The organism is Halobacterium salinarum DSM 3754 (assembly GCF_008124605.1).
GTDB lineage: Archaea > Halobacteriota > Halobacteria > Halobacteriales > Halobacteriaceae > Halobacterium > Halobacterium salinarum.
Map to the genome: position 1 here is coordinate 165,450 of NZ_VRYN01000002.1, position 379,108 is coordinate 544,557.

A 379,108-nucleotide genomic window follows, 5' to 3' on the forward strand; every position below is an offset into this window, starting at 1 on the left:
CAACGAAGCGTCGAGAGCTTTGAGGCCGACCCTGACCGGACGCGGCCCATCGGGGCGAGCGCCCCGCGATGGGCTGTATGTAAAGGGGGGTTGGTTGCACTTTCATCTTTACACCCCCACGCAGTCTACCAGTTTCACGGTACCCCGTGAAACCAGGTCCCCGACTCCCCGAGGCTCTTCGAAGAGATACGCTCCCGATTCGGCTGTCTGCGGGCGTAACAGACGACTCAGAGACTCACGCTGACCACCTCCGCGAGCCAGAGTTGGCGCGCGTCAGTCGGATACGGCGAGACGCCGCAGCCCGGTGCGTGTTGGTATCCGATTCAGACGTTCCCTTGTGGCACCCCTGGTTCCCGTATACACAGGTAGTAGAGAAGCATAGCTCGCGCTCCTGAGTTGGACGCGATTTAGGAAGGAATCGAGTGGGCGCTGCAGGATTTGAACCCGCGGCATCTTGGTCCGAAGCCAAGTGCTCTGTCCAAGCTGAGCTAAGCGCCCTGCGTCCCACGGTATTCGGGGGGGACGTTTAAGCCCAGTGATTCGGGGACGGATGCGGTGTGGCTGGGGCAGTGGTTTCGCTCGGTTTTTGTGGGCTCCACTCGCGGATACGACGCATGGGGACGGGCGTGGAGACCGGGCGCGGGCTGGTTGAGTTGGCGCGGCCAGTGAACACGCTGGCGGCGGGGGCGTTGACGTTCATCGGGGCGTTCGTTGCGGGCGGTGCCGTCGGGCGGCCGGCGGCGACCGGCGCTGCGGTGGGGGCGACCTGGCTGGCGACGGCGGGCGGGAACGCGATCAACGATTACTTCGACCGCGAGGTCGACCGGATCAACGATCCCGACCGCGCGATCCCCCGGGGTGCGGTGTCGCCGCGGGGGGCGCTGGCGTACAGCGTCGTGTTGTTCGTGGGGGCGGCCGCGTTGGCGGCGACGCTGCCGGTGCTTGCGGTCTGCATCGCGGCACTGAACCTGGCCGGGTTGCTGACGTACACGCAGTATTTGAAGGGACGGCCGGGTGCGGGAAACGCGCTGGTGGCGTACCTCGGCGGCAGCACGTTCGTGTTCGGGGCGGCGGCGGTCGGCAGTCCGCTTGCGGGCGGTGTGTTGGCGGCGTTGGCGGCGCTGTCGACGTTCGCCCGCGAGGTCATCAAGGACGTCGAGGACCTGGCTGGTGATCGGGCGGCGGGCTTGCGGACGCTGCCGGTGGTGGTGGGGCACCAGCGCGCGCTGGCGGTCAGTGCGGTGTTCGTCGTGGGCGCAGCGGCGGCGAGTCCGGTGCCGTATCTCGTGGGCGTGTTCGGGTGGTGGTATCTGGTGGCCGTGTGTCCGGGCGTGGTCGTGATGGTGGTGGCGGCAGCCCGGAGTTACACGGACCCAGCCGCCGGTCAGCGGCTGTTGAAGCGCGGACAGTTGCTCGCCGCGGCGGCGTTCGTCGTCGGGCGTCTTGTCACGCCATAACAGCCTAATCAAAAGGAATATAACCGCCACAGGACACAGTAGACGCAGGCAAGAACGGGGGAGCTGGGTGGCCTGTGGGGCCGCCCCTGACTACCGTTGGGAGGTGATGATACTATGTACGAGTTAGGCGCCGCGTTCTCCGGCGTCGACGTGTCGGAGGGGACAAACCTCCTTGTGGAGGGACCAGCGATGAGTGGGAAGCGCGATCTCGGGTTCCGGGTGCTTGCGGCCGGAACCGACGCCGGCGAGAGCGCGCTTGTCGTCTCGACCAAGGATAGTGCCAACCGCGTGATCGATGCCTTCGATGGCGTCGGCGACGCCGAGACTGCGACGCTCGGCGTCGTCGATTGTGTGACAAAACAACAAGGAATGGGGGGTGAGCGGCGCGACGCGGAGTTGGTGCGGTACGCGTCCTCGCCGAACGATCTGACCGGGATCGGGATCGAGCTGTCGGAGCTGTTACAGCGCCTCTACGAGCAACGCGACAGCACCCGCAATCGGATCCTGCTGCATTCGTTGTCGACGTTGTTGATGTACTCCGACCTGCAGACCGTGTTCCGGTTCCTGCACGTGTTCACCGGGCGCGTGCAGTCCGCGGACGCCCTGGGGCTGTTCACCGTTGACGGGGCAGCTCACGACGCCAAGACCGTGAGCACGCTCAAGCAGTTGTTCGACGGTGTGATCACCATCCAGGAGCACGACGGCGGGTTTCGGGCGCGGGTACTGGGCGTCGGTGACGACACGTCGTGGCGGGAGCTATAGGTTTATCGGCGCGGTAGCCGTACGCCGGTGGAATGGCAGGCAACACCGACAGCGAGCGCAGGGCAGTCCTGGACGCCGAAACGATCGCGGTCGTCGGGTGTTCGGCGACGCCCGGGAAACCCGCCCACGAGGTGCCCGCGTATCTCGACGCGCACGGCTACACGGTGGTGCCGGTCAACCCGTACGCCGAGCGCGTACTCGGACATGCGGCGGCCGACTCGCTCGCCGAGATCGACCAGCGGGTCGATGTCGTGGACGTGTTCCGGCCCCGCGAGGAGGTGCCGGGGATCGTCGACGCTGCGATCGCGCGCGACGACGTCGGCGCCGTCTGGCTGCAGGTCGGCATCCAGCACGCCGACGCCGAGGAGCGCGCCGCGGCGGCCGGCCTTCGGGTGGTGTCGAACAGCTGTATCAAAGTCGACCACCAGCGCCTGGTGGCACCGTAGGGGGCGGCGTCAGCCCTCCCACTCCTCGTAGTCGCCGTAGAGCCCCTTCGAGAGGTAGCGCTCGCTTGAGTCCGGGAACACAGTGACCACGCAGTCGTGTGGGAGGTCGATGTGTCCGGCGGCGGCGCGCTCGGCGACATCGATGGCGGCGAGACTGTTCGCGGCGGCGCTGGACGCGACCAGTTGGGCTTCCTCGGCGGCGAGGCGCTGCATTTCGGCGTGCGTGTCCTCGTCGGGGATCTGGGTGACGTCGTCGACGAACTCGGGGTCGAACAGCTCGCTGGTCGACGGGTCGTGGGTGCCGATGCCCTCGGTCTTGTACTCGCCTTCGGAGACGTCGGCCCCGGCGGCCGAGGCGTACATCGACCCTTCCGGTTCGACGGCCGTGACGTGTAGCGCCGAGATCTGGTCGCGGAGGAACCGGCTGGTGCCCATCAGGGTGCCGGCCGTGCCACAGCCGGCGACGAACGCGCCGACAGCACCGTCGAGCGCGTGGTAGATCTCGGGGCCGGTGGTCTCGTAGTGGGCTTCGGCGTTCAGGGGGTTGGAGAACTGCTGGGGGACGATGGCGTCCTCGCGCTCGGCGGCGAGGTCGTGGGCGCGCTGGATCGCGCCACCCATGCCGTCGTCGGTGGGTGTGTTGACCACGTCCGCGCCGAGCGCGCGCATCAGCTGTTGTTTTTCGAGACTGAACCGCTCCGGCACGACGAAGACGGCGTCGATGCCGAGTTGGCTGGCGGCCACCGCGAACCCGACGCCGGTGTTGCCGGCGGTCGGCTCGATGATGGTGCCGCCCTCGGGGAGCTCGCCGGAGGCGAGCATCTGTTCGATCATGTACGTGCCGATGCGGTCTTTGATGCTGGCCCCGGGGTTGAACGATTCCAGTTTCGCGTACACGGGGACGTCATCGGGCGCGGCCTGCACGCGCACGAGCGGCGTTTCACCGACGGTGTCCAGCACCGAGTCAAGGGGTCTGTCGTGGGTCGTCATCTGTACGGGGGTTTCTGGCTGTGGCGTTTAGTCGTTGGCATCCGGGTCCGGGTTGCCGGCGTCGTCCTGGGGCGAGTCCGTGGCTGGGGCGACCGCCGCGACGTCGATGTCGTGCTCGGCGGCGATGGCGTCGATGATCGCGCGCTGCTCGGTGAGTTCCGTCTCGAGGGCTGCAACCCGGTCGTTGGTCTCCTCGACCGTGCCGGTGAGGTCGCTGACTTGCTGGCGGAGTTGTTCGAAGCGCTCGTAGAGGTTGTCCGCGAGGTCGGTGACTTTTTGGAGTTTCTTCGCGGTTGAACCGAATCCCATACAGCCGATTAACAGCCCCTGTGGGTTGATCGTTTCCCCTCCGACGGCCACGCTCGGGAGGGGGCAGCGAGGGAGTCCGTGTACGCGTCGACGGCCGCGTCCCAGCCCTCGCGGAGGGTCTCGTAGTGGTTCGGTAGCGCGGACATACTCGGGGACACGACGGACTTCTGTAAAGTGCTAACGCGAGACACGGTAGCAAGTATCATTTTCTCGAACCCGAAAGGCCCTTAAGAACGACCCGGGTAGGATGAGATGGACTAGGCCGGGCGGTTTGGCTCCGCCCGACACCCGTGAGACAGTCATCAGCGGGGGCCGAACACCGGGCGCGTCCGACCGCCGCGGTCGGGCCCCGGAAGCCAACGTGGAAGCCTCGTCCGTCGGGGACGGCGGTCCGCGGCGTGCGCCCGCAGGGGCGTTCCGTCGTGGTTCGACGGTGGCAACCCGCCAGGCACGGAAGTGAGCAGCGGACCACCGAACGCCCGTCGCTCGACGGGTCGCGGGGTGGAGAAGGCGACCGGGACTACCCGGCCGGGAACGCCGGGCTACCCCGACTGTCCACTCATTCATACCGTATTCGGAGCCGAACAGCGACGGCTCCCGGTCGCCGGGAACAGCGGGCGGATTTATTGTCCGTGGCGTGGCAGGCGTTGCTATGTACGATCGAGTGTGCCTCGCAACGAACGGCGGCGTGGCGTCCGAGAACGCGGAGACGCACGCGCTCAACCTCGCGGCGGCGATGGACGCGACGCTGCACGCGGTGTACGTCGTCGACGAGGCGGTGACCACGGCGTACAGCGGCGACGAGTACGTCGACACCGCCGAGGGGCCGGCCCACGGCCTGACCGAGTACGGCAACAGCGTCTTGGGTGCGCTGGCCGAACGCGCCGACGCCGCGGGCGTCACCATCGAGACGGCGGTGTTGTACGGCAGCCCGGCCGACGAGATCGTGACTGTCGCCGACGAGGTCGACGCGGACATCGTGATCCTGGGGACGAAGCGGCGCTCGGACGAGTACCGGTCGCTGCTCGGGAGCGTGACTGATCGGGTGTTGCGCGTGACCGACCGGTCAACGACCGTGGTGAAAACGAACGTGAGCGACGAGGACGCCCCGTAGCCGCGGGCCAGCGTGTTAGTGGTAGACGGCGGTGTTGCCCCGCACGTCCACGACGGTCGCGCCGACGCGGTCGGCGAGATCGGCGGCGAGCCCTGCCGTGTCGTCGCCGCCACGGGCCGCCCGGAGGAACTTCACTTTCACAACGTCGCGGTCGTCGAGTTGGTCGGCAAGCTCTTCGACAACGGACTCGATGCCGGCCTTCCCAACCCAGACAGTAACGTCGGCCTCGTGGGCTTTCGTCGCCAGATCGTCTGACATTCGTGTGCGTGCTTGCGCCCCGGGCTGTTTGAACCTTGTTGCATGGGTCAGCCGGTGTACGGGTATCGTGCGTGCGTGCCGCAGTCACAGGTCACGACGACGTGGCCGCTGCGGGTGCGAACGCGGGCGTTGCGCCCTGGAACCAGGACGGCGTCGCAGTCGTCACAGGTGAACCGGCGGAACGCCGGTGGGAGTGTGAGGCGGTTGCGTTCGGCGAGTCGGCGGGCGAGCCGGACGTACTCGCGGGCGCGATCGTCGTCGCCGGTGCGGGCCGCCGCCCGCGCGAGCGTGTGGAGGCGGTCGATGCGCTCGGCCGCGATGGACGCCATACTGGAGGTCGACGACGCCCGCTGAAGACAGTTCCGGTAGGGTTATCGGCGGCGGCGTACGTCCACCGGATGATGCGAGCGCTGAACTACCTCGAAGCGGCGGAGGCCCTTCGCGGCGGGATGGTGACCGCGACGAACCAGCAGCGGGCCGCCCTCGAAACGACCGACGTTGAGGTAGTTGAAACGCCGTGGCGGGCCGGCGATCCGGTGCGTTCGATCGGCTCGCTGGCGGCTGGCGGGTCGTGTTTCACGGCGTTCGATGTGGCGCACTGTAACCTCGTGGGGCCGGGAAGCGTCGCGGTCGCGCGCCACGCGCGGCGCACCGACACGCCGCTGGTGTTGCACGCACACCTCACTCGCGAGGACTTCGCGCAGTCGTTCCGGGGGTCGAGCACGATCGCGCCCGCCCTCGAACCGTACCTGCGGTGGTTTTACTCGCAGGCCGACCTCGTGTTGTGCCCGAGCGAGTACACGAAAGACGTGCTCCGGGCGTACCCCGTCGACGCCCCGATTCGACAGCTCTCGAACGGCGTGGACCTCGAAAGCATGCAGGGGTATGAGTCGTTCCGGGCGGACACCCGGGCGCGGTTCGATCTCGACGGAACCGTGGTGTACGCCGTCGGCGAGGTGTTCGAGCGCAAGGGGTTGACGATGTTCTGCGAGTTGGCGAAAGCCACCGACCACGAGTTCGCGTGGTTTGGCCCCTACGACGAGGGGCCACAGGCCGGCGCGGCCACGCGGAAGTGGGTGGCCGACCCACCGGCGAACGTGACGTTCACGGGCTACATGGAGGACAAGCGCGCGGCGTTCGGCGCGGGCGACATCTACCTGTTCCCGGCGAAAGTGGAGAACCAGGGCATCGCCGTCCTGGAGGCGATGGCGTGTGGGAAGCCGGTGGTCCTCCGGGACATCCCGGTGTTCCGAGAGTTCTTCACCGACGGGGAGGACTGTCTCATGTGTTCGACGTTCGAAGCGTTCCGCGACGCCATCGACCGCCTCGCCGACGACCCCGAGTTGCGGACGCGGCTGGGCGAGAACGCGCGGGAGACCGCGGAATCACACAGCCTCGATCGCATCGGCGAGGAGCTCGCCAGCATCTACGAGTGCCTGCGTGACGGCGACGTGGCGTCGGCCGTCGCGGCCACGGAGGGGTAGTGTGTCCGGACGGCTGCCGACCGTTGCGGCGTTCACGGACTCCTACCTGCCGACGGTCAACGGCGTGACGTACACGGTGTCTGCGTGGCACACCGAGTACGAGGCGCGAGGCGGCCGGATGCCCGTGGTCTATCCGGCGTCGGACCACGAGCCGGCCGAGACCGAGCACCCGGTCGCGAGCCTGGCGTTCCCGTTCTACGACGGCTATCGGATGGCGTTCCCGAGCCCGCCCGACGCCGTCGCGGGGGCCGACGTCGTGCACGCGCACACGCCGTTCGGACTGGGGCTCGCGGCCGTCCGGCTCGCCCGCCGCAACGACGCGCCGCTGGTTGCGACCTACCACACGCCCACCGCGGAGTACGCCGAGTACGTGGGGCCGGACGCCGTGACTGGGGCGGTGCGGCGGGCCAGCGAGCGATACGAGCGGTGGTTCCTGTCGCGTGCCGACCTCGTGTTGACGCCGAGCGAGCGCACCCGCAGGGAGGTCCGGGCGCTCGGCGTGGACACGCCCGTGGAGGCGATGCCCAACGGCGTGGACACGGACCGCTTCCAGCCGACCGATCCCACCGCGTTCCTGGCGGCACACGATCTGCCCGCCGACGAGCCGTTGATCGGGTACACTGGCCGCCACGGCTACGAGAAGCGACTCGGGGACCTGCTCGCGGCCGCCGCGGGCGTCGACGCCACGGTGGTGTTCGGCGGCGACGGACCCGCCCGCGGCGACCTCGAAGCCGAGGCCGACGCCCGCGGCGTCGACGCGCGCTTCCTGGGGTTCCTGGATCGCGAGGAGATGCCGGCGTTCTACTCGGCGCTGGACGTGTTCGCGTTTCCGAGCCCCATCGAGACGGAGGGACTGGTCGCCCTGGAAGCCAACGCCTGTGGCACGCCGGTTGCGGGCGTGGACGCGGGCGCGCTCTCCGAGACGATCATCGACGGGACGACCGGCTACCACTACGACGCCGGCGACATCCCCGGGTTTCGGCGTGCGATACGGCGCGCGCTCGACGATCGTGACACACTCGCTGAGAACTGTGTGGCGCGCAGACCCGACATCAGCGTGGGGCGCGCCATCGACCGGCTCGCGGCCCGCTACCGCGAGTTGCTCGGTTAGTCTTCGAGCGCGTTCGCGATGCGGTCGAGCTTGTTGTTCGTGCGCTCCAGTTCCTTGCGCAGCATCTCCAGTTCGCGTTCGGCCGTCTCGCTGGTGCCGCCGGACTCATCGCCGCCGGGGCCGCCACCCATGCCGGGCGGGCCGCCACCGCCGCCCCCCATCATGCCGCCCATCATCTGCGCGAACGGGTTGCCCCCGCCACCACCGCCGCCGCCCATGCCGGGCGGGCCGCCACCGCCGCCCATCGCGTCGGCCATGCGCTCGCGGGGGTCCTCGCCGTCGCCCTCGTCGCGCTCTTCGGCTCGCTCCTCACGGATCTCCTCGACGCGCTCGCGGAAGGACTTCTCCTCGCCGTCGTCCTCGGCGGCGTCGTCTGCTGGTTGGTCGTCGTCTGCCATGCAGGGTGGTTTGCCGCCCGCATTGAAAAAAGCCGGCTTCCCGGACGCGCCTAGAACGCGGTGAGACTGGCCTGGCGGTCGCGGTCGTCGGCGCCGGGCGTGATCTCGTGGCCGACGAGCGCGCGCATGTCGACGCCGTAGGTCGTTTCCCGCCGGTCGAGGACGAGCAGGCGGCCTTTGGTTGCGCGGACCGTGCCGGTGAGCATCGTCTCCGCGACGGGGCGGCTGTCGACATCGAGGCCGTAGTCGAAGTCGAACTCGTCGATGGGGTCGAAGTCGGACACGAGGTCGCGCCACGCGGTCCGGTCGAGGGTGGCACCGAGCCCCCGGCGTTTGGTGGGAACGCGCACCCGGTCGGTGATGCGGTCCGCGATGCCGGCCTCGATGCGGCGGGCGCGCCGCCCGTCGGCGACCGTGTGGACGTGTGCGGCGCGGTCCGCGCCCTGCTCGCGGAGGCGGGTGTCGAGGCGCCAGGAGCGGGTCACGCCCACTTTGAACACGTCCGGTGCGAACGCCGCGAGGTAGACGGCGTGTTCCTCCTCGCAGGCGTCCAGGGGTTTGTTACACTGCCCCGTGCAGCGCGCGCACGGCCAGACCGACGTGTGCGCGTCGCAGTACGGCGCGTCGGGGCGCTGGCAAGGCTGGTGGCCGTCGTCGCCGCGGTCGACGCCGGCGCAGTGGCGGTCGGCAAGCGAGTACGCCAGCTCGGTGGTGGGGGCCAGCGTGATGTGGTCGATGGTCCCCGCGTCGGCGACGCGAAGCGCGGCGGGTCCTTCGCCTGGCGCGGTTTCGTACCCGACAATTTGCACGCACTCGGGTACGCCGGCCCTGAATAAAGCGGTGGCGCTGTCACGGGGTCGCTGTACGGACGGCGGTCCGCATCGAAGCGCCACACGGGCCGGTGCGTCAGTAGACACGGTGCTGGGTGACACGGCCGTCACCGGGTGGCGCGGACGCCCGCGAGCGCTTTTGTTCGGCCGCTGCCTACGTGTGGTATGGCGGACACCAACAGCCCAGTCAGTGCGGACGCCCCCGACAGCCCGTTCCGGACGACCGGCACCGATCACGTCACGATCTGGGGGAGCAACGCCGAGGACACCATCGCGTTCTACCGCGACCTGCTCGGGATGCCGCTGGTGATGCGCCAGCCGAACCTCGACGACCCCTCCCAGACGCACCTCTTTTTTGACACGGGGGACGGCCGCATCCTCACCGTCTTCGTGAACGACGAGCGAGCCTCGAACCACGACCGTCTCCGCACGCAGGTCGGCGGCGTCCACCACCTCTCCTTTTCCATCGCGGCCGCGGACTTCGAGGACGTGATGGCGGCGCTGGACGACGCCGGCCACGGCTACAACGTCTTCGACCGCGGCATCTTCTGCTCGCTGTACACGCAGGACAACAACGGCCTCATCGTCGAGCTGGCGGCTGACAAGTACGACATCCCGGACGACCGCCGGGGCGAGGTGCTGGCGACCGCCCAGCGCATCCGTGAGGCCGACGGCGCGGACTTCGCCGCGGACCGCCACATGGAGGCGGCCCTAGACGAGCTCGGCATCGACGCCGAACCCGCCGACCTGCCCGACGCCGCCACCGGTGCCGGCGTCTGAGCGGCGTCGCTCAGTCGAGGACACGCAATCGGTAGCCCGCCAGCCGCTCGGGGGTCGCCACGCGGTCGGTCCGCGTGGCGGCGTCTACGATGGCTGCGACGAACGACGTCGGGACCTCCACGGCGATGAAATCCGAGTCCCCGGGCACCGTCAGACGCGCCATCGTCCGGTCGGTGCCGTCGTCGTTGTAGATACTGCCGACCCGGTCGCCGTCGTGGCGGAACCGCAGCGTCACGTCGGTCACCTCGAGCGCGTCGAATCGCACCTCGAAGACGCGGTCCGTTGCTTCGAGGCGTGCGAGGAGGGCACCGTCGAGTTCGGTGACAGTGGTGTCCATGGGGACGTAACGGGCGGCTCCCGCATAGGCGTGCTGGGGGCGTGTGCTGAAAGCTTCTATCGGCGGTGTGTTCTGGCCCCAGTGCGGTCAGCACAGTGCAATCACGGCTCGAAGTCGGCCGACACCGATCAGCTCTGTTCGGAACGCCGCACGGGGCACAGGACGTATTCGGCGAACGGCGACCGTACAGATCATACGCTACAGGGTGTGAACCGCGGTAGGTAGCTGCGCTGCTATGTGGAAACTGATTTAATATGAACACGCTATCACGTAATCCATACATGAACAAGCCCGAAATTGTTCGGTTGCTCGTACTCTGGTTCGTCGTCGTGGTTTTTCTGCAGACATCGTCTGGGAGTGACGGGCCAATAACGATGGGGATCGGTCTCTTCGCGCTCGCGTTGTTTTGCATCATCCCCCTCTATGTGCTCACATCCTGTTTGTCGACAGTGATGGGGGGATTGCGGGCTAAGTGACATCCTCCTCGCGGTAAACGGCGAGGCTTCCCGTGCCGCAGGTGGGATATCTGCCGGGCTGCGATACGACCTGTTCTCTCGTGGTGAACGTCCCGCTCTCGCGGTCGTGGTTTCGGTGGTGTCGTTTCCGTCGGTGTCGTCGGTGCCTCCCGAGTAGCCGGCGAGGCCGTGGGTCGTGGACCGAGGCACTCAGAAGATCGCGTCGCGCTCGTCGAGTTCGTGGGCAGGCCCGCCGACCTCCCAGACGGCGGTGTCGACGCCGCAGTCGGCGACCGCAGCCTCGACCTCGTCGGCGTGACTCGCAGTGGTGTTCACGTACACTGTCGCGCCGGTATCCGTCGAGAAGTACGTCGGCACGCCGTCCGCCCGGAGCTCCCGCACGGTCTCGAATATCGAGAGCGTCTCGGGCTTCCAGTACACCCACCCGGACGGCCCCGTCATCGTCGTCGCCGCGAGCGACAGCGAGTCGTGTTCGGCGGTCTCGAAGACGCGCTGGAAGTCGCCCGCGCGGACGGCGTCACGCATCTCCGCGAGTTGGCCCTGGACGTGTGCCAGCCGCGCGTCGAACATGTGGCTGTCGGCGGCCTCGGCGTGGGCAGACTCCGTCTCCTTGTACGCGGGCACTTCGCCCACGACGATGCGCAGATCGGACGCGAACTCCGCGGGGGCGTCGAGGCGTTCGCTGCGGCAGTCGGCGTCGTTCAATCCCGCGTGCAGATCCGAGAACCCGCCCGTGACGGCGCGGGCCGCCGACGCCGATCCGCGGCGCGCGACCGTCGACACCGTCGGGAGGTCCAGATCCAGGCCGGCGGCGCGGACGCACGCCAGCGCGGCCGCCGCGAACCCCGACGACGACGACCCCAGGCCGATGTTCGTGGGGAAGCTGTTCTGGCTCTCCAGGCGCACGCGGTGGTCGAACCCGGCGCGGTCGCGGACCGCATCGACCACACTGCGGATGCGGTCCGCGCCGTGACCGGTGACCGTGTCGCCGTCGACGACGTACTGGTCGGCGTCGCGGTCGGGATCGAACTCGACGGTCGTCGTGGTGTTGCTGGGCGCGGTGCAGACGCTGATGGAGTCGTGGTACGGCATGCGAAGCGACTCGTCGCGCATCCCGTGGTATTTCACGAGGCCCTGGATGGGGTGTGCGCGCGCGGTTGCTTTCATACGTCGATGCGGGGGTGTCGCGCGCATAAGCGTCCCGGAAGCAACCGCACGGACACACCCCGTGGTGGTTCCGGTACAGCGAAGGGCGTCGACGCCCTGGCAGTGGTATGGGCACGCGACTGGAGACGCGAAGCGCACAGGTCGGGACCGTCATCGACCGGCTGCGCGAGCAACACCCCGACCCGGAGATCTCGCTGCGGTTCTCCTCACGCATGGAGCTGCTCGTGGCGGTGATCCTGTCCGCACAGTGCACTGACGAGCGCGTCAACGCCGAGACCGAACACCTCTTCGACACCTACGAGACCGTCGCGGACTACGCGAACGCCGACGAGGAAGCGCTGGCTGCGGAACTGAACTCGATCACGTACTACAACAGCAAAGCCGGATACATCAAAAGCGCCGCACAGTCGATCCTCGAAGACCACGACGGCGCAGTACCCGACACCATGAGCGACCTCACGGACCTCTCGGGTGTCGGTCGGAAGACGGCCAACGTCGTCCTCCAGCACGGCCACGATCTGACCCAGGGCATCGTCGTAGACACCCACGTGCAGCGGCTGTCCCGGCGGCTCGGCATCACCGAGAAAAAGCGCCCGGAAGCCATCGAAACCGACCTGATGCCGGTCGTGCCCGAGGACCACTGGAAGAACTACACGCACTGGCTGATCGCGCACGGCCGGGAAACGTGTACGGCCCGGAACCCGGACTGCGGGGCGTGCGTGCTTGCGGACATCTGTCCGTCGTCGAAGACCGACCACGACATCGACTTGGCCGACGGAAGCGAGTGGTGACGACTGCTCGGTGACTGTTTTGGTCCCGCCAGAGGGGAGTTAAACACGGATTGTAGCCTCGCGAGCGGTTTTATATCCGGCCGCCGTACGTCCGTGTGGATGACAGCGAACCGCCTCCTCCCGGGCAGCGTATCGGTCGACGGCGGCGACGGCTCGGAAGTCGTTCACATCCGGGAGGACGCCGCCGATGATGTCTTCGACGCGCTCGGGTCCCGGACCGCACGCGAGATCCTGAGCGCGCTCTACGAGGAGCCCGACACGGCGTCGAGCGTCGCCGACCGCGTCGACACCTCCCTGCAGAACGCGAGCTACCACATCGAGAACCTCGTCGAGGCCGACCTCCTGGAGGTCGCGGACACGTGGTACTCCGCCCAGGGCCGGGAGATGAGCGTGTACGCGCCGGCGAGCGACACCCTGGTGTTGTTCGCCGCCGACAGCGGGCAGTCGCCGTCGCTGCGCAGCCGGCTGGCCGGACTGCTCGGCGTGCTCGGTGCCCTCGGCGTGGTGAGCGTCGCCGTCCAACGGCTGCTCACCGGGGGTACACCGCGCCCCGGTGCCAGGATGCGCGTGGCATCCGAGCGAGTCACACAAGCCGCCGAAAACACCACCGAGCCCGGCGTCATCGATCGGATCGGACACGCAGTCACGGCGACGCTGCAGACACTCCCGCCCGGCGTCGTGTTCTTCGCCGGTGGCGTGTTCGTCCTCGCGATGGTGGGCGCGTACGCGTGGTATCAGTCCTAAAACGGGAACTCGGGGTACCGGATGACGTACCGGGCGAGGCCCAGCACCCAGGCGACCAGCCAGCAGAGCACGTAGCCCGCGACGCCGGCGCGCAGCCGGAGCCGCCAGGCGCCCATGTTCTCGTGGATGTCGTCGATCTCCAGGTTAGGCTCGGGGTCGTTGTAGAGGTTGTACTGGCGTTTCGCGCGCAGGATCGGCACGATCCCGGTGAGCGCGAACACCAGAAACGCGTACGCCTGCACGCCGAAGAAGGCGTGCAGCGCCGCGAACCCACCGAGCTGGCCGAGCAACCGGGGTGCCATCCACGTGACAACGGGCACGGTGTTCAGCGTCAGCCCGACAACGATATACGAGAGGTGGTGTCGCAGCACACCCCACGTGACGGGGTCGGCGTCGATGATGATCCACGCGCCGTAGATGTAGAACGGAAAGCTGAGCGTGACCAGCGCCGCGGCGAGGGTGGCGACCGCCACGTCTTCGACCATACGTCGGTCTTTGGCCGGCGGGACAAAACGCGTTCGGGTCGCGGCCACCCCGTCGGTCGGAAGCGTTTACTCCGTCGCCCCGCAACGCGCAGACGATGACGGACTCCAGCGCCGGCGGAGACGAAACGGAGCCGGCGGATCGCACGACACAGGACACCGACGCCGACAAGTCCGTCGAGTCGATGACCGCAAGCGACATCGCCGCGGAGGTCGACGACGAGTACGACTTCGAGGAGTTCGGCCCCCGACAGATGGCCGAGATGGACGCCGACGAGTGGGAGGCGGCGTTCGACCCGGACGCGTGGATCACCGGCGGGGCGTTGCTCGACCGCGTGGCCGACGACCTCCGCAGCCGGGTGGCCACGCGGGACGTGTTCGCGGTCGTCGAGCGCGACACGATCGACGGCGAGCCCGTGGTGTTGGCGTACTCGGACGAGGGGTACGCCGTCGTCTACGAGGACGGCACCGTGGAGGGGTCGGGCACCGTGCTGCGCGACGTCAAGCCGACGGTTGCGTTGTGTTCGATGGACAGCTACGATGCGCCCGACCCGCCGGCGGACGCGGGGCTGCCCGACCCCCAGGAGATCCCGGAGTCGGCAAGCGGGTTCGGCACCACGCTGCTCCAGTACATCGGCATCGCACAGCTGGTGGCTGGCGTGCTGTTGTTCCTCGCACCGTTCGTGTACGACCCGCTCGTGCGGCAGTGCCCACCGGTCTCGGTGCCGGGGTCGACGGCGCGTGCGTGCGAGATCGCGGGCGCGTCGTTCACGCTGCATCCGCTGGGTGATTCCGGGATCATCGCAGCCATCGCGGGTGTGGGGTTCGTCCTGTTCGGCGTGTTCATGCTGGTGTTGGTGGCGAACGCACGGCTCTCGGATCGGTTCCGCGCCGACGAGTTCCGGGCGCGGCTGCGGTCGGTGGGTGTCGGCACCGACGACCGCCCGGCGTTCGTCCCACAGACCGACGCCGATACCGGGACGGCCGAACCGGACGAAGACACCCCGTAAGCCGGCGATACTGGCGGCGTAGTGGCACCGAGCCATCGGTGGGTTTATCCGGTTCGCATCCTGATTTCAGCGTGTATGAAGAGGCGGGACTTTCTCAAAATTGCAACCGGCTCGGCTGGCGGCGCGGCGGCCGTCGGAGCAGTCGGTGCGCGGTCGTCCTCGTCTTCGTCAGCCGTACACCAACAGGCACCCGGAAACGCCACGGGCAACGGCACGGCGATGGACAACAGCACAGCAGGCAACGAGACGGCCGCCGGCGGCGACAGCGAGTCCGGTGACGGCGGCGGTGGTGCAACCACGAAGACGGTGAAGGTTGGGCCGAACAACCAGAACGTGTTCGATCCGGCGGAAGTGTACGTCTCACCGGGTGACACCGTGAAGTGGGTGTGGGAAGGATCGACTGGGCACAACGTCCACGCGACCAGCGTTCCGGACGAGGCTGGCTGGGACGCCCAGACGGAGATCGTCTCCGCCCCTCACGAGTACTCACATACGTTCGAGGGGCCGACCGGCGAGTACAGCTACGTCTGTGACCCCCACAAGAGTCTGGGGATGAAAGGCAAAGTGATCGTCAACGAGAACGGCCAGGCACCGAGCGGCGGCGGCGGGCCGGTGGAGCGGTCGCCCCACGAGATGGGCGTCCCGATTCAGGCCCACTACGTGGGCATCGCCACCATCCTCATGATGATCCTGAGCATGGTGTACACGTTCTTCGTGTTGAAGTACGGCGAGTCACGGAACGCCAGCGCCCCGAACAAACCATAATGTCTTCGAAAGGCTCCAACTACGGCGACATCCACCGGTACGAGCCGGCCAGTGAGAGCACGGCCGCGATGATCACGATCGTGCTCCTGACAGTCATCGAGGTGCTGCTCGTCGGGCTGTTCACCTGGGGGCTCGTGACCGGACTGGGCACCGATCCAGTCGGAAACATGTATCTCGGGTTCCTGCTGGCGGCGGTCTTCATCGACCTGTCGTTCATCCTGATGCTGTACCGCAAGGAGTTCCTGCCGGACGTGATGATCGTCAAGAAGCGCCGCCGCAAGTGGGAGGATCTCTACATTCGCGAAGACCAGGTCGACGGCACCTCGATGTTCGAGAACACCGTCGAACAGTTCAAAACGGCGCTGTATCCGTACAAGCGTAAATAACAATGTCAGACAAATATCCAGAGAGTTCGGGTCGACGCCGGTTCGTGAAAGGCGTCGTGGGAAGCGCAGCGCTGGCCGGCGCTGGGACGGCCGGCACGGCAGTTCTCGAATCGGTCACCAATCCAACGGGGTCGGGTGGTGGGCAGACGAACTACTTCGCCGTCGAGAACACCGCCGGTCCGGCACCCCGGGGGATGCCGATGGTCCCCATCGAGATCGACGACAACGGCGACATCAAGGGCGTGTTCCCGGATGTCAAGGAGGTCGAGACGGAGACCGGTGGCACGAAAAAGCAAGCCCGGATGGAGCTGGGCGGCATCGAGTACACGCCCAACTGGTACCAGTACTGTGGCGTGCAGGGCTACGGCGGGTTGCGCCCGGACTACGACGGTGACAACTACTTCCGGTTCTCGGGCGCCGGGTACAGCTGGCAGCCCTCCGGTGGGAAAGTCAACATCGACGAGTTCGACGACTACGACACCTGGGAGAACGACTACGGTGACGCCGGCATCGGGAAGCCGGCGAAAGCGACGTGGCGGTCCCAGAACACCGATAACACGATCCCGATCCTGATCATCCGCAGTCCCGTCCTCGAAGACCGCGTCGAGTCCGCTGAGGGGGAGGTCGCCGAGTGGCTGGAGGCCGCGACCGATCAGGGCGTCATGGCGATCGTCAACAAGTGTACGCACTTCTGCTGTGCGCCACAGGGGTTCCGCACGTCGAACTACGAGGGCGCTGAGGACAAGATCTACTGTCAGTGCCACCAGTCGATCTACGATCCGTTCAGCATCGTGAAAAAGAGCTTCGTCGCGTTCGCGCGGCCTGAAAACTAACAATGAGCATTGAACGCAAAGACGACCACGACCACAAGGCCTGGATCAAGGAGAAGGATCTGACGGCCATCGAGAGCACGTTCCTCACGGTGCTGGTGTGGCTCGACCGCCGCCTCCGCATTGTCGATTACTTGGAACTCCTGGAGACGCTGTACTACCGCGTCAACCTCCAGATGCCGAAAAGCCACACCGAACAGTACAACCTCGACAACAAGTTCTGGTACTGGTATCCGCTGTACTCGCTTGGGTTCTTCTCGACGCTGTCGTACGTCGTCGCGGCGATCTCCGGGGCCCTGCTTGGGTTCTACTATTCGCCGTCGGCGGCCGCGGCGACCTGTGGCGTCGACGGGAGCACGGTGGCGTACTGTGCGGTCGCGGGGATCATGACCGATCTGAACTTCGGGTTCTTCCTGCGGTCGCTGCACCGGTGGGCCGCACAGGTCATGACCGCCGCGGTCTTCCTGCACATGCTGCGCGTGTACTTCACGGGCTCGTACAAGGAACCCCGCGAAGTCAACTGGCTCATCGGCATCGTCCTGCTCAGCCTGACGATGGTGTTCGGGTACACGGGCTACCTCCTGCCGTGGGACCAGCTCGCGTACTGGGCGGGACAGATCGGTGTCGAGATGAGCCTCTCGATCCCACTGGTCGGCGACTGGGTCGCCCAGTTGATGTTCGGTGGGTTCTCGCTCGGACAGGCAACGCTCCAGCGGATGTACCTCCTGCACGTGTTCCTGTTGCCGTTCGTGGTGACAACCGTGATCGCGATCCACCTCGGGCTGGTGTGGATGCAGGGCATCGCAGAACCCCACTAACACAATGAGTGACGACCAACCAACGGACGAGGACGCTCGCACCGACGGCACGGGGATCGTCTCACCCGACGACGAGACGCCCACGTGGCGCGAACGGAAAGAACGAACGACGGGGCTGTCGCGGCTGACCTACGAGTACTTCGAGCGGTCGCGCCGCGAGGACCAAGACCTCCGCCAGGAGTCGGACTACGTCGAGCGGGACGTGCTGGCGTTCCCGACGTGGCCCCACGAGCTCGTGCGGAACCTCGCGATCACGAGCTTCTTCGTGGGCATGATCCTGTTCCTCGGCGCGACGCTGCCGCCGCACCTCGGACAGCCGGCCAACCCCAGCACGACGCCGGCCGTGATCCTGCCCGACTGGTATCTGTACTGGTCGTTCGGGCTGTTGAAGCTCAGCGCGTTGAACCCCGAGCTCGCCATCCTCGGCGGCCAGAAGCTGCTGGCCGACCGGACGTTCGGCGTGCTCGCGAACGTCGTTGTGGTCGGGTTCATTGCCATCGTGCCGTTCCTCAACAAGGGGAGCGCACGACGCCCCGTCGAGCAGCCGTTCTGGGCGTCCGTCGGCGTGATGGGTGTCGTGTTCGCGTTCACCATCAGCGCGTACTCGGCGAAAACCCACCTCCCGTTGAACCCGCATCTGAGCTTCGATCTGGCGTTCCTCATCCCGCCGATGGCGGGTGCGGTCGCGTACGCCATCCTGAAGACGATGCGCGAGGGGTACATGTACGACCTGAACAAGCGGTATTACAAGCTGCGGCCGCCGAAGTAGCGGCCCGCTTGCGGCGTCGTTTTTTCGCGTGTCGGCTCCCGGTGAGCTGTGGTTCCGTCGCAGTAAAGTAGCCAGCACCCCCACAGTACCGTGATGGGTGACGATTCACGCAGTATCGTTGTTCCCGAGCGCCTCTACAAGACCGTGACCGTGTTTTCGACGTTGTTCGCGATCGTGACGGTCGTCGGGGGGTTCGTGGCGCTCGACGCGGCGACGAAGAGCGCGTCGGCCAAAGCCAGTGAGGTGAGCGTCCCGTTCGCGGTGTTGGGTATCGGGCTGATCGCGGCCGGCGGCCTGGTGTACGCGTTCGCGTCCCGGTTCCGGGCCCGTGGAATGGCAACGGATAAGAACAGCGACGACCAACAACCAAACAATGGCTGACGAATTCATCAAGGGGCTGGGCATGTTGACCGGCGGTGGCCTCGTGTGGATGATCATGGCGGGGTGGTACCGGACGCCGGAGTTCGGGCACGGCCAGCTCATCAGTGAGGTGCCAAGCAACCTAACCATGTACGACCAGATGGCGGTCGTGCTGTTGGAGGGGGCGTTCTGGGTGGCGATCATCGGGGCGTTGTTCTTCTGGATCGGCCTGCCGTTGGGCCGTGAAGCGTACGCGACGTACGCCTCGAATTAAGCGGGCGGGCGGCGTGCTGTTAGATCACTCGGAACGCGCCACAGCGGGCATCGAAACGGAGAACGTCGGCAGGCCGGAGCCGCGAGCGTGACGATCAGACGACCTGCGTCCACAGCGGCTTGACGATGAAAAACAGGCTGAGGTAGGCGACGTACAGCAGCATGAAGGTCGCAGCGACGAGCGCGCCCTTGGGGCGTTCGAGGCTGCGGCCGTCGCGTGCTTCGACTTTCCGGGCTTCGAACTCGAAGAAGTCGGCGAAGAACACGCCGAGCACGAGCACCGACAGCACCATTCCAGCGTGGTGGTGGAGTGTGAGGTAGTACAGCGTCGTGATGACGAGGCCCCACGTGGTGAACGAGTGGAACCAGTGTCGGCTGAGCGCTTCGGGACCGTCGGCGGCCTGCGTGACGTGTTGTGCGTGCGCGATGCGTCGGCTGACGAAGTTCAGGACCGCGAGCGCCAGGATCGCATATTCGAGGTATGGCGCGACCAACGTGTCAAGGGGCCCGAAGATCGCGACCGAGGGGTCTACCATGGTCGGGTTTCGGTGGGACGCAGTATTATGTCTTTTCCAATCGCTTAATCGCCGTGCGTCCCGGCGTGGGACACCACCGCGATCGGGAGCGGCGTCCCCCAGGACAGCGTGACGGGGCTGTCGACGGGGACGCGGCCGTGGGCGTGCCCGTCGGCGTGGAGTTCGACGGTGGTTTCGTCGCGGGCCACCGTGACCGAGACCGGCGGGCAGACGACCCAGTTGGTGCGGTCGACGCGGAACGGCGAGACGGGAACGACGGCGGCCGCCGAGACGCCGGGGGCGAGGTGCGGGCCGCCGGCGTCGGCGGCGTATCCATGGCTCCCGAGTGGTGTGGCGGCGACGATCCCGTCGGCGCGGACCGACGCCACGGTCCGGTCGGGCGTCGAGACCGTGTACTCGGAGATCTTCGCGGGCGCGGTCGTCATCAGCGACACGTCGGCGATCGCGCGCGCGTCGGTGGTCGGCGTGGTCACGTCGAACGTGGGGTGGTCGACGACCGTGTACGAGCCGGCGGCGACAGCGGCGATCGCGTCGGTGGTGTCGGCGGGGGCGACGCTGTCGGGGGCGGCGTCGACGTCGACCGGCACCACCGGCGGCTGGGCGGCGGGCGCGACGTCGGACAGCGCGGCCGCACGGAGCCCGGCGTCACCGACCGCGACGACGATGTCAGCGGCTGCGGCGTCCCCAACCAGGGTTGCGTCGTCGCTCGCGGTGAGCGTCGCGACCGTGGGGGCGGTGCTGTCGCCGCGGACAGCGACGTGGAGTGTCACCGCGGCCACAACCCCGGTTGCGGCGGTGGCGACAGCGCTCCGGAAGTCGGCGTCTGTCTCATCGGTAACATCGGGGACCGCGACTCACAAAAACCCGACGGGCGCGACCCGGACGCCGGGAGTGTGGCGGCGTGGCGACTAGTACGGCCAGTCGCCGGTGATCTGCATGCCTTCGGCGAGGCCTGCGTCCGTCAAGCCGGCGGCAACGTCGGCCTCACTGGCGTGCGCGACCGCGAAGCCGTCGTCGGCCAGGCGAGCCGCGAGCGCGGCGAGGAGGATAGCGTGCTCGCGGAACGTCCGGAGTTCGAGTTTGTCGAGCGTGTCGGCGGACGTGTGCCCCCAGCCGCGGCCGCCGGCGGCGTCGCTGGTGGCGTGGTAGCCGGGAACGCCGTGTTTGACGTACGCCCAGTGGTCGGAGTGGGGGTTGAGGGCTGGGGCGACCGTGATCGGGTGGGCGAACGTGTCGCTGACCGCGTTGGCGGCGTCCCCGAGCGCGTCGAAGCGGTGGGTGTACAGCTTGAGCGTGCGCTCGCGCACCACGCCGTCGAGGTTGAGCACCGCGCGAACGTCGTCGAGGTCGCGCTGGGCGGCGTCGTGGTGTGAGCCGACGAGCCCGACCTCTTCGGCACCGAAACAGACGAAGTGAACACGCGTGTCGAGCGCCGACTCCCGGGCGGCCAGGATGCGTGCGAGCTCGACGGCCATCGCAGTGCCGGCACCGTTGTCCATCGCCCCGTCCGTGATGTCGTGGGCGTCGACGTGGCTGGTGACCAGTAGCTCGGCGTCGGTGTCCGGGCCGAGTGTCGCGTGGACGTTCTGGCTGGTGGCGTCGTGCGTGTCGGCGTCGACGGTGAGCGTGACGGTGTCGTGCTCGAAGCGCCGGGAGAGCCGGGTTCCCGTCTCCGTGGAGACGCCGACCGCGGGGATCTCGCCGATCGGGTCGTCGCCGGTGCCGACGCTGCCGGTCGCCGGGAGACAGCCCGCGACGTGGTTCATGTATACGAAGCCGGCGGCACCGGCCGCGACGGCGTGGGCGTATTTCTCTCGGCGGTGGAGGTGGCGGTCGTACCAGTCGGGCACGTCGGCGGCGACCATCACGATCGCGCCGTCGAGGTCGGCGTCCTCGAAGTCCCCGGGCAGTCCGTAGCTGAGGTCGACGAACTCGCCGGCGGCGGTCCCGGCGGGACTGCGCGGGAGTGCGATGGTGTCCGCGGTGGTGTCGGCGGGCGTCTCGATGGCGCTGTCGCCGCGCGTCCACCCCTGGACCGGGAACGTATCGAGCCACGCGTCGTCGGCGTGCTGTGCGAGCGCGTCCCGGGTTGCGGCGGCGGCCTCGCGTTCGCCGTCGCTGCCCGCCATCCGGGTGGGGGTGTCAACGAGTCGTTGGAGGTGCGTCCAGCCGGTGGTGCTGGTGAACGTGTCGCCGATCCAGTCGGTCATAGCGGGGCGGACGCGGGGCGTGGGCTAAGAAGTTATGGAAGAACAGCGAGCTACAGCTCGTCTTCGTCTTTGAGGCCGGCGATCACGTCGTCGACGAGGGTGTCGACGGAGTCGTAGGGGAAGTCCGCGCGGCTCGAGAGCTTGGTGGCCAGCTCCATCGCCGTCCAGGATTCGCCGCCGGCCTCGAAGGACGTCGAGGGGCCGCTTGGGAGCGCCGGCACGAGCCCCATCTGGTTTTTGACGGGATAGTCGGCGGTTGCGAACGCGTCGGTGAGTTCCTCGCGGAGTTCGGACTCGACAGTGGACATGGGAGGGTCGTCGGTACCACCAATGATAAGCGTTCTGGAACGACGGACGTGCGGACGCGCGTTGTCGGTGGCGGCCTCACGGGGGCGTGTGGCGAACGGACAAACCAAAGTCTTCAGTAGCCGTGATTCCTTAGCCGCACGTATGAACTCCGAGACCGATGTGGGGGTGTCCCGGCGGAGCGTCCTTCGCGGCGGCGTGGCTGCCGCTGCGGGTGCAGCGGCCACGGGCACGGCGGCGGCAGCCGAAGGCGAGGGCGGTGACGGCGGCGGGGAGAAAGTCGTGAAAGTCGGCCCCAACGGGAGTAACGTCTTCAAGCCCGCGGAGATGTACGTCAAACCCGGTACGAAAGTGCGGTTCGTCTGGGAGTCCGGCGGCCACAACGTCCACGCCACGGAGGTGCCGGGCGACGCCGACTGGGGCGTGAGCACGGATATCGCTGGACCGCCGAAGGAGTACACCCACACGTTCGACGGTCCGACGGGGGAGTACAACTACGTCTGTACGCCACACGCCTCGCTGGGGATGAAAGGCACCATCATCGTGACTGACAGCCCGCCGGAGAACAAGGGCTACCAGACGATCGTCCCGGATTCCGCGAAGACGATGGCCGTCGGAGCGATGGGGTCGATGACGTCCGTGCTGGGGTTGGCGTATTTCTTCATGAAGTACGGCGGCGACTACGGCGAGTAACGCCTGCGGTCACGTCAGCGTGACGTCCAGCTCGACGGGGCGTGGTTCGCCTTCGAGGTCCTCGACGACGCGCTCGACGACGCGCTGGCCTTCCTCGGCGATTTTCTCGGTGACGCGGTCGGCCACCCAGTCGAAGGAGACGAACGCCGGCAGGTCGATGAGGCCGCGCGCGCTGCCCGGGTCGTAGGTGACGACGAACGAGACGGCTGCGCCGGCGTCGGCGTCGGCGATCAGCCAGTCGCCGGCGGCGTCGAGGCTGCCCAGGATCTCCCAGCTGATGCGCGCCGGGGGGTCGGTGTCGGTGACCCGGGAGCGAACCGTCTGTGAGAGCTTCCACCAGGCGAACGTGAGGTCGTACTCGGTGCCGGGGCCGCCGTCGCCGTGTTGTGTGACCGACTCCAGGTACGCCGAGTACTGCGCGTACCCGGGGAAGTCAGCGAGGAACGTGTAGGCTTCGTGGGGCGGCACGTGGACGGTGGTGGTGACTTCGAGGGTGGCCACGGATCTACGTGGGCCGCCGGTGGCTTAGTCGTACCGCGGCGTGGCCGGCACCGGCGGGGCGTGGAGTACAGCGATTTAAGACGCCGGCTCACTGAGTCGAACCCGAATGCTCTCCGGAGTGAACGTCGCGGTGGGTGTGACCGGCAGTATTGCGGCGGTGAAAGTCGTGGAGTTCGTCCACGAGCTTCGCCGGCGCGGCGCGTGCGTCCGCGCGGTGATGACTGAGAGCGCGCAGGGGATCATCCACCCGTGGGCGGTGGAGTTCGCTACCGAGAACCCGGTCGTGACGGAGATCACGGGCACGGTTCCGCACGTCGAGCTGTGCGGCCGGGACGGATGGGCGGACGTGTTCGTGGTTGCACCGGCGACGGCGAACACAGTGGGGAAGATCGCGGCGGCGGTCGACGACTCGCCGGTGACGACGTGTGTGACGACTGCGGTGGGCGCTGACGTGCCGGTGGTGGTTGTGCCGGCGATGCACGAGCCGATGTACGACCACCCCGGCGTTCGTGACGCGATCGATCGCGTGTCTTCGTGGGGGGTGTCGGTCGTCGATCCGCGCATCGAGGAGGGGAAAGCGAAGCTCCCCCGTGAGTCCACGATCGTCCACGAGACGGCACGCGCGGCCGGCGAGCAGCCGCTTGCGGGCACGCACGTGGTCGTGACGTCGGGCGCGACGAGCGAGGCGATCGACCCGGTGCGGGTGTTGACCAACCGGGCGTCCGGGCGGACGGGGCGGGCGGTCGCCGCGGCGTGTTACGTCCGCGGCGCGCGGGTCACGCTCGTCCACGACGCGAGCGACGGCGGGGCAGTGCCGTACGCGGACGTGCGTGACGTGTCGTCGGCCGCCGAAATGACAGCGGCCACGCTGACGGCCTGTGCGGACGCCGACGCGCTGGTGTCGGCGGCGGCGATCAGCGATTATACCGTCGAGGCGGCCGACGAGAAGCTGCGGTCGGGCCGCGAGGACGTGGCGCTGTCGTTGGAGCCGACGCGGAAGCTGGTGGGGGCGGTTCGGGACGACAACCCCGACCTCCCGATCGTCGGGTTCAAGGCCGAAACGCCGGCCGACGACGGGACGGCAGGCGACGACAGCATGGTGGCCGCGGCGCGCTCGCTCCTCCAGCGGGACGGGCTGGCGTTCGTGGTTGCCAACGACGCCGGCGTGATGGGCAACGACGAAACCCGCGCACTGTTCGTCACCGCGGACTCCGTCAGCGAGTACGCCGGCCACAAGCGCGGCCTCGGTGCGCGGATCGCGGAGCGCCTGGCTGTGTTCGCGTAGCGCGCGTGTCGGCGGTCCGGTCGGGGAGGTGATAGGACGCCGGGAGAACCGGCGCTCATCCGAGAAACCGAAGGTATCAACATCGGGTATCACGACCCTTCACACACGACAATGACGACAGTCACGCGGCCGCCTGGCAGTGCGCGGTCCGAACCGCCGGAGGTGAGTGATGGCGGATAACGACCTGCTGATCCCGGTTGCGGACTCCGAGACGGTCAGGCAGACCGTCTCCCATGCGGCCGACCGCGCGCAGGAACGCGACGGAACGCCGACGCTTCATTTCGTCTGCCCGGTCTCCGAGCGGCCGGCGAACGCGGCCGACAGCGCGGCTGCAGCCGAGGCCGAAGCGTTGCTCGATCGGGTGTCGGTGTGGGCCACCGACGATCTCGGCGACGACGCATCGAGGGTCGCCATCGAGACGAGCCTGGTCGGGCTGGACGTCTATCTGTTCAACCCGGGCGATTACGCCGACGTCTTCGGCGCATACGCGCGTGAAAACGGGGTCACTGCGGTCGTGCTTGACCCACGGTTCAACCCCCTGGGGATGGCACCGCTACTCCCGCCGTTGGAGCGCGAGCTGGAGGCCGCCGGGCTGACAACCGAGCTCGCACCCGTCGAGCGCGCGACCCGGCGCGGTCCGATCACGCGATCGGCCGGCCTGGGGCAGTTCGCGCTGCTGTTCGGCGCGGCGTTCGGGTTCTACCAGCTCATCGCCACCGAGCTCACGACCGTCAACCTCATCACGGGCGCGATCACCGCAACCATCGTCGCGGGCGTGCTGCGCCGTGTCTCCACGCAGGGGTCGGTGCGCCCGCGCCGGCTGGTCGGTCGCGTCGGCCGCATGCTGGTGTACGCGCCGTACCTGCTGTGGGAGATCGCGAAAGCGAACGTCGCGATCGCGAAGGTGGTGTTGCATCCCCGGCTCCCGATCGACCCGGCCGTCGTGGAGTTCGACGCCGCGGTGTGGTCGGAGCTGCCCGCAACGACGCTCGCGAACAGCATCACGCTGACACCCGGGACGCTGACCGTGGACGTGACACAGCGACATTTCACGGTGCACAGCCTCACCGCTGACGCCCGCCGCGACCTGCTTGCGGGCGGGCTCGAACGCGCCGTTCGGTTCGTCTTCTACGGGCGGGCGGCGATGCGGTCGGCGACCCCGTCCGAGCGCGGCGAAACCCCGGACGGGAGCGTCGACAGTGCCGGCATCGACAGCGCACAGTCGGCATCGCGCACCGACACCAACGCGGGTGACTCGGAGTGACACTGCTGTCCGAGGTGCTGTTGGCCGGTGCCGGCGCGTTCATCCTGCTGTCGGCGGTCGTGTTGTACCGGGTGCTCGTCGGACCGACGATGCAGGACCGCGTCATCGGCGTGAACGCCATCGGCACGAACATCGTGGTGATCCTGGCGCTCGTCGGCGCGGCCACGGAGCTGACGGCGGCCCTGGACATCGCCATCGTGTACGCGCTGTTGAACTTCCTGATGAGCATCGCCATCTCGAAGTTCACGGTCGAACGGGGTGGGGTGCTGTGACGCCGACCACGATCGCCGCCGGCGTGTTGCTCGCCGGTGGCGTCTTCTTCACGTTCGTCGCCGCCGTTGGCCTGCTGCGGCTGCCCGACATCTACACGCGCGCCCACGGCGCGTCGAAAAGCGACACCCTGGGTGCCGGACTCGCGCTCGCAGCCGTCGCCGTCGCGTTCGGCGGCGGCCTGTCGAGTCTGAAAGCCGGCCTGCTGTTGGTATTCATGTTCATCACGAACCCGACCGCGGCGCACGCGATCGCGCGCGCCGCCGCCGACCAGGGAATCGACCCGTGGACAGCCGACGACCACGAGGGAGGTGATGGGGAATGAACATCGAACTCCCGCTGTTGGTGTTCGTGGTCGCAACGGCGCTTGCGACCACCGTGCTCCGTGACGTGCTCGCGTCGATCATCGCGTTCGCGACGTACAGCCTCGGCGTTGCGGTCGTCTGGGTGGTGTTGCAGGCACCCGACGTCGGGCTGACCGAGGCGGCAGTGGGTGCCGGCGTCACCACCGTGTTGTTCCTGCTGACGATCGCCAAGACCGTGCGTCCCGGTGACGAGGCGGTGTTCGAGCGCCTCAACGTGCCCGCGTTCGGTGCCGCCGTGGTGCTCGTCGGGGCGCTGTTGACGACGGTGCACGCGCTGCCGACGATCGGCGACCCCAGCAACATCGCGGTCACGTCGGAGGTGACGCGGTACTACATCGACCACGCCTACCACGAGGCGGGCGTGAAAAACGTCGTGACGGCCGTGCTGGCGTCGTACCGTGGGTTCGACACCCTTGGTGAGGCGGTCGTCGTCTACTCGGCGGGCGTCGGACTGCTCGTGGTGTTGCGCCGGGAGGTGTTCGCATGAGCGACCGCCCCTCGTCGTCGCAGCGCCAGTCGTACATCGAGAGCTCGATCATCATGGGAACGGTCCGGGTGGTGTCGCCGTTCGTGTTCACCTACGGGCTGTTCGTGATGTTCCACGGCGCGGATTCGGCCGGCGGCGGCTTCCAGGGCGGCGTCATCGTCGCGACGGTGATGTTGATGCTGGGGATCGCGTTCGGCATCGACCCGGTCAGGGAGTGGGTCGGGGAGCGGCTGCTCGTGGCGATCGTCGTCGGCGGCGTCACGGCGTTCCTCGCCGTCGCGTCCAGCACGGTCCTGTTGGGCGGTGCGTTCCTGGACGTCTCCGTGTTCGGCGGGCACCACGCCAGCAAGTACAGTATCGAGATCATCGAGTTGTTCATCGGCGCGATCGTGGCGAGCACCATCACGGGGTTGTTCATCGCCATCGACGCCGGGACGAGCGACGACGGAGGCAACGACAAATGATGGAAGCACTCGCGGCGAAAGACTACTACATCGCGTCGTTCCTGCTGATCGGGATCGGAACGTACGTCATGATCGCTGCCGGTAATCTCGTGAAGAAGGTCATCGGCATGAACATCTTCCAGACGGGCATCTTCCTGTTTTTCATCGCGTCGGCGTACGTCGAGGGCGGCACCCCGCCGCTGTTGACATCCGAGACGCCACACGTCAGCCCGGTGCCCCACGTGCTCATCCTGACCGCGATCGTCGTCGGGGTGGCGCTGACCGCGGTCGCGCTCGGGATGATCGTGCGCATCTACGACGACTACGGGACGCTCGACGAGCGCACGCTCAAGGAGGTGCGCAGCAGTGACTGATCTGGTTCCGTTCGTGGTTGCGGTCCCGATCTTCGGGTCGGTGCTGGCGTTCGCGGCCGGGATCGCGCGCCCGAAGACCGGGTGGCCGGTCGCGGCCGTCGCGTCGCTGGCTCAGGTCGCCGTCGCCGGCGTGCTGGCCGCGGCGACGTTCGGCGCCGGGCCCGCCCGGATCGCGTACGTCGTCGGCGGCTTCGAGACGCCGTTCGGGATCGAACTGGTCGTCGACGGGCTGTCGGCGACGGTGCTGGTGTTGGTCGCGGTGGTGTCCCTGGGTGTGCTGGCGTACGCCCGCCGCGCGGGCCCACGGTCGAACGCGTTCTACGCGATCTACATGCTGCTGGTGGCCGGGCTGTCCGGGATGACCGTCACCGCGGACCTGTTCAACATGTACGTCTTCCTGGAGATCACGGGGCTGACGGCGTACGCGCTGGTGGCAGCCGGCGAGGACAGCCGGTCGACGGTCGCCGCCCTGAAATACCTCCTCGTGGGGACGTTCGGCGCGTCGCTGTTCCTGCTGGGGATCGGGTACGCGTACGTCGGCACCGGCACACTGAACATGGCCGACCTGGCCGCGAAGCTCGCGGATGCTGACCCCGTGCTCGCGCAGGCGGCGTTCGCGCTCATCGTCGTTGGGTTGTTCATCAAGGTGGCCGTGTTCCCGCTGCACACCTGGCAGCCCGACGCGTACGCGGGCGCACCCGACACCGTGAGCGCGCTCATCTCCGCGCTCGTCTCCACCGTCGCGGCGTACGCGCTGTTGCGCGTGGTGTACACCGTGTTCGGCGCTGGGTTCCTCGATTCGACGCCGGTCGCTCGGGCGATCCTGATCGGCGGCGCCGTCGTCAGCATCGTCGCGGGAAGCCTGCTTGCGGTCTCCCAGTCCGAGATCAAGCGCGTGCTCGCGTACTCCTCGGTGTCGCAGTTCGGCCTCATCCTGGCTGCGATCGCGATCGGGAACGACACCGCGCTGACCGGGGCGGCGATCCACCTGGTCGGGCACGCGGTCATGAAAGGCGGGTTGTTCCTCACCGCGGGGGTCGTGGCGACGGAGACGGGCGCGCGAACGATCGACGAGTTCGACGGGTTGGCCGACCGCAGCCCGGTTGCTGCGGGCGCGTTCGGCGTGCTCGCGGTGTCGATGGTCGGAGTGCCGCCGACGGTCGGCTTCGCGGGCAAGTGGTATATCGCGATCGGCGCTGCCGAGGCGGGATCGTGGGCGCTGCTGGCCGTGATCGTGGCGAGCACGCTGCTCACGCTGGCGTACTTCCTGCGGCTCGTCGAGCGGATGTTCTTCCGGGCGCCCGCGACGGTGCCCGCTGACGGCCGCTCCGACGGCGCCGAGACGCCGGCGTCGTCGTCGACGGGGATGTACGCGACCGTCGTCGGCGCGACCGTCTGCGCCGTTGCGCTCGGGTTCGGTGCGTTCGTGTACAGCACACAGATGCAGGCGACACTCACACAGCTTCTGTCATGACAGAAATCACCTCACTCCGGCCGCTGGCCGCGGTGCTCGTGTCGGTGGTTGCCATCGCGCCGATCCTGGCGTCGGGCAGCCGCCCGAACCTCCGGGAGGGCTGGACGCTGCTGGCGTCCGTGCTCACGCTGGGCCTGGTCGGCAGCATGGTGCCGGGTGCCATCGCGGGCGACGTCTACGTCACCACGCTGTCCACGTTCGTCCCGGGCGTCTCGCTGGCGCTGCGGGCGGACGCACTCGGCGTGTTGTTCGCGCTGCTGGCGAGCACGCTGTGGCTGGCGGCGAGCTTCTACAGCATCGGCTACATGCGGGGGCTCGGCGAGCACAGCCAGACCCGGTATTTCGCCGCGTTCGCGGGCAGCATCGCGTCCGCGATCGCCGTGGCGTTCGCCGCGAACCTCGTGGTGTTGTATCTGGCCTACGAGCTGCTGACCGTCGCGACGTACCCGCTGGTCGTCCATGACGAAACCGACGCCGCGCGGGCGGCCGGTCGGAAGTACCTCGCGTACACGTTCGGTGGCGGCGTCGCGGTGCTCGCGGGCGTCGTGCTCGTCTACCACGCCACCGGCACCACCGCGTTCGCGCCCGGCGGCATCGGCGGGCTCGCGACCGCCGACCCGACGCTCGCGCGGGCGGCGTTCGGCCTGCTCATCACCGGGTTCGGGGTGAAGGCGGCGCTCATGCCGCTGCACTCCTGGCTGCCCGACGCGATGGTTGCGCCCACCCCCGTCTCGGGGCTGTTGCACGCCGTGGCGGTCGTGAAAAGCGGCGTGTTCGGGATCGCGCGCGTGCTCTTGGACGTCTACGGGATCGACCTCGTTGCCCACCTCAACGTGGGCATGGCGGTCGCGGTCGTCGCGGCGATCACGCTCATCGTGGCGAGCGTCATCGCGCTCCGCCAGGACAACCTCAAGCGGCGGCTGGCGTTCTCGACGGTGAGCCAGCTGTCGTACATCGTGTTGGGGCTGGCTGTCGGCGCAGCCACCCCGGGGGCCGACGCCACCAAGTGGGCGCTCATCGGGGGGCTGTTGCATATCCCCGCACACGCGTTCATGAAGCTCACACTGTTCTTCTGTGCGGGCGCGTTGCACGTCGAAACCCACACCGACGACATCTCGGACATGGCCGGCATCGGCAAGCGCATGCCGCTGACGATGACGGCGTTCGCGGTCGCCGCCGCGGGGATGGCTGGCATCCCGTTGGTCGCCGGGTTCGTGAGCAAGTATTTCCTGCTCATCGGCACCGTCACGGGCGGCCACCTCGTGTTCACGGCGGCGCTGTTGGTCTCCGGCGTGCTCAACATCGCGTACTTCTGGCCGGTCGTCTACACGGCGTTCTTCGAATCCCAGGGTGACAGCGACGAGAAACCCCTGGTCAGTGGGGCGCTCGGCGGCCGGCTGGGCGGACACACCCGCGCCGACGGCGGCCACGAGGGCGGCGGCTTCGAGCGCCGGGCGGTGTCCGGCGCGGAGGGGTCGTGGTTCCTCATCGGACCGGTGGTGTTCGCGGCGTTCGGGTCGATCGTGCTGGGCGTGATCCCGGACACCGCGGTGTTCCTGTCCCTCGTGCGGACGGTGGTTGACACCGCGACCGCGATGGGGGTGGTGGGTGTATGATCGACACCTTCGTGCCGCCGTTCGTGCCGGTGTTGGTGGCCGCGCTGCTGGTGCCGTTTCTGTCGCGGCGAACCGGGCACGCGCTGGGCGCGGTGGCGTCGGCCGCCGTGGTGCCGTACGTGTGGCTGGTCGCCACGGGCGCACACCTGCCGGTGAAGCTGTTCGGGTTCCACGCGATCCTGCTCAACGTCGACCCGTTCTCGACGCTGATGGGGCTGATCTTCGGGCTCATCGGCGCCGCCGGCGTGGTGTACTCGTACGCCAGCGACGCCGAGAACATCCAGACCGCGTTCGCGCTGGGGTACGTGGGGACCAGCCTGGGTGCCGTGTTCGCGGGCGACTGGCTCACCCTCATCTTCTTCTGGGAGCTGATGGCCGCCACGAGCACGCTGCTGGTCTGGCATTACGGCGGGAAGGCCGTGCGTGCGGGGTTCCGGTACGCGCTCGCCCACGGCATCGGCGGGACGCTGTTGCTCGCCGCGATCATCTGGCAGTTCGCCGAAACGGGCACGTTCCTGTTCGGGTCGGTGCCGGGCGGCCCCGAGACGGCGGGGCTAGCGGGCAGCATCGCGCCCGTGTTGGCGGCGCTCGGGATCGGCGTGAACGTCGGGTTCGTGGGGCTGCACGCGTGGCTGCCCGACACCTACCCGCGCCCGCACATCGCCGCCAGCGTGTTCCTGTGCGTGTTCACCACGAAAACCGGCGTGTACGGGCTGTATCGCGTGTTCCCCGAGCACGGGAACATGGCGGTGGCGTACATGGGTGGCGCGATGGCGGTGTTCGGCGCGATGATGGCGCTGTTCCAAAACGACATGCGGCGGCTGCTCTCGTATCACATTCAGTCACAGGTCGGGTACATGGTGGCCGGCGTGGGCATCGGCTCCGCGCTCGCACAGGCCGGCGCGTTCGCGCACGTGTTCAACCACATCCTCTACAAGGGGTTGTTGTTCATGACGGCGGGCGTCATCGTCTACCGGACCGGTGAGGAGCGCCTCCCGAAGCTCGGCGGGCTCGCCCGCGAGATGCCGATCACGGCCGGGGCGTTCACCGTGGCGGCGCTGTCGATCAGCGGGTTCCCCGGGTTCAACGGCTTCGTCTCGAAGGGCATCATCATCTCGGCGAGCCACTACATGCACGCGCCGCTGGTCACTGTCGGGGAGTTCACCGGCCTCCAGGTGTTGTTGTTGCTCGGTGGCGTCGGCACGTTCATGTCGTTCATCAAGTTCGGGTATTACGCGTTCTTCCACGGGAGCTACGACGGCACCGTGAAAGACGCCAACCGCGGGCAGGCCGCCGCGATGGTCGCGATCGCGGCGCTGTGCCTGGGGTACGGGCTGTACCCCGAGGGGTTGTTCGGCATCCTCCCGATCGACGTGACCACGAACCCGCCGGTCGGCCACGTGTACACGACGTACACGATGTCCCACCTCACGGAGGGCGTGGCGCTTGCCGTCCTGGGCGTGATCGGGTTCGTCCTCGTGAAGGCACCGCTATCGGGGCTTGGGCGGGTGCCCGACGTCGACGCCGTCTACAACCGCGTGCTGTTCTACGGCACGCGGGCGCTCGTAGTCGGCGTGACCGAGCTGTACGCGGCCGTGGATCGCGTTGTCGTGGCGGCGGCGTCCGCGACCGCGGGCGTCGTTCGCGCGCCGGACGCGGTGGCCGGGCGGCTGCTCGGTGACACGGATTCGCCGGTGTCACTGCGGGCGGACTACAGCACGAGCATCCTGGTGGTGGCTGTGGTTGTGGCCGCGTTCGTCGTGGCGATCACCGCCCTGTAGGGCGTACCACGGGCATTCCGTTCCGTCACCTTTTCGTCGGCCCGCGAGTATTTCCTGCATGGATCGGCTCAAGCAGTCCCTGCTCGATGCCCCCATCATCGAGAAGGACGGTTACCATTATTTCGTACATCCGATCAGTGACGGCGTCCCGATGCTGGAGCCGGAGTTGCTGCGGGAGATCGTCATTCGCATCATTCGGAAGGCCGAGCTCGACGAGGTCGACAAGATCGTCACCCCCGCAGCGATGGGGATCCACATCTCCACGGCGGTCTCGTTGATGACCGACATCCCGATCGTGGTCATTCGGAAGCGCGAGTACGGGCTGCCCGGCGAGGTCGCGCTCAGCCAGGAGACGGGCTACTCGGAGAACGAGATGTACATCAACGACGTTCACGAGGGCGACCGCGTGCTCGTGCTCGACGACGTGCTGTCGACCGGCGGGACGCTGCGCGCGATCACGGACGCCTTGGAGCAGACCGGCGCGGACGTCGCGGACGTGCTGGCGGTCATCAAGAAGGCGGGGCCGAACGAGCTCGACGACACGGACATGGACGTGCGGACGCTGATCAACGTCGACGTGGCGGACGGCGAGGTCGTCGTCGTCGACGACCAGGGCGATCACTGAGCCGGGAAGCCGGCGGGGATCGCGGCGGACACGCGGTTTTTCTTCTCGGGTGCCGTACGAAGGGGTACATGGCATCCGCACTGCTGGTCGTGAGCGAGGAGGGATACTGGGGCGAAGAATGCATCGAGCCGTTGACGACGCTCGACGACGCTGGGTTCGACGTGACGGTGGCGACGCCGAGTGGCGGGCCGGCCGTGCTCGACGAGCGATCCGTCGACACCGCCGAGGTCGACGCCGACACCGCCGAGTGGGTGCAGGAGGTCCACGAGAACGACGAGCGGCTGAACGACCCCGAGCCGCTGGCCGCCCAGACGGCCGCGGAGTACGACACGGTCGTGTTCCCCGGTGGGCACGGCGCAGAGTGGGACGTGAACCAGGACGTCGACGCGCGCCGGCTGCTGCGGAACGCGGTCGCCGGCGAGGACGGAACGGCGCTGGTTGTCTGCCACACCATCGGCATCCTGGCGTGGACGCGCACCGACGACGGTGACTTCCTGGCGGAGGGCCGGTCGATCACCGGCTTCCCCAACGAGTGGGAGGAGGGAATCGTCGACGAGCACGACCGCCTGCCCGACGGCCGCAAGCTCCCCTACTGGGTCGAGGACGAGGTCGTGGCTGTGGGCGCAGACTGGGACGCCGAACTCGATTCGGAGACGAGCGTCACGGTCGACGGCGACCTGGTGACCGCGCGCGGTCCGGGGTCGTCGGCGGCCGCCGCCGACAGGCTGCTCGACGAGCTCGACGTGTAGGAAATCTCCCACACGGCGACCGAATCAGAACCCTTATCCGTAAAACCGAGTTATGGATTGATAGCGGGATGGGATAGCCAGGAGATTCCGCCGGGCTCATAACCCGGAGATCGGTAGTTCAAATCTACCTCCCGCTACTCCTCTGGAACTCGACTCCTGAGCCTCGCCACTGTCGCGGGGCCTCCCGAGAGTTCCTGTCCCCTGCTTGTGCAGCGGTGCGTGTTCTCATTACAGCCGAGCGCAGCGAGCGCCGGCGCGGATCGTGTCGTCGATCGCCGGCAGCGACTGCCCCACGGGGTCCAATCAGCGCCGAACCGCGTCGGCGATGGTGTTCCGGTAGCGCGTGGCGAGTTCGCGGACGACGAGTCGGTCGCGGGGGTCGACGCCGAGGACCGAGAGCGCGCCGAGATACGAGGGCAGGCCGACGAGAACACCGGCAGCGATTGCCAGCGAGCTGTCCACGAGCAGGGATCGGACGCCGAGCATCGCGGCGGCCATCACGGCACCGGCGGCGAGCGGTCGGAGGAACGTGGCATCGAACGGCCAGAGGCCTTCGAAGCGCCGGAGGAGCAGGACTTGAAGGGCGTTCTGGACGGCGATGGCCAGCGAGGTGCCGAGCGCCGCGCCGACGAGCTTGAACTCGACGACGAAGACGTACGTGAGGGCGACGTTGAGCACGGCGAGCAGCCAGTCCAGCGCCATCCGGGCGTACTGGTGGTCGGTCATCATGAGCAGCCAGCCGGTCGCGCCCACGGCGCTGCCGACGAACACGCCCGCGAGGTAGACGGCGAGCGGCCCGTATCCGCGGGTGTACGTCGGGCCGAACAGCGCGAGCAGGTCGCGGCCGAACACGAGCTCGACGGCGAGGATGGGGACGACGGTGGTGACGATGAGCCGGGTCACCGACGAGTAGACGGCGTTCAGGGTGTCGATGTCGCCGGCGGCGTGGAGCCGGGAGGCGACCGGGGGGAGCAGTTGGTTGAACGACAGCAGGGGGATCCACGCGATGGAGACGAGCACGAGCACGACGTTGTAGACGCCGGCCGCGACGGCCGTGAGGAGCGCGCCCACGAGGAGGATGTCAGCGCGGTTCTGGAACACCTTCCCGAAGCTGCTCATCGCGACCGGGGCTGCGTGGTCGTAGAACCGGCGGGCGTCCCGGCGGAGGCCGCGCAGCGTCGGCGTGACGCCGGTGACGCGCGCCGTGAGTGGGAACCCGAGAACGACGAGGACGAGCATGCTGGCGGCGTATGCGCCGGCGACACCCACCACGGAGTAGCCGAGCGCGAGCGCCGTGAGCGCGCCCACGAGGCGGACGGCGGGCCGGAGGAGTTTATTGAACAGGACTTCACCGCGGGCCGAGCCGTCGGCGCGAAAGGTGGCGGCGTACACCATCACGAGGCCGACGAGCACGACGACCACGCCGAGCAGCCGCATCGCCGCCGGGAACGACGGGTGGTCGACGGTGGCGGCGTTCAGGCGGGGTGCCGCGAGCCAGACGCCCGCCGTGATGAGCAGTCCAACGCCGGCGGTGGTGACGTACGCGAGGCCGGTCACCCGAGAGCGGCGGCGGGCGTCGGCGGCGGGCAGGTACCGTTGGAGGGTGGGGACGCTGCCGAAGGTGACCAGCCGGGACAGCAGCTGTGCGATCCGCCACGCGAGCGCGTAGACGCCGTACGCGACGGGGCCGAGACCGCGGGCGAGCGCGAACTCCACTACAGCGACGAGCGCGCGCTGGGCGGAGACGCCGCCGGAGGTGACGACAGCGCCGTGAGAGATCGTCACCAGCGCGTCGCGTTCAGCCTCTGACACAGTCTCGCCGGGGGCGGTCGCCTCGTGGTCGTCGGTGCTGTCTCCCATCGTGCTGTGACGTGCGAGTGCGCGTCGCCAAGTAGCCTATTCGGTCCGCCGGCCGGCGGAGCCGCGGGCGGAACCCGAAAACGTTTGCCCGATCAACGCCACGCCTCCGCTAATGGAGTTCGGGGTGGTCGCTCGATGGTGGGTGTTCTTCGGGGTGTTGTTGGTGGCAGGCCTACCCGTGGCGTCGCGCCTGCTCCCGGACGCGCCCGACCGTGGGGCGTCGGTTGCGATGCCGCTGTCCCTGGTGGTGGTGACGCTGGCGACCCTCTGGGTGGGGCAGGTCGCGTACGGACAGCTGGTCGTCGGCGGGGTGTTCGTGGCGGTTCTCGCGGCAGCCGCGTGGCTGGCGCGCGGTGGCGTCGAGATCCCGCGGAAGCCACTGCTGGAAGTGGTCGGCGTGTTCACGGTCGCGTTCGTGTTCCTCATCGTTGTCCGGGCGTGGGCCGACGGGGTTCAGCCGGCCGGCGGCGAACAGTTCCTGGATTTCGGGCTGTTGCAGGCGCTCGACCGGGCCGGCCAGCTGCCCCCGCGTGACATGTGGTTCGCGGGCGAGCGCGTCGTCTACTACTACGGCGGCCAGCTCATGGCGAGCATCGGCGCCCACCTCACGGACACGGCCCCGCGGTTCGCGTACGAGCCCGCGCTCGCCGGCGTTTACGCGATGGGGTGTACGGCGGCGTACGGGCTTGCGAGCACGATCGCCGCGGGAAACGGCGGCGAGAGCCGGCCGGTGGGTGTGCCGACAGCGATCGGTGGGGCCGGAGTCGCGCTGGCGGTGGTAGTGCTGGCGACGGGTGTGAACTGGCTGGTCGTCGCGGTCCCGGCGGCCGCCGCTGCGGTCGTCGTCACGCGGCCCAGGCGCGTGCGAGCGGGCGTGCTCGGGGCGTTCGCGTTCGGGTTCGCGAGCAACCTCGGGCCGGTGATCCGGCTGCTCGCGGCGCGCGTGGACGTTGTCAGGGCGGCGGTCGTGGCCGCGGGGATCAACGCCGACCGTCGGCCGGCGATCACGCCCGAAGCGTTCGACATGTGGCACGCCAGCCGGTTCATGGAAACCGGGCTCAACGAGTTCCCGCTGTTCGCGTACCTGAACGGCGACCTCCACGCCCACATGGTGAGCGTGCCCGTGCTGTTCGTCGCCGTGGCGGTCGGGGTGGCGTACTATCGGACGCCGGCCCGACAGCGGCGGCGGCGTTGGGCGCTGCTGTGGGGCGGGTTCCCGGTGGCCGGGGCGGCGATTCTGACCGTGAACACGTGGAGCCTGCCGACCGTGTTCGGGGTGGCCGCGCTCGCCGTCGCGCTGGCCGATCCCGCGCCCGCCACGCTGCTGCCGACGGGGGTGCAGCGGTGGACGCGTCGGGAGTCGGCGGTGGGACAGTCGGTGCAGCGCGTTCTGCTGGCGGTGGGCGTCGCGGCCGTCGGTGGGGTGCTCGCCGTGGTGATCGCGTGGCCGTTCGTGCAGAACGTGTTGTTGGCCGGCGCGAGCAACCAGCACCTGGCCGTGCTGCCGGTGCCGTCGCAGGCGGGCGCGCTGGTGTTCGTGCACGGGCTGTTCCTCGCGGCGTTCGGCGCGTACTTCGTGTCGCGCGTGGCGACATCGGTGGCCGGCTGGGTGGTCGCGGCGGCGGCTGCGGGCGCTGCGGTGGCTGTGGCGGTGGCCGTTGGACCGGTCGTCGGTGGCGTGGGCATCACCGCGGTGGTGCTCGTGGGGCCGGTGCTGGGCGCTGCGTGGTGGCTCCGCCGCCGAAACGCCGCCGGGGTCGAGTGCGTGCTGGTGGCCGCGGGCGCGGGGCTGGTGGTGCTCGTTGAGTACGTCTACTTGGCCGACGCGGCGTCCTACGAGCGGTTCAACACCGTGTTCAAGGTGTACGCACAGGTGTGGGCGCTGTGGTCGGTGGCGGGCGGCGTTGCGCTCGCTGGCGTCTCCGAGCGGCGCGCATCCACCGGGGGCCTGGGAGCAGTGTTCGTGGTGGGGCTGGTGGTGGCGGCGTCGGTCTACGGCGGGCTGGCGGTGACCACGCACGCCGCGAACGCCGACGACGCGTCCCTGGACGCCCTGGAGTACGCCGGCAACGCTCATCCAGGGGAAGCAGCGGCCGCCAGGTGGCTGGGAGACCGACGCAGGGGAACACGGATCGTCGCGGCGCCAGGCGTCGATCCGTACACGTGGCAGAACCCGGCGGCGAGTTTGAGCGGGGTGCCGACCGTCGCGGGGTGGGCTCACGCCGCCAACTACCATAGTCAGGCGGCGTGGGAGCAACGCGTCGACGACATCGGTGTCGTCTACGAGACGACGGACGCCGCGTCACGGGCGGCGATCCTCGAAAAGTACGACGTGACCTACGTGTGGGTGGGGCCGGTCGAGCGCGCGCGCTACGAGATCCCTGATCTCAGCGCCGACCCCGGAATCGAACCGGTGCACCGGACACCAGCGGTCACCATCTATCGGGTGACGGACGACGAACTCGTCGCGCCCCGCAGCGGCCCCATCACGGTCACAACGACGCCACAAGCGGCGACCGCGACGGCACCGGGGGCTCAGACCGCGAGGTCGCCGGCGCGCTTCGTGACGGTGACGTCTTCGGCGTCGACGGCCGTGACGTCCAGCCAGTGGGGGACGAAGTTGCGTTTCTCGTAGTCCTCAAGCTCGTCTTCGTCGCCGGCGATACACCACAGCTGGACCTCGTCGGGGCCGTGCCAGTCGCCGTTCCGGGTGACCTGGAAGAGGTGCTTCTCCTCGCCGTCGACCTCGACGATGCCCTCCCGGCGGACGTCGGCGTCGCCGTGGATGATGAGCCGCTCCATGCGTTCGGTTTCGGCGTAACGCGGATTAAACGCTTCGAAGCCCCCCTGCGGCGGTGCGTCCGAACCAGTACGTGGGGTGGGCGAAGACGACGAGCAGGGGCAGCCACGCGACGAGCACGAGCGTCGGACCGACCACGGCGACGACCGCCGCTGGCGGTGCCAGAACGGCTGCGAGCCGCTGCCAGCGACTCGCGGGGGCGACGTCGTGGGCCGCGCCGAGGACGACGAACACGCCGAGTTGCGCCACGAGCAGCCCCGAGACGACAGCCCTGCGGACGGTCGGCAGCGCGACCGCGGGGTGTGTGAGTGCACCGCCGACGGCGGCGAGCGTGCCGAGCGCGATCGGGGTACCGACCGCCGCTGCTGTGAGGCCGCGAACCGTTCGGAGCCGCCCGCTGGCTGCGAGTGTCCCGACGGCGGCGGCAGTGAGCGCGGCGAACAGCGCGGCGGCGATGGAGAGCTCGAAGTACGTAGAGACCACGCCGGACCCGACGAGCGCGACGGCCGCAGCCCCGCCAGCGGCGGCGACGACGGTGCCGGCTTGGGTTGAGCCAGCGGTCGGCACGCGCGTGCCGACCGCGCGCGTCGACCACAGCAGCCCGGCGAGCACGGCCAGCGTCGGCGCGAGCACGATGGCTGCGTACCGGAGGAATGCGGGGCCGGTTTCGGCGACGAGGGCGGCCTGCGTGGCGGCGGTGGCGACGAGGCCGTCGCTGGTAGCGTACGCGATGACTGCGTCGTCGAGCTGGTCGCCGCGCGTCCACGTTGTCACGGGTGCGTCGGCGGGACCGTGCGTGACGACGTGGTCGGCGGGCGCGTGCAGCCGGACGGCGTCGGCGTCGACTTCCCAGCCCGTCGGTCTGCCGTCGGCGACGGCGTCGACGACGACCACGCCGCCCGCCGCGGTGTGGGCGACGCCGGGCGCGTCGTACTCGATGGTGACGGTGTCCCCGCCAGCCGTGAGAGTGGCGGCTGCCGGGACTGGCGCGATCCCGTCGGTCGCAGTGGGGTCGCTGCCGGCCGCGAGTGCCGCGAGGACGGTGTCGGCGTTGGCGGCGGCCCAGCGGGCGTCCGCCGAGCCAACGGTCAGATCAACGGACACCTGGGTGGTGGCGTTCGCGGCGACATGGACGTCCATCGTGGACGCCGCGACGGTGATGTTGTCGCCGCCGGCCGCCGCCGCGGCCTCCTCGAAGCTCGGACCGCACGCACCACAAACGTCCGCTGGCGGTGGTGCCGCCGCGGCCGGTGGGGCAGCGCCGAGCGAGAACGCCGAGACCACGATGACGACAGCGATGAGACCAATGCGACGCGCGTCGGCACGCTCGGACACGGCGGACAGCGATCGGGACGAGGGGGGCGGTGACATGTCCGACGTGTCACATCGAACTGTCAAAACGTTTGCTCGGCAACCGCCGCGGGGCGTCCAACTCGAACGACGGTTCTGCTGCCGCCCCCGAACCAAACGGATTTTAAACAGCCGAATCATATCGGGGGATAACAGAGCTGATTCCGCCTATGGAGATGCCACGCCGATTCAACAGCTACTGCCCGAACTGTGACGAACACCACCAGCTTGAGGCCGAGAAGGTGCGTTCCGGCCGCTCGTCTGGCATGAAATGGGACGCTCGCCGCACGAAGCGCGCCAACGCGTCCATCGGGAACCACGGTCGGTTCTCGAAGGTCCCGGTCGGCAACAAGCCGACCAACCGGACGGACCTCAAGTACCGCTGCAGCGAATGCGGCAACGCCCACCTGCGTGAGGGATGGCGCGCCGGCCGACTGGTGCTCCAGGAGTAGACCAATGTCAGGAGGATTTTACAACGTCGAATGTCCGGATTGTGAGAACGAACAGACCGTCTTCGGGAAGGCCTCCACGGAGGTCGCCTGTGCCGTCTGCGGGACGACGCTCGCGCGTCCGACCGGCGGCGAGGCCGACCTCCTCGGTGAGGTCATCGAAACCGTCGAGGCCAGATGAAATACGAGGGCTGGCCCGACGAGGGCGAACTGGTCGTCGGGAAAGTCGACGACATCGAGGACTTCGGGGTTTTCGTCGACCTCGAACAGTACCAGGACAAGCGTGGGCTGGTCCACGTCAGTGAGGTCGCCAGCGGCTGGATCAAGAACGTCCGCGACCACGTCAACGAGGACCAGACCGTCGTCGCGAAGGTGTTGGGCGTCGACGAGTCCGCCCAGCAGATCGACCTGTCGTTGAAAGACGTCAACGACCACCAGCACTCGGACACGATCCAGGAGTGGAAAAACGAACAGAAGGCCGACAAGTGGCTGACCCTGGCGTTCGGCGAGGACATGGCCGACGACCAGTTCCGCCGCATCGCCAACGGCCTGCTGGCGGACTTCGGGAGCCTCTACGACGGCTTCGAGCAGGCGGCCATCCACGGCCACGAGGCGCTGGCTGACACCGCCCTCGAAGACGACGAGATCGACGCCATCGTCGAGACCGCCCGCGACAACGTCTCCGTGCCGTACGTCACAGTCACGGGGTACGTCTCGCTGCAGTCGCCGGACGGGGACGGCGTCGACACGATCAAGGACGCGTTACAGGCCGCGGAGGGCAACGGCGAGGTGCCCGACGAGGTCGACCTGGACGTGACGTACGTCGGTGCGCCGGAGTACCGGCTGCGCGTGCAGGCACCGAACTACAAGACCGCGGAGTCCGCGCTCGAGGCGGCCGGCGACCGCGCCGTCGACTCGGTCACGGCCCACGACGGGAGCGGCGCGTTCCACCGCGAGCGCCAGCTCGACGACGACGCGTAATGAAATCGGATATCCGCGTCTGCGAGGCGTGGCGCAGCCACCACGACGGCCCCGTCTACACGCTGTCGGAGACGTGTCCCGAGTGTGGCGGTGACGCCGTCAACAGCGCGCCAGCGCCGTTCGACCCGGCGGACCCACACGGCAAGTACCGACGCGCTCTTAAGGAGCGCCGCCGGCTGTAGGGATATGGACGAACTCAGCATTGAGTGGGTTGCAGAGCCATCGCTGGACGATCCGGCGCTCGTCGAGGGGCTGCCGGGCGTCGGGCACGTGGGCAAGCTGGTCGCCGAGCACGTGATCGCGGAAGCGGACAGCGAGCTCGTGTGTCGCGTGCACAGCGAGTACTTCCCGCCACAGGTCACCGTCGGCGACGACAGCGTCGCGGAGCTGGCGGCGGCGGAGATCCACGCCGTCGAGACGGGCGGCCGGGATCTGCTCGTGGTGACCGGCGACCACCAGGCCCAGGACACCGTGGGCCAGTACCGCGTGACCGAGGCGTTCCTGGACGCGGCCGCGGAGTTCGACGCGACGGACGTGTTCTCGCTCGGCGGCGTCCCGACCGGCGAACTCGTCGAGGACCACGACGTGATCGGCGCGGTCTCCAGTGCGGCGCTGAAAGACGGGCTCGCGGACGCCGGCGTGGAGTTCCGCAGCGAGGAGCCCGCGGGCGGCATCGTGGGATCGAGCGGGCTGCTGGTCGGCCTCGGCGGGAAGCGTGGGTTCGACGCGGCCTGCTTGATGGGGGAGACGTCGGGCTACCTGGTCGACCCGAAGGCCGCCAAGGCCGTGTTGGCCGTGCTGGGGGCGCGACTCGACTTCGAGATGGACGAGGAGGCGCTGGACGACCGCGCCGAGGAGATGGAGGAGGTCGTGTCGCGGCTCCAGGACATGGAGGAGACGCCCAGTCCCGGCGACGAGGACCTGCGGTATATCGGCTGAGCCGCGGCCGGTCGGTCGCGGTGAGCGAACGTTTCTTTTCCACGCAGCCCCCATGATGACGTGTGCCAGGAGCATGGCTCGCGTGGGGGGCTGCGATCACGGGCGGCGTGACAGTGGTTGCGGCCGCGCTGTTCGTCGCCGGACAGCGGCTGTTCCCCGCGGGGGACAGCCACGGGCCGACAGGGGAGTCCGGGGAGTGGAAGCGCCGCAGGGAGATCCGGGAGTACTTGCACGCGATCGGGGAGCCGTTCGCCGAAGACCACGTGGTGGCTGGTCGCAGCGTGGCGTTCTACCTGCCACAGCGCGACGTCGCGGTGACCTTCGACGCGGGCGCGTATTTCAGCATTCGGAGCGCGGACACGGCGGCGGTGTTGGCCGAGCACGAGCTCCCCGGGTGGGCGATCGGCGGCCGGCTCCCGTTCGAGACGCCGGACGTGAGCGACGTGTTCGAGGCGGCCAGCGCTGCCGAGAGTGACAGCGACGGGGCGGCGGCGATCGAGGACGCCTTCGAGACGCTGGGCGTTTCACGCGGGGCCAGCGACACCGAACTGCGGGCCGCGTACCAGGACCGCGTCAAGGACGCGCATCCGGACCACGGCGGTGACAGGGAGGCCTTCGAGCGCGTCCGGGAGGCGTACGCGGTGGCACAGCAGGCGCGGTAGCCGGCTGGTGGCCGCCGCCGCGGATCGCTGTGCATAACTCGCCGGGTTGCGACGCATCGGGTGTGTCCCAGACGCCGGCGTGGGTGGTGTTCGGGCAGCGGGTGGCGTATCTCCCGGCGGCCGACGCGCTCGTGCTGGCAGATCTGCACGTGGGGCGGGGCAGCGCGTCGGACGAGCGGCGGGACATCCTGGCCCGGTTGCGGGGCCACCTCGACCGGTTCGAGCCGGCTCGCGTGGTGGTAGCGGGTGATCTATTGCACGCCACTGGGTCGCTGCCGGCGGGGGTCGCGGAGACGGTTGGTGCAGTCGTCGGCGCGATCGAGGACAGCGCCGCGGGCCTGCGTGTGGTTCGGGGCAACCGGGACGGAATGCTTGCCGCGGTTGGCGTGTCCGCAACCGACAGCGTGCGGCTCGACGACGGCACGGTCGTGTGCCACGGCCACGAGGAGCCGGCGGCGGATGGGGACCGGTACGTGGTCGGCCACCAGCATCCGGCCGTCACGATCAGTGGGGGGCAGCGGCGGCCGTGTTTCCTCTATGGCCCCGGGCAGTACGACAGCGCCGACGTGCTCGTGGTGCCGGCGTTCACGCGGCTCGCGGCGGGGACGCCGGTCGGAACGCTCGGCGACGGCACCGCCGTGTCGCCGCTGTTGGCGCCGCCGGCGGGCTACCGGCCGATCGTCGTCAGCAACGGGGAGACGCTGGGGTTTCCCGCGCTCGGGGATCTCGACGGGCTGTTGGTGGGCGCGCGCGGCTACGAGACGTGATCGCTGGCGGCGCGTGCGGCCGCCCGCCCGCTCTCCATGGCGCCGTTTATCGAGGCGTTGTGCGTGTACGAGCCGGCGACGTACACCGCGCCCGCGGGGGCGGTGGTGTCCGGGAGCGTGTCGTGGACGCCGGGGGGTTGTGCGAACTGGGAGAACGGCACCCGGTGTGTGTGCAGGACTTCGAACGCACCGAGCGACGCCTCCGGATACCAGTCGGCGATGGCGTCCCGGGCGGCGGTGGCGAGGGCCGTCGACGAGCGGTCCGGCGTGCCCAGCGTGGTCACTGCGACGAGTTCGCGGTCGTCGGGGGCGTATTCGGGCGCGACGCCGGACATCGGTGCGACGGTGTTGGGCACGTCATCGGCGGCGTTGAGGTGGATGCGGTCGCTGTCACCGAGCGGGTGGGCGGCCGGGAGCGCGACGTGTTGGGTGGTACAGCCCTTCCAGTCGGTGGGGATCGCGTCGACGCCCGTGAGCTCGCGTGCGGCGTCGGGGTCCGTGGCGACGACGACGGCGTCCGCGTCGATCCGTTCGCCGGGCACGTCGACGGCAGCGGGATCGCTGTGGACGGCTTCGACCGGCGTTTCGGGTTCGATGGTGACACCCGCATCGCGGGCACGGGCGGCCAGCTGGGCGGAGATCGCGCCCATCCCGGCGGCCGGGAGCACGGTCCGGCCGTCGGCGAGCAGTTTGAACGTGTACTCGAAGACGCGTTTGGACGTGGACAGCGACCGATCCAGCGTGATGCCCCCGTAGAACGGCCGCACGAACCGGTCGACGTACCGGTCGGAGAACCCGCGGGCGGCGAGATACTGCTCGATGGTGGCGTCGGCGTCGCTCCAGATGTCCGCGAAGGGTTTGCGGGTCAGCTCCCGCTTCAACAGCAGCGTGCGGAGTTTGTCCATCGTCGATACCTCCCGGTTCAGCACCGACGGAACGAGTGCGCCCGGATCGCGCAGGGGGTCCCCGAGCACTGCGCGCCGGTCGCCGCGGCAGATGACCGCCCCAGGTGAAAACGACCGCAGGTCGAGGGCGTCGAAGTCGAGTTCGCGTTTCGCCGCGGGGTACGACGTGAACAGCACCTGGAAGCCGCGGTCGAAGGTGAAGCCGTCGGCGTGCGTGGAGCGGACGCGGCCGCCGACCGTGGGGTTGCGCTCGAACAGGGTCACGTCGAGACCGTCCGCCGCGAGGTGTCGCGCCGCCACCAGCCCCGCCAGCCCGCCGCCCACAACCACTGCCTCTTCGTCGGTCATGGCCGTGTGTTGGGGTGGCGGCGTCATCAACGTGGGTGCTTTCGGGGCGTATGTGCCGCCCCGAGGACGCCGGCCACGCTGGAAGGGACAGGGCCTTTGTCGGGGCGTTCGAAACACCGCAGCATGGAGACGACGCGAGCCTTCGAGGGGCTGGAGTGCGTGGACTGTGGGGAATCGTTCGCGGCCGCGGCGGCGACCCACCGGTGTCCGGAGTGTGGGGGCATCCTCGACCCCGCCTACGACCTGGAGAACCTGGACGTGGACGCCGAGACGTTCGGCGCGCGGCGGTTCGACTCGCTGTGGCGGTACGCGGAGTTGCTGCCGTTCACGCGTGGGTCGGCGGTGTCGATGGACGAGGGGGCGACGGCGCTGGTTCCGTGTCCGGGGCTGGCCGACGAACTCGGCGTGGGCGAACTCTACATCAAAGACGAGGGGCGCAACCCGACCGGCACGTTCAGGGACCGCGGGCAGACGGTGGCGATGACGGCGGCGGCCCAGCACGGTGCCAGCGAGGTGGCGTTGGCGTCGACGGGGAACGCCGGACAGTCAGCGGGAGCGTACGCCGGTCGTGCGGGCCTCGATGCACACGTGTTCCTGCCGTCCCGCTCGGGGTTCACAACCAAGGCGATGGTGAACGTCCACGGCGGCGACATGAACGTCGTGCAGGGGCGCATCGGCGACGCCAACGCCGCCTTTGAGGACGCCATGGACGAACACGGCGAGGCGTGGTACTCGCTGCAGGCGTTCGCGACGCCGTACCGCCACGAGGGCAAAAAGACGCTGCTGTACGAGACCGTCGAGCAACTCGACTGGGAGACGCCCGACCACGTGGTCTATCCGACCGGCGACGGCGGCGGGCTCGTGGGGATGTGGAAGGCCGCCACGGAGCTCCGCGAGCTCGGCATCACCGCGGACGTGCCGGCGATGTACGCCGCACAGGCCGAGGGGTGTGCGCCGATCGTGCGGGCGTTCCAGGAGGGCCGCGACGCCCACGAGCCGTGGGACACGCCGGACACCATCTGTGGCGGCATCGAGATCCCGGACCCCGCGGGCAGCCGGCTGGTGTTGGAGGCACTGCGCGAGAGCAACGGCGGCGCGGTGGCCGCGAGCGACGAGGAGATCCTGGAGGCGGGCACCGCGGTCGCCAGCCGTGCGGGCCCGGAGATGGGGGCGACGTGCGCGGCGGCGGCGGCGGGCGCGTGGGAGCTGGCTGACCGGGACGCGTTCGGGGAAGACGACACCGTGGTGGTGGTGAGCACGGGGACGGCGAACAAGGCGGCGGACGTGTTGCGGTCGCATCTGATGAGCAAAGGCATCTGAGCGACCGCGTTGAGAACACGCGTTATTTCGACGGATCGGTTTAATTCGTGGTGAATTTTGCGGGCGTTGGTTCTGGAACAATGGGTGCGACAGCGCCGAATACGACGTTCGAAATATTAATACGATGGAGAACCCACCGGCAACTGTATGCCAACTGAGCACACGCGTCGGCGGTTCCTGCAGGCGACTGGGGCAACCAGCATCGCTGCGCTGGCTGGGTGCGCCGGCGGTGACGACGGGGCCGGGGACGGCACGCGGCTGTCGTGGCACGCGGGCGGCCAGAGTGGCACGTACTACCCGCTGTCGAACGAGTTCAAGACCATCGTCGAGGACAACACGGACTACTCGCTGAACGTCCAGACCACGGGCGCAAGCGTGGAGAACGTCGGCAGCCTCGCGAAGGGGAACGCCGACTTCGCGCTCATCCAAAACGACATCGCGTACTTCGCGAAGAACGGCACCGGGATCGATGCCTTCCAGGACAGGGCGGTCGACAACCTCGCCGGCGTCGCCACGCTGTACCCGGAGACGATCACGCTGATCACGCGTGCGGACACCGGCATCGAGACCGTGGCCGACCTCGACGGCGCGACCATCAACACCGGTGACCTCGGGTCCGGCACGCAGGTCAACGCCCTCCAGATCCTGGAGGCCGCCGGCGTGACCGACTACGAGGAGCAGACCGCGTCGTTCGCACAGGCCGCCGAACAGCTCCGGAACGGCGACATCGACGCCGCCTTCGTGGTCGGCGGCTGGCCCGTGGGTGCCATCGAGGAGTTGGCCAACACCAACGACATCGAGATCGTGCCCATCGAGGGAGAGGCCCGCGACGCCGCCAAGGAGGCGGCGTCCTGGTTCGCCGACGACACCATCCCGAGCGGGACGTACAGCGGCATCGACCGGTCCATCGAAACCGTCTCCGTGCAGGCGATGATCGCGACCCACGACGGCGTCGACGAGGCGACCGTCACGGCGGTCACGAGCGCGATCTTCGAGCACACCGGCGACCTGACCATCAAACCCGACTTCATCGACACGGCGTCGGCCCAGGACGGGATGTCCATCGACCTCCACCCTGGCGCGGCCGCCTACTTCGAGTCGTAACGCCGCCTCCACACCCCACACGCGGGTGTTTCACAAGCCACATGCGTAGAGAGATCAGTTCATGAACCGCACTCGTATCGTCGTCGTGGCGGCCAGCGTCCTGGCCGTGCTGACAGTGATCGCTGCCGTCGTGCCGGCCGGAACTGTCCTGGTCGCCGACGACACCGACACCGACCAGCGGTATCTCACGGTGCCCGTCTCCGAGGGCTCGACGGTGGCGCTGGAGTACACACACAGCGTCGAGCGCTCCCGCGTCTACGAGGCCTACGCCGTTCGCGGCGAGACCCTGGAGATGACGCGCGCGGAGTTCGAGTCGTACGGCTGGGGGTTCCCCAGCGCCGCGAACGTCACCATCGAGAACGGGACGTTCGTCTACTCGCCGGACCGCACCGCCACCGTGTTGACGGTGTCACCGGGACGCATCGCCGGGCACACGCTGCACGTCGACGACCGAAGCTACGACCTCGTCTCGGTGACCGACGCACAATCAGTTGATCTTCATGTTGTCCATCGAACACTCCTTGCGACGATGATCGAGAGCATCTATGAGTAACGACCACTCGACGACGGACGCGCCGGACGCGGACTCAGTACTGCAAGAGATCGAGCGGAAACGCGACCTCAGCGGGCGGATCGTGCTGGCGGTCGCCGCGATCGGGATCGCGTTCTCCGTGTTCCAGTTGTGGCTGGCGGCCCGGGGTTCGGTGCTCTCGGTGTCGCTCCCGATCGTGGGGTCGGTCACGCTGGCGAAACTCCAATTGCTCCAGATCAACGCCGTGCACGTGGCGTTCGCGCTCGTGTTGACGTTCCTGCTGTATCCGGCGAGCACCGGTGACGGGCCCGTGGCGCGGCGGTGCAAGCGGCTGTCGGAGGCGGCCACCGCCAGGCTGGGCTCGTCGCACCCGGTGACCCGCGTGATCAACGCTGTCGGCGCGGGCCTGGCGTGGGCGGTCGTCGACGACGACCTCGACGCCGTGGCCCCGGTCGACATCGCGTTCGCGGCGGTGTCGGCGCTGGCGGCGGTGTACTTCATCACGGACTTCGCCGAGATCCGCGAGCTCCGGTATCTGGGCCTGACCGCTGGGCGTCCGCTCCCGACGGTGTGGCTCGGCTACCTCGACGTGATCCGGCCGGTGTTCGACGCGCTCAGCCCCGTCCTGAACCCTGCCGGGGCGTTGCTGGGGCCGCTCGGCCACACCTCCTACGCGCTCGTGCTCGGCGCGGTCGGCGTGGTGCTCGTGCTCGAAGCCACGCGACGAGCGATCAGCCTCTGGCTGATGTGCATCGTCGCCGCGTTCATCGCGTACGCCCGTTTCGGCTACCTCATTCCACAGGACGTGGCGTACCTGCAGATCATCTCGATCCCGCCGTTCGCGTGGCCGGAGATCATCCAAAACCTCTGGTATAACACCGAGAACGGCGTGTTCGGGATTCCGGTCACGGTGTCCGTGCAGTTCATCTACGTGTTCATCCTGTTCGGTGCGTTCCTGGAGATGTCGGGCGCCGGTCAGTGGTTCATCGACCTGGCCTACGGCGCGACCGGAACCCGGAAAGGCGGCCCCGCGAAGGCCTCCATCCTGGCGTCCGGGTTCATGGGCACCATCTCGGGGTCGTCGATCGCGAACACGGTGACGACGGGCGCGTTCACCATCCCGCTGATGAAGCGCTCGGGATACCGCCCGGAGTTCGCGGGCGCGGTCGAGGCGTCGGCGTCCTCGGGCGGCCAGATCCTCCCCCCAGTCATGGGGGCGGCGGCGTTCCTCATCGTGCAGTACACCGGCACGCCGTTCGCGGACGTGATCGTCGCCGCGACCATCCCCGCACTCGTGTTCTTCTTCGGCGTGTGGGTGATGGTGCATTTCGAGGCCGGCAAAGAGGACATCGGCGGGCTCGGCACCGATGACCTGGTGTCGCTTCGGTCGCACCTCCGCACCGGCTGGTTCTACCTCGTCCCGATCGGGTTGTTGTTGTACTACCTGATCGTCGAGCGGCTGTCGGTGGCGCGCTCGGCGTGGTTCACGATCGTCGCGATCGGCGCACTGATGGCGCTGGTGGCGGCGTACGGCGACGAAACCCGCGGCCTGCTGGGCGGCGTGCTGACGGTGGTGACCGGTGGCACGCTGCTGGCGGAGTGGCTGGGGGGCGGCTCACTGGTGGCGGTGCTGACCGGTGGTGGTGCCGGCGCGCAGCCGCTGGGCGGAGCGGTTGCCGCGACGCTGGGTGAACTCGGCTGGCTGGCGATCGCGGCGGGCGTGATAACGATGGCGCTGCGGCCGCGGGCGGACGCCAGCCTGCTGGGCTTCGACGACGCCGTCGACGACACCGCGGGCGCGGTCAGCGCCGCGGTGGGGCGCCCGTCGCTTGCCGGCAACGGGCTGTTCCGGTACGGGGTGTTCACCCTGAAGTCGATGGAGGACGGCGCCCGGACCGCGGTCCCGGTCGTGATCGCCGTCGCCGCGGCCGGCGTCATCCCGGGCGTCATCAGCATCTCCGGGCTCGGGCCGAACCTGGTGTCGCTGATTCAGGCCGTCGCGGGGGGCTCGCTGGTGGTCGTGCTCGCGATCACGGCGATCTCCTCGATCATCCTCGGGATGGGGATGCCGACGACGGTCACGTACATCATCCTCTCCGTGTTGCTCGTGCCGGTGTTGCTGCCGTTCGGGGTGCCGGAGCTCGCCGCGCACCTGTACATCCTGTATTTCGGCGTCATCGCGGACATCACGCCGCCGGTCGCGGTGGCGGCGTACGCTGCCGCCGGGGTGGCGAAATCGGACCCGTTCGACACCGGCGTCGAGGCGTTCTCGCTGTCGCTGAACAAGGCCATCGTGCCGTTCGCGTTCGTGGTGACGCCAGGGGTCATGCTGTTGCGGCGCAACGCCGGGTCGCTGCCGCCGGGCGACCAGTACAGCGTCGTCGGCGTGGCTGACCTCCTCGACGTGGGGTATTCGGTTCCGGAGGTGGTGCTCCCCATTGCGGGTGTCGTTCTGGGTGTCGTGGCGCTGGCTGCGACCGTCATCGGGCACGTGTACACCGACGTTGCGCGCGCCGAGCGCGTGGCGTACGCGGGCAGCGCGCTGTTTCTGATGGCACCCACGCTCATCGTCACCACGGCCAACGACGTGCTCGGCCTGCTGGGCGTTGCGGGCGGACAGACGGGTGTCGTGGTGGATCTCGGACTGCGGGCGATCGGGCTCGTGGTGTTCGCGGCGCTGCTCGTGCGGAACCGTCGTGCGAGCACCGCCGAGGAACCGGCCGCGTAGCGCTGCCGGGTCTTCCGGTGCCGTGTGGTGGTGCGTTTTTGCCTGCGTGAATGGTTCGTCGCAGTGCCACCGCTCACGACAGCCGGGAAAACGAAGGTACCCGCATCGCCAAATATATATTTAGATGCATCTAAACGACGGTGTTGGCATGCTCTCTGACGTAATGGAAGACTACCTCAAATCGATCTACAACCTCGAACGCGAACACGAACCGCCGATCGCGACGTCCACCATCGCGGAGTACCTGGACGTCACGCCGCCCACGGTCACCAGCATGGCCGAGAAGCTCGAATCCCGCGGCCTGATCGAGCGCGAGAAGTACGCGGGCGTCGAGCTCACGCCCGACGGCGAAACCGTCGCCGTGGAAGTGATCCGCCACCACCGCCTGCTCGAATCGTTTTTGGCGACCCATCTGGACTACGACTGGGACGAAGTCCACGACGAGGCCGACGCCCTCGAACACCACATCAGCGAGGAGTTCGAGGACCGACTCGCGGAGAAACTCGGCGACCCGACGGTCGATCCCCACGGCGACCCCATCCCGAACGCCGACCTCGAACCGCCCGAGCACCCCGACACCGAGGTGCTTGCCGACCACGCCGAAGGCGACGCCCTCGTGGTGGCGCGCGCAAGCGACCGCAACACCGACGAGCTCCGATATCTCGCCGACGCCGGCGTGCAGCCCGGCACTGAACTCACGGTCACCGAGCACGCGCCCATCGGCCTGTTCGTCGTCGAGATCGACGGCGAAGCCGTCCACCTCCCCGAGCGCGTCGCGGAAACGCTCGAAGTCAGACCCGCGGCCGACGAGGTGACCGACGCGTGAGCGCGTTCACGGAAGTCCTGACGCTCGCGTTCGTCACGCAACTCGCAGCGCTCCCGGGCGAAAAGGTCCAGTTCATCATCGCCAGCCTCAGCACCGAATACGACCCGCGGATCGTCGTCGCAGCGGCCGGCTCCGCGTTCGGCATCTGGACCGTGATCGAGATCCTCGTCGGGGAGGGGCTCCAACGCCTCATTCCCGGTGTCGTCTTGGACGTGACAACCGCCGCCCTGTTCGCCGTGTTCGGCATTCTGCTGTTGCGGTCGATGCCCGCACGAACCGGGTCTGACGAACCCATGTCAAGCGACGGCGGGGGCGTCGCGGCCAGCATCGACGACGTGACCCTGTTCGGGTACCGCCTCACCACGGCGCTCGGCGGCTTCATCCCCATCTTCTCGATGATGTTCGCCGGCGAGTTCGGCGACAAAACACAGCTGGTCACCATCGGACTGGCAAGCGACTACGGCGCGACGCCCGCGATCTGGCTGGGGGAAATGCTGGCGATCATTCCCGTCAGCATGGTGAACGCGTACTTCTTCGACCGCTTCTCCGGGAAGTTCGACGCGCGCAAGGCGCACCTCGTGTCCGCAGTGCTGTTTTTCTTCTTCGCAGGGGACACGCTCCTAGAAGTGAGTGTCGGCGTCTCCGTCTGGGAGGAACTGGTGGCGCTCGCCAGCCAGCTGCTCTGATCGCTGGCAGCGTCCCGGGACGGTTAGTATCCGGTGTCGTTCATCGCCGGCACCTCCGAAGTCAGCCAGTCGTGGAGCCACCGCACGCGCTTCAAGCGCCTGTGTGCGATCGACGACGCGGCGTCGGACTCCACGCGCTCGGCGGCGTCCTCGCCGCGGTCCAGCACGCGCTGGATCATCTCCGCGGCGTCGACGTGGGTGCGCGCCTCGTACCCCATCCGGAGCAACATCAGCGCGGCGCCGTTCGCGCCGGCTTTGTCCAGCAGGTCGGCTTCCACGAGACACCGCGCCTCCAGTGGCAGGTCCATGAGGTCACCCTGATAGGAGTGCCGTGACACCGCCTCCGCGACCTGATCGACGAACGACGGCGGGAACTGGCCGTGCGTTTCGAGGTATTTGCGCGCGATGCGCGCGCCCTCCTCGGCGTGGGCGTCCTGTTCGGCCTCCAGCTTCGCGATGTCGTGGAACAGCGCCGCGACCCGAACCACATCGACGTTCGCGCTCGTCGCCTCGGCGATGCGCTCGGCGATGTCGACGACGTTCATGATGTGGGTGAACCGGTACTCCGCGGAGTGCCACGGGTACCACCGCATCCGCCCGCCGTCGGTCTCGTTTTCGACGCTGGCCTCCAGGTAATCCCGGACGAACGCGGCCATGTTGTCGAACTGCGCGTCCGTGACCGGCGACTCCCTTATTTCGACGCCCACCGTCTCACCTCCGTTACCAAGCAGTGCATCCGTGTCATTGTTCGGATACAGGTTTGTTCCAGTCTTAGGCCTTTTGCAGCCCTCCCGGCGGGCGACGTCGACTCGGCGGCCGACCCGCCAGCCACCACGCCACGAGAAGCAGCCCGACCCGTGGCGCGCGACGGAACTGTCGCCCACACGGTGGCCGTGGGTCAGACGTGCTCCTCGTAGGGCTGCACCACCACGAAGCCGGAGTCAGTGCCCGCGTCGTCGAACTCCATTTGGAAGCGCTCCCCGGACTCCTGGCCGACCATGTCCGAGAGGCTGGCGTTCACGTCGACGCTCGGCGTGGTGGCGCTCCAGGCGACCGTCGCACTCGGGTCGGTCGTCACCGGCGGCGCTACCACCAGCGGATCGCCGTGGGTGGTGAGCGCAACACAGCCGGGGCCGCTGATCGCGACGTTCGTGAACCCCCCGGCGAACGACCCGGCGAGGCTGTCCATCGTCGTGACCTCGTAGGACAGCTCGGACTCGAACGCGAGTACGTCCTCGCCGTTGACCGTGATCCGGTCGTCGGCGGCCAACTCGAGGATCTGGACTTTCTTCTGTGCGTCCGCGAGGTAGAGGGTGCCTGTGCCCTCCGCACGCATGATCGGGGTGCCCTCACCGGTTGCGGCCTCCTTGATGATGCCCGTGAGCCCGCCCTCCGCCGACCGCTTCCCGGTGAACGAGAACTCGCCCGTGTACGCGACCATCGCCCCGGCTTTCGCCATCACGTCGCCGTCGACATCGATTGCCAGGGTGTAACTGTTCTCGATCGCGAACGGGGCGTCGTCGCTTGCGGTGTCCGCGGCGTTGAATTGGTCGATGTTCATAACGAACCGAAGCCGAACGGCTTCGTGTGCCAGGTCACCGCCACACCCCATGAAGCTACTGCTGGTGTGCAGTGAGTGCAGCCTCACACTCCTGCATCGCCTCGAAGCGCTCGCTGTCGGGGTCCTCGATCGGGACGGTTTCGACGGTCACCCACCCCGAGTCGTAGGTGAGAGCGGTCACCCAGTCGTCGGTCCCGAGGATCACGTGCTCGGTGACCACGACCGGGTCGCGGGTGTCGGCCTCGACGGCACGCTGGCGGTCGACGGGGACCACCAGCGAGAACGCGTCGGCGTGGTTCAGGGCCGTTACTTCCTGTTGGCGCAGCGGCCGGTCGGGAAGCGATTCGAGTGGCTCGCTCATACCGGCCGTTCGGAACAGCCACACGTAGGGGTGTCGCTCCCAATATACGTTTTATTCATCCTCTAAAAATGTACACAAAGTATATATGGAGTACTATCATTGCTCCGAATACGATGCCGGAATGCAAGAACTGCGGCTCGTTCGTAACCACGGACTACGCACGCGTGTTCACACCACCAGGCGTCGACAGGCCGCGCGTTTGCCCCGAATGCCCCGACATGGTTCGGGACGGGGCCGACGTTCGGAAAGCCCGCGCAACACGAACCTGACAGCCGTCCCGGCGGCCGACACCCCCCATACTGTTTTTGCTGTCGCGATCACTCGCTGAGAAACCAGGCCACCCCCCGACAGCACTGGACTGCGGATCGGTGAGTAGTCCCGGGCGGATTCGAACCGCCGTCGTGGGCTCCAAAGGCCCATATGATTGGCCACTACACCACGGGACTGCACTCGCGGATAGCGATGCAAGACACAAAGAGATTGCTTTTCGAACCGCACCCCCGCGGGGCGCTCAGTCGTCGGCCTCGACGGACGGCTCGGCGAGGAACCCACACGCGTCAGCGCCGGCGTCGAAGCAGTCCGGACACTGGGACTTGCGGTCGATGATCATGTCGAGGCGCTCGGCCACCGTCTCATCGATCACCGGCTCCAGCTGTCGGGCCTCGTCGCGGAACGACTCCACCCCGAGCACGTTCGCCAGGAACCGTTCGAGGATACAGTACGTCTGGAGGGCGTCTCGGGCGCGCGCCGCGCCGTCCTCGGTCACGGACGCCCCCTTGTACTTCTCGTGTGTCACGAGACCACGGTCTTCGAGTTTCCCCACCATCTCGTTGACGCTCGCCGGACTGACGCCGAGGCGGTCGGCGAGCTCCCCGGTCGCGGCGGGGCCGTCGGTTAACTGCTCTACGAGAAAGATCGTCTTCAAGTACTGATCAGCAGTGTTCATGTCCAATCACCTCGAACGGCGACCACACCGGCCGGCACCGCTGCGCCGACAGTGGCCGTGCTCATCTGTGTGCCTCCATCAGCGCAGTGACCGACTCGACGCCGTCGGCTTCGGCCGCCCGGATCTCCCGCAGCGTCGCCAACAGCCGGTCCTGATCGACGCCGAACGCCGCCTCGCTGGCCTCGATCGCCGCGATCAGATCGTCGTAGAACTTGTACGCGGTTTCCTCGCCGTGCAACTGGTCGTACAGCACGCCGTCGAAGTCGTCCGGCCCGGTCTGCCCGTAGCTCTCCGCAACCAGCGCTTCGACCTCCCCGAACGGGATGCTGTCGGCGTCAAGCGACTCGATGATGTCCTCCAAGCGCGCGCGGTGATCCGCGGACTCCTCGCTGGCGTCGGACAACAGCGCCTCGATGTCGGCGTCCCGGTCGGCCGCCGGCAGCGACTGGTAATGTCGATGCGCGCGGACCTCCACGACCTCTTCGAGCACGACCCCGATCTGTAGCAGCCGCGCCAGTTGGCGGTCGGAGTCGACGCTCGCAGCGAGCGAGCTCACGGCCGCCGCCACCTCGCGAACGATACGGTGCGCATGGATACAGTCGACGGCCTCACCGTCCTAAAAGGCGAGGATTCCCCGGCAACGGGGTGTGGGGAACCGCTGCGCGGGTCAGTCGAGCCGCTCGGCGATCCGTGTCTCCAGGTCCTCGCGCAGTTCCTGGACTTCGACCTCTTCGAGTACCGGCACGAAGAACCCCGCAACAAGCATGTCCGTGGCTTGCTGAGCGGTGAGGCCGCGGTCCTGCATGTAGAACAGGGTCTCCTGGTCGACCTGCCCGACGGTCGCGGAGTGGCTGGCCTCGGTGTCGTGGTTGTTGATGATGAGCTTCGGGGAGGCGTCGGCCTCGCTCTCGTCGCTCAGCATCAGCGTGTTCTCGCGCTGGTAGCTCGACGTGTCCCAGGCGTCACTGCCGACGTCCTGGACGCCCTCGTAGACGCTGCGGGCGTCGTCGTCGATGACGCCGCGAGTCACGAGATCCGCGGTGGTGTGCTCGGCACGGTGCCAGACCTTCGCGTCGAGGTCGAAGTGCTGGTCGTCGTGGCCGAAGAACGCGCCGACGATCTTCGTCTCACTGGCGTCGCCCGCCAGTTCGGTGGAAACACCGGTCTTCGTCAGCCGGCTGCCGATGTTGCCCTCGATCCAGTTGACCGTGGCGTACGTGTCGGCGTGCCCGCGTTTCAGCGTGTAGTTGTACGTCTGCTCGTCGAAGTCCTGGAGGCTCCCGTACTGCACGTAGGAGTTCTCTCCGGCGTCGACTTCGACGATCCCCGAGTAGTAGCGCTCGCCGTCGACGTCGTCGCCGGTGTCCTGGCGCTCCAGGATCGTCGCCGTCGCGTTGTCCTCGGTGATGACCAGCGTGTAGTTGAACAGCGACCGCGAGTTCATCGAGGTGCGGATGGTGACGTCCTCGGCGTCGACGCCCGCGGGCACGTACACCACAGTCCCGGTCGTGAACAGCGCCGTCGACAGCGCCGTCAGGCGGTTCTGGTGGGGGTCGATGACGCTGCCGAACGCGTCCTCGACGCGGTCGGCGAGGTCGTCGTCCTGGAGCGCGTCGTGGAACGACTCCACGCGAGCGTTCTCCGCGCCGACCTGGTCTTTGTCCTCGGTCTGGGAGAGCGGATCGACCAGCGCGTCGAAATCGAGGTCTTCGAGCGTGGTCCACTTTCGGCCCGGCGTCTCGATGACGCTGGGGAACGCGAGGTCGTCGAGCGCCTCAAGCGCATCGAGGCGCGTTTCGCGGAGCCACGCGGGCTCGTCGCGCTCGTCGGCGATCCGGCGGACCGTCTCTGCAGAGATATCAGTGTGTAGCTGCGTACTCATATTAACCGAGCGAACCCTCCATCTCCAGCTCGATGAGGCGGTTCAGTTCGACCGCGTACTCAATCGGCAGTTCTTCGGTGATCGGCTCGATGAACCCGGAGACGATCATCTGCTTTGCGTCGTCGTCGTCGAGACCACGGCTCTGGAGGTAGAAGACGTCCTCGTCGCCGATCTTCCCGACGGTCGCCTCGTGTGCCACGTCGACTTTCGACTCGTTGATCTCCATGTACGGCATGGTGTCGCTGGTGGAGTCGTTGTCGAACATCAGCGCGTCACACTCGACGTTGGTCTTCGAGTCCTCGGCGCCGTCGGCGATGTGAACGAGGCCGCGGTAGTTCGTGCGGCCGCCGTCTTTCGCGATGGACTTCGATTCGATGGTGGAGCTCGTGTCCGGGGCGTTGTGATAGACTTTCGCGCCGGTGTCGATGTCCTGGCCGTCGCCGGCGAACGCGATCGTGATGTGGTTGTCCGTCGCGCCGCGACCCTTGAGGATCGTCGACGGGTACAGCATCGTGGCCTTCGACCCCATGCTGCCGGAGACCCACTCCATCGTGCCGTTCCCCTCAACGACCGCGCGCTTGGTGTTGAGGTTGAACGTGTTCTTCGACCAGTTCTGCACGGTCGAATACTGCACGTGGGCGTCCTCGCCGACGAACACTTCGACGCCGCCGGAGTGGAGGTTGTGGCTGCCGTACTTGGGCGCCGAGCAGCCCTCGATGTAGTGGACTTCCGAGCCCTCCTCGGCGATGATGAGGGTGTGCTCGAACTGGCCCATGCCCTCGGAGTTCATGCGGAAGTACGCCTGCACGGGCATGTTCACGGTGACGTCCTCGGGCACGTAGACGAAGCTGCCGCCGGACCACACCGCGCCGTGCAGCGCCGCGAACTTGTTGTCGCTCGGCGGCACGCAGCTCGTCATGAAGTGCTCTTTGACCAGCTCGGGGTACTCCTGAACGGCCTCGTCCATGTTGCAGAAGACGACGCCCTTCTCCTCCCAGCGCTCCTGCATGTTCTGGTAGACGACCTCGGACTCGTACTGGGCGCCCACGCCGGAGAGCGCGTTGCGCTCCGCCTCGGGGATGCCCAGCTGTTCGAAGGTGTCCTGGATCTCGTCGGGGAGGTCCTCCCACTCGTCGGCGCCCGAGCGCTTGTCGACGTCCGGGCGGATGTACGGGACGATCTCCTCGATGTCGAGCTCGGTGAGGTCCGGCTGGCCGGGCCAGTCGGTCGGCATCGGCATCTTCGTGTACTGTTCGAGCGCACGGAGGCGGCGGTCGAGCATCCAGTCGGGCTCGTCTTTGTCCTCGGAGATGACGCGGATCGTCTCCTCGGTCAGGCCCTTCTCGGATTCGAACGCGGAGTTCTCCTCCTTTTTGAACTCGAAGCGCGCCTCGGTGTCAGTGTCTTGTATGTCTTCGGAACTCATGTGGTGTGTGTGGTTGCGTTGCGTGTCTGGGCGGCGTTACGCGGTCTCGTAGACCTGATCGCGAACCCAGTCGTACCCCTCGTCTTCGAGCTTCTCGGCGAGCTCGGCGTCACCCTCCATGACGACTTCGCCGTCGAGCATGATGTGGACGCGGTCGGGCTCGACGTAATCGAGGATGCGCTGGTAGTGCGTGATCTGGAGGATGCCGGTGTCCTGCTCGTCGCGGAGCGCGTTGATGCCCGTCGAAACGTCCTGGAGACGGTCGATGTCGAGCCCGGAGTCGATCTCGTCGAGCACGGCGATCGAGGGCTCCAGGATGGCGGCCTGGAGGACTTCGTTTTGCTTTTTCTCGCCGCCGGAGAAGCCCGCGTTCAGGTAGCGGTTGGCGAACTTCTCGTCCATGTCCAGGGTCTCCATTTTCTCCGAGAGGATCTCCTGGAAGTCCGCGACGCCGATCTCGCCGTCGTCGGCCGGCCCCTCCATGGGGGAGGTCTCGTAGCCGGCGTCCTCGTCATCGTCGGCGGCGTCATCGGCGTCCTCGTCGTCATCCTCGAAGAGGAGTTCCTCGCGCTCGTCGAGCTTCGCGTTGAGCGCTGTGCGAAGGAAGTTCACGAGGGTGACGCCCTCGATCTCTGCGGGATACTGGAACGCAAGGAAGATACCGAGCGCGGCGCGCTCGTTCGGCTCCAGGCCGAGCAGATCGAAGGTTCGGTCGTCGGCGGGGAGCTCTTCGGCACCGTCGAAGTCGTCGTCTTCGATGGTGAACAGGACTTCCCCGTCGGTGACGTCGTAGGCCGGGTGGCCGGCGATGATCTTTGCGGTGGTGGATTTCCCGGAGCCGTTGGGACCCATGAGGGCGTGGATCTCGCCGGACGGGATTTCGAGGTCGACACCGTCGAGAATTTTCTCCCCACCGTCCTCTGCGACTTCGGCGTGTACGTCTTTGAGCTCAAGCGTAGCCATTGATTAGGTCATCCTAAACGAAGTGGGTCAGCATCATAATAGTTGCGGAGTTCACCGTAACTGCTTTTGCTAACATAAAATAGAGTTTTTGATTTACTAAAAACGGCGTCGTGCGGCGAGCTGACCGCAGCGTCGTCTACAGCGTGTCTCGGGAGCCGACACACGCGCCGGGATCGCCTGGCGAGCCCGCCCACATGGGGGGCGGTATCACTGCGGGAGCGGTGTGGGTTGGCGTACGCTGCTATGCGGCAGGAACCCTGGCGGGAGAAACTGTCAAGGCCCGCGCCCGGGATGAACGCATATGGAAACGGCTCCGCTCGACGGCGACGTCGCCGTCATCACTGGCGCATCGAGTGGCATCGGGGAAGCAACCGCACACGCGCTCGCCGAGAACGGCGCGACGGTCGTGCTCGCCGCGCGCAGCGAAGAGACGCTCACCGAGATCGCGGACACGATCACGGCAACGTACGACACTGCCGCCCACGCCGTGCCCACCGACGTCACCGACCGGGCGGCCGTCGACGCGCTCGTCGAGACGGCCGTCGAGGAGTACGGCAGCCTGGATCTCCTCGTCAACAACGCCGGGCTCGCGCGCGGCGACGACGTCGCGGCCCTCACCGACGACGAGTACCGTCAGATGATGGCCGTGAACTGCGACGGCATGTTCTACGCCACCCGGGCGGCGCTCCCGCACCTCACCGACGCCGACGGCACCATCGTTTTCCTGGGTAGTTTCGCGGGGCAGTACCCCCGCCCCAGCAATCCCGTCTACGCCGCGACCAAATGGTGGACGCGCGGGTTCGCCCACAGCGTCGAGGCGCGCTACGGCGACGACGGCCTGGGTGTCACCGTAGTCAACCCCACGGAGGTGCGAACCCGGTTCAACGACGAAGACGGCACCGCCTTCGAGGAGGCCTACGACGAAGCCGAGGTGTCCCGGCCGACCGACATCGCCGACGCCATCGCGTTCGCGGCGACCCAGAGTGCGCCCACGGTGGCGAGCGAGATCGACATGTACCGCCAGGACAAGTTCTCGGAGTTCTAGCTGGGGCCCAGCGGGCTACGTGAACTGGCCCAGCCCGGTCTGCGTTTGGCCGGATTTCACCTCGTCCCAGGAGAGATCAAGCGCCTCGAGGATGCGCTCGATGGGGCCTTTGAGCGTCTTATCGAGCATCTTGTCGTAGTCGACGACGAACGTGTCCGGGATCTGGTCGGCGTACTCGTAACAGATCACGTCGGGATCCCGGCGGAACTCGCGGTAGCGGTCGCTCGTGCTCGTGTCGATGCCCTGTTCGTCTTCGACGTGACCCCAGAAGTCCGGATGCACTTTCGCGAGGTAGAGCCGCTTGGGCTTGGACCCGCGGTCGAAGTTCGTGCCCAACAGCAGGTTGGCGTACTTCGCACCACGCACCTGGGCGGTGTCCGTCTCGTAGTTGTCCAGTCGTTTGCCGATGCCGCCCGGGATGCCGATGTCGTCCAGATCCGCATCCCCCTCCTGGAACTCCTCGATGACGCCGTGGACGTACTCCTCGACGGCGTCCACGTCGCCCTCCCGCACCACGAGGTCGATGACCTCCTTCTGGACGCGCTTCGTGATCGGCGCGATGTCCGAGCGCTGGTACTCGAAGCCCGTGATGTCGACGTCGTCGACGTCCTTGCCCTCCTTCCAGACGATGTGGCCGGCGTAGCGCTTCTTCTTGCCGGCCTGGAAGAACCGCCGGTAGAGCTTCTCGAACTCGATCTGGAAGCGGTGGTCGTCGGCGTGCAGTTGCTCGCGGGCGAACTCGTCGTAGGCGGCGTTGATGTGGTCCTCGATGTCGAACGACTCCGCGATGGCCTCCGCTTTCGTCATGTCGTCGCCGAGTTCGAGCATGACGCTGTCGGTGTCGCCGTACGCGACCTCGTAGCCGAACTCCTCGGCGGCCTGCTCGGTGAAGTCGATGACCTCGCGGTTCGTGGAGGTAACGCCCGCGCTCATCGCGCGGTCGTAGAGCCGGAAGCGGTCCCAGCCGAACACGCCGTAGAGGCTGTTCATGATGACCTTCACGGCGGCCTGCTGGCGGTCGTAGCGCTCGTAGTCCTCGCTGTCCGGCTCGTGGTCGTCGCGGCGTGCTTTCTTCTCCTCGCGCTCGGTGAGGAGTTCATCGACCATCTCCCGGATGATGCCGTCGGGTTCCTTCCGGAAGTGGACGCCCGTCGGCGTCCGGTAGGTGTCGCCGTCGAACTCCTCGGGGTCGACTTTGGTCTCCGGGCTGGCGTTGATGGTCACCATCGACATCGGGTAGAGGCTCTTCAGGTCCAGCACGGAGACGTTCTCCCGAACGCCAGTGATGGGGTCGAAGACCGCGCCGCCCTCGAACTCCTCGGCGTCCTGTTGGCCTTTCGACGGCAACACGAAGTTCCCGAACGCCTTGTGCAGGACGTACATGTCCACCGCGTCCCCGGGGGTCGTGGCGTCCTCCAGCTTGCAGCCCACGAGCTTGCGGGCTTCGTCCCAGAACGCCACGATGGACTGCTTGCGGTCGATTTCCACGCAGAGCTCGACGTCCCGGAGGTTGTACTCCAGGAGGCGCTCGGGGTCGTCCTCCCAGAGGTCGCCGATATCCCCGGGGTAGCGCTCTTTGCCGACGCCCAGCTCCTGTTCGCCGACGGCGTCCAGCCGGTAGGAGTCCAGCTCCGAGTATTTCGTGCGCTGGTAGGCGTACAGCAGGTCGAAGACCACCCGTCCTTTCACGTTCGGGCCGCCCCAGCCGGACGTCCAGACTTCGCTGACGCGGGAGAGGCGGTCGGAGTCGAGGTCGTGGTCGGTTCGTGGGTCGAGTTCGTCCAGCCGGTCGATGAGGTAGGGGGCGTCGAAGTCGTCGAAGTTCCAGCCCGTGAGCACGTCGGGGTTGGTGTCCTCGATGTACGAGAGGAACGCGTCGTGCATGGCTTCCTCGGTGTCGAACACGCGCACGTCGATGTCGGCGTCGTCGGTCAGTGGGTCGTAGCCCGGGACCGCTGTGGGGGCGTCGACCGTCGCGTCCGGGGCGGCGTACAGCCACGCGACGTATTCGTCGCGGTAGGAGTCGTGGCTGGTCAGACAGACCACGGGCTCCTCGCCGTCCTCGGGGAAGCCGTTGCGGTCGTTGACTTCGATGTCGAAGGTGTTCACGCGCAGGTCGGCGGCGACCTCACAGGCCGCGATTTCGTCGTGGTGGACGTAGAGCGCGCCGTCGTCGGCGCGCCGGGCGGGCACCCTGACGCCGTCGGTGATGTCCTTGTCGATGAGCAGGCGGTTCGGGAACAGGATGTCGGCCTCGTAGTGATCGAACGCGTCACGGATGTTCCCGACGTCGCGGGGCGTCCGGCCGAAGATCTTCGTCAGCGCTTCGCCCCGGATGGATTCGTAGCCGTCCTCGGTGCCGGTGATGACGTCGTCGGTGAGGTCGTCTTCGGAGAGCGTGGCCGTCGGTGCGTAGAAGTACGGCCGAAAGCCGTGCACGCGGACGTGTTCGGCCTCGTCGTCGGTCGTGCGGCCGAAGACGTGGAGGACGGGGCGCTCGCGGTCGCCCGAGCCCTCGATCGTGTAATCGACCTGTGTGACCATCAGTTCGACCTCGCCGGTGGCGTCGGGCAGCGCGTCCGCTTCCGCCGTCAGCACCTCGTTGACGACGGGGTCGGCGTCGCCGGCGACGACCGCGGCTTCTTCCTGGATCGCGTCCTCCCCGGGGTCGTCTGCCCCGTCGCTCTCGTGCATGAACTCGGAGAGCTCGGTGTTTCCCATTGGGTTCGGGTTCGTCCGTCCGGCCTAAAAGCTCGCCCTTCGGAGCGGCAGAATCCGACGGGGGGAAAACAGTTATCCCATGTGGTCCACTACCACGGACCGAGGTGACAGAGATGACAGACCACGCAGCGGGCGACCGGAATCACCGCAACGACGTCCCACAGCTGCCCGAGGGCAACGACCCACGCGACAGCGTCGAGGCCTACGATGCCGACGAGGGGGTCGTACTCTACGACGCGGAGAATCCGCTCGCGTGGCTCAAAGGCACACACGCGGTGTGCCTCGGCGACGCCCTGTAGAACCGATAACGCTTTGCTCGCACCACCCACAGTGTGTGGCGTGCTCGACGACGTTCCGTTCGCCGACGAGGAGTCCGAGGCCGAACAGGACCTCGCCCCCGACATCGAGATCCCGGACGGCTCGGCGGCCGATCCAACCCTCCAGCGGAAGTTCTGGTCGCTGGTGTTGGTGTTCAACGCGGCAGTGTTGGCGGGCAGCGTCGGGGCGATGATCGCGTGGTTCAACGGCAACTGGGGGACCGGCGGCCCGCTGCTGGCCGCCGCCGTGATCCTGTCCGTCTACGGCGGATACAAATACCGCGTCTACACACGGAAGGACTAACGCCGTCGCCCTCCTTCCGTGGGGTGTGCAGACGGTTCGAGACACCGATGGGCGGCGCTGGATACGCATCGCGGACCACGGCGAGCAGAGCAGGGTACGGGACCCAACGACCGGCGAGGAGACCACGGTGCCCAGCGAGACACTCACACCGACGAGTGACGACGCCGTGTTCGAGGCGCTCGCGGACCGCGTTCCGGACGCCGGCCGCCGGGTCGCGAAGGCGTGTCACGCGGACTGGCAGCTCGGACTGCTGGTGGCGCTGGCTGACGACGGCCCGCGCCCGGTTCGGAAACTACTGGCGGCGGCGGGCGTCTGCGAGAGCGATTTCCTCGGTGCGACCACCGAGCTCCGGGCGGCCGGTGTGCTCGCGGAGACGACGGTGGCCGGTCAGCGCGCCTACGAGCTCACGGCGGCCGGCCGCGAGGGGATCGGCGCGCTCCGTCACGCGGAGTGACCGCGCCGGCTGTGGTGGTAGCCGGTTGCGGCGAGCACGGAGACGGAGACGGCAGCCGTGCCGACGCCAAACGCCCACAGGAGTGGGGTTGACGCGGTTATCCCGACAGCACCGAGAACGATCGCAAGCACCGCCAGCACGCCGCCGAGCTGCAGCATTCGGTGCACCGGCGTGTGTCGGCCGTGCTCACCTGTCCGCGACTCGGTTTCGTTTGCAGAAGCGTCCGCCGGTTCTGGCATATGGACGCCCTGGGCCTGGATCCATTAGAGGGTTCGGGAACCCCTCTGATATCATATGTGTTCGGGGGTGGACACACGGGACCGGTTCGACGTGGCGTCTTTCGCGACCCGCACCACGTCGTCAGCGGCCGCCACCAGCTCGTCGTCGTGGCTCACGACCACGATCTGCTCGACGCCGAGCCGTCGCATCGACTCCACCAGTTCCACGAGCTGCGAGACGTGCCCGGAGTCGAGGAACACAGTCGGTTCGTCCAGGATCAGCGGCGGGAGGGGGGCGTCGCCCTCGATCCCCTCAGCCAGCAGCCGGTAGACGGCAGTGCGCAGGCTGAGGTTGAACAGCGCGCGCTCGCCCCCCGAGAGCTGCGCGGGCTCCAGGGGCTCGCCGTCCTTCTGGTAGACGGTGAGCTCGTACTCGCCGGACAGCTCGATGCGGGCGTAGGAGTCGTTCTGATAGACCAACTCGAAGGTCTCGTTCAAGAGGCGTTCGAGCTTCGAGACGTTCTGTTGGCGCAGCTCCGCCCGCAACTCCCCGTACATCGTCTCGAGCGCGGTCACCTCGTCGTGGACCGCCTGGAGGTCCTGGTGGCGTGACTGCACGCGCTCGTGCTCCTCGCGCAGCGACTCCAGCTCCGCGATGGCGTTCTCCGCAGCGCCGATCTTCGCCTGGAGGTCGTCGCGGTCCTCGCGCAGCGCCTGGAGTTTCGGTTCGACCTGTTCGAGGTAGTCCTCGGCGCGGTCCTTGTCGGCGCGCGCTGTCTCGATGCGGTCCGCATCGAACTCACTGTCCAGCGTGCGCTTGCGCTCGCGCAGCTCCGAGAGGCGGTCCCGGCGCTGCTCGTTCTGGGCGGCCAGTGCCGCGCGCTTCTCGGCCAGCCGCTGGGCGGCTTCGCGGGCGTCGGCGGCCGCTTCGAGGCGGTCGACGAGATCCGCAAGCGCGTCCAGTCGCTCCTTGAGGGCGGTCTGGTCGGCGTTCAGCGCCGCCAGCGTCTCGCGCTTCTCGTCGGCCGCATCACGCTTGGCCGCGGCGTCCGCACGGGCGTCCTCGGCCTCGGCGTCGAGGTCCGCGGCGCGGTCGCGCTTTTCGGCGGCCTGGTCGCGTTTCGCGTCCGCGATGTCGGCCTGCTCGTCGCGGCGCTCGACGGCGCGCTCGCGTTGTTGTTCGAGGTCGTCGACCCGGTCTTCGGCGGCCACCAGTGATTCGCCGCGGTCGACGCGCTGGGCCACCGCGTCGAGTTCGTCCTCGACGTCCGCCAACTCGGCGTCGAGCTCGGCGACGCGCTCGCGGTCGTCGGTGACACGCTCGACGTGGGGTGCCCCCTCGACCGGCTGTCCGCATTCGGGGCATTTCCCCTCGTCGAGCAGCGCCTCAGCCTCGGCGACGCGGTCGGCAGCGGACTGCCGGTCGGCGCGGAGCGTCGCCACCCGCTCGCGCAGTTCGTCGCGTTCGGCCGTCGCGTCGTCGAGGAACGCCTCGGCGGCCCCGAACGCGACCGGCGCGTCGTCGAAAGCCGCCATCGCCGCCTCGATGTCGGCGTCCAACGCCTCGATGCGGGCGGCGGCGTCGTCGCGTTTCGCCGCTGCGTCGTCGGCCTCGGCGTCGAGGGCTGCGGCCTCTTCGCGCAGCGTCTCGGCGCGCTCGTCGAGGGTGGCGGCGTCGTCGGCGGCGCTGTCGGCCTGCTCGGTGAGCCGGGAGACAGCCGGTGCGACCTCGCGCACCCGTTCGGCGACCGCCTCCCGCTGGTCGGCAACGGCGTCGCGCTCCGCGCTGGCGTCCTCGGCGTCCGGATCGTCGAGCCCGAGATCGGCCGCGAGCGCCGCTGCCTCGTCGTCGAGATCGCTGGCGCGCTCGCGGTGGTCGCTGACGCGGTCGGCGAGCGTCTCCCGTTCGCGTTCGGCCTCGGCGACGGCCTCGCGGACGTCGGCGATCGTCTCCTCGACGTCCGCGAGCGCCGTGCGTGACTCCTCGTAGCGCTCCAGGACGTCCGCGGCGTCGTCGCGGGTCTGCCTGGCCTGCTCGCGTTCGGCCTCGAAATGCTCGATGTCGGCGGTGACCTCGGCGAGCGCGGTGTTGTGGCTCGCCAGCCGGTCGTGGGGGTCGGCGGCCTCCTTGTCAGCGATCTGGTCGGCGAGCCTGTCGAGTTGCCCCTCGACGTTGCTCTTGACGTCCTCGACGCCGAGGCGGGCGTCGCCGGCGCGCTGGCGGTACTCCTCGAGTTTCCCCAACTGGAGGAGCGCGTCGATCATGTCCTGGCGCGTGCTCGGGGCGGCGTTGATGAGCTTGTTCACCTCGCCCTGGCGGACGTACGCGCAGTTCACGAACGCCTCGGCGTCCATGCGCAACAGCCCCGAGATGTGGGCTTCGACGTCGGTGACGCCGTCGATCCGGTCGGTCGGAGTCTCCAGCACACAGGCGGCGGTCTGGGCGCGCCCGCCGGACGCACGGATCCGGCGGTGGACGTGGTAGTCGCCGCCGGCGTGCTCGAAGTGGAGGTCGATCTCGGCCGTCTCCGCGCCGATCGTCACGGCGTCAGCGAGGGTCGTGTCGAGGGCGGTGGTGCCGTACAGCGCGAAAAAGCAGGCGTCGAGCAGGCTGGACTTGCCGCTGCCGTTCAGCCCGTGGATGACGGTCACGCCGGGGTCCAGGGAGACGGCGGCGTCCGCGTAGCATTTGAAGTTCGACAGGGAGAGGCGCGTGAACCTCATTGGAACTCCTCCACGGTGGTGGGCCGGCCGTCGTCGTCCGCCGCGTCGGCGTCGTCGTCCAGCACGGCCTCTGCGCGCTGTATCACGCGCTCTCGGACGGCTGCGTCGGCCAGCGTGTCGTCACGCACGATCCGGTCGACATCGCGAGCCGGCTCGTCCAGCCCCAGATCGCGGACGCGCTGCTCGACGGCGTCGTCGGGGTCGGCGAACGACACGTCCACGTCGGGGGCGTCGTCGCCGGTGTCGAACTCCCGGCGGTCGTTGACGCGCGTGAGGAGTGCGCCACGATCGTCGCCGAAGCGCTCGATCTCGGCGGGCGTGACCGTGTCGCCGTCGCCCGTGATCGTGACGACCACGACGGCGTCGTCGAGGGCGCGCTCGCGCAGCCGCTCCTGGATGAACGCCGTGCCGTCCGTGGGGCCGAGGTCGGCGTCCACGAACACGAACTCGCGGGTGTTGAGCGACTTCCGAGAGATGGCAACGTCGGTGGTGGCGTCGCTGCTGAACGAGACGATGTTGTAGCCCCGGGGGTCGCGTTCGCTGGCGCTGGCGCGCTCCGTGGAGCCACAGTACGTCACCCACGTGTCCCCGAGTTGCGCGGTGTCCGGGGTGTGGTTGTCGCCCAGCAGGACGGCGTCGAACTCCACCGTGGCGTCGGCCAGCACCGCGTCCAGGTCCCAGTTGGCGTACGGGAACGGCGTGAACAGACCGTGGGAGACGAGCGCGGCGTGGTCGGCGTCGTGGTCGGCGACGGTGTAGTCGTGGTCGTCGCGCTTGGACTGGGGGACGTAGTCGAGGCCGTAGAAGGCGGTATCCGCGACCACGCGTGGCGAGTCGTCGAGGCGCTCGGCGAGGCCGAGTGTCTCGAAGAGATCCAGCCACTGGGCGTCGCGGGTGCCTTCGTGGTTTCCGACGACAGCGAGAAACGGGATGTCGGCGTCCTGGAGCGGGCGCAGCAGGGCGATCGTGTCCAGGATGTCCCGGAGCCCGGGCTGGCGGTCGTGGTAGAGGTCGCCGGCGTGCACCACGGCGTCGACGCCCTCGTCGATGGCGTCCGTAATGACGGCGTCGAAGGCGTCGAGGAAGTCCTGTCGCCGCTGGGGGGCGTGGTACTGTTGGTATCCGAGGTGGGTGTCCCCCGTGTGGATGACGCGAGCCATACACCTGGCGTGGGGTGGCGGGGCGGAGAAAGCTTCGGTGCGTGTGTGGCGGCGGTGTCAGGTCAAGGTGTAGAGGCGTTTGCGGGCGTCGGTGAACGAGAACCGCGAGGAGACGATGTCGTGATCTTCGAGGCGCGTGAGCGCGTATCTGACGGTGCGGTCCGGGAGCAGCGTCTTCTCTGCGAGCTCCCGCTGTGAGAGGGTGTCGTTGTATTCGAGGACCTTGGCGACGAGCTTCGCGCTCGGCGGGAGGGATTCGAGTGCGTCCGCCGTCTCGGTAGCGCTCATACCCACCAGTATCGAATGCGCTGTATTAATTCTTTTGCTATATTTGATGCGCTACGGTAATTCAGCGGCGGGATGGCTGCGTCGGTCACGGGGAATGGATTCACCCCCAACGACCGGCTGTGACTGTCTCGCGCGTGCGGTTTCGAACCCCCACACAGGTTGGGTCACCCGAAGCCTCTTATGAACTAACACCCTACTCAGTGGTGATGACCGATACCGTCGAGGACGTGGAGCTCCCCTACGACGACAGCGCCTCACAACAGGACAAACTGGAGGCGCTAGAGGAGCAACTCTCTACCCTCGAAGAGGAGAACGAGGAGATGCGAGACCGGCTGCTTGATGCCAACGCAGAGAACAACAAATACCAGCAGAAGCTCGAACGCCTCTCACACGAGAACAAGAAGCTCAAGCAGTCGCCGCTGTTCATCGCGACTGTCCAGGAGCTCACCGACGAGGGGGCCGTGATCAAACAGCACGGCAACAACCAGGAAGCGCTCACTGAGGTCACGGACGAGCTGCGTGCCACCCTCGAACCGGGCTCGCGGGTCGCGGTCAACAACTCGCTGTCCGTCGTCCGCCAACTGGACGACGAGGCAGACGTGCGGGCTCGTGTCATGGAAGTCGATGACTCCCCCGACGTGGGCTACGAGGACATCGGCGGCCTCGACGACCAGCTCCGGGAAGTCCGGGAGACAGTCGAGCTTCCGATGAAAGACCCCGGCCTGTTCGAGACCGTGGGCATCAACCCGCCGAGCGGCGTGTTGTTGCACGGGCCGCCCGGCACGGGCAAGACGCTGATGGCGAAGGCCGTCGCCAGCCAGACGGACGCCAGCTTCATCAAGATGGCCGGCAGCGAGCTCGTGCACAAGTTCATCGGCGAGGGCGCGAAGCTCGTGCGCGATCTCTTCCAGGTCGCCCGCGACCACGAGCCCGCCGTCGTGTTCATCGACGAGATCGACGCCATCGCCTCGAAGCGCACGGACTCGAAGACCAGCGGGGACGCCGAGGTCCAGCGCACGATGATGCAGTTGCTCTCGGAGATGGACGGCTTCGACGAGCGCGGCGACATCCGCATCATCGCCGCCACCAACCGCTTCGACATGCTCGACCGCGCGATCCTGCGGCCCGGCCGCTTCGACCGCCTCATCGAGGTCCCCCACCCGAACGTGGGCGGCCGCGAGAAGATCTTCCGCATCCACACGCGGGCGATGAACGTCGCCGACAGCGTCGACTTCGGCGAGCTCGCCGCCGACACCGGGGATCTCTCCGGTGCGGACGTGAAAGCGATCTGTACGGAAGCCGGGATGTTCGCCATCCGCGACGACCGCACGGAGGTCCGGATGCAGGACTTCCAGTCGGCACGCGAGAAACTCGATCAGGACTCCGAGCCCGCCGCCGCCACGGACGTCTCCCGGACGTTCGCGTAGTCGGCCGGCGATTCGGGGGCCGTTTTTCAGCGATCCCGGCGCGTTACAGCGCTGTGAACGCCAGGTACGGCACGCCGAACAGCACTGCCGTCATCACCACCAGAACAAGCGCGTAGCTGACAGCCGTCCCGAGCGCTGTCCGCCACGCGTCGTGATCGAACGCATCGAGCGCGTCGCTCATACCGACACGTCGCGGTGCCACGTCCTAAGCGTTGTCATCACCGCGCCGGTCAGTCGAGGATGTCACCGATCCGGCGCGGCTCACCGGACAGCGTCGGGTTCGGTTCGACGAGCTTGAGCAGGTCGTGGTCGGTGACGTCGTGGTAGTCGGACTGCGTGGCGTCCTCGATGAGGGGTTTCTCCAGGCGGAACTCGGTGCCCTCGTACACCACGTCGACGCCGTCGTCTGCAACGGAGAGGGAGGTCATGACTGATGGTACGTGTGCAGAGACTAAACCCCGTCGTCTGACGGTCGTCCGACGGTCTCGCGGGGTTTATGCCGATGCGACGACTGGACTGCGGTGTGCTCGGCCCGACCCCGATCGACCAGTTACACATCCCGGACGGCACCACGGTCAAGGAGCACGACGTGGTCGCCGACAGTGACGTGCTGATCGGGGCGCAGTCGCAGCTCCGGCTCGGGGTGCGGGGCCACAACGTCGTTGCAGGCGAACGGGTGTCCGTCGACGGCGACATCGAGGCGGCGGGCGACTGCCGGCTGGACATGTGGTGTGAGGTCACCGGCAACGTGCTCGTTGAAGGCGACGCCTACGTGGGTGAACGCACCCACATCACGGAGCGGCTGGTCGTCGGTGGCGACCTCGACATCGGCGACGACGTCGACATCGAGGAGGGGTTCGAGGCGTCGGGCTGGATCGTCATCCGGAACCCGATGCCCACCCTCACGTTCTTCGTCATGTACCTCACGCACCTCCTCCGGCTCGGCGAGGCGGAGGACGCCCAGGAACTCGTCGAGGAGCTGGCGGCCGACAGCGACCGCGGCCCCCTCACGATCCCACAGTCGGCCAGCGTCTCCGACGACGCCTGGCGTGTCTCCACGCCGGCGACCATCGGGGACGACTGCCGGCTGCACGGCAACATCCGGGCGACCGAGATCGACGTCGGGCGCGGGAACAACGTCTTCGGGAGCCTGCGCGCCCAGAACGACGTGACGGTTGGCGCGGGCACGAAGATCCACGGCGACGTGACCACCCGGAACGGGAGCGTCCACGTCCAGGGGGACGCGGTCGTCCTCGGCGACGTCTCCGGCCACGACGTCACCATCGACGAGGCGGCGGACGTCGACGGCGTCATCCGCGCTCGCGGCGAGATGCGGGTTGGAAGTGTTGCCGACCGGGACGCCGAGTGACGCGCCCGGACCATCAGGTTTCTTGATTGATCCGCGACCATCCAGCAGTGATACCCTCCCCCGACGATGACGGTGCGACGGACCAGTCGTTGAACGGTGACCACGGGCCGCCGTGGCTGGGCGTCCGCCTGCTCCCCTCGGCGGTGCTCGCGTGGCTCGGCGTACTCGCGTTGCTCACCGGAGTTCACGGCGTCTGGTGGATGCTCGGCGAGCCGACCCCCGCATACGCCGGGTACGGCGTTCCGAGTCTGCTGTGGGACAGCGCGCTCGTGTTCGTCGGCGTCTACTTCCTCACTGTGGCCGTCGGGAGCGCTGCCGCCCGGCTGGATTAGGACTGTGACTTCTCGGCCGCCTCGTCGTAGGGGTCTTCGACCTCGCCGGTGATCGCTTCCAGCACGTCCGTAATCGTGACCATGCCAACGACGCCGCCCGTGTCGGCGTCGGTGACGAACGCGAGTTCCTGGCGTTCGGCCTGGAAGCGGTCGATGGCGTCGCTGACGGACATGTCGGCGTCGAAGACCAGCGGCGGGTGCGCGACGTCTTCGAGGGCGAGCGTGCCGTCCCGGAGGTCGTCGAGGTCCCGGAAGGCCTCGGGGAGGTAAACGACACCCCGAAAGTCATCCATCGATTCGCCGACCAGCGGGTACCGGACGTGGGGGCTGTCGGCCATCCGGTCGAGGTTCGTCTCCAGGTCGTCGGTCGTGGAGACGGCGACGACCTCGTCGACCGGAACGGCTTCGTCGCCGACGGGGATGCGGTCGATGTCGAGCGCGCCGATGACTTCCTCGCGGCGCTCGTCGGGAACCCCCGTTCCACTGAGCAGGTCGCCCATCCGGCTCCGGAGGTCGGAGCGGCCGTCGATGGGGTCCTCGGCGCCTTCTTCGGTCCACGAGCGCGTCATCTCGACGCCCACGAGAGAGAGAATCGCCTTGGCGATGCGGTCACCGGCGCGAATGATGGGCGACATGGTCCGCGTCCACCAGTAGTGGAGTGGGGCACAGTAGTGCGCGACCGTCTTCGCGCGCTCGACGCCGAGGTAAGTGGGTGCCTGCTCGGCGAGCACGAGGTGGGCGACGTTCATGACGGCGAGGGCCACCAGCACGGAGAGCGTCGCGATGGACCCCGCGCCGAAGCCCACGAACTCGAAAACGGGTGTGAACAACACTGCGAGCGCGGGCTCGGCGACGACGCCCAGCCCGACCGAGCAGACGGTGATGCCGAGCTGGCAGCCTGTCAGGTAGATTTCGAGGCGGTCGGTCATCTCCCACGCCCGGCGGAGCCCTGCCGTCTCCTGGAACGCCGACTCGTCGAACTGTCGGACGCGAGTGAGCGCGAACTCGGTCGCGACGAAGAAGCCGTTGCCGGCGAGGAGGGCGATGCCGCCGAAGATGCGTAGCGCGGTCACCGGCGTGATTTCGCCAGCAGACATATCGACAGCATGACGAACGCCGTGCAAAGACGTGTCGGATTCGATACAGTGGACGGACGGCGGGACCCCAACCGAAAAACGCTTTCCGACGCTGGAGCAACGGTGATGGTATGCTCTCTATCGCGCTTGCCGGGAAGCCGAACGCCGGCAAGTCGACGTTCTACACGGCGGCGACGCGGTCGGAGGTGGACGTGGCGAACTACCCGTTCACCACCATCGACGCGAACCGGGGCGTGACCCACGTGCGGACGGCGTGTCCGTGCCTGACCCGCGAGGAGCGCTGCGGCCACGAACACTGCCACGACGGGAAGCGCTACGTGCCGGTGGAGCTGCTGGACGTGGCGGGGTTGGTGCCGGGCGCCCACGAGGGCCGTGGGCTCGGCAACCAGTTCCTCGACGAGCTGTCGAACGCCGACGTCATCGTGAACGTCGTCGACGCCTCGGGCGCGACGAACGAGGAGGGCGAGCCGGTCGAGATCGGGGACCACGACCCAGTCGAGGACATCGACTTCGTCGAAGAGGAGATGGATCTGTGGCTCGCGGGCATCGTCGAGGACAACTGGGAGAGCGTCGAGCGGGCGTCCCGGTCGCCGGGGTTCGACATCGAGACGGCCATCACGGAGATGATGACCGGCTTCGGCGCGAGCGAGTACCAGGTCGCGGCGGTCCTTCGGGAGTTCGACTATCCCGATGACCCCATCCAGTGGAGCGGCGAGGACCGCGAGGCGCTGGCCCGCGGTGTCCGCGAGCGCACGAAGCCCATCGTCGTCGTCGCGAACAAAGTCGACGTGGCACCCGAAGAGAACGTCCAACGGCTGCTCGACCTCGACAAGCCCGTGATTCCCGCGACGGCGCAGGGCGAACTCGCGGTGCGGCGCGGTGCCGACGCGGGCTTCCTGGACTACGACCCCGGCGACGAGGACTTCGACATCACGGGCGACGTGGGCGACGACCAGCGGGAAGCCCTCGAAGCCCTCCGGGAGACGATGCAGGAGTACGGCGGCACGGGCATGCAGCGTGCGCTCGATTACGCCGTCTACGACCTGCTGGAGATGGTGACAGCGTTCCCCGTCCAGGACCAGTCGAAGTGGACCGACGCCACGGGCACCGTCCTCCCCGACGCCGTCCTGCTTGACGCGGGGTCGACGCCCGTTGACTTGGCGTACGCCGTGCACTCGGACATCGGCGACGGCTACCTGCACGCCGTCAACGCGAAGACCAACCGGGAGATCGGCGAGGACGACGAGCTCGGCGAGGGTGACGTGGTGAAGATCGTCTCCACGGCGAACTAAGCCGTGTCCGGGTGGCGCGCGATGAGCACGCCGCGATCGCCGGTCACGGTGAGAGTGCCGTCGACGAAGCGCGCCCGGAACGCCCGTTCGAGCGCGGGCCCGGCTTCCGGGTCGAAACCCGGCAGCGAGAGCACGTACGCGACCAGCGGCTCGGGGGCGTCGACCACGAGGGGGGCGTCGAGACGACGCCGCTCGACGGCGGCGAAGCGGTCGCGGAGCTGCGCCGCGCCGTTCTGAAGCGTGAACGGGCGCTCATCCGGCACGTCGCCGTGGTCGCGGGCGACAGCCCAGAGTTCGGTGAGCGCGTCGTCGCCGCTGGTCGCGGCGTGCAGTTCACCCGTCGGGGTCAGTACGCGGGCGATCTCGGCGAGCGCCTGCCGGCGGTCGGCGTCGCCGAGGTGCGCGAGCACGTGGTGGGCGGTGACGGCGTCGAACGTGTCCGCGGGATACGGGATGTCGCGGGCGTCCACGACGTCGAAGGTGAACTCGTGTGGGGCGTCCGCGAGCGCGTCCATCGCGTCAGCCGTCACGCCCTGGAACGCGTCGGTGACGGTGACGTCCCAGCCGTCGGGGACGCGGTCGGCGTTCGCGCCCCAGAACGCGCCGTGGCCGGCGCCGAGCGAGAGCACCGCGGCGTCGGGGCCGAGATCGAGGTGGTCGAACAGCCACTCGTAGTGGGATCGCTCGCCGGTACCGAAGCGGGCGTCGAGCGCGCGTCGGGCGGCGAGCAGTCCGCCGTCGGCGTACTGCGCGGCGACCACGTCGTCGGCCTGCCAGTCGGTCATGGTGGTGGCGAGGAAGCGCGGTGCCTTCAGGCCGGCGGTGTAGGGGGGCGGCGGCGTGAGCGGGTTACTGGACGGCAGCCGTCGCCGCGCGCATCACGTCGATGGCGTCCCGCAGCGTCGCCATGTCCGTGGCGTACGAGATGCGGGCGGTGCCCGCGCCGTGGTCGCCGAACGCCGACCCGGGGACGACGACGACGCCGCGGTCGACGACCTCGTCGATCCAGCCGTCGGGCACCGTCGGCATCGCGTAGAACGCGCCCCCGGGAGTCGGGACGTCGAGACCCATGGCTTCGAGGCCGTCCAGCAGGACGTCCCGGCGCGCCTCGAAGGCCGCCACCATCTCGTCGACGACGCCTTGGGGGCCCGAGAGCGCGGCTTCGGCGGCGTACTGGGCGGGGGCGCTGGCACACGCCTGGACGTACTGGTGGACGCGAAGCATGCGCTCGGCGCGGCGCTCGCTGGCGGCGACCCAGCCCAGCCGCCAGCCGGTCATCGAGTACGTCTTCGAGCAGGCGTTCACCACGACGACGTTGTCGGTGTCGGCGAACTCCATCGGGGAGCGGTGTTCGCCCTCGAAGACGATGTGTTCGTAGACCTCGTCGCTGATGCAGAGCACGTCGTGTTCGTCGGCGATGCGCGCGAACGCGCGCATGTCGGCGGGCGACTGCACGGCACCGGTGGGGTTTGCCGGCGAGTTCACGACGAACGCGGCCGTGTCGTCGGTGATGTGGTCCTCGACGGTCTCGGGGGCCAGCGTGAGGTCGTCGCGCAGCGGCAATCCCACGGGGTTGCCGCCGGCCATGCGTGTGAGCGCGTCGTAGGAGACGAACCCGGGGTCTGGGAACAGCACCTCGTCCCCGGGGTCGACGTGGGCTTCCATGGCGAGGTGCAGCGCCTCGCTGCCGCCGGCCGTCGCGATGACGCCCGCCGGCGCGACGTCGACGCCCTGGTCGCGGGCGTGCTTCTCGACGATGGCGTCGACCAGCGCCGCCGTCCCGCGGTTGGAGGTGTAGCCGTCGGCCGCGCCGGATTCGATGGCGTCGACCGCGGCCTGCCGGGCGTGGTCGGGCGTGGGGAAGTCGGGCTGGCCGAGGCCGAGGTTGATGGCGTCCTCGCCGGCCGCCTCGAACACCGCCCGGATGCCGCTGATCGAGACCTGGGCCACGCGGTCGGAGAACTCCGTCATACCACAGACGGGGGCGCGGTCCCTGATAACTGTTGGCGACCGACCGCCCGGGCGGTGCAAGCACTGCCCGGGAATGTCGAAAATAATAGCGGAGAATAGCGCTCCCAACAAAACAGTAACCTACCCGTTCGTAGGCTTCTCAGAGCGTATGCGACACGTATGCCATGGTACCGCGAGCACACATGTATAATCTTTCCGGGAGCTTATTGGGGCCGAGTCCGTCCCCACATGGGATGGGTTTTCGAGACTTTCATCCGGCCGTTCTTGCGACCGCGCTTGCAACGTTCATCGCCTTTCTCGGCATCGGTGTTGTCGACCCGATTCTGCCAAGTATCGCGAAGGAGCTGGGCGCCGACCACTTCATGGTGATGTTCCTGTTCACGAGCTATCTGCTGGTGACCGGGCTCGCGAACCTCGTGGCGGGCACGCTGGCCACGCGCATCGGCAGCAAGAACACGATGCTCGTCGGCATCGGGATCGTCGCCGTGTTCGCCGGCGGCTGTGCGCTCGTCTCCTCGGTGGAGTCGATGGCCGTGCTGCGTGGCTTCTGGGGGCTGGGCAACGCCCTGTTCACCACCACCGCGCTCGCCATCATCGTGGGCGTCTCAGCCGGGAACAGCGGCCGCGCGATCACCCTGTACGAGGCCGCCCTCGGCTTCGGGATCGCCTGTGGGCCGCTCCTGGGCGGGTTCCTGGGCGCGCAGTCCTGGCGGCTCCCGTTCGCCGGGACGAGCGTCCTGATGCTGCTCGGGTTCGTCTTCGTCGCCACCACCGTCACGGAACCGGACACGGAGGGCCGCGAGGGCGTGCGCGCGCTCATCGGGACGTTCCGTCACACCGGCGTGCGAACGAACGCGATCGTCGGCATGCTCTACACCTACGGGTTTTTCACCGTGCTGGCGTACACGCCGCTGGTGCTTGAGGGGTTCACAACGATGCAGATCGGGCTGGTGTTCTTCGCGTGGGGACTGCTCGTGATCGTGGGGTCCGCGGTCCTCGCGCCGCGGCTGAACGCGCGGTTCGGAACGCCGGAAGTGGCTAGCGCGGCGCTGACCGCCTTCGCGGCGCTGCTGTGCCTGATGTGGCTGGTCAGTTCCCCGATGGTGTTGGCCGGGCTCGTGGTCACCGCCGGCCTCGCGTGTGGGCTCCTGAACGCGAACCTGTCGACGCTCGCAATGGGGATCTCCACGCACAGCCGGCCGTCCGCCTCGGGCGCGTACAACAGCCTGCGGTTCACCGGCGGCGCGTTCGCGCCGATCGTCGCGGGCTACATCGGCGGGAACTACGGAGCGGCGCTGCCGTTCCTGCTGGGCGCGGCCGTCATCACGCTGGGCCTCATCGTGTTGCTGGCGCGGTTCAGCGCGTTCACGTTCGCCACGCCGGACGCCGTCGGCGATCACTGACTGCCCCGGGCTACTGGAACATCCGCAGGGGTTTGGCCTGCGTCGATTCGTGTTCGTCGGCGTGCTGCATCTGTTCGGCGAGCTGTTCTTTCTGCGAGCGAATGTCCGCGGCGCGGTCGACGAGATCGTCGGTCGGCACGCTGACCTCCACGAGCGGTTCGATGGCGTGATCGATGAGGCGGCGTGCGCCCGCCGGGTCGGGAAACTGCGGATCCGATTCGACCACGAGGGCGGCGGCGTCCAGTTGGCGCTGGGTGGCGGCGGTCATGAGCGCGCCGGTCGGCCCGCCGATGACGCCGCGCTCGGGCGGCGTTCCGATGTCCAACGCTGCGATGCGCTCCGGGAGCGCCCCGGACCCGATCCCGAACACGGTGGGGAGGTCGCCGAGCTCGTGGTCGTCGCTGGGCAGCCCGCTGAGGTAGACGGGCGTGACGTCGTGGTGGTCGATCCAGCCGGTGACGCAGTCCGCGAACTCGGTGCCGTTGTTGCGGGAGATCGGAACGTCGCCCTGGAGCGCCAACAGCCCCCGGGACTCGTCGGCGTAGATCCGCACCGGCGGGGTGGCCGCGTGGCTGTCCTCGGTGTAGACGGTGACCTGGGGGATCGCCGCACAGGACACGCTTCCGACGCAGGACATATCGAAGACGTCGATGATGTGGTCGGTGGCGATCTTCCCGACGAGCCCGACGCCGGGCAACCCCTCGATGAGAACGGGGTCCTCGATGTCGAACGCCGTGTGCGTGGTTACGCTTCCCATGGGCGTGCGGTTCGCGGGAGGGACTCATAAACCCGGGGGCGGCGACCGCCACGCGAGCGCAAGCCACAAGCCGGCGTCACGCCTACCCGCGAGCAATGGACGCGCTGTCGCGGTACGAGCCGATCATCGACGACTTCGAGGGGTTCCTGGCGGCGTGCGAGCGCCCGCTGCCGACGACCGTTCGCGTGAACCCGCTGGCAGTGACCCCCGACCGCGCCGTCGAAGCGCTGGCTGCCGAGGGGGTGGCAGTGGACCGCCGGGAGTGGCACCCGGGCGTGCTGGAGGTGGACACGAACAAGCCGGGGAACACGTGGCCGTACGTCCACGGCTGGGTGCACGGCCAGGAGGAGGTGTCCTGCGTGCCGCCTCGCGTGCTCGACCCCGAGCCCGGCGACGTGGTGTGGGACGCGTGTGCGGCCCCCGGGGGGAAGACCGCACAGATCGCCGCCGAGATCGACGACGACGGCCTGGTGGTGGCCAACGACGACAACCTCGGGCGGTTGTCGGCGCTGCGCGGGAACTGCGACCGCCTGGGCGTGACGTCGGCGGCGGTGACGAACACGGACGCGCGGCGCGCGACCCTCGATGCGTTCCCCGACGTGGCGGCGGTCGACGCGGCGCTGGTGGACGCGCCCTGCAGCTGTGAGGGCACGATCCGGAAGAACGCCGACGCGCTGGACGGCGCGGGGGCGTCCGCGAGCCGGAGTCTCGGCCGGCTGCAGGCGGACATCCTGGCGCGCGCCGTCGCGCTCACGCGGCCCGGCGGTACCGTGGTGTACTCGACGTGCACGTTCGCCCCCGAGGAGAACGAGGCTGTGGTGGACGAGGTGCTTGGCCGCACCGACAGCCGCCTGGTCGAGTTCGACGTGGGGCTGGCGTCGGCGCCGGGTCTGACCGAGTGGGGCGACGCGTCGTACGACGACAGCCTGGCGCGCGCGCAGCGATACTACCCCCATCACAACGACACCGGCGGGTTCTTCGCCGCGAAGCTGGAGGTGACGGCATGACCGACAACGACAGCCAGACGTTCGGCCGGCTGCCCGCAACGGACGCCGAGCGCAGCGTGGCGGGCCGCCCCACTCGGGCGGCGGTCGTGGACTGGTGGACCGACCGCTTCGGGGTGCCGCGGACGATCTTCGAGTCGTACACGCTCTGGGAGAAAGGCGCGGGGAAGGTGTGGGCGCTGCCGTTCGATCCGGGGGCACCCGTGCCCGTGGAGGCGCTCGGGTTGACCGTCCTCCGGACGCGCCAAGAGCACTGGAAGCCGACGACGATCGCCGCCCAGCGGTTCGGCCGCGAGGCGACGCGCAACGTGTTGCGGCTGGACGAGCGCGATCAGGCCGCCGCGTTCCTCGCCGGCGAGGAGCAGGAGATCGCGTGGGACGGCGACTGGGGGTACGTGATCGCCGCCCACGAGCTCACCGGCCGCCTGGAGCCCATCGGCGTCGGGCTGTACACGTACGGCACGCTGCAGTCGATGGTGCCGAAGGGGCGGCGCCGCGAGTTCTGAGTGCCCCGGCGGATGGCAGAAGGTTCTTGCAGTGCGCGTGGCATCACCGGGTATGGATCGGCGGACGCTGCTGGGGCGGGCGGTCGCTGGACTCACAGCGTGTGTGTCCCTGTCGGTGGGTGCGGGGTGTCTCGGGGACGGCCAGGAGGAGTCGGTGTTGGCTGTGACCGGGCGGAGCTTCGAGCGCGGCGAGAACGACACGCTGGTGTATCGGGTGACAGTGTCGAACCCCAGCGACCGGTCGGGGAACGGGCAGCTGTACGTGAACACGGAGTTGAACGGGGCCGAACGGACGCGAACGACCGGCGTCTCGGTGCCGGCGCACGCCACGACGACCGTCGCGTTCGCGTACAACGTGACCTACGGGGAGCTCTCGGAGTCGGTGTCGCCGTCGGTTGACCTCCGGGAAGGCGAGCCCACCGAGACCGACGCGTGATACAGCGCCCGCCCAGGGGCGGCCGTGCTGACGCATCCCGAAATCCGTAAACCGGCGGGGCTCCCTCTGAGGGGTATGAGCGATCACGCCGAGCACGCCGCCGATGCGGCGGACACGGACGCCCCGGAGGGAGACGACGCGGGCGGCGACGACGGCGAACAGGCGGGCGACGACGGCACCAGCGCGCTCAGCGAGCGCGTGCGGGCGCTGGACGCCGACAACGCCGACGCGCTCGCCGACGACGTTGCGGCGTTGGAGGCGCGCGTGGAGACGCTGACCGACGAGTTGGCCGACGCCGAGGACGAGGTCGCGGACCTCACGGAGCGCGTGCAGACGAAGCAGGCGGACTTTAAGAACTACAAGGAGCGCGCGAAGCGCAAGCAGGAGGAGATCCGGGAGCGCGCCACCGAGGACCTCGTGGAGCGGCTGCTTGACGTTCGTGACAACCTCGACCGGGCGCTCGATCAGGAGGAGTCCGAGAGCGACGAGGACGGCATCCGCGAGGGTGTGGAGCTGACCCGCGACGAGTTCGACCGCGTGCTGGAGACCGAGGGCGTGACCGAGATCCGGCCGGAGCCCGGCGACAGCGTGGACGCGGCCCGCCACGAGGTGATGATGCGGGTGGACAGCGACCAGCCGGCGGGCACCATCGTGGACGTGTACCGGCCGGGGTACGAGATGTCCGGGCGGGTTGTGCGCGCCGCCCAGGTCACGGTCAGCGAGGAGTAAGCGGACACTGTTTTGCGGCCCGGGCTCGTGGCGGAACGCATGGAGATCTCCGTGCACGGCGACGGCGACGACCGGGAGCCGGTGTTGGTCGTGTTGGGGTGGGGCAACCACCCCGGTCAGGCGAACGTTGCGTGGTTGATCGACGGGCTCGTGGCCGCTGGCTGGGAGGTGCATGCGGCGACGCTCCCGACCAACGCGTCGTCGTTCGAGCGCGCGTACATGCGGCCGTTGGCGTCGTACGTGGCGGACCGGACGTTCGACGCGGTGGTGGCCCACAGCCTGGGCGGGCTGGTGACCGCGACCCTCGACTGGGACGTGCGTCGGGTGTATCTCAGCCCGTGGTGGGGCGTCCGGGAGGGCGTGCAGTCGGCGGTGTTCCGGGCGCTGGCGGCGCTACCGATGAGCCGCCCGTTGGTGCCGGCCGCCGGGTCGGTCGGCGACATCAGCGAGCCGACGCCCCGGGAGACGACCCGGTTATCCCCGACGTTCGTCCGGGAGGTGCGGCGCGCGCAGGCGTCGCTGCCGGCGTTCAGGCCGGACAGCACCGTGTTCTGCTCGCTGACGGATGCCATCGTGTCCGTGGCCGCGATCGGCGAGCGGACCCCGGCGGCGAACCTCCGGGTGTACGACGGCGGCCACGAGTTCTTCTCCTCGACCGGGCGGGCGGCCGTGCTCGATGACGTGATCGCGGCGCTGCGCGGTGGCCCCGCGGCGGTGGCCGGGGCATCCACATAATGGTGCCGTGGTGGCCGCCGGGTGGGCGGGCGCGAAACCGACCCCCGGGATCGCGGTCGGGAGCCAAAACCAGGCAACAGCGACGGGATGGCCTGTTCTCGGCGTCGGTCGCACTAGCAAGGCTTAAACAGAAAACGCTCCGTACTGTCGGGTAACATGGCGAGCGAGAAGATTCTGGGAGTCGACCTCGGCACCACGAACAGCGCGTTCGCTGTGATGGAAGGCAGCGACCCCGAAATCATCACGAACGAAGAAGGCGACCGCACCACGCCGTCGATCGTCGCCCACGACGACGGCGAGTTGCTGGTCGGCAAACCCGCGAAAAACCAGGCGGTACAGAATCCCGATCAGACCATCGCGTCGATCAAGCGCCACATGGGCGAGGAGGACTACACGGTTGCCCTCGGCGACGACGAGTACACGCCCGAGGAGATCTCGGCGCGCATCCTCCAGAAGATCAAACGCGACGCCGAGGAGTATCTCGGCCAGGACGTCGAGAAAGCCGTCATCACGGTGCCGGCGTACTTCAACGACCGCCAGCGCCAGGCGACCAAGGACGCCGGCGAGATCGCGGGCTTCGACGTCGAGCGCATCGTCAACGAGCCGACGGCCGCGTCGATGGCGTACGGCCTCGACGAGGACCGCGACCAGACCGTGTTGGTCTACGACCTCGGTGGCGGGACGTTCGACGTGTCGATCCTGGACCTGGGCGGCGGCGTCTACGAGGTCGCAGCCACGAACGGGGACAACGACCTCGGTGGCGACGACTGGGACCACGCCATCATCGACCACCTCGCGGACAACTTCGAGAACGAGCACGGGATCGACCTGCGGGAGGACCGCCAGGCGCTCCAGCGACTCACGGAGGCCGCCGAGGAAGCCAAAATCGAGCTGTCGAGCCGGAAGGAGACGACGGTCAACCTGCCGTTCGTCACGGCGACCGACTCCGGGCCGGTACACCTCGAACAGGACATCACGCGTGCGACCTTCGAGAGCATCACCGAGGACCTCATCGAGCGCACGGTCGGCCCGACGGAGCAGGCCCTCGAAGACGCCGGCCTCTCGAAAAGCGACATCGACGACGTGATCCTCGTCGGCGGGTCCACGAGAATGCCACAGGTCCAGGCGCAGGTCGAGGACCTCGTCGGCCAGGAGCCGAAGAAGAACGTCAACCCCGACGAGGCGGTGGCGCTCGGCGCGGCCGTCCAGGGTGGCGTGCTCTCCGGGGAGGTCGACGACATCGTGTTGGTGGACGTGACGCCGCTGAGCCTCGGCATCGAGGTCAAAGGCGGGCTCTTCGAGCGGCTCATCGAGAAGAACACCGCGATCCCGACGACCGCGTCGAAGGTGTTCACGACGGCCGCCGACAACCAGACCAGCGTCCAGATTCGAGTGTTCCAGGGCGAGCGCGAGATCGCCAGCGAGAACGAGCTGCTGGGGGACTTCCATCTCACGGGCATCCCGCCGGCGCCCGCGGGTACGCCACAGATCGAGGTCACCTTCGAGATCGACGCCGACGGCATCGTCAACGTCGAAGCCGAAGACCAGGGGTCGGGCAACGCCGAGTCCATCACCATCGAGGGTGGGGCCGGGCTCAGCGACGAGCAGATCGACGAGATGCAGGAGGACGCCGAGGCGCACGCCGAGGAGGACGAGCAGCGCCGCCGCCGCATCGAGGCGCGCAACGAGGCCGAAACGGCGATCCAGCGCGCCGAGAGCCTCCTCGAGGAGAACGAGGAGCTCGTCGACGAGGACCTCGAAGCGGACGTGAACGACGCCATCGACGACGTCCAGGCGGTGCTCGACGAGGACGAGCCGGAGATCGACGCCCTCGAAACGGCCACCGAGGAGCTCAGTGACACCCTCCAGGAGATCGGCAAGCAGGCCTACCAGCAACAGCAGGACGCCCAGGCCGGCGCGGCCGGCGGCGCTGGCGGCATGGGTGGCATGGGCGGCATGGCCGACGGCCCCGGCGGGGCGGCCGACGCCGACGGCGACGACGAGGAGTACGTCGACGCGGACTTCGAGGACGTCGACGAGGAGTAACGCCACGGGCACAGTGCCCGCCGCGGTTGTAAGCGGTCACTTCAAGTGTCTCAACTGGGTACATGTCGGTAACGGATGAGTGAGGACTTCTACGACGTCCTGGGTGTGAGCCGGGACGCGACCGAGGACGAGATCATGCAGGCGTACCGGGACCAGGTTTCGGAGTACCATCCCGACGTCAGCGACGACCCGGACGCCGAGGAGAAGTTCAAGAAGATTCAGAAAGCCAAGGACGTCCTCACCGACGAGGAGACACGCCAGCAGTACGACCAGCTCGGCCACGAGCGCTTCGAGGAGGCCGAGAAGCGCGGCGCAACCGGGAACGGTGGCGGCGGCGCTGGCGGGATGGGCGGTGCGGGTGGCCCGTTCGGTGGCGGCATGGGTGGTGGTGCCGGCGGTGGTATGGGCGACATCTTCGAGCAGTTCTTCGGCGGCGCTGGCGGTGGCGGCGGTCGCGGGCGGTCCGGCCCGGAGCAGGGCCGCGACCTCCGGACGGACCTCACGGTCACGCTGTCGGAAGCCTACCGGGGGGTGTCCAAGCAGGTGACCGTGCGGCGGCCCGAGAGCTGTGCGGACTGTGGGGGAAGCGGCTACCCGGAGGACGCCGACGTGCGCACGTGCCCGCAGTGTGACGGGCAGGGCGTCGTGACGCAGGTGCGCCAGACGCCGCTGGGCCGCGTCCAGCAGCGCCAGGAGTGTTCGCGCTGTGGCGGCGAGGGGGAGTTGCACTCGGAGACGTGTTCGACCTGTGGCGGGCAGGGCCAGACCCGAGAGCGCGCGACGCTCACGGTGGACATCCCGGAGGGCATCCGGACCGGGCAGACGCTGCGCATGGACGGCGAGGGCGCGCCGGGCGAACCGGGCGCGCCCAACGGTGACCTGCTCGTCGACGTCACCGTCGAGGAGCATCCCGACTTCGAGCGCGACGGCGACGACCTCCATCACCGCCACGCCGTCTCGTTCCCCCAGGCGGTGTTCGGCGCGGAGATCGAGGTACCGACGCTCGACGGCGCTGCGACGTTCGATCTGGACGCCGGCACGCAAAGCGGGGAGACGTTCCGGCTCAAGGGCAAGGGGATGCCGCGGCTGCGCCGCCGCGGCAACGGGGACCTCTACGTCACCGTTCAGGTGGTCACGCCGGAGTCCCTCAGCGACGAGCAACGCGACGCCCTCGAACAGTTCGCGGAGGCGGGCGGCGAGGAGATCGACGTCGAGCAGGGGTTCTTCGAGAAGCTCAAAAACTCCTTTTAGCCGGCCGGCTGTCGCCCGCGGGGCGGCGACGCGTCAGTTGTAAGCCAGCGGCGACCCCAGATCCGGGCATGGAGACAGTCGCCGATGTCGTCGCGACGCTGGATGACCCGGCACAGCCGGTGCTCCGGCACGCGCGCCCGATGGACGCGCGGACGACGCGAAACCGAGTGTACAAGACGGGGAACGCGCTCCGGCATCGTGGGGTTCGGGTGGACGCGGGCGTGGCGATCCTGGACGCGCCGACGCCGGAGGCAGTCCAGACGTTCCTGGGAGCGTCGCTGCTCGGCGCGACCGTGGCGTTCGGCCCGGAACCGGTCGTGGATGCGCGCGTGCTGGCGGGGCCGACGGCTGACCTCGGCGCGTACGACCTGCCCGCGGGAGGCCAGCGCGTCGGGTGGGGCGAGCCGCCAGCGGACCCGTCGTGGATGTATTTCGAGCGCGACGTCTGGAGCGAGAACCCCGCGTTCCCCGAGCCCGAGATCGACGCCGACACGACGCTGTTGGCGGCCGGCGGGGCGACCCACCGGGAGGTGGTGGCCGCCGCCGAGCGCGTGGCCAGCGAGCGATACGACAGCCACGACGCGGTCGCGGTGCGCGCGCCGCTGTCCGACCCCGGCACCGTCGTGGCGGGCGTCGTTGCGCCGCTGCTCGCGGGCGCAACGGTCGTGTTGCCACCCGAGGGCGGCGAGGGCACGGTCGCCGTCGCCGCGGCCGACGCGGATGCAGTGCCCGAGGCCGACGTGGTGTCGCCCGGGAGCGCCGCGCCCAACTGAGCGTCGGCGAACTCGGAACCACTATATGCGGCGACGGCGACGCGAGTGGTATGTCAGAAAGTGTGATTGGACAGGGTTGCGGTGGACCCCCACCAGGGGGACGCCGTCCGGACGCAACCGCACTGCTGGCGGAGGTGGCTCGGTGATGCCGGGGCCGATCCTGGAGGTCAGTGACGACACCGACGATCTCGTGTTGCGGACGGTTGAGCGCGACGACGCGGCGTTCGTGCAGCGGGCGTTCGCCGACCCGTACGCGCGCTGCGCGCTGCACGTGGGCACCCACAAGAGCGAGGCCGAGGTCGAGACGTTCATCGAGGAGGAGGTCGAGGACGACGGCAACGCGGCCTACATTGCGTGCGTCGATGCGGAGGATGCGCCGTTCGACCATCCCGACGCGGCGGAGACGACCGCCGTGGCGTTCCTGTACGTCAGACACGTCGATCACGACCAGCCCACGGTGGTCTGCTGGGTGCCACCCGAGCACCGCGGCGCGGGACACGCTGGGCCGGCGCTCGAACTCGGATTGGACGCGCTGTGGCGGGTGTCCGACGTCCACACGGTCGGCGCGAGCGTGGTCAGCGTCGACGAGTTCACCAGGGACCTGGTGTCGGCGGTCGGGTTCACCGAGGAGGCGCGCAACCGCGAGGCACAGTTCGTGGACGGCGCGTACCGCGACGAGATCCACTACGGGCTGCTCCGCACGGAGTGGGAGGCGCAGTGATGCCGGGGCCGATTGTCACCGAGGGCGACCGCGTCACGCTGCGCACGGTGGAGCGCGACGACGCCGCCCACCTCCAGCGGTCCTGCACGGACCCCCGCATCCGGCATTCGCTGGGATCGGTCCACCACCGGTCGCGCGAGCAGCAGGCGGACGGCATCGAGCACTGGGTCGAGGACGACGGATCCGTCGTCGCGGTCGTCTGCGTCGACGACGAGGACGCGCCGCCCGGCCAGCCTGCCGCCGACGAAACCACGCCCATCGGGTCGTTCAGCGCGCGCCACGTCGACAGCGATCGTGCGTGGCTGGCGTACTGGTTGCGCCCCGAGTACACGGGCTCGGGCTACGGGCGTGACATGGCGACGACGGGCATCGACTACGTGTTCGCGCAGTACGGCGTCCACAACGTGTCGGCGGCGGCCTACGACTTCAACGAGGCGTCCCGCGGGCTGCTGGCGGCGATGGGGTTCACCGAGGTGGGCCGCCGCCGCGAGGCGCGGTACATCGACGGCGGGTACGCCGACGAGGTGTGGTACGACGTGCTGCGCCGCGAGTGGACCGCGGACCGCGAACGATAGCTCTTTTTTCCGCGGGGGCGAGCATGCGGGTAGTGACTGACACGCGCGCTGCCTGCCTCGTTCGCCGCGATGCAGAACTGTTGGTCGTCGAAACGGTTGGGTCGTCCGGGGGCCGCGTCTACCGGCCGCCGGGTCGCGCCGTCGGCGCGGACGACACGCCCGAGGACGCAGTGACTGCCACCTTCGAGGACATGCTTGGCGTGGCGCTGGAGTGGGTGGCGCCGATCGGGTCCTTCGATGGGACGGTGGTCTTCGAGGCGGACCTCGGGGCGGTGTGGCCGTACACCGAGGAGGGGTTCACCGTGTACGATCCGGACACCGGCGACACGACCCGCCTGGCGTGGCTGCACCGTGATGACTTCCGGAAATACGGCGAAACGATCGAGCCCGAGGGGCTGCTGGCGGAGCTCTAGGTCGCGTCCCGGAGCGCGTCCAGCACCGCAGGGTTCTCGATGCTGGAGCGGTCCGTGACGTCCGCCCCGGTGTACGCGCTGGCGACGGCGCGGCGCACGAGCTTCCCGGACTGGGTTTTCGGCAGGTCGTCGACGAACACCACCTCCCGGGGCCGGAACGGTTTGCCGTGGGCGTCGCCGACGTGGTCGCGCAGTTCCGCGCGCAGCTCCGCGCTCGGGGTGGCGGCGTCGGCGAGGATGACGTACGCGATGGCGGCCTCACCGGTGGTGTCGTCGGGCACTCCGACGACGGCCGCCTGTGTGACGGCGTCGTGGTCGATGAGCGCGCCCTCGACCTCCGCCGGGCCGACTTTGCGGCCGGCGACGTTGATGGCGTCGTCGGCGCGCCCGTGGAGGAACCAGTCGCCGTCGGCGTCCATCTGCGCCCAGTCGCCGTGGTTCCAGACGTCCTCGAAGCGCGACCAGTACGCCTCCAGGTAGCGGTCCTCGCCGCTCCAGAGGCGCCGCGTCATCGACGGGCTGGACGACCGCGCGACGAGGTAGCCGCGCTCGTTGGCGTCCCGAACGGAGGTGCCGTCGTCGTCGACGATGTCGATGTCCATGCCGAGCCCGGGGCCGCCGAGCGTGCAGGGTTTCAGCGACTCCGTCGGCAGCGGCATGAGGAAGCAGCCGAACACTTCCGTGCCGCCGGAGATGTTGATGATCGGGGTGTCACCGCCGCCGACGTGGTCGTAAAACCACCGCCAGGACTCGGGGTCCCAGGGCTCGCCCGTCGACCCCAGGATGCGCAGCGAGGAGAGATCGTGGCCGGCGACGTGCTCGTCGCCGTGGTCGCGCAGTGCACGGATCGCCGTCGGGGAGACGCCGAACTGGGTGATGCCGTGGTCCTCGATGAGCTGCCAGAAGCGGTCGGGGGCGGGGTGGTCGGGGGCGCCCTCGTACATCACGATGGTGCCGGCGAACGCGTGGTTCCCGATGAGCGACCACGGCCCCATCATCCAGCCGATGTCGCTCACCCAGCAGAACCGGTCGCCGGGCCGCTGGTCGAACCCGAAGTGGATCTCCTTGGCGGGTTGGACGAGCGCGCCGGCGTGGGTGTGGACGATGCCTTTCGGTGTTCCCGTCGTCCCCGAGGAGTACAACAGCATGCACGGATCGCTGGCGGCCATCGAGTGCGTCTCGAACGTCGGGGACTGGGTGGCCACGGCGTCGTCCCACCACTCGTCGCGGGGCGTCCAGGACAGCGAGTCCGCGGGGATGCCGAGGCGGTCGTAGACGATGGTGTGGTCGACGTGGCCGGCCCGCTCGATGGCGTCGTTGAGGGTGTCCATGAGCGTGACGCGGTCGCCCCGCCGCAGGAAGCCGTCGCCCGTGAACACCACCGAACACTCGGCGTCGGCGATGCGCGTGGCGGTGGCCTCGACGCCGAACCCGGAGAAGATGGGGACGGCGATCGCGCCGATCTTGAAGATGCCGTAGAGGATGCTCTGGACTTCCGGGACCATCGGCATGTAGAGGCCCACCGTGTCGCCCTCGCCGATGCCGCGCTCAGCAAGGGCGTTGGCCACCCGGTTGGCCTGCTGGTGGAGGTCGTGGTAGGTCTGTTGGCGGACCGTGCCGTCCTCGCCCTCCCAGATGCAGGCGACGTGGTTGCGGGTGCCGGCGTCGACGCTGGCGTGGCGGTCGACGGTGTTGTGCGCGACGTTCAGTTCGGCGCCCGGATACCACGCCGTGGACTGGGGGTCGTCGGCGTCGTCGCGGACGGCGTCGTAGTCTTCGAAGAACTCCAGGCCGAGATACTCCGGGAGTTCCCCCCAGAACCAGTCGAGATCAGTGGTGCTGCGCTCGCGGAGCGCGTCCACGTCGTCGATGTCGTGGGCGGTCATGAACTGGGCGACGTTCGTCGACGACGCGAGCGCAGGGTCCGGTTCGTGGACGACCGTGCCGACTCCGTCGAGTGAATCCATGCCGGGGCCGACACAGCGAACGTGCAAGAATCTTTGCAGTAGGTTTCAGTCGGGACGCAACCACTAAGACGTGGCCGCGTGAAACCACGCTATGTTTGAGGGGCGACTGTGGACACGCCTGCTGGTCGGTGGGCTCGTCGCCGTTGCCGTTCTCGCCGGTGGCGCCGTGATCGGGATGACTGTCTTGGGCGGGACGCAGTCGGGTGCCGGCTCACCGCGGATCGGCGCGAACGCCAGCGGGGCGTACGCCGGGATCGACGGCGTCAACGCGACCCGCGAGAAGGTCGTTCACCGGGGCTCGGAGACGTATCGGTCCGTCGCCAGGGTGTCCCTGCGGCCGGGCACCGATCAGCGCCGGATCACGATCCGGGAGACGACCAGCCGCCGCCACGAGACGATCGTGGAAAACGACTCCGTGATGACGATGTACGACCGTGACACCGGGGTCGTGCGGCGGTTCGAGCCGGCCGGGACGACAGACCCCCGGACGTTCGGGGATCGCGTCGAGCGGTTGTTCGAGCGAGTGAACGTCACCGACAGGACCGCATCGGCGACAGCCGACGGCGTCTCGCCGCTGCCGGTCGTTCCCGTGGACACGGCCCGCCGAGCCACCGGCGCCAGTCACACGGCCACACTGAGGCTCACCTACGACGGGACGACCACAGTCAGCGGCCGGTCGGTCTACGTGTTGCGGCTGAGCGCCACGGGTGACGTGGGGGCTGCGTTCGAACAGACGCTGTGGGTCGACACGGAGCGGTTCTTCCCGGTGCAGCGACAGACCTCCTGGGTTGCCAACGGCGAGCCCGTGACGGCCAGAACGACCTACAGCGATATCACCTTCGACCCGGGGGTCACCGACGACACGTTCACGTTCTCTGCGCCACCGAACACCACAGTGAAGACGTACGACACCCCCAACCGGACGGTGTACCCGTCCGCACAGCGGCTGGCGGCGGCGACCGAGGCGAGCGTCCCCGAGCCGGCGACGCCGGGGTCGCTGCGGCTGGTTGCGGCGACCGAGACGACGGGCCGCATCCACGGCGTGGGCCTGCGGTACGCCAACGACACCGCGAGCGTCACGGTCGCGAAATACGACCGGACGTATCCGGTCACCGGTGACCGTGAGATCCGGGTCGCCGGACGGAACGCCGCGGTGGCTGTCGGGCCGACGACGAGCATCTCGTGGAACTGCGCGACCTATCGGTACACCGTTCGGGGGAGTGGCGTGTCACTGGAGACGCTGCGGGAGGTCGCTGCGTCGACGGCCTGCGGGTAGCCGACCGCGCGGTGTCGCTCGGGACCCCCCAGCAAACGCTTTTGACGTGTGGCACACAACTGCGTGGTATGCACACGCGGGACGCCAAAAACCACGAGGAGGTGTGGTTGCTCGACCGGCTCGACGACTACGGCTTCGAGGACCCGGCGTTCCGATCCCGGGACTACGTGCTGGCAGTCGACGAGGCGACGAACGAGCGTGCGGGGTTCGCGCGCTTCCGCGTGCACACACCGGACGACACCGCGCGGGTCTGTGAGTTCACGAACATCGGCGTGCTCGACGACTGGCGGGGGCGAGGCGTGGGGGCCCATCTGCTCGCATACCTCGTCGCGGACGCCCGCGAGCAGGGGATCGAGGAGGCGTACGCGCTGACCGACGAGCCGGCGTACCTCGACCAGTTCGGCTTCGAGCGCGTCGACGAAGCCGAGCTACCGCCGCCGCTGGGCGACCGGCTGGCCGCGACCCGGGAGTCCCAGCCCGACGCCGAGGCGCTGTGCGTGGCGTTCGACGCGTTCGAGGTGCCCGAGCGGCTCCAGCGGCGCTTCGCCGGCGACGACGGCAGCGACGACGCCGACGCAGGCGAGGACTTCGGCATCGACTCCGACACCGCGACGTACAAGTACGACACCGGTGGGTGACGGCGGCACAGCCCACAAGAGACGCCCCAGCACGCTGCGACCGCCGGGACGTGACCGACTCGCCGGGCTCGCGTGCTGTCCCGTGGCGCTCCAGTTCACCGTCGCTGGCGTGTTCGACGGCAGCAGCTTCCCCGCCATGCTCGTTGGCCGGCCGCCGACCCGGCGTTTCGCGGCTGACCCGCCGGGGCGCGACCGCGACGGCTACCGCGAGGACGTCTACGACGCGGTCGCCGAGCAGGTCGCGCGCTACAATTCCGACGCGCCCGTCGTGCTGGGCCTCGACTGGGGGCACACCAACCCCGTCGCGCCGCTCCCGCTCGGTCGCGAAGTCACTGTCGACCCCGGAGCGCAGCGGGTCGTCGTCCGGGAGGAACGTACAAGGATTAAGACGGCGTCCGCCGTCCGTCGGGGTATGTACGACGAGGACGACCTCGCGGCGATTCGGGACGGCCGCGAGGACTGGGAAGAGGAGACACTGGGGCCGACGCTGGACCGCTTCGGGGAGCGCAAGGAGTCCTTCGAGACGGACACGGGCGGGCAGTCCGTCGACCGGCTGTACACGCCCGACGACGTCGCCGACCGCGACTACGACGCGGACATCGGGTTCCCCGGCGAGGAGCCCTACACGCGGGGCGTCTACCCGACGATGTACCGCGGGCGGCTGTGGACGATGCGCCAGTACGCCGGCATGGGGACCGCGGCCGAAACCAACGAGCGGTTCAACTACCTGCTCGACGAGGGCCAGACGGGGCTGTCGATGGCCTTCGACCTGCCCACCCAGATGGGGTACGATTCGGACGCCACGATGGCGCAGGGTGAAGTCGGGAAATCCGGCGTCGCCATCGACACGCTGGCGGACATGGAGACCGTCTTCGACGGCATTCCGCTGGACGAAGTCAGCACGTCGATGACCATCAACGCGCCCGCCAGCGTCCTGCTGGCGATGTACATCGCGGTGGGCGACCAGCAGGGCGTCGACCGCGAGGAGCTGCGGGGCACCATCCAGAACGACATCCTCAAGGAGTACATCGCGCGCAACACCTACATCTTCCCGCCGGAGCCGTCGATGCGGGTCATCACGGACATCTTCGAGTTCTGCGCCGCGGAGACGCCGAAGTTCAACACCATCTCGATTTCGGGCTACCACATCCGCGAGGCCGGCGCGACAGCCGCCCAGGAGATCGCGTTCACGCTCGGCGACGGCATCGAATACGTCCAGACCGCCCTCGACGCCGGCCTCGACGTCGACGAGTTCGCGCCCCAGCTCTCGTTTTTCTTCAACGCGCACAACAACATCCTCGAAGAGGTCGCGAAGTTCCGGGCGGCCCGCCGGATGTGGGCGACCATCATGGAGGAGCGCTTCGATGCGCAGAACCCCAAGAGCAAGCAGCTGAAGTTCCACACGCAGACGGCGGGCTCGACGCTGACCGCCCAGCAGATCGACAACAACATCGTGCGGGTCGCCTACCAGGCGCTGGCCGCAGTACTGGGGGGAACCCAGAGCCTGCACACGAACGGGAAAGACGAGGCGCTGTCGATCCCCACCGAGGAGTCGGTGCGGACCGCGCTGCGCACCCAGCAGATCCTCGCCCACGAGTCCGGCGCGGCGGACACCATCGACCCGCTGGCGGGCAGCTACTACGTCGAAGGACTCACCGACGACATCGAGGCCGAAGCCCAGGCGATCCTGGACGAGGTCGACAGTCGGGGTGGGATGCGGCGCGCCGTCGAAGACCAGTGGGTCCAACGCCAGATCCAGGACGTGGCGTTCGACCGCCAGCAGGAGATCGAGGAGAAAGAGCGCGTCATCGTCGGTGTCAACGAGTTCGAGGTCGACGACGAGGAGCCCGAGGCCGACATCGAGGAGGTCACTGCGGACGACGAGCGCCGCCAGATCGAGCACCTGAACGACGTGAAAGGCGACCGGGACAGCGAGGCCGTCGAAGCCGCGCTCGCGGACCTGCGGGCGGCCGCCGCGGGCGACGAGAACGTGATGCCGTATATCGTGGCCGCGGTCAAGGCGTACGCCAGCGTGGGCGAGATCTGCAACACGCTGCGGGACGTGTTCGGCGAACACCAGCCCGGGGCAGCCCTCTGAGGACGCCGCCACCACCACCGTGAGTTTTCCCGCTGGCCGCCGACCGTGGCGGTATGAGCAGCGATGACGCGTGGACGGCGGCAGCGCTCCCCGATCAGTCCGGCCGGCGGGTGGTGGTGACGGGCGCGAACAGCGGCCTCGGCTTCGAGGCCACGCGGGCGTTCGCTCGGGCTGGCGCGCACGTCGTCATGGCGTGCCGGAGCACCGAACGCGGCGAGGACGCCCGCGACGACATCGTGGCAGAGCTCCCGGGGGCGTCGCTGACAGTGCACGAGCTCGATCTCGCGGCGCTTGATTCGGTGGCGGCGTTCGCCGACTGGTTCACCGCGGAGTTCGACAGCCTGCACGTGCTCGCGAACAACGCCGGGGTGATGGCGATCCCGCGCTCGGAGACCGCCGACGGCTTCGAGACGCAGTTCGGCGTCAACCACCTGGGGCACGTCGCGCTCACCGCCGGGTTACTGGGCGTGCTCCGGCGGACCAGCGGCGAGACGCGCGTGGTCACGCAGTCGTCGGGCGCACACCGGCGCGGCCGGATCGACTTCGAGGACCTCCAGCACGAGGCCGAGTACGGCAAGTGGGAGGCCTACAGCCAGTCGAAGCTCGCGAACCTCCTGTTCGCGTACGAACTCGACCGGCGGCTGCGGGCGGCGTCGGCGAGCGTGACGAGCGTTGCCTGCCATCCGGGGTACGCCGCGACGAACCTCCAACTCCGCGGTCCGCAGGCGGCGGGGTCGCGGCTGCGGCTGCTCGCGATGCGGGCCGCGAACGCGCTCGTCGGCCAGAGCGCCGAGCAGGGCGCGTGGCCGCTGCTGTACGCCGCGACTAACCCGAGCATCGACGGCGGTGAGTACATCGGACCCGGCGGCGTCCTGAACATGCGCGGTCACCCCGAGCGCCAGCAGCCGAGCGCCCGGTCGCGCGACGAGGACACCGCGCGCCGCCTCTGGACGGTCTCCGCGGACCGCACCGGCGTCGACTTCGACCTGCCGGACCCCGCGTAGTCGGTGGCTTGATGAGTGCCCGCGGGCCACCTGCGAGTATGCACGTGGACCACGTCGGCGTCGCCACCGAGGACGCCGCGGACCTGGGCGAACTGTACACGGCGCTGCTGGGCGCGCCGGTCGCGCACGAGGAGGTCTTCGACGGACTGCACACGGTTTTCCTCGATCTCGGGGGGGACGGCTACGTCGAACTCCTCGAACCCGTCGACGAGGACACGACCGTCGGCCGGTATCTGCAGCGCACCGGCGGCGGCATCCATCACGTCGCGTTCGCCACCGACGACATCGAGGCCGCGCTGGAGACCGCCCGCGACGCGGGCGTCGACCGCATCGACGAGGAGCCGCGGGCCGGGGCCTGGGGCCACGACGTGGCCTTCCTACACCCCAAGGACACCGGCGGCGCGCTCATCGAGTTCGTCGAGCACTGACCGGTCAGTGCTCGCTCACTGCGTCCCGTTGCTGGACGTCGGGGTCGGTGACGAATCCGGCGGCGTTGGCCGGCGGGTCGTCGAACCACGCCACTTCGAGGATCTCTTCGTCGGCGTCGTCCCAGCGGTCAGGGTACCGGCCAGCGTCTCCGCCGGTGTACGTCGCCGTGAAGAACACCGACAGCAGGTAGCCGCGGCGCTCGGGGTCCTCGCGGTGGACGAACCGGCGGCGCTTGGCCTGCCAGACGCCCGTGAGTTCGCACTCGACGCCGGCCTCCTCCCAGACTTCCCGGACCGCCGTCTCCGCGAACGTCTCCCCGGGTTCGTGGCCGCCACCCGGGAGCACCCACTTCTCGGGGTCCCCAGGATGTCGAATGAGCAGGACGCGGCCGTCGGTGTCGGTCACGCGTGCGCCCGCACTGCCGCGACCACCGGCCGCGACGAGTTCGCGCCCGTGTGCGAACAGCGCCGGGTCGTTCTCGACAGTCTCGGTGTGGCACGGGAACGGGCCGTGGGCGTCGCGGAGGCGGTCGAGTCGCTGGTCGACCGCGCGCCGACTCCTGACGCTGATTGGTGTCGACACGGCAGCCCCTCGGTTCACGGCTCGGGGCCGAAGCTCTCGACTTTCACGGCGTCGGTGTCGAAGCCTTCTGCCTCCAGCGCGTCGGTGGCGGCACCGCAGAACGCCGCAAAGCCGTAGACGAACGCGGCCTGATCGGACGCATCGGCCAGCGTCGCGACGGCGTCCTCGAACGCGTCGGTGACGACGAGCACGTCCGCGCCCGCGTCCGAAAGCGCGGCGAGCCGGGGTTCGTGGACGGGGGCCTCGTCCTGATAGACGAGCGCGACCTCGGCACCGGCGTCCATCGCTCGCTCGGCGATGGCGACGGCGGGGCCGACGCCCGGACCGCCCGCGAGCAGCAACACGGAGGGCTCGCCCTGGTAGTAGTCCTCGCCGAACGGGCCTTCGACAGTGACCTCGTCGCCGGGGTCGCGGCCCGCGAGCCACGGGCCGAGCACGCCGTCGGGAGCCACGTCGACGGTGACCTCGAAGGTGTCGGCCACGGTCGGCGATGACAGCGTGTAGTATCGCCCCTCCGTTTCGCCGTCCTCGAACTCGCGGACGACGCGCACGAACTGTCCGGGTTCGGCGGTGAACCCTGCCGGGGTTTCGAACGTGACTGCGATGGCGTCCGGGCCGACGTCGTCGACCGCCTGCACTGTGACCGGGGTTTCGTCCATACGTGTGTCTGGTGGGCCACTCACCTAACCCGTTCGTTTCGGGACACCGACAGTCGGCCGCCAGATGTCACACCAGCAACTTCCGGGGTTCACGGTTCGGCGTCACACACCACGTGGTCGTACACGCCTGTGGGACCCGAGCACACGTACGTCCAGTTTCGCGATGCGTGCCAGCGGGTCCGTTGCATTCCAGCCGGGAGACGCCTTCAGAAGCCTTTTTGCTGGCGGCCCGGGTAGCCCGTAACGACATGCACGACGACCTGAACTGGGCCATCGGCGGGGAGGCCGGCGATGGAATCGCGTCCACCGGCAAGATCTTTGCGCAGGCGCTGTCGCGCGCCGGCCGGCACGTGTTCACCTCGAAGGACTTCGCATCACGAATCCGAGGTGGGTACACTGCCTACAAGGTCCGTACGTCGGTCGACCAAGTACAGAGTGTAGTCGACCGCCTCGACATCCTCATCGCGCTCACCGAACGCACCGTCGACGAGAACCTCGATGAGCTGCACGCGGACTCCATCATCATCTACGACGGCGACCGCACCGAGTTCGCCGACTTCGAATCCCCCGCGGAAGTCACCGGGCTCGACATCCCGCTGAAGGACCTCGCCGAGGACGCCGGCGGCGCGATCATGCGGAACATCGTCGCCCTGGGCGCGGTCTGTGCGGTCGCGGACTTCCCCATCGAGAACCTCGACGAATCCCTCGAAAAGCGGTTCAGCGGGAAGGGCGAACAGATCATCGAGAACAACAAGCAGGCGGCCCGCCTGGGTGCCGAGTACGTCGCCGAGGAGTTCGAGGACGTCACGCTCCCCTACGAGCTGGAGACCACCGACGAGGACTACGTCCTCCTGAACGGCGACGAGGCGATCGGCATGGGCGCAATCGCGGCCGGCTGCCGGTTCTACGCCGGCTACCCCATCACCCCGGCGACGGACGTCATGGAGTACCTCACGGGCCGCATCGAGCAGTTCGGCGGCCACGTCGTCCAGGCCGAGGACGAACTCGCGGCGATCAACCTCGCGCTGGGTGCGGCGCGCGCCGGCGCGCGATCGATGACCGCGACCTCCGGGCCGGGCATCGACCTGATGAGCGAGACGTTCGGCCTGGTCGCCACCAGTGAGACGCCGCTGGTGATCGCGAACGTGATGCGGTCGGGCCCCTCGACGGGGATGCCGACCAAGCAAGAACAGGGCGACCTGAACATGATGCTGAAAGGCGGCCACGGCGAGATCCCGCGGTTCGTCGTCGCGCCCACGTCGGTCGCGGAGTGCTTCCACAAGACCGTCGAGGCGTTCAACCTCGCGGAGAAATACCAGCTCCCCGTCTACGTCACCGCGGACCTCTCGATGGCGGTCACCGAGCGCACGTATCCGCCCGAGGAGTTCGACATGGACGCGGTCGAGATCGAGCGCGGGAAGCTCGTCGACGAGGACGAGATCTCCGCGTGGCAAAACGACACCGAGCAGTTCCGACCCCACGCCGACACCGCCGACGGCATCAGCCCGCGCGCCGTGCCGGGCACCGAGGGCGGCGTTCACATGTCCACGGGCCTGGAGCACGACGAACTCGGTCGCCGCACCGAAGACACGGACGTGCGCGTCGACCAGGTCGACAAGCGCTACCGGAAAGTCGACACCGCCCGCGAGCGCGAGCAGTTCGACTACCGCGAGTTCGGCGACAGCGACGCCGACAACCTCGTGGTCTCGTGGGGGTCGAACGAGGGCACCATCGTCGAAGCCCTGGAGTACCTCGACGGCGACGACGACCCCGACATCCGCGTGGTGTCGGTGCCGTACATCTACCCGCGGCCCGACCTCACCGACGAGGTCGAAGCCGCCGACGACGTCGTCGTTGTCGAAGCCAACGCCACCGGCCAGTTCGCCGACGTGATCGAGCACGACGTGCTCGAGCGCGTCACACGCATCAACAACTACACCGGCGTCGATTTCAAAGCGGACGAACTCGCCGCCGAAATCACGGAGTCCCTCGCATGAGCTCAGAGAACGTTCGATTCACCGACTTCAAGTCAGACAAGCAGCCGACGTGGTGTCCGGGATGCGGTGACTTCGGCACCATGAACGGCATGATGAAAGCGCTCGCGGAAACCGGCAACAGCCCCGACGACACGTTCGTCGTCGCGGGCATCGGGTGCTCGGGGAAGATCGGCACGTACATGCGGTCGTACGCGCTCCACGGCGTGCACGGACGCGCGCTCCCCGTCGGCACCGGCGTGAAGCTCGCGAACCCGGACCTCGAAGTGATGGTGGCGGGCGGCGACGGCGACGGCTACTCGATCGGTGCCGGCCACTTCATCCACGCCGTCCGGCGGAACGTCGACATCACGTACGTCGTGATGGACAACCGCATCTACGGGCTGACCAAGGGCCAGGCGTCCCCGACCAGCCGGTCGGACTTCGAGACGTCGACCTCGCCGGACGGCCCGAAGCAGCCGCCGGTGAACCCGCTGGCACTGGCGATGGCTGCGGGCGGCAGCTTCATCGCACAGAGCTTCTCCTCGGACGCGCTGCGTCACCAGGAGATCGTCCAGGAGGCCATCGAACACGACGGGTTCAGCCTCGTCAACACGTTCTCCCCGTGTGTCACGTTCAACGACGTCGACACCTACGACTACTTCCGGGACAGCCTCGTGGACCTCAGCGAGGACGACGACTACGACCGCCACGACTACGACCAGGCCAAAGACGCCATCCTCGACGCCGGCAAGGAGTACCTCGGCGTGCTCTACCAGGACGAGGACTCGACGCCGTACAGCGAGGCCCACGGCGTCACCGAGAACATGGCCGAACTCCCGGACGGCGCGCCCGACGGCGCCACCGATCTCGTCCGCGAGTTCTACTAGTCCCGATTTACTTCGCCGGATCGCCTCCGGCGACCTCTCCTCGCGAAACTGCGATAAGAACTCCCTGCTCGCTCCGTCCCGCCGCTCGTGGTGAACGGTGCGCTCATCCCGTTCGCGCGCCGATGCTTCGCCGACCGGCTCCCACGTCTCAGTGCGTCAGTGGGACTTCCAGACCGGCCAGTAGCGGACTTGGAGCGCGTTCCGGAGGCTGTGGATCGGGTCGAGGCCGGCATCCGGACCATCGGCTGGTTCGAAGTGTTCGGCGAGGTGTCCGGGTGGCGTCACCGGCCGCTGTCGGTCGTCGACCGGTCGCACGTGCAGAGATCCACCGTGCAGGCACGAGGGCTGCCAGGGGCCCGCTGAGAGGAAACCTACAAGCCACCCGGGAGTAAAGCACGCGTTACGATCGTGTCTATGAGCGACCGCGGGTCGACCGGGACGGGGCGACTGGCGAAGGTCCGGCGGTACCGGCGGCTGATGTACGCGTGCATCGGCGTCGGCGTCGGCGGGTTCATCGTTGCCGCGGAGTTCGACTACCCGCTGGCCGGACTCGTGGTGTACTGGGCGGGCATCCTCGGCTCCCTCGCAGTCTGGAAGGGGACCTCCGTCACGCTGTACGACGAGCGCGACCTCGACCTGGAGCGCCGGGCGAGCCTGCTCACACTCCAGATTGCGGGCGTCGTGGGTCTACTGGCGATGACCACGCACGTCGTCGTTGACCAGATGCCGTCGGTGGACGTGCCCGAGGAGTTCGTCGGTGGCTTCCTCACCATCTCGGCCCTGTTCATCGTCTACGGCGTCGTCTACACGGCCATTCGCTACCGACGATGAGAAACCACGTGCGCGAACGCCGCGGCGAGGCCGACTTGAGTCAGGCCGACCTCGCGGCCGCCGTCGGGGTCACTCGGCAGACCATCAACGCCATCGAGCGCGACCGCTACGACCCCAGCATCGAACTCGCGTTCAAGCTCGCGGACTTCTTCGACTGCCGGATCGAGGACCTCTTCGACCCCGAACTCGACGGGTAGCGAAGGCGGCAGCGCTGCTCGGTGTTCTGTTCGGACCACCGACAGCTTTACCTTGGAGTGTAAAACATACTTTCCTGTAAACCTCGCTTTACACGCGAGTCGAGTCAATCCATGTCCCCCACCGGCCTCGACACCACGACACCGACTGGAGACCGCCGATGACCGACCTCGCCATCCGCGCAGACGGCCTGACGAAGCGTTACGGCGACGAAGCTGCGGTCGACGACCTCGACCTCGCCGTGCCCGCGGGCAGCGTCTACGGCTTCCTCGGACCGAACGGTGCCGGGAAGACGACGACAATGCGCCTGCTCACCTCCCTCACCGATCCCACCGCGGGGACCGCCGAGGTCGCCGGCGTTCCAGTCACCGACCGGGCGGCGCTCACCCCGCGAATCGGTTACCTACCCGCCGATCCACCGGTCTTCGACGAGCTGACGGGCTGGGAGCAGCTCCGGCACGTCGCCCGACTCCACGGGCTCGACGACGGCGAGGCGGACACCCGCATCGAGTCGCTGCTGGAGCGGTTCGACCTGCTCGCGGACGCCGACCGCCGCATCGAGTCGTACTCCACAGGCATGACGAAGAAGGTCGGCGTGGTCGCCGCGATGCTCCACGACCCGGACGTCCTGTTCCTCGACGAACCCACGTCGGGGCTGGACCCCCGGGCCGCCCGCACCGTCAGGGACACCGTCGCGGACCTCTCGGCGGGGGACGCGACTGTCCTTCTCTCCACGCACGTCCTCCCCGTCGTCGACGAACTCGCGGACACCATCGGCGTCATCGACGACGGCGTCCTCGTCGCCGACGGTGACCCAGAGAACCTCAAATCGACCGCCCGCGAGGGCAGCGCGGCCGACCTGGAGACCGTCTTCATGGAGGTGACTGCGGATGCCGACGCCCCGCTCCCGGATTCGTGAAGCCGTCCCCGACGCCGAGGCCGCAGTCGAGTTGGCGCGCGTCGACCTCGTGCGGGGCTACCGGAAGCTGCGCGGCCAGGACTTCTGGCTGCTGTACGGCGCGCTCTCGGCCGTCGGCTTCGCGCTCATCACGGTGTACGCGTACTCGCTCGGCCACGACACCGGCGTCGCGCTGGCGGCCGGTGAGACGCCGTGGTTCGCGGCCGGCGGTGCGGCGACCGCCTGGAGCGTCGCCTGGCTGTTCACGGTCGCGATGCTCGTCGTCGAGGCTGTCGGTTCGAACGGCGACCTCGACAACGACGGCCACTACCTCACGCTCCGCCCGACCGCCGACATCACCGCCGGGAAGCTCGCGAGCGCCGCTGTCAAGCTCGCCGGGTTCATGCTCTTCCCGGCACTCGGGCTGGCCCTCGGGCTGAGCCTGGGACTGGGAACGCCGGTCCCCGTCCTCGGCGTCGTCGCCGCGGCGACAGTCACCGTCACGTCGGCGGCAGCCACCGGCTACCCCGTCGGCTTCCTGCTGAAGGGCGTCGTCCGCCGGTCGAACGTCCTCACGCAACTGAAGCCGGTGCTCGGAGTGGGTATCGGCCTCGGGTACTTCGCTGTGATGCTCACCGGGGAGTTCACGACCGCCATCGACGCCCTGCGACCCGTGCTCCGCGCGCCCCCGCTCTGCTGGCTCGGCGACCTCTCGCTGGCGACAACGCCCGGCGTGACTCCCGGCGCCACCGGTGTCGCTGGGGCGCTCGCCCTCGGTGTCGTCGTCGCAGGCGCGGGCGTCCTTCTCGCGGTGCCGGCCGCCCGGTACGCCTGGCGCGCCGACGGGATGGCGTCGACCGAGAGTGACGGCGAACCCACGACTGCGCCCGACCACGCGGTCGACAGACTGCTCGGCGTGCTGACGCGCGCGCCTGCGACCCACGGCGTCGCGAGCACGGCACTGTTGCAGATCTACCGGTCGCCGCTCCGGCTGGTTTTCGTCGCCTTCCCGTTGGTAGGGGCGATCCCGGTCGGCGAGCAGGTCCTCGCCGGCGGCACCGTGCCGCGGTACGCGCCCTGGCTGGCCGTCTGGTATGGTGCGTGGGCGGGCGGCGCGGCGCTCCCCCTCAACCCCCTCGGGAATCAGGGCAAGTCGCTGCCGTCGCTGCTGACGGCGCGCGCCGGCGGCCGGCACGTCGTCCGCGGCTACGTCGCGGCGACCGGCGTTGTCGCTGTCCCTGTCAGCGGGGCTGTGGCCGGCCTGCTCGCCGGCGCCGCAGGCTACTCGTTGGGCGGCGTACTGGGCGTCGTGGTCGCAGCCGGCAGCGCTGTGCTGGCCGCATCCGTGCTCGCAGCCGGGGTCGGCAGCGTCTTTCCCCGCTTCGAGGGCGTCGACCTCGCCGGGTCCCGCCGCGCCGTGCCACCCAGCAAGGTCGCGTACGGCGTGTTCTCCGCGACACTCACGGCGGCCGTCGTCGCGGCCACCGTCGTCCGGAGCGAGGTCCTCCACGATGCAGTCACCGTGCTCGTCTCGCGGACGCTGCCGTTTGGTTGGCGTGTGAGCGCGGGCACCGTCGAAACGGGGGCCTTCGTCGCGCTGGCGGCGGTCGCTGTTGCGCTTCCGGTGGCCTACCGGGTGGCAGTGGCCCGGCTCGGGGGCTACCGGCTGGCCTGACCGAGCGCGCACGAGCCGGTGTCGGGGAGTCTCACCCCTTTGCGGGCGTCAGGAACGTTCCCGCGTGTTTTTAGTCCCCGGCGTGGTTCAGAGTGAACAACTAGCCGTGCGCGGGCCGGTGGTCGTGACTGGCTGCTGACAGCACCCGGTTCAGGGCGACTGACTCGCGTCACCCTTCAGCGTGATCGACCCTATGTCAGACAAGCACGACGTTATTGTCGCCGGTGCCGGCCCAGCAGGAGCACAGTGCGCGCGCGACCTCGCGGAGCGGGGCTACGACGTGGTCGTCCTCGAAGCCGAACCCGAGGACGAGTTCCCCCGCCAGTCGAACAAGTCCACTGCGGGCACGTTCGCGTCCATGATGGGCGCGTTCGGCGTGCCCGACGACGTGGTCATGCAGTACACCGACGACGTTGTGTTGGAATCCCCCCACGAGTATTTCGTCCAGGATCAGCCCGGCGCGGTCCTGGAGTTCGCGGAGTTCAAACAGTGGCTGGTCGCCGCCGGCGAACAACAGGGTGCCGAGTACCGGTTCGAGGCGCGCGTGAACAACCCGATCACGGAAGGCGGGGAGATTGTCGGCGTGAAGTACGACGGCGACGAGGAGGTGTACGGCGACATCATCATCGACGCCACCGGGCCGGCGGCGCCGCTTGCGAAGAAACTCGGCGTGACGGACCTCCGGCGCAGCAATCAGGCCATCGGCATCGAGTGGGAGATGGAGAACGTCGCCGTCGACCACGAGGGGTACGCCGACCTGAGCGACGCGATGATGCTGCGCCTGGATCACGACCTCGCGCCCGGCGGCTACTCGTGGATCTTCCACACGGGCGCTGACACCGCAAAAGTCGGCATCTGTTACATCCAGAACGAGAGCTACCAGCGGTTCGGTGACGCCTCGAAGAGCATCGACGACCACCTCGACTACTGGATGGAGACCGATCCGCGCCTCGCCGACGCCACGAAACTGGCGGGCAAACAGCACCGCGGGTCGGCGCACATCCAGTTGCCGGCGAACTTCTCGACGGACAACTTCATGGCCATCGGGGACACCGTGCCGACGGTCGACCCGCTGTGGGGGGAGGGGATCCACAAGTGCATGGAGTCGGCGCGCGCGGCCGCGATCACCGCCGACCGGTGTTTCATGGGCGACGACCGCGATACGTCCGCGGACGCGCTGTCGATCTACGACGACCTCTGGCACAAGCGTGTCGCGCCGAACGCGCGGATGCGGCTGACCATGACCCAGCTGCTGTATCTCGCGTCCAACGAGCGCTACGACCGCCTCATGAGCGACCTGCAGACGGCCGACGTCGGGACGCTGTCCGGCGCGAACGAGGGCGGGCTGCGGTCGCTGCTCGAGTTCGTGCACACCGAAGACGTCCCCCTGCTCGCGCGGTTCGCCCGCGACCGGCTGCGCGCGTGAGGACACGCCGGCGTTCTCGCCGCATCCACAACCGCTAACCACCTACCCGTTGTTGCTATGCGTATGGCACAGGACACACAGCAGCGCGCGGCGGTCGTCGAGGAGATGCCCGAGTTCGGACTGGGAACCTGGGAGAACGAGGATCCCAGTGCGTGCGCGGACAGCGTACGAACCGCCCTCGAAATGGGGTATCGGCACATCGACACGGCACAGATCTACGAGAACGAGGACGCCGTCGGCGACGGCATCGCGGCCGCCGACGTCGACCGCGAGGACGTCTTCCTCGCGACGAAGGTGTGGACGAGCGAGCTCGGTGACGGCGACGTTGCGCCCGCGACCGAACAGAGCCTGGAGAAGCTCGGCGTCGACTACGTCGACCTCCTGTACGTGCACTGGCCGGCAAACCAGTACGATGCCACGGAGACGCTGGCTGCGCTGGCCGACCTGCAGGCCGACGGCGTGACCGAGCGCATCGGCGTGAGCAACTTCGAGCCCCGGCACCTCGACGAAGCCGAAGACGTCCTGGGCGAGTTGCCGTTCGCCAACCAGGTGGAGTTCCACCCGCTCCTCCAACAGGAGGAGCTGCGCGAGTACGCCGACGGCGAGGACATCGAGCTGGTGGCGTACTCGCCGCTGGCCCGCGGTGAGGTCTTCGACGTGCCCGAGATCCAGGCCGTCGCGGAGAAGCACGGCGTCAGCGAGGCGCAGGTGAGCCTGGCGTGGGTGCGCCGGAAGGGCGTCACCGCCATCCCGAAGGCGACCGGCGAGGACCACATCGCCGACAACTGGGCGAGCCTCGATCTCGAACTCGACGACGAGGACGTCGCGAAGATCGACGGCATCGACCGCCGCGAGCGACAGGTCGACCCGGAGTTCGGGCCCTGGAACTGAGCCGACCGTAGCGCCGACCCACCACACGCAGTATTTCTCGACGAGTCCCCGAATCGAACCGACACCGCAGCCCCACGAGCCGCGACTTTGCGCTGCAAAGTGAGTTTGTAGTGCAAAGTTATTTGTCAGTCGGTGTCAGTGACGTAGTATGAGCATCGAGACACGTGGCGGCCCGCCCCTGGGCCGGCTCCTCGAACAGACCACGGCGTTCGCCGTGCGAACCCTCCAGACGCTCCGCCGGAACAGCGCTGTCGCCTTCTGGGCGGTGGCGTTCCCCGCGATGTTCTACCTGCTGTCCGTGTCCCTTTTCATCGACACCGGAGGGATGCCGGCCGAGGTCGTGAGCGCGGTCAAAGCCACGCACGCCGTCTCGTACGGGGCCTTCGCGGCCCTCACCGTGTTCCTGAGCACGTTCTCCCAGTCGCTCGTCGCGGACGTCGAACGCGGCCGATACCGCCAGTTCCGAGCACTCCCCGTGTCGCCGGCAGCGGACTTCCTCGGGCGGTTCGCGGCCGCCTACCTGTTCGCCGTCGCCGCCGTCCTCGCTGTGCTGGGCGTCGGTGCCGCCACGGGGGCGGCGTTCACGCTCCGGTCGGCCGCCTCGATCCCCGTGGCCCTGCTCGGGCTGCTGGCGCTCGGCCTGTTCGCCGCCAGCATCGCCGTCGTCCTCGTCGCCGTCGTCCCGGACGCGAAGTTCGCGAGCATCGTCGCCGTCAGCGTCGTCATGCTCGCCTTCTTCCTCACCGGCTACAACGGCATCCAGCCCGGGATGCTCGCCGGCGCTGCCGACTTCGTGAACGTCGTCCCGAACGCGCTGGCCACCCGGCTGGCCGTCCACCACCTCGTCGCCGCCGGCGGGTGGACGCAAGCCGGACTGGCACCGCCCGGCGCGCCGACGAGCACGGGTCACGTCGCGCTGCTCGCCGGCTACGCGGTGGCCGGACTCACGCTCGCCGTCGCCGCCACCCGCCGCTCGCTCTACGGGGGTGCGGTCCGGTGAGCGTCGACCGGCCAGCCGTCGAGGCGCGGAACGTCCACAAGGCCTACGGCGAGGACGGCGTCCTCGACGGCATCGACCTCACCGTCGCTGAGAACGAAGTGCTGCTGTTGATGGGGCCCAACGGCACCGGGAAGACGGTGTTGCTGTCGTGTCTCGCCGGTGGCACCGAGCCGTCGGAGGGCTCCGTGTCGGTGTTCGGGACGCCCGTCAGCGAAGACGGCGGCCGGAGCCTCTCGCTGCTGCTGCAGGGCGGCGCGAGCGTCGACACGCTCTCTGGCCGCGAGACGGCCGCGTTCTACTCCCGGCTTCACCCCGAGTTCACGGACCGCTGGCGGACGTACGTCGACGACCTCGGTATCGACGGCGACCTCGACAAACGCATCAAGTACTACTCGGAGGGCATGAAACGCAAGCTCGAACTCTCGCTGGCGCTGTCCGTCGACGCGCCGCTGTACCTCCTCGACGAACCGACGGCGGGCGTCGACCTCTCGATGGTGCAGTCGTTTCACCGCGTCATCCGCGACCGCGTCGCGGACGGCGGGACCGTCGTCGCCACGAGCCACCGGCCCGTCGACGCCGACCTCGCCGACCGCGTCGCGTTCGTGAACGGCGGCGGCGTGCTCGCCGTCGACACCCCCGAGGCGCTGTTGGACGGCGTCCCGACCGTCGTGCGAGTGGTCGGCCAGGCCACCGCCGGCGACGCCCTCGCCCCGCACGTCGTCGGCGACCCGTTCTACCACGGCGACGAACGCCGCGGATTCCTCCGCGAGCACGCGACTCTCGCGGACATCCGCGAGCACGCCGGCGACGCCACCGTCGAGACCGTGGAGCCGAGCTACACCGACGCGTTCAACTACTACGTCCACGCAGCCGCCGACAATGAGTGAGGACGTCGACCCCCAGGCACTCCAGCAGGACCTCGACCGCATCAAGGACGCGATGGGGATCGCCGAGCGCTACGAGAGCGCACCCGAACAGTGGCTGCTGTTCAGCGTCCTCGTGGCGGCCGGGAGCGCCGTCTCACAGGTCCTCCTCTTCGCGCGGGCAGCCGGGTTCTGGTACCCCGTCGTCTGGGTCGGGCTGTTCGGTGCCGGCTCCCTCGTGCTCTCCCGGCGGTACGACTACGCCTTCGGGCCGGGCCACAGCGAGCCGAACGTCGGCTTCCAGGTTCTCGTCGTCTACTTCGGGTCGTTCGCCGCGCTGTCCGCCGTCGACCCGTTCCTCCCGGAGCTCGGCTACCTGGCGGACAAGGCGCTCGCGCTCGGACTCGTCGCCGTGATGCTCGGGCTCGGCTACCTCGTCGCCGGCGAGACGCTGAAGGCCTACCGCATCCGCGCACGGGACCGCTACGTGCTACACGGGGGTGGCCTCCTCCTGGTCGCCCTGGGCGTCGCCATCCCGACCGTCGACGTCCTGCACACGTGGAGCTACGCCGCCTTCGGCGCATCGTACGTTGTTTACGCCGCAGCCTCCTACCTCGTGTTGACCCGAACGTAGGATGGACCTCGACAAGCTCGTCCACCAGCCGACCCGGCTCGAACTGTTCGCGTACCTCTACCGGCACGGCGAGTCCAGTTTCGGCGACCTCACCGACGAGCTGGACCTGACGGAGGGGAACCTCTCCAGTCACCTCCAGCGCATGGAGGACGCCGACGCCGTCGAGGTCCGCAAGGAGTTCGTGGACAAGCGACCGCACACGACGGCGGTGCTCACCGAGGACGGCGAGGCGATGTTCGAGGACCACGTCCAGACGCTGCAGGGACTCATCGACGGCCTGGAATAACGGACCACGAGGCGTTCGACGGGCTGTCCGAACCGCCTACGGTTCGAGGCGGTCGGGATCCCGCGGGAAGAGGATCGCTTCCTTGATGTTGTCGAGGCCGGCGAGCTGCTGGATGAGCCGGTCGATGCCCAGCCCGTAGCCGCCGTGGGGCGGGACGCCGTAGCGGAACGCGTCGAGGTAGAACTCGAAGTTCTCCGGCTCGACGCCCTGCTCGCGCATCTTCGCCGTCAGGCGCTCGATGTCGTGTTCACGCTGCCCGCCGGAGGACAGCTCCTGGCCGCGGTACAGCAGGTCGAACTTCCGGGAGGCGACGTCGTCGCCGTCGACGTCCTGGCGATAGTAGAACTTCTCGTCCGGGTAGCCGACGACGAACACGGCGGGGTGGCCCTGCTCCTCGAAGTACTCCCCGAGCAGGCGCTCGCCTTTCGTGTCGAGGTCGTTGTCGTCCTCGGGGACGTGGTCGTACTCGTCGGCGAGGATCTCGCGGGCTTCCTCGAACGTGATGCGCGGGAAGTCCGCCTCGGGGACCGAGAGGTCCGAGCCGAGTTCGTCGAGTTCGCGCTGGGCGTGCTCGACGACGTGCCGGATGGTGTGGCGCAGGGACTCCTCCTGGACGTCCATCACGTCGTGGTGGTCCTCGACGTAGCCGAGCTCCACGTCGAACATGGCGATCTCGGAGACGTGCCGGGAGGTCCCGAAGTCCTCGGCGCGGAACGCGTGGCCGACCTCGAACAGTCGGTCGACGCCCGAGGCGACGAGGATCTGCTTGTAGAGCTGTGGGCTCTGGGAGAGATAGGCCTCCTTGTCGTAGTAGACGACCGGGAAGAGGTCCGCGCCGCCCTCAGCGCCCGCCGTCGAGAGTTCGGGTGTGTCGACCTCCTCGAAGCGGTTGTCGTAGAACCAGTCGGTCATCGCGCCCATCGCCTTCGAGCGCAGGGAGAACACCGCCTTCGTCGAGGGCTTGCGCACGTCGAGGTGGCGCTCGTCCAGCCGCGTCGAGAGGTCGGCGTCGACGTCCTTCGAGATCTCGATGGACGGCACGTCGGTGGCTTCGCTGACGACGGTGAGCTCGGTGGGCGCGAGTTCGACGCCACCAGGGGCCTGGTCGCTGGCCTCAAGCGTGCCGGTGACCTGCACCACGTCCTCGCTGGAGAGGCCTTCGGCCGTCTCGAAGAGGTCGGGGGTGTCGTCTTCTTTCGCGACGACCTGCAGGCGGCCGGTGGCGTCCCGCACGATGACGAAGAGGATGCCGCCGAGGTCGCGGAGTTCGTGGACGTGGCCGGCGATGGTGGTGTCTTCGCCGTCGTCGTCGGGCGTTACGTCTTCGATGTAGGTTCGTTCGAGCATTGGTGGAGTTGTGGATGGCTGGTTGGCGGCGCGTTGCGACGGCGTCCGGGCAGTCGGGAGAATGGGTGGTGGCCTGCTCACGCAGGCGCATTGCCGCCGGCGACACCCCGACCACGGTCACGGCGGGCGTCGCGCGATCCGACCGGTGTGCGTGTCGCCGTCATCGTCGCTGTTGCCGAGTCGTGCGTCCACGTACGTATGATTTGCGAACCTGCGCAGCGCAGCCGTGGTGCAGCGTCCGCGCGGTTCACTGTGAGGGGCTTGTGGCGCGTTCTGCGCGTCGGGGTCCTGGCGTGGGGAAGCCCGCCGACGTGAACCGGGCCGACTTACATGTAACCGAGATCGCGCAGCCGCTCCATCAGGTCCTCTTTGTCCTGGGCGCGGCCGGCGCGCTCGGTGGTGTTTTCGAGGTCCTGGAGCCACGCGGGTTCCTCGGCGGCCTTGTCCGTGGAAACCTCACTCCCCAGCGAACGGAAGCCCTTGAAGTACTTGGGGGAGACGGGGATGTCCTCGTGGGTGAGGTCGTTGGGGAGGTCGTCGAAGTCCTGGGGGACGTAGCCGTCGTCCGGGAAGTCCGCGACCGTCTCGGGGACGACGTAATACCAGAAGGCGTCCCAGACGGCGGCTTCGTCGAACTGGAGGATGGGTTGGATGCGGTCGTGGGGCGGGTAGACGTCGGGGTCGTGGCGCGGGCTGAAGAACGTCTCGTCGGCGCGGGCGTCCTGTTCGTCCCAGCGGATGCCCGAGAGGATGCCGTCGACGTCGTGCTCCTCGAGGGCGTTGTTGAGCGCGACGGTCTTCAGGAGGTGGTTGCCGACGTAGGTGTCGAGCAGGAACGGGAACGAGTCCTCCTCGTATTCGAGGAGGTCCCGGACGTGGTGTTGGTTCTGGTCGTCGAGTTCGCTGATCGGGATGTCGTCGCCGGGTTCGAGGTCGTTGGCGGTGACGTAGTCGCCGACGTCCTCGTTGCGGGCGTAGACGACGTCGAGGTCCCATTCGTCGGCCCAGTGGTCGACGAAGTCGTGGAGTTCGTCGAAGTGCTGGAAGTGATCGATGAAAATGGTTTCGGGGACATCGAGGTCGAACTGGTCGGCGACCTCCTTGACGAAGTACAGCGTGAGCGTCGAGTCCTTACCACCGGTCCACATGATGGCGGGGTTGTCGTAGGATTCGAGGCCGTCACGGGTGACCTCGATGGCTTTCTCGATTTTCGCGTCCAGCGTCGAGTAGTCAGCGGGGCTCTCACCGTCACCGTCGTGGTAGTCGACGTCGAGGTAGTCCGGGAAGTCCTCGCTCATGGCTTCGGGGTCTACCCGGTAACGTATATGCGTGTGGATATCCGCCGACGGCTGGGGCGGGAGAGGGGCGCGTTAGGGGTTGGGAGTCGGGGCGGCCTTTTGCAGGGCGGTTTCGGCGATGTTGCCGCCGTAGTCGGCGCTCCGGGAGAGTGAGTCCACGACGAGGCCGAGGTGTTGGGCGTGGTGGGCGGTGAGGCCGTGGAGGCGGTCGTCGACGTCGCGGGCCTGGTCGTCGATGTCGCGGACTTGTGCGCGGGCTTGGGTGGCGAGGGCAGTGGCTTCGTCGGCGGTGTCCGCGAACAGGGCGTCCATGGCGGTCTCGATGATGTCGGTGGCGTCCGCCTGGAGGGTTTCGAGGGCGTCGACGACGTCCTCGGGGATGTCGTCGTTGAGGTCGTGTGTGGCGGTTGCGATCTTGGTGGCGTGGTCGGCGACGCGTTCGAGTTGGCGGGCGCTGGAGTGGTAGTCGAACGCGACTTCCCGCGTGATGCCGATCTCTTGGGCGACCGTGGGCGAGCGCAGTGCACCCCGGAAGATGCGTGACACGACGTACCAGAGGCGGTCGACGTCGTCGTCGCGGTTCGTGACGTCGCGGGCGATGTCGGGGTCTCGGGTGGCGAGCGCGGTGACGGCGTCTTCGAGCATGGAGACCGCGATGAGGTGCATGCGCCGAACGGCGTTGTGGATGGACAGCTCCGAGGAGTCGAGGAGGTCCTGGATGACGACGCGCTGGCTGGTTTCTTCGAGGACTTCGAGGCCGACCAGCCCCTGGGTGGCGTCGCGGATGACGCGGCGCTGGTCGGGATCGATGGACTCGGCTTCCAGGGCGAGCACGTCGAAGCCGCTGACGTACATCGTCATGACTGCGCGCATGAGTTCTTCGCCGTGCATGTCGGTGATCGTCAGCGTTCCTTTGTCGGTGTCAGTGTCGTCGATGGGGGTCAACAGGAGGGAGCCGCTGTCCGGGTGAAACCCCACCTCGTCGCCGGCCTCGACGCTGTGATCGCGCGCCCAGTCTTTCGGGATGGATACGGTGAACGTTGAGCCGCCGGTGACCTGGACTTTCCGTCGTTCCATGCGACCACGTATCGATGCCTGTAATATAAATCCCGGTCACGATACATAGTTACTACACCAAACCACTGTAGAGGAGAATAAAGCGCTTGCAGGCGCTCGGGTCGAAATATACATCGACGACGAGCGTCGAATCGATTCGCGGACATGCGATGTGAACTGTTCCCTATGTACTGCTATATATACGTAATAGCAGAGTACTTATTCGCATCGCGGCGAGCATACGACGATGCCAGCAGACGACGCCGAACGCACCACACGTACGCGCCGTCAAGTTCTCGCCGGGATGGGGGCAACCGGCGCGGCAGCGCTCGCCGGCTGCCAGAGCACGTCATCCGAGGATCCCGCCGACGACTCGCTGTCAGGCACCGTCGACTTCGCTGGAAGCTCGACAGTGTTCCCGCTGGCGACCACGATGAGCGAGGCCTTCCGCGGCGGCGACACCGGCGAGGCACACCCGGACGTCAACTTCAACCCCAAATCCACCGGCACCGGTGGCGGGTTCGCCAACCACTTCTGCACCGGCAACGCCGACCTCAACAACGCCTCCCGAGAGGTTCGGGACGCCGAGGCACAGCAGTGTACGGACAACGACATCGAGCCCGTCGAGTTCACTGTCGCGACGGACGCGCTGACCGTCATCGTCAACACGGACCTGGACATCGACAGCATCACCGTCGACGAGCTGCGGAGCATCTGGTCGGCCGAACGCGACACCGAACAGTGGTCCGACGTGAACCCCGACTGGCCCGACGAACCGCTGGAGCTGTACGGCCCGTCGAGCGCCTCGGGCACCTACGACTACTTCATCGAGTCCATCCTGCACGGCGGCGACACGGAGCTCACGCATATCAGCGGCGGGAGCTACACCGGCACCGAACAGGACCGGACCATCATCCAGGGCGTCGAGGGATCGACGAACGCGATGGGATACCTCGGGTACGCGTACTACTCGAAGAGCGACGACCGCGTGAAAGCGCTTGCCGTCGACGACGGCGACGGCGAGCCAGTGAAGCCGAGCCTGGAGACCGCCCGATCCGGGGCGTACACGCCGCTTTCCCGGCCGCTGTTCACGTACGCGGCGAAGTCGTCGCTGGCCGAGCCCGCGGTCGCGGCGTTCCTCCGGTTCTGGCTCGAGCACGCCACGAGCGAGGCGATCGTCGCCGACCAAGTGGGCTACGTGCCCCTCAGCCAAGAAGCCCAACGAGAACAACTGGACGCGCTGACTGAGGCCATCGACGCGGCCGGCAGTGCGGACGAGTAGCGCGTCGCCCCACCCAGCAAAGACTGTATACGTACGCTATGACTGATTCAAACCAATGAGCGGAGACGACCTCGAAGCGGCGCTCACGACGCGCACCCAGAACGCCCCTTCAGAGTTGCTCTCCCGGTCGTTCTTCTTCCTGTGTGCAGCCCTCTCGATCGTGACGACGATCGGGCTCATCGCGTTGCTGGCGACCGAGGCTGCGAAGTTCTTCACGTTCTCTGCGCCGCTGGTCGGCGTCGACGGCGCGACCGCGGGCATCGTGGAGTTCCTTACTGGAACGAACTGGGACCCAACGAACGGCAGTTTCGGCGTGCTCGCGTTGGTGTCGGCGACGCTGATGGTGATGATCGGCTCCTCGATCATCGCGTTGCCGCTCGGACTCGGCACCGCGACCTACCTCAGCGAGTACGCCAGCCCCCGACTCCGGTCGGTCCTGAAGCCCGCCCTGGAGATCCTGGCGGGCATCCCGACGGTCGTGTACGGGTTTTTCGCCGTCATCTACATCACGCCCGCACTGGGCACGGTCCTCCCGGGGTTGAGCAAGTTCAACATGCTCTCGGCGTGCGTCGTCGTGGGCATCATGATCATTCCGATGGTGGCGTCCATCAGCGAGGACGCCATGTCCGCCGTGCCCGATGAGCTCCGGCAGGCGGGCTACGGAATGGGCGCGACGAAACTCGAAGTGTCGACCGGCGTCGTCGTGCCGGCGGCGCTGTCCGGCATCTTCTCGTCGTTCATCCTGGCGCTGTCGCGCGCCATCGGCGAGACGATGGCGGTCACGATCGCCGCCGGGTCGACCGCGCGGTTCCTCAACATCATCGACCCAGGGGCGTACACGGAGTCCGCGCTCCCGATGACGGCGGCGATGGTGAAACTCGTGAAAGGCGACGTGACCGGTGGCGGGCTCGCGTACCGCAGCGTGTTCGCGATCGGGGCCACGCTGTTCGTGATTACGCTCGTGATGAACATCGTCAGTGACGTGATCGCACACCGATTCAAGGAGGAGTACTGAGATGGCAGCCGACACCAGCGACGTAACGGCGGGCTTCGGGCAGGTCAGTCGCACCGCGGGTCGCGTGTTCCGCGCGCTCCTGCTTGCGGCGACCCTGTTCGGCATCGTGTTCGTGACGATCCTGCTGTTGTACGTCGCAAACGACGCGATCCAACCGCTGACCGCCGATCCGGGGTGGCATCTCACGTTCTTCCTCACGCTCGTGGTGCCGACCGCCGGCGTTGGCGCGTTCGTCTACCGGCGCAGCCAGGCCGCCTTCCAGACCGGCATGCTCGCGCTCGGGTTCGTCGCCGTCGCGTTGCTGTTCAGCGGCGGCGCGGCGATGCTGTTCATCGACATCGTGCGCCCGCTGACGTGGCTGGCGGTTGTGGTCGCGCTGGCGGTGCCGGCCGCCATCGCCGTCGGCGTGACCGCCTACGACCAGCGGCTGCCGTTCCTCGCACGGTTCGGCGTGACGACTGCGGCGTTCTATCTCTCGCTGTTCGGTCTGCCCGGCCCGCTGGGGACGGTGGCGTCCTGGCTCTCGCAGCTCGGGCTCCCCATCCCACTGGGAGCGACACTCGGCAGTGTGCGCCTCGTGCCCAGCGTGGTCGACGTGGTGTCCGGGGTGCCGGTTGCGCCGGCCCCGTGGCTGATGCTCGTGGCGACCGTCGGCGGCCCGATCGGGGTCGTCGCGGGCCACGCGGTGGCGCGAGACCGCGGGCGGCGGGCGCGCGTCGCTGCGAGCAGTGCGTTCCTCGCAGTCGTCGCGGTGGCCGGTGTCGTCGGCCCGGCGGTCGGCGTTACGCCGGTGCCGGCGGTGGTCGTCGCGGCGGTCGGGGTGGTGCCGCCGGCTGCGTACGCGGCCGACGTTGCGGTCAACGCCCCGCGCGAGCGGGTCGGACTGGCGGTGCCGGCGACCGTGATCGTGGGGTCGCTGGTCGGTGCCGGGATCGTGTCCGTCGTCGGCTTGGCCGGCCCGCAGTCGTGGGTCGACTGGGCGTTTCTGACGTCCGCGCACAGTACGAACGCCGAATCAGCCGGGTTCTACCCGTCGATCGGTGGGTCGATCCTGCTCATGCTGAGCGTCGCGGTGCTGGCGTTCCCGGTGGGCGTCGGCGCAGCGATCTATCTCGAAGAGTACGCACCGGACAACTGGCTGACGCGTGTGATCGACGTGAACATCTCGAACCTCGCGGGCGTGCCGTCGGTCGTCTACGGGCTGCTCGGGTTCGGGCTGTTCGTCACACACCTCAATCGGCCCGCGGGCACGGTGCTGATCGGCGGCGCGACGCTTGGCCTGTTGATCCTGCCGATCATCATCATCTCCGCGCGGGAAGCCATCCGGTCGGTGCCGGAGGCCCAGCGCGCGGCCTCCGACGGGATGGGAGCAACCAAGTGGCAGACCGTGCGCAACGTGGTGTTGCCGCGATCGTTCTCCGGCATCCTCACCGGCACGATCCTGGCGCTGGGTCGCGCCATCGGCGAGACGGCACCGCTGATCATGATCGGTGCGCCCACGATCAAGTTCTCGCTGCCCACGCAGGTCTCGGAGACGGTCACCGCGATGCCGTTGCAGGTGTACGCGTGGTCGAGCCTCTACGCGACCCCGGATTTCTACACCAAGGTGGTGCCGGCCGGTGTGGTCGTGTTGGTGACGGTGTTGCTCGCGATGAACTCCGTGGCGATCGTGCTCAGGAACAAATACCAATCACATGACTAACCAACGATGACCGAGAACACGGCGGAGACGGCCGACGAATCGAGCGACGGCGGTGTCACGGCGACCACCGGCGCGGCGACGACGACACCGACGACACCCCCCGAGCCGGTGATCAGAGCCAGGGATCTGGATGTGTTCTATGGCTCCGAGCGCGCGCTCGAAAGCGTCGACATCGACATCCCCGAACAGCAGGTCACGGCGATCATCGGGCCGTCGGGCTGCGGGAAGTCGACGTTCCTGCGGTGTATCAACCGGATGAACGACCGCATCGACGCCGCGCGCATCGACGGCGACCTCACGCTGCGCGGGACGAACGTCTACGACGCCGCCGTCGACCCGGTTGCGCTCCGGCGGCGGGTCGGAATGGTGTTCCAGGAGCCCAACCCGTTCCCCAAAAGCATCTACGACAACGTCGCGTACGGCCTCGAAATCCAGGACGTCGAGGGCGATCACGACGAGATCGTCGAGCAGTCGCTGCGGCGCGCGGCGCTGTGGGACGAGGTCAGCCACCAGCTTGACAGCTCCGGGGTGGCGCTGTCCGGCGGCCAGCAACAGCGGCTGTGCATCGCCCGCGCGATCGCGCCCGACCCCGAGGTGTTGTTGATGGACGAGCCCGCGAGCGCGCTCGACCCGGTGGCGACCAGCCAGGTCGAGGACCTCATCGAGGAGCTCGCCGAGGAGTACACCGTGGTGATCGTCACGCACAACATGCAGCAGGCCGCCCGCATCAGCGACAAGACCGCGGTGTTCCTCACCGGCGGCAAGCTCGTGGAGTTCGGGGACACCGACCAGATCTTCGAGAACCCCGAGCACCAGCGCGTCGAAGAGTATATCACTGGAAAGTTTGGGTGATACGTATGGCACGAGACAGCTACCAGGAGAAACTCGACACGTTGCGCGACGACGTCCTGTACATGAGCGAAGTGGTCACCGACCGGCTCCGGATGGCGTTGGAGGCGATGGCCCAGAAAGACGACGACGCCGCCTGGGAGGTCATCGACGGCGACGACGAGATCAACCAGCTGTATCTGGATCTGGAAGACGACTGCATCGACCTGCTCGCGCTCCAGCAGCCGGTCGCGGGCGACCTGCGACTGATCGCGTCGTCGTTCAAGATCATCACCGACTTGGAGCGCATCGGCGACCTGGCGGCGAACCTCGCGGAGTACACGCTGGACGCCGACCGGGACATGTTCCCCGAGGTCGACGTGCAGGCGATCGGCGACCGAACCATCGAGATGGTGACGGACGCGATGGCGGCGTACGCGAGCGCGGACGTCGAGGCGTGTTACGCGATCGCCGAGCGCGACGACGACATCGACGAGCGGTGTCGGAGCGCCTCACAGACGGTGATCCGTGATCTGATCGAGACCGAGATCGACGCCGCCACCGACGACGCCGAGATCGAGGCGCTGATGCAGGACGTTTCGCGGCTGTTGTTGACCGTCCGGGACCTCGAACGCGTGGGCGACCACGCCGTCAACATCTCGGCGCGAACGGTGTACATGGTCGACAACGACGACGAGCTGATCTACTAGCGACGGCCCCGTTAGAACGGCGCGTCGATGTCGGCGTCAAGCGCGGCGTCGTCGGCGGTCGTGTCGACGCCATCGGCGTTGAGTTCGTCCGCGAGGTCGCCGCGGTCGGCGAGCTCCGCGAGGATGTCGCTGCCGCCGACGAACGACCCGTCGACGAACGCCTGTGGGGTGGTCTCCCAGCCGCTGTGGCGCTCCAGGGCGGCCCGGAACTCGTCGGTGCTCTGGAGGACGTCAACGGTGTGGACGTCCGGCCGGTAGTCGGAGATCAGTCGGATGGCGCGCTCGGAGAACCCACACTGGGGGGCGGCGGGCGTGCCCTTCATGAACAACACGACCTCGTTGTTCTCGATGGCGGCGTCAACGATGTCGTCGACGGCGTCCTGTGCCATCGACGAGTCGAGCGGATCGAAGGCCATGTCCCACCGTCGGGGGGCAGCGAGGAAAGGCCTTGCTCTGTCAGTCGTCGCCGCTGCCAACGCGGATGACCTGCAACAGCGCTTCGATCGGCGTGCCGTCGACGTCGCCGAGGCCTTGTTTGTCCGCGAGGACGCCACACGCCACCGGTGTTCCGCCGGCCTCTCGGACGGCCTGGATGGTTTCGGTGATCGTCGTGCCGGAGGTCACGGTGTCGTCGACCACGAAGCAGTCGCGGTCCTCGACGGACGCGAAATTCCGGGAGAAGCTGCCGCCGAGGTCGGCCATGTCGCCCTCGTCCCACTGGTGTTTGCGGGGCGTGTAGGTCGCCAGGTCGGTCCCGAGTTCGTTGGCGGTGGCCGTGGCGAGCGGAACGCCGGCCTTCTCGATGCCGACGACCAGATCGACGTCGTGGCTGTGATCTCGGAGCGCGTCGGCGAGCGCGATCCCGATGGCGGACAGCCGGGCGCCGGCTTCGCCGATGGTGCTCCAGTCGACGTGGACGTCTCGGGGGCTGTCGTCGGTGTCGGTGGCGGCGACGGACGCGTTGGTGTCGGCGCGCTCGACGAGCCACGACGCGGTTTCCCGGGAGACGTTGAGTTCGTCGGCGATTTCGCCGCGGGAGAGGCCGCGGTCCGCGAGCGCTGCTGCGTCGTCGATGAGGTCGTCGACGTTCTTCATCGGGTGTCGAATTGAACGGCCGTCTTGATGGAGGTTTCGCCGTCCCGGAACGCGTCCGCGAACGCTGCGGTGTCGTGGACGCCGGTGACGATGGCGTCACACAGCCAGTCGGGGAGGGCGGCCAGCGTGTCGGCGGCGGCGCGGAAGTGGCGGGCGTTGGAGTTGACGCTGCCGACCACCGCTTTGTTCTCCAGGACGAGGCTGCGGTGGAGGTCGCTGCCCGGGACTTCGAACGTCCAGCCGGCGGCGGGAACGCCGAGGAGGGCAGCGACGCCGGCGGGGGCGAGCGCGTCGATGGCGTCGAAGGCGTGTTTCGCGTGCCCGGTGGCTTCGTACACCATGTCGACGGGCTGGTGGGCGGCGGGGATGTCGGCGACCGGCGTGGTGCGGGAGTCGATGTAGGTCGCGCCGAGTCGCTCGATGATGTCGATCGTCGGGTCGGGGCGGCTGCGGCGGCCGAGACAGTAGAGCGTCTCGGTGTCGTCGCGGGCGGCGAGGATGGCGAGCGTGAGCAGGCCGAGCGAGCCGTTGCCCAACACGAGCGCGGAGTCCGGCCGCCAGTCGAACGCCGACCGCGAAGCGAGCGCGAGTTCGATCGCTTTCTCGGCGACCGACACCGGTTCCGTGAGGAAGCCGTGGGCGGCAAGCGAGTCGGGGAGCGCGACGAGCGCGTCCGCGGGGCTGGTGAAGTAGTCGGCCATGAACCCGTCGGCGCCGTCGATGCCGCGCTCGACGTACGTACCGGGGGCCGCCATGTCGGGTTGGCCGCGGTCGAACTGCGGGGTGGGGTCGCCCCGCGGTCGGCGCACGGTCGGCGCGACGAGTTGGCCCGCGGAGAACCGGGTGTCGGTCGGATCCGCGACGACGCCGATGGCTTCGTGGCCGAGCACGAGCTCGTCGGCGTCCTCGGGGAAGCCGCCGTGGGTGCCGGCGATCACTTCGTGGTCGGTGCCGTCGACGCCGACGCGGAGCGTGCGCACGAGCACCGAGCCGGGTGTTGGGTCCGGACGGGGCCGGTCGACCAGCCGTGGTGTGCGGTCGGCCTTCGAGACGACGATTGCGTCCATGGTGGATGTGTTCTCCGTGGACGAATTAAACGGGTGGGACTGTGGGCGGCGGCGGGGGTTGAAGTGGACCCCAGCCCTCGGTCCGGCATGCAGCTGCACGACCGGTTGTACACGCTCTACGACGAGTTCGACACCGAGAGCCTGCGCGCCCACCAGGAGTTCGTGGACCTCGCGCCGCCAGTCGATTCGCCGGTTGCACTGCAGTACTGGGAGTCAGCAAGCGACGAGCTGGCGGCGCACAAAGACGAGATCAGGGCGGCGTTCCCGGCCCACGACGCGTTCGCCGACGTGGCGGCGCGGGCCACCCGCGACCAGGCGTTCACCGCCCTGGACCTCTACGGCAAGTACGGGCGGGCGGTCAACGTGCTGGTCTTGGACGTCGACGAGACGCTGCGGTCGGCGGGCAGCACGGACAACGAGATCCCACGGGCCACGCTGCATCTGCTCACGGAGTTCCACGAGGCGGGCGTCCCCATCGTCATCTGTACGGGGCAGACCCTGGAAAACGTCAAGGGGTTTTTGAGCCAGGGGTTGGGCAACGAGCTCGTGCATTCCGGGCGGCTGTCGGTGGTGTACGAGGCCGGGACGGGCGTGTTCACGCCGGGCCACGGCGCGGACACGAAGCGGCTGCTGTACGAGGACCTCGGCGACGACGTGCGGGGCGTGTTCGACGACGTGCGCTCGCGGGTGCACACGGCGGCCCCCGAGGACATCCGGCGGGGGTGTCACCTCCAGGGTAACGAGTTCAACGTCACGCTCAAGCCGAACTACGAGACCGGCAGCGAGCGCGCCCGCGGGCTCATCGACAGCGCGCTCGTGCATCTGTTGGGGTTGCTGGCGGACTGCGTGGGCGCGGACCCGGCGGCCGTGCGGGCGTACTACGCGGACGCCGACCCCGAGATCGCGGCGGTCGTCGCGGCGTCCTCGGCCGCCGTCGGCGACGCCGACGCGCTCGGCGAGGCGGCGGCCGAAACGCTGTCGCGGATCGACGTGGGGTATTACGAGGGGGACGCCGCCGAGATCGCGTCCCGGGAACTGAACAAGGTGGTTGGGGTGCAGGCGGCCCTGGACGTGCTCGGGGTGGCGGATCCGTTCGCGCTCGTGATGGGGGATTCGAAAAGCGACCTGCGGGTGATGGAGCACGTCGACGACCACGACAGCGGCATCGCTGCCGCACCCGAACACGCCTCGACGCGCGTGCTGGAGCACGTGGCGACGACCGACGAACTCGTCTTCGACGCCGGCGCGGCGGACGAAATCCTCCGGACGGCGTGGGCGCTGGCGCAGTTCGCGTAGCGGGCGTGGCCCGCGGCGCTTATGCTGGTCGCCGCACACCACACACGCATGCCAACGCACGCGCCGGCCCCGGGCAGCGGGGACCCACTGGGACTGCATGGCGTCGTTCCGCCGGTTGTAACCGCCTTCGACGCGGACGAGAGCCTCGACGCCGACACCACCGCCGACCACGCCCGCATGGTCGTGGATGCGGGCGTACATGGGGTGTTCCCGCTGGGGACGAACGGCGAGTTCCCGCTGTTGACCCCGAGTGAGCGCGACCGCGTCGTGACTGCGGTCGTCGACGAGGTCGGGGGCGAGGTGCCGGTCATCGCGGGCGTCGGCGCGCCGTCCACGCGCCAGACGGTCGCCCACGCCGAGCACGCCGCGTCGGTCGGTGCCGACGGGGTCGTGGTCGTGACGCCGTTCTACTATCCGCTGGACGGCACGGCCGCCGTCGAACACTACCGGCGGGTGGCGGCGGCCGTCGACTGCCCGGTGTACGTCTACCACATCCCGTCGAAGACGGGCAACGAGCTGTCCCTGGAGACGCTGGCGGCGCTGGCGGAGATCGACACCCTGGCGGGGGTCAAAGACTCCTCGAAGGACGTGCCGTGGCTGGGGCAGGCCGTCGACGCCCATCCCGAGTTGACGTTCCTGGCGGGCTCGGACTCCCTGCTTGCGCCGGGCTTGGACGTGGGCTGTGCGGGGCTGGTGTCGGCCGTCGCCAACGTCGCCCCGGAGCTGGTGGTGGGGCTGTACGAGGCCTACGACGAGGGCGACCGCGAGCGCGCCAGGGCGCGCCAGTCCACCGTCTACGAGGTGCGGGCAGCGCTCAAGCGCGGCCCCTACATGGCGGGCGTGAAGGCCGCCCTGGGGCTGCGGGGGTTCGACGCCGGGCCGCTGCGGTCGCCGCTGCGCGGGCTGGACGACGACGACCGGGCGGCGCTCGAAGCGGACCTCGCCGACCTGGGGCTGCTGTGAGCAGGAGTTTTACACCGTGGCGGGCGAACGCGCAGCCATGAGCGAGGACTACGCGGACCTCCACGATCCGAACGCGGAGTACACCATGCGCGAGCTGTCCGCCGAGACGATGGGCGCGGACAGCGGTCGCCCCGCACCGCGGGATCTCGAAATCACGGACATCCAGACCACGATGGTGGACGGGAACTTCCCGTGGACGCTGGTGCGCGTCTACACCGACGCGGGCGTCGTCGGGACGGGGGAAGCCTACTGGGGGGCCGGCGTCCCCGAACTCATCGAGCGCATGACGCCGTTCGTCGTGGGCGAGAACCCCCTTGACATCGACCGGCTGTTCGAGCACCTCGTCCAGAAGATGAGCGGTGAGGGCTCCGTGGAAGGCGTCACGGTGACCGCGATCTCGGGCATCGAGGTCGCGCTCCACGACCTCGCCGGGAAGGTCCTGGGCGTCCCCGCCTACCAGCTGCTCGGCGGGAAATACCGCGACGAGGTGCGGGTGTACTGTGACTGCCATACGGCGGCGGAGGCCGACCCCGAGGCGTGCGCCGACGAGGCCGAGCGCGTGGTCGACGACCTCGGCTACGACGCCCTCAAGTTCGACCTGGACGTCCCCAGCGGGCTGGAGAAGGACCGCGCGAACCGCCACCTGCGCCCGGGCGAGATCCGGCACAAGGCCGACATCGTGGCGGCGGTCACGGAGCGCGTGAGAGACCGGGCTGACGTTGCCTTCGACTGCCACTGGACGTTCTCCGGCGGGAGCGCCAAGCGCCTCGCGGCGGAGCTTGAGGCGTACGACGTGTGGTGGCTCGAAGACCCGGTACCCCCCGAGAACCTCGACGTCCAGGCGTCCGTAACCGAGTCCACGGCGACGCCCATCGCGGTCGGGGAGAACCGGTATCGCGTGACGGAGGCGCGCCGCCTCATCGAGAACCAGGCCGTCGACATCGTCGCGCCCGACCTCCCGAAGGTCGGTGGGATGCGGGAGACGCGGAAGATCGCGGACGTGGCGAACCAGTATTACGTTCCGGTGGCGATGCACAACGTCGCCTCGCCGGTGGCGACGATGGCGAGCGCGCACGTCGGGGCCGCCATCCCGAACGCGCTGGCCGTCGAGTACCACTCCTACGAACTGGGCTGGTGGAGCGATCTCGTCGCAGAGGACGTCATCGAGGACGGCTCCATCGAGGTGCCCGAACGGCCGGGGCTGGGCATCACCCTGGACATGGACGCCGTCGAGGAACACATGGTCGACGGCGAAACCCTGTTCGACGAGGCGTGACCGCGGCGCGCCGGGACAGCGATCAGCAGACCGACTTGGCGTCGACGCCCATCCCGTTGAGGGCGGCGACGTACTCCTGGTAGGCGGCGTCGACGGCGTCGGCGGCGGCATCGGCGGCGCGCGCCCAGTCGTCGTCGCCGTCGCAACACGACGCCAGCGCGGCGGCGGCGTCGGCGGTGTCGGCGCTGGTGTCGCGTCTGAGGTCGCGGAACAGGTCCGCGCGGTCGTGGGCGGCGTCGTTGACGAAAAAGCCCACGAACTGCGCGAGCGTGCGGTCGGCGACCAGCCCGCGGCCGACCACCGCGCCGAGGCGGGTGGTGTCGTCGGGCCGCTCGCGGAGGTAGTCGTGGATCGCGCCCGGGTCGGCCGCCGTGTCGGCGTCGTCGGCGTCGAGCGCCGCCGTGACCCGGTCGTAGTGGTCCCGTTCGGTGGCGGCAAACGAGTCGCAGGCGGCGGCTGCGGCGTCGGTGTCGGCGGCGGCGGCGAGCGCGTCGAAGGTGTCGGCGGCGGCGGCCTCGCTGGCGGCGGCGCGCGCGAGCACCGTCGGCGTGGTGAGGTCCGCGCCCGTGATCGCAACCAGGCGCTTGGATGACCCCAGGCGGTCGAGGGCGGTGCGTGTGCGGTCCGCGACTGCGTCCGGGAAACGCTCGGCGTTCATGGGGTGGGTTGGTCGCCGGTGAACGTGAGCTTTTGCCCCCAGGCGATGTAGGGGCGCGTATGCCTGCACCCACGGTGTCGGTTCGTGATCTCTACAACTGGCTCCAGGCGGACCGCGAGGTAGACGTGCTCGACGTTCGTGACGGCGCGGAGTTCGACGCGTGGTGCGTCGACGGCCCCGGCGTGACGGCGCGACACACCCCCTACATGGAGGTCGTCGCCGCCGGTGTCAGCGGCGACGCAGCGAGCGTGGTTCCGGACGGTCTCAGGGAGCCGGTGGTCGTTGTCTGTGCGGTCGGTGAGGCCAGCGCGGAGGTCGCCGAATCCCTCCGCGCGGAGGGCGTCGACGCCGTGAACCTGGAGGGCGGAATGGACGCCTGGGGGGCGTTCGTCACCAGCCACGACCTCGGCAACGGCGTGGTGCAGTTCGAACGCCCGTCGAGTGGCTGCCTGTCGTACCTGCTCGTGGACGGCGACGCGGCGGCGGTCGTGGATCCGCTGGCGGCGGCCGTCGACGCCTACGTCGAGGCGGCGGCCGCCCGCGACGCGACGATCACACACGCCATCGACTCGCACGTGCACGCCGACCACGTGTCGGGCGTGAGGGGGCTGGCCGACGCGACGGCCGCCGCGCGCGTGCTCCCGGCCGGCGCGACCGAGCGCGGCCTGGCGGTGGACGCCGACGTGCTCGCGACCGACGGGGACGAGATCGCGGTCGGCGACCGCACGCTCGGGGTCACGCACGCCCCCGGACACACGTCCGAACACCTCGTGTTCTCGTGGGGCGACGACCTCCTGACGGGGGACTGCCTGTTCTTGGACGGTGTCGGCCGCCCCGACCTGGAGGACGCCGACGCGGCCCGCGAGCTCGCGGGCCGCCAGTACGACACGCTCGGGGCGCTGACCGCGACCGCGGACGAGCGGCGGGTGATGCCCGGCCACGTCACCCCATCGACGACCCACGACGGACGCGACGGCGGGGTGGTGGGGTCGCTGGCGGCCGTTGCGGCGGAGCTGTCGATGCTGGATCTGGATCGAGCGGCGTTCGTCGATCACGTGACCACCGGGCTGCCGCCGCGGCCCGCGAACGACGAGGCGATCGTGGCAGTGAACCTCGGCGAGACGGCGATCGACGAGGACACCCTGGCGTTGGAGCGGGGGCCGAACAACTGCGCGGTGTCGGGTGACTGAGCTCAGTCGTCGTCGGCGGCGGCCTGGTCGGCGACCGCAGCCTCCTCCTCGATGCTGGGCGGGTACTTCCCGCGGTCGAGTACGAGATCCGTCTGTGGGCGCGCCATACACGTCAGGGCGTACTCGTCGGCTTCCGCGTCGGTGAGGCCGCGGGCGGCCGGCTGGGTGACATCGCCCGATTCGATTTTCGCGGAGCACGCCAGACACATGCCGACCCGACAGGAGTACTCCTGGGCGATGCCCTCCCGCAGACACGCCTTCAGGATCGTTTCGGTGTCCGACACCTCGATGGTTTCGCCGGCGCCGGCGAACTCCACGGTGTACTCGGTCATACGGCCCACGCTTGCAGGAGTGTGGACAAAACGCTTTCCACCCTGCGAGCGCGGGCCGTCGGTGTCGTCATAAAGAGTTTTGCTCGCGGACGGCAACTCGCGAGTATGCCTGCTCACGAGTACGACGTCGTCGTTGTTGGCGCTGGAACCGCTGGCTGCTATGCCGCGGCGACGGTCGCCGACGCGGGCTACGACGTCGTCGTTGTCGAGCGAAAATCGGCGTCGGAAGCCGGGCACATCGCGTGTGGGGACGCCCTCAAGGGCGCGGACAACTTCCCCGATGTGATCCCGAAATCCCAACTCGAACCCGCGTTCACGAACACCGGCGTCGACCACGGCCGGTTCGAGATCCCCCGCGAGGACACCGTCCTCAACATCCCCGTCCCGGGGGAGCTTGCGGTCATCGACCGCCGGGAGTACGGCCGGTGCGTGATCGACGGTGCCGAGCGCACCGGCGTCACGTTCAGCTACGACACCGTCGTGGAGTCGGTCATCCAGGACGACGACGGCCGGGTCACGGGCGTCACCGGCATCCGTGACGGGCGCGGCCACGAGTTCACCGGCGACATCGTGATCGACGCCGCGGGGTCGCTGTCGATCCTCCAGGACAAAGTCGACGTGTCGGGGGCGACCTTCGACACGAACGTCTCGTACTCGCAGTTCTGTTCGGCATACCGGGAGATCGTGGAGGTGCCCGAGCCCGTCGAGTGGGACGACGCGCTCGTGTTCAAGCCGACGGATCGCGCCGCCGGCTACCTCTGGTATTTCCCGCGCACGGACACGGAGATCAACGCCGGGCTGGGGTTCCAGATGACCGAGGAGCCGATGACGCTGGTCGACGACCTGAAGGCCGACCTCCAGCAGCGCCCCGAGTTCGAGGGGGCCGAAGTCACCGACAAGCTCGGGGCGGCGCTGCCGACGCGGCGGCCCTACGACTCCGCGACGGCACCCGGGTTCATGGCGGTTGGGGACGCCGCGGGTCACGTCAACCCGACGACCGGCGGCGGCATCGCGGGCGCGGCGTACGCCGGCACCTACGCCGGCGAGCGCGCGATCCGCGCCGCCGAAACCGGCGACGTGTCCGAATCGATGCTGTGGGAGTACAACGAGCACGTCATGGACCACTTCGGCGCGCGGTACGCCGCCCTGGACGTCTACAACATCATGTCGACGGCCATCGACGTCGACGACCTGATGGGGCTGTTGGCGGCGCTGCCCGGCCAGAAGCTGGCCGAAGCGCTCTACGACGGCAGCACCCAGTTCGGGCTCAAGCTCAAGCTGGTGACGGCGCTGAAGTCCTTCGGGTACTGGTCGGAGATCATGGATTTCTACCGCGCGAAACAGCAGGCCGACCGGCTGCTCGATCACTACCGGGCGTATCCGAGTTCCCCCGACGGGCTCGCCGACTGGCAGGCCCGCCGCGACGACATCATGCAGTCAGTGTACGACGTGACGGGCGCGGACGCGAAATACTGACCGAGGGGCGTCAGGGCCGCGTCTCCGCGACCCGCGTGATCGCGGTGGTGAGCGCGCCGACGCCGATCCGAAGCGACTGCTCGTCGACGTCGAACGTCGGCGTGTGGTGGCCGCCGGGGTGGTCGGTGCCGACACAGACGTAGCACGCCATGCCGCCCGTGTTCTGGACGCGACGCATGAGATAGGTGGCGTCCTCGCTGCCGCCGAGGGCGTCGCTGTCGAGGACGGAATCAACGCCGGCCCGGTCGGCAGCGACCGCCCCGAAGCAGGCTGCGAGCTCGCGGTCGCTTTCCGCGCTCGGGGCTTGTCCCTCGGTCGCCGTTTCGACGGTGCAGTCGTGCATCTCCGCCGCCGACCGGACGACGCGGTCGGCGTGTGATTTCATGTACTCCATCAGCGCCGTCGTTTCCCCCCGCACCTCCCCCTCCAGGAAGGCGCTGTCGGGGACGATGTTGGGTGCCGTGCCGCCACCGGCGCGGCCCGCGTTCACGCGGGTTGCGCCGCCGTCGTGGCGCGGGATCGCGTGGAGGTTCTGGATCGCCGTCGCCATCGCCTGGATGGCGTTGCGGCCGTCCTCGGGGTGGGAGCCGGCGTGCGCGCCGGTCCCCGTGAAGTCGGCGCGCAGGTGGCTGACCGCGAGGAAGCCGTCGACGCCGGCAACCACCTCCCCGGTGGGGTGATCCAGGCCCAGGTGCACGGCGTACAGGTAGTCGACGTCGTCGAGGTGGCCGCTCTCGGCGATTGGTTTGCCGCCGCCGGCGCGCTCCTCGGCGGGCTGGAAGACGACCTTCAGCGTGCCCTGGAAGTCGCTGTCGGCGACCGCCGCGAGCACGCCGACGCCGATGGTGGCGTGGCCGTCGTGGCCGCAGGCGTGCATGCAGCCGTCGTGCTCGGATCGAAACCCCGCGGCCGCGGGGTGGTGGTCGTCAGCCTCGCTTTCCGTGATGTGGAGCGCGTCGATGTCCACGCGCAGCCCCACCGTCGGGCCTTCGCCGCGGTCGAGGACCGCGATCGCGCCCGTGTGGCCGCCCGCCATCGAGTCGAGCAGCGCCTCGTCGACGCCCGCGTCCCGGGCGGTTGCCCGCCAGTCGGCGAGCGTGTCGTCGTCCGGCACCGCCATGCGCGCGTCGGACGCCACGGCCTGCGGGCCGACGTGGAGTGTGTCGACGCCGATGTCCTCGCAGGCGTCGACGACGCGAGCGGTCGTCTGGAACTCACACCACGCCGGCTCGGGGATCCCGTGGAGGTCGCGTCGGAGTCGAGTCAGCACCGCAGGATCAGTGTAGTCCATACGGTATGTGGCGTCCGGTGACAGTTTAAATGTGGGAGTCGCTCAGAGGCCCAGTAACATATTTCCCGCTGCCAGGGAATTAGCAACCGTAGCAGAATGAGTACTGACCAGACGGACGGGTTCGATGGGGGAGTGTCTGCGGGGGACGACTCCGAGCCCGAAATCGACTTCTACGGCGGCAAACTGGCGAGCGCGTTCCCGCTCGTCTTCTTTGTTGTATGGGCGATCGTACAGAGCGGCGTGCTCCGAGTCAGCGACACCACAGGACTCGTGGCGGGAATGCTGGTGGCGCTCATCTTCGGCATGTTCCTCGTGAAGGGATCGTGGGCCGGATACGCGAACACGATCTTCGCGGGGATGACCCAGCGGGTCGCGGCCACCGCGATCGTCGCGTGGCTGTGGGCTGGCATGTTCGCCGAAACCATCCAGACGGGGCAGTTCGTCTCCGGGCTGGTGTGGGCCGCGGAGGCGGCCGGCATCGGCGGCGCGGTGTTCCCGGCAGCGACGTTCATCCTTGCGGGGCTGCTGGCGACCGGCATCGGCTCCGGCTACGGGACCACCGTCGCGTTCACCGCGCTGTTCTTCCCGGCGGGGGTCGCACTCGGCGCGAACCCCGCGTTGCTGTTCGGGGCGATCCTCTCCGGCGTGGTCTTCGGGGACAACCTCGCGCCGGTCAGCGACACCACCATCGTGTCGGCGGTCACGCAGGACGCCGACATCGGCGGTGTGGTAGCGTCCAGATTCAAGTACGCGGGCGTCGCGGCCGTGCTGTCGTTTGCCGCGTACCTGGGTGCCGGCGCGGTGATGGACGGCATCTCGGTTGCGGGCGACGCGAGCGCCATCCTGGGGTCGAACGTCGGGCCCACTGGCCTCCTGCACCTGCTGTCGATGGCCACGGTCATCGGCACCGCCATCGCCGGCCGCCACATCGTCGAAGCGATCTCCTGGGGGATCGTCGTGGCGTTCGTGTTGAACGTCGTGTTCGGGCTGGCGGACGTCTCGGAGATGCTGGTGTTCCGCGCCAGCGATAGCCTCTGGATCGCACGCGAGCTCTCCGTGCTGCCGTTCGTCGAAGCCATCAACACCAGCCCCGAGGGCGTCACCAGCAGCGTCGGTGGCAGCCTGTACGCTGGTGCGCAGGGGTTTTTCCCCCTGATCGTGCTCGTGTTGCTGATCGTGGCCGGCGCACAGATCATGATCCGCGGGGGCGGCTTCCGCGCGATCCAGGACTTCCTACTTGAGTCGGTGGCCACGACGGTGCGACGCGCCGAACTCACGATGGTGCTTGGCACCGCGTTCGTGAACTCCATGATTACGATCAACACCGCCGCCGAGATCGCGATCGCGCCGTACATCGCGCGCCTCGGCGAACGATTCAATATCAACAGCTACCGGCGTGCGAACATCCTGGACGCGAACACGAGCGCGCTCGGGTACATCTTCCCGTGGTCGGGTGGCGTGCTCGTCGGCTACGCAGCGCTGGCGGACCTGCCCACCAAGTACGACTGGTTCACCCGGGGAATGGTGGTCGACCCCACGGAAGTCGTGCCGTTCGTCTTCCACGGGTGGCTGCTCGTGGGGGTGTTCGTGTTCTCGGCGCTGACTGGCTTCGGCCTGGAGTACATCAGTGACCGCGAGAGCGAGGAGGTGGCGCGCGCATGAGCATCCTCGAGAAGTACCTGGCGGGGTTGACGTTCCGGTCGAACACGCCGCGCTTCGATGCCGGCGACGAACTGGAGCTGTTCGTCACGGGGCGCGCGGACGGCGCGCACGTCGTGCGCGTCGGTGATTCGACACTGCGGTTGGACGGCGCGCCCGCGGACGCGCTCGACACGAAGGTACGACTACGGGTCACGGGCTTCGACACCGACGACCACGTCGGCGAGGCCGACTACCTCGAAACGGTCGGCGAGAGCGCGTTCTAAGCGGCGCGCTTCTTTTTTCGGGCGGCCCGGAGACCGAACGCCGGCCAGCGCTGCCGCTGGTCGGGTGGAACAACGGGAACCGAGGCGGGCAGCCTCAGACGGAGGACCCGAGTGGCTCGATGCGCTCGACTTCGGCTTCGACGTGGACGCTGGCCGGGAAGTCCCGCTCCATGATGTCGCGGGCGAGGTCGTCGTGGCCGTGCAGTTCGACGCGGCGTCGGTAGACCGTGTACTGCCAGTCGTTGGTTTTCTCCGCGGAGTCGCCGCCGAGACGGGCGTACAGCGGCACGCGGATCTCGGCCGGAGCGTCGGAGTGTGGGCCCTTGAGTCGAGCGCCTTTTCGTCGACACGTTTCCTTGATGTCGGAGACGACGGCGTCGAGCGCCGTTCGGTCCCCGCTTTCCAGAGAGAGTTTTGTAACGAAGGTCATCGCTGGGGGTGCTACCCCTGAGTGAGGTGACCCACCGTGTTAAACCGTGTGTTTGATCGTGGCGGCGTGCGAGCCACCCCCACTCCGACATTGACTTAACGGCCGCTGCACTACCGGACCGTAATGACGGTCGAAGCGACCAGCGCCGGCGCGATCCTGTTCCGCGACACGCGGGACCGGCGCGAGTACCTCCTCCTGAAGAGCCGTCCCGGGGACTGGGAGTTCCCGAAAGGCGGCGTGGAGGGGGACGAGGAGCTCCAGCAGACGGCGATTCGAGAGGTACAGGAGGAAGCCGGGATCGAGGATTTCCGCCTCGTTGACGGCTTCCGCGACGAGTACGACTACGTGTTCGAGGCCAACGGTGACCGGATCCACAAGACGGTGCATCTGTTCATCGCGAAGTCCTTCGAGGCCAGCGCGGAGCTGTCCAACGAACACTCGGACCTGCAGTGGCGCGACTACGACCAGGCGGTCAACACCATCACCCAAGATGGCCCCCGGGAGATCCTCGAAGACGCCCACGTGTTCATCGACGAGGACGCCGACATCTGACCGCCGCCCGGCGGTCGGCCGACGCACAGTCCTGACAGCGACCAGCCGCGGGGCCGCCGGCGCGCCGAAAGACAGACGCCGGTCCGCGACCGCAGTCCAGCCGTGACAGTCGGCCACGAGTTCGGCTTCGAGCTGCGAGTGTGCGCGTGGGCGGAGGCGTGTTGGCGGCCCGAGCGCGACGGCGCGCCACGGATCGTCGCGCGCCAGCTCGGGACGAAGCGGCGGCGCTGGGACACGATCGTCGTGGAGGTCGACCCCGAGGGACTCCGCCAGCGCGCGCAGTTCGGCGCGCAGCGCCTCGACGCCGACCTCCTGCACGTCGTCCGGCACGCGCCGACGGACTGGGCGTTCTACCGGGACGCGCTCCCCACGCCGGAGTATCCGTGGCGGTACGTGCGGGAGGCCGTCCACCGGGCGAGCGACCGCGGCATCCTGGAGACCCGGCGGGACGGCAACAAAATCGAGATCCGGCGGGCGATGGCGTACCCGGAGTGGGTGCGCCGGATCGTCGCCATCGAGAACAAGCCGGACCTCGACGCGTCGGCGGCCGACGCGCTGACTACACAGCTCCGGCGGGACGTGGCGCTGGGGCTCGCCGACGAGGTGTGGGTGGCGACGGCCGACGACGCGGCGGGCGGCGTCCAGCGCGCGCTGCTGGCGGACCTCCCGGTGGAGGCCGGGATCCTGGTGTTCGACGACGACTGGACGGTGACGGTGGAGTGGCTGCCCCACGGGCTGGCCACGGCGGCATCGGGCACGCGGCTCACCAGCCGGCCGGCCGACGGTGCCGACCGGCCGGCCACCGGCTTCGAGTACGTCGACGCCGACTGGAAGGCACACACGCGCCTGGCGATCGCGGAGCGCGCCTTCGAGCGCGGCTGGCGGTCGTACGTCGACACGATGCGGCCGGACTGCCGGCAGTTCCGGCTTGTCGACGGCGCGCACGGCTACGTGCCGGCGTGCGCGGCGAAAGCCCGCGAGCAGTCGGCGGCCGAATGCGGGGGATCGTGTGCCGACTACGAGCCGGAGCCGCCGGGGTGGCGCCAGCACGGCTGGCCGATCGAGGGCGGGCCTGGGGCGACGGTGCAGGCGGTGCTCGCCGACCGGCGGCAGCGCCGCCGCGAGTGACCGGCGTCAGTCGTCGGCGACGGTGACCTCCTGGCGGGGGACGGCCAGCCGGAAGGTCGGCACGGTTCGGTTCTCCACCTCGATGATGCCTTTGCGCTTGAGCGTCTGGAGCGCGCGCCGCACGCCCCCGGCGTCGAGGCCGTCGGCGTCCGCGCCGTGTTCGTCCTGGACGGCGTGGAGCACCGAGACGACGCTCTGGGAGCGGTCCTCGGGGCCGGCGATGACGTCGAACACGAGGCGTTCGGTGTCGGACATGTGGACGGCGGGCGCCTCGTCGGCGTCGTCGTCGCCCACGAGCGTCGACGCTTCGGCGGTCGCGCGGATCATCGAGTCCTCGTCGCGGTAGTAGTACTCCCGCAGGTGGGATTCGAGGTATTGGTGGACGGCGCTGCCGGAGTCCAACCCCCAGCGGTCCTGGAGGTCGCTGTTCTTCGTTGGCTGGAGCGCCACGAGGTCCGCCAGGCGCTCGTGGGCCTCCGCGGAGAGTGTCATGTGGCGTCGTTCGGGCAGCCGGTATATTGGATTTGCGAACCGGACCCCGGAGCCTTTTGCCCGGGGGCCGCGTGCCCACTGTCATGAGCGACACCGTTGCGCTTGCGGTCGACGACGGCGTGGCAACGATCACGATCAGCCGCCCGGACAGCCTGAACGCGTTGAACGTGGCGACGCTGCACGCGCTGCGTGACACCCTCGACACCGCCGAGTCGGAGGGCGCGCGCGCCGTCGTGCTCACCAGCGCCGGCGACGACGCGTTCATCGCGGGCGCGGACATCTCACACATGGTGGAGATGGACACCGCGGAGGCGCAGGCGTACGCCGAACTCGGGCACAGCGTCGCCGACGCCATCGAGTCGTTCCCGGCACCGGTCGTCGCCGCGATCGACGGGTACGCGTTCGGCGGCGGCATGGAGCTGGCGTTGGCCTGCGATCTGCGGGTTGCGAGCGAGGACGCGATCCTCGGGCAGACCGAGATCGACATCGGCATCATCCCCGGCTGGGGGGGCACCCAGCGCCTGCCCCGGATCGTCGGCGACGAGACCGCGCGCCGCATGATCTACTTCGGTGACCGGCTGAGCGCCGCGGACGCCAGCGAGCACGGCCTCGTCGGCGAGGTCGTGCCGGCGGCGGAGATCGACGACCACGTGGCGTCGCTGGCGCGCGATCTCGCCGCCCAACCCGCGGCGGCGATGCGCGCCGCCAAGGACGCCATCAACACCAGCCACGAAACGACGCTGTCGGCGGGCCTGGAGTTCGAGGCGCGGACCTGGGCGGGCCTGTTCGGGAGCCACGACCAACAGGAGGGCATGCAGGCGTTCCTCGAAGACCGCGATCCCGACTTCGAGTAGTCAGTCACCCGTCGACGCCGAGACCGCCGTGGCGTCCGGGACGGTTTCGTACACCTGCGTGTAGACGACGGCTAGCGCGAGCGCCGCCAGCACGCCCCCGATGAGGAACGGTGTCGCGAGGCCGTACGCGGCGAGGAACCCCGACGCCAGCGGCCCGATCGCGGTGCCGAGTCCGAACCCCATCGTGAGCACCGCCAGCGTGCTCCCGGATTCGCCGGCGCCCGCGAGGTCGCCCGCGACCGCAAGCGACGGCGCGAACACCGCCGCGACGGCGATCCCCTGCACGAAGCGCGCGAGGATCATGGTGGCGGGGGTCGGCGCGTAGCCCTGCGCGATCGTGGCGGGGATCAGGATGATGAACCCCGCGATGATGAACGGCCGGCGGCCGTAGGTGTCGCTGGCGGTGCCGATGGGCACCTGGAACATGACGTTGGCGAGCGTGACCGCGCCGAACTCCGCGCCGAACAGGATCGACGACTGGTCGAGTTTGCCGTTGATCTTGGCTTCGAGGGTTGCGAACATCGCGATGCAGATCCCCATGGCGACGGTGGCGATGCCGAGCGCGAACACGGGGTCGAGGACGGCGTCGTCGCCACGCACCGCGATCGAGAGGTCGTCGCCGGCGTCCGCGCCGTCGGTGTCGGGTTCGTCGACGGTGAGCTCGACGAGCACGAAGCTCGTGAGCGCGCCGGCGGCGGCGACGCCGAACGCGGCGTTGAAGCTGAACACTTCGAGCACCACGCCGGCGATGATGGGGCCGAACCCGAACCCGATCAGGCGGAAGGTGTTGAACACGCCGAAGTTGCTGCCGCGGGTCTCGGTGGTCCCGAGTTCGCTGACCAGCGCGACCGTGGCGGGCACCGTGAGCGCCGCGCCGATGCCCTGGAGCGCGCGCAACACCAACAGGAGCCGGTAGTCGGAGACGAACGCGTACGCGCCGGACGCGAGCGCGAGCAACACCAGGCCGCCGAGGATGAACGGCTTTCGAACGCCCGTGCGGTCCGAGAGCCGGCCGGTGAACGGTTGCAGGAAGCTGTTCAGGAAGCCGAACGTCGACAGCACGATCCCGATGAGGAGCGCCGGCGTGACCGTCAGCACGGAGACCCCGGCGACCGACAGCGGCCCGGTCAGCGAGTCGACGGCGACGTATCCTTCGCCGATGTACGCCGGCAGTAAGACGATGAGAAACGAGTTCCCGAGCGCGTCGGCCATGCGTGCGAGTGCGAGCGTGAGCACGCGCCGATCCGTATCCAACAATCCCATTGTGCGTGTACTCGGGTTCCCGGCGTTTGATGCTTCGGGACCGGGCAGGCAGTGTGTCTGGTCGGCGCTGAAACACGACGCTTAACTGACCCGCGGTGCTAGCCGGGGAGCATGGAGTTCTGCGACGACTGCGGCTCGATGATGAAAGCCGACGACGAGCTGTGGGTATGCAGCAGCTGCGGGCACAAGCAACCCAAGGACCCGTCGGCGAGTTTCGTCGTCACCGAAGGCCAGGAGGAGACCGAGGTCGTCGACGTCAGCGACGCCCAGGACCGCGGCCTGCCGACGACGAGCGTCGTCTGCCCGGACTGTGACAACGACGAAGCCCACTGGTATATGCAGCAGATCCGGTCGGCCGACGAGTCCGAGACGCGGTTTTTCATCTGCACGGAGTGCGAGCACCGCTGGCGCGAAGACGACAACTAGGCGGCCGTTGTGTGGCTGGTTTGTCGGTGCCGAGACACGCGCCCAGCAGCGCCACCGGCCGACCCCACCGCCACCAGGCCGGCTTGACCCCGCGGGATTGGTGGCGTGGGTCAGCGCCCGGAACGACCGCTACGGGTTCCGGGCGAACAACAGGTAGCCGGTGTGACCGACGCCCGCGGTCGACGGGCGGCTTCCGCGGTCGTCGAAGTCCATGCGGCGCTGGATCGTCTCCATGGCGTCGATGTCCACGAGGCCGGCGTCGCGGGCGGCCTGGGTCGTGGCGCGCGCGTTCTCCACGAACGGCGAGTAGACGGCGACCTGGCCGCCGGACACCAGGAGGTCGTCGGCGTGCGCGACAACGTCGGGGGCGTCCTGGGTGTCCAGCGTGAGCACGTCGAACGTGCCGAGCGCGTCGAGGTCCGCGGTGACATCGCCGGCGCGCACCGAGACGGCGTCCGAAACGCCGGCAAGCGACATGTTCTCGCGGGCGACGGCCGCGAAGTCGGCGTCCTGCTCGTAGGTCGTGACGTCCGCCCCGGCGCGCCCGAGGTACGCCGCCAGCACGCCCGTTCCCGTGCCGGCGTCGAGCACGCGATCCGCGCCCGAGACGCCCGTGTGGCCCATGACGAGGCCGATGTCCTTGGGCATCATCGGCGCGCCCGTGCGCTCGAAGTGGTTGAACAGGTCGGGGCCGCGAAGCTCCCGGACCGTGAACGGTTCGCCGAGATGCGTCTCGACGGTCTCCCCGGGGGTGGGGTCGTCGGGGGCCTCGATGACGCCGAGGTCCGTGTGCAGCTCCTCGCCGGGGGCAACGAGGAACTCGCGGTCCCCCCGCACCAGCAACATCACTCGTCTACGTGGTCGATGGCGGCCGCTAGATCGCCGTCGGCGGCTTCGAGCGCTTCGCGGGCTTCGTCTTCGGGGACGCTCGCCCGCTGCACGACGATGTCGACGTCGCCCTGCGGGATGGCGTCATCGTCGTCGGTGTCGTCGCTGTCGTCGGCGGGGGCGGCCTCGATGGCGTCGGCGGCGTCGCGCTCGACCGGGTCACCGAGCACCTGGTAGGTTTCCTGCCCGCGGGCGTCCATCTTCGTCACGTCGGGGTCCGAGAACACGACCTCGGTGCCGTCGTCGAGCGAGATGACGACCTCGGTGGCGTCGAGCTCGTCGACGTCGATGCCCATTTGTTCCATCATCTGCTGCATCTTCCGGGGGTTCATGCCGCCGCCTCCAAACATGGGTAGACGCTCGCGGCGCGGGATCAAAAACCCCACGCAGTTGTCGCGGCCAGCGGGGCTGCGTGTCGGATCGGCTGGGCCGTGTGGCTTTGGTGGTGTAGCCCGAACCCACGGGCGTGAACGACACACCACCCGGGCCACGCGGGGACCCAGTGTTCGGAAGCAGCCGCCAGTACGCCGACGACCCGACGGCGTTTCTGGAGGGCGTCGAGCGCGCCTACGACGGGATCGCGGCCTTCGACATGGGACCCATGGAGACGTACGTGGTGACCGAGCCCGCGCTCGTCGAGCGGCTGCTCGTGAGCGACGCCGCCGAGTTCCGGAAGCCGGAGTTCCAGGCCGACGCCATCGACGACCTGCTCGGGGACGGCCTGCTGTTGAGCGAGGGCGAATCGTGGCGCGAGCAGCGCGGCCGCGCCAATCCGGCGTTCTCGATGGCGCGCGTCGCCGGGTTCGACGCGGACATCGCCGCCCACGCCGCCGACAGGGTCGACGACTGGCCGGTCGGCGACACCGTCGACGTGGAGGCGGCGATGACACACATCACCCTGGACGTGATCCTGGACGTGATGCTTGGCGTGTCGCTGCCCGAGGCGCGCGTGGACGCCATCGGGGACGCCCTGGAGCCGGTGGGCGCGCGTTTCGAGCCGGACCCCGTGCGGTTCGCGGTGCCGGAGTGGCTGCCGATGCCCGACGACCGGGAGTACGCGGCGGCGGTCGCGACGCTTGACGATCTCGTCGACGACATCGTCGCTGCGCGCGAGGGGACCGCCAGCGGGGGCGACGGGGACGATCCCATGGACTTGTTGTCGGTGTTGTTGCGCGCCCGCGACCGCGGCGAGCAGTCCCTGGATCGGCTCCGCGACGAGGTGATGACGACGCTGCTGGCGGGCCACGACACGACCGCGTTGACCCTGACGTACACGTGGTTCCTGCTGTCCGAGCATCCCGACGTGGAGGCACGGCTGCACGCCGAACTGGACGGCGCGCTCGACGACGGCGCACAGCCCACCGTCGCGCAGCTCCAGGATCTCGACTACCTTGAGTGGGTGCTCCAGGAGTCGATGCGGCTGTATCCGCCGGTCTACAACGTCTTTCGAACGCCGATCGAGCCGGTCGAGCTGGCCGGCTCGGAGGTGCCGGCCGGCGCGCCCATCATGCTCCCACAGTGGGCGATCCACCGCTCCCCGGACCACTGGGACGACCCCGAGGCGTTCGACCCCGAACGCTGGCGGCCCGAGCGCCGCGCCGACCGCCCGCGGTTCGCGTACTTCCCGTTCGGCGGCGGCCCGCGTCACTGCATCGGCAAACAGCTGGCGCTGCTGGAAGCCAAACTCATCGTGGCGACCGTCGCCAGCGACTACCGGCTGCGGTACGAGGGCGACACCCCGTTGTCGTTCGTGCCGTCGCTGACGATCCACCCCGAACAGGAGATGCGGATGCGGGTCGAGCCGCGGTAGCCCGCCGTTACGCGTCGGTCGCGGGAACGCCGGCCCGCACCGACACCGCCATCCCGGTCTCGAAGTCCCGCATCGACGCGGCGTCGAGTTCGGCGCGCCCGACCGCGAGCAGGCGGCCGTCCTCGTGCACCACCGCGAGCTCGTCGCCCTGGCGGGCGTCGTCGTCGACATCGGTGACGAACTTCGCGAACACGTTCTTGCCGTCGCGGACGAACGGCTCGCTCTCGTCGCCGACGACGACGCGAGCCCGGGGGTGTTCGAGCGCGTCGATCAGTCGCTGGCCGCCGGCGGGGCCAAGCGTGAGGCGGCCGTCGAGCCCGACGGAGACGAGGCGCGCGCCGTCGTCGCGGTGGATCTGCTGGGGGCGACCGGTGCTGGACCGCTGCACGTGGTGGGGTTTGTCTTCGGGGAACAGCGCCCGCCCGGCCGCCGCCCCATACTGGTAGGCAGCGACGGTGCGAAGCGCCGGAATGCCGGCATCCTGCATGTCTGGGCGTGCGTGGGCCGCGCGTAAAGCGGCTTCGAGACCGAGTGAACGCGTTTATGTGGGCTGGCCTGTAACGAACGCGCATGAACGACACCGCGAAGATCGCCGTTGCGGGCGTGCTGTTGCTCGCAAGCGCCGCGATACTCTTCTGGACGAGCCAGACGCCGACCACGTCGACGGTGGTGCTCGTGGCTGCCGGAACCGGAACGCTTGGGCTCGCGTTGGGCTCGATCCTGATGGGGATGACGGGCACCGACGGCCGGGTCGTGTAGCTACAGCAGGAACGTCTCGGTGCGCTCGCTGAGATCGACAAACGAGTCCGCGGCGTCGACGAGTTCCGTCGCCGCCGACTCTTCGAAGGCCATCACTTCGACGCGAACGCCCTCGTGGCGGAGGTGGCGACACAGCCGGGAGAAGTCACCGTCGCCGGTGCAAAGCACAATGGTGTCGATGTGATCGGCCAGCGACACCGCATCGAGGCTCATGCCGACGTCCCAGTCGGCTTTCTTCGAGCCGTCGCCGAACGTCTTGATGGCCTTGATCTTCGTCTCGAAGCCGATGTCCCGGAGCGCGTCGAAAAACCGGTCTTCGTCCTCGGATTGGGCGCGGATCACGTACGCGATGGCGCGCGTGAGTTCGCGGTCCTGAACGCCTTTGTCCAGCAGGGCAGCGTAGTCGATGTTCTGAGAGTAAACGCTCTGTGCGGAGTGATAGAGGTTCTGTGAGTCAGCGAGTACAGCGACCCGCTGGGCGGGCTGAAGCGGCGGCATGGATCTACCTCGGTGGCGCACGGTCTTGAATGTACGTCAGGCGGGCGGCGTGTCGTGGCGGGTGACGGCGAGCGTGTCGGGGTCGACGACGTAGTACGACTCCCAGGCCGGCTCCAGGCCGACGACGTGGGTGTCGCCGTAGTCGCATTCGGCGTGTTGGTGGTGGTGGCCGACCAGACACAGCGACGGTTGGAGGGCATCCAGGATGTCGTCGATGTGCTGGCAGCCCACGTCGTAGTCCTCCTCGACGGGGAGCCCGTTGGGGGCTTCGTGTGCCACGAAGATGTCGATGTCGTCGAGGTCCATGACCGCCTCGACGTCGCTGCGGACGAAATGCCGGCGGCGGTCGCCGCGCAACACCGCCCGGGGTTTGTCGAACTGGGTCGGCGCGTAGTTCCCGGTGAGGCCGGCGACCCGGCGGCCGTCGACGGTTGCGGCGGTGCTGTTCAGCAGCGTGGCGTTGGCGACGTCGTCGCTCTCGACGCGGCCGTTGCGGAGGGCGTCGATGGCGTCGAAGTCTTCGTTGTTGCCGCCGATGAAATACGTCTGCACCGGGAGGTCGTAGTACATGAGGTCGCCAGCCTGCACGGCGACGGACTCGTTGGCCGCGCGATACGCGGCGAACAGTGCCCGGCGCCGTCCGGGGGTTGTGGCGTGCGCGTCTCCGAGGACCAGCATTCGGACGCCGGTACGGGACACGCGGCAAAAAACCCGCGGAACCGGCGACGCCGACGGCGGCGCGTCAGGCGTCGCGCGCGATGTCGGCGGCGACGCCGACGTAGCGCTCGGGGGTCAACGCGAGCAGTTCGTCACGGGTGTCGGCGTCGATGTCGAGGCTGGCAAACAGCTCCTTGAAGTCGTCCAGGGAGACGCGTTCGCCCCGCGTGAGTGCTTTCACGCGCTCGTAGGCGTCGTCGTGGCCTTCCCGCCGGAGGATCGTCTGGACGGCCTCCCCGATGACTTCGGGGTTGGCGCGCAGGTCCTCCCGGAGCACCGCCTCGTTGGGGGTGACTGCGTCGAGGCCGTCCCCGAGCTTGCGGTAGGCGAGCAGGCAGTGCGCGAACGCCGCGCCGATGTTGCGTTTCACCGTCGAATCCGAGAGGTCCCGCTGGAGGCGACTGGTGGTGAGCGAGTCACCGAGGAACCCGAGGTCGCTGTTGGCTTTCGCGAGGTTGCCTTCGGCGTTCTCGAAGTCGATGGGGTTGACCTTGTGTGGCATCGTCGAGGAGCCGGTTTCGCCGTCGGCGGCGTCCTGGCCGAGGTAGCGCTGGGAGACGTACAGCCACGCGTCGACCGCGAGGTCTTCGAGGACGCCGTTCGCGCCCGCGACCGCGTCGAACACCGCCGTGAGGTCGTCGCAGGGGTTGACCTGCGTGGTTGGTTCGGCGTACGCCAGCCCCAGGGAGTCCACGAACCGCGCAGCGAACGACCGCCAGTCCACGTCCGGGAACGCCGCGGTGTGGGCCGCCCAGGTGCCGGAGGCACCGGCGAGCTTGCCCGTGAGTCCGTCGACGGCGTCGGTGATGCGGGCGAGCGCGCGCCCGAGTCGGGCGGCGTAGACGGCCATCTCCTTGCCGAACGTCGTCGGGGTGGCGGGCTGGCCGTGGGTGCGCGCGAGCATCGGGAGGTCGGCGTAGTCGTGTGCGAACGACACGAGGTCGTCGCGGAGGCCGCGCAACTCGGGCGTGAGGACGGCGGTGATCGCGCCGTCGACGAGCAGTCGGTACGCGAGGTTGTTGACGTCCTCGCTGGTGAGCCCGAAGTGGATCCAGGAGTGGGCGCGCGCCGGGGCGTGCTCGCGCAGGAAGTACTCGACGGCTTTCACGTCGTGGTTGGTGGCGGCGTGGCCGAGCGCGCCCTCGGTCTCGATGCGCTTGACGAGGTCGGCGTCGGCTGCGTCGAAGGTCTTGTAGGCGTCCCGGAGCGCGGTGCGTTCGTCGCCAACGAGTTCGAGCGGGACGGCGTCGAGGTCCGCGAGCGCGAGCACGTACTCGGCTTCGACTTCGACGCGCGCCCGCATGAGCGCCGCCTCGCTGACGTACGGCGCGAGCGCGTCGGTGCGGCCGCTGTACCGGCCGTCGAGTGGCGACACCGCGTACAGGGCGTGGTCGTCGGTCATGCCACCGACTGGCGGTGCTCGCCGCAAAAGCCTACCGATCCCGCCGACGCACGAGGATGTACATTTCCCGGCAACGGACGCCCGAAACACGCCGTTAGTATGCGAATTCATGGATACTCGGTCGTGTGGAACCACAACGGCTTTGCGGGAGGCGGCGGGTGTAGTCAGTATGTCCACCATCGCTGGTCTGGCCAGCAACCGTGGCCGAAACCTCCTGCATCTCGCCGACCAACAGCCCGGCGGTGCCGACCTCGGCGTCGTCGTGTCGAACCACGCCGACGCGCCCGTGCTCGACGCCGCCGCCGACCGCGACATCCCCACCGTGGTCGTCGAGCGCCGCGCCGAGGAGTCGCGGCGGGACCACGAGCGCCGCGTCGTCGCGGCGCTCGACGACTACGACATCGACGTGGTCTGTCTGGACGGCTACATGCGGGTGCTCTCGGAGGTGTTCCTCGACGCGATGCCCACCACGCTGAACGTTCACCCGAGCCTGCTGCCGGCGTTCCCGGGGCGCAACGCCCACGAACAGGTGCTCGACGCCGGCGTGTCGGTCTCGGGGTGTACCGTCCACGTCGTCACGAACGCCGTCGCCGAGGACGGCAGCGTGCGCACCGGGGACGTCGACGGCGGCCCGATCGTGACCCAGGAGTCGGTGCCCGTCTTCGAGGACGACACGGCCGCCACGCTCAAGACGCGCGTGCGACAGGACGCGGAGTTCGAGGCGTACCCGCGGGCGATCCGCCAGTTCGCCGCCGGCGAACTCGACGCCACCACGGACGGCGTTTCGCGCGCCGACAGCGACGACGCAGCCACGTTTCCCGCCCGCCGGCTCACCGGGACGACCCGCGAGGACGTGTTGCGGTACGGCGAGAACCCCCACCAGGACGCCGCCGTCTACCGTGACAACACGCACGCGGCCGCCAGCGTGGTGCACGCCGACCAACTGAACCCGGACGCGAAAGCGCTCTCGTACAACAACTACAACGACGCCGACGCCGCGCTCGCGCTCGTCAGGGAGTTCGACGACGGGCCGGCGGCGGCCGTCATCAAACACACCAACCCCGCTGGCTGCGCGACCGCGGACACGCTGGCCGACGCCTACAGCGACGCGCTGTCCACGGACGCCAAGAGCGCGTTCGGGGGGATCGTCGCGCTCAACCGGGAGTGCGACGCCGAGACCGCAACGCGGGTGGCGGACTCGTTCAAGGAGGTCGTGGTCGCGCCCGGCTACACCGACGACGCCGTGGACGTGCTCACGGCGAAGTCGAACCTCCGAGTGCTCGATGTGGGCACACTCGACGGCACGCCCGCACCCGTTACGGAGACGCCGCTGGTCGGCGGCCGGCTCGTCCAGGAGCGCAACACGTGGGCGCCGACGGCCGACGACCTGGAGGTCGTCACCAAGCGCGAACCCACGGCCGCGGAGGTCGAGACGATGCTGTTCGCGTGGCGCGTGCTCACGCACGTGAAATCCAACGGCATCCTGTTCGCGGCCGGCACCGAGACGGTGGGGCTGGGCGTCGGCCAGGTGTCCCGCGTCGACGCCGTCGAGATCGCGGCCAAAAAGGCCGAGCGCGACGCCAACGGCAAGACCGCCGACGGCGCGGTGATGGCGTCGGACGCGTTCTTCCCGTTCCCGGACGGCATCGCGGCCGCCGCCGAGGCGGGCATCGAGGCCGTGATCCAGCCCGGCGGCTCGAAAAACGACGACCAGGTCATCGAGGCCGCCAACGAGCACGGCATGGCGATGGTGTTCACCGGCCACCGGGCGTTCCGCCACGACTAGGGCGGCGGCTCCGACAACCTGATACTGGCAGCGTGGCTGGGCTGGTGTATGCGCTACGACGAAGCGGCGAACTTCCTGCTGGACCTCCGGCGGTACGGGCCGAAACCGGGGACCGAGTCGACGGCGGACCTGCTTGCCAGCCTCGGCGACCCACACCAGGACGGCCCCGACTACGTGCAGATCGCGGGGTCCAACGGGAAGGGATCGACCGCACGGTTCACGGAGTCCATCCTCCGGGCGGCCGGCCTGGACGTGGGGCTGTACACGTCGCCGCATTTCGACGACGTGCGCGAGCGGGTGACCGTCAACGGCCGCCGCATGTCGAAGGCGGCGCTGACGACGTTCATCGAGACGATCACGCCGTACGTGACCGAGCGCGCGGCCGACGGGGCCGCGCCGACGTACTTCGAGGTCGTGACCGCGATGGCGCTGTGGCAGTTCAGCCGCGCGGACGTGGACGTGGCGGTGCTTGAGGTCGGGATCGGCGGCCGCCTGGACGCGACCAGTGTGGTGGACCCGTCGGCGAGCGCCGTCACGTCGGTGACCCTCGAACACACCGACGTGCTCGGGGAGACGATCCCCGAGATCGCGCGGGACAAAGCCCACGTCGCGCCGGCGGGCGATACGCCGCTGGTGACCGCGACCACCGACGATGCGCTGGCGGCCGTGCGCGACCACGCGGGTGCCGTCCGCACTGTCGGCGACACCGCGGGGCGCGACGTGACCGCGACCTACGAGGGGCGCACCAACCACACCGAGGCCGCGGTCTCGATCACCGGCGACGACTGGTCGGTGGCCACCGAGATCCCGCTGCTGGGCGACCACCAGGCCGAGAACGCGGGCGTCGCGGCGGCGCTGGCGCGACAGACGGCGGGCGTCGACGACGACGCCATCGCGCGCGGGCTGCGGAGCGCGCACTGGCCGGGGCGCTTCGAGGTGATGGGGGCCGACCCCGTGGTGGTGTTGGACGGCGCGCACAACCCGGGGGCGTGTGGTGCCGTCGCGGAGACGGTCGCCGAGTTCGACTACGACCGCCTGCTGACCGTGTTCGGCGCGATGCACGACAAGGATCACGGGGCGATGGCGGCCGCGCTCCCGACGCCCGACCACGTGTGGGCGTGCGAGCCGGTGCCCGACCGTGCGGAGGACGCCGACGTGCTCGCGGCGGTGTTCGAGGACGCCGGCGCGGGAACCGTGAGCGTGACGCGGGCCGTGGAGTCGGCGGTCGCGGACGCGATCGCGGAGGCGACCGCGGACGACCTCGTGCTCGTCGCGGGATCGCTGTTCGCGGTCGCGGAAGCCCGGACCCGGTGGACGCGCACGTTCGCGGAGACCGACGTCGACAGCCTCGACGACGCGCGGGACGCGCTTGAGCGCGCGCACGTGACGCCGCCGGGGGTGTGGCGGATGCGCGGGAAGGGCGTCCACCGCGTGGTGAAAACCAGGGTGCAGACGCGGCAGGCCCAGTACCTCAAAGAGGAGCTGTTGAGCCTCGGCGGGGAGTGTTCGGTGTCGGGGCTGAACGCGCAGTCCGGGGCGATGGTTGACGCCGTCATGATGGCGACGATGGCGCAGTTCAAGCGCCTCTGTGAGAAACTCGACGGGCAGCCCTACGGCCTCAGCGAGGTCGGCGCGGACCTCCGGGAGTCGCTGGGCATCCAGGCGGCACCGGCCACGCATGGCTACCCCTGGGAGGGCGAGCGCACCGCCGTGATGGGCATCCTGAACGTCACGCCGGACAGCTTCCACGACGGCGGCGAGTACGACGCCCTCGAAGACGCGGTCGCGCGCGCCGAGTCGATGGCCGAAAACGGCGTCGACGTCATCGACATCGGCGGGGAGTCCACGCGCCCCGGTGCCGACGCCGTCAGCGTCGCCGACGAACTCGATCGGGTGCTCCCGGTGATCGAGCGGATCAGCGACCTGGACGTGTTGCTGTCGGTGGACACCCGGAAAGCCGAGGTCGCGCGGCAGGCCCTGGAGGCGGGGGCGGACATCCTCAACGACGTGACCGGGTTGGACGACCCCGAGATGCGGTTCGTGGCCGCCGAGTACGACGCCCCGATCGTCGTGATGCATTCGATCGACGCGCCGGTCGACCCCGACAGCGATCCCGACTACGACGACGTGGTCGACGACGTCATCGCGGAGCTCACCGAGCGCGTGCTGCTCGCCGAGAAGGCCGGCGTCCCCCGCGAGCGGATCATCGTCGACCCCGGGCTCGGGTTCGGCAAAAGCGCCGCCGAGGGCTTCGAGTTGCTGGACCGCGCCGACGAGTTCCACGCGCTCGGCGGCCCCGTGCTGGTCGGGCACAGCCACAAGTCGATGTTCGGCGCGGTCGACCGCTACCCGGACGAAGGCGGGTACGCGACCGCGGCCGCGTCGGCGCTGGCGGCCGACCGCGGCGCGGACATCGTGCGCGTCCACGACGTGCCCGAGAACGTCGCCGCCGTCCGGGTCGCCGAGGCAACCCGGACCGGTGCGGACGCGGAGTGACGCGGCGGGCAGCGCCCGCCCTCAGAACAGTCCGGTCGCGGCCTGTGCGTCCGCGTACGCCGTGAGGTAGGTGTCGAGGAACTGCTCGTGGTCGTGCTCGGCGAACGACTCGTCAACGGCCTTGCGTTCGAGGTCGCCCGCCTGCACCAGGCATTCGGTGATCTCCTCGTCGCTGGTCGCGCGGAACCCACGCGGGTACGTCTCGATGAGCTCGTGGGCCGACGACTCGGCATGGTACTCGACGATCCCGACGCAGCCACACGCCAGCGCCCGCAGCAGGTCGTGCGCGAACGGCGTTTTCTCGGCGGTGTGAACGTAGACGTGAGCGTTTTTGAATATCTCGACGCGCTCGTCGACCGTGCAGTCCCCGACGAAATCAACGCGGTCGGCGATCCGGAGGTCGCGGGCCTGGCGCTCGTAGTCGGCGCGAGCCGGGCCGTCGCCGACGATGGTGCAGTTCCAGTCGTACTCGCGGAACTCCGCGAGCGCGAGGAACAGGGATTCGACGTTGGCGTCGCCGTCGAGACGGCGGCTGCAGACGATGTCGCCGCCGCCACCGGGGACGGCGTGCCGGATGCGGTCCATGTCGATCCCCGTGGGGAGGACGCGGATCGCGTCGGTGCGCCCGCCGTGCTCGCGAACCGCCGTTTTGACCGTTCGGGACGGCGTCACGACGACCGCGGGCTTGCGGGCGGCGTAGCCGTACGCGCGCCCCGTCAGGCCGCCGTGCGCCTCGGGGGTGTCGTACCAGTCGACGACGAGGGGCGCGCCGGCCAGCAACGCCCCCCAGCGCGCGCCGTAGACGTGGCCGGGCGTTCGGCTGGTCGCGTGCACCACGTCGGGGCCGAGCGTGCGCACCATGCCGGCGGCTTTGGGCGCGAACCACCGCTGGCCGCGGTCGGGCGTCACCGCGTGGTACGTCACCCCGTCGTAGTCGAAGACGTCGGGCTGGCCGTCCCACCACTGCGCACAGCAGACGTGGACGTCGTGGCCGCGGTCGAGCAGGCAGTCCGCGAGCAACGCGAGCCGGTCGAGGTCGTCGCCGTGCTCGTGGTGGGTGGTTGTCTCCGAGACGAACGCCACGCGCATACTCTCGGGGACGAAACACGGCGATAAAAACCGTTCCGTTCGGGGCCGTCAGCGGGCTGCCGGAACCCGAACGGATAACGCGTGGCCCCGAGACGCGTGCGTATGGCATACGACATCGAGCGGTATCTCGATATTCGGGGGGCCGGCGACCCGACGTACGGGCCGACGGGCGAGTTGGCGTTCACACTGGGCACGACCGGGACCGCACAAGTGTGGGCTCTCGGTGCCCCCGGGGCGTGGCCGACACAGCTGACGTTTCACGACGAGCGCGTGCAGTGGGCGTCGTTCTCACCGACCCGCGAGGAACTCGCCTACGGGATGGACACGGGCGGCGACGAGTTCACGCAACTGCATCGGGTGTCCGGCGACGGCAGCGAGGACGTGCAGTTGACCGCGTTCCCGGACGCGAAACACGACTGGGGTGGCTGGAGCCACGACGGCGACCGGATCGCGTACACCGCCAACCGCCGTGACGCCAGTCGATTCGACGTGTACGTCCAGGGGCGCGACGAGGCGGGTGCCAACGCCGACTGCGTGCGCGTGGGGGACACGTTCGACCTGCCGTCGGTCGTGGGGTGGAGCCCCAGCGACGACCGCCTGCTGGTCGTCGACACGCACTCGAATTTCGACCAGGACGTTGCCGTGCTGGACGTGGACACGGGCGAGATCACGCGCGCAACCGCAGGGCTCGACGCCGACACGCGGTTCTCATGGGTAGCGTGGGCACCCGACGGCGGCGGCGTCTACGTCACCACCGACCACGACGCCGACACCCGGTATCTGGGGCTGCTCGACCCCGAGACGGGGGCCATCTCGCGGGTGGCTGACGGCGGCGATTGGCCGATCGAGGCGGTCGTCACGGCCCACGACGCCGGCCGGCTGGCGTACGTTCGGAACCGTGACGGGTACAGCGAACTCACCATCGCCGACGCCGCCGGCACCACCCTCACCGAGCAGCCCACCCCGGAACTCCCCGACGGCGTGATCAGGGGGCTTTCCTGGGGGCCGGACGGTGACACGCTCGCCGTCGTGGTTTCGGCCGCCACCGAGAACCCGAACGTCTTCGTGGTCGATGTCGCCACCGGCGCCGCCACACAGTGGACGAACGCGGCCACGGCCGGCATCCCGAAGTCGACGTTCCGCGAGCCGGAGTTGGTCCGCTACGAGACGTTCGACGGCCGCGAGATCCCGGCGCTGTTCACGCGCCCCGACGGCGACGGCCCGCACCCGGTCATCGTGGACTTCCACGGCGGCCCCGAGGGCCAGCGCCGCCCCTCGTTCCTGTCGCTGCGCCAGTACTTCGTGGACAACGGCTACGCCGTCTTCGAGCCGAACGTGCGCGGGTCGTCGGGCTACGGGGCGACGTACATGAACCTCGACAACGTCCGCAACCGGATGGACGCCGTCGCCGACGGGAAGGCGGGCGTCGAGTGGCTCACCGCCCGCACCGACATCGACGCGGACCGCGTGGTCGCGTACGGCGGCTCCTACGGCGGGTTCATGGTGTTGGCGTCGCTGACCGAATACCCCGAGCTGTGGGCGGCCGGCGTCGACATCGTGGGGATCGCCAACTTCGTGACGTTCCTGGAGAACACCGGCGACTGGCGGCGCGAACACCGCGAGTCGGAGTACGGCAGCCTCGACGCGGACCGCGAGTTCCTCGAATCCATCAGCCCGACGAACAACGCCGACCGGATCCGCGCCCCGTTGCTCGTGTTACACGGCGCCAACGACCCCCGGGTGCCGGTGGGGGAGGCCGAACGCATCGTCGAGCAGGCCAGCGCCCACGTCCCCGTCGAGAAGCACGTCTTCGACGACGAGGGCCACGGGTTCAGCAAGCGTGCGAACAAGCAGGCGGCCTACCGGGCGGTCGTGGACTTCCTCGACGACCACGCATAGCTTTAGTGGTCCGGGAGCGACACACCGACGTGATGCATGCGGTCGTGCTCGGCGTGCTGCCCGGCCTCTCGTACGCCGTTGCCCGCCTGGCGGCGCGCGCCGCCATCCGCCGGCCCGGCCGAGCGGCCGCCACGGCGCGGCTGCGGCGCGCGAACCGCGCCCTCCAGGCGGTCGCTGCGCTGACCGGGCTGGCCGTCGCCATGGAGTCGCTGCTCGCGGACGCCGTCCCCGCAGCCGTCCCCGGTCCCCCGGGGGGTGGCGTGCTCGTCGGCCTCGCGAGCATGGTGGCTGTCGGGGGTGTGGGGCCTGCGCTGGCGGTTCACCTGGGCACCCGGCCGGCGTGGGCGGCAGTCACACGGACGGCCGTGGACTACCGCCGCACCGTCCGCCGGTATCTCCTCGTCGTGTGCGCGGTGGCGCTGCCGGCGTTCGCGGTGGTTGCCGCGTGGGTCGCAGCCCCAGCGGGCCTCCCGAGGCTCGCCGCGATCCTGGCGGCGGCGGTCGGGATCGCGGCCGTCGGCCCCGTACTCGCCGGGGGGCATCCCGCCGTTGGCACCCCGACCGAGCGCGAGCGAGCGTGCGTGCCGGCATGCGCGCGAGACCTCCGCCTCCGCGTCGTGGATGCGTCGGGCGGCCTCGGCCCGAACGCGGTCGCGACCGGTGTGGTGCCCGGTTTCCGGTGTGTGTTCGTCACGGCGGCGGTGTTCGAGCGCCTCGACGACGGCGCGGCGGCGGCGGTGATCGCCCACGAGGCCGGCCACCACCATCGCGGCCACCTCGGGCTGCGGCTGCTCGCCGTTGTGACGGCGCTGGCACCGCTGCTGTGCGTCGCCAGCAGCGCCGTCGCCGTGGGCGCGGGTGGCGCAGCGGTGGCGTCGGCCGTGCTCCTGGTTGCGGTCGGCCCCGTCATCCGGTGGACGGAGTTCGACGCGGACGCGTACGCTGCCCGGCACGTCACGGCGGTGGCGATGGCGCGCGCGCTGGCGGCGGTCGCACCACGGGACGCCGCGGCGGCGGAGCGCGGGCGGGTGGCCGGCGCGCTCGCGCTTCACCCGTCGGTCAGCGCCCGGCGGCGCCGCCTCAGCGACCACAACGCTCATTGACCGACGGCGTGACCCACGCGTGTGGCTGGTTTCCGTCGCCGCACAGCGTCCCGTTGGCGCCGCGCAGTCGCCAGGTTCGTGGTGGCTGGCAGTGCAGTCGCCGGGCTGCTGTACGCCGTCGGCTGGCGGCAGGTGGCCGCGGGCCTGGCGAGCGCCGAGCCGGCGGTCGTCGCGCTCGCCGTGCTGGCGTCGCTTGCGGGAACGGCCGTCAGCGCTGACGGGGTCCGGGTTGCGATGGGCGTGTCCCGGGTTGCTCCCGATCGGCGGCTGGCGTGCCGGGCCGCGGTCGGCGGCATGTTCGTGGGCGCTGTGCTGCCCGCCGGCGGCCTCGGGAAGGCTGCGTTCACTGCGTACGTGGTGGGGCGAAGCGACGCCGCCACCACGGCGCAGGCTGTCGGCGGCGTCACCGGCTGGGAGGTGGCGAAGATGGCTGCGTCGGCGACGGTGGCGGTGGCTGGGGTGGCCGGCGTGCTCGCGGCCGGCGGGGCCGTCGAAACCGCGGGACTGGTGGCCGCCGCGTTCGGCGGCGTGTGTGTGACTGGCGTGGCTGCGGGGGCGCTCGTGGTTCGGCGGCGACGCCTCGTGGTCGGCCTCGCGGTGTGGCTGCTGGCGGGCGTCGCGCGCGTGCTCCCTGGGCGCTGGGAGCCGCCCACGCGGGAGCGCGTCCGCGCCGGGCTGGACGCCGCCCTCGAAAGCGTCGGCGTGCTCGCGCGAACCCCACAGCGGCTCGCCGCCGTGACCGGGGCGGCGCACGCGGCGTGGCTGTGCAGCGCGCTGGCGCTGGTGTTGTGCCTCCACGCGGTGGGGTTGTGGGTGTCGCCGGCGGTGGCGCTGGTGGCGCTCCCGGTTGCGGGGTTCGCGCACGTCGTCCCCGTGCCGGGCGGTCTGGGTCCGGTTGACGCCGCGCTGGGCGGCGTCATCGCGGCACTCACCGGGCACGCGCTGGCGACGTTGGCGTCGGCGCTCGTGTTGTTCCGGGTGGCGACGTACGGCACGCGCGTGGTCGTCGGCGGGGTGGCACTGTGGCGGCTGCGCGCCGCGCTCAGATGACGCCCGTGCGGCTGGCGGCCTCGCGGGCGGCCACCTCGCTGATGCCGCCCCCGAGGATCGTGTATCGGTCCCGGATCTCGTGGGCGGAGGTGAGTGCCGCCAGTACCTCGTCGTCGGCGACGCCGAGCTCGTCGGCGGTCGTCGGCGCGTCCAGGCTCGCCAGCGCGTCCCGGACCGCCATCCACTGCCCCTCCTGGCCGGAGTGGAGGTACTCCGCGAGGATGGAGCCGACGCCCACCTGGTGGCCGTGGAGGGCTTTCCCGGGCGCGATGCGGTCGAGTTGGTGGCTGAACAGGTGCTCGCTGCCCGAGGCGGGCCGCGAGGAGTCCGCGATCGACATCGCAACGCCCGAGGACACCAGTGCCTTCACCACGACCCACGCCGACTCCTCGAGTTCGGGCTTGATGTTGGCGGCGTTGTCCACGAGCATCTCGGCGGTCATCTGGGAGAGCGCGCCGGCGTACTCGCTGTACGGGACGTGCTGGAGGCGGTTGGCCAGCCGCCAGTCTTTGACCGCGGTGTAGTTCGAAATGATGTCCGCACAGCCGGCCGTCGTCAACTCCCAGGGCGCGTCGGCGATGACGCCGGTGTCAGCGATGACCGCCAGCGGCGGGGCGGCCGACACCGAGTGGCGGGTGTCGCCCTCGGGGACCGACCCCCGACCGGAGACGATGCCGTCGTGGCTCGCCGCCGTCGGCACGCTCACGAACCCGACGTTCAGGTGGTCGCTGGCCAGCTTCGCGATGTCGATCGCTTTCCCACCGCCGACCCCCACGAGGTAGCCGGGGTCGACGGCCTCGGCCTCACCGAGCACCCGCTCGACGGAGTTAAACGTCGCCTCCTCGACGACCACGACGGCCGGGTCGTCGCCGACGGCTTCGAACTGCGCGACGACGTTCTCCGCGGCCACCGTCTTCGGCGTCGGACTCGTCACCACGAGTGGCCGCCCCGTCAGGTGGGTGTCGCGGACGACCTCCACCGCGTCGTCGAGCACGCCGTGCCCGACGACAACGTTCCGCGGGAGCCGGATCCACGTCGACTTCTCGAACATACCGGGACTCCCTCGGGGACGAGTAAAAACCTACTCGTCGGCGAGCCGGTCGCTCCCCGCGGCGGTCGTCGGGTTTCACGCAGAGGCCAGCGAGGTCGCCGTCGACGGGCGGCAAAAGCGCTCCGGCAGGTTCGTGACTGCGGCTCGTGTATCGGCCCTCAGACCGTGTCCAGCACGTCCAGCAGCCGGTCTTCCGTTTCGCGGTCGGGGCCGTTGTCGTCACCGGTGCGGCCGTGCTCGCGGTGGGCATCGACCGTGCGCTGCATCGCCTCGGCCGGCGGCGTCGACTCGTAGCCCAGCTCGGCGATCTTGGTGGTGTCGAGCACGTGGGGGGCGTCGCGGTACAGCGGGAACTCACCGGGGCCGAGGTCGACGATGGAGAGTTCGCGGGGACTCGTATACGAGCGCTCGACGCTCGTGTCGAGGGCGTCCGCGATCAGATCGAGCATGCCGTCGAGGGTGACGGCGTTGCGGTCGCCGACGTTGTACGCCTCGCCCGGCTCGCCGTCCTCGGCGACCAGCCGAAGGCCGCGAGCCACGTCCTCGACGTAGACGCGCTGCCAGAGGTTCGTGCCATCCCCGGGCACGACGATCTCGTCGCGTTCGGCGACCCGCTCAACCCAGTACGCGAGCCGTTCGGTGTAGTCGTGGGGGCCGTAGACGACCGGCGGGCGCACCGCCATCGCCGGCACCCCGCGGGCGGCGGCCTCGAAGACGATGCGGTCGCCGGCGGCCTTCCGCGCGCCGTAGGTCGCCGACGAGTCGTCGGTGGCTTCCTCGGCAGAACAGGACTCCAATCGGGTTTCGCCCTCGCGTTTGGGCACCTCTTCGGCGGCGTACGCCGCGCCGCTGGAGACGTAGACGTAGGCGTCGACGTCGCCGAAGATGTCGGTCGCGGACTCCACGTCACGGGGCTTGTACGCCACGCAGTCGAAGACGGCATCCGGATCGACCGTCCGCTTGGCGTCGAGGAGGGCGCGGCGCTCGGTGCGGTCGCCCTCGACGCGGGCGACGCGGTCGTCGTCGGCGAACGGGTTGTCGTGGGTCCCCCGGTTGAACGTCGTCACGTCGTAGTCGTGGGCCAGCAGCTCCGCGACGAGGTGGCGGCCGATGAACCGCGTGCCGCCGATCACAAGTGCCGTGTCCATACGCCGGGGGACGGCGCGGAACGCAAAAGTGGTGGCTATTCGACGGTGAACGGCGCGACCAGGGCGGTCTGCTCGTCGTCGACGTCGACGATGGTCGAGAACGCGTACCGCGACCCCGACGCCAGATCCAGCACGTCGCCGTAGACGGTGTCATCGCTGGTATCGGGGTCCGCGTCACCGACCCCGACCCGCCAGTGGATGCGGTCGCCCGCGGAGAGCGTCGTCCACGGCTGGATGACGGGGTCCTCTCTGACCGTCTTCCAGCCGCTGTCGGTCTCCCGGTAGACCGTCCAGTCGTGGGGGTTCAGTCCGATCTCGTCGGCGTCGTCGTTGCCCAGCGTGACGGGGACGACGCCGCCCCTGGAGACGGTGGTCTGGTCCTGGGTGAACGTGATCGGGTGGCCGTCGGACGCGCCGGCACACACCACGGTGTCGACGGCGTCGTTGTCGCTGTGCATGGTCGGACAGTCGTCGGTGTCGTCGGAGTCACTCACGCTGTCGGTTCGACCGAGACAGCCCGTTGTTGTAAGCACTGCGGCAGTCGCGAGGAATGCACGTCGCTTCATACATCGACCATCGTCCCACACGCAAGAAACGGTTACGAGGACTAAAACACCGATTGAACATACGGCGGCCTGGGGGAGTCAGTAGGACTTCGCGAAGTACGCCGTCCGCGTGGCCTCGTCGCCGCAGATCGCACAGTCTTCGCCGTCGTGGTCGGGCTCGGGCACGCGCTCACCCTCTAACTCGGAGGCCGCGCGCGCCGCGGAGTCCTCGCCCAGGGGCACCATCACGATCTCGGCGGCGATCTGGTCTTTGATCTCGGCCTCACAGTCCTGGTCGCCACACCACGGTGCCTTCACGTAGCCGCCGTGCTGGCCGATGGTGCCCAGGATGTCGGCGCGGTTGTCCGCCTCCCGGACGTTCTCCGCAAGGCGGTCGGCGGCCGCGTCGTAGAGCTTGTCGTAGACCTCGTCGAGGTGGTCGTGGACGCGGTCGGCGATGGCCGCCCGGTCCTCGACGGTGCTTTCCCCGTCGGGCCGGTGGACCACGGTGACCTCGTCGTCCTCGACCTCGTTCGGCCCGATCTCGAAGCGCACGGGCACGCCGTTGAGCTCCCACTCGTTGAACTTGAAGCCGGGGTTGCGGCCGTCGCGGTCGTCGAAGTGCACGCGCACGCCCTGTGCTTCGAGCTCCGCGGCGATCTCGGCGCCGTACTGTTCGACATCGTCTTTGGTGTCTTCCTGCCAGATGGGGACGATGACGACCTGCTTGGGCGCGACCGTCGGCGGCAACACCAGTCCCTGGTCGTCGCTGTGGCTCATGACGAGCGCGCCGATGGCGCGCCAGGACAACCCCCAGGAGGTGGTGTACGCGGTGCGTTCGGCCTCGTCCTCGTCGGCGAACGTGATGTCGAAGGCGTCGGCGAACGACTGCCCGAGGTGGTGGCTGGTGCCGCCCTGCACGGATTTCCCGTCGGGCATCAGCGCCTCGACGGACATGGTGGTGTCCGCGCCGGGGAACTTGTCGTGGTCGGGCTTGCGCCCGCGCAACACCGGGATGCCCAACACGTCCTCGTAGAGGCGGTGGTACTGGTCGAGGCGCAGCGTCGTCTCCGCCCACGCGGCTTCGTCGGTGGCGTGGGCGGTGTGGCCCTCCTGCCAGAGGAACTCCTTGGTGCGGAAGAACGGCTTGGTCTCCGTGGCCTCCCAGCGCACCACGGAGTTCCACTGGTTCACGCGCAGCGGGAGGTCGCGGTGCGAGCGCACCCACTGGGAGAGATACGGCGCGATGATCGATTCCGAGGTGGGACGGACCGCGAGGCGCTGGTCGAGGTCATCGTGGCCGCCCTGTGTCACCCACGCGACCTCGGGGTCGAATCCCTCCACGATGTCCTTCTCGCGTTCGAGGTAGTCCTTGGGGATGAACATCGGGAAGTAGGCGTTCTCGACGCCGGTGTCCTTGAACCAGCCGTCGAGGTTGTCCTGGATCGCTTCCCAGAGGGCGTAGCCGCGGGGCCGGGTAACGATGAACCCGCCCATCGGCGCGTAGTCCGCCAGCCCCGCCTTCTGGACGACCTCGGCGTACCAGTCGCCGGGGCTGTGTTCCTTGGACTCGGTGATGCCGAGTTCCTGATCGTCGTCGCTCATTGCTGGAACACTCGCCTGACGCGCTCTTAAATCCCGTGAAGCGTCTCCCGCCCGCCAACGTCCATGTGAACAATGCACATCCACCACGAAGACTAAGTAGTATGGTTACGTGCCACACAGTATGGGCGACACGAAACGTGGTCGCGAACGCACTGGCAAAAAGAAGCGCGAACAACTCCGCAAGCGCGACGTAGAGCGCTCCCTCCAGGCCACGAACGAGCCCACGGACCCGCCGGAGTTCCCGGACGGCGAACTCAGCCTCGGCGACCGCTGACCGTCCCCGAAACGGTCGACGGCGCTCCGCGAACGGTCACTTCATCCCACGCTGAGCGGCTGCGATCCGCCATGTCGGATCGCACACATAGTTTGCCAAGACTTTTATAACCTGACTGTCTACCAGGTTGCAAGCGGGTTCTTCCACATCGTTCCCGCGGCCCGGCCGACGGCCGGCCGGGAACAGCATCTCACTACTGCCAATGATACCGCTGTGGTTGCCACCGTGCCCCCTGGGCCCCGCGCACACCGGCCCACATCGTCGCAGGTCCGTTACGGACGGTGTCGCCACACTCGGGAACCCCGTGTTAACCGATTATGAGTACTGTAGACCGTCAACTTGAGGAGTTACAGGACGAAATCGTCAGCGAAATTCCGGCGGACATCTCGGTCACCGATGTCAAATACGAAGGCCCCGAGCTCGTCGTCTACACCCGGGACCCCAAACAGTTCGCACAGGACGGCGACCTCGTTCGCCGGCTGGCGTCCAAGCTCCGGAAGCGCATCACCGTGCGGCCGGACCCGGCGGTACTCTCCAGCCCGAAGCGCGCCCGCGACCGCGTCCTCGACGTGATCCCCGAGGAGGCCGGCGTCACGAACCTGGATTTCCACGAGGACACCGGCGAGGTGGTCATCGAAGCCGAGAAGCCCGGCATGGTGATCGGCCGCCACGGCTCCACGTTGCGGGAGATCACACAGGAAGCCGGGTGGACTCCGGAGGTCGTGCGCACGCCCCCGATCGAGTCCTCGACGGTCTCGAACGTCCGGAACTTCCTCAAACAGGAGCGCGACGAGCGCCGCGACATCCTCGAAACGGTCGGACGCCAGATCCACCGTGAGGAGATGCAGGACGACGAGTACGTGCGCGTGACGACCCTGGGGTGCTGTCGCGAGGTCGGGCGCGCCAGCTTCGTGCTTTCGACGCCGGAAACGCGGATTCTCGTCGACTGCGGGGACAAACCCGGCAGCGAGGACGAAGTCCCGTATCTGCAGGTCCAGGAGGCGCTGGCGGGCGGCGCGAACACGATCGACGCCGTGATTTTGACCCACGCCCACCTCGACCACTCGGCGTTCATTCCGCTGCTGTTCAAGTACGGCTACGACGGCCCGATCTACTGCACGGAGCCGACCCGGGACCTCATGGGTCTGTTGACCCTGGACTACTTGGACGTGGCCGCGAAGGAGGGGCGGGCACCGCCGTACGACTCCGAGATGGTGCGGGAAGCGATCAAGCACTGCATCCCCCTGGAGTACGGCGATGTCACTGACATCGCGCCGGACGTGAAACTCACGTTCCACAACGCCGGTCACATCCTCGGGTCGGCCGTCTCCCATTTCCACATCGGGGACGGCCTCTACAACGTCGCGTTCTCCGGGGACATTCACTACGACGACACCCGACTGTTCAACGGCGCTGTCAACGACTTCCCGCGCGTGGAGACGCTCGTGATGGAGTCCACGTACGGCGGCCGCAACGACTACCAGACCGACCAGGAGGACTCCGAGCGCAAACTCAAACGCGTCATCAACGAGACCTACGAGGACGGCGGCAAGGTCCTCATTCCGGCGTTCGCCGTCGGCCGGTCCCAGGAGATGATGCTCGTGCTCGAAGAGGCGATGCGGGAGGGCGAGATCCCCGAGATGCCCATCCACCTCGACGGCATGATCTGGGAGGCCACTGCCATCCACACCACCTACCCCGAGTACCTCCGGGACGACCTCCGGGATCGCATCTTCCACAGCGACTCCAATCCGTTCCTCGCGCCCCAGTTCAACCACATCGACGGCGGCGAGGAGGAACGGCAAGCGGTCGCCGACGACGACCAGTGTATCATCCTCTCGACGTCGGGGATGGTCTCCGGCGGCCCCATCATGTCGTGGCTCGAACACATCGCGCCGGACCCCGATTCGACGCTGACGTTCGTCGGCTACCAGGCCCAGGGCACGCTTGGCCGCCGCATTCAGTCCGGGCGGGACAAGATCCCGATGCCCGACTCTCGGAGCGGCGGCCGCACCGAGCACCTCCAACTCAACATGGGCGTCGAAACCGTCGACGGCTTCTCCGGACACGCCGACCGCCAGGGCCTCGAAGACTTCGTGCGCACGATGAACCCCCGGCCGGAGAAAGTGCTGTGCGTCCACGGCGACGAGTCCTCCACACAGGACCTCTCGTCGGCGCTGTACCACGAGTTCAACATGCGGACGTTCGCGCCGAAGAACCTCGAAACGTTCCGGTTCGTGTAGCCGGCCACAGCCGTGGCGGTGGTCGCGGTGACCTATCAACTGTGATCGGTGTTCCGACAGGTCTATTATCATACCACCGGTACGTGTTGGCGTGAATCGCCCGCCGCTTCGCGCGATCGGAATGGCCATCGTCGTGCTCGTCGCGTTCACCGGCGGTGGTGCCGCCCAGCAGGCGGGCAGCGGCCCGAAAGTCGACGGTGACGGCGGGTACCGGTTCGACGTCGGGGGTGACAGCCCCCACATCACGTTCTGGCTCCACCTCGATCTGTTGACGAACCTCGGTGGTGCCGGTGATCTCGGGTTCAGCGCGGTCGGAACCGCGCTCGACACCCGGGTCATCGTCATCGACCTCCAGTTGCAGTTCGACGGGATCGGGCCCCTGGAGGAGTTCCTCTCTGATCCGTTCTCGCGGTTCTCCGTGAGCGCGGAGTGGGAGCTCAACCTGCCGTTCCTCAGTGCCGGCCCGGCGTCGGACACGGAGTTCAGTTACGAGGGCAACGAAACGATCGCCAACAACACGTCCCTGGAGAACGCGACCATCGGCACCGACACGCTGGGGAACGTCACCCGCAACGCCACCCAGTCCTGAGTTAGTCGGCGTCGGCGGGGTCGACAACCGCGCCGGTGGCGGCGTCGACGCCGACGCGATCGCAGTGTTCGGCCAGCGGGCACGCCGCAGGATCGTCGAGGCAGGCGGGGTCGCGTGCCGTGCAGTACTCCCGGCCGAACTGGATCATTGCGGTGTGTCCGAACCCGCAGGCGGCGTCGGGAACCGCGGCTTCGAGCGCGGCGCGGACGGCCTCGTGGTCGGCGGCCGCGGGCGCGATCCCCATGCGCCGGGCGATCCGGTGGACGTGTGTGTCGACGGGGAACACGCCGGGAGCGCCGCCGGCGAACAGCAACACGCAGTCGGCGGTCTTCGGCCCCACGCCGGTCATGTCCAGGAGCGCCGCCCGGACGGCGTCGGGGTCGCCCTCGCGCACGAACGCGTCGAAGCCGTCCGCGCCGCCGTACTCCTCGCAGACGCGGTCGGCGATCCGGATGATCGTGGCCGACTTCTGGTTGTAGAGGCCCGCCATCGAGATCGTGTCCGCGAGCACGTCTTGGTCGGCATCGGCGAGCGCCGCCGCGAGGTCGTCGGCGGCCGCGCCGTAGCGCTGCATGAGCGCGTCGTGGGCGGGTTGGCTGGCTTTGTCGCTGGTGTTCTGGCTGAGAACCGTGCGCACCAGACACTCGAAGGCGGCCCGGCCGCCGTAGGTTTTCTGCCAGTACAGCTCCCCCAGGCGGTCGACCACGAGCGCTGCCTGCGTCGGGTCCGCGCCGGACGCGAACGTGGTCGGGCGGCTGTCGTCTCCACCGGCGATGTTCTCGGCTGGCTCATCAGCCATACCGAACGGTCGGGGCGAGCCACCCCTAAATCCCGGGTGTTCGGGGCGGCTGTCCCGTCAGTCGACGCGCAGCGTGGCGGTGAGCGGCGCGCCGTCGGCGAGCGCAGCGACCAGCTCGCGGTCGACGTCCGCGGCGGCCTTGTCGGCGTCCACGAAGACCGTGCGGTCGTCGACGTACGTGCTGGTGCGGCCGACCATGCTGCGGTCGTTGGTGAAGGTGAGGTCGGGGTGGCCCGAGCCCGTGATTTCGTCGCGGTGCTGGGGCGTATCGAGGACGAGCGTGATGGTGGCGGCGGCGTCCTGGCAGGCGGCGACGAACGCGTCGCTGAACGCCGCGGGCGAGCAGTCAGCGTCGATGCCGAGGATGCAGTCGCCGGCCGGCGTGAGGAAGTCGTCGGTGGTGAGTTCGAGCGTGCTGTCGTGGCGTGCGGTGACGTTGTCGTGGCCGGTGGCACTCACGGAGACATCCATACACCCGGGCAGCAGCCGAACGCACTTGTGGACGGCGTTCGGGGGCGGGGTCACGGACAGCAGGGGGGTGGCAGGCACGGGGGGCGGACACACGCAAACGTTAAGTGGTATCCCGGAGTACTACTTGTCACCTGAACGCTGCGAGCGTTCGTGTACAGCCCGAGAGAATGACAGGACGTTCTCCTTCCGACCGGAACGGACGACCTCTCGAGCGACTGCTATCGCGAGCGCGCCAGCGGAATGGCATCGAGGTTTGAACAATGGCTGAGGAAGAAACAACCATCGAGGTATCGACCGCCGACGAACTCATTACTGACGACGAACTCCAGAACAAATCCAAGGGCCAGCTCATCAAGAACGCCGGCCAGTTCCGCGACCGGCGCAACGAGCTGAATCAGCTCGCGAGCTCCCGGGCGTCGGAGCGCGACGACCTGAACGCCAAGACCCGAGAGAAGGTCGACGAAGCCCAAGAGCACCGCGAGAAGCGCGACGAGCTCAACGAGCGCGTCCAGGAGCACAAGGAGATCCGCAACGATCTGAACGCGGACGCCAACGAGCTGTTCGACGAGGTCGAGCAGCGCAAAGAGGACCTCGAGCTCGACGAGGGCAAGGACCTCGAACAGCTCAAAGAGGAGATCGAGGAGCTGGAGTTCAAGCAGCAGACCGAAGTCCTGTCCACCGAGGACGAGCGCGAACTCATCGAGAAGATCGAGGGGAAGCGCGAGGAGTACCAGGACCGCGAGGAGAAACTCGACCAGTCCGGCGACCTGGAAGGGCTCGTCGAGGAAGCCGAGTCGGTGCGAGCGGAAGCCTCCAAGCACCACGAGAAGGTGACGGAGCTCGCGGACAAGGCCCAAGAGCACCACAACCAGATGATCGAGGCCTATCGGGAGGCCGACGACATCCGGGACGAGGCCGACGAGATGCACGAGGACTTCGTCGAAGCCCAGGAAGCGGCCGACGCCCACCACGAGGCGTTCGTCGAGGTCCAGAAGCGACTGCGTGAACTCGACAAGCAGGAAGAAGAAGAGGAGAAGGACAAGCGCGCCCAAGAACAGGAGGAAGCCCGCGAGGAAGCCGAGGAGATCTACGAGCGGTTCAAGGAGGGCGAGACCCTCGACACCGAGGACCTCCGCAAGCTCCAGAAGTCCGGCCACCTGTAACGGGTTCGCGTGCCGTCGGCCGTGGCAGCCCCGCGAAGTTTTTGTGATGGGGACGTAACCGTCGAACCGAGAGATGCGTACGCTGGTGGTGTGCGTCGACCGGGCCGGTGATATTTCCCGACAGACCGGACTGCGGACGCCGATCGCCGGCTGGGAGGCCGTACAGTCGTTGGTCACGGATATGGGCGTTGCCGATCCGGAGGACGCGAGTGTCAACTGCCTCCTGGAGGCGTTGCGCGTGACGCGGGACTTGCGGGACGGCGCGGACGACGCCGTGGTGGCGGCGGTGTCGGCGACCGGGGACGGGGTGACCGCGGATCGGTCGGTCGCCCAACAGTTCGACAGCCTCGTGGACCGCCACGACCCGGACTCCTGTGTGGTCGTGGTCGACAGCGCGGCCGACGAGCGCGTCGTGCCGATCGTCGAAAGCCGCATTCAGGTCGACGCGGTCGATCGCGTGGTCGTGCGCCAGGCCCGGGACTTGGAGTCGACGTACTACCTCCTGAAGCAGTTCCTCGCCGACGAGGAACTGCGCCAGACCGTGCTGGTTCCGGTCGGGATCGTGTTGCTCGTGTTCCCCGGGTTGATGATGGTGACGGGCAGCCTCGCGGTTGCAGCGGCCAGCATCACCACCGTGATCGGGTTGTTCTTACTGTACAAGGGCCTGGGGGTCGACGAGTACGTGGCCGCGCTCCCCGGGCAGGCGCGGGACGCGTTGTACTCCGGGCGCGTGTCGATTGTGACGTACGTCGTCGCGGGCGGCCTCGGACTCGTGGGTGTGTTTGCGGGTGCGCTCGGGCTCACGAACCAGGCCGCAGGGCTGTCCCGGCTTGTGGCCGCGATGACGTTCACCTACTACAGCATTCCCTGGGTCACGTTGGGCGCGCTCACCGCCAGCGGCGGCCGGCTGTTCGACGAGTACATCCGCAACGACGACGTGCGCACGTCGTTCGTGAACCTGCCGTTCGGCGTGCTTGCGGTTGGTCTCGTGGTTCGCGGGTTCGCGGTGTACTTCATGGAGCGCGCCGGCATCGTGGCCCCGTTGACTGCCCCGAGCGCCGCGCTGGGCGCGCTCTCCGTGCGGGGGTTCCAGGTTTCCCCCGAGCAACGGCTCGCGGTGTTCGTCGTGTTGGGGGTGTTGGTGAGCGTTGCGGGGATTCGCGTTGCGACGTACGTCTCGGGCGTGACGATCCGCGACGTGGAGCGCTCCGCCGAGCAGTGACGCCGCGAAGAGCAAGTATATCGGGCTGGTGGGACAACGCGTCGGCATGACTGACGGACAATGGGTGGGCCTGTTCTCCGGGGGCAAAGACTCCTCGTGGGCGCTCTACCGGGCGCTTGAAGCCGGCTTGGACGTCGGCCGGCTGGTGACGGTGCATCCGGAGAGCGACTCGTACATGTACCACGTCCCGGCGACGCGGCTCGCGGAGCTCGCCGCCGAGAGCATCGGCATCCCAGTGGTGAACGTGACGCCGGACGCCTTCGAGACGGCGGACGTAGCCGACGCGGGCGCGCAGGGCGACACCGAGCTCGAACCGCTGGAGGACGCCGTGACCGACGTAGCCGATACCCTGGACGACGGGCTCGCGGGCGTGATCGCGGGGGCCGTCGAGAGTGACTTCCAGACCAGCCGCATGGAGGGAATGTGCGACCGGCTTGGGTGTGAGTTGTACGCACCCCTCTGGCAGCAGCCGCCCCGCGAGCTGGCCGATGCGATGCTCACAGCGGGGTTCGAGATCCGCATCATTCAGGTGGCGGCCTACGGGCTCGACAAATCGTGGCTGGGGCGACGCCTCGACCGTGACGCGCTGGCGGCGCTCGCCGCGCTCAACGACGAGTACGGCGTGCACATGCTCGGCGAGGGCGGCGAGTTCGAAACGCTGGTGACCGACGCCCCGCATATGGACCGCCCGATCAGACTCGATTACGAGACCGTGTGGGCGGGCGACCGCGGGCACATCGAGATCACCGAGGCGTGCCTCGGGCCGTAGCTAGCGGCCGTCCGCGTCGTGGCCGTTCTCGATGGTGGTGTGGGCGCCGATGAGCGCGCCCGAGAAGTCGATGGAGTCCAGGACGGTGTCCTCGTCGATGATGGAGTTACGGACGTCGCAGTCCCGGAGCGTGGCGTCGGGGAAGATGACGCTGTTGGAAACCGTGGAGTTGGTCAGCTCGGCGCCGGGCAACACGTGGACGTTCTCGCCGATGGTGGTGTTGGAGACGGTGGCGTCGTCGGCGACGATGCTGTCGCCGTCGAGTGTCCACGCGACGGCGTCGAGGTACGACTCCGGAGTGCCGATGTCGAACCAGGCGCCTTCGAACGTGAACGCGCGGACGGACTGGCGGTCCTGCAGCCACTCCACGAACCACCCGGGTTCGTCGGGGTTGCCGTCGGCGGCGAGGTACGTGTCGATGTCCTCGACGACCGATTCGGGGTAGGCGTAACACGCGATGGAGACCAGCGTGCTGTTGGGGTCGTCGGGCTTCTCCTGGAAGTTGATGACCTCGTCACCGTGCAGCTCGACCAACCCGTAGGACTGCGCGCGCTCGTAGCTGCCCACGTCGTAGGCGGCGATCGCGGGGTTGTCGGCGTCGTCCGCGGCGAAGAAGTCCACGAACGCGGAAACGTCGAAGGAGATGAGGTTGTCGCCGGCGATCACCACCAGGTCGTCGGTGATGGATTCGCGGTCGACGAGCTGTGCGAGCGCGCCCATCACGCCGAACTTCTCGTTCTCGTCGGTGGTGTCTTCGACGGACAGCTGCGGCTTCTCGAAGGAGCGCTCCGCGAGGTGGCTGCGGAACTCGTCGGCGAACCGCTCGTTGGTGGAGACGTAGACGGTGTCGATGCGGTCGTCGGATTCGAGATCCGCGAAGATGCGATCGATGACGGTGGAGTCGCCGACCGGCAGGAACATCTTCGGCCGGTCTTTCGTGATCGGCCAAAGCCGGGTCGCGTATCCGCCGGCGAGCACGACGGCTTTCATACCAACCAGGTCCACACGGTCCGGTAAGTCCTTTTTCATCCGGCGACACTGGCTACGTATGGACGACCGAACGACCCGAGAGCGCGTCCGGGCGGCGCTCCGCGAGCAGCCGGCAACGCCGAGCGAGGTCGCGGCGGCGTTCGAGGTGGCGCGCGGAACAGCCCTGACCCACGTGAGGCATATCGCCGAGAGCCTGGACAGCGCCGACGAGGAGTTGCTGGTGCGACCGCCGGCGTGCCGGGACTGTGGCTTCGAGGACTTCGACGACCCCGTGAACGTGCCGTCGCGGTGTCCGGAGTGCAAAAGCGAGTCGATCGCGGAGCCCGCGTTCGTCGTGGAGTCGGCTTAGAACCCGATGCGGGAGCCCGGGGACGTGGACAGGTCCGCGGGGTCGCCGGGGTCGACGCCCTGCATGACAAACTCGTAGTCCGGATCGGTCAACGAGACGGTGCCGTCCTGGACGGTCACGTCGACGGCGGTGAGTGTCGCCCCCTCACACGGGCCGTGTGTGCAGACGCCGGAAGTGGGGTCGAAGGTGGCTGCGTGTTTCCGGCAGACCAGCTCGCCGTCGCGGACCGCGCCCGACCCGGAGTCGAGTGTGACGTCCGTCCAGTGCATGCAGTAGTTCAGCCAGCCCGTGATCGAGCCGTCGGACAGCGCCACGAGGATCGCCTCCTGTTCGTCGCCGCTGTCGCGGTCCCGGACGGTGAACCGGAAGCTGTCGCCGGCCTGGAGGTCCGTCACGGACGCGATCTGTGCGCCGTCGCCGGGGGCCGGCTCAGCGGCGTCCCCACCGTCGGTGTCGCCGTCAACCATTACCAGTGCGTATTGGCGCGGGCTGCTTGAACGCACTGGTGGCCCCTAGTAGTGGCGGCGTTCGATCTCGGCGTTGTACGCGCTGGCGAGGGCGGCCCCGATCCGGCACGTGTCGTACGTGGCGTCGTCGACACGCGCGATGGGGCGCACCTCCCAGGTGGTGTTCGTGAGGAACGCCTCGTCGGCGTCGTAGAGCCGAGACGGCGTGTACGCGCCCGTGTGCACCGTGAGCCCGTGCTCGGCGGCGAGTTCGGCGACCGCCCACCGCGTGATCCCGGGCAACACGTCGAGATCGCCGCTGGGCGTGTAGAGGGTGCCGTCGGCGACGAAAAAGAGGTTGCTCGCAGCGCCCTCCGTGAGGTGGCCGTCGGGCGTGACGAACAGCGCTTCGTCGGCGTCGGCGGCGATGTCGCGGCGGGCGAGCACGCCGGGCAGGTAGTTGTGGGTTTTCGCGGTGCTGGGGATGGTGGTGTCGCGGTGTTGGGTGACCGTCGTGGTTTCGACGGTGGCGGGCATCGACCAGACCGGGTCGCCGTCGACGCCGCCGCGGGGGAGCGCGTCGACCACCACGACGACGGTCGGATCGGTCGTGTCCCGCGGGGTGAGCCGGCCGTCCTGGACGCCCCGGGTGATCGACAGCCGGACGTAGGCGTCCGCGAGGTCGTTGGCGGCGAGCGTCTCGTGGACGCGCCCCCGCAGCGCCGCCTCCGAGAGGCCGTGGTCGATGCCCAGCGAGTCACAGGTGGCCTGCAGGCGGCGGTAGTGGGCGGTCCAGGCGAACGTCTGGCCGCCGTACGCGCGCATGGTTTCGAACGCTGCGTCGCCGTACTGGAAGCCGCGGTCGCGGACGCTGACGGTTGCGTCGGCGGCGTCCACGAGCGCGCCGTTTACGTGGTATCGCATAGGGAGAGGAAGTTGGTGATGAGTTCGGAGCCGACCGGTGTGAGGATGCTTTCGGGGTGGAACTGTACGCCGACGTGTGGCGCGTCCCGGTGTCGGACCCCCATGAGGACGCCGTCGGTCGTGCGGGCAGTCGGCACCACCGCATCGGGCAGCCCCGATTCCGGGACGGACAGCGAGTGGTACCGGCCGGTGTCGAACGTGTCCGGGAGCCCGGCGAAGACGCCCGTTCCGTCGTGGCGGACCGTCGAGGGTTTGCCGTGGACGACCCGTGGGGCGGCCGTGACCGTGGCACCCGCGGCGGCACACAGCGCCTGGTGGCCCAGGCACACGCCGAGCGTCGGGTACGACAACTCACGGAACACGGGGACGGTGACGCCCGCGTCGGCGGGCGTGCCGGGGCCGGGGGAGACGACGATCCCGTCCGGGTCGAGGTCGCGGACGGCGGCGGTGTCGATGGCGTCGTTCCGCCGAACGACCACGTCGTCGGCGGCCGCGCCGACGTACTGCACGAGGTTGTACACGAACGAGTCGTAGTTGTCGACGACGAGGATGCGGGTCACGAGTTGTCGGGCGTCGTGTCGGCGACGCGCCCGATGCCGCCGGCGTCCCCCAGCGCGGTGACGAGCGCGCGGGCTTTCGCGAGGGTTTCGTCGTATTCGGCTGCGGGCGTGGAGTCGTGGACGATGCCGGCGCCGACGCGCAGGTGGTAGGTGGCGGCGCGTCTGACGAGCGTTCGGATGGTGATGCTGAGCGTGGCGTCACCGTCGAACCCGATGGCGGCGAGGCTGCCCGTGTAGGGACCGCGGCGGGTGGCTTCGACGGTGTCGATGAGCGCCATTGTACGGGGCTTGGGCGCGCCGGTAATAGTTCCGCCGGGAAAGACCGCGGCGATCGCGTCACGGAGCGAACACGAGTCGCGGAGCCGGCCCGTGACTTCGCTGACGAGGTGCAACACCTCGCTGTACGCGTCCACGCGCCGGTAGTCGGGGACCGCCACGGAGCCGTACTCGCTGACCTTCCCGAGGTCGTTGCGCTCCAGATCGACCAGCATCGCGTGCTCGGCGCGCTCCTTGTCGTCGGCGCGGAGCGCCGCCCGGGCGGCGTCGTCCTCGGCGGGGGTGGCCCCGCGGGGGCGTGTGCCCGCAATCGGCTCGGTGGTGAGCTCGCGGCCGCGCCGCGCGAGCAGCAGCTCCGGGCTGGCCGACACCAGATCGACGCCCGGGAACTCGACGATCCCCGAGTAGGGCGCGGGGTTGGTGTCCCGGAGCGCCTCGAACACCGCCACCGGGTGGACGGCCGCCGGGGCGTCGAGGCGGTGGCTGACGTTCGCCTGGAAGGTGTCGCCGTCCCGGATGGCGTCCTGGATGCGACGGACCCGCGACTCGAACGCCGCGCGGCCGGCGACGCTCTCGAACGGCGCGGGGGAGTCGGCGGGTGGCGGGCCGACCGCGGGGTCGCCGTCCCGGATGGCTGCCGCAAGCGACTGCACGCGGTCGCGGCCGGCCTCGAACGCGCCGTCGGGGGTGTACTCGTCGACCGGGACGGCGGCGATCAGGCGGAGGTCGTCCCCAGGCGTGAACGGCTCGCGCCACGCCGCGATCGTGGGGTAGACGCCGAGTTGGAGGCGGGGCAGCCCGCGCGCGTCGGTGGTGGTGTCAGGGATCGCTTCGAGTTCGCGGGCGATGTCGTAGCTGAGCCAGCCGAACAGGCCGCCGGGGTGTGGGACGTCGCAGCCGACCCGAGCGAGGCGCGCGCCGACGGCGGCCTGGACGGTGTCGAGCGCGCCCGCGCCGTCGGCCCGCAGCATCGACGCCGGATCGACGCCGAAGTAGCCCCAGCCGTCGCTGCCGCCGGTGGTCTCGTAGTGGAACGACGGGGCGTCGCCGCGGGCGCGCCGGTACGCCGCGAACGGGTCGGTGACCGGCAGGCGCGCCTCGACTACGGCACGCGTCGGTGCTGTGGCGTCGCCGGCGGCGTCGCGGAACGCCGCGGGGTCGGTCGCAAGCGCCGCCGAGTCAGGCATGCGGTGTCGCCACGTTACTGGTCGCCGACGCGGTCGCGCCAGCGCCGGATGCGTTTCGGGGAGAGATCCGTCGCCGCCGCGATGTCGTCGGTGTCGGCGGCGGCCAGCTCCTGTGGTGTCGTGACGCCGGCGTCCGCGAGGCGGCTGGCGTACGCCGGCCCGATGCCCGTGATGTCGGTGAGATCGCCGGCGGCCGGCTCGGCGTCCGCGGGCTGGCTGTCGTCGGTGGCCTGGGGCGTCGACTCCGCACCTTTGACGGCGCGCTCGGTGGTGGCGTCGGGCTCGTGCTCGACAGTGATGTCGACGCCACTGCCTGGCGGATGGTCGTTGTCAGCAGCCCCGAACAACGACTTGAGTTTCGAGAGCAGACCCATTGGTCGCATATATACCCCCGGCGGACTTAAAGCCGTGCACGGAGGGCGGCGCGCATCGCCGCCACGGGGGCGTCCAGGCCGGTCCAGCGCTCGAACGCCTCGGCACCCTGATAGAGCAGCATCCACGCGCCGTCGATCGTGGTTGCGCCGGCGGCCGCGGCGTCCCGCAGCAGCCGCGTCTCAACCGGCGAGTACACGGCGTCCAGGACGGCGAGATCGTCGTGGAGGGCGTCGGCGGACACCGGCGACGTGTCCGGGTCGTCCATCCCCACCGTGGTGGCGTGGACCAGGACCGTCGCGTCGGCGAGGCTCCGCGGCAGGTCACCGAGGCCGACGGCCGTGCCACCCACGTCGGCGGCGAGTTCGTCGGCGGCCGCCCGTGTTCGGTTGGCGATCCGAACGGTCGCCCCGGCGTCGGCGAGCGCGAACGCGGCGGCGCGGCCGGCACCACCCGCGCCGACGACCACAGCCTGCGCGCCCGACAGCGACACGTCGTGGTGGGCGAACGCGCGCTTCACGCCCGCAACGTCGGTGTTGTATCCACGGGGCGCGGCCCCGGAGAAGTCGATGGTGTTGACGGCGCCCACCCGGGCGGCCATCGAGTCGGTCGCCACCGCCGACGCGGCCGACTGCTTGAACGGCGCGGTGACGTTCAACCCCGCCACGCCGAGCGCGCCAGCCCCTCGGATGGCGGCCGCGGCGTCGTCCGGTGCCGGCTCGAAGGTCACGTACCGGGCGTCGAGCCCGCACTCGTCGTAGGCGGCCGCGTGCAGCGGCGGCGACAGCGAATGCCCGACCGGGTTCCCGATCAGTCCGTAGACGTCCATGCGCCGGCTCGTCGCGCCAGCAGCATAACTGGTCGCACACCGAACCGTTTTTTACTCGCTGCCTGGTTTCGATCCGTATGGCCGACTCGCTGCTCGTCAACGGGGGCATCCTCGTTGCCGGCATCCTCCTGTTGTACGTGGGGGCGGAGTTGCTGGTGTCCGCCGCCTCCGCGCTCGCGCTCTCCCACGGCATCAAGGCCGCAACCGTCGGCGTCACCGTCGTGGCGTTCGCGACGACCGCGCCGGAGCTGTTCGTCAGCACGGTCGGCGGCATCACCGCCGGCGACAGCATCGCGCTGGGCAACATCGTGGGGTCGAACATCGCGAACATCGGGCTCGTGTTGGGAACGGCGGCGCTGCTCCGGCCCATGGACGTCGACAAGACGCTGCTGTACCACCACGGGCCGTTCATGCTTGCGGCCGCGCTGGCGCTCGTCGGGCTGTCCCTAGACGGGACGCTTGGCGCCCTCGACGGCGTCGCGTTGCTCGCGCTGTTGGCGGTGTTCACGGCGTACATATACCGCCACGCCCAGCAGGACGACGACGACGTGTCGCTGCCCGACGACGTGGACATGGACGACGACGCGACCGCCACCGCCCGCGACTACGTGGTGCTCGTGGGTGCGATCCTGCTGTTGCTCGGTGGCTCCCGCGCGCTCATCACCGGCGGGCGGGGCGTCCTCATGGAGTTCGGGTTCAGCGACCTGTTCATCGGGCTGACGGTCATCGCGTTCGGCACGTCGGTCCCGGAGCTCGCCACGTCGGTCGTGAGCGCGCTGCGCGACGAGGCGGATTTCTCCATCGGGAACGTGGTCGGGTCGAACATCTACAACGTGCTCGCGGTGATCGGGATCGTTGCGATCCTGGTGCCGATCACCGTCACGAAGGGCACGCTGGCCTTCGAGTTGCCGGTGATGCTCGGGTTCACCGTGTTGGCGCTGGGGATGATGGCGGTCGGCGACCGCATCACTCGCGTCGAGGGTGCGGTGTTGATCGGGTCCTACGGCGGGTTCGTCTACTTCCTGGTGCCGTAAGTGCCGGCGGCATGAGCGGCAACCGGGAGGCGTTTTACCGGGGCTGTCGAAGGCGTGTGCGTGATCGGAATCGTTGTGAGTCGCGCCGACGGGGCGTCCACACACATCTGGGCGCAGCTGCGTGAGATCGAGGACTTCGAGCGCATCGGCCCGGACGCGTACCGCGCCGACGGGATCGAAGTTCGGGTGTTCGAGGAGCTCCACACCACCATCGACGACGCCGCCGACGCCTTCGAGGCGGCGGTCGACATGGTCGTGGTGGTGTCCCGGCACAGCGGCGACACCGGCCCGCTGTTGTCCGCACACTACACGGGGAACTTCGGAGCGGCGGAGTACGGCGGCGCGGACCGGTCGGTCGCCCCGGCGTGCCCGAACGCCCACCACGCCGTCGTTGACTCGCTGCGGTCGTACGCACCCCCGGAGTACGACGTGGCCATGGAATGCACCCACCACGGCCCGACGAGCGTCGGCGCACCGTCGATGTTCGTGGAGCTGGGGAGTTCGCCCGCCGAGTGGCAGGACGACGCGGGGGCGCGTGCGGTCGCACGCGCGGTGCGTGACCTGCGGGGCGTCCCCCCGCATGGCGACCGCGCGGTGGTGGTGTTCGGCGGCGGCCATTACACCCCGCGGGCGACACGGATCCTGGCGGACACCGACTGGCCGGTGGGCCACGTGGCCGCCGATTGGAGCCTCACCGAGCTCGGGCGTCCGAACGCCCACCGCGGGGTCGTCGACGCGATGTTCACTGCCAGCGGTGCGGCGCACGCGCTGGTGGAGGGGGACCGCCCGGAGCTCACGGAGACGATCAGGGACCTCGGGTATACGGTCGTCTCGGAGACGTGGGTGCGGGAGACCGACGGCGTCCCGCTGTCGCGTGTGGCTGCCCTGGAAGAGTCGCTGACGACCGTCGACGACGGGCTGCGCTTCGGCGAGCCGGCGGCCACGCACACCGGCGGCTATCTCGTCGTGGAGCTGCCGGACGCCGTGCTCGACGCCGCCCACGCCGTCGACACCGCGGCGACGGTTGCGGCCGGCCGCAGTCACGCACTCGCCGTCACAACGGTGAACGCAGGGCGCCGCCTGGCCGGATCAGCGGCGTTCCCCGATGCAGACGCCTACGAGGCGTTTGTCGACGACGTGGCGGCGGTGCTCAACGCCGAGTACGCGTCGGTGTCGCGGGCGGACGGCGAGCTGACCGCCACCCGGGAGGTGTTCGATCCGGAGGCCGCGGCGGCCCTCGGTGTGCCCGAAGGCCCGGCGTTCGGGCGGCTCGCAGGCGGGGAGGCGATCGAGCACGACGGGCGGACCATCGCGCCGGCAGCGGTCACCAGCACCGAAACCGTGCGCGCCGACGTTGCCCTCCACGAGCGGCCGCGAGAGCGCGTGCGACGCCCGTCCGACGATGAGGGGAAAGGTAATTAAGCCTCACACGCTACCCGTTAGCCAACAATGGACTCGATTGTACAGGACGCCATCGACGAGGCCGAGGAGTCCGAGGACTCGGCTTCGGAGCCGGCCGACGTCGCTGGCGGTGGGGGCGATACGGTCCCGACCGGCACGATGACTGACAACGAACTGGAGGACGTCCTCCAGGAACTGCAGACGAATATTACCGTGGTTGGGTGTGGCGGTGCCGGGTCGAACACGGTCGACCGGATGGCTACGGAGGGGATCCATGGCGCGGACTTGGTTGCGGCGAACACGGACGTCCAGCATCTCGTCGACATCGAGGCCGACACCAAGATCCTGATGGGGCAACAGAAGACCAAAGGCCGGGGTGCCGGGTCGCTGCCACAGGTCGGTGAGGAGGCCGCAATCGAGTCCCAAGGCGAGATCCGCGATTCGATCGCGGGGTCGGATATGGTGTTCGTGACCGCCGGCCTCGGCGGCGGTACGGGAACCGGGTCGGCGCCGGTCGTGGCGAAGGCCGCCCGCGAGCAGGGTGCACTCACGATCGCGATCGTCACCACCCCGTTCACCGCGGAGGGCGAGGTGCGGCGGACGAACGCGGAGGCCGGCTTGGAGCGGCTCCGCGACGTCGCGGACACCGTGATCGTGGTGCCCAACGACCGGCTGCTCGACTCGGTCGGGAAGCTGCCGGTGCGCGAGGCGTTCAAGGTGTCCGACGAGGTGCTGATGCGGTCGGTGAAAGGCATCACGGAGCTCATCACGAAGCCGGGGCTGGTGAACCTGGACTTCGCGGACGTGCGCACCGTCATGGAGAAAGGCGGGGTGGCGATGATCGGGCTTGGAGAGGCCGATTCGGACGCGAAGGCCGCTGATTCGGTGCAGTCGGCGCTGCGGTCGCCGTTGCTCGACGTGGACATCTCCTCGGCGAACTCCGCGCTGGTGAACGTCACGGGCGGCCCGGGCATGAGCATCGAGGAGGCTGAGGGGGTCGTCGAGCAGCTCTACGACCGGATCGACCCGGACGCCCGCATCATCTGGGGAACGAGCATCGACGAGCAGATCCAGGAGGAGATGCGGACGATGGTGGTCGTGACCGGCGTCGATTCACCCCAGATTTACGGCCGAAACGAGGCCGCCGAAGGCGACGGCCCGGCACAGGAGTCGACGCCCGAACCGGAGCCGGAACCCCAAGCGGGCTCGGAGATCGAGGACATCGATTACGTGGAGTGACGCGGGGTCTGTGCCGGCCGCAGCATCAATAGATAAAAAAGTTAGCGTCGTCTGACCCCCTGTATGGACGTTCCCCTAGAGCTTTCGGCATACACCCGGGTGCTCCGGCTGGCGAGCACGCCGTCCTGGGAGGAGTTCTCCCAGATCGCGAAGATCGCCGGCGCGGGCATCCTGCTGATCGGCGCCATCGGGTTCCTTGTGTTCCTCATCATGGGCGGGATCGTATCGGTGATCTGAGATGAGCGTGTTCGCAGTGAAAACCACCGCCAGCCAGGAGCAGACCGTCGCGAGCATGATCGCGAACCGCGAGGAGGACACGATCCACGCCGTGCTCGCGCCCGACGCGCTGACGAGCTACGTGATGGTGGAGGCCGAGGACACGGCCGCCATCGAGCGCACGATGGACGAGATCCCACACGCCCGGAGTCTCGTCCCGGGTGAGTCGGGGATCTCGGAGGTCGAGCATTTCCTCTCGCCGAAACCGGACGTCGAGGGCATCGCCGAGAACGACATCGTCGAGCTCATCGCCGGCCCGTTCAAAGGCGAGAAGGCCCAGGTGCAGCGCATCGACGAGGGCAAAGACCAGGTGACCGTGGAGTTGTACGAGGCGACGGTGCCGATCCCCGTGACCGTCCGGGGCGACCAGATCCGCGTCTTGGACAGCGAAGAGCGGTAGGCCCGGCGGTCACTTCGTGGTCACCGGGTCCGGCTCGGTGGTGTCCAATGCGTTCGCGCGCTCGTCGCTGAGCAGGTCTTTGAGCACCGCCGGATCGAGCGCGTCGTTGACGGCGTCGAGTACCTCCTCGCGTTCGCGCACGGCGGCGGCGTCGCCGTCGTAGTAGCGCACGTACTCGGCGCGCGTGTGTTCTTCGAGCCCGTGCTTGATCGCGAAATACCCCTCCGGGATGGTTTCGTCGCAGACCTCACACGTGTGGGCGTCGTGGTCGGTGACCTGGTGGGCGAGCAGTCCCTCGACGGTCCCGAACGTCGACCCGCAGCCAGCGATCGCGCACTTCCACCCAGACATGCACGATACTAGCCTGAGTGCTCGCATAAACGTTGTGACAACGGGCTGAAAACGAGCACGCAACGCCACCACGTGGTGGATGCCGGCGTTGTGTGGGTGTTCGTTACTGGTCGCCGGACTGCCGGTAGACGAGGTTGCGCTGGATCTCGTTTGCGCCCTCGTAAATGACAGGAATGCGAACGTCACGGTAGACGCGGGCGATGCGGCGGTCGGTGAAATTCGACCGGCCGCCGTGGAACTGCATCCCCTGTTCGGCGTTGGCGGTTGCGACCTCGGTGGCTTTGGTTTTCGCCATCGCCGCCCACAGCCCCGGTTCGTCGTGGGCGGCCACCTTCTCGGCGGCCCGGTAGGCGAGCGCGCGCGCCGACTCGAACTCGATGCGCATGTCCGCGAGGCTGTGCTGGACGGACTGGAAATCCGAGACGGTGCGCCCGAAGCCCGCGCGGTCGTGAACGAAGTCCCAGGCCTCCTCGAAGGCGGCGGCCGCAAGTCCCAGCCCGTGGCCGGCGACGACAACCCGACCGTGGTTGAAGAAGTCGGTCAACATCATGAACCCGCCGCCCTCGGTGCCGATGAGGTTGGCCTCCGGAACGCGGCAGTCGTCAAGCACGATGTGCGCCTGCTTGGAGGCGCGCATGCCCATCTTCTCGGGGATGTGTTCGGCCTCGTAACCGTCGGTGTCGGTCGGCACGGCGAACAGCGAGTAGTTCATGTACCGGTCGTCGGTGTCGCCGGTTTTGGCGTACACCGTCACCCAGTCGGCCTCGACGCCGTTGCCGATCCAGTACTTCTCGCCGTTGAGCACGTACTCGTCGCCGTCCCGCTCGGCGGTCGTCTGCATGCCGGCGAGGTTCGAGCCGACCTCCGGCTCGGAGACCGCCAGCCCGGTGAGCTGGTCGTTGTTCGCGACGGGCGTGAGCAGCCGGTCTTTCTGCGCGGGGGTGCCGTACTCCTCGACGAGCTCCGCCCCGAAGCTCGCGAGCTGGAGGGTCAACGCGATGCCGGCGTCCGCGCGGAAGAACTCCTCGGCGATGGCCAGCATCTGCGTGAGATCCAACCCCCGGCCGCCGTAGTCCTCGCCGATGTCTTGGGCGACCAGCCCGGCGTCCATGGCGGCCTCCAGGACCTCCCAGGGGTACTCGCCGGACGCGTAGTACTCCTCGGCGTGGGGCGCGATGTGCTCGGCGGCGAACGCACGCGCGTCCTGTTTCACGGCACGGGCGTGCTCCGGGACGACATCATCGGACAGCAACTCGACGTCCATACGCCGCGGTTGGACTGCAGCCGGATAAGTTCGATAAAACCCCTGACATCGGGCAACGCGTTCACCGCGACCGAAAGCGGCTAACACCGCGCACGCAAACGGGTGTGCGTGCCGACGACTCGGGTTGACTTGCACGTGAAAGTGCTGAACGACACGGTGATTCGGCGCGCGAAAGCCGCGGACATCGACGTGCTCGTGTACGCACCGCATTTCACCCGCCTGCCAACCATTCGTGAGCGCGCGGCCGCGTACAGCGACGACGACATCCTGGTGGTGCCCGCCCGCGAGGTGTTCACCGGGTCGTACCGGGACCGCAAACACGTGCTCGCGATCGGCCTCGAAGAGTGCGTGCCGGATTACATCACACTCGATGGGGCGTTGACCGAGCTGGCGCGCCAGGACGCGGCGGTGCTCGCGCCACACCCCGGGTTTCTGACCGTGAGTCTGACGCCGGCGGACATCGAAGCCTACCGCGACCGGATCGACGCCGTGGAGACGTACAACCCGAAACACGCCCCGCACAACAACCGCCGTGCGCGCCGGCTGGCCGACACACACGGGATGCCGGCGTTCGGGTCGTCGTACGCCCACCTGGCGGGCACCGTCGGGGAAGTGTGGACGACCATCGACACGACGATCACGTCCGGCTCGGAGCTGACGGCTGCGCTCCGTGATGGGGTGTCGCGCACCGTCGACCACGACACGGGACTGAGTCATTACCGCCAGCGGATCGCGGAGAAGCTCCACCTCGGGTACGAGAACACCTGGGAGAAACTCGACCGAGTGGTGCTGTCGGGCATGGAGCGAACCCACCCCCGGCAGGTGGCCTACGACGGCCGCTTCGACGACATCGCGGTGTACTGAACGGCTAGTAGGGCGCGGGAAGCGCGTTCAGCGGCACCGTCGCGGGGACCACGCGAACCAGGACCGCGATCACGCCGACTTCCAGGACCGTGATGAGGACGGTGGCCGTGCTCGCCCACTTCGAGGACGTGGTGACGCCGACCGGAAGTCCGTACTCCGCGCTCGACAGCGGGTAGAACAGCGCGATGCCGCGCTTGCTCCCGACGACGTCCAGGACGTAGTGGCTGGCGACCCCGACCCAAACCCACGTGAGGTTCCCGGTAAAGAACGGGAACGCGTACAGCACGGCAAGCACGGGCAGGTTGTGGAGCGTTTTGCGGTGTTTCCCGAAGTCGGTGTCGACGTCCGGGAACAGCGTCCCGAGCACGACCGGAATGAGCGTCGCGGCGATCGTTTCGAGCGTGCGAACGCTGCCGTCCGGGTGGATTGCGAACCCGAGGCCGACGGCGAGCAGGATCCCGTTCAGCACGTGGTCGCCCTTGTTCACACCGCGGCCGACGCACGGGGGTCACGTCACCTTTTCGAGTTCCGCTGCGAGCACGGTCAGTGCGGCGCGCGCGATCTGTGCTTTGACGGCCTGGCGGTCGCCGTCGAACTCGCGGCGCACGACCGTCGTCGCCGAGGTCGCGGTCCCCCAGTCACCGGCGTACGCGACCCCGATGTAGGCGGTGCCGACGGGCTTCTCGGGGGTGCCGCCGTCGGGGCCCGCGATCCCGGTCGTGGCGATCCCCCAGGTCGTGCCGGCTTGGTCGCGGACGCCGCGGGCCATCTGGCGGGCGACCGGTTCGCTGACGGCCCCGTGTTCGTCGAGGTGCTCGCGGGACACGCCGTGGTCGAGTTTCGCGTCGTAGGAGTACGTGACGTAGCTGCGGTCGAAGTACGCGCTGGCCCCGGGTACGTCCGTCAACAGCGACCCGATGAGGCCGCCCGTACACGACTCCGCGGTCGCGACAGTGTGGCCGGCGTCCCGGAGTGCGTCGCCGAGTGATTGCTCGATCGGCGGATCGGGGTCGGAGTCGTCCATGACAGCCCGTTCCCAGGGTACGAGCAAGAAGCTACCGCTGCCGGCCTACACGGTGTCACGGTCGGTGTACGTGTGGCGCTCCGTGATCGCGCCGTCCCGGATGACGTGGAAGTCGGCAAACCCGAACTCGACGGGGTCGCCGGCCTGCTCGCCGGTGAACGTGCCACGAACGGCCACGGTATCGCCGTCGACGGTGAGCGTGTGGACGGTGTGCGTGCCGGTGAGCGCGCGCTCGGTCCGGTAGAACTGCCCCAGGTCGTCGGTACCGACGATGGTGGGGGTGCCGGGGCGCTCGTAGACGATGTCGTCGCTGAACAGCGCCAGGACAGCGCTGATGTCGCCTTCGTCGACGGCGTCGTAGTACGCGGTCACGAGGTCGGAGCGGTCCATGCGCCACCAATGCACAGGGACCACTGTAACAGTACGTGTCGGGCGGCCGCGACCAATGGATTGACCCCCGTGGGGCGTCGACTACCGGCATGGACGAAATCGAGGTCGAGGCGGTGGACTCGCTCGACCCGGGTATCACGGTCGACACCGCCGAATACGTGCTGTACGGTGGGAAAGGTGGCGTCGGGAAGACGACCATGGCGGCGGCGACGGCGGTGGCGTCGGCCAGCGACGGCACGAACACGCTCGTGGTCTCGACGGACCCCGCACACTCGCTGTCGGACACCTTGGAGGCCGAGATCCCGAGCCGGCCACACCGCATCCGCGAGAACGTGCCGCTGTGGGCGGTGGAGATCGACCCGGACGACGCCCTCGACCGGACCGGCATGTTCGGCCAGGACGGCGCGCTCTCGGGGACCCTGGAGACGATGCTCGGCGGTGACGCCGGCGCGCCGGGCGGGGGTGACGGGAGCGCGGCGATGATGCCCGGTGCCGACGAAGCCGCGGCGATGCAGTTGCTGCTGGAGTACCTCGACGACGACCGCTTCGATCGGGTGGTTGTCGACACCGCGCCGACCGGGCACACGCTCCGGCTGCTCGAGCTGCCGGAGGTGATGGACTCGATGGTCGGCCAACTGATGCAAGTCCGCGAGCGACTGGGCGGCATGATGGACGGGCTCACGGGCATGTTCGGCGGTGACGACGACGCGTCCGCCGAGCAGACGATGGGCGACCTCGACGCGGTCAAGGAGCGCGTCGAACAGCTGCGGGCAGTGTTGACGGACCCACAACGCACCGACTTCCGGGTGGTGCTCGTGCCCGAGGAGCTCTCGGTGGCGGAGTCGAACCGCCTCATCACGCGCCTCGACGAGTACGGCGTGCCCGTGAACACGGTGGTTGTGAACCGCGTGATGGAGCCGCTTGCCGACGTCGCCGACGTGCCCGCGGACGCGTTCGTCGCCCCGAACCACGAGGACTGTGCGTTCTGCGCGCGCCGCTGGGACGTCCAACAACAGGCGCTGGCCGACGCTCAGGACATCTTCCGGGGGCACACGGTGAAACGCGTGCCGCTGCTCGCGGAGGAGGTGCGCGGAGAGCGTCCGCTGCGCGTCGTCGCTGCCTGTCTGGCGTGATCGGACGACGACGGGCTACGTGAGAACGCGCAACAGAACCCGGTAGCCGGCGTCGAGCAGGCGGTCCGGGAGGAACCGCGCCAGCACGCCGACGCGACCGGCCTGCGCGACCGGATACCGGGCCGCCGGGTTCGGGCTGACGGCCGCCGTGGCGATCACGTCGGCGACGCGCTCGGGAGACACGGCCCCGACGCCGTTGACCGCGCTGGCGTCCTCGAACCACGAGTAGATGCGCTCGTAGCCACCGCTGCGGTCGAGGGCGTCGAGTTCGGCGTCGGCGCGGTCCTGAAACCCGGTGTCGACCGGGCCGGGCTCGACCACGGCGACGTCGATGCCGTGCTCGGCGACCTCGCCCCGGAGCGCGTCGCTCAGCCCCTCCAAGGCGAACTTCGAGCCGTTGTACGCGCCCATGCCCGGCGTGGCCACGCGCCCGGAGACGCTGGAGACGTTCACGATGGTGCCCTCCCCGCGCTCCCGCATGTGGGGGAGCGCGGCCCGAATCAGCCGGTGGGGCCCGTAGACGTTCACGTCGAACTGGCGGTGGAGCTTCCGCGGTGGAACGTCCTCCAGCGGGCCGAGCTGTGCGAACCCGGCGTTGTTCACCAGGCAGTCCAGCCGGCCGTGGTCGTCGACGGCGTCGTCGACGACGGCGCGGCACTGCGCGGGCTTGGTCACGTCCAGTTCGGCGGTCTCACAGCCGGTCTCTTCGGCGAGCGCCACGAGGTCGGCCGTGTCTCGCGCCGTCGCGACGACCCTCCACTCCTCGTCGGTCAGCGACCGTACCGTCGCCGCGCCGACGCCCGACGAACACCCGGTCACGAGTGCGACCTTCTCCATGCGGTGACCCTCGGGGGCCGGGTAATTAACGCTTGAGTAGTCGGCCGGCCACCCGCAGTCACGTCAGGTCGGCAGCGTACTGATCTGCCAGTCGAGTCGGGGCGGGGAGCTTGTATTGGGTGCAGGTAGCTTCGACGAGGTCGGCCGCAGTCCCGGCGCTCACACGGTGGCCGGGGCTAACGTAGAGCGGGTTGATGTGGCGCGTCTCCGGGGTCGGGTACTGGCGGGACTGGAGCGCGTAGCCGACCACGGCGCCGTCCGGGGCGTCCATCGAATCGTCAGCCTCGATCGCTACCCGGGTGCCCGCCGGCAGCGGGTCGGCGAGCGCCGCCGCAGGCGTCCCGCAGAGGAGGCTCTTCGCCACGCCGACCGCCGGCACGTCGAAGAGCACGCCGACGTGCGTGGCGAGACCCGCCTGTCGGTAGTGGATGCGCCCGCTGCCGTCGACCACGAGCAGGTCCGGCTCGACCGACAACGACGACAGCGCGTCGATGACGGCGCTGCCCTCGCGGAACGCCAGCAACCCCGGCACGTAGGGAACGTCCAGCGGCGCGTTGCCCGCAGCGCGCTCGATGACGGCGCCGTCCCGGATCGCGACGGCGGCGCTCACCGAGACCTCGTCGTCGCGGAACGCTTGGTCGACGCCAACCACCACGGGGGCCGCTTCGCCGCTGGTGGTGGCTCCGCCGAGCGCCGCCTGCTCGCCCGGCGGTTCGTCGAGACCGATGCGCTCGGGGGTCAGGCCGTGGTCGTCGGCGAAGTCGGCCACGGCCGCGATGTCGCGCTGGCGGGACGCCATGGCGTCGGTGTCCAACCCGGGGGCCGGGCGGAACTCAGGACGAACGACGCGCATGCGGTCAGCGCCGCCGCCCAGGGCCGCCGGGGCCACCCGGGCCGCCCATTCCGCCGCCGGGACCGCCCCCGAACTGCAGTTCGTTGGGGGCGCGTGCGCCCTCACGTTTGAGCTTCGCGCCGTACAGCAGGCCGATGCCGAGTCCGGCCAGGTGCGCGAGCTGCGCCACACCGCCCGCGCCGATGCCACCGGTGCCCGAGACGAAAATGGAGTACGCCGCGAACAGGCCGGTGGCGAGCCACAGCGGCATCGGGATCACGAAGTAGAGGTAGATGCGAAGCCCCGGGTTCAACAGGGTGAGCACGCCCATCAGCGCCGCGATCGCCCCGCTCGCGCCGAGCGTCGCGGAGAACGCGTCGCTGATCAGGAGCCGGCCGTTCTGGGAGGCGATGACTGCCGGCCCCGGGTTCGCCAGGAGGCTCGCGCCGACTTGCGCCAGTCCGGCCAGGATGCCGGCACCGAGGAACAACGCGACGAACTTCTTCGACCCGATGCGGTCCTCGACGATGGGGCCGAAGAAGTACAACACGATGCTGTTCAACACGATGTGGGAGAACCCACCGTGGGCGAACACGGACGTCACCCACGTCCAGACGTACTCCGGGTGGGCGGTGTTCAGCGTGAAGAGGTTGTACCATGTCGGGGAACGGTCGGTGATCCCGGCCAGGGGCGCGATGCCGTACTGGATGACGAACGTCACCCACATCACCCCGAGGAACAGGAACGCGGCGTTCCCCCGGAAGTACGCCACCAGCCCGCCGGGCCCGGTGTTGATCGGAATCGCGTCGGCGATACCCCCGCCGCCACCACGGGACTGCTGGGTGGCCTGCCCGTCGACGGTGTCGTCGAAGCCGCTGTCGAAGACGCCGTTGGGGTCGCCCCAGTTCTCGAGGCCGGGGCAGTCGTGGTTCTCCGGCAGGCGGTGGTCAGAACAGTAAGTGCCGCCACAGAGCCGACACTGGTATGGCATCGGTTCCTGTGTGCCACACCGATCACACGTCGCCATCGACACACCGTAGGCGTGGGCTGTGGTTATGGCTTTGGGTCGGCGCGTTGATAGGAGCCGCGTTGCTTTTGCGGGTCGCAGGGCAACCCACCGTATGCGCGAATCAGAGCGGAAACAACTGCTGGCGCGGATCGACAAGGAGACAGCGACGGTGGGCACCTCGATCCCCGACGAGGTCGAGGTACAGGGAGAGACGATCGAGTTGGCGTCGTTCGTTTTCGACGTGAAACGCCACGACACCATCCCCGACGACCTGGAGACGGAGGTCGAGCACGCGAAACAGTCGCTGCGCCGCGAGCGCAAGCAGCGCCGCGAGCGGATCGAAGACGGCGACATCAGCTACGAGACCGGCGACCGGGAGGCCGACGTGATCATCGGGATCGACAGGGCGTTGCACGCCCTGGAGTCACTGGGGGAGACGAACATCGAGGCCGAGGAGCGCGCCCGGGAGACCGCCGACAAGAAGCGCTGGGTGTCGTTCGTTCAGTCAGCGCTCGGCAACTCCTGAACGGTGTGGCGTTCTCGGACCACCCCCACGGGGGGCTGTCAGTCGCTGTTTTGCTCCCACCACTCGCAGGCCTCCATGTCGTCCATGCGCTCGTCGTAGAGGCCACAGTACGGCTGCATGCCGTCCTCCGTGTCGACGTAGTCGAAGTGCGTGCAGTTACCACAGTATTCGTCCGGCCCCGGGCCGTCACGGGAGTCCGAGCCGTCGAGCGGCGAGGAGATGTCGGTCTCGGTCGCGCCGCCGTCAGAGACCGACGCTCCCCCGGGCGGGGAGGGTTGCGAGCGCGGGGTCGACTGCGCGCTGGGTTTCGGCTCGGAGGCGTTGGCGCGGGTCTCCTGGGCGGGGTCTTCGACGCCGCCGAACACGCCGACCCCGCCGAACCCCTCGGCGTCGAGGGCTTCCCGGGCGGTTTCGACGTCCGTCGTTGGCACCTCGACGGTGCGCGTTTCGCCGTTCTGTTCGACGGTCATGGTCACGGTGCCGCCCGGATCGTTGCGGGTTTTGAACGTCGCGACCGCGGTGAACAGACACCAGAAGGTGGTGATGATGCCGGCCGCGTAGACGACGATGAACGCCAGCGTCTCGGTGCTGGCGGCCCCGGCGTCGTACCACTTGTAGGGGTAGGCGATGCGGAACAGCATCACGCCGAGAACGGTCAGCCCGGAGCCGAGAGCGGCGGCCGCGCGCTGGAGGCGGTTGGCGGGCAACACCGTGAAGATCCCCACGAAGACGGCGGGGATGCCGAGCCCGCCGAGCACGCCCGCGATCTCACGGCTCTCATAGGTTCCGAACCCCCGCGATAACAGGAGTTCGGTCGCGCCCGCGAGGATTCCTCCGGCCACGAGCAGCGCGCCCGCAGCGAACAGTCCCATGCCGAGATACACCCGGCGGGTGCTCGCTTCGCCGCCACGGCTGTCGTACGCTTCCCCGAGGCTCGTCATGCATTCGCCTTGTCGTCGCAAGGTAAAAACACTACGTCAGACGCGGCCCGCTTCGAAAGCTTGAATCCGAGGCCTCCCGAAGCCGCGGACATGAGCGATGACAACGACGAGGACGCACCCGCCGTCGAACTCGGGGAGGGGGCGCGCGTCGCTGGGGCACCGATCGCGCGCGTGGCGTCCCGGCTGACGTGGGCGCTCCAGAAAAGCGAGGTCGTCCGTAAGGAGGGAGACACGGTGGTTCGGACGCCCGACGGTCCCCGGGATCTGGACGCCGTGCTCGAAGACGTATCGACGCCGTATTTCGAGACGCGCCGCGAGTTCGAGCGCGACGTGCGTGCCGCGATGGGTGCCGGCCCGGTGCCGACTGAATAACGGCACGAGACGGGACGCTGGTTCCCACCCCACGGGAACCACAGGATAACCATTTTGTTGGGGGACATAGACGATTAGGCATGAACATAACACAGGCATACAAGCGCTCGCTGTGGTGGTCGATGGACATGGTGGGGGCGACCGGCAGCGTCGAGCGGAAGATGCTGACCGCCGTTGGGCTGCAGTTCCTCGCAGCCGGCGGGATGGCGTTCCTGACCGTGTTCACCGCCGGCACCGTGCAACTGATCGGTGTCGGTGGGATGCTCGCGTTGTCCGTCGTGGCGTTCTACAACACCTACCTCATCGCCGAGGCGGACTTCGTGGAGCCCCTGGTTGCCCTGGAGGACGCCGCCGACGACATCGCGGCCGGGGAGTTCGAGCGCGCGGACATCCCGTCCTCGAAGCGCGACGACGAGATCGCGAGTCTGGTCGCGTCCTTCGATGGGATGCAGTCGAACCTCGAAGTGGCCTCCCGGCAGGCCGACGCACTGGCGCGCCAGGCGTTCGACGACCCCGCACTCGACGAGTCGGTGCCGGGGGCGTTCGGGGAGAGCATCACGGAGATGGCCGACAGCCTCGAAGCGTACACCGCAGAACTGGAGGACAAAACCGCCGAGTTGGAACACCAGCAGGCGGAACTAGAGCGCCAGTCCGAGCAACTGCGGGCGCTGGTGGATGCGCTGTCGGAGGCGACCGACGCCGCGCGCGCCGGGGACTTGACCGCGACCGTGGACGCGGCCGCGCTGGACGTCACCGACGACCATCGGGCGGCGGTTGAGGATTTCAACCAGTTGCTGGAAACGCTTGCGGACACCATCAGTGACATCCAGTCGTTCTCGGACGCGGTGCTTGCGGTGTCACGGACGACCGACGAGCGCGTCGACGCGGTGGCGGACAGGAGCGCGGCCGTGAGCGAGAGCGTCACCGAGATCGCGGACGGCGCAAACCAGCAGACCAACCAGTTGAACAACATCGCCGCCGAGATGGACACCGTCTCCGCGACCGTCGAGGAGATCGCGGCCAGCGCCAACGACGTGGCGAAGACCGCGCAGGCGGCGGCGGACCGCGGCGAGGACGGCCGCGGCGAGGTCGAGGAGACCATCGAGGCGTTGCGCGCGCTGCGCGAGCAGAGCCAGGCCGTCGCGGAGACCGTCGAGTCACTGGCTGCGGAGGTCGAACGCATCGACGGTATCACGGCGCTCATCGAGGACATCGCCGAGGAGACGAACATGCTGGCGTTGAACGCCTCCATCGAGGCCGCCCGCACTGGCTCCGACGGCGACGGCTTCGCGGTCGTCGCCGACGAGGTCAAGGACCTCGCCGAGGAGACCCGCGAGCAGGCGGCCGACATCTCCGAGATCGTCGATGCCGTGACCGAGAAGGCCGAAGACGCCTCGATCGCCATCGGGGAGGTCGACGCCGAGGTCGAGCGCAAGATCACGAAAGCGGAGGGCGTGTTGCGGGATTTCGAGGCGATCGTCGACGAGGTGGCGAACGTCAACCACGCAGTCCAGGAGATTTCGGACGCCACCGACCAGGGCGCGCAGTCGGTCACTGATGTCGTGGGGATGGTCGAGGAGGTCGCGTCGGTCAGCGAGGAGACGGCCGCCGAGTCGGATACGGTGGCGGACAACGCCGCCGAGCAGACGGACGCCACCGACGAGGTCGCCGACCAGATGGACGAACTGGCCGAGCAGACCGCGGCGCTGGCGGGGATGCTGGATGACTTCACGGTGCCTGCGGACGCGGGCACGGCCGACCAGTCGGTGGCTGATGACAGCCCGACTGCACAGCCTCCGGCGGCGGACGACGAGCCGGCTGCCGCCGTTGTTGACCAGCCACAGCCGGCGAGCGACGCCGAGGACGAAGAGGGGGTTCCGGATTCGGGTGGCGAGTCGGTCGCCGTCAGCGACGGTGGCTGGGCGGACGACAGGTCGTCGTTCACGTGGGCGGACAGCCAGTAGCGGCCCCGCCAGTCAGAAGAGGTGGATGAGTTCGGGTGCGTCGACAGTGGTCGAGAGGTAGGTCAGCCCGAACAGAGTGCCGTTGTAGAGGCCGTGTGTGAGTGCGGGGACAGCGAGGTTGCCGGTTTTCTCGTAGAGCACGCCGAAGACGATGCTCGGCACGAACAGGATGGCGATCGTGGCGGCCGCCGCCGGGAGGCCACCGGAGAGCGCAAGGATGTGTATCGGTGCGAACATCATCGACGCCAGCAGGATCGCCGGCCCGGCGCTGAACCGCTCGCGCAGCGAGCCCTGAATGATGCCGCGGAACAGCAGCTCCTCGCCGGGGCCGACGAGCAGGAACTGGCAGACCACGAGGAGGGGGATGATGCCGGGGTTTTGGGCTGCCGTTTCGCCGACGGAGTTCGGCGCCGTCTCGACGGAGAGCGCGGTGAGCACGATGCTGATGATGAACAGACCCGTGAACGACGCGAAGAACCCGCCGAGGACGTAGCCGATGTCGCGCAGTGACGGCACCGAGACGTTCAGCAGCGACCAGCCGTCACCCCGCCACCGGAGGTACGCCCACGCGACCAGCGGGAACGACAGCCCTTGGAGTGCGATCAGGGAGACGCCGATCTCGACGATCGGGCCGACGTTCCCCGTGGCCGCCGGGGTGAGCCGCATGTATCCGATCAAGAGTGAGACCGCTAGGATCGATCCGAAGGCGATGGCGACGATAGTGAGGAGGACCGCAATCCCGACCGCCCGAAGCTGTGGACGATACGAAGTGGCCGAGGTCATGCACCAGCGTTGGCGGCGGTGCTCAAAAAAACCCCAGTGCTACGGCTCCTCGCGATTGCGGCGGTCCTCGCGCAGCGCCGCGACCTCTCCTTCGAGGTGCTCGACGCGGGCTTCGAGGTCGCTGCCCCCACGATCCGAAACGGCGCGGACGACCCAAACGGTGCCGTAGGCGACTGCTGCGATCAGAATCAGGAGGAAGGCCATGACTGCGAGCTCCATGCCACTCGGGACACCACCGATGAACACTGGGGGGACCATGTGGTCAGCGATAGACAGGGAACTAGATAAAGGTTAGGCGAACTCCGAGAGCGCGCTTTGGACGCCGGCAACCATGTCGGACTTGCGGCGGAGGGCGGCCAGCGAGACCGGGAGGTGGTCGCTGATCTCCGCGACCGCGCCGTGGAAGGTCTCGGCCTCGCCCGGCTGGCCGTCGAAGGCGTTGCGGACGCTCTCCCGGACCTGCCAGACGCCGACGGGTGCCCAGTAGTCGTCGCTGACCTCCCGGAGCACCAGCGCCTTCGCCTGCCGGCCGATGTCCGAGAGGTGCTCAAGGACGCCGAGGCGGGCGGCGTAGTACGCGCCCGCCGTCTCGTCGACGTAGCCGGTCCGGCCCTCGTAGCCCTCGCTGGCGGCCGCCATCCAGAGGTCACCACCCGGATCCGGGTTCCAGATGCTGCCCGGGGCTTTCATCTCCACGAGTTCGTGCTCCCAGCGGCCGGGCGCCAGCACCACCCAGTAGCGGTTCCCCATGTACTCGTTGACGTGGACGGTGACCTCATCGACGCTGGGTGCGTCCCGGATCGTTCCGCGGAGGTACTGGCCGACCGTGTCGTCGACGGCCGTGATCGACCACCGCGTGGGGACGAGGCGGCGGTGGTGGCCCTGCCCGAGCGCGCCCACCGAGAGCACGCGGTTGATCTGGTAGACGTCTAACCCCCGCCGGTAGAGGTACGTCATCGCGCCCTCGGCCGCCCAGTCGTCGTCGGCGAGGGTTTTCTCCACGTACCGCGGCACGTGAGGGTTCTCCCCGAGGGCGGCGGATTCGGCGCTTGCGTTCGGCCCCGACGGCGCGTTCGCCGCCGGGCTCGTGTACTCCTCGCGGTCGAACGTCGGGGCGTCCGACAGCCCGATTTCGACGTCCACCGGCCGGTCGGCCATCGCGACTTCGCGCTGCGTGCCGACGAAGCCGTCCCAAACGTCGTGGACGTTCACGTTCGCCGCCCGACGGGAGTTCAGCAGGCCGGTCCGGTACTGGAGGACGTTGTCGATGCCGAGGCCCTGCTGGTACCACTCGCCGCTCGTCGCGAACTCCGCGGGGTCGGCGTCCCCGGCGACCGGCGAGAGGATGCCCGCCGAGACGTCCGGGTACGCCGACCGCCCGACGAACACCGACGGCGCGGTCGCCCCAACGAGGGTGTCGCCCTGCAGCGCCTCGGTGACGCCCTGTTCGACGTCCGCGACGAAGTCCAGGATCTCGTAGGATTTCTCGGCAGCGAGTTGCTGGCGGCGCTGGTGCTCGCTGTCCGGCTGGAGGTCGTCGATGTACTCGTCGAGGTGCACGCCCGACCGTAGTGTGGCCATTCACTTGACCGCGGCGCTACTGGCGGCCCGTTCCGCCGCAACCAGAACACACCCATCACGGGGGCACGTAGGCGGCGATACGACACGCAATCCGTGTCGTATGTCACACGCTTGGCGGCCCGGATCGAGCGGGCGGCTGTCAGTCCGCCTGCGCTTGCCACTCTCGGATCGTGTCGGCACTGACGCCCGAGACCGCGTCGGCGATCCCCTCTGGGTCGGCGTCGGCGAGCGCGCCGACGTCCTCGACCCCGGCCGATTCGAGTTTTGCAGCGGTTTTCGGACCGACGCCGTCCAGTGCTTCGAGTCCCTGCTGGCGCTGGCGGGCCTGGTACTCTTCGTAGTTGCAGATGGGGCAGCCGAGCTCCCAGGGGTCGTCGTCCTCGCCGTCGTGGACGACGAGTTCGGGGAGGGCGTGCTCGTCGCAGTACGTCTCCGTGACCTCGATGTCGCCGCGTCGGGGCAGCGGCAGCGAGTACTCGCAGTCCGGATAGCGGTCGCAGCCGACGAGCCGGCTGCCCGACTGGAGCTGCTTGATGGCGAGTTCGCCGCCGTGGGGTTCGCCGCAGTCCGGACACGGCCCGATGAGTCGGTCCTCGGACTCGTCGGCCGCCTCGGCCGCGCACAGCGGGCAGCCGTGGACGAACGTGTTCCGGCCGGCGAGCATCTTCACGTCGTGGAGGTCGTGGTCCTCACAGACGGCGTCCATGACGAGTGGGTCGCCGGTCGACGGCAGCGGGAGTGTGAACTGGCACTCCGGGTAGCCATCGCAGCCCACGAAATGCGATCCGGTGCGGGACTGCCGGAGCAACAGCGTGTCGCCACACTCCGGACAGGGGCCGAGTGATTTGTCGGCTTTCAGTGACGTGCGGAGGTGGTCGCCGATCTCAGCCCGGGAAGCGGTGAGTTCGTCGAACACCCGGTCGAGCATCTCCCGGGACTCCGTGGTCACGTCGTCGAGTGTCGTTTCGCCGTCGGCGATGGCGGTCATGTCCGCCTCCAGTTGGCTGGTCATCTCCTCGCTGACCACGACATCGGCGTAGTCCTCGGCGGCCTCCACGACCGCCTCCGCGAGCGTCGTCGGCCGCGGGGGGTCGTTCTCGATGTAGCCGCGGTCGTAAAGCTTCTCGATGGTGTTGTGCCGCGTCGACTTCGTCCCGATGTCCATCGACTCCATCGTCTCGATGAGCCGGCTCTGCCCGTACCGGCGCGGTGGCTGGGTCTGTTTGGCGTCCAGTCGGGCGTCGGTGATGGCGAGCGTGTCGCCCTCCTCGACGGGCGGCACGTGGTTCTCGGAGCTGTCGTAGTACGGGTAGACCGCGTGGTAGCCCGCCTCGACGAGGCGTTTCCCGTTGGCCTTCAGGGACTCGCCGTCGGCGTCCGCGGTGACGCGGAGATGCGCCCACTCGGCGGGCGCGGCGACCGTCGCGAAGAACCGCCGCACGACGAGTTCGTAGACCGCCCATTCGTCCTCGGAGAGCTGATTGCGGTCGGGGAAGTCCGTCGTCGGATGGATCGGCGGGTGGTCGGTGGTCTCCTCGTCGCCGCTGGTCGGCGAGAGGCGGTCCTGGTCGAGCAGCGAATCGGCGTCGTCCCCGAACACCGTCTGCTGGAAGGCTTCCAGCAGGTCGCGCTCGTCGAGGTCGTCGGGGTAGACGGTGTTGTCGGTGCGGGGGTACGTGATGTAGCCCGCGGTGTAGAGGTCCTCGGCGATGCTCATCGCGCGGCCCGCCGAGTAGCCAAGCGAGCCCGCGGCGCGGATGAACTGCGTGGTATTGAACGGCGCGGGCGGATCGTCGGTGCGAGTCCGGCGGGACACGGAGTCGACGACCGCCTCGCCGGCCTGCCGGAGGGCGTCGAACGCGGCGTCGGCGTCGCCCTCGTTCCAGACGCGCTCGGCCTCGGTGCCGTCCGCGGGGTCCTCGTAGAAGTACTGCGCCTCGAAGGTGGTCTGGTCTTTCCGGAGGTCCGCGAACAGCTCCCAGTAGTCGTCGGGATCGAACGCCTCGATCTCGCGTTCCTTGTCCACGATGAGCTTCAGCGTGGGCGACTGCACCCGGCCCACGGAGATGAAGTCCTCGCCCATCTGGCCCGCCGACAGCGACAGGAACCGGGTCAGCGACGCCCCCCACATCAGGTCGACGATCTGGCGGGCTTCGCCGGCGGCCGCGAGGTCGAAGTCGATGTCATCGGGGTCTGCGAACGCCGACCGCACCTCGGTGTCCGTGATCGAGGAGAACCGCACGCGGTTGACCGGTGCCTGCTCGTTCACCTCGCGGACGAGCTCGTAGGCCTCCTTCCCGATGAGCTCGCCCTCGCGGTCGTAGTCGGTCGCGATGACCACGTCGTCGGCCTCCCGAGCGAGCCGCTGGAGCGCGTTCACGATGTCCTCCTGGGTCGGGTCTTTCACCACGTCGGCGTGGATCAGTTCCGCGGGCTCGACGTCCCGCCAGTCGTTGTACTCCGGCGGGAAATCAACCCCGACGACGTGGCCGGACAGCCCGATGCAGCGCCGGCCACCCCACTCGTAGACGTTCACGCCCGCGGTCTGTGTCGTCGACGCCCCTCCCTCGGAGAGGATGTCGGCGATGCGCCGCGCGGCGTTGTTCTTCTCTGTGACGATGAGTTCCACGGTGTGCTACCTCCACCCCTGCGGGTGTCGTTGGGGACTGTACGCTGGGACTCCGGGTAAAGATTTCGTACGCGAGAACCGCAGGCAAGCGTCGGGACAAGGCGCGCTCGGGCGTTCGCGATGCCGGGTGGCCGTGGGTGCGCAGGCGAGTGCTCGCGCGGCCGCTCGCAGCGCCTGCGAGCGCACGAAAGAACTACCCCCGTGGGTTGTCTCACCACGCCTATGAACCGCTACCAGTGCTCTCGCGTTCTCGGGCTCGTACTCGCCGTGCTCGGGGCGTGTGTCGTCGCCCTCTCGTACCCGCCGCCGAGCTGGCTCGCCGCAGAAGCCGTGCTTCTCATCGCCGCCGGTGTGCTCATGATACTCTCCGGGACGCCGAGCGCGCTCCGTGACCGCGTCGGTCCCCACCGACTGCTCGGCGCGGGGAACGCCGTACTCGGCGCGTGGCTGGTCGTCTTAAAGCTGGGTGACACCGGAACCGACGCCGAGCTCGCGTACGCCATCGCCGTCGGGCTGGGCGGCGCAAGCCTTGCGTTCGTCGGGCTGGCGTACGTCTTCCGGCCGGGCGACTTCGGCCTCGGGTCGGACGGCTTCCCCGAGTGATGTCGGTCGGGTCCAGAGGCACAGCAGACTTATCCCGACGCCGGCTGTCGTCGCCACCGTGACGTGGAGCGAAGCGACACCGGTGTTCGGGGCGTTCCTGGTGTGTCTCGGGAGCGGGCTGCTCGCGGTGTCGGCCGTCTCGGGCCACCCAGCCGGACTCACCGAACAGTCGGGGCTGCTCGTCGCGGCCGGCGTCGCGTTCGTCCTCGCTGGCACCCCGGAGAGACGCCCCGAGTTCGTCGACGAACACTGGCTCGCGGGCGCGGGGTACACCACACTCGGCGTGGTCATGCTCATCTCCGGATACACCAAAACCGGGTTTGGAGCCACGCTGGCGGCGGGGACCGGCACCGGCTGGCTGCTCGCTGGCTGCCTCAGTGTCGCTCTCGGTGTCGGCACTGGTGTGCGGCCAGCAGTCGTCGGGTCCGACCGGACGGACGCAGAATCGTAGCCGCCAGCGGCGGCGAAGGCGAGCGATGAGGGGCCGCGGCGAGGGTTACGCCTGCGCCAGTTCGTCGCGCAGCAGTTCGTTGACCTGGCCGGGGTCGGCGCTGCCGCCGGTCTTCGCCATCACCTGTCCGACGAGGAAGTTCAGGGCGTCGCCCTCGCCGTCGTGGTAGTCCGCGACGGCGTCGGGGTTCTCCGCGATGGCCTCGGCGACGGCGTCCGCGACCGCGTCCCCCGAGGTCTTCCCGAGTCCCTCGGCATCGACGATCTCGTCCGGGGCTCGGTCCTCGTCGAGCATCGTGCGCAGCACGACTTCCTCGGCGTTCTTCGCCGTGATCTCGTCCTCGGCGACGAGTTCGACGAGGCGTTCGAACTCGTCGTCGCGGTCGGCCACGTCGTCCAGCGAGAGGTCGCGGTAGTTGAGCTCGCCCAGAACGTTGTCCGCGACCCACGTCGCCGCGAGGGCGGCGTCGTACTCGTCGGCGAGTTCCTCGAAGAGGTCCGCGACGGCTTTCCGGGAGGTGAGCTTCGACGCCGTCTCGTCGCCGACCCCGTACTCGGTCCGGAAGCGCTCGCGGCGCGCGTCCGGCAGTTCCGGGATCGGGATCTCGTCTTTCCAGTCAGAGACCTCCAGGGGCGGGATGTCGGCCTCCCGGAAGTACCGGTAATCTTTCTCCTCCTCCTTGGAGCGCATCGAGACGGTGACGCCGCGGGCCTCGTCCCAGTGGCGGGTCTCCTGGGCGACCGCCATCCCGCGTTCGAGCTGGTTGCGCTGGCGCGTGGTCTCGTAGGCAAGCGCCTTCTGGGCGGCGCGGTGACTGGAGATGTTTTTCACTTCGGTCCGGTTCGCGGCTTCGAGCACGTCGTCGCTGGGACCGCCCTCGCCGGCGAGTTCCGCGCTGTCCACCATCGAGATGTTGGCGTCGACGCGCAGGCTGCCGTCGCGTTCGGCGTCGAAGACACCGAGATACTCCAGGACCGACGTGAGCTTCGCGAGGAACGACCGGACTTCCTCGGCGGCCCGGAAGTCCGGCCGGGTGACGATCTCCATCAGGGGCGTGCCGGCGCGGTTGTAGTCCACGAGCGTGTAGTCGGCGTCCTCGATGCTGCCGCCGACGTGCTGGAGGCTGCCGGGGTCCTCTTCGAGGTGCGCGCGCTCGATGCCGATGGCGCGCCGGTCGTCGGCGGTGCCGACCTCGAGTTCGCCGTCCTGGCAGATCGGGGCGTCGTACTGCGTGATCTGGAACCCCTTGGGGAGGTCGGGGTAGAAGTAGTTCTTCCGGTGGAAGCGCGTTCGCTCGGGGATGTCGGCGTCGATCGCTTTCCCGAGTTTCACGGCGGCTTCGACGGCCCCCTCGTTCAGTGTCGGGAGCGCCCCCGGAAGTCCGAGGCAGACCGGACAGGTGTGCGTGTTCGGGTCTGCGTCGTCGGTGTCCGTCGAACACCCACAGAAGATCTTGGTGTCCGTCTCCAGTTGCACGTGGACCTCCAGCCCGATGATGGCCGTGAGATCCCGTTCGGCTGCCTGCGCACTCATTACCAACGGATTCTCGGTGCGTCCGCTTAGGAGTAACGAAGCCCCGAACCCACAACCAGTAGGACGACTAATAGGTGTCTGACGCACGTCCGATACATCCTTTTATGTATCGAGGCCGGTTCCCAGGATATGAGCGACGACGCCACCGACCTCGAAGACCGAGTCGCTGAACTGGAAGCGACCGTGCGCGGCCTCACCGAGGAGCTGGTCGATGCGGGCGAACGCATCCGGGCGCTCGAAGCCGAACTCGACCAGCCACCGTCAACCGACGCGCTCAGGCAGGCTCGCGACCAGTCCGCCATCGAGCCCGCCGACGACCAGCCAGCTGACGGGACGGACGCCGACGACACCGAGGACGACGCCACGACCGATGACACCGACGACTCCGGGCTCGACGACATCATCGTCGCTTGAGGCTGGCCGCCCCCTTTGCACATGTACATAGAGGAACTCGTCGTTGAGAACTTCAAGAGCTTCGCAGGGACCACCCGAATCCCGTTCTACGAGGACTTCACGACGATCAGTGGTCCCAACGGCTCCGGGAAGTCGAACATCATCGACGCCATACTGTTCGCGCTTGGGTTGGCCCGCACCACCGGGATGCGCGCCGAAACGCTCACTGATCTCATCTACAACCCCGCTCACGAGGGCGCTGATGGAGCCGCGGGGCCGACGGAGGCCAGCGTCGAAGTCGTGTTGAACAACGACGCGGGCGTGGTCTCCCGGTCGCAGGTGACCACCGCCGCCGGCTCCGAGAACGTCGGCAGCGTGGACACCATCACGATCAAGCGCCGCGTCAAGCGCACCGACGACAGCCACTACTCGTACTACTACCTGAACGACCGGTCGGTGAACCTCGCGGACATCCAAGAGCTGCTCGCGCAGGCCGGGATCGCCCCGGAGGGATACAACGTGGTGATGCAGGGTGACGTCACTGGCATCATCAACATGACCGCCGGCGAGCGCCGCGAGATCATCGACGAGATCGCGGGTGTCGCGGAGTTCGACGCGAAGAAGCGCGACGCGTTCGAGGAGTTGGACGTCGTCGAGGAGCGCATCGGGGAGGCGGAGCTGAAGATCGACGAGAAGCGCGACCGCCTCGACCGCCTCGCCGACGAGCGCGAGACCGCCCTCGAATACCAGGACCTGCAGGAGGAAAAACAGGAGTACGAGGGGTACGCCAAGGCCGCCGAGTTGGAGGAGACGCGCGCCGACCTGTCGGCAACGCGGGCGGACATCGACGAACAGGAACGCGAGTTGGAGGGGCTCACCGCCGAGTTGGACGAGCGCCGCGACACCGTGGGCCGCATCGAAGCGGATTTGGCGGCGTTGAACGCCGAGATCGAGCGCAAGGGTGAGGACGAACAGCTCGCGATCAAGCGCGAGATCGAGGAGATCAAAGGCGAGGTGTCGCGGCTCGAAGACACGGTCGCGGCCTGCGAGGATCGCGTCCAGGACGCGGACGCCGAGCGCCGAGAGGCGGTCGTCGAGATCGACCGCAAACGCGAGCGGATCGACGCCCTTGAGACCGACATCAGGGAAGTGAAAGTCCAGAAGGCGTCGGTGACCGCGGAGATCCAGGAGCGCCGCGACGAGCTCGCCGACATCGAAGCCGAGATCGAGTCCGTGGACACCGAGTTCGACGAGCTGAAAGCCGCGCTCGCGGACGAGAAGACCGCCCTGGAGGACGCCAAACGCGAGCGCAACGACCACCAGCGGGAGCAAGACCGACTGCTGGACGAGGCCAAACGCCGCAGCGAGGAGCTGGCCGACGCCGAGGCCGACTTGGAGGATGCCCGGGCCGAGCTCCCCGAGGTGGACGCCACGCTGGACGAGCTCGCGGACGAACTGGAGAAGGCAACGCGGAACCGCGAGCAGATCGTCGACGTGGTCGAGGACCTCAAACAGGAGAAGCGCCAGCGCCAAGAGGACCTCGCGGCGGTCGAGGACGAGCTGTCGGCGGCCCAAGAGGAGTACGCGCGCCTGGAGGCGCAGGCCGACCAGTCGGGAGACTCCTCGTACGGGAAGGCGGTGACGACGGTGCTGAACGACGACCGGGACGGCGTGCACGGCACTGTCGGCCAGTTGGGTGGCGTGCGCGAGCAGTACGCGACCGCCTGCGAGACGGCTGCGGGCGGGCGGCTGGCGAACGTGGTGGTGGACGACGACGGCGTCGGGCAGCGCTGCATCGAGTACCTCAAGCAGCGCAACGCCGGCCGCGCGACGTTCCTCCCGATCACCGAGATGCAGCAGCGGTCGCTGCCGAGCGCGCCGGCGATGCCCGGCGTGGTGGACTTCGCGTACGACCTCGTGGACTTCGACGAGCGGTACGCGCCGGTGTTCTCGTACGTGTTGGGGAGTACGCTGGTCGTGGAGAACATGGAGACCGCACGCGACCTGATGGGCGAGTTCCGGCTCGTGACGCTGGCGGGCGATCTCGTCGAGAAATCCGGTGCGATGACCGGGGGGAGTCGGTCGGGGTCGCGGTATTCGTTTTCGAAATCCGGGAAGGGGCAACTCGAACGGGTCGCCGAGCGCATCCAGGGTCTCGAAGACGACCGCGAGGACTGCCGCCAGGAGGTCCGCGAGATCGACCAGCGCCTGGATTCGGCGCGGGACCGCCGCCAGGACGCCACCGAGCAGGTGCGGACGATCCAGGCCGACATCGAGGCCGCCGAGGCCGACCGGGAGGCCGCCGTGGAGCGCATCGCGGATCTCGAAACGCGCATCGAGGAGCTGCAGGACGAGCGCGAGGCCGTCGACGCGGAGATGCAGACCGTCGACGCGGAGATCGACGCACAGCAGGAGACGATCGCAGCCATCGAGGCCGAGATCGAGTCGTTGGAGGCGGAGTTGGCGGAGTCGAGGATCCCCGAACTCACCGCCGAAAAGGAAGACATCGAGGCGACCGTCGTGGACCTAGAGGGTCGTGTCGACGAGCTCGATGGCGAGCTGAACAGCCTCACGCTCGAAAAAGAGTACGCCGAGGACGCCGTCGAGGACCTCCAGGCTGACGTGGCCGACGCCGAGAGCCGGAAAGCCGACGAGCAGGCGCGAATCGAGGCGTTGAACGGCGACATCGAGGCCAAGCAGGCGGAGCTCGCTGAGAAGGAGGCGGCGGTTGAGGACCTCGAAGCCGAGCTGGCGGACCTGAAACGCGACCGCGAGGAGCGCAAGGCCGACCTCAGTGAGGCCGAAGACGCCCGCGACGAGCAGGCGGCCGCGGTCGAGGACGCACGACACCGCCTGGAGCGCCTGCAGGCGGCAGCGCAGACGCTCAGCGAGGAGGTCGCGGAGCTGGACGACGCCGTCGGGGAGTACGATCCGGCGGAGATTCCGGACGCCGACGTGGTCGCGGAGAACGTCGAACGCCTCGGCGCGCGCATGGAGGCGTTGGAGCCGGTGAACATGCTCGCGATCGACGAGTACGAGTCGGTCGCCGACACCCTCGATAGCCTGGAGGCGCAGCGAGCGACGCTCACCGAGGAGGCCGACGGGATTCGGGAGCGCATCGCGCGCTACGACGAGCAGAAGAAGTCGACGTTCATGGCGGCGTTCGAGGCGATCAACGACCACTTCCACCGCATCTTCTCGCGGTTGTCAGCCGGCACCGGCGGGCTCGAACTCGAAACCCCCGACGACCCCTTCGACGGGGGGTTGACGATGAAGGCACAGCCCGGGGACAAACCCGTCCAGCGGTTGGACGCGATGAGCGGCGGCGAGAAGTCGCTGACCGCGCTGGCGTTCATTTTCGCCATCCAGCGCCACACCCCCGCGCCGTTCTACGCGCTGGATGAGGTGGACGCGTTCCTCGACGCGGTGAACGCGGATCGCGTCGGCGAGCTCGTGGACGAGCTTGCGGGCGACGCGCAGTTCGTCGTGGTCAGCCATCGGTCGGCGATGCTCGACCGCTCCGAGCGCGCCATCGGGGTGACGATGCAGGCTGACAACCGCAGCATCGTCACCGGCATCGACCTCTCGGCGCAGGGGGCGGTCACGGATGACTGATCGGGACGCGGTGCCGGTGGCCAGTCCCGGCCACGAGGGGCGGAGTGACGCCGACGGCGATGCGGTCGAGCCGGTGGCGGTGCTGGTGCGGTTGGCCGAGCGCGGCGAGATCGAGCCCTGGGACATCGACATCGTCGCGGTGACCGACAAGTTCCTGGCGGCGCTCGACGAGGCCGATCTGCGGACGTCGGGGCGGGCGCTGTTCTACGCCAGCGTGCTGTTGCGGATGAAAAGCGAGGCGATGCTGGACGACGACGACGACGAGGACGCCGACGACGGTGACGACGAGCGCGCGCCCTGGGAGCCGCCGGGCGGGGACGACGCACAGCCGGCGTCGGATCCGGTGGCGTCCCTGGAGGCCGAAATGGAGCGGCGCCTGGACCGCAAGCAGGCGCGGGGCAGCCCACAGACGCTAGACGAGCTCGTGCGCGAGCTCCGGGAGGCCGAGCGGGGGTCGTGGTGGAAGGAGTCCAGGGAGTACGACACCAGCGACAGCCCACAGGGGTTCCGGCGGGGCGTCAATGAGATGGAGTACCGCAGCGGTGACGCGGGCCGGATGGCTGACGAGCCAACCACCGCGGAGACGCTCGGGAACGCCCACGGGGAGGACATCGAGGCCACGATCACCGACGTCCGGGGGGCGCTCGCCGCGCAGTACGAGGCCGGCCGGGACGAGGTGTTGTACGCCGAGATCGCGGCTGCCGGGCCGTCCCGAGTGGAGACGTTTCTGGCGGTGCTGTTTCTCGCACACCGGGGCGCGGTCACGCTCGCCCAAGACGAGTTGTTCGGCGACCTCTGGGTGCAGGCGACCGAGGAGTTCCCCGCACAGGCGGCGACAGTGCCGCCGGCGTGAGAGGCTACAGCTGGAACCAGCCGGTCTCCCGGCCGGAGCTGTGGAGGTGCCAGCGCTGGCGGGCGTGTTGGCCGGCCGTCGTTTCGATCTCGACGGTCGCGTCGAACAGCGGCTCGATGGTTCCGAGCACGTCGTCGTCGGCCGACGCCGAGACGTGGACGTGGCCCATGCCGTCGACGCGCCGGATCGCGCCACAGAGCAAGTGTAGGAACCGGAACAGCTCGGTTTCCGCGATGGTGCCGGCGGTGGTGGCGTCGATGTAGGTGTCGAGGCGGTCGAGGCAGACGCGGAGCTCACCCGGGCCGTCGGCGTCCGCAGCCACCCGGTCGATGGCGGCCTTGGTTGTGGTGTAGACGGCCTCCAGATCCAGGTGATCGGGGGCGCGCTCGTACCACTCCGTGGTGGCAGTCGGGCCGGTGGGGGCGGCGCTGGTCGTCGTGGTTGTGCTTCGCGTGTCGGAAGTGGCGTCGACGACGGCGAACGATCCGGGATCCGTGCGTCGTGGGCGGTGGCGCGTGAGGATCGTCGGAACGTCGACTGCTGTCGAGAGGAAGACGTGGCTGCGGTCGAGCTCGGGAGCGCCGAGCAGGCGCTCGCAGGCGGTGCCGTGGCCGGGCGCGTCACTGGCGACAAGCAGTGTACAGCCGCCGCGTTTCAACTCGGCGAGCTCCGCCGAGAACGCCTGTGCATCCACGTCACCCTGCATATACACTAACGAAGTCGGCTCACGTATTTACATTTTATGTCTACGGATTCGAATCTTAGTGTATTGTGACCGCTATATGTGGTCGCCGAGCAGCGGCGCGACGCGGTCGCGGGTCTCCTCGGGGATGGCCTCCGGGGGCGTGTTGACCGTGCCGTCGAGGCTGTGGCCGCAGTCGCAGTCGCGCTCGTCGGGCAGCGTCTCGATGGCGCGCTCGACGGTCGCCTTGATCGCGTCCTCGTTGGCGGCGGCGTTGGCGAGCACTTCGTCGAGCGTGACTTCGCTGTCCGCTTTCCAGACGTCGTAGTCGGTGACGCCGGCGACCGTCGCGTAACACATCTCCGCCTCCCGCGCGAGCTTCGCCTCGGGGATGGCGGTCATGCCGACGAGGTCCCAGCCCTGGGCCTTGTAGAACTCCGACTCGGCGCGCGTCGAGTACTGGGGGCCTTCGATGCAGACGTACGTGCCGCCCTGCTGGGTGTCGGCGTCGGTGGCGTCGGTGGCGGCGTCGTGGAGGTGCTCGACCATGTGCGGACAGTAGGGGTCCGCGAACGGCTGGTGGACGACGACGCCGTCACCGAAGAACGTCGCGTCGCGGTGGTTCGTCCGGTCGAAGATCTGGTCCGGGATGACCAGCGTCTGGGGGGACAGCTCGTCTCTGAGGCTGCCGACGGCGTTGGACGCGAGGATGCGCTCGACGCCGAGCTGCTTGAACGCGTAGATGTTGGCGCGGTACGGGAGGTTCGTCGGCGACCGCTGGTGGTCGGAGCCGTGGCGCGGCAGGAACGCCACCTCGGTGCCGGTGTCGCCGAACTCGCCGATGGTCACCGGCGCGCTCGGGTCGCCGTACGGCGTCGAAACGGCTGTTTCCCGGACGTCGTTCAGTGGCAGTGCGTCGTAGATGCCGGAACCGCCGATGAAGCCGATCACACCAGGATGTGAGCGGGCCCCACACCTAAACGATGCGGTGGCGGCCGGCGGGCGTCACACGAGCGCCCAGCGGTCGGCGTCGGTGGCGGCGAGCACGTCCCGGCGCACCATCTCGGAGCGGACTTCAGTGAGGCGGTCAGGCTGTGCGATCTCCATCTGGATGCGGTCGACGTCGTGGTAGTCCGCGAGCAGGTCGCGGATGCCGGCCGTGGTGTAGGGGCCGTCGTCGTCGGTGGCCATCACGCCGGCGATGATGTCGATCATGTCCTCGATGAAGTTCCAGGGGTAGACGATCCACGCCCACTCGTCGAGGCGTTCGCCCACGTAGTCGGGCTCGAAGGCGCTGGTCTGCAGCAACTGGAGGGTTGCCGTTCGGACCGCGTTGGCGTCCCGGTCTTGGACGTACTCGTGGGCGTGTTCGATGGAGCCGCCGGTGTCGGCGATGTCGTCGATGATGAGCACGTCCTTGTCCTCAACGGAGCCCTCCGGCATCGGGTACCGGACTTCGGGCTCGGCGGATTTCTCCGCGGTGCCGACGTAGTGCTCCATTTTCAGGCTCGTGAGGTCGTTCAGGCCGAGGAAGTCACAGAGACACCGGCCCGCGAACCAGCCGCCGCGGGCGAGCGCGACGACCACGTCGGGCTCGAAGTCGGCGGCTTTGACCTGGTCGCTGACGTCCCGGCAGAGTCCGTAAATATACTCCCAGTTGGTGATCGTGCAGTTGAAATCGTCCGGGAGGTCACTCATTGCGTGTCAGCACTCGCTCGCGTCGCTACTTAACGGTTTACAGGCCGGCCGAGCGGACCCTGGGCCCGAACCGAGCGCGCTCGGGCCCAGGAACGCAGAAGTGGCCTCCACCCGGGAGCGGGCGTATGACGGCACCGCGACGGACCGCCTGCGGAGATCAGTCGGCGGCGGTCGTCGCGGCACTCGCAGGCTGGCTGGATCGGAGTGACGCCGCGGCGAGCTGGGGCGACGCGAGGAGGAAAACAGGCAAGCCCGAGGGCCCCGAATCGGGGCCATGACCGAGACGCGAGCGCTGCTCGTGGACGCGTTCACCGACGACTCGTGTGCGGGCAACGCCGCGGGTGTGGTGCCGGACGCCGGGGGACTGACCGACGACCAGATGCAGGCGATCGCGGCCGAGCTCGGCGCCAGCGAGACGGCGTTTCTGCGGCCGAGCGACGCGGCCGACCGCCGACTCCGGTATTTCACACCGACCACTGAGGTCGACCTCTGTGGGCACGCGACCATCGCGAGTCACGCGCACCTGTACGACGACGGCGCGCTCGCCGCCGGCGAGCACACCCTGGAGACGAACGTCGGGGTGCTCGACATCGAGGTGGCCGAGGACGGGACCGTGTGGATGGCCCAGAATCCACCGACGGTCCGCGAGGTGGAGCTGTCCTACGAGCGGGTCGCGGAGGCGACCGGGACCGAGGCGGCCGCGCTGCGGGGTGCCAGCGACGACATCCCGCTTGCGGTCGCCGACACCGGGCTGCCGTTCCTGATCGTGCCCATCACGTACCTCTCGGATCTCGGCGACGCCGACCCCGATTTCGATGCCGTCGAGGCGCTCGCCGACGACGTGGGCGCGGCGGGCGTCTACATGTTCTCGTTCGACGCGCTCGACCGGGCGTCGACGGCGCATGGGCGGGCGTGGGTGCCTGGTGTGGGCGTCGATGAGGACCCCGTGACGGGCACCGCGAGCGGGGCGGCGGGCGCGTATCTGGCGCGGTTCGGGGCGTTCGACGGGGACGCACCGGATGAGATGGTGTTCGAGCAGGGGCATTTCGTGGATCGGCCGGGGCGGGTTCGGGTGCGGGTCGCTGGCGATGCGCCGATGGTCGGCGGGCGTGGCGTGTCGACGCTCGACGGGACGCTGGCGGTGCCGGCCGAGACCGAGGAGGAGATCCTGGAGGCGTAGTCAGTCGTCGTCGCGCTTGAGCTCGCGGAGTTCGCGGTTGGCCGACTGGAGGTCGGTCTGCATGTCCGAGAGGCGGTCGTCGAGCACGCTGACGATGTCGGATTTCACGCGTGCGGTGTCGAGGGTGTCGTCGAGTGCGTCCTCGTGGGCGGCAGTGAGCGTCGTGTACAGCGCCCAGGATGCGCCGAACCGGTAGATGACGACGCCGGCGGCGGCGAGCGCGAGCCCGGGAACGGCGTCAGCGAGGTGGGGGCCGGATGGGAGACCGTGTTCGAACGCGGGCTGTGCGAGGACCCCGCCGTAGCCGATGAGCGCGAGCGCGACGATGCCGAGGATCGTCGTGGCGAGGAAGTATTTGCTTGAGTGTGTGGCGGCGCGTTTCGCGTCCATGCGCGGTCTCACGGAGTGCGCCGGGTAAAACCCATCGAGTAGAAACGACAACTCGGTTCCGAGTACCATATGTCAGTTCTCCAGAGGGGTTCGGAATATTCATAGGGGCATTGCGTGACTGTACAGACGCCACATGGCTGTACGCTGGCTGGAAGACGTACGCGCCGACGACATCGACAGTGTCGGCGGCAAAGGGGCATCACTCGGCGAACTCACGGATGCCGGGCTCCCAGTCCCACCGGGCTTCGTCGTGACCGCCGGCACCTACCGGACGTTCATCGAGGAGGCAGGGATCGACCAGGAGCTGTTCGACGCGGTGGGCGTCGACGCCGAGGACTCCGACGCGCTCGCCGACGCCGCGGCGCGCGCGAGCGACCTCATCCTGAACACCGACTTCCCGGCGAGTCTCCGCGAGGACATCCTCTCGTCGTACGACGCCCTCGACGACGGGGCGGCGTTCGTCGCGGTCCGGTCCTCGGCGACCGCCGAAGACCTCCCGGACGCGAGCTTCGCCGGCCAACAGGAGACGTTTCTCAACATCACGCGTGAGGCGCTGCTCGACCACGTGAAACGCTGCTGGGCGAGCCTGTTCACGGAGCGCGCGATCTACTACCGACAGGAACAGGGCTTCGATCACGACCGCGTGAACATCGCCGTCGTCGTCCAGCGCATGGTCGACGCGGAGAAATCCGGGGTGTTGTTCACCAGCCACCCCTCGACCGGCGCACACGAGGCCATCGTCGAGGCCGCCTGGGGGCTCGGCGAAGCGGTCGTCTCCGGGGCGGTGTCGCCGGACAACTACGTCGTCGACCGTGACACGGACACCGTCGAGGAGGCGACGGTCGCCGACAAGAAGGTGATGCACGTCAAGGACGACGACACCGGCGAGACCGTGTCCCGCGACGTGCCCGACCGGAAGCGCACCCAGCGCGTCCTCGACGACGGCGAGATCAGCGACCTGGTCACCATCGGGGAGCGCGTCGAAGCCCACTACGACGCCCCACAGGACGTGGAGTGGGCGATCGTCGACGGCGACGTGTACATGCTGCAGTCCCGGCCGATCACGACCATCGAGGACGACACCGACGGGGCGGTAGCGAACACCGACGGTGGTGGCGGCGACGCCGTCGTCACCGGACTGGGCGCGAGCCCGGGTGTCGCGTCGGGGCCGGCACGCGTCGTCACGAGCCTCGACGAGCTCGACAAGATCGGCGAGGGCGACATCATCGCCACCGAGATGACGACCCCCGACATGGTGCCGGCGATGAAGCGGGCGGCGGGCATCGTCACCGACGAGGGCGGGATGACCAGTCACGCCGCCATCGTCTCCCGCGAACTCGGCTGTCCGGCGGTCGTCGGCGCGACGGACGCCACGACCACGCTGTGCGACGATCAGGCGGTCACGCTCGACGGTGACCGTGGCGTCGTCCGCGACGGCCGCGAGGAGACCACCACCGAGCACGACCCCATCGAGGACGCGCGACCGACGACGCCGGTGAAGCCGATGACCGCCACCGAGGTCAAGGTCAACGTCTCCATCCCGGAGGCCGCCGAGCGCGCCGCCGCGACCGGTGCCGACGGGGTCGGGCTGCTCCGCATGGAGCACATGATCCTGTCCACGAACAAGACGCCCAAGCGGTATATCGACGACCACGGCGAGGACGCCTACGTCCAGGAGCTCGTCGACGGCATCCGGGGCGTCGCCGAGGAGTTCTACCCGCGGCCGGTGCGGGTTCGCACGCTCGACGCACCGACCGACGAGTTCCGGCAACTCGAAGGCGGCAACGACGAGCCCCACGAGCACAACCCGATGCTCGGCTACCGCGGGGTTCGGCGCAGCCTCGACCGCCCGGACGTGTTCAAACACGAGCTGTCGGCGTTCCGGCGGCTCTACGAGATGGGGTACGACAACGTGGAAGTGATGTTCCCCCTGGTCAACGACGCCCAGGACGTTGCGCGGGCACGAGACCTGATGGCGGACGCCGGCATCGACGTCGAGAAGCGATCGTGGGGCGTCATGATCGAGACGCCGGCGGCCGCGCTCGCCATCGAGGAGATCGCACAGGAGGGCGTGGACTTCGCGAGCTTCGGTACGAACGACTTGACCCAGTACACGCTGGCCGTCGACCGCAACAACGGCAGCGTCGCCGACCGGTTCGACGAACTCCACCCGTCGGTGTTGACGCTCATCGAACGCACCATCGACGCCTGCCGCGAGCACGACGTCGCCACCAGCATCTGCGGGCAGGCCGGCTCGAAACCCGAGATGGTGGATTTCCTGGTGGAGACCGGCGTGTCCTCGATCTCCGCGAACATCGACGCCGTTCGCGACGTCCAACACGAGGTCAAGCGCGTCGAGCAGCGACTCCTGCTCGAGTCGGCCCGTGAGTGACCGCCGGGATTAGGGAGGCGCGGAACCGACACTGAGGGGATGCTCGTCCACCACGTCGTCTTCCTCGCGCTCGTCGCCGGGACGACGCTGTTGTTCGCGTCGCTGGCGGCACTGAACGTCCGGTACGCGGAGCGCACAGTCCGCGAGCGCAGCGCCTGGCTGGCCACGCATATCGGCGTCGACGACCCCGGGGAGCTGCTGGCGTACCACCGACTCGGGACGGCGGTGAGCCAACTCCGGTCGGTCGTGCTGGCCGGCGCTGTGTTGGGCGTCCTATACACCGGCGCGTTCGGGGCCGCCGTGGCGTTCGTCTACGACACCGTCGGCAGCGACGTGCTGGCCGGCGTCGCGCTGCTCGTGGGGGCGACGGTCGCCATGCAGGTGGCGCGCGTGCCGTTCGACGCCGTCGAGACGTTCGGCGTCGAGTCGGCGTTCGGGTTCAACGAGCAGTCGCCGGCGCTGTTCGCCCGGGACGCGCTGTTGAGCGCCGGGCTGGCGGGCGTGTTCGTCGCAGTGCTTGGCGGGGCCGTCCTGGTGGCTGTGGCGGCGCTCCCCGAGTGGTGGTTCGTCGCCGCGACCGGGATCGTGGGGGTGTTCCTGCTGGCCACGCAAGTGCTGGTGCCCCGGGTGGTGATGCCGTTGTTCTACGACTTCGACCCCGTCGACGAGGGCGGACTGCGGGACGCCATCGAGGACGTCTTCGACCGCGCGGGGTTCGCCTGCGAGCAGGTGTACGTCATGAACGCCTCGTCGCGGTCGGGGCACTCGAACGCGTTTTTCACGGGGTTCGGCGCGACCAAGCGGGTGGTGTTGTTCGACACGCTCATCGACCAGATGGGCGAAACGGAGCTTCAAGCCGTGCTTGCCCACGAGCTCGCCCACTGGAAGAACGGCCACATCTGGCAGACCATCGGGGCGGCCACGCTGCAGGCTGGGGTGGTGTTGTTCGTGGCGTCCCGGCTGCTCGATGCCGGCTGGCTGTACGGCATGTTCGGGGTGCCCGAACAGCCCGCGGCCGGGCTGTTGCTTGCGGGGGTGTGGTTGCAGCCGCTGAGCCGGCTCACCGCGCCGCTACAGAACAGACTCTGGCTGGCAAACGAGCGGGAGGCGGACGCGTTCGCCGTGGACGTGATGGGGGGCGGTGAACCGCTCGCGGACGCCCTGGGGGCGCTCACGAGCCAGAACCTCGGCAACCCGTTCCCGCATCCCTACTACGAGGCGTTCCACTACCAGCATCCGCCGGTGCCCGAGCGCATCCGGTATCTGACCGCGGCCGACAGCGGGGCCGCCGCGGAGCGGTCGGCGTGCCGAGAGCGGAACCGCTAAACGGCTGCTGTCGTTGCATGCGGGTATGACGCGTGGGGAAGCGCGGCGGCCGCCACAGGAGTTCGACCGGGTGCTGTCCTCGATGTGCACGACGCCGCATCCCGCGGCCCGCGAGGCTGCACAGGCGTTTCTGGCGACCAACCCGGGCGACCCGGAGACGTATCCGGCGGTGGCCGAACGCGAGCGCGACGCCGTTGCACTGCTCGGTGAGATCGTGGGGTTGTCGTCGCCACACGGCTACATCGCTGCCGGCGGCACGGAGGCGAACCTCCAGGCGGTCCGGGCCGCGCGCAACCGCGCCGACGCCGACGCCGTGAACGTGGTTGCGCCGGCGAGCGCGCATTTCAGCTTCCAGAAGGCCGCTGACGTGCTCGGCGTGGAGTTGCGGCTCGCGCCCACTGACGGGGATCACCGGGCGGACGTGGCTGCAGTGGCGGACCTCGTGGACGGCGACACCGCCGTGGTGGTCGGGGTGGCCGGAACGACCGAGTACGGGCGGGTGGACCCGATCCCGGCGCTGGCGGACATCGCAGCCGGGGTGGACGCGAACCTCCACGTCGACGCGGCCTGGGGTGGGTTCGTGTTGCCGTTCACCGACCACGACTGGAGCTTCGCCGACGCGCCGGTGAACACGATGGCCATCGACCCACACAAGATGGGGCAGGCACCGGTTCCCGCAGGGGGGTTTCTGGCGCGGGATCCCGAGACGCTGGACGCGCTCGCCATCGAGACGCCGTATTTGGAGTCCGACACCCAGCCGACGCTGGGCGGGACGCGGTCGGGGGCCGGCGTCGCGGGCGCGCTCGCCAGCCTGCGGGCGCTGTGGCCGGACGGCTACCGCGAGCAGTACGAGCGCACGCAGGGCAACGCTGAGTACCTCGCCGCGGAGCTCGCCGCCCGCGGATACGACGTCGTTGACCCCGAGTTGCCGCTGGTCGCTGCCGACATGCCCGACGCCGAGTTCCAGGCGCTGCGCGAAGAGGGGTGGCGGATCTCCCGGACGGCGTCGGACGCGCTGCGCGTGGTCTGTATGCCCCACGTCACGCGGGAGATGCTGGCGGCGTTCCTGGACGACGTCGACGCGCTGGCGTGACCCTGGTGGGTGGTAACGCAATCAGCGGGCTTTAGGCCCGCGGCACGGCAACAGGGACACATGACAGACGAGGACTACCCCACGGACGATCCGGCGGTGGTGACCTGTGGGCTCCCCTATCCGACCGGGGACTTGCACATCGGCCACCTGCGGACGTACGTGAGCGGCGACGCGTTCAGTCGCGCGCTCCGAAAGCTCGGCCAGGAGACGGTGTTCGTCTCGGGGACGGACATGCACGGGACGCCGATCGCCGTCCAGGCCATCGAGGCCGGGGTTGGGCCGCTCGACCTCGGGCTGGAGCGCCACGAGCAGTACGCCGACACGTTCGAGGAGTTCAGCGTCGCGTTCGACACCTACGGCCACACCGACGAGGAGACCAACGTCGAGCTCACCAGGGAGTTCGTGGGGGCGTGGGAGGACAACGACCACGTCTACGAGACGGAGATCCAGGTGGCGTACGACCCCGACGCCGACCAGTGGCTGCCCGACCGGTACGTCGAGGGGACGTGTCCGTACTGCGGGGAGCACGCGCGCGGCGACGAGTGCGACGAGGGCTGCCAGCGCCACCTCGAACCGGGGGAGATCGAGGCGCCGGTGAGCACCATCACGGGCAACAGCGCGGAGTACCACGAGCGCGCGCACAAGTTCCTCCGGCTGTCGGACTTCCAGGAGTATCTGGAGGGGTTCATCAACCGGATGGAGGGGACGAACAACGCGAAAAACCAGCCCCGCGAGTGGATCGAGGGCGGGCTGGAGGATTTCTGCATCACGCGGGACCTCGACTGGGGGATCGACTACCCCGGGGAGGGTGGCGACGACCTCGTGTTGTACGTCTGGGTCGACGCCCCCATCGAGTACGTCGCCGCCACGAAGCAGTACTCCGAGCGCGTGGGCACCGAGGAGTTCGACTGGGCGTCCGTCTGGAAGGACGGCGACGGCGAGATCATCCACGTCATCGGCCGCGACATCATCCAGCACCACACCGTGTTCTGGCCGTCGATGCTGGCGGGCGCGGACTACGCCGAGCCGCGGGCGGTGTGTGCGACCGGGTTCGTGAACATCGACGGGCGGGGGTTGTCGACGTCGAAGAACCGCGCCATCTGGGCGGCGGAGTACCTCGATGCGGGGTTCCATCCGGACCTGCTGCGGTATTACCTGGCGACCGCGAGCGGCTTCGAGCGCGACGTGAACTTCTCCTGGGCGGAGTTCGCGCAGCGCGTGAACACGGAGCTTGCGGACGCCGTGGGGAACTTCGCGTACCGGGCGCTGTTGTTCGCGAACCGGAACTTCGACGGCACCCCCCAGGAGGTCAGCCTCACGGACGACGTCGAGACGGAGATCGCGCAGGCGATGGACGACTACGAGGACGCGCTGAACGAGTACGATCTGCGGACCGCCGGCGAGCGCGCGGTGGCGCTGGCGCGGTTCGGCAACGAGTACATCCAGCACAACGAGCCGTGGAACCTCGACAGCGAGGCGGCCGCGCCGGTGATGCGGGACTGCGTGCAGCTCGTGAAGGCGGTTGCAGTGCTCCTGCAGCCGTTCCTGCCGGAGAAGACCGAGACCCTCTGGGCGCAGCTCGGTGAGGACGGGCGTGTGAGTGACGCGACGATCGCGGACTGCCTGCAGGCGCCGCCCGCGGAGTTCGGGGAGCCCGCGGAGCTGTTCGAGAAGATCGAGGACGACCGGGTCACCGAGCTCGACGAGGCGCTGGCCGCGAAGATCGAAGCTGCTAGTAGCGAGGACGCCGATGGGGAGGGTATGGCCGACGAGACAGCCGACGACGGGATCGAGCTCGAACCGCTTGCCGAGGACGATATCAGCTTCGAGGAGTTCCAGGCGCTGGATCTGCGGGTGGGGGAGGTCGTCGAGGCCGAGGGCATCGAGGGCGCTGACGATCTGGCGCGCCTCGAAGTCGACATCGGCCACGAGGTGCGCCAGATCGTCGCCGGCATCAAGCAGCTCCACGACCTCGACGCGCTGCCGGGGACGCGGGTGGTGGTGGTGGCGAACATGGAGCCGTCGGAGCTGTTCGGCGTGGAGTCCAACGGGATGGTGTTGGCGGCCGGGGAGGACGCCGACCTGCTGACGACCCACGAGGACAGCGAGCCCGGCACGAAGGTGATGTAGGGCGGGCGGCCACCGCCCCGCACGCGAATGGAACTCAGTATCGAGTAAAGAGCGTGGGTTTTTGCCGGGCGGCGGTGTACCGTCGCGTATGAGAAACGCGAAGATCGTCTGTACGCTCGGCCCCGCGACCAACGACGACGCGTCGGTGCGGGCGCTCGCGGACGCCGGCATGACGGTAGCACGGATCAACGCCAGCCACGGCGACGCGGCCGCGCGCCGGGAGCTCATCGAGACCACGCGGGCCGTCGACGCCCAGACCGACAAGCCGCTTGCGGTGATGCTCGACACCCAAGGCCCGGAGGTCAGGACCGCACCGATCGACGACGACGGCACCATCCACATCGAAACCGGCAGCGACGTGGCGTTCGTCGAGGGCGACACCGCGACCCCCGATCGGATCGGGATCTCCACCAGCATCGCGGCCGCCGAACCCGGTGACACGGTGTTGCTCGACGACGGCCGCATCGAGGCCGACGTCGACCGCGTCGCCGGCGACACGGTGCACGCCACCGTGGTGTCCGGCGGGAGCCTCGGCAGCCGGAAGGGCGTCAACGTGCCGGGCGTCGAGCTGGACGTGGACGTCGTCACCGAGAAGGACCGCCGCGATCTGGCGTTGGCCGCCGAGCTGGACGTCGATTACGTGGCGGCGAGCTTCGTCCGGGACGCCGACGACGTGTTGGCCGTCAACCGCGTCCTGGAGTCCCACGGTGCCGACATCCCCATCGTGGCGAAGATCGAGCGGGCGGGTGCCGTGGAGAACCTGGACGGCATCATCGACGCCGCCCAGGGCGTGATGGTGGCGCGCGGCGATCTCGGCGTGGAGTGTCCGATGGAGGACGTGCCGATGATCCAAAAGCGCATCATCGCGCAGTGCCGGGACGCGGGGGTGCCGGTGATCACCGCGACCGAGATGCTGGACTCGATGGTGCACGCCCGGCGTCCGACGCGCGCGGAGGCCAGCGACGTGGCCAACGCGGTCCTGGACGGCACCGACGGCGTGATGTTGTCCGCGGAGACCGCGGTGGGGGACAACCCCACGCGGGTTGTCGAGACGATGGACCGCATCGTGCGGGAGGTCGAAGGCAGCGCGGAGTACAGCGAGCGCCAGGAGCAGGCGGTGCCGACGGCCGACGGGACGGCGAAGACGGACGCGCTGGCGCGGTCGGCGCGGTATCTGGCCCGCGACATCGACGCCAGCGCGGTGGTGGTGGCCTCCGAGTCGGGGTACACCGCCCGGAAGGCCGCGAAGTTCCGGCCCAGCGTCCCGGTGGTCTGTGCGACGCCGTCCCACGACGTGCGCCGGCAGCTCGCGCTCAACTGGGGGGTCCACGCCAACTACGCGGCGGTCGCGGAGGGCGACGCGACGACGGTCGTCGAGCGCGCGGTGCAGGCGGCCGTCGACTCCGGCGTGGTGGCGAGCGGCGACACCGTGGTGGTGCTCGTGGGCATGATGACGGAGCTTGAGGGCGCATCGACGACGAACACGCTGAAAGTGCACGTGGCCGCGGAGACGCTCTCGACCGGGCGGGCGGTCGTCGACGGGCGGACGACCGGCCGGACGTACCGTGCCGACAGCGGGGATCTCAGCGACGCCCCGGAGAACGCGGTGGTGCTGTTGGCGCACGGGTTCGACGGCGAGTTCGACGGCGATCTCTCGAAGATCGGGGCGATCGTGAGCGCGGACGCCGGGCTGACCGGGTATCCGGCGGTGATCGCGCGCGAACTCGACGTGCCGATGGTCGGCGATGTCGACGTGGACGCGGTGCCGGCTGGCGATCTGGTGACCGTGGACGGCGAGCGCGGCGTCGTCTACGAGGCCGATCAGTGACCCCGATGCTTTTGGCCGTTGACGGCCAACCCGGGGTATGAGTCAGACGGACGACGACCGCGAGTGGCGGTTCACGCTGAACGAGGTGGGCGAGGACGCCACCACCAGCCCGGAGACGATCGAAGCGGGGTCGCCGGCCGCGGAGAACGTGGCGTTTTTCGTGCTCGGCGTCGCCACGATGGTGGGCGCGATCGGCCTGCTGTTGTTCGGGTAACGGTTTTCACTGCGGTAGCCTAACGCACGGGTATGGAGGGCGTGTTCGGTCAGTCGCTGTCGTTCGTGCTCGTGGTGATCGGGGCGGTGTTATGCATCGCCGAGGCGTTGGCACCCGGCGCGCACCTCATCGTGTTGGGCGTGGCGTTGCTCGCCGCCGGGCTGGCCGGGATGTTCGTGTTGTCCGGCGCGACGGCGTTCCAGCTCGCCGGCCTGGTGTTAGTGGTGGGGATGGTGGCGCTGTACGTCTACCGCTACTACGAGATCTACGAGGGCACGGGTAGCGGGCAGACCCAGTCCTCAAGCGACCTGCGCGGAAAGCGCGGGTACGTCGTCGACCCCGTGACTCCGCGTGAGGGGCGCGTCGACCTCGAACACGGCGGCTTCGATTCGTCGTACGCGGCGCGCACGACGACCGGCACGATCCCAGCGGACACCGAGGTCGTGGTGGTGGATCCGGGCGGCGGGAACGTGGTGACCGTCGAGCCGGTCGCTGACGCCGCAGCCGCGGGCAACGACGCCGAAGACGGGGTCCCGGGCTGAGGCGAACACTTATTGTGTAGTCGCCGGACGGTTGAGACGATGTATACAGCACTCAGTGTCGGCACCGCTGGCGCGGCGGCCGCCGACGCGCTCCCGGCAGCGATCTTCGGCGGATCGTTGACGACGGTGGTCGGGCTGTTGTTGCTCGTGTTACTCGCGGTGGTCGTCTACGAGACGGTGCAGATCGTCGACGCCTACGAGAAGCAGGCGCTGACGGTGTTCGGCGAATACCGGGGGTTGCTCGAACCCGGGATCAACGTCATTCCGCCGTTCGTCTCCCGGACGTACACCTTCGACATGCGCACGCAGACGATCGACGTGCCCCGCCAGGAAGCCATCACGCGGGACAACTCCCCGGTGACCGCGGACGCGGTCGTGTACATCCGGGTTCGGGACGCCAAGCGCGCGTTCCTGGAGGTCGACGACTACAAGACCGCCGTGTCGAACCTCGCGCAGACGACGCTGCGGGCGGTGCTGGGTGACATGGAGCTCGACGACACGCTGAACAAGCGCCAGGAGATCAACTCCCGGATCCGCACGGAGCTCGACGAGCCCACCGACGAGTGGGGGATCCGCGTCGAGAGCGTGGAGGTCCGTGAGGTCAACCCGAGCCAGGAGGTCCAGCAGGCCATGGAGCAACAGACCAGCGCGGAGCGCCGCCGCCGCGCGATGATCCTGGAGGCCCAGGGTGAACGGCAGTCCGCCATCGAGAACGCGCAGGGTGACAAGCAGTCGAACATCATCCGGGCGCAGGGGGAAAAGCAGTCCCAGATCCTCGAAGCACAGGGGGACGCCATCTCGACGGTGCTCCGTGCGAAGTCCGCGGAGTCGATGGGCGAGCGCGCCATCATCGAGAAAGGAATGGAGACCCTGGAGGGGATCGGCGAGGGCGAGTCCAACACGTTCGTGCTCCCCCAGGAGGTCACGAGCCTCGTCGGCCGGTACGGCAAACACCTCGCGGGCAGCGATGTCGGCGACGGTGGCTCCGATCTGGAGAGCATGGCCTTCGACGAGGAGACGCGCGAACTCATCGGCCTGGACAACATCGACGAGATCCTGAACCAGATCACCGAGGAGGCGGACGTCGACCCGGCGGACTTGGAGGAGAAGGCCGAGGCGGTGCAGCGCGGCGAGGACGCGGGACTGCAGGACGCCGGCGAGGTGATCGAGGAGATGGACGCGGAACTCGACGACGGCACCGAGGACACCGGCGCGTAGCGCGGCGCTGGCGGTACGGAACACTTTTGTTCACAGCTATCGTACAGCGATTTGAATGGGTGTCGACGAGGACAAGCGCGCGACCCTGCGTCGGTTCGCGGCGGTGGGTGCGGCGGGGCCACTGGCGCGACTGGCGGGCGGTGATTCCGACGACGACGGGGCGTCGGGAAGTGACGTCCGGGACGCGATCACGGGCTACCTTGCGAGGACGCCGGGCGCACACTTCTCGAAGCTCCGGGACGATCTCCAACTGGGGACGGGGGAAACCCAACACCACCTGCGGCGGCTGTGTGCGGACGGCGTCGTCGAAAGCGTCCGCGACGGGGAGTACAAGCGGTTCTACCCCGCCGGCCGGTTCTCGGCGTTCGAGCGGCGCGCGCTGGGGTATCTGCGCCGGGAGACCGCGCGCGGGATGATCCGTGAGTTGCTGTCGAACCCTGACGCGTCGGCGGGCGCTGTCGCCGATGCGCTGGACGTGTCACCCGCGACGGTGAGCAAGTACGGCGCCGAGTTAGAGGCGGCGGGCGTGCTTTCGCGGGCGGACGGCTACGAGATCCAGGAGCCGGAGACGCTCGTGGTGTTGCTCGTGCGGTACGCCGACTCCTTCGACGCGGCGACGGTGGCGTTCGCCAGTGAGGCCGCGTCGATGGTCAGCTACGATCCGTAGCGCGCGGAGCTACGCGCTGGCGACTTTCCACGTGGTCGAGGAGGAGTACCCCCACCGCTCCACGTCGAGGTCGTGATCGGCGTCCTCGATGGCGGGCATGTTCGCACCGACTTCTTTCGCCGAGAGATCGAGTTCGTCGCCGATGAGCCGCGATTTGAAGTACGTGCGCTCGTCGGCGTGGTCCTGCAGGTACGAGAGGATGCGGTGCTGTTTCGGGGTGAGTGTCCGGCTCGCCGCCGTGGTCGCGCTCATGAGTGGGTAGACGGTGTGTCGACCCAAGAGGGATTTGGTACGGCTGGTAAAACCCGTCGCTGTCTTGCGATTCTGCGGGGTCCAGTGGGGGCGCACGACCGGGAAAACAGCCGGCGTTGGTAGACACTGGAAAGGACGCGTCCCGGGCTGTGAGCGCGTGGATACAGAAGGTACTTACAGTGAGCTAGCCGACAGTGCTGGCAATGAGCGAGACGGCCGTCGAGGTGAGTGTCGTGCTGCCGGCGTACAACGAGGCCGACACCATCGACGCGACGGTGCACACCACGGTGGAGACGCTCGCCGGGTTTCTGCCCGCGGGCAGCTTCGAGGTCATCGTGGCCGAGGACGGCTGCGACGACGACACGCCGGCGCGTGCCGACGCGCTGGCCGCCGAGCAGTCCGCGGTGCGACACCTACACAGCGAACAGCGGTTGGGCCGTGGCGGGGCGTTGAACGCCGCGTTCGACGTGGCGGACGGCGACACGCTGGTGTATTTCGATACGGATCTGGCGACGGACATGCGCCACCTCGAAACGCTCGTGGAGCGCGTGCGCACGGGGTCGGCCGACGTCGCCACCGGGTCGCGGTGGATGCCCGGCGAGACCGCCGATCGGCCGGCAAAGCGCGGCATCCCCTCCCGGGTGTTCAACGGGGCGGTGCGGACGCTGCTGGGGTCATCGGTTCGGGACCACCAGTGTGGGTTCAAGGCGCTCAGCCGGTCGGCGTTCGAGGCGCTGGTCGACGACGTGGCCGACGAGCATTGGTTCTGGGACACGGAGCTGCTCGTCCGGGCGCAGCGCCAGGGGTTCGACGTCGAGGAGTTCGCCGTCGACTGGACGCCGAAAGGCGACTCGAAGGTCGATCTGGTGCGCGACGTCTTCGGCATGGGGAGCCAGATCCTGCGGTGTTTCTGGGAGTTCTCCGTGCGTCCGTACGCCAACCGGCGGACGGGGTTGGCGGTGGGCAGCCTGCTGTCGGTGGTCGCGTTCGCGTTGATGTTCGTCTACATCGACGTGGAGGCGTTCGTCGACGCAGTGGCGAACGCCGATCCGGTGTTCGTTGCGGCGGGCGCGGTCGTGTACGCGCTGTCGTGGCCGCTGCGGGGGCGTCGCTACGGCGACATCCTGGCGGAGCTCGGCTACCGCGAGGACGTGTGGTTTCTCACGGGCGCGGTGTTCATCAGTCAGACCGGGAACCTCGTGATCCCCGCGCGGGCGGGTGACGCCATCCGCGCCTACGTCGTGAAAGCGCGGCGCAGCGTGCCCTACACCACGGGGTTCGCGTCGTTGGCGGTCGAGCGGGTGTTCGACTTGCTGACGATCACCGTGCTTGCGGGGGGTGTGCTGGTCGCGCTGTCGGCGTTCGCGCCGTCGACGGTGACCGAGTTGGCCGCGACCGCAACCGGAGACAGCCTCACCGGGCCGGCGTCGGCGGCCGTCCAGCAGGCGACCGTGGTGTCGACGGTCGTCGGCGCGATCGCGGTGAGCACGGTCGCCGTGATCGTGTGGTCGGCGCGGACCGACACCAACTACGCGCGCCGCGTGGTGGCGTGGACCAGCGACGACTCCTACGTGGAGCTCGTGGCGAGCGTCGTCGAGCAGTTCGTCGGCGACATCCAACAGGTCGCGGTGAACGGCCGGGCGTTCGCGTGGATCGGCGTCTCGAGCGTCGTCATCTGGACGATCGACGTGGCGACGGCGTTGCTGGTGTTCGTGGCCTTCGGGCTCGACCTCTCGGCGGTGGGGCTGGTCGCGGTCGGGTTCTTCGCCGTGAGCGTCGGCAACCTCTCGAAGGTGATCCCGGGGCCGCCCGGCGGGGTCGGCGTCTACGAGGCCGCGTTCGCCGCCATCGTGTCGACGCTGTTGCCGGTGTCGTTCGGGACGGCGGTGGGGATCGCCATCGTGGATCACATCGTGAAAAACGTCGTGACCGTGGCGGGCGGCGCGGTGTCCATGATGACGCTGAACGTGTCGCTGACCGAGGCCGTGGACGGGCGTGATGCCGACCTCGTCGCGGACCGGGAGTCGGCGGTGGGCGTCGACGACTGAGTCAGGTGGCGTGGAGCTGGCCGGCGAGCAGTTCGATGCCGTCGATCAGCCGGGGGCTCGGCTGGTTCAGGAGGCTGTCGTCGACGACGTGGACGGCGGCGTCGAGGTCCCAGCGTGTGACCGGGTCGGCGTCGGTCTGCCGGCCGGCACCACAGATGTGGACCACAACGTGGTCGGGGGCGGCGACGCGCACAGCCGCGGCGTCGATTTCGCGGGAGCGGGCACCGGCATCGACGAACGGGTAGTGCCCGCCGGCCGCGTCGACGGCGTCGGGCACCCAGTTGCCGGCTGCCATCGGCGGGTCCGCCCACTCCTCGCAGTAGACGGTCGGCCCGTCCGCCGGGGTGGCGTCACGGACGCCGGCGAGGCGTCGCCGACAGTCGGCGGCGAGCGCGTCGCCGGCGTCGGGCCGCCCGACGGCGTCGCCGATGTCGGCGAACGACGCGAGCACGTCGTCGAGTGTCGCTGGTGCGGTGTGGTGGACGTCGAACCCGCGGCTCCGGAGGGCGTCCCGGATCTCGGCCTGGAGGGCGTCGCTGGTCAGGACGACGTCCGGGTCGAGGTCGACGACGCGGTCGTAGTCGGGGGTCAGCCAGCCCCCGACGGCCGGCGTGTCGGGGGCGTCGCAGTGGGTTGTCGTGCCGACCAGGCGGTCGGACGCGCCCAGGGCGGTGACGACGGCGGTGGCGCTGGGTGCAAGCGAGACGACGCGCATACGTGGGTGTGGCGTGGCGGGCGGAAAACGCTCGTGGTGGCGGTTCCCGGGGCGGCGTGTGATCGGTCAAACGAAACCCTATAATAATAGTTCCTAAACAATACGTTAGTTCCAGCGCGGCGCTGGCGAACAGATCGAGCACCGCCGCGCCCGCATGCGGCTGTGTCTGTCGGCCTAGCGGCCGTGTTGTCTCATCTCGGACCGCGACCGAATACACAACTGTTAAGAGGGAACTGGGTAAATAACTTGGCTACGACTCATCCGGGTTTTTCCGGGGGGCTGTACGCTACATGACAGACGCACGAATGCGTTCCCGAGAGCAGGAGCGCACGGACGAGACGGAATCGGAATCGACGGACGGCTGCCCAGAGTGCGGTGGCCTCGTGGTCAACGACGAGGAGCACGGCGAGTCGGTGTGTGCCGACTGTGGGCTGGTCGTCGAGGAGGACGGCATCGACCGCGGCCCCGAGTGGCGCGCGTTCGACTCCAAGGAGAAAGACGAGAAATCCCGCGTCGGTGCCCCGACCACGAACACGATGCACGACAAGGGGCTGTCCACGAACATCGACTGGCGGGACAAGGACGCCTACGGGAACAGTCTCTCCAGCAACCAGCGCCAGAAGATGCAGCGCCTGCGCAAGTGGAACGAGCGCTTCCGCACCCGAGACGCCAAAGAGCGCAACCTCAAGCAGGCGCTCGGCGAGATCGACCGGATGGCCTCCGCGCTCGGGCTGCCGGACAACGTCCGGGAGACCGCGTCGGTGATCTACCGCCGCGCGCTCGGCGAGGACCTGCTGCCCGGGCGCTCCATCGAGGGCGTCGCCACGTCCTGCGTGTACGCCGCCGCGCGCCAGGCCGGCGTTCCCCGCAGCCTCGACGAGATCGCCGACGTGTCCCGCGTCGAGAAGGCGGAGATCGCGCGCACGTACCGCTACGTCGTCCGCGAGCTCGGCCTGGAGGTCGCGCCCGCCGACCCCGAGAGCTACGTGCCGCGGTTCGCAAGCGACCTCGGGCTCAGCGACGAGGCCTCCCACCGCGCCCGCGAGCTCCTGAAGACGGCCAAAGACAAGGGCGTCCACTCCGGCAAGTCGCCGGTCGGGCTCGCGGCCGCAGCGGTGTACGCCGCGGCGCTGCTGACGAACGAGAAGACGACGCAGGCGAAAGTCTCGGAGGTCGCGGACATCTCCGAGGTCACCATCCGCAACCGCTACCACGAGCTGCTGGAGGCCGAAGACACTATTCCGGTGTAGACGTCACACCCCGCTCGGAGGTGTCCCACCTTTTTGCCACTGGCCGCGTGTGAGCCGGGTATGGAGTTCCAGGATTTTCTGCTCGCCGCGTCAACCGGCGATCTCGGCGCCGCGCCAGCGGCCCCCGAACACGTCGACCTCGTCGAGTTCCGCATGGACCTGGCGGCCGACCCGCTGGCGGCCCTCGACGACTACGACGGAGTGTTGCCGGTGTTGGCGACCAACCGCGCCGACTGGGAGGGCGGGGCTGCGGCCGACGGCGGCGACCGGATCGACGCCCTCGCGGAGGCCGCAAGGACCGACTGCGTCGCAGCCGTCGACATCGAGCGCAGTGCGCTCGTGGACGACGACACCGCCGACGGCGCGGAGGCGCTTGCGGCGGCGCGTTCGACAGACACCACAACGGTGGTGTCAGCCCACGACTTCGACGGGACGCCGTCGCTGTCCGCGATGGCGGATCTGCTCGGGGAGGCGTGCTCGCTGGGCGACGTGGGGAAGCTAGCGGTGACCCCCCAGGACCGCGGTGACGCGCTGGACGTGATCCGTGTGACACACGAGTACAGCGCCGCGGGGATGACCGTGGCGACCATGGGCATGGGCGATCTGGGCCGACACACGCGGGCCGTAACCCCGCTGTACGGGTCGAAGCTCGGATACGCGCCGGTTGCCGACGGGGAGACGACCGCGCCCGGGCAGTACGCGCCGGCGGCGCTACAGGCGCTGATCGCCGACCTACAGTAGGTGGCCGCGTTCGGTGGGTTTACCATTGGGGCCGACAGACATCCACTGTGGCTAACAGACGTGGACTGCTGGCTGGTGTGCTGGCGTTCGTCTACCCGGGGCTCGGACACATCTATCTGCGGGCGTGGGTGCGGGCCATCGCGTGGTTCGGGCTGTCGATGGCGGTTGCCGCGCTGGTCATCCCGGATGCCGCATACCAGGCGATCGAGGCGCGTGGGGTACAAGGTGCGATCGACGCGGGCGCGACCATCGGACCGAGAGTGATGGTGAGCCTGCTTGCCGTACGGGTGTTCTGCACGCTTGACGCGTACATCCTGGCTGTCAAGGAGTCGTCGCCGGCGGCGGCAACCGACGACGACGCGGCTGTGTGTCCGGCCTGTGGGAACGAACTCGACGAGGAGCTGGAGTTCTGTCCGTGGTGTACGCAGCGCCTGGAGCGTCCCGGGGAGCTGGACTGACCGCGGTTACTGCTCGATGATGCGCTCGTCGATGGCCTCCCCGAAGTGGCGGCCGCCGTCCTGAAGGAAGACGTGGAGGTCGTCGCCGACGGACAGGTCCGTGACGGCCGTGCGGCCGTTGGGGGTTGCGACCTTGATCGTTTCGGCGTTCTGCAGGAGGGTTTCGATGCGGTCGCCGTCGTCGGTTTCGGCTTCCACGCGGAACATCGGCCGTTTCTCGATTTTCGCGCGCCCGACGACCGCCGAGCGGGTGCGCCCGTCGCCGTCGACGACCTGGACTTCGTCGCCGCTGCCGAGCTCCGCGAGGTATTTGGTGCCGCCGTCGGGCGTCCGCACGTAGGCGTGGACTGCGCCCGCGTTCACGCGGAACGGCCGCGCGGCGACGTACGGCGACTGGGCGGTTTCGGCGTGCACGAAGAACAGCCCGCGGCTCATCGAGCCGACGAGCATCCCCTCGTCGTCGGCCAGCAGGCTGCCCGTGTCCACGCAGACGCGGTCGGCGCTGCCGGCCTCCTCGATGGTGGTGATGGTGGCCGTCGAGAGGGCGAGGTGTTCGCGGTCGGCGGCGTCCCGCACGGACACCGTGCGCCGGATCTCGTCGGGATCGTCGCTGTCGAGGAGGACGGCGTCCGCGCCGATGTCCAGCGTCTCGAAGGCGGTTTCGGCTTCCGCGGCGGATTCGACGCCGGCGACGAGCGTGGTTTCCTCGCCGATGCGCGCGATGAGGTTCTCCAGGGGGATGATCGTCCAGTCGTCGCCGACGACGATGGTGTGGTCGGCGACCTCGGCGGCGGCCTGCGCGAACGGCTCGTACTCCTCGTCGCGGATGCGGACGTACGCCGTGTCGGCGTGCCCGCGGCGGAGCGCCGAGAGGTCGGCGCTCCCCGAGAAGTCAGCGGGGAGATCGACGGTGCCGTCGCCTTCGCCGTCCTTCCCGGCGACGTAGGCGTCGGGGTCGGCGTCGGTGCCTTCGGCGTCCTCGATGACGTTCGCGTCGTCGGTGGAGAACGCGGCGACGTTCACCGAGCCGAGTTCGCGGACGCGGGCGACGTCCGCGCGGTCGACGAGCACCCAGTCGACGCCGGCCTCCAGGCCGGCGGTGATGCGGCGTTTGCGGGTCTCCCAGTCGCCGACTTCGTCGTCAGCTTTCAGCCAAACGGACCGTGTCATTGCCGGATGGAGGCGGCACGCGGCCTAAAGCGTACCGGAGCGGCTGACGCGTGGCATACCAGAAGCGGGCGATTTATTCGTCGGTGGCGTCGTAGCTGCGGTATGGCAACCCGCGAAGGGGAACAGAGCTTCCTTGCTGATCGGATGCCGCTTCCCGTGGACGCTGCACAGTCGCTGAGCTGGGCGCTTGGCAGCGAGATCGCGGCGGAGAAGCCCGAGTGTGCGCGCCTCGAACACGCCGACTGGAGCTGCTCGGTGACGGTGTTCGAGGCGACACCGAACACCGTGATCGCGCGGTTCCGGACGGCCGTCGGCCGGGAGTCGTTTTTCGGGCTGGCGAGGGCGGACGTCGAGGACGTGCTCGCGCGTGCGCCGGGCGGGTGGCAGGTGACTGACGCCGAGCGTTAGGCGTCGACGACGAGACCGGCCCGGGCGAGCGCCGCTTCGGGGTCGGCGTCGTCGTGGACGACCGCCGAGATGGCGGCGGTCATCGCGCCGGGAGTGGCGTGTTGGAAGACGGTGCGGCCAGTGGAGACGCCGGCCGCGCCGGCGTCCATGGCGTCCCGGATGCCCTGCAGTGTTTCGCGGTCGCCGGCGGGGTCGCCGCCGGCGATGATGACTGGCTTGGCGGTGGCATCAACGACGCGCTGGAAGCTCTCGGTGCTGCCCGAGTAGGCGGTTTTGATGACGTCCGCGCCGACTTCCTCGGCGAGGCGGACGGCGTGACCGAGGTTCGCGGCGTCGTGTTCGTCGACGCCGGGGCCGCGGGCGTACGCCATCGCGAGCACGGGAACGCCGAGGCGGTCGGCGTCGGCGGCGACGTCCGCGAGCGCGGTGATCTGGTCGGGTTCGTGGTCGCTGCCGACGTTGATGTGGAAGGAGACGGCGTCCGCGCCGGCGCGGACCGCGTCTTCGACGGTGCCGGTGCGGCGTTTGTCCGTCTGGTCGGGGCCGAGGGTCGTTGAGGCGTTGAGGTGGACGATGTAGCCGGCGTCGCCCTTGTTGGGGTGGACGCGGGGGGCGATGCCCGGCTGGGTGAGGACGGCGTCGGCGCCGTTGGCTGTGACCTCACGGATGGTGGCTTCGATGTCCACGAGGCCGTCGATCGCGCCGAGGGTGATGCCGTGATCCATCGGGATCGTGAGGAGTCTGTCGTCGGTGCTGATGCGGTTGAGTCGTGCGGTTTTCCCGGCGTCAGTCATTGGTACTGGCTAGCAAACGTTGGGCTATTTGTGTTCCGGTTCCGGCACGCCCCGAGCGGCGCCGGCCTTCAGCTCGGCGGCGAGGTCCCGCAGGCGATCGGCGACCACGCTGGGGGGGTCGTCGTCGGCAACACCGTCGGCGACCGTGTCGACGTACGCGCTCCCCACGATGACGCCGTCAGCACCGCTGGCCGTGATCTCGCGGGCCTGCTCGCCCGAGGAGACGCCGAACCCCACGGCCTTCGGGATGTCCGTGTGCTGGAGGGCCGCGAGCGCGTCCGGCGTCGCCGCGCTGACTTCCTCACGGGCACCCGTCGTGCCGACCCGGCCCTGCACGTAGACGAACCCGGTGGTCAGATCGAGCATGCGCTCGCGGCGGTCGGCGGTGGTCGTCGGCGCAACGACGAACACGAGATCGAGGCCGTGGGCGCGACACGCCTCCCGGAGCGGGCCGGACTCGTCGACGGGCAGATCCGGAACCACGAACCCGGAGACGCCCGCCTCGGCCGCCGCGGAGACGAACGCCGCGGGCCCGGCGCGGTCGCCGTACTGGAACAGGAGGTTGTAGTAGGTCATACAGACAACCGGCACGTCGGCGTCGATGCGCGCCACGAGATCCAGGTAGGCGTCGGGCGTCATGCCGGCATCGAGCGCGCGCTTGATCGCGTTCTGGATGGTTGTCCCCTCCGCGACGGGTTCGCTGAACGGCAGCCCGAGTTCGATCACGTCCGTGCCGCCGTCCACGAGCGCGTCGATGTACTCGGCGGTCGCGGCGGGCGTCGGATCGCCCGCGACCACGTACGACACCAGCGCCGGGCCGTCGTCGAAGGCCGCGGCGAGGTCGCTGCGGGTCACTGCTCGAACACCTCCATGTCCGGCGCGGCGTCGATGTCGTTGGCCGCCGACGCCTCGATGACGGTGTCCAGATCCTTGTCCCCCCGGCCGGAGACGTTCACCACCACGGGACCGTCGCCGTCGTACTGGTCGAGGGCGGCGACCGCGTGGCTCGTTTCGAGGGCGGGGATCACGCCCTCGTCGCGCGACAGCCGGTGGAACGCCGCGAGCGCGGCGTCGTCGTCGACGTTGGTGGGTGTGATGCGGCCGGTGTCGACGAGGTGTGCCAGCTCCGGGCCGACCCCCGCGTAGTCGAGGCCGGCGGACACGGAGTGTGATTCCACGATCTGGCCGGTCTCCGTCTGAAGGAGTTTCGTGCGCGCGCCGTGCAGGACGCCCTCGGTGCCCGTCGAGAGGCTGGCGGAGTTCGGCGCGTACCCCGCGTCGTCGTCGACGCCGAGGCGCGAGCCGCCGGCTTCGACGGCCAGCAGGTCCACGTCGGGGGCCGGCTCGTGTGTGCCCGCCGGAGCCCCCGGCAGGCTGGCGCTCCCGACGAACGCGCCGAACGCACCCATGGTGTTCGAGCCGCCGCCGGCGCACGCGATGACGGCGGCCGGGAGTTCGCCGAGCTGCTCGCGGGACTGCGCGCGCAGCTCCTCGCTGATGATCGCCTGGAAGTCCCGCACCATCGACGGGAACGGGTGTGGGCCGACGACCGACCCGATGACGTAGTGGGTGTCCGCGACGTTCGTCGCCCAGTCACGCATCGTCTCGTTGATGGCCTCTTTCAGCGTCCCCGAGCCGACGGTCACCGGGTTCACGTCGGCGTCGTGCAGCCGCATCCGGAAGACGTTGGGGCGCTGGCGGTTCACGTCGGTGCGCCCCATGTAGATCTCGCATGGCATCTCCAGGGCGGCACAGGCCATCGCGGTTGCGGTGCCGTGCTGGCCGGCCCCGGTCTCCGCGACGATGCGGTCTTTGCCCATGTATTTGGCGAGCAACACCTGCCCCAGGGCGTTGTTGAGTTTGTGCGCGCCGCCGTGCAGGAGGTCCTCGCGTTTGAGGTAGACGTCGACGCCGTGGCGCTGGCTGAGCGTCGGGGCGTGGGTCAGCGGCGTGGGCCGCCCGCCGAACGAGCGGATTCGCTGGCGGAAGTCGTCCACGAAGCCGTCCTCGTTGTCCAGGACGTACCGCTCGTAGGCGTCGGTCAGTTCCTCGACTGCGGGCATCAGTACCTCGGGGACGTACTGGCCGCCGTAGTCCCCGAACGTTCCGTCCGTCCGTGTCGTGTCGTCGGTGTTCGTGCTCATGCAGTGACAAGCCTCCGTGTGGTGTCGCGTACCGGGCCGTCCATGATCGCGCTCCCGACGAGCAGTCCGTCCGCGCCCGCCGCCCGCATCGTGCGGGCGTCGGTGGGCGTCGCGATCCCGGATTCGGCGACGAGCGTAACGTCAGCCGGCGCCTCGGGGGCGACGGCACCGAACGTGTCGAGATCAACCGTGAGGGCGGTGAGGTCGCGGTTGTTCACGCCGATGATGTCCGCGTCGGCGTCGACGGCGCGCGCCAGCTCCCGGGGGCTGTGGACTTCGACGAGCGCCTGGAAGCCGCGGTCGCGGGCGGCCGCGAGCATGTCGCCGAGGTCGTCGCCGAGGAACCGCGCGATGAGCAACACGGCGTCGGCCGCGACGGCGTCCAGTTGGGGTTCGGTCAACAGGAAGTCCTTGCGCAACACGGGCACGTCGACGGCGTCCCGGATCGCGCGCAGCGCGTCCGTGCTGCCGTCGAAGTGGTGTGGCTCGGTGAGCACGGAGACGGCTGCCGCGCCGCCGGCGACCATCTCGCGGGCGAGCTCTGCGGGGTCGCCGCTGTGTTCGGTGTCGGTGGTCGGGCTGGTGGGTTTCACCTCGGCGATGATCGGCGTGCGGCCGTCGGCGGCCGCGCTGTGGAGGGCGGCGGGCAGCGAGCGCGCCGAGACGGTGCACCGCCGTGTCGGTGGGTCGCGGCGGCGGGCGGCCGCCAGGATCGACTGGACCGGGGACGCCAACGACGAACTGTCGTCCATTGTTGTACATCAATGCATTACTCTGTACATAAAGCTTGCGTCAGCCGGGACGCTCAAGGCCCACACGACCAACCGGCTACGCACATGGGTCCGACCGGAGTCTACGCACGCAGCATCGACGGCATCGGCACCGTACAACTGGGCATCGCGGGCGACCGCGTCATCAGCGTCTCGTTCCCCACCCACGCGCCCGAGGACGCCGCCACCCACCCGCTGCTTGACCGCATCGCGGACTACGCGGCCGGTAGTGCCGAGGACTTCCGAGACGTCCCCATCGGCCTCACGCTCCCAACCCCCCAGCGCCGCGTGCTCGAAACCATCCGATCGGTCCCCTACGGCGACCGCGCCGACGTGGAACTGGCAGCCCGCATGACCGCCGGCATCGACCACACCACCACGGACGGCCACAACACGGTCAGGACTGCCCTGGAAGCGAACCCGGTCCCGCTGCTGGTCCCCGATCACCGCGTCGAGAACGCGCCGTCGAGTGCACCCCCACGCGTCGCAGAAACCCTCCGCAACCTCGAACGCTGACCCGCAGGCGGCGCTGCGAACACGCGCTCCGGGAGAAAAGACGCCGCGACCGCGGCTACTGCGGGCTCGGATTGCCGCCCGTGGTGCCGGAGTCGGACGCGCTGTCGAGCGCCTTGCCGGTGATTGACTTGAGGCGGTCGACCAGCGAATCCTTCTCGGGTTCGCCGACCAGCGCCACATCGAGCACTTCGCTGATGTGTGTCACCGGAATGATCTCGATCTGCTCCTCGTACTCGTCCTCGATCATCACGTCGTCCTCGTTGGCCTTCGGGATGATGACCCGCTCGCAGCCGGCCTTGGCGGCGGCCTCGATCTTGTGCGTGACGCCGCCGACCGGCAACACGTCACCGCGGACCGAGAGGCTGCCAGTCATCGCCAGCTCCTGGGCGACGGGGATGTCCTCCAGGGCGCTGATGACGGCGGTGGCGACCGTGATCGACGCCGAATCGCCGTCGACCCCGCCCTCACCGGCCTGCACGAACTGAATGTGCGTGTCCTTCTCGGACATGTTCTCGTCGCTGAACTTCTTGATGATCGCCGAGACGTTCTCGACGGCCTCCTCGGCCATCTCTTTGAGCTGGCCGGTGGCGTAGATGCGGCCCTCCTCCTGGCTCTGTGCGGGCGTGATCTCCGCCATCACCGGCAGCATGATGCCGGAGTCACCACCCATCACCGCGAGCCCGTTGACCCGGCCGACGGCCTCCTCGCTGGTGGTGCCGAGCTCGTAGTCCTTGCGGCGCTGGATGTAGTTGTCCACGAACTGCTGTTCGATGGAGCGCGAGCGCTTCTTGGCTTCGAGGACGTCCGACCGCTGCGTGAGGTCGTGGCCCTCCGAACGCGCGATGTCGCCGGCAACCCGGACCAGCCCGCCGAGATCGCGCAGCTTCAGCGTGAGGCTGTCCTTGCGGCCGGCGCGGCGCTTGGCCTCCAGGATGAGTTCGCGGATCGCGTCGGGGGCGAAATGCGGGAGGTTCCCGTCCTTCTCGACCTCCTGGGCGACGAACCGCGCGTACTTGCGCCGCATGTCGGGGGTGTCCTCGATGGTGTCGTCCATGTACACCTCGTAGCCGTACCCCTTGATGCGGGAGCGCAGCGCCGGGTGCATGTTCTCCATGGCGTCCATGTTCCCGGCCGCGACCATGATGAAGTCACACGGCACCGCCTCGGTCTGGACCATCGCCCCCGAAGAGCGCTCGCTCTGTCCCGTGATCGAGAACTCGCCCTCCTGGATGGCGGTCATCAGCTTCTGCTGGGACCGCACGTCCAGCGTGTTGATCTCGTCGATGAACAACACGCCCTTGTTGGCTTTCTGGATGGAGCCGGCTTCGACACGCTCGTGGCTCGGCGTCGCCATCCCGCCGGACTGGAAGGGGTCGTGGCGAACGTCGCCGAGCATCGCGCCGGCGTGTGCGCCGGTCGCGTCCTCGAAGGGCGCGACCTGTCTGTCGGCGTTGTTGATGAGGAGCTTCGGCACCATCGCGTCGCTGCCGCGGTTGGTGTACCGGAACAGGAGATAGATGCCGGCTGCCGAGAGCAGCGCCAGCAGCGGGCGCGCCGGCGTCGCGATCAACAGCGCGTAGCCGACCGCGAGCAGGATCATGATCCACATGAGGAACGACCGCATCTGGTTGCGCTTGCGGGCTTCCTCCTTGTGGGCGTCAACGATTTGCTCACCCTTCCCGGCCGGGACGGTCCTGACTTTCGGCTCGTTGGAGTCGTCGGGGTTGTGGTAGACGAGCACGTCCTGCAGGCTCTCTTTCGGGAGCAGCCGGCTCATCGCTTTGGCCAGCAGGGATTTGCCCGTACCCGGCGACCCGATCATCATGACGTGGCGGTGCTGTTTGGCCGCACGCTTGACGATCTCGCGGGCCGCCTCCTGCCCGATGACCTGGTCGACGAGCCGATCCGGAACTGTGATGTCCGACGTGTCGTCGATGCGCAGGCCGCCAAGCAAGTCGTCCTCGGCGTTGTCTTCGTCGATAGACACATCACCCTCAACGCCCACGTCGCTCCCGAGGTTCTCCAGGTCGTCGACCTCCCCAGCGTCGTCCACGCTGTCGGCGGGGTCGTCCTGGAGCCCGTCGGTGTCGTCGTGATCGACGGACGGCTCGGGGTCGTCGGGGTCGTCGTCGGGCGGCGCGTCGTTCGTCGATTCGTTGCTCATAGAAGTTGGTTCGACACGAAAAAACACGGGTGGGCAACTGATATACTTTCTCCCTTGAAACGCCGTCTAATCGGCCGTATTCTCCGCGTTTCGGGGCCATACTACGGGTTCCGCGATTCGTATCGAGGCGAACTCGCCATTCTTATGGTCGCCGACCAGATTCGTCTACGCGAGAGATGACTCGCGGGTTCTATATCGGTCGCTTCCAGCCGTTCCACACCGGCCACCGCCGCGTTATCGAACAGATCGCGACTGAGGTCGACGAGCTGGTGGTGGGGATCGGGAGTGCGGGGGACTCCCACTCGGCCAGAAACCCGTTTACGGCCGGCGAACGGATCATGATGATCACGAAGGCGCTGGTCGAGTTCAACCTCGTGACGTATGCGGTCCCCATCGAGGACCTCGAACGCAACGCCGTCTGGGTGAGCCACGTGCGGTCGATGTGCCCGAAGTTCGAGGTCGCGTACTCGAACAACCCGCTGGTGATTCGGCTGTTCAACGAGGCCGCCGTCGAGGTGCGCCAGCCGCCGATGTACGACCGGGACGTTCTGGAGGGGGCGGAGATCCGTCGCCGCATGGCCGACGGCGACGACTGGGAGAGCCTGGTGCCCGACGCCGTCGCGGATGTCGTCGCGGAGATCGACGGCGTCGAGCGCATCCAGCACGTGGCCGACACCGACGCCAACGGCCACGACTCGGGGCTGCGGTAGCCCGCCCGGGACAACGGGCGTTTTTGTGCACGCCGGACGACACGGAGACCGTGATCACGCTGAGCTCTGACTTCGGCTCGCCGTACCCGGCAGCGATGAAAGGCGTGGTGTTGCAGACGACTGACGCCAGGCTCGTGGACATCGCCCACGACCTCCCCCGCCAGGACGTCCGCGCGGCGGCGTTCTGGCTGCGGGAGGTGGTGCCGTACTTCCCGCCGGCCGTCCACCTGGCGGTCGTCGATCCCGGCGTCGGAACGGACCGCAGCGCCGTCGTGGTGCGGGCGGGAAGCCACGCCATCGTCGCGCCGGACAACGGCGTGGCGGTGCCGGCCGCGCGCCGCATCGCAGGCGACGCCGCCGACATCGACGTGTTCGAGATCGACGTCGAAGACCCCGCGAGCGCGACGTTCCACGGGCGGGACGTGTTCGCGCCGGCGGCCGCCGACATCCACGAGCGTGGCGTCGACACGTTCGACCAGTACCCCGAGTACGAGCCGACCGCCGACTACGAGCGCGTGTCGTTTCCCGCGCCGGCGGTCACCGACGGCGGGGCGGCCGGCACGGTCATCGCCGTGGACGGGTTCGGGAACGCCATCACGAACCTCCCGGGGGAGATCGTCGCCGACCGGGTCGGGGACACCGTCGAGGTCGACGGCGTCGCCACGCCGGTGCGGCGGTCGTACGCCCACACCGACCCCGGGCAACGCCTCCTCACCGTGGGCAGCCACGGGAACGTCGAGTTGGCGGTGAACCGCGGCCGGGGCGACGACGCGTTCGGCGTGAGCGCCGGCGATGAGGTGACGGTGGTGTGGTGACGGCGTTCGGCGTGATGAACGCGGTCGGCCTGGTGGCGTTCGCCACCGTCGGCTCGCTGAAGGCGATCGACGCCGACTTCGACGTGCTCGGGGTCGCGGTGCTCGGCGTGCTGACGGCGCTGGGCGGCGGCGCAACCCGTGACGTGCTCGTCGGGTCGGTGCCGGCGATGTTGCAGTCCACCACCGACGTGGGGTTCGCGCTGGCTGGCGTGGTGGTGGCGGTCGTGGTGGCGCGACGCGTCGGCACCGAGGTGCTTGCCCACCCGGTCGTGGACGTCCCGGACGCCGTCGGGCTGGCGGCGTTCGCGGCGTCGGGCGCGCTGGTCGGCGTCGGGGCGGACGTGTCGCCGTTCGGGGTGGTCGTGCTCGGCACCACCACGGGAGTCGGCGGGGGGCTGGTGTCCGACGTGCTGTTGCAGCGCGTGCCGTTCGTGCTCACGGAGGACCTGTACGCGACGTGCGCGATCGCCGGGAGCACCGTGTTGTGGGTCGCCACCGCGTCGGGGCTGGGGGCCACGATCGCGGCGGCGGCGGGCGCGGGGGTCACGCTCGCGGTGCGGCTGCTCGCGATCCGCTTCGAGTGGGCGCTGCCGACGGTCCGGCTCAACGCCCCGGCGTGACGGCGTGTCCCGGCCGGCGGGCGAACGCGCGCACCGCCAGACCGAAATAGCCAGCCGGCAAGCACTCCAGCATGCTGGAGTTGGAGCACGGGTTCCGGGTCGTGGACTGTCACGCGCGGCTCCACGCCGGCCCGGGGCGTCCCAGTCGCGGCCGCACCATCGAGGGGGAGGCCTTCGAGCGCGAGATGCATCAGGCGGGCATCGTGCGCGCCGTGGTGTTCCCCGGCCCGCGGAAGGGCGAGCAGGGGTATCTGCGCGCGAACAACGCCGTCGCCAGGGAGGCGGTCAAGCGCCCGTTCGTGGCGTTCGCGCGCATCGACGGCCCCCGGGATCCCGGCCGGGGCGCGGTCGCGGCGGTGCGGAACGTCGCCGCGTCACGGGACGACTGGCAGACCACCCCCGAGGACATCGAGCAGTACGCGTACGACGACCGCTTCCACGGGTTCAAACTCGACCCCGCACAGGACGGGCTGCCGGATGCGGATGTGCTGGACGTGTTGGACGACGTTGGACTGCCGGTGCTCGTCGACGGCGGCCGCCAGTTCACGCCGGCCGCGCTGGCGGAGACGCTGCTGGATCGCGAGTTCCCCGTCGTGCTGGGGCATTTCGGGGGCCATCCACTGGATCGTGAGTTGATGACGGCCGCGGTGGAGCTGTTGGAGTCGCACGAGTCGCTGTACGTGGACACTGCGGGCGTCCGGTACCGGGAGATCCTGGAGCGCGCGATCAGGGAACACCCCGACCGGGTGGTGTTCGGGTCCGGCGCGCCCGCGACACACCCGAACGTCTCGCTGATGGAGGTGTTGACCCTCGATGTCACCGAGGACGCCATGGCGAAGGTGCTCGGCCAGAACCTCGCGCGGATCCTGCCGGCGGCCGCCAGCGGCTAGTCGTGGCGGGCGTGCACGCGGTCCATGCGGGTCGACACGCCGTTGGGATTGCGGGTGGTGGTGCGGTCGGCGACGCGCGCCGACAGGCCGGCCTGGCTGCCCCGCCAGAGCCCGGGGAGGACGGCCAGCCCCGCGCCCACCCACGTCGAGAGGTCGGCGTCGCCGCGCAGGACAGCGCCGCCGACGCTGGCGGCGTCGCCGACCGCGTGGCGCAGAACGCGGGCGGTGATGGCGGCGGTTGCGCCGTAGTTCTTCGTGAGGCGGTAGGCGAGCGCGCGGTATTTCAACCCGCGGGCGGAGCTGTCGGCGTCCTCGGGCAGCCGGTGGATGACGTCGTCGGCGTCGGTGCGGAGCACGCAGGCGTTGGGGGCCCACGCCACCCGGCGATCCATGCCCGCCAGCCGGTGTGCGGCGTCGCGGGCGGCACCCGTCTGGAGCGCCTCGTCGAAGCCGTCGAGTGCGCGCAGCGCTCGGCGAGTGATGGCGACGTTTGCGCCGTCGAAAAACGTCACGTCGCGGCCCGAGACCGTCGCCTCGTCGACCGATTCGGTGGTGACACCGCCTTCGACAGTGCGGTGGACGGGGCCGGTGACGGCGTCGGCGCCGTCGGCGATGGCGTCGGCGACGGCGTTCGTCCACCCCGGCTGGATGTGTGTGTCCTGGCCGATGAACGCCACGACGGTGCCGTTGGTGGCGGCGATGCCGGCGTTCCGGGCGGCGTTGAGGTTGCGCTCGGAGAGTTCAAGCAGCGTGTCGACGGCGTCGTGGTCGCGCACCGTGCCGGAGGTGCCGTCGACCGACGGGCCGTTCGCGACGACGACCTCGGCGGCGGGTGCGTGGGCTGCGAGCGCGTCGAGCGCGTCGAGGAGGGCATCGCGCGCGTTCAGGGTGGGCACCACCACCGAGAGGTCCATACGGTGTCAGTTCGGAGCCGGCGGTAAAAACACCCCGCCTCGCTGGCGCGGGTCAGAGGCGAACGTCCCAGTAGGAGACCGACGCCAGCGGCTCGCCGAGCGGCGTGTCACCGAGCGTCACGTCGGCGTTCCGGAAGGGGCGCGCGATCCAGTCCGGAACCTCCCGGTAGAACCCGTAGGGGGCGATGAAGTCGTGGTCGGCGTCGGCCAGCGTGAGGCCGGCACCCGACACCAGCGCGCGCACCTCACGCGAGCCGTACAGCCGCGACCCCATGGGGAGCAGCCAGTTGTACAGCGACCGCGTGCTGAACCGGTTGAACGTGTCGAAAAACACCTGTTGCTTGGAGACACGCGCCATCTCGCGGAGATACGTCGCCGGGGAGTCCGCGAGGTGGAAAAACCGCATCGCGAAGACGCTGTCGAAGTGGTTGTCGGGGAACGGCAGCCGGCCGGCGTCCCCGCGCATGAACTCGATTGTGTCCGCGACTCCCGCCTGTGCGGCCTTCTGGCGGCCTTCCTGGAGCATCGGCCCGGAGATGTCGAGCCCGGTGATGTCCGCGCCGCGCTCCGCGAGCATCACGGTGAACCGACCGGTGCCGCAGGCGATTTCGAGGACGCGGTCGCCGTCCACGCGTCCGAGCGCGTCAAGTACTGCCCGCTTCTCGCGGCGGTCGATGTAGCGGCCGCCCCGAGAGAATCGCTTCTCGTCGTACTCTTCGGCGACCTCGGTGGCCTGGTACCACTCCTGTCCCTTCACGCTTATACGGCCACGTCGTGGGCGGGGATGTAAAACCGTACTGGAACGCCGCGGGACTCGTGGCGGGTCCGTGAGTCGGCGACTGCGGGGTGCTGAACGGCGGTGGAGCGGCCATAATATAATATAAGGTGTTTAGTTGCACGGGGGGACAACACTTACCTGCGACGGTGTGTCACGTCCTGACATGAGCGCGTCCGCGACCGAAGACAAGCCGGCCCCTGTCGACGACGAGGAGTTCCGGAGTCGACTGCAGGAGCTCCCGCCGAGCGCGAAACTCGTTGCGAAGGTCCTCGAAATCGACTCCCCGCTGTCCCAGGGCGAGCTCGCCGACGAATCGCTGTTGCCCGACCGCACAGTCAGGTACGCGCTCAACCGACTCGACGAACAACACCTGGTTGACTCCCGGTACAGCTTCGAAGACGCCCGCAAGCAGGTGTACTATCTCGCCGGCTGACCCAGGGTTTTCCTCGCTGCCGCCCGTGAACGCGACCATGATCGAGCGGTACCCAGTAGACGGTGCCACTCGTGCACCCCACGGCACGACCAACGCGTACCTCGTAGACGGCCAGGCCCGCGTGCTCGTCGACCCCGCCGGGCGGACGGCCGCCCTCGATGCAGCCGTCTCGCAGGGAGTGGATCACATCGTCGTCACGCACGCCCACCCCGACCACGTCGGTGCCGTGGACGCGTACGCGGCCGCGACCGACGCCACCGTGTGGGCGCACGCCGCGTTCACGGCGCGCTTCGAGCGCGAAACCGGCGTGGCACCCGACCGCGTGTTCCGCCCGGGGGACGCGATTGGCGACACAGCGCTCACCGTCACGGACACCCCCGGCCACGCTCCCGACCACGTGGCGGTGCTCGCCACCGTGGACGGCGAGTGCAACGCTATCAGCGGGGACCTCGTGTTCGCCGACAGCAGCGTCTTCGTGGGTGCCGTCGACGGCGACATGCGCGCGTATCTCGCGTCCCTGCGCCGGCTCGCAGCCGGCGCGCCGGCCCGACTCCAGCCCGGACACGGCCCCACGATCGAGCAGCCGGCCGATCGCCTGCACGCGCTGTACGCACACCGCCGCGACCGCGAGCGCCGCGTCCTCGACGCGGTCGCCGCGGGCTGTGAGACGGTCGACGCCATCCTCGATGCGGCCTACGACAAGGACCTGGCGGGCGTCCGCGACCTCGCCGGGCAGACCGTGCGCGCGCACCTCGACAAGCTCGCCCGCGAGCAGCGCATCCACTGGAACGGGTCCCGCGCGACCCACCAGCCTGCGTGAGCCGCGGGCGCGTGACTTTTGCGCGTCGGTGCCCTGGACGCGAGCATGCAGGACCTCGAAGCCGAACTGGAGCGCGCACGCGAACTCGACGTGGCCACGCTGGCGGACGCCATCGAGACCATCGGCTTCGAATGCACGCGGTGTGGGGCGTGCTGCAAGAGCGAGGCCGACGACCCCCACACGGCGACCGTCTTCCCCGACGAAGTCCGAGACGTGCAGGCCGCCGCCGGTGCTGAAACGGACCGCGACTGGCGGGACGTCGCGCGCCCGATGCCGTACGGCCTCGACGAGGACGGCGCGGGTGAGACCTTCGAGTGGGCGCTGCAGGCGGACTCCTGTGGCGACTGCACGTTCTACCGGGAGGACGACGACGGCACCGGCGCGTGTTCGGTGCACGGCAGCCGCCCGCTCATCTGCCAGACGTACCCGTTCAGCGTGGCCCTCGGCGGAACGAGCCAGCCCATGGGCGAGGCCGTCGACGAGGCGGAGATGGTGCGCGCACACGAGTGTGAGGGGCTCGGCCGCGACATCTCGCGGGCGGACGCCGAAGAGCTCGCCGGCGCGCTCAAAGCGCGTGCGATCCGCGAGCTCGAGGAGGCAATCGACGTGCGGGAGGCGTACGCGCCGGCGAACCCGGAGCCCAGCGCGACGGTGGTGCACGATTCGGAGGGCGCAAAACGGCCGGACGGGTCGGCGTACCCCAACTGAACACCCCCGTGCGTCGCCGTCGCTGTGACAACGACTAAGTGGCGAGGGGGTGACACACCGATGGAGGTATTCGACATTGGAGATATCTGACGAACTGCTCTGTCTGTTCAACGCCGAGGTAACGGTCAAAGACGACGAGTACGTGGTTGAAGTGCCGAAAAGCGAGATCGAGACGGGATCCGTCGATCCGGGCGACGTCTACCGTGTCGCGCTCATCGAACGTCATGGCGACGCGGACAACACCTCGACGACGTCTTCGGCGTCGTCGTCATCCTCGACGTCGACTGGGGCGTCGTCGGAACCCCAGCCGCCGGTCGAGGAGGGTGAGATCCGCTACGTCGAGATCGAGGACATCGGCAAGCAAGGCGACGGGATCGCGCGCGTCGAGCGCGGATACGTCATCATCGTGCCGGACGCCGAGATCGGCGAGCGCGTCAAAGTCGAAGTGACGGAAGTGAAGTCGAACTTCGCGGTCGGCGAGATCATCGACGAGGAGTACTGACCGCGGACGCCACGCGTCCCTCTCGACATCCGCGTGTAACACGGCGCGATCGGGCCGCAGGCTCGATGAGCGCCGACGCAAGATACGGAGTTAGCGGTCGTTCCAAACCATGTCCAGTGTAAGTACCGACCTCAGAGGCGGCGCAAAGACGGTGGCTATCGCTGTCGTGCTTCTCGGCTCCACAGCGATAACTGCCCGAATACTTGAGCGAGGACTGGTGTCTCTCGGGTTCGGGGGGTTAACCACTGGAACCGCAGGTGTCGGCCTCTTCGCGGGTGCGTTCACACTGGCTTTCGCGGCGCTGCTCGGCGGGATTGCGCTGTGGCAGTCCAGACGCCCGACTAACGAACGGGGCTGACCACGGGATCAACGCCGACGGCAGGGCGCGCGCTCAGCGTGCGGCCCCGTCACTGTGTCGGAGCCACGCGTACGACGACCCGAGTCGTCCGTCCTGTGGGTCGTATTCTCCGGCCTGGCGCGGTGGCGCTCGCCTACTGCGTGAACTTCGCGAGGTCCGCGTCGGCAACGGTCGGCGCGGAGTCGTGGGGGCGGGCGACCAGGATGTCGCCGGCAGTGCTGGAGCCGATGCCGGGGATCGCAGTGAGTTCGTCCATCGACGCGTCGTTCAGGTCGAGCGGGTGCGGGACGCCCGTGACGGAGCGGTAGCCGTGGTCCGTGATGGCGACGTCGATGGTCTGTCCGAGTTCGCGTTCGCCCGGGATCGCGACCAGCAGCGAGTACGTGCCGAGCTGGCGGCCGAACGTCTTGCCGTCCTGGTGGTATTCGAGGGTGACGTCTTTCAGCACCGTGCCCGGCGGGACGACGCGCTGGAGCATCGCGTTGTCGATGGTCTCGCGCACGTCGGTTTTGTACTGTTTGAACAGCTGTTTGTGGTTCTGCGCGAGGTCGACGCCGGTGTCGGCCATCTCGGTGCCCTCGAAGGCCATGACCTGCCGGATGTTGATGCGCCGCACCATCAGCCCCTCGTCGAGCAGGGAGTGGAGGAACTGCTTGTTGTGCTCGAAGGTTTCGGCGCGCTCGCCGGTGAGGCCGTGGAGGAGGTTGATGCCTGGCAGCAGCTTCGGGAGCCGGTCGGGCGACCCCTCGCCCCACGACGGCGCGTCGGCGGGGGATTCGCCGGGCCGCCACCCGCCCACTTCGTTGACGATGCGGACCGCCTCCAGGCATTCCTCGGCGCTCACCAGGAGGTGGTTCTCCTCTTGGACCAGCGGGTCCGCGGACTCCAGGCCGAAGGCCGCGGTGTCGCCGGGCGTGTTGTGCTCGGCGATGACGCGGATCGCGTCCCGTGATTTCTCGGGGTAGTCCACGATCGTCACCGGGTTCATGTTGTCGAGGTGCAGCGTCCCCAACTCGGGGGCGACCTCTCGGATGCCGCCGTAGAGGTCGCGGAGCGCGTCCGGGTTGGGTGCCTCGCCGTCGCCGCCGAACGCGAGAATGTCGGCCTGCCTGCCGAGCCGGAAATGCCGGGCGCCGTGGGCGTAGAGTTCGCCGACCTCCGTGACGACGGCGTCCGCAGACCGGAACGAGGGGTCGCCGTACATTGGCTCGGTACAAAACGAGCACCGGTACGCACAGCCCCGCGAGGTCTCCATCTCGCAGATGAGGTATTCGGGGTAGTTGGGGTGTTGTTCGACGACGAACGCGCCCTTCGCGGCCCAGCGGTTGATCTCCTGGTTGTCCCGGTAGCGGTCCTCGAACCCCTCCAGTCCGTTGTCCACGAGGTCGTAGGCGGCCGCCTCGATGTCCGCCATCGCGAGGAAGTCGAAATCCAGGTCCGAGCGCTCCATCTCCTGTGCGCCGGCGTTCTCCTCGCCGACGCCGAACCGGACGGGGCCGCCCATCACGCTCGTGCCGTCGGCCAGCCACGCCAGCTCGCGGACTTCGTCGGGTTCGGCGGGCGTTCCGCCGACGTACTTGCCGGGCACAGTCATCCCGCCCACGTAGACGAACAGGTCGGCGTCGGCAACGTCGTTGAACTTGGCGGTGTCGCCGCGGAGTTCGTCGATGGTGTGGTAGGTGACGTTGGCGGGGTCGACGCCCGCGTCGACGAGCGCGCCGGCGGTGTACCGGGGGTACGTCGAGATGTACGGCGGCACCCCGAAGTGGGCCGGCTCGTCGACGTAGCCGTCCACGAGCGTCACGTCGAGGTCCTCGGGGGCGATCATACACCGGGGTTCGGTGTCGATCCGTAAGAACGTGACTACACGTAGATGTGGCCGGTCAGTGAGGACGGCTCGTGGCCCCAGGCGTCGCGGCACCCGGAGACACCCAGCGCCGCCAGCAGGCTGTCGAGGGCGTCGCCGCCGGTGTCGTCGCGGTAGGTCGCCCGGATGGCGTCCGGGACCGCCACGCTGGACTGGTCGGCGAGACCGTCGAGGATGCGCACGCGGCGCTGTGTGTGGGCCTGCTCGGTGCCCTTGTACTCCGTTCGGGGGAGGCCACGCGCGTCCAGCACGCCCGCCGGATACGTTTCCGCGACCACCGGACCGCCGGCGGCGGGCGGGTCGAACGGAACGATCCGGGCGGCACCGTCGAGGGGCGCGAGCACGCTGGCGATGCCGTGGTAGGTCTGGTGTGCGACGAAGAAGTGGTACGGGGAGAGGGCGTCGTGTTCGCGGTCGGTCGCCCGCCGCAGGTAGGTCGCGCCGTCGGCGTTGGCGGTCGCCCACTCGACGCACGTCGCGGCGAAGTCGTCCCCGTCGTCGTGGGCGGCGACCGCGGCGACGACCGCCCCGTGGGTGGTCGCGCCGAGGGCGTCGGTGGCGATGGCGCGCGGAACCGCAAACGGGAAATCGAGGCCGAAGACGGCGTCGGGATGGCTGCGGATGAACGAGACGAGCGCGGCCAGCGTCGGCGCCCGGTCGGTCGTCGGGGGGCCGTCGTAGTGGGCGGCCAGGAAGTCATCGGCGCGCGCGCAGTCCCGGACGCGGAGCGTGCCGGCGTCGGCGTGCGCGCTGGTCACCCAGATGGTTCGGCCCGCGGTCGCGGCGCCGCTGAAATCCACGCCGTAGCAAGTGTGGGCAGCCACAGCGCCCGCTTCGGGCTGGCGCGGCGTAGCTGTTGTGGGCCGGAGCCGCCGCAGCCATCCCCTTTTTGGCTTCGACCGCCCAACGTGGAGGCATGCCCGCTACGTTGGAGGTTCGCTGCGACAACGGCGACTGCGAGATGGACATGTTCGAGTTACACTACACGTACGACATGCCGGACAGCGTCGGGGTGTCGGATTTCTCGTGTCCGTACTGTGGGACGACCGAGGAGCTCGCGGAGATCCAGCTATGAACGGTCGGGAGTTCGCGGACTGCGTGGGCGCCGGACTCTTAGAGCGGGCGGGGCGCGCCGCCGGCCGGGTCCAGGAGAACGCGCCGCTGCCCGTCGACGTGCTGGAGAGCGACGACGAGTACCTGCTGGTGTTCGATACGCCCGGCGCGGACGCAAGTGACATCGACGTGACCTACGAGGGCGACAGCGTCCACGTTCGGGTGGATCGGTTCCGCGAGTTCGACGCGGACTTCGAGGTGGTGTTCCCGGGGCGCGGGCTCACCCTGGAGGGGCACGCGACGCTGCCCGCGAACGCCGTGGTGAACGCCGACGCGGGGCGCGCGGAGCTGAACGAGGACGGCACGCTGCACGTGTTCCTGCCGAAACACGGCACCGCCGAGGCGGACATCCACGTCACGGCGACCGACGACAGCGACGACGAGTCGGCGTAGGTCACTCGACGATCATGCCTTCGGCGATGGCGAACTGTTCGGTGCCGTCGAAGCGCGTCGGGTCGAACGCGGGAACGCCGTCGCCGCCCAGAACGTCGTCGGCGAGCGCCGCTCCGGTCGCGGGGGCGCGCATGAACCCGTGGCCCTGCCAGCCGGCGGCGACGTAGAGGCCGTCGCGGAGCTCGCCGAGCAGCGGGTCGCGGTCGGGTGTGGCGGTGCAGAGGCCCGCCCACGAGCGCTCGACGGCGGGCTCGTAGCCGGGGAACCGATCCCGGAGCCGGTCGTCCATCGCGTCGACGAACCAGTCGTCGCCGTCCCGGTCGTAGTCGTCGGGGTCGGCCTCGACCGGTTCGGTGCCGTCGCCGGCGAGCACACCCTCTGGGTGGGGGCGGACGTAGTAGCCGGCCGTGGCGTCGTAGACCGTCGGCAGCTCTGCGGCGGGCGCGTCGGCGGTCAGCGCCTGCACACGGTAGGGTTTCAGCGGCACCGGGACGCCGGCGTCGGCGAGCACGCGGGCGGTGTGCGCGCCGGCCGCGACCACCACGTCGTCGTACGCGGTGCCGTTGACCCGAACCGGATCGGTGGCGACGCTGGCCGGTTCGTGTGTGCGGATCTCGACACCGCGGTCGCGTGCGCGGTCGGCGATCAGGCGGGCGTACGCGGTCGTGTCCGCGACCGCGGCGTCCCGCGCGATCGCGGCCGCGACGATGTCCGTGGTGTGGAGCGCGGGGACCGCCGCCGCGAGCGCGTCGGCGTCGGCGTGCTCGACCGCGCGGCCGTGGCGCTGCATGGCGGCCACCTGCTCGCGGATGGCGTCGGCGGTCGCGCCGGGTTCGGTGGCGAACCAGACGTACGGCGTCTCCGCGACGGTGAACGCACCGTGGCCGGAGAGCTCGCGGAACCGCTCGATGGCGCGGGCCGCCACGCGGGCGTCGACGGCGTCGGCGAACGCGTCGTAGCAGATGCCGGCCGCGCGCCCGGTGCTTGCGGCGGCGACGGTGTCGCGCTCGTAGACGGTCACATCGACGCCGCGCTCGGCGAGGTCGTGGGCAGCCGTCAACCCGACTGCGCCGGCTCCGATCACGGCGACGCGGCGATCCGACGCAGCGTCGGTGCGTGTCATGCTCGCGGGTGGACACCCGACCCGGATAACTGTCGGGGAGGCGGCAACCCGGCCGGCGGTTTCACTTTCACCGTGGACGGCTGAGGTTGAAGCATGTCGGGGCTGCATCCACGAGCATGCCAGTCCAGACGCGCCACGCACGCCCGGAGGCAGCGACCAGCGGCCGCCGCGTCGAGGTGTCGGCGATGACGACCGCCGGTGTCGCAGCGTACGCGGCCACCCACCGCACCGAGCACACCTACATCGAGCGCCGTGGCGGCCGCACGTACGTGGTCACGCGCGAGTGAACGCGTCGAGTCCGCGGGCTGGGTACGCGACCACGTGGTCGGCGCCCGCCGCGCGCAGTCCGGCGACGCGCTCGCGGACCGTTTCCGAGTCCCCCACCAGCGCGAAGTCCCGGACGGCCGCCGACAACACCTCGCGAGCGCGGCCGGTGGCGGTGGCGTCGGTGGCGGCGTCCTCGGGGAGCGCGCGCCGCACCGGCCCTCGGCGGGCGGTGTACGCCCCGACCGCGTCCAGAATGGCGTCCTCGTCGTCGGTCAGCACGGTGGGCGCGTACACCGCGATGTCGCCGTCGAAGCCCGCGGCGCGCAGGCCGTCGAGGTCGCGCTGGGTGCCCCGGGAGAGGAGTTCGAACTGCGTCCCCCCGGTCGCCAGGGCGGCGCGTTCGACGCCCTCGGTGCCCACCCAGGGGTCGCCATCGAGGGCGTCGACGGCGGCACCGAGGCGGGGCGCGACGGCGCGCTCGGCGGCGTCGTCGGAGAGGTATGCGCCGTGGCCGGCGACCAGAACCCGGCCGAGCTCGGGGGGCATGTCGGCGGCCAACGAGTCGTCGCCCAGTGGGTCGAAGCCGTCGACCCGGACGGGCGTCGTCACGCGGATGGCGCGGCCGTCGTCGACGCACGCGGCGAGCGCGTCGAGGTCGGGCATGTGGGCGTGGCCCTCGTAGTCGACGGTGACGGTGCTGACCCCCGCCACGAGGTCGGTGATGCGCCGCCAGTCGTGTTCGGCGGGTTTCACTGCGACTGCGTCAATGCCGGCGACCGCGGCGTGGGCGTCGCTGCTGGAACTCAGCACGACGACCCACCCCCGGCCGCGAGACAGAGTGTAGTACTAGAACAGTGCCGGAACTCGATCCATCGTCTCTGCGACCATACCCGCCGTACCACGCCCGCGGGCAAAAGGGTTGCTGTCAGGGACGGAGTGTGCGCGCGAACGCCCAGGCGTCGTGGCCCACCTCGCCGGGATGGGGCAGCCCGAGCTTGAACCGCATGCGGTCCTGGCGTTTCAGGGGGTCGAACGCGCGTGGCTCGGACAACCCCCAGACGTCCACGCGGGGCGCTGCCGCGCCGGCGGCGTCGAGCACCGCGTTGGCGGCGCGCCGCCCCGCCTCGTTGGCGGCTTCCATCGTCGCGAGATCCGTCTCGACGCGGGCGTAGTCGCCGGCGACCGCGAGGTTCGGCGCGTCCGTGTCCGGCCGCGGGCGGTGTTGGAGGCTACCGACGGTGTTGATCACGAGCGGGGCGTCGTTGCGCAGCCCGTCGTCGGTTTCGGCGAGCTCGGGGTCCAGGAAGTGCGCGACGCGGGCCTCGTCGGGCAGCGTGTCCGCGCCGAGGTGGGCCTGGAGTTGCGCCCAGATCTCCGCGACGGCTTCCTCGCGGGTGCACTCCCGGCCGGGCTTGTCGTAGAGCATGCCGGGCGTGTCCCAGTCGGAGGCGATGACCGACACCACGCCCTGCACGTCGCCGTCAGAGCGCGCGCCGAGGTCGTGGTCGGTCCAGAACTGGCGCTGGCTCACCGACGTGATCGCCCACGGCGAGTCGGCGTAGACGGCGTGCCCGTTGACGATGGGGATGTCCCGGTCGAGGTAGAACTGGACGCCGTTCATCCACGCCGTCCGGATGCGGTCGACGCCGCGCAGCGAGGGGGCGGCGCGCCGCAGCGCGGGCGTGAGGAGGGCGGGCAGCACGTCCACGGGGAGCGCGGCCACGTAGTGGTCGGCGGTCACTGACTCGCCGTCGATCACAGCCCCGGTGACGCGGTGGCCGTCGCTGTGGAGTTCGGTCACGGGGCTGTCGAGGCGGACATCGACGCCTTGGGCGTCGAGGTAGTCGTGCCAGTGATCGAGCCACACCTCGCTGGTGGGGCCGTCGAGGACGCGCTCGGCTGGCGCGCCCGGGTCGAGCTGGCCGAACAGCAACTGCAGGTAGATGGTGCCGACGGTGCGCGCGCTGCCGATCTCGGGGCGAAGCGCCACCAGCGCCTGCGTGGACTGCGCGAGGTGTTTCCGGTACGCCGGCGACATCGCGTCGGCGTCGATGAACTCCCACCACGACTGGTGTTCGAACGCCTGCTCGCGGCGGTCCTCACAGCTGGTCAACAGCACCGCCAGCCGGGAGACGAAATGCGCGAGTTCCCGCCGGGGGACCTCCCCGCCGGCGATCTGGGGCTGGATGGCGGACACCCACTCGCGGGGGGTGTCGGGGGACTCCGTGGACGCCACCGCGCCGTCACCGTCGGCGCTCGCGATCAGGGTTTCGCTGGTCGACACCAGGTGGTCGGCGACGGAGCCGCCGGTGCCGTCCGGGATGCGCGCCATCGTCTTCACGACGTTCGTGTAGTACGCCGGGAAGAACCGGAAGCCGTGCTCGCCGAGCAGGCCGTCGGAGCCGTCGACGGGTATCGAGCGCGCTTTCCCGCCGAGGCGGTCGTTGGCCTCGTAGACGGTCACGTCGAGGCCGCGCTCGGCGAGCTCCTGGGCCGCGGTCAGTCCTGCGATGCCGCCACCAAGCACGGCCACGCGCTGGGACGCTGTCATGGCCGTCTAGTGGGCCTACCCGGACTTCAGGCTACCCCTCACGAGGTCTCCGGGTAGTCGGGGTCCAGCTCCACGACCGTCGGGTCGCGGTCCGGGGGCGTCCAGCCCGCAGCGAGATCGAGGAACTGCACGAGGATGCGCGCCGTTGCCCCCCAGACGGTGTATCCGTCAACGTGGAAGAAATGCACCAACGCCGTCCCGTACTCGGGGTGGATGCGTTTTTCGAGGTCGTAGTTCGACGGATCGGTCAGCGCCGAAACCGACAGCACGGCGACCTCATCGACTTCGCGCTCGTCGGGGTCGAACTCGCGGTCCGGGACCCGGCCGACGAACGGCGTCACCGCGTACTCGGTGATGGTGGCGATGTCGTCCAGTTGGCCGGCGAACGCGACCTCGTCGCGGCCCAGGCCGATCTCCTCGTTGGCCTCGCGGGCGGCGGTGCTGCGGCAGTCGGGGTCGCGGGGTTCGCAGCCACCGCCCGGGAAGCTCATCTGACCCGGGTGGTCGCTGAGGTCGGCGGCGCGCTTCGTGAACACGAGCGCCGCCCCGTCGGCGGCGTCGACGACCGGCACGAGCACGGCGGCGGCGCGGTCCTGGTCGGTGACCCGGACCGGCCGGTGTGCAGCCACCCCGGAGAGGTCCATGGTCGACGCCACGGCTGCGACGAACTTAACTCACGCGCCCGCGGCGGCGGCCGGTTCAGGCGTCCTCGGAGGGGCCACCGGTGTGGTCGGTGAGGGTGTTCCGGACGCCGGACAGATCAACGGCCACCCAGGCTTCGGCGTCGTACGTGACGTCGACGAGCCTGCAGGCGTGCTCGCTGCCCGGGTCGGCGTCGGCGGCCGCCGCGGTGAGGCGCTGGCGGACGGCGTCGGCGCGGGCGGCTGCGGGGACCGTGCGGCGCTCGGTGTCCGCCAAGATGTGTGGCAGGTCCTCGGCTCCCGCAGGCGGCTCCGGAAACGCTGTCGGCCCGGGGACCAGCACTGTCGTTCCGTCGTGGGCGACCGCGAGCAGTTCGTAGGCGTCCTGTGCCGCGTCGATGGCGTCGTCCGGGTGTTCGGTTCCGTCGCCGTGCCGGCCCGCGTGCTCGCGGACCGCAGTGCTGAGTTCGGCCCGCGTGAGGCCGCCGAACAACGCCACGATGCCGGCCAGTGCGTCACCGTCCATGTGTCACGGTGGCTGCCCGAAGACGGGTCACTCTTCGGTGTCGGCGGCGTCGGCGCGCGCCGCCGCCGCCACGTCGCCGGGGGTGAGCGAGACCGTCGACCACGCGGGCAGTCGGGTGTCAGCGCCGGGCGGCTGCACCGCCTGTGCGTACGTCGTGATCTGGTCGCGCTCGCGCTCGGCGTCGTAGCTGAGATCGTTGAACGCGGCGTCGGCGCTGTAGGCGTCCACGAGGCGGGTGGCGTGCTCGCGGTAGCGCTCCCGGACGGTGTCGTAGGCGATGTCGACGCCGGTGTCCGCGACGGCGCGCAGCAGCGCCGCGCCAACCCCCCGGCTCATCTCCGAGAGCCCCGTCGGGCCGGAGACCGCGCGGTGGTCGTGCTCGTACCGCCCCAGGTCGACCTGTGCGACGCCGGCCGCGCCCGCCAGCCGGAACGCCTCGCCGAGGGTGCCGACCTCCAGGCCCCACTCGCGTTGCACCCGCAGTCCGCGCGCAGCCTCGCTGGTGAGCCCACACTCGCCGGCCAGCGCGTACCGGAACGACCCGAGGAAATCGAGCACGTCGTGGTCGTGGGTGTCCTCAAGCGCCGCCACCAGCGGCGTGTAGAACAGCCGGAACAGCCGCCCGTAGAGCCGGTCGTTCTCCACGCGAGCGTAGTAGCCCTTCGAGAAGTCGAAGCCGTCGGCGAGCGGGAACAGCAGCTTGTTGACGTCCCGGGCCTCGTAGGTGTCCGTGTCCGCGTCGTGGAGCACGACGAAGTCGTGGCGGGCCGCGACGCCCAGCGCCAGCCAGACGTCACGCCCCTTGCCTCGGGGGCCGTCGAGGCCGGCGTCGGCGAGCAGTCCCTCGACCCGGGGGCCGTCGCACCAGAGCAGGGTGAGATCGAGGTCGAAGCCGGCCAGCCACTCCCGGAACGCCGGCACGCGCTCTGCGGGCGCGCGCAACGGCACGACGACCGCTGCGGGGTCGACGCGCTCAAGCTCCGAGAAGACGCGCTCGGTCGCGAGGCTGGCGTACTCGCGGTCGGTCATCGGGACGACGACCGCGGCACGGCCTGCCGGGGCGGGCGGGTCGGCGTCGCCGTAGTCGTGGAGCGTCGCCACGCGCTCCTGGGTGTAGTCCATACGTCGACGGCAGTGGCGGCAGGGGAATTAGCTTGCGCCCTGCGGCAAGCGCCCCGCCCACTGCAGTGCCACGAGGCAGACCGCGAGTACGCCCAGGCCGGCGGCGCCGGTGCGGAAAATGGTGTCGTAGGCGAACCCGGTCCCGCGAAGCGTGCCCACGACGACGCTGCCGAGCGCCTGCACGAGCATCATCGACGCGCTGTAGCCGGCGTACGCCGACCCGCGGTCGCTGTCGGGGAGGCTGTCCAGCAGGAAGGTGTCGATGGCGGGAAAGAGGCTGTGGATGGCGTACCCCAGGCAGAGCGAGACGGCGGCGACAGCGAGCGTGGCGTTGACGACCGTGATCGCGAACAGCGTGACGACGAACGACCCGAGGATGGCGAGCATCAGCGGGACGTGGCGGAACCGGTCGGCGAGCCGGCCCGTGTACCAGAACGCCGGCACGCCAGCGGCGAACACGACCGTCAGGAGGAGGTTGGCGGTGCGCTTGGTGACGCCTTTCGTCTCGATGAGGTATTTCGGGTAGAAGTTGAAAAAGCCGTTCCAGACGAGGCCGGTAATGCCGACGGTGACGACGCCGAGCGCGACGATACGGTACTGGCGGCGGACGGACCCGAGGAGGTCGCGGTCGGCTCCAGCGGCGTCGGGCAGATCGGCGCGCTCGGCGGTGACGTACAACACGACCGTGACGACGGCGGCGGCCGCCGACAGCAGGTAGAACGGCGCACGCCACGTGTAGCGGACGAGCAGCACGCGGACGACCAGCAGCGGCGCGACCGCGGCCGCGAGCTGCGAGGCCGTGCCGTGGATGCCGATGACGCGACCGACGCGATCGGGGAACAGCTCACTCACGAGGGGGCTCGCGGCGACGAAGTAGACGCCCGAGGCCAGCCCGACGAACAGCGCGCCGACCATCACCAGCTCGATCGTCGGCGCAAGCGTCATCCCCCCCGAGGCGACGGTGAGCAGGCCGCCAGTCCCGAGGACGACCCGATGGCGGGCGACTCGCGTGAGGAGGTAGCCGGCCGGGAGCCGGGGGAGCGCGCTGCCCAGCCACGCCAGCGTCGCCACCAGCCCGACTGCGGCGTTGCTCGTCCCGACGAAGAACTCCTGGAGCGGCACCACGAGGGGCGCGAACACGACCCGGCCGAAGTTCACGAGGAAGACGAGCGCGCACAGCGAGCCGAACAGGGGGAGCCGGCGCGCGCCGCTGTCGCTGGATGGGGCCACACGGCGGCTTCTCGGCGGGCAGCAACAACCCTTCGGGTTCCGGCGACCGACGCGCGCCGCTACTCGAAGATGGCGTCGAAGGCGTTCGCGCCCAGCGGCTCGAACGTGCCGGCGTCGGCGTTCTCCGTGACGTGGTCGGCGTCGGTGGTGCCGGCCAGCGCGCTGGTCACGCCGGGCGCGCTGCGCGCGAAGTTCACCCCGCGCTGGGCGGGCGTCTCCCCCGCCAGTTGGGTGTCGACCGCCGAGGGGATGCCGGACACCACCTCGCCCTGCCCCAGGCTCGCCGACGTGAACACGTTCAGGCCGGCCTCGTGGGCGTACCAGAGCACGCTCTGGGGGCCGTCGGGGCCCTCCTGGGCGGCGACGGTGAACGCGTCGGCCATGTAGACGTTGAACGGCACCTGGATGGCGCGCAGGTGGGTGGCCGTGTTCCCGACGGTCTTCGCGGCGGCGCGCGCCCGCGAGATGATCTCGCCGAGGTCCAGGTAGTGGTCGTGATCGGCGGGCACCCGGAACGCCTCCCAGGTCGCCACCCCGTAGTGGGTGATGTCGCCGGCCGCCACGCGCTGTTCGAGGCGCTCGAAGGTGGCTTCCAGGTGGTCGTAGACCGCCGACGCGGGGCGCTCGTCGAGTTGGGTTTCGGGGTTGTGGACGTAGTAGAGGTCGATGGTGTCCACGCCGAGGTTCGACAGCGACCGGTCGACCATGGCGTCGATGTACCCGGGCGCGATGCTGTGGCTGCCGGCCGCGAGGTCGTCGCCGTCGACGACGCCGCGATCGACGAACTCACGGCGAACGTACTCGCCGGGGGCGTCGGGCTGCGCGCCGTCGAACGGCACGAACCCGCCCTTGGTCGCGAGGAACACGGCGTCGCGGGGGATCTCGCTGTCCCGGATCGCGCGCCCGACGACGCGCTCGCTGCGCTGGTGGCGGTAGTTCACGGCCGTGTCGATGACGTTCACGCCGGCCGTGAGACCGGCGCGCACCGTCTCGTAGAGCGCGTCGTCGACGGCGGCCGTCGGCGCGCCGAGGTACGTGCCGAGGCCGACGCTGGAGACCGCACAGTCGCCCACGCGCCGGAAGTAGGTGCGGGCGGTCGCGTCGCCGAATCGCTGCTTGTACTGGAAGGTCGCGTCGGCGGTGGCCATGCCGGCAGTTCGGCCGGGCGTTACTTGTACTCGCCGCGTTCGTGCGCCCGGATGGCGGCCTGATACCCCGACCGGAACGTCGGATGCGCGAACGAATACCCCAACTCGGTGAGGCGGGCGTTCGAGCAGCGCTTGCTCGTGCGCAGTCGGCGCTCGGCGGGCGTCGAGAGGTCGCCGGCGGCGATGCGCTCGGCGACGGTCTGCTTGGCGGGCTGCGGGACGCCCGCCTCGTCGGCGAGCCAGTCGGCGAACGCCCACTTCGAGACGGGGTCGTCGTCGACCGCCAACAGCACGTCCGCGTCGGCGTCGGTGAGCGCGAACGCCACCACGCCGGCGGCGTCGTCCCGGTGAATCATGTTCAGGTAGCCCTCCGTCACCGGGCCGTCGAGGTACCGGGTCAGCCGATACCGGTCCGGGCCGTAGAGGCCGGCGAACCGCACCACCGTGGGGTCCAGGCCGTGCTCGGAGGCGTCGGTGAGCGCGACGCGCTCGGCGTCCACCAGCGCCGCGGTCTTCTCGGTGGTCGGATCGAGGGGTGTTTCCTCGTCCACCCAGTCGCCGTCGTGGTCGCCGTAGACGCCCGTGCTGGACGTGTAAACGAGCTGCTCCGGAGGGTCGTCGCGGCCGCCGAACTGCTCGACGACGGTCCGCAGGCCGTCGACGTACACCTCGCGGGCGGCGTCGGCCCCCCGGCCGCCGGACGACGCCGCGAACACCACCGCGTCGGCGTCCGGGACCGCGGCCAGCGACGCGGCATCGGTGACGTCGGCGCGCACCGCGGTCGCGCCGGTCTCCCGGACCGCGTCGAGGCTGTCCGGGGAGCGACACACGCCGACAACGTCGTGGCCGGCGGCGAGCAGACGGCGCGCGAGCGCGCACCCGACGTAGCCACAGCCCAGGATTGCGACCCGCATCAGTAGGGGTTCTGGGCGGCGACGTAGCGGTGGATGCGCGCGTACTCCGCGAGGGTCATGGGCTGGCGGCCCTCCAGTTTCTGCTGGAGGGGTTTGGCGTCGTGGTCGCCGTCGAGGCCGCGCGCCAGCGCGTCCACGTCGAGCACGGCGGAACTCATCTGCAACATCACGTGGTCCTGGAGTTCGGCCTGGAGGGTGTCCGCGGGCGGGTAGTCGTCGCTGGCGGCCAGGATGTCGGCCGCCTCGGTGACCGTCAGCGTGGGCGAATCGCCGGCTGCGAGCGCGGCGACCGTGTCGGCGTCGATGTCGGCGTGGGCGGCGACGGCGTCCGAGCCGACGGTCTCGATGACGTCGGCGAGCGTTGCCTCGTACTGCGCCCGGACCGCGTCGGCGGTCGTCTCCGCGGGCGTCTGGATCTCGTCGGTGAACACGCACGCCGGTACGACCCCGAGGGTCAAGGACACTGCGCTCCCGGTGTCTGGTCGTGTGTTGCGGCCACACATGTCACCTGCGGGCACAACGTTGATACGGATGCCGTGAATCCCGTGACATATGAAGGCCGCCCTCATCGGCGTCGGTCAAGCCGGCGGTAAGGTGACCGAAGCCCTCCTCGCCGAGGACCAGCGCGCGGAGTACGGTGCCGTTCGCGGAACGCTCGCCGTCAACACCGCGAAGACGGATCTGGAAGGGCTGGACATCGACACGATGCTGATCGGTCAGGAGCGCGTCAAAGGACACGGCGTCGGCGCCGACAACGAACTCGGCGCGGAGGTGATGACCAACGACGTCCGGGAGGTCATGGGCGGGCTGGACGGGGTCGTTGACCCACACACCGAAGCGATCTTCGTGATCGCGGGGCTTGGCGGCGGCACCGGATCGGGGGGCGCGCCGGTGTTGGTGAAAGAACTCCAGCGCGTCTACGAGATCCCCGTCTACGCGCTGGGGATCCTGCCCGGCCGTGACGAGGGCGGCATCTATCAGGCGAACGCCGGCCGGTCGCTGAAGACGCTCGTCAGGGAGGCCGACTCCACGCTGCTCGTGGACAACGACGCGTGGCGGTCGACCGGGGACAGCGTCACCGAGGCGTTCGACGAGATCAACAGCCGGATCGCCAGACGCGTGGGCATCCTGCTGGCGGCCGGGGAGAACATCGAGGGCGTCGGCGAGAGCGTCGTGGACTCCAGTGAGGTGATCAACACGCTGCAGTCCGGGGAGATGTCCGCGATCGGGTTCGCGTCCGCCGAGGCGGCCGCCGACGCCGGGGAGAACATCAACACCATCACCTCGACGGCGCGCAAGGCCTTGCTGTCGGGAATGAGCGTGCCACAGACCACGGAGGCCGGCGCGGCGCTGGTGGTCGCCGCGGGGGAAAGCGAGCGCGTCTCCCGGAAGGGCGTCGAGAAGGCGCGGACGTGGGTCGAAGACGAGACCCGCAGCATGCAAGTGCGGGGCGGCGACTTCCCCTTGGACTCGGATAAGATCGCGGTGCTGGTGTTGCTCGCGGGGATCTCCCGGAGCCAGCGCCTCCAGGAGTTCATGGACCGGGCCAAGGAGGCAAGCAAGGAGGTCGAGGCCGAACAGGAGACGGAGAACTTCCAGGCGGACGAGCTCGACGACCTGATCTGATCGCAGACAGCGACGGTCAGTCGTCGGCAGTCACGAGGGTGTCGCCGTCGAACTCGCGGCTGTCGTACTGGACGTCCATGAGGTCGAGCAGCGTCGGCGCGATGTCGTAGAGGTTCGTCGACGACGGGATCGACACGTCGGGGGCGTCGGTGACCAGCGTCGCGTTCTCGAAGGAGTGCATGCCGTTGCGGGGGCCGTGGCGGAACACGTCGCCGGGCGTCGAGAACCCGGCTTTGAGGTCGAAGCCGTGGTTCGGGATGGCGACCAGGTCCGGCGCGATGGCGTCGTGGTCGCCGTCGAAGACGGCGTCGCCCTCGACGACACGATCGACGACCTGCCGGCCGTCCGGCGATTCGAGCGCGGTCAGCGCGTCGCTGACTTCCGCAAGCACCGCGTCGGCGTCGTCGGCGGCGACGCTCCCGCGGGGTTCGCGGCCCTCGCGGTTGAGGTAGAACCGCCCGGGGATGAACGAGTACACCTGCGTGTCGTCGCTGATGTCGCCGAGCCCCTCCGGATCGGGGCTGTCGAAGGACAGCCAGCCCTGGTCGGCGAGCCACGAGTTCAAGTGGACTTCGTAGTCCTCGCTGGTGAACCCGTGATCGGAGGCGACCACGAGGGTCACGTCGTCGGCGATCGCCGCCCGGATCTCGCCGATGTAGCGGTCCACTTTCTCGTAGAACTCGAAGAACGCCGCCTCGTTGTCGCCGTGTTCCTCGTAGTCCTTGAACAGGAAGTGGTTGACGCGGTCCGTGGACATGAACACGCCGAAAAAGAGGTCCCAGTCGTCGGCGTCGATGTACTCCAGGAACGCCTCCTGGCGGGCGTCGATGGTCTCATGGGCGTCCTCGATGAACGCGGCTTTGTCGTCGTCGTGGCCGAGTTTCGCGTTCACGTCGATGCGGTAGTCGGTGGCTTCGAGGGCGTCCGCGAACTCGGGGGGGTGGGCGGCCTTCTCGATGTCCGGGGAGAGGAACCCCGAGCTCATGCGCTGGACGTTGCGCTGGGGCGGGAACGTCACCGGGACGTTCATCACGGTGGCGTCGCGGCCGGCGTCGGTGACGCGATCCCAGACGCGGGTCGCCTGCACGTCCTGTCCCATGGGGACGTACGTCTCGTAGCTCCCGGTTTCGCGGTCTTGGAAGCCGTAGACGCCGGTTTCGCCGGGGTTGACGCCGGTCGTCAGCGAGGGCCAGCAGGCGCTGGACTCCGGGGGAACGATGCTCTCGATAGCGCCGCCCGACCCCGCGGCCATCGCGTCGTGGAGGTTCGGGAACGTATCGGGATGATCGCGGATGAGGCTGAACGGCACGCCGTCGATACCAACGAACGCAACCCGGCCAGCGTCGCTTCCGCGAAGTCGGTCGAACAGACCCATACCGAACCGTCTCCGCTCCGCCACTAAAACGTTGGTTTCCAGGGACGAACGGCGGCTACGCGTGTTCGAACGCCGAGAACAACGCTTTCCGGGTGCTGGCGTCGATGAGGTCGTCGAGGGTCGCCCTGCGGTCGGCGCTGACGCGACTGAACAGGCCGAGTGGGACGCGCGCGGTGGCGGTGTCGGTGTCCCCGCCGAGGCCCTCGGGGTGGTCGAACGCCGACGCCAACACGTCCATGGCGCTCGTGCGCACGTCGTCGGCGCGACACGCCGTCACGACGGTGTCCTCGTGGACGCCGAAGGCGGCCGCCGACGACACGCCGTCGAGGCGCAACAGGGTGTCGGCGGCCTCCTCGAGGGAGCTGACTGCGGGGACGGACCCGACGTTCGTGACCGCGAAGCTGGCGCGGCGTTCGCGGTTCTCGATGGCCGCCCCGATCACGTCGAAGGTCTCCCCGCTCATGCCGGGGGCGCGCAGCGTGTCGATGGTGCCCTGGTCGACGAACTCTTCGAGGAACGTCGCCGCCCGAAAGTCGTCGGCCGACCGGACGCGGCGGAACTCCCGGGTGGCGGCTCGGATGCCGTGCTGGAGGGCGGTTGCGACGTCCTGGTCGGGGGTGTGGTTGGCGCGCTCGAAGAACCGGGAGACGATGGTCGCGGTCGCACCGGCGTCGCTGCCGGTGATGACGAGTGGGTGGTCGACGGCCGCGGGGCGGTGGCGGATCACCGCGACGACCGGCGGCTGGTTGGCGAACGACGGAACGGTGCCGCCGCCGCCGACCGCGACGGCGCCGTCGTAGTCGTCGAGTGGGTCGTCGGCGATGCCGAGCGTGAGGTCGAAGAGGTTGCAGAAGGCTTTGGCGTCGTCGCTCGTGACGTCGCCTTCGGCGAACACGCGTCCCGTGACACCCCATTCTTCGCAGAGGTCACAGAGCCCGGTTGCGGCGGCGAGCGCGTCGACGCTGGGGTTCTCGGGGACGACGAACGCGACGGATTCGACGGAGGCGATGGCGTCGCGGAGTCGCGCGTAGTCGTCGTTGGTGGTGGTGGCCGCCCGCCGCCGGCGGATCAGGAGACGGACGACGTATGCGCCGATCCCGCCGACGGCGGCGGCGACGCCGGCGAGCACTGCCAGGGAGCGTGGCGCGAGGAGGCCCACCTCAGGGAGCATGTGGGCGAGAGTCACCGCGAACCGTTAAGTAGCTTATCCCGGGTCAGTGGGTGTGATCGGTGTCCGCGTCGGCGTCGGCGGTGTCCGCGGCGTCAGCGTCGAAGTTCAGTGGGACGACCGTGGGATGGTCGACGCCGACCGTGGGAGTGTCAGTGCTCATTGCGACTGAACGTACGGCTGCACGCCTCAAGTAATCGTCCATGCGCTTGACAAATCCGCGCTGGGAGGGAGATGCGCCGGAATAATACGCCGGGGGTGGCGTTACGCGAACTGCTCGTCGTAGAGGTCTTGAGCGTGCTCGATGGCGTCTTTGGCGGCCTGCGCGTCGCCCCAACCGAGCACCGCCGTCTCCTTGTCCGCTTCGAGGTTCTTGTACGTCTCGAAGAACTCCGCGATCTCGGCTTTCTGCTGGTCGGTGAGGTCGTCGACGTCCTCGACGTCGTCGTAGCGGGGGTCCTCCTCGGGGACGGCGATGACCTTGTCGTCCTGCTCGCCGTCGTCGTCCATCTCCATCAGCGCGACCGGGCGCGCTTCGATGACGCAGCCGGGGAACGTCTGGTCTTCGACGAGCACGAGCACGTCGAAGGGGTCGCCGTCGTCGTAGTACGACTGCGGGATGAACCCGTAATCCGACGGGTAATGGACGTTCGAGTGCAGCACGCGGTCAAGCACCACGCCCGGGATGTCTTTGTCGTATTCGTATTTGTTCCGCTCGCCTTTGAGACACTCCACGACGGCGTAGATGACGTCCGGAGCGTCGGGTCCGGTTTCGAGGTCTTCCCAGAGGTTTGCCATGCTGTTGGAGGTGTGGGGCGCGCCGAAAAAGGGTTTTCGTATCGCCGTTCGGCCGCGAAACGGGGAGTCAGGTGAGAAGTGTTTAAATGTCCGGGCCACTTCACTTCAGCTATGTCAGAGGCGCAACCCGATGCACGGAGTGACGCACGTGACCTGACCGCGTTCCAGAAGAACATCCTGACCGTCCTCGGCGAGGAAGCCCGATACGGTCTCGCAATCAAGCGCGAGCTCGAAGAGTACTACGGCGAGGAGGTCAACCACGGCCGTCTGTACCCGAACCTCGACGATCTCGTCAACAAGGGCCTCGTCGAGAAGTCCGAGTTGGACAAACGGACCAACGAGTACGCGCTCACCAACGAGGGCTTCGACGCGGTCGTCGACGACCTCGAATGGACGCTCTCGAAGTTCGTCGCCGACGCCGACCGCCGCGAGCGCGTCGAGACCATCGTCGCCGACGACTGAGGACTGGGCATCCCCAGGCAGTTTTTCCAGCACACACCACACCCCCAGCAGCGGCGTTACGCCGTGTCCTCGTCGGTGGTGGCTGCGATGTCGTCGATGATCGCAAGCGACGCCTCGATGGCGGCGCGCTGGTCGGCGCTGGGCCACGCGTTCCGGGGGAAGAACTCCTCGCGGAACCGCGTGCGCTCCGCGTCGGTCGCGGTGTCCATGGGGCGCGCGTAGTGGTTGTTCATGAACGCCGCGAACGCGGCCGCGTTCTGGGCGTGCACGTCGTCGTGGGCGGCCGCAACGCGGTCGACGATGGCGGCGTTGCGGGCGGCGGCGTGCTCGTAGTCGCCCTGTTCGCCGCCGCCGGCGAGCGACCGTTCGACGGCGCGGTCGGGGTCGTCGATGTCGCCGGGGTGGACGGTGCCGTCGGTGAGCCAGTCGGTGGGATAGCAGACCAGCGTCGCGTCGGCGTCACGGACCCGCGCGAGGAAGCCGTGGTCGGCGAGCAGTTCGTCGCGGCGGTCGCGGTAGGCGTCGGCGGCGGCGGGGTCGGTGGCGTCGCGGGCGAGCCGCGTGAGTCGCTGTGCCTCGGCGGCCGCGTCGGCTGGCAGCTCAGGCATCGTCGAGGGCCTCGTTGGCGAGGGCGTCGGCGCGCTCGTTGGTCGCCCGTGGCACGTGGGTGATCGACCAGTCGTCGAACCCCGTGAGCAGTTCGCGGGCGCGCACTCGTTTCCGCCTGAGGTCGGGGTCGTTGGTGTCCCACGCGCCGGTGAGCTGTTTCTCGACGAGCTGGGAGTCCCCCCGGAGTTCGATGTCGTCGAACCCGAAGTCGGCGGCGGCTTCCAGGGCGGCGATCAGGGCGTCGTATTCGGCCTGGTTGTTGGTGGCGCGGCCGATGGTGTCGCCGCCCTCGGCGACGATGCCGCCGTCGCCGGAGACGAGCACCCAGCCGACCGCGGCGGGGCCGGGGTTCCCGCGGCTTGCGCCGTCGAAGTAGGCGTGCACGCGGCCGCCGCGGTCGGGTTGGACGACGGCCGTGATGTCAGTGGGCGACCCCCCCTGGACGACGAGTTTGTCCGCGTAGGCGACGGCGTGGGCGTCCCCGAGGTCGGCGTGCCACAGTTCGTGCTCGGAGTTCCCGTCGCTGAACGATGCGCCGGCGTCGGCCAACGCCGCGCGGGCGGTCTGGATGTCGCACTCGACGACTGGCATTGAAGTCAGGTCACCCCGCGTCCCGTTTATGGGTTACTGTTCGGGGCGGCGTGCCTGGCGCGGGGAAACGCGGCTGAGCCAGTCGTTCTCGCCGACAACCGCGTGGTATTGTGTTGGATTGAAGACCGCTCAATACTGCCAATGGATTTATGAGTGTGCGCGACACTAATATAAAAATGCGATGACACGGTCCACCCGCCAGCGGGAGCGAGAAACGGCGGCAAAGCAGGAGGAGGAGGAGGACTCCGAGGAGGGGGTGCGGGAGTGCCCGGAGTGTGGCTCGGATAACCTCGTGAAGAGTTCGGACCGCGCGGAATTGGTCTGCAACGACTGTGGCCTCGTCGTCGAAGAAGAGCAGATCGATCCCGGTCCGGAGTGGCGGGCGTTCAACCACCAGGAGCGACAGGAGAAGTCCCGCGTCGGCGCGCCGACGACCCAGACGATGCACGACAAGGGACTGACCACGACGATCGACTGGAAGGACAAGGACGCCTACGGCCGCTCTATCTCCTCGAAGAAACGTTCGCAGATGCACCGACTGCGGAAATGGCAGGAACGAATCCGAACGAAAGACGCCGGCGAGCGCAACCTCCAGTTCGCGCTCTCGGAGATCGACCGGATGGCGTCGGCGCTCGGCGTGCCCCGGTCGGTGCGGGAAGTCGCATCAGTCATCTACCGGCGCGCGCTCAAAGAGGACCTGATCCGGGGTCGATCCATCGAGGGCGTCGCCACGAGCGCGCTGTACGCGGCCTGCCGGAAGGAAGGCATTCCGCGCAGCCTCGAAGAGATCTCGGAGGTATCCCGGGTCGAGCGCAAGGAGATCGGGCGCACGTATCGGTATATCTCCCAGGAGCTCGGCCTGGAGATGAAGCCGGTCGATCCGAAGAAGTACGTGCCGCGGTTCTGTTCTGAACTCGAACTCACCGAGGAGGTCCAATCGAAAGCCAACGAGATCATCGAGACGACCGCCGAGGAGGGACTGCTCTCGGGGAAGTCACCCACCGGATACGCGGCCGCAGCCATCTACGCCGCGAGCCTGCTGTGCAACGAGAAGAAGACCCAACGCGAGGTCGCCGACGTCGCGCAGGTGACGGAGGTCACCATCCGGAACCGCTACCAGGAGCAGATCGAAGCGATGGGTATTCACGGCTGAGCCCTGGCCGTGGGCCGCCCACGTGGCCCCGTGTTCCGCCGTTTCGGAGGTGAATGGGCGCATCGAAGGGGTTTTGCGGACGCCACGGGAACGCCGTAGATATGACTGCGCCGTGGGCGGACTGGGATCACGTCCTCAAGATCGATCCGGACAAGTCGCTGGTGGACGGTGAGACGTTCGACGACATCGCGCAGACGGGCACGGACGCGATCGAGATCGGCGGAACACTCGACGTGACCACCGAGAAGATGCGCCGCGTCATCGACGCGTGTCGGACACACGAGGTGCCGCTGTATCAGGAGCCGTCGAACCCCGCCGTCGTCGTCGAGGACGAAGCCCTGGACGGCTATCTCGTGCCGGTGGTGTTGAACGCCGGGGATCCGTTCTGGATCACGGGCGCGCACAAGGAGTGGGTGCGGATCGCGGACCTCGACTGGGAGCGCACCACGACGGAGGCGTACATCGTGATGAACCCCGACGCGAGCGTGGCCGAGTACACCGGCGCGGACTGCGGGTTGGACGCCGACGAGGTGGGGGCGTACGCCACCGTGGCTGAGCGGTTGCTCGGCCAGGAGGTCGTGTACGTGGAGTATTCGGGGACGCTGGGGGATCCGGCGGTGGTCGAGGCGGCCGCCGGCGGGGTCGACGACGCGGCCGTGTTCTATGGTGGTGGGATCGACGGCTACGACGCGGCGTACCGGATGGGCGCACACGCGGACACGATCGTGGTCGGGGATCTGGTACACGAGGCCGGGGTGGACGCCGTCAGAGAGACCGTACCGGGGGTCCGGGACGCACAGGCCGAGGAGTGAGGGGCGCGTGCCGAGACTGTAATGCTTACAGTGCCGCGTCGCCGAGAGCGGTGCAATGAGCGACGGTGAGTCGGCGGTCGCGTTCGCGCCGGGGCACGTGACGGGGTTTTTCAGCGTGGACACGGGCGCGACCGAGGCGGCGGTCGCGTCGGGGTCTCGGGGTGCGGGAGTCGCGCTCTCTGCGGGCGTCACCGTCACCGTGACGCGGGCCGAGAACACGGGCGTGGTGTTGAACGGAACGCCGACGGAGATCGCAAGCGTGCGGGGCGTCCTCGATGCGCTTGGCGTGACCGCGCGCGTGACCGCGGAGACGCCGCTGCCGCTGGGTGCGGGGTTCGGCGTGTCGGGTGCGACCGCGCTGGCGGCGGCGTTGGCGGCCAACGAGGTGTTCGGGTGTGGGTGCTCGGAGAACGAGTTGGTGCAGGTGGCCCACGTGGCTGACGCCGAGGCGGGCACGGGGCTTGGCGACGTGGTGGCGCAGGCGCGCGGTGGGCTTCCCGTTCGGGTGGAGCCGGGAGCGCCGCCCCACGGCAGCCTGGACGGGGTGCCGGCGAGCGGGCGCATCGAGTACGTGTCGTTCGGCGGGCTGTCGACCAGTGACGTGATCGGTGGGGAGACGGACGCGCTGTCGGCGGCCGGTGCGGACGCGCTGGCGGCGCTGCGCGCGGATCCGACGGTGGCCGAGTTCGTCGCGGCGTCGCGGCGGTTCGCGCGGGCGGCGGGGCTGGTGGATGCGGCGGTCGCGGACGCCATCGCGGCGGTCCAGGCGGCTGGCGGTGAGGCCGCGATGGCGATGCTCGGGCGGACGGTGTTCGCGCTCGGAACGGGGTTGAGCGACGCGGGGTACGACGCGGCGTCGTGTGCGATCCATCACGGTGGCGCGTCGCTGCGGTGAGAGCGGGCGATTTTTGCCCGCCAACGGTGTTGGTGGGGTATGACCGAGATTCCCGAGGACCACCCGCGACACGACTCGCTGGTGACCCGCCACCGGATCGAGGACGGGGTGGACGACGGTATCACGAGCCGACAGGGGTTGATCGCGCAGGGCCGCGGGGAGGCGTACGACTACCTGTTGGGCGAGGAAACGATCCCCAGCGCGGACGCCGCCGAGCGGGCGGCCGCCGCGCAGTTGTTGACTGCGGACCACCCGGTGGTGTCGGTCAACGGGAACGTGGCCGCGCTCGTGCCCGACGCGCTCGTGGCGTTGGCGGCGGCGACCGGCGCGGATCTGGCGGTGAACCTGTTCAATCGGACCGAGGAGCGCGTCGAGCGGATCGCGGACCACTTGCGCGAGCACGGCGCGAGTGGGGTGTTGGGGACGAAGGCGGACGCGCGGATCCCGGGGCTGGACCACGAGCGCGCGACCGTCGACAGCGACGGGATCTACGACGCCGACGTGGTGTTGGTGCCCTTGGAGGACGGGGATCGGGCGGCGGCGCTGGCCGAGATGGGGAAGACGGAGCTGGTGATCGACCTGAACCCGCTGTCGCGGTCCGCGCAGGCGGCGTCGGTGCCGATCATCGACAACGTGGTACGGGCGGTGCCGAACATCACAGCACACGCGCGTGACCTGTCAGAAGCAGAGAATGCTGCCCGTGAGGAGTGCATCCAAGAGTTCGACCGGGAGGCCGCCCTGCGGGCGGCAGAGGAGCGAATCAGGGGCGGTATGAGTGGTGGCGCGTAGGGTGAGAGCGCGCTGACGTACACTATTTTTGGTGAGCCAAAAACCGAACGTCTTTTGAATCTTTAGGTTGCCCTAAACCCTATGCAGCGACGACGAGAATTCCTACAGGCAACGGGGGCAGCACTCGCCGCAGTCGGACTCGCCGGCTGCAGCGACTCGGGAGGCACGACCGACGGCGACGCGACGACGGCGGCCGACGCCGGCAGCGGTGACGACGGAGGCGACGACGTCGGCGTCGACGCCGCCGTGGCCGCCCAGTGGAACGTCTACCGTGCGCGCCTCGCGGACGCCGCCGCGCTGGGCGCACACGGCGCGTCCGACGTGGGCGCACAGCTCGCCGCCACCACGTTCGAACAGGACTTCGAGAACGCCGGCGGCGAACACGGTGCCCACGAGACCCTCGAAACGACCAGCGAGAGCGCCTACGAGGGCTTCGAGCAGGCCGCGATCGGCGTCCGGGACGCGCTCAGGGAGGGTGACAGCGCCAGTGCGATCGAGCAGGCCGAATCCGCCGCCGCGAACCTGCGGGACGCCCAACAGCGCCTCGTCGGGGAGACCGCGATGCACGCCCTGGACGCGCTGGCGTTCGCCGACCACGCCGCGACCGCGCGCGCGCTCGCCGCCGCCGGTCAGGCCGACGCCGCCGCGGTCGCCGCCAACACCGCCCTCTCGGCGTTCGAAACCGCGCCCGCCCACGAGGCCATGGAGTCCGCAGCCACGGACGCCTACGAGTCCTTCGAGAGCGGGCTCGGGGACACCCTGTCGGCCGGACAGCGCGGCAACGCCGACGACGCGAACTCCGCCGCCGCCACTGCCGTGTCGGCGGCCGTCGACGGTGCGTACGCGATCGCCGACACCACCGGCACCGAAGCGGGCCACATCGCTAGCCTCCAGTCCCGCGCGTACGACGCCGCCGCGCTCAACGCGATGGGTGGCCCGTCGTCGGACTTCGGGCACGCCGCCGTGCTGTCGGCGTACCGGGCGCGCGCCCAGGACGCCGCGTGGGTCGCCGACGCCGGCGCGTCGGACGCGGCCGCATCGATGGCGATCAGCGTGCTCGAAGACTTCGAAGGCGCGGCCGCCCACGAACCCCTCGAAGAGACCGACCACGACGCCTACGAGGGCTTCGAGGGCGGCGTGGAAGCGCTCCAGGAAGCGATCACCGCCGGCAGCGGCGTTTCGGATGCGCTCTCGCAGGTCGACACCAACCTGGTCGCCGGCATCAAGGCGCTGACCACGGACACCGAAGCGGTCATCCTGGAGACCGGGTTCCTCCGCGCGCTGCTCGGCGACGCCCGCGAGCAGTACCATCGCGGCAACGCCGAGCGCGCCGCCGCGAGCGTCGAAGCCATGTTCAAGCGCTTCGAGCGCGACGAGCTGGGCGCACACGAGACCCTCGAATCCACCAGCGAATCCCTCTACGAGACGTTCGAGGACGAACACGTGGGCGCGCTGCCGGCGGCGATGCGGAACGGCAACGACGATGCAGTGACGACGCACCTCGACGGCGCGCGATCCGCGCTCGCGGAGTTCGCGGCGCAGATCGCGCCGACCGCGCGGGTCGCGGGCGGCGAATCGGTCACCATCACCGCCCGCGCGTTCGACGCCGCCGGCGTGGCGGCGCTGGACGACCGGACGCGCGCGGCGACGGTCGCCGACGACGCGATGGCCTACTTCGAGGGCGGCGCGGGCGGGTTCCACGAGGCCGTCGAAGCCAGCAACGAGGAAACCTACCACGCCTTCGAGGAGGCGCTGGTTGGCGTGTCCTCGACGGCGAGCGACGGCGGGAGCGTGTTCGACGCCGCGACCGGCTTCGGCGCGCAGTCCAGGACCGCGGTCTACGACGTGATCGGGAACGCGGGCGGCGACCTCACGGCGGCGGCGGCGGCCGTGGCTCGGGGCGCGCTCCGTGACTTCGAGGGGGCGCGCGCACACGAACCGCTGGAGGAGGCCGACCACGACGCCTACGAGGCGTTCGAGTCGTCGTTCGAGACGTACGCCAGCGGCCTGGAGTCCGGGACCGGCGACGTCTCCGTGGTGCGGCGGGCGTCCCTGCGGGCGCAGTTCGCGGTGGCGGGCGACGCCAGCGCGGCCCCGGTCGGCGACGCCGCATCCAGTGGTGAGGGCGACTCCCAGCCCGAGCTGAGCGGCGGGCCGAACGTCGTCTCCGGCGTCCCCGATGACGCCGACCACGTGATCGACATGAACGCGGTCGCGTACGATCCCGCGGAGCTCACCGTGTCCGCCGGGGACACCGTCGCGTGGACACACGCCGACGGCGAGGCGCACTCAGTCACGGCCTACGAGGACGACATCCCTGCGGACGCAACGTACTGGGCGTCCGGCGGCTTCGACAGCCAGGACGCGGCCAAGACCGGCTGGGCGAACGGCAAGGGCGCGGTCACCGAGGGCGAATCGTACGTCCACACGTTCGAAACCACCGGCGAGCACGAGTACTACTGCATCCCCCACAAGAACCTCGGGATGGAAGGCACGATCGTCGTCGAGGAGTGACAATGGTTGGAACCGACCTCGCTACCATCCGCGACCGGCTGGAAGGCCTCGCGGAGTCGGACGGCAGATTCGTCGTTGCGTGTGCGCGGACCGGCGAGCAACCGTTCCCCGTGGCGGGGCTTCGGTTCGCCGACCGCGACACGGCAGCCGACGCGCTCTCGCTGGCGACCGCGTACCGGGAGACGCTGGCGCGATACGACCCCTGGGCCCCCCAATACGACCTGGTCGTCCACGGCGCGCCCGTGCCGTCGCCGACCGACGGCCCGGACCGCTCGGACATCTGCCACGACATCGTCGGCGCGGTGTTCGAGGCGCTGTCAGCGGCCGACCGCGACGCCGCCGAGCGCGCCGTGCTCGACGGGTATTTCGCCGCCGCGGAGGCGACCACCGACGTCGACGATCTCTCGATGGTGTTGTTGTCCTGTGCCGCCGACGCCCTGGACGAACACCTCGCGCCGGCGGCCCAGGAGGCGATCCTCAGCGACGCCGCCGACCGCGTCGACTTCGTGACCACCGACGCCACGCCGGGCGAAGCGCTTGCGACCGTCGCCGCCGCGGACCTCGCCAGCAGCATCACGTGCACCGACGGCGGGTGGCGGTTCGCCGCCGAATCCACGGGTGACCGCGGCGCAGTGACCCTTCCGGTTGCGGTTGCGCTGCTCGCCACCCACGCCGTCGACGCGCCCGCGTTCGCGCCGATCGGCGACCGCATCGACGTGCAGCCGTCCGGCGGTCCGGCGGGGCTCGCGACGGCGGCCTCAGAGTAGGCCGCGGGCCATCCGCACCGCGTCCGGCGCGTTCTCCGCGAGCACGTAGACGATCGGTTCGACGCCGTAGCCACCGGTCTGATAGAGCACGTCCACGGCGTCGGCGTCCCGGACCGCGTCCCGGATGTGGTGGTCGTCGGTCGTCGACTCTCCCTCCGGCTCGAACTCGACCACGGCGTAGCCTGCGTCCGCGAGCGCGGCGACCGTGTCCGCACTGTACGCGATGTTGAGCGCGGCGTGGGCGTCCACACCGGCGGCGCGCGCGTCCAACAACACCGTTGCGACGTACGCGCTCACGCCGAACTCGGGCTCCGCTGGGATCTCGGTGCGTCCCATCACGTCCAGCACCCGACCCGGCACGCCGGCCACGTCCTCGACGGTGTCCGCCTCGGGCGTACACTCCACGAGGTTCGCGCCGACCGCCGGGATCTGGGTGGCGAAGCCGCTGGTGCGTTCGAGCATGCGCACCCCACGGCGCACCGACGACAACACGTGCTCGCGCACCCGCACCTCGCTGTCCGCGTCGTGAACGGTGAAATCGCCGTCGTAGTCGGCCAGCGCGGGGTTGGCGGCCTCGTGGCGCTCGGCCAGGATGTCGCTGCTCGTGGACAGCTCCCGCACGAGAACCTCGGCCTCCACGAGCGCCTGCACCTGGGAGACGTTGCCGGTTGCGAGCCCGCTGCCGGTGCGCTCGACGAGTTCCTGGACGCGGTCGTCAGCGGCGATCTCGTCGTCGGTGGTCACGTCGCCGTGGGCGTATTTCGAGACCGCTGACTGGCTGACCCCGAGCAGTTCGGCGACCTCGTGTTGGGTGAGCCCGCGCTCCCGCAGGTCGGCCGCCAGCAGCGACCGGAACGTCGGCAGGAACTCCTCGACGACGACCTCCTCGATGAACTTCATTGTGTCCCCCCGAACTCGCGGTCCCCCCGAATGCGGGAGGCCTGTGGGCCGTCCTGGTCCTGGTATTTCGACCCGCGCTCGTCGCCGTACGGCCGGTCGGCGGGGCTGGTGAGTTCCGTGAACACGAGCTGGCTGATGCGCATCTCGGGGGTGAGTGCCACCGGCACCTTCCCGAGGTTCGAGAGTTCAAGCGTCACCCGCCCGTTGAACCCGGGGTCGATGAAACCGGCCGTGGCGTGGACCACCACGGCGAGGCGGCCCAGCGAGGACCGCCCCTCGACCTGCGCAACCAGGTCCCGGGGCACCTCCACGCGCTCTTTGGTGGTGCCGAGCACGAAATCCCCGGGGTGGAGGATGAACTCGTCGCCGTCCTCGACGACGGTCTCGGTGACGTACTCATCGACTTCGTCCTCGCGGTTCGGATGGATACAGGGGACGTTGGCGCGCTCGAACTCCAGGAACCGCCGGCCAAGACGGACGTCGACGCTCGCCGGCTGCACCTGGAGGTCGACGTCCTCCAGGGGCTCGATGGCGAGGTCACCGTCCGCCAGGCGTGCGAGAATGTCCTGGTCGGAGAGTATCATACCCGAACAGTGTGCTCGGGATGCCTAAAGGTTTCAGAACAGGGTCAACAGCCAGCTGCCGTAGGCGATCACGCCGCCCGCCAGCCACGGTGCTTCCGAGTCGTCGTCGAAGGCCACCGCGAGACCGTGGGCGTAGAGGTACGTCTGCCAGCCCGCCACCGCGAACGAGATCGCGGTCCGGACGGCGCTGGTCTGCTGGAGGGTCGCCTGGAACTGTTCGAGGAACAGCTCCGGCGAGGACACGGTTGCGCCGTCGACGGCGACCGCGAGCGCCACGAACAGTGCCAGTCCGGTCAGCGCTGTCGGCGCGGTCCCCCACCCCACGATCGCAAACGTCTCCGTGAACCGGCCGTCGTGGCCGATGATGGCGCGCGCGAACACGTGGAGGACGCCCGCGATCAGCACCCACCCCACGGCCATCGCCAACACGAGGCCGACGATGGACGCCCCGACGAGGGGCCAGATGGTGCTGGCGGCGTCGGCTCCGCCGGCGGCGGCGAGTTTGTTCGAGAGCAGGACGCCGAAGCCGATGAGCACGAGCGCGAGCGAGAGCGCCGCGACGCCGGCGACGACGGCCGCCGGCCGCAGGTCGAAGCCGTGCTGGTCGAAATACTCGCGGGGGTGGAGGAAGGGCGTGCGGGGAGCCATGCCGAATGCTGCAGGGTGGACCGACGTAGTGGTTTCGGCCGCGAGTAGCCAGGGCTATGCCGGAGCCGGCCGTCCGTCCGGCCATGAAACAGGTCATCGCCGCCCGCACGGACATCGGAATGGGGCAGGGAAAGCTCGCCGCGCAGGTCGCCCACGCCTCGCTGAACGCCTACGAGTACACCGACGATCGCGCCGTCCGCCGGTGGAAAGACGAGGGGCAGACGAAAGTCGTGGTGAAAGTCGGCAGCGAGCGCGAGCTCTACGAGCGCTCCGAGGAAGCCAAACGCGCCGGGCTGCCCACGGGGCTCATCTCGGACGCCGGCCGCACCCAACTGGAGCCGGGGACGCCGACGGCGCTCGCCATCGGGCCCGCGCCCGACGCCGACGTCGACCAGATCACGGGCGACCTCTCGCTGTTCTGATGCGCGAGGCACACCCCATCGAGCGCGCCGTCGGGATGGCGTACTACGCGAGCGACAGCGACGGCACTGGCGGCCGGCTGCGGGACTCCCCGGCGGACTTCCGCGTGCGCGAACTCGAAGCGTTCGACACCCAGCCGGCGGACGCGCCGACCGGCGACTACCCGTGGCTCGTGGTGCGTGCGACCCTCCACGAGTGGGACACCAACGACTTCGCCCGCGAACTCGCCAACACCGTCGGGATGAGCCGCGAGCGCGTGCGGTGGGCGGGCACCAAGGACCGCCACGCGGTCACCACTCAGCTGTTCGCCGTCCGCGATCTGGACGCCGCCCAGGTGCCGGAGATCCGGAACGCCGACATCGAGGTCGTCGGGCGGGCGGGCCGCGGCCTGGAGTTCGGGGATCTCGCCGGCAACGCCTTCGAGATCGTGGTGCGGGACCCCGACGCCCCCGAGCGGGCCGCCGCCGTCGCCGACGAGTTGGCGGCGTTCGGCGGCGGAACCGTCGGCACGCCCAACTACTTCGGCCAACAGCGCTTCGGGAGCAAGCGCCCGGTCACCCACGAGGTCGGGCTCGCCATCCTGCGCGACGACTGGGAGGCGGCCGCCATGGCGTACCTGGGCGCGCCCACCGAGCACGAACCCGCGGACTCCCAGCGCGCCCGCGAGTACGTCGCGGAAACGCGGGACTGGACGGGCGCGCTCGCGGAGTTCCCACAGCGCCTGCGCTACGAGCGCACCATGCTGCACGAGCTGGCCGACGGCGGGAGCTTCCGGGACGCCGTCGAGACGTTCCCGTCGAACCTCCAGCAGCTGTTCGTGCACGCCGCCCAGTCGTACGTCTTCAACCGAATCGTCTCGGAGCGCATGGCGCGCGGGCTGCCGTTCGGCGAGCCGGTCGCGGGCGACGTGGTGTGGTTCGCGGACAGCGACGCCGACGCCGCCGTCGCCCAGCCCGACGCCGCACGCCAGCAGCGGGTCACCGACTCCCGGGTGGACGTGATGGCGCGGCACTGCGAGCGCGGCCGCGCGTTCGTCACCGCGCCGCTCGTCGGCACCGACACCGAGTTCGCGGACGGCGACCCCGGGGAGATCACTCGGGGCGTCCTCGACGACCTCGGCCTTTCGCGCGCGGATTTCGACCTGCCCGGCGAGTTCGACTCGGCGGGCAGTCGCCGCGCGATACTCCTCCGGCCGGATCTCACGGTCAGTCACGACCCGCTGGCCTTCGAGTTCGCGCTGCCCTCCGGCAGCTACGCCACGGTCGTCCTGCGGGAGTTCCTGAAACCCAGCCCGCTGGCCCTCTGAGCGGGGTGGCTGAAACACCGGGTTTTTGCGGTCGCGCCGCGTCCCATCGGGCATGGACTGTTCGCGGTGTGGCACGCCACTGGATAAACCGGGCGACTACTGCCTGGTGTGCCGCACCGAGAACTGCGACGCGGTGGTGGCTGACTGCGGGCGCGACCGGGCGACGCTGACGTTTCTGACCGACGAGGACGTCGTCGGCCGCACCGACATCACGACCGTGCCCGAGGACGGCGACGAGACCGGCGTCATCGAGCTGCGGAACTTCGCCGGACGCATCGCGGACGAGATCCGCAGGAAGCGCCCGGAGGACGTCTTCGTCGCGGGCGCTCACGAGGTGATCCGGGCGGTGCGCGCGGATCTCCACCACGACGTCTACCGTGTCGAGCCCGACGACCCCGTGGCGTCGGTGCTTGATCGCCGCGGTGACCGCGCCCTGGACGTCGTCGAGAAGCCCGTCCGGGAGAAGATCGGTGGCCGCCACTCGACGCTCATCGGCGACCGCGACGGCCAGCAAGCCATCCGCACGATTGCGGGCCACCCGAACGTCAAGAAGGTCATTCCCGGCCCCATCGACGCCGGCGGCTCGGGCTCCCGCACTGGCGTCCGCGCGAAGGTCACGCGCGCCGACACCAACGGCAACCTCCGGCTGCTCGTGCGGGACGGCTCAAGCGTCCAGGAGAACCGCGTGGTCACCACGGCGATGAGCCGCGACACCGGCGAGCGCGTTCGCACCGATCTCAACGACGCGCTCGAAGACGAATCACTCCGCGAGTGAGGACGCGGCCGGGAGTGGCCACGGGCGCTACGCGAACGCTTCGCGGACGTTCCCGGGGAGGTCGGTCAGGTACGAGAGCACCGCCAGGATCGGCATGCCGACGGTCAGGACGGCAAGCCCGGGCAGGCCGATCGTGTCGATCGTCCACTCGACGGACACGAACAAGGCGACGACGAAGAACGCGCCGACAGCCCACAACGCGATCGTGAGGAGGGAGCCGTAGACGCGAACGAAATCGGAGACCATGTCAAGTGCAGGTCACGACGGCGTCGATGTAATCGTTTCGGTGGGGCAGGGGCGTTGTGTACTCCGAGCCGGTTTGGCGTGGTGCCACTGCGTTCGCCCACACAACTCGTAGCGTTTATGTACGCGACGGCGGTAGACGCTGGCACTATGGCTAACCAGAGCTCCACCGGGAGCGCCGGCCGGTTCGGTGCGCGCTACGGGCGCGTCTCGCGCCGCCGCGTCTCCGACATCGAGGGCACGATGAACGAAGACCACGCCTGCCCGGACTGTGGGTCCGAGGCCGTCTCCCGCGAGGGGACCGGCATCTGGCAGTGCGGGAAATGCGGCTACAAGTACGCCGGCGGTGCCTACCAGCCCCAGACGCCCAGCGGCAAGACGGTCACGCGCTCGATCCGGACCGCCCTGGGTGAAACCGGCGACAGCAACAGCGAGTAACAGTTCAGATGTCGTATAAGTGTTCGCGGTGCAAGCGCGACGTCGAACTCGACGAATACGGCGGCGTGCGGTGCCCGTACTGCGGGCACCGTGTGCTGTTGAAAGAGCGCAGCCGGGACGTGAAGGAAGTCAGCGTCCAGTAACCGACGTGCCGTCGCACTCGACGGAGCTCGTTTTCCGGTACGATTCGACGGCGGTTGCGTCCATCGTCGCCAGCAGCGTCGCCGTGTCGGCGGGCGACATCGACGGCGAGCGCAGCCGGGCGACGGTCAGCCGCGACGGCGCGACGGTGACCGTGGTCGTCGACGCCACCGACCTGACGGCGCTGCGTGCCGGCCAGAACACGTGGCTGACGCTCGTCGAGGTGGCCGAACGAGCGGCCGCTCCGTCCGCGGCCGGACCCTGATTCGGGGCGTAGCGTGGGACGCACGAACCCCATCCGATCCGGCGGCTCGGGCTGTCACACCCCCAGGTCCGGTGTGCAACCACAAAGCGGGGGTTTTTCCGTTGGGCGCGCAACCGGATACGTATGCAGGGTAACCTACCACCGGAAGCGCAGGAGAAACTCGAGCAGCTCCAGGATCTGCAGGAGAAAGCGCAGAACGTCGCCACGCAGAAACAGCAGGCCGAACAGCAGCTGTCCGAGGCCGAAACGGCCCTGGACGCGCTCGGCGACATCGAGGAGTCGACCACGATGTACCGTGAGGTCGGCGAGTTGCTCGTGGAAACGGAGTACGACAACGCCCACGACGACCTCGACGAGAAGGTCAGCGACCTGGAAGTGCGCGTCGAAACCCTCCAGAAGCAGGAGGACCGCGTGCAGGAGCAGTTCGAGAGCCTCCAGGAGGAGCTGCAGGACATGCTCGGCGGTGCGGGCGGCGCGATGGGCGGCGGTCCGGGCGCGTAACGACCGATGCCGAACGATGAGGAGGTCGTGGAAACGGCCGCCGAAGCCGCCGAGGGGCTCGTCCTCGACCGGCTGCGGACCAGTGACGTGGACGACCTCGATATCACGGTGACGTTCGAGGACGGCGTCCTGGACGTGGACATCTACGTCCGGGCACCGGACGCCGACGCAGACGTCGAGCAGGTCGCGGACGACGGCGCGCTCGCCGCGCAAGCAGCCGTCGACGACCTGTTCGCCGACGAGTAGGCGGGGAGAACTTCTCGCCGTTCGCCACGCCAACCAGCGGCGGCGTTCGGCTAGCGCTCACGGGAGTGCCTCGGCGAGCCGGTCGTCGCCGTCGGGGAGCGGCGGTCCGTGTCCGGGACACGCGTACTCGAAGGCGGGCGCACGACGACACAGCGACCGCACGCTGGACTCAACCGCGGCGGCGTCGGAGCTCGTGAGCCAGCCAGTGGGCTTCAGCCTGTCGCCGAGTCCATAGGCGAGGTCACCGAGGAACGCGACGGACAGATCCTCGTGGACGTAGGCGACGTGTCCGGGCGTGTGACCGGGGGTGTGGTACGCGTGGAAGCCGCCGATATCATCCCCGTCAACGACGGCTCGAATCGGGAGATCCGGCAGGTCGAGCCGGCGATAGTAGAGCCGGTGGAGCGCCCCGATGCCGTTCCGAGCAGTCCACGGCGGCAGTCGGTCGCCAGCGACGTACGGCGCGTCCCGCTCGTGGACGTACACCGGGGCGTCCAGTGCCGGCGTGAGTCGCGCGAGCGTGCCGACGTGGTCGGCGTCGTAGTGGGTCACCAGCACGCGGTCGATGTCGCCGGGTTCGACGCCGGCAGTGTGCAGGCCGTCTCGGACGGTCTGCTCGTCTCCCGGCCACCCGGCGTCCACGAGCGTCGTCTCGTTGTCGTCGACGACGACGTAGGCGTTCGGCATGTCCAGAGTCGAACAGTCGACGTGTGTCACGCCGGGTGGCAACTGCGCCGTCATTGCCGGAACTGCCAGACGGAGTGCCATGAGTGTTTCGGCGGGCTACGTGAGGAAGAAGACGAGGACGCTGATGGTGACCGTGGCGAGAACGGCGAGTCCCGCGACGGCGCCACCCATCGCGATGACGGCGTTGGCGTGGCTGGCAAGCGTCTCGGTGCGGTCGTTGCCGAAGACGGTGACTTCCGCGCGCTCGGTGGCCACGCCGGCCTCGACGGGGTCGAGGTCGTCCGTGGCGGCTTCAGTGAGCGCGACGACCACGTCGGTGAGGGCACCCCAGTCGATGGCGGCACCGACCTGGTTCGAGGACTCGACGGTGTTGACGATGTGCGTGTCCGTGGTCATGACTTCGGCGTGGTCGATGCCGAGGCCGCCGACGGCGTCCAGGAGGCGCTCGCGGAGCCCCGGTTCCATGTTGTTCCCGTCGATGAGCACGTAGGCGGTGCGCGTGGTGCCGGTTTCGACGACGGCGACGCGGACGCCGAGGGGACCGATGCCGTCGCATGGCTGCCAGTCGGTGGGGTCCCAGGCGACCCCCATGCGGAGCGCGTGCTCGGGTGCATCGGCGAGGTCGCGGGCGGCGCTGCCGGCGGCCTGGATCAGCTGGAACGAGCGCTCGCTGCCGGGGTAGATGTGGCCGAGGTCGTCGCCGTCGAGGCCGTTGTTGCAGTTGTGCGCGTCCGCCAGCAACACCGTCTCCAGTCCCGCGACGCGGGCTTCGGCGGCCGCCGACAGGCCGACGGCGTACGAGATGTCGTCGGCGAAGTTGGGGGCGTACGTCGAGACGAGGAACGCGTCGTCGTCGAAGGCCTGCCCGAAAAGCGTGGCCTCGCCGTCGGTGGCCCGCACCGGCGCGGTCGCGGTGTCGGTGTACGTGATGCGGTCGTGGGCGTCGGCGGCGGCGTCGACGAGCGTGTCGACCTCGCGCTCGGTGACGAGGTTGAAGTCGTGGCCGGCGGTTGCGTGGGGCGGGAACGCCAGCCCGTCCGTGGCGTCGGCGACCCGCTGGGGGAGGTTGCCGCCGCCGATCTCGCCCATCGGCCCCGGGTGGATCATCGGCAACACGAACCGCGCTTTCTCGGTTTCGTCGCTCGTGCGGCGGAACGACAGCACAGTCACGGGGACGACGGCCTCCTCGCCGATCTGCTCGAAGAAGTCCTCGAGCTCCCGAGTGCCCTCGGCGATGTGGCCGATGAACCCGCCGATGAAGTCGAGCACGCTCACGCCGAGGCTGCGCTGCCACGGGCGGTCGATGACGACGACGAACCCGTAGGCCACAGAGCCGTACAGCGCGGTCATCGCAACCAACAACAGGAAATCCCGGGGGGCGAACGCGTACTGGATCTCGGGGGGTGCATGCGAGGGCCGCGCGAGGAACGCGCCCAGCAGCGACCCGCCGCCGGACGTGACGTAGTTCAATGTGCCGCCGTAGACGAACAACAACACGCCGGCGGTGGCGGTTTGGATGCTGGCCGGCAGCACCGACACTGCCAGCGTGTTCCGCGACACCGCCAGGACGACCAGAAACCGGACAGCGAACACGAGCGCGAGCGCCGCGATGAGCGCGTCGAACACGAAGTTCTGGCTGAGCCGCGGTGTGAGGATGGCGGCGACGCCGGCGGCGACCAGCACGGTGACGACGACGATCTCGCAGGCAACGGCGAGCAGCGAGGAGCGGTTGTACGTGAGCTGGCCGCCGAAATGCCGGTCGACGGTCGTCGTTGCCATGCTCGCGACGGCCGTGGGGACGCCGATGAAGAACACGCCCTGCCAGGCGTCCGCCAGGACGTACTGGCTATCGAAGGCCGCAACCCCCGCCAGCGCCGCGATGACCAGCGAGAGCGCGACGCTGGAATACCAGCGGGGAGCACGGAAGATGTACTTCGAGAGGCTGGCCAGTTCGCCCTGGGTTTCGGTCATGCGGCGTTACTCGCAGATGGCCACGAAGTTCTCGAAGACCGCCTCGCCCTCCTCGGTGTGTGCGACTTCGGGATGCCACTGCACGCCGTAGAGGTCGCGGTCGGTGTCGCCCATCGCTTCGACGCCGCAGATGTCGCTTTCGGCGGTGATCGTGAAGCCGTCGGGGACGGCGACGACTTCGTCGGCGTGGCTCGCCCACACGCGCGTGTCCGGGGCGAGCGACCCCACGAGGGGGTCGTCGGCGTCGCTGATCGAAACCGTGACGTCGGCGTAGCCGCCGTAGTCGCCGGCTTCGATGCGGCCGCCGAGCTCGTCGGCGATCAGCTGGTGGCCGAGGCACACCCCCAGAATCGGAACGTCGAGTGTGAGGTACTCCCGGCAGTGGCCGATGTCCGCCATGGTGGGGCCACCGGAGAGCACGAGGCCGTCGGCGTCGATGTCGGCCGGCGGGGTGGTGTTGTCGGTCAGGTCGACGGTCACGCCATCCATGTCACGGAGCAACCGGTGCTCTAGGTGCGTGAACTGGCCGTGGTTGTCGACGACGAGGATGTGCGTCATTGCCGGCGGGTAGGCAACACCGGCGTAAAAACCCACTCGTTCGCCGGGCGGCCGGGAGAACGCTTTTCGGGCGCGCCGTCCGACTGCGACTGTGCACGTCCGCCACGATCCCGACGACGGCGACGGCGCGCGAACGCTCGCCACCACCGTCGAGACGGCCGAGTCGTTCCTCTCGCAGGCCCGCGGGCTGATGTTCCGCACGTCGATCCCCGACGACTACGCGCTCGTGTTCCCGTTCGGCGACCCCGAGGTGCGGGACGCCCACATGGTGTGTGTGCCGTTCGATATCGACGCCATCTGGGTGGTCGACGAGGAGGTCCAACACGTCGAGACCATGGCCGCGTGGACGGGGCGGGCGAGCGCGGACTGTGACACGCTGATCGAGTTGCCGGCGGGCGCTGCGAGCGGCGTCGGCGTCGGCGACCGCGTCCGGGTGACCGAGGAGTCAGCCTGAGGGGCGCGCGCCGAGCTCCACGTCGACGGTTCGGCGGTCGCCGTCCCGAAGCAGCCTGACGCTGACGGTGTCGCCGGGACTGGTGTGTAACGCCAGCAGGCTCAACACGTCTTCGAGCGTGTGGACGCGGGTGCCGTTCACCGCGAGCACGATGTCGCCGCCGACGCGAACGGCACCGCCGTCGACGATGGTCGTGGCGTCGCTGCCCACCAGCCGGCCGGCGGACGGTCCCGAAGGGTCGACGGACATCACGAGGAGGCCGCGGGACTCCGTGAGCCCGTTGGCGTCCGCGACGGTGGGGGTGACCGGGGTGAACGACACCCCGAGGTAGGCGTGCTCGTAGTCGCCGGTGTCGATGAGGCTGGGAACGACCCGGTCGGTGAGCGCGGCGGAGATGCCGAACGCGATGTTGTCCCCGCCCCCGGAGTTCACGACCGCGACGACGTCGCCGTCGAGCGACACCAGGGGGCCGCCGCTGTTCCCGGGGTTCACCGCGGCGTCGGTCTGGACGGCGTCCGGAATGCGGTAGCCGGTCGGCGCCGGGATGGCGCGGTTCGTGCCGCTGATGATGCCCGTTGTCACAGTGCCGTTGAGCGCGAACGGGTTGCCGATGGCGACGACCTCCGTGCCGGCGACCGGCGACGCGGTGCGCAACGCCAGCGGGGTGGCGGCGGCCGGGGTGTCGGTGACGGTGACGGCCGCGAGGTCGCTGTTCGGGTCCGTCCCCCGCACCCGGCCGGTCTCCCAGGTGCCGTCGTTGAACCGGACGTTGACCGTCTCCGAGCGCCCCACGACGTGGGCGTTGGTGACGAGTGTCGTGTCGTTGTACAGCCAGCCCGTCCCCTGCCCGGACTGCGTGCGGATCATGACGACGGAGTCGATAACGTCCCGATAGACCGCCGTGTACGGGCTCTCGGAGCGCGAGTCGGTCGTCGTCTCTCGGGTGGTCGTGGCCGCCGTCTCGGCCGCGGCCACACGGTTCGGTGCAGTGTCGGTGCAGCCAGCGGTGCCTGCGGCCAGCACTCCGGCTCCGAGCCGGAGCACGTCGCGTCGACTCGGCATCGGATCAGTCACGAACGGATCGTACGCGTGAGCGACACGAATAGCTTGTGGGCAGCCCCCTGGCGGCGCGGGGCGAGACGGGGGCACCGCTGTCGGCGTGGTGGTCCGAGAAGCGCCGAGGAGGAGATTTGAACTCCTGAGTCCGTGTGGACAGTTGCTCTCGAAGCAACCGCCTTGGCCAGGCTAGGCTACCTCGGCTCGTTCGATACGATGCCGGCCGCGAGTTTAGTGGTTTCGGTTCTGCGAGCGGGTGGCGTGTGACCGGTACGCATAACCCACCAGCGGGGGAGATCGTGTGGTATGGACGCCAGCAGTGTGCGGGATGGCTGCAGTGCCGTTGTGGACGAGGTGGCGGCGGCGGTCATCGCCGACCGTGAGTTCCTCGAAACGGTTCTCGTCGGGTTCCTGGCTGACGGGCACGTGCTCCTCGAAGACGTCCCGGGGACGGGCAAGACGCTGACTGCGCGCAGCGTCGCGACAGCGCTCGGTCTCGAATTCAGCCGGGTGCAGTTCACGCCGGACCTGTTGCCAACGGACGTGTTGGGGACCCACGTGTTCAACGAGCGGAGCCGGGAGTTCGAGTTCCGGCCCGGCCCGGTGTTCGCGAACGTCGTGTTGGCCGACGAGATCAACCGCGCACCCCCGAAGACGCAGGCAGCGTTGCTGGAGGCGATGGAGGAAGGACAGGTGACGATCGACGGCGAGACGATGGCCCTGCCCGAGCCGTTTTTCGTCATCGCGACCCAGAACCCCGTCGACCAGGAGGGGACGTTTCCCCTGCCGGAGGCACAACTCGACCGGTTCGTCGTGTCGGCGGCCATCGGCTACCCCGACGCGGCCGGCGAGCGCGAGCTGTTGGCGCGGCGTGCCAGCCGGGACGCCCGGAGTCCGACCGTCGACGCCGTGCTCGACGACGAGCGCGTGCGGGCCCTGCGGCGCGCCTCCGAGGACGTGCGCGTCGGCAGCGACCTCCGCGAGTACATGGTGGCGGTGGCACGCGCGACCCGCGAGCACCCCCGCGTCGAGGTGGGCGTCAGCCCGCGGGGCACCCAGCGGCTGTTCGAGGCGGCGCGCGCTCGCGCGGTCGTGGCGGGCCGCGAGTACGTCGTGCCGGCGGACGTGAAGGGGCTGGCGGGGAGCGTGCTCGCACACCGGCTCGTGTTGACGCCGGACGCGGCCGTCGAGAACGTCGCCAAAGGCGGGATCGTCGAGGGCGTGCTCGACGAGGTGCCGGTGCCCACCGTCGACGCGGCTTAGGTCCGGAGGGCGGCGGCCAACAGCACCCCGCCGAACAGCAACGCGAGCAGCGCCGCCACCGGGCGCGTGCTCGGGCCGAGCGTGTAGGCGGCCAGCGCGACGGTCGCGGCCGTCAGTGCCAGCGCCGTCGTCGAAAGCACGTGGACGACGACGGACTGCGTGACGCGGGCGTGCCGGCCGACATCGACCCCGAGTCCGACGGCGTGCTCGGCGGCGTCGTACGCGACCACAGTGCCGACGCCACCGACGAGCGCGTACCCAGGGTCGATGCCGGTCGCCGCGCCGAGGACGACCCCGACGGCGAGTGTCGCTGCGCCGGCCGAGACGAACAGCCGTCTTCCACGGAGGCCGCCGCCGACGACGAGCAGTGCGCCGGAGGCGCCGACAGCGAGGCCGACGCCCGAGCTGAGCGCCGGAACCAGTGCGAGGACTGCGGCGAGAGCCGCAGGAACGACCGCGCGAGCCGGCGGGCGCGCGTCGAACTCGCTCACGCGGACCACCCGCGTTCGGCGTCGGCGACCGCCACCGCCAGCGAGTCGCCCGCCTGCCAGTCGATGACGCGGACGCTCGCCGCGCGCAGCGATCGGACGCGGACAGCGCGCGCCACGCCCGCGAACCGCTGGCCGAGCGTCTCTGCCCCCGTGACGTCGGGCGACACCACCGTGACCGGGTGGCCGCTGGCCTCCAGCCGGCGGACGTACTCGGCGGCGGTGTCATCCACCAGCGGCGAGCAGAAGACCACCTGTGCGTCGTCGGGGAGGTGTGTGCGGAGCCGGCGGAACACGAGCGCACTGAGGAACCGCCGGTCGGGCGGCGACACCGAGAAGCCGCGGTCGCACGCGAGTAGTGCTTCGAGGCGAGCGCGGTGCTCGCGGCCGAGCCCGGGCGCGAGCCACGCCCAGTGTGGGCCCAGCGACGCCACGCCGACCTGGTTGCCGGCGTCGAGGAGTGCTGACGCGACCCCGCCCGCGGCTTCGACGCCGTACTCGACGGCGTTCGTGCCGTCGGCGTCACTGACGTGGGCAACGCGCCGGGTGTCGACGACGGCGACGGCGGTGGCGGCTCGCTCCGCCCGGAACTGGACGGTGGCGAGTTCGCCGTCGCGGGCGAGGCGCGTCCAGTCCACTCTGCTCAGCGGGTCGCCCGAGCGGTACTCGCGGGTGGCGTGGAACGCCACGCCCGAGCCGCCGGTCGGCGTTGGGGTGGGGCCGGCGCGCTGGGTGGGCTGTCGGCGCAGCGGGAACGCGGCCAGACGGGGGAAGTCGGGGACGCAGGTGAGCGTCGTCGCGGCGGGGACGGTGGTGCGCGTCTCATGGCTGCCGGAGATGTCGCGGGCGATCACCGCAACCGGGTCGAACTCGTGGTCGCCCCGGGTGGCTTCCACGGTGTACGTGACGGTCGCCGACTTGCCGGCCCGGAGCGCGGTCGCCAGCCGGGGCGTCCCGTCGGCGACCGCCAGCGTATCGGGAACGCCGTCGATGAGGCGGAGGTCGGGCAGAAACGACCCGTCGTTGGTCACCGTCAGCGTCACGTCGACCTCGTCGCCGGCGGCCGGGGCGTCCTCGGACACCGACCGTTCGACGGACAGCGACGGCGCTGGGGGCGCGAACAGGGTCGCGTAGCCCGCACCGGCGACGCCGAGCACGCCGAGCACGAGGACGGCGGGTACGCGTGTCGTCGCGCCGGCGGCGATCACGGCGAGCGAGAGCGCGACCGCGCCCCGCCAGCGGTGGGTGCGTTCGGCCACCATCAGTGCGCACCGCCCTCGATCCCGGTGAGCCGCTGGAGTTCCGCGACGACGTGGCGGGCCTGGCGCTCGCGGGCCGGATCGGCGCTGACGACTGTCGTGATGACAGCGGGTGCGGGCGAGTCCACGTCCTCGGCGAAGAACGCCGCCGCAGTCCGGTCGTCGGTCCACGTCCCCTCGTCGAGTCGGCGTTCCGCTTCCGCCGGGGCGATCCCGTGGGCGTCGGCGAGCGCGCGCACGGTCACGGTCCGAAGGCGGGCGCTGAACTGCGGGCCGCCAGCGCCGGCGTCCCGGCGGTCCGCGCGCTCGTGGCGCCGGGCGTCGATGTCCGCCCCCGGTCGCGGCGCTTCGATCCGGGGTTCGAGCGTCTCGTTGCGCGCCTCGTCGGCGGTCCGGAACGCGGTGTGATGGCGGTCGATTCCTCTGGTGAGCGCGAACACGGCCGCCAGTCCGGCGACAGCAGTCGTCGGGGTGGGTGGGAGCCCGAGGACGGCAGCCACGCCCGGCTCGACCGTGACTGCGAACCCGGCGGCGGCGAACAGCAGCCCGGCCAGCAGCAGGAAGCGCCGCAGCATCACTGGCCACCGTCCGTGTAGCGCGCTTCGATCGCACGCAGCGCGTCGACGGCGCGCGCCTCGCGGGCGGGTGACGGGTCGGCGTCGCCGTACCGGACTGCGCGGAACAGCGCGGTGAGCGCGTCGACGTGGCGGGCGTCCATGCCGGCGTCGCGGGCGGCGGCGGCGAACTCCCGGGGCGTGCTCGCCTCGGGGTTCGAGACGTCGACGTGCGCGGCCATCTCCCGCCACGCGCGGTAGACCTCGTTGTCGACGTCGGCCACGGTCTCGATGCGGGCAGCCGCCTGGCCGGCGGCGGCACCGACGGCCGCCAGCCGGGGTTGGGCCGCGGGCTCGCGTGTCGCCGGGTCGGGCGACCGGTCAGTGGCGGTGTCGTCGCCGGTGGCGTGGTAGGCGAGCACGACGAACAGCACGGCGACGACGGCGAGCACGCCGACGGCCAACGACGGGGTGACGAGTTGGGTGACCGGCTGTCCGCCGGCGGTGCCGCCGCCCACGCTGCCGTTTGCAGGGGGAGACTGCGCGGAGCCGGCGGCCCCGGCGTGCTGCGGTGACATGCTGGCGGGCGCTCGGCAGTCCGTGAGTGCGCCGTACGAGAGCACGAGAAACGGCACCACCGGGATCACGACGGCGAGCGCGTAGGCAAGGGGGTTGCGGCGTGCCAGCAGCCAGACCGCGCCGACGAGCGCGATCCCGATGCCGATCAGGACGGCGGGGGACTGCAGGACCGGGACACAGAGCGCGTCGAAGGGCGTGGGGGTCGTGGCGGTCGCTCCGGACTGGCCGCCGGTTGCGGACGCCGCGGCGCCACTGGTGTGGCTTGGAGCGGCTCCGCCGGACTGGGTGTTCCCGCCGGTGCCGGGGCCAGCGCCGGACTGGGGGCGCGGCGCAACGAGCGTGGACGCCGCCAGGGAGATGGCAAGCACACACAGCACTGCGATGACCGGACCGCGCGCGTTTCGACCCACGCGCCAGGGGTTGACAACTCGAATCCATAGGTGTTGCGAACAGGCATCGCGGTACGCGATAGCACGATACTGGCGTCGTGGAGTGGCCTCCGCCCCCAGGTTTAAATCCAGGAGCGAGGCAGCCGGGCGTAATGGCCCCCCTCGTTCCCCCGCCAACGCCGCCCGGCAGCGACGCGGCGTGGTACGCCCCGGCGGTCACCGCCCAGTACACCGTCCATCCCGGCATTGTGGCCACCGTCACCGCGCGCGACGGGGCACGCCCGACCTACGAGCTGCGACGGCCGCAGCTCTCCGCGCGGGACGCAGACGCGCTGGCGGACGTGTGCGAGCAGTTCGCCGACGCGACGCTCCCACCGCCGCTGACGCGCGCCGACGCCCGGGACCGCCTGGCGGCCGGGTTCGAGGCCAAACACCGGCGGGTGATCGCGGCGCTCACCGACGCCACGCCGGCCGCACGCCGCCGCATCACGGTGCACGCGCTGTGCGAGGCGCGCTGCCTGGGGGACCTGACCGGGGTGGCGGCCGACGACCGTGTGACCGCGGCTGTCGCCGACGACGAGACGGTGGTCGTGCACACCGACGCTCAGCCGCCCGCTACCACCGGGTTGCCCGCGAACACGCCGGCCCACGACCGGCTTCGTGCCACACGGATCGCGGCGTACACGGTGCCGTTCCGCGGGTTCGACGTGCCCGTGCGGATCTACCGGACGCCCGGGGACGACGCGGACGCGTTCACCACGACGTACGCCGTCCGGGAGCCCGACCGGCTGCCCGGCGACGACGCCCGCATCGCCGCCTGCAAGGACCGCATCTGGACCAACGGCGTCGCGACGGGCGACAGCGACGCCGGCGACGACCACGCCGCGGCGACCGCTGACCGCGCCCGCAGTCTGCTTGCGCGCCGCCACACGGCGCCGAAAACGCGGCACTGGTGTGGCGCCATCGCCGACCGGGTCCGGGAAGCGGTGGCCGACCGCGGCCCCGCGGTGCCGCCGGTCGGCGACGACCACGTCGCGGATCTGGCGTACTACGTGGTGCGTGATCTCGTCGGCGACGCCGAGCTCACGATCCCGATCCGCGACCCCAACCTCGAAGACGTGGAGGCGAACCGGGTGGGCGAGCGCGTGAAAGTGGTGGCCCGCGACCGCGTGCACGCGGCCGACGACCGCATCCCCACGAACCTCGTGCTCGACGACGAACAGCGGTTCGTGGACCTCGTGACGGGGCTGGCCGCCCAGGACGGCGTGGAGCTGAACGCCGCCACGCCGGCGGCGAAGGTGAACCTCGAACCGGACGGGGTCGCCGACGACGTGACCATCCGGTGTGCGGTCGCGCTCCCCGCGATCAGCGAGGGCGGCCCCCACGTCTCCATCCGGAAGCAGGCCGCCGACGCGCTCACGCCGGTCGACCTGCTCCGGCAGGGCAGCCTCACGGCGGGCATCGTGGCGCTGCTGTGGCTGGCGTACGAACACCACCGCGTGGTGCTGTTCTCCGGCCCGACGGGCGTGGGGAAGACCACGCTGATGAACGCCCACATGCCGTTCGTGCCGTTCGACGACCGCCCGGTGAGCATCGACGAGGGCAGCCGGGAGGTCCGGCTGCCCCACGAGACCGGCGTCTCGCTGAGCACCCGCGAGCACGAACAGGCGTTCAAGCGCGTGTCGATGGCCGACCTGATGACCGCGACCAACTACCTCAACCCGGACATCGAGGTGATCGCGGAGATCAACACGCGGGCCAGCTTCGAGAGCTTCGCGCAGATCCTCAACACCGGCCACGGGGTCGTGGGCACCACGCACGCCGCGGGCGTCGACCCGCTGGTGAACCGCGCCGTCGAACAGGGCGTTCCGGCGCACCTGCTCCGAGAGATCGACCTCGTGGTCTTCCCGCGACGCACCGACGGCGACCGGTACGTGGGCGAGGTCGTGGAGTTCGTCGACGACGCCGGCCCGGCGACGACGGCCGTCAAAACGGACGCCACGACGGTCCACGTGCGCCGCATCGCCACCCGCGGCCCGGCGGCCGCCGACGAGGGGCTGCACTCCAGCGGCGAGTACGCCGTCCGGGACGCCGAGGACGTGCGGTTCTTCGACGCGGTGGCGGCGCGCACGGACCGCGCACCGGCGGCGGTTCGCCGCGAGTTCGCGCGCAAACGCCGGTACGTTCGGGCGCTGGATCGCGCCGGTGTCACCGACTTCGAGGCGCTGTTCGAGCGGGTGGCGGCCCGACGCAGGACGGCGTCCAGTGCTGAGCCGGACGGGGGCGGGCCGGCGTGACCCTGGGCGTCGTCGACCGCACGCTGTGCGCGCTGTTCGCCCGCCACGCCGACCGCGACCGCCACACCACCACCCGCACGCGGTACCGGGAGGCGCGGCCCGGTGTCGGGTTCGGTGCGTTCGTCGCACGTGTGTACGCAGTGTCGTGGCTCGCGTGTGCGGCCGTCGGGGCCGCGGTCAGTGTCGGCGGCGTCGCGTCCGGGGTGCGCGTGCCGGTGCTGAACGAGGGCCAGCAGGTGGCGGGCTGGCTGGCCTGTGGGGCGCTCGTCGGCGCGGCGGCGAAGCGCGCAACCGTCCGGGCGGGCGACCGGTATCTGGCCTGGCGGGCGGGCCTGCGGCGGGCCGCGATCCGCGCCACGCTCCCGGGCGCGGTCCGGTATCTGTCGGTGTTGGCGTCGGGCACCCCCAGCGAGCGCGATCTGCTGGCGCGTGCCGCGGCCCGAACCGGGGCCTACGGGGAGACGGCGGCGGCGTTTCGCGGCGTGCTCGCCACCGCGGACCTCACCGGCAGCGTCGACCGCGGACTCCGCGTTGCGGCCCGCGACACGCCCAGTCAGGCGCTGCTCGCGCCGTTCCTCGTGAAGTTCCGGGAGCACGCCGCCCAGGGACCGGACGCACTCAGGCAGTATCTCGACATGGAGGCGCGGATGCTCGCTGACAGCCGCGAACGCGCCCAAGAGCGCGCGGCAAGCGCCCTGGAGTTGGTCGCAGAGCTGTTCGTGGTGGTGTTGGTGCTCCCGGTGTTGGTGGCGATCATCACGACTGTAGTGGGCGTGCTCGAGCCGGGGTTCAGCGCGCCGATCGCGGTCCCGCACACCACCCACACCACGACGGTGCGGGCGCTGCTCGTGTACGGCAGCGCGGCGTTCGTCCTGGGTGTGGGCGCGCTGGCGGCGTGGCTGGTCGGTGCGCTGCGGCCGCGCGGGCTCACCTAGAACGCGCACCGACGGTCGCGGGGGGTCGCCATGCTCACGAACGCGCCCCGGAACCCGGCGGACACGGCGGTCGTCGCCGCGCTGCCGAGCGTCGGGGTCGCGTGCTGGCTGGCGGCCCACGAACTGGGCGCGGTGAACGCAGTCCTGATGGGGTACGTGGCGTTCGCGCTCCCGGTCGGGGCGGTGGCCGCCCGGCGCGCCCGCATCGACGACGCGAAAGACCGCGAGCTGCAGGCGTTCGTGCACGCGGTCGCGGGCCACGTCGGCCTCGGTCGGCCGTTCGGCGGCGCCGTCTCGCGGGTCGCCCGCGGCGTCGATCTGGGGGCGCTGAACCCCGACGTCGACGACCTCGCGGTCGCGCTCGCAGCGACCACGACGCCGCGGGCCGGCGGGGTCAGGCGCGCCGCGCTCGCGGGGTTCGTCGAGCGCGTCGATACCCAGCTTGCGGCCCAGACGGTCGGCCTCGTTTCGGGGGCCCTCGACGCGGGCAGCGACGCCGACGCCACGTTCGAAGCGCTCCAGTCGGAGGTGGGGCGACTCTACCACGAGAAGCGGTCGGTGCGCTCGCGGCTGCTCGTGTACGTCGCCGTCGGCTGGACGACCGCGCTGCTGGTCGTCGGCATCACTGTCGCGGTCAGCCACACCGTGCTGGGGAGTTTCACGCAGCTGTCGGCGGTGTCGGACGCCGCCAGCGCGGGCGGGCTGTCGATCGACCCGCGCGCCGTGGACGTGGCCCGCGACCGGTTCCGGTTCTACGTCGTCACGCAGGCCACGATGCTGGCCTGTGGCTGGTTCGCGGGCGCAGCCAGCCGTGGGCGGTACAGCGCGGTGCTGCATTCGGGGGTGCTCGTCGCGGTCGCGTACGCCGTCTTCACCGGGGTGGGGCTGGGATGACGCGCGGACAGTCGGCGGTCGTCGGCGTTGCCGTGTTGGTGGCTGCGACCGTGGTCGCGGTGGCCGCGCTCACGGCGAGCGTCGGCACCGTCGTGACCGAGCACGCCGCGGCGGCCGACAGCCGCCGTGTCGCCGCCGACCTGCGGACGGCGCTCCACCCGGCGCGGACGACCGGAACCACGACCGGTCGCGTCGCGTTCGCGCGCGGCCGGCTGGCGCTCCAACCCCGGGACGTGCGCGTCCTGAACGAGACGGGGCCGGTCGCGACAGTGCACGCGAACGCGCTCCGGTTCTCGACGGGCCGCCACACCGTCACCTATCTCGCCGGCGGTGTGCTCACGTCGGCCACGGCGCGGACAACCTGGGACGCCCCGGTGGCAGTGCGTGCGGACGCCGACAGCCTGGTGGTCGGCGTGCCCGCGCTCCGCGGGTCGGTCTCGATCGCCGCCGGCCGCACAGCCCGTGGGGACGGCGCTGCCCGGTGGACGTTGCGGTCGACGGTCACCCACCGCCGCCGCCGGCTCGGCGCTGGCCGCTACCGGATCGCGATCGAAACCACGCACACCGACGCCGTCAGCGCCCGGCTGGCGGCGGCCGGCGCGACCGCGACGACGGTCCGGGCGTTCGACGACGACGGCGTTCCGAGCGTCGTCGCCGCGATCCCGGGACGACCGACGGGCACACTGCTCGTGCACGAAACGACGGTGAGCGTCTCGTGACCCGGCATCGCGCGAGCGCACCGGTCGTGGGCAAGGCCGCGGAAGCGGGCATCGGGGTGCTGGTGATCGCGGTGTTCACCACCACGCTGTGCGGTGGCGTGGTGCCGGACGCGCGGACCGCGGCGGCCAGCGCGGTGGCGGACCGGGCGCTCGAACACGCCGCCGCCGGCGTCGAGGCGAGCGTGCCGCCGCCACGGGAACACGCGCGTGTTGTGCGCCGCGTGTCGGTGCCGGCGACGATCCGCCATCGCGGGTACACGATCACCGCGACGAACCGGACGCTGCGCCTCCGCCACCCCACGCCGGGCGTCGGTGGCACCACGCCGCTGGTGCTCCCGGCGCGCGTGGACCGCGTGCGTGGCGACTGGCAGCCCGGCCACCGCGCCAACACCACCTGGGTTGTGCGCGTGTGCACGCCGGAGTCCGGCGGCGACCTGGTCGTTGTGCTGGCGTCGCGCCGGGCCGGCGACGCGGGAACGAGGCCGGGGTGTTCGGCGTGATGCAGCGCGGGCAAGCGAACCTGGTGGCGCTTGTGGTGGGCGTTCTGCTCGTCGGCGCGGCTGTGACGCTGGCGGTGGGGGCCGGGGCCGACGCGTTCGCGCGCGCCGACAGGTCGCCCGCGGAGGCACGGCTGGCCGCATCGCTCGCCGACCGCCTGGTGTCGCCGCGCGGACCGCTGGCGGCGCGCGAGAACGTCGTGCGCGCGGACGCAGTGGCGAACGTGACGGGCGACGTCTGTCCGGCGACCACGGCCTGTCGAGTCACCGTCGGCGACACGACAGTGGCTGCAGCGGGGACGCCCGCGGGCGGCACAACGGTGCGACGCATCGTCGTTGTCGCCGACACGCACTCCCAAACGCGCACTGGCAGGGCGACGCGACTGTCCGGCGGCGGCCCCGCGCTGTCGCTTCCCCGTGGGACGACCACAGGGTCGCTTACGATCCGTGCGCCGGACTGTGCGCGCGTGCGGACCGTTCGCGCCGGCGGCCGCGTCATCCTGCACGCGCCGCGTGGGCTCAACGGAACCTACCGGGTGTCCCCGCCGGGGGGCGAGGGCACGGCGCTCTCGTTCACCGGCCGGGACTGCCGGCCGCCCCAGCCGGTCGCGGCTGTGGTGCGCGTCGAAGCCGTGAGGATCACCGAGCCCGCAGTCATGGCGGTGACAGTCGATGCCTGAACGGGGCCGTCGCGGCCAGGCGTCGCTGCCGGCCGTCGAAGCGGCGATCGGTGTGTTCGTGATCCTCGCCGTGGCGGCCACGTTCACGGTGGGCGTCCCCGGCGACGGCGGGCACACGCGGACGGCGCAGCTGGATCGGTACGCCGCCGACGCCGCGACGATCATCGAGACGACGCCGCCACACGGGAGTGGGTCCCGGATCGACGACCGTCTGAGACGACTGCTGCCGGCGTCCGTGCTGTTCAGTGTGGACACCACCAGCGGGCGGCTCGGACGGCAGCCACCGCGGACAGCACCGACGGGGCGCGCCACCGTCCACAGGGCCAACGGCACGGTCACGCTGCGGGTGTGGGACGCATGACCCAGCGCGGCCAGTTCGTGCTCGCGGGGGCTGCGGTCGCGGCGCTCGCGCTCGCATCGGTGGCGGTCGCGTACCTCCAGTTCGGATACGCCCCGTCGGTGGCGACGCCACGGCCGACCCCGAGCAGCCAGGCAGCCACCACGGTTGAGCGCGCTGTGGCGGCGGCGGCCACCGGCGCAACCGGCGTGCCGTGGGCGCAGCGGCGGCGGACGCTCACCCGCGTGCAGGGAGCGCTCGCTCAGCCGCCGCCGGCCACCGCCGGGGGCGCGGCCGCCCTCGAGGTGACTGGGAACGCGACCGCGGCGGCCGGCGTCGACTGTCCGACCGGCCGCGGCCGTCGGTTCGGGGGCTGCGTCCGTGCGGGCGGGGTTGTCGTGCAGCGGCGGGCGGCCGAGGCGGTGGTGGTGGCGGTGGCGTACGACATCCGCGTGAGGACAGTGACCACGAGCACGGAGTGGACGCGGGTACAGCGGCCGGGGTGTTGGCTGCCGAACGGCTGTCAGTCGGGGGCATCGCCGTCGTCGGCCGGCGGCGACGAGCGGAGGGCGGCCGCCACGGTCCAGGCGTCGGTGGGAAGCGATGCGAGGCGCGCGTCGGCGTCGCTGCGGGCGTCCTCGATCGCGTCGTCGGGCGCGCCAAAGGTGTGGGTTCGGCACTGCTCGTAGAGGGCCGTGACCGACTGGTGGTACGCTGCGGTGGTGCGGGCCTGCGCGACCGCCTCCCGGATCGACTCCGGGGCCGCCTCTCGCGGCGGCGGGCACTCGATGTCGCCGGCTGGCGTCCCCACGCCAACCACGACCGCTGCCGGCGGGGCGGCGTCCCGGATCGCCGTGACGACGGCCTGGGGGTCGGCAACTGCGGGCGCATCGACGACCACCACGGCGGGGTCGTGGGCGGCGATGGCGTCGGTGAGTGCAGCCGTGGTGGCTGTCGCTGTTGGCCCATCCAGGACGTCGCACAGTGCAGACGGTGTGTCGTCTGCAACCACTAGCGTCACGGCCGACTGGTTCGGGTCACGCACGGGAATATTTTTGGATTTCACTGGTGAAAAGAGTGGGACGGAACGCCGATAGCGCTGCGGTGGCGGGTCGAAACGCGTCGCGGTGGAGCCACGCGCTAATCGACGGGCAAAAGGCAACCGGCGGCGTGTGCCCCCACAGAGGAGAGTCCGCGATGAACACAGCCCGCGTCTGGTCAACGATAGTCGGGTTCGGTGCCGCAGCGGTGGTGTTCGCGGTGTTGTTCTGGCTGATCGGCATCCAGGAGATCATCACCGCGCTGGGGCGGGCGCGCATCCCGCTGGTGGTGGTTGCGGGCGCGCTGATGCTGGGGTGGATCGTCCTCCAGGGCACGGCGCTGTGGATCGTCTGGCGGATCCTAGACATCACCGTGTCGGTTCGGTCGGCGATCCTGGTGTTCGCGGGCACGTCGTTCGCGAACAACATCACGCCGTTCGGGCAGGCCGGCGGGGAACCGGTCGCCGCGCTGCTCACGACGAACGTCTCGGACGCCGACTACGAGACCGCGCTGGCCGCGATCGCCGGTGCCGACGCGCTGAACTTCGTGCCCTCGATCGGGCTTGCGCTCACCGGAACGGCCGCCTACGCGATCGTGAACACGGTCTCGCCGCGGCTCCGGTCGGTCGTCGGGATCGTCGGCGCGTTCGTCCTGATCGTAGGGGGGCTGGCGGTCGCCGGGTGGCGGCTGCGGACCACCATCCAAGCCGCGGTGGTGCGGGTCGCAACGCCGGCGCTGCGGTGGCTGGCACGCGTGCTCCCGCGAGTCCCCGTGCCGTCGCCCGAACGCATCGAGGCCGGGATCGAAGAGTTCGTCGCGTCCGTCGAGCGCCTGGCCGCGGATCGAACGGGCGTCCTGAAGGTGATCGGGCTCGCGACCGCCGCGTTGCTGTGTCAAGCGATCGCGATGTGGGTGGTGTTCATCGCATTGGGGTCGCCGATCCCGATCTACGTGCCGCTGTTCGTCGTGCCCGTCGGGACCATGGCGGGCATCGGCCCGACGCCGGGCGGCCTCGGCGGCATCGAATCCGTTCACGTGGCGCTGCTGACCGCGCTCACCAGCGCCGCCGCGCCGCTGGTCGCCGCCGCCGTCGTCATCCACCGCATCGGCGGGTTCTGGCTGACGATGACGGTCGGCGGCGGATCGCTGGCGGTCCTGCGAGCCGGCGGCAGCGACGCCGACTGAGCGCCGACGCCACCCCGGCGGTGGCGACAGCTCCCCCACGACAAAAATGGGTATGTCCGGGATGTCGCTGCTTCAATTCAGGACCGAATTCGAGCGCGCTCGAGGGATGTGGATTATCTGAATGGAGTGATGACCCGGCGAATCGCCATCGAACTCCACATCGTCAGCAAAGCCAGCGACTACGTCGAGAACGTCTCCGGCCTGACCGAGACAATCTTCACCGAACACGGAGGCCACGAGAACGAAGCCGCACTCCTCAATGAGATTCGTAAACGCGACAAGACGATTTTCCGGATGCTCAAGGAAGTCGGCGTGCTGGATGACCCAGAGAGTCAGAAAGCGGATGCGCTCGAATCGTGGCGTTCCTTCGTAGAGGGAGAGGATTCCTGAGATTCACTGAGCGCGGCGAGAAAGCGATGGAGTAGCGAGCAATCGTCTTCTGCTCGATAGTTCTGGAGTCGCCTGAGAGGAGCGAAGGGGAGCGAGAGGGATAGCTGGATGATGACTCCCATCTCGGAGTGGGAGTGACCCATCAAACCCTACGGGAGTCTCTCGTACCTGAGCCGGCGTTGCTGAATTCCCGTATTCCGAGTTTCAGACGAACCCCGATTTTGGAACCACGACACGACTCATCTACTACGCTAAGGTCTAAGCGCGTTCCTCTCTTCGGCCACGATGAACCACCAGATGGCTACGACTGGACTTGCTGATCAAGTGAACCCCGAGGCGTTTTCGGGGCAGTATAGCGCCGAATCGGGGCGTTATCCTGTGAATCTGGAAATCAGGGTGAGGAAATCCGCCCTCCCCGATTTGAACGGGGGGCAAGTCGATCTACAGTCGACTGCTCTACCAGTCTGAGCTAAGGGCGGACGCACTCGTATGTAGGCTGTGGCCGAAATTTAAGGGTTGTCATTCGCGGTGGGTGGATGCCGCCCCCATGCCCAAAGCTTATCCCGGAACCGTTCAGTGATGTAGCTAGTTGCAATGTCGAAAGTCACGTTCCGCGCGGACGACGACCTCGTTGCCGCGGTCGAAGACCTCGACGCCTCGAAAAGCGAGGTGATGCGCAACGCGCTCCGTGCGTACCTCACCACCCACGCTGCGGCCGACGACGTCCCCGTAGAGAGCGTAAACACGCCAGTGCGTGGGGCTGCGACCGACGCGCAAAAGGACGTAAACGTCACGATTCGCGTGTCGTCCCCGTCGGCGGTTGAGGAGGTGCGAACGACCCCGGCCAGCGGGGGGCGCGCGGACGCCGAGGAACCCGGAGACGACGGCGAGACCGACGCGGAGCACGCCGACACATCGGCGACGGGCGACGAGAGCGTGTGCAGTCAGTGCGGGGCGGAGCTGTCAGCCGACCACGTCTACTGTCCGAACTGCGGTGGGAAGGCGACGCATCGCGTGTTCTGCGAGTGCGGCGACGAGATCCGGGCGGATTGGGCGTTCTGTCCGCGGTGTGGCCGCCGAACGGTGTCCGGGGACGCCCTCGACAGCGCATAGTAAGACATCTGTTTACACCGCCGTTAATTATTTATTCTAAGCTCCTGTGTGTTCTCGTACGTGAGACGGTCGTCTTACACAGAACCACCGGACTGCGCTGCCCCTTGGCGTCAGAACGGCCGTGTAAGACACGGAGACGGGAAACCGGGTCCGTCTTACCAACACGGGGATACAACAATGGAGCGTGTGACACTCCGGATTCCGGAACAACAGATCGACGAGGTGGAACAGATGGTCGAACGCGGGAAGTTCCCTAATCGGAGCGAGGCGATTCGCTCCGCTGTTCGAGAGATGATTGATGAACACACCGACAAGACTGGTGCAAAGAGCTGGGCGAAAGTTTAACCATGCAAGATATCGTCCAGGACGCACTTGACAACGCCGAGGCGGAACAGCGCGAAATGGATGGCGACGGCGATGGTGACGAGTTCGGAGACCCCCGGATCGTCATCGTCGGTTGTGGCGGCGCAGGCAACAATACGGTCAACCGACTGTACAACATCGGCGTCGAAGGCGCGGACACGGTAGCGATCAACACTGACAAACAGCACCTGAAGATGATCAAAGCCGACACGAAGATCCTCGTCGGCAAGTCCCTGACCAACGGCCTCGGTGCGGGTGGCGACCCCTCGATGGGCGAGCGCGCCACCGAGATGGCCCAGGGAACGATCAAAGAGGTGCTCGGGGACGCGGACTTGGTGTTCGTCACCGCCGGCATGGGCGGTGGCACGGGGACCGGTGCAGCGCCGGTCGTCTCGAAGATCGCCAAAGAGCAGGGCGCAATCGTCGTTGGGATGGTGTCGACGCCGTTCAACGTCGAGCGCGCTCGCACGGTCAAAGCCGAGGAAGGCTTGGAGAAGCTGCGCGAGAAAGCCGACTCGATTATCGTCCTCGACAACAACCGGCTGCTGGATTACGTCCCGAACCTCCCGATCGGGAAGGCGTTCTCCGTGATGGACCAGATCATCGCGGAAACCGTCAAGGGGATCAGCGAGACGATCACCCAACCCAGCCTCATCAACCTCGACTACGCCGACATGACTGCGATCATGAACCAGGGCGGCGTCGCGGTGATGCTCGTCGGGGAGACCCAGGACAAAAACAAGACCAACGAGGTCGTCAAAGACGCGATGAACCACCCACTGTTGGACGTCGATTACCGGGGTGCCAGTGGCGGCCTCGTCCACATCACTGGTGGGCCGGACCTCACGCTGAAGGAGGCCGAGGGCATCGCGGACAACATCACCGAGCGGTTGGACGCGAGCGCGAACGTCATCTGGGGGGCGCGGATCCAGGAGAGCTACAAGGGCAAGGTGCGCGTCATGGCGATCATGACCGGCGTGCAGTCCGCGCAGGTGCTCGGCCCGAGCACGCAGAAGCAGGCGGACAAGTCCCGCCGCGAGCTGCAGGACGTCGACTCCAAGCAGCGCGCGGCCGACGACGCTGGAGCCGGCGGGTTCGGTGGCGCACACTCGGACGGCGGCCAGGACGAAGTCGAGCAGGAAAACGGCCTCGACGTCATCCGATAACGGACCGTGGGGCCGTCGGCCGATTCTTTTCGCGCGTGTTAGACGGACGTGACGGCGTCGACGAGCGTGCATTTCCGGCAGCGGTCGCGGGTGGTCGGCGCGCCACAGTCGCTGCATTCGCCGACGTCAGCGTCGTCAGTGTTGTATTCGTCGGCAGCGATGCCGGCGAGTTCCTCGTAGCCGGCCATGATCGAGTGACGGGTGCCGGGGCGGCGGTCTTCGAGTTCGAGGAGGACCTCCTGGAGGTCGCTGCGGAAGGACTCACTGGCGTGTGGGCATTCCGCCATGTGCACGGGGAGGTCCCGCAGCTGGGCGTACAGCGCCACCTCTTTTTCCGGGATGTCTCGGAGGGGTTTCGCGCGCGGGATCATGGCGTCGAGTTCCGCACGGTCGTCGAAGGAGCCGAGGCTGGCGTCGAAGTGGGTGGCGATCTGTGTGACGTTGCCTTCGAGGATGTTCATGAGCGCGGTTTCGGCTTCGTCGTCGAGGTTGTGGCCGGTGAGGAGTTTGTCCGCGTCGTACTCGTCGGCGTATTTCGCGAGGAGGTCCCGGCGGAAGACCCCACAGTACGCACAGGGCGCCATGTCGAGGGGGTCGTCGTCGGCCACGTCGTCCATGGCGACGTCGAACTCCTCGCGGTAGGTGACGAGCTCGTGGCGGATGTCGCGGTCGGCGGCCAGCGTCGTACAGGCGTCGAGGCTCTCGTCGCGGTAGCCCGCGATGCCCTCGTGGATCGTGAGCGCGATCAGCTCGACGCGGGGGTCGTCGCGGAACGTCTCCTCGATGAGGTCCGTGAGCACCGCGCTGTCCTTGCCGCCCGAAAGCCCGATCACCCACGTCTCGGGGTCGTCGGGAGTGGTGTCCGGGGAGAGCATGTTGTCGGTGCGGATGCGGCGACGCACCCGGCGCTCGACGCTGTCGAGGAAGTGTGGCTCACAGAGGTGCGCGCCTGAGTACGCCGCGTGCATCACCGCGTCGCGGTCGCACTTCGTGCAGTCCATCGGTGCGGGGTAGCGGCGGCGGTTGTTTCACGGTTTCGAACGGCCGGTGTCGCAGTCAGGCCGTCGACTCGGCGTGGAACCACGCCGACAGCGTGGTGATCGCCTGCGTTTCGACGCCGTGGGGGACGAAAACGAAGGGGATGGGGGAGTCGAACGCGCGGTCCCCGTACAGCCCCCAGTCGCCGACCGATCGCGTGGTGCCGCCGTAGGCGATGGGGATGTCTTCGAGGGCTTGTGGCTCGTATTCGGGGACGTAGGAGTGTTCGATCCAGACTTCGTGGACCGGCACCCCGAGGGCGTCCGCGAGGCGGGGTTCGAGGCGGTCGGCGTTCCCGGTGAGCCAGTCACTGAACGCGTCGATGTCGGCGTCCGTGGCACGTGGAGGGTCGTCGGCGGGCGCGGAGGCCGACGCCGTGGTGTCGCCGACGTCCACGCGGGCGGCGTACGCGACCCGGTGTTTCCAGCAGGTCTCGGGGAACTCGCGGCTGCGAAACCGCTCGTACAGCGTGGCAAGCGTCGAGTCGGGGTTGTCGCGGGCGGCGACCCGGAGGCGTTCGAGGATGGTGTTGTCGTCGATGCCGCGATCGAGCACGGCGTCGATGGTGATCGGTGGGGTGTCCCGCATGGCCGCGAGCGCTGCCAGGAGTTCCCGGAGGAGCGCGTGGGCGAACACCGACTTGTGGTGTTGGGTCACCCACATGTAGAGGGCGATCCGGCCTTCGAGGTAGTTCCCGATGGTCGAGAGGGCTTTGTCCGACAGCGCCAGCCCCTCGTCGGGGTGGGCGGTGTAGGAGGCGACCATGCGGGCGGTGTCGAAGCTCAGCACGTCCGCGCCGGTCATCTGGTTGTCCCGCGTGATGTAGTCGAGGCGGTCGACGTCGATGGGGCTGTGGAGGATCTGGGCGGCGACGCCGTGTTGCCAGCGCCCGCCGCGCTCGTAGGCCAGGCTGTACCCGAGGATGTGCGCGCACACTGCGTGCGGGTCGACATCCATGGCCGTGATGGCGTCGGCGAACTCCCGGCAGACGAACAGGCAGCCGAACAGTTCGTGGGGGCTGGCTTCCCGCAGCGGCGCGTTCCCGACGCCGGCGTCCGCGAACGTCGCGTGGAGGCCGTGGTCGGCGAGGCGATCGAGGATGGCGCTGCGGTCGAGGTAGCGCTCGCCGAGGTGGGAGAACGGCGGGTGGCCGACGTCGTGGAGGAGGGCAGCACACTCGAGCGTGCGCTGGATGGCGTCGAGTTCGGTGGTGGTGGCGTCCTGGTGGAAGTACGGTTGTGTGCGGAGGTTCTCGAAGACGGTTTTCGCGAGGTGGTAGACGCCCAGCGAGTGCTCGAAGCGGGTGTGGTTTGCGCCCGGATAGACGAGGGTGGTCGCGGACAACTGCCGGACGTGGCGCAGCCGCTGGAACGGTTTGCGGTCGATGAGCCCATCGACGAGGGCGGCGTCCAGTTCGATGTAGCCGTGGACTGGGTCTTTGAGTTGCGTGGGTGGCATGGTGACAGAGCGGGTGGCCCGCTGAGAGAGTATTGGACCAACGGCGGGCAGCCGCGTCCGTGTTTCGGTTCAGGCGTAGGCGTCGAACTCGCGGCCGAACACGGCGAAGTACGCGACGCCGAGCAGCCCGGTCACTGTCGCGAGCGTGAACGAGAGTTCGGGGCCAGCGACCAGGACGGCATCCAGGAGTGGCACGGGGACCGCCCAGTCGCCGCCGTACAGCAGGCCGCCGACGGCCGCACTCGGGATGACGATCGTGTTCCGGACGAGATAGTAGGTCCCGGTGATGCGACCGCCGGCGTCCTGTTCGGCGGGCCCGACGATGAGCGCCTTGTGCGCGGGGAGGCCGGCGAACCGCAGCCCGGAGAACGCGAACAGCGCGACGAGCACCCACTGGTCGGCGGGTGCGTTGATGAGCAACACGGGGAACACCGCGTACACGAGGAAGCCGAGACCGACGATCGGCTTCAGGCCGGTGCGTTCGGCGAGCTTCGAGACGGGGACCTTCGTGAGGATGGCGACGACCATCTCGACGGCGAGCAGAACGCCGAAAAAGGCTTCCGGGGAGAGTGAGACGCCGAAGCCGGTGAATCCGACGCCCAGGTATCGTGTAACGACGACGACGAAGAAGACGTAGACCAGCCCGTTCGCGAACCGGATCAAAGTGTCCGCGATCAGCAGCGGGCGCAGGGTCTCCGGCATCGCCGCCAGATCCGCTCGGATGGTGTCGAGCCCTTCGAAGGAGTCGCCGACGGTGTCCTCGGACGCGTCGTAGAGGTACTGCTGGGCGACCGTGGCGACGGCCGCGAAGCCGGCCGCGAGCAGGAGGACGTACCGGAAGCCGACCTGGAACTCGGTGGCGGCGAGCACGGCGGCGGCGATGGCGGGGCCGAGCAGGAACCCCACCCGGCGGAAGATTTCGGTGCTCGCGAACCCCATGGCGAGCCTGCTTGGCTCGGTGGCTTGTTTCACGATGGCGAACGTCGCGCCGAGCCCGAACGACTTCCAGGCCTGGGTGAGAAAGAGCCCGACGAACACCCACAGCCACGCGCCGACCGCCCAGCCACCGAGGTCCAGTGGCCCCAGTGCGATCTCGGGGACGACGACGCCGGGCAGCGACGGGGCGGCCGCCCACACCAGGAAGCCGGCGGTGGTGACGACGGCGAACGCGGTGAGCGCGACGCGAGAGCCCACGCGGTCCGAGAGCGCGCCACCCGGGTAGGGGTAGACCGCCGAGATGAGGTTGCCGAGGCTGCCGTAGAGGCCGACGATCGCGCCGCCAGCGCCGAGCGTGTAGATGTACTCGGGGACGTACCGGGTGGTCATCTGGAAGGCGAGGCTGAACACCAGCATCGCCGCCGACAGCACGAGCACGTCGGGCTGTAGCGCGAAGAACTGGCGATAGGAGTCGAGGGCGTCGACGCCGTCGGTGGTGGTGTCGTCGGACATACGCGATGGCAGGCGCGCTACCCACGAAACTCCCGGGGTGTGGGCGGCAGTCGGCGTCCCGGAACGGTTTTTCACGCGCGACGGGTATTCAGGGCATGGACCGCGAGGCCGCCGTCGACCGCGTCGAGGCACTGCTCGATACGGTCATCGACGAGGAGATGCCCGTGCCCGTCCGAGAAGTGTGGGCGTACGGCGACGTGGCGCTCGGGCTCGATCCCGTCGACAGGCTCGACGTCTACCTCACGAAAGACGTGTTGTTGCGGGGCGACGACGCCGACCGCGCCGACGAGTTCGAGCGCGAGTACGGGGTGGCGGGCGTCGGGAAGACGGTGCGGGCGTCCTGGGCGGACGCCCACCCCGAGCACGTGCGCGCAAACGACAGCGGGCACGTCGCGCCCGAGCGCTGTCTCGGTGCGCACCTCGTGGGCGACGACGAACCCATCCACCTGGAGGTCTGCAACGCCGGCTTCGAGGACAACGTCACGCAACGCCTGGAGGGCGCGCTGGCCACCGAGACCTACGAGCACGTCCTCGATCCCAGGGGGGTGTGCGTGTACGCCGACGGACGCCGCGGCACCGACGCCATGGCGAAGCTCCGGGCCGGCGAGCTCGTCTTCCCGACGCTCGCGGAGGCCCTGGAGATGCTGGGCGCTGACGAGGCGGACGCCGAACTCGCCGCCGACGCGGTGGACGCGCGCCGGGATCGCGCGACGGGCGCGACGGTGCGCGGCGACGTGGTGTGAGCGCCGGGGGGCCGGCGCTGACACGTCCGCTTATGCCTCGAAGCCGTCCTCGAAGACGAACGTGCCGTTGCGCTGGACGATCTCGCCGTCGATCTCGATGAACGAGTCCTCGCTCATGTCGACGATCATGTCCGTGTGGACCGCGGAGTCGTTGAACTCGCAGTCTTCGGGCACACACTCGTCGATCGCGCCGCCGACGGCGAGGTGAACGGTGTCACCCATCTTCTCGTCGAACAGCATGTTGTACGTGAACCGGTCGATGCCGCGGTTCATCCCGATCCCCAGCTCGCCCAGCCGCCGCGCGCCCGCATCAGTGTTCAGGATGCCCGCAAGCACGTCCTCGTTCTGCTCGGCGCTGAACGACACGACGTCACCGTCCTCGAAGGTCAGCGCTGCGCCCCGAATCTCGTTGCCCTGGCGCATCAGCGGCTTGTCGAAGTACACCTCGCCCGCCACGGAGTCCGGAACGGGGGCGGTGAACACCTCGCCCGCGGGCATGTTGTGGTCGCCGTCGTCGTTGCACGCTCGCATTCCGTCGACGCGCATCGTGATGTCGGTGGTGTCCCCGGAGACGATGTGCACCGTCTCAGCGGGGTCGAGGATCTCCACCAGTTGGGACTGGAACTCGCTTTGCGCGGCCCAGTCCTTGTTCACGGCGTCGTAGACGAACTCCTCGTAGGCCGCCGTGCTCATCCCGGCCCGCTGGGCCCCCGCGGCAGTGGGGTGCGTGGTGATGACCCACCGCGTGTCCAGTCGCTGCTCGGAGATCGGTTTGTGGGCGCGGCTGCCCGCCTGCGACATCTCCGGGGGGACGTCGCTGGTTTCGAACGCGTTCGGGCCGCCGCCGATCAGGAACACCACGTCGGTCTCCTCCATGGCGGCGAGCTCGTGGTCTTTGGTCGTGTAGTCGGCTTCGTCCATCGCCCGTGCGTACGCCCTGGTGGCCCGCGGGAGCGACCACGACAGCGACGGCCGGGCGCCCCGCTGGCCGAGCGCCTCGTAGAGCGCGACGACCAGCGCCTCGGCCTGCCGGCTCGCCCTGATGGTCACCATGTCGCCGCGGCGCACGTCCGCGCACTGGTCGACGAGCACCTCGGCGTGGCGGCGCACTCGTGTGTCCATGCGCCCGGCGATGCTGGCCCGCAAGGTAGTGCTTTCGGAAGCCCGACGGCTACGCGGTGTCGTCGTCGGGAAGGCGGCCAACGGTCACGTAGAACGGCACGGTTTCCCGTCGGACGTACTCGCCGGCCTGCATCTGGGCCACGACATCGCGGCCCATCTCGCGCCACGCCGCCCGCAGCTCGTCGTAGGCGCTGTCGGCAAGCCCGCCGGCGGCGAGCTCGGGGCGCTGGTCGGCCAGCCGGTCGGCGGTGGCCTTCCGGGCGGCCGCGTCCAGGTCGCCGTCGTCGTAGGGCGGCTCGGTGACGCGCACGTGTTCGTGGCGCGTCGTGGACACGTCCCGGAGGCCGGCGTCGGCCAGCACGTCGGCGGCGTCCGCGCCGAGCGTGACATCCGTGTGGACGCCGTCGACGTAGAACTCGCGGGCGCGCGCCGACAGCGCCGACTCCGCGGCGACCGTCGACGCCACGGTGACGGCGCTGTTGTCGGGTTCGATGACGGCGACCAGCTCCGAGGAGACGCGCGCGAACTCCTCGACGGCGGCCGCCGGCTCCGGGAGGTTGATCAGCAGCGCCTGGCAGGCAACGAGGTCGCAGGCGTCGTCACGGACCGGCAGCCGGGTGGCGTCGCCGGCGACCCGGTGGGCGGCACCGTCGGCCGTGTGCCCCAGCAGCGTGGTGTCGGCGTCCAGCGCGACCACCGGCGCTGACGACTCGGCGGCCAGGACGCGCGCGAACTCGCCGGTGCCCGCACCGACATCGAGGATGCGTGACCGGTCGGACAGGCGCAGGTCGGCGAGCGCGTCGCGGTCACGCCACATGCCGCGGCGCGTCTCGGTGAGGTAGTCGGCGCTGAACTCGCGCACGCTCGCCCCGATGTCGTGTGGCGGCGAAAAACTGACGGGTCATCGTCCGCCGCGCACTCCCGGAAGACGGGACCGGCCGGGAGTGGGGGATGGCAGGCGGACGCACCTGATCCAACGACCCACGATGACTTAGTTCCGGCTGAGACTGAAACGCGGGTTTGACCGACTGGGTTACGCCCGGAGGTCGCGGACGCGGTCGATGTTCCACGCGAAGCCTCTGCCGTCCTCGTGGGGCGTCTCCAGCACCAGCGGAACGTCGGCGATGGCGTCGTGGTTGATGAACGCGCGCATGCCCGCCTCGCCGATGTGTCCCTCGCCGATGTGGGCGTGTTCGTCCTTGTTCGTACCGCAGGCGTGCTTGGAGTCGTTGAGATGGACGTACTGCAGGTGGTCGAGGCCGACCACGTCGTCGAACGCCGCGAGGGTGTCGTTGACCGCCGCCTCGGTGGAGAGGTCGTAGCCCGCGGCGAAGGCGTGGGCGGTGTCGATGCAGACGTCGAGGTCCTGGTCGGAGCGAGTCAACACCTCGTGGAGGTGCTCGAAGTCACCGCCGAGCTTCGTGCCGGAGCCGGCGTCGCTCTCGATGAGGACGGTCACGTCGTCGGGGATGTCGAGCTCGTCGAGGGCGGACGCGGCGTTGTCGAGACCGTCGTCCACGCCGGCGCCCGTGTGTGCGCCGAGGTGGACGTTGACGTATGGGATGCCGAGGGTGTGTGCGGCATCGACCTCCGCCTGCATGCTGTCGATGGATTTCGCGCGGAGGTCGTCTTTGGGCGTGCAGAGGTTCACGAGATACGACGAGTGGATGACCCAGGGGCCATCGAGGTCCGCCGCGGTGCCCTCGCGGAACGCCGCCGCTTCGTCGGCACCAATGTTCGGGTCCTGCCAGACCTGCGGGGAGTGCGTGAAGATCTGCCCGCAGTTCCCGCCGACGTCGAGCTCGTTCGTGACGGCGTTATCAACACCACCCGCGATGGAGACGTGTGCACCGACGCGCATACACGTAGTCTGCCGCCGCCCGGACTTAGCGGCTTCGGAGACGGTGGGGTTATGCGTCGCCGGGCGCGGTTCGATCCCGCACCCACGCGTCGGCGGCGTACTTCTCGGCGGCGAGGTCCCGGGCGCGCGCCAGTTCCGCGTCGGTCCACTCCCCCTCGTCGGCGTCCGCCCACTCACCGAGCGCCCGCTCGACGGCCGTGACTGCGTCGGCCCGGTCGACGCCGGCCTGGGATTCGATCGTGGTCACGTGCTCGCGGAACGCCGCGGGCGTGGTGTCGGGGTCCGAGAACACCGAGAGGTGGCGCTCGGCGTCGAGCGCGAAGCTGAGCGAGCCGTGCTGGATGACCGCGTCCGCCCGGCGGTACTGGGCGTTCCCGCTGATCTTGCGGCCGGGATCGCCGGCGACGATGTCGTGGGCGGGGTTGAGTGCGCGGAGGTAACAGGCCGGCTGGTGGAGCGCCGGCTGTTCGGTGTCGGTGAACCGGGCGTCGATGCCGAGCCGGTCGAAGGCGTCGAAGACGGGGGTACAGAGCAGCTCGTAGGTGTCCATGAGGTCCCCGGGGAGTTCGTCGGCGGGCGCGACGATGGAGTAAGAGATGTCGGCGTGTGCGTCGTGGTAGATGCCGCCGCCGCCGGTCTGGCGGCGCGTCACGTCGATGCCGGCGTCCGCGGCGGCCGCCCAGTCGACGGAGTCGGTGGCCTGGCGGTACCCCATCGAGAGCGTGTCCGGCGTCCAGGTGTAGACGCGGACCGTACGGGGGCCGCCGTCGGCGGCCGTCTGGGCGGCGATCTCGTCGAGGGCCATCTGCATCGGCCCGGGGCGGGTGTCCTCGCGAATCAACCGCCAGTCGCGGTCGGCCAAGTCCATGCGCGTGCTTTCCGGGGGAGCAAGAAAAGCGGTTCGTCACCCTGGGGCCGGGGCGTCTCGTGAGTTGGGGGAGGTTATTTAATGGCGTGCCGTGTCCTTCCGAACACATGTCAATCACGAGTGTACCCGGTGTGGTCGATGCGGGGGTGCTGGGCGCGCAATCGGCGGCCGCGGTCCGCGAGAACGCGCTGTTGAGTTCGTCGCTGTGGGTGAACGTCGCGCTCGCGGGGATCGCGATCCTCGTGTTCGTGTATATGGGACGCACCATCAGACCGGGACGACCGCGGCTCATCTGGGGGGCGACGCTGATGATCCCGCTGGTGTCGATCTCCAGCTACCTCGGGCTGCTGTCGGGGCTCACCGTGGGGATGATCGAGATGCCCGCCGGGCACGCGCTGGCCGGCGAGATGGTGCGCAGTCAGTGGGGGCGGTATCTCACGTGGGCGCTGTCGACGCCGATGATACTGCTGGCGCTGGGGCTGCTGGCGGACGTCGATCTCGGCAGTCTGTTTACCGTGATCGCGGCCGACATCGGGATGTGCGTGACGGGGTTGGCGGCGGCGATGACCACGTCGGCGCTGCTCTTCCGGTGGGCGTTTTACGCGATCAGTTGCGCGTTCTTCGTGGTGGTGTTGTCCGCCCTAGTGACCGACTGGGCGGCGTCGGCGTCGAGCGCCGGCACCGCGGAGATCTTCGACACGCTGCGCGTGCTCACGGTGGTGCTCTGGCTCGGATACCCCATCGTGTGGGCGGTCGGCGTGGAGGGGCTGGCGCTCGTGCAGTCCGTGGGAGTTACGTCCTGGGCGTACTCGGTGCTTGACGTCTTCGCGAAGTACGTCTTCGCGTTCATCCTGTTGCGGTGGGTGGCGAACAACGAGCGGACCGTGGCGGTCGCCGGCCAGACGCTTGGCACCATGTCAAGCGACGACTGAGCGCCGCCAGGACGGCGGCCGGCTGATCGCGGCGGCTGTGCGCTTCAGGAGGCTTATACCCGGTGGCCGACTACGCGTGAGTGAATGGTGCGGAACGTCGCCGACGAGATCGCTGCCCTCGACCCGGAGGACTTCCACCTGCTGTCGGGCGTCGAGCACGGGATGCGGTTCTCGGAGTGGGTGAGCCGCGAGAAGCTGCCGGAGTTCTCGCGGCTCACGCCCGAGGAGGTCGACTACCGGCTCGACAGGATGCTCGACCGGGAGTTCCTCGAACGGAAGACCATCCAGTACGAGGGCGTCCAGCTCACGTTCGCGGGCTACGACGTGCTGGCGTTGCACACGTTCGCCGAGCGGGACAGCGTCGAGGGGTTCGGCGCGCCCCTCGGCGTCGGCAAGGAGAGCGACGTCTACGAGGTGCAGTCGTTTCGGCCGATGGCGCTGAAGTTCCACCGCGAGGGGTACACGCAGTTCCGGGAGGTCCACCGGGGCCGGGATTACACCAGCGAGAAAGAACACACGTCGTGGCAGTACACCGCACGGAAGGCCGCCGAGCGCGAGTACGACGCCTTGGAGGCGCTGTACCCGACCGTGAACGTGCCGCGGCCGGTCGATCACAACCGCCACGCCATCGTGATGGAGAAGGTCAGCGGCACCGAGCTGTCGAACGCGAAGCTGAACCCCGAGCAGGCGAGCGGCGTGTTGGATCTGATCCTGCGGGAGGTCGCGGCGGCGTACCGCGAGGGGTACGTCCACGCCGACGTCAGCGAGTACAACGTGTTCGTGGATTCGGACGGCGTCGTGTTGTTCGATTGGCCCCAGGCGACGCCGACCGACCACGAGAACGCCCGCGAGTTGCTGGCGCGGGACGTGGAGAACATCGTCCAGTATTTCCGCCAGAAATACCCCAGTGACGTGCCGGCAGTCGACCACGACGCCGTCGTTGGGGCGGTCGCCGACGACGCGTTCGCGTCGGTCACCGAGCACTGAACGCGAGCGCCCACCACCGCCGGGTGCGGCGCGGGACGTGACGTGTGACCGACAGACACCCGCGTATTTATACCGCGGGCGCGGCAACGGCGTTCCAACGCGGAGTTTCACTCATGGACCGAATTGGGCCAGCAGCCACGACGCGGCGGGCCGGGTGCGGTGGCGACACCGAGACAGCAAGCGGGCGTGGCTGGACCACCAACGCAGGCATGGAGGCATCGTAATGTTCGATGAGATGCAGGCGTCGGCGTTCCCCGAGTTCCTGGCCGCGTTCTGGGCGGAGAAGGGCTGGGAGACGTCGGTGACCGAAAACGACGACGGCACGTACCTGGTGGCCGGGGACAAGGACTCGGGGACGCGCGGGCTCATGGGCGTGCGCCCGGACGACGGAACGGAAGTCGACGCCTCGGAGGTCGAGGATTTCCTCGCGTTCTGCGACAAGCAGGGCGTCGACGTCCGGGTGATGGCGACGCTGGGGCGGTTCACGACGGGCGCGCGGACGGCCGCCGACTCCGAGGACATCCACCTCCTCGACCCGAACGAGTTGGCGAACTCGGTGCGCGAGGAGGGCGTCGAAGAGATGGTGACGGAGTACACGGGCGGTGGCGGCGGTGGGGGCGGTCGCTTGCCGTCGCTGCCGGTGTCGGTGCCGACCGGGGTGCCGGTGATCCCGATCCTGGTGGCGGCCCTGGTCGTGGCGGCGGCGGTGTTCGTGGGGCCGACGCTGCTCGGGTCGGTGCCGTTCGTCGACGAGTTGCGGGCCGGCTCGGCGAGCGGACAGCCGATCACGGCGCTGTCGTTGTCCGACGCGGACGCCCCGACGGCGACGGTGCGGTGGACGGCACAACCCCGGGGTGAGATCAGGAACTACACCGCGCCGGCGGGCCAGACGTTCGTGGTGGTGGCCTTCGAAGCGACGGCGACCGGCAGCGAGCCCGTGACGATCCGAGACGAGACGGTGGCGCTCGCGGCCAACGGGACGTTCCGGTCGCCGCAGTCGTTCACCAACGCGTCCACGGCGTTCCGGGCGGCACAGCTCCCCAAGCAGGTGCCGGCGAACGGCACGGCGCGTGGGATCGTGGTGTTCCAGGCACCCGCCGACTTCGACGGGGCGACGCTGGTTGAGCGGTACGGCGGGCCGGGGCTGCGCTTCCAGCGTGCCGACGATCTCAGCACGGACGTGGCGTCGTTCCGAAGTTCTTAACCCCGCCGGTGGAGTACCGAACGGTAACTCGCTGGTGGCGGGCTCCAGCGGGCGCCTGACGACGCGTCGGGCCGGGATGTGATTCTCGGTGCGCCGGGAATTGAACCACACAACGCCCGCGGACACAGAACAATGGCACGAAGTTTCTATTCGCACATCAAGGAAGCGTGGGAGGATCCCGACGACGGGAAGCTCGCCGAGCTGCAGTGGCAGCGCAAGCAGGACTGGCGCAAGGAGGGCGCGATCGAACGGGTCGACCGCCCGACGCGCCTCGACAAGGCCCGCGAGCTGGGCTACAAGGCCAAGCAGGGCGTCGTCGTGGTGCGCGTGAGCGTGCGCAAGGGGACCGCCCGGAAGTCCCGGTTCAAGGCGGGTCGCCGCACGAAGCGCCAGGGCGTCAACCGCATCGGTCGCGCGAAGAACCTCCAGCGCATCGCCGAGGAGCGCGCCAGCCGGAAGTACGTGAACCTCCGGACGCTGAACTCCTACTGGGTCGGTGAGGACGGCTCCCAGAAGTGGTTCGAAGCGATCCTCCTGGACCCGGAGCACGGCGCGATCCAGAACGACGACGATCTGAACTGGATCTGCGACGACAGCCACAAGAACCGCGTGTTCCGTGGGAAGACGAGCGCGGGACGACGCGCGCGTGGCCTCCAGAACCGCGGCAAGGGCACCGAGGGCCTGCGCCCGTCGACGAACGCCGACAAGCGCAACAAGTCGTAGCGCGAGCGGGCGGCCGATTTCTGCGGTGTGTCGCGGGCCAGCAGTCGCGGTCCCGCGGCGTGAGTACGGAGCGTGGCCGTGTCCCAGCCACCGGGCATGCCATGTGAAGACACGACAAACCACTAAGTGATCGGACTGCGTACACGAACGTATGAGCGACACCGCCGAGACGGAGCTCGCGTTCGACCACGACGACCAGAAGCGCCTCTACAACTACGTCGAGCGCCACGGCGAGTGCACGTACGACGACCTCGAAGCGGCGATGCCGTTGTCCCCGCGGGGCATCCGCCACCACGTCGCCATCCTCCAGCGGGACGGGTTCCTGCGCGTGGACGACGAGGCCGTCACCGTCGCCTTCGACGCCGACGTGGCGGCCGAGACCCACCGCAGCGACGGCATCGAGGTGGTCGTTCGCCCGGCGCGACAGGGGGATCTGTCCGGGCTCGTCGGGGCGATACGGCAGGTCGCCGACGACCGCACGTACATCGAGGCCGAATCCGTCGCCGACATCGTCGACCACGAGGAAGTGTTGTTGCGGCACAACGACGTTGAGGAACGCATGTTCTTCGTCGCGACCGTCGACGAGGCGGTCGTTGGGTGGGTGCACCTGGTCGGCTCCGAGCTGGCGAAGCTCGCACACACCGCCACCCTCACTGTCGGCGTGATCGACGCCTACCAAGGCCACGGGATCGGCGGCTACCTGCTGGAGCGTGGGCTGGAGTGGGCCGCCAGCCGGGGCTACGAGAAACTCTACAACAGCGTGCCGGCGACGAACGACGCCGCCATCGGGTTCCTCGAATCCCGTGGCTGGGAGCGCGAAGCCCGCCGCGCCGACCACTACCAGCTTGACGAGGCGTACGTCGACGAGGTGATGATGGCCTACCGGCTGTAGCCACGCGCCCGGGGGGCGCTATCCGGTGGCGTCCTCGTTGTGTCCGAAGGCATCCGTGACCGACGGGTTCGCGCCCACCCCGGAGTACACCGTGAGGAGGTCGCCGGCCTGAATGACGGTGTCCCCGCGGGGCGTGATGGGGTCGCCGTCACCGTCGCGCTCGATGGCGACGACCAGCACGTCGTCGGGGAGCGCGCCCGTGTTCGCGGCCTCCTGGAGGGTCGTGCCGGCGACGGGTGCCGAGTCGGTGACGCTGATCTCGAAGACCTCGGCGTGGTCGCCGATGCGCATGTAATCGACGATCGCGGGACGCGTCACGGCCCGGTAGAGGTATTCGGCGATGAGCTGCTGGGGGTTTTCCATCGTGCTCACGCCGATGCGCTCGAAGACCCCCATGTGTTCGGGGTTGTGGACCACGGAGAGGATCGCGGGGATGTCGAACTCCGCGGCCAGCAGGCACACCATGATGTTGGTGGCGTCCTGGTCGGTGGTGGAGATGATGGCGTCGGCGCGCCCGGCGCCGGCGTCAGCCAGCGTGTCTTTGATCGTGGCGTCGTCGTGCAACACGAGGCAGTCGTAGTCGTCTGCCGCCCGGGCGGCGCGGCTGTCGTCGCGCTCGATGACTGCGACCTCGTTGCCCGACCGGGTGGCGACGTCGATGAGCGGGGTGCCGATGTCGCCGGCACCCACGATGATGAGATACATGCGAGCTATCCCCCGAACCGTCGTGTGATCGCGTCACGTACTGACATTGGTGTGTTGTCCGGGCCGCGCGCCATGACGACGGTTTGATCGACGCCCGCACCGACGGCCTCCGGGATCGAGCCGAAGACGGCCTGGGACACCGGCCCCGAGCGCGTTGCGCCGGCGTAAACCATATCGAAGTCGGCGGCGGCGTCGATGACGGCGGCCTCGGTGTCCGTCGAGACGACTACTTCGGTGTCATAGGTCATATATTTGATGGCAGCGCGCTCCGCGAGGGCGTCGATGACCGCCGCCCCGCGCTCGGTGGCCGACGCGTCGGCGTCGTCGTCCGCGGGCGGCTGCACGTTCAGCAGCGTCAGCGACGCGTCCGTCTCGTCGGCGGCGACGAATTCGGCCGCGCGGCGGGCGGCAACCGGCGCGTGTGGGCCCTCCCCGGCGAGCACCATGATGTCGCTGGCGTCGCTGGCGGCGGCCGGCCCGAGGCGCACGAGCGTGGCGTCACAGGACGCGTGGCCGACCACGGGGTCGATGGTCGACCCCAGGACGTGGTCGCGGCGACGCGTGCCCCCCCAGCCGAGCAACACGTGATCGGCGGCCGTGTCCTCGATGACGTCGAGGATGGCGGCCCCGGTGTCGTGGCTGGCGACGGCGCGCGTCCGCAGGCGCACGTCCAGGTCGGCGGCGGCCGCGCTGGCGGCGTCGAGCAGCTCCTGTTGGCGCTCGACGCGCTCCTCTTCGAAGGCGAGGTCCTGGGACAGCGACGTCTGGCGGGGGACCTCGATGACGTTCACCGCGATGACTTCGGCGTGCGCGTCGGTGTGAGCGTGCGCGCTCGCGGCCGCCATGCGCAGGAGGTCGTGTTCCGTGTCCGGGTTCGCAACCGGCACCACGACGGTGTAGGTGTCGGGTGTGTCCGTGTCCGGCGACGAGGACGGCGCGAGTGCGTCGCCGACGAGGCTCTGACTCGGCGCGCAGGCGCGGGCATAGCAGTAGTACCACGCGATCCCGAACGCCACCAGGACGGTGCCGATCGCGCCGACCGGCGTCGGCGTCACCGGCAGCACGACCGCGACGGACGCCACCCCGATCGTCATGGGGGAGAACGTCACGGACATCTGGACGAGGACCGCGACGCACGCCGCCGCGCCGAGCACCGGCACCACCGGGTACAGCACCGCGGGGATGCGGAACGCCGGGTCGTAGGTGTCGGGGTTCGCGCGCCGCAACACGACCACGGAGACGTGCACGAGGGCGTACGTGACGAGGTACATGAAACTCGCCACCTCGGCCAGCGTGCCGACGCCGACGCCGATCCCGATCAACAGCAGCGTGATGACGCCCGTCGCGGCGATCGCGCGGTACGGCGTGCGGAATCGGTCGTGGACTTCGTTGAGCCAGTTGACGAGGATCTTGTCCCGCCCCATCGCGAAGTTCACGCGCGCCGCCGACAGGATGCTCGCGTTGGCGCTGGAGACGGTCGCGAGCACCGCGCCGACGATCATTGCGAGCGCGCCGACCGAGCCGGCGGTGGCGGGCTGAACGGAGACGAACGGGAGCCAGGAGACCGCGCCGGCAAGCGGCTGGAAGATCTCACGGGCGACCAGCGCGACCGGAACGTCGGAGCCCGCGAGCACGGGGATGTCGATCGTACCGGTGGAGACGAACATCACGCCGACGTACATCAGGGTGGGCGTGACGACGGCGGCGATCATCGCCAGCGGGAGGTTCCGGCTGGGGTCTTTGATCTCCTCGGCGCTGGTGGCGATCACCTCGAAGCCGATGAACGTCACGTAGACGGTGCCGACGGTCGCGGCGACCGCGGGCCAGCCGTTGGGGTTGAACTCCGTGATCGTCGGGCCGGTGACCGCGCCGAGCCCGAGGAACGCGAGCACGAGTCCGACCAGCGTGAGCACGATGACGTTCTGGAGCGCGCTGGTTTCTTTGACGCCGTAGTAGTTGACGGCAGTCAGAAGCGCGGCCATCGCGAGCGCGGCAACGGTGATCCCGAGATCCCCCCAGCCGGCGAGGACGCCGACGTACTCGCCCAGTCCCGGCAGGAGGTATTGGCCGAACCCGATCATGTAGAACGCCGACGCGAACGTCAGCCCGGCCCACATCCCCCAGCCGACGATGCTGCCGAAAAACGGCCCCAGCGCGCGGTTGACGTAGTAGTAGCTGCCGCCGGCTTTCGGCATGCCGGTGGCGAGCTCGGACAACGAGAGCGCGGCGAACAGCGACACCATGCCGCCGACGAAAAACGACACCATGCTGGCGGGGCCGGCCTGTTCGGCGGCGATCTTCGGGAGCACGAAGATGCCGGCCCCGATCATCGTGCCGAGACCGATGGTGTAGGCTTCGAGGAAGCCGAGGTCGCGGGCGAGCTCCTGGTCGGTGTTGCTCACGACCCCCACCCTCCGGGCGGGTGGGCGACGACGAGGCGGCGGTGGGCTGTGGACGCGGACGGTGCGACGGGGTGTGTGGTGTGATCACTCATACTGGTGTGGTGGGTCGCAGCGGGTGCACTGTGGCTCGGCGGGAGATGCGTCAGTGTCGAACCGACAGGAGTGACGGATCCGTGTGGCGGGAGCGCAGCGGAGCGCATGTGCGTTTCGGATTCGCGTGGTGGGCGGCACCATGGCACCCCGACTGTCCCCGCGATCGGTGGGCATAACGGCGTCGCGGTGCTGGCTCCCGTGCATGGACGCGGCGCTTGGACCCCCCGACGCGATGGCTGCCAGCGAGGGCGACCTGACGCCGATGATGAGCCAGTATTTCGAGCTCACGCGGCGCTACGACGACGCGCTGGTGTTGTTCCAGGTCGGGGATTTCTACGAGTTGTTCTGTGCGGCCGCGGAGACGGCGGCCCGCATCTGTGAGGTGACGCTGACGGCGCGCGAGGACTCCACGGGCCAGTATCCGATGGCGGGCGTGCCCATCGACACCGCCGAGCCGTACATCGAGGCGCTGCTGGACGCCGGCTATCGGGTGGCGGTTGCCGACCAGGTCCAGGACCCGGACGAGGTGAGCGGCGTGGTGGATCGGGCCGTGACACGGGTGGTGACGCCGGGCACCGTCACCGAGGACGAACTGCTCGGGGGCGCGGACAACAACTTCGTGGCGGCGCTGGCCGGCGGCCGGGACGCCGACGCCGGGTTCGGGCTCGCGCTGCTCGACGTGTCGACCGGCGACTGTTATGCCACACGGCTCGGCGGCGAGGCGCGCGTGCGTGACGAACTGGGGCGGTTCGCGCCCGCCGAACTCGTCGTCGGACCGGGGGTCGACGCCGACCGGTTCGCCGACGAGGCGTTCGTCGCCGCGTACGACGACGACGCCTTCGAGCCCGCGGCCGCCCGAGAGCGGGTGGCCGACTACTTCGGCGGCGAGGACGCGCTGCCGACGGCCGCTGAACTACGGGCGTGTGGGGCGTTGTTGTCGTACGCCGAGTACACGCGGGGCGGAGCCGGCGACAGCCAGCGTCTCACGTACTTGAACCACGTGACGCGGTACAGTCCCACGGAGCACCTCCAGATGGACGCCGTGGCGTTGCGCAGCCTCGAACTGTTCGAGCAGCGCAGCGTCCACGGGACCGACGGCACGGCGCTGGTGGACGTGCTCGACGAGACGGCGTGCGCGCTGGGCCGCCGGAAGCTCACCGACTGGCTGCGCCGGCCGCTGGTGGATTCGGACGCCATCGCGGCGCGCCACGACGCCGTCGGGGAGCTCGTCGCGGACCCCCTGTCTCGGGAGGAACTCCACGAGCACCTGCGGGACGTCTACGACATCGAGCGGTTGGTGTCGCGGGTGTCCCGGGGGCGGGCGAACGCCCGCGACCTGCGGGCGCTTGCGGACACCCTGGCGGTGGTGCCGGAGGTCCGGGGGTTGCTGGCGGACGCCGACGCCCGGAAGCTGCAGTCGCTTCGGGAAGCCCTCGATGACCTCCCCGAGATCCGGGGGCTGCTCGACCGCGCGATCGTGGCGGATCCGCCACAGGAGCTGACCGACGGGGGCGTGATCCGGGACGGCTACGACGAGCGCCTCGACGACCTGCGGGCGACCGAGCGCGCGGGCAAACAGTGGGTCGACGACCTCGAAGCAAGCGAGCGCGAGCGCACGGGCGTCGACTCGCTGAAGGTGGGCCAGAACTCCGTGCACGGCTACTACATCGAGGTGACGAAGGCGAACATGGACGCGGTGCCCGAGGACTACCAGCGCCGCCAAACGCTGAAAAACGCCGAGCGCTACGTCACGCCGGAGCTGAAAGAACGCGAGGAGGAGATCGTGCGCGCCGAGCAGCGCGCCCAGGACCTGGAGTACGAGCTGTTCGTCGGGATCCGGGAGCGGGTGGCGGAGGCGGCCGAGCGGATGCAGGCCGTGGCGCGCGCGCTTGCGGCGGTGGACGCGCTGGCGTCGTTTGCGGCCGTGGCGGCCGCCCACGACTACACCAAGCCGGTGATGGGCGGCGACGGCATCCACATCGAGGGGGGTCGCCATCCGGTGGTCGAGCGCACCGAGTCCGGGTTCGTGCCGAACGACACGACCCTGAACGACGACCGCCGGGTTGCGGTCATCACCGGGCCGAACATGAGCGGGAAATCGACGTACATGCGCCAGGTCGCGGTGATCGTGGTGTTGGCGCAGGCGGGCTGTTTCGTGCCGGCGGCGGCCGCCGAGTTGCGGGTGGTGGATCGCGTGTTCACGCGGGTCGGTGCCAGCGACGACATCGCGGGCGGGCGGTCGACGTTCATGGTGGAGATGACCGAGTTGGCGTCGATCCTGCGCGCGGCGACCGACGAGTCGCTGGTGTTGCTCGACGAGGTGGGCCGCGGGACCGCGACGACCGACGGGCTCGCGATCGCGCGCGCGGTGACCGAGCACATCCACGACGCCGTGGGGGCGACGACGCTGTTCGCGACCCACCACCACGAACTCACGGCGGACGCCGACCGCCTGCCGGACGCGCTGAACCTGCATTTCGCGGCGACCCGAGGGGACGACGGCGTCGCCTTCGAGCACGCGGTGCGGGCGGGCGCTGCGACCGCCTCCTACGGGGTGGAGGTCGCGCGCACCGCCGGCGTCCCCGAGCCAGTCGTGGACCGCGCCCGGGAGCTGCTCGATGCGCCTGCGACGGCCGACGGGGGCGACGGCGGGACGACCCCCACAGCGGACGCGAACGGCCAGCGCGGGGCGGCCGCCGGGATCGTCGCGGAGCTGCGTGACGTGAGTGTCGCGGAGCTGACGCCCATCGAGGCGTTGAACGTGCTCAACGATCTCGCGAGCCGGGTGGACTGACCGGCGAGAACGTCAGCCCACGGTCGGCCAGCAGCCGCCTGGTTTTCGCGGTGACGGCGGGCGCGACGAGGATGCCCCGCACGGTGGCGTCGGCGTGGAGGGTGCGACGGAGCGCGGCCACGTACCGTTGGAGCTGCGAGGCCGCCGCCGGGCCCGCGCGCACGTTTTTCAGCTCGACGGCGGTCACGGTGCCGTCGGCGTCCCGGCCGTAGATGTCGATGGGACCGGCGGGCGTGTCGCGCTCGGTGGCCAGCGGCTGGAACCCGGGCTCGACGAGATCCGGGGTGTCGAGCACGCGGTCTTTGAGCGCGGCCTCCGTTCCGGACACCGTGGTGGCGTCCGCGCCGGCGGCGTCGAACGCTGTCGCTGTGTGGACGGCGTCGAAGCGGACGCGCAGCGCGCCGGCGGTGTGGCCGCCGTCGCAGGCGACGGTGAGACCGTCGGCGGCGTCGACGGTGACCGGGCCACCGGACGCCCACGCGTCGGGGTCGCGGCCGCTGGCACCGTGGACCACCACGGTGTCGTCGGGCTTCCAGAGGAGGGTGCGCACGCCGGCCGCGAGGTCGCGCTGCGAGCGCCCGGTGAGCGTGGCCACGCAGGAGCCGATCAGGGAGACGGTGAGGCCGTCGGCGGCGGCGTCGGTGGCGAACGCGGCCGCACGGTCGGCGGTGGGGTCCGTGAGCGTTCGCGGCATGGGCGGGGGTTTGCCTGCGGGGTGGAAAAACGACCGGGTGCAGCCCGCCGTCGTTTAAGTGTCTCTGGCGACAAGGAGTATATACGAGCGGCGACGCGCGGTGTTCTGTGGTCCATCCGATGCCCGGCAGCGACGGTCACGCCGTCGGCACACACCCCCGGAGTCGGCGTGTTCTTTTGTTGCGCCGTCGTACGGAGCGGTGTGACGGGATCAATCACGGTGTATTCGGACTACGTCTGTCCGTTCTGCTATCTCGGGCGGCAGTCACTCGAAACCTACCGGGAGGCGCGCGACGACGCGGCACCCGCCCTCGAAATCGACTGGCAGCCGTTCGACCTGCGCAGCCGGCATCGGCGGCCGGACGGCACGCTCGACGAGAGTGTCGACTCCGGGAAGGACGAGGCGTACTACGAGGAGGCGCGGCAGAACGTCGAGCGGCTGCGCGAGGAGTACGGTGCCGACGAGATGAGCACCGACCTCGTCGGCGACGTCGACGGCTTCCGGGCGCAAGTCGCCTCCCGGTACGTCAAGGAGACGTTCCCGGAGCAGTGGCTCGCCTTCGACGAGGGCGTGTTCGCGGCGCTCTGGGCGGACGACCGCGACGTGGGCGACGCCGACGTGCTGGCCGACATCGCCGACGGCGTCGGGCTGGACGGCGAGGAGATCCGGACGGTCGTCGACGACGAGGCGTGGCGGGATCGCCTGCGCGACGAGTTCGCGGACGCCCGCGAGGCCGGCATCACGGGCGTGCCGACGTTCGTCTACGACGGCCACGGCGCTCGCGGCGCGGTGCCCCCGAGCCAGCTCGAACGGCTGGTGGAAGGCGTCTAGGGCCGGCGAGCCCGCGGGCGGCGCATCGCGTCGCCGTTTAAGTGGTTCTGGCGACAAGGAGTAGATACGAGCGAGGATTCTCGGCGTTCCACACCCGGCAGCCGTGGCTCCGGGCCGAGGATTTATTCCCCGGAAGCACCCAGCAGGGAGTATGCCAGCAGACGCGGGGCAGCGACTCCAGTGGACGGACCCGGACGACGGCGACCGCGCTGTCGACGCACGCGCAGGGTCGGGGTCGCTGTCCCGCGCGGAAGCCCGCCGCGACTCGACGGTGCGCCAGTGGGGTGTTGTCTCCCCGAGCGCGACCGTCATCGGCCGCCCGGAGTCCCCGGACGGCGACCTCTCGGACAGCGTGCGCCGGCTCCACGAGGGCCGCCACCACGCCACCGACGGCACCAGCCAGCGAGCCCACCGCCTGGATCGCCTGCGGACGACCCAGGCGCTGTGCACGGCGATCGGCGTGACGCCCTGGCAACGCGACGTGGCCCTGGGCGTGATGGACACCATCGACCTCACAGCGTTCGGCAGCCAGCGCGCCATCGAGAAGGTGGCGCTGGTGGCCATCCGCCACGTCGTCGACATCGACCGCCGCCAGTACCTCGGGCTGGACGACCTCGACGGGGCGGAGCTCACGCAGGGCCGGATGGCGGAGCTGTTCGACCGCTACAAGCGCCACGACATCACCGACGAGCCCGCGTTCCAGCGGCTCGCGGACCACCACCACCTCGACCAGACGAGTCTCAACCGACTGCGGCGCGTGCTCACCGACCAGCTCACCGACGGGCTGCCGGCGTACGGCCGGACCCCACACCGCGACCCCCACCTGCCGTCGCCGGCCGACGACGACGCGGCGTGACTACGCGTGGTCGGCGATGAACGCCTCGATGGCGTCCCCGCCCTGGAACCCGTCGGCGAGCCGCCCGACCTCGGTGCCGCCCTCGACGAGCACGAGCGTGGGCACGCTTCTGATCGCCCACTCGTCGACGAGCCCGATGTCGTCGCCGGGGTTGACCATCACCACCGGCACGCCGGTGTCGCGGGCGACGTTGCCGACGACGGGTTCGATGGCCTGACACAACGAACACCCGGTGGTGTAGAACAACACGAGAACACGGTCAGCGCCCGCGATCGCGGCGTCGAGGTCGTCGCTGTCGGCGACGCGATCGGGGCGGCGGTGCTGTACAGTCACGACTCCCGGTACGGTGCGGGCACGCAAAAGAACTGGTTCCGGTGGGGGATGCTGCCGGGACGACGGCGTTACTCCTCGTCGTCGTCGTCGTCGCTGTCGTCGGCGGCGTCCTCGATGTCGTCGATGTACGACTGGGACTCGTCGGCCGCGAGCTCGCGGTAGGTCCCGGTGTCGGCGTCCACGATCCCGACACCCACGCCGTCACCGCTGAGGGCGTCCTCGCGGCCCTCGTTGAGGGCGCGCAGCGCGAGGTCGATGCCGTCGTCGACCGAGAGGCCGGCGTCGTATTCGTCTTCGAGGAACTCCTGGATGTCCCCGCGGTTGGAGCCGATGGCGACGGCCTTCCACTCGTTGGACGTGCCGGACGGATCGGTCTCGAAGAGGCGGGGTTCGCCGCCCTCGACGCCAGCGATGAGGAGCGCAACGCCGAACGGGCGCGCGCCGCCGACCTGGGTGTACTGCTGGATGTGGTCGGTGACGCTCTTCGTGAGCGTGCGCACGCCGATGGGCTCGTCGTAGCGCACGCGCTCGACCTGGGACTGCTGGCGTGCGAAGTCCACGAGCTGGCGGGCGTCGGCGACGTGGCCGGCGCTGGCAGCGCCCACGTGGTCGTCGATCTTGTGGAGTTTCTCGACGCTGGAGCCTTCGAGCAGCGGCGAACGGGTCTGCTTGTCGACGACGAGAACGACACCCTCGGGGGTGCGCACGCCGATGCTGGCCGTCCCTCGTTTCACTGCTTCCCGCGCGTATTCCACCTGATAGAGCCGGCCGTCAGGGGAGAAAATGGTGATTCCCCGGTCGTAGGCCTGCTGCTGGTTCTGACCCTGCATGGTTTCCTTGGGTTCGTGTTGTGCCCCGCAACGTAAAGGGCTTTGACTTTCGGTAGTCGATCGCCGGAACAATATCGGATCGACCCGCGGGGCGTCACGCCGGGGTTCTTGTGGCGCGGCGCCGAAGCGCGGCCATGGACGATGGGAAGGCCGGCCGGGGGTTCTTCGACGACCACATCGCGGGCCGGACGGGCGCGGACCGCGACGACGTCCGCCTCGGGCCGACGTACGGTGCCGACTTCGGGGTGGTTGCGATCGCCGACAGCGTGGTGGCGATGGCGACCGATCCCGTCTTCGTGTTGCGGGCGCTGGGGATCGAGCGCGCGGCGTGGTTCGCGTTCCACATCTGCGTGAGTGACGTGGCGCTGTCGGGGCTGTCGCCCGCGCATCTGGCCGTCGATCTGAACCTACCCCCGGACACCGCAACGGAGACGTTCGACGCGATCTGGGAGGTGTTCGACCGCGAAGCGCGCGCGCTGGGCGTGAGCCTGACGACCGGGCACACGGGCACCTACGAGGGGTGTTCGTTCCCGACGGTCGGCGGCGCGACGGCGCTGGCGGTCGGTGCCGCCGAGGACGTGGTGACGCCCACGGGGGCGCAGCCCGGCGATCGCGTGGTGGTCACGAAGGGCCCGGCGGTCGAGACGACGGGCATGCTCGGTGTGCTGTTCGGGGACCGCCTCCCGATCAGCGCGGCCGCCGCGGCGGCGGCCCGCGACCGGTTCGCGGACGCCACGCCGGTGCGTGACGCCGCGACGATGGCGGCGGCGGGCGAGGTCACAGCCATGCACGACGCCACCGAGCGCGGGCTCGCCAACGGCCTCCACGAGCTGGCGGCCGCAAGCGGTGTCGGGCTGTCGGTCGCGCGGGACGCCGTCCCCGTGCTGCCGGGGGTGCGGGCGGTCTGCGAGCAGTTCGGGATGGACGCGTGGGCGGCGTCCAGTGAGGGCACGGTGATCGCCGCCGTCGATCCCGGGAGCGTCGACGCGGTGCTCGGGGCGCTGGGCGACGAGGGCATCCCGGCTGCCGACGTTGGCGTCGTCGAGGCCGGCAGCGGCGTCACCGTGGACGGCGACCCGCTGGCGGAGCCAGCGGCCGACCCGCTGTGGCCGGCCTACCGGACCGCACGCAGCCGGTACGGCGACGACGCGTAGGCGGCGACCACACCGCAAGCCTTCTTGGCTGTGGCTGCGACCATCCACGTGATGCCAACGGAGGCGCTGGGATGGGGATCGTAGACGAGTTCCAGGCGTTGAAAGCCGAGACCGACGCGGACCTGCTGGCGATGCAGGTGGGTGATTTCTACGAGTTCTTCGCGGCGGACGCGCGAACGGTCGCGTCGGTGCTTGACCTGCAGGTGTCGGAGAAGTCCAACCACGGGTCGTCGTATCCGATGGCGGGCGTGCCCGTCGACGACCTGACGCCGTATCTGGCGGCGCTCGTGGAACGGGGCTACCGGGTCGCGGTCGCCGAGCAGTCCGAGACCGACGCGGGCGACATCGAGCGCGAGATCGAGCGCGTAGTGACGCCCGGCACCCTGCTGGCGTCGACGGACGCCGACCCCCGGTATCTGGCGGCGGTCGTGCGCGAGGCCGGCGGCGACTGGGGGCTGGCGTTCGTGGACGTGACGACCGGGCAGTTCCGCGTGACCCGTGGCGCCGACCGCGCGGACGCGGTCACGGAGCTGTACCGGTTCGCGCCCGCGGAGGTGTTGCCCGGGCCGGCGCTGCGCGGCGACGACGACTTCCTGGGCGTGCTCCGGGAGCGCACGGACGCGACGCTGACGCTGCACGACGCCGGCGCGTTCGACGCCGGGCGGGCGACACACCGGGTGCGCGAGCAGTTCGGCGACGGCGTGATCGAGAGCCTGGGCGTGGCCGCCGACGGGCCGGTGGTGCGGGCGGCGGGCGCGGCGGTGGGCTACATCGCGGCCGCCGACGAGGGCGTGCTGGCGTCGGTGTCCCGCATCCAGCCGTTCGGCGGCGGCGACCACGTGGAGCTGGATGCGACGACCCAGCGCAACCTCGAACTGACCGAGACGATGACCGGCGGCAGCGACGGCTCGCTGCTGGCGACCATCGACCACACCGCGTCGGCGGCGGGGGGCCGCCGGCTCGCGGCGTGGGTGACACGCCCCACCCGGGACCGCGCGGAGCTGGACCGCCGGCAGGCCGCGGTGGGCGCGCTGGCGGACGCCGCGCTCGCGCGAGACGCGCTGGGTGACGTGCTGGGTGAGATCTACGATCTCGAACGGCTGGCCAGTCGCGCCGCCAGCGGGCGCGCCGACGCCACCGATCTGCTGCGGGTGCGGGACACGCTGGCGGCGCTGCCGGACGTGGCGGACGCGCTCACGACGACCCCCGAGTTGGCGGAGTCGCCGGCCCGAGACGTGCTGGCGCGGGTCGACCGGGCGGCCGCCGCCGACGTGCGAGCGGAGCTTGCGGACGCACTGGCGGACGATCCACCGAAGACGCTCTCGGAGGGCGGCCTGCTCCAGGCGGGGTACGACGAGGCGCTCGACGAGCTGCTGGCGGCCCACGACGAGCACCGGGCGTGGCTGGACGGGCTTGCCGACCGGGAGAAAGACCGCCTGGGTATCACCCACCTGCAGGTCGACCGGAACAAGACCGACGGCTACTACATCCAGGTGGGGAACAGCGAAACCGACGCCGTGCCAGACGGCGAGGACGGCGCGTACCGTCGGATCAAGCAGTTGAAGAACGCCACCCGGTACACCATGGCGGAGCTCGACAGCCACGAGCGCGAGGTGTTGCGCATCGAGGCCGAGCGCGCGGAGCTCGAACGGGAGTTGTTCGCGGCGCTTCGCGAACGGGTGGGGGAGCGCGCGGCGGTGCTGCAGGACGTGGGGCGGGCGCTCGCGGAGGTGGACGCGCTCGTGAGTTTGGCCGAGCACGCCGCCGCGAACCAGTGGGTGCGCCCCGAGTTGGTGGCCGGCGACGGCCTCGACATCGACGCGGGCCGCCATCCGGTGGTCGAGCAGACGACGTCGTTCGTCCCGAACGACGCACGGTTCGATGCGAGCCGGCGCTTCCAGGTCGTCACCGGGCCGAACATGAGCGGGAAGTCGACGTACATGCGCCAGGTCGCGGTGATCGTGTTGCTCGCGCAGGTCGGGAGCTTCGTGCCGGCGGACGCCGCCCGCATCGGGCTGGTGGACGGGATTTACACGCGGGTGGGCGCGCTCGACGAGCTGGCTGGCGGGCGGTCGACGTTCATGGTCGAGATGGAAGAGCTGTCCCGCATCCTGCACGCCGCCACCAGCGACTCGCTGGTGGTCTTAGACGAGGTGGGGCGGGGAACGGCGACCTACGACGGCATCTCCATCGCGTGGGCGGCGACCGAGTACCTCCACAACGAGGTGCGCGCCACCACCCTGTTCGCCACCCACTACCACGAGCTGACGGCGCTTGCCGACCACCTGGACGCGGTCGTGAACGTCCACGTGGCCGCCGAGGAGCGCGACGGCGCGGTGACGTTCCTGCGGACGGTTCGGGACGGCGCGACCGACCGATCGTACGGCGTGCACGTGGCAGCCCTCGCGGGCGTCCCGGAGCCGGTCGTGGACCGCGCGCGCGGCGTGCTCGATCGGCTCCGGGAGGAGAACGCGGTGGAAGCCAAGGGGTCGGCCGGCGAGTCGGTGCAGGCCGTCTTCGACGTGGACAGCGGCGGGTTCGTCGACGACGCGGGCGACGACGGCGAGGCGGACGACCCCGAGGCGGCGGCCGTCCTGGACGAGCTCCGGACCGTGGAGCTGGCCGAAACGTCGCCGGTCGAGCTGCTCGGGACGGTGCAGGCCTGGCAGGACCGACTGGAGGACTGAGGCACCGCCGCCGGGTTACCCCTGGCCGACCAGCGACTCCTCGTCGGCGAACTCCGCGGCACGCAGCTCGTACTTCTGGACTTTGCCGGTGGCCGTGGTGGGGAGTTCGTCGACGAACTCGACCCGCCGCACCGTCTTGAACGACGCCAGCTCCGCCCGGGTGTACTCGACGAGCGCGGTGGTCGTGACGCCGGGGTTGTTGGGGTCCCCGGAGGCAGGGACGACGAACGCCTTCGGTGTTTCACCCCAGTCGTCGTGGGGGGAGGGCACGACGGCGACCTCGCCGACGGCGTCGTGCTCGAAGAGCGTGTCCTCCAGTTCGATGGAGGAGATGTTCTCGCCGCCGGAGATGATGATGTCCTTTTTGCGGTCCAGGATCGAGACGAAGCCGGTGTCGTCGACCACCGCGAAATCACCCATGTGGAAGTAGCCGTCGACGCGGTCGGTGAACGCCCGCTCGGTGGCGTCGGGCTTGTTCCAGTAGCGGTCCATCACCTGGTTGCCGGAGACGACGATCTCGCCGATGGTCTCGTTGTCGCGGGGGACGTCGTTGCCGTGCTCGTCGACGACGCGCAGTTCGGTGCCCAACAGGCCGATGCCCTGGCGTTTCTGCATCGCGGCGCGGCTGCCGCCCCCGGCGGCGAGCAGTCGGTCGGCGTCGGAGGTGGCGATCAGGGGGCCGGTTTCGGTGGCCCCGTAGACGTGCATGAGCGACCAGTCGAGCGCCGATTCGACGGCGCGGATCGTCGCCTCCGGGGGCGCGCTGCCGGCGGTGGCGACCCGCACGTCGGCGTCGCCAGTGGCCGCGACGTCGTGGGCCTCGTGGTAGTCCAGGAGCATGTTCAGGACGGTCGGGGCGGCACACAGGTACGACACGGCTTCGGCCTGGATGGTGTCGAAGACGCTGGCGGCGTCGACGCCCCGCGTGCAGACGTGGGTGGCACCAGCGCCCGTGATGGCGAAGATGTGCCCCCAGCCGTTGGCGTGGAACATCGGCAGCGTCCAGAGGTAGGTGTCGGTGTCCGTGATGGTGTGGTGGGTGGACAACAACAGCGCGTGCACCACTTCGTTGCGGTGGGTGCGACAGACGCCCTTGGGGTCCCCGGTGGTGCCGGACGTGTAGTTGATGGTGATCACGTCGTCCTCGGCCATATCGGGGCGGTCGTAGTCGTCGGGATCGGCGTCGGCCAGCAGGGCGTCGGCGTCCTGCCAGTCGCCGTCGACGGCGGCGGGGTCGTCGGTGATGAACGTGGTCGTCGGGATCTGGTCGCGGACCGCCTCGACGCGGTCGGCGTACGCGGCGTCGGCGTAGATGGCGTCCGCGCCGGCGTCGGCGAGGATGTACGCGTAGTCGTCGGGCGTGAGCCGGTAGTTCAGTGGCGTGTGGATGGCCCCCAGCTGCATCGCGCCGTAGGCGGCTTCGAGGTGGTAGTGGGTGTTCGGGTCGAGGACGGCGACGCGGTCGCCGCTGTCGATGCCGGCCGCCTGGAGGACCGCCGAAAAGCGGTCGGCGCGGTCGGCGAGCTCGCTGTACGTGTACCGCCGGCCGGTGGTGGCGACGACGGCGGTTTCGTCGCCGTAGTAGGTGCGCGCGCGGTCGATGAAGTCGGTGACGAGGAGGGGTCGATGCATGACACCACCACCATCACAAACGTCCGTGATAGTTGTTTGGGGTGTGGGCACACCCAACGCCGTGCAGATCAGGGCCAGAGCCCACGGGCTTCCTTCGCACGGCCGATGCGTTGCAGCGCGACAACGTAGGCAGCGTCCCGCCAGCTCAGGTCTCCGTCGTCCACCTCGCTGCGCACGGCGTTCCATGCGGACAGCATCTCGGATTCGAGTTCGTCGCGAACACGCTCCGGCGACCACGTCCGGCGGTTGATGTCCTGGAGCCACTCGAAGTACGACACCGTAACCCCGCCGGCGTTCGCGAGGATGTCCGGGATCACGGGCACGGCGCGCTCCTCGAGGATTCGGTCGGCGGCCGATGTCGTCGGGCCGTTGGCCCCCTCAACGACGATGTCGGCCTGAATGCGGTCGGCGTTGGCAGCGGTGATTACGTTTCCGACAGCAGCCGGGATCACCACATCGACGTCTAGTTCGAGGAGCTCCTCGTTGGTGAGTGTGTTCGGCGCGTCGTGTCGCATCACCGCCGCCGGCTGGTTCCCGTGCGACGGAATCGCGTGTGTATCGAGGCCATCAGTGTCGAGGACGCCACCGTTGACATCGCTGACGGCGACGACGCGTGCCCCCCAGTCATCGAGCAGCAGTGCAGCGTTCGCTCCGACGCTCCCGTATCCCTGGACGGCGACGGTCGCGTCGTCGATGGGGATGTCGTAGTAGTTGATCGCTTCCCTGGTGGCGATGGCGACGCTCCGGCCGGGTGCCTCCGCGCGGCCGTGGCTCCCACCGGCAACTGGCGGCTTCCCGGTGACGACGCCCGGGACAGTCTCGCCCTGTTGCATGCTGTAGGCGTCCATGAACCAGGCCATCGTCTGTGCGTCGGTTCCCATGTCCGGCGCGGGGATGTCCTGGCTGGGACCGACCTCGTCGCGGAGCTCCGCCGCGAACCGCCGTGTCAGTCGCTCGTGTTCGTCGGCGCTGAGGGTCTTCGGATCGACAACGACGCCGCCTTTCGCGCCGCCGAACGGCAGGTCCATGACGGCACACTTCCAAGTCATCCACATCGAGAGGCCGACGCATTCCTCGGCGCTCACACCGGGGTGGTAGCGGAGCCCACCTTTGTATGGACCGCGTACGTCGTCGTGTTGGGCACGGTACCCGTCGTATACCGTGACGGTGCCGTCGTCGCGCTCGACCGGCACCGATACCTGGACCACGCGCGTAGGGTGGGTGAGTCGCTCGATCACGCCGTCAGCGATGTCGACGTGCTCGGCAGCCGCCTGCAGCTGGCGGCGTGCGGTCTCCAGGGCGGTCTCGGGCTCGCTGTCGGTGGAGGGCGCGGACTCCGGCGGTGGTGTCTGGGCCATCGGTCACTCCAGTGGTGTTGCCCGGTTGCGCATGGTTGTCCCGCAGTCCGGACACGCCCCCGGATGGGTGTCCGAGGTGGTGGTTTCTCCACAGATGTGACACTCGTAAGCGGCCTGTGCGTTCGGATCGGTGGGTGCGTCTCGTCCCATCGCATCTCCGTAGTGGCCGTCCACCAATAGCTATGCTAGCTGAATAGTCACCCGTCCTGCGCCGAGTCATGGTGGACTATTCAACCCAACTGCAGCCGGGGTCGTCGAACACCGCGTCGAAGACTTTCGATTCGATGCGGTTGACGTGGTCGTAGAACGCGGTGTTCGAGATCCCCAGCGTCTCCGCGACGACCGCCCCACTGACGGCGTGTGAGGGATCGAAGAAGCCGCTGTGGTAGGCGACCTGTGCGACCTCCACCTGCCGCTCGGTCAGCGACGGACCCTGCGCGTCGTCGGCGCTCGATTGCTGGCGGCGGCGGGCCGTAACGTCCACCGACGCGAACGCGTCCGCGAGCAGGCTGTCGGCAGCGCGTGCCGTTGCGGCGTCGGGCGCGGCTGCCACGAGGGTCCCCGACTCGGGAGTGGCCGTTAGTTGGCGTCGGGTTACCCCCTGGGCGGCGAGCGCGCGCGATCGCAACCCCGTCCGGAGGGAGAGGCTCACCACGCCACTATCGCCGGTAGCTTGGACGACATCACCGCTGATCACGTCCACAAGAGCCGTTGCCCCGGCGACCACGGCGTCCGGATCCGCACCGTCAACGCTGACCACCACGCGGGTGTCTCCCGTGCTCCCGGCCACCTCGCTTTCAACGGTGAGCTGGCAGTCGAAGTCGGCGGCCAGTCGGCCGAGCAGCCAGGATTGGTCGCGGACTGCGTACGTCACCACCACGGTGGTATCGCCGTCAAGCGCGGCCTTGCGCTGTGCGGAGCTGATCGCCGCCCCGACGGTTTGTCCGAGTTCCGCGAACACCGCTCGCACCGTCTCGCTGAACGCGTTCGGGGCCGTGTCATAGACCGTGACAGTGCCGAACAGTACGTCGTCTGAAACTAAGGGCACGGACAACACCGAGTTGAACCCGTGAGCGAGCGCGGCTGCCGGCCAGTCGGCGTCCCGGCGGCGGTCGGCAACATTCGGCACTAGCGTCACTGAGCGGTCGGCGGCCGTTCGAACGGCTGGCTCGGAGACGCCTGACGCGGTCGGTGACAACGCCGCTTCGTCGAGGTAGCTGGATGCATCGCCCGCCCACGCCCGTGGCGTGACGTGGTCGTTGTGCGCGGTTGCGTCACCAACCCACGCGAAGGCAAAGCGGTCGCCGGCAGTGAGCCGCTCGCAGACCGCGGTTTCGATGTCCGCTCGGGAGTCAGCGTCCACGAGCGCGCCGTCAACCTCTCGGATGATCTCGTTCACCTGGTTGATCTCGGAGAGGCGGCGGTTCTGTGCCTGCAAGCGCTGGTCGCGCTCCCGGAGCTCGGCCTCCCGGTCGAGGCGGTCCAGTGCTGCCTCAAGCGTGGCCGCCAGGAGGCGCGCGATCTCGATCCCGACAGCACCCAACGCGTCGTCGGAACGCCCACGATCCGTCCCCGCGAGCACCACGCCGTGGTCGCCGATCGGGAGGGCCGTCCACTCGGCCAACCCGGCAGCCACCCCCGCATCCCACTCCCCCTCGGCACCGGAGTCGACCACGCGGTCCGCGACGAACGCCGTGCCGACAGGAGAACGGTCGTCGAGTCGCAACTCGCCGGCGTCTTCGACAGCAGCCGCCAGGTTGTCGGCGGCCGCAACCGGGTACAGTCGGTTTTCGTGGCGATCGAACCGGTAGACCGCGATGCCACCGGCGGGTAGCGCCGCCGTCCCGTCGTCGACGACCCGAGTCGCCGCCTCGGTGGCGGTCCCGGCATACAGCAGATCGCGGCTCGTCTCCTGGAGTTGCGCGAGTGCGTCCTCCCGTTGTTTCCGTGTCGTCACATCCCGGCAGCTGTACAGTCGCGTCCCACCCTGAATGGAGACTTCACGGACGTTCACGAGTAGCGTGTGTTGGTCGCCGTTCGCGTCCGTTGCCGTACACTCGACGTTCGTCACGACGCCGTTCCGGGACAGCGAGTCACCGCCCACGGGATCGCACCCGAGGAGCTCGTCGATGGTTCCGAACGCACGGATTTCCTCGGCCGTGTAGCCGAAAATGTAGTGCGCGTTCGGGCAGACGTACGTGAACGTTCCGTCGTCATCAGTCACGAGGACGGTGTCGGTCATGTTGTTCAACGTGACGCGGTGGAGTTCCTCGGACGCCCGCAGTTCTTCGGCGAGCTGCTCGCGTTCCCGGCGTACGTCGCCCTGAACGACAAGCCGGTCGTCGTTTGGGACCGGCTGCACGCGGAACGCCCACTGAACGGACGGCTCGGCGTCGCGGCCGCTGGCAGCGGGCGTGCGTTGCGTCTCGAAGGCGGCGTCAAAGCTCGCGTACTCGTCGTTAGCGGCGGCACGAACGGCACGCTGGACCTCGTGGCGGGTGGCAGTGGGGTTCGCCCATGGCAGCCCCCAGAGTCGGCGTCCCTGGAGTGCTGCGGCGGGGGTGGTGGCCGCGTCCGCCGCAGCGTCGTTCGCCGAAAGCACCACGCCGTCGGCGTCCACCACGGCGACAAAGCGATCCGGATCGTTGAAGACCGGCGCGGAAACCGGCTGGTGGTCGTCGGACACCATCACTGTGGGCCAGCAGCCACGGGCCGAAAAGTCTAGCTGCCGACGCGGCATTGATACGGCAGCCGCGCGTGCGGCCGGATATGAGGATCGAGCGCGCGAACCGGCCGGGGGAGCGTCGATGACTGACCGCATCCGAGCGCTCGACGACGCGACGGTCGCGCGGATCGCGGCCGGCGAGGTGGTCGAGCGGCCGGCCAGCGTCGTCAAGGAGTTGGTGGAGAACAGCCTCGACGCGGGCGCAGCGAGCGTGGACGTGAGCGTCGACGCCGGCGGCACCGACCGGATCGTGGTGGCCGACGACGGCCGCGGGATGACCGGCGACGACCTCCGGATGGCGGTCCGCCAGCACACGACGAGCAAACTCGACGACGCCAGCGGGCTGGACGGCGTGGGGACGCTGGGGTTCCGGGGGGAGGCGTTGTACACCATCGGCTCGGTGGCGGAGCTGACCGTGACGACGCGACCCCGGAACGCCGGCGATACGGGCGCGCGCATCACCGTCGACCACGGCGACGCGGGAAGCGTGGCGCCGGCCGGCCACCCCGCAGGCACGACCGTCGAGGTGACCGACCTGTTCGGGGAGACCCCCGCTCGTCGGAAATACCTCAAGCGCGCCGCGACCGAGTTCGGGCACGTGAACCGCGCGGTCACCCGGTACGCGCTGGCGAACCCGGACGTGGCGGTGTCGCTGACCCACGACGGCCGGGAGGTGTTTGCGACCACGGGCACCGGTGACGTGCAGGACGCCGCGCTCGCCGTCTACGGCCGGGAGGTCGCGCAGTCGCTGCGCACCGTGGACGCCGATCCAGCGGCGGACAGCGTCGAGCGCGTCCACGGCTACGTCTCGGACCCCGAGGTCACGCGCTCGACCCGGGAGTACCTCGCGACGTTCGTGAACGGGCGCGCGGTCACGGACGCCGTGCTCCGGGAGGCAGTCCTCGACGGCTACGGCGACCAGCTCGCGCCCGACCGTTACCCGTTTGCGGTGCTGTTCGTGGACTGCGAGGGCGTCGACGCGAACGTCCACCCCCGGAAGCTGGAAGTCCGCTTCGAGGACGAGGCCGGCGTGAAAGCCGCCGTCGAGGCGGGGGTTCGGGACGCCCTGTTGGACGCGGGACTCGTGCGGGCGGGCGCGCCCCGGGGCGCGTCGAAGCCCGGCGACGCCGAGATTTCGCCCGAACACTCGCCGACCGACAGAGACGCTGGGGCCGCCGGGGGTGGGGACGCTGCGGGTCAGAGCGACGGAAACGGGCAGAGGACAGCGGCGTCCGGTGCGACCAGCGAGTCGCCGGCGTCCGCGTTCGAGACCGGCGGCGGCGACGAGGCGGCCGACAGCGCCGCGTCGACGGACGGCACACGCGAGCGACCGGGTTCCGGCACCGAGTCCCGGACGGGGCGCTTCGACGCGCCCGCCGAGAACGCGCGGCTGCCGACCGGAGCAGGCGGGCCGGAGGCGGACGACCAGGACACGACCTCGGAGCGCGACAGCCTCCCGGACCTGCGCGTGCTCGGGCAGCTCCACGACACGTACGTCGTCGCCGAGGCCGGCGACGGCCTCGTCCTCGTCGACCAGCACGCGGCCGACGAGCGCGTGCACTACGAGCGCCTGCAGGCCCGCGTTGACGGCGCGTCGCAGGCGCTCGTCGCGCCGGCCGAGCTGGAGCTGACGGCCGGCGAGGCAGCCGTCTTCGAGGCGGCGCTCGGCGGCCTCCGCGAACTTGGCTTCGACGCCGAGCTCGCCGGGCGGACGGCGCGCGTGACCGCGGTGCCGGCGGTCCTCGCGGACGCGCTCGACGCCGAGCTCGCGCGGGACGTGCTCTCGTCGTTCCTCGCGGACGCCGACGGGACGCCGGTCGCGGACGCCGCCGACGCCGTGCTGGCTGATCTGGCGTGCTCGCCCGCGATCAAGGGCAACACGTCACTGGCCGAGGGGTCGGTCGTGGCGTTGCTGGACGCGCTGGACGCCTGCGAGAACCCCTACGCGTGCCCGCACGGCCGGCCGACGATCGTCGAGGTCGACGGCGACGAGCTCGCCGCGCGCTTCGAGCGCGACTACCCCGGGCACGCCGGCCGGCGGCGCGAGGACGCCGGGAACTAAGCCCCGGCGCGCGTACGCCGCGTATGGACGTGGTGACGTTCGGGGAGACGATGCTGCGGCTGTCGCCGCCGGGCCACGAGCGCGTCGAGGCGGCCGACCGGATGGACGTGCGCGTGGCGGGCGCGGAGAGCAACGTCGCCGTGACCGCCGGCCGCCTCGGGGCAGAGACGGCGTGGCTGTCGAAGCTCCCGGCGTCGCCGCTCGGGCGGAAGGTCGCGGCGACGCTGCGCGCGCAGGGCACCACGCCGGAGGTCACGTGGACCGACCGCGACGACCTCCGCCAGGGGCTGTACTTCCTCGAACAGGGCGGGGAGCCACGCGGGACGACCGTACACTACGACCGCCAGGACGCCGCCGTGACGACGGCGACCGCCGACGAACTGGCACCCGCGTTCGTCGAGCGCGCCGGCTACCTCCACACGTCGGGCATCACGCCCGCGCTCTCCGAAACACTCGCGGCGACGACCGCGGACCTGCTCGAACTCGCCCAGGAGACGGGGACGACGGCAACCCTCGACGTGAACTACCGGCGTGGGCTCTGGAGCCACGAGGAAGCCCGCGACACACTGGAGGCGCTGTTCCCGGACGTGGACGTGCTGTTCGTCGCCGAGCGCGACGCCCGCGGCGTGCTGGACAGAACGGGGGACGCCGACGCCATCGCCAGGGGGCTGGCCGACGAGTTCGCGTTCGGCACTGTCGTCCTCACGCGCGGCGAGGCCGGCGCACTGGCGGTGCGCAACGCCACCACGGTCACGCAGCCCGTCTTCGAGACGGAGACCCACGACCCGATCGGCACCGGGGACGCCTTCGTCGGCGGCTACCTCGCCGCGCGCGTCGACGGCGGGGACGTCGAGGACGCGCTGGCGTGGGGGGCTGCGACGGCCGCGCTGAAGCGCACGATCCCCGGCGACGTGGCGCTCGTCACGCGCGCGGACGTCGAATCGGTGCTGGCCGACGAGCACAGCGGAATCGACCGGTAGCGATGGCTGTCACCGCCGCGTCACCCGTCCGGTGGTGACAGCAGGAGGGTCGCCCCGCCAGCGGCGACGGCGAGGACGCCACCGAGCAGGAACGTCTCCGTCCAGCCGAGCGAGCCGACGAGCGCGCCCGTGACGGTGCCGCCGAAGACGCCGCCCCACACCTTCCCCGAGTACAGGAGGGCGTAGTTCGCGCTGGAGTGCTGTTCGCCGTAGTAGTCGCCGACGACGCTCGGGAACAGCGTGTACTGGGGGCTCCAGAAGAACGTCGCGGCGACGACGGCCACGACGAACCCCACGCCGTCGCCGCGGACGCCGAAGAACGCGACGGCGAACAGGCCGACGCCGACGGCCGTGAACGTCGCCGCCATCGCGGTCGTGCGGTCGACGCGGTCGCTGACGCCCCCGACGACGAGGCGGCCGACGCCCCCAGCAAGCGGCAGCAGTGTGGCGGCGGCGGTGGCGATGCCGCCGGCCAGCCCGAGGTGGGCGGCGTAGGAGACGACCTTCTCGGTGAGCATCAGGCCGGCCCCGGAGACGGCGACGAACACGACGTACATGAGCCAGAACTGCCACGTGTGGATCAGCTCCCGCCAGCTGAACTGGGGGCCGGTGTGGGCGGCGGTGTCGCCGGCCGACCGCCACCCCGCCGGCGGATCGCGGAGCACGAGCGCGCCGCCGAGCACGACGACGAACACCAGCACGCCGAGCGTCCGGAGGACGCCGACGTAGGCGTCCGCGGGCAGCGCGGGGCCGGTGTTCGCGCGGACGTAGGGGACGAGGGCGGCGCTGCCGGCGGCGAACGCCATCGTGCCGGCGCCGGCGGTGAGCCCGCGGCGGTCCGGGAACCACTTGAGCGCGGTGTTGACGGCGACGGTGTAGACGATGCCGACGCCCAGCGCGCCCAGCGCGTACGCCAGGTAGAGCTGCCAGACCGTTCGGGCGACGGACAGCCCGAGGTAGCCGCCGCCGGCGAGGAACGCGGCGACGACGGCGACCCCGCGGGGGCCGTGGCGGTCGCGCCACCAGCCGACCGGGAACTGGCTGCCGGCCTGCACGACGACGAACAGCGTGAACACCGTCGAGAGCGCGGCCGCCTCGATGCCGAGGTGGCGAGCCACCGGCTCGCGGAGGCTGCTCCAGACGTACTGGTAGGGGCCGACGACCGCCATCATGGCGGCCGCCGCGAGCACGAGCCACCACCGGGAGAACCCGAGGTGGGCGCGCGCCCGGGCGGCGTGATCAGCGTCGGGCATTCGGCGTCACCGGCTGGCGGCTGGGCTGCGCGGGCGGGTGCATGCTGGACCGAACAGCGGGCGCACCGGTATGCCTGCTGATTCCGGGGCGTGTCAGTGGCCGCGGGCTGCGAGGTGCGCGCCCACTTCGGCCATCACCGTTTCCTCGGCGCGCGAGAGGTGCTCCCAGGTGGTGGTGTCGGCGAGCCCGATCTCGTCGGCGATGTCCGCGACGCGCACGGTCGCCGCTTCGTCGTAGTAGCCCATGCGCGTGGCGAGCGCGAGGACCTCCCGCTGGCGGTCGGTGAGCGCGTCCAACATCCGGGAGACCGCGAAGTGCTCGCCGCCGGCACCCGCTTCGACGCTGGCCGCGGCGACGAGTTCGGCGTCGCTGCCGGCGGCTTCGATCGCCGCCACGGCCTCCGTGGGGTCGGGATCGCCGTCCGGAAGGTACAGCGTCCAGTGTTCCCAGCCGGCGCGAACGACCGAGCCGCCGCGGTGGTGGATGCCGTGGTCGGCGAGGTGGGCCGTGACGGACCGCCAGTCGGTGGTGTCGTGGGTGACTGCGACGAAGACGTGGTCGGCGTCGCGGCCGGACCACGCGTCGACCGAGCGCACCGGGTCGGCGGCGGCGACTGTGTCCAGGAACCCCTGGACGTGGTCCCCGGGGCCGCGAACGGCCAGGATGCGGCTGCGGTCGCCGTCGCTGCCGGGCAGCGAGGAGACGGCGCGCACCGTCACCGCGGGGTAGTCGGCGCTCACGTCGCTTGCCGGCGCGCCGTGGTTGCGCACCCGCAGGGTCACGTCACGCATCCTATGTGTATAGCTGGCCCAGTGACTTACAGTTAGTGACGGTGTGCTGACGGTGATGCCGGCGAGCGCCGCGCGGGGGCCAACCCCTTTGGGTGCGGCCCGGTGATGTACGGGTATGACTACCGAGCAACCACACGTCGTGATCGTCGGCGCGTACGGCAGCGCGGGCGTGGCTGCCGCCGAGGAACTGGTCGACGAGGACGTCACCTTGACGCTGATCGACGACGGCGAGCCGGGCGGTGGGCTCTGCATCCTCCGGGGGTGTATGCCGTCGAAAGAAGTGCTGTCGGCGGGCGCACACCGCTACCAGGCGCGCCACGACGACCGCCTCACGGGTGCAGTGCCGGACGTCGACTTGGACGCGGTCGTGGACACCAAAGACGACCACGTGTTGGGGTTCGCGGAGCACCGGCGGGCGGCCGTCCACGACATGGCCGAGCGCGAGCACGTCACGTTCCACCACGACACCGCGCGGTTCGTCGACGACCGCACGCTGGTCGTCGACGGCGAGCGCATCGAGGCCGACTACGTCGTGCTCGGCACGGGGTCGGCGCTGAACGTGCCCGATCTGCCCGGGATCGCGGACACCGACTGGATGGGCAGCCGGGACGTGCTCGACGCCACCGAGTTCCCTGATTCGGGCGTCGTCATGGGGTTCGGGTACGTGGGCGTGGAGCTGGTGCCGTACCTCTCGGAGGCCGCCGATATGGACCTCACCGTGATCGAGCACGACGACCGCCCCCTGGACTCGTTCCATCCGGTGTTCGGCGAGGAGATCCTCGCCCAGTACCGCGAGGAGTTCGACGTCGACATCCGCACCGAGGTCAGGGAGGAGGCCGTCGAGGAGACCGACGACGGCGGCGTGCGGGTCCGCCTCGACGACGGGACGACCGCCGAGGGCGAGCAGCTGTTCCTGTTCACCGGGCGGACGCCGTCGTATCCGGCGGGCATCGAGGAGACACGTCTCACCCCCGATCCGGAGTGGGTGGATCCGGCGACGATGCAGGCCCGCGACGACGACCACGTGTTCGTGGTGGGTGACGCCATGGGCGAGCGCATGCTGCTGCACAACGCCAAAGAGGAGGGGTACGCGGCCGGCCGGAACGCGCTGGCCGTCGAGCGTGGGGGTGACTTGGAGACGTACGACCCGTTCTCACACCAGGTGATGTTCTCGGGGCTGGGCGTGTTCCCGTTCGCGTCGCTGGGGTTGACCGCCGAGGCGGCACGGGCCGCCGGGCACGACGTGGTGACGAGTCAGCGCGACGCGTCAAGCGACGGCGTGTTCAAGACCAAAGACGCCGCGCGCGGCGCGGCGCGCCTCGTGGTCGACGCCGACGACGGGACCGTCCTGGGATACCACGGCCTGCATTATCACGCCGACGTGATGGCGAAGACCATGCAGGTGGTGTTGGCCGCCGGGATGGACGTGCGTGAGATCCCGGATCGCGCGTATCACCCGACGACGCCGGAGGTGCTCGACGGGCTGTTCGGGGACGCCGCGGCCGAGCTGTAGCCGGGAGCCGACGCGTTGATTGCAGGCGTCAGACGGGGAGGAACAAGAGTTTTCACCCGGCCCATTCAACGGGCCTACATGTCCGACGATACCGAGGACGACAGCGGCGGGGAGTCGACGGCCGACATGGAGTTCGGCGAGCAGCCAGCGCCGCTCGGTGTCAAAGTCGGGAGCACGCGCACCGTGGTCGCCGAGGACGACGCCGACAGTCCGTCCGTGACGCAGACGTTGACCTGTCTGGCGACCTACGACGACGCGCTCACCGGCGAGGAACACGTCATCTACGGGGCGGAAGCCGCCACGGAGTATCCCGACCGCGTCCGGTTCATGCTGCGCTCGGGGCTGCCCGAGGACGAGGAGACCACGGGTCTGGCCAAGCGGTTCTTCGAGGAGTTCGCGTCCGCGAACGGCCTGGACACGGATTCGGTGGTGGTGTACGCGATCCCCACCATCGACAACGAGGCGGGCCTCGACCGGCTCGCGGAGATCATCGAGGACGGGCCGGTGGGCGAGCGCCGCATCGCGTCGTACCCCGAAAGCCTGTGCGGGGCCGTGCCCGCGCTGGGCGACGGCCTCGACGCCATCGAGGACACGTTCGTCGCGATCAACATGGGGTCGACGAACCTGGAGGCGTGCGCGTACCGCCGCGGCGAGCAGCTCGCGCCGTTCTCGACGGGCGCGATCACGGGCACCGAGGTCGACCGCCGGATCGCCAACTACGTCGAGGAGGAAACCCAGGGGCGCGTGAACATCGACCTCACGACGGCCCGGGAGTACAAGGAGCAACACGCCGATTTCAACGACTACGAGCCGTTCAGCGACATCATCCAGCAGCCCGGCGGCGGCACCTACGAGTTCACCATCGAGGACGCCGTGATGGACGCCGTCGACGAGTTCGTGGACGCGGCCGTCGACGAGGTGGCGAACGTCTTCCTGCCGGATCTCGCCAGCGACTACGTGAAGATCTACCAGCAGGCGCTTGACAACCCGATCGTGCTGACCGGCGGGATGGGCTGCATTCCGGGCATCGTCTCGGAGTTCGAGACCCGCCTGGGCGAGGAGATCGACCGCGAGGTCGAGGCGACGACCGCCGACGAACCGGAGACCGCGGCGGCGCGCGGCGCACACCGGATCGCCGAGCGATTGGTCGATCTCGGGGAGTACTAGCGCGGTCGCTGGGACTGGCGTCGGCGGGCGCAAAAAACTCGGGTACCCCTACCCGGCGGTTCTGCCTGTGTTCCCGGCGGATAAATGTCTTGTCAGACTGTCGCGGGTCGTCCACCGAAACCGTGTCTGAGACTCCCCCGCACGGATCGGGGTCCATAACAACGTGGCGGCCGAAGTCCGGACAGACAGCCCCGAGTGTGTCAGAGCGCCCGGGGTGTGCCCGCAGCGTGGCCCCACAGCCACTGACACGCACCAATGCGCCGACGCACCTACCTGTCGCTGGTCGGGAGTGCCGCGGCCGCCGGAACCGCCGGCTGCCTCGGTGTCCTGGGCGGCGACGACACACCGACCGTACTGCCCGAGCCCGACCACGAGTACGACGCCAGCGCGCTCCCGTATCCCGCCTGGGGCGAGCGCGTCCCCGACGCCACGGTTCCGGCGGCGCTCGGGGACGCCACGGTGTCGACCCGGGAGACCGAGACCCCGGCGTTGTACACGTTCTTCTACAGCCACTGCCAGACCGTCTGTCCGGTGTTGGTGTCGACGCTCCGGAACATCCAGACCCACGCCGCGAACAACGGCTACGCCGACGACATCGCGTTGCGGCCCGTGACCTTCGACCCCGAGCGCGACACCGCCGACCGCCTGGCGTCGTACGGCGAGCGGATGCACGTCGACACCGACGCCGACAACTGGACGTTCCTGCGGCCGGCGGGCGTCGACCGCGCGAAGGCCGTGGTGACCGACGACTTCGGCGTGACGTTCAAGCGCACACACCCAGAGGACATGGCGCAGTACATGTTCTCACACGCGGCGCTGACCGTGCTCGTTAACGCCGACGGCTACGTGGAGCGGACGTACCGGTCGAAGTCGCCGGACGAGCAGCAGCTCATCGCGGACCTGGAGACGGTGAGACAAGCGTGAACCGGCGGCGGGTGCTGGCCGCGCTGGCGGGCAGTGGGTTGACCGGCGCCAGCGTCTGGGTGGCCCGCAACGGCGTCCCCTCGCCCGGCGACGAAGACGCCGCCAGCGGCGGTCTCCCGAGAACGGTCGAGACCCTGGACGCGCCGGGATCGACGGCGGGGACAGCGCAGGTCCCCAGCCCGGACGCCCCGACGGTCGTGGACCTGTTCGCAACGTGGTGTGCGCGGTGTGACGAACAGCTCGCGTCGATGCGCGCGGTTCGGGGCGACTACCCGGACGTGTCGTTCGTGTCGGTGACCAACGAGCGCGTCGGCGACACGCTCACCCGCGGCGATCTGGCCGACTGGTGGACTGCCAACGGCGGCGAGTGGACGCTCGGCGTCGACCCCGGGAGCGGCGTGCTCGCCGCCTTCGGCGCGAACGCCCTGCCGTTCGTCGCCATCACCGACGCCGACGGCGAGATCGTCGCCACACACAGCGGGGTCGCGTCCGCGGCCACGCTGCGCGAGCGCCTCGACACAGTCACATGAGTGCGCTCCCGTTGGGCGGCGCGGCGGCGTTCGCCGCGGGCGCGGGCGTCACGACGTTCTTTGCGCCCTGCGCGTTCCCCCTGCTGCCGGGGTACGTCGGCTACTACGTGACCGAGCGCGACAGCGACATCGCGGTGGTGGCGGCCGCCGCCGCCGCCGCCGTGGGCGCGATCACCACGCTTGGAGCCGTCGCCGGCGTGGTGCTCGCGGCCGGCCAGCCGGTCAAGGCGGCGCTGCCCGCAGTCGAGCCCCTGATCGGACTGGGGCTGGTGGTGGTCGGCGTGCTCACAGCGGCCGGGCGCGGGCCCCGGATCACCGTCGTGCTCCCCGAGCGTCCCGCGTCGGTGGTCGGGTTCGGCGTGTTCGGCGGCGTGTACGCGCTGGCCGCGGCGGGCTGTGTGGTGCCGGTGTTCATCGGCGTCATCGGGCAGGCGGTCGAACACCCGCTGCCCGGCGCGGTGACCGTGCTCGGCGTGTACGCCGCGGGCGTGGCCGCGCCCCTGGTCGGCGTGACGCTGCTTGCAGGCGCGGGTGTCGACGCGTGGCGCGAGCTCGGCGCGTACACCGAATCCATCGAGCGCGCCGCGGGCGTGGTCATGGTGGCCGCGGGGGTGGGCCAGATCGTCGTTGGGCTCGGGCAGGTGTCGGCGGTCGGCGTCAGCCTGTAGCGCTGGGCCGGCGGCTACGGCGAGATGCGGCCCAGCCGGAGGGCGTTGCCGGTGACCCCGAGCGTCATGCCGGCGTCGCCGGCGAGCACCGCCAGCCAGATCGGCACCAGGCCGAACGGCACCCCGACCGCGAGCGCGGCTTTCAGGCCGAGGCTCGCCCAGATGTTCTGGCGGATGACCGTGTTCGTGTCCCCGGCCAGCTCGTAGAGGTACGGTAGCGTCGTGATGGCGTCCCCCAGCAGCGCCACGTCCGCCGTCTCGATCGCGGTGTCGGTGCCCGCCGCCCCCATGGCGATGCCGACTGTGGCAGCCGCCAGCGCGGGCGCGTCGTTGATGCCGTCGCCGACCATCGCCACGTCGCCGTGTTCGTCCTGGAGGTCCGCAACGACGCTGGCTTTCTCCGCGGGGAGGCAGTCGGCGTACACCGCGTCGACGCCGACCTCGTCGCCGACGGCGCGCGCGGTGCGCTCGTTGTCCCCGGTCAGCATCACGGTCCGAGCGACGCCGTGCTCGCGGAGCCTGGAGACGGTGTCGGCTGCGCCCGCCCGCACCGTGTCACCGACCGCGATCACGCCGAGCAACGCGTCCGCGGTGCCCACCAACACCACCGTCTTGCCGGCGGCCTGGAGGTCGGGGATCGTGTCGGCCCGGAGATCCAGGCAGTCGGCGTGCTCGCAGTCGGGCTGGGCCGCCCGCAGGCCGCCGTCAGTGGTCGCATGCACGTGGGACAGGTCGACGCCGTGTTCCTCGAACAGCGCGGGCTTCCCGGCGAAATGCGGTTGGCCGTCGAGCGTGGCGCGCACCCCCTGGCCAGTGACGCTGTCGAAGTCCGTGACCGACGGCGCGTCGACGCCGGCTTCGTCGGCGGCGTCCACGATGGCGTCCGCGATGGGGTGTTCGCTGCGGGCTTCCAGGCCGCGAGCGCACGCCAGCACGTCGCGCTCGCGGTGCCCGTTGAGCCCGCGAACGTCGGTGACCGCAAGGTCGCCCGCGGTCAGCGTGCCGGTCTTATCGAAGGCGACGACGTCGACGTCGGCCATGGCTTCGAGGTGGGTGCCGCCCTTGACGAGCACGCCGTGGTTGGCCGCGCTCGTGATGGCCGACACGACTGACACCGGCGTCGAGATGACGAACGCACACGGGCACGCGAGCACGAGCAGCGTCAGCCCGTGGACGACCGCAGTCGGCCAGGACACGCCGAGCACGAACGGCGATCCAAGCGTCGTGAGCACCGCGAGCGCGACGACGGCAGGCGTGTACTTGGCGGCGAAGCGTTCGACGAACTGCTCGCGGTCGGTCTGATTCGACTGGGCGTCCTCGACGAGTTCGACGATGCGGGACAGCGTGTCGTCGCCCGGGGCGGCGGTGACCTCGACTTCGAGATACCCCGTCTCGTTGACGGTGCCGGCGTACACCTCGTCGCCCGGCTGCTTGCTTTCGGGGACGGATTCACCCGTCACGGGCGACTGGTCGACGGCGCTGTCCCCGTCAACGACGACGCCGTCGGCCGGGATCTTTTCGCCCGGCCGCACCGCAACGCGGTCGCCGATCGAAACCGTGTCGGCCGGGACCGTCGTCTCGGTGCCGTCGGGGTCGATGATCGTCGCTTCATCGGGAGACAGCGCCATGAGCTCGCGCAGCGACTGGCGGGCGCGGTCCATGGCGTACCCCTCAAGCAGTTCCGCGATGCTGAACAGGACCGCGAGCGTCGCGGCCTCGAAGTACAGCGGCTTCCCGAACGCGAAGCTGGCGGTGAGCGCGCCGAGGATGGCGATCGACATCAGGAAGTCGATGTCCATGCGGCGGTCGCGGGCCGAGCGCGCGCCGTTGCGAAGCGTCTTGAAGCCACCGGCCGCGACCGCGACGAGGAACGCGACGTCGGCGGCGTGCAGGCTGGTGCCGGCGACCACCCCCAACACGACGTTCGCGTCACCGACGAAGAACCGCAACGCCAGTCCGGCGAGCAGGAACACGCCGCCGACCGCGGTTTGGAGGGCGCGAGGGCTGGTCCAGACGTCCGCCCGGGAGGTGTCTCGGTCGCCGTCGGTTCCGGTGACGTCGTAGCCGGCGGCCTCAACGGCGGCCACGACGTCCGGCGTGGTGGCCGTGCTTTCGTCGAGCGTGACGACGACGGAGCCCGTCGTCGGCTGTTCTTCGTGGGCGGTGACGCCGGCGGTGGCGTCGAGGGCGTCCGCGACGCTGCCGGCGCACGACGAGCAGTCCATCCCGGGCACGTCGAGGCGCAACTCGACCAGGCCGTCGCCGGGCGGGTGATCGCGTGAAGACATTGCGAACTGGTACGTTCCGGACGGTTATGAACGCTACTGCTATCTACCCGGGTTGAGTTAATCAAAGTTAACAAAAAAATCCGATTGAGTTATTAATTAGGAGGTTGAGCCGCGGCGGCACAGGGATCACCGGCCGCCACCAGCGTGCCCACATGGCGGCGTTCATCGCGGGGAACCGAGCGCAACGGACGCATCGAGGAGCGACAGGAGCGCTTCGACACCGCCGACTGCGTGGCGATGACCCGCCCGATCCGTGACATCGCAAACGAGAGCGGACGTTCCGCGGCCGCGGTCGGATACGCGCTGTTCGCGTGCGACGCCCACGTTCGTTCGGGCACGCTGTGTTAGCAACGTGGACCGTCAAACGCGGCTTGAATGGTATTTTTTAATACTGAGTGCGGACTGTGTTGTTATATGAGCGTTGTCAGCGTCTCGATGCCCGAAGAACTGCTCGAGCGACTCGACGACTTCGCGGACGATCACGGATACACCGGTCGCAGCGAGGTCGTCCGGGAGGCCAGCCGAAACCTGCTCGGCGAGTTCGAGGACAAGAAACTGGAGGGGCGGGAGCTGATGGGCGTGGTCACTGTGGTCTTCGATTACGAGACGACGACCGTCGAGGAGAAGATGATGCACCTGCGCCACGAACACGAAGGGTTGGTGGCGTCGAACTTCCACAGCCACGTCGGCGGTCACCACTGCATGGAGCTGTTCGTGCTGGAGGGGTCACTGGAGTCCATCTCGACGTTCGTCGGGAAGATCCGCGCGACCAAGGACACACTAACCATCGATTACTCCGTGCTTCCGGTTGACGAGTTCGGGGGGCTGGCTGACGTGAGCTGACGCGCTACGTGTGTTGAGCGATCCAGCGCCCGTCTTCCTCAGCGACCAAGCCGTTGTCCTGGAGGTCCGGGAGGACACGAAGGAGCGTGAGCAACGGCAACTCGAGGTCGGCCTTGAGGTCGTCCAACGTTGCCCCACCCTGGGTCGCGAGATAGAGGTAGACGAGCTTCCGACGGTTCGAGTCGATGGCACGAACCGATGACACGACGCCAGCTGACTGCTCGTCACGTTGCGTGCTCATATCCGACGGCAGTACTTCGACGATAATAAAACTGGCCTACCACGTCTGTCGAAATCGGTGGGCGACAGGAACCGCCACAAGCGAAGCGACACGCTGGGCCGTCGACAACGGCTGTGGAACTGCGTGGAGCGACGGCCACAGCAATGCCGTAACTCCTTACGCGTGGAGGGCCGACGGGGCGTCAACTGACGGCATCGTGCTCGCGGGCCCAACCGCGAGCACGTCACCACCGCTGCACCGCTGCAGCGTGTGAAGGGTGGAGGGAGAGAGGAGAGACTGTGAGACCGAACGCTGCGATGTGGATTGCCGACACCCCCACTGCACGCACGTTCGAAGCCTCACGATCGACACGAGCACGGGAAGCCACATAAATCAGTGTCGGCGTTCTCTGGCGCTGCAAGTGCCCCGGAACGCACAGGGCAGTCGAACGCCGATCCACGGACCGGCTGACCGCCGGCCGGGATGTTACAACCGGTCGAACGCTTCGTCCACCATCTCCCCCGTGGTGGCGACGATGTCCTGCATCTCGCTGTCGTCGGCAGCCATCCCGAGGAGTCGCGCGATGCGCATGATCGAGACGTGATAGACCCGCTGGCGGCCGGGCGATTCTGCCCAGATCACCACGTTACACGGCATCAACGCGCCCAAGCGGTTGTCGGTCGCGTCGAGGGCGCGATCGGCCACGTCGGGGTGACACGCGCCCAGCACGTAGTAGGGGTCGCGGTCGGCGTCGATCTTCTCGTTGAGTAGTTCCGCGGGCGAAAACTCCACGGGGACACCGAAGCCGGCATCCGTGAATACGTCCCGGACGTGCTCGATGGCGTCCTCGTGGGACAGTTCCAGTGTCGCCTGCTGTTCGCCGATGTCAGCGGGGTCGATGGCGGCCGGGTCGATGGGAAGCATTCCGTGTGGTGTATCGACCAGGCCGGACAAAACGGTGGCGAGAACAAGCACCGCGCGCCCGACACCTCAGCGAGCGAAACAACCGACTCACACCAGCCGAGAATATTGTCTCCATAGCGCACACCCGGGGCGGCGGGTAGCGCCGCGGCGACACCGCGCCAGGCGAACGGGTACGGCGGTACAGCACGCCGACTGGAGCCAGCGAGTCGAGGCACCCGGACGGAGCCAGTGCCGGACGGCTACAGCCCCGATCGCGGGGTTGTGTGCGCCGGCCCGCGCCGGGAATTGTATAGAGTTTACACAAATCTTTTGGTGTCGAACCGGCTAGAGGAACCCAACGCCAATGCCAGATTCGATGGCTGAACAACTCCGCCACGACATGACCTGTGACGGGCTCTTGGAGTGTTTCCACGGCCTCAAACAGCTCGATAAGGGCGTGTTCCAAGCGCTCGTCACCACGAACGACGCACTGACAGTCGACGACATCGCCGAACGCGTGGACCGCGAGCGCTCGACGGCCTACCGCGCGGTTCAACGCCTCCTCAGCGCGGGACTCATCCAGAAAGAACAGATCAACTACGACCAAGGCGGCTACTATCACGTCTACGAGCCGACCGATCCCGCCGAGATCGCGGACGACATGCAGCGACTGCTCAACGACTGGTACGCCAAAATGGGCCAGCTCATCCAAGAGTTCGAAACCAAATACGACCGCACGGACGCCGGCGTGCAGTCCATCGAAGGCTGAGCGCGCCCCACCAGTGGCTGCGCTGCCGCCCGATCGTGAACTGATTGCCGCCCCGCGACGAACTGCAGGCGTGGGCTGATCGAGTGCGCCGGAACCACAGATCGACCACCACCACAAGCGTTATTTTGCCGGTTGATGATGGATAGATTATGAGTTCTGGCTTCTCCACAGGCGAGCGGCGAGACTTTGCGATCGGTCTCGGTGTTGTCTCCGCGGTCGCCAGCATTGCCGGAATTCTGGTGTCCGATGTCTCCATCACGTTCAGCACGTCGGCCTTTCTCTTCGTCATGCTCGTCGCGTTCGGAGCCGGGAACACCGTGGGTGTCTCGTGCTATCTGTTCATCGATCAGTCCGTGGTGACGCCGATGATCGGCGCTAGCTACGTCGTAGCGGTAGTAATCGCGCTGTTCCTCGGCGCCCAATCGTCGGGAATGCTGATGGTCAAGTTCGTCACTGTTTCGTTCCTTGCGATCATCGCGGGAAGCATCGAGTACGTGGTCCGGTCCCTGATCGGGGAGTTCGTCGAGATCATCGAGCCGCGACCGCTCGTGTGAGCGGCCCTGTCAGCGACCCGGGTCGGCAGTGTGGCTCGAATACCGGGAGTCAACGAGTGGCGCGGCCGACGCGTCCGGGGAGACCGACTGAAATGAGGATCGCAGCTACCCCTGGAGCCACGTGCTCAGGGGCCAGGCACAGTGTGGATGGGCCCTAGCGGTTCGTGACTCCACGGTTGCAGTTCGACCCGGAACTTCGGCTGACTTTGTAACGGTCCATCATTCGTTGGGCAGGTAGTCGCGGCGCTGATTGGCTCGCTCGCGCTTGTTGCGTCGGTCGTAGTGCTTGTCCAGAATCTCCTCGCTCGCGTTCAGGCGGTCGGACACACCCCGGCGAGTACCCAGAGCCACGAGTGCACGGTAGCCGCGCGCTCTCGGGTACCTTCGACTAAGTACGCCGTCGTTCACTTTCGCGGTGTGGCTCCCTCGCATGGACCGTGGCGAGGCCCACCCTCCGTGAATCACCCTGTCGAGTGAGCCAAATTCACTCGGTTTTCCCGCCTCGTGTGTACGAGTCAAAGACAGTCGCGGAGATCACACGCTCAAAATTCTCATCAGTCCTGTCTAGGAAGAGTACCGGCCAGGAATTGGCCGAGAATGAATCCGCCGCCGCAGAGGCAGATGAACGCACAAATAAAGATTATTCTCAATCGCCCTTTGAACAGCGGCACCACTCCACTAGTTGCATCAATCACTCCGATTAGAAGAATAGCGATGCCAGTGGCTCCATTTCCAAGCGCTGCTGCTGGAATTAACGAAATTTCTTTGATGCGGTTCCGATAATCCGCAACCAAGGCAGTCTGTCGGTCACTCTGGTTACTGTTTCGGACGAGACCAGCGAGTGGGACACTACCAATTGAAATAGCAATGATTGCGAGAACGAAAGATAACAAAAGGGGAATCGATCCCACGTAAATATACACATTAGGTTCTAAATTTCCCGAATCAGACAACTGCGGGATTGCCCCTACGATGGACAACCCTATCAGATCGAACTGAATCACTCGAATCGCACGAGAGGACTTCTCCCGTAACCGCCTCTGAAATAGATCAAATTCCGGGATTCCGTCGTCAGTCATTTCCTCATTATCCACACTTAGGACAGAACCTCGTGAAGATTACGCTACTAGATTTGGCGAGATATAATCAGAGCGCATCGAGACTTACTCGCTGAAGTCCAGCGTGAGAGCATCGCTCCGCCGAGACACGTCCACACCGTGACGAGACGCCCACGCGTAGAACTCTGCCGCCGCGGAGTCGCGCCCACGCTCGGCGGCACCAATCACTTTCGCGCTCGCCTCGACCGCGCGCCGGGTCGCGTCCTTCGCCTCCTGGGCAGCCTCGTGGACGATCTCGGCGACCCGCGTAGACCGCAAACCAACCTCCGCGTACTTCGTCTCCACGAGGTCATCCATTCGCCGAAGCGCCCGCCGCACCGAGTCAACGTGCCGGTCAGTCGCCTCCGCGAGATCGGCCGGCGATAGCTTCCCGCCGTCCGTCACCAGCATCTCCAGACTCTCCCACCCCACAGCGGTCGCTGAGCCTCCTCGTCGGTTTCACCGAGCGGGGAGAGCCCGAAGTCCTCGGGGTCGTGCCCCTCGATGTGGTACTCGCGTTTCTCCTTGCGGACGGACTCGTACCCACAGACCGGGCAGACTCCGAGGTAGATGTGCTTGCGGCTCCAAGAATACTCCTCGATCCGGAGCGTCACGCGCACCACCTCGCGGTTTCGATTGACGGATTCGCAGGACTGCGCGGCCCCAGAATCACTCGGTGGTTCGAATCCGACTCAGAGGCAAGGATTCGGGCGAGTCGATTACGAGATTCTCGAAGGGTAGAGACACCTCTACGAGAACTTCTGCATGAAGTAAGAACCGTCGAGGAAATGGATGGGCCCTGGCGGATTTGAACCACCGCTCACCCGGTGTCCCACAGCGCCGCCGCATGCGACGGCACTGATATGAGCCGGGGGCTTTGAACCGGACTAAGCTAAGGGCCCGCTGGCGATGGCTACCACGGGGAGTGTCTTTAGGGTATCGAACACTAGTCGGCGTACGAGCTGGCTGGCACGGATCGAAGAGGAAGTGACGCCGCCACCAGGGCTCGAACCTGGGACAACGTGGGTAACAACCACGTGCTCTACCAACTGAGCTATGGCGGCTCGCACCCTATCGTAACCCGGGGATTTTGAAATGGCTTTCGTTTCCCGGGCGGGGAGTCCGGGCATCGACACGGCTTAGACGCGGAGCGCCGAACGAGACGTATGACCGACGCCGCAGCAGTCATCGAGCGCGTGCGCCAGCGCGTCGATCCGACGCCCGCCGAGCGGCGCGCGCTCGCGGCGGCTGCCAGCCGGCTCACCGAGCGCGCCGAGGCCGCGATCGCGGAGCTACCCGTGGCCGCCGACGTGGTACAGGTCGGCAGCACCGCCCGTGGCACGTGGGTTGCGGGGGACCGAGACATCGACCTGTTCGTGCGGTTCCCCAGCGACCTTCCCCGCGAACAGCTAGAGACCTACGGCACGACCGTGGGCGCGGCGGTGCTGCCGGACGGCCACGAGGAGTACGCCGAACACCCCTACGTGACCGGGACGTTCGAGGGCTACGCGGTGGATCTGGTGCCGTGTTACGACGTGGCGGCGGCCACCGAGATCAAGTCCGCGGTGGATCGGACGCCGTTCCACACCACCTACCTCCAGGAGCACCTCGACGACGGCCTCGCCGCCGACGTGCGGCTGTGCAAGCAGTTCCTGAAAGGGATCGGCGTGTACGGCAGCGACCTCCGCACGCAGGGGTTCTCGGGGTATCTCTGCGAGCTGCTGGTCGTCGAATACGGTGGCTTCGAGGCGATGCTGGCGGCCATCGAGGACTGGCAGCCGCCCGTGGTGATCGACCCCGCGGCCCACCAGCAGGCGTCGTTCGACGATCCGCTGGTGGTCGTGGACCCCACCGATCCGGAGCGCAACGTCGCCGCCGTCGTGTCGGCAGCGAACGTCGCCACCGTCCAGCACCACGCCCGCCGGTTCCGCGCCACCCCCAGCGAGGACGCGTTCACGCCGGCGTCCCCGGCTCCCCTGGATGCGGCGGCGCTGCGCTCGCACATCGACCGCCGCGACACGACCCCGCTGGCGGTGGTGTTGGACGCCCCGGACGTGGTCGCCGACCAGCTCTACCCGCAGCTCTATCGGTCCCGTGATGGGGTCGTGCGCGGGCTCCGCGAGCACGGCTTCGACGTGGTGCGGGCGGCCGCGTGGGCCGACGAGCGCGCGGTGGTGTTCGTGGAGCTTGCGAGCGCCGAGCTGCCGGCCGTTGAGCGCCACGTCGGCCCGCCGGTCTCCGTGGGCACCCACGCCGAGCGGTTCTACGAAACGTACGCCGACGATGACGGCGTCTACGGGCCGTTCGTCGACGACGACGGGCGGTACGTCGTGGAGCGCGACCGGGACGTGCGGACCGCCGGTGGGTTCGCGCGCACCGAACTGGGGACGGTCGCGCTGGGCGCGCGGATCGAGTCCCGGGTGGCCAGCGGCGACTACGACGTGTACGTCGGCGATGCCGTTGTGGAGGCGTTGCTGCCGGAGTTCGAGAGTGAGCTGGCGGCCTACGTCGACCCGAAGGCCTGATGCGTGTCCCGAACACGCTCGAAGAGGTCGCGCACGCTGTCACTGACGTCGTCTTCGGGCTCGGTAGGGTCCCGCCCGTCGAAGGTTTCGTGGACCGTGCTGACGCCGTCGGCGAGCGTGTCGAGGCTGTACCCGCCTTCGAGGACGAACGCCAGCGGGGCGTCCGTCCGGGCGCTGATGCGGCGCACACGGTCGGTGAGCATCGCGTACCCCTCCGTCGAGAGGTGGAGGCGTGAGATCGGGTCGTGGTGGTGGGCATCGAAGCCCGCGCTCACCACGAACAGATCCGGGTCGAACGCCCGGATCGCGGGCGCGATGAAGTCGTCGACGGCGGCCGCGTAGTCGGCGTCCCCGGCCCCGGTCGGGAACGGGAGGTTCAGCGTCGTGCCCGCGCCGTCGCAGTCACCGGTCTGTGCGACCGACCCGGTGCCCGGGTAGAGGCCGTCCTCGTGGATGGACGTGTAGAAGACGTCACCGCGGTCGTAGAAGATGTCCTGGGTGCCGTTGCCGTGGTGGACGTCCCAGTCGAAGATCGCGACCCGATCCAGCCCGTGGGCGTCGAGGGCGTGCTGGGCGGCGACGGCGGCGTTGTTCACGAAGCAAAACCCCATTGCGTCGTCGGTGATCGCGTGGTGGCCGGGCGGCCGTCCCAGCGAGAACGGCGTGTCGCGGCCGTCAGCGCCGTCCAGGGCGGCGTCTATGGCGTCCATCGCGAGGCCTGCGCTGGCGCGGATGGCCGGCCACGTGGACTCGGTGGCGGCGGTGTCGGGATCCCAGCTGCCGCCGCCGCGCTCGCAGAACGACCGCACCTCGGTCGCGTAGTCGGGATCGTGGACGGCCGTGATGTCCGATAAGTCGGCGTCCGGGGCGTCCTCGTAGGTGACGCCGTGGCGCTTCTGGAGGCCACGCTTGATCGCCCGGAGGCGGTCGGGGCTCTCGGGATGCCGCACCCCCGGGTCGTGTTCGAGACACGCCTCGCTGAATCCGAATCTCATTCCACGAGCGTGACGTACGTCTGTATGTCTTCGGCTTGGACGGTGCGGCGGCCGGCGTGCTCGGCGAGCACCGCTGCGCCGTCAGCGATGTCGGCGGCGTACGCCTCGAGCACGCCCGCGAGCGCGACGCGTGCGTCCTCGGACACCCGGAACCGGTCGTCGATCTCCAGGCGGGCGATGCGGTCGACGGGGGCAACTGGGAGTGCGAGGTCGCCGCGGCGGTCCGGTGCCGTGTCGTCGCGCGGGCCCACGATCCCCTCGAAGTCGGACGCCATCAGGGTTTTTCGGCCGTCCTCGCGTGCGGCGGCGGCTGCGTCCACGGCGAGGATCGCCCCATGACGCTGGATGCGGCGCGCGAGTTCCTCGGCCGCGCCAGCGCTCACTCGCAAGTCACCCGCGTGCCCCCGGATGAGTGAATCCACCGGGGCGAACGGGAGTTCGACGCTCATGCGTCACATCGTGGCGCTCGCACGCTTAATTGTTTCCGTTACCTCGACGCGAGTCACGACTCCGTGACGTCGTCGGCGTGTAGCCGGCCGTCGTCGAGCGAGCCGCGGACGGTGACCTCCTGGCCGAGAGTCACGTCGGCGTCGGTGGTGACACTCATCGTCTCCTCGCCGTCGTCCAGAATCAGCGGGTCCTGGGCCTGCACGACGACGCCGGTGAACTCCACGGGCGTGTCGCTGTGTGGAGTCTGTGTGTCGGCCGCGTCGTCGGTGGCGGCGGGCTCGTCGTCGCTGTCGGCACCGAACGCCGCCAGCCCGCGGTCGGGGCCGTCGCTGCCGGCGGCGGCGTCGTCCTGGGTGCTGTCCGACAGCGGGATCACCGACGCCTGCCAGCCGGCCGACGCCTCGATGTCGTCCTGCCAGCCGTCCTGGATCTCCACGTCGAGGGCCGCCACTTCGTCACCCGGGCCGATGTCCAGATCCGCCTTCTCGCCCCACAACGCAACCCGAATGTCGCCGGTGTCGTCCTGCAGGCGGACGTTGCGTACCTGGCCCTCGCTGCCGTCGTCGCGGTCGAACGTGCGCGTGGGGTCGACCGACCGAACGACGCCCGCGATGTCCGCGGTGTCGTCCTGTTCGAGGCTGTCGATGGACGTGGTGTCCGGAACGAACGACACGTCGGCGTCCGGGACCGGCGTGACCGCGCCGGTGTCCCCGACGTGGAGTTCGAGGCTGCCCTCCCGCTCGCGGACGTATCCGTCCACGATCTCGACGACGGCCCCGGCGTCGAGATCCGTCGCGGTGTCGGCCTGGTCGTCCCACAGGGTCACTCGCACTCGGCCGGTCTCGTCGCCCACCACGAGATTCGACACACGACCCTCGCTGCCGTCGTCACGGTCGAACGTCCGGACGGCCTCGGTGTCCAGGACCTCCCCGACGAGGGTCACGTCCGAAACCCCCAACGAGAGGTCGGCGGCGTCGTATTCGTCCTGGATCTGGACGTCGATCTGCTCGTCGGCGTCGAGTTCGACCTCGTCGGCGCTGACCTCCAGGCCGTTGTAGCCGTCCGTCGGCCGCCCCTTGATGCGGAGCACGTCCCCGGGGGCGAGGTCGTCGGCGGCCGCGGTGGCCTGTTCGTCCCACAGCGAGACCCGGACGTCGTCCGTTTCGTCGGCCACCGTGACGTTCACCACCCGCCCCTCGGCGGCCGCATCGTCGTCGTCGGCGTCCTCGCGGTCGAACGTGCGGACGTCACCCACGCGGGTGACTTTCGCGATGAACTTCACCTCGTCCATCTCGGAGTCGATGTCCGCGACGCCGTTCACCTCGCCGTCGTCGATCTCGTGGGCGATGAGCATCGCCGCCGTCTCCTCGTCGGCGAGCCCCCCCATCTGTTCGACCTTCGACTCGACGGCCTCCCGGAACTCCTCGATAGACACGTCGGTGTCGAGGTCAGCGTACACGTCCTCAATCGCGCCCATTGTCGGTTCAGGCCAAGGCGACGGCCACCATAAGCGTTTACGGTGTCTCGATGAGTGCAGCGCGTGCGCTCGCCCACCACCATGAAAACGACTGTCATCGGGCGGCACGATCGTAACCGCTTTACGTAGCCCCGGGCTACACCTGAGTGAGTCCGGATAGGGTAGTGGACTATCCTCTTGGCTTGCGGAGCCAGGGACCGGCGTTCAAATCGCCGTCCGGACGTTCTCACAGTTCTCACCCGGCGAGCGCCGGCTGTGCGCTGTCGGCGTGATCGGCCGTGGGCGCGGCGCTTTTTCCACGTGGCCGCCAACGCAGCAGTATGGATGCGCCACTGCGTGCCGGGGTCGCCGTCTACAACGCCGGCCACCACCGGGCGGCCCGCGACGCCCTGGCGGACGGCTGGTTGGCTCGTTGCCGGGACGACGACGCCGAGCGCCACTGCACAGCAGCCCTACGGGCGTTCGCCGCCGCGGTCGTTGCGGCCCACGATCACGACCCACAGGCGGTGCGCGCGCACTGCCGGCGCGCCCGCGAACAGTTCGCGTGCTGCCCTGAGGATGCGGGCGTCGACGTCGGGGCAGCGGACGCGGCGCTCGACGCGCTCGCCGACGACCCGGACCGCGTCACCGACGCTGGGGTACCGCCGCTGGTCGTGTCTGGGACCGCGATCACGCCGTCCGCGCTCGGCCCACCGGCGGCCGTGGAGGCCGCGGTGGTGCTGGCCGACGCCGCCGGCTACCAAGCGGACGAGTTCAAGGCCGGCGTAGAGTACGCACGCGAGGAGCTTGCCGACGGCGATTACGGCGCCATCACGGGGTTGCTGTGTGACTTCGCGGCGGACGCCGACCACCGAGCGATGATCGCGACGCGACTCCGACAACACGTCCGCCGGAAGCAACGCCGGGAGGCGGACGTCGCCGGACTGTTCGACTGATCTCAGACGGCGTGGACGGCGATCACAGCCGCAACGCCGAGCACGACGATGCCGACGGCGCGAACCACCCACTGCATCCAGCCGGGGATCAGTTCGGTGCCGCCCGCGGGGCTGTCGTGTCTGCGCCGCCGGGTCGACCCGAGGAACACCGACAGGCGTGCCACCGTCGTCGGGGCGGCAACCATCGCAACGCCGAGCACACCCCCGAGGACGACGGCGAGCAGCTCGCGGAGGCCGGCACCACTGTCACCGACGATCTCGATCACAGCGCTACGAACGGAGGCGCTGGATGCGCTTCTCCGTTGGCGGGTGCGTCGATACGAGTTTCTGGAGGACGCTCGTGTCCGGGCTGGAGATGCACAGCGCGCTCACCTGCTGGTCGAGCCCGTCGTCGTTGCGCTGGCCGCGCTGGCGCCGCCCGCGCCCGCGGGAGGTGCGCTGGCGCTGCTGTTGGGCGGCCTGCTCGTTGCCCTGGCTGATCTTTTCGAGGGCGCGCGCGAGGGGTTCGCCGGTCCCGATGGCGCGGCGCGCGTCCGCGTCGGCGACGTACTCGCGGTAGCGACTGATCGCGAGCACGAACAGCGTCACGAGGAACTGCACGAGGTTCCCCACGACGATCGCGAGGAAGAAGTCCGCGAGGTCGTTGTCGCCGGAGAACAACACGATGTACTGGGCGACGATCCCGACGATCGACGCGATGCCCTGCCCGAGCTGCATGGTCACCACGTCGCGGTTGGCGATGTGCGAGAGTTCGTGGGCGAGCACGCCGTCGAGCTCCTCGTGTTCGAGGATGTCGATGAGCTCACGCGACACCACGACGGTGCCGTTGCCCTTTCGGCCGACGGCGAACGCGTTGGGGACGCCCATGTTCGCGACTTTGAGCGTCGGTTTCTTGATCCCCATGTCGCGTGACAGCGACTCCACGCGGCGGTGGATCCGGGGGAACTCCTGTTCGTCCATGTCCTCGGCGCCGACGCTGCGCAGCGCCATCCACTTCCCGACTTTGTACTGGACGCCAACGAGCACCACGCTCCCCACGATGGCGATCGCGAGGATGGTCTGGTTCTGACCGAAGAAAAACCACGCGGCAGCGATCGCGACCGAGTAGAACGCAAAGAGGATGGTGCCGACGATGGCCATCCGTATCTTGAGGCCGGTATTTCTCATACGAGCCACACTAGTTCGTCATGGCATATAAATCCAGTTGGGGATAGTGAGCCACACAGAGAGAGTTGGGGAGTCGAGATCTCAGGAGGGAGTAGTTCAATGCGCACAGAAAGAACTAGAGTACGGCAGTCAAATACACCGATGAGCCGCCAAATGGCGACGACCCACCGACACGCCGTGTATGGCTACGAAACGGCGATGCGAAAACCAGTGCTAATCTCCGTTTTGTTTAACGGCCTCAGCTGCCGCCGGAGAGTTTCTCGTCGCCGTCCCACTCGGCGGAGTTGTCACGGGGCTCGTAGCCGAGCGCGTCTTTGGCACGCGCCAGCGAGTAGTATTTGCGGTCGTTGTCCGAGATGCCGTAGACCACCTCGTAGTCGTAGTCCGCGCTGAGACAGCGATCAATGAGGTGCGCGCAGTCCCGGGGGGACAGCCACATCGCTTGGCCGCGCTCGTAGTCGATGGGCGGGTGGCCCGCGGTGAGGTTGCCGATGCGAACGGCGGCGAACGTGAGGCCGTGCTCGTCGTGGTAATACCGGCCGAGCGTTTCGCCGGCGGCCTTCGAGACGCCGTAGAGGTTCCCCGGACGGGGGCGTTCGGTGCCGTCCAACCGGAAGTCGTCGTCGCTGCGGTAGAGGTCGGGTTTGCGGTCCGTCTCGTAGTGGCCGACGGCGTGGTTCGAGGACGCGAACACGACGCGGTCGACACCAGCGGCCAGGGCGGCGTCGAGGACCGTCCGCGTGCCGTCGATGTTGTTCCGCAACACGCTCTCCCAGGGGGCTTCGGGGCGGGGGTCGCCGGCCAGGTGGACGATCGCGCCCACGTCGCTGGCGGCCTCACGCACCGCTGTTTCGTCGGTGATGTCGGCCACCACGAACTCGTGGTCGGGGTCGTCGGTGGGCGGCTCGCGGTCGAACAGCCGCCACGTGTAGTCGTCGCCGATGCCGCCGAGGATGGCTTGCCCGACGCGCCCGGAAGCGCCCGTGAGGAGGACCGGCTCGTCCATTCGAGTAGTCATCCGCCCGACTGGGGCATCAATGGTACGGTTCGGTCCGTCGGGCCGGATGCCAACAGTGCTTAGGCGTGGCCGCCCCCAGCCGGGGTATGGCGACTGACGCTCAGCAAGCCTGTTTCGAGGCCGGAATCAAGTTCGGCGCGCTCTACCACCAGTTCGCGGGCACGCCGGTGAGTCCGGCGAGCGCGCCGAGCCTGGAGACCGCGATCGAGGAATCAATCCGGAACCAGCCGTTCTGCGAGGGCGTCGCCGTCGACATCAAGACCGAACGCTTGGACGTCGAACACGGGTACACGGAGCTCACGGGCGAGTACATGGACGTCGAGTTGCGCATCGACTACGAGGGCACGACGGTCGCCGCGGAAATGGCGATGGACGACGGGTATCCGTTGATGCGGCTGGCGGAGATCGACCCGTAGCGCGGGCGTGCTTTTAACCCAGCGGCGGCCGAACGCCGGGAGTATGAGCCAGTCATCGCTGGACGACGACGAACTGTTCGGGGAGGCCGCCGAGGAGATGCGGGCCGAGGTGGAAGGCCACATCGAGGCCGCCCGGGACGCGCTTCCGGACGACGACGCCCTCTGGGAAGTCGACGACGGGGGCAACACGCTCGGGGTGCTGAACACGCTCAAAACGGCGCTCAACACCGAGGAGGTGGCGTCCCACGTGCGCGACGCGAAGAAGGCGTTCGTGATCGGGCAGCGCGCGGACGCGTTCGACGGCGACGACCTCGCCGACGACTTGGCGGCCATCGAGGACGTGCTTGCGGACCTCGAAGCCGCCAGCGAGCACGCGGGCGCGCTGGCGGAGACGCTGCCGGAGCTGCGAGGCGCGCTTCCCGACGAGTAACCACGCGCCGGTTATCGGTGTGGCAGTGGGGCGGTCGTGTCGCGGTCCGCGACGGCCGCGAGCAGGGCACACAGCGACTCGGTCGCGGCGTCCAGCAGCGCCGCCCCGCGATCCGCGTCGCCCGCACGGGGGTCGCCGACAACGCCGTTGTCGGTGAACGCCGCGGCGTCGGCGGCGAGGTTGGCGTGTGACACCCACTCCCCCCAGGCGTCGGCGCCGTCCTCGGCGGCCGCCTGGACGCGGTCCTCGCGGATCAACTCGGGGTCGGTGTGCCTGAGAAACGCCGTCTCCAGGGGGCCGGCGTGGCCCATGTCGCTGCTGTGGTCGCCGACGGCGTCGAACCACGTGAACGGCACCGCGTACGCGTCGTCCTGGCGCGTGATCGTGGCACAGACTTCGCCCAGCGCGGCGGTGTTGCCGCCATGCCCGTTGACCACGACGACGCGATCCCAGCCGTGGCTCGCGAGGCTCCCCACCACGTCACGAACGGTGGCGCGGAACGTGTCCGGGGCCACCCACAGCGTCCCTGTGAACTGGCGGTGTTCCGCCGACACCCCCACGGTGATCGGCGGCGCAACGATCACCTCGCCGTCCGAGTAGGCGTCCGCGCCGGCCGCCGCGACCGCGTGAGCGGTGATGTGATCGGTGCCCAGCGGCGCGTGTGGGCCGTGCTGTTCCGTGCTGCCGACGGGCAGCACCGCGAGATCCGTGTCGACGCCGTCGGCGTCCGTCCAGGTTGCGTCTGCGAGCCGCATACGCGACGGCACGCGCCCCCGGCGCTTGTAGGCTGCCATCCACCGGCTAGTCGTCGTCCTGGTCGTCGACGGTCGCCTGGCGTTTGGCCGCGCGCTCGATGAACTCGTCGGGCAGCTCGTCGATCTCGCCGGCCTGCACCCCCCAGAGGTTCGCGTACAACCCCTCGTCGCCGAGCAGGTCGGCGTGGGTTCCGCGCTCGACGATCTCGCCGTCCTCCAGGACGACGATCTGGTCGGCGTCCTTGATCGTGGACAGCCGGTGGGCGATCGAGAACGTCGTGCGGTCCTCCGTGAGGCGGTCGAGGCTGCGCTGGATGAGCATCTCCGTCTCCGTGTCCACGTCGCTGGTGGCCTCGTCGAGCACGAGGATCTCGGGGTCTTTGAGGATGGCCCGCGCGATGTCGATGCGCTGGCGCTGCCCCCCCGAGAGCTTCACGCCGCGCTCCCCGACCTCGGTGTCGTAGCCGTCCGGGAGGTTCTGGATGAACTCGTGGGCTTCCGCGGCCTTCGCGGCGTCCACGACGGCCTCGCGGTCGGCGTCGAAGGTGCCGTACGTGATGTTCTCCTCGACGGTGCCGTAGAACAGGAACGTGTCCTGGCTGACGTAGCCGACGTGCCGGCGCAGGCTGGGCAGCGTCACCCCGGAGATGTCCTGGCCATCGACACGGACCGCGCCCGCATCGACGTCGTACATCCGCAACAGGAGTTTCAGTACCGTGGATTTCCCCGCGCCCGTCGGGCCAACGAGCGCCAGCGTGTCCCCGCCGTCAACCTGGAAGTCGATGTGCTCGACGATGGCGTCGTCGTCGTCGTAGCCGAAGCTCACGTCGTCGTAGACGACGCCGCCGTCGTCAACGACGAGCTCGTCGGCGTCCGGGTTCTCCTCGATGCGGGAGGGCTCGTTCATCAGCCCGAAGATGCGCTCGCTGGACGCGCGCGCCCGCTGATACATGTTGATGATCTGGCCGAACTGCGCCATCGGCCAGATGAACTGCTGGCTGAGCAGGATGAACGTCACGAACTCCCCGGGGTCGAGCGTTCCGGAGAAGAACATCGGCGGGCCGGTGGCGACCCAGATGCCGCCGATCACGAACGTCAACACGAACCCCACGCCGGAGATGATGCGCAGCGCCGGGAAGAACTTGATGCGGATGGTGATCGCCCCCCAGTTGGCGTCGAAATACCCCTGTGAAACGTCATCAACGCGGTCCGACTCGTAGCGCTCGGTGTTCGACGTCTTGATCACTTGGATCCCGCCGAGGTTGTTCTCCAGCCGGGAGTTCAGATGCCCGACTGACGACCGCACGTCGGCGTACTTCGGCTGGATGGCGTTCACGAACCGGTAGGTGAACAGCGCGATGATGGGCACCGGCAACATCGTGAGAACGGCGAGTTGCCAGTTCACGACGAAGAGGTAGACGCCGATCGCCAGCACCATCACGGACAGCCGGAACGCCGAGTTCAAGCCGTCGTTGAGGAATCGCTCCAAGCGGTTCACGTCGTTCGAGAGGATGGACATCATCTCGCCGGTCTGCTTGGTGGCGAAGAAATCCATGTTCAGGCGCTGCATCTTGTCGTAGGTGTCGGTCCGAACGCGGTGCTGGATGTGCTGGCTGAACGAGTTGAACCCCCAGTTGCGGATCCAGTGGAACGCCGCCCCCAACAGGAACGACCCCGCGATCAGTCCCCCCATGAACAACAGCCGGTCGGGCTTGCTGCTAGGCACGACCGACTGCGGGAGGAACGGCAGAAACGCCTTGTTCCCCTGGATGACGGAGTCGATGGCCAACCCGAGCAACACGGGCGGCGCGAGATCCAACACGCGCGCAAACACCGACGCCAGAACGGCGACAACTGCCTGAAAGCTGTGATCGCGCCCGTACTCGTCGAACAACTGCACCATGGCGTTGTCGACGTCCGCGCGCTGCTCCTCGAAGGGATCGTCGTCACCCTCGTTGTCCGGTGCAGTACTCATGTTCCTGACCGAACGTGAGCCCCCGGCAAAAACGTTTCCTACGAATCGAAACACGCCGGTTGATTGGTTACTCGCCGGCCGCAGGGATCCGCACCCGATCCCCAACCGAGACGTTGTGCGCGGCCGTCCAGTTGAGCGACACCTCAAGCACCCACTTGCCGTGCCCCTCGTAGCGGGTCAACGGCCCGTCGCCGTCGGGGACCGTCGCGTGATGGATGCTCGTGATGTTGCGGTCGGCCCCCACGTAGATGATGTCGATCGGGAACGCCATCGACCGCATCACGTACGCGCGGCTGCCGGCCCGCTCGTGCACGAACAACATCCCCTCGTCGGCCGACAGCGACTCCCGAGTGCTGAGCCCGGTGTAGCGCTCGCCGCGCGTCGCTGCGACCGCGACCGCGACGCTGCCGTGTTCGACACCCGTGTCCGCGTCGACGACGGTGACCGTCGGCGCATCTCCGGGCTCCGGGGTCGATGGGGGATCCTGGGCGGCCATCGGCGACCCACCACAGCCAGCAACGACGACGAACACAGCGACAACAAGGGCGGTCCACCTCATGCCGACGTGTACGCCAGCGGCGGCTTTGGTCGTTGCGGCGAAAGGAAACCGTTTTTGCGACCGAACGGCACGATACGGGTACGGGTTCGTGGTCTAGTTGGTCATGACGCGGCCTTTACAAGGCCGAGGTCGGTGGTTCGAATCCGCCCGAACCCACTCGTCTGCTGCAACGAACAAGCGTGGGAAGCGAGGGCGGTTCGGACCCTGGAAGACGAACGACGTGAGTCTTCATCTGGTTCGAATCCCCCTCTCTCGCCCGCTAGTGGGCTTTCACCAAGTACTGCCGGAGGTAGTCCTCACGGAACATATCCAGCCTTCCCAGCCACCAAACTCCATCACCAGTCTCGGCTCAACCTCACGCTCATACAACAACGTCTCCCCGGTTCTCGATGTCGACGGTCGTTCCACTGCTGGCCGACTGGGCCACGTGCTGGCTGTCGAAACGGCTACGCAATGCGTGCACGTCCGGATTCTGCTGGGCGGTCACTCTACACTAGCCAGGAGTCAGTCACGACAGAACGGAGGGCAGCAGAACCGCTGGGAAAGCCCACATGGATGGGTGTTCGATAGCGATACCGCGGGGATGGCGGCCTACAGTTCCTGGCCGGTCGGGCGGATCAGGAGTTCGTTGACGTCCACGCGCTGTGGCTGGCTCGTCGCGTAGACGATGCCGCGCGCGATGTCATCGGGGTGCAGCATGGGCAGGTCCATCTCCGCGAAGCGTTCGAGGACTTGCTCGTCGGGCACGTGCGTGGAGAGTTCGGTGTCGACAGCCCCCGGTTCGATGATGGTGGTGCGGATGTCCTGGCTGGTGAGCTCCTGGCGGATCGCGTCGGTGAACGCGTTCACGCCGAACTTGGTGGCGTTGTAGCCGCTGGAGTCGGCGTCGGCCTGCCGGCCGGCGACCGAGGAGACGTTGACGACGTGGCCGGCGTCCTGGTCTTGCATGATCGGGACGACGGCGTGGGTGAGGTTCATGAGCCCGAGCAGGTTGACCTCCACCATCTGGCGGAGGTTCGAGCGGTCGGCCCGCTCCAGGGGTTCGAGCAGCATGACGCCGGCGTTGTTGACGAGGATGTCGATGCGGCCGTACTCGTCGACGGTCTCCGAAACGAGGTCGTCGATGGCGGCGTCGTCGGTGATGTCCGTGGGGACGACGAGCGCGTCACCGTCGGTGTCCTCGATGCGGTCGGCGAGCGCCGCCAGTTCGTCGGCGCGGCGGGCTGCGAGGACGACGTGAGCGCCCTCCGCGGCGAGTGCTTCGGCGGTGGCCTCGCCGATGCCCGAGGACGCGCCCGTGACGATTGCGACGTCACCGGCGAGTTCGTGGTTGTGTGCGGACTGCGCGTCTGTTGGGTCTGAGTCGGCTTCCATCACGTCGTCGTACGTGGTGCAACCACGAGCGTGCTGTGTTTACCAGTACGGGGGTTTATATACGGATGGCGTGTGTGGTGGGCAGGCCAGCAGTGGCGTGCACGTCACGGAGCATGCATCGGCCGGGCGTGCTCGGGGCCGACGGTTTCGCCGATGAGCTGGCGTTCCGCGCGGCGCAACAGGTCCGACGCCGCGGCGGCCGACACACCCAGCTCGGCGGCGAGCTCGCGGGTCGAGCATTGCCGCGGCGAGTCGTAGTATCCACGGGCGAACGCCGTCCGGATGGCGCGATACTGTTTGTCCGTGAGGCCGAACTGGTCGCGCTCGCCGGGGTGTTCGGGGTCGGATGCGATGGCCACCAGCTCGAACGGGATGTCGTTGACCGCACACCGGTCGCGGAGCGTGGCCAGCGCGTCGTAGTCCGAGAACACCTTCTGTTCGTGGATGCCGTCGGCGGTCACGGTGGCCTCCAAGGCGACCCCTTCGAACTCTGCCGGATCGTGGGAGGCAACCAGCCCCGTGGTGTCGGCGACGATGATCCGATAGAACCAGCCGTCGGCGGTCGCGCCGATCTCGGAGACGCTGGTGACCTGTGGGTGCGCGCGCGCCTCGTCTTCGAAGGCCGCCTGTGAGTCAGCAGCGACACGGATCGTGAACAGCAGCCGCCCGTCGTCGAGCGGGACGGAGTTCGAAATCGAGAGTTCCCCGCTGGGGATCGCGTCCGCGACGCTGACCAGTGGCAGGTCGGGATCTGCGAGCAGGATCTCAGCGACGATAGCCATGGGGCTGTCTCAGGATTCACGTCGGATAAACGAGCCGGCCCCAGGCCGGACTGTGGTCGCCGTTCTACAGCGTCCGGACGACTTGCGTGTCGTTCCCACTGGTGTAGGCAACAACACTCGCGTTCTCGCCGCAGCCAGTGAGTCGGTTGCCCACCGAAGTGACGTTCTCGTCGTACCCTTTGTCGCTGCAGTAGATGCCTTCGGTGTTGTCACCGAGTTTGGTGAGGGTGACATCGTAGGAGCCGTTGTCGAGCTGTTCGGCTGTGACGCCGGCTTGCGCGTTGCTCTGGAGGTTTCCGTCACCGAATCCAAGCACTGCGGTCGCGATGACCGCCGCGAGGATCACGGTGATAGCTACCATCAGAATCACGCCGATGACCGGCGACACAGCGCGTTCGTCCGCGTCCGTGTCGAAGAGGCTGAGGTCTGTCATTTGTGAACCCTGCCACGCCAACCACCGCTGGAACGATCTCCCCCGGAGGGTTCGCGTCACGCTGGTCGCTGCGTGTGGCTACGGACGGCTACATACCGGACGTACTTAAACCCACCTGACGGGTAGACCCCGACGATACCCGCTATGACGTGTGGCAACGACAAACCAGCCGGACGGCACGTCGACGGACAGTGAACAAAAGTACCGGGGGAAAATGTAGGCCGACCAAAATACGGCGGCTCCGGGGGGGTGACAGCGCCGCGATTCGAAACCCTTTTTTCTGCACCCGGCATCAGTACGGACACGAGCCGCCTTAGCTCAGACTGGGAGAGCACTCGACTGAAGATCGAGCTGTCCCTGGTTCAAATCCGGGAGGCGGCATATTCTGAGAACGCAACCGCGAGCGTAGCGAGCGGTCCGTCGAAGAAACGACGCCGACCGCGATTTGAACCGGACGAGTCGCGCGAAGCGAGCACGTCTCGGCGGGGATGGCAATTCGGCGGTGAACGAGTTTACCCTCAGATCAGCGTGTCATAGAAAGCTTTGTACGACAGTCTCACCTGGAAATTATCAAGACTCCCGTGCGACTGGCAGTCCGATCTCCCGGGAGAACGCGACGTAGTCCTTGATGAGGGGGTCCTCGCGCTCTTCCGGAACTCGCTAAACTAAACACGACCTCTAAATCAACCTTTCATATAATGTCTTTATTTCTAAATACAGACTATTCAACTATTCGTTCGTTTAACGGAAATATTTAAGCGTTCTTTTTTAGCAGTTAGTAAATATTCAAGTGATAATTTTGAATCTAATTCTAGTGATTCCATCCACTCTGCGAGTTTAAGGGATGCGTCTACTGTGTAAGTCCCATTTGGGAAACAATCCGAATCGGAAGCGTGGTAAAGCTGATGCTGGATCCGATAGGTCCCATCAGGTTCGATCCATACTTCGAAGGGGCGATCCTCGACGGCGACCGTCACGTCCGTCGGCCATCGCCAACATCCCTGGGTCGGTTCCTCGGGGAGCGCCCCCTGATAGAACTCAACGTGCTTCGGTTCCCGCGGGAAAGGCTGAATCTCCCCGGCCGACCCCTCGAAGCGCGGGAGGTTCTCGAGTGGGCCGCCGCTTCGCTCGCCTGGGACAATCGGGACCTCGATGTCGTGGTGGTTCGTCACTGTGAGTTCGATGATTGCTGGCCGCTCGGCAGTCGCCGCTTCGAGCACGCTGGCACCCACCTCGACCAGGTCGGTGTCGTAGGACGGGGCGTCGGTGGTCCGCTCGTCCGTCGTCCCTGTCCGTTCGCCAGTAGTCTGTCTGTCCGTGGTCTCGGTTTCGGTCGGGCTGTCTCCGCTCGACGGGCTGGTGGGTTCGGTCGTTGACTCGTCAGTGCTCACACAGCCAGCGAGTGAAAATAGGCTCGCCGGACAACCGAGGAGGACTGCTCTACGGGTATATGATTGCATATCAGGGGAGTAACGGGCAGGGAGTAAATGTTTCCTGTTATATATTGGAAGTGTTTAGTTAAGCTTGAAATTTCGGTGTCAAACGCTTGCGGAAAGCAATCCACGATTGGGGGCAGAAAGCCGATCTGCAGCCAGTCAGTGGGAAAGCTCCGAATCAGATCGCACTCGACGAAACAGTGGTTCGAATCAACGGTCAGCAGTACTGGCTGTACGCTGCGGCGAATCCAGAAACGAACGAATTACTGCATATTCGGCTGTGTTCGACGACTACGACCGCGGTGACTGAGATGTTCCTGCAGGAACTCCGCGAGAAACACGATGTCGAATCCGCCGTGTTTCTCGTCGATGGTGCCCGACATCTCCAAACTGCACTGCAACGAGCAGGTCTCCGGTTTCAGGTTGAACGTAACGAAAATCGGAACAGCATCGAACGTGTTTTCCGTGAGGTAAAACGCCGTACCTCTTCTTTTTCAAACTGTTTCAGTCACGCCGAACCGGAAACAGCCGAAACGTGGCTTCAGAGTTTCGCAACATGGTGCAACTCGCTAAACTAAACACGACCGGATCACCGTCCCCAGTTGGAACCCGGCTCCACGTCGCGTCGATTGCGCGCGCTGGATCACGGCTCGCAACGAACACGACCGTTGGGAGCCGCCGTCGCACGGCTGGGCGGTCGTAGCCGCCGGTGGGCGTATGGCGGCGCGGGTGGTAGGGTCGGGTATGCGTGTCGGCCCGCGATCAAGACGGGACGTGTTCGCACCGTCGGCCAGGCACAGCTACTACGTCACCGAGCCGGGTGACGTGGCGGGCGTGCCGGGCTGGGATCGTGACGTGGTGTACGCGGCGGTGCAGACAGCCGACGGCATCGATGACGGCTGTGTGGTGGTCGCGTACGACCGCCACGCGTTGTACGTGGCGACGCAGTCGGCCGTGACCTACCACCCACCGGGCCTGTTGGGTGTGAGGCGCTCGCCACGGCTGGCGGTCGCCGACGCCCACGAGTACCGGCCGGACAGCGCTGAGACGGTGGGGGTCGGTGCGGTGACCGTCGAGGACGCGTTCGACGTGCTGGTGCCGGCGTTCGACTGGACGACGCTGACCGACGACGACGTGCCGCCGGCCGTGCCGCGCCGGCGCACACACGCGCCGTCGAAAACGGGAGCGGGAACGCGGACGTAGGATCGCGGCGGGCGGACCCGAAGCCGGGACGCGGCGACACAGTGTAGTCCCAGTACCAAATTCCCAGGGGATGGTGTCCGGGGGAAGGCATTCACTGGGGCGCTGCGAAGCGTGCGTATCGCATGTTCACCGTACTGGTAAGCGACGGAATGGGGATGTTGGGAGCGCTCCCGGACGCGGTGGCCGACCGGGCGACCCGGGACGTGGCGTTCGAGCACCGGCGGGTGGAGACGGGTGAGGGGCTCGTGGCTGCGGTCGACGACACCGGGGCTGACGTGGTCGTCGGCGGTCCCGAGACACCGGTGCCGGCGGAGACCATCGCGGAGATCGACGGCGACGTGGCCGCGATCGTGCGGGCGGGCGTCGGCGTGGACGCGATCGACTGTGCGGCGGCCGCCGACCACGGCGTTGCAGTGGCGAACGCGCCGTCGTACTGCACCCGGGAGGTCGGCGAGCACGCGCTGTCGCTGGTGTTCGGGGCTGCCCGCCGGCTCCACGAGTACGACCGGCAGACGCGCCGCGGCGGGTGGGCGTGGAACGACGCGCCGGCTCCGCTGCGGCTGGCGGACGCGACAGTGGGGTTCGTCGGGTTCGGGGAGATCGCTCGCGGGGTGGCGGACACAGCGACGACGGTGGCGGAGTCGGTGATCGCCTACGACCCGTACGTGGACGCGGCGACCGCCGAGCGCCACGGCGTGGCGATGGCGGAGTTCGAGGCGGTCTGCGCGCAGTCGGACGTCCTGGTGGTGTTTGCGCCGTTGACCGAGGAGACGCGGGGGCTCGTCGACGAGGCGGCGTGCAACCGACTCCCCGAGGGTGCCGTCGTGGTGAACGTCGGCCGCGGGGCCGTCGTGGACGACGCGGCCCTGGCAGGGGCGCTTGAGGACGGCCCCGTGTCGGCGGCGGCGCTGGACGTGTTGCCGACGGAGCCGCCCGTCGAGTCGCCGTTGGTGGGTCGCAGTGACGTGCTCGTGACGCCGCACTGCGGGTGGTATTCGGAGGCGGCGGCGGAGTCACTGGTGGCGTCGCTGGCGGGGACGGTGGCGGCGGTGGCTGACGGCGATGGGGTGCCCGAGCGAACGCGGGTGGCGTGAGTCGGCGCGGGTGGCGGTGATGAAACCCTTATGAGTCTGACGCCGCAACTGCCACCATGACCTACGACACCGTCGTGTTCGACAACGACGGGGTTCTCGTTGGCCGCACCCGGTACGACGTGCTGGAGCGGGCCACCGAGGAGACGTTCAGGCGGTTCAACGTGGACGACCCAGACCCCGAGGATGTCGAAGCGATGACGATCGGCGCGACCCCGAAGACAGTCGGCGACGTCTGCAGCCGGTACGGGATCTCCCCGAAGGACTTCTGGCCGGAGCGCGACCGGGCGCTCACGGAGGCCCAGCGCGACGAAGTCCGGGAGGGCCGGAAAACGCTGTACGACGACCTCGACACCCTCCATGACCTCAACGTGAACATGGGGATCGTGTCGTCGAACCAGCAGGCAACGGTGGATTTCGTGCTCGATCATTTCGGCGTTCGGGACCTCTTTGGCGCTGCGTACGGGCGCGAACCGACGATTCAGAGCCTGGAGCGTCGGAAGCCCAACAGCCATTACATCGACCGCGCGCTCGCGGACCTGGACGCCGACACCGCGTTGTTCGTCGGGGACAACGAAAGCGACATTCGGGCCGCGGAGAACGCGGGCATCGATTCGGCGTTCATTCGACGCCCCCACCGGGAGAGCTGGGAGTTGAACGCGTGGCCGACCTGGGACATCGACTGCCTCAGCGATCTGCACGACATCTGCGAGTAGCGCGTGCACCCGGAATCGCGGCGGATGCGGGCCCAACAGCCGCGGGACGCGGTGCGGGAGGGCGTCCCGCCAGGCCACAAGCGTTATGAGTGCGAGGCGTCACAGTACAGTTGCAATGGCGACAGGCGAAGTTGACTTCTTCAACGACACTGGCGGCTACGGTTTCATCGAGACTGAGGACGCGGACGAGGACGTTTTCTTCCACATGGAGGACGTCGGCGGTCCTGACCTGGAGGAAGGTCAGGAAGTCGAGTTCGACATCGAGCAGGCCGACAAAGGCCCGCGCGCAACGAACCTCACCCGTCTGTAATCGGGATTCCGTATAGACGAATCGTTTCCAGAGTGGCGTACTCCACCGACGGAGTACAACGGACGGGTGTGGCCTCACGGCCCACGCGCCGGTTTTCTGCGCGATGGCACGTCGGAGAGCGCCGGGTGCCTGCAGCGGGCGTGCTCGGCGACGCTTCGAAGCCTTTATTCGCGCGCTGACCCTGAGCCACGGGTAGTACCTATGTCCGAGAAGCCGGCTTCCATGTACCGGAAGATCGACAAGCCGTCGTACACGCGGCGGGACTACGTCACCGGCATCCCCGGTTCGAAGATCGCCCAGCACAAGATGGGCGACCTGCAGGCCGACGCCGACGACTATCCCGTACAGATCAGCCTTGTTCCCCAGGAAGAGTGCCAGCTCCGTCATGGCTCCCTGGAGGCCGCGCGGCTGTCAGCGAACCGCCACCTCATCAAGGAGCTCGGTGAGGGCAACTACAAGATGCAGCTGCGCAAGTTCCCCCACCAGATCATTCGGGAGAACAAGCAGGCGACCGGCGCGGGTGCCGACCGTGTCTCCGACGGGATGCGCCAGGCGTTCGGCGTCCCGGTGGGCACTGCGGCCCGCATCCAGCCCGGCGATCAGCTGTTCACGGCCTACTGCGAGGTCGAACAGGCTGCCGCCGTCAAGGAGGCGTTCCGGCGCGCGTACAACAAGATCACGCCGCCGTGCAAGATCAACGTCGAGCGCGGCGAGACGCTGCTCGTCCGGTAGCGAAGCGCGACCCCGAGACGCCGGGTTCTCGGTCCGGCTTGCTGTCACCCGTGGAGCCACGCCTTTTTTCCCGTGGACCGCCGACTGCCTGGCGTATGCTGGGGCTGGCGGTCGCCAACGACGCCGAGACGTTCGCGCGGATGCAGGAGCCACTTGCCGAGCGCGGGGTTCGCGCCGAACACGTCACGGTCACCGGTTCGGTGACGCGTCTCGACGCGCCGCCGGTTGACGCGGATCGCTTCGACGCGGGGTTCGTCTATCCGGGCCGGCTGATGGAGGGCGGTGTCGTGGACGCGTTCATCGACGTGCCGTGGGTGAACGGCCGCGAGGCCGTGTTGCGGTCGCGGAACAAGGCGGGGGCGCTGGCGCTGCTGTCGGACGCCGGCGTGCCAGTGCCTGAAACCGTCTACGTGTCGAATCCGGCCGACGAGGACGCGGTCAGAGGCGTGTTCGAGGCGTTGGAGCCGCCGGTGGTGGTGAAGCCGAACTCGGCCACGCGGGGCGTCGGGGTGACGAAGGTCTCGGACCCGGATTCGTTGGGTGGGGTGACTGACTACCTGGAGTTGGTCCACGACTACCGGGCGACCGGCGACAAGTCCTATCTGATCCAGGCGTTCGTTCCCGACGCCACCGATTACCGCGTGATGGTGCTCGACGGCCAGGTGGTCGGCGCGGTGCGGCGGGACAGCGCGGGCTGGAAGCACAACGTCCACCAGGGCGCGACCGCGGCGGGCGTGTCACTGCCGGATCGGCTGCGCGCGCTGGCGGTCGACGCGGCCGCCGCGCTCGACGTGTCGTTGCTCGGCGTGGACGTGCTGGCGACCGACGAGCGCGCGGTGGTCGTGGAGACGAACGCGCGGCCGACGATCGACGACACCGCGAAGTACGAGGCTGAGTTCTACGATCGGCTGGCGGCGTTGGTTCGGCGGACCGCCGGAGACGGGCGGGCGTGACGGCGTTACTGGACGTCGATGTTCGTGGAGGACTCCGTGCGGTCGAACGCGACTTCGAGGATGCCGTTGTTGTACGTGGCGGCCCCGGAATGGGCGTCGACGCGCCCCGGGAGGTCAACGCGTTCGTCGTATTCGCGGTGGCCGGACTGGGCGCTGACGGTGACCGACGTGCCGTCGCATTGGATGGAGATGTCGTCTTTCTCGACGCCCGGGAGGTCGGCGATGACGCGGATCGCGTCCTCGGTTTCGTGAACGTCGACGTGGGTGCTGGAGGCGAACCCGGACTGGTCGCCGCGGTCGAGGCGCTGGCCGTCGGCCATCATGTCCTCCATCATGCGTTCAATCTCCCGGAAAATGTCATCAAACGGGTCATCCCGGTCGTCGCGTCTCATGGCCCGAGGTAAGTGTGGACTGTGGAAAAGGGTTCGGGCTGTGTCACTGTGTGCACAGCCAGCGCCGCCGCGGGAGCGCCTCAGATGCCGAGGGCGTCGTTGGTGGTGGCGATGGATTCGGCGGCGTCGGCGTCGCCGGCGATGGCGCGGACGGCGTCGACGTTCTCGGGAACGACGTCGGATTCCTGGTGGATGGCTTGGAAGCAGTAGAAGTCCCGGCCGTCCATGGTGACCGACTCCCCCCACAGGCAGTTCTCCCAGAGGTCACCCCGGGGGCGGCCCATGTCCTGGGCGTACTCCTTGAGCGGGCCGGTACCGTCGATGCCGAGGTCGTCATCGAGCAGCATGATGCGGGATTGGCCGGCGAGCACGTCCCGGACGTCGGCGGCGTCGGGGTCGCGTTCCAGGGTGACGTTGATGCTGTGCATATGCATCAGCGTCGCCGGCACTTTCATGCCGAGGGTGTCGATGTCGAGATCCGGGAAGATCGTGTTGACGTCCGGGCCGTGGTGGCTGGGGATGGTGATGGGGTCGGGGAGGATGTCGTTGATGGGGCCGCGGTCGGTCTGGCCGGGGTCGCCGCCGCGGCGCACGAGCGTGGCGCGCACCTTCTCGATGCCGTACTGTTCGCGCAGCGGCGCGAGCAGGCGGGAGAGGCCCGTGGTGTTACAGGAGACGACGCGCACGTGGTCGGCGTCGGCGGCCGCCTCGAAGTTTGCGCGGGCGTTGAACGAGACGTCGGCGACGCTGGCGTCCTCGCCGCCCTGGTAGATGGCGGGGGTGTCGTGGGCCGCGTAGCGGCTGCGGTTTTCCGCGCCGACGCCGGAGGGTGTGGCGTCGACGACGACATCGCTGTCGGCGATGAGGTCGTCGACGGGGCCGGCGGTCTCGATGCCGGCTGCGGGGAACTGGTCGGCGCGGTCTTCGACGGCGGTGTAGAGGTCGAAGCCGCGTTTGCGGGCCTGTGTGGCCTCGAAGTTGGGGCTGGTTTTCGCGACGCCGGCGACGGTCATGTCGGGTTGGGCGGCGACGGCGTCCGCGACGCGCTTCCCGATGGTGCCGTAGCCGTTGATGCCAACGCGGATCATACGAGGGTGTCCCACGGGCCACCGGATAACCGTTTCGAGGCAGGGATTTACGAGAACCGGAGTGAACTGTGCGCGGGGGCGGGCAGCGAAAGCGCTAACCACCGGCCGGTCGATCCTACGAGTATGAGTCTGCGCGACGCCGCGGAGACCGCTGTCGAACAGTGCCTTGGCCTGCAACCCGAGGAGTCGTGTGTCGTCGTCACGGACGACAAGCGCGAGGAGATCGGGCGCGCCATCTACGAGGCCGCTCGCGACGTGAGCGACGCCACCACGATGCTCCAGTATCCGCCCGGCGACCAGCACGGCGAGGAGCCACCCGCACCGGTTGCGGCGGCGATGGCCGACGCCGACGTGTTCGTGGCACCGACGACCAAGAGCCTGAGCCACACGCGCGCTCGTGGCGCGGCCAACGACGCCGGGGCGCGGGGCGCGACCCTGCCGGGGATCACCGCGGACGTGTTCACCACGGGGTTGGACGCCGACTACGAGACCATCGAAGCCCACTGCGAGGACGTGCTCGCGCAGGTCGCGGACGCCACGGAGGTCCGCGTGACCACGCCGCTGGGGACCGACATCACGTTCGAGGCGGGCGACCGCGCGTGGCGCGACGACACCGGCATCGTTCGTGAGGGCGGCGAGTTCTCGAATCTGCCCGCGGGCGAGGTGTTCGTGTCGCCGACGGACGCCAACGGCACGTACGTCGTTGACGGCACGATGATGCCCCACGGGAAACTCGACGACGAGGAGCTGCGCTTCGAGGTCGCGGACGGCGTCGTGACCGAGATCTCCGACGACCAGGTGCGCGAGCAAGTCGAGGCGGGCAGCGAGGAGGTCGGCGAGGACGCGTACAACCTGGCGGAGCTGGGCATCGGGACGAACGTCGCGGTCACCGAACTCGTGGGCAGCGTCCTGCTGGACGAGAAGGCCGCCGGCACCGTCCACATCGCCATCGGCGACGACGCCGGGATCGGCGGCGACACCGACGCGCCGCTGCACCTCGACGGCATCATTCGGGAGCCCACCGTCTACGCGGACGGCGAGGAAGTCGAGTTGCCCCAGCCGTAGCCGAGCCCGGTGGGGCGTGACTCCGCGTGTTTTTACGTCCGCGCGGACAACGCGGCTGTATGAACCACGGAGTTGAGGCTGGCGAGCAGGTTGGGCTGTCGTGTCCGTCCTGTTCCCCGGATTTGGAGACGGTCCACGAGGTCGTGACGACCGGCGGGGGCCACGCGACAGTCGAGTGCGGGGCGTGCGGGCACGTGCACAAGGACCCGATCAAGACAGAGGACACCGAAGCGGTCGACGTGGTGGTGTCCCAGGACGGGGAGTCGTTCACCGGACAGACGTCGTTCGACCCCGAGGAGACGGTCTACGAGGGCGACGAGTTCATCGTGGAGACCGCCGAGACCATCGCGCAGGTGCGCGTGACGAGCATCGAGGTCGGTCCCGAGGACCGGACGACCCGGGCCGACGTCGAGGACATCGAGACCGTCTGGACGCGCGCCGTCGACAACGTCTCGGTGGACGTGACCGTCCACCCCAAGGAGGGCAGCGACGAGGGCAGCCGGAGTCTGGAGCTCCACGTGCCCGGTGACTTCGAGTTCGTCGTGGGGGAGACCGCGACGTTCGGCGACGAGGAGTTCACAGTGGAGGGCATCCACGTTCGGGAGTCCGCCACCGGCGAGTACAAGTTCCCGAAGCTCGGGAACGCCGGCGACACGGTGTTCGCGAAGGACGTGAAACGCGTCTACGGTGCCGACGAGTCGAGCGCCGCCTGGTCGGCCTGGTAGGCGGGCCAGCGCGCTGGGCTGCCGGAGCCGTCCTGTTTTTTGGCCCGGCCACCCACGGGCGTGTATGGAGGACTTCCGGACGCTGCTGGTGTTGCGAGCGGCCCGCGAAACCGGCGTACTGGATGCGCTCGTCGCCAGCGCTGACACGCCGGCGGCGGTCGCCGAGCAGGCGGGCGTGACCGAGCGCGCCGCCGAGGTCGTCGTGGCCGTGCTCGTGGACCGTGGGTTCCTGACGTGGGTGTCGGGGGCCGTGGAGCCGACCAACCGCATGCTGGGGTTCATCACGAAGACCGACGTGCGGTCGATCGGATCGCTGCCGCACGCGCTCGACGTTGCGGACGCGCTCGTCGCGCTGCCGGCGGCGATGGAAGGCGACGACGTACCGGCCGGCGGCGACACCGACCGCGCGTTCCGCAACCGCCTGGGGGCAGCGGCGGCCCGCGACGACGCGGCCGTGCGGGCGGCGGTGACCGCGGCGGTCCACGAGCGGCCGGGCGCGGAGTCGGTGGTTGTCGTGGGCGACGACGCGGGGCACCACGCCGTGGAGTGCGCGCGGCGGGGGTTCGACGTGGCGGCACACCACGACGACCGGGTGGTGGACGCGATCCGGCCAGTGCTCGCGGCCGAACCCGTGGAGCTCGTTGGGGGTGGCGTGGCGGAGCCGGTGGACGCGGCCGCCGACCTCGCGGTGATCCCACACACGCTCTCGCGGCGGTCCCCGACGGCGGCCCAGGACGTAGTGAGGGCCGCAAGCGAGTCGGTCAGCGCGGCCGGCGGGACCGTCGCGGTCGTCGACACGTTCGGCAGTGCGCCCGGGCTGTCGGCGGCGCTGCTGGCGACGACGCCGGGGGGTGCGGTCCGGGACGCCGACCGGGTCGCGTCGTGGCTGGCGGACGCCGGGCTCACCGACGTGCGCACGAGCGACGTGCCGGGGACCGAGCACCGCGTGGTGGCCGGCCGCAGGCGCGCAGTTCAATAGGCTGGGCTGCGGATACCCGTACATGGAGTTTGGGGCGTTGCGCGAGGAGATGGTCGACAGCCTCCTCGACGCGGGGACGGCGCTCGCGGACGCGCGGCCGGCGGACGCGGCGATGCGTGCGGTTCCCCGCCACGAGTTCGTCGACGCGGGGCATCGGGCGTACACCGATCAGGCGTTCGAACACCGCGGGACGCGCGTGCTCGCGCCGTCGACGGTCGCGCGGCTGATGGGAGCGCTGGAGCCACGGGCTGGCGACGACGTGCTCGTGGTCGGGGCCGGTGTCGGGTATACGGTGGCAGTGTTGGCGGAGATCGCCGGCCCGACACACGTGCACGCCGTGGACATCGACCGGCAGGTCGTGTACGACGCGCGCGGGAACCTCGCCGACGCCGGGTACGAGGACGTGCTCGTGGACTGCCGGGACGGCGCTGAGGGGCTGGCGGAGTACGCGCCGTTCGACCGCGTGCTCGTGGAGGCCGGGGCGGCCAGCGTGCCGGACGCGCTCGCCCGCCAGCTCGCGGCCGACGGGCGGCTGGTGTTCCCGGAGGGCGTCGGCGATCAGCGCCTGGTGTCCGTTCGGGACGGCGAGACGGTCGGCGTGCATGGGCCGGTGTCGTTCGCGCCGCTGCTGGTGGCCGGCGAGCAGGCCAGCGCCGTCGAGCGCAACCGCACCGTGCGCGAGGACCGCGAGCGCGTGCGCGAGGCGGCGCAGTCCCGCCCGGGCTGGGAGCGCGAGTGGATCGACTGGGAGGACGCGTAACCGGGGGCGGCCGGCGTCGCGTGGGTTTTTGCGTGCTCGTTGCCATGCGTGGCGTATGACTGATGACCGCAGGACGGCCGGGTTCAAGCAGCGGACTCGGGTGGCTGAGGCGCGCGAGCGCCTCCTGTCGGCTGTCGACCCGCTGGCGCGCACGGCGCGGGTGGCGCTCGGTGACGCCGACGGGCGCGTGCTCGCAGCGGACGTCGAGGCACCGCGCGCGGTGCCCCACTACGAGCGGGCGGCCATGGACGGGTTCGCGGTGCGCGCCGCGGACACGTTCGGGGCGGGTGATCGGTCGCCGGTCGTCCTGGACGTGGGCACCGGCAGCGTGGGACCGGGGGAGGCGGTGCGCGTGCACACGGGCAGCGAGCTGCCGGCGGGTGCCGACGCCGTGGTGATGATCGAGGACGCCGAGCGCCGCGGCGACCGGGTCGACGTGTTCGCGGCGGCGGCCGGCGGCGCGAACGTCGCGCCGATCGGGGAGGACGTGAGCGACGGCCAACACCTCTACGACGCCGGCCACCGGCTGCGGCCGTCGGACCTCGGGCTGCTGAAATCCGCGGGCGTGGACGCCGTTGCGGTGTACGAGCGCCCGACGGTGGGCGTAATCCCGACCGGCGAGGAGCTGGTGGCCGCCGACCCGGGGCCGGGGGAGGTGGTCGAAACGAACGGCGGGACCGTCGCCCAGTACGTCTCGCGGTGGGGCGGCGTGCCGACCCGTCGCGGTGTCGTCACGGACGACGAGGCCGCCCTCCGGACGGCGATCCGCGAGGCCGTCGACAGCCACGACGTCGTGGTGACCACCGGCGGCTCCTCGGTGGGTGCGCGCGATCACGTACCCGAGGTGATCGCGGCCCTCGGGACGGTGCTCGTGCACGGGGTGGCGTTGCAGCCCGGGCACCCGGTGGCGTTGTGCGTCGTCGACGACACGCCGGTGGTGGCGCTGCCGGGGTATCCGGTGGCGGCCATCGTGAACGCCGTGCAGTTCCTCCGCCCGCTTCTCAAGGCGGTGGGCCACGCTCCCGCGACCGCTCACCCGACGACTGACGCCGTGCTCGCGCGGAAGATCGCGAGCGAGCCGGGGACGCGGTCGTTCGTGCGCGTGACCCGACACGGCGACGAGGACGGGCGGCCGACCGTGACGCCGACGCGCGCGGGCGGGTCGGGCGTGTTGTCGAGTGTCGCGCTGGCGGACGGCTGGGTGGTGGTGCCCGAGGACTGCGAGGGGTACGACGCGGGAACGACCGTGGCGGTCGAACAGTGGGAGTGGTCGGCGTGAGCGACGACCGCCGGGAGTTCCGGGATCTCGCGTCGCCGGCGCGCGCTCGGGAGGTGCTGGCCGCCCTGGACGTGACGCCGGCGCCCGAGACGGTGCCGCTGGCGGAGGCCCGGGGGCGCGTGCTCGCGGAGCGCGTGGACGCCACCATCGACGTGCCGGGGTTCGACCGCGCGAGCATGGACGGGTACGCGGTGCGGGCCGCGGACACGTTCGGCGCGAGCGAAGCCGATCCGGCGCGGCTGTCGGTCGCGGGCACGGTGCACGCCGGCGAGGAGCCGGCCGTCGAGGTGACAGCCGGGCGCGCCGTGGTGGTGTCGACGGGCGCGGTCATGCCGCCGGGGGCTGACGCGGTGGTGAAAGTGGAGGCGACGACGGAGGCCGACGGCGGCGACGCGGTCGACGTGCGGACGAGCGTCGCGCCCGGGACCGCGGTGATGTTGGCGGGCGCGGACATCGCTGCGGGGTCGCGGGCAATCGGCCCGGGGACGAAGCTGACCGCCCGGGAGATCGGCGTGCTGTCGGCGCTGGGCGTCGGGTCGGTGCGCGTTCGGGGCGCGCCCACCGTGGGCATCATCTCGACCGGCGACGAGCTGGTGCGGCCCGGCGACCCCCTGGACAGCGCGGCCGGCCAGATCCACGACGTGAACAGCCACACGATCGCGGCCGCCGTGGAGGCGGCGGGCGGCGAGCCGGTGGTGTACCCCCACGCGGGCGACGACTACGCGGAGATGGAGCGGCTGCTCGTGGAGAGCGCCGCCGACTGCGATCTCGTGTTGTCCTCGGGGTCGACGTCCGCGAGCGCGGTGGACGTCATCTACCGGGTGGCCGAGGAGCGCGGCGACCTGCTGTTGCATGGGGTCGCGGTGAAACCCGGCAAGCCCATGCTCGTCGGGGAGATCGAGGGGACGGCGTACGTCGGACTGCCGGGCTATCCGGTGTCGGCGCTGACCATCTTCCGGGTGTTCGTTGCGCCGGTCGTCCGCGAAGCCGCCGGCCGGGGCCAGCCCGAGCCGACGGTGGTGACCGGGGAGATGGCGCGCCAGGAGCGCTCCGCGGAGGGGCGGCGGCGGCTGCTCCCAGTGGGGCTGGTCGAGGACGGCACCGGCGACCGCCTGGTGTACCCCGTGGACAAGGGCAGCGGCGCGACCACGAGCCTGGTGGACGCCGACGGCACCGTGACGGTGCCCGCCGACACCGCGTACGTGGCCGCCGGCGACTCCGTTGACGTGGCGCTGTTCGCGCCGGACGCGCGGGCCCCGCGAGTGTTGGCCGTCGGCGAGGACGACCCGCTGTTCTCGCGCGTGCTGGACGACGTTGCCCGGCCGCGGTTCCTGCCCGTGGGCACCCGTGAGGGGCTGCGGCGGCTCCGAGAGGGCGTCCCGGACGTGGTCGTGGTTGCCGGCCCGGCGACGCCCGACGGCGACGCTGTTTCCCTCGGCGGCTGGACCCGCGAGTGGGGGATAGTCGTGCCCGCCGGGAACCCCGCGGGCGTCGACTCGGTTGCGGATCTCGTCGACCGAGACCTGGGGCTGGTGAACCGCGCTCGTGGGTCGGGGCTGCGGCGGTGCTTCGACGACGCCATCGCGGCGCTGGCAGCCGAGCGTCCCGCGAGCCGCGGGGCGCTTACCGACGCCATCGACGGCTACGAGCTGACCACGACCGCCCACGAGAGCCCGGCGCGGAAGGTCGCGGCGGGCGACGCCGACGCGGGGCTCGGGCTGGCTGCGACGGCGGCCAGCCTCGATCTCGGGTTCGTCCCGCTGGGCACGCAGTCCGTGACCGTCGTGGCCGCCCCCGACCGCGTCGACAAGCCGGGGGTTCGTGATCTCGCGGCCGCCCTCGATGACTGCGGCGGGCTGGCGGCACCGCTGGAGGGCATCGACCCACAGTGAGCGCGGGCGCTACGCGGAGTCGTCGGCGGCGTACTCGTAGGGGTCGCGGTCGCCCTCGACGTCGAGGTAGTCGTCGTTGATCTCCCAGCCGCCGTCGTCGGTCCGGGTCATGTACTCGCCGTAGTACGGAACCCGGTTGGCGACGGTCTCCCGGAACGCCGCGCGCATCGACTGGGTGGTTTCGCCGATCCCGCGGAGGTCGTCGTTGCGGTTCAGACAGCCCTTGAGGTAGCCGTCGTGCGTGAGCCGAACGCGGTGGCAGTTCGCGCAGAACTGCGGGTTCCCGACGGGGTCGACGATTTCGACCATGCCCTGGTCGGGGTGGGCGCCGCCGTCCGGCGTGACGGACTGGGCGGCGTCGTCGGCCGTGGAGCCGGCGTCCTGGCTGGACACCCAGTAGCGGCGGCGGTCGTGCATCTCGCGGGTTTCGATGCGGTCGGCGCGGTCGGCCAGCCAGTCGTGGACGCGGTCGATGTCGATGGCCCACTCGGGGTGGCCGGCGAGCTCGGGCATGTACTCGATGAGCTGCAGCCGGAGGCCGTCCCGGGCGGCGACGTGATCGACCATCTCGGGGACGTAGCCCGCGGTCGGCTCGAACACGACCATGTTCAGTTTCACGGGTGCCAGTCCGGCGTCGAGCGCCGCCTCGACGCCCTCCAGGACGGCGTCGTAGGCGCCGCTCTGGGTGAGCTCCGCGAAGGCGTCGTTGTCCATGGCGTCCTGGGAGATGTTGACGCGTTCGAGGCCGGCGTCGACGAGGTCGGCGGCCCGGCCCGGCAGGAAGGTGCCGTTGGTCGTCATCGACACCGCCATGTCGTCGGGGGTGCGCCGAATGATGGCTTCGAGGTCGGAGCGCAGCATCGGCTCGCCGCCGGTGAGCTTCACGGCGTCGACGCCGAACTCGTGGGCGACGGAGAGGAACCGCACGACGCGGTCCGTGGACAGCTCGTTCTCGCGGGGGTCCATCGGGCCGCGGGTGTCGCCGAGCCCCTCGTTGTGGCAGTATACGCAGTCGAAATTGCAGCGGTCTGTCAGCGAGACGCGGACGCCGGACACGTCCCGCCCGAAGTCGTCCTCAAGCATCGTCTCGCTAGTGCCTGGCACCGGACGCATTTAAGCAGTGGCCACGCGGTGGCCTCGGCGGGTCCGGCTGCCCGCACGACAGCCCGCCCGGTGGGCTTTTGCCGCGGTCCACCCAAGCCGCCACATGAGCGGGCTGGAGTTGGACGCGACACAGCTGGACCGGTACTCCCGACACATCATCATGGACGACGTGGGGGCGACCGGACAGGCGGCGCTCCGCGAGGCGGCCGTGCTCGTGGTCGGCGCTGGCGGCCTCGGATCGCCGGTCATCCAGTACCTCGCGGCCGCCGGCGTCGGCACCATCGGCATCGCCGACGACGACGCCGTGGAGCTGTCGAACCTGCAGCGCCAGACCATCCACGGCACCGACGACGTGGGCGAGCAGAAAGTCGACAGCGCCGCGGCGTTCGTCGACACGCTGAACCCCGATGTCGACGTGCAGCGCCACGACCAGCGCGTCACCGCCGACACCGTCACCGACCTGATCGCGGCCTACGACGTCGTCGTGGACGCCTCGGACAACTTCCGGACGCGGTACCTCATCAACGACGCCTGCACGCTGGCTGGCGTGCCGTTCTCGCATGGCGCGATCTTCCAGTTCGAGGGGCAGGTCACGACGTTCACGGGCGGCGACGACGGGCCGTGTTATCGGTGCCTGTTCCCGGAAGCCCCGCCCGCCGGGACGGTCCCCGACTGCGCGACCGCGGGCGTCCTCGGCGTGCTCCCGGGAACGATCGGGTCGATCCAAGCCACCGAGACGGTGAAGCACATCCTGGGCGTGGGCGACTCCTTGGACGGCCGGCTGCTGTTCTACGACGCCGCGGACATGTCCTTCGAGACGGTGGCGCTCGCACAGCGCCCGGAGTGCCCGATCTGTGGGGACAGTCCCGTGGTTGACTCCGTCCAGGAGGTCGCGTACACGGAGTCGTGTGCGGTCACCGGCGACGCCACCACGGAGTGACGGCTACTCGGGGGTGTCGTGGCGCCAAAAGGCGTCATCGACGGTGACCTCTTTTTTGAACAGCGGGACCTCGTCTTTGAGGCGGTCGATCCCGTCCGAGACCGCTCGGAACGCGTCGCCACGATGCCCGGCAAGCACCACCACGTGGACCACGTCGTCGCCCGCGGGCACGACGCCCGTACGGTGGTGCATGCGAACGTCGTAGACGCCGTCGCGCTCGCAGAGCTGCTCGCGGATGGTGGCCATGCGCTGCTCGGCGACGGTGTCGTAGCGCTCGAACTCCAGGTGTTGTGTCGGCGTGTCGTCGGGCTCGTCGCGTTCGCGCACGCGCCCCGTGAACGTCGCGATCGCGCCGGCGAACTCGCTATCCTCGTGGGATTTGACGCTCGCAACCAACGAGTCGAGCGTCTCCCGCACGGGGGCGTCCTCGACGGCCGCGAGGACCGCTTCGGTGTCGAGGGCGTCGGCGCTGGGGGCGGTCACGTCGGGGTCGGTGGCGTCGTGGTCGCCGAGCGCAACCGTCGGAAGGGCGGCGTCCGGGAACCCGTAGACGATGACGTAGTCGAACGCGGGCGCGAGGTCCGCAAGCACGTCGTCGAGCGTGCGATCCACGCCGCTGGCCGTCCACGCGCCGTGGTCACTGAGCGAAACCGAGCGCGCGGTCGACGCGGGCGTGGTGACTGTGTCGTCCCGTCGGACCGTCGCGACTCGCCCGCGTGGCCGGAGTGCAGCGGCGACTGCGGCGGCGGCCGCGTCCGTGTCGGCAGCGGGGCCGACGACCGAGAGAGCCTTCATGCGCGGGCGTTGGCGGGCGGGCGTGATAAGGGTCGCCCGTTGGGCCGTAGGGACCACGGGGCCGCCGGCACGGGACCAGCAACGCGCCACGACCGGGACGCACCGGGACAGCGGAACGCAGTCGTCACTCGCGGCCCCGGACGCGGGGCGGGCGGCTGCCTGGCCCTACTGGCCGGCATCGATTGGATCCGTCGACTCGAGCGGGCGCACGTAGCGCACCCCCCGTTCGACGACGAACCAGGCGCTCGCGAGGAGCGCCCCGATGGTGTTGGCGAGTGCGTCGTTGAGGGAGGGATGGCGGCCTGGCTGGGTGGCCTGGAGGCCTTCGATGAGGAGGCCGTAGCCGACCGCGAGCACGAGCACGACGGCGATGCGCGTCAGGATCGTGTCGCGGCGGTGCGCGGTGGCGTACGCGAGCGCGAGGCCGAGGCAGAGATAGCCAAGCAAGTGGAGTTTCTTGTCCCAGAGTGGGTCCGGCCTTGGGGGCGCGACTGGCGGCGGTGACAGCACCGAATAGTACAGTAGAACCCCGGCAACGGTGGCAGCACCGAGATAGCGCAGCCACTTGGGGACGAGGGGGAACGGGAATCGGCGCACGAGCCAAAGATCCGACGGGGGGCGTAAATTCGTAGTGGTCCTCACTCGGCGTCGCGATCCGGCGGCTCCCCCTCGGTCTGAGCGGCGGCGGCGTCATCGGCCGGTGGGGCTGGGGGTTCAAAGAGCGCGGCCAGCGCGCGCCCCGCCTGAGTGTCGGCGACCCACGCCAGCAACGCGCCGAGGGCGGTGACACCGTCCGCGAGGACGGACTCCCGGTAGATCGGCGCCAGCCACCCGACGACGCGTGTGAGGACGGTGATGAACGGGCCGACGGTGCGTGTGTCTCGCAGGTCGATGACGACCACGTCGGGGTCCGGTTCGGCGGTCAGCCAGCCGTAGAGAAACGACTCCGTGACGAACGCGGCGGCCGTCGAGGCGACCGTGCGGGCTGTGCGGGCGATCCGCGACCCACCCATTGCGGCCGTCGCTCGCTCCCGGAGCGTCGTTATGGATGTCATGCTGGTCGCACGCTCGGCCCGCTCCAAGTGGGTGGCTGTGCCGGTTCGTGTAGCATGTGTTATGAATTGACGTTCACGACGGTCGCTTCGACGGTGGTCGTGTCGAAGTTGAGGACGACCGTCGACCGCTGCTGGAGCGGGCGACCGTTGAACGTTGTCCCGGTCGTCGTCTCCCGCACCCGAAGCTCGGTGGTGAGCGTCACGTCGCGGTTGATCGGGTGATCGACGACGTTGACGCTGCCGTCGTCGCCCGTCGTGACGAGCGTCGACGGTTCGACAGCCACGTCGGTGACGGTGGCGATGGGGGTGCCGTTGGTGCGCTCGGTCATGCCCGCGTGGAACGTCCGGGCGAACTGCTCCCGGATCCCGCTGACCTCAAGCGTGACCGTTCGCGTTGCGGCTGTCCCCGGCTGTTCGAGGGTGCCGACGCGCTGAATCCGGCCGTCGAGATCGTACGCGTCGGGTGCAAGCGAGAGGGTGTTCCCGCGTCGCACCGGCGTTACGCCGAACCGCGTGGTGTCACCCTCGGTGATCGTGTCGAGGGTGAGCCCGACCACCACGCGCTGCCGGTTGGGGTCTCTAGTGGCGTGCGTGGTGACCGTCTCGACGGTGGCGACGGCCTGTCCACCCAGGCGAAGCTGGTCGCCGGTGGTCACCTCACTGGCGTCGACTGCCGGGAGCGTCGTCTCCAGTACCACGTCGGTCGTGTCGGTTTGGAGCGTTTCGCTCGCACCGACGGACTGGATCGCGCCACTGACCTTGTACCGGCTGGTGGCGATGTCGAGGGTTCTGCCGAGGCGAAGCGGCGCGCCCGCGTACATTGTGCTGTTGTCGTCGCCGGGCGTCCCCTGCAGTTCTGCGCGGGCGATGACGCGTGTCTGGCCGTCGTCCGGCGCCCGATAGACGTCGGTGATCGTCAGCTCGCTGTTCCCGCTCGCGTCCGTGGTGTCACCGACGGTGATCTCCGTGGCGATATGGGTCGGGTGCGAGCCGAGATCCAGGGTCACGTGCGTCGAGGACTGTTCGGGCGCCGGCGTCGGCTGGAGCGCAAAGGCCGCGCCGGCAGCCACGACCGCGAGCACGAAGAGCACGACGAGCGCGTCGACGACGTTGACGACGCCGAAGAGGTTGCCGTCGTCGTCAAGGAGTTCCATAGAGACCACCGATCATGTTGTCCCCAACTGGTCGACAGGACAACTAAACGATTCCGGAACACCGCGTTCGTCGGTAGCGATACCGTGTCGCAGTGACTGCTGGAACAGATCGTCACTACGATGCTGGAACGACACCAAATCGGTTCGGTCGTAAAAAAGTGTATTTGGCATGACAAACGCGAATACGGTGTTTACCAGCACCTCGAGGACTGGGATGCCACCTTCGACGTTATAGCGAGCGGACCCTAATACGCCCAACACGCCCGCAATCACCAAAGTTTCGCTGAGCGCCTTCGGGAGTGAGCTACTCGGTACGTGTTCGAACTCGGCGTGTCGATTCGCGTATTAACCAACAAAAACGGTAGGGGCGCAGGAAATGTTGGTTAATAATTGTGGTTAGACGGAATCGTCTTCTCGAGGCTGTCCACAAAACTAACGACTGCGTCTTCCCGAGAAGGAACAGTCTCGTAAGTCCGGTAGTAGATCAGGTCAGATGGTGTATCAGAGGTGTTTTGAGGATTATCAACGGTTTTAAGCGACCAACACATCACCCTTGATATATGGTTTCAGTAGCGCTTTTCGGGAGCCGTCCACTCAGTCGTTCCTGTCTAGAACTGCTTCATGAGGAATCCGAAATCTCTGTGGAAGCAGTTGTAACACATCCAGAAGGGCATGATGGATGGTGGGATGGGGCGCTCCGATCCAAGGCAGAGGAATACGGGTATCCAGTTATAGAGGAAAATGAGGTTTTCGAGTGCGAACTTGATTACATTATCAGCGTACTCTATTACGAAATCCTTGATGCAGAACTCCTAGAGCATCCAAAGCAGGGAGGGTTGAATCTTCATCAAGCAGAACTCCCCCGGTACCGGGGTAGCAATACGTTTAGCCACGCGATTATGAACGCACGCGACGACGATTACTGGAAGTACGGAACTACGCTGCACTTCATGTCCGAAGAGGTTGACGAAGGGGATATCGTTGCCCGCAAATTCGTAGATATCACTGAGGAAGACACCTCAAAGTCATTGTATAAGAAGGCGGAACAAGCCTCGATTGAATTGTTTGAGGAACAGCTTCCGAATATTATCTCGGGCGAGGTTCAATCGATGCGAACTCCCCAGTCGGAGTTTGATGAGAAAACGTATTTCTACAATAAGACGAGCTTGGACGGCGAAAAGTGGATACCACTAGAACAGCTCGTGAATGACGGTTCCTTAGAAGTGTATGATATGATTCGTGCACTTGATTTCCCGCCATTTGAGCCGGCATACACGAAAATTGACGGGAAGAAGGTCTATCTCACGAAGACGTCGTACGAGGATCTTCCGGTCGCTACTCCGGAAGGGAGGGAAAATAACGGGGGATCCGTACTTAGCCAATGATTTCGATTGCTTCACCGGAATTGAAAGAGGAAGAGAAACAGCGAGTTAAGGAGGTTCTTGACTCCGGGATGATTGCAGACGGGCCCGAGGTTCGATCTTTCGAGGATGAGTTTGCGTCGTTCTGTGGGACAGAACACGGAGTTGCTACATCAAACGGAACGACAGCCCTCCACACCGCATTCGAAGCACTCGGGATCGGGAACGGTGATACAGTTGTTACCTCGCCGTTCTCGTTTGTTGCGAGTGCAAATGCTATTCGGCTTGCTGGGGCGACCCCAGTATTCGCAGATATCGACCCGGAGACATTCAATCTCGATCCGCAAGCGGTTGAGGATATCGTTCGCCAACGTGACGTAGATGCTATTCTAGCCGTCCACCTCTACGGCCTCCCTGCGGACTTAGGGCAGTTACAAGATATCGCAGATGAGCATGATCTTGTACTTGTAGAGGATGCAGCCCAAGCTCACGGCGCAGAATACGATGACATGAAAGTCGGGTCGTTCGGAGATGCAGCCTGCTTCTCGTTCTATCCGACAAAGAACATGACCACTGGCGAAGGCGGTATGATAACCACTGATCGAGACGATGTCGCCGAACAGGCAGCAAGTTTCGCAAATCACGGCCGTTCTGTGGACGGTGGATACGAGCATGTCCGAGTTGGCCAGAACTATCGGATGACCAGTATTGCGGCGGTCATCGGGCAGGTGCAGCTAGACCGGCTTCCGGAGTACGTTGAAACTCGCCGTGCGAACGCAGCACTGCTCAACCGCGGGCTTGCTGACTCAGACCTCATTACACCAGTCGAACCGAATGGTTGCCGGCATTCGTATCACCAGTACACTGTTCGAGTTGACGACCGTGACAAACTTGCAGAATCCCTTGAAAACGCCGGTGTGGGAACAGGGGTGTATTATCCGACACCGATTCACAAGCAGCCAGCCTATGAGGATATTACGTGTAGTGCACCCGTTGCCGAGGAAGTCGCGAACGATGTACTCTCTCTCCCGGTTCATCCTGACCTCTCACCAGTAGACATCGAAACGATCACGCAAGCAGTTCACGAATACGAGGCACAACAATGAGTCGTCAACAAGAGACGCTCAATACCGGGGTGATCGGTACCGGTAGTATGGGCCGTCATCATGCACGGGTCTACAGTGAGATTCCAGAATCGAGCTTATCCGGGATATATGATGTTGACGACGAACAGGCGGCTCAGGTGGCAGCGGAAAATGGAACAAAACCACGTGGGCTTGAGGAACTCCTTACGCGGGTTGACGCTGTATCGATTGCTGTGCCGACGATTCATCACTATGAGATTGCAAAGCAGTGTATAGAACACGGCGTCCACGTACTGGTTGAGAAACCGTTCGTCGATGAACAGCAACAAGGCGAAGAGTTAATCGAGCTTGCCGAGGAAAATGATGTTCAAATTCAGGTTGGACACATCGAACGGTTTAATCCAGCGGTTGTAGCACTCAAGGACATTATTCCGGATATCGATATTATCAGTGTGAAAGCTGAGCGACTTGGCCCGCCACTTGACCGGACGATGAACGACAGTGTCGTGAAGGACCTGATGATTCACGACATCGACATCCTACTGTGGCTGATTGACGAGAACGTTTCGTCAGTTTCTGCACTCGACAGCGATGAGGCATACACAACCGCGAACTTCGAATTTGAAGATGGCTCAATCGGAAGCCTGACTGCTAGTCGCGTCACACAACGAAAAGTTCGAACACTCACGATTACCACGCATTCGTGCCGAATCGATGTCGACTATATCGACCAGTCAGTTGAGGTTTATCGGCATTCGCTCCCAGAGTACATTGAGGAGAATGGGGATGTCCGGTACCGGCACGAAAGTATCGTGGAACGTCCGATGGTGGAAAACGAGGAGCCGCTGAAGAGCGAGCTATCTTCATTTATTGACTCAGTTCGATCTAATGAAACACCGGAAGTATCGGGTCGTGACGGGCTACGTGCAGTCGAGTACGTCAACAAGATCGAAAAAATGGCCAATTCGGAAGATAATTCAAAATGAGTGAAACAGCAGGTACACAGTCGCTATACGGGGCCGATAGAGCTGGGTCAGAGCTTCGTGATGCCTTTACGAGCGGGCAGGTTCCGGTCGCCGTCTACGGGCTTGGAAAAATGGGACTCCCGCTTGCTGCGGTGTACGGGGACATCACCGGGAACGTTATCGGTGCGGACATCGACCCAGACGTAGTTGCATCGATTGAGCGAGGGGAAAGCCACGTCGACCGGGAGCCAGGATTAGACGAACTCGTCGGAGAGTTAGTAGATGCCGGCAAGCTTCAAGCTGTGGAGGAACCACTCGAAGCCGCGTTAGAGGCAACCGTTCACGTTATCATCGTGCCAACGCTTATCGACGAACAGAATCGACCAGACCTCTCAGTCGTCGAGGCAGTGAGTGAAGAGATTGGTAAGGGACTGAACGAGGGTGACTTCGTGATTATTGAGTCTACTGTTCCACCACAGACGTGCAGGAACGTCGTTCTTCCAATCCTCGAAGAAGAGAGTGGACTCTCTCTAGGTGACTTCGGATTAGCGTTCTGCCCGGAACGCACAGCAAGCGGCCGCGCGCTAAAGGACATCCGTGGGTCATACCCGAAGGTCGTCGGTGGTGCTGATGAAGAGAGTACAGCAGTTGCAGAGCTCATCTACGATGAGATAAACAGTAGCGGCGTCATCCCGACATCGGATATCACGGTGGCGGAGGCGGTGAAGCTCTTCGAAGGACTGTATCGTGACGTGAACATCGCACTAGCGAACGAATTGGCGCGATTCACTGACGAGCTCGGAATCGACGTCAACGAAGCCCTCGAAACGGCAAATACCGCACCGTATGTCGACCTCCATACCCCCGGTCCTGGCGTCGGTGGACACTGTATTCCGTATTACCCGTACTTCCTCATTCATCCGTTCGAGACAGACGCGCCACTGCTCAAGACGGCTCGTGAAATCAACGACAGGATGCCTAAGTTTGCCGTCCAGAAGCTCCAGGAGGAGTTCGAAGCAGAAGGCGGAGAGCTGCAGGGGTCGACAGTTCTGGTACTTGGGCTCACATACCGCCCAGGTGTTGAAGAGACGCGAGCGACACCAGCACTCCCGATTGCCGAGCAGTTAATTGATCTCGGTGTGGACGTTCGACTCGTCGATCCGCTTCTCGAGGACTTCAGCGAATTTCCGGGAACACCAACGCCGCTTGATGAGATCTATGCCTGCAATCCGGATGCTGCGGTGATGGTCACTCCCCAGGAGGAGTTCGATGACATCAAGTGGAATCGATTTGACCCACTGGTGGTCATCGACGGCCGACAATCGCTCAACCTTGCAGAGACACCACATCGAGTGTACACGATCGGGAGTGGGGGGCAGTAACAGTCGTGCTCTGAGAGCACATCGAACAGCATAAGAAACTCGTAACCAAGACGTTTGGTATCACAATGAAGATCATCTCCGTCGTCGGGGCGCGACCTCAGTTTATTAAGGCGTACGCTGTTTCCAATGAGCTACGGAAGGAACACGACGAGATTCTCGTGCACACGGGCCAGCACTACGACGAAGAGATGTCGGACGTGTTCTTCGAAGAACTCGACATCCCAAGGCCTGACCACAATCTCGGCGTTGGATCTGGTTCTCACGCGACGCAAACGGCAGAGATGATGATCGGGCTTGAGGAGTTAGTGCATCGTCACGAGCCGGACGTTATGCTGTGTTATGGGGACACGAACTCGACACTAGCCACAGGAGTCGTTGGTTCGAAAGAAGACGTTACACTTGCGCACGTCGAAGCTGGCCTCCGGAGTTTTAACCGAGAGATGCCAGAGGAAGTAAACCGTGTTCTGACCGACCACGCTGCAGATATTCTCTTTGCACCCAGCGAACGAGCAATGAACCATCTCGAGTCGGAAGGAATCGACGAGTACGCGTACAATGCCGGTGACGTGATGTACGATGCGTTGCTCAGTGTCCGAGAGAAGGCAGTCGCACAGTCAGATGTTTTAGAGGAACTCAATTTGTGGGACGACCCATACATTCTTGCAACGGTTCATCGTCCTCGAAATACGGACAATAGCGAGCGGCTCGAAACGATTCTAGAGACACTTGCCGCAGATGAACGACGGGTCATTCTTCCTGCGCACCCTCGAACGGTCAATCGACTCGAACAACACGGCCTCTTAGATGCTATCGAGGAAGAGGCCACGCTCATCGACCCCGTCGGCTACCTTGACTTCATCAAACTTCAGGCGAACGCTGATGTCATTGTCACCGACTCCGGCGGTATCCAGAAGGAAGCGTTCTTCCTCGATGTTCCGTGTGTCACGCTCCGTGAAGAAACCGAGTGGCCTGAAACGGTCGAATCTGGCGGGAACGTTCTCGTCGGCGCTAACCAAGAAGCAATTCAAGACGCACTCACGAATCTATCTCATTCGACATCCGATGCAGAGCCGTACGGCGATGGGAACGCAGCTAGAGAGATTCGGGGGGTTCTCGAAGGTTACGACAAATAATTCAGCGGCGTTTTTCGATTGCCAACTGGTAAATCTCCTCGTTCTTTCGTGCGTTTTCCGCCCACGTGAGGTTGTTCCGCACGTACTCACTGGCATTCTTTCCAATCTTCTGTACCTTCGATGGACTGTCTAGGAGGTCGGTCAGTAAGTCCGTGATCGCCTGGGGGTTGTTCGGTGGGATGAGATATCCGGTTTCCCCGTTCTCGACGAATTCAGATGGACCCTCACCCTCACAACCGATTACCGGACATCCACAAGCCATCGCCTCGATGTACGCGATTCCGAACGCTTCCTCGGTACTTGGGAGTGCCATCACATCTGCTGCTTTCAGTTTCGATAGAACATCCTCGTGATCGGGGACGTATCCCGTGAGATGAACATACCCTTCAAGCCCCTTACTTTTAACTTGCTGCTCTAAACTATCTCGATTTGGGCCACTTCCAATAATTAAGTAGTATGGGCGTTCGTCGTCCTCTATGGCCGAGATAGCGTCAATTACAACACTGTGATTCTTTCTCTTGATTAGGTTGCCGACAGACGCGACTACAATTCGATTCTCCGAGAATACCTCGGAAAGATTTGCTTTTGGGACGGACTTCACCCCATCCAGTTCAATGCCGTTAAAAATAACTTGACTATTAGAGAGGCTTGAGAAGTGTGACTCAGCCTCCCTTTTCAGTACACCACTATTGAAAACGACCTGCTCTGACACTTCAAAGACCTCTCTAATCTGTCTCCGACAAATCGGATTTTTCGCTGATTTATAAATACTGGCACCGTGGACAGTCGTCACTAGGGGGATATCCAATCGACGACTGGTAGGAAGACACGCGTAGCCGTCTGGAAGAGGTACGTGGGCGTTGATTACGTCAGGGGAGAACGTGCTGGACTCAAGATTTGAGATGGCGCTGTCGACGGTACGGCGAACATTTTTCGCGACGAGGGGGAGTGTGTGGCGTGACGGGAGCGAGACGTACTTCGGGTAGGAGACATCGATGCCGTCAATCTGACTCTGGTTGGGCGTATCTCGAAATCGCGCCCAGCGATCCGGTAAATGGGGGACCTTCGGAACGTACGGGGTCGGTGAGAGAACTCTGATTGAGTGCCCTCTCTCCTGTAGTGCCTGCGCCTGCTGGTGGACGAATATTCCCGGTACAGAATCCGCCGGAGTCGGATACAGGTGTGAGACAACGAGGATATTCATGGGGAGTTCATTCGAGAACCACTACTGCAGTTGGTTCATTCAACAACATTTCGAATCACGTTTGCGAGTTTCTTGGCGGATCTCTCCCGGGTGTACTCGGCATATGGCCCACTACCTAAAGATTCAGGTTGTTGTTCAATGATTTCTAAAAGCGTATTCTTGATTCGGCTTGTTTCGTTGGTAGCTACGTACCCAAATTCGAACCGTTCGATTACCTCTATCATTGACCCATCAGGACCACAACCCAATATCGGCGTATTGCACGCCATATAATCGAAGATTTTCGTCGTCATCTCCTGTGGAGATCCACCAGAGACGGCTAACCCGAGGTTTGCTCTCTGAATTCTCCGTGCTACCTCTTTTCGGTCAACGTACCCAGTGCACTCGTAGTGCTGTTTCAGGCCATATCGCTTAATAGAATCCCGGACATGTTCCTCCAGGTTACCAACGTGAACGAACGATACGTTGTACTGGGACTGAATATCAGAAAGCGCCTTCAGGAATGGGTCTGGATCTCGGAAGTCACTAAACTTTCCAGCGTAGACAATCTCGAACTCATCCCTGGGTTTCGTCTCCAATTGTGGGAAATCCTCCCGATCATATCCGTTCTCGACCGTGTACAACTTTCCACTTATTTCAGGATATTCGTCAGCGTATGCGTTTCTGATTCCATCTGTGGCCACCGTGACAGCGTCCGCAGCTCGAAGTACACGTGGTTCAAGAAACTGCGAAGTTTTCTCGTACAGACGACCGAAAGTCGTAGTCAAGTCGTTGTAAGGATGAAGCGTCCATGAATCCCGTAGATCAACGATGAAGTCTGTATCAATTATTTTCTTGCAGAAGGGGACTGTGGCTAAGGGGAGAAATGGGTTTGCAGTTTGCCAGATGCAGTCAAAGTGGAACTCATCGTGCAGATTATGAATTTTTCGTGAAACTGGAATCGACCACCGGATGTTGTCGAAGTTTTTCTCAACCCCATTAAATGGTCTCTTGACTCTATGGACCGTTGCACCACTCTCATCAGAAACTCCTGAAGGACGGTTGTTCTGATTTGGTTGGCTGGAAATAACGTGGATATCCAATCTATCCGACAAATACTTCGCGAATTTCGCGATACGTACTGCACCGACCCCACCTTCCGGGGGGTAATAATATCCGATTAGTAATACCCGCTTCGGCACAGATGAGTAGTAGGTCAGCACGTATAAATACGTGCCGAATAGATCTTGAAAAACTAGCTAATTGTCAGGCGGATTTGTCGAGTGCTCATCTGTTCTAGTTTAGTGACGGAGTGAAGCAGGATCTCAGCGGAGACTATACCGAATTGAGGCGGATTAGCTCAGGAGACTGGGTTCGCTGGAGCAGGCAGTCGCTGATTTGTTGTGTGATACCTTCGAGGCGGCGCACTCACAGCCGTGAGTGCGTCGCCGTTCCAGCGCTGCCGCTATCGACACAGGTGCTTCCCCGGTCGTCAGGCGAGTTCGTTACCAGAACTCGCCTGACTCAACCTGCTCACGTAACCGCGGTCGATGCGGATTTGGATCACGTGAAGCCCACAGCAACAACTCATCTAAATCCGGAAGTTC

404 protein-coding genes, 10 tRNA genes, 1 other RNA gene and 3 pseudogenes are annotated in these 379,108 nt (G+C 68.7%); 234 read left to right on the top strand and 184 right to left on the bottom strand.

Annotated features, from left to right (window positions below):
• Positions 1–423 precede the first annotated feature (423 nt).
• A tRNA-Arg gene (locus tag APQ99_RS05905) sits at positions 424–498 on the bottom strand.
• Positions 499–614: 116 nt separating this feature from the next.
• Here APQ99_RS05905 and APQ99_RS05910 point away from each other — a divergent pair.
• The 3 genes from APQ99_RS05910 to APQ99_RS05920 all read left to right on the top strand — a co-directional run bounded on the left by APQ99_RS05910 (position 615) and on the right by APQ99_RS05920 (position 2,665).
• Entirely contained in the window at positions 615–1,457 is an 843-nt protein-coding gene (locus APQ99_RS05910) for a geranylgeranylglycerol-phosphate geranylgeranyltransferase (RefSeq protein WP_010902414.1), read from the top strand.
• Positions 1,458–1,571: 114 nt separating this feature from the next.
• Positions 1,572–2,219, top strand: a complete 648-nt coding sequence (locus APQ99_RS05915; protein ID WP_010902413.1) for an RAD55 family ATPase — start codon at positions 1,572–1,574, stop codon at positions 2,217–2,219.
• A gap of 32 nt (positions 2,220–2,251) precedes the next feature.
• The gene (locus tag APQ99_RS05920) at positions 2,252–2,665 is read left to right on the top strand and encodes a CoA-binding protein (RefSeq protein WP_010902412.1); all 414 of its coding nucleotides are present in this window, start codon (positions 2,252–2,254) and stop codon (positions 2,663–2,665) included.
• A gap of 9 nt (positions 2,666–2,674) precedes the next feature.
• Here APQ99_RS05920 and APQ99_RS05925 read toward each other — a convergent pair whose 3' ends face one another.
• Genes APQ99_RS05925 through APQ99_RS12540 form a run of 3 tightly spaced genes read right to left on the bottom strand, consistent with a single transcriptional unit; the run spans position 2,675 to position 4,110 of the window.
• Entirely contained in the window at positions 2,675–3,655 is a 981-nt protein-coding gene (locus APQ99_RS05925; RefSeq protein WP_012289191.1) for a PLP-dependent cysteine synthase family protein, read from the bottom strand.
• Positions 3,656–3,682: 27 nt separating this feature from the next.
• Positions 3,683–3,964, bottom strand: a complete 282-nt coding sequence (locus APQ99_RS05930) for a DUF5798 family protein (protein WP_010902410.1) — start codon at positions 3,962–3,964, stop codon at positions 3,683–3,685.
• Between the two features lie 8 nt (positions 3,965–3,972).
• Positions 3,973–4,110, bottom strand: a complete 138-nt coding sequence (locus APQ99_RS12540; RefSeq protein WP_157849920.1) for a hypothetical protein — start codon at positions 4,108–4,110, stop codon at positions 3,973–3,975.
• A 104-nt stretch (positions 4,111–4,214) separates the two neighbouring features.
• Between APQ99_RS12540 and ffs the strand changes: the two genes are divergently transcribed.
• Positions 4,215–4,525: signal recognition particle sRNA (ffs, locus tag APQ99_RS05935), an RNA gene on the top strand.
• A gap of 91 nt (positions 4,526–4,616) precedes the next feature.
• Positions 4,617–5,078 (top strand): universal stress protein, encoded by a 462-nt coding sequence (locus APQ99_RS05940; protein ID WP_136361094.1) that lies wholly within the window; start codon positions 4,617–4,619, stop codon positions 5,076–5,078.
• A gap of 15 nt (positions 5,079–5,093) precedes the next feature.
• On the opposite strand, the gene APQ99_RS05945 is transcribed toward APQ99_RS05940, so the two are convergent.
• Together APQ99_RS05945 and APQ99_RS05950 are read right to left on the bottom strand one after the other, a co-directional pair.
• Positions 5,094–5,336 carry a YhbY family RNA-binding protein gene (locus APQ99_RS05945; RefSeq protein ID WP_010902408.1) on the bottom strand — a complete coding sequence of 81 codons (243 nt, stop codon included), beginning with the start codon at positions 5,334–5,336 and terminating at the stop codon, positions 5,094–5,096.
• A 47-nt stretch (positions 5,337–5,383) separates the two neighbouring features.
• Positions 5,384–5,665: a ribonuclease P protein component 4 gene (locus tag APQ99_RS05950; protein ID WP_010902407.1), complete on the bottom strand. Its 282-nt coding sequence runs from the start codon at positions 5,663–5,665 to the stop codon at positions 5,384–5,386.
• 21 nt (positions 5,666–5,686) lie between these two features.
• Here APQ99_RS05950 and APQ99_RS05955 point away from each other — a divergent pair, with 21 nt between their 5' ends.
• Together APQ99_RS05955 and APQ99_RS05960 are read left to right on the top strand one after the other, a co-directional pair.
• Positions 5,687–6,820 carry a glycosyltransferase family 4 protein gene (locus APQ99_RS05955; protein ID WP_227970944.1) on the top strand — a complete coding sequence of 378 codons (1,134 nt, stop codon included), beginning with the start codon at positions 5,687–5,689 and terminating at the stop codon, positions 6,818–6,820.
• A gap of 1 nt (position 6,821) precedes the next feature.
• On the top strand, positions 6,822–7,931 hold the full coding sequence (locus APQ99_RS05960; RefSeq protein ID WP_012289190.1) for a glycosyltransferase: 1,110 nt from the start codon (positions 6,822–6,824) through the stop codon (positions 7,929–7,931).
• Here the strand turns inward: APQ99_RS05960 and APQ99_RS05965 are convergent.
• Complete coding sequence (locus APQ99_RS05965; protein ID WP_010902404.1) at positions 7,928–8,329, bottom strand: hypothetical protein; 402 nt, start codon at positions 8,327–8,329, stop codon at positions 7,928–7,930. The genes APQ99_RS05960 and APQ99_RS05965 overlap by 4 nt on opposite strands.
• Positions 8,330–8,379: 50 nt before the next feature.
• The gene (locus APQ99_RS05970; protein WP_012289189.1) at positions 8,380–9,138 is read right to left on the bottom strand and encodes a DUF2797 domain-containing protein; all 759 of its coding nucleotides are present in this window, start codon (positions 9,136–9,138) and stop codon (positions 8,380–8,382) included.
• A 186-nt stretch (positions 9,139–9,324) separates the two neighbouring features.
• Between APQ99_RS05970 and APQ99_RS05975 the strand changes: the two genes are divergently transcribed.
• Positions 9,325–9,939 (top strand): VOC family protein, encoded by a 615-nt coding sequence (locus APQ99_RS05975; RefSeq protein ID WP_010902402.1) that lies wholly within the window; start codon positions 9,325–9,327, stop codon positions 9,937–9,939.
• Positions 9,940–9,949: 10 nt separating this feature from the next.
• Here APQ99_RS05975 and APQ99_RS05980 read toward each other — a convergent pair whose 3' ends face one another.
• Complete coding sequence (locus tag APQ99_RS05980; RefSeq protein ID WP_010902401.1) at positions 9,950–10,276, bottom strand: hypothetical protein; 327 nt, start codon at positions 10,274–10,276, stop codon at positions 9,950–9,952.
• 665 nt (positions 10,277–10,941) lie between these two features.
• Positions 10,942–11,919 carry a phosphomevalonate decarboxylase MvaD gene (gene mvaD, locus APQ99_RS05990; protein ID WP_012289187.1) on the bottom strand — a complete coding sequence of 326 codons (978 nt, stop codon included), beginning with the start codon at positions 11,917–11,919 and terminating at the stop codon, positions 10,942–10,944.
• Between the two features lie 107 nt (positions 11,920–12,026).
• Here mvaD and nth point away from each other — a divergent pair, with 107 nt between their 5' ends.
• A complete protein-coding gene (gene nth, locus APQ99_RS05995; protein ID WP_010902399.1) occupies positions 12,027–12,710 on the top strand; it encodes an endonuclease III in 684 nt (227 codons plus the stop codon).
• A gap of 99 nt (positions 12,711–12,809) precedes the next feature.
• Entirely contained in the window at positions 12,810–13,454 is a 645-nt protein-coding gene (locus APQ99_RS06000) for an ArsR/SmtB family transcription factor (protein WP_010902398.1), read from the top strand.
• On the opposite strand, the gene APQ99_RS06005 is transcribed toward APQ99_RS06000, so the two are convergent.
• On the bottom strand, positions 13,451–13,939 hold the full coding sequence (locus APQ99_RS06005; RefSeq protein ID WP_010902397.1) for a DUF7321 family protein: 489 nt from the start codon (positions 13,937–13,939) through the stop codon (positions 13,451–13,453). The two genes, APQ99_RS06000 and APQ99_RS06005, sit on opposite strands and share 4 nt — an antisense overlap.
• 95 nt (positions 13,940–14,034) lie before the next feature.
• Between APQ99_RS06005 and APQ99_RS06010 the strand changes: the two genes are divergently transcribed.
• The 8 genes from APQ99_RS06010 (at position 14,035) to APQ99_RS06045 (ending at position 19,148) form a co-directional block, all read left to right on the top strand.
• On the top strand, positions 14,035–14,946 hold the full coding sequence (locus APQ99_RS06010) for a DUF7319 domain-containing protein (protein ID WP_010902396.1): 912 nt from the start codon (positions 14,035–14,037) through the stop codon (positions 14,944–14,946).
• Between the two features lie 75 nt (positions 14,947–15,021).
• Positions 15,022–15,711, top strand: coding sequence for a plastocyanin/azurin family copper-binding protein (locus APQ99_RS06015; RefSeq protein ID WP_010902395.1), 690 nt, complete (start codon positions 15,022–15,024; stop codon positions 15,709–15,711).
• Complete coding sequence (locus tag APQ99_RS06020) at positions 15,711–16,097, top strand: DUF7318 family protein (protein ID WP_010902394.1); 387 nt, start codon at positions 15,711–15,713, stop codon at positions 16,095–16,097. Before APQ99_RS06015 ends, APQ99_RS06020 begins: the two co-directional genes overlap by 1 nt.
• Entirely contained in the window at positions 16,094–16,930 is an 837-nt protein-coding gene (locus tag APQ99_RS06025) for a ubiquinol-cytochrome c reductase iron-sulfur subunit (protein ID WP_173362412.1), read from the top strand. Before APQ99_RS06020 ends, APQ99_RS06025 begins: the two co-directional genes overlap by 4 nt.
• Positions 16,931–16,932: 2 nt before the next feature.
• Positions 16,933–17,745, top strand: coding sequence for a cytochrome b (locus APQ99_RS06030; RefSeq protein ID WP_010902392.1), 813 nt, complete (start codon positions 16,933–16,935; stop codon positions 17,743–17,745).
• Between the two features lie 4 nt (positions 17,746–17,749).
• Positions 17,750–18,514, top strand: a complete 765-nt coding sequence (locus APQ99_RS06035; RefSeq protein WP_010902391.1) for a cytochrome b family protein — start codon at positions 17,750–17,752, stop codon at positions 18,512–18,514.
• Between the two features lie 93 nt (positions 18,515–18,607).
• Entirely contained in the window at positions 18,608–18,895 is a 288-nt protein-coding gene (locus APQ99_RS06040; protein ID WP_010902390.1) for a DUF7315 family membrane protein, read from the top strand.
• A complete protein-coding gene (locus tag APQ99_RS06045) occupies positions 18,888–19,148 on the top strand; it encodes a DUF7314 family protein (RefSeq protein WP_010902389.1) in 261 nt (86 codons plus the stop codon). Before APQ99_RS06040 ends, APQ99_RS06045 begins: the two co-directional genes overlap by 8 nt.
• A 94-nt stretch (positions 19,149–19,242) precedes the next feature.
• Here APQ99_RS06045 and APQ99_RS06050 read toward each other — a convergent pair whose 3' ends face one another.
• From APQ99_RS06050 to APQ99_RS06065, 4 genes are all read right to left on the bottom strand, one after another.
• Positions 19,243–19,683 carry a DUF7313 family protein gene (locus tag APQ99_RS06050; RefSeq protein WP_010902388.1) on the bottom strand — a complete coding sequence of 147 codons (441 nt, stop codon included), beginning with the start codon at positions 19,681–19,683 and terminating at the stop codon, positions 19,243–19,245.
• Positions 19,684–19,727: 44 nt separating this feature from the next.
• Positions 19,728–20,453, bottom strand: a complete 726-nt coding sequence (locus APQ99_RS06055; RefSeq protein WP_157849919.1) for an NAD(+)/NADH kinase — start codon at positions 20,451–20,453, stop codon at positions 19,728–19,730.
• Positions 20,454–20,591: 138 nt separating this feature from the next.
• Positions 20,592–21,893, bottom strand: coding sequence for a M28 family peptidase (locus tag APQ99_RS06060; RefSeq protein WP_010902386.1), 1,302 nt, complete (start codon positions 21,891–21,893; stop codon positions 20,592–20,594).
• A 50-nt stretch (positions 21,894–21,943) separates the two neighbouring features.
• Positions 21,944–22,201, bottom strand: coding sequence for an MTH865 family protein (locus APQ99_RS06065; protein ID WP_010902385.1), 258 nt, complete (start codon positions 22,199–22,201; stop codon positions 21,944–21,946).
• Positions 22,202–22,343: 142 nt separating this feature from the next.
• Between APQ99_RS06065 and APQ99_RS06070 the strand changes: the two genes are divergently transcribed.
• Positions 22,344–22,892: a plastocyanin/azurin family copper-binding protein gene (locus APQ99_RS06070; protein ID WP_012289185.1), complete on the top strand. Its 549-nt coding sequence runs from the start codon at positions 22,344–22,346 to the stop codon at positions 22,890–22,892.
• Positions 22,893–22,901: 9 nt separating this feature from the next.
• Here APQ99_RS06070 and APQ99_RS06075 read toward each other — a convergent pair whose 3' ends face one another.
• On the bottom strand, positions 22,902–23,393 hold the full coding sequence (locus APQ99_RS06075) for an SRPBCC family protein (protein ID WP_012289184.1): 492 nt from the start codon (positions 23,391–23,393) through the stop codon (positions 22,902–22,904).
• A gap of 106 nt (positions 23,394–23,499) precedes the next feature.
• Between APQ99_RS06075 and coaBC the strand changes: the two genes are divergently transcribed.
• From coaBC to APQ99_RS06140, 13 genes are all read left to right on the top strand, one after another.
• Positions 23,500–24,678, top strand: a complete 1,179-nt coding sequence (gene coaBC, locus APQ99_RS06080; RefSeq protein WP_010902383.1) for a bifunctional phosphopantothenoylcysteine decarboxylase/phosphopantothenate--cysteine ligase CoaBC — start codon at positions 23,500–23,502, stop codon at positions 24,676–24,678.
• A 169-nt stretch (positions 24,679–24,847) separates the two neighbouring features.
• On the top strand, positions 24,848–25,942 hold the full coding sequence (locus tag APQ99_RS06085) for a monovalent cation/H+ antiporter subunit E (RefSeq protein WP_010902382.1): 1,095 nt from the start codon (positions 24,848–24,850) through the stop codon (positions 25,940–25,942).
• Complete coding sequence (locus APQ99_RS06090) at positions 25,939–26,214, top strand: cation:proton antiporter (RefSeq protein ID WP_010902381.1); 276 nt, start codon at positions 25,939–25,941, stop codon at positions 26,212–26,214. Before APQ99_RS06085 ends, APQ99_RS06090 begins: the two co-directional genes overlap by 4 nt.
• Positions 26,211–26,537, top strand: a complete 327-nt coding sequence (gene mnhG, locus APQ99_RS06095; RefSeq protein WP_010902380.1) for a monovalent cation/H(+) antiporter subunit G — start codon at positions 26,211–26,213, stop codon at positions 26,535–26,537. Before APQ99_RS06090 ends, mnhG begins: the two co-directional genes overlap by 4 nt.
• Complete coding sequence (locus tag APQ99_RS06100; RefSeq protein ID WP_010902379.1) at positions 26,534–27,064, top strand: DUF4040 domain-containing protein; 531 nt, start codon at positions 26,534–26,536, stop codon at positions 27,062–27,064. The genes mnhG and APQ99_RS06100 overlap by 4 nt, the downstream gene beginning before the upstream one ends.
• Positions 27,061–27,528, top strand: a complete 468-nt coding sequence (locus APQ99_RS06105) for a Na(+)/H(+) antiporter subunit B (RefSeq protein ID WP_010902378.1) — start codon at positions 27,061–27,063, stop codon at positions 27,526–27,528. The genes APQ99_RS06100 and APQ99_RS06105 overlap by 4 nt, the downstream gene beginning before the upstream one ends.
• Positions 27,525–27,881 (top strand): cation:proton antiporter subunit C, encoded by a 357-nt coding sequence (locus APQ99_RS06110; RefSeq protein ID WP_010902377.1) that lies wholly within the window; start codon positions 27,525–27,527, stop codon positions 27,879–27,881. The genes APQ99_RS06105 and APQ99_RS06110 overlap by 4 nt, the downstream gene beginning before the upstream one ends.
• Positions 27,874–29,355, top strand: a complete 1,482-nt coding sequence (locus APQ99_RS06115; protein ID WP_012289183.1) for a monovalent cation/H+ antiporter subunit D family protein — start codon at positions 27,874–27,876, stop codon at positions 29,353–29,355. Before APQ99_RS06110 ends, APQ99_RS06115 begins: the two co-directional genes overlap by 8 nt.
• Positions 29,352–30,971 (top strand): cation:proton antiporter, encoded by a 1,620-nt coding sequence (locus tag APQ99_RS06120; RefSeq protein WP_010902375.1) that lies wholly within the window; start codon positions 29,352–29,354, stop codon positions 30,969–30,971. Before APQ99_RS06115 ends, APQ99_RS06120 begins: the two co-directional genes overlap by 4 nt.
• A complete protein-coding gene (locus APQ99_RS06125) occupies positions 30,968–32,752 on the top strand; it encodes a Na(+)/H(+) antiporter subunit D (protein WP_010902374.1) in 1,785 nt (594 codons plus the stop codon). The genes APQ99_RS06120 and APQ99_RS06125 overlap by 4 nt, the downstream gene beginning before the upstream one ends.
• Before the next feature lie 58 nt (positions 32,753–32,810).
• Positions 32,811–33,377, top strand: a complete 567-nt coding sequence (hpt, locus tag APQ99_RS06130) for a hypoxanthine/guanine phosphoribosyltransferase (protein WP_010902373.1) — start codon at positions 32,811–32,813, stop codon at positions 33,375–33,377.
• A 68-nt stretch (positions 33,378–33,445) separates the two neighbouring features.
• On the top strand, positions 33,446–34,126 hold the full coding sequence (locus APQ99_RS06135; protein ID WP_010902372.1) for a DJ-1/PfpI family protein: 681 nt from the start codon (positions 33,446–33,448) through the stop codon (positions 34,124–34,126).
• A gap of 62 nt (positions 34,127–34,188) precedes the next feature.
• A tRNA-Met gene (locus APQ99_RS06140) sits at positions 34,189–34,263 on the top strand.
• A gap of 166 nt (positions 34,264–34,429) precedes the next feature.
• On the opposite strand, the gene APQ99_RS06145 is transcribed toward APQ99_RS06140, so the two are convergent.
• Entirely contained in the window at positions 34,430–35,986 is a 1,557-nt protein-coding gene (locus APQ99_RS06145; protein ID WP_010902371.1) for a lipopolysaccharide biosynthesis protein, read from the bottom strand.
• 112 nt (positions 35,987–36,098) lie between these two features.
• On the opposite strand from APQ99_RS06145, the gene APQ99_RS06150 reads away from it, so the two are divergent.
• Complete coding sequence (locus APQ99_RS06150; protein ID WP_010902370.1) at positions 36,099–38,621, top strand: DUF2298 domain-containing protein; 2,523 nt, start codon at positions 36,099–36,101, stop codon at positions 38,619–38,621.
• Here the strand turns inward: APQ99_RS06150 and APQ99_RS06155 are convergent.
• Complete coding sequence (locus tag APQ99_RS06155; RefSeq protein ID WP_012289181.1) at positions 38,522–38,788, bottom strand: HAH_0734 family protein; 267 nt, start codon at positions 38,786–38,788, stop codon at positions 38,522–38,524. The two genes, APQ99_RS06150 and APQ99_RS06155, sit on opposite strands and share 100 nt — an antisense overlap.
• Before the next feature lie 25 nt (positions 38,789–38,813).
• Entirely contained in the window at positions 38,814–40,157 is a 1,344-nt protein-coding gene (locus APQ99_RS06160) for a hypothetical protein (protein ID WP_012289180.1), read from the bottom strand.
• Between the two features lie 149 nt (positions 40,158–40,306).
• Here APQ99_RS06160 and APQ99_RS06165 point away from each other — a divergent pair, with 149 nt between their 5' ends.
• From APQ99_RS06165 to APQ99_RS06195, 7 genes are all read left to right on the top strand, one after another.
• Entirely contained in the window at positions 40,307–40,588 is a 282-nt protein-coding gene (locus tag APQ99_RS06165; RefSeq protein ID WP_012289179.1) for a 50S ribosomal protein L44e, read from the top strand.
• A gap of 4 nt (positions 40,589–40,592) precedes the next feature.
• On the top strand, positions 40,593–40,766 hold the full coding sequence (locus APQ99_RS06170; protein ID WP_010902367.1) for a 30S ribosomal protein S27e: 174 nt from the start codon (positions 40,593–40,595) through the stop codon (positions 40,764–40,766).
• Positions 40,763–41,566 carry a translation initiation factor IF-2 subunit alpha gene (locus APQ99_RS06175; protein ID WP_010902366.1) on the top strand — a complete coding sequence of 268 codons (804 nt, stop codon included), beginning with the start codon at positions 40,763–40,765 and terminating at the stop codon, positions 41,564–41,566. Before APQ99_RS06170 ends, APQ99_RS06175 begins: the two co-directional genes overlap by 4 nt.
• Complete coding sequence (locus tag APQ99_RS06180) at positions 41,566–41,748, top strand: RNA-protein complex protein Nop10 (protein ID WP_010902365.1); 183 nt, start codon at positions 41,566–41,568, stop codon at positions 41,746–41,748. The genes APQ99_RS06175 and APQ99_RS06180 overlap by 1 nt, the downstream gene beginning before the upstream one ends.
• Positions 41,749–41,752: 4 nt before the next feature.
• Positions 41,753–42,505: a proteasome assembly chaperone family protein gene (locus APQ99_RS06185; RefSeq protein ID WP_010902364.1), complete on the top strand. Its 753-nt coding sequence runs from the start codon at positions 41,753–41,755 to the stop codon at positions 42,503–42,505.
• A 62-nt stretch (positions 42,506–42,567) separates the two neighbouring features.
• Positions 42,568–43,167: a J domain-containing protein gene (locus APQ99_RS06190; RefSeq protein ID WP_012289178.1), complete on the top strand. Its 600-nt coding sequence runs from the start codon at positions 42,568–42,570 to the stop codon at positions 43,165–43,167.
• Positions 43,168–43,229: 62 nt separating this feature from the next.
• Positions 43,230–43,934, top strand: a complete 705-nt coding sequence (locus tag APQ99_RS06195) for a metallophosphoesterase family protein (protein WP_049892488.1) — start codon at positions 43,230–43,232, stop codon at positions 43,932–43,934.
• On the opposite strand, the gene APQ99_RS06200 is transcribed toward APQ99_RS06195, so the two are convergent.
• Positions 43,922–45,187, bottom strand: coding sequence for an NAD(P)/FAD-dependent oxidoreductase (locus APQ99_RS06200; protein WP_012289176.1), 1,266 nt, complete (start codon positions 45,185–45,187; stop codon positions 43,922–43,924). The two genes, APQ99_RS06195 and APQ99_RS06200, sit on opposite strands and share 13 nt — an antisense overlap.
• A 123-nt stretch (positions 45,188–45,310) precedes the next feature.
• Between APQ99_RS06200 and APQ99_RS06205 the strand changes: the two genes are divergently transcribed.
• The 6 genes from APQ99_RS06205 to APQ99_RS06230 all read left to right on the top strand — a co-directional run bounded on the left by APQ99_RS06205 (position 45,311) and on the right by APQ99_RS06230 (position 52,383).
• The gene (locus APQ99_RS06205; RefSeq protein WP_010902360.1) at positions 45,311–46,507 is read left to right on the top strand and encodes a threonine synthase; all 1,197 of its coding nucleotides are present in this window, start codon (positions 45,311–45,313) and stop codon (positions 46,505–46,507) included.
• A gap of 147 nt (positions 46,508–46,654) precedes the next feature.
• Positions 46,655–47,611 carry a TAXI family TRAP transporter solute-binding subunit gene (locus APQ99_RS06210; RefSeq protein WP_010902359.1) on the top strand — a complete coding sequence of 319 codons (957 nt, stop codon included), beginning with the start codon at positions 46,655–46,657 and terminating at the stop codon, positions 47,609–47,611.
• A gap of 61 nt (positions 47,612–47,672) precedes the next feature.
• Positions 47,673–48,164: a DUF1850 domain-containing protein gene (locus tag APQ99_RS06215; RefSeq protein ID WP_010902358.1), complete on the top strand. Its 492-nt coding sequence runs from the start codon at positions 47,673–47,675 to the stop codon at positions 48,162–48,164.
• Positions 48,157–50,871 (top strand): TRAP transporter permease, encoded by a 2,715-nt coding sequence (locus APQ99_RS06220; RefSeq protein ID WP_010902357.1) that lies wholly within the window; start codon positions 48,157–48,159, stop codon positions 50,869–50,871. Before APQ99_RS06215 ends, APQ99_RS06220 begins: the two co-directional genes overlap by 8 nt.
• A gap of 148 nt (positions 50,872–51,019) precedes the next feature.
• On the top strand, positions 51,020–51,697 hold the full coding sequence (locus APQ99_RS06225; protein WP_012289175.1) for a metal-dependent transcriptional regulator: 678 nt from the start codon (positions 51,020–51,022) through the stop codon (positions 51,695–51,697).
• Positions 51,694–52,383 carry a TMEM165/GDT1 family protein gene (locus APQ99_RS06230; RefSeq protein WP_012289174.1) on the top strand — a complete coding sequence of 230 codons (690 nt, stop codon included), beginning with the start codon at positions 51,694–51,696 and terminating at the stop codon, positions 52,381–52,383. Before APQ99_RS06225 ends, APQ99_RS06230 begins: the two co-directional genes overlap by 4 nt.
• A 23-nt stretch (positions 52,384–52,406) precedes the next feature.
• On the opposite strand, the gene APQ99_RS06235 is transcribed toward APQ99_RS06230, so the two are convergent.
• The 3 genes from APQ99_RS06235 to APQ99_RS12740 form a co-directional block, all read right to left on the bottom strand.
• Positions 52,407–53,090 (bottom strand): HD domain-containing protein, encoded by a 684-nt coding sequence (locus tag APQ99_RS06235; RefSeq protein WP_012289173.1) that lies wholly within the window; start codon positions 53,088–53,090, stop codon positions 52,407–52,409.
• A 191-nt stretch (positions 53,091–53,281) separates the two neighbouring features.
• The gene (locus APQ99_RS06240) at positions 53,282–53,944 is read right to left on the bottom strand and encodes an AIM24 family protein (RefSeq protein WP_012289172.1); all 663 of its coding nucleotides are present in this window, start codon (positions 53,942–53,944) and stop codon (positions 53,282–53,284) included.
• A gap of 55 nt (positions 53,945–53,999) precedes the next feature.
• The gene (locus APQ99_RS12740) at positions 54,000–54,305 is read right to left on the bottom strand and encodes a hypothetical protein (RefSeq protein ID WP_049892487.1); all 306 of its coding nucleotides are present in this window, start codon (positions 54,303–54,305) and stop codon (positions 54,000–54,002) included.
• 113 nt (positions 54,306–54,418) lie between these two features.
• Between APQ99_RS12740 and APQ99_RS13080 the strand changes: the two genes are divergently transcribed.
• Entirely contained in the window at positions 54,419–54,574 is a 156-nt protein-coding gene (locus APQ99_RS13080; protein ID WP_012289171.1) for a DUF7563 family protein, read from the top strand.
• 104 nt (positions 54,575–54,678) lie between these two features.
• On the opposite strand, the gene APQ99_RS06250 is transcribed toward APQ99_RS13080, so the two are convergent.
• From APQ99_RS06250 to APQ99_RS06275, 6 genes are all read right to left on the bottom strand, one after another.
• Positions 54,679–54,751, bottom strand: a tRNA-Gln gene (locus APQ99_RS06250).
• Positions 54,752–54,816: 65 nt separating this feature from the next.
• The gene (locus APQ99_RS06255; protein ID WP_010902351.1) at positions 54,817–55,251 is read right to left on the bottom strand and encodes a metal-dependent transcriptional regulator; all 435 of its coding nucleotides are present in this window, start codon (positions 55,249–55,251) and stop codon (positions 54,817–54,819) included.
• Between the two features lie 61 nt (positions 55,252–55,312).
• On the bottom strand, positions 55,313–55,807 hold the full coding sequence (locus APQ99_RS06260; protein WP_049892592.1) for a rubrerythrin: 495 nt from the start codon (positions 55,805–55,807) through the stop codon (positions 55,313–55,315).
• A 111-nt stretch (positions 55,808–55,918) separates the two neighbouring features.
• The gene (sufD, locus tag APQ99_RS06265; protein ID WP_010902349.1) at positions 55,919–57,133 is read right to left on the bottom strand and encodes a Fe-S cluster assembly protein SufD; all 1,215 of its coding nucleotides are present in this window, start codon (positions 57,131–57,133) and stop codon (positions 55,919–55,921) included.
• A 1-nt stretch (position 57,134) separates the two neighbouring features.
• Positions 57,135–58,559, bottom strand: coding sequence for a Fe-S cluster assembly protein SufB (gene sufB, locus APQ99_RS06270; RefSeq protein WP_010902348.1), 1,425 nt, complete (start codon positions 58,557–58,559; stop codon positions 57,135–57,137).
• Positions 58,560–58,595: 36 nt separating this feature from the next.
• Complete coding sequence (locus APQ99_RS06275; protein ID WP_010902347.1) at positions 58,596–59,522, bottom strand: ABC transporter ATP-binding protein; 927 nt, start codon at positions 59,520–59,522, stop codon at positions 58,596–58,598.
• 301 nt (positions 59,523–59,823) lie between these two features.
• Here APQ99_RS06275 and APQ99_RS06280 point away from each other — a divergent pair, with 301 nt between their 5' ends.
• Entirely contained in the window at positions 59,824–60,567 is a 744-nt protein-coding gene (locus APQ99_RS06280) for an SDR family oxidoreductase (RefSeq protein ID WP_010902346.1), read from the top strand.
• Between the two features lie 15 nt (positions 60,568–60,582).
• On the opposite strand, the gene APQ99_RS06285 is transcribed toward APQ99_RS06280, so the two are convergent.
• Positions 60,583–63,288 (bottom strand): DNA-directed DNA polymerase, encoded by a 2,706-nt coding sequence (locus APQ99_RS06285; RefSeq protein WP_010902345.1) that lies wholly within the window; start codon positions 63,286–63,288, stop codon positions 60,583–60,585.
• Positions 63,289–63,401: 113 nt separating this feature from the next.
• Between APQ99_RS06285 and APQ99_RS06290 the strand changes: the two genes are divergently transcribed.
• Genes APQ99_RS06290 through APQ99_RS06300 form a run of 3 tightly spaced genes read left to right on the top strand, consistent with a single transcriptional unit; the run spans position 63,402 to position 64,363 of the window.
• Entirely contained in the window at positions 63,402–63,587 is a 186-nt protein-coding gene (locus APQ99_RS06290; protein WP_010902344.1) for a DUF7331 family protein, read from the top strand.
• Between the two features lie 40 nt (positions 63,588–63,627).
• Positions 63,628–63,909, top strand: coding sequence for a DUF7322 domain-containing protein (locus APQ99_RS06295; RefSeq protein WP_136361093.1), 282 nt, complete (start codon positions 63,628–63,630; stop codon positions 63,907–63,909).
• A gap of 25 nt (positions 63,910–63,934) precedes the next feature.
• Positions 63,935–64,363 carry a DUF7346 family protein gene (locus APQ99_RS06300; RefSeq protein ID WP_012289168.1) on the top strand — a complete coding sequence of 143 codons (429 nt, stop codon included), beginning with the start codon at positions 63,935–63,937 and terminating at the stop codon, positions 64,361–64,363.
• Here APQ99_RS06300 and APQ99_RS06305 read toward each other — a convergent pair.
• Genes APQ99_RS06305 through APQ99_RS06320 form a run of 4 tightly spaced genes read right to left on the bottom strand, consistent with a single transcriptional unit; the run spans position 64,351 to position 68,753 of the window.
• The gene (locus APQ99_RS06305; protein ID WP_010902342.1) at positions 64,351–64,602 is read right to left on the bottom strand and encodes a hypothetical protein; all 252 of its coding nucleotides are present in this window, start codon (positions 64,600–64,602) and stop codon (positions 64,351–64,353) included. The two genes, APQ99_RS06300 and APQ99_RS06305, sit on opposite strands and share 13 nt — an antisense overlap.
• A gap of 51 nt (positions 64,603–64,653) precedes the next feature.
• The gene (rad50, locus tag APQ99_RS06310; protein WP_010902341.1) at positions 64,654–67,305 is read right to left on the bottom strand and encodes a DNA double-strand break repair ATPase Rad50; all 2,652 of its coding nucleotides are present in this window, start codon (positions 67,303–67,305) and stop codon (positions 64,654–64,656) included.
• The gene (gene mre11, locus APQ99_RS06315) at positions 67,302–68,465 is read right to left on the bottom strand and encodes a DNA double-strand break repair protein Mre11 (protein WP_010902340.1); all 1,164 of its coding nucleotides are present in this window, start codon (positions 68,463–68,465) and stop codon (positions 67,302–67,304) included. Before mre11 ends, rad50 begins: the two co-directional genes overlap by 4 nt.
• Positions 68,466–68,522: 57 nt before the next feature.
• Complete coding sequence (locus APQ99_RS06320) at positions 68,523–68,753, bottom strand: MarR family transcriptional regulator (RefSeq protein ID WP_010902339.1); 231 nt, start codon at positions 68,751–68,753, stop codon at positions 68,523–68,525.
• A 206-nt stretch (positions 68,754–68,959) separates the two neighbouring features.
• Between APQ99_RS06320 and pan1 the strand changes: the two genes are divergently transcribed.
• Entirely contained in the window at positions 68,960–70,180 is a 1,221-nt protein-coding gene (gene pan1 / locus APQ99_RS06325; protein ID WP_012289167.1) for a proteasome-activating nucleotidase Pan1, read from the top strand.
• Between the two features lie 43 nt (positions 70,181–70,223).
• On the opposite strand, the gene APQ99_RS12545 is transcribed toward pan1, so the two are convergent.
• Positions 70,224–70,361, bottom strand: coding sequence for a hypothetical protein (locus APQ99_RS12545; protein WP_010902337.1), 138 nt, complete (start codon positions 70,359–70,361; stop codon positions 70,224–70,226).
• 49 nt (positions 70,362–70,410) lie between these two features.
• Positions 70,411–70,608, bottom strand: a complete 198-nt coding sequence (locus tag APQ99_RS06330) for a DUF5800 family protein (protein ID WP_010902336.1) — start codon at positions 70,606–70,608, stop codon at positions 70,411–70,413.
• Positions 70,609–70,676: 68 nt separating this feature from the next.
• Between APQ99_RS06330 and APQ99_RS06335 the strand changes: the two genes are divergently transcribed.
• Both APQ99_RS06335 and APQ99_RS06340 read left to right on the top strand, forming a co-directional pair.
• Positions 70,677–71,549 carry a polymer-forming cytoskeletal protein gene (locus APQ99_RS06335; RefSeq protein WP_010902335.1) on the top strand — a complete coding sequence of 291 codons (873 nt, stop codon included), beginning with the start codon at positions 70,677–70,679 and terminating at the stop codon, positions 71,547–71,549.
• A 47-nt stretch (positions 71,550–71,596) separates the two neighbouring features.
• Complete coding sequence (locus tag APQ99_RS06340; RefSeq protein WP_012289165.1) at positions 71,597–71,881, top strand: hypothetical protein; 285 nt, start codon at positions 71,597–71,599, stop codon at positions 71,879–71,881.
• Here APQ99_RS06340 and APQ99_RS06345 read toward each other — a convergent pair.
• On the bottom strand, positions 71,878–72,978 hold the full coding sequence (locus tag APQ99_RS06345; protein ID WP_010902333.1) for a hemolysin family protein: 1,101 nt from the start codon (positions 72,976–72,978) through the stop codon (positions 71,878–71,880). The two genes, APQ99_RS06340 and APQ99_RS06345, sit on opposite strands and share 4 nt — an antisense overlap.
• Positions 72,979–73,088: 110 nt before the next feature.
• On the opposite strand from APQ99_RS06345, the gene APQ99_RS06350 reads away from it, so the two are divergent.
• Positions 73,089–74,270 carry a redox-regulated ATPase YchF gene (locus APQ99_RS06350; RefSeq protein WP_010902332.1) on the top strand — a complete coding sequence of 394 codons (1,182 nt, stop codon included), beginning with the start codon at positions 73,089–73,091 and terminating at the stop codon, positions 74,268–74,270.
• Here APQ99_RS06350 and APQ99_RS06355 read toward each other — a convergent pair.
• Together APQ99_RS06355 and APQ99_RS06360 are read right to left on the bottom strand one after the other, a co-directional pair.
• Positions 74,267–75,055, bottom strand: coding sequence for a class I SAM-dependent methyltransferase (locus APQ99_RS06355; protein WP_010902331.1), 789 nt, complete (start codon positions 75,053–75,055; stop codon positions 74,267–74,269). The genes APQ99_RS06350 and APQ99_RS06355 overlap by 4 nt on opposite strands.
• A gap of 64 nt (positions 75,056–75,119) precedes the next feature.
• Positions 75,120–76,241: a pyridoxal phosphate-dependent aminotransferase gene (locus tag APQ99_RS06360; protein ID WP_010902330.1), complete on the bottom strand. Its 1,122-nt coding sequence runs from the start codon at positions 76,239–76,241 to the stop codon at positions 75,120–75,122.
• A gap of 233 nt (positions 76,242–76,474) precedes the next feature.
• Between APQ99_RS06360 and APQ99_RS06365 the strand changes: the two genes are divergently transcribed.
• Positions 76,475–77,644, top strand: coding sequence for an MFS transporter (locus APQ99_RS06365; RefSeq protein WP_148265491.1), 1,170 nt, complete (start codon positions 76,475–76,477; stop codon positions 77,642–77,644).
• A gap of 10 nt (positions 77,645–77,654) precedes the next feature.
• On the opposite strand, the gene APQ99_RS06370 is transcribed toward APQ99_RS06365, so the two are convergent.
• Positions 77,655–78,401: a proteasome assembly chaperone family protein gene (locus APQ99_RS06370; protein ID WP_010902328.1), complete on the bottom strand. Its 747-nt coding sequence runs from the start codon at positions 78,399–78,401 to the stop codon at positions 77,655–77,657.
• 95 nt (positions 78,402–78,496) lie between these two features.
• Here APQ99_RS06370 and APQ99_RS06375 point away from each other — a divergent pair, with 95 nt between their 5' ends.
• From APQ99_RS06375 to APQ99_RS06425, 11 genes are all read left to right on the top strand, one after another.
• Positions 78,497–79,408: an RsmB/NOP family class I SAM-dependent RNA methyltransferase gene (locus APQ99_RS06375; RefSeq protein ID WP_010902327.1), complete on the top strand. Its 912-nt coding sequence runs from the start codon at positions 78,497–78,499 to the stop codon at positions 79,406–79,408.
• Positions 79,405–79,911, top strand: a complete 507-nt coding sequence (locus APQ99_RS06380; protein WP_010902326.1) for a DUF7122 family protein — start codon at positions 79,405–79,407, stop codon at positions 79,909–79,911. The genes APQ99_RS06375 and APQ99_RS06380 overlap by 4 nt, the downstream gene beginning before the upstream one ends.
• 52 nt (positions 79,912–79,963) lie before the next feature.
• Complete coding sequence (locus APQ99_RS06385; protein WP_010902325.1) at positions 79,964–80,347, top strand: hypothetical protein; 384 nt, start codon at positions 79,964–79,966, stop codon at positions 80,345–80,347.
• A gap of 75 nt (positions 80,348–80,422) precedes the next feature.
• Positions 80,423–81,076, top strand: a complete 654-nt coding sequence (locus APQ99_RS06390; protein WP_010902324.1) for a nucleotide exchange factor GrpE — start codon at positions 80,423–80,425, stop codon at positions 81,074–81,076.
• 39 nt (positions 81,077–81,115) lie between these two features.
• Entirely contained in the window at positions 81,116–81,811 is a 696-nt protein-coding gene (locus APQ99_RS06395) for an alpha/beta fold hydrolase (RefSeq protein WP_010902323.1), read from the top strand.
• A 156-nt stretch (positions 81,812–81,967) separates the two neighbouring features.
• Entirely contained in the window at positions 81,968–83,857 is a 1,890-nt protein-coding gene (gene dnaK, locus APQ99_RS06400; RefSeq protein ID WP_010902322.1) for a molecular chaperone DnaK, read from the top strand.
• A 75-nt stretch (positions 83,858–83,932) separates the two neighbouring features.
• The gene (gene dnaJ, locus APQ99_RS06405; RefSeq protein WP_010902321.1) at positions 83,933–85,108 is read left to right on the top strand and encodes a molecular chaperone DnaJ; all 1,176 of its coding nucleotides are present in this window, start codon (positions 83,933–83,935) and stop codon (positions 85,106–85,108) included.
• Between the two features lie 68 nt (positions 85,109–85,176).
• Entirely contained in the window at positions 85,177–85,881 is a 705-nt protein-coding gene (locus tag APQ99_RS06410; RefSeq protein ID WP_010902320.1) for a class I adenylate-forming enzyme family protein, read from the top strand.
• 145 nt (positions 85,882–86,026) lie between these two features.
• The gene (locus APQ99_RS06415) at positions 86,027–86,602 is read left to right on the top strand and encodes a GNAT family N-acetyltransferase (RefSeq protein ID WP_012289164.1); all 576 of its coding nucleotides are present in this window, start codon (positions 86,027–86,029) and stop codon (positions 86,600–86,602) included.
• On the top strand, positions 86,602–87,177 hold the full coding sequence (locus tag APQ99_RS06420) for a GNAT family N-acetyltransferase (RefSeq protein ID WP_010902318.1): 576 nt from the start codon (positions 86,602–86,604) through the stop codon (positions 87,175–87,177). Before APQ99_RS06415 ends, APQ99_RS06420 begins: the two co-directional genes overlap by 1 nt.
• A gap of 23 nt (positions 87,178–87,200) precedes the next feature.
• Positions 87,201–87,590: an NUDIX hydrolase gene (locus APQ99_RS06425; protein ID WP_010902317.1), complete on the top strand. Its 390-nt coding sequence runs from the start codon at positions 87,201–87,203 to the stop codon at positions 87,588–87,590.
• Here the strand turns inward: APQ99_RS06425 and APQ99_RS06430 are convergent.
• The gene (locus tag APQ99_RS06430) at positions 87,587–89,557 is read right to left on the bottom strand and encodes an AMP-binding protein (RefSeq protein ID WP_010902316.1); all 1,971 of its coding nucleotides are present in this window, start codon (positions 89,555–89,557) and stop codon (positions 87,587–87,589) included. The two genes, APQ99_RS06425 and APQ99_RS06430, sit on opposite strands and share 4 nt — an antisense overlap.
• 91 nt (positions 89,558–89,648) lie before the next feature.
• Between APQ99_RS06430 and APQ99_RS06435 the strand changes: the two genes are divergently transcribed.
• The 5 genes from APQ99_RS06435 (at position 89,649) to mce (ending at position 95,001) form a co-directional block, all read left to right on the top strand.
• Entirely contained in the window at positions 89,649–90,833 is a 1,185-nt protein-coding gene (locus APQ99_RS06435; RefSeq protein ID WP_010902315.1) for a LolA family protein, read from the top strand.
• A gap of 68 nt (positions 90,834–90,901) precedes the next feature.
• Positions 90,902–91,471, top strand: coding sequence for a GNAT family N-acetyltransferase (locus APQ99_RS06440; protein WP_010902314.1), 570 nt, complete (start codon positions 90,902–90,904; stop codon positions 91,469–91,471).
• Positions 91,472–91,607: 136 nt separating this feature from the next.
• The gene (locus APQ99_RS06445) at positions 91,608–93,569 is read left to right on the top strand and encodes a methylmalonyl-CoA mutase family protein (RefSeq protein ID WP_010902313.1); all 1,962 of its coding nucleotides are present in this window, start codon (positions 91,608–91,610) and stop codon (positions 93,567–93,569) included.
• Between the two features lie 53 nt (positions 93,570–93,622).
• Positions 93,623–94,573: an oxidoreductase gene (locus tag APQ99_RS06450; protein ID WP_010902312.1), complete on the top strand. Its 951-nt coding sequence runs from the start codon at positions 93,623–93,625 to the stop codon at positions 94,571–94,573.
• Between the two features lie 38 nt (positions 94,574–94,611).
• The gene (gene mce / locus APQ99_RS06455; RefSeq protein WP_012289162.1) at positions 94,612–95,001 is read left to right on the top strand and encodes a methylmalonyl-CoA epimerase; all 390 of its coding nucleotides are present in this window, start codon (positions 94,612–94,614) and stop codon (positions 94,999–95,001) included.
• 4 nt (positions 95,002–95,005) lie between these two features.
• Here mce and APQ99_RS06460 read toward each other — a convergent pair whose 3' ends face one another.
• Complete coding sequence (locus APQ99_RS06460; protein ID WP_197535905.1) at positions 95,006–95,584, bottom strand: NUDIX hydrolase; 579 nt, start codon at positions 95,582–95,584, stop codon at positions 95,006–95,008.
• Positions 95,585–95,598: 14 nt separating this feature from the next.
• The gene (locus tag APQ99_RS06465) at positions 95,599–96,243 is read right to left on the bottom strand and encodes an FAD-dependent oxidoreductase (protein WP_010902309.1); all 645 of its coding nucleotides are present in this window, start codon (positions 96,241–96,243) and stop codon (positions 95,599–95,601) included.
• Positions 96,244–96,491: 248 nt separating this feature from the next.
• Here APQ99_RS06465 and APQ99_RS06470 point away from each other — a divergent pair, with 248 nt between their 5' ends.
• Both APQ99_RS06470 and APQ99_RS06475 read left to right on the top strand, forming a co-directional pair.
• Positions 96,492–98,240, top strand: coding sequence for a 2-oxoacid:acceptor oxidoreductase subunit alpha (locus tag APQ99_RS06470; protein WP_010902308.1), 1,749 nt, complete (start codon positions 96,492–96,494; stop codon positions 98,238–98,240).
• Positions 98,237–99,106 (top strand): 2-oxoacid:ferredoxin oxidoreductase subunit beta, encoded by an 870-nt coding sequence (locus APQ99_RS06475; protein ID WP_010902307.1) that lies wholly within the window; start codon positions 98,237–98,239, stop codon positions 99,104–99,106. The genes APQ99_RS06470 and APQ99_RS06475 overlap by 4 nt, the downstream gene beginning before the upstream one ends.
• 156 nt (positions 99,107–99,262) lie before the next feature.
• Here the strand turns inward: APQ99_RS06475 and APQ99_RS12555 are convergent, their stop codons facing one another.
• On the bottom strand, positions 99,263–99,421 hold the full coding sequence (locus APQ99_RS12555) for a hypothetical protein (protein WP_157849917.1): 159 nt from the start codon (positions 99,419–99,421) through the stop codon (positions 99,263–99,265).
• Between the two features lie 99 nt (positions 99,422–99,520).
• Here APQ99_RS12555 and APQ99_RS06480 point away from each other — a divergent pair, with 99 nt between their 5' ends.
• The 10 genes from APQ99_RS06480 (at position 99,521) to APQ99_RS06525 (ending at position 107,805) form a co-directional block, all read left to right on the top strand.
• Complete coding sequence (locus APQ99_RS06480) at positions 99,521–99,937, top strand: DUF2178 domain-containing protein (protein WP_010902306.1); 417 nt, start codon at positions 99,521–99,523, stop codon at positions 99,935–99,937.
• Positions 99,934–100,134 (top strand): helix-turn-helix transcriptional regulator, encoded by a 201-nt coding sequence (locus APQ99_RS06485; protein ID WP_010902305.1) that lies wholly within the window; start codon positions 99,934–99,936, stop codon positions 100,132–100,134. The genes APQ99_RS06480 and APQ99_RS06485 overlap by 4 nt, the downstream gene beginning before the upstream one ends.
• Before the next feature lie 158 nt (positions 100,135–100,292).
• A complete protein-coding gene (locus APQ99_RS06490) occupies positions 100,293–101,051 on the top strand; it encodes an ABC transporter ATP-binding protein (RefSeq protein ID WP_010902304.1) in 759 nt (252 codons plus the stop codon).
• Positions 101,023–102,705 carry a hypothetical protein gene (locus APQ99_RS06495; RefSeq protein ID WP_010902303.1) on the top strand — a complete coding sequence of 561 codons (1,683 nt, stop codon included), beginning with the start codon at positions 101,023–101,025 and terminating at the stop codon, positions 102,703–102,705. The genes APQ99_RS06490 and APQ99_RS06495 overlap by 29 nt, the downstream gene beginning before the upstream one ends.
• A 193-nt stretch (positions 102,706–102,898) precedes the next feature.
• A complete protein-coding gene (locus tag APQ99_RS06500) occupies positions 102,899–104,131 on the top strand; it encodes a digeranylgeranylglycerophospholipid reductase (protein WP_010902302.1) in 1,233 nt (410 codons plus the stop codon).
• A 63-nt stretch (positions 104,132–104,194) separates the two neighbouring features.
• The gene (locus APQ99_RS06505; protein WP_012289160.1) at positions 104,195–105,022 is read left to right on the top strand and encodes an aldo/keto reductase; all 828 of its coding nucleotides are present in this window, start codon (positions 104,195–104,197) and stop codon (positions 105,020–105,022) included.
• A gap of 148 nt (positions 105,023–105,170) precedes the next feature.
• Positions 105,171–106,022, top strand: coding sequence for an ABC transporter permease (locus APQ99_RS06510; RefSeq protein ID WP_010902300.1), 852 nt, complete (start codon positions 105,171–105,173; stop codon positions 106,020–106,022).
• A complete protein-coding gene (locus tag APQ99_RS06515) occupies positions 106,019–106,909 on the top strand; it encodes an ATP-binding cassette domain-containing protein (RefSeq protein WP_010902299.1) in 891 nt (296 codons plus the stop codon). The genes APQ99_RS06510 and APQ99_RS06515 overlap by 4 nt, the downstream gene beginning before the upstream one ends.
• A complete protein-coding gene (locus APQ99_RS06520; protein WP_010902298.1) occupies positions 106,902–107,519 on the top strand; it encodes a hypothetical protein in 618 nt (205 codons plus the stop codon). Before APQ99_RS06515 ends, APQ99_RS06520 begins: the two co-directional genes overlap by 8 nt.
• Position 107,520: 1 nt before the next feature.
• Positions 107,521–107,805, top strand: coding sequence for a transcriptional regulator (locus tag APQ99_RS06525; RefSeq protein WP_010902297.1), 285 nt, complete (start codon positions 107,521–107,523; stop codon positions 107,803–107,805).
• 36 nt (positions 107,806–107,841) lie between these two features.
• On the opposite strand, the gene aspS is transcribed toward APQ99_RS06525, so the two are convergent.
• The 3 genes from aspS to APQ99_RS06540 form a co-directional block, all read right to left on the bottom strand.
• Positions 107,842–109,152 (bottom strand): aspartate--tRNA(Asn) ligase, encoded by a 1,311-nt coding sequence (gene aspS, locus APQ99_RS06530; RefSeq protein ID WP_010902296.1) that lies wholly within the window; start codon positions 109,150–109,152, stop codon positions 107,842–107,844.
• Between the two features lie 326 nt (positions 109,153–109,478).
• Complete coding sequence (locus APQ99_RS06535) at positions 109,479–110,450, bottom strand: phosphoadenosine phosphosulfate reductase family protein (protein ID WP_010902295.1); 972 nt, start codon at positions 110,448–110,450, stop codon at positions 109,479–109,481.
• Positions 110,451–110,522: 72 nt separating this feature from the next.
• Positions 110,523–111,527: a phosphate signaling complex PhoU family protein gene (locus tag APQ99_RS06540; RefSeq protein ID WP_010902294.1), complete on the bottom strand. Its 1,005-nt coding sequence runs from the start codon at positions 111,525–111,527 to the stop codon at positions 110,523–110,525.
• 226 nt (positions 111,528–111,753) lie between these two features.
• Between APQ99_RS06540 and APQ99_RS06545 the strand changes: the two genes are divergently transcribed.
• From APQ99_RS06545 to phoU, 5 genes are read left to right on the top strand one after another with little or no spacing between them, the layout of a single operon-like run.
• Positions 111,754–112,788: a PstS family phosphate ABC transporter substrate-binding protein gene (locus APQ99_RS06545; RefSeq protein ID WP_010902293.1), complete on the top strand. Its 1,035-nt coding sequence runs from the start codon at positions 111,754–111,756 to the stop codon at positions 112,786–112,788.
• A 55-nt stretch (positions 112,789–112,843) separates the two neighbouring features.
• On the top strand, positions 112,844–113,803 hold the full coding sequence (pstC, locus tag APQ99_RS06550; protein ID WP_010902292.1) for a phosphate ABC transporter permease subunit PstC: 960 nt from the start codon (positions 112,844–112,846) through the stop codon (positions 113,801–113,803).
• Position 113,804: 1 nt separating this feature from the next.
• Positions 113,805–115,505, top strand: a complete 1,701-nt coding sequence (pstA, locus tag APQ99_RS06555) for a phosphate ABC transporter permease PstA (protein ID WP_010902291.1) — start codon at positions 113,805–113,807, stop codon at positions 115,503–115,505.
• Between the two features lie 6 nt (positions 115,506–115,511).
• The gene (gene pstB, locus APQ99_RS06560; protein WP_010902290.1) at positions 115,512–116,357 is read left to right on the top strand and encodes a phosphate ABC transporter ATP-binding protein PstB; all 846 of its coding nucleotides are present in this window, start codon (positions 115,512–115,514) and stop codon (positions 116,355–116,357) included.
• 5 nt (positions 116,358–116,362) lie between these two features.
• A complete protein-coding gene (gene phoU, locus APQ99_RS06565) occupies positions 116,363–117,043 on the top strand; it encodes a phosphate signaling complex protein PhoU (RefSeq protein WP_049892486.1) in 681 nt (226 codons plus the stop codon).
• A gap of 11 nt (positions 117,044–117,054) precedes the next feature.
• On the opposite strand, the gene APQ99_RS06570 is transcribed toward phoU, so the two are convergent.
• The 3 genes from APQ99_RS06570 to APQ99_RS06580 are packed head-to-tail and all read right to left on the bottom strand — an operon-like array spanning position 117,055 to position 119,205.
• Complete coding sequence (locus APQ99_RS06570) at positions 117,055–117,459, bottom strand: glutaredoxin family protein (protein WP_012289157.1); 405 nt, start codon at positions 117,457–117,459, stop codon at positions 117,055–117,057.
• 40 nt (positions 117,460–117,499) lie between these two features.
• Entirely contained in the window at positions 117,500–118,138 is a 639-nt protein-coding gene (gene gfcR, locus APQ99_RS06575) for a transcriptional regulator GfcR (protein ID WP_010902287.1), read from the bottom strand.
• Positions 118,135–119,205, bottom strand: a complete 1,071-nt coding sequence (locus APQ99_RS06580; protein ID WP_010902286.1) for a glucose 1-dehydrogenase — start codon at positions 119,203–119,205, stop codon at positions 118,135–118,137. Before APQ99_RS06580 ends, gfcR begins: the two co-directional genes overlap by 4 nt.
• A gap of 87 nt (positions 119,206–119,292) precedes the next feature.
• Between APQ99_RS06580 and APQ99_RS06585 the strand changes: the two genes are divergently transcribed.
• Genes APQ99_RS06585 through APQ99_RS06595 form a run of 3 tightly spaced genes read left to right on the top strand, consistent with a single transcriptional unit; the run spans position 119,293 to position 122,740 of the window.
• Positions 119,293–120,501: an HAD family hydrolase gene (locus APQ99_RS06585; protein ID WP_010902285.1), complete on the top strand. Its 1,209-nt coding sequence runs from the start codon at positions 119,293–119,295 to the stop codon at positions 120,499–120,501.
• Positions 120,502–120,549: 48 nt separating this feature from the next.
• A complete protein-coding gene (locus APQ99_RS06590) occupies positions 120,550–121,464 on the top strand; it encodes a dihydrodipicolinate synthase family protein (RefSeq protein WP_012289156.1) in 915 nt (304 codons plus the stop codon).
• A gap of 37 nt (positions 121,465–121,501) precedes the next feature.
• A complete protein-coding gene (locus tag APQ99_RS06595) occupies positions 121,502–122,740 on the top strand; it encodes a mandelate racemase/muconate lactonizing enzyme family protein (RefSeq protein WP_010902283.1) in 1,239 nt (412 codons plus the stop codon).
• 22 nt (positions 122,741–122,762) lie between these two features.
• Here APQ99_RS06595 and APQ99_RS06600 read toward each other — a convergent pair whose 3' ends face one another.
• Entirely contained in the window at positions 122,763–123,398 is a 636-nt protein-coding gene (locus APQ99_RS06600) for a hypothetical protein (protein WP_010902282.1), read from the bottom strand.
• A gap of 59 nt (positions 123,399–123,457) precedes the next feature.
• Here APQ99_RS06600 and APQ99_RS06605 point away from each other — a divergent pair, with 59 nt between their 5' ends.
• Entirely contained in the window at positions 123,458–124,588 is a 1,131-nt protein-coding gene (locus tag APQ99_RS06605) for an MBL fold metallo-hydrolase (RefSeq protein ID WP_010902281.1), read from the top strand.
• Positions 124,589–124,590: 2 nt separating this feature from the next.
• Here the strand turns inward: APQ99_RS06605 and APQ99_RS06610 are convergent, their stop codons facing one another.
• Positions 124,591–124,920, bottom strand: a complete 330-nt coding sequence (locus tag APQ99_RS06610; protein WP_010902280.1) for a 2Fe-2S iron-sulfur cluster-binding protein — start codon at positions 124,918–124,920, stop codon at positions 124,591–124,593.
• Between the two features lie 105 nt (positions 124,921–125,025).
• Here APQ99_RS06610 and APQ99_RS06615 point away from each other — a divergent pair, with 105 nt between their 5' ends.
• On the top strand, positions 125,026–126,396 hold the full coding sequence (locus APQ99_RS06615) for a geranylgeranyl reductase family protein (protein ID WP_010902279.1): 1,371 nt from the start codon (positions 125,026–125,028) through the stop codon (positions 126,394–126,396).
• A 10-nt stretch (positions 126,397–126,406) separates the two neighbouring features.
• On the opposite strand, the gene APQ99_RS06620 is transcribed toward APQ99_RS06615, so the two are convergent.
• The gene (locus APQ99_RS06620) at positions 126,407–127,687 is read right to left on the bottom strand and encodes a M20 family metallo-hydrolase (RefSeq protein WP_010902278.1); all 1,281 of its coding nucleotides are present in this window, start codon (positions 127,685–127,687) and stop codon (positions 126,407–126,409) included.
• A gap of 96 nt (positions 127,688–127,783) precedes the next feature.
• Between APQ99_RS06620 and APQ99_RS06625 the strand changes: the two genes are divergently transcribed.
• Both APQ99_RS06625 and APQ99_RS06630 read left to right on the top strand, forming a co-directional pair.
• The gene (locus tag APQ99_RS06625; protein WP_136361092.1) at positions 127,784–129,349 is read left to right on the top strand and encodes a Na+/H+ antiporter NhaC family protein; all 1,566 of its coding nucleotides are present in this window, start codon (positions 127,784–127,786) and stop codon (positions 129,347–129,349) included.
• Complete coding sequence (locus APQ99_RS06630; protein ID WP_010902276.1) at positions 129,346–129,612, top strand: DUF7513 family protein; 267 nt, start codon at positions 129,346–129,348, stop codon at positions 129,610–129,612. Before APQ99_RS06625 ends, APQ99_RS06630 begins: the two co-directional genes overlap by 4 nt.
• Before the next feature lie 94 nt (positions 129,613–129,706).
• On the opposite strand, the gene APQ99_RS06635 is transcribed toward APQ99_RS06630, so the two are convergent.
• Positions 129,707–130,042: an uS10/mL48 family ribosomal protein gene (locus APQ99_RS06635; RefSeq protein ID WP_010902275.1), complete on the bottom strand. Its 336-nt coding sequence runs from the start codon at positions 130,040–130,042 to the stop codon at positions 129,707–129,709.
• Between the two features lie 123 nt (positions 130,043–130,165).
• On the opposite strand from APQ99_RS06635, the gene APQ99_RS06640 reads away from it, so the two are divergent.
• A complete protein-coding gene (locus APQ99_RS06640) occupies positions 130,166–130,594 on the top strand; it encodes a bis(5'-nucleosyl)-tetraphosphatase (protein ID WP_010902274.1) in 429 nt (142 codons plus the stop codon).
• A gap of 102 nt (positions 130,595–130,696) precedes the next feature.
• Positions 130,697–131,722 carry a DUF5787 family protein gene (locus APQ99_RS06645; protein WP_012289155.1) on the top strand — a complete coding sequence of 342 codons (1,026 nt, stop codon included), beginning with the start codon at positions 130,697–130,699 and terminating at the stop codon, positions 131,720–131,722.
• Between the two features lie 6 nt (positions 131,723–131,728).
• Here APQ99_RS06645 and APQ99_RS06650 read toward each other — a convergent pair whose 3' ends face one another.
• On the bottom strand, positions 131,729–132,214 hold the full coding sequence (locus APQ99_RS06650; protein WP_010902272.1) for a DUF5797 family protein: 486 nt from the start codon (positions 132,212–132,214) through the stop codon (positions 131,729–131,731).
• Positions 132,215–132,297: 83 nt separating this feature from the next.
• Here APQ99_RS06650 and APQ99_RS06655 point away from each other — a divergent pair, with 83 nt between their 5' ends.
• Entirely contained in the window at positions 132,298–133,068 is a 771-nt protein-coding gene (locus APQ99_RS06655) for an enoyl-CoA hydratase/isomerase family protein (RefSeq protein ID WP_136361091.1), read from the top strand.
• Here APQ99_RS06655 and APQ99_RS06660 read toward each other — a convergent pair whose 3' ends face one another.
• Positions 133,069–134,331 (bottom strand): MFS transporter, encoded by a 1,263-nt coding sequence (locus APQ99_RS06660; RefSeq protein ID WP_010902270.1) that lies wholly within the window; start codon positions 134,329–134,331, stop codon positions 133,069–133,071.
• Positions 134,332–134,442: 111 nt separating this feature from the next.
• Between APQ99_RS06660 and APQ99_RS06665 the strand changes: the two genes are divergently transcribed.
• On the top strand, positions 134,443–134,757 hold the full coding sequence (locus APQ99_RS06665) for a transcription factor S (RefSeq protein ID WP_010902269.1): 315 nt from the start codon (positions 134,443–134,445) through the stop codon (positions 134,755–134,757).
• Between the two features lie 129 nt (positions 134,758–134,886).
• Here APQ99_RS06665 and APQ99_RS06670 read toward each other — a convergent pair whose 3' ends face one another.
• Together APQ99_RS06670 and APQ99_RS06675 are read right to left on the bottom strand one after the other, a co-directional pair.
• Positions 134,887–135,606: a methyltransferase domain-containing protein gene (locus APQ99_RS06670; RefSeq protein ID WP_173362408.1), complete on the bottom strand. Its 720-nt coding sequence runs from the start codon at positions 135,604–135,606 to the stop codon at positions 134,887–134,889.
• Entirely contained in the window at positions 135,603–135,995 is a 393-nt protein-coding gene (locus tag APQ99_RS06675; protein ID WP_010902267.1) for a nascent polypeptide-associated complex protein, read from the bottom strand. The genes APQ99_RS06670 and APQ99_RS06675 overlap by 4 nt, the downstream gene beginning before the upstream one ends.
• Before the next feature lie 116 nt (positions 135,996–136,111).
• Between APQ99_RS06675 and APQ99_RS06680 the strand changes: the two genes are divergently transcribed.
• Complete coding sequence (locus tag APQ99_RS06680) at positions 136,112–137,455, top strand: cytochrome P450 (protein ID WP_012289154.1); 1,344 nt, start codon at positions 136,112–136,114, stop codon at positions 137,453–137,455.
• A 7-nt stretch (positions 137,456–137,462) separates the two neighbouring features.
• Here APQ99_RS06680 and APQ99_RS06685 read toward each other — a convergent pair whose 3' ends face one another.
• The gene (locus APQ99_RS06685; RefSeq protein WP_010902265.1) at positions 137,463–137,942 is read right to left on the bottom strand and encodes a PUA domain-containing protein; all 480 of its coding nucleotides are present in this window, start codon (positions 137,940–137,942) and stop codon (positions 137,463–137,465) included.
• Between the two features lie 83 nt (positions 137,943–138,025).
• Here APQ99_RS06685 and APQ99_RS06690 point away from each other — a divergent pair, with 83 nt between their 5' ends.
• The gene (locus tag APQ99_RS06690; protein ID WP_010902264.1) at positions 138,026–138,214 is read left to right on the top strand and encodes a hypothetical protein; all 189 of its coding nucleotides are present in this window, start codon (positions 138,026–138,028) and stop codon (positions 138,212–138,214) included.
• Here APQ99_RS06690 and APQ99_RS06695 read toward each other — a convergent pair whose 3' ends face one another.
• The 3 genes from APQ99_RS06695 to purB form a co-directional block, all read right to left on the bottom strand.
• The gene (locus APQ99_RS06695; RefSeq protein ID WP_010902263.1) at positions 138,215–138,712 is read right to left on the bottom strand and encodes a LabA-like NYN domain-containing protein; all 498 of its coding nucleotides are present in this window, start codon (positions 138,710–138,712) and stop codon (positions 138,215–138,217) included.
• Positions 138,713–138,748: 36 nt separating this feature from the next.
• Complete coding sequence (locus APQ99_RS06700; RefSeq protein ID WP_010902262.1) at positions 138,749–139,390, bottom strand: metallophosphoesterase family protein; 642 nt, start codon at positions 139,388–139,390, stop codon at positions 138,749–138,751.
• A 64-nt stretch (positions 139,391–139,454) separates the two neighbouring features.
• Complete coding sequence (gene purB / locus APQ99_RS06705; protein WP_012289153.1) at positions 139,455–140,831, bottom strand: adenylosuccinate lyase; 1,377 nt, start codon at positions 140,829–140,831, stop codon at positions 139,455–139,457.
• 169 nt (positions 140,832–141,000) lie between these two features.
• Here purB and APQ99_RS06710 point away from each other — a divergent pair, with 169 nt between their 5' ends.
• Together APQ99_RS06710 and folP are read left to right on the top strand one after the other, a co-directional pair.
• On the top strand, positions 141,001–142,617 hold the full coding sequence (locus APQ99_RS06710) for a formyltransferase family protein (protein ID WP_012289152.1): 1,617 nt from the start codon (positions 141,001–141,003) through the stop codon (positions 142,615–142,617).
• Positions 142,618–142,665: 48 nt separating this feature from the next.
• Entirely contained in the window at positions 142,666–145,113 is a 2,448-nt protein-coding gene (gene folP / locus APQ99_RS06715) for a dihydropteroate synthase (protein ID WP_010902259.1), read from the top strand.
• Between the two features lie 21 nt (positions 145,114–145,134).
• On the opposite strand, the gene APQ99_RS06720 is transcribed toward folP, so the two are convergent.
• Positions 145,135–146,202 carry a glycosyltransferase family 4 protein gene (locus tag APQ99_RS06720; protein WP_010902258.1) on the bottom strand — a complete coding sequence of 356 codons (1,068 nt, stop codon included), beginning with the start codon at positions 146,200–146,202 and terminating at the stop codon, positions 145,135–145,137.
• Positions 146,203–146,304: 102 nt separating this feature from the next.
• Here APQ99_RS06720 and APQ99_RS06725 point away from each other — a divergent pair, with 102 nt between their 5' ends.
• The 3 genes from APQ99_RS06725 to APQ99_RS06735 all read left to right on the top strand — a co-directional run bounded on the left by APQ99_RS06725 (position 146,305) and on the right by APQ99_RS06735 (position 150,254).
• Positions 146,305–148,101 carry a S9 family peptidase gene (locus tag APQ99_RS06725; RefSeq protein ID WP_010902257.1) on the top strand — a complete coding sequence of 599 codons (1,797 nt, stop codon included), beginning with the start codon at positions 146,305–146,307 and terminating at the stop codon, positions 148,099–148,101.
• A gap of 32 nt (positions 148,102–148,133) precedes the next feature.
• Positions 148,134–149,204: a M48 family metalloprotease gene (locus tag APQ99_RS06730; RefSeq protein WP_010902256.1), complete on the top strand. Its 1,071-nt coding sequence runs from the start codon at positions 148,134–148,136 to the stop codon at positions 149,202–149,204.
• A gap of 81 nt (positions 149,205–149,285) precedes the next feature.
• Entirely contained in the window at positions 149,286–150,254 is a 969-nt protein-coding gene (locus APQ99_RS06735; protein WP_081422757.1) for a lysylphosphatidylglycerol synthase domain-containing protein, read from the top strand.
• Here the strand turns inward: APQ99_RS06735 and APQ99_RS06740 are convergent.
• The 4 genes from APQ99_RS06740 to proS all read right to left on the bottom strand — a co-directional run bounded on the left by APQ99_RS06740 (position 150,247) and on the right by proS (position 154,603).
• A complete protein-coding gene (locus tag APQ99_RS06740) occupies positions 150,247–151,305 on the bottom strand; it encodes an NAD(P)-dependent glycerol-1-phosphate dehydrogenase (RefSeq protein ID WP_010902254.1) in 1,059 nt (352 codons plus the stop codon). The genes APQ99_RS06735 and APQ99_RS06740 overlap by 8 nt on opposite strands.
• A gap of 158 nt (positions 151,306–151,463) precedes the next feature.
• On the bottom strand, positions 151,464–152,453 hold the full coding sequence (locus APQ99_RS06745) for an SDR family oxidoreductase (RefSeq protein WP_010902253.1): 990 nt from the start codon (positions 152,451–152,453) through the stop codon (positions 151,464–151,466).
• 35 nt (positions 152,454–152,488) lie between these two features.
• Positions 152,489–152,947 (bottom strand): hypothetical protein, encoded by a 459-nt coding sequence (locus APQ99_RS06750; protein WP_227970911.1) that lies wholly within the window; start codon positions 152,945–152,947, stop codon positions 152,489–152,491.
• A gap of 150 nt (positions 152,948–153,097) precedes the next feature.
• A complete protein-coding gene (proS, locus tag APQ99_RS06755; protein ID WP_136361090.1) occupies positions 153,098–154,603 on the bottom strand; it encodes a proline--tRNA ligase in 1,506 nt (501 codons plus the stop codon).
• Positions 154,604–154,724: 121 nt separating this feature from the next.
• Here proS and APQ99_RS12560 point away from each other — a divergent pair, with 121 nt between their 5' ends.
• From APQ99_RS12560 to APQ99_RS06765, 3 genes are all read left to right on the top strand, one after another.
• Positions 154,725–154,877, top strand: coding sequence for a hypothetical protein (locus tag APQ99_RS12560; RefSeq protein ID WP_010902250.1), 153 nt, complete (start codon positions 154,725–154,727; stop codon positions 154,875–154,877).
• 317 nt (positions 154,878–155,194) lie between these two features.
• The gene (locus APQ99_RS06760) at positions 155,195–157,120 is read left to right on the top strand and encodes a beta-CASP ribonuclease aCPSF1 (RefSeq protein ID WP_010902249.1); all 1,926 of its coding nucleotides are present in this window, start codon (positions 155,195–155,197) and stop codon (positions 157,118–157,120) included.
• Positions 157,121–157,211: 91 nt separating this feature from the next.
• Positions 157,212–157,709 carry a DUF7332 family protein gene (locus APQ99_RS06765; protein ID WP_227970910.1) on the top strand — a complete coding sequence of 166 codons (498 nt, stop codon included), beginning with the start codon at positions 157,212–157,214 and terminating at the stop codon, positions 157,707–157,709.
• Between the two features lies 1 nt (position 157,710).
• Here the strand turns inward: APQ99_RS06765 and APQ99_RS06770 are convergent, their stop codons facing one another.
• Positions 157,711–158,508: an endonuclease III domain-containing protein gene (locus APQ99_RS06770; protein WP_010902247.1), complete on the bottom strand. Its 798-nt coding sequence runs from the start codon at positions 158,506–158,508 to the stop codon at positions 157,711–157,713.
• Between the two features lie 57 nt (positions 158,509–158,565).
• Positions 158,566–158,979, bottom strand: a complete 414-nt coding sequence (locus APQ99_RS06775) for a DUF371 domain-containing protein (RefSeq protein WP_010902246.1) — start codon at positions 158,977–158,979, stop codon at positions 158,566–158,568.
• A gap of 260 nt (positions 158,980–159,239) precedes the next feature.
• Here APQ99_RS06775 and APQ99_RS06780 point away from each other — a divergent pair, with 260 nt between their 5' ends.
• From APQ99_RS06780 to APQ99_RS06790, 3 genes are all read left to right on the top strand, one after another.
• Positions 159,240–160,142: a coiled-coil protein gene (locus tag APQ99_RS06780; RefSeq protein WP_010902245.1), complete on the top strand. Its 903-nt coding sequence runs from the start codon at positions 159,240–159,242 to the stop codon at positions 160,140–160,142.
• 73 nt (positions 160,143–160,215) lie between these two features.
• Positions 160,216–161,364 (top strand): DUF373 family protein, encoded by a 1,149-nt coding sequence (locus APQ99_RS06785; protein WP_010902244.1) that lies wholly within the window; start codon positions 160,216–160,218, stop codon positions 161,362–161,364.
• A gap of 46 nt (positions 161,365–161,410) precedes the next feature.
• Positions 161,411–162,133, top strand: a complete 723-nt coding sequence (locus APQ99_RS06790) for a diphthine--ammonia ligase (protein ID WP_010902243.1) — start codon at positions 161,411–161,413, stop codon at positions 162,131–162,133.
• On the opposite strand, the gene APQ99_RS06795 is transcribed toward APQ99_RS06790, so the two are convergent.
• Positions 162,134–163,123, bottom strand: a complete 990-nt coding sequence (locus tag APQ99_RS06795) for a sugar phosphate nucleotidyltransferase (protein ID WP_012289150.1) — start codon at positions 163,121–163,123, stop codon at positions 162,134–162,136.
• Positions 163,124–163,181: 58 nt separating this feature from the next.
• Between APQ99_RS06795 and APQ99_RS06800 the strand changes: the two genes are divergently transcribed.
• A complete protein-coding gene (locus APQ99_RS06800) occupies positions 163,182–163,472 on the top strand; it encodes a transcriptional regulator (protein WP_010902241.1) in 291 nt (96 codons plus the stop codon).
• Here APQ99_RS06800 and APQ99_RS06805 read toward each other — a convergent pair.
• From APQ99_RS06805 to APQ99_RS06830, 6 genes are read right to left on the bottom strand one after another with little or no spacing between them, the layout of a single operon-like run.
• Positions 163,469–163,939, bottom strand: coding sequence for a Rieske (2Fe-2S) protein (locus tag APQ99_RS06805; protein ID WP_010902240.1), 471 nt, complete (start codon positions 163,937–163,939; stop codon positions 163,469–163,471). The genes APQ99_RS06800 and APQ99_RS06805 overlap by 4 nt on opposite strands.
• A gap of 45 nt (positions 163,940–163,984) precedes the next feature.
• Complete coding sequence (locus tag APQ99_RS06810; RefSeq protein WP_010902239.1) at positions 163,985–164,842, bottom strand: aminotransferase class IV; 858 nt, start codon at positions 164,840–164,842, stop codon at positions 163,985–163,987.
• Complete coding sequence (locus APQ99_RS06815) at positions 164,827–165,402, bottom strand: anthranilate synthase component II (protein WP_010902238.1); 576 nt, start codon at positions 165,400–165,402, stop codon at positions 164,827–164,829. The genes APQ99_RS06810 and APQ99_RS06815 overlap by 16 nt, the downstream gene beginning before the upstream one ends.
• Positions 165,399–166,865 carry an aminodeoxychorismate synthase, component I gene (pabB, locus tag APQ99_RS06820; RefSeq protein ID WP_010902237.1) on the bottom strand — a complete coding sequence of 489 codons (1,467 nt, stop codon included), beginning with the start codon at positions 166,863–166,865 and terminating at the stop codon, positions 165,399–165,401. The genes APQ99_RS06815 and pabB overlap by 4 nt, the downstream gene beginning before the upstream one ends.
• Before the next feature lie 14 nt (positions 166,866–166,879).
• The gene (locus APQ99_RS06825; RefSeq protein ID WP_012289149.1) at positions 166,880–167,239 is read right to left on the bottom strand and encodes a helix-hairpin-helix domain-containing protein; all 360 of its coding nucleotides are present in this window, start codon (positions 167,237–167,239) and stop codon (positions 166,880–166,882) included.
• Between the two features lie 26 nt (positions 167,240–167,265).
• Positions 167,266–168,066: a shikimate dehydrogenase gene (locus APQ99_RS06830; RefSeq protein WP_010902235.1), complete on the bottom strand. Its 801-nt coding sequence runs from the start codon at positions 168,064–168,066 to the stop codon at positions 167,266–167,268.
• A gap of 77 nt (positions 168,067–168,143) precedes the next feature.
• Here APQ99_RS06830 and APQ99_RS06835 point away from each other — a divergent pair, with 77 nt between their 5' ends.
• The 5 genes from APQ99_RS06835 (at position 168,144) to APQ99_RS06855 (ending at position 172,416) form a co-directional block, all read left to right on the top strand.
• Complete coding sequence (locus APQ99_RS06835; protein ID WP_010902234.1) at positions 168,144–169,100, top strand: calcium/sodium antiporter; 957 nt, start codon at positions 168,144–168,146, stop codon at positions 169,098–169,100.
• Between the two features lie 60 nt (positions 169,101–169,160).
• Positions 169,161–170,522 (top strand): D-aminoacyl-tRNA deacylase, encoded by a 1,362-nt coding sequence (locus tag APQ99_RS06840; RefSeq protein WP_049892484.1) that lies wholly within the window; start codon positions 169,161–169,163, stop codon positions 170,520–170,522.
• A gap of 27 nt (positions 170,523–170,549) precedes the next feature.
• The gene (gene ftsZ / locus APQ99_RS06845; RefSeq protein ID WP_010902232.1) at positions 170,550–171,740 is read left to right on the top strand and encodes a cell division protein FtsZ; all 1,191 of its coding nucleotides are present in this window, start codon (positions 170,550–170,552) and stop codon (positions 171,738–171,740) included.
• Positions 171,741–171,803: 63 nt separating this feature from the next.
• Positions 171,804–171,977 carry a protein translocase SEC61 complex subunit gamma gene (locus tag APQ99_RS06850; RefSeq protein WP_010902231.1) on the top strand — a complete coding sequence of 58 codons (174 nt, stop codon included), beginning with the start codon at positions 171,804–171,806 and terminating at the stop codon, positions 171,975–171,977.
• Between the two features lies 1 nt (position 171,978).
• Positions 171,979–172,416, top strand: coding sequence for a transcription elongation factor Spt5 (locus tag APQ99_RS06855; protein WP_010902230.1), 438 nt, complete (start codon positions 171,979–171,981; stop codon positions 172,414–172,416).
• 9 nt (positions 172,417–172,425) lie between these two features.
• On the opposite strand, the gene APQ99_RS06860 is transcribed toward APQ99_RS06855, so the two are convergent.
• The gene (locus APQ99_RS06860; RefSeq protein WP_012289147.1) at positions 172,426–172,767 is read right to left on the bottom strand and encodes a DUF7565 family protein; all 342 of its coding nucleotides are present in this window, start codon (positions 172,765–172,767) and stop codon (positions 172,426–172,428) included.
• 103 nt (positions 172,768–172,870) lie between these two features.
• Positions 172,871–174,031, bottom strand: coding sequence for an acyl-CoA dehydrogenase family protein (locus APQ99_RS06865; protein WP_012289146.1), 1,161 nt, complete (start codon positions 174,029–174,031; stop codon positions 172,871–172,873).
• 108 nt (positions 174,032–174,139) lie between these two features.
• Here APQ99_RS06865 and APQ99_RS06870 point away from each other — a divergent pair, with 108 nt between their 5' ends.
• The gene (locus tag APQ99_RS06870; RefSeq protein ID WP_012289145.1) at positions 174,140–174,895 is read left to right on the top strand and encodes a PHP-associated domain-containing protein; all 756 of its coding nucleotides are present in this window, start codon (positions 174,140–174,142) and stop codon (positions 174,893–174,895) included.
• A gap of 4 nt (positions 174,896–174,899) precedes the next feature.
• Here the strand turns inward: APQ99_RS06870 and APQ99_RS06875 are convergent, their stop codons facing one another.
• The 3 genes from APQ99_RS06875 to APQ99_RS06885 are packed head-to-tail and all read right to left on the bottom strand — an operon-like array spanning position 174,900 to position 176,309.
• Positions 174,900–175,382: a metal-dependent hydrolase gene (locus tag APQ99_RS06875; protein ID WP_012289144.1), complete on the bottom strand. Its 483-nt coding sequence runs from the start codon at positions 175,380–175,382 to the stop codon at positions 174,900–174,902.
• A gap of 21 nt (positions 175,383–175,403) precedes the next feature.
• Positions 175,404–175,919 carry a CinA family protein gene (locus APQ99_RS06880; RefSeq protein WP_010902226.1) on the bottom strand — a complete coding sequence of 172 codons (516 nt, stop codon included), beginning with the start codon at positions 175,917–175,919 and terminating at the stop codon, positions 175,404–175,406.
• A gap of 45 nt (positions 175,920–175,964) precedes the next feature.
• Positions 175,965–176,309, bottom strand: a complete 345-nt coding sequence (locus APQ99_RS06885) for a nuclear transport factor 2 family protein (protein ID WP_010902225.1) — start codon at positions 176,307–176,309, stop codon at positions 175,965–175,967.
• An 89-nt stretch (positions 176,310–176,398) separates the two neighbouring features.
• Here APQ99_RS06885 and APQ99_RS06890 point away from each other — a divergent pair, with 89 nt between their 5' ends.
• The gene (locus APQ99_RS06890; RefSeq protein ID WP_010902224.1) at positions 176,399–177,442 is read left to right on the top strand and encodes an ArsA family ATPase; all 1,044 of its coding nucleotides are present in this window, start codon (positions 176,399–176,401) and stop codon (positions 177,440–177,442) included.
• Between the two features lie 15 nt (positions 177,443–177,457).
• Here the strand turns inward: APQ99_RS06890 and APQ99_RS06895 are convergent, their stop codons facing one another.
• Genes APQ99_RS06895 through APQ99_RS06905 form a run of 3 tightly spaced genes read right to left on the bottom strand, consistent with a single transcriptional unit; the run spans position 177,458 to position 180,138 of the window.
• Positions 177,458–178,279, bottom strand: a complete 822-nt coding sequence (locus APQ99_RS06895) for an SDR family oxidoreductase (protein WP_010902223.1) — start codon at positions 178,277–178,279, stop codon at positions 177,458–177,460.
• A gap of 58 nt (positions 178,280–178,337) precedes the next feature.
• Positions 178,338–179,132 (bottom strand): endonuclease V, encoded by a 795-nt coding sequence (locus APQ99_RS06900; RefSeq protein WP_010902222.1) that lies wholly within the window; start codon positions 179,130–179,132, stop codon positions 178,338–178,340.
• A gap of 4 nt (positions 179,133–179,136) precedes the next feature.
• Positions 179,137–180,138: a rhomboid family intramembrane serine protease gene (locus tag APQ99_RS06905; RefSeq protein WP_010902221.1), complete on the bottom strand. Its 1,002-nt coding sequence runs from the start codon at positions 180,136–180,138 to the stop codon at positions 179,137–179,139.
• A gap of 94 nt (positions 180,139–180,232) precedes the next feature.
• Here APQ99_RS06905 and APQ99_RS06910 point away from each other — a divergent pair, with 94 nt between their 5' ends.
• Positions 180,233–180,646: a DUF5788 family protein gene (locus APQ99_RS06910; protein ID WP_012289143.1), complete on the top strand. Its 414-nt coding sequence runs from the start codon at positions 180,233–180,235 to the stop codon at positions 180,644–180,646.
• 38 nt (positions 180,647–180,684) lie between these two features.
• Here the strand turns inward: APQ99_RS06910 and APQ99_RS06915 are convergent, their stop codons facing one another.
• On the bottom strand, positions 180,685–181,587 hold the full coding sequence (locus APQ99_RS06915) for a DUF7139 domain-containing protein (protein WP_010902219.1): 903 nt from the start codon (positions 181,585–181,587) through the stop codon (positions 180,685–180,687).
• A 90-nt stretch (positions 181,588–181,677) separates the two neighbouring features.
• Between APQ99_RS06915 and APQ99_RS06920 the strand changes: the two genes are divergently transcribed.
• Together APQ99_RS06920 and mpcT are read left to right on the top strand one after the other, a co-directional pair.
• Entirely contained in the window at positions 181,678–181,959 is a 282-nt protein-coding gene (locus APQ99_RS06920; RefSeq protein ID WP_012289142.1) for a DUF5789 family protein, read from the top strand.
• Between the two features lie 80 nt (positions 181,960–182,039).
• Positions 182,040–183,923: a chemotaxis signal transducer protein MpcT gene (mpcT, locus tag APQ99_RS06925; RefSeq protein WP_010902217.1), complete on the top strand. Its 1,884-nt coding sequence runs from the start codon at positions 182,040–182,042 to the stop codon at positions 183,921–183,923.
• Between the two features lie 12 nt (positions 183,924–183,935).
• On the opposite strand, the gene APQ99_RS06930 is transcribed toward mpcT, so the two are convergent.
• The 4 genes from APQ99_RS06930 to APQ99_RS06945 form a co-directional block, all read right to left on the bottom strand.
• Positions 183,936–184,706: a CPBP family intramembrane glutamic endopeptidase gene (locus tag APQ99_RS06930; protein ID WP_010902216.1), complete on the bottom strand. Its 771-nt coding sequence runs from the start codon at positions 184,704–184,706 to the stop codon at positions 183,936–183,938.
• A 39-nt stretch (positions 184,707–184,745) separates the two neighbouring features.
• Positions 184,746–184,964, bottom strand: a complete 219-nt coding sequence (locus tag APQ99_RS06935) for a hypothetical protein (RefSeq protein WP_010902215.1) — start codon at positions 184,962–184,964, stop codon at positions 184,746–184,748.
• 33 nt (positions 184,965–184,997) lie between these two features.
• On the bottom strand, positions 184,998–186,266 hold the full coding sequence (gene nreA, locus APQ99_RS06940) for a DNA repair protein NreA (protein WP_012289141.1): 1,269 nt from the start codon (positions 186,264–186,266) through the stop codon (positions 184,998–185,000).
• Positions 186,267–186,426: 160 nt separating this feature from the next.
• The gene (locus tag APQ99_RS06945; RefSeq protein WP_010902213.1) at positions 186,427–188,916 is read right to left on the bottom strand and encodes a DNA topoisomerase I; all 2,490 of its coding nucleotides are present in this window, start codon (positions 188,914–188,916) and stop codon (positions 186,427–186,429) included.
• Between the two features lie 222 nt (positions 188,917–189,138).
• On the opposite strand from APQ99_RS06945, the gene APQ99_RS06950 reads away from it, so the two are divergent.
• Both APQ99_RS06950 and APQ99_RS06955 read left to right on the top strand, forming a co-directional pair.
• Positions 189,139–189,519, top strand: coding sequence for a hypothetical protein (locus APQ99_RS06950; protein ID WP_227970909.1), 381 nt, complete (start codon positions 189,139–189,141; stop codon positions 189,517–189,519).
• A 58-nt stretch (positions 189,520–189,577) separates the two neighbouring features.
• Positions 189,578–189,970, top strand: a complete 393-nt coding sequence (locus APQ99_RS06955) for a hypothetical protein (RefSeq protein ID WP_012289140.1) — start codon at positions 189,578–189,580, stop codon at positions 189,968–189,970.
• A gap of 45 nt (positions 189,971–190,015) precedes the next feature.
• Here the strand turns inward: APQ99_RS06955 and gatB are convergent, their stop codons facing one another.
• Positions 190,016–191,503, bottom strand: a complete 1,488-nt coding sequence (gatB, locus tag APQ99_RS06960; RefSeq protein WP_010902210.1) for an Asp-tRNA(Asn)/Glu-tRNA(Gln) amidotransferase subunit GatB — start codon at positions 191,501–191,503, stop codon at positions 190,016–190,018.
• Positions 191,504–191,632: 129 nt separating this feature from the next.
• On the opposite strand from gatB, the gene APQ99_RS06965 reads away from it, so the two are divergent.
• Genes APQ99_RS06965 through APQ99_RS06975 form a run of 3 tightly spaced genes read left to right on the top strand, consistent with a single transcriptional unit; the run spans position 191,633 to position 196,364 of the window.
• Entirely contained in the window at positions 191,633–191,917 is a 285-nt protein-coding gene (locus tag APQ99_RS06965) for a DUF7518 family protein (protein ID WP_010902209.1), read from the top strand.
• 21 nt (positions 191,918–191,938) lie between these two features.
• Complete coding sequence (gene smc / locus APQ99_RS06970) at positions 191,939–195,511, top strand: chromosome segregation protein SMC (protein WP_010902208.1); 3,573 nt, start codon at positions 191,939–191,941, stop codon at positions 195,509–195,511.
• Positions 195,504–196,364, top strand: coding sequence for a segregation and condensation protein A (locus APQ99_RS06975; protein ID WP_010902207.1), 861 nt, complete (start codon positions 195,504–195,506; stop codon positions 196,362–196,364). Before smc ends, APQ99_RS06975 begins: the two co-directional genes overlap by 8 nt.
• 4 nt (positions 196,365–196,368) lie before the next feature.
• Here APQ99_RS06975 and APQ99_RS06980 read toward each other — a convergent pair whose 3' ends face one another.
• The 3 genes from APQ99_RS06980 to APQ99_RS06990 form a co-directional block, all read right to left on the bottom strand.
• Positions 196,369–197,070 carry a DUF7504 family protein gene (locus APQ99_RS06980; RefSeq protein ID WP_010902206.1) on the bottom strand — a complete coding sequence of 234 codons (702 nt, stop codon included), beginning with the start codon at positions 197,068–197,070 and terminating at the stop codon, positions 196,369–196,371.
• A 72-nt stretch (positions 197,071–197,142) separates the two neighbouring features.
• Positions 197,143–197,997 carry an S-methyl-5'-thioadenosine phosphorylase gene (mtnP, locus tag APQ99_RS06985; protein WP_136361089.1) on the bottom strand — a complete coding sequence of 285 codons (855 nt, stop codon included), beginning with the start codon at positions 197,995–197,997 and terminating at the stop codon, positions 197,143–197,145.
• Positions 197,998–198,051: 54 nt separating this feature from the next.
• Entirely contained in the window at positions 198,052–198,744 is a 693-nt protein-coding gene (locus APQ99_RS06990; RefSeq protein ID WP_010902203.1) for a phosphoribosyltransferase, read from the bottom strand.
• Between the two features lie 274 nt (positions 198,745–199,018).
• Here APQ99_RS06990 and APQ99_RS06995 point away from each other — a divergent pair, with 274 nt between their 5' ends.
• On the top strand, positions 199,019–199,924 hold the full coding sequence (locus APQ99_RS06995; protein ID WP_010902202.1) for a PhzF family phenazine biosynthesis protein: 906 nt from the start codon (positions 199,019–199,021) through the stop codon (positions 199,922–199,924).
• On the opposite strand, the gene APQ99_RS07000 is transcribed toward APQ99_RS06995, so the two are convergent.
• Positions 199,925–200,314, bottom strand: coding sequence for a hypothetical protein (locus APQ99_RS07000; RefSeq protein WP_010902201.1), 390 nt, complete (start codon positions 200,312–200,314; stop codon positions 199,925–199,927).
• 133 nt (positions 200,315–200,447) lie between these two features.
• Between APQ99_RS07000 and ppsA the strand changes: the two genes are divergently transcribed.
• The 9 genes from ppsA (at position 200,448) to APQ99_RS07040 (ending at position 211,724) form a co-directional block, all read left to right on the top strand.
• Positions 200,448–202,706: a pyruvate, water dikinase gene (gene ppsA, locus APQ99_RS07005; protein WP_010902200.1), complete on the top strand. Its 2,259-nt coding sequence runs from the start codon at positions 200,448–200,450 to the stop codon at positions 202,704–202,706.
• A gap of 39 nt (positions 202,707–202,745) precedes the next feature.
• Positions 202,746–204,032 (top strand): M48 family metallopeptidase, encoded by a 1,287-nt coding sequence (locus tag APQ99_RS07010; protein ID WP_010902199.1) that lies wholly within the window; start codon positions 202,746–202,748, stop codon positions 204,030–204,032.
• A gap of 25 nt (positions 204,033–204,057) precedes the next feature.
• Positions 204,058–205,125, top strand: a complete 1,068-nt coding sequence (gene mfnA / locus APQ99_RS07015; protein WP_010902198.1) for a tyrosine decarboxylase MfnA — start codon at positions 204,058–204,060, stop codon at positions 205,123–205,125.
• A gap of 60 nt (positions 205,126–205,185) precedes the next feature.
• Positions 205,186–207,255: a methionine--tRNA ligase gene (metG, locus tag APQ99_RS07020; RefSeq protein ID WP_010902197.1), complete on the top strand. Its 2,070-nt coding sequence runs from the start codon at positions 205,186–205,188 to the stop codon at positions 207,253–207,255.
• 88 nt (positions 207,256–207,343) lie between these two features.
• Entirely contained in the window at positions 207,344–209,083 is a 1,740-nt protein-coding gene (gene pyk, locus APQ99_RS07025; RefSeq protein WP_010902196.1) for a pyruvate kinase, read from the top strand.
• Between the two features lie 37 nt (positions 209,084–209,120).
• Positions 209,121–209,297: a DUF7312 domain-containing protein gene (locus tag APQ99_RS12565; protein ID WP_010902195.1), complete on the top strand. Its 177-nt coding sequence runs from the start codon at positions 209,121–209,123 to the stop codon at positions 209,295–209,297.
• Between the two features lie 32 nt (positions 209,298–209,329).
• Positions 209,330–209,839 carry an NfeD family protein gene (locus APQ99_RS07030; RefSeq protein WP_010902194.1) on the top strand — a complete coding sequence of 170 codons (510 nt, stop codon included), beginning with the start codon at positions 209,330–209,332 and terminating at the stop codon, positions 209,837–209,839.
• Positions 209,840–209,878: 39 nt separating this feature from the next.
• Positions 209,879–211,057: an SPFH domain-containing protein gene (locus tag APQ99_RS07035; protein ID WP_010902193.1), complete on the top strand. Its 1,179-nt coding sequence runs from the start codon at positions 209,879–209,881 to the stop codon at positions 211,055–211,057.
• A gap of 55 nt (positions 211,058–211,112) precedes the next feature.
• Positions 211,113–211,724 carry a winged helix-turn-helix transcriptional regulator gene (locus APQ99_RS07040; protein WP_010902192.1) on the top strand — a complete coding sequence of 204 codons (612 nt, stop codon included), beginning with the start codon at positions 211,113–211,115 and terminating at the stop codon, positions 211,722–211,724.
• A 9-nt stretch (positions 211,725–211,733) separates the two neighbouring features.
• On the opposite strand, the gene APQ99_RS07045 is transcribed toward APQ99_RS07040, so the two are convergent.
• The gene (locus APQ99_RS07045; protein WP_010902191.1) at positions 211,734–211,976 is read right to left on the bottom strand and encodes a DUF7123 family protein; all 243 of its coding nucleotides are present in this window, start codon (positions 211,974–211,976) and stop codon (positions 211,734–211,736) included.
• A gap of 203 nt (positions 211,977–212,179) precedes the next feature.
• Here APQ99_RS07045 and APQ99_RS07050 point away from each other — a divergent pair, with 203 nt between their 5' ends.
• Positions 212,180–214,024 (top strand): flippase-like domain-containing protein, encoded by a 1,845-nt coding sequence (locus APQ99_RS07050; RefSeq protein WP_010902190.1) that lies wholly within the window; start codon positions 212,180–212,182, stop codon positions 214,022–214,024.
• 1 nt (position 214,025) lies between these two features.
• Here APQ99_RS07050 and APQ99_RS07055 read toward each other — a convergent pair whose 3' ends face one another.
• A complete protein-coding gene (locus tag APQ99_RS07055) occupies positions 214,026–214,739 on the bottom strand; it encodes a cobalamin-binding protein (protein ID WP_010902189.1) in 714 nt (237 codons plus the stop codon).
• A gap of 290 nt (positions 214,740–215,029) precedes the next feature.
• Here APQ99_RS07055 and APQ99_RS07060 point away from each other — a divergent pair, with 290 nt between their 5' ends.
• From APQ99_RS07060 to APQ99_RS07070, 3 genes are read left to right on the top strand one after another with little or no spacing between them, the layout of a single operon-like run.
• Positions 215,030–215,989 (top strand): transcription initiation factor IIB, encoded by a 960-nt coding sequence (locus APQ99_RS07060; RefSeq protein ID WP_136361088.1) that lies wholly within the window; start codon positions 215,030–215,032, stop codon positions 215,987–215,989.
• Positions 215,990–216,049: 60 nt separating this feature from the next.
• A complete protein-coding gene (locus APQ99_RS07065; RefSeq protein WP_012289139.1) occupies positions 216,050–216,730 on the top strand; it encodes a type I 3-dehydroquinate dehydratase in 681 nt (226 codons plus the stop codon).
• A gap of 47 nt (positions 216,731–216,777) precedes the next feature.
• Positions 216,778–217,188, top strand: coding sequence for a DUF7575 domain-containing protein (locus APQ99_RS07070; RefSeq protein WP_012289138.1), 411 nt, complete (start codon positions 216,778–216,780; stop codon positions 217,186–217,188).
• A 6-nt stretch (positions 217,189–217,194) separates the two neighbouring features.
• Here the strand turns inward: APQ99_RS07070 and APQ99_RS07075 are convergent, their stop codons facing one another.
• Positions 217,195–218,358, bottom strand: coding sequence for a 3-dehydroquinate synthase II (locus tag APQ99_RS07075; protein WP_010902185.1), 1,164 nt, complete (start codon positions 218,356–218,358; stop codon positions 217,195–217,197).
• A gap of 102 nt (positions 218,359–218,460) precedes the next feature.
• Here APQ99_RS07075 and APQ99_RS07080 point away from each other — a divergent pair, with 102 nt between their 5' ends.
• A complete protein-coding gene (locus tag APQ99_RS07080; RefSeq protein WP_012289137.1) occupies positions 218,461–218,766 on the top strand; it encodes a hypothetical protein in 306 nt (101 codons plus the stop codon).
• Here APQ99_RS07080 and APQ99_RS07085 read toward each other — a convergent pair.
• The 4 genes from APQ99_RS07085 to trpC are packed head-to-tail and all read right to left on the bottom strand — an operon-like array spanning position 218,763 to position 222,456.
• Positions 218,763–219,560: a 2-amino-3,7-dideoxy-D-threo-hept-6-ulosonate synthase gene (locus APQ99_RS07085; protein ID WP_010902183.1), complete on the bottom strand. Its 798-nt coding sequence runs from the start codon at positions 219,558–219,560 to the stop codon at positions 218,763–218,765. The genes APQ99_RS07080 and APQ99_RS07085 overlap by 4 nt on opposite strands.
• Positions 219,561–219,584: 24 nt before the next feature.
• Positions 219,585–220,415 (bottom strand): tryptophan synthase subunit alpha, encoded by an 831-nt coding sequence (trpA, locus tag APQ99_RS07090; protein ID WP_010902182.1) that lies wholly within the window; start codon positions 220,413–220,415, stop codon positions 219,585–219,587.
• A complete protein-coding gene (gene trpB / locus APQ99_RS07095) occupies positions 220,412–221,704 on the bottom strand; it encodes a tryptophan synthase subunit beta (RefSeq protein WP_010902181.1) in 1,293 nt (430 codons plus the stop codon). The genes trpA and trpB overlap by 4 nt, the downstream gene beginning before the upstream one ends.
• Positions 221,701–222,456: an indole-3-glycerol phosphate synthase gene (gene trpC / locus APQ99_RS07100; protein ID WP_010902180.1), complete on the bottom strand. Its 756-nt coding sequence runs from the start codon at positions 222,454–222,456 to the stop codon at positions 221,701–221,703. Before trpC ends, trpB begins: the two co-directional genes overlap by 4 nt.
• 84 nt (positions 222,457–222,540) lie before the next feature.
• Between trpC and APQ99_RS07105 the strand changes: the two genes are divergently transcribed.
• Positions 222,541–222,990 carry an MGMT family protein gene (locus tag APQ99_RS07105; RefSeq protein ID WP_012289136.1) on the top strand — a complete coding sequence of 150 codons (450 nt, stop codon included), beginning with the start codon at positions 222,541–222,543 and terminating at the stop codon, positions 222,988–222,990.
• Positions 222,991–223,045: 55 nt separating this feature from the next.
• On the opposite strand, the gene lonB is transcribed toward APQ99_RS07105, so the two are convergent.
• Positions 223,046–225,154 carry an ATP-dependent protease LonB gene (gene lonB / locus APQ99_RS07110; RefSeq protein ID WP_010902178.1) on the bottom strand — a complete coding sequence of 703 codons (2,109 nt, stop codon included), beginning with the start codon at positions 225,152–225,154 and terminating at the stop codon, positions 223,046–223,048.
• Between the two features lie 176 nt (positions 225,155–225,330).
• Here lonB and APQ99_RS07115 point away from each other — a divergent pair, with 176 nt between their 5' ends.
• The 4 genes from APQ99_RS07115 to APQ99_RS07130 all read left to right on the top strand — a co-directional run bounded on the left by APQ99_RS07115 (position 225,331) and on the right by APQ99_RS07130 (position 228,189).
• Complete coding sequence (locus tag APQ99_RS07115) at positions 225,331–225,864, top strand: nicotinamide-nucleotide adenylyltransferase (protein WP_010902177.1); 534 nt, start codon at positions 225,331–225,333, stop codon at positions 225,862–225,864.
• Positions 225,865–225,914: 50 nt separating this feature from the next.
• Positions 225,915–226,679: an SAM hydrolase/SAM-dependent halogenase family protein gene (locus APQ99_RS07120; protein ID WP_012289134.1), complete on the top strand. Its 765-nt coding sequence runs from the start codon at positions 225,915–225,917 to the stop codon at positions 226,677–226,679.
• Between the two features lie 14 nt (positions 226,680–226,693).
• On the top strand, positions 226,694–227,299 hold the full coding sequence (locus APQ99_RS07125; RefSeq protein WP_010902175.1) for a trimeric intracellular cation channel family protein: 606 nt from the start codon (positions 226,694–226,696) through the stop codon (positions 227,297–227,299).
• Positions 227,300–227,370: 71 nt separating this feature from the next.
• The gene (locus APQ99_RS07130; RefSeq protein WP_010902174.1) at positions 227,371–228,189 is read left to right on the top strand and encodes an amidohydrolase family protein; all 819 of its coding nucleotides are present in this window, start codon (positions 227,371–227,373) and stop codon (positions 228,187–228,189) included.
• Here APQ99_RS07130 and APQ99_RS07135 read toward each other — a convergent pair.
• Positions 228,186–229,103 carry a glycosyltransferase family 2 protein gene (locus APQ99_RS07135; RefSeq protein ID WP_010902173.1) on the bottom strand — a complete coding sequence of 306 codons (918 nt, stop codon included), beginning with the start codon at positions 229,101–229,103 and terminating at the stop codon, positions 228,186–228,188. The two genes, APQ99_RS07130 and APQ99_RS07135, sit on opposite strands and share 4 nt — an antisense overlap.
• A 52-nt stretch (positions 229,104–229,155) precedes the next feature.
• Positions 229,156–229,860 carry a class I SAM-dependent methyltransferase gene (locus APQ99_RS07140; protein WP_012289133.1) on the bottom strand — a complete coding sequence of 235 codons (705 nt, stop codon included), beginning with the start codon at positions 229,858–229,860 and terminating at the stop codon, positions 229,156–229,158.
• Positions 229,861–230,044: 184 nt separating this feature from the next.
• Between APQ99_RS07140 and APQ99_RS07145 the strand changes: the two genes are divergently transcribed.
• The 4 genes from APQ99_RS07145 (at position 230,045) to APQ99_RS07160 (ending at position 232,344) form a co-directional block, all read left to right on the top strand.
• The gene (locus tag APQ99_RS07145) at positions 230,045–230,314 is read left to right on the top strand and encodes a MarR family transcriptional regulator (RefSeq protein WP_010902171.1); all 270 of its coding nucleotides are present in this window, start codon (positions 230,045–230,047) and stop codon (positions 230,312–230,314) included.
• Between the two features lie 37 nt (positions 230,315–230,351).
• Complete coding sequence (locus tag APQ99_RS07150; RefSeq protein ID WP_136361087.1) at positions 230,352–231,134, top strand: MBL fold metallo-hydrolase; 783 nt, start codon at positions 230,352–230,354, stop codon at positions 231,132–231,134.
• Positions 231,135–231,179: 45 nt separating this feature from the next.
• Complete coding sequence (locus APQ99_RS07155) at positions 231,180–231,842, top strand: YkgJ family cysteine cluster protein (RefSeq protein WP_136361086.1); 663 nt, start codon at positions 231,180–231,182, stop codon at positions 231,840–231,842.
• Positions 231,843–231,918: 76 nt separating this feature from the next.
• Positions 231,919–232,344, top strand: a complete 426-nt coding sequence (locus tag APQ99_RS07160; RefSeq protein ID WP_136361085.1) for a TRAM domain-containing protein — start codon at positions 231,919–231,921, stop codon at positions 232,342–232,344.
• Positions 232,345–232,835: 491 nt separating this feature from the next.
• On the opposite strand, the gene APQ99_RS07165 is transcribed toward APQ99_RS07160, so the two are convergent.
• A complete protein-coding gene (locus APQ99_RS07165; RefSeq protein ID WP_136361084.1) occupies positions 232,836–234,530 on the bottom strand; it encodes a radical SAM protein in 1,695 nt (564 codons plus the stop codon).
• A 35-nt stretch (positions 234,531–234,565) separates the two neighbouring features.
• On the bottom strand, positions 234,566–235,393 hold the full coding sequence (locus APQ99_RS07170; RefSeq protein ID WP_136361083.1) for a P-loop NTPase family protein: 828 nt from the start codon (positions 235,391–235,393) through the stop codon (positions 234,566–234,568).
• Between the two features lie 92 nt (positions 235,394–235,485).
• On the opposite strand from APQ99_RS07170, the gene APQ99_RS12570 reads away from it, so the two are divergent.
• Complete coding sequence (locus tag APQ99_RS12570) at positions 235,486–235,644, top strand: DUF7559 family protein (RefSeq protein WP_010902164.1); 159 nt, start codon at positions 235,486–235,488, stop codon at positions 235,642–235,644.
• A complete protein-coding gene (locus tag APQ99_RS07175) occupies positions 235,641–236,075 on the top strand; it encodes an Hsp20/alpha crystallin family protein (RefSeq protein ID WP_010902163.1) in 435 nt (144 codons plus the stop codon). The genes APQ99_RS12570 and APQ99_RS07175 overlap by 4 nt, the downstream gene beginning before the upstream one ends.
• Position 236,076: 1 nt before the next feature.
• Here APQ99_RS07175 and APQ99_RS07180 read toward each other — a convergent pair whose 3' ends face one another.
• Positions 236,077–237,198: an NAD(P)/FAD-dependent oxidoreductase gene (locus tag APQ99_RS07180; protein ID WP_136361082.1), complete on the bottom strand. Its 1,122-nt coding sequence runs from the start codon at positions 237,196–237,198 to the stop codon at positions 236,077–236,079.
• 116 nt (positions 237,199–237,314) lie between these two features.
• Between APQ99_RS07180 and APQ99_RS12575 the strand changes: the two genes are divergently transcribed.
• Positions 237,315–237,485, top strand: coding sequence for a hypothetical protein (locus tag APQ99_RS12575; protein ID WP_157849916.1), 171 nt, complete (start codon positions 237,315–237,317; stop codon positions 237,483–237,485).
• Here APQ99_RS12575 and APQ99_RS07185 read toward each other — a convergent pair.
• The 9 genes from APQ99_RS07185 to APQ99_RS07225 form a co-directional block, all read right to left on the bottom strand.
• The gene (locus APQ99_RS07185) at positions 237,472–238,275 is read right to left on the bottom strand and encodes a DUF7388 family protein (protein WP_012289131.1); all 804 of its coding nucleotides are present in this window, start codon (positions 238,273–238,275) and stop codon (positions 237,472–237,474) included. The genes APQ99_RS12575 and APQ99_RS07185 overlap by 14 nt on opposite strands.
• 115 nt (positions 238,276–238,390) lie before the next feature.
• On the bottom strand, positions 238,391–240,016 hold the full coding sequence (locus APQ99_RS07190) for a hydroxysqualene dehydroxylase (protein WP_010902160.1): 1,626 nt from the start codon (positions 240,014–240,016) through the stop codon (positions 238,391–238,393).
• Positions 240,017–240,054: 38 nt separating this feature from the next.
• Positions 240,055–240,660 (bottom strand): NUDIX hydrolase, encoded by a 606-nt coding sequence (locus APQ99_RS07195; RefSeq protein ID WP_010902159.1) that lies wholly within the window; start codon positions 240,658–240,660, stop codon positions 240,055–240,057.
• Between the two features lie 55 nt (positions 240,661–240,715).
• Complete coding sequence (locus APQ99_RS07200; RefSeq protein ID WP_010902158.1) at positions 240,716–241,183, bottom strand: DUF7109 family protein; 468 nt, start codon at positions 241,181–241,183, stop codon at positions 240,716–240,718.
• A gap of 27 nt (positions 241,184–241,210) precedes the next feature.
• Positions 241,211–242,305, bottom strand: coding sequence for a glycosyltransferase family protein (locus APQ99_RS07205; RefSeq protein ID WP_010902157.1), 1,095 nt, complete (start codon positions 242,303–242,305; stop codon positions 241,211–241,213).
• Between the two features lie 27 nt (positions 242,306–242,332).
• Positions 242,333–243,535: an MFS transporter gene (locus APQ99_RS07210; RefSeq protein WP_012289129.1), complete on the bottom strand. Its 1,203-nt coding sequence runs from the start codon at positions 243,533–243,535 to the stop codon at positions 242,333–242,335.
• Between the two features lie 59 nt (positions 243,536–243,594).
• Positions 243,595–244,683: an aldo/keto reductase gene (locus tag APQ99_RS07215; RefSeq protein WP_010902155.1), complete on the bottom strand. Its 1,089-nt coding sequence runs from the start codon at positions 244,681–244,683 to the stop codon at positions 243,595–243,597.
• A gap of 20 nt (positions 244,684–244,703) precedes the next feature.
• Positions 244,704–245,597 (bottom strand): SDR family oxidoreductase, encoded by an 894-nt coding sequence (locus APQ99_RS07220; protein WP_010902154.1) that lies wholly within the window; start codon positions 245,595–245,597, stop codon positions 244,704–244,706.
• Positions 245,597–246,028, bottom strand: a complete 432-nt coding sequence (locus tag APQ99_RS07225) for a DUF5791 family protein (protein ID WP_012289128.1) — start codon at positions 246,026–246,028, stop codon at positions 245,597–245,599. Before APQ99_RS07225 ends, APQ99_RS07220 begins: the two co-directional genes overlap by 1 nt.
• A 121-nt stretch (positions 246,029–246,149) precedes the next feature.
• Between APQ99_RS07225 and APQ99_RS07230 the strand changes: the two genes are divergently transcribed.
• Positions 246,150–247,223 (top strand): tubulin/FtsZ family protein, encoded by a 1,074-nt coding sequence (locus tag APQ99_RS07230; RefSeq protein ID WP_010902152.1) that lies wholly within the window; start codon positions 246,150–246,152, stop codon positions 247,221–247,223.
• A gap of 16 nt (positions 247,224–247,239) precedes the next feature.
• Here the strand turns inward: APQ99_RS07230 and APQ99_RS07235 are convergent, their stop codons facing one another.
• The 3 genes from APQ99_RS07235 to APQ99_RS07245 form a co-directional block, all read right to left on the bottom strand.
• Positions 247,240–248,598: an alkaline phosphatase family protein gene (locus APQ99_RS07235; RefSeq protein ID WP_010902151.1), complete on the bottom strand. Its 1,359-nt coding sequence runs from the start codon at positions 248,596–248,598 to the stop codon at positions 247,240–247,242.
• Between the two features lie 55 nt (positions 248,599–248,653).
• Entirely contained in the window at positions 248,654–249,769 is a 1,116-nt protein-coding gene (locus APQ99_RS07240) for a DHH family phosphoesterase (RefSeq protein WP_010902150.1), read from the bottom strand.
• A 261-nt stretch (positions 249,770–250,030) separates the two neighbouring features.
• Entirely contained in the window at positions 250,031–250,564 is a 534-nt protein-coding gene (locus tag APQ99_RS07245) for an inorganic diphosphatase (RefSeq protein WP_010902148.1), read from the bottom strand.
• Between the two features lie 111 nt (positions 250,565–250,675).
• Between APQ99_RS07245 and APQ99_RS07250 the strand changes: the two genes are divergently transcribed.
• Positions 250,676–251,026 carry a PadR family transcriptional regulator gene (locus APQ99_RS07250; RefSeq protein ID WP_010902147.1) on the top strand — a complete coding sequence of 117 codons (351 nt, stop codon included), beginning with the start codon at positions 250,676–250,678 and terminating at the stop codon, positions 251,024–251,026.
• 56 nt (positions 251,027–251,082) lie between these two features.
• Here the strand turns inward: APQ99_RS07250 and APQ99_RS07255 are convergent, their stop codons facing one another.
• Together APQ99_RS07255 and rnhA are read right to left on the bottom strand one after the other, a co-directional pair.
• Positions 251,083–251,634 carry a DUF7108 domain-containing protein gene (locus APQ99_RS07255; protein ID WP_010902146.1) on the bottom strand — a complete coding sequence of 184 codons (552 nt, stop codon included), beginning with the start codon at positions 251,632–251,634 and terminating at the stop codon, positions 251,083–251,085.
• Positions 251,627–252,226: a ribonuclease HI gene (gene rnhA / locus APQ99_RS07260; protein WP_010902145.1), complete on the bottom strand. Its 600-nt coding sequence runs from the start codon at positions 252,224–252,226 to the stop codon at positions 251,627–251,629. The genes APQ99_RS07255 and rnhA overlap by 8 nt, the downstream gene beginning before the upstream one ends.
• 181 nt (positions 252,227–252,407) lie before the next feature.
• Between rnhA and APQ99_RS07265 the strand changes: the two genes are divergently transcribed.
• From APQ99_RS07265 to APQ99_RS07290, 6 genes are all read left to right on the top strand, one after another.
• Positions 252,408–253,379: a transcription initiation factor IIB gene (locus tag APQ99_RS07265; RefSeq protein ID WP_010902144.1), complete on the top strand. Its 972-nt coding sequence runs from the start codon at positions 252,408–252,410 to the stop codon at positions 253,377–253,379.
• A gap of 101 nt (positions 253,380–253,480) precedes the next feature.
• Positions 253,481–254,191 carry a phosphoglycerol geranylgeranyltransferase gene (locus tag APQ99_RS07270; protein ID WP_136361081.1) on the top strand — a complete coding sequence of 237 codons (711 nt, stop codon included), beginning with the start codon at positions 253,481–253,483 and terminating at the stop codon, positions 254,189–254,191.
• A 55-nt stretch (positions 254,192–254,246) separates the two neighbouring features.
• Positions 254,247–255,086, top strand: a complete 840-nt coding sequence (locus APQ99_RS07275) for a pantoate kinase (protein WP_010902142.1) — start codon at positions 254,247–254,249, stop codon at positions 255,084–255,086.
• Positions 255,087–255,125: 39 nt separating this feature from the next.
• Positions 255,126–255,875 carry a 4-phosphopantoate--beta-alanine ligase gene (locus APQ99_RS07280; RefSeq protein ID WP_010902141.1) on the top strand — a complete coding sequence of 250 codons (750 nt, stop codon included), beginning with the start codon at positions 255,126–255,128 and terminating at the stop codon, positions 255,873–255,875.
• Positions 255,876–255,956: 81 nt separating this feature from the next.
• Entirely contained in the window at positions 255,957–258,389 is a 2,433-nt protein-coding gene (locus APQ99_RS07285) for a DUF5059 domain-containing protein (protein ID WP_010902140.1), read from the top strand.
• A 2-nt stretch (positions 258,390–258,391) separates the two neighbouring features.
• Positions 258,392–259,156, top strand: coding sequence for a DUF7551 domain-containing protein (locus tag APQ99_RS07290; RefSeq protein ID WP_010902139.1), 765 nt, complete (start codon positions 258,392–258,394; stop codon positions 259,154–259,156).
• Here APQ99_RS07290 and APQ99_RS07295 read toward each other — a convergent pair.
• Genes APQ99_RS07295 through APQ99_RS07305 form a run of 3 tightly spaced genes read right to left on the bottom strand, consistent with a single transcriptional unit; the run spans position 259,148 to position 261,288 of the window.
• Complete coding sequence (locus tag APQ99_RS07295; RefSeq protein WP_010902138.1) at positions 259,148–260,056, bottom strand: thiamine-phosphate synthase family protein; 909 nt, start codon at positions 260,054–260,056, stop codon at positions 259,148–259,150. The two genes, APQ99_RS07290 and APQ99_RS07295, sit on opposite strands and share 9 nt — an antisense overlap.
• Positions 260,053–260,640: a dCTP deaminase gene (gene dcd / locus APQ99_RS07300; RefSeq protein ID WP_010902137.1), complete on the bottom strand. Its 588-nt coding sequence runs from the start codon at positions 260,638–260,640 to the stop codon at positions 260,053–260,055. The genes APQ99_RS07295 and dcd overlap by 4 nt, the downstream gene beginning before the upstream one ends.
• Before the next feature lie 33 nt (positions 260,641–260,673).
• Positions 260,674–261,288: a YIP1 family protein gene (locus tag APQ99_RS07305; RefSeq protein ID WP_010902136.1), complete on the bottom strand. Its 615-nt coding sequence runs from the start codon at positions 261,286–261,288 to the stop codon at positions 260,674–260,676.
• Between the two features lie 83 nt (positions 261,289–261,371).
• Between APQ99_RS07305 and pth2 the strand changes: the two genes are divergently transcribed.
• Genes pth2 through APQ99_RS07320 form a run of 3 tightly spaced genes read left to right on the top strand, consistent with a single transcriptional unit; the run spans position 261,372 to position 263,789 of the window.
• The gene (pth2, locus tag APQ99_RS07310; protein WP_010902135.1) at positions 261,372–261,710 is read left to right on the top strand and encodes a peptidyl-tRNA hydrolase Pth2; all 339 of its coding nucleotides are present in this window, start codon (positions 261,372–261,374) and stop codon (positions 261,708–261,710) included.
• Positions 261,710–263,014: a tRNA pseudouridine(13) synthase TruD gene (truD, locus tag APQ99_RS07315; RefSeq protein ID WP_010902134.1), complete on the top strand. Its 1,305-nt coding sequence runs from the start codon at positions 261,710–261,712 to the stop codon at positions 263,012–263,014. Before pth2 ends, truD begins: the two co-directional genes overlap by 1 nt.
• Before the next feature lie 52 nt (positions 263,015–263,066).
• On the top strand, positions 263,067–263,789 hold the full coding sequence (locus APQ99_RS07320) for a DUF2103 domain-containing protein (protein WP_010902133.1): 723 nt from the start codon (positions 263,067–263,069) through the stop codon (positions 263,787–263,789).
• A 27-nt stretch (positions 263,790–263,816) separates the two neighbouring features.
• On the opposite strand, the gene APQ99_RS07325 is transcribed toward APQ99_RS07320, so the two are convergent.
• Positions 263,817–264,035 (bottom strand): hypothetical protein, encoded by a 219-nt coding sequence (locus APQ99_RS07325; RefSeq protein ID WP_010902132.1) that lies wholly within the window; start codon positions 264,033–264,035, stop codon positions 263,817–263,819.
• 147 nt (positions 264,036–264,182) lie between these two features.
• On the opposite strand from APQ99_RS07325, the gene APQ99_RS07330 reads away from it, so the two are divergent.
• From APQ99_RS07330 to APQ99_RS07350, 5 genes are all read left to right on the top strand, one after another.
• The gene (locus APQ99_RS07330; RefSeq protein WP_012289127.1) at positions 264,183–264,470 is read left to right on the top strand and encodes a 50S ribosomal protein L37ae; all 288 of its coding nucleotides are present in this window, start codon (positions 264,183–264,185) and stop codon (positions 264,468–264,470) included.
• A gap of 8 nt (positions 264,471–264,478) precedes the next feature.
• The gene (locus tag APQ99_RS07335; RefSeq protein ID WP_010902130.1) at positions 264,479–264,613 is read left to right on the top strand and encodes a DNA-directed RNA polymerase subunit P; all 135 of its coding nucleotides are present in this window, start codon (positions 264,479–264,481) and stop codon (positions 264,611–264,613) included.
• Positions 264,614–264,618: 5 nt separating this feature from the next.
• Entirely contained in the window at positions 264,619–264,876 is a 258-nt protein-coding gene (locus APQ99_RS07340; RefSeq protein ID WP_012289126.1) for a KEOPS complex subunit Pcc1, read from the top strand.
• A 123-nt stretch (positions 264,877–264,999) separates the two neighbouring features.
• On the top strand, positions 265,000–265,377 hold the full coding sequence (locus APQ99_RS07345) for a prefoldin subunit beta (protein ID WP_010902129.1): 378 nt from the start codon (positions 265,000–265,002) through the stop codon (positions 265,375–265,377).
• A 6-nt stretch (positions 265,378–265,383) separates the two neighbouring features.
• On the top strand, positions 265,384–265,623 hold the full coding sequence (locus APQ99_RS07350) for a DUF3194 domain-containing protein (RefSeq protein ID WP_010902128.1): 240 nt from the start codon (positions 265,384–265,386) through the stop codon (positions 265,621–265,623).
• A 57-nt stretch (positions 265,624–265,680) separates the two neighbouring features.
• Here APQ99_RS07350 and APQ99_RS07355 read toward each other — a convergent pair whose 3' ends face one another.
• The 3 genes from APQ99_RS07355 to APQ99_RS07365 are packed head-to-tail and all read right to left on the bottom strand — an operon-like array spanning position 265,681 to position 268,839.
• Positions 265,681–266,364, bottom strand: a complete 684-nt coding sequence (locus APQ99_RS07355; RefSeq protein ID WP_049892481.1) for an MBL fold metallo-hydrolase — start codon at positions 266,362–266,364, stop codon at positions 265,681–265,683.
• A 42-nt stretch (positions 266,365–266,406) separates the two neighbouring features.
• Positions 266,407–268,281, bottom strand: coding sequence for a DUF2070 family protein (locus APQ99_RS07360; protein ID WP_010902126.1), 1,875 nt, complete (start codon positions 268,279–268,281; stop codon positions 266,407–266,409).
• A gap of 6 nt (positions 268,282–268,287) precedes the next feature.
• On the bottom strand, positions 268,288–268,839 hold the full coding sequence (locus APQ99_RS07365; RefSeq protein ID WP_010902125.1) for a GMP synthase subunit A: 552 nt from the start codon (positions 268,837–268,839) through the stop codon (positions 268,288–268,290).
• Positions 268,840–268,930: 91 nt separating this feature from the next.
• On the opposite strand from APQ99_RS07365, the gene APQ99_RS07370 reads away from it, so the two are divergent.
• On the top strand, positions 268,931–269,293 hold the full coding sequence (locus APQ99_RS07370; protein WP_012289124.1) for a DUF192 domain-containing protein: 363 nt from the start codon (positions 268,931–268,933) through the stop codon (positions 269,291–269,293).
• On the opposite strand, the gene APQ99_RS07375 is transcribed toward APQ99_RS07370, so the two are convergent.
• Both APQ99_RS07375 and APQ99_RS07380 read right to left on the bottom strand, forming a co-directional pair.
• Positions 269,285–270,355, bottom strand: a complete 1,071-nt coding sequence (locus tag APQ99_RS07375) for a S1C family serine protease (RefSeq protein WP_010902123.1) — start codon at positions 270,353–270,355, stop codon at positions 269,285–269,287. The two genes, APQ99_RS07370 and APQ99_RS07375, sit on opposite strands and share 9 nt — an antisense overlap.
• A gap of 113 nt (positions 270,356–270,468) precedes the next feature.
• Positions 270,469–270,553, bottom strand: a tRNA-Ser gene (locus APQ99_RS07380).
• Between the two features lie 102 nt (positions 270,554–270,655).
• Here APQ99_RS07380 and APQ99_RS07385 point away from each other — a divergent pair.
• Positions 270,656–271,612, top strand: a complete 957-nt coding sequence (locus APQ99_RS07385; RefSeq protein WP_010902122.1) for an AAA family ATPase — start codon at positions 270,656–270,658, stop codon at positions 271,610–271,612.
• On the opposite strand, the gene APQ99_RS07390 is transcribed toward APQ99_RS07385, so the two are convergent.
• From APQ99_RS07390 to APQ99_RS12810, 4 genes are read right to left on the bottom strand one after another with little or no spacing between them, the layout of a single operon-like run.
• Positions 271,609–272,103, bottom strand: coding sequence for a DUF7519 family protein (locus APQ99_RS07390; RefSeq protein ID WP_012289123.1), 495 nt, complete (start codon positions 272,101–272,103; stop codon positions 271,609–271,611). The genes APQ99_RS07385 and APQ99_RS07390 overlap by 4 nt on opposite strands.
• Positions 272,100–273,362 (bottom strand): DUF58 domain-containing protein, encoded by a 1,263-nt coding sequence (locus tag APQ99_RS07395; protein ID WP_010902121.1) that lies wholly within the window; start codon positions 273,360–273,362, stop codon positions 272,100–272,102. The genes APQ99_RS07390 and APQ99_RS07395 overlap by 4 nt, the downstream gene beginning before the upstream one ends.
• Entirely contained in the window at positions 273,362–273,934 is a 573-nt protein-coding gene (locus APQ99_RS07400; RefSeq protein WP_010902120.1) for a DUF7269 family protein, read from the bottom strand. Before APQ99_RS07400 ends, APQ99_RS07395 begins: the two co-directional genes overlap by 1 nt.
• Entirely contained in the window at positions 273,934–274,902 is a 969-nt protein-coding gene (locus APQ99_RS12810) for a DUF4129 domain-containing protein (RefSeq protein ID WP_227970907.1), read from the bottom strand. The genes APQ99_RS07400 and APQ99_RS12810 overlap by 1 nt, the downstream gene beginning before the upstream one ends.
• A 131-nt stretch (positions 274,903–275,033) precedes the next feature.
• Between APQ99_RS12810 and APQ99_RS07410 the strand changes: the two genes are divergently transcribed.
• The 9 genes and pseudogenes from APQ99_RS07410 to APQ99_RS07450 all read left to right on the top strand — a co-directional run bounded on the left by APQ99_RS07410 (position 275,034) and on the right by APQ99_RS07450 (position 283,856).
• On the top strand, positions 275,034–277,178 hold the full coding sequence (locus tag APQ99_RS07410; RefSeq protein WP_136361080.1) for a type II/IV secretion system ATPase subunit: 2,145 nt from the start codon (positions 275,034–275,036) through the stop codon (positions 277,176–277,178).
• Positions 277,175–279,007, top strand: a pseudogene (locus APQ99_RS12990) (type II secretion system F family protein). The gene APQ99_RS07410 and the pseudogene APQ99_RS12990 overlap by 4 nt, the downstream one beginning before the upstream one ends.
• On the top strand, positions 279,004–279,726 hold the full coding sequence (locus APQ99_RS07420; protein ID WP_010902107.1) for a DUF7289 family protein: 723 nt from the start codon (positions 279,004–279,006) through the stop codon (positions 279,724–279,726). Before APQ99_RS12990 ends, APQ99_RS07420 begins: the two are co-directional and overlap by 4 nt.
• Entirely contained in the window at positions 279,723–280,226 is a 504-nt protein-coding gene (locus tag APQ99_RS07425; protein ID WP_012289120.1) for a DUF7266 family protein, read from the top strand. Before APQ99_RS07420 ends, APQ99_RS07425 begins: the two co-directional genes overlap by 4 nt.
• Positions 280,226–280,903: a DUF7263 family protein gene (locus APQ99_RS07430; protein WP_010902106.1), complete on the top strand. Its 678-nt coding sequence runs from the start codon at positions 280,226–280,228 to the stop codon at positions 280,901–280,903. Before APQ99_RS07425 ends, APQ99_RS07430 begins: the two co-directional genes overlap by 1 nt.
• Entirely contained in the window at positions 280,896–281,264 is a 369-nt protein-coding gene (locus APQ99_RS07435) for a DUF7262 family protein (protein WP_010902105.1), read from the top strand. The genes APQ99_RS07430 and APQ99_RS07435 overlap by 8 nt, the downstream gene beginning before the upstream one ends.
• Complete coding sequence (locus APQ99_RS07440) at positions 281,261–281,929, top strand: DUF7261 family protein (RefSeq protein ID WP_010902104.1); 669 nt, start codon at positions 281,261–281,263, stop codon at positions 281,927–281,929. The genes APQ99_RS07435 and APQ99_RS07440 overlap by 4 nt, the downstream gene beginning before the upstream one ends.
• A 508-nt stretch (positions 281,930–282,437) precedes the next feature.
• Positions 282,438–283,466 (top strand): lysylphosphatidylglycerol synthase transmembrane domain-containing protein, encoded by a 1,029-nt coding sequence (locus APQ99_RS07445; protein ID WP_010902103.1) that lies wholly within the window; start codon positions 282,438–282,440, stop codon positions 283,464–283,466.
• A 129-nt stretch (positions 283,467–283,595) separates the two neighbouring features.
• A complete protein-coding gene (locus tag APQ99_RS07450; protein WP_010902102.1) occupies positions 283,596–283,856 on the top strand; it encodes a hypothetical protein in 261 nt (86 codons plus the stop codon).
• 405 nt (positions 283,857–284,261) lie between these two features.
• Here the strand turns inward: APQ99_RS07450 and APQ99_RS07455 are convergent.
• A tRNA-Tyr gene (locus APQ99_RS07455) sits at positions 284,262–284,335 on the bottom strand.
• Positions 284,336–284,450: 115 nt separating this feature from the next.
• Between APQ99_RS07455 and APQ99_RS07460 the strand changes: the two genes are divergently transcribed.
• The 3 genes from APQ99_RS07460 to ftsZ (APQ99_RS07470) all read left to right on the top strand — a co-directional run bounded on the left by APQ99_RS07460 (position 284,451) and on the right by ftsZ (APQ99_RS07470) (position 286,498).
• Entirely contained in the window at positions 284,451–284,969 is a 519-nt protein-coding gene (locus APQ99_RS07460; protein WP_012289117.1) for a zinc-ribbon domain-containing protein, read from the top strand.
• Positions 284,970–285,146: 177 nt separating this feature from the next.
• A complete protein-coding gene (locus tag APQ99_RS07465; RefSeq protein WP_010902100.1) occupies positions 285,147–285,314 on the top strand; it encodes a ribbon-helix-helix domain-containing protein in 168 nt (55 codons plus the stop codon).
• Between the two features lie 2 nt (positions 285,315–285,316).
• A complete protein-coding gene (gene ftsZ, locus APQ99_RS07470; RefSeq protein ID WP_012289116.1) occupies positions 285,317–286,498 on the top strand; it encodes a cell division protein FtsZ in 1,182 nt (393 codons plus the stop codon).
• Positions 286,499–286,536: 38 nt separating this feature from the next.
• Here the strand turns inward: ftsZ (APQ99_RS07470) and ncsA are convergent, their stop codons facing one another.
• The 3 genes from ncsA to APQ99_RS07485 form a co-directional block, all read right to left on the bottom strand.
• Complete coding sequence (gene ncsA, locus APQ99_RS07475) at positions 286,537–287,499, bottom strand: tRNA 2-thiolation protein NcsA (RefSeq protein ID WP_010902098.1); 963 nt, start codon at positions 287,497–287,499, stop codon at positions 286,537–286,539.
• A 55-nt stretch (positions 287,500–287,554) separates the two neighbouring features.
• On the bottom strand, positions 287,555–288,994 hold the full coding sequence (locus APQ99_RS07480; RefSeq protein WP_010902097.1) for an HD domain-containing protein: 1,440 nt from the start codon (positions 288,992–288,994) through the stop codon (positions 287,555–287,557).
• Between the two features lie 69 nt (positions 288,995–289,063).
• On the bottom strand, positions 289,064–290,443 hold the full coding sequence (locus APQ99_RS07485) for an MFS transporter (protein WP_010902096.1): 1,380 nt from the start codon (positions 290,441–290,443) through the stop codon (positions 289,064–289,066).
• A 95-nt stretch (positions 290,444–290,538) separates the two neighbouring features.
• Between APQ99_RS07485 and APQ99_RS07490 the strand changes: the two genes are divergently transcribed.
• The gene (locus APQ99_RS07490; protein ID WP_012289115.1) at positions 290,539–291,186 is read left to right on the top strand and encodes a DUF7095 family protein; all 648 of its coding nucleotides are present in this window, start codon (positions 290,539–290,541) and stop codon (positions 291,184–291,186) included.
• Positions 291,187–291,216: 30 nt separating this feature from the next.
• Here the strand turns inward: APQ99_RS07490 and APQ99_RS07495 are convergent, their stop codons facing one another.
• The 4 genes from APQ99_RS07495 to APQ99_RS07510 form a co-directional block, all read right to left on the bottom strand.
• On the bottom strand, positions 291,217–292,308 hold the full coding sequence (locus APQ99_RS07495; RefSeq protein ID WP_010902094.1) for an aminopeptidase: 1,092 nt from the start codon (positions 292,306–292,308) through the stop codon (positions 291,217–291,219).
• 49 nt (positions 292,309–292,357) lie between these two features.
• On the bottom strand, positions 292,358–293,170 hold the full coding sequence (locus APQ99_RS07500; RefSeq protein ID WP_012289114.1) for a class I SAM-dependent methyltransferase: 813 nt from the start codon (positions 293,168–293,170) through the stop codon (positions 292,358–292,360).
• Between the two features lie 171 nt (positions 293,171–293,341).
• On the bottom strand, positions 293,342–294,169 hold the full coding sequence (locus tag APQ99_RS07505; RefSeq protein ID WP_010902092.1) for a deoxyribonuclease IV: 828 nt from the start codon (positions 294,167–294,169) through the stop codon (positions 293,342–293,344).
• Between the two features lie 49 nt (positions 294,170–294,218).
• Positions 294,219–295,037 carry a lipoate--protein ligase family protein gene (locus APQ99_RS07510; RefSeq protein WP_136361079.1) on the bottom strand — a complete coding sequence of 273 codons (819 nt, stop codon included), beginning with the start codon at positions 295,035–295,037 and terminating at the stop codon, positions 294,219–294,221.
• A 107-nt stretch (positions 295,038–295,144) separates the two neighbouring features.
• Here APQ99_RS07510 and hop point away from each other — a divergent pair, with 107 nt between their 5' ends.
• The 5 genes from hop to APQ99_RS07535 all read left to right on the top strand — a co-directional run bounded on the left by hop (position 295,145) and on the right by APQ99_RS07535 (position 299,775).
• Positions 295,145–295,969 (top strand): halorhodopsin, encoded by an 825-nt coding sequence (gene hop / locus APQ99_RS07515; RefSeq protein ID WP_010902090.1) that lies wholly within the window; start codon positions 295,145–295,147, stop codon positions 295,967–295,969.
• A gap of 84 nt (positions 295,970–296,053) precedes the next feature.
• Complete coding sequence (locus APQ99_RS07520; protein ID WP_136361078.1) at positions 296,054–296,956, top strand: serine/threonine-protein kinase RIO2; 903 nt, start codon at positions 296,054–296,056, stop codon at positions 296,954–296,956.
• A 223-nt stretch (positions 296,957–297,179) separates the two neighbouring features.
• A complete protein-coding gene (locus APQ99_RS07525) occupies positions 297,180–298,160 on the top strand; it encodes a restriction endonuclease (protein ID WP_010902088.1) in 981 nt (326 codons plus the stop codon).
• 132 nt (positions 298,161–298,292) lie between these two features.
• Entirely contained in the window at positions 298,293–298,883 is a 591-nt protein-coding gene (locus APQ99_RS07530; RefSeq protein ID WP_010902087.1) for a 50S ribosomal protein L15e, read from the top strand.
• 151 nt (positions 298,884–299,034) lie between these two features.
• Positions 299,035–299,775, top strand: coding sequence for a GNAT family N-acetyltransferase (locus tag APQ99_RS07535; protein WP_136361077.1), 741 nt, complete (start codon positions 299,035–299,037; stop codon positions 299,773–299,775).
• 18 nt (positions 299,776–299,793) lie between these two features.
• Here APQ99_RS07535 and APQ99_RS07540 read toward each other — a convergent pair whose 3' ends face one another.
• Together APQ99_RS07540 and APQ99_RS07545 are read right to left on the bottom strand one after the other, a co-directional pair.
• Complete coding sequence (locus tag APQ99_RS07540) at positions 299,794–300,480, bottom strand: potassium channel family protein (RefSeq protein WP_010902085.1); 687 nt, start codon at positions 300,478–300,480, stop codon at positions 299,794–299,796.
• A 5-nt stretch (positions 300,481–300,485) separates the two neighbouring features.
• Positions 300,486–302,882 (bottom strand): amino acid permease, encoded by a 2,397-nt coding sequence (locus tag APQ99_RS07545; RefSeq protein ID WP_136361076.1) that lies wholly within the window; start codon positions 302,880–302,882, stop codon positions 300,486–300,488.
• Between the two features lie 295 nt (positions 302,883–303,177).
• Here APQ99_RS07545 and mutS (APQ99_RS07550) point away from each other — a divergent pair, with 295 nt between their 5' ends.
• Positions 303,178–305,769, top strand: coding sequence for a DNA mismatch repair protein MutS (mutS, locus tag APQ99_RS07550; RefSeq protein ID WP_136361075.1), 2,592 nt, complete (start codon positions 303,178–303,180; stop codon positions 305,767–305,769).
• On the opposite strand, the gene nucS is transcribed toward mutS (APQ99_RS07550), so the two are convergent.
• Entirely contained in the window at positions 305,741–306,463 is a 723-nt protein-coding gene (gene nucS, locus APQ99_RS07555; RefSeq protein WP_010902082.1) for an endonuclease NucS, read from the bottom strand. The two genes, mutS (APQ99_RS07550) and nucS, sit on opposite strands and share 29 nt — an antisense overlap.
• A gap of 201 nt (positions 306,464–306,664) precedes the next feature.
• Here nucS and APQ99_RS07560 point away from each other — a divergent pair, with 201 nt between their 5' ends.
• Both APQ99_RS07560 and APQ99_RS07565 read left to right on the top strand, forming a co-directional pair.
• Positions 306,665–307,294 carry a DsbA family oxidoreductase gene (locus APQ99_RS07560; RefSeq protein ID WP_136361074.1) on the top strand — a complete coding sequence of 210 codons (630 nt, stop codon included), beginning with the start codon at positions 306,665–306,667 and terminating at the stop codon, positions 307,292–307,294.
• Between the two features lie 151 nt (positions 307,295–307,445).
• A complete protein-coding gene (locus tag APQ99_RS07565) occupies positions 307,446–308,150 on the top strand; it encodes a hypothetical protein (RefSeq protein ID WP_010902080.1) in 705 nt (234 codons plus the stop codon).
• Here APQ99_RS07565 and APQ99_RS07570 read toward each other — a convergent pair whose 3' ends face one another.
• A complete protein-coding gene (locus APQ99_RS07570; protein ID WP_012289111.1) occupies positions 308,151–308,483 on the bottom strand; it encodes a thioredoxin family protein in 333 nt (110 codons plus the stop codon).
• A 68-nt stretch (positions 308,484–308,551) separates the two neighbouring features.
• Entirely contained in the window at positions 308,552–309,313 is a 762-nt protein-coding gene (gene psmA, locus APQ99_RS07575; RefSeq protein WP_010902078.1) for an archaeal proteasome endopeptidase complex subunit alpha, read from the bottom strand.
• A gap of 134 nt (positions 309,314–309,447) precedes the next feature.
• Between psmA and APQ99_RS07580 the strand changes: the two genes are divergently transcribed.
• Positions 309,448–310,467, top strand: a complete 1,020-nt coding sequence (locus APQ99_RS07580) for an AIR synthase family protein (protein WP_010902077.1) — start codon at positions 309,448–309,450, stop codon at positions 310,465–310,467.
• 71 nt (positions 310,468–310,538) lie between these two features.
• Positions 310,539–313,154, top strand: a complete 2,616-nt coding sequence (gene mutS / locus APQ99_RS07585) for a DNA mismatch repair protein MutS (RefSeq protein WP_010902076.1) — start codon at positions 310,539–310,541, stop codon at positions 313,152–313,154.
• 15 nt (positions 313,155–313,169) lie between these two features.
• Here mutS (APQ99_RS07585) and APQ99_RS07590 read toward each other — a convergent pair whose 3' ends face one another.
• The 4 genes from APQ99_RS07590 to APQ99_RS07605 all read right to left on the bottom strand — a co-directional run bounded on the left by APQ99_RS07590 (position 313,170) and on the right by APQ99_RS07605 (position 318,833).
• A complete protein-coding gene (locus APQ99_RS07590) occupies positions 313,170–314,786 on the bottom strand; it encodes an AMP-binding protein (protein ID WP_012289110.1) in 1,617 nt (538 codons plus the stop codon).
• 68 nt (positions 314,787–314,854) lie between these two features.
• Positions 314,855–316,144, bottom strand: a complete 1,290-nt coding sequence (gene gdhB, locus APQ99_RS07595; RefSeq protein ID WP_010902074.1) for a glutamate dehydrogenase GdhB — start codon at positions 316,142–316,144, stop codon at positions 314,855–314,857.
• Positions 316,145–316,147: 3 nt separating this feature from the next.
• On the bottom strand, positions 316,148–316,294 hold the full coding sequence (locus tag APQ99_RS07600; RefSeq protein WP_012289109.1) for a rubrerythrin-like domain-containing protein: 147 nt from the start codon (positions 316,292–316,294) through the stop codon (positions 316,148–316,150).
• Between the two features lie 76 nt (positions 316,295–316,370).
• Positions 316,371–318,833, bottom strand: coding sequence for a bacterio-opsin activator domain-containing protein (locus APQ99_RS07605; protein WP_012289108.1), 2,463 nt, complete (start codon positions 318,831–318,833; stop codon positions 316,371–316,373).
• A 118-nt stretch (positions 318,834–318,951) separates the two neighbouring features.
• Between APQ99_RS07605 and mutL the strand changes: the two genes are divergently transcribed.
• Entirely contained in the window at positions 318,952–320,931 is a 1,980-nt protein-coding gene (gene mutL, locus APQ99_RS07610) for a DNA mismatch repair endonuclease MutL (protein ID WP_010902072.1), read from the top strand.
• Between the two features lie 23 nt (positions 320,932–320,954).
• Complete coding sequence (gene kdgK1 / locus APQ99_RS07615; protein WP_010902071.1) at positions 320,955–321,911, top strand: bifunctional 2-dehydro-3-deoxygluconokinase/2-dehydro-3-deoxygalactonokinase; 957 nt, start codon at positions 320,955–320,957, stop codon at positions 321,909–321,911.
• A 20-nt stretch (positions 321,912–321,931) separates the two neighbouring features.
• Here kdgK1 and APQ99_RS07620 read toward each other — a convergent pair whose 3' ends face one another.
• The gene (locus APQ99_RS07620; protein WP_010902070.1) at positions 321,932–323,164 is read right to left on the bottom strand and encodes an MFS transporter; all 1,233 of its coding nucleotides are present in this window, start codon (positions 323,162–323,164) and stop codon (positions 321,932–321,934) included.
• A gap of 93 nt (positions 323,165–323,257) precedes the next feature.
• Positions 323,258–323,956, bottom strand: a complete 699-nt coding sequence (locus APQ99_RS07625) for a helix-turn-helix domain-containing protein (protein ID WP_010902069.1) — start codon at positions 323,954–323,956, stop codon at positions 323,258–323,260.
• Between the two features lie 115 nt (positions 323,957–324,071).
• On the opposite strand from APQ99_RS07625, the gene APQ99_RS07630 reads away from it, so the two are divergent.
• From APQ99_RS07630 to APQ99_RS07650, 5 genes are all read left to right on the top strand, one after another.
• Positions 324,072–325,469 (top strand): FAD-dependent oxidoreductase, encoded by a 1,398-nt coding sequence (locus APQ99_RS07630; protein ID WP_010902068.1) that lies wholly within the window; start codon positions 324,072–324,074, stop codon positions 325,467–325,469.
• Positions 325,470–325,547: 78 nt separating this feature from the next.
• The gene (locus APQ99_RS07635; protein WP_010902067.1) at positions 325,548–326,636 is read left to right on the top strand and encodes an acetate and sugar kinases/Hsc70/actin family protein; all 1,089 of its coding nucleotides are present in this window, start codon (positions 325,548–325,550) and stop codon (positions 326,634–326,636) included.
• Between the two features lie 255 nt (positions 326,637–326,891).
• On the top strand, positions 326,892–327,560 hold the full coding sequence (locus tag APQ99_RS07640) for an SCO family protein (protein ID WP_010902066.1): 669 nt from the start codon (positions 326,892–326,894) through the stop codon (positions 327,558–327,560).
• Positions 327,557–328,090 (top strand): TlpA family protein disulfide reductase, encoded by a 534-nt coding sequence (locus APQ99_RS07645; protein WP_012289107.1) that lies wholly within the window; start codon positions 327,557–327,559, stop codon positions 328,088–328,090. The genes APQ99_RS07640 and APQ99_RS07645 overlap by 4 nt, the downstream gene beginning before the upstream one ends.
• The gene (locus APQ99_RS07650; protein ID WP_010902064.1) at positions 328,087–328,758 is read left to right on the top strand and encodes a cytochrome c biogenesis protein CcdA; all 672 of its coding nucleotides are present in this window, start codon (positions 328,087–328,089) and stop codon (positions 328,756–328,758) included. Before APQ99_RS07645 ends, APQ99_RS07650 begins: the two co-directional genes overlap by 4 nt.
• A gap of 14 nt (positions 328,759–328,772) precedes the next feature.
• On the opposite strand, the gene APQ99_RS07655 is transcribed toward APQ99_RS07650, so the two are convergent.
• A complete protein-coding gene (locus APQ99_RS07655) occupies positions 328,773–331,046 on the bottom strand; it encodes a heavy metal translocating P-type ATPase (protein ID WP_010902063.1) in 2,274 nt (757 codons plus the stop codon).
• Positions 331,047–331,190: 144 nt separating this feature from the next.
• Here APQ99_RS07655 and APQ99_RS07660 point away from each other — a divergent pair, with 144 nt between their 5' ends.
• Together APQ99_RS07660 and APQ99_RS07665 are read left to right on the top strand one after the other, a co-directional pair.
• Positions 331,191–331,394, top strand: a complete 204-nt coding sequence (locus APQ99_RS07660) for a hypothetical protein (protein WP_012289105.1) — start codon at positions 331,191–331,193, stop codon at positions 331,392–331,394.
• A gap of 66 nt (positions 331,395–331,460) precedes the next feature.
• Entirely contained in the window at positions 331,461–331,889 is a 429-nt protein-coding gene (locus APQ99_RS07665) for a CopG family ribbon-helix-helix protein (protein ID WP_012289104.1), read from the top strand.
• Between the two features lie 4 nt (positions 331,890–331,893).
• On the opposite strand, the gene APQ99_RS07670 is transcribed toward APQ99_RS07665, so the two are convergent.
• A complete protein-coding gene (locus tag APQ99_RS07670; protein ID WP_010902060.1) occupies positions 331,894–332,130 on the bottom strand; it encodes a hypothetical protein in 237 nt (78 codons plus the stop codon).
• Between the two features lie 465 nt (positions 332,131–332,595).
• Complete coding sequence (locus APQ99_RS07675; protein WP_010902059.1) at positions 332,596–333,033, bottom strand: DUF302 domain-containing protein; 438 nt, start codon at positions 333,031–333,033, stop codon at positions 332,596–332,598.
• Between the two features lie 343 nt (positions 333,034–333,376).
• Between APQ99_RS07675 and APQ99_RS07680 the strand changes: the two genes are divergently transcribed.
• Positions 333,377–333,781, top strand: a complete 405-nt coding sequence (locus APQ99_RS07680; RefSeq protein ID WP_010902057.1) for a helix-turn-helix domain-containing protein — start codon at positions 333,377–333,379, stop codon at positions 333,779–333,781.
• Positions 333,782–333,930: 149 nt separating this feature from the next.
• Entirely contained in the window at positions 333,931–334,335 is a 405-nt protein-coding gene (locus tag APQ99_RS07685; protein WP_227970905.1) for a hypothetical protein, read from the top strand.
• 219 nt (positions 334,336–334,554) lie between these two features.
• Here APQ99_RS07685 and APQ99_RS12995 read toward each other — a convergent pair.
• From APQ99_RS12995 to APQ99_RS07715, 6 genes and pseudogenes are all read right to left on the bottom strand, one after another.
• Positions 334,555–334,671 (bottom strand): annotated as a pseudogene (locus tag APQ99_RS12995) (site-specific integrase); the annotation flags it as partial.
• Between the two features lie 218 nt (positions 334,672–334,889).
• Complete coding sequence (locus tag APQ99_RS07695) at positions 334,890–335,429, bottom strand: hypothetical protein (protein WP_227970904.1); 540 nt, start codon at positions 335,427–335,429, stop codon at positions 334,890–334,892.
• Between the two features lie 69 nt (positions 335,430–335,498).
• Positions 335,499–335,843, bottom strand: a complete 345-nt coding sequence (locus APQ99_RS07700) for a hypothetical protein (protein ID WP_049892476.1) — start codon at positions 335,841–335,843, stop codon at positions 335,499–335,501.
• Positions 335,834–336,046 carry a hypothetical protein gene (locus APQ99_RS07705; protein ID WP_049892475.1) on the bottom strand — a complete coding sequence of 71 codons (213 nt, stop codon included), beginning with the start codon at positions 336,044–336,046 and terminating at the stop codon, positions 335,834–335,836. The genes APQ99_RS07700 and APQ99_RS07705 overlap by 10 nt, the downstream gene beginning before the upstream one ends.
• Before the next feature lie 179 nt (positions 336,047–336,225).
• Positions 336,226–336,334, bottom strand: a tRNA-Ile gene (locus APQ99_RS07710).
• Positions 336,335–336,423: 89 nt separating this feature from the next.
• Positions 336,424–336,496 (bottom strand) — tRNA-Asn (locus tag APQ99_RS07715).
• A 102-nt stretch (positions 336,497–336,598) separates the two neighbouring features.
• On the opposite strand from APQ99_RS07715, the gene cca reads away from it, so the two are divergent.
• Positions 336,599–337,957, top strand: coding sequence for a CCA tRNA nucleotidyltransferase (cca, locus tag APQ99_RS07720; RefSeq protein WP_010902052.1), 1,359 nt, complete (start codon positions 336,599–336,601; stop codon positions 337,955–337,957).
• Here cca and APQ99_RS07725 read toward each other — a convergent pair.
• The 3 genes from APQ99_RS07725 to APQ99_RS07735 are packed head-to-tail and all read right to left on the bottom strand — an operon-like array spanning position 337,936 to position 340,879.
• On the bottom strand, positions 337,936–338,952 hold the full coding sequence (locus tag APQ99_RS07725) for a histone deacetylase family protein (RefSeq protein ID WP_010902051.1): 1,017 nt from the start codon (positions 338,950–338,952) through the stop codon (positions 337,936–337,938). The two genes, cca and APQ99_RS07725, sit on opposite strands and share 22 nt — an antisense overlap.
• Positions 338,949–339,401, bottom strand: a complete 453-nt coding sequence (locus APQ99_RS12940; RefSeq protein ID WP_010902050.1) for a histone family protein — start codon at positions 339,399–339,401, stop codon at positions 338,949–338,951. The genes APQ99_RS07725 and APQ99_RS12940 overlap by 4 nt, the downstream gene beginning before the upstream one ends.
• A 53-nt stretch (positions 339,402–339,454) precedes the next feature.
• Positions 339,455–340,879: a single-stranded DNA binding protein gene (locus APQ99_RS07735; protein ID WP_010902049.1), complete on the bottom strand. Its 1,425-nt coding sequence runs from the start codon at positions 340,877–340,879 to the stop codon at positions 339,455–339,457.
• Positions 340,880–341,029: 150 nt separating this feature from the next.
• On the opposite strand from APQ99_RS07735, the gene APQ99_RS07740 reads away from it, so the two are divergent.
• Both APQ99_RS07740 and APQ99_RS07745 read left to right on the top strand, forming a co-directional pair.
• Positions 341,030–341,102: transfer RNA gene (locus tag APQ99_RS07740), tRNA-Arg, on the top strand.
• Between the two features lie 97 nt (positions 341,103–341,199).
• Positions 341,200–341,814 (top strand): hypothetical protein, encoded by a 615-nt coding sequence (locus APQ99_RS07745; RefSeq protein ID WP_010902048.1) that lies wholly within the window; start codon positions 341,200–341,202, stop codon positions 341,812–341,814.
• A gap of 2 nt (positions 341,815–341,816) precedes the next feature.
• Here the strand turns inward: APQ99_RS07745 and APQ99_RS07750 are convergent, their stop codons facing one another.
• The 3 genes from APQ99_RS07750 to azf form a co-directional block, all read right to left on the bottom strand.
• Complete coding sequence (locus tag APQ99_RS07750) at positions 341,817–342,080, bottom strand: hypothetical protein (RefSeq protein ID WP_227970903.1); 264 nt, start codon at positions 342,078–342,080, stop codon at positions 341,817–341,819.
• A gap of 4 nt (positions 342,081–342,084) precedes the next feature.
• On the bottom strand, positions 342,085–342,954 hold the full coding sequence (locus APQ99_RS07755; protein WP_010902046.1) for a M48 family metallopeptidase: 870 nt from the start codon (positions 342,952–342,954) through the stop codon (positions 342,085–342,087).
• A gap of 265 nt (positions 342,955–343,219) precedes the next feature.
• Positions 343,220–343,987 carry an NAD-dependent glucose-6-phosphate dehydrogenase Azf gene (gene azf / locus APQ99_RS07760; RefSeq protein ID WP_012289099.1) on the bottom strand — a complete coding sequence of 256 codons (768 nt, stop codon included), beginning with the start codon at positions 343,985–343,987 and terminating at the stop codon, positions 343,220–343,222.
• 98 nt (positions 343,988–344,085) lie between these two features.
• Between azf and APQ99_RS07765 the strand changes: the two genes are divergently transcribed.
• Both APQ99_RS07765 and APQ99_RS07770 read left to right on the top strand, forming a co-directional pair.
• On the top strand, positions 344,086–344,415 hold the full coding sequence (locus APQ99_RS07765) for a dihydroneopterin aldolase family protein (RefSeq protein ID WP_010902044.1): 330 nt from the start codon (positions 344,086–344,088) through the stop codon (positions 344,413–344,415).
• Between the two features lie 43 nt (positions 344,416–344,458).
• On the top strand, positions 344,459–344,845 hold the full coding sequence (locus APQ99_RS07770; RefSeq protein WP_136361073.1) for a DUF5790 family protein: 387 nt from the start codon (positions 344,459–344,461) through the stop codon (positions 344,843–344,845).
• Between the two features lie 11 nt (positions 344,846–344,856).
• Here the strand turns inward: APQ99_RS07770 and APQ99_RS07775 are convergent, their stop codons facing one another.
• The 3 genes from APQ99_RS07775 to APQ99_RS07785 form a co-directional block, all read right to left on the bottom strand.
• Positions 344,857–345,600 carry a creatininase family protein gene (locus APQ99_RS07775; protein WP_136361072.1) on the bottom strand — a complete coding sequence of 248 codons (744 nt, stop codon included), beginning with the start codon at positions 345,598–345,600 and terminating at the stop codon, positions 344,857–344,859.
• Positions 345,601–345,646: 46 nt separating this feature from the next.
• The gene (locus APQ99_RS07780) at positions 345,647–347,575 is read right to left on the bottom strand and encodes an ABC transporter ATP-binding protein (protein WP_136361071.1); all 1,929 of its coding nucleotides are present in this window, start codon (positions 347,573–347,575) and stop codon (positions 345,647–345,649) included.
• Between the two features lie 67 nt (positions 347,576–347,642).
• Positions 347,643–348,134, bottom strand: coding sequence for a DUF192 domain-containing protein (locus APQ99_RS07785; protein WP_244289010.1), 492 nt, complete (start codon positions 348,132–348,134; stop codon positions 347,643–347,645).
• Between the two features lie 82 nt (positions 348,135–348,216).
• On the opposite strand from APQ99_RS07785, the gene APQ99_RS07790 reads away from it, so the two are divergent.
• A tRNA-Val gene (locus APQ99_RS07790) sits at positions 348,217–348,290 on the top strand.
• A gap of 435 nt (positions 348,291–348,725) precedes the next feature.
• Here the strand turns inward: APQ99_RS07790 and APQ99_RS07795 are convergent.
• From APQ99_RS07795 to APQ99_RS12835, 3 genes are all read right to left on the bottom strand, one after another.
• Positions 348,726–349,508: an SDR family NAD(P)-dependent oxidoreductase gene (locus APQ99_RS07795; RefSeq protein ID WP_136361070.1), complete on the bottom strand. Its 783-nt coding sequence runs from the start codon at positions 349,506–349,508 to the stop codon at positions 348,726–348,728.
• A gap of 104 nt (positions 349,509–349,612) precedes the next feature.
• Positions 349,613–350,290 (bottom strand): helix-turn-helix domain-containing protein, encoded by a 678-nt coding sequence (locus APQ99_RS07800; RefSeq protein ID WP_136361069.1) that lies wholly within the window; start codon positions 350,288–350,290, stop codon positions 349,613–349,615.
• A 64-nt stretch (positions 350,291–350,354) separates the two neighbouring features.
• On the bottom strand, positions 350,355–350,723 hold the full coding sequence (locus APQ99_RS12835; RefSeq protein ID WP_148889166.1) for a type IV pilin: 369 nt from the start codon (positions 350,721–350,723) through the stop codon (positions 350,355–350,357).
• A 307-nt stretch (positions 350,724–351,030) separates the two neighbouring features.
• Here APQ99_RS12835 and APQ99_RS07810 point away from each other — a divergent pair.
• A tRNA-Phe gene (locus APQ99_RS07810) sits at positions 351,031–351,104 on the top strand.
• A 344-nt stretch (positions 351,105–351,448) separates the two neighbouring features.
• Here APQ99_RS07810 and APQ99_RS07815 read toward each other — a convergent pair.
• Positions 351,449–352,114, bottom strand: coding sequence for a hypothetical protein (locus APQ99_RS07815; RefSeq protein ID WP_136361068.1), 666 nt, complete (start codon positions 352,112–352,114; stop codon positions 351,449–351,451).
• A 140-nt stretch (positions 352,115–352,254) separates the two neighbouring features.
• Here APQ99_RS07815 and APQ99_RS07820 point away from each other — a divergent pair.
• The 7 genes and pseudogenes from APQ99_RS07820 to APQ99_RS07850 all read left to right on the top strand — a co-directional run.
• A pseudogene (locus tag APQ99_RS07820) lies at positions 352,255–352,737 on the top strand (IS6 family transposase); the annotation flags it as partial.
• A 166-nt stretch (positions 352,738–352,903) separates the two neighbouring features.
• Positions 352,904–353,362, top strand: coding sequence for a hypothetical protein (locus tag APQ99_RS07825; RefSeq protein ID WP_235157035.1), 459 nt, complete (start codon positions 352,904–352,906; stop codon positions 353,360–353,362).
• A 122-nt stretch (positions 353,363–353,484) separates the two neighbouring features.
• The gene (locus APQ99_RS07830) at positions 353,485–354,456 is read left to right on the top strand and encodes a C-terminal binding protein (RefSeq protein ID WP_136361066.1); all 972 of its coding nucleotides are present in this window, start codon (positions 353,485–353,487) and stop codon (positions 354,454–354,456) included.
• 56 nt (positions 354,457–354,512) lie between these two features.
• A complete protein-coding gene (locus tag APQ99_RS07835) occupies positions 354,513–355,169 on the top strand; it encodes an HAD family hydrolase (protein WP_010902025.1) in 657 nt (218 codons plus the stop codon).
• A 115-nt stretch (positions 355,170–355,284) separates the two neighbouring features.
• Positions 355,285–355,479, top strand: a complete 195-nt coding sequence (locus APQ99_RS07840) for a cold-shock protein (protein ID WP_012289092.1) — start codon at positions 355,285–355,287, stop codon at positions 355,477–355,479.
• Between the two features lie 201 nt (positions 355,480–355,680).
• Complete coding sequence (locus APQ99_RS07845) at positions 355,681–356,211, top strand: 50S ribosomal protein L16 (protein ID WP_010902023.1); 531 nt, start codon at positions 355,681–355,683, stop codon at positions 356,209–356,211.
• 95 nt (positions 356,212–356,306) lie between these two features.
• On the top strand, positions 356,307–357,164 hold the full coding sequence (locus APQ99_RS07850) for an ATP-grasp domain-containing protein (protein ID WP_136361065.1): 858 nt from the start codon (positions 356,307–356,309) through the stop codon (positions 357,162–357,164).
• A gap of 5 nt (positions 357,165–357,169) precedes the next feature.
• Here APQ99_RS07850 and APQ99_RS07855 read toward each other — a convergent pair whose 3' ends face one another.
• Together APQ99_RS07855 and APQ99_RS07860 are read right to left on the bottom strand one after the other, a co-directional pair.
• Positions 357,170–357,556, bottom strand: coding sequence for an Hsp20/alpha crystallin family protein (locus APQ99_RS07855; protein WP_010902021.1), 387 nt, complete (start codon positions 357,554–357,556; stop codon positions 357,170–357,172).
• A gap of 80 nt (positions 357,557–357,636) precedes the next feature.
• Complete coding sequence (locus APQ99_RS07860; RefSeq protein WP_010902020.1) at positions 357,637–358,644, bottom strand: type II glyceraldehyde-3-phosphate dehydrogenase; 1,008 nt, start codon at positions 358,642–358,644, stop codon at positions 357,637–357,639.
• Positions 358,645–358,767: 123 nt separating this feature from the next.
• Here APQ99_RS07860 and APQ99_RS07865 point away from each other — a divergent pair, with 123 nt between their 5' ends.
• The 6 genes from APQ99_RS07865 to APQ99_RS07890 all read left to right on the top strand — a co-directional run bounded on the left by APQ99_RS07865 (position 358,768) and on the right by APQ99_RS07890 (position 365,344).
• Positions 358,768–359,709 (top strand): aminopeptidase, encoded by a 942-nt coding sequence (locus APQ99_RS07865; RefSeq protein WP_136361064.1) that lies wholly within the window; start codon positions 358,768–358,770, stop codon positions 359,707–359,709.
• Positions 359,710–359,768: 59 nt separating this feature from the next.
• A complete protein-coding gene (locus APQ99_RS07870; protein WP_010902018.1) occupies positions 359,769–360,434 on the top strand; it encodes an HVO_0476 family zinc finger protein in 666 nt (221 codons plus the stop codon).
• Between the two features lie 64 nt (positions 360,435–360,498).
• Positions 360,499–361,413: a hypothetical protein gene (locus tag APQ99_RS07875; protein ID WP_136361063.1), complete on the top strand. Its 915-nt coding sequence runs from the start codon at positions 360,499–360,501 to the stop codon at positions 361,411–361,413.
• A gap of 22 nt (positions 361,414–361,435) precedes the next feature.
• Positions 361,436–362,173, top strand: a complete 738-nt coding sequence (locus tag APQ99_RS07880) for a protein-L-isoaspartate O-methyltransferase family protein (protein WP_136361062.1) — start codon at positions 361,436–361,438, stop codon at positions 362,171–362,173.
• Positions 362,174–362,228: 55 nt separating this feature from the next.
• Positions 362,229–363,452 (top strand): molybdopterin molybdotransferase MoeA, encoded by a 1,224-nt coding sequence (locus APQ99_RS07885; protein WP_136361061.1) that lies wholly within the window; start codon positions 362,229–362,231, stop codon positions 363,450–363,452.
• A complete protein-coding gene (locus APQ99_RS07890) occupies positions 363,449–365,344 on the top strand; it encodes a molybdopterin biosynthesis protein (protein WP_136361060.1) in 1,896 nt (631 codons plus the stop codon). The genes APQ99_RS07885 and APQ99_RS07890 overlap by 4 nt, the downstream gene beginning before the upstream one ends.
• A gap of 9 nt (positions 365,345–365,353) precedes the next feature.
• On the opposite strand, the gene moaA is transcribed toward APQ99_RS07890, so the two are convergent.
• Positions 365,354–366,427, bottom strand: coding sequence for a GTP 3',8-cyclase MoaA (gene moaA, locus APQ99_RS07895; protein WP_136361059.1), 1,074 nt, complete (start codon positions 366,425–366,427; stop codon positions 365,354–365,356).
• Positions 366,428–366,551: 124 nt separating this feature from the next.
• Between moaA and ubaA the strand changes: the two genes are divergently transcribed.
• A complete protein-coding gene (gene ubaA, locus APQ99_RS07900; protein WP_010902012.1) occupies positions 366,552–367,388 on the top strand; it encodes an SAMP-activating enzyme E1 in 837 nt (278 codons plus the stop codon).
• A 3-nt stretch (positions 367,389–367,391) separates the two neighbouring features.
• Here the strand turns inward: ubaA and APQ99_RS07905 are convergent, their stop codons facing one another.
• The 4 genes from APQ99_RS07905 to APQ99_RS07920 all read right to left on the bottom strand — a co-directional run bounded on the left by APQ99_RS07905 (position 367,392) and on the right by APQ99_RS07920 (position 370,392).
• On the bottom strand, positions 367,392–368,183 hold the full coding sequence (locus APQ99_RS07905; protein WP_136361058.1) for a molybdopterin synthase: 792 nt from the start codon (positions 368,181–368,183) through the stop codon (positions 367,392–367,394).
• A 165-nt stretch (positions 368,184–368,348) separates the two neighbouring features.
• Positions 368,349–368,780: a VanZ family protein gene (locus APQ99_RS07910; RefSeq protein ID WP_136361057.1), complete on the bottom strand. Its 432-nt coding sequence runs from the start codon at positions 368,778–368,780 to the stop codon at positions 368,349–368,351.
• A gap of 41 nt (positions 368,781–368,821) precedes the next feature.
• A complete protein-coding gene (locus APQ99_RS07915) occupies positions 368,822–369,238 on the bottom strand; it encodes a hypothetical protein (protein ID WP_136361056.1) in 417 nt (138 codons plus the stop codon).
• A 59-nt stretch (positions 369,239–369,297) separates the two neighbouring features.
• Positions 369,298–370,392 carry a DUF4330 family protein gene (locus APQ99_RS07920; RefSeq protein ID WP_136361055.1) on the bottom strand — a complete coding sequence of 365 codons (1,095 nt, stop codon included), beginning with the start codon at positions 370,390–370,392 and terminating at the stop codon, positions 369,298–369,300.
• Positions 370,393–370,952: 560 nt separating this feature from the next.
• Between APQ99_RS07920 and APQ99_RS07925 the strand changes: the two genes are divergently transcribed.
• The 5 genes from APQ99_RS07925 to wecB all read left to right on the top strand — a co-directional run bounded on the left by APQ99_RS07925 (position 370,953) and on the right by wecB (position 376,318).
• Positions 370,953–371,777, top strand: a complete 825-nt coding sequence (locus APQ99_RS07925; RefSeq protein ID WP_136361054.1) for a methionyl-tRNA formyltransferase — start codon at positions 370,953–370,955, stop codon at positions 371,775–371,777.
• Complete coding sequence (locus tag APQ99_RS07930; RefSeq protein ID WP_136361053.1) at positions 371,774–372,859, top strand: DegT/DnrJ/EryC1/StrS family aminotransferase; 1,086 nt, start codon at positions 371,774–371,776, stop codon at positions 372,857–372,859. The genes APQ99_RS07925 and APQ99_RS07930 overlap by 4 nt, the downstream gene beginning before the upstream one ends.
• A complete protein-coding gene (locus APQ99_RS07935) occupies positions 372,856–373,824 on the top strand; it encodes a Gfo/Idh/MocA family protein (RefSeq protein ID WP_136361052.1) in 969 nt (322 codons plus the stop codon). Before APQ99_RS07930 ends, APQ99_RS07935 begins: the two co-directional genes overlap by 4 nt.
• A complete protein-coding gene (locus APQ99_RS07940; RefSeq protein WP_136361051.1) occupies positions 373,821–375,185 on the top strand; it encodes a nucleotide sugar dehydrogenase in 1,365 nt (454 codons plus the stop codon). The genes APQ99_RS07935 and APQ99_RS07940 overlap by 4 nt, the downstream gene beginning before the upstream one ends.
• A 65-nt stretch (positions 375,186–375,250) precedes the next feature.
• Positions 375,251–376,318 carry a non-hydrolyzing UDP-N-acetylglucosamine 2-epimerase gene (gene wecB / locus APQ99_RS07945; protein ID WP_136361050.1) on the top strand — a complete coding sequence of 356 codons (1,068 nt, stop codon included), beginning with the start codon at positions 375,251–375,253 and terminating at the stop codon, positions 376,316–376,318.
• A gap of 1 nt (position 376,319) precedes the next feature.
• On the opposite strand, the gene APQ99_RS07950 is transcribed toward wecB, so the two are convergent.
• Together APQ99_RS07950 and APQ99_RS07955 are read right to left on the bottom strand one after the other, a co-directional pair.
• Positions 376,320–377,522 carry a glycosyltransferase gene (locus tag APQ99_RS07950; RefSeq protein ID WP_136361049.1) on the bottom strand — a complete coding sequence of 401 codons (1,203 nt, stop codon included), beginning with the start codon at positions 377,520–377,522 and terminating at the stop codon, positions 376,320–376,322.
• A 35-nt stretch (positions 377,523–377,557) separates the two neighbouring features.
• Positions 377,558–378,724, bottom strand: coding sequence for a glycosyltransferase (locus APQ99_RS07955; RefSeq protein ID WP_136361048.1), 1,167 nt, complete (start codon positions 378,722–378,724; stop codon positions 377,558–377,560).
• Positions 378,725–379,108: the final 384 nt, after the last annotated feature.

What these genes read in the sequence shown, in the direction of transcription:
- APQ99_RS06060 (WP_010902386.1), bottom strand. Translation starts at nt 21,893, where the DNA reads ATGACCGACTGGATCGGCGACACGTTCACCAGCACCACCGGCTGGACG.
- APQ99_RS07420 (WP_010902107.1), top strand. Translation starts at nt 279,004, where the DNA reads ATGACGCGCGGACAGTCGGCGGTCGTCGGCGTTGCCGTGTTGGTGGCT.
- APQ99_RS07445 (WP_010902103.1), top strand. Translation starts at nt 282,438, where the DNA reads ATGAACACAGCCCGCGTCTGGTCAACGATAGTCGGGTTCGGTGCCGCA.
- mutL (WP_010902072.1), top strand. Translation starts at nt 318,952, where the DNA reads ATGACTGACCGCATCCGAGCGCTCGACGACGCGACGGTCGCGCGGATC.
- APQ99_RS07395 (WP_010902121.1), bottom strand. Translation starts at nt 273,362, where the DNA reads ATGGTGGCCGAACGCACCCACCGCTGGCGGGGCGCGGTCGCGCTCTCG.
- psmA (WP_010902078.1), bottom strand. Translation starts at nt 309,313, where the DNA reads ATGCAGGGTCAGAACCAGCAGCAGGCCTACGACCGGGGAATCACCATT.
- APQ99_RS07430 (WP_010902106.1), top strand. Translation starts at nt 280,226, where the DNA reads ATGCAGCGCGGGCAAGCGAACCTGGTGGCGCTTGTGGTGGGCGTTCTG.
- APQ99_RS07685 (WP_227970905.1), top strand. Translation starts at nt 333,931, where the DNA reads ATGAGTTCTGGCTTCTCCACAGGCGAGCGGCGAGACTTTGCGATCGGT.
- APQ99_RS07530 (WP_010902087.1), top strand. Translation starts at nt 298,293, where the DNA reads ATGGCACGAAGTTTCTATTCGCACATCAAGGAAGCGTGGGAGGATCCC.
- APQ99_RS07935 (WP_136361052.1), top strand. Translation starts at nt 372,856, where the DNA reads ATGAGTCGTCAACAAGAGACGCTCAATACCGGGGTGATCGGTACCGGT.
- APQ99_RS07400 (WP_010902120.1), bottom strand. Translation starts at nt 273,934, where the DNA reads ATGCTGCGGCGCTTCCTGCTGCTGGCCGGGCTGCTGTTCGCCGCCGCC.
- APQ99_RS07440 (WP_010902104.1), top strand. Translation starts at nt 281,261, where the DNA reads ATGACCCAGCGCGGCCAGTTCGTGCTCGCGGGGGCTGCGGTCGCGGCG.
- APQ99_RS07885 (WP_136361061.1), top strand. Translation starts at nt 362,229, where the DNA reads ATGACTGATGACCGCAGGACGGCCGGGTTCAAGCAGCGGACTCGGGTG.
- APQ99_RS06545 (WP_010902293.1), top strand. Translation starts at nt 111,754, where the DNA reads ATGCCAGCAGACGACGCCGAACGCACCACACGTACGCGCCGTCAAGTT.
- ftsZ (WP_012289116.1), top strand. Translation starts at nt 285,317, where the DNA reads ATGCAAGATATCGTCCAGGACGCACTTGACAACGCCGAGGCGGAACAG.
- APQ99_RS06150 (WP_010902370.1), top strand. Translation starts at nt 36,099, where the DNA reads ATGGAGTTCGGGGTGGTCGCTCGATGGTGGGTGTTCTTCGGGGTGTTG.
- APQ99_RS07950 (WP_136361049.1), bottom strand. Translation starts at nt 377,522, where the DNA reads ATGAATATCCTCGTTGTCTCACACCTGTATCCGACTCCGGCGGATTCT.
- APQ99_RS07675 (WP_010902059.1), bottom strand. Translation starts at nt 333,033, where the DNA reads ATGCTTCCCATCGACCCGGCCGCCATCGACCCCGCTGACATCGGCGAA.
- APQ99_RS06085 (WP_010902382.1), top strand. Translation starts at nt 24,848, where the DNA reads ATGGCGGATAACGACCTGCTGATCCCGGTTGCGGACTCCGAGACGGTC.
- APQ99_RS06210 (WP_010902359.1), top strand. Translation starts at nt 46,655, where the DNA reads ATGCCAACTGAGCACACGCGTCGGCGGTTCCTGCAGGCGACTGGGGCA.
- APQ99_RS06630 (WP_010902276.1), top strand. Translation starts at nt 129,346, where the DNA reads ATGAGCATCCTCGAGAAGTACCTGGCGGGGTTGACGTTCCGGTCGAAC.
- APQ99_RS06385 (WP_010902325.1), top strand. Translation starts at nt 79,964, where the DNA reads ATGGATCGGCGGACGCTGCTGGGGCGGGCGGTCGCTGGACTCACAGCG.
- APQ99_RS06125 (WP_010902374.1), top strand. Translation starts at nt 30,968, where the DNA reads ATGATCGACACCTTCGTGCCGCCGTTCGTGCCGGTGTTGGTGGCCGCG.
- APQ99_RS06205 (WP_010902360.1), top strand. Translation starts at nt 45,311, where the DNA reads ATGGAGACGACGCGAGCCTTCGAGGGGCTGGAGTGCGTGGACTGTGGG.
- APQ99_RS06430 (WP_010902316.1), bottom strand. Translation starts at nt 89,557, where the DNA reads ATGGATTCACTCGACGGAGTCGGCACGGTCGTCCACGAACCGGACCCT.
- APQ99_RS07040 (WP_010902192.1), top strand. Translation starts at nt 211,113, where the DNA reads ATGGGTGTCGACGAGGACAAGCGCGCGACCCTGCGTCGGTTCGCGGCG.
- APQ99_RS07800 (WP_136361069.1), bottom strand. Translation starts at nt 350,290, where the DNA reads ATGGCTATCGTCGCTGAGATCCTGCTCGCAGATCCCGACCTGCCACTG.
- APQ99_RS05925 (WP_012289191.1), bottom strand. Translation starts at nt 3,655, where the DNA reads ATGACGACCCACGACAGACCCCTTGACTCGGTGCTGGACACCGTCGGT.
- APQ99_RS07345 (WP_010902129.1), top strand. Translation starts at nt 265,000, where the DNA reads ATGCAGGGTAACCTACCACCGGAAGCGCAGGAGAAACTCGAGCAGCTC.
- purB (WP_012289153.1), bottom strand. Translation starts at nt 140,831, where the DNA reads ATGACCGACGACCACGCCCTGTACGCGGTGTCGCCACTCGACGGCCGG.
- APQ99_RS07065 (WP_012289139.1), top strand. Translation starts at nt 216,050, where the DNA reads ATGGAGTTCCAGGATTTTCTGCTCGCCGCGTCAACCGGCGATCTCGGC.
- APQ99_RS07075 (WP_010902185.1), bottom strand. Translation starts at nt 218,358, where the DNA reads ATGACACGGTCCGTTTGGCTGAAAGCTGACGACGAAGTCGGCGACTGG.
- APQ99_RS07010 (WP_010902199.1), top strand. Translation starts at nt 202,746, where the DNA reads ATGCTCGTCCACCACGTCGTCTTCCTCGCGCTCGTCGCCGGGACGACG.
- APQ99_RS06965 (WP_010902209.1), top strand. Translation starts at nt 191,633, where the DNA reads ATGAGCGACGACGCCACCGACCTCGAAGACCGAGTCGCTGAACTGGAA.
- APQ99_RS07105 (WP_012289136.1), top strand. Translation starts at nt 222,541, where the DNA reads ATGGGTCCGACCGGAGTCTACGCACGCAGCATCGACGGCATCGGCACC.
- APQ99_RS07195 (WP_010902159.1), bottom strand. Translation starts at nt 240,660, where the DNA reads ATGGACCTCTCCGGGGTGGCTGCACACCGGCCGGTCCGGGTCACCGAC.
- APQ99_RS06805 (WP_010902240.1), bottom strand. Translation starts at nt 163,939, where the DNA reads ATGGTTGACGGCGACACCGACGGTGGGGACGCCGCTGAGCCGGCCCCC.
- APQ99_RS07605 (WP_012289108.1), bottom strand. Translation starts at nt 318,833, where the DNA reads ATGGTGTCCGACGACCACCAGCCGGTTTCCGCGCCGGTCTTCAACGAT.
- APQ99_RS07620 (WP_010902070.1), bottom strand. Translation starts at nt 323,164, where the DNA reads ATGCCCGACGCTGATCACGCCGCCCGGGCGCGCGCCCACCTCGGGTTC.
- APQ99_RS07145 (WP_010902171.1), top strand. Translation starts at nt 230,045, where the DNA reads ATGAGCGCGTCCGCGACCGAAGACAAGCCGGCCCCTGTCGACGACGAG.
- APQ99_RS07125 (WP_010902175.1), top strand. Translation starts at nt 226,694, where the DNA reads ATGAACGCGGTCGGCCTGGTGGCGTTCGCCACCGTCGGCTCGCTGAAG.
- APQ99_RS06740 (WP_010902254.1), bottom strand. Translation starts at nt 151,305, where the DNA reads ATGTTCGAGAAGTCGACGTGGATCCGGCTCCCGCGGAACGTTGTCGTC.
- APQ99_RS06910 (WP_012289143.1), top strand. Translation starts at nt 180,233, where the DNA reads ATGCGCGAATCAGAGCGGAAACAACTGCTGGCGCGGATCGACAAGGAG.
- APQ99_RS06605 (WP_010902281.1), top strand. Translation starts at nt 123,458, where the DNA reads ATGCCTGCACCCACGGTGTCGGTTCGTGATCTCTACAACTGGCTCCAG.
- APQ99_RS06880 (WP_010902226.1), bottom strand. Translation starts at nt 175,919, where the DNA reads ATGGACGACTCCGACCCCGATCCGCCGATCGAGCAATCACTCGGCGAC.
- APQ99_RS07055 (WP_010902189.1), bottom strand. Translation starts at nt 214,739, where the DNA reads ATGCGCGTCGTCTCGCTTGCACCCAGCGCCACCGCCGTCGTCACCGCC.
- APQ99_RS07775 (WP_136361072.1), bottom strand. Translation starts at nt 345,600, where the DNA reads ATGCGGCTCGCAGACGCAACCTGGACGGACGCCGACGGCGTCGACACG.
- APQ99_RS06625 (WP_136361092.1), top strand. Translation starts at nt 127,784, where the DNA reads ATGAGTACTGACCAGACGGACGGGTTCGATGGGGGAGTGTCTGCGGGG.
- APQ99_RS06600 (WP_010902282.1), bottom strand. Translation starts at nt 123,398, where the DNA reads ATGAACGCCGAGCGTTTCCCGGACGCAGTCGCGGACCGCACACGCACC.
- APQ99_RS07080 (WP_012289137.1), top strand. Translation starts at nt 218,461, where the DNA reads ATGGCAACCCGCGAAGGGGAACAGAGCTTCCTTGCTGATCGGATGCCG.
- APQ99_RS07115 (WP_010902177.1), top strand. Translation starts at nt 225,331, where the DNA reads ATGACTCGCGGGTTCTATATCGGTCGCTTCCAGCCGTTCCACACCGGC.
- APQ99_RS07045 (WP_010902191.1), bottom strand. Translation starts at nt 211,976, where the DNA reads ATGAGCGCGACCACGGCGGCGAGCCGGACACTCACCCCGAAACAGCAC.
- APQ99_RS06825 (WP_012289149.1), bottom strand. Translation starts at nt 167,239, where the DNA reads ATGGGTCTGCTCTCGAAACTCAAGTCGTTGTTCGGGGCTGCTGACAAC.
- APQ99_RS07825 (WP_235157035.1), top strand. Translation starts at nt 352,904, where the DNA reads ATGCGTGTCGGCCCGCGATCAAGACGGGACGTGTTCGCACCGTCGGCC.
- APQ99_RS07860 (WP_010902020.1), bottom strand. Translation starts at nt 358,644, where the DNA reads ATGATCCGCGTTGGCATCAACGGCTACGGCACCATCGGGAAGCGCGTC.
- sufD (WP_010902349.1), bottom strand. Translation starts at nt 57,133, where the DNA reads ATGAGTACGCAGCTACACACTGATATCTCTGCAGAGACGGTCCGCCGG.
- APQ99_RS06620 (WP_010902278.1), bottom strand. Translation starts at nt 127,687, where the DNA reads ATGGACTACACTGATCCTGCGGTGCTGACTCGACTCCGACGCGACCTC.
- APQ99_RS06175 (WP_010902366.1), top strand. Translation starts at nt 40,763, where the DNA reads ATGAAATACGAGGGCTGGCCCGACGAGGGCGAACTGGTCGTCGGGAAA.
- APQ99_RS07190 (WP_010902160.1), bottom strand. Translation starts at nt 240,016, where the DNA reads ATGACAGCGTCCCAGCGCGTGGCCGTGCTTGGTGGCGGCATCGCAGGA.
- APQ99_RS06485 (WP_010902305.1), top strand. Translation starts at nt 99,934, where the DNA reads ATGAGAAACCACGTGCGCGAACGCCGCGGCGAGGCCGACTTGAGTCAG.
- APQ99_RS06380 (WP_010902326.1), top strand. Translation starts at nt 79,405, where the DNA reads ATGACCGACAACGACAGCCAGACGTTCGGCCGGCTGCCCGCAACGGAC.
- APQ99_RS07245 (WP_010902148.1), bottom strand. Translation starts at nt 250,564, where the DNA reads ATGGCAAACCTCTGGGAAGACCTCGAAACCGGACCCGACGCTCCGGAC.
- APQ99_RS07580 (WP_010902077.1), top strand. Translation starts at nt 309,448, where the DNA reads ATGGACGATGGGAAGGCCGGCCGGGGGTTCTTCGACGACCACATCGCG.
- mpcT (WP_010902217.1), top strand. Translation starts at nt 182,040, where the DNA reads ATGAACATAACACAGGCATACAAGCGCTCGCTGTGGTGGTCGATGGAC.
- APQ99_RS07235 (WP_010902151.1), bottom strand. Translation starts at nt 248,598, where the DNA reads ATGGGTCTGTTCGACCGACTTCGCGGAAGCGACGCTGGCCGGGTTGCG.
- APQ99_RS07650 (WP_010902064.1), top strand. Translation starts at nt 328,087, where the DNA reads ATGAGTGCGCTCCCGTTGGGCGGCGCGGCGGCGTTCGCCGCGGGCGCG.
- APQ99_RS07795 (WP_136361070.1), bottom strand. Translation starts at nt 349,508, where the DNA reads ATGGAAGCCGACTCAGACCCAACAGACGCGCAGTCCGCACACAACCAC.
- APQ99_RS06335 (WP_010902335.1), top strand. Translation starts at nt 70,677, where the DNA reads ATGCCGATGCGACGACTGGACTGCGGTGTGCTCGGCCCGACCCCGATC.
- pan1 (WP_012289167.1), top strand. Translation starts at nt 68,960, where the DNA reads ATGACCGATACCGTCGAGGACGTGGAGCTCCCCTACGACGACAGCGCC.
- APQ99_RS06070 (WP_012289185.1), top strand. Translation starts at nt 22,344, where the DNA reads ATGAACTCCGAGACCGATGTGGGGGTGTCCCGGCGGAGCGTCCTTCGC.
- APQ99_RS07060 (WP_136361088.1), top strand. Translation starts at nt 215,030, where the DNA reads ATGACAGACGCACGAATGCGTTCCCGAGAGCAGGAGCGCACGGACGAG.
- APQ99_RS06860 (WP_012289147.1), bottom strand. Translation starts at nt 172,767, where the DNA reads ATGTCTGGGTGGAAGTGCGCGATCGCTGGCTGCGGGTCGACGTTCGGG.
- APQ99_RS06050 (WP_010902388.1), bottom strand. Translation starts at nt 19,683, where the DNA reads ATGGTAGACCCCTCGGTCGCGATCTTCGGGCCCCTTGACACGTTGGTC.
- APQ99_RS06465 (WP_010902309.1), bottom strand. Translation starts at nt 96,243, where the DNA reads ATGGACGAAACCCCGGTCACAGTGCAGGCGGTCGACGACGTCGGCCCG.
- pstA (WP_010902291.1), top strand. Translation starts at nt 113,805, where the DNA reads ATGGCAGCCGACACCAGCGACGTAACGGCGGGCTTCGGGCAGGTCAGT.
- APQ99_RS06655 (WP_136361091.1), top strand. Translation starts at nt 132,298, where the DNA reads ATGAGCGACACCGTTGCGCTTGCGGTCGACGACGGCGTGGCAACGATC.
- APQ99_RS07350 (WP_010902128.1), top strand. Translation starts at nt 265,384, where the DNA reads ATGCCGAACGATGAGGAGGTCGTGGAAACGGCCGCCGAAGCCGCCGAG.
- APQ99_RS07565 (WP_010902080.1), top strand. Translation starts at nt 307,446, where the DNA reads ATGCCAGCAGACGCGGGGCAGCGACTCCAGTGGACGGACCCGGACGAC.
- APQ99_RS07450 (WP_010902102.1), top strand. Translation starts at nt 283,596, where the DNA reads ATGACCCGGCGAATCGCCATCGAACTCCACATCGTCAGCAAAGCCAGC.
- APQ99_RS06980 (WP_010902206.1), bottom strand. Translation starts at nt 197,070, where the DNA reads ATGCAGGGTGACGTGGATGCACAGGCGTTCTCGGCGGAGCTCGCCGAG.
- APQ99_RS07335 (WP_010902130.1), top strand. Translation starts at nt 264,479, where the DNA reads ATGTCGTATAAGTGTTCGCGGTGCAAGCGCGACGTCGAACTCGACGAA.
- APQ99_RS06015 (WP_010902395.1), top strand. Translation starts at nt 15,022, where the DNA reads ATGAAGAGGCGGGACTTTCTCAAAATTGCAACCGGCTCGGCTGGCGGC.
- APQ99_RS07670 (WP_010902060.1), bottom strand. Translation starts at nt 332,130, where the DNA reads ATGAGCACGCAACGTGACGAGCAGTCAGCTGGCGTCGTGTCATCGGTT.
- APQ99_RS07700 (WP_049892476.1), bottom strand. Translation starts at nt 335,843, where the DNA reads ATGCTGGTGACGGACGGCGGGAAGCTATCGCCGGCCGATCTCGCGGAG.
- APQ99_RS06370 (WP_010902328.1), bottom strand. Translation starts at nt 78,401, where the DNA reads ATGGGAAGCGTAACCACGCACACGGCGTTCGACATCGAGGACCCCGTT.
- APQ99_RS06285 (WP_010902345.1), bottom strand. Translation starts at nt 63,288, where the DNA reads ATGGGAAACACCGAGCTCTCCGAGTTCATGCACGAGAGCGACGGGGCA.
- APQ99_RS07180 (WP_136361082.1), bottom strand. Translation starts at nt 237,198, where the DNA reads ATGACACGCACCGACGCTGCGTCGGATCGCCGCGTCGCCGTGATCGGA.
- APQ99_RS07855 (WP_010902021.1), bottom strand. Translation starts at nt 357,556, where the DNA reads ATGAGACGCGACGACCGGGATGACCCGTTTGATGACATTTTCCGGGAG.
- APQ99_RS07250 (WP_010902147.1), top strand. Translation starts at nt 250,676, where the DNA reads ATGTCAGAGGCGCAACCCGATGCACGGAGTGACGCACGTGACCTGACC.
- APQ99_RS06695 (WP_010902263.1), bottom strand. Translation starts at nt 138,712, where the DNA reads ATGCCGCCGCTTCAGCCCGCCCAGCGGGTCGCTGTACTCGCTGACTCA.
- hpt (WP_010902373.1), top strand. Translation starts at nt 32,811, where the DNA reads ATGGATCGGCTCAAGCAGTCCCTGCTCGATGCCCCCATCATCGAGAAG.
- APQ99_RS06710 (WP_012289152.1), top strand. Translation starts at nt 141,001, where the DNA reads ATGTCCACCATCGCTGGTCTGGCCAGCAACCGTGGCCGAAACCTCCTG.
- APQ99_RS07725 (WP_010902051.1), bottom strand. Translation starts at nt 338,952, where the DNA reads ATGAGATTCGGATTCAGCGAGGCGTGTCTCGAACACGACCCGGGGGTG.
- dcd (WP_010902137.1), bottom strand. Translation starts at nt 260,640, where the DNA reads ATGATACTCTCCGACCAGGACATTCTCGCACGCCTGGCGGACGGTGAC.
- APQ99_RS07925 (WP_136361054.1), top strand. Translation starts at nt 370,953, where the DNA reads ATGGTTTCAGTAGCGCTTTTCGGGAGCCGTCCACTCAGTCGTTCCTGT.
- APQ99_RS05940 (WP_136361094.1), top strand. Translation starts at nt 4,617, where the DNA reads ATGTACGATCGAGTGTGCCTCGCAACGAACGGCGGCGTGGCGTCCGAG.
- pyk (WP_010902196.1), top strand. Translation starts at nt 207,344, where the DNA reads ATGAGAAACGCGAAGATCGTCTGTACGCTCGGCCCCGCGACCAACGAC.
- APQ99_RS07435 (WP_010902105.1), top strand. Translation starts at nt 280,896, where the DNA reads ATGCCTGAACGGGGCCGTCGCGGCCAGGCGTCGCTGCCGGCCGTCGAA.
- pstB (WP_010902290.1), top strand. Translation starts at nt 115,512, where the DNA reads ATGACCGAGAACACGGCGGAGACGGCCGACGAATCGAGCGACGGCGGT.
- aspS (WP_010902296.1), bottom strand. Translation starts at nt 109,152, where the DNA reads ATGCTCGAACGAACCTACATCGAAGACGTAACGCCCGACGACGACGGC.
- APQ99_RS07135 (WP_010902173.1), bottom strand. Translation starts at nt 229,103, where the DNA reads ATGGACCTCTCGGTGGTGGTGCCCACCCTGAACGCGCGCGATGCCCTC.
- APQ99_RS07630 (WP_010902068.1), top strand. Translation starts at nt 324,072, where the DNA reads ATGACTACCGAGCAACCACACGTCGTGATCGTCGGCGCGTACGGCAGC.
- APQ99_RS07785 (WP_244289010.1), bottom strand. Translation starts at nt 348,134, where the DNA reads ATGAGGTGGACCGCCCTTGTTGTCGCTGTGTTCGTCGTCGTTGCTGGC.
- APQ99_RS07175 (WP_010902163.1), top strand. Translation starts at nt 235,641, where the DNA reads ATGAACGGTCGGGAGTTCGCGGACTGCGTGGGCGCCGGACTCTTAGAG.
- gfcR (WP_010902287.1), bottom strand. Translation starts at nt 118,138, where the DNA reads ATGAAGAACGTCGACGACCTCATCGACGACGCAGCAGCGCTCGCGGAC.
- ppsA (WP_010902200.1), top strand. Translation starts at nt 200,448, where the DNA reads ATGGCTGTACGCTGGCTGGAAGACGTACGCGCCGACGACATCGACAGT.
- metG (WP_010902197.1), top strand. Translation starts at nt 205,186, where the DNA reads ATGACAGACGAGGACTACCCCACGGACGATCCGGCGGTGGTGACCTGT.
- APQ99_RS05915 (WP_010902413.1), top strand. Translation starts at nt 1,572, where the DNA reads ATGTACGAGTTAGGCGCCGCGTTCTCCGGCGTCGACGTGTCGGAGGGG.
- APQ99_RS06065 (WP_010902385.1), bottom strand. Translation starts at nt 22,201, where the DNA reads ATGTCCACTGTCGAGTCCGAACTCCGCGAGGAACTCACCGACGCGTTC.
- APQ99_RS07485 (WP_010902096.1), bottom strand. Translation starts at nt 290,443, where the DNA reads ATGTCCGACGACACCACCACCGACGGCGTCGACGCCCTCGACTCCTAT.
- pth2 (WP_010902135.1), top strand. Translation starts at nt 261,372, where the DNA reads ATGAAACAGGTCATCGCCGCCCGCACGGACATCGGAATGGGGCAGGGA.
- APQ99_RS06500 (WP_010902302.1), top strand. Translation starts at nt 102,899, where the DNA reads ATGTCAGACAAGCACGACGTTATTGTCGCCGGTGCCGGCCCAGCAGGA.
- APQ99_RS06615 (WP_010902279.1), top strand. Translation starts at nt 125,026, where the DNA reads ATGCCTGCTCACGAGTACGACGTCGTCGTTGTTGGCGCTGGAACCGCT.
- APQ99_RS07265 (WP_010902144.1), top strand. Translation starts at nt 252,408, where the DNA reads ATGACACGGTCCACCCGCCAGCGGGAGCGAGAAACGGCGGCAAAGCAG.
- APQ99_RS07920 (WP_136361055.1), bottom strand. Translation starts at nt 370,392, where the DNA reads ATGGAACTCCTTGACGACGACGGCAACCTCTTCGGCGTCGTCAACGTC.
- APQ99_RS07745 (WP_010902048.1), top strand. Translation starts at nt 341,200, where the DNA reads ATGGATGCGCCACTGCGTGCCGGGGTCGCCGTCTACAACGCCGGCCAC.
- APQ99_RS06410 (WP_010902320.1), top strand. Translation starts at nt 85,177, where the DNA reads ATGGAGACAGTCGCCGATGTCGTCGCGACGCTGGATGACCCGGCACAG.
- APQ99_RS06535 (WP_010902295.1), bottom strand. Translation starts at nt 110,450, where the DNA reads ATGAGCGAGGACTTCCCGGACTACCTCGACGTCGACTACCACGACGGT.
- APQ99_RS07085 (WP_010902183.1), bottom strand. Translation starts at nt 219,560, where the DNA reads ATGACTGACGCCGGGAAAACCGCACGACTCAACCGCATCAGCACCGAC.
- dnaJ (WP_010902321.1), top strand. Translation starts at nt 83,933, where the DNA reads ATGAGTGAGGACTTCTACGACGTCCTGGGTGTGAGCCGGGACGCGACC.
- APQ99_RS07850 (WP_136361065.1), top strand. Translation starts at nt 356,307, where the DNA reads ATGCTGGGGCTGGCGGTCGCCAACGACGCCGAGACGTTCGCGCGGATG.
- APQ99_RS12570 (WP_010902164.1), top strand. Translation starts at nt 235,486, where the DNA reads ATGCCCGCTACGTTGGAGGTTCGCTGCGACAACGGCGACTGCGAGATG.
- APQ99_RS07520 (WP_136361078.1), top strand. Translation starts at nt 296,054, where the DNA reads ATGGTGCGGAACGTCGCCGACGAGATCGCTGCCCTCGACCCGGAGGAC.
- APQ99_RS07030 (WP_010902194.1), top strand. Translation starts at nt 209,330, where the DNA reads ATGGAGGGCGTGTTCGGTCAGTCGCTGTCGTTCGTGCTCGTGGTGATC.
- APQ99_RS06035 (WP_010902391.1), top strand. Translation starts at nt 17,750, where the DNA reads ATGAGTGACGACCAACCAACGGACGAGGACGCTCGCACCGACGGCACG.
- APQ99_RS07655 (WP_010902063.1), bottom strand. Translation starts at nt 331,046, where the DNA reads ATGTCTTCACGCGATCACCCGCCCGGCGACGGCCTGGTCGAGTTGCGC.
- APQ99_RS07215 (WP_010902155.1), bottom strand. Translation starts at nt 244,683, where the DNA reads ATGGCCACCGCCGACGCGACCTTCCAGTACAAGCAGCGATTCGGCGAC.
- APQ99_RS06675 (WP_010902267.1), bottom strand. Translation starts at nt 135,995, where the DNA reads ATGTTTGGAGGCGGCGGCATGAACCCCCGGAAGATGCAGCAGATGATG.
- APQ99_RS06725 (WP_010902257.1), top strand. Translation starts at nt 146,305, where the DNA reads ATGGCATACGACATCGAGCGGTATCTCGATATTCGGGGGGCCGGCGAC.
- APQ99_RS06225 (WP_012289175.1), top strand. Translation starts at nt 51,020, where the DNA reads ATGCTCTCTGACGTAATGGAAGACTACCTCAAATCGATCTACAACCTC.
- APQ99_RS06700 (WP_010902262.1), bottom strand. Translation starts at nt 139,390, where the DNA reads ATGCTGGTCCTCGGAGACGCGCACGCCACAACCCCCGGACGGCGCCGG.
- APQ99_RS12560 (WP_010902250.1), top strand. Translation starts at nt 154,725, where the DNA reads ATGGGCGACACGAAACGTGGTCGCGAACGCACTGGCAAAAAGAAGCGC.
- APQ99_RS06490 (WP_010902304.1), top strand. Translation starts at nt 100,293, where the DNA reads ATGACCGACCTCGCCATCCGCGCAGACGGCCTGACGAAGCGTTACGGC.
- APQ99_RS06610 (WP_010902280.1), bottom strand. Translation starts at nt 124,920, where the DNA reads ATGACCGAGTACACCGTGGAGTTCGCCGGCGCCGGCGAAACCATCGAG.
- APQ99_RS07755 (WP_010902046.1), bottom strand. Translation starts at nt 342,954, where the DNA reads ATGGCCATCGTCGGCACCATCCTCTTTGCGTTCTACTCGGTCGCGATC.
- trpB (WP_010902181.1), bottom strand. Translation starts at nt 221,704, where the DNA reads ATGAGCACGAACACCGACGACACGACACGGACGGACGGAACGTTCGGG.
- APQ99_RS06895 (WP_010902223.1), bottom strand. Translation starts at nt 178,279, where the DNA reads ATGGAGAAGGTCGCACTCGTGACCGGGTGTTCGTCGGGCGTCGGCGCG.
- APQ99_RS06040 (WP_010902390.1), top strand. Translation starts at nt 18,608, where the DNA reads ATGGGTGACGATTCACGCAGTATCGTTGTTCCCGAGCGCCTCTACAAG.
- APQ99_RS06240 (WP_012289172.1), bottom strand. Translation starts at nt 53,944, where the DNA reads ATGAACATCGACCAATTCAACGCCGCGGACACCGCAAGCGACGACGCC.
- APQ99_RS07735 (WP_010902049.1), bottom strand. Translation starts at nt 340,879, where the DNA reads ATGGGCGCGATTGAGGACGTGTACGCTGACCTCGACACCGACGTGTCT.
- APQ99_RS07625 (WP_010902069.1), bottom strand. Translation starts at nt 323,956, where the DNA reads ATGCGTGACGTGACCCTGCGGGTGCGCAACCACGGCGCGCCGGCAAGC.
- proS (WP_136361090.1), bottom strand. Translation starts at nt 154,603, where the DNA reads ATGAGCGACGACGATCAGGAACTCGGCATCACCGAGTCCAAGGAACAC.
- APQ99_RS06120 (WP_010902375.1), top strand. Translation starts at nt 29,352, where the DNA reads ATGACAGAAATCACCTCACTCCGGCCGCTGGCCGCGGTGCTCGTGTCG.
- APQ99_RS07835 (WP_010902025.1), top strand. Translation starts at nt 354,513, where the DNA reads ATGACCTACGACACCGTCGTGTTCGACAACGACGGGGTTCTCGTTGGC.
- APQ99_RS12540 (WP_157849920.1), bottom strand. Translation starts at nt 4,110, where the DNA reads ATGTCCGCGCTACCGAACCACTACGAGACCCTCCGCGAGGGCTGGGAC.
- APQ99_RS06045 (WP_010902389.1), top strand. Translation starts at nt 18,888, where the DNA reads ATGGCTGACGAATTCATCAAGGGGCTGGGCATGTTGACCGGCGGTGGC.
- azf (WP_012289099.1), bottom strand. Translation starts at nt 343,987, where the DNA reads ATGGACGAGCCGGTCCTCCTCACGGGCGCTTCCGGGCGCGTCGGGCAA.
- APQ99_RS06580 (WP_010902286.1), bottom strand. Translation starts at nt 119,205, where the DNA reads ATGGACGCAATCGTCGTCTCGAAGGCCGACCGCACACCACGGCTGGTC.
- APQ99_RS07460 (WP_012289117.1), top strand. Translation starts at nt 284,451, where the DNA reads ATGTCGAAAGTCACGTTCCGCGCGGACGACGACCTCGTTGCCGCGGTC.
- APQ99_RS07600 (WP_012289109.1), bottom strand. Translation starts at nt 316,294, where the DNA reads ATGGGACGAGACGCACCCACCGATCCGAACGCACAGGCCGCTTACGAG.
- APQ99_RS07875 (WP_136361063.1), top strand. Translation starts at nt 360,499, where the DNA reads ATGGAGGACTTCCGGACGCTGCTGGTGTTGCGAGCGGCCCGCGAAACC.
- APQ99_RS06290 (WP_010902344.1), top strand. Translation starts at nt 63,402, where the DNA reads ATGACAGACCACGCAGCGGGCGACCGGAATCACCGCAACGACGTCCCA.
- APQ99_RS06855 (WP_010902230.1), top strand. Translation starts at nt 171,979, where the DNA reads ATGAGCGTGTTCGCAGTGAAAACCACCGCCAGCCAGGAGCAGACCGTC.
- APQ99_RS06800 (WP_010902241.1), top strand. Translation starts at nt 163,182, where the DNA reads ATGGACGACCGAACGACCCGAGAGCGCGTCCGGGCGGCGCTCCGCGAG.
- APQ99_RS07355 (WP_049892481.1), bottom strand. Translation starts at nt 266,364, where the DNA reads ATGACGGCGCAGTTGCCACCCGGCGTGACACACGTCGACTGTTCGACT.
- APQ99_RS06685 (WP_010902265.1), bottom strand. Translation starts at nt 137,942, where the DNA reads ATGCAGGATGCCGGCATTCCGGCGCTTCGCACCGTCGCTGCCTACCAG.
- APQ99_RS07205 (WP_010902157.1), bottom strand. Translation starts at nt 242,305, where the DNA reads ATGGACTACACCCAGGAGCGCGTGGCGACGCTCCACGACTACGGCGAC.
- rad50 (WP_010902341.1), bottom strand. Translation starts at nt 67,305, where the DNA reads ATGAGGTTCACGCGCCTCTCCCTGTCGAACTTCAAATGCTACGCGGAC.
- APQ99_RS07275 (WP_010902142.1), top strand. Translation starts at nt 254,247, where the DNA reads ATGAGCGACGGTGAGTCGGCGGTCGCGTTCGCGCCGGGGCACGTGACG.
- APQ99_RS07845 (WP_010902023.1), top strand. Translation starts at nt 355,681, where the DNA reads ATGTCCGAGAAGCCGGCTTCCATGTACCGGAAGATCGACAAGCCGTCG.
- APQ99_RS07000 (WP_010902201.1), bottom strand. Translation starts at nt 200,314, where the DNA reads ATGGACGCGAAACGCGCCGCCACACACTCAAGCAAATACTTCCTCGCC.
- APQ99_RS06320 (WP_010902339.1), bottom strand. Translation starts at nt 68,753, where the DNA reads ATGAGCGCTACCGAGACGGCGGACGCACTCGAATCCCTCCCGCCGAGC.
- APQ99_RS07255 (WP_010902146.1), bottom strand. Translation starts at nt 251,634, where the DNA reads ATGCCTGAGCTGCCAGCCGACGCGGCCGCCGAGGCACAGCGACTCACG.
- APQ99_RS07385 (WP_010902122.1), top strand. Translation starts at nt 270,656, where the DNA reads ATGGACGCCAGCAGTGTGCGGGATGGCTGCAGTGCCGTTGTGGACGAG.
- APQ99_RS07280 (WP_010902141.1), top strand. Translation starts at nt 255,126, where the DNA reads ATGACCGAGATTCCCGAGGACCACCCGCGACACGACTCGCTGGTGACC.
- mfnA (WP_010902198.1), top strand. Translation starts at nt 204,058, where the DNA reads ATGACGCGTGGGGAAGCGCGGCGGCCGCCACAGGAGTTCGACCGGGTG.
- APQ99_RS06100 (WP_010902379.1), top strand. Translation starts at nt 26,534, where the DNA reads ATGAACATCGAACTCCCGCTGTTGGTGTTCGTGGTCGCAACGGCGCTT.
- APQ99_RS12565 (WP_010902195.1), top strand. Translation starts at nt 209,121, where the DNA reads ATGAGTCAGACGGACGACGACCGCGAGTGGCGGTTCACGCTGAACGAG.
- APQ99_RS06810 (WP_010902239.1), bottom strand. Translation starts at nt 164,842, where the DNA reads ATGCGATACCACGTAAACGGCGCGCTCGTGGACGCCGCCGACGCAACC.
- APQ99_RS06770 (WP_010902247.1), bottom strand. Translation starts at nt 158,508, where the DNA reads ATGGCTGATGAGCCAGCCGAGAACATCGCCGGTGGAGACGACAGCCGC.
- APQ99_RS07050 (WP_010902190.1), top strand. Translation starts at nt 212,180, where the DNA reads ATGAGCGAGACGGCCGTCGAGGTGAGTGTCGTGCTGCCGGCGTACAAC.
- APQ99_RS06445 (WP_010902313.1), top strand. Translation starts at nt 91,608, where the DNA reads ATGCTCGTTGGCCGGCCGCCGACCCGGCGTTTCGCGGCTGACCCGCCG.
- APQ99_RS05920 (WP_010902412.1), top strand. Translation starts at nt 2,252, where the DNA reads ATGGCAGGCAACACCGACAGCGAGCGCAGGGCAGTCCTGGACGCCGAA.
- APQ99_RS06505 (WP_012289160.1), top strand. Translation starts at nt 104,195, where the DNA reads ATGGCACAGGACACACAGCAGCGCGCGGCGGTCGTCGAGGAGATGCCC.
- APQ99_RS07480 (WP_010902097.1), bottom strand. Translation starts at nt 288,994, where the DNA reads ATGCCACCCACGCAACTCAAAGACCCAGTCCACGGCTACATCGAACTG.
- APQ99_RS07765 (WP_010902044.1), top strand. Translation starts at nt 344,086, where the DNA reads ATGGCGACTGACGCTCAGCAAGCCTGTTTCGAGGCCGGAATCAAGTTC.
- APQ99_RS06915 (WP_010902219.1), bottom strand. Translation starts at nt 181,587, where the DNA reads ATGACGAGCCTCGGGGAAGCGTACGACAGCCGTGGCGGCGAAGCGAGC.
- APQ99_RS06185 (WP_010902364.1), top strand. Translation starts at nt 41,753, where the DNA reads ATGGACGAACTCAGCATTGAGTGGGTTGCAGAGCCATCGCTGGACGAT.
- pabB (WP_010902237.1), bottom strand. Translation starts at nt 166,865, where the DNA reads ATGCCTGACTCGGCGGCGCTTGCGACCGACCCCGCGGCGTTCCGCGAC.
- APQ99_RS07680 (WP_010902057.1), top strand. Translation starts at nt 333,377, where the DNA reads ATGCCAGATTCGATGGCTGAACAACTCCGCCACGACATGACCTGTGAC.
- sufB (WP_010902348.1), bottom strand. Translation starts at nt 58,559, where the DNA reads ATGAGTTCCGAAGACATACAAGACACTGACACCGAGGCGCGCTTCGAG.
- rnhA (WP_010902145.1), bottom strand. Translation starts at nt 252,226, where the DNA reads ATGCCAGTCGTCGAGTGCGACATCCAGACCGCCCGCGCGGCGTTGGCC.
- APQ99_RS07230 (WP_010902152.1), top strand. Translation starts at nt 246,150, where the DNA reads ATGAAGGCCGCCCTCATCGGCGTCGGTCAAGCCGGCGGTAAGGTGACC.
- APQ99_RS07525 (WP_010902088.1), top strand. Translation starts at nt 297,180, where the DNA reads ATGTTCGATGAGATGCAGGCGTCGGCGTTCCCCGAGTTCCTGGCCGCG.
- APQ99_RS06435 (WP_010902315.1), top strand. Translation starts at nt 89,649, where the DNA reads ATGTTTGAGGGGCGACTGTGGACACGCCTGCTGGTCGGTGGGCTCGTC.
- APQ99_RS06935 (WP_010902215.1), bottom strand. Translation starts at nt 184,964, where the DNA reads ATGGTCCCCCCAGTGTTCATCGGTGGTGTCCCGAGTGGCATGGAGCTC.
- APQ99_RS06730 (WP_010902256.1), top strand. Translation starts at nt 148,134, where the DNA reads ATGCATGCGGTCGTGCTCGGCGTGCTGCCCGGCCTCTCGTACGCCGTT.
- APQ99_RS06005 (WP_010902397.1), bottom strand. Translation starts at nt 13,939, where the DNA reads ATGGTCGAAGACGTGGCGGTCGCCACCCTCGCCGCGGCGCTGGTCACG.
- APQ99_RS06905 (WP_010902221.1), bottom strand. Translation starts at nt 180,138, where the DNA reads ATGGCGACGTGTGATCGGTGTGGCACACAGGAACCGATGCCATACCAG.
- folP (WP_010902259.1), top strand. Translation starts at nt 142,666, where the DNA reads ATGCGCTACGACGAAGCGGCGAACTTCCTGCTGGACCTCCGGCGGTAC.
- APQ99_RS07940 (WP_136361051.1), top strand. Translation starts at nt 373,821, where the DNA reads ATGAGTGAAACAGCAGGTACACAGTCGCTATACGGGGCCGATAGAGCT.
- APQ99_RS06865 (WP_012289146.1), bottom strand. Translation starts at nt 174,031, where the DNA reads ATGGACGTCGAGTTGCTGTCCGATGATGTCGTCCCGGAGCACGCCCGT.
- APQ99_RS07240 (WP_010902150.1), bottom strand. Translation starts at nt 249,769, where the DNA reads ATGCTCCCTGAGGTGGGCCTCCTCGCGCCACGCTCCCTGGCAGTGCTC.
- APQ99_RS06010 (WP_010902396.1), top strand. Translation starts at nt 14,035, where the DNA reads ATGACGGACTCCAGCGCCGGCGGAGACGAAACGGAGCCGGCGGATCGC.
- nth (WP_010902399.1), top strand. Translation starts at nt 12,027, where the DNA reads ATGGGCACGCGACTGGAGACGCGAAGCGCACAGGTCGGGACCGTCATC.
- APQ99_RS06480 (WP_010902306.1), top strand. Translation starts at nt 99,521, where the DNA reads ATGAGCGACCGCGGGTCGACCGGGACGGGGCGACTGGCGAAGGTCCGG.
- kdgK1 (WP_010902071.1), top strand. Translation starts at nt 320,955, where the DNA reads ATGGACGTGGTGACGTTCGGGGAGACGATGCTGCGGCTGTCGCCGCCG.
- APQ99_RS06110 (WP_010902377.1), top strand. Translation starts at nt 27,525, where the DNA reads ATGATGGAAGCACTCGCGGCGAAAGACTACTACATCGCGTCGTTCCTG.
- ubaA (WP_010902012.1), top strand. Translation starts at nt 366,552, where the DNA reads ATGAGCGGGCTGGAGTTGGACGCGACACAGCTGGACCGGTACTCCCGA.
- APQ99_RS05965 (WP_010902404.1), bottom strand. Translation starts at nt 8,329, where the DNA reads ATGGCAGACGACGACCAACCAGCAGACGACGCCGCCGAGGACGACGGC.
- APQ99_RS06930 (WP_010902216.1), bottom strand. Translation starts at nt 184,706, where the DNA reads ATGACCTCGGCCACTTCGTATCGTCCACAGCTTCGGGCGGTCGGGATT.
- APQ99_RS12740 (WP_049892487.1), bottom strand. Translation starts at nt 54,305, where the DNA reads ATGAGCGAGCCACTCGAATCGCTTCCCGACCGGCCGCTGCGCCAACAG.
- APQ99_RS06360 (WP_010902330.1), bottom strand. Translation starts at nt 76,241, where the DNA reads ATGACGGAGTTCTCCGACCGCGTGGCCCAGGTCTCGATCAGCGGCATC.
- mutS (WP_136361075.1), top strand. Translation starts at nt 303,178, where the DNA reads ATGGACGCGGCGCTTGGACCCCCCGACGCGATGGCTGCCAGCGAGGGC.
- APQ99_RS12835 (WP_148889166.1), bottom strand. Translation starts at nt 350,723, where the DNA reads ATGACAGACCTCAGCCTCTTCGACACGGACGCGGACGAACGCGCTGTG.
- APQ99_RS06160 (WP_012289180.1), bottom strand. Translation starts at nt 40,157, where the DNA reads ATGTCACCGCCCCCCTCGTCCCGATCGCTGTCCGCCGTGTCCGAGCGT.
- APQ99_RS06180 (WP_010902365.1), top strand. Translation starts at nt 41,566, where the DNA reads ATGAAATCGGATATCCGCGTCTGCGAGGCGTGGCGCAGCCACCACGAC.
- APQ99_RS05975 (WP_010902402.1), top strand. Translation starts at nt 9,325, where the DNA reads ATGGCGGACACCAACAGCCCAGTCAGTGCGGACGCCCCCGACAGCCCG.
- APQ99_RS07290 (WP_010902139.1), top strand. Translation starts at nt 258,392, where the DNA reads ATGGTTGGAACCGACCTCGCTACCATCCGCGACCGGCTGGAAGGCCTC.
- APQ99_RS07365 (WP_010902125.1), bottom strand. Translation starts at nt 268,839, where the DNA reads ATGACGCACATCCTCGTCGTCGACAACCACGGCCAGTTCACGCACCTA.
- APQ99_RS07165 (WP_136361084.1), bottom strand. Translation starts at nt 234,530, where the DNA reads ATGATCGCCCCCGAGGACCTCGACGTGACGCTCGTGGACGGCTACGTC.
- nucS (WP_010902082.1), bottom strand. Translation starts at nt 306,463, where the DNA reads ATGCCGCGAACGCTCACGGACCCCACCGCCGACCGTGCGGCCGCGTTC.
- APQ99_RS06635 (WP_010902275.1), bottom strand. Translation starts at nt 130,042, where the DNA reads ATGACCTTCGTTACAAAACTCTCTCTGGAAAGCGGGGACCGAACGGCG.
- APQ99_RS07540 (WP_010902085.1), bottom strand. Translation starts at nt 300,480, where the DNA reads ATGTATCTCATCATCGTGGGTGCCGGCGACATCGGCACCCCGCTCATC.
- APQ99_RS06520 (WP_010902298.1), top strand. Translation starts at nt 106,902, where the DNA reads ATGAGTGAGGACGTCGACCCCCAGGCACTCCAGCAGGACCTCGACCGC.
- APQ99_RS06830 (WP_010902235.1), bottom strand. Translation starts at nt 168,066, where the DNA reads ATGGACGTCTACGGACTGATCGGGAACCCGGTCGGGCATTCGCTGTCG.
- APQ99_RS07770 (WP_136361073.1), top strand. Translation starts at nt 344,459, where the DNA reads ATGAGCCAGTCATCGCTGGACGACGACGAACTGTTCGGGGAGGCCGCC.
- moaA (WP_136361059.1), bottom strand. Translation starts at nt 366,427, where the DNA reads ATGCTTGAGGACGACTTCGGGCGGGACGTGTCCGGCGTCCGCGTCTCG.
- APQ99_RS07130 (WP_010902174.1), top strand. Translation starts at nt 227,371, where the DNA reads ATGCTGGAGTTGGAGCACGGGTTCCGGGTCGTGGACTGTCACGCGCGG.
- APQ99_RS07200 (WP_010902158.1), bottom strand. Translation starts at nt 241,183, where the DNA reads ATGGACGGTGACGCACTGGCCGGCATCGTGGCGTTGTTCGGCGGCCTC.
- APQ99_RS06760 (WP_010902249.1), top strand. Translation starts at nt 155,195, where the DNA reads ATGAGTACTGTAGACCGTCAACTTGAGGAGTTACAGGACGAAATCGTC.
- mre11 (WP_010902340.1), bottom strand. Translation starts at nt 68,465, where the DNA reads ATGGCTCGCGTCATCCACACGGGGGACACCCACCTCGGATACCAACAG.
- APQ99_RS12940 (WP_010902050.1), bottom strand. Translation starts at nt 339,401, where the DNA reads ATGAGCGTCGAACTCCCGTTCGCCCCGGTGGATTCACTCATCCGGGGG.
- gdhB (WP_010902074.1), bottom strand. Translation starts at nt 316,144, where the DNA reads ATGGCCCAGACACCACCGCCGGAGTCCGCGCCCTCCACCGACAGCGAG.
- mvaD (WP_012289187.1), bottom strand. Translation starts at nt 11,919, where the DNA reads ATGAAAGCAACCGCGCGCGCACACCCCATCCAGGGCCTCGTGAAATAC.
- APQ99_RS07465 (WP_010902100.1), top strand. Translation starts at nt 285,147, where the DNA reads ATGGAGCGTGTGACACTCCGGATTCCGGAACAACAGATCGACGAGGTG.
- APQ99_RS07150 (WP_136361087.1), top strand. Translation starts at nt 230,352, where the DNA reads ATGATCGAGCGGTACCCAGTAGACGGTGCCACTCGTGCACCCCACGGC.
- hop (WP_010902090.1), top strand. Translation starts at nt 295,145, where the DNA reads ATGTCAATCACGAGTGTACCCGGTGTGGTCGATGCGGGGGTGCTGGGC.
- APQ99_RS06350 (WP_010902332.1), top strand. Translation starts at nt 73,089, where the DNA reads ATGCTCTCTATCGCGCTTGCCGGGAAGCCGAACGCCGGCAAGTCGACG.
- APQ99_RS12545 (WP_010902337.1), bottom strand. Translation starts at nt 70,361, where the DNA reads ATGAGCGACGCGCTCGATGCGTTCGATCACGACGCGTGGCGGACAGCG.
- APQ99_RS07510 (WP_136361079.1), bottom strand. Translation starts at nt 295,037, where the DNA reads ATGGACTTGGCCGACCGCGACTGGCGGTTGATTCGCGAGGACACCCGC.
- gatB (WP_010902210.1), bottom strand. Translation starts at nt 191,503, where the DNA reads ATGAGTGCGCAGGCAGCCGAACGGGATCTCACGGCCATCATCGGGCTG.
- APQ99_RS06200 (WP_012289176.1), bottom strand. Translation starts at nt 45,187, where the DNA reads ATGACCGACGAAGAGGCAGTGGTTGTGGGCGGCGGGCTGGCGGGGCTG.
- APQ99_RS06145 (WP_010902371.1), bottom strand. Translation starts at nt 35,986, where the DNA reads ATGGGAGACAGCACCGACGACCACGAGGCGACCGCCCCCGGCGAGACT.
- APQ99_RS06495 (WP_010902303.1), top strand. Translation starts at nt 101,023, where the DNA reads ATGCCGACGCCCCGCTCCCGGATTCGTGAAGCCGTCCCCGACGCCGAG.
- APQ99_RS06220 (WP_010902357.1), top strand. Translation starts at nt 48,157, where the DNA reads ATGAGTAACGACCACTCGACGACGGACGCGCCGGACGCGGACTCAGTA.
- APQ99_RS06650 (WP_010902272.1), bottom strand. Translation starts at nt 132,214, where the DNA reads ATGACACTCTCCGCGGAGGCCCACGAGCGCCTGGCGGACCTCGTGGCG.
- APQ99_RS06995 (WP_010902202.1), top strand. Translation starts at nt 199,019, where the DNA reads ATGACCGAGACGCGAGCGCTGCTCGTGGACGCGTTCACCGACGACTCG.
- APQ99_RS07665 (WP_012289104.1), top strand. Translation starts at nt 331,461, where the DNA reads ATGAGCGTTGTCAGCGTCTCGATGCCCGAAGAACTGCTCGAGCGACTC.
- APQ99_RS06525 (WP_010902297.1), top strand. Translation starts at nt 107,521, where the DNA reads ATGGACCTCGACAAGCTCGTCCACCAGCCGACCCGGCTCGAACTGTTC.
- APQ99_RS07870 (WP_010902018.1), top strand. Translation starts at nt 359,769, where the DNA reads ATGAACCACGGAGTTGAGGCTGGCGAGCAGGTTGGGCTGTCGTGTCCG.
- ftsZ (WP_010902232.1), top strand. Translation starts at nt 170,550, where the DNA reads ATGGACTCGATTGTACAGGACGCCATCGACGAGGCCGAGGAGTCCGAG.
- APQ99_RS07035 (WP_010902193.1), top strand. Translation starts at nt 209,879, where the DNA reads ATGTATACAGCACTCAGTGTCGGCACCGCTGGCGCGGCGGCCGCCGAC.
- APQ99_RS05930 (WP_010902410.1), bottom strand. Translation starts at nt 3,964, where the DNA reads ATGGGATTCGGTTCAACCGCGAAGAAACTCCAAAAAGTCACCGACCTC.
- APQ99_RS06890 (WP_010902224.1), top strand. Translation starts at nt 176,399, where the DNA reads ATGGACGAAATCGAGGTCGAGGCGGTGGACTCGCTCGACCCGGGTATC.
- APQ99_RS07880 (WP_136361062.1), top strand. Translation starts at nt 361,436, where the DNA reads ATGGAGTTTGGGGCGTTGCGCGAGGAGATGGTCGACAGCCTCCTCGAC.
- APQ99_RS07270 (WP_136361081.1), top strand. Translation starts at nt 253,481, where the DNA reads ATGACTGCGCCGTGGGCGGACTGGGATCACGTCCTCAAGATCGATCCG.
- APQ99_RS06255 (WP_010902351.1), bottom strand. Translation starts at nt 55,251, where the DNA reads ATGAACACTGCTGATCAGTACTTGAAGACGATCTTTCTCGTAGAGCAG.
- APQ99_RS12575 (WP_157849916.1), top strand. Translation starts at nt 237,315, where the DNA reads ATGCCAGTCCAGACGCGCCACGCACGCCCGGAGGCAGCGACCAGCGGC.
- APQ99_RS07505 (WP_010902092.1), bottom strand. Translation starts at nt 294,169, where the DNA reads ATGCGCGTCGGTGCACACGTCTCCATCGCGGGTGGTGTTGATAACGCC.
- APQ99_RS06690 (WP_010902264.1), top strand. Translation starts at nt 138,026, where the DNA reads ATGAACGACACCGCGAAGATCGCCGTTGCGGGCGTGCTGTTGCTCGCA.
- APQ99_RS06415 (WP_012289164.1), top strand. Translation starts at nt 86,027, where the DNA reads ATGCCGGGGCCGATCCTGGAGGTCAGTGACGACACCGACGATCTCGTG.
- APQ99_RS06345 (WP_010902333.1), bottom strand. Translation starts at nt 72,978, where the DNA reads ATGTCTGCTGGCGAAATCACGCCGGTGACCGCGCTACGCATCTTCGGC.
- dnaK (WP_010902322.1), top strand. Translation starts at nt 81,968, where the DNA reads ATGGCGAGCGAGAAGATTCTGGGAGTCGACCTCGGCACCACGAACAGC.
- APQ99_RS07295 (WP_010902138.1), bottom strand. Translation starts at nt 260,056, where the DNA reads ATGAAGTTCATCGAGGAGGTCGTCGTCGAGGAGTTCCTGCCGACGTTC.
- phoU (WP_049892486.1), top strand. Translation starts at nt 116,363, where the DNA reads ATGGCACGAGACAGCTACCAGGAGAAACTCGACACGTTGCGCGACGAC.
- APQ99_RS06355 (WP_010902331.1), bottom strand. Translation starts at nt 75,055, where the DNA reads ATGACCGACTGGCAGGCCGACGACGTGGTCGCCGCGCAGTACGCCGAC.
- trpC (WP_010902180.1), bottom strand. Translation starts at nt 222,456, where the DNA reads ATGGACGACAGTTCGTCGTTGGCGTCCCCGGTCCAGTCGATCCTGGCG.
- APQ99_RS07410 (WP_136361080.1), top strand. Translation starts at nt 275,034, where the DNA reads ATGGCCCCCCTCGTTCCCCCGCCAACGCCGCCCGGCAGCGACGCGGCG.
- wecB (WP_136361050.1), top strand. Translation starts at nt 375,251, where the DNA reads ATGAAGATCATCTCCGTCGTCGGGGCGCGACCTCAGTTTATTAAGGCG.
- mce (WP_012289162.1), top strand. Translation starts at nt 94,612, where the DNA reads ATGCACGTGGACCACGTCGGCGTCGCCACCGAGGACGCCGCGGACCTG.
- APQ99_RS06785 (WP_010902244.1), top strand. Translation starts at nt 160,216, where the DNA reads ATGCGTACGCTGGTGGTGTGCGTCGACCGGGCCGGTGATATTTCCCGA.
- APQ99_RS07220 (WP_010902154.1), bottom strand. Translation starts at nt 245,597, where the DNA reads ATGCGGGTCGCAATCCTGGGCTGTGGCTACGTCGGGTGCGCGCTCGCG.
- APQ99_RS07305 (WP_010902136.1), bottom strand. Translation starts at nt 261,288, where the DNA reads ATGGCTCCCCGCACGCCCTTCCTCCACCCCCGCGAGTATTTCGACCAG.
- APQ99_RS06795 (WP_012289150.1), bottom strand. Translation starts at nt 163,123, where the DNA reads ATGAAAGCCGTCGTGCTCGCCGGCGGATACGCGACCCGGCTTTGGCCG.
- APQ99_RS06950 (WP_227970909.1), top strand. Translation starts at nt 189,139, where the DNA reads ATGAACCGCTACCAGTGCTCTCGCGTTCTCGGGCTCGTACTCGCCGTG.
- APQ99_RS06640 (WP_010902274.1), top strand. Translation starts at nt 130,166, where the DNA reads ATGACGGTCGAAGCGACCAGCGCCGGCGCGATCCTGTTCCGCGACACG.
- APQ99_RS06745 (WP_010902253.1), bottom strand. Translation starts at nt 152,453, where the DNA reads ATGGACACGGCACTTGTGATCGGCGGCACGCGGTTCATCGGCCGCCAC.
- smc (WP_010902208.1), top strand. Translation starts at nt 191,939, where the DNA reads ATGTACATAGAGGAACTCGTCGTTGAGAACTTCAAGAGCTTCGCAGGG.
- APQ99_RS06720 (WP_010902258.1), bottom strand. Translation starts at nt 146,202, where the DNA reads ATGCGCGTGGCGTTCGTCTCGGAGACAACCACCCACCACGAGCACGGC.
- APQ99_RS07865 (WP_136361064.1), top strand. Translation starts at nt 358,768, where the DNA reads ATGAGTCTGCGCGACGCCGCGGAGACCGCTGTCGAACAGTGCCTTGGC.
- APQ99_RS06990 (WP_010902203.1), bottom strand. Translation starts at nt 198,744, where the DNA reads ATGAGTGACCTCCCGGACGATTTCAACTGCACGATCACCAACTGGGAG.
- APQ99_RS07590 (WP_012289110.1), bottom strand. Translation starts at nt 314,786, where the DNA reads ATGCATCGACCCCTCCTCGTCACCGACTTCATCGACCGCGCGCGCACC.
- APQ99_RS07635 (WP_010902067.1), top strand. Translation starts at nt 325,548, where the DNA reads ATGTCCGACGATACCGAGGACGACAGCGGCGGGGAGTCGACGGCCGAC.
- APQ99_RS05945 (WP_010902408.1), bottom strand. Translation starts at nt 5,336, where the DNA reads ATGTCAGACGATCTGGCGACGAAAGCCCACGAGGCCGACGTTACTGTC.
- APQ99_RS06540 (WP_010902294.1), bottom strand. Translation starts at nt 111,527, where the DNA reads ATGGAACGACGGAAAGTCCAGGTCACCGGCGGCTCAACGTTCACCGTA.
- APQ99_RS06170 (WP_010902367.1), top strand. Translation starts at nt 40,593, where the DNA reads ATGTCAGGAGGATTTTACAACGTCGAATGTCCGGATTGTGAGAACGAA.
- APQ99_RS06155 (WP_012289181.1), bottom strand. Translation starts at nt 38,788, where the DNA reads ATGGAGCGGCTCATCATCCACGGCGACGCCGACGTCCGCCGGGAGGGC.
- APQ99_RS06775 (WP_010902246.1), bottom strand. Translation starts at nt 158,979, where the DNA reads ATGGATGTCTCCGTGAGTGCCACCGGCCACGACAACGTCACCGCACGC.
- APQ99_RS06790 (WP_010902243.1), top strand. Translation starts at nt 161,411, where the DNA reads ATGACTGACGGACAATGGGTGGGCCTGTTCTCCGGGGGCAAAGACTCC.
- APQ99_RS07905 (WP_136361058.1), bottom strand. Translation starts at nt 368,183, where the DNA reads ATGAAGGCTCTCTCGGTCGTCGGCCCCGCTGCCGACACGGACGCGGCC.
- APQ99_RS07915 (WP_136361056.1), bottom strand. Translation starts at nt 369,238, where the DNA reads ATGACATCCATAACGACGCTCCGGGAGCGAGCGACGGCCGCAATGGGT.
- APQ99_RS06590 (WP_012289156.1), top strand. Translation starts at nt 120,550, where the DNA reads ATGCCAACGCACGCGCCGGCCCCGGGCAGCGGGGACCCACTGGGACTG.
- APQ99_RS06420 (WP_010902318.1), top strand. Translation starts at nt 86,602, where the DNA reads ATGCCGGGGCCGATTGTCACCGAGGGCGACCGCGTCACGCTGCGCACG.
- APQ99_RS05980 (WP_010902401.1), bottom strand. Translation starts at nt 10,276, where the DNA reads ATGGACACCACTGTCACCGAACTCGACGGTGCCCTCCTCGCACGCCTC.
- mutS (WP_010902076.1), top strand. Translation starts at nt 310,539, where the DNA reads ATGGGGATCGTAGACGAGTTCCAGGCGTTGAAAGCCGAGACCGACGCG.
- coaBC (WP_010902383.1), top strand. Translation starts at nt 23,500, where the DNA reads ATGCTCTCCGGAGTGAACGTCGCGGTGGGTGTGACCGGCAGTATTGCG.
- APQ99_RS06280 (WP_010902346.1), top strand. Translation starts at nt 59,824, where the DNA reads ATGGAAACGGCTCCGCTCGACGGCGACGTCGCCGTCATCACTGGCGCA.
- APQ99_RS05910 (WP_010902414.1), top strand. Translation starts at nt 615, where the DNA reads ATGGGGACGGGCGTGGAGACCGGGCGCGGGCTGGTTGAGTTGGCGCGG.
- APQ99_RS07490 (WP_012289115.1), top strand. Translation starts at nt 290,539, where the DNA reads ATGGACCGCGAGGCCGCCGTCGACCGCGTCGAGGCACTGCTCGATACG.
- APQ99_RS06135 (WP_010902372.1), top strand. Translation starts at nt 33,446, where the DNA reads ATGGCATCCGCACTGCTGGTCGTGAGCGAGGAGGGATACTGGGGCGAA.
- APQ99_RS06975 (WP_010902207.1), top strand. Translation starts at nt 195,504, where the DNA reads ATGACTGATCGGGACGCGGTGCCGGTGGCCAGTCCCGGCCACGAGGGG.
- APQ99_RS06570 (WP_012289157.1), bottom strand. Translation starts at nt 117,459, where the DNA reads ATGGCCTTCGATCCGCTCGACTCGTCGATGGCACAGGACGCCGTCGAC.
- truD (WP_010902134.1), top strand. Translation starts at nt 261,710, where the DNA reads ATGCGCGAGGCACACCCCATCGAGCGCGCCGTCGGGATGGCGTACTAC.
- APQ99_RS06000 (WP_010902398.1), top strand. Translation starts at nt 12,810, where the DNA reads ATGACAGCGAACCGCCTCCTCCCGGGCAGCGTATCGGTCGACGGCGGC.
- APQ99_RS06510 (WP_010902300.1), top strand. Translation starts at nt 105,171, where the DNA reads ATGAGCATCGAGACACGTGGCGGCCCGCCCCTGGGCCGGCTCCTCGAA.
- APQ99_RS06215 (WP_010902358.1), top strand. Translation starts at nt 47,673, where the DNA reads ATGAACCGCACTCGTATCGTCGTCGTGGCGGCCAGCGTCCTGGCCGTG.
- APQ99_RS06375 (WP_010902327.1), top strand. Translation starts at nt 78,497, where the DNA reads ATGGACGCGCTGTCGCGGTACGAGCCGATCATCGACGACTTCGAGGGG.
- APQ99_RS06585 (WP_010902285.1), top strand. Translation starts at nt 119,293, where the DNA reads ATGCAGCTGCACGACCGGTTGTACACGCTCTACGACGAGTTCGACACC.
- APQ99_RS07780 (WP_136361071.1), bottom strand. Translation starts at nt 347,575, where the DNA reads ATGAGTACTGCACCGGACAACGAGGGTGACGACGATCCCTTCGAGGAG.
- APQ99_RS06390 (WP_010902324.1), top strand. Translation starts at nt 80,423, where the DNA reads ATGAGCGATCACGCCGAGCACGCCGCCGATGCGGCGGACACGGACGCC.
- APQ99_RS06660 (WP_010902270.1), bottom strand. Translation starts at nt 134,331, where the DNA reads ATGGGATTGTTGGATACGGATCGGCGCGTGCTCACGCTCGCACTCGCA.
- APQ99_RS07330 (WP_012289127.1), top strand. Translation starts at nt 264,183, where the DNA reads ATGGCTAACCAGAGCTCCACCGGGAGCGCCGGCCGGTTCGGTGCGCGC.
- APQ99_RS06900 (WP_010902222.1), bottom strand. Translation starts at nt 179,132, where the DNA reads ATGCGCGTCGTTCGTCCTGAGTTCCGCCCGGCCCCCGGGTTGGACACC.
- APQ99_RS06020 (WP_010902394.1), top strand. Translation starts at nt 15,711, where the DNA reads ATGTCTTCGAAAGGCTCCAACTACGGCGACATCCACCGGTACGAGCCG.
- APQ99_RS06305 (WP_010902342.1), bottom strand. Translation starts at nt 64,602, where the DNA reads ATGCCAGAACCGGCGGACGCTTCTGCAAACGAAACCGAGTCGCGGACA.
- cca (WP_010902052.1), top strand. Translation starts at nt 336,599, where the DNA reads ATGACCGACGCCGCAGCAGTCATCGAGCGCGTGCGCCAGCGCGTCGAT.
- APQ99_RS06920 (WP_012289142.1), top strand. Translation starts at nt 181,678, where the DNA reads ATGAGCGATGACAACGACGAGGACGCACCCGCCGTCGAACTCGGGGAG.
- APQ99_RS06425 (WP_010902317.1), top strand. Translation starts at nt 87,201, where the DNA reads ATGCGGGTAGTGACTGACACGCGCGCTGCCTGCCTCGTTCGCCGCGAT.
- APQ99_RS07535 (WP_136361077.1), top strand. Translation starts at nt 299,035, where the DNA reads ATGAGCGACACCGCCGAGACGGAGCTCGCGTTCGACCACGACGACCAG.
- APQ99_RS06595 (WP_010902283.1), top strand. Translation starts at nt 121,502, where the DNA reads ATGAGCGAGGACTACGCGGACCTCCACGATCCGAACGCGGAGTACACC.
- APQ99_RS07495 (WP_010902094.1), bottom strand. Translation starts at nt 292,308, where the DNA reads ATGGACACACGAGTGCGCCGCCACGCCGAGGTGCTCGTCGACCAGTGC.
- APQ99_RS06665 (WP_010902269.1), top strand. Translation starts at nt 134,443, where the DNA reads ATGGAGTTCTGCGACGACTGCGGCTCGATGATGAAAGCCGACGACGAG.
- APQ99_RS06850 (WP_010902231.1), top strand. Translation starts at nt 171,804, where the DNA reads ATGGACGTTCCCCTAGAGCTTTCGGCATACACCCGGGTGCTCCGGCTG.
- APQ99_RS07320 (WP_010902133.1), top strand. Translation starts at nt 263,067, where the DNA reads ATGGACTGTTCGCGGTGTGGCACGCCACTGGATAAACCGGGCGACTAC.
- APQ99_RS06470 (WP_010902308.1), top strand. Translation starts at nt 96,492, where the DNA reads ATGCACGACGACCTGAACTGGGCCATCGGCGGGGAGGCCGGCGATGGA.
- APQ99_RS06330 (WP_010902336.1), bottom strand. Translation starts at nt 70,608, where the DNA reads ATGACCTCCCTCTCCGTTGCAGACGACGGCGTCGACGTGGTGTACGAG.
- APQ99_RS06365 (WP_148265491.1), top strand. Translation starts at nt 76,475, where the DNA reads ATGGGTTTTCGAGACTTTCATCCGGCCGTTCTTGCGACCGCGCTTGCA.
- APQ99_RS07840 (WP_012289092.1), top strand. Translation starts at nt 355,285, where the DNA reads ATGGCGACAGGCGAAGTTGACTTCTTCAACGACACTGGCGGCTACGGT.
- APQ99_RS13080 (WP_012289171.1), top strand. Translation starts at nt 54,419, where the DNA reads ATGCCGGAATGCAAGAACTGCGGCTCGTTCGTAACCACGGACTACGCA.
- APQ99_RS07930 (WP_136361053.1), top strand. Translation starts at nt 371,774, where the DNA reads ATGATTTCGATTGCTTCACCGGAATTGAAAGAGGAAGAGAAACAGCGA.
- APQ99_RS06440 (WP_010902314.1), top strand. Translation starts at nt 90,902, where the DNA reads ATGCACACGCGGGACGCCAAAAACCACGAGGAGGTGTGGTTGCTCGAC.
- APQ99_RS06450 (WP_010902312.1), top strand. Translation starts at nt 93,623, where the DNA reads ATGAGCAGCGATGACGCGTGGACGGCGGCAGCGCTCCCCGATCAGTCC.
- APQ99_RS07360 (WP_010902126.1), bottom strand. Translation starts at nt 268,281, where the DNA reads ATGACCGAAACCCAGGGCGAACTGGCCAGCCTCTCGAAGTACATCTTC.
- APQ99_RS07375 (WP_010902123.1), bottom strand. Translation starts at nt 270,355, where the DNA reads ATGCCGAGTCGACGCGACGTGCTCCGGCTCGGAGCCGGAGTGCTGGCC.
- APQ99_RS06395 (WP_010902323.1), top strand. Translation starts at nt 81,116, where the DNA reads ATGGAGATCTCCGTGCACGGCGACGGCGACGACCGGGAGCCGGTGTTG.
- APQ99_RS06885 (WP_010902225.1), bottom strand. Translation starts at nt 176,309, where the DNA reads ATGGACCGCTCCGACCTCGTGACCGCGTACTACGACGCCGTCGACGAA.
- APQ99_RS06780 (WP_010902245.1), top strand. Translation starts at nt 159,240, where the DNA reads ATGGCTGAGGAAGAAACAACCATCGAGGTATCGACCGCCGACGAACTC.
- APQ99_RS07285 (WP_010902140.1), top strand. Translation starts at nt 255,957, where the DNA reads ATGCAGCGACGACGAGAATTCCTACAGGCAACGGGGGCAGCACTCGCC.
- APQ99_RS07155 (WP_136361086.1), top strand. Translation starts at nt 231,180, where the DNA reads ATGCAGGACCTCGAAGCCGAACTGGAGCGCGCACGCGAACTCGACGTG.
- APQ99_RS06165 (WP_012289179.1), top strand. Translation starts at nt 40,307, where the DNA reads ATGGAGATGCCACGCCGATTCAACAGCTACTGCCCGAACTGTGACGAA.
- APQ99_RS06835 (WP_010902234.1), top strand. Translation starts at nt 168,144, where the DNA reads ATGGCCGACTCGCTGCTCGTCAACGGGGGCATCCTCGTTGCCGGCATC.
- APQ99_RS07325 (WP_010902132.1), bottom strand. Translation starts at nt 264,035, where the DNA reads ATGGTCTCCGATTTCGTTCGCGTCTACGGCTCCCTCCTCACGATCGCG.
- APQ99_RS07830 (WP_136361066.1), top strand. Translation starts at nt 353,485, where the DNA reads ATGTTCACCGTACTGGTAAGCGACGGAATGGGGATGTTGGGAGCGCTC.
- APQ99_RS06105 (WP_010902378.1), top strand. Translation starts at nt 27,061, where the DNA reads ATGAGCGACCGCCCCTCGTCGTCGCAGCGCCAGTCGTACATCGAGAGC.
- APQ99_RS05950 (WP_010902407.1), bottom strand. Translation starts at nt 5,665, where the DNA reads ATGGCGTCCATCGCGGCCGAGCGCATCGACCGCCTCCACACGCTCGCG.
- APQ99_RS06475 (WP_010902307.1), top strand. Translation starts at nt 98,237, where the DNA reads ATGAGCTCAGAGAACGTTCGATTCACCGACTTCAAGTCAGACAAGCAG.
- lonB (WP_010902178.1), bottom strand. Translation starts at nt 225,154, where the DNA reads ATGAGCAACGAATCGACGAACGACGCGCCGCCCGACGACGACCCCGAC.
- ncsA (WP_010902098.1), bottom strand. Translation starts at nt 287,499, where the DNA reads ATGGACTGCACGAAGTGCGACCGCGACGCGGTGATGCACGCGGCGTAC.
- APQ99_RS07640 (WP_010902066.1), top strand. Translation starts at nt 326,892, where the DNA reads ATGCGCCGACGCACCTACCTGTCGCTGGTCGGGAGTGCCGCGGCCGCC.
- pstC (WP_010902292.1), top strand. Translation starts at nt 112,844, where the DNA reads ATGAGCGGAGACGACCTCGAAGCGGCGCTCACGACGCGCACCCAGAAC.
- APQ99_RS06030 (WP_010902392.1), top strand. Translation starts at nt 16,933, where the DNA reads ATGAGCATTGAACGCAAAGACGACCACGACCACAAGGCCTGGATCAAG.
- APQ99_RS06275 (WP_010902347.1), bottom strand. Translation starts at nt 59,522, where the DNA reads ATGGCTACGCTTGAGCTCAAAGACGTACACGCCGAAGTCGCAGAGGAC.